Origin of the sequence: Seongchinamella unica (assembly GCF_004354085.1) — a bacterium.
Lineage (GTDB): Bacteria > Pseudomonadota > Gammaproteobacteria > Pseudomonadales > Halieaceae > Halioglobus > Halioglobus unicus.
Window position 1 is genome coordinate 287846 of sequence record NZ_SMSE01000002.1, and the last position, 461373, is coordinate 749218.

Here is a 461373-nt window from a genome sequence, read left to right on the forward strand (position 1 = left end):
AAGGATAACCAGGCGCTGCAGTTGCAGGTACGCATGTACCTCGATGGCCTGCTCGACGGGCTGTTCATGGCGTCCAGGGATGTGCCCGAGGATAAACGCAGCTGGTGTATTCCCGACGACCAGCCGATGACGGATGAACTGGCGCTGGGGCTGTTCGAGAAGGAACTCAAGGCCCGCCGGGCCGAGTACGCCGAGTTCGCTGAACTGGGCATCCAGATTCCGTTTTCCCTGGTGATGGTAGACGCCCTGCAGCGCGCCTTTCCCTGCCAGCGGACCTGACGCCCCCGCACCCGGCCTGGCGGCGCAGAGCGTTGCGGACCGATTGGCCGGCGGGGGTTTTCATGCCCTTCCAGCTCCATTAGAATGCGTCTCCGGCCTCACTGCGCCGAAGAGTACGCCGATCGGTCACGCAACTGGTCACTGCAACGCGGAATCGTTACCGCGATAATGTGAAAAGTTGCCTGAAATCAACCGGTTGGGAAATAGCATGTGACCTCTGGTACGGGTCACCACTGACACAAGGAAAGCTCATGCCTGTGATTACCCTGCCTGACGGCAGTCAGCGCTCATTTGACAAACCTGTTTCCGTTCACGACGTGGCCGCCGACATTGGTCCCGGGCTGGCCAAGGCCGCCCTGGCCGGCGTGGTCGATGGTCGTGAAGTGGATACCTCTTACCTGATCGAAGAGGACGCCGCCCTCGCCATTATCACCGAGCGCGACGAGGCCGGCATTGAGGTCATCCGCCACTCCACCGCCCACCTGCTGGCCCAGGCGACCCAGCAACTGTTTCCGGGCATCCAGGTCACCATCGGCCCGGTGATCGAGGACGGCTTTTACTACGATTTTGCCACTGGCCACAATTTCACCCCGGAAGACCTGGAGAAGATCGAGCAGCGGATGGAGGAGATCGCCAGCCAGGACCTGCCGGTTGAGCGCATCGTTTGCAGCCGCGAGAAAGCGATCGAGATCTTCCGCAATATGGGCGAGCGCTACAAGGTGCAGATCATCGAGGAATTGCCGGAGGGTGAGGAAATTTCCATCTACCAGCAGGGTGCCTGGATGGATCTCTGCCGCGGTCCCCACGTGCCCAGCACCGGCAAGTTGAAAGCCTTCAAGCTGACCAAAGTGGCCGGTGCCTACTGGCGCGGCGACTCCAACAACGAAATGCTGCAGCGGGTTTACGGCACCGCCTGGGCCAACAAGAAGCAGCTCAAGCAGTACCTGCACCGTATCGAGGAAGCGGAGAAGCGCGACCACCGCAAGATCGGCAAGAAGCTGGATCTGTTCCATACCCAGGAGGAAGCTCCGGGGATGGTGTTCTGGCACCCGGCGGGCTGGAGCATTTACCAGACGATCGAGCAGTACATGCGCGCAGCCCAGCAGCGCCACGGTTACCGGGAGATCAAGACACCCCAGCTGGTGGATCTCTCCCTGTGGGAAAAGTCCGGCCACGCCGACAAGTTTGGCGATGACATGTTCATGCTCAGGGCCGAGGAACGGGAGTTCGCGGTCAAGCCAATGAACTGTCCCTGTCACGTGCAGGTGTTCAACCAGGGCCTGAAGTCCTATCGGGACCTGCCGCTGCGCCTGGCGGAGTTTGGTTCCTGCCACCGCAACGAGCCCTCAGGTTCCCTGCACGGCATCATGCGGGTCAGGGGCTTTGTCCAGGACGACGCCCACATTTTCTGTACCGAGGAGCAGATCCAGCCGGAGGTGTCTTCCTTTATCGACTTTTTGCACGGTGTCTACGAGGACTTCGGCTTCAGCGACGTCATTTATCGGCTGTCTACCCGACCGGAAAAGCGGGTCGGGTCCGATGCGGACTGGGACCGGGCGGAAAAAGCCCTCGCCGACGCGCTGGATGCGCAAAACCTGCCCTGGGAAGAGCTGCCGGGGGAGGGGGCCTTCTACGGCCCCAAGATCGAGTTCTCACTGAAGGACTGCATTGGCCGGGTCTGGCAGCTGGGCACCATCCAGGTGGATTTCTCCATGCCCGGGCGGCTGGACGCCCAGTACGTGGCGGAGGACGGCTCCCGCCAGGTACCGGTCATGCTGCACCGCGCTATCCTCGGGTCTTTCGAGCGATTTATCGGGATTTTGATCGAACATTACGAAGGCGTATTTCCCACCTGGCTGTCGCCAACCCAGGCCGTCGTGCTCAATATCACCGATAAACAGGCCGAATATACCAAATCTGTGGAAGATTCCTTAAAAAACAAGGGCTTTCGGGTGATTTCGGACTTGAGAAACGAGAAGATCGGCTTTAAAATCCGCGAGCACACGATTCAGAAGGTTCCATACCTGCTTGTGGTAGGGGACAAAGAAGTAGAATCACAGTCAGTGGCCGTGCGCGCCCGTCGTGGTGAGGACCTGGGATCCATGGATCTCGATGCGTTTGTAACGCTCCTCTCGGACGATGTAGCGCGTCGCGGTCGTATTGCAATGGAATAATGGAGAGTCAGCATTAAGAGAGACACAAAAGGCGCCGCCAAGAAGGCGCTGACAAATGACCAGATCACGTCGGACCCGGTCCGCCTGGTTGGAGCCGATGGTGAGCAGGTGGGCATCGTCTCCCTGAGTGAAGCCAAGGCGGCGGCGGAAGCCGCCAGCATGGATCTTGTATTGATAGCTGATTCAGATCCCGCAGTCTGCAAGGTGATGGACTACGGGAAACACATCTTTGAGGCGAAGAAACAGAAAGCGGCCCAGAAGAAAAAGGCCAAGCGGACTCAAATCAAGGAGATGAAGTTTCGTCCAGGGACGGAGGAAGGAGATTATCAGGTAAAACTACGCAACCTGACCCGTTTCCTTGAAAATGGCGATAAGGCCAAGGTCACGCTGCGGTTTCGCGGTCGTGAAATGGCTCACCAGGAAATCGGCATGGAGCTACTCAAGCGAGTAGAAGCCGATCTGGCCGAGTTGGGTGGTGTCGAGCAATTCCCGAAAATGGAAGGCCGACAACTCACAATGGTTATCGCACCCAAGAAGAAGAACTGACGGCATTGTGACGCCTCAGTTTCTTTAATTTTTATTACTCAAATGCGGAGTATTTGATTATGTCAAAAGCAAAAGTTCACAGTGGTGCTGCCAAGCGGTTCAAGAAGACCGCCGGCGGTTACAAGCGTAAAAGCGCGAACAAGAGTCACATCCTGACCAAGATGACTACCAAGCGTAAGCGTCAGCTGCGTGGAACCAGCATGATCGACAAGAACGACGTTGTTCTGATTGATCGCATGCTGCGTGCCAAGTAACGGTTAGATAGGAAAGGAGAAGACTTATGCCTCGCGTAAAACGTGGTGTGGTGGCCCATCGCCGTCACAAGAAGATTTTGAAGCAAGCCAAGGGATACTACGGAGCTCGCAGCCGTATTTTCCGTGTTGCCAAGCAGGCCGTAACCAAGGCTGGCCAGTATGCCTACCGTGACCGCCGTCAGCGCAAGCGTCAGTTCCGCTCGCTGTGGATCACCCGCATCAACGCCCAGTCTCGCGCCAATGGCCTGAGCTACAGCCGCCTGATCAACGGCCTGAAGAAGGCTGACATCGCCCTGGATCGCCGTGTACTGGCGGACCTGGCGGTTCATGACAAGCCGGCTTTTGCAGCGATTGTGGAGCAAGCGAAGGCCGCTCTGGCCTAAGCCCACCCCCGCGCGGTGAATCTTGCCGCGCAGTCGCTGGCTACACTTTAAAACCATAAGGGAAAGGGCTCTGCTCTTTCCCTTTTTTTATGTACAGGACGTACGGTACGTCCGCGGGAGGCAGGACGCCGGAGCGGACGCGGTTGGGAATGTTAACGTTCCCGTAGACATAGCTCCGTCATCCCGGCGAAAGCCGGGATCCAGGGGCAGGGCGGTGATGAGCCTGCACCTGAGTGGATTCCGGCGTGGGCCGGAATGACGGCGCACAACGGACGCAGTTGGGAATGTTAACGTTCCCGTAGACATAGCTTCGTCATCCCGGCGAAAGCCGGGATCCAGGGGCAGGGCGGTGATGAGCCTGCACCTGAGTGGATTCCGGCGTGGGCCGGAATGACGGTACAAAATGGGACAAAGAATGGAAAACCTCGAAGCCTTGGCCAATGAAGCCAAAGCAGCCATAGAAGCCGCTGCAGATGGCGCTGCGCTGGAGCAGTTGCGCGTCGACTACCTGGGCAAGAAGGGCCAGATCACGGCCCTGCTCAAGGGGCTGGGCAAGCTCTCTGCCGAGGAGCGGCCGGCTGCCGGTGCGCAGATCAACGTGGTCAAACAGGAATTGCAGAACCTGATCGGCCAGCGCAAGTCTGCCCTGGAATCAGCGGCGGTGGAAGCACAACTGGCGGCAGAGACGATTGATGTCAGCCTCCCGGGACGCGGCCAGTCCACCGGCGGTATCCATCCGGTAACCCGCACCATGGAGCGCATGGAGGACTTCTTCTCCGCGATTGGTTTTGAGGTGGTCGAGGGCCCTGAAATCGAGGACGACTACCACAATTTCGAGGCCCTCAATATCCCTGCGCATCACCCGGCGCGGGCCATGCACGATACCTTCTACGTGGACGAGCACACGGTGCTGCGCACCCATACCTCGCCGGTACAGGTGCGGGTGATGGAAAACCAGCAGCCGCCACTGAAGGTTATCTGCCCCGGGCGCGTTTACCGCTGCGACTCGGACCTGACCCACACGCCCATGTTTCACCAGGTGGAGGGCCTGCTGATTGACGAGCACTCCAGCTTCGCCGACCTCAAGGGCGTGATCGAGGAGTTCCTGCGGGTATTCTTTGAAAAAGAGCTGGAAGTGCGCTTCCGGCCCTCCTATTTCCCCTTTACCGAGCCCTCGGCAGAAGTGGATATCCAGTGCGTGAACTGCGGCGGCAGCGGCTGCCGCGTGTGCAGCCAGACCGGCTGGCTGGAGGTTATGGGCTGCGGCATGGTCCACCCGAAAGTGTTCGAGTACTCCAATATCGACACCGAGAAATACTCCGGCTTTGCCTTCGGCATGGGAGTAGAGCGTCTCGCCATGCTGCGCTATGGCGTCAACGACCTGCGCCTGTTTTTTGACAACGACCTGCGTTTCCTCGAGCAGTTTTAAGCCACCGTATTGCGGAGTAAGTAGAAAGTGATTATCAGTGAACAGTGGCTGCGTGAATGGGTCAGCCCTGAACTCAGCAGTGAAGACCTGGCCCACCAGATCACCATGGCCGGCCTGGAAGTAGACGCTATCGACCCGGTAGCCGGTGAATTCAGCGGGGTTGTGGTGGCGGAAATTGTGTCTGCCGAGCAACACCCGGACGCCGACAAGCTGCGGGTCTGCCAGGTCAATACCGGCAGCGAGACTGTGCAGATCGTCTGCGGTGCACCCAACGCCCGGGCCGGGCTGAAAGCCCCCCTGGCGACCGTGGGTGGTGAACTGCCCGGCAACTTCAAGATCAAGAAGGCCAGGCTGCGCGGTGTCGAGTCATTCGGAATGCTGTGTGCCGGTGAAGAACTGGGCCTGACCGATGACAGCGACGGTTTGATGGAACTGCCGACCGATGCGCCTGCCGGGGACGACCTGCGCGACTACCTGCGCCTTGACGACAATGCCATCGAGATCGGCCTTACCCCCAACCGGGCCGACTGCCTGGGCCTGGCGGGAATCGCCAGGGAAGTGGGCCTGCTCAATAACCTGCCCGTTAACGCGCCCGCTATACAGCCGGTTGCACCCGCCATCGACGACAGCTTGCCGGTGGAACTGCAGGCGCCGGAGCGATGTCCCCGCTTTGTCGGTCGGGTCATTCGCGGCATTGATGTGTCCCGCCCCAGCCCACTGTGGCTGCAGGAAAAGCTGCGCCGGGTGGGCCTGCGCTCCATCGATGCGGTGGTCGACGTGACCAACTACGTGATGATGGAGCTGGGCCAGCCCATGCACGCCTTCGATTTTGCCAAACTGGAGGGCGGTATCAGGGTGCGCCTGGCGGAGCAGGGCGAGTCCCTGGAGCTGCTCGATGGCCAGACCCTGGAACTCAACGACGACACCCTGGTGATCGCCGATCACGAGAAGGCCGTTGCCATGGCGGGTATTATGGGTGGCCAGCAGACCGCGGTCAGTGACAGCACCGTCGACCTGTTCCTGGAGGTGGCATTCTTCACCCCCGACCTGATGGCGGGCAAGGCCCGCTCCTATGGCCTGCACACGGATGCCTCCCACCGGTTTGAACGGGGCGTGGACTTCCAGCTGCAGGTGACCGCCATGGAGCGCGCCACCGCGCTGCTGCTCGGCATTGTCGGTGGACAGGCCGGCCCCCTGCAGGAGACGGTGGCCGCCGACTACCTGCCCTCGCGGCCCGACGTCAGCCTGCGCGAGGCGCGTATCCGGAAGCTGCTGGGTTTTGAGATGGACCCCGCGGAAGTGGAGCGTATCCTCAGCGGGCTGGGCCTGGGCGTGACCCGCACCGGGGACGGTTGGAAGTGCACCGTACCCAGCTGGCGTTTCGATATCGCCATTGAGGCGGACCTGCTCGAGGAACTGGCCCGGGTGTACGGCTACAATCGTTTGCCGGTCAGCCATATTCACGCCGACCTGGTGATCCCGGCTAAACCGGAACAGACCCTGGCCCTCTCCGGTATTCGTAATCACCTGGCTGCCCGCGGTTACCGCGAGGCGATCACCTACAGCTTCGTCGAGCCGGCCCTGCAGAAAGTCTTCGACCCGGGCCTGGACCCGGTGGCCCTGAGCAATCCCATCTCTGCCGATATGGCGGTCATGCGCACCAGCCTGCTGCCGGGCCTGGTGTCCGCCGTGCTGCGCAACACCAATCGCCAGCAGCCCCGGGTGCGTCTGTTCGAAAGCGGCCTGCGGTTCCTGCCCGGTGACGACTGCCTCAAGCAGGTGCCGACCCTGGCCATGGTGGTCACCGGCGATCGCTTTGAGGAGGGCTGGACCGGCAATGCCGAGCCGGTGGATTTTTTCGACCTCAAGGGCGACGTGGAAAGCCTGCTGTGCCTGACCCGGGCCGCTGACAGCTTCCATTTCGAGGCGGCCAGCCGGGACGCCCTGCACCCCGGGCAGACCGCGCTGGTGTTGCGCGACGAGGAAACCGTTGGCTACCTTGGCGCGCTGCACCCCTCAGTCTGCCGCGAGCTTGGCTTGAACGCTCCGGCCTACGTCTGCGAGATTACCCTGTCGGCCCTGCTGCAGGCCAGGTTACCAGCCTTCAGCGAGCTCTCCAGGTTCCCCGAGGTGCGACGGGATCTGGCGGTGCTGGTGGACAAGACTGTCCCCGCCCGGGAACTGATGGAAAATGTTCGTTCCTCGGCAGGGACTTACCTCACAGACTTAACCCTGTTTGATGTCTATGAGGGCAAAGGCATTGATCCTAAAAGAAAAAGTCTGGCTCTAGGTTTGACATTCCGGGATTCTTCGCGCACTCTTAGCGATGAAGATGTGAATCTGGCGGTTAATCAAGTCATTGATTCGCTGGAAAAAAACTATAAAGCCGAGCTTAGGAACTAGGTACGGGACGATGACCGCGCTGACAAAATCTGAGATGGCAGAACGCCTGTTTGAGGAGCTTGGGCTCAACAAACGGGAAGCCAAGGAGATTGTTGAGCTCTTCTTCGAGGAGATACGTTCGTGCCTCGAAAATAACGAACAGGTGAAGTTGTCGGGATTCGGCAACTTTGACCTGCGCGACAAGAGCCAGCGCCCCGGTCGAAACCCCAAAACCGGTGAGGAAATCCCCATCTCTGCCCGCAGAGTGGTGACTTTCCGGCCTGGGCAGAAGCTGAAAGCCCGAGTAGAGGAATATGCTGGAACCGAGCAACAACAATGAATTGCCCGCGATCCCGGGGAAGCGTTACTTCACCATAGGTGAGGTCAGTGAACTGTGCGCTGTGAAGCCGCACGTGCTGCGCTACTGGGAGCAGGAGTTTCCCCAGTTGAAGCCGGTCAAGCGTCGCGGCAACCGCCGCTATTACCAGCGTGATGATGTGCTGACCATCCGCCAGATCCGCAGCCTGCTGTACGATCAGGGCTACACCATCGGTGGCGCCAGACAGCGCATGACCGACGAGGACAACGGCTCCGCGGGCGACAGTATCAAGGCTGTTATCCGGGAAACCATCGAAGAACTCGAAGAGCTGCTCAAAACCCTGTCGCCGGCCAAATAGTGTTTGTAAGCAGGGCGGTTTTCAGTATAATGCCGCCCTCGCAAACAAAGCGATTATCGGGGCGTAGCGCAGTCTGGTAGCGCACCACACTGGGGGTGTGGTGGTCGTAGGTTCAAATCCTGCCGTCCCGACCAAAAAAACCATCAAAAACAGTCAGTTAGGCCTTCAGTCTGCTGGCTGTTTTTGTTTGTTCAGAAGTTTAAGTCCATATTAAGTCCGTTCGGGATGAGCGAGAGCGGCTCTACCCAATTAACGGGGATGGGCATTCATCCGTACCCGACTGATAATGCCGTCCCACCCGCAGTGGGTCAGCACCCTCAACCGATAGTTCTCAAAGTTTCTAAAACCATAGGCCCTCCTGCAGATCATTTCCACCGTGTTATGGAAGCCCTCCGCGATGCCATTGCTCTTACTGAACCGCCACATGGCAACGATGGGCTCCAGCCAGCGGGTGAGGGTCCAACAAGACACAGGCCATAGCCCTGTAGGCAGCAAGCAGCGGCGCCTGTTAGGGTCCGGGTTAATCCAGCACTGACAATGATGGGGAGAGGACGCTGAAACCAGGTATCACGTAGTTTCTTGAGCTTCTGCTGCCCAGTGGCTATGTTGATTTGCGTATCATAATCTTTAGCGCTGAGCGCCACTGAAAATGGAGCAAAACCATGTCCGCCGAAGTCACGATAGCCAGTCAATACAACGGGCCACCGAATTCAGGTAATGGCGGTTACGCCTGCGGCGTGCTTGCGGCCTTTCTGGGTGGTCCAGCCAGGGTCAGGTTACACGTGCCCCCACCCTTGAATACTGCGTTGCGGGTCGTGGAAACGGCCGCCGGTGGTGTCGAAATGTATGACGGCGACACGCTGGTGGGCAGTGGCGCGCCGGCCGCCGTCGACCTGGATATACCGGCTGCTCCCTCGTTGGAACAGGCTGAGGAAGCCACAGCCCGCTATCTCTGTTACGAGGATCACAATTTCCCCACCTGTTTTGTCTGCGGGCCGGAGAGAATCGATCATGATGGCCTCGAGTTATTCCCGGGACCGGTATCCGACTGGAACCTCCTGGCCTGCCCATGGCAGCCCGCGGCAGACTGTTTGGACACTGCAGGCACTGTCCGTCCTGAAATCGTCTGGTCCGCGCTGGACTGCCCCGGTTACTTCGCTGCCATGGGTGAGTACATCCGCCCTGCGGTGTTAGGCGAACTGGTCGGTGATATTCACGCCGATGTTCCCGGTGGAGAACGTCTGGTCGTGTATTCCTGGCCCCTGGGCGAGGAGGGCAGGAAGTTCTACGCCGGTACCGCCATCGCCACTGCCGCCGGTGAAGTACTGGCAAGTTCCAGATCGACCTGGATCCTGTTGAACCGCTGAGTCGCGATCCATTCAAAGCGGCGAGTGCGATTGTTCTACTGGCGGTGGGAGATCAACTGCATCGCCAGCAGGTTTTCTGGCCAAGCCCTGTTTCCAGAGAGAAATGAAATTCAGGGATAAAAAAGTGGCCGCTGTTTCAGCATCGATGTCAGTGACGGGTCGGGTTTGTTCGCTAGCAAGCACCGCAGGCGCCCCCGTTTACGCTAGACTTTGCATCTTATTCACTGCCGGACTTCACCACCCTCATGAAAATCGCCTCCTGGAATGTCAACGGCCTGCGCGCCATCATGAAAAAAGACTTCACCGAATCCCTCCACACCCTGCAGGCAGACATCCTCTGCCTGCAGGAGACCAAGGCGCAGGACGACCAGGTGCACGCCGCCCTCGAGGGCGTGGAGGGCTACCACGTGTACAGTAACTCGGCGGTTCGCAAGGGCTACTCCGGGGTCGCCATCCTGAGCCGGCAGGAGCCACTGTCGGTCCACGCGGGTATCGGCATGGACGACCACGACCAGGAGGGTCGTGTGCTCACCGCCGAGTACCCGGACTTCTATCTACTCACAGTCTACACCCCCAATTCCGGCAATGAGCTGGTTCGCCTGCCCTATCGCGAGGCGTGGGACCGGGATTTCCTGTCCTTTGCCCGGCAACTCCAGCAGAAAAAACCGCTGCTGATGTGCGGCGATTTCAACGTCGCCCACCGGGAAATCGACATCGCTCGGCCCAAACCCAACTACAACAGGAGCGCTGGCTACACGCAGCGGGAGATCGACGGAATGGACAACATTCTCGCCGCCGGCTTCGTGGATACTTTCCGCCACTTCCATCCCGATACGGTCAAGTACAGCTGGTGGAGCTACCGGGCGGGGGCACGCGGCAAGAACATCGGCTGGCGGATCGACTATTTTCTCGGCTCCCGCGAGTTGGTGGAGTCGCAGGTGGTGGACGCAGGGATCCACAACGACATCTTTGGCTCAGACCACTGCCCGGTGGATGTCGAGTTGAAAGGGTAGCCGCTATTGTCACCGCCCGATTCCCGGGCTGGCGGCGCAAGCCGCACCCGCTGCCAGTTAGGCTACACTCCTGAAGAGTTACCGACAGAACCGGGAGTTGAGCGCATGTCAGACCATCACACCTACAAGAAAATAGAAGTTGTCGGGTCATCGAGAGAAAGCACGGATGATGCCATCCGGAATGCGATCAGGCAGACCGCAAAATCCGTCGACAATCTGGAATGGTTCGAGGTTGTCGAGAGCCGAGGCCACGTGGTCGACGGCGATATCGGCCACTTCCAGGTCGTATTGAAGCTGGGATTCAGAATAGAGGGCAGTTGATCATTGAGTTGTGGGATCGCGATGTGTCCGGGGAGGACCGTCAGCCTCACTATGGAATGGCCTGTCCACTCACATCAAGCGCTTATTTCTCTGAGAGCGGACACTGCACGGAGCAGCGCTATCCCTTTTCCCAGCTAGTCTGCGGGGAGCGTATGTCATTACACACATTAGCAGTAATAGAAGGATGATCTTTATATGCAAAATAATTATATAAATCGCAGGCAACAACACCCCGGCACGCGTACCTCTCTGGCTTTTGCGGTAGCAGCCATTGCTGCAATCGGCTCGGCGGCGGCGTCTGCTGTTCAATTGGAAGAAGTCGTGGTGACTGCGCAGAAACGCGCGCAGACTGCCAATGACATCGGTATGGCGATCAGCACCTATACCGGGGATGATATGAAAGAATTGGGAGTGGTCGATACCGCTGACATCGCTAAATTTACCCCCGGCTTTACCTTTACAGACTCCGGCAGTGGTGTTCCAGTCTATACCCTGCGCGGTGTCGGCTATAACGACGGCAGCTACAGTGCCACGTCCACCGTCAGTGTGTATGTCGATGAATTTGCTATTCCTTATCCCATCATGACCCACGGCGCGCTGCTTGACCTGGAGCGTGTAGAGGTGCTCAAGGGGCCGCAGGGCACGCTCTATGGACGCAACACCACCGGTGGCGCCATCAACTATATTGGCGTCAAGCCCCGTGAAGAGTTCGAAGCGGGCATTCTCGCCTCCTATGGCAGTTTCCAGACCTTCGAAACCGAGGCCTATGTAAGTGGCGCGTTGGGCGATACCGTGCTTGCACGGTTGGCGGCACGCACCGTTCAGTCCGGCGAGGGATGGCAGGAAAACCCGGCCAATGGCGAGGAACTGGGCGAAAAGGATACGACCTCATTGCGACTGACCCTGACTGCCGATATGACCGACAGACTGTCGGGTCAGTTGCAGGTAAACTGGTGGGAAAATAAGTCGGACACCCAGGCTCCCCAGTTCGTGAGCGCCGCGTTCCAGAGCCCGAATAACGCGCTGGTCGTGCCGCTGTTCGAGAAGTGGCAACCCAGTGGAAAGGACGATGACACCGAGGATGCGAGCTGGATCGCGGAGCAGGACTTCACGTATGACATGGAGGGGACCTCAGTCAGCCTGGCATTGAACTATGTGATCAACGATGCACTCGAACTGGTGTCGCTCACCGGTTACTCCACATTCGATGACTCTGGTTCATCGTTTGATCGCAGCGGTTTTACCGGTGTTCCCTTTGCAGAGGCCGAGCCTTTTCTGAGCTATCTTGATCTTGCCACCGGGCAATTGATTCCCATCGCAACTGAAGAGGAATACCCCTGGGTGCCGGAGAGCATTTTCGATAACGACGCATCGATTGATTTTTTCTCACAGGAATTACGCCTGCTGGGATCAATGGGTGACGTTAACTGGGTAGCCGGTTTGTACTACAGTAGCGATGATAACGACTCACTGGTGAAACAACAGAACCAGATATCGACCAATACCAACGGTGCGGGCGGCGCACCCTTCCTGGGCTTCAGTGGAGTGAATACCTCGACAGAGCAGGAGTCACAGACGCTCGGCGCCTACGTACACAGCGAGTGGCAGTTCACCGATACACTGCGCCTGACCACGGGGCTGCGATACAGTGATGACGAGATTGACTTCTATGGCTGCTCCGCTGACCCGGGTGACGGATCGCTGGAAAATTTCTTCTTCAATATCACTGCGCTTGGGGCGGCCAATCTGTATATACCCCCCGGCTTCGATGCCAATGACTGCGGCACAACCCTGACTGATGCGGACGGGAACCCCCTCAGGCATGGCGCTGCGGAAGATAAGCTCGAGGAAGACTCCTGGTCTTACAAGCTCGCGCTGGATTGGTTCGTGACGAATGATGTGATGCTGTACGGCAGTCTCAGCCGCGGTTTTAAATCAGGGGCTTTCCCAAATCTCCCCGCCAATGTCGACCGCCAGTATGAACCGGTGGTGCAGGAACAACTCGATGCCATCGAGGGCGGCATGAAAGCCACCTTGCTGGATGGTGGTATGCAACTGAATGCCAGCGTCTATTACTATGACTATAAAGACAAGCAGTTGCTAGGAAGCATTCTGGATCCCACCTTTGGTGTCCTGCGCCTGCTGGAGAATGTGCCGGAGGCTACGGTCAAGGGCGCCGAGTTGGACATGCAATGGCAACCGCTGGATGGATTGTATATCGCCCTGGGCGCCAGCTATGTAGACAGTGAAGTCGAGGAGTACACCGGGCCCAATGCGTTCGGGGAGATTCTTACCTTCGACGGGTCTCCATTTCCCTACACTGCTGAACTGCAAGCCAACGCACTGGTTAACTACGAGTGGTCTATCAGTGACAGGCTCAACGGCATCATCGGGTTTGACGTTAACTACTCCGATGAGATTCCACAGGACTTTGAGCCGAAGTCTGGCAAGCTGAATTCCGACTTCCTGGTCGATTCCTACAGTGTAGCCAATGCCCGCCTGGGAATTGCGGATGTCGGCGAGAATTGGCGCGCCATGCTCTGGGTGCGTAACCTCACCGACGAGGTCTATGCCAACAGCGTTATCAAATCCCCGGATGCGGTGGTCCGCTACATGGGGATGCCGAGAACCTACGGAGTGACGTTACAGTACACGTTCAACTAGAAAGCGACCCGCCTTCTCCCGGGATCGGTTGCAGGTAATCTGCCGGCAGCTGATTCCTGGGGGGCGAGTTTAACCTTTTCAAGGGGAGCCGGGCGACCTTGGCTCCCCATCTCCAGCACCTTCCCGATCGCGATAATCCCCAGGATCACCAGCGTCCCGCCCATCAACTGCAGCCTGCGCTGGACCCCAGACCGGGCGTCTGCAAAAAAATTCAATTATTTTCGAAATAGGTGGAATAACTTCCGGCCCTCACCCGTCAATTAGTCAAAGTGGAGTGAAACACCACCTTGAGGTAGCGGGTGGCGAGCCATTTGGGTACGCATCGAAGAGCCTTAAGGCCAGTACAGAATGCGAGGCCGTCACTGCAGACCTCACCTTTTTTCGCTACAGGCTCCAGGGTTAAACGTAACCGGAGTCGGTAGCTCATGCCTCCCAGAGCGGGGACCGCTAGCCCTCCGCACTGAACTTCAGGGCCTGTCATCTACATGGGGTGGCAGGCCCTGTTTCTCTTTTAAATCAGTATCTTAGTTCTCTTACCTAATTGCTTTTCCAGGCAGGCCTGCGGCCTCGCTACAGGCTGAAACCGCAGGGCGCCCATAAAAAAGCCCGGTTGCCGAGGCAACCGGGCCAAAAAGGGGTAGCCCGTGGACCTGCTATTCCCAGTGAGTGTCAATCAGTGCCTTTTCATCGGCTGCGCTGAGGGGAATTCCCTCTGCGTGCTCCGCCAGGAAGTCGGCAACCGCGTCGGCATCACCGGCGCCGGCGGGGCGGAACTCGGAGGCACTGCCGGGTAATTCTGCTGCGGCAAGCACGCGGTTATCCCACTGGCCGGCCTCGCGACAGGCGACACCGCGCTGTGCTTCACCTGAGACGCTTAGCAGATACTCGCGGCACCAGTTGCCATCCATGGAGTGGAAACTCAATACAGGGCGGACCTGGCTGCCGTCGGCAAGCGTCTTCCAGCCAGCAGCCATGGAAGGGGTGGTTTCCAGAATGCCTGCCAGTGTCGGTCCGGCGGGGGCATTCTGCTGCCACTGCGGTGCCAGCAGGACACCTGCCGCGGCGACCAGGGACGCGGCCACCGCGTACTGCCATGCGCGGCGCTGCCTGCGCGCGGGAAAACTGACAATATTGGAGGCGGGGCGGAGCATGGCGACGATTCGCTGCGGCGCCTTGTCGGTGCCGGCGAAGGCCTGCTTTACCCGGTCATCCAGCTTGCCCATCTCTTCAAGGCTGGCCCGCAGTTGCGGTTCGGCCTGCAGGCGCTGCTCCAGTTGGCGGGCGGCGATATCGTTCAGTTCGCCATCCAGGTACTGGGAGAGCAGTTGATAATCCTGTTCGTTCATAGTGCGGTCTCGCTTCAGTCCACGTCTCGCGGCGGGCTGTAGTGCTGAAGTAAATTTTTTCTCGCCCGGGCGATGCGACTCATGATGGTGCCCACCGGCACTTCAAGAATCTCCGCCGCCTCGGCGTAAGTCTTGCCCTCAATCGTTACCAGGCTGAGCGCCAGGCGCTGTTCCTCCGGTAACTTTTCCAGGGCGGCTGACACGGCTGCTATCTCCCGTTCTCCGTCAGCGATTTTTTCCGTGGAAGGCGACTGTTCCTCCTCATCGGCAAGCGATGGATAGCGCTGCCTCACATCCCTGGATCGCAACTCGTCGATCCATACATTCTTGCAGACCCGGTAACTCCACTTGGCGGGGTGCGCGTCTTCCGGCATGCCCTTGTGCAGCAGTTTCTCAACCGTGGTCTGCAGCAGGTCGTCAGCGTCAGCGGCATTGCCGGTCAGCGAGTAGCAGAACCGGCGCAATCCACCCAGTTCGGCCATCAGAGCCTCACGTTGTGAATCGCTGAGCGCTGGCATACAAATCCTGTTAAAATATGAGACGTTTGGGCGCGCGATTTTATTCCATCAGGGGGAATTATTCCTTGCGCGGCACGTCATCATTACACTAGACGACGCGTTGTCGTGACGGTGAATACTAGCATGATTTTCTTCAAGCCATTGATAACTTTAGCAATAATCCGGGGTTTGTTCCGCGCACTCAGTGCTGGAACAGTACTGTCGCTTTGTCTGCTTGCCGGCAATGCTGCCTACGCCCAGGTACCCGGTGAGCTGGTCGGCTCAGACCTTGATGAGCAGGTCGAGGACGCCGTCGAAGACGAAATTGAAGAAACGGTCGATGATACGGTGGCCGACGTCGCCGATGAAAGTGTACAGGATGCGGTGGAAGACGCAGTCGAAGATCAGTTGGACGAGTTGCTGCTTGGCCCCGGCGATCGGCAGGTAGAGGAAGAGATCGAGGAATCGGTCGAGGATGAACTTGAGGAATCTCTGGAAGATGCCCTCGAGGACGACGCCGAGCAAGTCGCCGAGGAGACCGTCGAGGACCTGGTCGAGGAGGCCGTAGAGGAGCAGATTACCGAAACCGTCACCGAAGACGTGGAAGAAAATGTCGACGAAACGGTAGAGGAAGCGGTCGAGGAGACCGTTGCCCAGAACGTTGAGGACTCGGTTCAGGACCAGGTAGAGGACTCTGTGCAGCAGGAAGTTGCCCAGAATGTCGAGGACACGGTAGAGGGTGATCTGGAAGAGCAGGTGGAGGCCGAACTTGAAACGTCGGTGGAAGAGGGGATAGCGCAGACGGTGGAAACCGAGGTGGAAGCTTCGGTGGAAGAGGGTATTGCCCAGGCCGTCGAAATGTCCACCGAAGTCCAGGTCGCTGATGCGGTGGAGGAGCGTTTCGAAAACCAGATTGACGACATTCTCGACACCCTGGAAAGCGACCTCGAGGTGGACGAGGACAGAATTGCCCGGGAGCAGTGGCTGGTCATGGCCGAGCCGGAAGTGTTCGAGGAGTTGGCTGAAAAAGGCTACCTGTTTGACACGGTAACCGACCTGCCTGCCCTGGGTATGCGCCTCGCAGAGGTGGCAGGCCCCTCCAGCTTTGACATCACCGAGGTTCGCCGCGGGGTACTGGACGTGGTCGGCAAGGACCGGGCCGATGTCGATTTCAACCACATATACACTGCCGGTACCGAACTGGTGGCGACCGAAACCGGTATTGCTCCCCGTCAGGCTATCAGTCTGCCCGAGACTGGCACCGCGACGAGTGCCCCTCGAATCGGCATGATCGACAGCCGGGTGGACGTGGCACATCCGGCACTGGCAAGTGCCAGCATTGAGAGCCGTTCATTTGTCGCCAGCGATGCCGTCCTGCCCGATTTTCACGGTACCGCCATCGCCTCCATCATTGCCGCCAATGACCAGGGCTACCAGGGCTTAATGCCGAACGCACGCCTGTACGCTGCCGCCGTGTTCGAGCGGGATGAGGAGCGTGGTGAGATCGCGTCTACGGTCAGCCTGTTGCGGGCTCTCGACTGGTTGATTTCCAGCGAGGTGGACGTGGTGAATATCAGCCTGGCGGGCCCTCCCAATCGCCTGCTGGAAACCGCACTCAAGAGAGCCGCCAGTCAGCACGTCCTGGTCATGGCCGCGGCCGGTAATGGCGGCCCTGTCGCCCAGCCCATGTACCCGGCCGCCTACGACACGGTGGTGGCGGTGACTGCGGTGGACGAGGGACGCCAGATATTCAGGCTGGCAAACCGCGGTAGCTATCTGGATATCGCGGCACCTGGCGTCGGTTTGCTGCACGCCCGGGCAGGCGGTGGCTATGCGGCGTCCTCGGGCACCTCCTTTGCGGTGCCGTTTGCCGCAACTGCGGCGGCCAGGCTGTTGAGCGAGCAGCCGGGGGCGGATGTAATGACCCAGTTGTACCAGTCTGCGGAGGACCTGGGGCCGCCCGGGCGCGACGAAATCTACGGCTACGGGCTATTGCGCCTCACTGCAATCTGATGGTCCGGGGCTTTCGCGGAGCCCCGCTCACCAGCGGTAGGAGAGGCGGGTTCCAATCACGTGCTGGTCGTAGTCTGAGCGGGGAAAGTTGGAGTCGTAATCCCCGTAACCGCCATATAGGCTAATGCTGCCCTTTTCCATCACCGGGTATTCGAGGTCGATCTTCCAGCGGTGACGCCGGTCCTCACGCTCTTCGCCGATACTGGGGGTAATGCCGCTGTAGTCCCGGTGTTCATAGCGCCAGGAAAGTTCGGTCTTCAATACGTCGCCGAAGACCTCGAAGCGGTGGATATAGCGCAGTTTGAAATTGTCCGCACTGTAGTCGTAGCGGTCTGCTACCGCATCTTCGTCCTTGAACTTGTAACCCAGGTTAAAGTAACTGCGCAGCCCGCGGCGGAAAAAGTAGAAATCCACTTCTCCGGCGTGACTTTCAGCGTTGCGGAACTCATTCTGTTCGATAGTCTTGTCCGAGTAAACGTAGGCACCCCTTGCGAACCAGCGCTTTGAGAGGAAGCCCGAGACATAGGGAGAGCCCCGGTAGTACTCAAGGAAGTCATTGCCGTCCAGCCGGGCGTTGATATAGTACAGAGTCAGCCCGCTGTTTACCTCGCCAATCCTGGCGCCAAAATCCAGTCCCAGCAGGTGAGTCTGTCGGTCGACAAAATTGAATTCCTCGTAGTCTGCCTGGCTGAAGTCGTAGGTGAGGGTCATGTCCAGGGTGTCGGTGAACTGGTGCTCCAGTTGCAATTCCGCGTTCACCATCAGGGAGTAGTCGCTCTGGTTGCTGGACGCATCCAGTTCATCAACCGTGACGTTGCTGTCATACTCCACGCCGAGACTCACTTCCGCGGAAAAGTCGGTAGCCGAGGTGCCGCCGTTTTGACCCGAGGCCGGAACAGCCACCACGCCAATGGCGAGAGCGCAGTAGAATCCTGCCGTGTAAACGGGTAGTTTTGTCATGTATCTCGGGAAGCGTTTTATTGTAGGGTTTCGGGTGGATGTCAGGCTGGCGGCCATGATAGCAAAAATTTCTCCCGGGTCATCCCCGGGGTCGCGCTATTGCCCTAGTGTATACTTTTAATTTCGCCAGACTGAACCGACCGTCCATGCGCCGTCACATTTTCCTGCAGACCCTTTTACTGTTTGTGTTGTGCCAACAGGGTCAGGTACGCGCCGCCGACAGTGGCGAATGCGTGGTGCTCCTGCACGGCCTGTTCCGCTCATCTGCGGCGATGAAGCCGATGGAATGGTATTTCCAGCGTTCCGGCTACGAGGTGGTCAATCAGGGTTATGACTCAATCGCCGAAACCATAGAGGTACTTGCTGAAACGGCGGTGGGTGGGGGGCTGGCGGCCTGCCATGCCCAGGGTTTCCCCCGGGTTCACTTTGTCACCCATTCCCTGGGCGGCGTTCTGGTCCGGCAATACGCTTCCGTGCACTCCCTGGCGCCGGAGACTCGTGTTGTCATGCTGGGGCCACCCAACCAGGGCAGCCAGGTGGCAGCGTACTACGCCGGTATCGACTGGCTGGAAGTGCTCAGGCCCGTGGCCATTGACCAATTGGCTGCCGGTGACCAATCCATGCCGCTGAAACTGGGGCCGGTGGATTTTCAGCTGGGAATCATAGCCGGTAACCTCCGGGGTTCAACCCTGTTGCCGGGCTTTCCTGATGGCCCCAGCGATGGCACTGTATCGGTCGCCGAGACCGTGGTTCCCGGCATGCTGGACTTTCTGCAGATGCCGGTCATGCATACATTTATGATCTGGAACCCGCTGGTGTGGGAACAGGCAGAACATTTTATCCGCCATGGTTCATTCAGCCGTTGACGATACCCTGCCAGCGATAGTCGGCAGGCCCTGGCAAAAGTGCTAGAATCCCGCGCCTTTAACCGCCCGTTCCGACAGGAGACCTCATGTCCAAATCCGATGCCCAGATGCACACAGAATGTTTGAATCGTTTTATCGATCTCGCCAATACCATCAAAGATGAAGGGGTGGGTACCCACGTGATTTCCGCTGCCATGATGTCTGCGTCGGCCGTCTACGCCACTTACGTCGCCGCCGGCAACGAAGGTGGGCTCACCGAGTCAGGTATGGACAAGATTGTTGAAGCCTATCGTCACCAGATGAAGCAGGTGCAGGCGGCCAAGAAGGCGGAGTTTGATCGGGCAAACGCGTCGTCCTGATGGACTGACCATCGGCGTTCAGCCCGGACTGGCGATTCGTCCGCTTTTCCTTTGCCTCTGCAAGCCCGCTCGGGCAGACTGAGCGTCCCTGTGTACTGTTGAGTGTGGCCTTTCCATGTTTGAGACTGTTGCTGTTGTCGGCCTCGGCTATGTTGGCCTGCCACTGGCGATCGCCTTCGGCCGTCTGCAGCGCACAATAGGCTTTGATCTCGATGAGGCCAGGCTGGAGCGCTACCGGCAGGCATTGGACCCCAACGGCGGTATCTCAGCCGATGAGTTCACCGCAGCCACTTACCTGGAGTTCAGCAGTGACCCGGGGTGCCTGCGGGATGCGGATGCAATTCTGGTGGCGGTGCCAACCCCCATTGATGAAGCCCACCGCCCCGACCTGTCACTCCTGGAAGGGGCTTGTCGGACTGTCGGGGCTAATTTGCGCTCTGGCGCCACGGTGATTTTTGAATCCACGGTGTTTCCCGGGTGTACCGAGGAAGTATGTATACCCATTCTGGAGCAGACCTCCGGACTGAGCTGGCTGGGAGCAGAGGGGGCCAGCGGTGCGGGGTTTCATGTGGGGTACTCCCCCGAGCGTATTAACCCTGGCGACAAAACCAACCGACTGGAGACTGTGGTCAAGGTCGTGGCCGGCGATACGGCAGAAACCCTGGAAAAAATAGCCTCCTTTTACCAGTCGGTGGTAACAGCCGGTGTGCACCGGGCGGTCAGTATAAAAGTTGGGGAAGCCGCCAAAGTCATCGAGAATACCCAGCGCGATCTCAACATCGCGCTGATGAACGAATTGTCCCTGATCTTCAACCGCATGGGCATCGACACCCTGGATGTGCTGGAAGCGGCCGGGACCAAGTGGAATTTCCTGCCTTTTCGCCCGGGGCTGGTCGGTGGACACTGTATCGGCGTCGACCCTTATTATCTCACCTACAAGGCTGAAACACTGGGGCACCACCCCCAGGTCATACTGGCCGGTCGCCAGACCAATGACGGCATGGGCAAGTTTGTCGCCGAACAAACGGTCAAGAAACTGCTGCAGTCAGGTCGGCCGGTTGATTCGGCTCGAGTAGTGGTCCTGGGACTCGCCTTCAAGGAAGATTGCCCGGATATCCGCAATTCCAAGGTGGTGGATATTGTCACCGAACTGCTGGATTACCGCTGTGAGGTATTGGTTCATGATCCCCTGGCGGAGCCGGCGGAAGCGCTCGGTGAGTATGGGCTCGAACTACACCCCTGGGATCAATTGCCGCCCGCGGACGCATTGGTACTGGCTGTGCCCCATCGGCAGTACCTCGACATGGGGCTGGAAAAACTGGTCGCCCTGTTGGCTCCAGGGGGGATTGTTATCGACGTCAAGTCACGTCTCGATAGAACTTCACTGGCTGCCGCTGGCGTTCCCTGCTGGCGGCTATAGCTCAGCGATACTGGGGCAGCGTTTGCGCTTCCGGGTATAAATCCACCATGGACTCCGGGCTACCCATTTCATTGATTATCTGGGCGTTGTCCCGCCGCAGCAGGGCAGGCTCCGCCACTCCACAGGAATGGGCAATCACTTCCACCTCATGCATCAGGTTACGGGCGTAGTGAGCGACGCGCTCGGCCTTGTCCGCCGGTACCAGGCCCCGCTGCAGATCTTCGTCGTGGGTGGTGATACCCGTGGGGCAGGTGTTTTTGTTGCACTGCAGGGCCTGCACACAGCCCAGGGCAAACATGAAACCGCGCGCGGAATTGACGCAATCCGCTCCCAGGCAGAGCGCCGCCGCCACCCCGGAAGGATTGATCATTTTTCCGGAGCAGATCACCCTGATTCGGCCCCTGAGACCATATTCCACCAGCTTGTTGACCACCAGTGGCAGGCTGCGGCTGAGGGGCAGGCCCATATAGTCAATCAGGCTCTGGGGGGCGGCGCCGGTACCGCCATCGGCGCTGTCGAGAGTGAAAAAGTCGGGGGCGTAGTCCAGGCCACGTTGGTGAATCTTCTGGCAGAACTCATCCAGCCACTGTGACTGGCCCATCACCGCCTTGATGCCCGTGGGCTTGCCAGTGACCTGTCTCACCCGGTGAATCATGTCCAGCAGTTCATCCAGTGAACTGATATCCGGGTGACGGTTGGGGCTGATCGAGTCCTCACCTTCGGGGATGCCGCGCGTGCTGGCGATGTCGTGGGTGACCTTGGCGCCCGGAAGGATACCGCCTTTGCCGGGTTTCGCTCCCTGCGACAGCTTGATCTCGAACATCCTGACCTGTTCGTGGGCGGCCAGCGCTTTCAGTTTGTGGTCGCTGAGTTTGCCGTTGGCATCGCGAACACCGTACTTGGCGGTGCCTATCTGGAATACGATGTCGCAGCCGCCCTGCAGGTGATAGGGCGAAATGCCGCCCTCACCGGTATTGAGCCAGATACCGGCCTTGTGCGCACCCGAGGACAGGGCGGTGATGGCGGGGGCGGATAACGCGCCGAAGCTCATGGCGGAGATGTTGAAGAACGCGGTAGTGGAGTAGGGCGTGTGGGCAAAGCCATGACCGAAGTCGATGGAACTGCGTGGCTGTATCTCTTCATCCAGTGGCGGGAACAGGCCATTGAGGAAAATGTAATCCCCTGGCTGGTTGAGTGGGTGAGTGGAGCCAAAGGCGACGGTGGAGTCCAGGTTTTTTGCCGCTCGGTAAACCCAGGACCGCTGGGCACGGTTAAAGGGCAACTCCTCCCGGTCGAGGGCAAAGAAGTACTGCCGGAAAAATTCGCCCAGGTGTTCGAAAAAATAACGAAAACGGCCGATAACCGGGTAGTTGCGGCGGATGGTCTGGGAGGTCTGGGTGACATCGATGATATACATCCAGGCCACAACGAGAATCACCACGCCAATGGTGAAGGTGAACAGGAGCGCGCTGATTTCAATAAACCCCAGCGCGAAGTTTTTCAGCGTGTTCATCTCCGTATCCACATCGCACTCCCGCGGTCAGTTTGGCAGGGAACCAGTGTAGCCGTGTGGAGGAGTTTTTCGCCAGCTGAAATATCCTGCTGAGGGGGTCAGGTCCCGGTTCGCCCGCTTCGACGGTTCAGGGCTGTGAGGAAAGTTTCTCTTCCTCGAGTTTGAGTCGGGCGAGCCGTGCCTCGAGCGCCTGCCGCTGGCTTTTGCGAGTCTCCTCCAGGTGCATGAGCTGCTCCTGGGCTTCGTGCTGGACGCGCTCCTCGTGCTCCCAGAGCTCGGTGAGTTTGTCCTCTCGATCCTGCTCGGTTTGTTCACGTAGCTTGCGGACTTCTTCCAGTTCGGATTCGAGCTGATGCTCGTGTTCCTGGCGTTTGGCCTGCAGGCTGGCGATGGCCTTGTCATAGTTATCCTGCAGGGATTCCAGTTGCGCCTGGAGCTGTTCGGCTTCCCGTTCGCGCGTCTGCTCCGAATCTGCGAGCAGTTGATCGAACTCGGCAACGTCTCTTTCCGCTTGCTCGCGAATGGCGACTATGCGGGCCTCGAGCTGGGCGATGCTTTCCTCGGCTTCCCGTTCGCATTTCTCCCTGTCCAGGCGCAGCTGCTCTGCGTTGGATTCCGATTCGGCAATTCTTGCCCGGGACTCATCGTCCGCATGCTTTATCTGCAGTTTCAGCTGTCGCTGCTGCTCGAGCTCTGCTTCGTCGATACCGGCCACGCTTTCTTCCAACTGCTTCCGGCTCTCGGATTCCAGCGCTTGCAGTCGGCTGAACTCGTCCTGGCTGGCCAGCAGTATTTCTTCCCGCTGAGCCTTGATATGTTCCAGGGTTTCGCTGTTCTCGCTTTTGATCTCGTCCTGCATCTGCTGCAACTGCTCGAGTCGGCTGGCGAGGCTCGCTTCGGCGTCGCTCCTGAGTGAACGCAATCGGGCCAGTATTTCCTCTTTGCTGGGTCCTTCAGTCTCATCACTGTCGGCTGGCACCGGCTCTGGATCGGCTTGAGGAGGCGGGGCAGGAGGTTCAGGCGGTTGTTCCCGAGAGGGTGGAACCGAGACGATTTCGCCCCGGCGGGGCGCCTGGAAAACGGCCGGGTCGGGGGCGGTAATCCGGGTAAAAACTTCCGCAGCGGGGGCGTCCGAGTTGGCTGCCGGCTGGTCGCTGGGCACCAGTTGGGCGACCCCGCCGATATCGGTAATTCGACGGAAATAGTCGGCTGCTGCCTTGCGGTCCAGGTTGCTGCGCAGCACGAAAGAATCGCCGGAAAACAATTCATCCAACACCAGCGGGTCACGGATACGGAACAGCTCCGCGAAGCCGTCGCGGACCTGCCCAGGCTCATGATCTGGCAGAATGTCGCCCTTGAAGGTGAGGTCAAACCGTTTCACCCGCTTACCCTTGTGCTGCGTTCTTGTCGATTATCGAATTTAGGGTGCTGGACAGGTCGTATCCAGCGAAAAAGGGTGAAATCTCCAGATTTTTAGCGTGGTACCGGAGGCCGGAGGCGCTCGGCCGGCGTCCCGTGGTCCGACACATCGGCCGGCACGCGCCTGGCGTGCCGTTGAGCAGTAGTGGTACCGGAGGCCGGACTCGAACCGGCACGCTTTTAAGGGCGGGGGATTTTGAATCCCCTGTGTCTACCAATTTCACCACTCCGGCACAGAGGGGGATATGGACCTGAAAGTGTCCATCTGGAGAGCGCGGGATTATAGCAACCGGCCTTTAAACTGCAATATTTTTCCTTAACCCTGCCGGGATTTGACGGTACACTTCGCGCCAGCTCGATTGTGAGCAATTGTCCAACGCGTAAACCGCCCCCCGGGCGGGTGATCTGAGTACCTTTGAGGAGAAAAGAACATGGCCATGAAGCTGGTGAAGAAAACCGCCGAATACAGCATTTACAAGCGCAGCGATGATCGCTATGCGGTCAGGGATGCCGACAAGAAGCCCGTCAACGGCGAAGAGAAAGTCCGGATCCTGGTTGCCGAGGACCTGATCAAGGTCACCCTGCCGGCGGAGCCCGAGGAAGCGCCTGCCGAAGAGGAGGCGGCTGAAGCGCCTGCGGAGGCTGAAGAAGCCGCTGAAGAGGCCCCGGCCGAAGAAGCAGAGGACGCAGACAAGGAAGACTGATTCCCGCTGTTCCGCGACCGGAAGCCGGCCCAGTGCCGGCTTTCTTGTCCATGGGCTGGTGATAGGCCAACTGGAGCGGAGCCGGCGGCTGCCTGGCAACCATGAAACGCAGTGAATTCAACTACCAACTACCCCAGGAGCTGATTGCCCAGTACCCGTTGCCGGGTCGCAGCGACAGCCGCTTGTTGTGCCTCGATGGTGTCACCGGTGAGACGGTTCATCGCCGCTTTACTGACCTTGCGGGGCTGCTGCGCCCGGATGACCTGCTGGTGTTCAATAATACCCGGGTCATTCCCGCGCGCCTCTGGGGCCAAAAGGAGACCGGCGGCAAGCTGGAAATCCTGGTGGAGCGGGTCACGGGTTCGCATACGGCGCTTGCCCACATCCGCTGCAGCAAATCACCCAAACCCGGTTCAGGTATTCTGCTTGCCGCACGTGAGGGCGCGGAACCGGGGCCATACCGCCTGCAGGTCACGGGCCGGGAGGACGCCCTGTTTGCTATTTCCAGCGAGGGTGGTCCCGCGCTGACCGAGATTATGGGCGATATTGGTCACATGCCTTTACCCCCCTATATCGAGCGGGAAGACGAGGGTTCTGACCAGGAAAGATACCAGACGGTGTTTGCCGAGCAGGAAGGCGCGGTGGCCGCCCCCACGGCAGGGCTGCACTTTACCCGGGAACTGCTCGATGAGATCTCGGAGCGGGGGGTTCGCAGTGTCACCGTCACCCTCCACGTGGGGGCGGGTACTTTCCAGCCGGTGCGGGCCGATAACATCGAGGACCACGTGATGCACGCGGAATACGTGCAGGTGGATGATGCCGTCTGTTCCGCAGTGCGGGACACACGGACCCGGGGAGGGCGGGTCATCGCCGTGGGTACGACCGCGGTGCGTTCACTGGAGTCAGCCAGTCAGCACGGGGATATCGCCCCGTTTACCGGCGATACCGATATTTTTATCTACCCCGGATACCGTTTTCGCTCGGTGGACGCCATGGTGACCAATTTCCATTTGCCCGAATCCACCCTGCTGATGCTGGTCAGTGCGTTTGCCGGCAAGGAGCATATAATGAATGCCTATGCCTCGGCGGTAGAACACCGCTACCGGTTTTTCAGTTACGGAGATGCCATGTTTATCACCGCTGGTGCCGGGAAATCATGAGCCGCGAGTGTCATATGCAATTTGAGCGGCTGGGTGCCGATGGCGACGCCCGCAGGGGCCGCCTGCAATTTCCGCGGGGAACAGTGGAAACACCCGCTTTCATGCCGGTGGGAACCTACGGTACTGTCAAGGGCATGCTACCGCGGGATATTCGTGAGACAGGCGCTGAAATCATACTGGGCAATACCTTCCATCTGTGGCTGCGCCCGGGTACGGCTATCATTGAACAACACGGTGACCTGCACGACTTTATGCACTGGGACGGCCCGATTCTCACTGACTCCGGCGGCTTCCAGGTATTCAGCCTTGGCGATATGCGCAAGATCAGCGAGGAGGGTGTGAAGTTTCAGTCGCCGGTGGATGGTTCACCTGTTTTTCTTGATCCGGAAAAGTCCATGGCCATCCAGCGCAGCCTTGGCTCCGATATTGTGATGATTTTTGACGAGTGCACTCCCTATCCGGCCACTGAACAGGAAGCGCGTGAGTCGATGGAGCTGTCCCTGCGCTGGGCCGCCCGCAGCAAGAGTGCCCACGGCGACAGCCCTGCGGCGCTGTTCGGTATCGTCCAGGGAGGCATGTATGCCACACTGCGGGCGGAATCCCTGGCCGGGCTGACGGACATCGGCTTTGACGGTTATGCCATCGGCGGCCTGTCCGTGGGCGAACCCAAAGACGAGATGATGGCAGTGCTCGAGGTCATGCAGCCGATCCTGCCGACGGACAAACCCCGCTACCTGATGGGGGTGGGGACGCCGGCGGACCTGCTGGAGGGCGTGCGCCGCGGGGTGGATATGTTTGACTGCGTGATGCCTACCCGCAACGCCCGCAACGGCAATATCTTCACCTCCCGGGGCACGCTAAAACTGCGTAATGCCCGCCACCGGACCAGCACTCTGCCCCTCGACGAGGCGTGTGGCTGTTATACCTGCCAGAACTTCAGCCGCGCCTACCTGCACCACCTCGACAAGTGCAACGAGATCCTCGGCTCCCAGTTGAATACCATTCACAATCTGTTTTATTACCAGCATCACATGCAGGGCATTCGAGCTGCCATCGAGCAGGGCAGGCTCGCAGAGTTTGCCAGTGAATTCTATGCGGCGCAGGAACGTGGTGTTTAGGCTTGCAACGACCGGGCCGGCAGCCCTTTGGGAGACCGTCTGATGACGCTCACTTCGCCCGTGCTGCAAACCCTGGAGCAAAACCTGGCGCTGGACGGGCTGGCCTGGGATGACAGCTCGCTACCGCAGGCCGCAGTGCTGGTGGCTCTTTCTGATGAACACGAGCCCCGGGTGATCCTGGGCCGGCGGGCACTGCACCTGACGCACCATCCCGGGGAGATCGCTTTTCCCGGAGGCAAGCGAGAACCGGAAGATCGCACTCCCTGGGTGACCGCCAGGCGCGAAGCACTGGAGGAGGTGGGACTGGGCGAAAACCTGGTTCATGCCCTGGGAGAGCTGACGCCCATGATGACCCGCACCGGCTTTGAGGTGCATCCCTGTATTGCCCGGGTGCCGGCAGAGCTTCAGTTGACCATAGACCGTCAGGAATTTGATTCCGTGTTCACCCAGCCCCTGAGCCGTTTTGCCGACCGCGCGCTGTTTCGCCTCGAGACCCTTGATGTGGATGGGCGCCCACGCAAGGTTCCCCATTACCAGATGGAGGGGGACAACATCTGGGGTGTTACTGCGGCCGTACTGGCCCTGCTGGTCAATATTGCCTACGATGCAGGCATCGATTTACAACGCAACTGGAATAACGTGCCATGAAATACTCCCTTGGAGACAAACAACCGGACCTGCAGGGCGAGGGTCACTTTATTGCCCCCAACGCTGCGGTCATCGGCGATGTTGTACTGCATGAGAATGCCAGCGTCTGGTTCAGCTGTGTGCTGCGTGGAGATGCGGACCGGATCGAAATAGGGGCGAACAGCAATATACAGGATGGCACGGTGATTCATGCCGATCCCGGCTTTCCCGCGGTTATCGGCGAGAACGTCACCGTTGGGCACAATGCCATGATCCACGGCTGCCACATTGGTGACGGTACGCTCGTGGGTATCAATGCAGTGGTATTAAACGGCGCCCGAATCGGCAAGGGTTGCCTGATCGGTGCCAATGCCCTGGTCACTGAGGGTACCGAGATACCGGATGGTTCCATGGCACTGGGTTCACCCGCCAAGGTGGTGCGGGAACTTGGTAAGGAAATGCAGCTGGCACTGCAGCACAATGCGGACCACTACGTGGGCAATGCCCGGCGCTATCTGCAGGAATTGAGTGAAGAATCGTGAACAGTAATGACGTGCCATCCCCCTGTGTGTCCATCTGCGTGCTGGACGATGAGGATATCTGCCAGGGCTGCTTTCGCAGTGCCGAAGAGATTACCGAATGGTTTATGGAAACGCCGGAGCGCAAGCAGGAAATACTCGAGAAGGCCATTGCCCGGCGCAAGGAGTCCAGCCCCATTCGTCTGGGCTAGGTCTTAGCGGGAGGACTCCGGCGCCGCCACGTCGGCCCTTATTGCCTGCACGACGTTGCCTTCCAACTCCAGGATCTCCAGCCGATAGCCGTCGATGGAGAGCCCTGCGTTACCATCCGGAAATCCTTCCAGGCATTCCAGAACCAGGCCGCTGAGCGTCTTGGGCCCATCGGTGGGCAGGTTCCAGTGCAGTGATTTGTTGACTTCACGGATATTGGCATTGCCGGCGATAATGAAACTGCCATCCCGTTGCGGGAAGATGGTCTCGTCAGTGCCTGTCATATTGGAGGTAAACTCGCCGACGATCTCCTCGAGAATATCTTCCAGCGCCACCAGCCCCATCACTTCTCCGTACTCATCCACCACCACCGCCAGGCGGTGTTTCTTTTTCTGGAAGTTGAGCAACTGGGTGTGCAGGGGGGTGCTCTCGGGAATGAAATAGGGCTTTTCCATTTCCCGCTCCAGGGCGCTGCGGTCCAGACCCTGGGCGTCTATCACCCGGCTGATGTTGCGCATGTGCAACATGCCCACAATATTGTTGATGTCCTCTTCCCATACCGGCATGCGGGTGTGGGAGCTGCTCTGTATGTGCCTGAGGATCTCGTCGTCACTGTCGTCCAGGTCTATGCCGACGACCTCGTTACGGGGCACCATAATGTCGTCGACGCTGACTTCCTCCAGGTCGAGGATATTGAGCAGCATTTTCCGGTGCCGTGCCGGTATGAGTTGCCCGGCATCGGTGACAATGGTGCGCAACTCCTCAGAGGAGACATGCTCATCGTTCTGCTGGGCGGGATCAACGCCGAGCATCCGCAACAGGCCATTGGTGATCCAGTTGACGCCGGCAACCACCGGATACAGGATTTTCAGCAGCGGCAGCAGGACGAAACTGGCCGGGAAAGCGATTTTTTCCGGGTGCAGGGCGGCGATGGTCTTGGGGGTGATCTCGGCAAAAATCAGGATGACCAGGGTCAGCGCCAGCGTTGCGATAAAAATGCCCGCGTCGCCCCACAGGCGAATGGCGATGATGGTGGCGATGGCCGAGGCAAAGATGTTCACCAGGTTGTTGCCGATCAGGATAAGGCCGATCAGCCGGTCTGGACGTTCCAGCAGCTTGCCTGCACGCGTGGCGCCCCGGTGTTTATTGTTCTGCAGGTGTTTCAGCCGATAACGGTTGAGGGACATCATTCCGGTCTCGGAACTCGAGAAGAAACCGGAGAGGAGTATGAGTGCAGCCAGAACCGAGAAGAGTAGACCCAGCGGTGCTTCGTTCAAAAGAGGGGCAAGCCTGTAGTAATTTCTGAGAACGTATCTTGAAGAAAAAGCCCGGTGGGGGCAAGCCCTGCAAGCATGGACTTCAGCCCCGGTTCAGCACCAGTTCGAGCACCAGCTTGGAGCCGAAGAAGGCCAGCATCAGGGCGGCAAAGCCGGCGAGCGTCAGTCGCACCGCCACCTGGCTGCGCCAGCCCAGCTTGTAGTGCCCCCATAACAGCACCGAGAACAGTATCCAGGCGAGCAGGGTCAGCGTGGTTTTGTGCACCAGGTGCTGGGCGAAAAAGTCGTCCACGAACAGGAAGCCAGTGACGATGGCCACACTCAGCAGGATGACCCCAACCAGCAGCAGCTCAAATAACATGGTTTCCATCAATTGCAGTGGCGGCAGAATCTGGACGATACCGCGGGTATGGCGATGGCGCAGCTGGTAATCCTGGGCGGCGACCAGCGCCGACTGCGCCGCTGCCAGTGTCAACACTGCGTAGGCCAGGATAGAGCTGCCTATGTGCAGCAGTAGCCCCCCCGGCAGGTCGGTCGTAATGGCGGCGGTCTCCGGGGCAAAGGTGGAGACCAGTACCGACATGGCCGATAGCGGAAACAATACCACCAACAGGTTTTGTAGCGGGCGTTTGAGCATCAGCAGCACACACACCAGGTTTATCGCCAGGAACATCAGCGCAGAAATCTTGTAAAAGCCCAGGCTCAGCCCGCCGGCCCCGGTGACCCCCTGAATGGCAACCACGCTGTGGCAGAGCAAGGCGAGGCCGCCGAGCACGGCTACCCCGCGGCTGAGCCCCTGGCGATGCTGGAACAGGTGCATGACATGCAGTCCCGCAGCGGCGAGGTAGAGGAGCGCGGCGATGGGCGCTAGAAAGCTGGCTGACATCAGTTTGGGGGTTGGACCGAGGTGGCGTATACTTCGCACCTTTGTACAGAAGTGGCCCAGTAGAATCAATAGCGGTCGCTCTCCTTAAAAGTAGTTCGAGAGTATCAAGATGTTCCAGAGTCTCAGCGATCGCCTGTCAAACAGCCTGCGCTCCATTACCGGCAAGGCCACCCTGACCGAAGATAATATCCAGGACACCCTGCGCGAAGTGCGCATGGCGCTGCTGGAGGCCGACGTTGCCCTGCCTGTGGTCAAGGATTTTGTCGAGTCGGTAAAACAGCGGGCACTGGGCCAGGAGGTGATGAAAAGCCTCAGTCCCGGCCAGGTATTCCTGAAGATCGTCCAGAGCGAACTGGAAACGGTGATGGGCAGCGCCAACGAGGGACTGAACCTGGCCGCCCAGCCGCCGGCGATTATTCTCATGGCGGGCCTGCAGGGCGCGGGTAAAACGACCTCTGTCGCCAAACTGGCGAAGCTGCTCAAGGAACGTGACAAGAAAAAAGTCACTGTGGTTTCGGCCGACGTCTATCGCCCGGCGGCGATCAAGCAGCTGGAAACCCTGGCAGGGGAGGTCGGCGTGGACTTTTTCCCCTCTGATCCCTCCCAGAAACCGGTGGATATCGCTAACGCCGCCCTCAGTCACGCCAAAAAGTCCTTCGCCGACGTGTTGATTGTCGATACCGCCGGCCGGCTGGCGGTCGATACGGAAATGATGGAAGAGATCGCGGACCTGCACAGGGCGCTCAACCCGGTCGAGACCCTGTTCGTGGTCGACGCCATGACCGGACAGGACGCCGCCAACACCGCCAAAGCCTTTGGCGAGACCCTGCCGCTGACAGGGGTGATCCTGACCAAGGTCGATGCCGATACCCGTGGCGGTGCCGCCCTGTCAGTCCGCTCGGTCACCGGCAAGCCGATCAAATTCCTCGGTGTCGGTGAAAAGACCGCTGCCCTGGACCCGTTCCACCCGGATCGCCTGGCCTCGCGCATTCTCGGCATGGGCGACATGCTGTCGCTGATCGAGGAAGCGGAGCAGAAGGTTGACAAGGCGAAAGCCGAGAAACTGGCCCGCAAGGTCAGGAAAGGCCAGCGTTTCGACCTGGAGGATTTCCGTGACCAGTTGCAGCAGATGAACAACATGGGCGGCATTACCGGCATGCTCGACAAGCTGCCCGGCATGGGCAACGTCGCCCAGATGGCCCAGCAGAATCTGGACATGAAGCAGTTCGCCCGCATGGAGGCAATGATCAACTCCATGACCCCGGCGGAGCGCCGCAAACCCGAACTGATACAGGGCTCCCGTAAACGCCGCATCACCAAAGGCTCCGGCACCCAGGTGCAGGACCTCAATCGTCTGCTCAAGCAACACAAGCAAATGCAGAAGATGATGAAAAAGATGAAGGGCGGCGGTATGCAGAAGATGATGCGCGGCATGGGCGGCATGATGGGCGGACCCGGTGGCGGAATGCCTCCCGGCATGGGTGGCTCCGGAGGGCTGCCACCGTTTAAGTAACGCCGGGGACCCAGAGACTTCCAGTTTTCCTCCGAAGCCGCTGGATTCCCGCTTTTGCGGGAATGACGGGCCCGGTTTTGCGGGCTCAATCGTCGTCATCCCCGCGGTCGGCATTCCCGAGGCTGTCGTCCCCGCGAAAGCGGGAATGATGAGGATCAGTTGTTGCAGTCACGATAACCGTCATCCCCGCGGAAGGGGGAATGACGAGGATCAGTTGTTGCAGTCACGATGACCGTCATCCCCGCGGAGGCGGGAATGACGAGGATCAGTTGTTGCAGTCACGATAACCGTCATCCCAGCGAAAGCGGGAATGATGAGGACCAGTTGTTGCAGTCACCATGACCGTCATCCCCGCGGAAGCGGGAACGATGAGGATCAGTTGTTGCAGTCACCATGACCGTCATCCCCGCGGAAGGGGGAATGATGAGGATCAGTTGTTGCAGTCACGATGACCGTCATCCCCGCGGAAGGGGGAATGATGAGGATCAGTTGTTGCAGTCACCATGACCGTCATCCCCGCGAAAGCGGGGATCCAGTGACTTTCGGGTTGTGAGTCCAGGCTGCTGGATTCCCGCTTGCCCCAGGGCACCGTCTCTTGCTTCACAATTCACCTTGTTCGCGGTAGAGACGAGGAGCGCTGTGGTTGTTGCCCCTGGAAACCCCTAAGCCTTGGAATTACCTGAAAAAATTCCGTTTTTGGGGTTTCTTTCCAATCTCGATTTCCGTATGATACGCCACCTTTCCGGCCAGTGCGCCGGGTTTTGTCGTGGGTAACTGAACGAGATCGCGTCAGATGCCCCTAATTTTTTAGGAAATTAATACAAATGGTAACAATTCGTCTTGCACGTGGCGGCTCCAAGAAGCGCCCCTTCTACCACCTGACCGTGGCCGACCACCGCACTGCGCGCAACGGTCGCTTTATCGAGCGCGTGGGTTTCTTCAACCCGGTAGCTCGCGGCCAGGAAGAGCGCCTGCGCGTTGATATCGATCGCATCGAGTACTGGCAGGGCCAGGGCGCCCAGCTGTCTGAGCGCGTGGCCAAGCTGGTCAAGGACGCAAGCGCTGCCGCGGCTTAAGGCCGGGCAACCGGTCTTTAATGGGTGAGTCCGGAGCCAACCCGCTGACTGCCGGTAAGATTACCGGCTGCTACGGCATCAAGGGTTGGGTGAAAATACACTCGTTTACCGATCCGGAAGAGAACCTCTTCCGTTTCGGGAAGTGGCAGCTCAAGCGCCGGGGCTCACTGGAAACCATTGAGTTCGACGCCTGGAAGCGCCACGGTAAGGGCATGGTTGCCCACATTACCGGGGTCGATGACCGCACCCTGGCGGAGTCCTTCAAAGGGCTGGAAATCGTGGTGGATGGCGACAGCCTCCCTACACTGGACGAAGGCGACTTCTACTGGCACCAGCTGCAGGGTTTGCAGGTGTGGGGCCGGGAGCCCGACACCAGCGACGAGCGGGTACTGCTGGGTGAGGTGGACTACCTGATCGAGACCGGCGCCAACGATGTGGTTGTCGTCAAGGCCACTGAGGGCAGTATCGACGAGCGGGAACGCCTGATTCCCTATCTGCCCGACGATACGGTCGTGCGGGTGAGCCTGGAAGAAGGGGTGATGGAGGTCGATTGGTACCTCGAGGAATAGGATGCACATAGCACTGGTCAGCCTGTTCCCGGAAATGTTCGATGCTGTCAGTGACCACGGGGTGACTGGCAGGGCGGTAAAGCAGGGGCTGGTAGAGATCAGCCACAGCAACCCGCGGGACTTTACCAGCGACAGGCATCGTACGGTGGACGACAGACCCTACGGCGGCGGCCCTGGGATGTTGATGAAAATTGATCCGCTGCAGCAGGCTATCGCTGCCGCGAGGGAAAAGGCAGGCAAGGATGCGAAAGTCATCTACCTGTCGCCACAGGGCAAGCGCCTGGACCACGGCAAGGCCGTGGAGCTCTCAAGGGAGCAGGCGCTGATCCTGGTCGCCGGTCGTTACGAGGGTGTGGATGAGCGGCTGATAGAGGCCGAGGTGGATGAGGAAATCTCCATCGGCGACTACGTATTGAGCGGCGGCGAACTGGCCGCCATGGTGGTCATCGATACGGTGACACGCCAACTGCCCGGCGTACTGGGGCACGAGCTATCGGCACAGGAAGATTCCTACGCCGACGGACTGCTCGATTGCCCGCATTACACGCGGCCAGAAGAGTACCAGGGCAAGCTGGTACCGGAAGTTTTACTCAGCGGCAATCATGAACAGATTCGCCGCTGGCGCCTCAAGCAGGCACTGGGCAGAACGCAGGAGCGGCGCCCGGACCTGTTGCAGGGCAGGTCGATGACGGCCGAGGAAGAAGCATTGTTGGCGGAGTATCTCCGCGAACGGGAGTAAACACGATTTAAACCGCTAGCTGTGAAGCTACGATTGGACATCAACAGGAGCGCGCCATGAGCACCAACAAGATCATTTCTCAGCTTGAAGCTGAACAGATGGAAAAAGACCTGCCTGAATTCGGCCCCGGTGACACCGTGGTTGTTCAGGTGAAAGTAAAGGAAGGCAACCGTGAGCGTCTGCAGGCGTTCGAAGGTGTTGTTATCAGCAAGCGTAACCGCGCCCTGAACTCTGCATTCACCGTTCGCAAGATCTCCCACGGTGTGGGTGTTGAGCGTACTTTCCAGACCTACAGCCCGCTGGTGGACAGCATCGCTGTCAAGCGTCGCGGTGACGTGCGCCAGGCCAAGCTGTACTACCTGCGTGAGCTGTCTGGTAAGGCTGCCCGCATCAAGGAAAAGCTGGGTTAGACAGCTTTTTCTCAAGCAGTTTTCGAAAGCGGCCCTGGTGGCCGCTTTTTTGTTGGCTTGCTTCGCTGGGGGTATAGCGTCGAACGCCGGCATTCACAGGGATCTTTCCAGCTACCCGGTCCCGCGCCCGGATCAACCTTCCGAAACGACCACAAGCTCCGCTGCTGGGTTTTCGGGCCGCTGCGGAACTCGACCAAAAATCGCAGCGCGATTTTTCGGGACTCAGACAATCCTCGCGGAAAGCCACCCGAAAACCCAGCTGCGCAAAAAGCGGTGGCCTGATTGTTTCGGCAGGTTGATCCGGGCACGGGACCTCTTTCCGTGGACCAATCAAGACATCGAACCCCTGAGTACTGGCCTTTTTACCAGATAGAGGCCCGGGAGCGGATACTCCCTCCCGAAAATGTCGGAGGGCATGGATGCCCGACGCAAGCCTGTACATGGACGTACGTTTTTTGGCGGTTTTCGGGAGGGAGTATCCGCTCCCGGGCCGGGTGGACCAAATGACTCACGAATCGTGATACCGTAACCCGATGTCAAACGAAGTCCTGGAACATCCCGAAATCGAACGCTACATCGACGCCATGTGGATGGAAAAGGGCCTCAGCGACAACACCCTGAGCTCCTACCGCCGCGACCTGCGCCAGTTCAACGAGTGGCTGGCCAAAAACAGAAACAGCTCCGTTATCCGCGCCGACCGCGCGCAACTGCAGGCCTACCTGGGCGCCCGCCTGGCACAGGGCCAGTCACAGCGCTCCACCGCCCGCTTTATGTCCTGTGCCCGTGGCTTTTACCGCTACCTGCTGCGAGAGGGCAGGCTGACGGTTGATCCCACGCTGGACGTGGACAGCCCGAAGCTGGGGCGGCCCTTACCCAAGTCCCTGTCCGAGGCGGACGTGGACAAACTGCTGGAAGTCCCCGACCTGGACATTCCGCTGGAGTTTCGGGATCGCACCATGCTTGAGCTGCTCTACGCCTGTGGTCTTCGGGTGACCGAGTTGACCAGCCTGCAGATCAACCAGATCAGCCTCAACCAGGGGGTGGTGCGGGTATTCGGCAAGGGCAGCAAGGAACGCCTGGTGCCCATGGGCGAAGAAGCGCTGAGCTGGTTACAGCGCTACCTGGCGGGGCCGCGGATGGAATTGCTCAAGGGAATTCCCTCGGAAGTGGTATTTCCGAGTAAAAGGGGGCGGCAGATGACTCGCCAGACCTTCTGGTATCGTATTAAAATCTATGCCCAGCGCGCCGGGATCAAGCAGGCCCTGTCGCCACATACGCTGCGCCATGCGTTTGCGACCCACCTGCTCAATCACGGTGCGGATTTGCGGGTGGTACAGATGTTATTGGGGCACAGCGACCTGACAACCACCCAGATCTACACCCATGTGGCCAGGCAGCGGATGCAGGAATTGCATGCCCGACATCATCCCCGGGGGTGAGGAACTCTCGGCGCAAATGGCGCTCAAACAGGCACGACCATCCATCTGGTGAGGGGCATGCGGCTCTTTACCTGCAACAGAGGAAACACCATGCTCACCCGAATCCACCGGAACGTTACCGCGCTGATGCTGCTGGCGCTGGCTGCTTTGGCCCAGGCGGGAGAGCCTGTCGACAAAGCGATTATCGACAAGCTGAGTGACGCGCTGAACAGTCCGGCCATGGGCCTGAAAGTAGCCACTGTCGAAGCCAGCGAAATTCCGGGTATGTACGCGGTGCAGTTCGAGTCCGGACCGCTGGTCTACGCTACCGAGGATGGCGGCTACTTTATCCTGGGTGACCTGTTCCAGGTGAGTAACGGCCAGTACGTTAACCTGGCCGAGAAGCGCCGGGACGGCGAGCGCCTGGCCCAGCTTGAGGCCCTCGATACCGAAGATATGATCATATTTCCGGCGGAAGGGGAGACCCGGGCCCACATCACCGTGTTCACTGATGTCACCTGCTTTTACTGCCAGAAACTGCATAAGGAAGTTCCGGAGTTGAACCGGCGCGGTGTTGAAGTGCGCTACCTGGCCTATCCGCGCTCCGGGGTGGATTCTGCGGGCTACCGCCAGCTGGTCGGTGCCTGGTGTGCAGACAATCCCCAGGACACGCTGACCCGCCTGAAGAACAAGGAAGCGGTGCCGGTGACGCAATGCGACGACAACCCGGTGCAGGCCCAGTACCAGCTGGGGCAGCAAATGGGGGTTCGGGGCACACCGGCGATGGTGACCGAATCCGGACAGATGATTCCCGGCTACCAGAGTGCCGATCAGCTGATGGTGACCCTGGGGCTGAACTAGCGCCTGGCCGGACCCTTACTCAGGTCATCCCCTCGCACCCGGTGAATTGCGCAGAATGAGAGGGTCCTCTGGGGCAGGCGGGGGTTCGGTGATCCCTGTTCTAGTCATTCCCGCCTTCGCGGGAATGACGCGGGAGAGCTGGACCCGACCTTCCCAGGAACACAGTAGACACTCCAAGTGTAAATACCCGCGTTGACATACCCCCCTTGAAACCTTACTGTTTCTGACCTTTTTTGTTGTCATCCAGAGCCCTTGGGCCGTTTAACCAGAGTTTTTTACCGTGGACGATCAGTTTCGGCGGATATCACGCCTCCCTCCCTATGTGTTCAACATCATTGGCGATCTAAAACAGCAGGCGCGAGCGGCAGGCGAGGATATTATCGACTTCGGCATGGGTAATCCTGACCAGCCCACGCCCGATCACATCGTTGACAAACTGGTAGAGACTGCCCAGCGCGGCGATACTCACCGCTACTCCCAGTCCAAGGGGATTCCGCGCCTGCGCAAGGCCATCTGCGACTGGTACCAGCGTCGCTACGAGGTGACCCTGGACCCTGAAACAGAGGCCATTGTCACGCTCGGTTCCAAGGAGGGGCTGGCTCACCTGGCGCTGGCCACTACAGGTCCCGGCGACGCGGTGCTGGTACCCAATCCCTCTTATCCCATTCACCCTTACGGTTTTGTGATTTCCGGTGCTGATATTCGCCACGTGCCCATGGGCGCTAACGAGGAGGAATTCTTCGTCGAACTGGAAAAGGCGATTCACACCAGCTGGCCCCGGCCCAAAATGCTGGTGCTCAATTTCCCCTCCAACCCGACCGCCTATTGTGTGGAGCTGGAGTTTTTTGAGCGGGTAGTGGCGATCGCCAAGGAACACAAGATCTGGGTGGTGCAGGACCTTGCCTACGCCGATCTCTGCTATGACGGATACCAGGCGCCTTCCATCCTGCAGGTGGAGGGGGCAATGGATGTCGCCGTCGAGTTTTTCAGCATGTCCAAGAGCTACAATATGCCGGGATGGCGAGTCGGTTTCTGTTGCGGCAACAAAACCCTGGTCGGTGCGCTTGCCCGTATCAAATCCTACCTGGACTACGGCATGTTCACGCCCATCCAGGTGGCTGCGATCAAGGCACTGGAAGGGGACCAGTCCTGCGTCAGCGAAATCAATGCCATGTACCAGTCTCGCAGGGACGTTCTGTGCACCGGGTTGCGCGATGCCGGCTGGCCGGTACAACCGCCGCGGGCGACCATGTTTGTGTGGGCGAAGATTCCCGATTTCTACGCCGGGATGGGCTCCCTGGAATTCAGTAAAAAACTGCTCAAGGAGGCCAAGGTGGCGGTGTCACCCGGAATTGGTTTCGGCGAGTACGGCGAGGGTTATGTGCGCTTCGGCCTGATCGAGAACGAACATCGCACGCGCCAGGCCATTCGCAACATTCGCAAGATGATCAAGAACGACGGTTACGCCTGAGGCGCAGCCGGAACCACCGGAGATAGTGACAGGGAATGACTTCGCAAGCAGTTAAAATTGGTATCTGTGGCCTGGGCACTGTGGGCAGTGGCACCTTCAACGTGCTGAGCCGCAATGCAGAAGCCATCAGTGCCCGTGCCCAGGCGAACGTGGAAATCGCCCTGGTGGGCGCGAGGCGTGACAACCCGGCTTGCGACCTGGGCGACACGCCGGTAAGCCGCGACATTTTTGAAGTTGCCCGGGATCCCCAGGTCCAGGTGCTGGTGGAGCTTATTGGCGGTACCGGCGTCGCCAGGGAACTGGTGGAGGAGGCCCTCGCCAACGGCAAGCACGTGGTGACCGCCAATAAAGCCCTGATCGCCGAGTTCGGCAACGAGCTGTTCGCGCTAGCCCAACAAAACAATGTCGTCATTCGCTATGAGGCTGCGGTCGCCGGTGGTATTCCCATCATCAAGGCCCTGCGCGAGGGGTTGGCCGGTAACCGGATAGAATGGCTGGCGGGCATTATCAACGGCACCGGTAACTTTATTCTCAGTGAGATGCGCGACAAGGGCAGGGACTTCGCCGACGTGCTGGCTGAGGCCCAGGCCCTGGGCTATGCCGAGGCTGACCCCACCTTTGATGTGGAGGGCGTCGACGCCGCCCACAAACTGGTTATCCTCGCCTCGCTGGCGTTTGGTATGCCGCTGCAGTTCAGTTCGGTGTATACCGAGGGCATCACTCGCCTGACACCTGATGACGTTGAGTACGCCGAGGAGTTGGGCTATCGCATCAAGCACCTGGGCGTGGCCAAGCAGAGTGACCGTGGCGTAGAACTGCGCGTGCATCCCACGCTGATTCCGGAGGCCCGGCTGCTGGCGAACGTCAACGGCGTCAAGAACGCGGTGCTGGTCGAAGGCGACGCGGTGGGGCCCACGCTGTATTACGGCGCCGGCGCCGGGGCTGAGCCGACCGCTTCCGCGGTCGTTGCGGATATTGTGGACCTGGCACGGGAGATATCCGTCGGGCAGAACTGCCGGGTTCCTGCCCTCGGATTTGCCGCCGACAAACTCAGGGATTTGCCCATCCTGCCGATGCAAGAGGTGGTAACACCCTGGTACCTGCGCATGGAGGCGGAGGACAGGCCCGGTGTGCTGTCTTCGATCACCGCTATTTTCAGCGAACACGGGATCAGTATAGAGGCGCTTATCCAGAAGGCGCCGGCAGCGGGTGAAACCCGCGTGCCGCTGATTATGCTGACCAATGCTGCGGCCCAGGGCAATATGGATGAAGCGGTGGCGACCATTGAAGCGCTGGACTCGGTGTCCGGTGAGGTAGCCCGAATCCGGGTGGAAGCCCTGGACGGATAAGGTAGACAACGTGAAATATATCAGTACCCGGGGCCAGGCCCCCTCACTCGATTTTGAACAGGTATTGCTGACCGGGCTCGCTGCCGATGGCGGCCTGTATGTACCCGAATCGCTGCCGACCTTCAGCAGCGAGGAAATCGCAGCAATGGCGGAGCTGGACTATCCCCAGCTGGCACTCCGGATCATCGAGCCTTTCGTCGCCGGCAGCATTCCCGCCGATGACCTGCAGGCCATTCTGGATGAAACCTACGCAGAATTTCGCCACGACGCGGTAGCCCCACTGGTGCAATTGGCCAACAACCAGTGGGTGCTGGAACTGTTCCATGGTCCGACCCTGGCGTTCAAGGATTTTGCCCTGCAGTTGCTCGGCCGCTTGCTGGACTACGTGCTGGAGCGCAAGCACCAGAAGGTGGTCATCATGGGGGCGACGTCCGGTGACACCGGATCGGCCGCGATTGAAGGCTGCAAGCGTTGCAAGAATATCGATATCTTTATCCTGCATCCCCATGGCCGGGTGTCCGACGTGCAGCGCAAGCAGATGACCACCGTGGTCGGCGACAATATTCACAACCTTGCCGTGCAGGGCAACTTCGATGACTGCCAGGCCATGGTCAAGGCCAGTTTCAATGATCGCAGCTTCCTGGCGGGAGACCGCAGCCTGGTGGCGGTCAACTCGATAAACTGGGCGCGGATCATGGCCCAGATTGTCTACTACTTCTACGCTGCAGTCGCGCTGGGTGCGCCAGCGCGCAAGATCGCCTTCTCCGTACCCACCGGCAATTTCGGTGACATCTTCGCCGGCTACCTGGCCAGCCAGATGGGCCTGCCGGTAGAGCGCCTGATTATTGCCACCAATCGCAACGATGTGCTGCACCGGGTGATGACCCAGGGCAGTTACGGCCGCCAGCCGCTGGAGCACTCACTGTCCCCGAGCATGGATATCACCGTATCGTCCAATTTTGAACGGCTGTTGTTCGATCTTTACGACCGGGACGGCAGTGCCATTGCCGGCCTGATGGCGGATTTCGAAAAAGGCGAGATCAGTTTTTCCGAGCAGGCCATGGGTCGGGCGAGAGCCCTGTTCTCAAGTCAGTGCGTTGATGACGCCGCGACCTGCGCGCAAATGGCCGAGACCTGGGAACGCTGCGAGTACATGCTGGACCCCCACAGCGCGATCGGGGTCAAGGCCGCTATCGATGCAGAGCTGCCAGCTGGTGTGCCGGTCGTCACCCTGGCGACGGCTCATCCCGCCAAATTCCCCGCAGCGGTGAAAGAGGCAGGACTGGACGATGAACCTTTCCTGCCTCATCACCTGCGAGACCTGTTCGACCGCCCCGAGCGCTTTGAAGTATTGCCCAACGAGCTCTCGGCGGTGCAGTCATTCATGGTGGACAACCTCAACTCCTGAACCGGACAGTGATGCACAAAGTTATCCGTCGCCGCGAACAGAGCACCACCGGGGCGCTGGATAGCAGTGGGTTGCATCCCTTGCTGGCCAGGGTCTACAGCGCCCGCGGGGTCAATTCCCCAGACCAGCTGGAACTGGGGCTGGCCCACCTTGTTCAGCCAGCGAAACTGCTCAATGCCGACCGCGCAGCCGAACTGCTGGCAAATGCGCTGGCATCGCAGCAGCGCATTGTTGTCGTTGGTGACTACGATGCAGACGGTGCCACCAGTACAGCGCTGGCGCTTTCGGCGCTGCGGTCATTCGGCGCCGAGCAGGTGTCCTACCTCGTGCCCAACCGGTTTGAATACGGCTACGGCTTGACCCGGGAAATTGTTGAACTGGCGCTTTCCCGCGGCAAGCCCGACCTGATCATCACCGTGGATAACGGCATATCCAGTCTCGACGGTGTGTCTGCAGCCAGGGAGCAGGGCATCGCCACGCTGATAACAGACCATCACCTGGCTGGCAGGGAACTGCCTGAGGCAGACGTTATCGTCAATCCCAACCAGCCCGGCTGTGATTTCCCGAGCAAGAACCTGGCGGGCGTGGGCGTCATTTTTTACATCATGCTCGCACTGCGCGCTGAGTTGCGTCGCCGCGACTGGTTCGAACAGCGGGAGGAACCCAACCTGGGTCGGCTCACCGACCTGGTGGCCCTGGGCACCGTTGCCGACGTGGTGCCATTGGACCGGAACAATCGCATCCTGGTCGCCGCGGGCCTGCAGCGTATTCGCGCCGGCCGGGCCCGACCCGGTATCCTCGCCCTGTTGGAAGTGGCGTCACGACAACCGCGTTCCGTCGTGGCCTCCGACCTGGGCTTTGCCGTGGGCCCTCGAATCAACGCGGCAGGCCGGCTCGATGATATGTCCGTGGGCATCGAGTGCCTGATGTGTGAGGACCAGGCGGGCGCTAGGCGGTTGGCCGCCCAGTTGCACCAGAAAAACCAGGACCGGCGCCAGATAGAGCAGGGCATGCAGCAGCAGGCCCTCGAACTGCTGGATGAGCTTCCTTTGGAAGAGCAGGGACTGCCGGTGGCGATGACCCTCTACCAGCCGGACTGGCACCAGGGCGTGATCGGTATTCTTGCCTCGCGCATCAAGGACCGGCTGCATCGGCCGGTCATTGCCTTTGCCGACGGCGATAGGGGAGAGATCAAGGGCTCGGCCCGCTCGATCAAGGGTATCCACATCCGCGATATCCTCGATGCGGTGGCGACGCGACATCCGGGAATGATTCTCAAGTTTGGCGGCCACGCCATGGCGGCCGGCCTGAGTATTCCGGTCGCTGCCTATGACGAATTCAGCCGGGCTTTTGTTGCTGAGGTGGAGCGCCATGCCGAGGATGTTCACCTGCAGGCGGTGGTGGAGTCGGACGGCGCCCTCGCGACAGAGGAATTTCAACTGCAACTGGCCGACGAATTGCGCTTCGCCGGACCCTGGGGGCAGCATTTCCCGGAACCGGTTTTTGACGGTGTTTTCGATATCATTCACCAGCGCCTGGTGGGGGGTAAGCACCTGAAACTGGTGCTGTCCGCACCGGATAGCGGACAGGCCCTCGACGCCATCGCATTTAACGTGGACCTAGATCGATGGCCCGATCAGTCGGTCAGCCAGGTGGAAATTGCCTACCGCCTGGATGTGAACGAATTCCGGGGTAACAGGAGCCTGCAGTTGATGGTGGAGTACTTGCGGGCAGTCTGACCAGATTGCCCCGAGGCGGCGGCCCTGGCCGCCGGGGTTGTCGGTTCTCGACAGGCAATCCGCCCGCGGCGGCGCCTAGGAGGCGCTCCCGATCGATTGCTCAATCGCCGTCTTCAACTTCTCCACCATTTCATCAACCTGCGCCCGGTTGATAATCAGCGGCGGGCACACGGCCAATGCGTTGCCTGCCACGTTGCGGACGATCAATCCGTTGTCCTGGGCCGCCTGGGTGACTTTCTTGGCGAGGGCGATATCAGGTGCCCTGCTGGTGCGATCCTCAACCAGTTCGATGGCGCCGAGGAGGCCCTTGCCCCGTACTTCACCCACCTGCTCGAAGTCCATGAACTCCGCCAGCCGTGACTGCAGGTATTTGCCCTGGTCCGCTGCATTCTGGTAGAGGCCGTCACGCTGGTAAATTTCCAGGGTCTTGAGCGCAGCAGCGCAGGCGACCGGGTGACCGGAGTAAGTAAAACCATGGCCGAAAACGCCGACTTCTTCGCTGGCGGCAACCATGGGCTCGTACATGTCGCCGCGAATGACAGCGGCGCTGATCGGGTAGTAGGCGGACGACAGCTGCTTGGCAAAACTCATCATCGCCGGCTGCTGTATGTTCATGGTGTCGCAGCCAAACAACTCGCCGGTGCGGCCGAAACCGGTGATGACCTCGTCCGCCCAGAACAGGATGTCGTACTTGTCCAGGATAGCCTGGACCTTTTCATAGTAACCGGCGGGGGGCACGATCACACCGCTGGCGCCGGTAATCGGTTCAGCGATAAAGGCAGCGATGGTTTGCGGGCCCTCGGCAAGAATCAGCTGTTCCAGGTTGTTGCAGATGCGCGCGACAAATTGCGCCTCTGTCTCGTCGCCCTGGGCGCCGCGATAATAATGCGGGTGGTCGGTGCGTAATATGCCCAGCGCGTCCAGCGGCGCATCAAAATGTGCCAGGTTGGCAGGCAGGCTGGTGAGGGATCCGGCCGCAACCGTCACCCCGTGGTAGGCCCTTTCGCGGGTGATAATCTTGCGCTTTTCAGGTTTGCCGATGGCGTTGAAATAGTAGCGCAGCATTTTGATATGGCTGTCGTTGGCATCGGAGCCGGAATTGCCGAAGAACACCATGGCATCTTTGACCGGCACCATCTCGGCCAGTTTGTTGCCGAGATCGATAACCGGTTGATGGGTCTTGCCGCCGAACGTGTGGGAGTAGGACAGCTTGCCCAACTGCTCGCTGATGGTATCAATCAGTTCCCGGTTGCCGTAGCCGAGGCCGGTACACCAGAGTCCGGCGAGTCCTTCCAGGTACTGTTTCCCATCCCGGTCGTACACATACACGCCTTCACCGCGATCAAACGTCAGTTGCTCGGTAGCCGCCAGGTTGGTGGTTGGATAGATGACTGCAGACATATCGTTGTCTCCTTCGGTTGTGCTTTGCTCAAGCCTGGGCGATGCCGCCCATGCAAATGTATTTGATGTCCAGGTAATCGTCGATACCGTAGTGGGAGCCTTCCCGGCCAAGACCGGATTCCTTCACGCCGCCAAAAGGTATGAGTTCGGAGGTGATGGCCACTTCGTTGACGCCGACCATGCCATATTCGATGGCTTCGCTGACCCGCCAGACCCGACCGATATCGGAAGTATAGAGGTAAGCGGCGAGACCGTACTCGGTATCGTTGGCCATGGCGATGGCCTCCGCCTCATCATGGAAGCGCAGCACCGGCGCCACCGGGCCGAAAATCTCCTCACGGAATACGCGCATGTCAGCGGTCACATCGGCGAGCACGGTCGGCTGATAGAAGTTGGGGCCAAGGCAGTCCAGGGTTTCACCGCCGGTGGCAATGCGGGCTCCTGCGCTAACCGCATCCTCGACCATGTCGCTGACTTTGGCCCGCGCGCGAGAATCGATCAGCGGCCCCAGGGTGTTGTTTTCATCACTCCCGTCGCCCACCTGTAACGCTGCGACCCGGGCGGCGAATTTTTCCAGGAAAGTGTCGTAGATACTGTCCTGCACCAGCAGGCGATTGGCGCACACACAGGTCTGGCCGGCATTGCGATACTTGCTGGCCACAGCCCCCTGCACAGCCGCGTCCAGGTCGGCGTCGGCGAACACCAGGATAGGCGCGTTCCCTCCCAATTCCATCGATACTTTTTTGACGGTCTCTGCGCTTTGGGACAGCAGTTGTTTGCCGACCGGGGTGGATCCGGTAAAGGTGAGTTTCCTGACCACCGCGCTGTCGGTGAGTTCCCTGCCGATGGCAACGGCGTCAGTGCCGGTGACGACGTTGAACAGCCCCCGGGGAATGCCGGCCCGGTCCGCGAGCTCCGCCAGTGCCAGCGCGGAAAGCGGTGTTTCCGCTGCCGGTTTCAGCACCACGGCGCATCCCGCGGCCAGTGCCGGTCCCACCTTGCGGGTGATCATGGCACTGGGAAAGTTCCAGGGCGTGATTGCAGCGACCACGCCCACGGGTTGTTTAATGACGATGGACCTGCGGTCTGCGGTGCCTGGGATAATATCGCCATAAATGCGTTTGGCTTCTTCGGCAAACCACTCGACAAACGACGCCGCATAGGTGATTTCCAGTCTCGACTCCGCCAGCACCTTGCCCTGTTCCGCCGTCATCAACCGGGCCAGGTCCTCCTGGTGGGCGAGGATCTGGTCGAACCAGCCCCTGAGCAGGACACTGCGCTCTTTTGCCGGCCGCGCTCGCCAGCCGGCCATGGCCTGCTCCGCGGCGGCTATGGCCTCCCGGGTTTCGGCTGCGCCGAGGTTGGCGACTTCGGCGACGGTCTCGCCGGTGGCAGGATTGCAGACCGCGAAGCGCTGTGTTGCGCTGCGCCACTGGCCGTCAATAAAACTGTCGGCAATCAGCAGGCTGGGATCATCAAGACATACAGTCATGGCTGCGACTCTTGCGGGTGGAATTCGGTGAGGGGCTATTTTCCGTATTGTATTTGTCACTGCAATCGATATATTTGCACATATATGGTGATTTAAAGTAACCAAGAGGAGGCCTATGGACATCACCCGACGTAACCTGCCACTCAACGCCATGCGGGCTTTCGAGGTGGCAGCCCGTCACTGCCACCTGCGACGGGCAGCGGAGGAACTGGGAGTCACCCACGGTGCGGTATCCCGGCAAATTCGCCAGCTGGAAGCGCAGTTGGGGACCGAACTGTTTGACCGCAGCAAGAACCGGTTGACGCTGACGCTGGAGGGCCGGCGCCTGGCACTGGCCGTCGGTGAGGCCCTGGATCGACTCACCGAGGGGGCGCTGTCAGTGGATCCGGGCTCCCTGCCGGGGGAACTGGTGATTGCCGCACCGCCGTCGATTTCCGCCTGCTGGTTGCTGGCGATGATTGGCGAGTTCAATCGCAGTTACCCGGAAATCGAAATCCGGCTGGATAATATCAGCCCCCTGCAGCAGGAACTGCCGCCGGATATTGAGGTTGCGGTTTGCTTTGGCGAGCCCCGGGCACCCAAAAAGGTGGTACGGGAACTGTTTCGAGAAACCTACGGTCCCGTTGCCAGCCCGGCGTTACTGCCCCCGGAGGGTACGGTCAGCGGGCCCCGGGAATTGCTGGATCTGCCGCTGATACATGACCGACACGGGCGCTGGCAGCGCTGGCTCGCCAACCAGGGCCTGAGCCCGCGCCATGCCAGGTCCCACATCTATGTACAGGACTCGTACCTGGGGATCTGTGCCGCCAGGGATGGTTGCGGGGTCTTTCTGGCGGACCGTATTGAGGTTTCCAGTGATCTGCGTAACGGTGGCCTGGTTGCCCTGGGCGGAGCCACGGTGGAGGCGCGTCACTCACACTACCTGGTCACAGACCTGCCGGGGGTTATCAGCGCCCGGGCGAGGATTTTTGCCGAGTACCTTGGCCGTGAACTGGGGAGGGGCCCGCTGGTCACCTGACCCCGCTGAAAGGCGATTCACCGGGCTTGACCTTCCGGTAACTGGAAGGTTTACATTGAGTCCATGAAGAGTCAGGAGGTGCCTATGAACATATCGGAAGCGGCCCGTCGCAGTGGCCTGGGCAGTAAAACCATTCGTTATTATGAGGAAATCGGCCTCATAGCGCCGGCCCGACGCGGTGATAACGGCTACCGGCAGTATGAGAGCGCAGCGGTGGAGGAACTGAAGTTTCTGTGTCGGGCGCGGGAAGTGGGCTTCGACCTGGAGGAGTGTCGGCAGTTACTGGACCTCTACCGTGACAGTGGTCGCCAGAGTCGGCATGCCAGGTCGCTGGTGCTGGAAAAAAGTGCCCAGCTGCAGGAGCGAATCGACGCCCTGAGGTCAATGCAGGCAGTACTTGAGGACATGGCCAGCCGCTGCCAGGGTGACGAGGGTCCGGAGTGCGCCATCCTCGACGATCTTGCCCATGGTGAGGGGGGCAGCGCATGAGTGTCGCTGGCGAACATCAGGAAGATGGCTGCTGCAGCAGGGCGCCCGCGGAAGCGGTTGCCGCCAGCTGCCATGCCGAGCAGGGCGAGGACAGTTGCTGCGAAACCCCGGCCAACCGCGATTACTTTTTCTGGACCTGCCTGGTCATCGTGGCCATTGCCTACCCTCTGGGCGTTCTGCTACCGCATGATCACGAATCAGCCTTCGGTGTGTTCACCGGCGGTATCGTCGAGCTGTTCAACGCCATGTGGTGGGGTATTGCCCTCGGCATTGTGTTCGTTGGCCTGCTGAGCCGTGTGCCGAGAGAGCTGGTGATGGGGGTGCTGGGGCGTGATGGCGGCCTGCACGGCCTGCTGCGGGCGACCCTGGCCGGTGTTTTTCTCGACCTGTGCAGCCACGGCATCCTCGCCGTGGGCATGAAACTCTACGAGCGAGGGGCCACCATCGGCCAGGTGGTGGCCTTTTTGTTGGCCAGCCCCTGGAATTCCTTCTCCTTGACCCTGATTCTCTTCGGCCTGATCGGCGTCGGCTGGACGCTGTTGTTTATCGCCCTGTCGCTGCTGATCGGCGTCATATCCGGCCTGATTTTTGATGCCCTGGTCGAGCGTGGCACCTTGCCGCAGAACCCGTCGCGGGAAGCTCTCGGCGAGGAACGTCCGCTGGGCGAGATGTGGGCCGAACTGCGCCAGTCCATGCACTTCTCCGCCCGCGGCACCACCGACATTCTCAAGGACGGCTTCGCCGGGTCGCGGGTGGTGATCCGCTGGTCCCTGTTCGGCCTGATCCTGGCCGGAGCGATACGTGCGCTGATGCCCGAGGAGAGCTTCGCTACCTGGTTTGGTGCCACCATGGGCGGTCTCTGGTTAACCCTGCTGGCGACGACCATCATCGAGGTTTGCTCCGAGGGTTCCACCCCGATCGCCGCCGACCTGTTGAACCGGGCGGGGGCGCCGGGCAACGCGTTCACCTTCCTGATGGCGGGAGTGGCGACGGACTACACCGAGGTGATGTCGATCAGGGACACCACCCGCTCGTGGAAGATTGCGCTGTACCTGCCGCTGATCACGGTGCCCCAGGTCATGGTGTTGGGGTATATCCTGAACCAGTTTTAGTGACGGTGTTGCAGTCATGCCCGCAACCGCAGGCATAAGCGAAGGGGTCTGGGTTACTCAAAAGTCCGGCAAACACTCCCCGCTCAGCCACTCCCCGGTCACCGGGTGCTCAAACCCGATCGTCGTGGCGTGGAGTAACAACCTGTCCGCCATCGCCAGCGCTTCCTCGTGGGCATACATGTCACAGCCCAGGATCGGATGCCCCAGCTCCCGCATATGAATGCGCAGCTGGTGAGAGCGGCCGGTCACCGGCTTTAGCAGCAGCCGGGTCCGGTCTTTCTCCCGCGCCAGTACCTCATAGTGGGTCAGGGCATATTTGCCCCGTTCGTGGTCGATCATTTGCAGGGGACGGCGCTCCCAGTCGCAGCGGATGGGCAATTCCACCTTGCCTTCATCCTCCGCCACGCGGCCATAAACCACCGCGTGATAGCTTTTTTCCACCCTGCGCTGCTGGAACTGTCGGCTGATATGGGCGTGGGCGGGCTTGTTCAGCGGGATAATCATGATGCCCGAGGTGTCCAGGTCCAGGCGGTGGACGATGCTGGCGGTGGGATAGTCCTGTTGCAGCCGGGTGATCAGGCAGTCCTTGTTCAGCGGATGGCGTCCGGGAATGCTCAGCAGCAGGTCCGGTTTGCGCACCAGCAACAGATCCTCATCCGCATAGAGAATGCGGATTTCTTCCTGGCTGTGGGGTACAAGGTAGGGGGGAAGTTCGGACATGGCGGCTAGTGTAATGCCCGTGCCCGACAGTACAAGCGTTATAATCGCTGCCCATGCCAACGCTACCTGAAAAACTTCAGGCCACACTCGGGGCCATTATTCCCGGCGCCCGGCTGCAGACGATGACATTGCCGGATGTGCCGGAACTCGAGCTGTTGCTGTTGTCGCCCGATTATCCCCAGGGAAGTCTCAGTGAAGCACAGATGCAACGGGTCATGAATAACCCCCTCTACTGGGTGTTTTGCTGGGCCTCCGGGCAGGTGCTGGCCCGGTACCTGCTGGATAATCCGGCCTGGGTCAGGGGCCGGCGGGTACTGGATTTCGGCTGTGGTTCGGGGGTGGTCGCCATCGCCGCTGCCCTGGCTGGCGCGCAGGAAGTGATTGCCTGCGATATTGATCCGCTGGCCCTTGAGGCGACCGGTATCAATGCCGGTCTCAACAAGGTCAGCTTGAGCCTGAGCGACGATTACTTCTCGGTGCCCGGCGAACTGGACGTGATCATCGTTGCCGATGTCCTGTACGACCGCGAGAACCTGCCCTGGCTGCAACGCTTTACCGAGCGGGCACCGCAGGTGTTGGTGGCCGATTCACGGGTGAAAGACTTCAACTTCCCTCCCTACACCCTGCTGGGCCAGCATGACAGCTGCACATTACCGGATCTCGATGAGTCGGCCGAGTTCCGGGATGTACGTCTCTATGTCGCCGACAGCACCGGCTATTCTGGCATTGGTGGAGCCTCCTGAATTTTTGTACACTGTGGCCTTGCCCGAATCCCGACATTGGATAGCTGATGAACCCCAACTACCTTGATTTTGAACAGCCCATCGCCGAACTCGAAGTGAAGATCGAGGAACTGCAGCTGGTGGGCTCGGACAATGAACTTAACATCAGTGAGGAAATCGAGACCCTGCGGCAAAAGAGCACCCGGCTCACCGAGAAGATATACGCCAATCTCAGTTCCTGGGACATCGTCAAGGTGGCGCGGCATCCGCTGCGGCCCTACACCCTGGACTATATCCCGCGCATTTTCTCCGAGTTCGACGAACTTCATGGCGATCGCCACTTTGGCGATGACAATGCCATCGTCGGCGGTATTGCCCGCCTCGAGGGACAACCGGTAATGGTCATCGGCCAGGAAAAGGGCAGGGCAGTCAAGGACAAGGTCTTGCGCAACTTCGGCATGCCCAAACCGGAGGGTTACCGCAAGGCACTGCGGCTGATGGAAATGGCAGAGCGTTTCAAGATGCCGGTAATTACCCTGATCGACACCCCGGGAGCCTACCCCGGTATTGACTCCGAGGAACGGGGGATCAGCGAATCTATCGCCCAGAACCTGGCGGTGATGTCCCGCCTCGCCACCCCCATTATCTGTGTCGTGATTGGCGAGGGTAGTTCCGGCGGTGCGCTGGGCATTGGTGTCGGCGATCACCTGGCCATGCTGCAGTACTCGACCTACTTTGTCATTTCCCCGGAGGGTTGCGCCAACATCATCTGGAAGGACTCGGCCAATGCACCCGATGCCGCAGAGGCCATGGGTGTGACCTCTTCCGTATTGCAGGAGCTGGGTATTGTCGACGCTACCATCCCCGAACCGCTGGGTGGCGCCCATCGCGACGTGGATCTTATGGCCGAACGGATCAAGGCCCATCTGCTGCAACAACTGCAGGGGCTGCAGCAACTCCCGCTGGAGGATTTGCTGGCCAAGCGCTACCAGCGGCTGATGTCCTACGGCAACTAGGCCCCGGCTCCGCACCGGATCATGGCCCAGGTCATCCGCCATACCCTGTTGGATGGACCGCTCGCCGATCACCTGCAGGCTTCCCACTGGTACGTGGCGTTCAGTGGGGGAGTCGATTCAACAGCACTGTTACAACTGCTCAACACCTGGTGCCGCGCTAACAGCGACGCGCCGCCGCTCACTGCCCTGCACGTCAATCATGGTATCCAGGAGGAGGCCACGGAGTGGGAAAACCACTGTGCCTGGATCTGCCGTTTTCTTGATGTTCCCTTTATCGCCCTGCACGCGGAGGTAGAAATCCGGCGGGGCAAGGGGCTGGAAGCGGCTGCCCGCGAGGCGCGATACGCGCTCTTAGAGGAAACCCTGGAGGAAGGGGAGCTGCTTTTTATGGGGCACCACCTTGACGACCAGGTGGAAACCTTTTTCCTGCGCCTGCTGCGCGGGGCCGGTGTGGAAGGGCTCGCGGCCATGCCCCGAGAGCGTCCGTTGGGACAGGCACGCTTGCTGCGCCCGCTGCTCGATATCAGCCGTTCGCAGCTGCAGGCCTATGTAAAGGCCCAGGGTTTACGCTGGATTGATGACCCATCCAATGCCGAGACCAGCCTGGACCGAAATTACCTGCGCAAGGAGGTGATGCCGCTGCTCGAGCAACGCTGGCCGGCCTATCGGCAAACCGTCAGTCGAGCCGCCGATCATCTGGCGGGAATATCAGCCGCGCGAGAGCAGGGGCTGTCGCTGCCCGAGCCCTGCGTCAGCACCCTGGGTGACCCGGGGCTGCCGCTGGACGCTCTGCTCGAGAGCAGCGACCATGACGCGGGGTTGCTCATCCGCAGCTGGCTGCGCAAGCTTGCCCTGCAGTTGCCCGACCAGTCACTGTTGGCCGAATTCCTGCGCCAGTTGCGCGAGGCGGCAACTGATGCCCGCCCCCTGCTGGATACCGGCAGCTACCGGCTGCAGCGCTATCGGGAGCATGTCTACCTGTTGCCGGGGGATAGTCCGCCACCGGACGAGGTGATCAACCTCGCCCCGGGAGAGACCCGGGATATCCCGGGCGTGGGGCGCGTCGCGTTGAGGCGCTGTGAGGGAGAGGGCATCTGGCTGGCGGCAGATGAGCTGTTGGAGCTGCGCTGGCGCAACGGCGGTGAACGGGTCCGGCTTGCCGGCGGCAAGCGCAGCAAACCGCTGAAGAAAGTGCTGCAGCAGGCCGCCGTGCCGCCGTGGTGGCGGGAGCGGGTACCGTTGCTCTACCTGGAGGAGGAGCTGGTCGCGGTCGGCGCCGCGGGTCCCTGCCGCAGCAGTCGCTGGGGTGCCGAGGGGCAGGACGCGGAGGCCCCCTGGGAGCTGGTCTGGGAGGCCACAAATACCGCTGTCTGTGATTGAGCTGCAGAGGGCTTTCTGTTACGCTGGCTTCCCATCTTTTCACAGGACTTCCATCGCCCCGTAGAGAGCGCAGTGGAGGTTTTGTGTATCCCGAAATACAGCGTATTTAAAGGCTTTTCATGACGCGTTATGTCTTCGTCACTGGTGGTGTGGTTTCCTCATTGGGTAAGGGCATCGCCGCGGCGTCCCTTGCCGCTGTGCTCGAAGCACGTGGCCTGAAAGTGACCCTGCTCAAGCTCGACCCCTACATCAACATCGACCCGGGTACCATGAGTCCGTTTCAGCACGGGGAGGTCTTTGTCACCGAAGACGGTGCCGAGACCGATCTGGACCTGGGGCATTATGAGCGTTTCACCCGCACCACGATGAAGCGCAGCAACAACTTCACCACAGGTCGGGTCTACAACGCTGTTCTGCGCAAGGAGCGACGGGGCGATTACCTGGGCGGTACAGTGCAGGTGATCCCTCACATTACCGACGAGATCAAGCGCCGGGTGGTGCTCGGGGCAGGCGATGCCGACATAGCTGTCATCGAAATAGGCGGTACCGTGGGCGATATCGAAGGCCTGCCGTTCCTGGAAGCCGCGCGTCAGTTGAAAGTGGAAATGGGGCCCAGCCGGGCGCTGCTGATGCACCTGACCCTGGTGCCTTATATCGCCACCGCCGGCGAGATAAAAACCAAGCCGACCCAACACTCGGTGAAAGAACTGCGTGCCCTGGGCCTGCAGCCCGACATCCTGCTGTGCCGCTGCTCGGTGGATATCGAGGAGAGTGCCCGCAAGAAGATCTCCCTGTTTACCAACGTCGAGGAACGGGCGGTCATTCCCCTGCAGGATGCCGACTCCATTTATCGCATTCCGGGCATGTTGCGTGGTTTCGGGCTGGACGACTTCGTGGTTGAGCGATTTGGTATCGACTGCCCGAAAGCAGATTTATCCGAGTGGGATGACGTGGTCGAGCGGGAATTCTGCGAGACTGCTGGCGAGGTGCGGGTTGCCATGGTCGGCAAGTACATGGACCTGCTGGACGCCTACAAATCGCTCAACGAGGCCCTGGCCCATGCCGGCCTGCAAACCCTGACTCACGTGCGGATCGATCACATCGACGCCGAGGAAATCGAAGAGAATGGCACTGGCGCGCTCGAGGGAGTTGACGCCATACTGGTGCCGGGCGGTTTTGGCGACAGGGGCATTGAAGGCAAGATCACCGCGGTGCGGTACGCCCGGGAAAACAATATACCGTTCCTCGGCATCTGCCTGGGTATGCACGTTGCGCTGGTGGAGTACGCCCGCAATGTGTGCGGCCTGGAAGGGGCCCATTCCACTGAAATGGACGCCGGCACAAAGCATCCGATTGTCGGCCTGATCACCGAGTGGCAGAACGCCGATGGCAGCACCGAACAACGGGATGAGTCATCGGACATGGGCGGCACCATGCGCCTGGGTGCGCAGCCCTGCCATCTGGAACCAGGCACCCGGGTGCGGGAGATCTACGGTGCCGATACCATTGAGGAACGTCACCGCCACCGCTACGAGGTGAACAACAATTATGTGGATCAATTGTGTGCAGCAGGCATGAAGATCGCCGGCTGGTCGGCCGACCGCTCCCTGGTGGAGATGGTCGAACTGCCGGACCATCCCTGGTTCGTGGCCTGCCAGTTCCACCCGGAGTTCACCTCCCGGCCACGGGGCGGGCATCCCCTGTTCACCAGCTATATCAAGGCCGCAATTGATCACGCCGCAGCCGGATCCACCGGCTGACCGGCTCCCGGAAAGAGGACAGGCCGTGACCGACCAGACCGTCACCCTCGGAGACATCCGATTCGACAACCGCGAACCCTTTGTGCTGTTGGGCGGGGTAAACGTGCTTGAAAGCCGCGATTTCGCCCTCTCGGTTGCCGAACACTACGTTAACGTATGCTCCGAGCTGGGCATTCCCTACGTCTTCAAGGCCTCCTATGACAAGGCCAATCGCTCCTCCATTCACTCTTTCCGGGGGCCGGGACTGGATGAGGGACTGTCCATCCTGGCGGAGGTAAAGTCGACGTTCGGTGTACCGGTGATTACCGATGTGCACACGCCACAGGAGGCGGCGCCAGCGGCTGAGGTTGCAGACATTATCCAGTTGCCGGCCTTTCTCGCCCGGCAAACCGACCTGGTGGCCGCCATGGCGGCGACGGGTTCGGTGATCAATATCAAGAAACCCCAGTTCCTCAGCCCCTCGCAAATGGCCAACGTGGTCGACAAGTTCGCCGAGTGCGGCAACACCCGCATACTGCTTTGCGAACGGGGCAGCAATTTCGGCTATGACAACCTGGTGGTCGATATGCTTGGCTTCGGCGTGATGAAGCAGGCCTGCGGCAACGCGCCGCTGGTGTTTGATGTCACCCACGCGCTGCAGTGCCGGGACCCGGGCGGTGCAGCCTCCGGCGGTCGTCGCGCCCAGGTGGCAGAGCTTGCCCGGGCGGGGATGGCCACCGGACTTGCCAGCCTGTTCCTGGAGGCGCATCCCGACCCCGACAACGCCAAGTGCGATGGCCCCAGCGCCTTGCCACTGGATCAGCTGGAACCCTTTCTTGCCCAGGTAAAGGCAGTGGACGATCTGGTGAAATCGCTGCCACCGCTGGAAATCGATTAGAAAATACGGAGCATTACCCTATGAGTAACATCGCAAACATTCAGGCCTTCGAGGTCATGGACTCCCGTGGTAATCCCACGGTCATGGCGGAAGTCACGCTTGATTCCGGCCAGGTTGGTTCCGCCTTTGCGCCTTCCGGAGCCTCTACCGGCTCACGCGAAGCCCTGGAATTGCGTGACGGTGACAGCGCACGCTATTTGGGTAAAGGCGTCCTCAACGCCGTAGCCAATGTCAATGGTCCTATCCGCGACCTGTTGCTGGGGACTGATGCCAGCGCCCAGCGCGACCTGGACCAGGCCATGATCGATGCCGATGGCACTGACAACAAGGCGAAGTTTGGCGCCAACGCCATTCTCGCGGTTTCCCTCGCGGCAGCCAGGGCCGCTGCCCAGGCCAGGGGCATCCCGCTGTACCAGCACATCGCCGAGGTCAACGGCAGCTCCGAATACAGCATGCCGGTGCCGATGATGAACATCCTCAATGGTGGCGAGCACGCCGATAATAATGTGGATATCCAGGAATTCATGATTCAGCCGGTATCCGCGCCCACCTTCGCCGAGGGCCTGCGCGCCGGTGCGGAAATTTTCCACCAGCTGAAAAAAGTCTTGTCTGCCCGCGGTCTCAACACGGCGGTGGGTGACGAGGGCGGGTTTGCACCCAATCTGCCGTCCAACGAGGCGGCGCTGGAAGCGATTGCCGAAGCCGTGGACAAGGCCGGTTACAAACTGGGTACCGACATCACTCTGGCGCTGGACTGTGCCGCATCGGAATTTTATAACAACGGCGTGTATGACCTTGCGGGTGAGGGCAAGCAGTTCTCCAGCGAGGCTTTCTGCGACTATCTCGCCGACCTGGCCGCAAGCCACCCCATCATCTCTATTGAGGATGGCCTGGACGAATCGGACTGGGATGGCTGGAAGCTGCTGACGGACAAGATAGGCGACAAGGTGCAACTGGTGGGGGACGACCTGTTCGTGACCAACACCAGGATCCTCAAGCAGGGTATCGATATGGGTGTGGCCAACTCCATCCTGATCAAGTTCAACCAGATCGGCAGCCTGACCGAGACCCTGGATGCAATTGCCATGGCCAAGGCCGCTGGTTACACCGCGGTAATTTCCCACCGCTCTGGCGAGACCGAGGACACCACGATCGCCGACCTGGCCGTCGCCACCGCCGCCGGACAGATCAAGACCGGCTCACTGTGTCGCTCCGATCGAGTCGCCAAGTACAATCGCCTGCTGCGCATCGAAGCTGAACTGGCGGGTAAGGCGCCGTACCGCGGTATCGCGGAATTCAAGCGCTAGGGCGCAGCACGCTTGCGCTGGGTGCTGGGGGTCCTGCTGGTCCTGTTGGTGGTTCTGCAGTATCGCCTGTGGATTGCCGAGGGCAGTATTGCCGAGCAGCAGCGGCTCAAGGCCCAGGTCGAGGAATTCACCCGGGTCAATGCTGAGTTGGAGTCCCGCAATGCCGTGCTGGAGCGGGAAGTGCTGGAGTTGCAATCGGGCAATGCCGGGGTCGAGCAACGGGCCCGCGAGCAGTTGATCCTGGTTCGCGAGGGCGAGGTCTTCTACCAGATCGAGGATAGCGATGCCCCGCCCGTGAAGTCGGGTAAAGCCGAGTGAATGCCAGCTTGCACGGGGTGATTCCCGCTGCCGGGACAGGTTCGCGCATGGCAGCTGACAGGCCGAAGCAGTATCTGCAAATAGGCGGTCATACGCTGCTGGAAATCAGCGCGCAAACGCTGCTTCGTGTCCCCGGCATGGCCTCCCTGACCATTGCCCTGCATCCGCAAGACGATCGGGCGCGGGGGCTTCCACTGCTGCAGGACCCGAGAATCCGCTTTACCGTTGGCGGTGAGGAACGGGCTGATTCAGTGCTGGCTGCGTTGCTGGCGATCACGGGTACTGAGGACGACTGGGTGCTGGTTCACGATGCCGCCCGGCCCGGTTTGCCCCTAGCCGCTGCGCAGCGGTTGATTGAGCGCGTGCTGGCCGCAGGCCGGGGCGGTATCCTGGCGCTGCCGTTGGTCGACACGATCAAGCGGGCCGATCGCGAGGGCCTTATCGAGGCAACCCTCGAGCGCGACCGGCTCTGGCGGGCCCAGACGCCGCAGATGTTTCGCCTGGGGGAGTTAACAGCGGCCCTGCAGCAGGCGGCCGCCAGCGGGCAGGGTGTGACGGACGAAGCGTCGGCCATGGAACTGGCCGGCCACCCGGTGCAGTTGGTGCCCGGTTCCCCCGCTAACCTGAAAGTGACACTGCCTGAGGACCTGGCCCTGGCGGCCTGGTATCTGGGCGCGAAGGAGGGCGTATGCGAGTAGGTCACGGTTATGACGTACATCGCTTTGAAGCGGGCAGCGATGTGGTACTGGGGGGCGTGAGAATTCCTCACCATCAAGGCCTCGCCGCGCACTCGGACGGCGATGTGCTGATTCATGCGGTTTGCGATGCACTGCTGGGGGCGATAGCCGCCGGCGACATCGGTCGTCACTTTCCGGACGATGACCCCGCCAATGAGAACATCAACAGCCGCCTGCTGCTGCGCCGGGTGATGGAGCTGGTCGGGCAGGCCGGTTATGCGCTGGCCAACCTGGACGCGACCCTGATTGCCCAGGCTCCCAAAATGGCTCCGCATATCGACCGGATGCGGGCCAACCTGGCGGCAGACCTGGCCGCGGATATTGACCGCGTCAACGTCAAGGCGACAACCACCGAAAAGCTGGGATTCACCGGTCGCGGAGAGGGAATTGCTGCACACGCCGTGGTGTTGCTGGAAACAACCGGCGCATGAGCGATACCCGGCCATGCGCCTTCGGCGGGCCTGTTGCCGAGGGGCGCTTACGCTCTGTCCCTGAGGATTTCCGGGTCTACGAGGAACTGGGTTTTGAGCCCGACGGCGAGGGCGAGCATGTGTTCCTGCAATTGGAGAAAACCGGGCTTAACACCAATGACCTGGCCCGGCGAATTTCTTCCCTGAGCGGCATTCATCCGCGGGATATCAGCTTCAGCGGCATGAAAGATCGCAATGCGGTGACCCGGCAGTGGTTCAGTGTGCGCATGGCGGGTAAGGCCGAACCCGACTGGAGTGAACTTGGCGGGACGGGCGATGTGGTCGTGTTGCAGGTGCACCGACATCGCCGCAAACTCAAGCGCGGTGTCCACAAAGCTAATCGCTTTCGCCTGGCGCTGCAGGCGCTTAGCGGTGATCGCGACGCTATTGAGCAACGGCTGCAGACCATCCAGTCCCTCGGCGCGCCCAACTATTTTGGTGAACAGCGCTTTGGCCACGGCGGATCAAACCTGGTGCAGGCACTGCGCTGGATAGATACCGGTGGGCGGCGACTGTCGCGAAACAAGCGCAGCCTTTACCTGTCAGTGCTAAGGGCCCAGTTGTTTAACCTGCAGCTGGCGGATCGGGTCCGCAGCGGGGACTGGAACCAGGTGCTGGCCGGAGATACCTGCATACTGGCCGGTACCCACAGTCAGTTTTTTTGTGCCGAACCGGATGCAGAAATAGCCAGCCGCTGCGCCGCGGTCGACCTGCACCCGGCGCTGTCCCTGTGGGGGCGTGGTGTCGAGACGCTGGTGGGAGAGGCGCAGGATAGGCGGCTGCAGGCGATCGGCGAATATCGCAACGCGGCTGATTTTTTGCTCGATCAGGGGCTGGAACTGGATTGGCGAGCGAGCCGCCTTGTCCCTGATGACTTTTGCTGGCAGTTTTGTGATGATGGCAGCCTGCAACTGGAGTTCCGTCTCGGTGCCGGCAGTTTTGCCACGGCGCTGTTGGCAGAGTTTGTCCGGTATGCGTAGGGCAGCGCTATCAAAAAATAAAATGGGGATGTTTTTGGAGTGGTAACGGGAGTGAGCAGGGTAGACCTCAACGGTATCGGCATGACGTCACAACGCACCCGGGAGCGTTTGATCCAGCGTCTGCTCGATCGGGGAATCGATAACCAGGAGGTGCTCGACGTTATCCGCATGACCCCCCGCCACCTGTTTCTGGACGAGGCCATGGCCCACCGGGCTTACGAGGATGTCGCCCTGCCTATCGGTTTTCAGCAAACCCTGTCCCAGCCTTATATTGTCGCCCGCATGACAGAACTGCTGCTGGCGGGCGGTACGCCCGAGCGCGTGCTGGAAATTGGCACCGGCTCCGGCTACCAGACGGCCATCCTTGCCCAGCTGGTGGGGGAGGTCTATAGCGTGGAGCGAATAAAGCCGCTGCAGCAAAAGGCCCGCCAGCGGATGCGCCAGCTCAAGCTGCGCAATGTACATATGAATCACGCCGATGGCGGCATGGGGTGGGTGGAGCGAGGGCCCTTTGACGGTATCCTCGCCGCCGCCGCGCCAGAACGCATTCCCCAGGGCTTGCTGGAGCAGTTGGCGCCCGGTGGCAGGCTGGTGATCCCCGTGGGAGGAGATACCCAGCACCTGCACGTCGTTGATCGCACTCACGAGGGGTTTGAAACCACGGTGGTCGAGGCGGTGCATTTCGTACCGCTGCGCCCGGGAACGGTGCGCTAGCGTTGACCTCTCTCGGCATTTACCTGCGCGGTATGCTGATGGGCGCCGCCGATATCGTCCCCGGTGTGTCCGGCGGCACCATGGCATTTATCACCGGAATTTACGACACGCTGCTGACCAGCATCCGCTCGGTTGACCTGGAGTTTGTGCGCCTCGTGCTTAAACTCGACGTGCGCGGAGCCTGGGAGCACATCAACGGCGGTTTCCTGCTGGCATTATTGGCCGGTATCGTCACCAGTATTGCGACCCTGGCCCGGCTGATTTCCTGGCTGCTTGAATATCACCCCGTACCCCTGTGGGCATTTTTCTTCGGCTTGATCCTCGCCTCGGCGCTGGTGCTGCTGCGCCAGGTCAGGGGTTGGAATCCCGCCCGCGGCCTTTGCCTGCTGGCGGGAGTGAGTGTGGCAGCGACGATCGCCCTGGCGCCGGTGGTCAATATGCACTTTGGCCTCGCCGGAGTCTTTCTCTCCGGTTTCCTGGCGATTTGCGCGATGATACTGCCGGGTATCTCCGGCAGTTTCATTCTGGTGCTGCTGGGTATGTATGGCACGGTGCTGGCCGCCGTCAATTCGTTTGACCTGGTGTTCCTGGCAGTGCTGGCCGCAGGAGCGATCGCGGGGTTGTTATGCTTCTCCCGGCTCCTGCACTTCCTGCTTCACCGGTTTCATGAGGGCACCATGGCACTGTTGACCGGTTTTCTGTTTGGCTCACTGCTGGTGGTGTGGCCCTGGAAACAGGTGCTGGCCTGGGTAGCGGGCAGCCACGGGCAACTCAAGCCGGCACAACAGCTGCCGGTGGGGCCGGTCGAGTTTACCGCGCTGACCGGGGAGCCTGCCCAGGTGCCCCTGTGCCTGGGTTTGATGTTACTGGGCTTTTTCCTCGTCTGGGTGATCAACGTCCGCTGGGGCGATCCCGCCACCTGACCGGTGCGGTTAACTGTCCGCCGCGGCGGGCCTGGCAAAGGAGAGTACGCTATCAGGGCGGTAATCTGCAGTTTACTGCTACTGTGCCTGGTTGTTGCTTGCGGCGGCAACCCGCCGGCTCCCGTGGAGGACCGCCACTCCCGCAGCACCCCCCAGTCCCCTGGTAGCGGCTACACCGTGCAGCGCGGCGACACGCTGTACTCCATTGCTTTCCGCTACGGCCTGGATTACCGGCGCCTGGCCGCGGGTAACGGTATCGCGCCGCCGTATACGATTTATCCCGGCCAGCGCCTGCAATTGCGGGAAGTGGATCCCCCGGTGCGCACCGCCAGTGCCAGCAATACCCGATCCGGGGCAGGGGCCGCGCTCCCCGGCGTTCCCCAACCGGCTCCCACGCCGGCAAAAACCCCGGTTGTCACCAAACCGTCATCAAAACCTGCTACAACAGATAGCGCCACCCGGACAGTCGCTGCGGCGCCGACCGGTGGTCCGGTGAAGACCTGGCGCTGGCCCACCGTCGGCAAGGTTATTCGCGGTTATTCATCGACGGTGCACAAAGGTATTGATATCAGTGGCAGGTCCGGCGACCCGGTCGAGGCCGTCGCAGCGGGCCAGGTGGTGTACGCCGGTACCGGCATCGTCGGCCTGGGAGAACTCATCATCATCAAGCACAACGATGTTTACCTCAGTGCCTATGGCCACAACAGTCGTCTGTTGGTCGCGGAAGGGACCACCGTTAAGGCCGGGCAGAAGATCGCTGAAAAGGGCAATACGGGTACCGACAAGGTGCAACTGCATTTCGAAATTCGCAAGGAGGGCAAGCCCATCGACCCTCTCCGGGTGTTGCCCCGACGTTGATCCGGGCGGCAACAGTGGTCTTTGAAGGGGCGGTTTCGTGGAGAAGTTAGCCAATGCAATTATTTGCATAGCACCTTGTAATTGATCTTCAGGTTGGGTTAGTCTGATCGGCCCGGCGGGAAATACTCTCAATACCACTACAAAAAACGAGGTATAGCCATGGATCTGGATAGCGCAACCAGCCCGAAACGGAGTTCGGACAAGGGACGGGTAACAGGGGCAGCAATGAAGACGAAAGCCAAAAGCTGTAGCCGCAGTGAGCCGGATGCGGCAGCAGGGAAAAAAGCGGCCAACCCGGCAGAGGATAGCGCAGCCCAGGCGGAAGCAGCCCGCTTCGACCAGGCCAAGGCGCGCACAGCCACCGTCCGAAAAGTCGAGAAGTCGCTGGATGTCACCCAACTCTACCTGAACGAAATCGGTTATTCCCCGCTGCTCACCGCAGACGAGGAAAAGCACTATGCCCGTCTCGCCATCAAGGGCGATGAGGAAGGGCGTAAGCGGATGATTGAAAGCAACCTGCGACTGGTTGTGAAGATATCACGCCGTTACATCAATCGCGGCCTGACCCTGCTGGACCTCATCGAGGAAGGTAACCTCGGACTGATCCGGGCGGTGGAAAAATTCGATCCCGAGCGGGGTTTTCGCTTCTCCACCTATGCTACCTGGTGGATCCGCCAGACCATTGAGCGGGCCATCATGAACCAGACCCGCACAATTCGCCTGCCGATTCACGTGGTCAAGGAACTCAACGTATACCTTCGTGCCGCCCGCGAGCTGACCCAGAAACTGGATCATGAACCCACTGCGGAAGAAATCGCTGACATGCTGGATAAACCGGCGGCGGACGTGAAACGCCTGCTGGGATTGAACGAGCGGGTGACATCGGTAGATACACCGGTAGGTCCCGATTCTGACAAGGCGGTGGTCGACACCATAGCCGACAGTCACGAAACCGATCCTTCGCAACTGCTCCAGGATTCAGATATCCGGGACAGTATCTCGTCCTGGCTGGATGAGTTGTCAGAGAAGCAGCGGGAAGTGGTCTCCCGTCGCTTTGGCCTGCGAGGTTACGAAAGCAGCACCCTGGAGGAGGTGGGGCGCGAGATAGGCCTGACCCGTGAACGCGTTCGCCAGATCCAGGTCGAAGCGCTCAAGCGACTCAGGGTCATTATGGAAACTCAGGGCCTCAGTGGAGAGTCGCTGTTCAACTGAGACCAGCTCCCCGGATTGATCAAGGTCGCCAGCAGGGTGGCCTTTTTTGTATCATCCCGGACAACCTGCTGCTGTGGCAAAGCCCCTGGCAGTCCGGGTAACTCCCACCTTCTGTCTATAGCCTGATGGAGATAATAATGTCCGACGGACAACGACCCCTGGAGGGAATCAGGGTTATCGAAATGGGGCAACTGCTGGCGGGCCCCTTCACCGGCACTATCCTGTCCTACTTCGGCGCCGAGGTTATCAAGATCGAACCCCCCGGGGGCGACCCGATTCGCGGTTGGCGCCTGCTGGACGAGGAAGGTACCTCCTTCTGGTGGCGTAGCCTGGGTCGCAATAAAAAGAGCGTCACCCTGGATCTCAAGTCCGGGCGCGGACAGCAGCTGGCCAGGGACCTGGTCAAGACCGCCGATGTGGTAGTGGAAAACTTCCGCCCCGGGCTTTTGGAATCCTGGGGCATGGGTCCCGAGGAGCTGAAGTCCGACAATCCCGGCCTGATCTACGCCCGTATCTCTGGTTACGGCCAGTACGGCCCCTACGCCGACAAGCCCGGCTATGCGTCGGTGACCGAGGCTTTTGGAGGCTTCCGCTATATTAACGGCGAACCGGGGAAGCCGCCGATCCGGACCAATATCAGCCTGGGCGATACCCTCGCCGCCATCCACGCCGCCCTGGGCGTGGCGCTGGCCATTATCCAGCGCAGCAAGCCGGGCGGCAGCGGCCAGGTGATCGACGTGGCCCTGTATGAATCCATCTACAACCTGATGGAAGCGATGGTGCCTGAATACGACGCTACCGGAGCGATCCGAGAGCCCTCCGGAACCACGGTCACCGGTATTGTGCCCACCAATACCTACCTCTGTGATGACGGCAAGCATGTGGTGATTGGCGGCAACGGCGACTCTATCTTCAGGCGGCTGATGAACGTCGCCGGCCGCTCAGATATGGCGGAAAACCCGGAGATGGCTGACAACGCCGGACGTGTGGTCCACCAGCAGGCAATCGACAGGGCGTTGGCGGACTGGTGCGCCGCCCATTCCTCTACTCATGTCATTGCCATGCTAGAAGAGGCCAGGGTGCCCGTCGGCCCCATCTACAGTGTTGCCGACATGATGCAAGACGAGCACTACACCGCCCGAGGCATGTTCGAGAGGGTGGAGATAAATGGGGAGCCACTGAAGATTCCGGCCATTCTGCCCAAGCTGTCGGAAACACCCGGCAGGACAGACTGGCCGGGGGGTGAAGTTGGCAGCCATAACGAGGAAGTGCTGAAAGGGATACTGGCCCTGGGAGACGACGAACTGGAAGACCTGGCGGCAATGGGGGTTATCGGCGGCCAGGCCTGACGAATGCGCGGGTTCCATTATATTGATGGTGAAACTCTCACATTTCCCGCTGGCCAGAAGTGTCAGGGATACCCGGATGCCCCTGCTATTGCTCGAAATCCGGATTTTTCCAGCCGGGCGGCGCGCGGTACTCCTCATTCGGTTGCAGCCGGGAAGCGTAGTCGAGAACAGCTTCCATCTCGTCCTCGTCAAGTGCCATGCTGAGGGCTGTCATCTCCTCGCTGGCATTGCGGCGGGCGCCTTCGCGCAGCCATTTGAACTGGCGAACCATGTATTTGTAGTGCTGCGCCTGGAGGCGCGGAATGAGGTCATCATTGCTGCCTTCGCCGTTTTCCCCATGGCATTCGAGGCAGTGCTCCCGATACAGTTTCTCCCCCAGGGCGAGGTTTTCGCCTGAGCCAACACCATTCTCGACGCTCATCTCAAGGGTGGAAATATACTCGGCCACATCCGCAACCGCCTGGGCACCACCGATGCTTTCCACGGTCGCATAGGGCACCATCAGCACTGCGTCCCGGTTACCAGCGCGAAAATCGGCAAGCTGTTTGATGATGACGGTCCGGTGCTGGCCGGCTATCTGGGGAACGCTGCCGGTGGTCCGTCCCCATCCTTCAGGCTCGTGACAGGCGGCACACTCGCGATAAATAGCAAGGCCGTTGGCCGCGTCCGGGGTCAGGCTGAGCGCCTGGTCGTACTCTTTTTTAGCCTTGGCCAGCAGTTCTCTCTGGCTTGGCGCGGCAACTCTCACAACGTATGTCTTGGAGAGGTTGAGAGAGTCGAAGCAGTACTGCAGCGCACGCCTGGCTCGCACCTCGTCGCCCATTTTGTTCAGCTTGACCGCGGAATTTCTCTGCGCGAGACAGGATTCCAGTGACTGCTGCAAGGCATGCGTGGGATTGTTTTTCAGGGCAAAGTCGACCTGATCAAGTTCGTCCTGAAAGATGTTCCCCATCGCCGGGAGGGCTATCAGGGTGGACAGTGCGGATGCTGCTAAAATCAACCTGGATGATTTGCGTCGCATGATGATGCCTTGCTGGCCTAAAAGCCCTTTCATGCTAGTTCAGTGTTTACTGGGTTGCAATTGATTGACCTCAAGGAATTTTGCTTTCAGCGCAAGTGATAAAGCCCTGACACTGACCGTTGCAGGTTTCGCCGTGCCGACAGTGGGCTATGGACGACCCTACCGGGCTGCTACCGAAAGCCTGGCGGGGTTCCCTATGCGGAGGGTTCCTGGCCGGGTAAGGGCAGGTCGGATTTGATGGGAAAGCCCATCAGCGGCCCTATACCTTCCTCGCCGCGGACATGTTGAATGATGCGGTACAGCAGGCCCGCCGCAGAGCCGTTGAGCAGGGCGTCGGCAATCATATCGTCGGTATCGACGGCTTGCGCCGTTTTCAGCAGTTTGCCGAAGGTATGGGCAAAGGTTTCCGAGTGACGCCGGCGAACAGCGGTGCCGAAAAAAATCTCGCACAGCTTATCCATGTCTTCCCGGTAATTGACCGCCACCGCAATCATTTTGCGAATAAAGAATGAATTGTCGCCGGTGGCTGCGCGGTGCCTCTGTTCGGTAAATTCTTCCCCGGTGATTTCTCCCGTGCCGGTGGGACCGCAAACAGACATGTAGTGAAAGGCCGCGATCGCACCCAGTTGATCCTGTACCAGGTCGTGCAGTTTAAAATAGGAATCACGCTGGGAGTGCACTTCAAGCCGTCGGGCGCTCTGTTCCTGGATGGATATGGCCCGGGTGTTGGCGGATATCTCCTTTTGCTGCATAAAGTGGCCGATGACCAGCCAGAGAAAGGCCAGCGGGGCAAATGCACCCTCCAGGAAGCTACCGATATCGGCGGTCGGCAGGTGCACGAAACTGTCCAGACCAACGATCGACACCAGGTAGACCAGGCCGGCGCTGATCCAGATGAGAGTAACCGCAAGGCCAAAAGCGACCCGCCAGTCCATACCCAGCAGGCCCGCCTGCTTGCCGTCAGTCATAATGACAGAACCCTTGCAACGATCTGATCTACAACACCGTCAGCCAGATGGCATGCAGTACACCGGGCAGCCACATCAGCAGGCAGAGAACGATATTGATTACCAGGTCTGAACCGGCGCCCTTTTTCAGGTAGACCGCCAGCGGTGGCAGCAGGATGGAAACGATCAGTGCAACCAGTTTATTGTCCATTTTATTGGTGTCCTTCGGTCTTTCAAAAAGCGGGGCTTGGTCGTTACTGCAGTGACGCCCCGTCCTATCCTAATTCATTAGTGCCTGTTTGCGGTAGTCCGCAGGGGGCATACCATACCAACGCCTGAACGCCCGGCGGAAATTGGCACTGTCATGGTAACCGAGTAAAAGGGCCACGGACTCGATACTCAGGCCGGGTTCCCCAAGGTGGCGAACTGCCAGTTCAGATAGCAGTTGCTCGGTGACTTCCCGGTAGCCGGTGCCCTCTTTATTCAACCGCCTCGCCAATGTGCGCTTGGATACGTAAAGGGATTTCGCCACATCCGCTTCAGTGACACTACCCAATGGCTGCGCCAGCAGGAAACGTCGCACCCTGTTGGTCATGGCCGTGGCTGCGATCGGGGTTTCCTCCAGCATTTGGGCACACAGCCTGCGAGCGATGGCGTAGGATGCTGCGTCCCCTGAAGGATTGCTCTCACCGGCCAGCGAGCGGGGAATCAGCAGGCAGTCTTCCGGCTGCTCAAATTTGATCATTGACTGGAGGTATTGCCCATACGCCCGGTAATAGGCCGGTCGTGGGAAGTGAAAACAGAACAGGGCTTCGGTGAGTGTGCGGCCCAGAAATGCCTCCACCAGTGATTGCAGGGCCATGGCAAAGCACTCAGTCAACATACGGGTCTCGCTGGAGTCCTGCTGCAAGGTGATCCGTAACTCGCATCTGAGCCACGATCCATCTTCATTGATGTCCAGCTGGGCGAAGGGTATGCGCAGTGGCAGGAAGTCCCGCAGGGATTGCAGGGCGGTCAACAGATCAGGGCTCGATAGTGCCAGGTAGCCGATGGGGCCGTGAGATGCAGGCTTGAGTTGCCTGCCGATGCGCAATCCCAGCTCTGGTGCCCCGGCGATGGTACGCGCGTTGCGCAGCACCTGGACCTGTTGCCTGCCGGTCAGCCGGCTCTCATCCCCGGCCAGCAGTACGTCCACCGGCAAGTCAGTGCCAGCGAGCAGGCGTGGCAGGTCCCGTTCCTGGAGACCCAGTTCACGGGCAATAATGCGGGAGTAACTGCTGGGGATAAAGTCATGGTCACGATGCGCGCTCATTGGCACATTGTCATTAAATGACCCTTTTTAGTCAATAAATGACCTCCCATTGCTATTGGCCTGCACTAAACTGGATGGCGTGCAAAAAAAGGAACCCGCCATGCCCAGAATTACCCTGGTCGAGTTCAATGGAACCGGCCACACCATCGATGCCGAATCCGGCAAGACCCTGATGCTCAACGCAATTGAAAACGGTATCCCCGGTATCGACGCCGACTGTGGCGGCGCCTGTGCCTGCGGGACCTGCCATGTATTCCTGGACCCCCAGTGGCTGGCAGCCGCTGGCGAGTCCAATCCACTGGAGGATGCCATGTTGGCTATGCGTCCGGATCGGGAGGGCCGCTCCCGGCTGAGTTGCCAGATCGAGGTGACCGACGCCATGGAAGGCATGGTCGTCCGGATGCCCGAATACCAGATGTGAATGGAGCAGCGAACCAATGAACCCCATGACACAACTCCCTGATCCGGCTGCCACGCCTCTGGAAGAAATAGATTTCAGCGACCCACGGATGTTTCTTGAGGACAGCTGGTACCCTTATTTCGCGCGCCTGCGCGACGAGGCCCCGGTACATTACCAGGCGGAAAGTCCCTTCGGGCCGTTCTGGTCGGTCACTCGATTTGACGACATCGTCGCCGTGGACACCAATCACCAGGACTTCTCTTCGGAACCGGCGATCGTGATTGGCGACCCCGAGGAAGATATGCCGCTGGATATGTTTATTGCCATGGACCCGCCCAAACACGACTTGCAGCGCAAGGCGGTGCAGTCGGTGGTGGCGCCCAGGAACCTGGCGGAAATGGAATCCCTGATCCGCTCACGCGTTGCCGCAATACTCGACAATCTGCCAGTTGGAGACACCTTCAACTGGGTCGATGAGGTTTCCATCAACCTCACCACCCAGATGCTGGCTACCCTGTTTGATTTTCCTTTCGAGCAACGCTCCAAGTTGACCTACTGGTCGGATATGGCTACCGCCGCGCCGCAAATCTCGGGGGGTGATGCCGACCCCCGGGAGCGTGAAACCGCGCTGCTGGATTGTCTGGCAACATTTACCGGGATCTGGCATGAGCGCGAGGCGAGCGACAGTGCCGGCTTTGACCTGATCACGTTGTTGCAGCGTGATCCGAATACCAGCGAGATGGCAGACAACCCGGTCGAATTTCTCGGTAACCTGCTGTTGCTGATTGTGGGCGGCAACGACACCACCCGCAACTCAGCTACCGGCGGGGTGCTGGCCCTGAACCAGAATCCCGGGGAGTACGACAAGCTGCGCGCGGACCCCGGGCTCATCCCCTCCATGGTGTCGGAAATCATCCGCTGGCAAACACCCCTGGCACACATGCGCCGGCGAGCGACCAGGGACCTGGAGTTTCGTGGTCAGAAAATCCGCGAGGGTGATAAGGTGGTTATGTGGTACATGTCCGGTAATCGCGACGAACGCAGCATCGACAATCCCAACGCGTTTATCATCGACCGCAAAAATCCCCGCCACCACATCTCTTTTGGCTTCGGCGTGCATCGCTGCATGGGTAACCGCCTGGCCGAGATGCAGTTGCGTATCCTGTGGGAGGAAATCATGCGGCGATTCAGCTTAGTCGAGGTGATGGCGGAACCGAAACGGGTGCAGTCCAACTTCGTCCGGGGTTACGAAACCCTGCCGGTCCGAGTGCATCCTCTGTAAATCTTGCAGCCATAAAAAAGCCCCGCTATTGCGGGGCTCCGGCGTTGCAGCGCAACTAGCGTTGCAGTAATTCCAGCTTGTTGGGTTTGCCGGCCCATTCTTCGGCGTCCGGCAGGGCGTCCTTCATCTCGGTAATGCAGGGCCAGACTTCCGCCAGTTCGGCGTTCAGCTCGAGGAAGACCTGCTGGTCTTCCGGCAGTTCGTCCTCGGAGAAGATAGCGTCCACGGGACATTCCGGCTCACAGAGGGCGCAGTCAATGCACTCGTCCGGGTGAATGACCAGAAAGTTTGGGCCCTCGTAAAAACAGTCGACCGGGCAGACTTCCACGCAGTCGGTGTGCTTACAGTTGATACAATCTTCGCCTACAACAAATGTCATGCTCTAAAAACCTCTATCCGTTTTTCTTCACCGTCATCCATGGTCAGGCCCGGATCCAGTGGGTTGTCGTCGCTGAACACCCGCCGGGGCGGGAATGACAGTGATAGGGCCACCCTTCACGGGGACTCCAGACTGGCGGGCGTAAGTTTACCTGCATGCCCCGGGGAAATGAAGTCCCGGCCCGCTACAGTTTACGCTTGAGTTCGTAGAGTGTCTCCAGTGCCTGGCGGGGGCTGAGATCGTCCACGTCCAGTTCTTCGAGCTCGTCGATCACCGGGTGGGATGTCGCGCCGGCAAACAGATCGACCTGGGGGGAGGCTGGCGGCGCGACCTGCCCGGTAAGGCCTCCGCCGGGCTGGCCACGTCCTGCCTCCAGTTCGCCAAGCTTCTCGCCCGCCGCCCGCAGGACAGTGGCGGGAATACCGGCCAGTTTCGCTACCTGCAGGCCGAAGCTGCGATTTGCCGGCCCTTCCTGAATATGGTGCAGGAACACCACGTGGTCCTGGTGCTCGGTGGCATCCAGGTGCACGTTGGCCATGGTCGGGCAGAGTTCGGGCAATGCGGTCAGCTCGAAATAGTGGGTGGCGAACAGGGTGAAGGCTTTAACGTTGCGGGCCAGCTCCACTGCGGCCGCCCAGGCCAGGCTGAGGCCGTCGAAAGTACTGGTGCCGCGGCCCACTTCATCCATCAATACCAGGGAGCGGGGCGTGGCGTTATGCAATATGTTCGCCGTTTCGGTCATTTCGACCATGAAAGTCGAGCGGCCGGACGCGAGGTCGTCGGAGGAGCCTATGCGGGTGAAAATACGGTCCATGGGCGCAAGCCGGGCTGCACTGGCAGGGACATAGCTGCCGATGTGGGCGAGCAGTGCGATCACCGCATTCTGGCGCATGTAGGTCGATTTACCGCCCATGTTGGGGCCGGTGATCAGCAACATGCGGCGAGATTCGTCGAGCAGGGTGTCGTTGGCGATAAAGGGTTCCTCGAGGACCTGTTCTACCACCAGGTGGCGGCCCTGTGCCACCTCGAATACCTGCTCCTGGCAGAATTGCGGACGGCACAGGCTCAGGCTGTCGGCGCGCTCCGCGAGGCAGGACAGCACATCAATCTGGGATACCGCCGCGGCGGTATCCTGCAGTGGTGCCAGTTGTTCGTTGAGCTGTTCCAGCAGTTCATCGTAGAGGGCTTTTTCCCGCGCCAGCGCCCGGCTCTTGCTGGACAGGGCCTTGTCTTCGAACTCCTTGAGCTCGGGGGTGATAAAGCGCTCGGCGTTTTTCAGGGTCTGCCGGCGGATGTATTCGGCAGGTGCCTTGTCTGACTGGGCTCGGCCGATCTCGATGTAATAGCCGTGGACCCGGTTGTAACCGACCTTCAGCGAAGGTATTCCGGTGGCTTCCCGTTCACGTTGCTCGATGTCCAGCAAATAGTCAGCTGCCCCGGTACTGATATTGCGTAACTGGTCCAGTTCTTCATCGTAGCCGTCGGCGATCACCCCGCCGTCACGAATCACCACCGGCGGGTTGTCGATGATCGCCCGCTGCAGCAGGTCTACCAGGTCCGGGTAGTCTCCGGCCTGGTGTGACAGGCTTGCCAGCAGAGGAGCGCTGCAATGGCCCAGTTCCGACCGTAACCGGGGTAATGCGGCCAGCGAGCTCAGCAGGCGGGTGAGGTCTCTGGGGCGGGCGCTGCGCAGGGCCACCCGGGTGAGGATGCGCTCCATGTCACCGATGGGCTTGAGGGCTTCGCGCACAGTTTCATAGTGATAGTTGCCGCAGAGTGCGGCGATCGCGTCCTGGCGCCTTTCAAGGGTGGCTATGTCGGTGAGCGGGCGGTGCAGCCAGCGCCGCAACAGGCGGCTGCCCATGGCGGTAATGCCCTTGTCCAGGACGGAATACAGGGTGTTGCGGTCGCCGCCGGCCATGTTGATGTCGATTTCCAGGTTGCGGCGGGTGGCCGCATCGAGGATGACGCTGGCCTCGCGGCTCTCGTGGCTCATACTGCGGATGTGGGGCAGGTTGGAGCGCTGGGTATCCTTGACGTATTGCAACAGGCAGCCGGCCGCGCCGATGGCGAGATCGAGGCCATCGCAACCGAAGCCCTGCAGGTCATGGGTCTGGAACTGGGCGTTGAGGGCGCGACGGGCGCTGTCGACATCGAATTCCCACTCCGGCTGCGGGCGGGCACCGCTGCGGGTGGTAATGGCGGTATGGCCAATGCTGTCGCAATAGAGGGTCTCGGCGGGAGCCAGGCGTTGCAGTTCGCCGGTAAGCGCCTCGTCGCCATTCACTTCCAGCACGCGGAAACGGCCGCTGGCCAGGTCCAGGTAGGCCAGGCCGTAGTCGTCACCGCGCTGTGCCACCGCCAGCAGCAGGTTGTCCACCCGCTCTTCCAGTAGCGCCTCGTCTGAGAGTGTTCCGGGGGTGACCACCCGCACCACCTTGCGTTCGACCGGCCCCTTGCTGGTGGCGGGATCGCCGATCTGTTCGGCGATGGCCACGGAAACACCGGCTTTCACCAGCCGCGCCAGATATCCCTCGGCGGCATGGTAGGGCACGCCGCACATGGGGATGGGGTCGCCATTGGACTTACCCCGGGCGGTGAGAGTGATGTCGAGCAGTTCCGCCGCCTGTTTGGCGTCGTCGTAGAACAGCTCATAGAAGTCGCCCATGCGGTAAAACACCAGGTCGTTGGGGTGTTCCGCCTTGATGGCCAGGTATTGAACCATCATGGGGGTGTGGCCGGATTGCTTGTTGGAGCTGGTTGTGTTGCTCAAAATCTGTACTGTCGGCAGGTGTGCGGGTTGGCGCTAACAGTAACAGTTTTCCGGGTGGCGATGTAGGGTTTACCGCCGCCTGACCTCGAGGCTGGCAGGGCGGTTGTCGCCGTAACGCTCGCCGTCGTTGAGTCTTCGCTTGCGAGACTGACCCGCAACAGGGGATGGCGGGTTGCCCACTGGACAACCCGCGGGGCAGGACCTGATCAGCCTTCGAATGCCTTGCGTGCCTCGGTCACCCCGGGAGCATCAGCGCCCTTGATGTAGGCCAGCATGGTGTCGGCATCGGACACTTCGAAGGGGTCGATCGGGCAGTTGTCGCCGAAATCAGGCTCGATGAACATCTTTTCGATCTTGCCGTCGTCTACCAGCATGGAATAGCGCCAGGAACGCATGCCGAAACCCAGGTTGGACTTGTCGACCAACATGCCCATCTTGCGGGTAAACTCGCCGTTACCGTCGGGCAGCAGGAAGACGTTTTTGTTACCGACCTCCTTGCCCCACTTGAACATGACGAAGGCGTCGTTGACCGAGACACAAATAATTGCGTCTACGCCGTTGGCCTTGAACTCGTCATAGAGTTCCTCGTAGCGCGGCAAATGGTTGGAGGAACAGGTCGGGGTGAAAGCGCCGGGCAGGGAGAACACAACAACTTTCTTGCCCGCGAACAGGTCTTCAGTGCTTGTGTCCTGCCAGCGGTAGGGGTTGGGGCCCTCTACTGACTCGTCGCGAACGCGGGTTTTGAATACAACAGTGGGCACTCTTTCGATCGACATGATGATCTCCTTTGATCTGTGGTCTACGTGAATAAAGATAATTTATTGATCATTGGTAATCCAATTGTATATTGCTATGGAAGGAGGTGGTTTTACCTATCATCGGAGCTGCTACTATGGGCGCCCCAAGGCATAGAGCCTCTGTTTTCAGGTTACCGCAGTGTATTTAATTTCTGGCTTACGGGCATGTGATGGTTGATGTCAGCCCCCTGGACATGATCAGCGATTCGCCCTGGTTTGTCGGCCTGCCCGAGTCGCTCATCCAGCAACTGGCCCAGTCTGCCAGCATTCGCCCCTTCAACCGGGGAGCCTATCTTTTCACCGAGGGAGAAATCGATACGGATGTCTACTGCGTGGTGACGGGCCGCATTCGAATTGCCATTTCCAGCGCGGGTGGACACCACTTTGCCATCACCGATCTTACCCACGGCGCCTGGTTTGGTGAGCAGGGACTGGTGAGCGACACGGGGCGCGCCGCCAGTGCCGAAGCGCTGGTAACTTCCCATGTACTGGTATTGCCGAAACTCGCCATGATGGACGCGGCCGAGCAATGGCCTGGATTGTACCGCAACCTGCTGCGCCATCACGTGGATCGCTCCCGCGAACTCTACAGCCTGCTGGGCGATGTTCTGTTCTATCCGCTGCGGGCCCGGGTGGCGAGCCGGCTGCTGCAGATGCTGGCGGACCACGGGGTTCACAATGACGGGGAGGTCCTGCTGGAAATGAAACTGACCCAGAATGATTTTGCCCGGCTCGCCCTGGGCTCCCGGCAGCGTGTGAACAAGATCTTCAGGGACTGGACTGAGCGCGGTATTGTCGAGAGCAACGGGGACAGCATCACCGTCAAGGATATTGAGGCATTGCAAGCCGAAGTGTCGCACGACTAACCAGATTTGGGGTCAGGGTAAAAACTTCCGGGCAGCCAATTGTACAATTCCTCTGTTAACCCGGGAGGAAGTTTTTACCCTGACCCCAAATCTGCCAAAGTCGACAAACGTGAGCCGACAGGCACCTTGGCTGCACAATGCCGCCGCCGATGTTTATACTCCCTGAACTTCCCTGCCGAGAGTGAACAATGAGCAAGCTGAACGACGATCCACGAATTGACCCACGTATCAAAGCATTGATGGGTTCCATGCCTCCAGCGGCGACCAAAGACGTAGCGTCGCGGGAACAGCTGATACAGGACGCCCGTCGACCGGAGAGTATTGAGCGGCTGGAACAGATGAAGGCGATGTTCGAAATGGTGGACAACGAACAGGTGGCGCCCTCGGACGGCCTGTTGATTTCCGACCACCAGTTCGTCTCGCAACCGGACGGCAATACCATCAAGGTGCAGTTCATCCGCCCGGAAAGCACCGAGCCCTTACCCTGCGTGTACTACATTCATGGCGGTGGTATGCAGTCCATGTCCTGTTACTACGGCATTTACAGGGCCTGGGGAAAGATTATCGCCGCCCAGGGTGTCGCCGTGGCCATGGTGGATTTCCGCAATTGCGTCAATCCGTCTTCTGCGCCGGAGGTTGCCCCCTTTCCAGCAGGTCTCAACGACTGTGTGTCCGGCGTTCGTTGGCTGGTTGAACAGGCAGTGGCGCTCGGTATTGATCGCAGTCACATTATCGTGGCGGGGGAGAGCGGTGGCGGCAACCTGACCCTGGCGACGGGTCTCAAGCTCAAACAGGAGAACGATCTGGGTTTGATTCGCGGGTTGTATGCCCTGTGTCCCTACATTGCCGGCAAATGGCCGCAGGAGCGGTTTCCTTCCTCCATTGAGAACAACGGCCTGCTGTTGGACCTGCACAGTAATTACGGCGCCATGGCCTATGGCATAGACGCCTTCAATGAGGGCAACCCGCTGGCATGGCCATCATTTGCCGCCGAAGAGGACGTGAAAGGTCTGCCGCCAACGGTGATCAGTGTCAATGAATGTGACCCGCTGCGAGATGAGGGAATCGAGTTTTACCGGCTTCTGCTGAGGGCCGGTGTTGCCGCCCGGTGCCGGCAGGTCATGGGCACCATACACGGCACCGAAATTTTCGCGATTGCCTGTCCTGACATCAGTCGGGAGACCGCTGCCAGTATCGCCCAATTCTGTCGCGAGGCCTGAGGCATATATTTGGGGTCAGAGTAAAAACTTCTCCAACGCCGACGCATCGACTTAATCTGCTCTTATGGAAAGTTTTTACTCTGACCCCAAATCTCCGAGCCAGATGGGCGAAGCCTAGTGTTCCGCCAGTTTTTTGGCCACCCAGTACCAGACGGCGGGGTTGACGTTCAGCCCGATGTGACTGCCGAGCACTTCGATGTTGTGGACATGGCTGTGATGTCCGCTTTGCCGTGAACTGCGCCAGTTGACGATGCCATCGCCCCGGGTGTAAATCGCGGTGGTCGGCACCGGCGGTGGGTCGGGGTTCAACTGGCCGCGGGGATTGTCTGGGTTCAGCCGGGCATACAGGCGTGAGGCGTGCGACGCATCGTGGTGACCCTGGCCGAAAGGACTGCCCAGGGTAATGACCTGGCGGATTCCCCGCGGCGTCGCCCGGGCAATTTCGCGGGCGTAAATGCCTCCCAGTGAGTGTCCCACCAGCGAAACCTTGCCGCCCCCGGTCTTGGACAGGCTATCCAGGGTGGCGATCAGTTGATCGTGCTCAAAGCTGCCCACCCCCAGGTTGCGGCCCTGCCGCCAGCCGATCGCCCGATAACCCAAATCCCGCAGAAATCGTATCAGGGGGCCATTCCCCAGGTCATCACCGAGGAAGCCGGGCAGCACCATGACCGCGTGTTGTTCCCCGGCGCGGGGCAGTCGACGCAGCAGGGGCTTGCTAAATTGCAATGCCGCCGCGTCCACCAAAGCGCGCGGTGCATCGGAAAGAGCCAGTACCAGGGAAGGCGGTTTCATCAGCTTAACCTCGCTGCTTGTGCGCGGATCCTGTTATCAGGGCACGGCCAGACATCGGCAGTTGCCAGAGTAACGCTTATATTATGCGCGGATCACCCTGTGCCGGGTGTCACCTTGGTGACAGCGGTGCCGGTTCCCTGTTGTTAGTATCTGGGCTCGCAATTTTGCCCGACCGATAATTCAACTCCAATAAGGAATCACGTATGGCGATTAAAATCGTACCCAAAGATGAACTGGTCAATGCCGTGGGCACCCGCTTCGAGCCGGGTGCATGGATTGATATCACCCAGGATCGCATCAACACCTTTGCTGACTGTACCGAGGACCACCAGTTCATCCACGTCGATGAAGAGGCGGCAAAGAACACGCCGTTCGGCGGTACGATTGCCCACGGGTTCCTGACCCTGTCTCTGCTGTCCAGGATGGTGGAGGGGAACGGGGTTATGCCCGACAACGTGGTTATGGGCCTTAATTACGGCTTCGACAAGGTGCGCTTTCTGGCCCCGGTGCGCGCCGGCAAGCGGGTGCGCAGCCACGTGGAGGTGCTTGATGTCACCCGCAAGGACGACAATCGTTTCCTGATCAAGCAGGGTATCTCGGTAGAAATTGAGGGTGAGGAAACCCCCGCGTTGGTGGCCGAGTGGCTGTCCATGGTTATTACTGCTTAACGAAATTATAAGGGAGAAGAGAACATGTCTATTCGCTATGACGGCAAAGTTGCCATTGTTACCGGTTCTGGCCAGGGTCTGGGCCGCAGCCACGCCATTGAACTTGCCAGGCGTGGCGCCAAAGTCGTGGTCAATGACCTCGGCGGCAGTGTCGATGGCTCTGGTGCCGGCTCCGAGGCCGCCCAGTCGGTCGTTGCCGAGATCGAAGCGCTGGGCGGGGAAGCCATCGCCAATGGTGCCAATGTCGCCCGCTACGACGAAGTCGAGGCTATGGTCAAACAGGCCATGGACCAGTGGGGCAGGATAGATATCCTGGTGAACAACGCCGGCATACTGCGCGACAAGAGCTTCGCCAAGGCTGAACTCGACGATTTCAAACTGGTGATGGATGTGCACCTGATGGGTACCGTGAACTGCACCAAGGCCTGCTGGGACGTGATGAGGGACCAGGGCTATGGCCGTATTGTGGTCACCACATCGTCATCGGGCCTCTACGGAAACTTCGGCCAGACCAACTATGGCAGTGCCAAGATGGCGGTTATCGGTCTGATGAATACCCTGGTGCAGGAAGGAGGCAAATACGATATCCGGGTGAATGCCCTGGCTCCCACGGCTGGGACCCGAATGACCGAAGGCCTGATCCCGGAAGAGGCTTTCGCCCTGTTGACCCCGGAAACCGTTACCCCGGCCGTGTTGTACATGGTCAGTGAAGACGCGCCCAACAAGACCATCATCTGCGCCGGTGCCGGCGCTTATTCCGTTGCCAGAATTGTGGAAACCGATGGCGTGTGGCTCAGGCCGGAGGAGCAGACTCCCGAGGGTATTGCCGCACACTGGGACGAGATCACCTCTGCAGAGGGAGAGCGCCAGCCGGAAGCGGGCTTTGAGCAAACCGTTAAATTCACCGGCAAGGCTATGGAAGGTCTGGGCCTGGTCGACAAATAGGAGCAATCACAATGAAAGAAGCAGTTATCGTTTCAACCGCACGTACCCCCATCGGCAAGGCTTACCGCGGTGGCTTTAATAACCTCGGTGGAGCAACCCTGGGGGCGGCTTCCGTCGCCGAAGCGGTCAAACGCGCCGGCATCGAGCCGGGTGAAGTGGAAGACGTGATCATGGGATCCGCCCTGCAGCAGGGCGCGACGGGATCCAATATCGCCAGGCAGATCGCGCTGCGCGCTGGCCTGCCGGTGACCACCTCCGGTATGACGATTGATCGCCAGTGTTCCTCCGGGCTGATGGCCGTGGCGACAGCGGCCAAGCAGGTGATGTATGACGGCATGGATATTGTGGTCGGCGGTGGACTGGAATCCATCTCGCTGGTGCAGAACGAGCACATGAATATCTACCGCATGGTCGACGAAGAACTCATCGCCATGCATCCCCAGATTCATATGCCCATGCTGCAAACCGCGGAAACCGTCGCCCAGCGCTACAACATTTCCCGCGATGCCATGGACGAGTACGGGTTGCAGTCACAGCAACGTACCGCGGCGGCCTACGAGGCTGGCAAGTACGACGACGAACTGGTTCCGGTTACCTGCAAACGCACCGTCTGGGACAAGGAAACCGGCGAGGCCTCGGAAGTGGAAGCCACAGTATCTGCCGATGAGGGTCTGCGGGCGACCACAGCAGAGGGGCTTGCCAGCCTGAAGACCGTGGTAGAGGGCGGCACCATTACCGCCGGCAACGCCTCCCAGTTATCTGACGGCTCCTCCGCCCAGGTGGTGATGGATGCCAAACTGGCCGAGCAGCGAGGGCTGGAACCGTTGGGTATTTACCGCGGCATTGCCGTCGCCGGACTGGAACCGGATGAAATGGGCATCGGCCCTGTTTACGCGATCCCCAAACTCCTCAAACAACACGGACTCAGCATGGAAGACATCGGTCTGTGGGAGCTGAACGAGGCCTTTGCGGTACAGGTGATTTACTGTCGCGACCAGCTGGGCATAGACAATGACAAGCTCAACGTCAACGGTGGTGCTATCTCCATCGGCCATCCCTATGGCATGAGCGGCTCAAGGATGATTGGCCATGCGCTGATCGAAGGCAAGCGTCGCGGGGTGAAGTACGTGGTCATCACCATGTGTGTCGGCGGCGGTATGGGCGCCGCGGGCCTGTTTGAAGTCGCCTGATCGAGGAGCAAGAGCATGAAAGCAGTAGTTTGTAAGGAACACGGCCTGCCGGAAAAACTGGCACTGGTGACGGATTGGCCGGAGCCGGAAATGGGTGACAATGACGTGCTCATCGATGTGCATGCCGCGGGCCTGAATTTTCCGGATGTGCTGATGATCCAGGGCAAATACCAGACCCAGCCTGATATGCCCTTCGTCCCCGGTGGCGAGTCCGCCGGCGTGGTCAGCGCAGTGGGTGACAAGGTCACTCGCTTCAAACCCGGCGACAAGGTGGTTTCCATGGGTGGAGCGGGCGCATTCAGTGAACGCCTGGTTGCCAACGAGTTTGGTTGTTTCCCGATGCCCGAAGGCCTGACGTTCGAACAGGCCGCCGGCGTCAGTATTACCTATTTCACGTCGTATTATGCGCTGAAGCAACGGGCCAATATCCAGCCCGGGGAAACCCTGCTGGTACTGGGCGCCGCCGGTGGCGTGGGTGTCACCGCGATCGAACTGGGCAAGCTCATGGGTGCGAAAGTGATTGCAGCGGCCAGTTCCGCTGAGAAACTGGCCCTGTGCAAGCAGCTGGGGGCGGATGAGCTGATCAACTATTCTGAAGAGTCGCTCAAGGACCGGGTCAAGGAAATGACCGGCGGCAGGGGCGTGGACGTGGTTTACGATCCGGTTGGCGGGGACTATGCAGAACCGGCGGTGCGCAGCATGGCCTGGAAAGGCCGTTACCTGGTGATCGGTTTTGCCAGCGGCCCCATTCCCTCGATCCCGCTGAACCTGGCCCTGCTCAAGGGCTGCTCCCTGGTGGGAGTATTCTGGGGGCGCTTCACCGGCGAGGAGCCGGAAGAAAACCTGAACAATATCCACGAGCTGTGGGAGCTGTTCTCAGCGGGGAAACTCAATCCGGTGGTGACCGATGTGTTTCCGTTGGAGCAGTACGAGGATGCTTTCAACTGCCTCATAGATCGCAAGGCCCGTGGCAAGGTGATTCTCACTACCCAGTAGGACGCAGGCCTCCTGTCGCCTGCGTGACAGGTGCGGTGTGTTGTGCGCTGATACCATCAAATGATTCAGAAAGCTGATTGATAACAGGAGCTAGTTAAGCCATGCCTGCACCGCTTTTAGATCGCCGAGATCTTGAGTTCATGCTGTACGAGGTTTTCGACGTGGAGTCGCAGCTGACCCGGGAACGTTATAGCGACCACAACCGTGAAACCATTGATGCGGCCATTGATGTGGCCCAGGCCATTGCCGAGAAGTACTTCCTGCCGATTCGGCGGAAGGTGGATACCCATCAACCGGAATTTGATGGCGAGAAAGTGCAGATGATCCCCGAGATCAAGGTTGCGCTCGATGCGGTGATTGAGGCGGGACTGGCTTCTCCTGGCGCCGACTACGAGGTTGGCGGCATGCAACTGCCCGCATTGGCCAGCGCCGTAACCGGGGCATACCTCAATGCTGCGGCCAGTACGACCATGGGCTATATCGGCTTGACCAACGCCAATGCCAACCTGATCGACGCCCACGGGACCGAGGAGCAAAAGGCCAAGTGGGTAGTGCCGCAACGCAGTGGACGCTTTGCCGGGACCATGGCAATGAGCGAACCCGGCGCAGGTTCCAGCCTCTCGGACCTCACCACTACCGCTATTCCCCAGGACGATGGCAGCTACCGTATTACTGGCAACAAGATCTGGATTTCCGGTGGCGATCACGAACTCAACGAGAATATCGTTCACCTGGTGCTGGCGCGGGTCAAGGGTGCTCCCAAGGGGGTCAAAGGCATTTCCCTGTTCATCGTTCCCAAGTTCCTGGTCAACGACGATGGCAGTCTCGGTGAACGCAACGACGTGACACTGGCCGGCTTGTTCCACAAGATGGGCGGTCGCGGGCAGACGTCCACAGCGCTGAATTTCGGTGAGAAGGGCGGCGCGGTCGGCTACCTGGTGGGCGAGGAAAACCGCGGCCTGATGTATATGTTCCATATGATGAACGCAGCGCGGATTATGGTTGGCAGCGGCGCGGCACTGATGGCGCTTGCCGGCTACCAGTACTCACTGGACTACGCAAAGGAACGTCCGCAGGGACGCCTGCCTTCCGCCAAGGATCCGATGTCGCCACCCGTCAATATTATCGAACACGCAGACGTCAAGCGCATGCTGTTGGCCCAGAAAGCCTATGCCGAAGGTGCCTACGCCCTGTGTTTGTTGGGCACCCGGTTGGCCGATGACGAGCGCACTGCACCCACAGAAGAAGAGCGGGCGCAGGCGCACGAACTGCTGGATTTCCTGACCCCGATCATCAAGACCTGGCCGTCGGAATACGGCCCCAGGGCGAATTCCCTGGCGATCCAGGTGCTGGGTGGTTCGGGCTATGTGAACGAGCACCCGGTGGAAATGATGTACCGGGACAATCGCTTGAACCCGATTCACGAGGGCACCACCGGTATACAGTCACTGGACCTGCTGGCCCGGAAGGTGCCGCAGAACAACCTGGCGGGTTATACAGCCTGCCTGCTCGCCATTGGCACGGCGATCGAGGATGCCAGGGCTTATCCGGAACTGGACGACTACGCCGGGCAACTGGCGGCTTCGGTCGCAACGCTCAAACAGGTTACCGAGTTCCTGCTCAGCGCCATGGTGGAAAAGGATATCGACCTGGTACTGGCCAACTCGGTGAAATACCTGGACCTGTTCGGCCACGTGGTCATCGCCTGGATGTGGCTGAAGCAGGCGACCGTTGCGGCGGCGGCACTGGCCGGCGAACCGCACGAGGCCGATGCCAGTTTCTATCGCGGCAAGATACAGGCCATGCGCTATTTCTTCCGCTACGAGCTGCCGGAAACCGAGGTGTGGGCAGCACTGCTGCTGCAGCTGGACGACACCTGCAAGAACATGGAGAACGACTGGTTCTGACATCGACTGTGGCGGCCCTGCCGCTGGCAAGTACACCTGCCGGCTGGCGGAACCGGAGCAGATCGCCCATCTGCGGGTGCGTCATTTTGACGGTGCCGACAGTTGGGCGTACCTGGACTAGGGATATTGCCGCAGAATCAGGGTGTCGCCACGCTGGGTGAAATCGATGTGTTTCAGGAACGACATACCCAGCAGGATTTCATCCATCAGCAGCCCTGGGGCGATGCCCGCCTGCACATTGCGCAGCTCAATGTCGCCTACCGCCACGCTGTCCAGCACTGCAGCGTAGCTGGTAGAAACACCGTTGGCGGTCTGGGTGCGGTAGGGGCGTCCCCGGGACAGTTGCAGCCGCCGGGCCACCGCCTCGGGAATGGCCACGCCGGTTGCGCCGGTATCCAGCATAAACGTCACCGGTTTGCCATTAATGCTCCCTGCGGTGACATAATGGCCAAAGCGATTGCGCTGCAGCACCACTTCGCGCACGCCCTCCGCCAAGTAACGCGTTTCCAACTGCTGGTTGGGGTTGAACTGTTTTTCCAGCACGTCACCGAAGAACATCACGCCAAAGCCGAGTAATACCACCCAGGCCATGATCATCATGCCCAGGCCCATGCGTTTCTGTTCCCTGATTGGCTCCGGTGTCGTCACGTTCAGGCCATAGCGGTCAGTCGAGGTCGCTGGCGGCGTGGCGCTCGGGCACACGCAGTTCCTCCGGTCCCCAGACCCGGTTAACCCGCTCACCGCGCTGCACGGCAGGGCGGGCGGCAATGTTCTCCGCCCAGGCCCTGACATGCGTGTAGCTGTCGACCTGCAGGAATTCCTGGGCGTCATAAATTTCACCGGTCACCAGCACGCCATACCAGGGGTAGACCGCCATGTCGGCGACACTGTACTCCTCGCCCGCCAGGTAGGGGGCTTCGGCCAGGCGCTGATCGAGCACATCCAGCTGGCGCTTGACCTCCATGGTGTAACGGTTGATGGGATACTCGTATTTTTCAGGGGCGTAGGCGTAGAAATGCCCGAACCCGCCGCCCAGGAAGGGCGTACTGCCCATCTGCCAGAACAGCCAGGACAGGCACTCTGCCCTCGCCTGGGGGTCCGCGGGCAGGAAAGCGTCAAATTTTTCCGCAAGATACATCAGGATGGCGCCGGACTCGAAGACCCGGGTAGGGGGAGTGGTGCTGTGGTCCACCATGGCAGGAATTTTGGAGTTGGGGTTGGCGGCGACAAAACCACTGCTGAACTGGTCACCCTCGGTAATGTTTACCAGCCATGCATCGTATTCTGCCTCGTGCTTGCCCAGCGCCAGCAATTCCTCCAGCATGACCGTGACCTTGACCCCGTTGGGCGTCGCCAGGGAATATAACTGGAGCGGGTGTTGCCCTACCGGCAAGGCCTTGTCGTGAGTCGCGCCGGCGACGGGGCGGTTGATATGGGCGAAGCGGCCGCCGTTCTCGGCATCCCAGGTCCAGACCCGCGGTGGGGAGTAGCTGCTGCCATTACTGCTCATACGTTGTCTATGTCCTCAAAGGTGTCAATGTGTCTGGGTGCATAGTTCCCGGGCCGTCCCTCCATTCCCGCCATGACGGATTCCATCTGGTTGGCTTTGGCAATGATACGTGCCTGCAGCTTTTCCTCGACCCGGAGACCCTCGATATCGCTCCCGTGCCAGGTATTGTCCAGCAAATACTTGCCGCAGGTGATGGCGTCCGGGCTGCGACCGGCGATATCGGATGCCAGGTTGAGGGCGGCGGCAACCGGATCCTCATCCAGTCGCGTCACCAGCCCCAGGCTGGCTGCCTCGGTACCCTCTACGACCCGGCCAGTGAAGGTGAGTTCCTTGGCAACATCCAGTCGCACCAGGTCACGCAGGGTTTGCGAAGCGGACATGTCGGGAATCAGCCCCCACTTGATTTCCATAACCGAGAGCTTGCTGCTTGGCTGGGCGATGCGGATGTCGGCTGCCATGGCGATCTGGAAACCGCCTCCGTAAGCCACTCCGTGCAGGGCGCAGATGACCGGCACCGGCACGGACTTCCACACGTAGGCGGGCGACTGGTAGTAGTTGGGCCAGAAGCCGCCTTTACCGGGGCCGAAGAAATCACCGTCGACGTCAAAGCCGGCAAAGTTCTCCAGATCAAGGCCGGCGCAGAAACCGCGCCCCTCACCCGACAGTACGACCGCGCGCACATCCTTGTTGCGGGACATCTCCTGCCCGGCTGCCGTGATGGCATCGAACATCGGCCAGTTGAGGGCGTTCATTTTTTCCGGACGGTTGAGCCGGACGTGGGCGACGTGGTCGTTGATATCGATAGTGACCAGTTCAGACATGGATGTTCCCCGCAGGTGGTGATAGCAAAGACATTGAGTATACAGCTTCGGCAGCAGTGTGTTCAGTGCTTACTCGGCGAATCTGTCCGCCAGAAAATTCACGAACAGGCGAACCTTGGCCGACAGGTGGCGGTTGTGTGGATATACCGCCCAGACGCCGGTGTCGGTCGGGTTGTTCCCCTCCAGCACCGGGATCAGTTTTCCCGCCCGGAGGTCCTCCGCCAGGTAGAAACTCGGCAATTGCACCAGCCCCAGCCCCGTCCGGGCGGCGTGGAGCAGCGCACGACCATTGTTTGAGCGCCAGTTGCCGCTCACCCGCAGGTCCTGGTGGCGGCCGTTTTCCTGAAAGCGCCAGGTGTCGAGGGTGCCCAGCAGGCAGTTATGGTTGGTGAGCGCGTGAATGGTGCCGGGGGTGCCATTGCGCCTGAGGTAATCCGGCGCTGCACAGGTAAGCAGTTTGCGGCTGCTGATCCTGCGGGCGATCAACGAGGAGTCCTTCAGCGTGCCGGCGCGAATGGCGAGGTCATACCCCTCCGAGATCAGGTCTCGCAGTCGGTTGCTGAAGTGAAGCTCCACCGACAGGTCGCCGTGTTGGGACATGAAATCCAGCGCCGCCGGGGCGACAAAGTCCTCGCCAAAAGCCCCGGCGACAGTCACCCGCAGAATACCGCGGGGTCGCGCTTGCAGATCCAGTACCGCCTGCTCGGCCTCTTCCAGGTTGTCGAGGATTTGCCGGCATTGCAGGTAAAACGCCCGGCCGGCATCGGTGGTGGATACCTTGCGGGTGGTGCGAAGCAACAGCTGTGCGTCAAGGCGATTTTCCAGCGCGTTGATCTGCCGGCTGACGTGTGAGCGCGACACCCCGAGATCCTCTGCCGCCCGGGTGAAGCTGCCCAGCCGTACGACGCGTTCAAAGGCTTCTATACTTTCCCAGCGGTGGGTTGCCATAAGGTCTTCCTTATTGTTGCTGTTGTGCAACAGTGAGGTGCAAGTCTGGGGGTTTATCCTGCCTATGGTAGCTAATTACACTGGCGTTTTGAAACATTGACCGGTAAGGCGGGGGAGATCCTGATGAAAACACGTGCTGCTGTGGCCTTTGAGGCGGGCAAACCACTAGAAATATGTGATGTCGACCTGGAGGGTCCCCGGGCGGGCGAGGTCCTGGTGGAAATCAAGGCAACCGGCGTCTGTCACACCGATGCCTTCACCCTGTCCGGTGACGATCCGGAAGGTGCATTTCCTGCCATCCTCGGTCACGAGGGCGCCGGCGTGGTGGTGGACGTGGGACCCGGCGTGTCGTCCCTGAAGCCCGGCGACCATGTCATTCCGCTCTACACGCCGGAATGCCGTGAGTGCGACTTCTGCCTGCACCCGAAGACCAACCTCTGCCAGTCCATTCGTGAAACCCAGGGCCGGGGGGTCATGCCGGACGGCAGCAGTCGCTTTTCCCTGGACGGGAAGCCGATTCTCCATTACATGGGCTGCTCCACCTTTGCCAATCACACGGTGATGCCGGAGATCGCCCTTGCCAGGGTGCGCGAGGACGCGCCCTTCGACAAGATCTGCTACATCGGCTGTGGCGTAACCACGGGCATTGGCGCAGTGGCCTTCACCATGAAAGTGGAACCGGGATCAACGGTCGCCGTCTGGGGACTTGGCGGTATTGGCCTGAACGTGATCCAGGGAGCAAAGATGGTGGGCGCCTCGCGCATTATCGGTGTCGATATCAACCCGGATAAAGTGGCGCTGGCGAAAAAGTTCGGCATGACCGACTTCGTCAATCCGAAGGAAGTGGACGACGTGGTCGGTCACCTGGTGGAGATCACCGGCGGCGGGCTGGACTATACCTTTGAGTGTATCGGCAACGTGAACACCATGCGCCAGGCCCTGGAAGCCTGTCACAAGGGCTGGGGAGAGAGCTGCATTATCGGCGTTGCCGGTGCCGGCCAGGAAATCTCCACCCGGCCGTTCCAGCTGGTCACCGGGCGCAGCTGGAAAGGCACGGCATTCGGTGGCGCCCGCGGCCGCACCGATGTCCCCAAAATTGTCGACTGGTACATGGATGGGCGTATCAACATCGATGACCTGATTACCCACACCATGCCGCTTGATGACATCAACAAGGCCTTCGACCTGATGCACGCGGGGGAAAGTATCCGCTCCGTGGTGTTGTACTGAGGCGCTTGGCAATGGAAAAAATCGCTGAAAACCGCTGCTTCGGCGGCCGTCAACTGCGCTACCAGCACCGGTCGGCCGTGTTGGACTGCGACATGACGTTCTCCGTCTACCTGCCGCCACAGGCGGCGCAGGGCAAGGTACCTGTGCTCTACTGGCTGTCGGGCCTCACCTGTACGGATGAAAACTTTGTGACCAAGGCCGGCGCCCAGCGCTATGCGGCAGAGCATGGTATTGCCGTGGTGGCACCGGACACCAGTCCACGTGGCGGGGACGTACCGGACGATCCCCAGGGCGCCTGGGATTTCGGTCTTGGAGCGGGCTTTTACGTCAACGCCACCGAGGACCCCTGGGCAAAGCACTATCACATGTATGACTATGTGGTCAGCGAATTGCCGTCGCTGGTGGCCGATGCGTGTCCCGTCGACGCCTCGCGGACGGCGATTTCCGGACATTCCATGGGCGGTCATGGCGCTTTCACTATCGCCCTGAAAAACCCCGGACGATTCCGCTCTGTCTCGGCGTTCTCGCCCATCTGTTCGCCGCTGGCCTGCCCCTGGGGCGAGAAGGCCCTGGGTAATTACCTGGGTGATGACCGGGACGCCTGGGCGGCTCACGACAGCTGCGCATTGATGCGCACCGCCGAGGAAAAACTGCCGGCGCTGGTGGACCAGGGAGATGCCGATAACTTCCTCCAGGAGCAGCTCAAGCCGCAATTGCTGGCGCAGGCGGCAAGCAGTGCGGGCTATCCACTGGAATTGAGAATGCAGCCTGGTTACGACCACAGCTACTTTTTTATCGCCAGTTTTATCGGTGATCACATCGCCTTCCACGCCGCCCACCTCTGAGTTCAGCGGGAGCCTGACGGCTCCGCCATTTTAGGCCATACTCACAGCACCCGACTGGCGGTAAGCGAGGCATCATTGGAAACTGAAAGACTGCTGGCCCAGTTGCTGTGCCAGTACCAGGATACCCCCGGGGGATTGCTCCCCCTGTTGCAGGACATCCAGGAGGACCTGGGCTATATACCCCCGGAGTCGATCCCCGGCATCGCCGAGGTGATGAACCTGTCGGCGGCGGAAGTGCACGGGGTGGTCAGCTTCTATCACGATTTCAGTACCAGGCCGGGTGCGCGGCACTCCCTGCAGGTGTGCGCGGCTGAATCCTGCCAGGCAAGCGGTGGCCTGGAGCTGGAACAGGTGGCCCGGGATGCCCTGGGGGTGAACTTCGGCGAGGTGACAGACGATGGGGCCGTGGAGCTGAAAAAGGTCTACTGTCTTGGCAACTGCGCCTGCTCACCGTCGGTACGGATCGACAACGAAACCTATGCCAGGCTGGATGCCGGCCGATTGAGGGCGCTGATCGCCGGGTTGCGGACCACGGAGGAGAGGGGATGAACACCCGTTACCTGGTGCCCCGAGATACCACGGCAATCGCGGTTGGCGCCAACGGCGTGGCCGACGCAGTGCGCACCGCACTCGCTGCCCGGGGAGACGAAGCCACCCTGGTTCGCAATGGTTCCCGGGGCGCTTTCTGGCTCGAGCCGCTGCTGGAGATCGAGCGGGATGGACAGCGTGTCGGCTTTGGGCCGGTGGACGCCGCTGAGGTACCTGAGATACTGGCGATGGATGTTGCCCGCTGGCCGCGCCATTCCCGTTACCTGGGAAAACTGGAGGAACATCCCTGGTTTGCCGGCCAGACGCGGCTGACATTTGCCCGCGCCGGGTTGGATGACCCCCTGTGCCTGGAGTCTTATCTCGCCCGCCATGGCTTCGACGGCCTGGAGCATGCGCTGCATCTTCCCCCTGAGGATATCGTTGATGAAATCACCCGATCCGGCCTGCGGGGCCGGGGCGGCGCGGCCTTCCCGGCCGGCATCAAGTGGCAAACCGTGCTCGAAGCGCCGGGCAGTGAGAAGTACATTGCCTGCAATGCCGACGAGGGTGACTCGGGAACCTTCGCCGATCGCCTGTTAATGGAAGCCGACCCCTACCAGTTGATCGAGGGGATGATTATTGCCGGTCTCGCAGTGGGAGCGCAGCAGGGCTATATCTACCTGCGCTCGGAGTACCCCCATACCTGGGAGGTGCTGCACACTGCTATTGGCAAGGCGGAGGCCGCCGGTTATCTCGGTGACAACATTGGTGAAACCGACCACTGCTTCCATCTTGAATTGCGCCAGGGAGCCGGTGCCTACATCTGTGGTGAGGAAACTGCCATGCTGGAAAGCCTGGAGGGGCGCCGGGGTGTGGTGCGGGCAAAACCACCACTGCCGGCAATCCAGGGCCTGTTCGGCAAGCCCACGGTAGTCAACAACGTGCTTACCCTGGCTGCGGCCGCCACCGTCATGGCCGATGGTGCCGAGGCCTACGCCGCCCTCGGCCAGGGCCGATCGCGGGGCACGCTGACCCTGCAACTGGCGGGTAATGTACGCCAGGGTGGACTGGTTGAAATACCTTACGGCGTGACACTGCGAGAGGTGCTCGACTGTTATGCGGGAGGCACCCGTTCCGGCAGGCCAATGCGTGCCATCCAGGTCGGTGGACCGCTGGGGGCCTACCTGCATGAATCCCTGTGGGACACCCCGCTGGATTACGAGGCCTTCGCGGCGGCCGGCGGTATGCTGGGCCACGGGGGTGTTGTGGTGTTTGACGATACCGTGGACATGGCTCGGCAGGCCCGTTTCGCCATGGCTTTCTGCGCTGAGGAGTCCTGCGGCAAATGCACACCCTGCAGGCTGGGCTCGGTGCGGGGAACTGAAGTGATAGACAAAATCATCGCCCGCGATTCCGTCGCTGCCAACCTCAGCCTGCTGGAGGATTTGTGTGACACCATGGAAATGGGGTCCCTCTGTGCCATGGGCGGAATGACCCCGCAACCGGTGCGCAGTGCCCTGACATATTTTCCGGAGGATTTCGCCTGAGGCGGGAGAGCGTTATGTTGCATTACTACGAACCCGAACAGGATTACGGCACTCCGCCCGTCGAATCGAGCGAGAGCGTGAGCCTGAGCATCGACGGCGTGACCCTGGCGGTGCCCGCAGGCACCTCGGTTATGCGGGCTGCCGCCCTGGCCGGTATCAAGGTGCCCAGACTCTGCGCCACAGATTCGCTGGAGGCTTTCGGATCCTGCCGCCTCTGCCTGGTGGAAATAGATGGCCGTAAAGGGTATCCCGCCTCCTGCACCACGCCGGTGGAAGACGGTATGGCGGTGCGCACGCAGACACCGGAACTGGCTAAACTGCGTCGCGGGGTCATGGAACTCTATATCTCCGACCATCCACTGGATTGCCTCACCTGTCCCACCAACGGTGATTGCGAGCTACAGGACACCGCCGGTGAGGTTGGCCTGCGGGAAGTGCGCTACGGTTTTGATGGCGCCAACCATCTCGCCGCCGAAAAAGACCAGTCCAATCCCTATTTCACCTTCGATCCCGCCAAGTGCATTGTCTGTTCCCGCTGCGTGCGCGCCTGTGAGGAGACCCAGGGCACCTTTGCCCTGACCATCGAGGGCCGCGGCTTCGATTCCAGAGTCAGTGCCGGTGGTGTCGACTTCCTGGATTCCGAGTGCGTTTCCTGCGGTGCCTGTGTCAGTGCCTGTCCCACCGCTACCCTCACTGAAAACAGTATTATCGAGCAGGGCATTCCGGAGCATTCGGTGATTACCACCTGTGCTTACTGCGGCGTTGGCTGCGGCTTTCGCGCCGAGGTCAAGGGCGAGCAGGTGGTGCGCATGACACCCTGGAAGGCCGGCAAGGCCAACGAAGGGCACGCCTGCGTCAAGGGCCGTTTTGCCTTTGGCTATGCCACCCACCCCGACCGTATTACCGCGCCCATGATCCGGGAACATATCGATGAGCCCTGGCGGCGGGTGAGTTGGGACGAAGCGGTCAATTTCGCCGCGGATAAATTTCGCGCCATTCAGGCGAAGTACGGGCGCAACAGTATCGGCGCCATCAGCTCCAGCCGCTGTACGAACGAGGAAGTGTACCTGGTGCAGAAACTGGTGCGGGCGGGTTTTGGTAATAACAACGTCGATACCTGCGCCCGGGTCTGTCATTCACCCACCGGGTTTGGCCTCAAGACCACCCTCGGGGAGTCGGCTGGCACCCAGGCCTTCGCCTCGGTGGAAAAAACCGATGTGGCCATCATCATGGGCGCCAATCCTACCGAGGCGCACCCCGTCTTTGGGTCGCGCCTGAAGCAACGCTTGCGCCAGGGCGCCAGGCTGATTGTTATCGACCCACGCAGGATAGAACTGGTGAACGCGCCGCATATCCGCGCCGATTACCACCTGCCGGTCAACCCCGGGGCCAATGTCGCGGTGCTCAATGCCATGGCGCACGTTATCCTCACCGAGAACCTGCACGACGTTGAATTCATCGAAAGCCGCTGTGAAAAGACTCCGTTCGAAGAGTGGAAAGCCTTTATCGCCGACCCCGCGCAGTCACCGGAGGCGCTGCAGCAGGCGACCGGTGTCGACCCTGTGCTGCTGCGGGAGGCAGCCCGGCTGTATGCCACCGCCGGCAACGGTGCTATTTATTACGGACTGGGGGTGACCGAACACAGCCAGGGTTCCACCGCGGTCATGGGTATAGCCAACCTGGCCATGCTGACGGGCAATCTGGGGCGTGAAGGCGTGGGGGTCAATCCCATGCGCGGTCAGAACAATGTGCAGGGTTCCTGCGATATGGGCTCCTTCCCCCACGAATTACCGGGCTACCGTCATGTCTCTGATGCCGCGACCCGTGCCCTGTTCGAATCCGCCTGGCAGGTGGAACTGGATCCCGAGCCGGGCATGCGCATCCCCAACATGTTCGACGCGGCTGTGGACGGTGAGTTTCGCGGTCTCTACTGCCAGGGCGAGGATGTGGCCCAGTCGGATCCCAATACCCAGCATATCGAAGCTGCCCTCGGCGCGCTGGACTGTCTGGTAGTGCAGGACATTTTTCTCAACGAAACCGCGAAGTTCGCCCACGTATTTTTGCCGGGTGCTTCTTTCCTGGAAAAGGATGGCACGTTCATCAACGCCGAACGGCGTATTTCCCGGGTCCGCAAGGTGATGACACCGCTGGCGGGCAAGGCCGACTGGGAGGCAACCATTGCTTTCGCCAGGGCACTGGGCTGTGCCATGGACTACGGCCATCCGGCGGAAATAATGGATGAGATAGCCAGGCTGACACCCACCTTCGAGGGTGTCAGCTACGCACTGCTGGATGAGTTGGGCAGTATCCAGTGGCCCTGCAATGAACGCGCACCCAGGGGTACGCCGACCATGCACGTGAACGCATTTGTTCGCGGCGAGGGGTATTTCGCGGTGACCGAGTATGTCCCAACCGACGAGCGGGCCAATCGTCGCTTCCCGCTGTTGCTGACCACCGGTCGCATTCTCAGCCAGTACAATGTCGGGGCCCAGACCCGGCGCACTCCCAACAGCACCTGGCATGAACAGGATGTACTGGAAATTCACCATCACGACGCCCAGGAACGCGGCATTAACGACGGCGACTGGGTCGGTATCCAGAGTCGGGTGGGCACCACGGTTCTGCGCGCGAAAATTTCCGACCGGGTCAGGCCGGGGGTGATTTACACCACCTTCCATCACCCGGTATCCGGTGCCAATGTGGTGACCACGGACAGTTCAGACTGGGCCACCAATTGTCCAGAGTACAAGGTCACCGCAGTGCAGGCCACCCGGGTCAGTGAACCATCGGCCTGGCAGGCAAGGCAGCAGCAATTTGATCAGCGCCAGCGCCAGTTGCTTGTCGAGGCCACGATGGATGCCTGAAGCCACCGTCAGCCTGCCGCGCACGGTCTGGCAGCAGGGCAAACTGTCGCGGGACACCGACGCTGTGGTCCAGGAAGCGCCGGTCGCCCTGGTATACAACGGCATCTCGCACGCGGTAATGATGGCGACCCCGGCGAATCTGGCCGACCTGGCCCTGGGGTTCAGCTTGTCAGAGCGCATTCTGCGTGACCCGGGGCAGCTGATCGGCCTGGAAGTCATAGAGCGGGAGCAGGGCCTGGAACTGGTCATGGAGATCACTGCCGAGCCCTTCGCACAATTGAAGCGGCGTCGGCGCAGCCTCACCGGGCGCACCGGCTGTGGCCTCTGCGGGGTGGAATCCCTGGCCCAGGCCATTGCTGCCCCGGAGGTCATCCAGGCGGATATCCGGCTCGAGCCCGGTGCGCTGCAGCGCGCCCTGGACGGATTGGGCGCGGTACAGCAACTACGCTCGCTGACCGGTGGTGTGCACGGTGCCGCCTGGTGCGACAGCCTTGGTGATATACGGCTGATGCGGGAAGATGTGGGCCGCCACAATGCGCTGGACAAGTTGCTTGGCGCCATGGCGCTACAGGACTGCGATAGATCCGGCTTTGTGTTGCTCACCAGTCGCCTGAGTTACGAAATGGTGGCCAAGGCGGCCGCCTGTAACATACCGGTGCTGGCCGCGGTCTCGGCCCCGACGGCGCTGGCGGTAGAACAGGCCAGGCAGGCGGGCATTTCCCTGGTTGGCTTCGTGCAGCCCGGGCGCCAGGTCGTGTACTGTGGCGAGCAGAGAATTTCGGGAACGGCGAATCGATGACAGGGCAGCAGATCGACCATCTTGTGACAATGGCCAACCAGATCGCGCTGAACTTTGGTGAGCAGCGCAATCTAAACGAGGCAGCGCGCAGAACTGCAGAACACCTGCAGAAATTCTGGACCCCTGCCATGCGTCAGCAGTTGGCAGCCTACGCGCAAGCGGGCGGCGACGGACTTTCGCCGGCCGTTTCACTGCTGCTTGAACAGCAGCGCAGCCATGAAAGGAGCATTCACTCATGAACAAGATTCTAAATCCGGTCGTCGTCGCGCTTGCCGCGACGGCCCTGCTTTTGCTGTCATTGACCGCACAAGCGGATAGTCCCCCTCCCCATATCAGGGTGTCGGGCCAGGCTGAGGCCAGCTTGGCGCCGGATATGGCGACCCTGCAGTTGACAGTGATGCGCGAGGCCGCCACCGCCAGAGATGCCCTGGACCAGAATTCCGCAGCCATGGCCGAGGTGGTCGCGGCGATGCGGGCGGCGGGAATCGCCGAGAAAGACCTGCAAACCCGTGATTTTTCGATTCAGCCACGCTATACCTACCCCAAGCCGCGTAACGAACACCCGCCTCAACTGGTCGGCTATACGGTGCGCAACAGCCTGCAGGTGAAAGTGCGCGATCTCGGCAAACTGGGCTCGCTGCTGGACGAGTCTGTCACCCTGGGAGTCAACGAGGGCGGTAGTGTCCAGTTTGGCAACGAAGACCCGTCGGCCGCTCTCGCCGATGCCCGGACCCGCGCAGTGGAGGATGCCATCGCCAAGGCCCGGACCATGGCCGAGGCGGCAGGCGTCAAGTTGGGCAGGGTGCTGGTGCTATCGGACCAGATGCATGTGCCCATGCCGCAGCATTACCGCCTGGAACGGGCCATGGCTGCGGACGCCGTGGCCGGCGCAGTGCCGGTCATGGCGGGAGAAAACAGTTACCGGGTTGTGGTCCAGGTCAGTTACGCTATTGAGCAGTAGCCGCCTGTAACGACGATCTATATCAAGAAACCTGGCGCGTGAGCGGGCCACAATAGGCAGCTATGGGCATAGACATCAACCAGATAGAGTTTTCCGCGCAGGACGTCGACGCGTTTTCCGCGAGTCTGGAGGAAAACCTCAACGCACTTTACCAGTTGCTGGAGCGTCCGGGATTTGGTCAGGGCAGGGGTTCGATCGGCGCCGAACTAGAAATGTACCTGGTAGATGATCGGGGACTGCCCCTATACGCCAACCAGGAAATCCTGCAGGAATCCGGCGATCCTTCGCTGACGCTGGAACTGAACCGCTATAATCTGGAGTTCAATCTGCCGCCGTTCAGCCTGGATCAAAGTCCCTTTGAATCCACAGAGCAGGCCATACTCGAGCGGCTTGACAGGCTCGGCAAAGTCGCCGCCCGGCGCGGCGGCCGGGTGGTGCCCATTGGCATCCTGCCGACACTGCGCGATACCGATTTTGGTGCACACTGTGTCACTGACCGCCGTCGCTACCATGCTCTGGTGCGGCAGCTGATCAAGCGGCGGGGTGACAATTTCAGTATCGATATCGATGGTGCAGAGCCGCTGAAGATGGTGATGAAAGACATCACCCTGGAAGGGGCCAACACCTCTTTCCAGGTGCATTATCGAGTCGCCCCCGATGCCTTTGCGGATACCTTTAACGCGGTTCAGCTGGTTACGCCGCTGGCCCTGGCCCTGGGGGCCAATTCCCCGGGTATTTTCGGGCATAGCCTGTGGGATGAGACCCGCATACCCCTGTTCAAGCAGTCTATCGACACCCGGCATGTTGATCCCTACAGCTGGAATGAACCCGCCCGGGTTAATTTCGGCCAGGGATGGGCGCGCCGTGGTGCCGAGGAATTGTTTCGTGAGGTGGTGCGTATTTACCCGCCCCTGCTGCCGCTGTGCAACCGCAGCACCGCTGCCGAGGAAATGGCCTCGGGGAAGGCTCCCTCATTGGCGGAATTGCGCCTGCACCAGAGTACCGTCTGGTTGTGGAATCGCCCTATTTACGACGATGCCGACAATGGTCATCTACGGATTGAAATGCGCGCCCTGCCAGCGGGGCCGACCCCGGTGGATATGGTGGCCAATGCGGCGTTCCTGATCGGTGCGGCCGAGGGCCTGCGGCCGGTGATCGAGCAACTGCTGCCGGCAATCCCTTTTCGCAACGCTGAATACAACTTCTATCGAGCAGCCCAGTACGGACTCGATGCCCGGCTGGTCTGGCCGGAAATGCACCAGGCCGGCTACCGGGAGCAGCCCATTGTCGACATTATCCTGCGCATGCTTCCGGTTGCCAGGGCAGGACTGGAGTCTATCGGTATAGGGCACAGCGAAATAGAACATTACCTGGGTATCATGGAAGAGCGTCTGCACAAGCGCCAGTCGGGTGCGGTTTGGCAGCGGCAGAAATTGGCGAAGCTGAGACAGCAGATGCCGACCAGGGAGGCGTTACATGCCTTGCTGGAGGACTTTATTGAACACAGTGGGAAAAATGTTCCCGTAGCCCGGTGGTCAGTGTGAGAAGGTTCAAGTTCGTCAGGGATCCCCGGTCGTCCGAACTTGGCAATAATGTGGTCGAGTTTCTGCGCTGGATGGATGGCCCTACCTGTATTCTGTTACAGGGGAAGGACAGCAGTCGCACCCGGGCCATGGTCACCCTGTTACACGGTAATGAGCCCTCGGGAGCTATCGCCCTGCATCGTTACCTGCGAAACGGCTGTCGTCCGGCGGTCAATGTTGTCTGCGTCGTGGCGTCTGTCGGTGCAGCCCTGGAGCCGCCGTTGTTCAGCCATAGAATGTTACCCCGGGCGCGGGACCTCAATCGCTGTTTTCGGCCGCCCTTCGACGACGCCCAGGGCGTGTTGGCAGAAGAGATCCTGGAAATTTTGCGCTTACACGCCCCCGAGGCCGTCGTCGATATGCACAACACCTCCGGCACCGGTCCCGCTTTCGGGGTTTGTACCTTCATGGATCGGCATCACGAGGCGCTGGTCTCCCTGTTTACCCAGCGGCTGATCATCTCCAGTCTCGGCCTGGGGGCGTTGATGGAAATCAGCGAGGAGACCTGCCCAACGGTTACCGTGGAGGTGGGTGGTCGCCTGGACGAGGAGGCCCACGCACTGGCTTACGAGGGTCTCTGTCGCTTCTTTGAGGCCCCGGAAGTGCTGTCCCCCGGCGACACCGACTGGGGCCTGGAGTTACTGCAGGATCCGATCCGTCTGGAGCTCAAGGACAATGTGACCCTGACCTACGCCGACGCGCCCTGCGACAACTACGACATCACCCTCAGGCCGGACATAGAACACCACAATTTTGGCGGCGTCAGTACGGACACTTTGCTCGGCTGGGCCAGGGCCGAGGCTCAGCAACTGTTTACGGCCCAGGATGCCGGTGGTCGCTGCGCGGTGTCGCGTCTCGTGCGTGTCTCCGACGGCAGGCTTTACCCGGCCCAGCCGCTGAAGCTTTTCATGATTACCAACAACGCCGCCATAGCCCACTCGGACTGCCTGTTCTATGCTGTAGCAGACGATGGATCCACCATTTGTGCCTGATCATTTGAGGAGTATCTTATGCGTATTGGCCTGTTTTCCGGGACCCACCCCCAGCTCAACCACGACCTGCAGGCGCTGGCCAGTTTCGCCCGGGAAGCGGAAAGGCGGGGGTTTGACAGTGTCTGGGTACCTAATATTTTCAGTCTCGACGCCATAGGCGCCTGCGCCATTGCCGGCTGGGAGACCGATCATATCGAGTTGGGGACGGCTGTGACCCCGACCTATCCCCGTCATCCGGGCGCCATGGCCCAGCAGGCAATGACGACCCAGGCCGCCTGTGGCGGGCGCTTTACCCTGGGTATTGGCCTGTCACACCAAATGGTGATCGAGGGCATGTACGGTCTGTCCTACGACAAACCAGCGCGGCACATGGCGGAATACCTGCAGGTACTGGTGCCCCTGTTGCGGGGCGAGGCGACGGCGTTTGAGGGCGAGCAGCTCACCGGGAAGATGCAGCTGGACCTGCCAGCGGTCGAACCGGTGCCCCTGCTGCTGGCCGCACTGGGACCGGCGATGCTCAAGCTTGCCGGCACCATGGCTCACGGCACCACGACCTGGATGACGGGCCCGAAAACCATTGCCGAATATATTGCGCCTTCGATTTCGGCGGCAGCTGAGGAGGCCGGACATGCCGCGCCGCGAATCGTCTGCGGCCTGCCCATTTGCCTGACAGATGATGTAGACGGTGCCAGGGAAATGATAGCCAAAACCCTGGAGATCTACGGGATGTTGCCTTCCTACCGGGCCATGCTCGACAGGGAAGGGGTAGCGGGGCCGGCAGAGCTGGCCCTGGTGGGTGATGAGAGTACGCTGCGAGCCGACGTGCAGCGACTGCGCGATGCCGGGGTGACCGATTTCAATGCCGCGGTGATCGCTCACGGGGACAGTGACAACGGCATCCTCGACCTGCTGCAGTCTGAATTACCCGCCTAGTGCGGTAAGCGTTCGTAACTAACCCGGGTCGTCCCGGGTGTTGGCCGGGGAGGGGCGTTTGAATAGCTTGTACCACAGGCGCCGGGGTCGCTGCCTGTTAACCCGGTGCGCCGCCGGCTGCCCATGCTGCCGGTACCATTCCAGCCACTCATAGGGCGTCAGTGTGTTCGGAGGTTCGCCTGCAAGCGCCCTCCGCAGGGACGAGGCCTGAAGTGAACTGTCTTGTTCAGGCTTCATTTTCCAGATCCCATACACAGCGCGAGGCGGCGGAACATTTGTCATCCGCAGCGTTGTCCTCCGGAAGCAGGTGGCGGAGGGGGCTGAGCGGGGTGGTCCTGATCCGTTCCCAATGGGCAATGATGTACCTGATCATGTCGTCGTCCTCTGGTGTTTCGGGGTTGTTACGTCGCTCTGCCCGGGCTGGATGTTTGCTGTCCGCAAGGTGTCCATGGCGAAGTCATATACGGACCAGGTTATCGCCTCGTTCCAATTTGGACGTATTGTGCTAAATTGATGCGCATAACGATTAACAGGGATTAACACATGCGCTGGGACGACATAGACAAGCAGGTGTGCTCGGTAGCGCGGTCACTGTCCGTAGTAGGCGAGCGCTGGACCATGCTGATTATTCGCGATGCCTTCCTCGGTACCCGGCGTTTCGACCAGTTCCAGAGTAATCTCGGTATCACCCGTCATCGTTTGTCCGAGCGTCTCTGCAAATTGGTGGATGCCGGTGTGTTGGTCAAGGTGCCCTACAACGATCGCCCGGTTCGTTATGAATACAGGCTGACCCGCAAGGGGTTGGGCCTGTACCCGGTGCTGATGAGTCTTGCGCGCTGGGGCGACGAGTGGATGGATAAGGGGCAGGGCGCCCCGCTGGAATACGTTCACCAGAAATGTGGCAATAATACCCGTCCCACGCTCACCTGCAGCGAGTGCAACGAGCCGCTGCGCCCGGAGGAGGTAACGCCTCGCCTGGGCCCTGCGCTGGATGAACTGGCCCAGCAATTGTCTGCCGAAGGTGAATCGTTAGCGGATATTCCACCCCTGCTCAGGCGCTCCATGTAACGCAAGTTTCCGTGGTTTGGCGCCTATTCATCGTTTTTGACCCATTAGCGTCAAACTATTGCTATGAAATAGTTACACGCGGTTTTGCTAGAAAATTGGCCATACCGTTATAGAATTTCTGCTGTGAATCAACAACAAAAGCCACCATCACAACCAAAACCACAAAGAATGCCCACCGTGGGGAGTACCGCAATGCACCAGGTTAAAAAAGCAGCGATGGCTGCATCCGTTCTGTCCGTTCTGTCAACCGGCGCCTCCGCCCAGCTGGAGGAAGTCGTGGTTACCGCTTCCAAGCGGGTGGAGAGTCTGCAGGACGTTTCCATGAGTATCTCGGCGATTTCAGGTGAGAGTATCACTCGCCTGGGCGCAACAGACTTCAATGATATCGCTACCACCGTGCCGTCGCTGTCACTGCGCAGCGCCGGTCCAGGTCGTACCAAGCTGAATATTCGCGGTATTTCGGCTGCGACCGGTGTGGCGCCGACTGTGAGTTTCTACCTGGATGAAATGCCCATACAAACCATCTCCTCCGGTTCATCGACTTCCTTCCAGCAGACAATCATAGATCCCAAATTGTATGACCTGGAGCGGGTAGAAGTGTTGCGTGGGCCCCAGGGGACCCTTTATGGATCCAGTTCCATGGGTGGCACCGTGCGCCTGATCACCCAGAAGCCGCTGGTGGGTGAGAACGAGGGGAGCGTCAACCTGGACGTGTCTGACACCGACGAGGGCGGTTTCAACTACATCGTCAACGGTATGTACAACGCGGGTGTGGGTGACAATGGCGCCCTGCGCATTGTCGGTTCCTACACCGACCGCGATGGTTATATAGACAGGATGGATCGCGATTCAGCCGTCACCTACGATGAAGACGTCAATAATGAAGAGAGCACGACCCTGCGCGTGGCTTATCGCCACGAGTTTGGCGATGCCTATATTCAGCCCTTTGTCTTTTACCAGAAGACAGAAATGGATGGAAAACCCAGTTACGACGGTCCTCACAGTGAGTTTGAACAGGTTCGCGAATTTGATGCTCCAGAACCCTACGAGGACGAATTCACCATGGCCAACCTGACCTACGGTCAGGATTTCGGCAGCGTCAGCCTGCTTGCCAGCCTGTCAAACATTGACCGTGAATTTACCAATGTGGAAGATATCACTGATCCCACGTTCGCGATTTTTGGTTATGTTATCGATGCGGTATACGCCGATGAAAAGGTGGAGTTGGACGATACAACCTTTGAAGCTCGCCTGACTTCCAATAGCGAAGACGCATTGACCTGGCTGGGTGGTGTTTACTACAAAGATTCAGAGGCCGATGCGGGTTATCGCATGCAACGTGGTTTCGATCCTGCAATCAACGAGTATGGTCTGGCCAACACGCAGGACCTGCGGACCTATGAAGAAATTGCCGTCTTCGGTGAACTGGGATACGACATCACCGAGCGTTTCAATATCACCGCAGGTCTTCGTTACCTGGATTATGACTACGAGCAGTTTAAGGAGGACTGGGGTTGGGCGTTCACCGGTGGTGATCGCGATACTGCCAATGAGTTGGATCTCTCCATCAGCGACGACGATGTGAACGGAAAGCTGACGGCCACTTACCACTTTACCGATGTCAGCCAATTCTACGGCACCTGGTCTACGGGTTCCCGTCCCGGTGGAGGCAACCGCACCGTTCCCCGCAGTGAAGACCCCGCCAACTCAGTGGCCTATGCCTGTGACCAGGATCTCAAGGCCCTGGGTATTTCAGGCAGCCCCGATTCCTATGAGGGTGATGAGGTGACTAACTACGAGTTGGGCTGGAAGAGCGACCTTACGGAGAATATTCGCTTCAATGGTGCTTTTTACCTGATGGAGTGGGAAGACATCCAGCAGAACATCACCACTAGTGGTGAGTGTGGCGTAAACTTCACTGCAAACCTTGGCGAAGCTGAATCCAAGGGTGTTGAGCTGGAGTTGGTCACGTTGCTGACGGATAACTTTACACTTTCGGCGGCCACTGGTTACACCGATGCTGTGTTCAAGGAGACTGTTGAATCGGCAGGTATTTCCAAAGATGACAAGCTGGCGGACGTGCCTGAATGGACTGTAAACGTCACTCTGGATTACATCATCCCGGTCTCATACGGCGAGTATTTCGTGGTGTTTAACTATAACTGGGTTGACGACACCCTCGAATTGCCTGGCAAGGCTTCATCGGATGTATCCGGGAACGGCATCATCTCCGGCAACGTCAAGCCCAGCTACGAAATCATGGATCTTCGCCTTGGTTTCGCCAGCGACAATAACTGGGAAGCATTACTGTATGTGGATAATCTGGCTGACGAAGAGGCGATCTATACCTACAGTGATGCACTTGCCTTTAACATTGGCGCCTATGACCGCACCGTGCGCAATCGTCCACGTACCATCGGTGCTTCCTTCACTTACAACTTCTAAGTGACCGATAACAAAAAAGCCCGGCATTTTAGCCGGGCCTTTTTGTTATCAAGATACGCGAGTCACTTTGCTGCCGCCAGCGCCTGCTCAATATCGGCAATAATATCGTCGATATGCTCAATACCCACTGAGATACGCACCATATCTTCACTGACACCGGCGGAAGCCAGTTCTTCCGGGTTAAGTTGCCTGTGGGTGGTGCTGGCAGGGTGGCAGGCCAGTGACTTGGCGTCACCTATGTTGACCAGGCGCAGAATCATCTGCAGTGCATCGATGAACCTCGCGCCGGCCTCTGCGCCACCTTCAATGCCAAAGCTGAGTATCCCCGCCGCCTTGCCGTCGCATATCTTCTTGCAGGTCTCACGGTAGGGGCTGTCCTTGAGACCCGCGTAGTTGACCCATGTCACCTGTGGGTGGACCTGCAGGTACTTGGCCACCTTCTTGGCATTCTTGCAGTGCTGTTTCATTCGCAGGGACAGGGTTTCCAGGCCCTGCATGATAAGGAATGCATTGTGCGGAGACAGTGCGGCACCGGTGTTGCGCAAGGGAACCACCCGGCAGCGGCCGATAAAGGCAGCATCGCCGAAGCCCTCCGTGTAAACCACGCCGTGGTAGGAGGGGTCGGGAGTCGTCATGACAGAAAAACGCTCCGGATGCGCGGCCCAGTCAAATCTACCCGAGTCGACGATGGCGCCACCGATAGTGGTGCCGTGGCCACCGATGTACTTGGTCAGCGAGTGCACCACGATGTCAGCGCCGTAGTCGAAGGCGCGGCAGAGCAGGGGGGTGGCCACGGTGTTGTCGACGATCAGCGGCACACCGGCCTCATGGGCGATCTCTGCCCAGATCTCGATGTCGACAACATTACCCGCGGGATTACCGATAGACTCGCAGAACAGCGCCCGTGTGTTTTCGTCGATGAGTGAACGCACCCGATCGAAATCTTCCGCGTCGGCAAATCGGGTCTCCAGGCCCTGGCGTGGAAAGGTGTGAGCAAAGAGGTTATAGGTGCCGCCGTACAGCTGGGACGTGCTGACGATGTTGCAACCCACCTCGGCGATTGCCTCGATGGCATAGCGAATGGCAGCCATACCGGAGGCGACAGCGAGTGCGCCAACACCGCCCTCGAGTTCCGCCAGCCGCGCCTCCAGCACTGCATTGGTGGGATTCATGATGCGGCTGTAGATGTTACCGGGCACCGCGAGGTTGAACAGATCTGCCCCGTGCTGGGTATTGTCGAAGGTGAATGAAGTGGTCTGGTAGATGGGGGTGGTAGCTGCATGGGTTGTCGGGTCGCCGTCGTAGCCGGCGTGCAGCGCAATGGTTTCTGGTTTCATGATTATCCTTGTGGTCTGTTGGCCAGGGTCAGGAGAGCTTAGCAAACCCCTGACCATCGGCAAGGGGAACTCTGTACCAGCGGGGTGAATTTCCCGTTATAGTGATGCAGGACAATAACCCGCGGGAGCCGGACGGACTGCAGATGAAAGTGACCGAATTGGGCCTGGTGCCGCAAATTCTGATGGGGGTGGTGCTTGGGACCGTCACCGGGCTGTTGTTTCCGGCGCTGGCCGAATCACTGGGCCTGTTGGGCCAGCTGTTCGTAGGTATGCTGAAGGCGGTAGCGCCTTTGCTGGTGCTGGTGCTGGTCATGTCGGCCATTGCCAACCGTCACGAGAGTGGCAGGGATGGCCGCAAGATGATGATGGTGCTGGCCCTGTTTCTGATCGGCATGATAAGCGCTGCGCTGGTGGCACTACTGCTGAGCCAGTTGTTTCCGCAGACCATTGCGCTCACCGGGCCGGCGCAGGGCGCTCCCCCGCAGGCGGTGGGTTCGGTACTGACCGATGTACTGTTCAAGCTCATCGACAACCCGATCAACGCCCTGTTGACCGCCAATTTCCTCGGTTGCCTGAGCTGGGCAGTGTTGCTGGGAGTCGGTTTCCGTTCTGCCCCCGCTGGCTTCCGGCAGAACCTGCAGGTGCTGGCGGATGGGGTCAGCGAAATTGTTCGCTATGTGATCCGCCTGGCGCCTGTCGGTATCTTCGGGCTGGTGTGTTTTACCGTGGCCACCGCAGGGGTAGCGGCATTGGCCAGTTACGCTGGCCTGGCCCTGGTGCTGGTGACGGCAATGCTGGTGATGGCGCTGGTGATTAACCCGTTGATGGTTTTCCTGCTGACCCGTCGTAACCCTTACCCGATCGTGTTTCGTTGTCTGGAGGAGTCGGGTATTACCGCGTTCTTTACCCGCAGTTCTGCGGCCAATATCCCGGTTAATCTCAACCTGGCGAAAAAACTGGGTATCAGCGAAGAGCTATACACCGTGAGTATTCCGGTGGGCGCAACGGTTAACATGACCGGTGCCGCTATTACCATTACCACACTGACCCTGGCGGCCGTTCACACCCTGGGCATTGAGGTTTCATTGCCAGCGGCCCTGCTGCTCTGCGCCATCAGCGCGCTGTCAGCCTGTGGCGCAAGCGGTGTCCCCTCCGGCAGCCTGCTGCTCATTCCCCTTGCCTGTTCGCTGTTCGGAATTTCCCTGGATGTATCCATGCAGGTGGTGGCCGTGGGCTTTATCATCAGCGTCATCCAGGATTCAGCAGAAACGGCCCTGAATTCCAGTACCGATGTGGTGTACACCTACGCTGTCGATCAGTGGGGCAGGCCAGAATCGGCGTTGCCCGTGAACTCCGACTGAACCCTGACGGTATCCAGTTTCCGGCACAGCTCGGCGGCGCCGCTGGCGATGCGGGCAGTGGGACGCTGGATGATGTCCGGGTGGATGTGCAGCAGTGCGCCGGTACTCACCGCCCGCAGGCTGCGATACTGCAGCCAGTTATCGAGCCACTCCGGTCGTGACTCATCCATACCGCTGGCGACAATCGCATCGGGATCCGCCTGCAGCACTGTCTCCAGGCCGATAAGCGGAGCCAGTTGGGGTTCTTCAGCGAAGATGTTACGGCCGCCGCACAGGGCGATCACATGGCTGATCATGTGTTCGCCGTTAATGGTTTGCAGAGGCCGGTTCCAGATCTGGTAGAACACACGAAGGGTTGCCTTGCGGCTGTAGCGCGCCTGTAATTCACTGACCTCCCGCTCCAGCTTGCGGGCATTTTTCTCGGCGGTCTCCGCCGTACCTGCGAGGGTGCCAAAAGCCCGGATCGAGGCTGCGATATCGTCCAGTTCCCGGGGCTCGCTGACGTAGACCTTGAGGCCAAGGCGCTCAAGCTGTGGCAGCGCGGCCATGCCGTTGCCGGATCCCCATAGCACCACCAGGTCCGGATTGAGGGCGACCACGCTTTCCAGGCTCCAGGCATAGGCGCTGCCCACCTGGGGAATCCCGGCAGTGGCGGGAGGGTAGTCACTGTAGCTGACCACGCCCACAAGTTTGCCGCCGGCGCCGGCGCTGAACAGGTTCTCCACGATGTGGGGTGCCAGTCCGATAATGCGCTGGGCCGGCCGTTCCAGGCTGACCTCGCGTCCGCTGGAGTCGACCACTGTGGGCCCGGCCTGGCTGCTGGCAGCGGCAAACAGCACAGTGATCACCGCCAGAATTCGCCGGATCATTGATGGATGACCAGGGGTGCCCCGTTGTCCGGGTGCGGCTGGATATGCACCTGTACGGAAAACACCGTCCTGAACATGTCGCGGGTCAATACCTCAGCGGGCCGGCCGTAACCGGCCTGCGTGCCCTGTTGCAGCAGCAGCAGCCGGTCCGCGTGGGGAGACAGCAGGTTGAAATCGTGACTGGCGAGCATGATTGCGCACCCCCGGCCCGCCAGCAGTGTGACCAGTTCCAGCACCATGCGCTGGTGGGACAGGTCCAGCGCGGAATTTGGTTCATCGAGCAGGAGCAGGCGCTGTGCTGCATCTTCCTCGCGCCAGACCTGGGCGACGGCCCGAGCCAGTTGCACCCGTTGTTTCTCGCCGCCGGACAACTGGGTGTAGGGGCGGTGGCGCAGTCCAGTGGTATCGGTTGCTGCCATGACTTCCTGCAGAATTTTCCGGTCACAGGTCTGGCCAGAGGCGTGTGGTGTACGCCCCAGCAGAATGACTTCCTCCACTGAAAATGGGAAGTTGAGCACAGAGTGCTGTACCTGCATGGCGATGCTGCGCGCGCGCTGCTGCGGGTTTATTTCCACCAGCGGTATGCCACCGAGCAGTAACTGCCCGGCACTGCTGGGAATGCCGCCGGCGATGCAGTGGAGCAGGCTGCTTTTGCCGGCGCCGTTCGGGCCGATCAGGCCCAGGATCTGGCCGGGTGCCAGTTCAAAGCTGATGTCGCGCAGCAGTGGTCGGCCCCAGGGCGCTGCGCTGACGTCCTTGAGTGCCAATCCGCCCATTACTGCATACCGAAATCCCTGCGCCGATGCAGCAGGGAGATAAAGAAAGGAACGCCCACGCAGGCGGTGACGATACCCACGGGAATTTCCGTCGGCGCGATGAGTGTGCGGGCGAGAATGTCCGCCCAGATCAGCAGCAGCGCACCGGCGATAGCGGAGGCGGGCAGCAGGTACCTGTGGTCCGGACCAATTGACAGGCGGATGATGTGGGGCACCACCAGGCCGACAAAGGCGATGGTGCCCGCCATGGCGACCGAGGCGCCGACCGCTACGGCCACCAGTAATACAATCAGCGTTTTTGTTTTCTCCACATTGATACCCAGGTAGCGGGCCTCTGATTCTCCCAGTAACAATGCGTTCAGCGCGGTGGCGTAACGCGGCAGCACTGCGATTACGACCAGCAAAATCGCGGCCGCTATTGCCACCCGCTGGTAGTCGGCGCCATCGAGACCACCCATGCGCCACAGACTGATCCGCCGCAGCACCTCGTTGGAGGAAAACAGTTCCAGGATGTTGCTCATGGCACCGGCCAGGGCAGTGATCGCTATACCCGCCAGCAACATGGTCGCCACCGAGGTGCCGTTCTCGGAATTGGCCAACTGGTAAACAACCACGACCGCCAACATGCCCCCGGTAAAGGCGCCCAGCGAAACCAGGGTCAGTCCCCCCAGGCCGCTGATCCAGCTACCGGCACCGGCGATCACCAGGCTGGCCCCGAGGGAGGCGCCCGCGGTTACGCCGATCAGTGACGGATCTGCCAGCGGGTTGCGGAAAATACCCTGCATGGCGGCACCACTGATGCCAAGCAGGGCGCCCACGAGCCCGGCCAGCAGGGCGCGGGGCAAGCGTATCTGGTTAATGATTATCGCACTGCGCTCAGCGGGTTGCTGGCTGATCTGGCTGATCGCCTGCAGGCTTTCGGCAAACCCGAGGCTGACGCTGCCCAAGGCCAGGGCCGCCAGCAGACTCAACGGCAACAGCAGCAACAGGACCAGGGTCAGCTGGCGAGCGCGGGCTTCACGGGGTCTGTTCATGCCGCCCTGAACCATTGCGGAAATAACTGCCCCAGGTCAAGGTGTTGCTCCAGGCTATCGGCCAGCCGGTCCAGTTCCCGTTCACGGATGGCTGCCCGGTCGATCCCCCTGGCCTGTTCCAGTCCGGCCCAGGTGAGCAGGGCACGGCAGGCGTCGGGGTGGTCGAACAGGCCGTGCAGGTAGCTGCCAGCGACCTGGTTGTCGCTGGAGATGGCGCCGTCTTCACGGCCTTCATCCAGTATTGCAAAGCACGCTGTGCCCGCGTCGCGCCGGGTCTGGCCGCAGTGAATTTCATAGCCCGTAAGCGGGCTGCCCAGAGCCGGGATCTGGCCGCTGGCCTGGCGCAGGGTTTTGCCCGCTAGTAACTCGGTGTCCAGCGGCAGCAGGCCAAGGCCGGCGCTGCACCCGGCTGCGCTCTCAATGCCCTGAGGATCGGCAACCGTCCTGCCCAGCATTTGCATGCCGCCACAAATACCCAGTACCTTACCGCCATAGCGCAGGTGTCGCAGCAGCACCTCAACCCAGCCATTGTCCTGTAGCCAGCGCAGGTCCTCGCGCACGTTCTTGCTGCCCGGAAGAATAATGAGGTCTGCGGGCGGCGGCACCTGTTGCTCACCCACGTAATGCAGCGCTACCTGGGGGTGCAGGCGCAGGCTGTCGAAGTCGGTGTGATTGGAGATACGCGGCAGCACCGGGACAACCACCTGTAAATGCGCTTCCTCTTTTTCCACCTGCCCGCTTTCCAGGGCGTCTTCAGCGTCCAGTTGCAGGTTGTGCAGGTAGGGAATGACCCCGAGTACCGGTTTCCCGGTGCGTTGTTGCAGCCATTGGAGCCCCGATTCAAGCAGGGTTATGTCGCCGCGAAAGCGGTTGATGACGAAACCGCGGACCCTGGCCTGTTCACTGGCGGACAGCAGGGCGAGGGTGCCGGTCAGGTGGGCGAATACGCCTCCACGGTCGATGTCGGCGACGATGATGACCGGCACATCGGCGGCTTCGGCAAAGCCCATATTGGCGATATCCCGGTCCCGCAGGTTGATTTCGGCCGGGCTTCCGGCGCCTTCCACCAATAGTACATCGTGGCGCTGCTGCAGCCGTTGCCAGGCATTCATCACCGTGTCCATGGCCAGTCGCTTGTACCGGTGATAGTCGACGGCATCCATGTCCTGCAGCGGTTTGCCGTTCAATATCACCTGCGCAATCTTGTCGCTGCTGGGTTTGAGCAGTACCGGGTTCATATCCGTGTGTGGATCGATACCCGCTGCCGCGGCCTGTAAAGCCTGGGCCCGTCCGATTTCCCCACCCTGGGGAGTAACGGCACTGTTCAGTGCCATGTTCTGGGGCTTGAAGGGGGCCACGTTGATGCCCTTGCGGGACAGCACCCGGCAGAGCCCAGCGACGAGCACGCTTTTGCCCGCGTCGGAGGTGGTTCCCTGGACCATCAGCGCCAGGGGCACGGTCAGTAATCCACGCCCCGGCGCGCCTTGATGCCGGCCTGGAAGGCGTGCTTGACTTCCTTGACTTCGGATACCGTGTCCATGATCTCCTGCAGCGCCGAACCGCCACCGCGACCGGTCACCACCACGCTCTGTTCTGCTGGTCGGTTTTCCAGTGCCTCGAGAACTTCCTGCTCTGGCAGGTAGTTGTAGGCCAGCATATAGGTCAACTCGTCCAGCACCACAAGATCGTAGGCCGGATCCTCCAGCATCGGCCTGGCCACCGCCCAGGTTTCTTTGGCCGCCTTGATGTCGCCATCGCGGTCCTGGGTGTCCCAGGTAAAGCCGGTGCCCATCTGGTAGAAGTCCACCTGAGGGCATTGCTCCCTGAGGTAAATTTCTTCGCCGGAGAGTTGCTGTCCCTTGATAAACTGCACGACACCCACCTTGTGGCCATAGCCGAGTGCGCGCATCACCATACCGAAGGCTGAACTCGACTTGCCTTTGCCATTACCGGTCAGCAGGATTGCCACCCCACGCTCCGTGTCCGCTGCCTCGATGTGGGCATCGACCCTGGCCTTTTGTTTCTCCATGGAGGCTTTGTGCCTGGCGTTCTTCTTTTCGTCGCTCATGAGGGATACCCGGGTGAGACGTGTTGTTGATGATCAGGGGGAGGGAGCAGGGAACGCGATCGGCAGATCGGCCAACCTGTGTCGAGGCCCTCCGCCCCATCGGTGCTGTGTCCAGGCAGGTATCGGGCTCGCAGCGCAATGCTGTCTACCGTTGCGGGGGCAGCGGTGGCGTTTAACCACACTTCCCATTTAACCCGCCCAGCAGACGGAACTGCGGCGGGCACCTGGCGTGGGCGGGATTGTGGGCGGGTGCCCGATTTTTGTCAAATATCTGCCCTTACCGGATTGGGCTTATGGCGTAGAATAAGCGTCACTTGATATTCAGGAGCATCATCTTGCCGGTAACGGACGCACAGCGATCTCAGGTGGCGAAATTACTGGGACGGGAGCCCCGCGGGCTGCAGGATATCCCGGTGGTCGACTCCCGGGGTCGCCCGAGGGTCATCCGGGTGGCCTCGCTGGTGGATGACAAGCCGTTTCCCACCCTGTTCTGGCTGGTGGACCCGCAACTCAATTACCGTATTGACCAGGAGGAAGCCCGCGGCCTTATCGCCAGGTTGCAGGCCCGCATCGATGCCAGCGCTGCGCTACAGTCGTCAATGGCCGAAGACCATGTGCAGCATATCGCCCTGCGCGACGGATATATGTCAGCCGCTGACAGGGCGGGCATCGCTCGCCTTGGCTTTGCTGATGTCTTCCGGCAAAAGGGCATTGGCGGGATTGCCGATCGCAGCCGGATTCGCTGCCTGCATACCTGGTATGCGGCCCACCTGGTGTGCCCGAATACGGTGGGCGAACTGCTCGACCAGCACTGGCGCGAGGCTGCGGAGGCCGATTGCGTTTCGGGGTAATGGCGCTACACTAATAATAGTGATAACTAATATTGGGGTTGATTTGATGACGTTTCGGATAATTCGCTGCCTGCCGGTGGTTCTGGTGCTGACTGCCTGCGGCGAGCCCGGTGGTGGCAGCGCGGCAGCTGAGGTGGCCAGCCGCTCACTGCAGCCGGCGGAGCCTGCGCTGGCGGACGTCTACAACCGCAGCTGTCGCAACTGCCATACCGTGGCCGCCACCGGCTCTCCCCTGACCGGTGACAGGCCTGCCTGGGAGCCCCGGCTGGCGAAGGGCATGAACACCCTGGTGGACAATGTGGTCAGCGGCTTTGGCGGAATGCCCCCCTTGGGCCTGTGCATGGACTGCGATGCCGACCAGTTTGAAGCACTGATTCAGTTTATGGCCGAGGCTCGTTGATCGTGTTGAACCGCCGCAGTCTGCTCACCGCCCTCGCTGGCCTCGCCGCCGCCGGTGGGTTCGGCGCTCTGCCAGCGCTGGCCGCCGGCAAGCGTCGCCTGCCCTGGCGCAACTGGTCCGGCTCCCAGCAGTGCCTGCCCGAGGCGCGGGTAGCTCCGGCCACCCTCGGTGAATTACAGGAACTGCTGGCTGGCAGTAGTGGGATTATTCGTCCGGTGGGGGCGGGACATTCCTTTTCCCCGCTGGTACCCACTGACGGCACCCTGCTGTCCCTGTCTCGCCTGGGTGGGATCAGTGCCCTCGACAACGAATCCTTGCAGGCCACCATCGGCGGCGGAACCCGGCTGGGTGATATCGGCCAGCCGCTCCAGGATGCCGGCCAGGCGCTGCTCAACATGCCGGATATCGATGAGCAGACGCTCGCGGGCAGCCTGGCCACCGCGACTCACGGGACCGGCAGCGGGCTGGGCTGTCTGTCCAGTTTTGTCACCGGGTTGCAACTGGTCGATGCCCGTGGGGACGTTATCGAATGCGACGCCGATCACAATGCAGACCTGTTCCAGGCGGCAAAGGTGTCCCTGGGCAGCCTGGGGGTGATCACCCAGGTACGCATGCAGAACATGGAGCCCTATCGCCTGCGTCGCGAAACAGTGTGGATGGAACTGGAGGATATTCTCGAGAATGCCGAATCCATGGCCGAACAGCACCGCAATTTTGAATTTTACTACGTGCCATTTTCCGGCTGGGGTTTTACCGATTCCCACGACCTGAGTAACGAGCCGACAGGGGCCACCGACAAGGCAGACCCCAACGCAGGCGTCATGACCCTGAAGTCAGTTCGCGACTGGATGGAATCGGCACCGGCACTGCGGCGTTTCTCCCTCAGTACCTACGCCAGCTTTCTCGACAAGGAGGTGACAGTGGGAAATTCCTGGAGCAATTATGCCAATGAACGCAATGTTCGCTTTAACGAGATGGAATACCACCTTCCCCGCGAGTCGGGTCTGCGGGCCTTGCGCGAGGTAATCGATACCCTGGAAAGCAGCCACCACGAGGTTTTCTTTCCACTGGAAGTGCGTTTCGTAAAGAGTGACGATATCTGGTTGAGCCCCTTCTATGGACGGGAATCCCTGTCAATTGCGGTACACCGCTACTTCGAGGAGGACTACCAGCCCTATTTCAGGGCGCTGGAACCGATCTTCCGCAAGCATGGCGGCAGGCCCCACTGGGGCAAGCTAAATACGCTCAATGCGGGCGACTTTCGCGCGCTTTACCCTCACTGGGATGACTTCGCGGAGATGCGTCAGCAAATGGATCCCGAGGGTCGCTTTCTCAATTCCTACCTGTCCCGGCTCTTTGGGGAGGCGGGCGTCTGATGAAGCGCCGAAACCTCATCCTGGGTGCACTGGGGCTGGCGGGAGCAGGGTGGCTGTTGCGTCCCGCTGACAAAGGCGCCAGTCACAGCGAATATTTCCGTTCAATCAGTGGCGCCCTGAGCCAGTCATCCCGGGCCAGGCCAACGCTGGTGATCGACCGCGCAGCGATGCGGCAGAATGTCCGGACGCTGCAGGGGCATCTCGCCGATCGTTTTGCCTATCGTATCGTCGCCAAGTCACTACCCTCCCTGCCGCTGTTGCAGGAGGTCATGACCCTCAGCGGGAGCCAGCGGCTGATGTTGTTCAACCAGCCCTTCATCAACCAGGTGGCATCAGCCTTCCCGCAAGCCGACGTGTTGCTCGGCAAGCCATTGCCAGTGGCTGCCGCAGGTAATTTCTACAGGACTCACCAGCGCACGGGTGGCTTTGATCCACAACAGCAGCTTCACTGGTTACTGGATTCGCCGCAGCGTGCACAGCAGTATGAAGCGCTGGCGGCAGAGCTGGGCGAAACGCTGTCCGTTTGTATCGAGATCGACGTGGGCCTGCACCGCGGAGGAGTGTCTGACGATGCCGATATGCTGGCAATACTTGACCGCATCCGGCGCTCCCCGCAACTGAATTTCAAGGGCCTGATGGGCTACGAGCCCCATGTGGCGAAGGTACCGGGCTACGGCGCATTGCATGGCCTGGCGCCGATGGATGCGGCCGTTCGCAAGGTCCGTGATTCAGCCATGGAGCGCTATCGTCATTACCTGGCACTCGCGCGTCAGTCGCTGGGCGATGACTGGCCGGATAATCCGGTACTCAATGCCGGCGGCAGTCCCACCTACCAGCTATACGACAGCGGCGAGTTTCCCTTCAACGAACTGTCAGCCGGTTCATGCCTGGTGAAACCCTCCGACTTTGATTTGCCCACCCTGGCCGATCATACCAGCGCCAGCTATATTGCCGCGCCAGTGCTCAAGGCGATGGATCATACCCGCTTGCCGATCGTGGACCTGGGCAGATTGCAGTCTTTATGGGACCCCAACAGGGAGCGGGCTTTCTTTACCGATGGCGGTTACTGGAAGGCCCGTCCGGTCTCGCCCCCGGGGCTGAGCCCCAATGCCATCTATGGCCGCTCCACCAACCAGGAAATGCTGAACGGGTCAGCCAGCGTCAATCTTGCGGTCGATGACTGGGTTTTCCTGCGACCGACCCAGAGTGAATTCGTGTTCCTGCAGTTCGGCGATATCGCGGTATTCGAGCAGGGCCGGATTGTCGAGCGTTGGCCGGTGTTCAGCGTGCAGGCCTGAAGGTGAACCTGCTGATCCCCGCTCGGGAGTGTGAAGCCGAGCTGGTTGTCAAAAAGAGCCGCTTCATTGCCCGCCTGGTTCCTGTGCAGGATCGCGGCCAGGTCAACGCCGCAGTTGCCCGCGCCAGGCTGGACTATCCCGATGCCCGGCATCACTGCTGGGCGTACCTGCTGGGCAGGCCGGCGGACGCCACGGGTGCAGGCATGAGTGACGATGGAGAGCCGGCAGGAACCGCGGGCAAGCCCATCCTTAACGTGCTGCAACACGGTGAACTGGGTAATGTGCTGGTGATCGTTGTGCGCTACTTCGGTGGTATAAAACTGGGTGCTGCAGGCCTGGTGCGGGCCTACGCAAACGCCACCCGGCAGGTACTGGATATCACCCCCGCACAGCGGCTGACCCATTGGCACTGCTACCTGCTGTGCGGTGACTTCAGCCTGGAACAGCCGCTGCGCCATCTGCTGTCGGGGCTCCAGGGCAAGCTCAGCCAGATTGATTACGGTGTTGGTATTGAGGTGCAGCTGCAGCTGGCGGCAGACGATGTCATCCCGGTGCGGAACTTTTGTGCGGCTCATGGCGCTGAACTGAAGGCGGTGGACTGACCCGGTCGCAGCCATGCCAGCGGCTGGCACAAGTGGTATATTAGGCGCCTTTTTCAGCGGGTAAACCCGCAGTAGCAGACGGAAGTGTCCTGATGACAGCTAGTACCGACGATCTACGGATCCAGAAAACCAATGAACTGATCTCCCCCGAGCAACTGATCGGGGAGATCGGTGTCAGTGACAAGGCCGCCGCCATCGTCACCGGCGCCCGCCGCGGTATCCACAATATTTTAAGCGGAGAAGATGACCGCCTGGTGGCCGTGGTGGGCCCCTGCTCCATACATGACCCCGACGCGGCGCGCGAATATGCGGCCAAACTGAAATCCGCCGCTGATGCCCTGGCCGGCGACATTCTGGTGATCATGCGTGTGTACTTTGAAAAACCGCGGACCACAGTGGGCTGGAAGGGGTTGATCAATGATCCGGACCTGAATAACACGTTCCAGATCAACAAGGGCCTGCACCTGGCCCGGCAACTACTGGCGGATCTGGCGGAGATGGGCCTGCCTACCGGCACTGAATACCTGGACCTGATCAGCCCCCAGTACTATGCCGACCTGATTTCATGGGGCGCCATTGGCGCCCGCACCACCGAGAGCCAGACTCACCGGGAACTTGCCTCGGGCCTGTCCTGTCCGGTGGGTTTCAAGAACGCCACTGACGGCGATATCCAGGTGGCGATAGACGCAATCAAGTCTGCTTCTCAGCCCCACAACTTCCTGTCCGTCACCAAGCAGGGGCACTCGGCGATTTTCCAGACCGCCGGCAACGAGGATTGTCACATTATTCTTCGCGGCGGCAAGCATCCCAATTACGATATGTTCTCGGTGGATGACGCCAGTGCCATGCTGGGCAAGGGCGGGCTGCCGGCGCGCATCATGATCGATGCCTCCCACGCTAACAGCCGCAAGATTCCCGCGCGGCAGATTGACGTGGCAGCCGATATCGCTACCCAGGTCGCCAGGGGCAGCAACAGTATCTTTGGCATTATGCTGGAGAGCAACCTGGTGGAAGGGCGCCAGGACGTGGTGCCCGGCCAGTCCCTGACCTATGGGCAGAGCATTACCGACCCCTGCATTAACTGGGATGCTACCGAACCGCTGTTGCAGGAACTGGCGGCGGCGGTCCGCCAGCGCCGGGGCCAGCGGCGCGGGTAGACCTCAATCGCCCGGGTTTTTGTCCGCACCTCATCGATGGCGTCACGGGTCCGCTGTCAGAAGTTGTAGCGTGCGGTGATGCCGATGGTACGCTCGGCCTGGATGTTGGACTGGGTGTAAGAACCTCCCGAGGCTTCCAGGTCGTACTGGTCGGGCCCCTGTTCATAGGTGACCTCATCGGAGTCGAACAGGTTCTTGGCCCACAGTGACAGGTCCCAGGTAGAGTCGCTGCTGCGCAGCCCGGTATACAGGTTGAGCACCTGGTTGGATTCAAAGCTGCCACGGGTAATGCCGATCCCGGCGGAGGCATCGGTGTTGTCACGGTCATCGGTGAACTTGTAGAGACCGCGTATATACCACTCGGTGGCTGTAAAGGGCATCACGAACTCGGTGTTCAGGCTGACAGTGAGTTCGGGTTCACCGCCCAGATTCTCGCCGCCGATGTCACAGAAACCCAGGATTTCACCGGACTCGCGGTCGTTGCAGGGCGCCTCGGCACCGTCATCCCACTCGCCCTTGGTGTAGGAAAATGCGCCGCCGGCAACCCAGTTTTCACTGATCAGGAACTGGCCTTCCAGTTCCACGCCCCAGATGCTGGCGTCGCCGTTGTGAATAAGACCACCGGAAATGTCCTCGGGCTCACCGAGGTCGTTGAGTACCTGGACGCCGCGCACAAAGCCGAAGTAACCGTCGAACTGCTGGTAATAGACGGCGCCGTTGAGCGTTCCCCTGCCGTCCAGATAGCGGCCCTTGAAGCCGATTTCCACCGAGTCACTGGTCTCCTCGTCGTGGACCAGGTCGGCCTCGCCATTGGGCAGGAACTGCACTGACGGGGTCGGGTTGATCGAGATGCCCGAGGGCCTGTAGCCGCGGTTGTAGGCGGCATACACTGTAGTGGCGTCGCTCCATTCGTACCTCAGGGTCAGCGATCCGGTCACTGCGTCTTCTTCTGTACTCTGGAAGTCGTCGCTGACGCCCTCAATCGGGAAGGACGCCTCCAACTGTTCCTCGATAATGGGCACGAGGAACTCGGGGTAGAACGCAGGTACATAGTTGAGGCCACCGTAGAATACGTCCGCACGACGGAAGGAATCGTAGTCGGTATAACGCAGTCCGACTTCCAGGCTGGTGGCATCGGTGAGATAGAAGGTGTTGTGGGTGAACAGCGCCCACTCTTTGCGGTCTACGGGAATTGCGCCGAAAGACGAAAAGGAGATGCCGGACACGTCACCGGTGATCGGATTCGGCCCGTTGGCGACTGAGCGATGGGAAACGAATTCGGTGCGGGTTTCCTGGTCGAGGTAGAAGACACCCACCATCCAGTCCCAGAAGTCGTTATCCAGCGACGACAGCCGGAATTCCTGGGAGAAGGTGTTCACATCTGTCAATGCTGTCTGGTTGGTCAGGCTCTGTGGGTCAGTAACATAGTTCGCCCGGTCATTCTGGGTGCCAGAGAATTTTTTGCTATCGGTCCAGCCGGTGATGGACACCAGGTCCAGTTCGCCCAGTGACCAGTCGAACTTCAGGTTGTAGAGGTCGTAATCCAACTCGCCGAAATCGTTGGTTTTGCCCAGGGCAATCTTGTCCTCGGCGTCCAGCGTGGGCCGTATACCCAGCGAATCAGAGCCGCTCATACCCTTGGGGTCTTCGATATCACGGTCAAAGTACTGGTACACGAGGGAGGAACTCAGGTTGTCGGTGATCTGCCATTTGCCACTGATGCGTGCCGATTTTGCCTCTGATTCCGGGTCGTCCAGGCCAGTGGTAATGTTCTCCACATCATTGGAGTTGTTCTGGTCATAAACCGCCGCGATACGTACGCCCAACACATCCTCGATAATGGGACCACCCCAGGCGACCTGGGTGTTGATGCCATCGTTGTCACCGAAGGTGGCCTCAACGTAACCGTCGCTGACGCTGGTATCTGCGCCCCGGGTAATGAGGTTGATGGCCCCCCCCGGGGATGTCCGTCCCTGCAGGGTGCCCTGGGGGCCGCGCAGGACTTCCACCCGCTCCATGTCGTACAACTGGGAAAAGGCGACGTCTGTTCGGATCACCTGGTCGTTCCAGAACACGCTGACCACACCGCTCGCACCGGCCTCCGGGTCCAGGCTGATGCCGCGCATGGCAATCGTGCTGTTTCTCGCGTTCGGGGAAATAAGGCTGAGGCCCGCGGTTTGCTGTTCGATATCACCGAATGCCAGGGCATTGAACTTTTCCAGTGATTCGCCGGTCACGACGTTTACCGTGCCGGAAATCTCCTGGATTGTTGTCGCCCGTTTGGTGGCGGTTACGATCACTTCCTCGAGCGCCAGGTTCTGGGCCAACAGCGGTGTGGTTGTGGCGGCCAGCGCGCTGGCGAGGACGGTTCTTTTCACGGAATGGGAATTGTGCATCATTACCTCTGCGGAGTGTTGAAGCCGGTGGCTGACCGACAACACGATTAATTATTCTATGTTGGAGTGACAGCTTGCCCGAAACGATCAAGCTGTTGCAAGTATCTATATACCGGTTCAATCTTTTTGCTTCGACAGTGCTAAGGATTCAATAAAATAACTGCTTTGAACATGGTCCCACCATATCCGGGGCGCGGGGTTCAGATGTTTGTACCCGACTGGCGGGGATGCATGCGGATATCTGGGCTGGCGGGCGGAGGCCACGGTGACACAACTGTCGTGCTCCCGAATGCAGTCGTCACCGTGCTGGCATAAATGTCAGTGCCGTCAGTGGAAAGCAATCGAAATTGCTCCCGGCGGGCCGGGTTTTCAGCTTACAGTTTCCAGCCTACACCGGTGGTAATCGAATAGTCGGTGCTGGAGCCACCACTGCCGGTTTCGTTGTCGGTGGTGACCCAGGCGGACACATCCCAGAACAAGTCCTTGATCAGTTCCCAGCGGATGCGCAAGTTGCCGTCGGTGCGTATCCGGCCGGTATCCGTGAGACTGGGATACACGTTGAAAGTGAGGTCGATATCCAGTTCCGGCGTGTTGAATTTCCAGGTGTTGAAAGTGCTGGACAGGTAAAGTTCCACATCCTGGTTGGTTTCCTGACCGGAAAAACTCTCGGAAATGGCCTGCAGTCCCAGGGCGCCGGTGAAGCGGGTTCTGTGGGTGTCCAGCCAGTACTTACCAAAGCCGGCGCCGACGCCAACCCGATGATTCAGCCCCAGTTCGTCATTGTCTTCATAGTTGGCAAAAATGGATTTGAACGAATCCGAGCGCTGTTTCCGCCACGACCAGCGTTCAATGTCATAACGGGAGCTGTCGCTGTCTCCGCTGTCGGAGGAGGTCAGGTCGGTGCGACCGTTGAGCGATGATACGGAGGTTTGATCCTCGTAACTGATTGCGGTGTTAAAAGACAAGCGCGCGATGGAGGTCGCCTTGGTGAAGGAAAAATTGGTGGAGAGATAGACGTCGAGGCGGTCGAGCAGCTTGTCTTCGATAGGTCGGATTTCAACCACCTGTAACCACTCGATATCGTGTTTGCCAAACAGGTCCACCAACTCAATCTGTCCGGCTCTGGAACCGCTGCCGAAGGACCCATAGAGGCGCTCGCCACTGGTCAGGCGCAACTCGTAGTGGTATTCGCTGGCGACGCTGGCGATTTCCGGCCACTCGATACTGAGAGTTCCCATGGCGTCAGTCTTGAACTGAAGAATTCCGCCATCCATCTCGGCGATTTCCCCGGTAATTTTGTCGCCGTTGTAGAGGGTGACAACGTCCGTCTTGCGGCTTGCCCGGACGTCGTGGCTGAGAGTCACCAGCAGCAAAATAAGCAGAGTCAGCAGCCCGCGGGTCGGGATGGTTGGTGATCGGCGCATAGTCATAGCCGCTTATTGTAGTGTAATTTCGGGTTGCCGCGACTCCGGACGCGGTAAGTCACTGCCGCCCACTGAGCGGAACAGTCATGTTATGCTCAGCGTAAACGATACCATACCGAAATCCAGATGCTTACATCCTCCAATCTGCTGAGTCTGGCGCTGCTATACATCTGTATCCTGTTCGCCGTGGCCTGGTATGCTGATCGCCATGCCAGCGCCAGGGACGGCAGCGTTCACTGGCTTGCCAGTTCGCGATGGCGGGGGGTTGTATACGCCCTTTCCCTGGCGGTGTACTGCAGTTCCTGGACCTTCTACGGCGCCGTCGGCAGTGCCACCGAGTCCGCCTGGAGCCACACGCCCATTTACCTGGGTCCGATCCTGATGTTTGTCTTCGGCTGGCCGATTATCCGTCGTATGCTGGCGGTAGGTGCGCGGCATCGGGTGACTTCGGTTGCCGACTATATCGGCGCCCGCTATGGCAAGCGGCAATCCCTGGCGATCCTCGTCACCTTGGTGGCCACAGCGGCTGTGCTTCCGTATATCGCCCTGCAATTCAAGGCCCTGTCCCAGGCCTGGGCGATCGTTGGCGGTGGTTCCCCGGAAGTGGAAGCCATCGGCGGTGACACCTCACTGCTTGTCGCCATCATTCTCGCGGTGTTCACCATCCTGTTTGGTACCCGGCGACTCGATGGCCGGGAGAGACACCGGGGTATGATGGCCGCGGTAGCGGTGGAATCGGTGGTCAAGCTGGCAGCATTTGTCGCAGTGGCGGTGCTGGCCATGGTTTACCTCAACGGACTGCCTGAGCAGGCTCAGGCCCAGCACGGCTCCCAGGCCCTGGGTGAAGTCTCCATATCCTCAGACTTTATCGCCCGTACCCTGATCAGCGCGCTGGCGATTTTGTGCCTGCCGCGGCAGTTCCACGTCATGGTTGTGGAGGCGCAGGGTACGACTGACACCCGGATAGCGCGCTGGTTGTTTCCCTGTTATCTGGCGTTGTTCATGCTGCTGGTTGTACCGATCAGTCTTGCCGGCGCCAATGTGTTCTCTGTATCCGAGTCCATATCGCCCGATGTCTATGTACAGCTATTGCCGATATCCCTGGACGCCCAGTGGGTGACCGTCGCTGCCTTCATCGGGGGAATTTCCGCAGCGACCGGCATGGTCATTGTGGCCACTGTCAGCCTGGCCATTATGATCACCAATGAAGTGGTCGCGCCGATAGTCATGCGCATCAACGCCAGGTCGCCCGCGGCGGTGCTGAAGCTGGGTGACAGTCTGCGCCGGATCAGGCAGTACGCCATTGTCGGGATATTATTCAGCGCCTGGTTGGTCACCCAGCAGATCATGGAGATTCCCTGGCTGGCGCAAATTGGTTTTATCTCCTTCCTCGCCGCAGCCCAGCTGGCACCCGCAATGCTCGCCGGACTTTACTGGCGCAGGGCCCACGGGGTGGGCGCTATTGCCGGCTTACTGCTCGGGTTGCTGCTGTGGTTTTACTGTGGGGTGCTGACCGCGGTACTGCCGGCAGATGCCGGGCTGCTGGTCTCTGGCCCACTGGGTATTGACTGGCTGCGTCCGCTGAACCTGTTTGGCCTGGAGGCGGAGAATCGGCTCGCCTACGCGACCGGCTGGAGCCTGTGCGCCAACTCGCTGGCGCTGGTGGGGTTGTCCCTGTTGCTTCGCCCGTCCCGTGCCGATGTGCGCCAGGCGAGGCTGTTTACCGAGGACCACACGGAATCATCATGGGATGCAGACAAGGACTATGAGCTCAGCCTGATCCGGGTCAGCCAACTGCAGGCACTGTTGCCACCGTTCATGGAACGGGACGAGCTGGTGGCGATGTGGCAGCGCTTCGAGGACAGCTATCAGCAGCGGCTGCTTCCGGGAGACAGGGCACCGGTTTTCGTGGTTAACCAGGTGGAGTCCGTGCTCGCGCGGATTATCGGTGCCACATCGGCACACCAGGCGATGGAGCAGCTTGAGCGCAGTCAGCAGCTGGAATACAGTGACCTGGCCAGCATGGTGACCGACGCCAGTCGCCTGCATACTTTCAACCGTGAACTATTGCAGACTACTGTCGAAAGCCTGTTACAGGGCGTTGCAGTGGTGGACAAGGAATTGCGCCTGGTGGCCTGGAACAAGCGCTACGAGGAAATGTTTGATTATCCGGAGCGTTTCCTCTACGTCGGTTGTCCTATCGAACGGGTGTATCGGTTCAATGCCGCGCGCGGCATTCTGGGCAGTGGTGATCGTAGCCAGGAGGAAGAGGTACAGCGTCGACTCAAATGGCTGCGGGAAGGTAACTCGCATCGGCTGGAGCGGGTGATGCCCAACGGCATGGTGATCGATATCCACGGTAACCCGTTGAGTCAGGGAGGCTTTGTTACCACCTACATCGACATTACCGACTATCGCCATATGGTTACCCAGCTGGAGGAAACCAAGTTGGAGCTGGAGCAGAAAGTCGCTTCAGGTTCACAGACATTGAGTGATATCAATGCCAGGTTGCGAGAGGAAAATCGCGCTCGAGCGCGTATCGAGGCCAGCCTGCGTGAGGCTCACCAGAGCAAGACCCGCTTTATGTCCGCTACCAGCCACGATTTGCTGCAGCCGATCAATGCCGCCCGGCTGTTTACCGCGGCTCTCAAACCGCAGCTGGCAAACCAGGTTGATGATTCAACCCGGCATATTGTCGAGCAGATCGACAGTTCCCTGCTACGGGCGGAGCAGCTGATCGCCGAACTCCGGGAAATATCACGTCTGGATTCGGGCAAGCAGCTGCCGCGAAGAAGCCATTTTCCGGTGGCCGAAGTGCTTGATGCCATGGAGCGGGAGTTTGCGTCCATGGCCAGCATGCGGGGTCTGCAACTGGATATTCAGCCGAGTTCACTGTGGCTTTATTCCGACCAGTCGCTGGTCACCCGCATGTTGCAGAACCTGTTGTCCAACGCAATCAAGTACACCTCCTCGGGCCGGATAGTGCTCGGTGTGCGACGCCGTGCCGACGGTGCCGAACTTCAGGTCTTCGATACGGGTCCTGGCATTGCGGAAGAGGACCAGGTCAGGGTGTTCCAGGAGTTCGAGCGATTGCAGCGGGCATCACAGGCCGGAGAGGAAGGCCTTGGCCTGGGACTGGCAATTGTTTCACGCTATGCAAAATTGCTCGGACACCGCCTGCAACTGCGCTCCTGCCAGGGGCGGGGCACGATGTTTTCTGTCAACGTGACTTACGGTCGTGCCGGTCGGCAGACGGCGACCCTGCCGGACGCCCCTGGCAGTCATGACCTGGAGGGGGTGCATGTGCTGTGCCTGGATAATGACCAGCGGGTGCGAGAGGGAATGCAGCAGCTGCTGTTAACCATGGGCGCGAGGGTCCGGGTGGCGTCCGACCGGGAGCAATTGATGGCGGCTTATGATGACGCGCCCGCCCCCGATATTGTCCTGGCGGACTACCATCTCGATGGTGATGACACCGGTATTGCTGCCATGCAGGCCGCGGTTGTGAGCACCGGCCGTTCGGTCCCCTGTGTGATCATCAGCGCCGACGACAGTGATGTCATTCGTGACCGGGCCAAAGCCGCCGGGTTTCGCTTCCTGTCAAAGCCAGTCAATGCGGCCCGGTTAAGGGCCCTGATCCTGGCCCTGGTAGAGGCAGAGCAGAACCGGGGCGCCGCTGGCCAGGCTGGTGTCTAGTCAACACCAAGCAGGCGGGCGATCCGCTGCAGGTAGGGCAGGTAGCTTGAGCTGATATCTGCTTCCAGCCCGTGACCGCCGGGTTCTCCGGACTTGCCAAACGTGGTCAGTTCGAAGGAGCCTTTAACCCGGCCCCAGCGGGTGTGCTGGTAGTGGTAGGGCTGACCCCAGGGGTCCACGGGTAGCTGGTCAATATATCCACCGGCGCGGTAATTCCGGGCAAGCCTGTCATTTTCAGGCTTTTCCACCAGCGCCTGCAGACCCGCGGATTCCAGGGGATAGCTGGTATTATCTTCGTAATAGGTCTCCAGCGTGCTTGTTAACAGCGACATATCCCGGGTGACCTTGATCAGTTCCAGGCTGGATTCGCTGAAGGGGCCTATACCACTCTCTTCAAACAGGGCAGCGGCCGGGTCGTCGGTGCACAACAGGCGCCAGTCCAGGGTGTCGGGGGATCTGTCCAGCGCACCATCAATAACGATAAACGGCGCGTTTTCCAGGGGCGGCTCATAGTAGGAAAGATAGGCGCTGTATTGTCCGCAGACAACACCGCCCGGGTAACTCGTGACGTCGCCGACTTCCAGTCCTTCCTTGATACGGAAGCTGTCGCTGAGCAATTGAGTCGCCTCGTCGACCTCAGAGGTACAGGCAGCGAGCACAGTGGCGCACAACAGCAATGTGGCGATTCGGGACAAGCTGGCGTTCTCCTTGTTGGTCATCGTGATTCCGGCAAGTATGAATACATTAGGCATACCGCACAATCTCGGTAGAGCCCTACTCGATCCAGGACCTGGGGATGTTCTCTTCCACCAGCTGGGCGATGCTGATGCTGACGATATTGTGTTCCTGGCCCACCTCCGAGGCGAACAGTGACTCCTTGCTGCTGCGGGCGATGACCATGGCGCCAGGGTATTTTTTGCGCAGCCACAGGGCCGAGCGCAGGTTTTCCTCTTCCCGGCCGGTGCCCAGCACGAACACGGTGTTGTTTCCTTCGACGTTGGCGTCCCTGCGCACCCGTTCCCAGACTTCCGGGTTGGCGACATCGCCATCAAACAGTTCACGACGATAACCGCCCATAAATTCCATCTGCTCGTCGGCGACCATGACCCGCCGTTGGGCATCCTTGTCGATGATTAACACCGTGTCCAGCTCGTCGATTGCACTGCGTTGCAGTTCTTCGAGGATGGTCTGCCCGAAACGCCCGAAGCCGGCGATGATGACCACATCCTTGGGGTCTGTTTCCTTGAAATGGTGCAACATCTGGCTGCGCACCAGGCCTGCGGCGGCCAGGTGATAGGTGTTGAAGGACTGGCAGCTCTGGGCGACCCGGGTATTGGCCATTGAGCGCATGAAGCGCAGGTTGGCGCAGTGGATGATGACCCGATTGGCGATGCCGGGGACCAGGTTGAGCAATACGCTGGCGGCCTCATAACTGCGCAGGCTGTTGTTGTCCAGGAGCAGGACTTTCCTGGCCCGCTCGGGTTTCAGTTGGCGAAGGAAAAACTCATGGGTAATATCGCCGCTGACTACCACCGCGCCGAAACTGTGCTTGAACTCCTCCCGCAGCGTCTGCTCGCCGCTGCTTACCACGACCACCGGCACCTTGCGGTCATGCTCCCTCAATACCCGCAGGTAGCTGATGCTGAGCTCGCCATCGCCAACGACAATGATGTGGTTCTTCAGCCGCTTCAGCTGCCAGAGTTGTGGCGAAAGCGCATTGAGCAGAGCGCTGATCAAACCCCAGGCCGCCAGTATGGGAGCGCCGAAGTAGGCCGTCCACACCATAATCTGGCCCAGGGGACTGCCACCAGTGGGGGTACCCAGGTCAACACCACCGACCACGAACAGGCTCAGTGCGTAGTAAGCTTTGGCCATCACCCCCGCGCTGGCCAGCTCAGGCCGCTCGGTCACAGAGACCCCGGATTCAAAGCCGATCAGTGCCAGCAGGAAAATCACGATGGCGCCGGTGGGAAGCCAGGGAAATTTCTCAGGGGAGTATTTTTTTTGCATGGGGCGCATGATACCCCAGGCCACCTGTCCGACGAACCAGCGAGCGCAAAACTACCTGAAATGAACGTGCTATCGGTGGCAGTCGCCTTGCCGGCAGGGTTTCGGATCGCGGAGGTGATTTGTTATTTTCGGCCACCGTGCTACATTCCTGCACTGGGAACCCGGCTGGTAATAATAAATGACCCGATTGATACGCGAGCTCCCTAACCATCCGGCCCGCGTCCTGCTACCACCGTTGGAAGTGATGGAGGCGCTCGGCTACAGCGCCAGCCAGTGCCTGCTGGGTACCGGCTTGTCGTTGAGCCAACTGGCCGACCCCAACTTGCGTATCAGCCTGCAGCAGGAGTTCCGGTTTTATCGCAATACGCTTCAACTCAGCGGCAATCCGGTGATCGGACTTAAACTGGGTGAGCCTTTTATACCGCAACGCTATGGACTGTTCGGCTATGCCCTGCTCAGCGCAGAGACATTCCGCCATGCGCTGGCTATCGCGGAGAATTTCGGTCGACTTACCTTCAGCCTGTTCAGTTTCCACTACGGCGTGAGCGAATCCGGGGCCTGGTTTTCAATGGACAACCCGCCGCCCATCGAACAGGACCTCATCGATCTGTACATCGATCGGGATATGTCAGCCGCCCAGGTGGATTTTTCGGAAATCATGGGTGTTCCGTTCCCGATCGAGCGGCTGTTGATGCCGCACGATGGCAAGGGTCGGAAACAGGCTTATCGCGATCACTTTGGCTGCGCCTCGGTGGAGTTTGGTGCCGCCGATGCCCGCTTTTATTTCAGCGCTGAATTACTCGACGCGCCACTGCCCCGCGGTGATCCCGACTCCAGACGACACTTGCAACAGCAGTGCCAGTTACTGATCGCCAAGCTGACGGCCCACGGCAGCTTTATCGACGAGGTTCGCCTGCTGATGCTGGCGCGCCCCGGGTATTTTCCGAACATTGAGTACGTGGCCGAGCGCATGGGTATGTCAACTCGAACCCTGCGGCGAAAACTCAAGAACGAAGGCAGCACCTTCAGGGACTTGCTGGATGAGATCCGCTATGGTCTGGCCCGTGAATATCTGGGAAACACGCGCTTACCCATCGATGAAATTTCATCGTTGCTGGGCTATACCGAGGCGGCCAACTTCAGTCACGCCTTCAAACGCTGGAGTAGCCACTCTCCCAGCGCCTGGCGACAGCAGGCAGACCTTGCCTGACGGATACATCCGCGCAATACCGGTAGCAGAATTCGAGGAAGAGAGTTGATGACAGCCTGTAAATATCGCCACTGCCGGTCTCTGGTTCGCTGGGCGCTGGTATTTTTTACCGCTCTTTACTGGCTGCCGTCCCTGGCATTGGCGACTGCTGCCGGCTACACGGAGCAGCGACAGCCCTGTGCCGATCACGATCCCCAGCGTCGCGCACTGTTTGGTGACCTGCATGTCCACACCCGCTATTCGCTGGATGCCAGCACCCAGGGCACCCGGACGACACCGGAACAGGCTTACCAGTTTGCCCGCGGCGAGGCCATCGGCATCCAGCCCTGGGGCGAAAATGGCGAGGCCGCCCGTTCCCTGCAACTGCGCCGGCCGCTGGATTTCGCCATGGTTTCGGACCACGCTGAATTGATCGGCGAGGTGCGTATGTGTAACACACCCGATATCGAGGGGTATAACAGTTGGCAGTGCCTGCTGTACCGGCATGTGCCGCGGGGCGCGTATTACCTGTTCAACTACATGGCGACCATGAAGCAGTCTCATCTGGGAATGTGTGGCGAGGACGGGGTCACGTGCCGACTCGCAGCACTGGTACCCTGGGCGGAAATGCAGACAGCGGCGGAGCACAGCTATGACCGCAGCGCGGACTGTAGGTTTACGACCTTTGTCGGCTATGAATGGACCGGGATGGAGAGCGATTCGGGCGGCAACCTGCACCGCAATGTCGTGTTTCGTAACGCCCAGGTTCCGGACCTGCCGGCTGGCTTTATCGACAGCCCGTCAGCACACCTCCTCTGGCAGAGCCTGGATCGGCACTGCCTCGAGGCGGATGGCGCCTGTGATGCCCTGGTCATTCCCCATAATTCCAACCTGAGTGCTGGCTATATGTTCAGTGGAGAGCTTGACGGCGGCGGTGTCATGAGTGCCGACTATGCCGCGGACCGCAGGCGTTTCGAACCGCTGGTAGAAATCATGCAGCACAAGGGTGCATCTGAATGCTATTTCGCCGGCGCCCCCGGCAGTGACGAACTGTGTGCGTTTGAGCAACTTCCCAAGGACAATATCGCCGGCTACGATGCCCCGCCCGGAAAGGATACTGGCTTCGTGCGCCAGGTACTGACCGACGGCCTGGCACTGGAACAGACGCTGGGTATCAATCCCTACCAGTTGGGTGTGATCGCCAGCACGGATACCCATCTCGGCACTCCCGGGGCCGCGGAGGAGGACCGGTTCCTGGGGCATGGCGGGGCGGGTGTCCCGGCCGGTGGCGAAATACCTCCTGGGCTGCCTGACAAACTGGAGTACAACCCCGGAGGACTGGCGGTCGTCTGGGCTGAGGAAAACAGCAGGGATTCGATTTTTGCCGCATTGCGACGACGGGAGGCTTACGCCACCAGTGGTCCGCGCATCAGCAGCCGTTTTTTCGCTGGCTGGAATTTTCCTGAGGACCTGTGTGCATCGCCTGATCGCATTGCCCGGGCGTACGCGGATGGCGTACCGATGGGGGGAGAGCTGGTCGGCCGTGGGGACACTGTCCCCGGCTTCCTGGTGGTTGCCAGCAAGGATCCGGGAACGGCGGATGCACCGGGCATGCCCCTGCAGCGGCTGCAGGTGATCAAGGGCTGGATTGATGAACGGGGTCAGTCGCGTCACCGTGTCTTCGATGTTGCCGGCAAGGCTGACAATGGCGCCAGCGTCGATCTTGATACCTGCGAGCCCCGGGGCGAGGGCGCGGCACAGTTGTGCGCGGTCTGGCGTGACGAGGACTTCAAACCGGATCAGCGTGCTTATTACTACACGCGGGTGGTGGAAAACCCCAGTTGTCGCTGGAGCCAGCGGCAATGTGTTGCCGCTGGTGTCGATTGCGCGGTCCCGGAGACAGTTATCGAGGGCTACTCCGGCTGCTGCGCGGCTGAACACCGGCCGGTGATCCAGGAGCGTGCCTGGTCCTCACCGATCTGGTACAGCCCGGCGGACGGCTAGGACGCGCTGAAGGGTGTCGCCTCGAGCACGTTGACATAGGTGCTCGAGTTGAAACCGTTGAAGTTCGTGGTGGTGGCCGAACCGTAGGCGCCGAGCAGGCCGAATTCGATATAGTCGCCGGGCTTTACGCCGCGGGGCAGGGGGGTGGTTCGGGACAGACGGTCTACCGGATCACAGGTAGGCCCGAACACGTGGTAGTGCGTATCCGGCGCAGCCAGCAGTTCTCCCTCGCGCCAGACCCTGGCCGGCAGGGTTATATCCACCAGGGACTGTTCCTGCATGCCACCGTAAACCCCGTCATTGACGAACAGGGTCTCGCCACAGTTGCGCACATGGATGATGCGGGCCAGGAGTGAAATACAGGACGCGACAATGCCCCGCCCTGGCTCACAGACCAGTTTTACCGAATCGGGGAAGTACTGGTCCCGCGCCCGGGTAATGGTCTCGAAGTAATCCTCCAGCGGTGGCAGGTTGGTGCCTGCGTAATGCTCGGGGAAACCTCCGCCGACATTGACAAATTCAAGCTCGACACCGGCCCTGGCGGTGATGTCGGCAGCCGCCTGCAGGTAGCGTTCATACATGCCGGGGTCGGTGCATTGCGAACCCGGGTGAAAGGTTATCGCGGCCGCAGCACCCAGTGCTTTGACGGCTCGCAGCAGTGCTGTCGCAGTGGCAGTGTCCGCGCCAAATTTGCTGCCGAAATCGTAGGCGGCGCTGGCGTGATCAAGTTTGAAACGCACGGTGTACACAACCGCCGGGTCGCCGCCGGTACAGCGCCGGATCTTTTCCAGCTCGGACATTTCATCCAGGGCGAACGAACGCACGCCATAGCGAAGGTAAGCCTCTGCGATAGCCTCTTCGGCTTTTACCGGGTTGTTGAAGTGCAGGGTTGCGCCGGGACAGTACTGGCTGACCCGCCTGACCTCGTCCAGCGAAGCCACGTCATAATGCTGCAACCCGGTTTCGGCCAGGGTTTCCAGAACCCGTTGCTCGGGGTTGGCTTTGACCGCGTAGCTCACGGTGCCGGGAAACTGTTGCAGAAACCGCGCTGCGCGTGCCTTCAGCACCGCCGGGCAGAACAGGTACAGTGGCTCCGTCGGCTTCAATTGGCCGGTGATTTCTGCCGCGTGGCGATAGAAATTCGAGGTTTCGGGCCGGTCGAAAGCGGTTGCGACACTGCCAGTCATAGTACTCACCCTGTTGGTTGCGATGGTTTTATTCTCCAGTTCGGGCCGTTCACTGAACAGTTGCAAAAACTGGTTAATATGATCAAATATGTGTCAAAGTGATAATTGATATTATCAAAGTGGGCATTTATGGATCTCAACAAGAACGACAGGCGCCTGATCAAGGCCCTGCAGCGCAACGCCCGGCAAACCATCAGTGAGCTGTCCCGCGAGTTGGACCTGTCGCGAACCACGGTGCAGAAACGGCTGGCCCAATTGGAGGCCAGCGGCATTATTGTGGGGTACCAGTTGAAGCTGGGAGACAGCTATCGGTCAACGACCTTCCAGGCCTACGTCAACCTGGTGGTGGACCCGCACCTGGGCACACAGGTCGCCAATGCACTGGAGCGCATGGCGGAGGTGGAGGCGTTGTATACGGTATCCGGCAAGATAGACCTGGTTGCCATCATCCGGGTGAACGCGCCGGCAGAACTGGACCAGGTACTGGACCGTATCGGTGAAATGGACGGGGTCAGGGATACTGATTCGGCTATCGTGCTATCCACCAAGTTTGATCGGCGCTGAGGGCTGCGTTTGCGGCCGGCTGTCACCCGGTAAGCGGATAAATTCACTTGCGCTGCAAGTAACGCGTCATCAGAGGTCAAACAGCACTAACTGGCCGGTCATGTCATCGCGCAGCGGTTCAAGCCGCAGTCCTGCTCCCAGCAGCCTCACCGGGCGCTGCCCGCGCTGCCAGGCACTGGACAGCAAGGCCCTGAAAGCGGCCTCGTTCAGCCAGTGCTCACCGTTCTCGGGAATAACTTCTTCCATGGTGGTGTGGGTGAAATTATTGAATTTTACTTTGACGAAGCGTTTGTGGGCACGGTATTGCTCCTCGATTTTATTAAACCTTGCCTCCAGCTCCGAGAGCAGTTCCGACAGGGCCCGGGCCATGGCCGTGGGGTCATCGATATCGTCGCTGTAAGTATGCTCGGTAGAGATCGATTTGCGGATGCGGCTGGTCCTGACGTCCCGTTCGTCAATGCCGTGGGCGAGGTCTGCCAGTCGGGAGCCATATTTGCCGAATCGGCGAACCAGTGTCTCCAGCGGCACCTGCTGTAACTCCCCGCAGGTGGTTGCGCCCAGTTGTGCCAGTCTGGCGGCGGTGACTGTGCCGACCCCGTTAATCTTTGAGACGGGCAACTCGCGGACAAAATCGGCAACCTGTGACGGGGCGATGGTATAGCAGCCGTCGGGTTTGTCCCAGTCGCTGCCGACCTTGGCGAGGAACTTGTTGGGCGCGACACCCGCGGACACGGTTAAGCTGAGTTCCTCGCGAATGCGCCGCCGGATGTCTTCAGCAATCAGGGTTGCACTACCATGGAACCGCTCGCAGTCACTGACGTCCAGGTAGGCCTCATCTAGGCTGAGCGGTTCGATGATCGCGGTGTAGTCACGGAAAATGTGGTGAAACTGGCGTGACACCTCGCGATACAGATCGAAGCGGGCCGGGAGAATCTTCAGATGAGGGCACAATTGCAGTGCCCGGCTGCTGGGCATGGCCGAACGGACACCAAACGCGCGCGCCTCGTAGTTACAGGTCGCAATGACTCCGCGGCGCCTGGCGCTGCCTCCCACCGCCAGCGGCTTGCCTGCCAGCGACGGGTCTTCACGCATTTCCACCGACGCATAAAACGAGTCGGCATCAATGTGAATGATCTTCCTCTGGCGCATATCAGTAGCGGAGTGGGTCACCGGGCGGTGCCGCTTGCGGATCGACCGGCGTGCTTGTTGGCGCATTCAGTCCCGTTGAGTCCTGGTGCGGGAGACAACGATCTTAATATGGATGACCCGGCGGTATCCAGCCTGCCGATTCGGGTGTTGATGTCAGGCGTCCACTTCCCTGCAGGTGTCCATCCAGAACTGAACCGACTCCAGCGGAAAGCGTTTGCGAGGCAGGGCAAAGTAAAATGTCCGGCGCATATTGCGCCGCGGCAATTCCAGCGGCACCAGGTCGCCATTGGCGAAATTGCGCTCGAGAACGATGCGTGACAGGCAGCCGATGCCCAGGCCAGACTCAACCGCATTCTTGATTGCCTCGTTGTGCTTGAACTCCATATAGACGTTGATGTGGGGTAGCAGGCCCGCCATGGCCTTGTCGAACGTCAGGCGGGCGCCGGAATCGGGCTCCCGCAAAATCCAGGCGGCATCCTTGATGTCGCGGGTGGAGAGGTTGCGTTTGGCGGCGAGCGGATGGTTGGCGGCACAGAACACCACCAGTTCATCGTCGCGCCAGGGGATCAGTTCCAGTTCACGCTGTTGCACTTCTCCCTCGATCATGCCGATGTCCACTTCGTAATTGAGCACCCGGGCGACGATCTCGGGCGTATTGGCGATCTCCAGGGCGACATCCGCGTCCGGGTAATGATCCAGATAGCCGGCCAGGTAGCGGGTAGCGAGGTGGTTGCCGATGGTGAAACTGGCGCCCACTTTGATGTGCCCGATCTCCTTGTGGGATTGCAGCACCTCCTCAAAGCTGAGCGCATGGTCCAGCAGGGACTGGGCCTCCTTGCGCACGGTCTGGCCCACCGCGTTGAGCGTCAGCTTGTTGCTGACCCGGTCGAACAGCGCGATCTCATAGGCGTGCTCCAGATTCTGTAGCGCTTCACTGGCGGCAGACTGGGACATGTGCAGGCTCTGGGCTGCACCGGATATGCTCTGTTGTCTGGCAACTTCCAGGAAGATTTGCAGCTGACGCAGGGTGTACTTCATTAGCGATTCTCCGGCTATCGGTAAAACCGATGGTGGCTCCCATAATATCCTGTTTTACATATGGCTCCAATGGCCGTAACCTGCATCCCGCAAGATTACCAATAAAGCCAACAGGCAGCTGAAAGGAGTATCCAATGGCAGAGCAAAAAGCCACCAACGTGCACTGGCACGAGGGCGATATCACCCGCGAACACCGCGAAAAAATTCTGGGCCACAAGGGAGCCACACTCTGGTTTACCGGGCTGTCCGGGTCGGGCAAGAGCACGGTCGCGGTCGAACTCGAGGGCACGCTTAACGAAATGGGTATTGTTTCCTATCGACTGGATGGCGATAACGTGCGCATGGGTATCAACAAGAATCTCGGGTTCTCTGCCGAGGACCGGACCGAGAATATTCGTCGCATCGGCGAGGTATCCAAGCTGTTTGTCGACAGTGGCGTGATTGCGCTGTCCAGCTTTATCAGCCCCTATCGTGCCGACCGCGACCAGGTGCGCGAATTGCACGACGCCGCCGGCATGGATTTCATCGAAATTTTTGTGGATTGTTCGCTGGAGGCGGCCGAGAGTCGTGACCCCAAGGGCCTGTACAAGAAAGCCCGCGCGGGGGAGATAAAGAACTTCACCGGTATCGACGATCCCTATGAAGCGCCGGAAAACCCCGAAATTCACCTGCACTCCGACCAGCAGAGCCTGGAAGAGGAAGTGCAGCAGATTCTTTCCGTGCTGCGTGAACGCGGCATCATCAACCAGTAAGCGGAGAACACCATGATAAAGCCCCACGGCTCCGATCAACTGAATCCCCTGTTCGTCTACGACAGCGAAAAACGCCATGCCCTCGTTGCCGAGGCGGAAACCCTGCCCTCCCTGCTGCTCAACTCGGCCGCAGCCGCCAACGCAGTCATGCTCGGTGGCGGTTATTTCAACCCGCTCACCGGTTATATGAATCTGGCGGATGCGATGGCGGTGGCGGAGAACATGCACACCACTTCCGGACTGTTTTTCCCCGTTCCGATCGTCAATATGACAGACGAGACCGGCGTTGAAGTGGGGAGCCGGATCGCCCTGCGCGATCCGAATATGGAAGGCAACCCGGTGCTGGCGATTATGCACGTGGAAGCGGTTGAAGCTGTCAGCGATGAGAAGATCGATTTCATGGCTGAAAAGATCTTCCGCACCCTGGATGACCAGCATCCCGGTGTCGCCACGTTCAAGAGCCTGGGCAAAACCATGCTCTCAGGTCCTGTCGAAGTATTGAACTTTTCTTACTTCCAGGCCGATTTTCCCGATACCTTCCGCACCGCGGTGGAAATCCGCAACGAAATTGCCGAACACGGCTGGGAGAAGGTTGTCGCCTTCCAGACCCGCAATCCCATGCACCGCGCCCATGAAGAGCTGTGCCGTATGGCAATGGACGACCTGGGTGCAGACGGCATTCTGATCCACATGCTGCTCGGCAAGCTGAAGCCGGGCGACATTCCTGCCGACGTGCGCGATGCGGCGATTCGGAAAATGGTCGAGGTTTATTTCCCCGCCAACACCGTGATGATTACCGGATACGGCTTTGACATGCTCTACGCGGGACCGCGCGAAGCGGTGCTGCATGCCGTATTCCGCCAGAACTGTGGCTGTACCCACCTGATCGTCGGCCGCGACCATGCGGGCGTAGGAGATTACTATGGCGGGTTTGATGCGCAGACCATCTTCGACGAGGAGGTGCCCGAGGGCGCGCTGGAGCTGGAAATTTACAAGGCTGACCACACCGCATTCAGCAAGAAGCTGAACAAGGTGGTGATGATGCGCGACGCTCCGGATCACAGCAAGGACGATTTCGTGCTGCTGTCCGGTACTGCAGTGCGTGAGATGCTCGGCAAGGGTATTGCGCCGCCCCCGGAATTCTCCCGTCCGGAAGTGGCAAAAATTCTCTCGGATTATTACCAGTCGCTCGACAGCTGATGAGTCCCCCGGCGTTGGCTCATCCTATTGGATGAGTCTTCGCCCATTGAGGAAAACACCATGGACTACGATATTTTCAACGGCGACGCCGATGGTATCTGTGCGTTGTTGCAACTGCGCAAGGCCGAGCCTCGGGATGCCACCCTGGTGACTGGCGTCAAGCGTGACATCAAGCTGATGGACAAGGTAGAAGCTCGGCCGGGTGACAGGTTGACAGTGCTCGATGTGTCCATGGACAAGAACCGGTCAGGGCTGGACAGAGCACTGGCAGCCGGTGCGTCCGTGTTCTATGTGGATCACCATTTTCCAGGGGAGGTCCCCCGGCATCCAGCTTTGCAGAGCATTATTAACGAGGCGCCGGACGTCTGCACCGCGGCGCTGGTCAACGGGCACCTGCAGGGTGCCCATCTGGACTGGGCGGTTACCGGCGCCTTCGGCGACAACCTGAAAGACACAGCACACTCCCTGGCCAGAGGGATGGATATTTCCAGCGAAGATCTCCAGAAGCTGGAGCAGTTGGGTGTGTGCATCAACTACAACGGCTACGGTCCTGCAATCGAGGACCTGTATTTCGATCCGCAGGACCTGTACCGGCGTTTGCTGGCCGCGGAAAGTGCCCTGGATTTCGTCAACCATTCAGCGGACTTTACCCGTCTCAGTCACGGCTACGCTGCCGACATGGCACGGGCTGCAGATCTGTCGCCAATGCATGCCAGCGACGCGGTGGCCGTGTTTCAGTTGCCCGATGAGGCCTGGGCGCGTCGAGTCAGTGGTGTCTACAGCAATGAACTGGCTACTGCCAACCCCGGGCGTGCTCATGCAGTACTGACCTTGAAAGACAACGGTAACTTCCTGGTGAGTGTGAGGGCGCCGTTGGCCAACAAGCAGGGCGCTGCGGAACTGTGCATGCAGTTTCCCACCGGGGGAGGACGTGCTGCGGCGGCAGGGATCAATGACCTGCCCGCGGACATGCTGGATGAGTTCGTGGCGGCGCTGTCCACTGCTTACAGGAACTAGCTCTTGAGTGGCTCGGCCCCCGCGCTATCCGGGGCCGAATCCGCCAGTTTCTGCACCTGGTCGACAAAGTGCCAGGGCGTGAGCATGGGGGCCAGATCTTCCGCCGCCACCGGTTCGCAGAACAGGTAGCCCTGGATCAGGTGAGCGCCGTTGCCGGTGAGAAAGTGAAATTGCGCTTCGGTTTCCACGCCGGTTGCCAGGACTTTCAGCCCCAGGTGTCTGGCCATAGCGATGATGGCCGTCACCAGCCTGGCACCCGCCTCTGATCTGGTCGCCTCGAGCAGAAAGCTGCGACTGATTTTCAGTTCATCCAGCGGGAAACGGGCGAGATAGCCCAGCGGAGAGTCGCCGGTGCCGAAGTCATCCACCGACAGGTAGACGCCGCTCTCCTTGAGCATCCTGAGTGCCGCCAATGTCTCAGGGTCGTTACTGCACATGATCGCCTCGGTCAGGCCGAGTTCCAGTTGTCGTGGCTCGATGCCGCTCTGGTCGATAGCACTGCCGACCCGCTGGATGAAGTCGTCGCAAAATTGCTCGGCCGAAACATTGATCGCCATCTTCGCCAGTTTCAGGCCCTGGTCGGTAAATTCGCGCAATTGCCGGCAGGCTTCCACCAGCGCCCAGTCACCCAGTTGTCGCATCAGGCCGATGTCCTCAGCAATGGCCACGAACGTGCCTGGCGGTATGTCTCCGAGTTCGGGATGGTTCCAGCGCAGCAGTGCCTCGGCGCCGACGACGGAACCGGAGTGGGTGTCTATCTGGGGCTGGTAATGTAGGGACAGGGCGTTGTTCTCGATCGCTTTACGTAATTCCGATTCCAGGCGAATACGCTCCTCGCCTTCCTTGCCCATACTCGCCGTATACATCTGGATGCCGTCAGTACCGGTCTGCTTGGCATGAAATTTGGCGACGCTGGCTGCCTTTAACAGGCTCTCGACATCCTTGCCATCACCGGGGGAGATGGCGATGCCGATCGCCGGATGCAGTACCAGTTCGTGGCCGTCGACGGTCATCGCTTGGCTCAGGTTCTGGTGCAGGCGGCGGGCGACTGTTTCTGCCGAGGTTGGCGAATCCAGCTGATTGAGGATAACCGTAAATTCATCGCCACTGAGGCGCGCAACATTAATGTCGGTGCCCGGGCCGTCGATCCGGCCTACCGGGTCGCTGTCGCGCACCGTCCGGATAATGCGTTTGCTCGCCTCAAGCAGGAGTTGGTCTCCCGCGCTCAAGCCCAGGGAGTCGTTGACCCGCTTGAAGTCAGCGAGATCGATAAACAGTAGCGCCAGGGTGTGCCCGTTGCGCTGGTTCAGTTTCAACAACAGCTCCAGCTGCGCGGTGAGCAGGTTGCGGTTGGGCAGGGCAGTGAGCCTGTCGTAGTTGGCCAGTCGGTGCAACCGACTCTGGGCTTGTTCGGCCTCACCCACCACCCGGGACAGGGCTTCGTCTCTTTCGGTGAGCTGGGAACTGCGCTCCTCAACCTTGAGGCTGAGCAGGTGTTTGTCGACTTCGTGAACTTTCCTGGAGTCATTGAAGCCCTGGATTACGCTGTTGAACAACCGGGCAATATCCTGCAGCTCGCCGCCGCCCTCGACCTTGATCAGTTCGCGGACCTCTCCCGCGGCCACCGAATCCGCCATGTTCGCCAGATCGCGGAACGGGCGCGTCACCCGGCGGGTAAATACCCAGGCAAGCAGGCCGGAGACCACCGCCAGCCCCAGGCTGAACAGGAACACCCTGAGGCCGGCGCCCAGGGCGGCGGCCCTGACGACACCGCCATCGTGCACCACGTGCAGGTACCCGACCACCCGCTGGCTGGGACTGCCGCTACCGGATGTGAGGGCGATCGCAAAGTCCGCCGGCGTCAGCCCGCTCCTGCCGGTATTGACTTCGGTGAAGACCGGCAGGCTGTGGTATATCACGGAACTGCCACCGGTCAGGGCGGCCCAGAAACCGCTGTCGCGGGGGGCGCCGGTCCGCTGGTCGAAGGAGCGCAGGCCGGTGTCCGCTGCCATCAGCGGGCCGCGTACCAGGCTGAAAGCCGCCGGCTTGATGTCTGCGGTACCGGGTCGTTTTACCTGGGCCAGTTTGTCCCCCAGGCCACTGAATGCCTGGGCGTAGACACTGCTTTGTTCAGCGATGAAATCTTCCAGGGCGGTCGTCAGTTTTGCGCTGTCTTCACTGTAGATGAAATATTGCAGGCCGGGGTTGCCGAGCAGTCGTGATTCGGTTCGTTCAACCGCGCGCTCGAATTGCACGCGGTATTCCCGGGCGGCGGTGGCCAGGCCCGCCACGATCCCTATCACCGCAATCGCCGCGGCGAACAACAGGCTGAATCGCGTGGCGATGCTCATACAGGCTGCACCGCGCTGACGACAACGCAGACGCGCGTGAGACAATTCATGTCGATGTGCCCCTTACTCCCTGCCTTGGGAACTGTTATTGATTTTCCGCCGGGCCGTTGCCTGCTTCCCGGAATCCATGGAAAAACTAGTTATTGCACTAAAAATATCACGAGGCGAGGAAGCGATGCAATGAAGCGCAGCGCTCGGGGCAGGTTCTTGTTCCCGGGCAACCGGGAATGCTGAATTTTATCCCTCCATGCTCGGGGTGTCGCAGTAACCTTGCTCGCCGCCACCGTACCAGTGCACGGAGTCTACCTCCGGGTTGAGGGCGACACCCGCCCGATAGCGTTCGACCACGTCGGGGGTCGATATAAAGGGACGGCCCAGGGATACGGCGTCTGCGTATCCGCTGTCGATGGCATGGCTGGCGCTGGCCTGGTTATAGCAGCCGTTGACCATGAGCGCGCCGGAATACAGGGTGCGCAGGTCGGCGGGGCAGAATGCGTTGGTATCAGCGGCCGTTGATGTGCTGACCGCCACCGAGTCAAACCCGCGCTCCACAATCTCAAGGAAGGCCAGGTCGCGTTTGTCCAGTTCCGCTGCGGCATGGCTGAAGATGCTTCCGGGGTCGCTGTCTTTGCAATCCCAGGTTTCGGTAAACGGTGACAGTCGCACCGACACCCGCTCCGCACCGATTGCCCCACACACCGAATCGGTGACTTCCAGCAGGAACCTGGCCCTGTTCGCCACACTGCCGCCGTAGTTGTCGCTGCGTCGGTTGACGCCGTCTCGCAGAAACTGGTCGATGAGGTAGCCGCTGGCGGCATGTACCTGGACGCCATCAAAGCCCGCCTCCAGGGCGCATTCGGCCGCCAGGCGGTATTGTTCCACCACGCCGGGGATCTCCTGTCGGGATAGCGCCCTTGGCGGCGTGCATGGCTCGAAGCCATTGGCCGTGAAGGTGTTGATTGCACCGGCCGTGGCCGAGGAGCACACCGGTGGCTGGCCGTCGGCCTGGAAGCAGGCGTGCGACACTCGCCCCACGTGCCAGATCTGGCAAATCATCGTGCCCCCCCGGGCGTGAACAGCATCGGTTACCCGGCGCCAGCCGGCGACTTGCGCATCACTGTGTATCCCGGGTGTGGCAATCGACCCGGTGCCCTGTACCGATACCTGGGTTGCCTCACTGATAATCAGGCCGGCACCGGCGCGCTGCGCGTAGTAACGCACCATGGCTTCGTTCGGCACACGGTCGGGAGCGCGTGCCCGGGTCATGGGAGCCATCGCCAGGCGATTGTTCATGGCCAGCGCGCCCAGTTTAACGCTGCTGAAAAGGGAACTGCTGTTGGTCATGGGGTCAGCCTCGGGGTTCTGGGGTATTATCGCGCCGGGGGACCGGATTGCCAGCAGTGGGGAGCAATGGCGATGTTTGGTCCAGCTCTCCAGACTATGTCCCGGTTCGGTTGTCCACTCGGCCAACAACCCAGTATGCTAGGCCCTCGAATTTGGGTAACACAGAATAGATTAATGATTGATCAGTTGTTGATTGCCGGTTTATTCCTGTGCCTGCTGGGCAGCCTGATCTTTACTGACTGGCCGGCAGTCTGGGTATTCACCTGTGCCATGCTGTCGGCGTATTTCCTCGGGTTGGTGGACACGGCCGACGTGCTGACGAAAGCGTCCAACAGCGGATTGATGACCCTGATTCTGTTATTGCTGGTCTCCGTGGGCCTGGAAAAGTTGTCCTGGCTGACCCGCATGTCGGGCAAGCTGATCACCCCGGGCTATAACGCCAGCCTGCTGCGCCTGGGGGCTGTCACCGCGTTTTTCTCGGCGTTCGTCAACAATACCGCAGTGGTCGCCACGCTGGCGCACACGGTACGCAGTAACAAGCATCATCCCGCCTCCCGGTTACTGATCCCCCTGTCCTATGCGGCCATTCTCGGTGGCACCATGACCCTGATCGGGACGTCCACCAACCTGATTGTCAGCAGCTTTCTCGAGGATGTTACCGGCCAGGGTCTGGCTTTCTTTGATTTTTTGCTGGTGGGGCTGTCGGTGACGGTCCTGGGGCTGCTGACACTGCTTTTCAGTGCTCGCTTGCTGCCGGTCTCGGAGGATAGCAGCATCGACATCAACGAGTACCTGATCGAAGCGGAGGTGGCAGGGGACTCGCCGCTGGTGGGCAAGACCATTATGGATAACCGCCTGCGTGACCTGGAAGACCTGTTCCTGGTGGAGATCGTCCGCGATGAACACCTGATTTCACCGGTATCACCCAACGAATTCATCGAAGCTGGCGACAAGCTGATTTTTTCCGGTGACATCAACCAGGTTAACGCCCTGGAACAATTCGCGGGTCTGCAGTTGTTCGCGGTGGAAGAGGGCCTGCTGCGAGAGAACATGGTCGAGGTTATCGTCATGCCCAACGCCTCGATCGAGGGCAAGACCATAAAGGACAGCGGCTTTCGCTCACTGTTCGATGCGGCGGTTGTAGGAATGCGCAGGGGCGGCAAGCGTCTGTCCGGAAAGCTGGGGAACATCACGATCCAGGCCGGTGACAATATGATGCTTGCGGTGGGGGCTGACTTCAACGAGCGCAAGAACCTGGACAAGAATTTTGTCGTGGTTGATGAATCGGTGGGTGGGGTAAAGACAACCCCGGTGCAGAACTACAGCATTACTGCGATTCTGGTGGCGGTGATCGCCCTCGCAACCCTGGACATTGTGCCGCTAATCAAGGGTATGACTTTCCTGCTGGTCTGTATGCTGGTGATGGGGGTGGTACGCGGGTCCGAATTACGGCGACGCTTCCCCTTTGAACTGTGGTTGATCATTGCTTCAGCCCTGACATTATCGCAGGCGCTGACCAATGCGGGCGTGGTAGGCGTCATGGCGAATTTTCTGCACGATCACCTGGCGGTGCTTGGACCCTACGCAGCCCTGGCCGGAATTTATTTCGGTACGCTGCTGCTGACCGAACTGATGACCAATAATGCCGCCGCTGCACTGGTGTTTCCGATCGCCTTTGGCCTGGCGGAAAGTTACGGTTTGTCCCACATGCCCTTTGTGATGGCGGTAGCTTTTGGCGCCAGTGCCAGTTTCCTGACGCCCTATGGCTATACCACCAATCTCATGGTCCAGAACCTGGGTGGCTACTCGCTGAAGGATTACTTCCGGACGGGGCTGCCGGTGTCCGTTGTCTACTCCGCGGCCGTGATTGTTCTGTTACCCAGGGTGTTCCCATTCTGAAGACAGGCCAGGCCCGGCCCGGCGCTCAGGCCCTTCGCCGATTCGCTGATTCGCGATCGAGTCCAGTCAGTACCCCCACAGGGCAGCCGGCGCTGGCTGCGAGGTCATGCGGTTGCTTCACCGCGCCCTTACTCGCGCATCCGGGTCACGGTTGTGTGTCCATCGGCGTGGTCACCTTAATAGTTGTACCATCCTGGCGTATTTGATCGATGATCGTTATTGCCAGCGAAAATGAGTGGTCTGGTGGTTGCCCGGTGCCAGCGCCAACCATAAGCTCCCTCCTGTTGCCGGAAGGAGACCCATTGATGGCAGAACCTACATTACTGGAACGCGTAGACCGGTTGGAGTCACTGGATGAGATTCGCCAGCTGGCGGCCAAGTACTCCCTGTCGCTGGACATGCGCGACCTCGATTCACACGTCAACCTCTTTGCCGAAGATATCAGGGTGAGTCGGGAAAAGGTGGGGCGGTCGCACCTCAAGCGCTGGCTGGACGATACCCTGCGACTGCAGTTTACCGGTACGTCCCACCATATAGGCAATCACATCATCGAATTTGACGATGCGGATCATGCCCGGGGTGTGGTGTACAGCAAGAATGAACACGAAACGCCGCGCGCCGACGGGAGCAGCGAATGGGTGATCATGCAGATGCTGTACTGGGATAATTACGAACGCATCCGCGGTCGCTGGTATTTTCGCCGGCGCTTGCCCTGCTACTGGTACGCAACCGATATCACCAGACCCCCGGTAGGGGATAACAAAATGCGCTGGCCGGATCGCGAGCCCTACAGCGGTGCCTATCATGAGCTGTGGCCCTCCTGGCAGGAGTTCTGGTCCAGCCCGCCGCAGGAGGACGAGCCGGAGGTTGCTCCCCCGGCGCCGTTGGAGCAGTTTCTGCTGACAATGCGCCGCGGGGCGGCGGAGCCCAAAATCAGAGTGCGCTAGGAGAGTACAGGATGGATTTATTCACGCCGCTGGAACTGGGCGAATTGCAGTTGCGCAACCGGATTGTAATGGCGCCCATGACCCGCAGTCGGGCGGGCGCTGAGGCGCTGCCCAATGCGTTGATGGTCGAGTATTACCGGCAGCGGGCAGGCGCTGGACTGATCGTGTCCGAGGGAATTGCCCCCAGTGCCAATGGCCTGGGTTATTGCCGTACCCCCGGCATTTATAATTCTGCGCAGGTGAGCGCATGGCGCCAGGTGACCGACGCGGTACACGAAGCGGGTGGCAGCATTGCAGCCCAGTTGATGCACGTGGGCCGGGTAGCGAGTCATTACAATAAACCGGACGGTGCCGAAACCGTGGCGCCGTCGGCTATTGCCGCCAGTGCTGAGATTTATACGGACCAGGCTGCCATGCAACCCATGGATGCACCCCGGGCCCTGACCACTGCGGAAGTGGCGGGGGTCGTGGAAGAGTATCGCCAGGCCGCGGAAAATGCTTTTGACGCCGGTTTTGACGCCGTGGAATTGCACTGTACCAGCGGCTATCTGCCGGCCCAGTTTTTGTCGACGGGCACCAACCGGCGCGAGGACCAGTATGGCGGCAGCGTGGCGAACCGCGCCCGCTTTGTGCTGGAAGTACTGGAGGCGATCGCCACTGTCCGTGGCGCCGCTCGCATCGGGATGCGGATCTGTCCGGATAATCCCTTCAACGATCTGGTCGACGAAGACCCCGGCGAAACCTTTGGCTACCTGCTGGAACATGCCGCGGCGATGGAACTCGCCTACCTCCATGTGATTCGCCTGCCGGCCGGCCGGGTGGACAATCTCGCCCTCGGGCAGGCCTGGTTTGGCGATCGGTTGATCGGCAATGACAGTTTCAGCCTGGAGGAAGCGACGGCAGCCGTCGCCGCCGGCCAACTGAGCGCCGTGTCGTTTGGTCGCAGCTTCATCGCCAATCCCGACCTGCCACAGCGCTGGCGATTGGGCGCCGGGCTGGCGACATTTGATGCCGCGACCCTGTATACGCCAGGGGCGCGGGGCTACACCGATTATCCGCCGCTGGCCGGCGATCATGCCAATACCGCGATTACGCAGGGAGGATGACATGCCTGTTCAACCCGTAGATCTCACTGGACGCAAAATACTGATCACTGGCCCCACCGGCCAGGTCGCCCTGCCGGTGGTTGCGCACTACGCGGCCATCGCTGACGTCTACGCCCTGGCGAGATTCAGTAAGGCCGAAGATCGGGAGAAAGTGGAGCGTCTTGGCGCCACCGCGATTCAGGCTGACCTGGCCAGGCCCGAGACCCTGGCCGGGATTCCGGATGACATCGACTATGTACTGAACTTTGCGGTGGTCAAGACCGGTGACTTTGATTACGACCTGGCGGCCAATGCCGAGGGGGTGGGGCACCTCATGCAGCGTTGTGCCAGCGCCAGCAGCTTTTTGCACTTTTCTTCAACGGCGGTGTACGAGTACGCCGGGCATGAACCGCGTGATGAAACATCGCCGCTGGGGGATAACCACCGGGTAATGTTCCCGACCTACAGTATTTCGAAAATAGCGGCGGAAACCGTGTGTCGTTTTGTTGCCCACAGCCAGGGAATTCCCACCACAATTGCCCGCCTGAGCGTGCCGTACGGAGACAACGGTGGCTGGATGTATTTTCACCTGTTGATGATGCAACAGGGGATTCCCATTGAACTGCACCCGGAAAAACCGAATTACTACAATCCGCTGCATGTGAATGACTATATCGAAAAAATCCCCTACCTGCTGGCGGCGGCCAGCCCCGACGTTACCACGGTAAACTTCGGGGGTTCGCAACAGGTCAGTATTGAACAGTGGTGTGCGTACCTCAGTGAGCTGACCGGTCTGGAACCGGTATTCGCGGAAAATCCCAGGAGCTTTGGCAGCCTGGCCATCGACACTGGGAAAATGCATCGCCTGATTGGCCCGACCCGGGTCGATTGGCGCGAGGGAATTCGCAGCCAGGTCGAACACCTGGCCCCGGAGCTTTTGCAGGATAAACGCTGAGAGTTACTTGACGGCAGCGCCGCCGTCGACCGACAGTATCTGGCCGGTGATGAACGAGGCCCGATCGCTGCACAGGAACACGACAGCCTCGGCGATTTCTTCCGGTTCGCCGAGCCGGTTCATCACTGCGGCGCGCTTCAATCCTTCGGCCATTTCCGGTTGCTCTTTGAAATACTTCTCTACACCCGGTGTCCTGATCACGCCCGGGGATACGGCGTTGATGCGGATGCCTTTGGCACCATATTCTGCGGCAGAGCTTTTGGTGAGCAGATTGACGCCGCTCTTGGCAGCTGCGTAGGCGGTGTTAAAGGCCTGGCCTCGCAGTGAAGCGTTGGAGGAAATGTTGACGATGGCGCCACCACCCTGGGCGAGCATCAGCGGTATTTCGTATTTCATGCAGAGCCACGTATTGGTGAGGCACATCTGCAGGGTCTCGTCAAATACTGCGCGCTCGTACTCGTGGATAGGCCCGGAGCCCCTGCTCAACGCGGCGCCGTTACAGGCGATATCCAGGCGTCCGTAGCTGGCAGCCACCGTATCGATCATGGCCCTGACCGAATCCTCATCGCTGACATCGCCAAAACTGAATATGGCCTCGCCGCCCGCTGCACGTATCTGTGCCACGGTCTCTTCGCCCATTTCCCGGTTGAAGTCAGCGACCACCACGCTGGCGCCCTCGGCAGCGCAACGTGTGGCGATTGCCCGGCCTATGCCCTGGCCAGCTCCGGTGACGATGCCGACCTTGTTATCCAGTAATCCCATTAATGCCTCCAGCAGAGAATGAACCGTATCATGGGCGGGGCCTCGACTGCGCCACCTGCCGTTGCGAGGATCCATTGTCCCTCGGGGACTTTATGATAGGCTGAGGTTTTGGCGAGAATAGGGCCACTGCGGTCAATTTAATAAACATAATCTTCCGGCACTGATATGTACGAAGTTACGATACCTGTCCACAAGGTTCTGCGTCTGTTTGATTACCTTGAAAAGCTTGGCCTGGAAGCGGAGCCGATCGCTGCCCGGGCCGGACTTTCGCGCAAGGCCATCCTCAAGCTTGAGCCGGGCGCTACCCTGCCGGGCCAGCAGTACTCGAGGCTCTACAAGCAGGCGGTGCTGGAAATGCAGACACTCAAACAACCCTTGCCCTGGGCGGCGGGGGTTGGCAGCGAAGCCTTTGAGCTGATGTGTCACTGCATGATCAGTGCCCGCACCCTGGGCGACGCAATAGGGCTGGCCGAGCGCTACGAAAAAATGCTGTACCCCATGATAGGCCACCGGGTGTGGCTGGAGGTGGCAGGAGATACCGCGAAGCTGGGTTACCAGATCCGCTTTACCGAGCGCGGCTCCGCGGCCCTGGTGCCGGATGATTGGGATCGGGCCGATTATCAGGATACCGTCGCCAAGGCATCCGGCCTGTTGATCTGGCATGCGCTGTGCGGCTGGCTGGTAGGCGAGTCGCTGGAGATAGAGCAGGCCAATATTTCGGCACCGTTTCTCAATGCCGCGTACCATGACAGCCTCTCTGCGACCTTTCACAGCAATGTCCTGTTCGACGCCGACGATACCTATTTCAGCTTTGCTGCCGAGCAGTTGCAACGACGGATTGTCCACACTTCGGATTCCCTGCGGGAACTGCTGGATAACGCGATTTACCAGCTGATTCTTATCGAGCGCAGACCTGCGAGCACCAGTGCCGCCATCAAGTCGCTTATCAGTATCGACCTGAGCCGGGGACTGCCTTCCTTTGCCGACATGGCTGCGCAGTTGCACATGTCGGAATCAAGCCTGCGCCGTCGCCTGCAGAGTGAATCCACCAGTTACCAGCAGTTGAAAGACGAGGTCAGGTGCCAGGTGGCCATCGACAAGTTACTCAATGAGGGTGCGAGGATTGCCGACCTGTCAGATTACCTCGGATTTACCGAGCCCAGCTCTTTCGTGCGCTCCTTCAAGAACTGGACCGGGGAGACCCCGCGCAGTTATCGTGAGAAGATCCTGGCCCTGGGTGACGATCCCGACTGAACTGAAAAGTCTGCCGATTTGGCTGTTGTGGTTGCAACCCAGGTCTCGTATATCGAGGATAATGGTGATTCTTTTTCAGGTCATCGGAGAAAAGTTGATGCAATTAGCAAACAAGGTAGCGCTGGTTACCGGCGCGGGTCAGGGAGTAGGGCAGGGAATCGCCCTGGCACTGGCAGCTGAAGGGGCGCGGGTCGCGGTCACCGGGCGCACCCTGTCCAAACTGGAAACCACCTGCGAGATGATCGAGGAGCGGGGTGGCCAGGCGCTGGCTGTAGAGTGCCAGGTAAAGTCACTCGAATCACTGGCCGCTTGTGTCGATGCGGTGGTGAGCCACTTCGGCGGACTGCAGATACTGGTGAATAATGCCCAGGAGGTTCCCCTGGGCACGCTGGAGCAGGTCACCGATGAAGCGTTTACCGCGGGGTTTGAATCCGGTCCCCTGGCGACGCTGCGGATGATGAAACTCTGTTACCCTCATCTCAAGGGAGAGGGGGTGATCATCAATCTTGCCAGTTCCGCCGGCAAGCGATGGGATATGAGTGGTTACGGGGCCTATGCCGCGACCAAGGAAGCAATCCGTGCCCTGACCCGAGCGGCCGCCTGCGAATGGGGCTGCGAAGGTATCCGCAGCAATGTCATCATGCCCCATGCCAAATCTCCCGGTCTGGCCTGGTGGATGGATAACAACCCGGACGAGGCGGCTGAGTTTGTCGCCAGAATTCCGCAACGGCGAGTGGGTGACTGCGAGCAGGACATCGGGCGCTTTGTTGCCCTGCTGTGCGGTGAGGGTTCGGCTTACGTGAACGGCCAGACCATCGGTCTTGACGGTGGCCAGGCCTTGATATCATAGGACAGTTGTATGCGGGTTATGGTTACAGGCGGTACCGGATTTATCGGCTACCACACGGTGCTGGCACTGCGTGCGGCAGGCCTTGAAGTGAGCCTGTTGGTGCGTTCGGTTGCCAAGATGGAGCGCATCTATGGCAAAGGGGTAATAACGCATTACACAGAGGGCGACATCGGCGATGCCGACTCGGTGAATGCGGCGCTCGAGGGGTGTGACGGCGTGGTGCATGTGGCTGCGCTGGTATCGACCCGGGCGGCGGACGCGGACCGGGTATTCCAGACCAACCTGGAGGGGGCGCACAACGTGCTGGGGGGCGCTGTGGCGTGTGGGCTGCAGACCATCATTCATGTCTCCAGTGTAACCGCGTTGTACGATCCCTCAGCGGCGTTGCTGGACGAGGATTCACCACCCGGGCCCAATCCGATCGGCTATGGTCGCTCCAAGGTGGCTTGTGAAAAGTATGCTCGCTCGCTGCAGGCGGAAGGCCACCCCGTCTACATCACCTATCCGGCCACGGTTCTGGGCCCGGACGCACCGGAGATGACTGAGGCTCACACGGGGCTGGAAACCTACCTGAGCAAGTTCGTGCCGCTGATGAGCAGCGGTACCCAGTACGTCGACGCCAGGGACATTGCCGCGGTTCACGCGCACATTATCCAGTATGAAGTCCCGAGCAATCGCTACGTCCTGGGCGGTCATTATCTCAGCTGGAAGGCCCTGGCGCCTGTGCTCGAGTCGATCACCGGGAGCAAGATCGTGACCCTGCCCATGAGTGGCGGGCTGATGCGCCTGGCAGGCAGTCTCGCCGACCGCTTGGCGCCGGTCCTGCCGCTGGATCTGCCGATCAGCCGGGAGGGGCTCAACTATGCGACGCAATGGGCCATGCTCGATAACCGGCGCGTAGAAACCGAGCTGGATTTTCAGTTCCGGCCGGTGGAAGAAACCCTGGCTGACAGCATTCGCTGGCTTTATCAGCAGGGCGAGATATCCGCTCGCGCGGCCGGCAGGCTGGCGCTTTAGCCGAACAAGGCATGGACGAAACCGGTATTATTCCAGCCGGGACTTTGTTCTCTCCCGGAATTTGGCCTAAAATCACAAAACCATGTCCCTTATCAATATCCTGAAGTCGTGTTACATGTTGTAATATGTGCGGGTATCGGGGCGGGAAGTCGCTCTTGACCGCGCCCCGGCGTGGACACGATATGGGAAAAAGTACCGCCGGCAGGATGGGCGGCAGGCCTCGCGTCCAATAGACACGAACCGCAATCGGACCGGCGACAAGAATCGCCAGATAATGAACCGACGCGTCGGCCACTGTGTTAAGTCACAATCAGGGATTCAGGAAGCGCTCTCTGTCGTCTGGCGAAACGCCTGTGCAGCAGAGCATGTCGCACGCCCGTACCCATAAAAATGAGCGGCTTGAACCGCACGATGAACAACACGCACAACGCACTCGCAGAGGGAAGTACTATGAAAAAGAAGCTGCTAACCATGTCGGTTCTCGCCGCCATCAGTACGCAGGCCCAGGCATTTCAATTTGACACGTCCGAGGACTGGGAAATTCGCTGGGATAACACCTTCAAGGCGAATCTCATGTCTCGGGTCGACAAGCAGGACAAGGATGTTTACCTGGGCGGCCGCGGAAACAGCGCGACGGGAGCGGGTCTTGCGGATGATGCAACCCTGTCGGTGGATCGCAGCAATCTGGGTATTATCAGTACCCGCCTTGATGTTCTGTCGGAATTCGACGTGATCTGGAAGCAGGATTTCGGCTTCCGTATCAGCGCCTCGGGCTGGTACGACCACGCCTACAAGGATTCTGATCACCCCTCTGACCGCTTTCGCACCTGGGCATCTCCCAGTGTGGATCCCGGGGAGTACACTGACGAGGCGAAAGACCTGCACTACCTGGGTGGGGAAATCCTCGACGCATTTGTGTTCGGTAACTGGTTTATCGGCGATACCTCACTGGGCGTGCGCGCGGGGCGCCACACCATTTACTGGGGCAACAGCCTGCTGGCGACCGGCGCTATTGCCGGTGTGGGTGGCGCCATGGCGCCAGTAGATTTCATGAAGGCACTCTCGGTGCCCGGCTCTGAGGCCAAGGAACTGTTCCGCCCGACTGCAAAACTGTCTACCGTGTTCCAGGTGACTGACAACCTGACCCTGAACGCCTACTACAGCTTTGAGCACGAGCGTTACCGCCTGCCGGAAAGCGGCACCTATTTCAGCCCGGCGGAAGGCCTGACTGAGGACACCGAGTTTGCGACGGTGATAGCCGGCGAGCCCATCCGCGTTGGCATGCAGGTGAACAAAGACAAGCACGACAGCGACGAGTGGGGCTTCAATGCCCAGTACTGGGTGGATGCCTGGGCCCTGGAAACCAGCTTTATCTACCTGAACTACGTCGACAAGAACCTGCACGGCCTGCACTCCGGTTTTGACACCGGGCAATTGGCTTACACTCTGGCACCCAGCACGCCGGCTGCGGCTGGACTGTTAGCCGTCTGGAATGGCGGTTGCGCCGCGGGCGTGCTTGAGCCGTGTCCGCCGAACCCTCCCGTGATTGACCCCAACACCGGTACCGCGATTGTCGGTCAGGCTCGTTGGCTGTTCAAGGACGATATCGATCTGTATGCCATCTCCCTGGCCAAGGAGATTGGCGGCATCAGCTTTGGTGCCGACATCGTGTTGCGCAAGGACACTGGTTTGGCTCCCGACCTGGGCGCTTCCTTCAACCGTTTTTATGGGGCACCGGACGCCTTCGTAGACGCTATCCAGGGAACCCTTGGATTGGGTCACATCCCCGGCGAGTTTAGCGACTACGACTCCGGCAACTACCTGGGCCCCGTCGGTGATGTCTGGTCTGTGGTGATTAACGGCCTGGGCCTGCTCCAGAGCGGCGCGCTGTGGGACGGCGGCAGCTACATTTTGGAAGCGACTTTCCAGATGCTGGATGACTGTACTGAAAACTGTGAGTTGCTGGATTTCCGCGTCTACGAAGACCGCGTGGTCAGCACTATCGGCGGCGTGTTCAAGCCCACCTGGTACCAGGTGTATCCCGGCTGGGATCTCAGCGCGATCGCCGCCGTTTCCTACACGATTGATGGCGAGAAAAGCCCCTTCACCTTCGGTGGTGATGAAGAGCGTGGCAGCGGCAGCATCGGCCTGGAGCTTAGCATCGACCAGAAGTGGACGATTGATGCCCGTTACAACGCCTACTTCGGCCCGGTGGCCGCGGGTATTGGCGGGCTGTTGAAGGACAGGGACAACATCTCCATTACCGCAAAGCGAACCTTCTAAGATTGGTCTAGTCTGTTTGTATAACGATATCAATATCGTAAAGAGGAATTTATTATGATTTTCAAGAAAACTCTGGCTGCTCTCTGCCTCGGTAGCTTCGTCGCCGGTACTGCACTGGCGGCGGTTTCGCCGGAAGAGGCGGCCCGCCTGGGCAAGGACCTCACGCCCATGGGCGCAGAAGCCGCCGGCAATGCCGATGGCAGTATTCCGCCCTGGAACCCGGCGGGTACGCCCATCCCCGCAGACTTTGTACCAGGCTCAGACAACTATGTGGATGCCTACCCGGGAGAAGAGCCGCTTTATACCATTGATGTTAACAACTACATGGAGTATGCGGACGTATTGACCGAAGGCACCAAGGCGATCTTCGAGAAGTTGGGACCCGATGGTTTCAAAATGCATGTGTATCCCACCAAGCGCGACTTTGTAGTGCCTGATTGGGTTTATGAGAACTCCGCCAAGAACGCGACGGGTGCTACTCTGGAAGATGGTGGTCAGCGTATCGCCAACGCCTATCCGGGGGTGCCATTCCCTATTCCCCAGAGCGGCCTGGAAGTGTTGTGGAACCACCTGACTCGCTACCTTTCAGACCACACGGTAACTTACGATACCTACTATGTAAGCTCCAACGGGAAGCCGATTCTCTCGACTACCGGCTACATGGGCAACGTGTTGCCGATGTATAAGACTCCGGAAAAAGTGATGGATGACACGCCGTGGCTGAAATTGCGTATCAACTACAAGGCACCGGCTCGCCGCGCGGGCGAGATTCTGCTTGTACATGAACCGGGCGCCGACTTCACCCAGGGCAAGGGTCGCAAGGCCTGGCAGTATCTGACCGGCCAGCGTCGTGTTCGTCTGGCTCCCGCGGTTAACTTTGACACGCCAAACCCTGGTGTTGCAGGAACTTCTACCTACGATGACTCGTTTATCTTCAACGGCTCTCCGGAGCGTTTCGACTGGAAGTTGGTAGGCAAAAAGGAAATAATCGTGCCTTATTCAGCCTACGACTTCGTATTCCAGCAGGAACTGAAGGATACCCTGGGTGAAAAGTTCATTGACCCGGAAGTCATTCGTTGGGAAAAGCACCGCATGTGGATCGTGGAGGCCACCCTGAAAGAGGGTAACCGCCACCTGTACAGCAAACGTCGCTTCTACATTGACGAAGACAGCTGGGCCGGTTTGGCCGGCGAAAACTATGACGGGCAGGGCAACCTGTGGCGAGTCCAGTTTGCCTACGGGGCAAACCTGTATGACATCAAGTCAAACTACCACTTCGCCTACGGTGCCTATGACCTGGTACAGGGTATTTACAACCTGAACACCAAACCCTCGCCGGGTGGGTTCAAAAATGGCGTGGACCAGAACGACAGCTGGTTCTCGCCCAAGGGTATGGCGCGCGGCGGTGTACGCTAAATCAGCCTGAAGATAGGGGCGTTGCTCCAGCGACGCCCCTTTTTTTGCTTTACCTGTATCAGTAACCAATGGAATCAGTGCCATGGGAATAAGAAGATCGCTTGTTGCCCTGTGTGTCAGTCTCTTGCTGGCGCCCTGGGCGTCCGTCTCCGCACAGAAGTCTTACGATGTGCTTGAGCTCCCGGCGGTGCCCAGCGAACTGGCTGCAAAGTCGCTGGTGTTTGCCATCCACAAGTACCATGACCGTTACTTCGCGGTAGGCCATCACGGCCATATTCTTTATTCCGAGGATGGTGAAAACTGGAACCAGGCAGAGGTGCCGGTCCGCAGTTCACTGCTGGATATCCATTTCCCAACGCCAGAGCTGGGTTGGGCCGTGGGTCACGAGGGGGTGATCCTGCATTCCGCCGATGGCGGCCAGACCTGGGTCAAGCAGTATGACGGGCTGCGCTATGGCGAGGAAGGTCTGGCCTTTTACCGCAAAATGGCGGAAGAAAACCCCGACAACGAGGATTTCCCATTTCTGGTAGAGGAGATGGAGTTTGCCATTTCCCAGGGCGCGGATAAACCGCTGTTCAAGGTGCATTTTCACGATGGCGAATTCGGCCATGTGTTTGGCGCCTACGGCATGATCCTCAAGACCGAGGATGGCGGCCAGAACTGGCAACACGTGTTGCACACCACCGAGAACCATTCCTTCTATCACCTGTTCGACTTTGCCCATTTGTCCGGCGATGCACGCTTTTTCCTCAGTGGCGAAGCGGGCCTGTTCCTGATCGGTGACGCCCGCTCGGAAACTGCGGTACAGGTTGAGAGCGTGCCCTGGGAAGGCAGCTTCTTCACCAGCGCCGCCGCCCGGGACGGTGCGGTCGTCCTCGGTGGTTTGCGCGGTCGCATGTTCCGCACCGAAGACGAGGGCGAAAACTGGGAAGAGGTGCAAAAACCGCCGACCAGTTCAATCGTGGATTCTGCGGTACTCGACGATGGCAGGCTTGTTTTCGCTGGCATTGCCGGGGAATTGCTGGTGAGTTCAGACGCTGGGCGCTCGTTCAACTTCCTGCCCATTTCCGGCGGCGGCCGTATTTACACGGTGTCGCAGGGGCCCGTGGGTAGCCTGCTGGTAGGCGGGCCCGCCGGCATCAAAAAGCTGCAACTACCCCAGTAACAGATTCTTATCGGAGAGAAACCAATGGCGCACTCAGAACAGTCAGACCTTCCGGTAATTTCGGATCTGCAGAAGTTTGACTACGACTCAGGGACCTTTCTGGAACGCCTGGTATTCAACCACCGCGGCGTGGTTATGGCGATCTGCGCACTGTTGACCCTGGTGCTGGGTTATCAGGCCACCAAGATAGAGTTGAAGGCCGGATTTGAAAAGACCCTGCCCAAAGCGCACCAGTTTGTGATCAATTACCAGGCCAATCGCAATGAGTTGAAGGGGCTTGGCAACAACCTGCGGGTGGTTGTTGCAGTGAAAGAAGGCACTATCTTCACCAGCGAAAACCTCAAGTTTCTCGAGGAGGTAAATGATGCGATATTCTTTATACCCGGCGTAGACCGAAACGGGATGAAGTCCCTTTTTACCCCGAATACCCGTTGGCGGGTGGTGACTGAACAGGGGTTTGAAGGGGGGCCGGTCATTCCCGGGGACTTTGACGGCTCAGACCGCTCTATCGCCGAGGTGAAAAGGAATATTCTCCGGGCCGGCATCATGGGCGATCTGGTGGCGAACGACGAGAAGTCGGCCGCCATTATTATTCCGCTGTTGGACAAGAATCCGGAGACGGGTGAGCGGCTGGACTATTCGGAACTCAGCGAAAAGCTTGAAGACATCCGCGACCGCTTCACCGAGGGCAATCCCGACCGATCTATCCATATCATCGGTTTCGCCAAGCTGATCGGCGATCTCATCGATGGATTGTTCGCGGTGATGGCCTTTTTTGCCGTGGCGGTGATTATCGCCACCGCGCTGCTCTATTGGTACACCCGCTGCTTCCGTTCCACGGTTATGGTGATTTCCTGCACGCTGGTGGCGGTGGCCTGGCAGTTGGGCATCCTCTCAATGCTCGGTTATGAACTCGACCCCTTCTCCATTCTGGTGCCGTTCCTGGTCTTTGCCATCGGCGTGAGTCACGGGGCGCAGAAGCTCAACGGGGTACTGCAGGACATTGGCCGAGGAACTCACCGTTACATCGCCGCCCGTTACACCTTCCGGCGCCTGTTCCTGGCGGGGGTGACGGCCCTGCTGTCTGACGGTGTCGGGTTTGCGGTATTGATGATTATCCAGATCCAGGTCATTCAGGATCTTGCCGTCACCGCCAGTATCGGCGTGTTGGTACTGATTTTCACCAACCTGATCCTGATCCCGATTGTGCTGTCATACACCGGGGTGGGGAAAACCTGCGCCGAGCGGGCATCCCGCCCGGTCAAGAGTGCCGAGGAAATGCATCCCCTGTGGCGCTTCCTGCTGCTGTTCACCAAGCGTGGCCCGGCAGCGGCTGCCATTATGGTCAGCGTGGTGTTGGCCGGGGTGGGAATTTATGTTGCCCAGGACCTGCAAATCGGTGACCTGGACAAAGGGGCGCCGGAATTGCGACCCGATTCCCGTTACAACAAGGATGTGGCCTTCATGATCGAGAATTACTCGGTCAGTACCGACGTCTTCGCCATCATCGTCAAGACCGAACCCGACGGCTGTATTGACCTGGAAGGGTTGAGCCTGGCTAATGAACTGGAATGGCGGCTGCGCCAGTTGGAGGGGGTAGAGGACGTTCGAGGTCTCAACGTCCGCACCCGGGAAATCATGATGGGTATCAACGAGGGCTTCCCCAAGTGGCAGGCCCTGTTCCGGAACCAGGATACGGTCAACTATGCGGTGAGCGAGCTGGTCACACTGGAGTATGTGGACCCAGCCTGTTCTATCTGGCCGATGCTGATCTACCTCGCGGACCACAAGGCAGCCACCCTCGAGCGGGTGGTAGATACACTTGATGAGTTCAATGCCGACTGGGGCGAGATCGACAAGATCGAGTTTATGGGCGCCGCCGGTAGCTCCGGTTTCGAAGCCGCTACCAACATCGTGGTCAAGAAGGCTAACCGGGAAATGCTGTTCTACGTGTATGGTGCGGTGATCCTGCTGTGTATGCTGACATTCCGCTCTGTGCCGGGCGTGATCTGTGCGGTGCTGCCGCTGATGTTGACCTCGATTCTCTGTGAGGCGCTGATGGTCTGGCTGGGCATGGGCGTCAAGGTGGCGACGCTGCCTGTTATTGCGCTCGGGGTGGGTATCGGCGTGGACTACGCGCTGTACGTGTTGACGGTCATCCTGGCGAAAGAAAAGCAGGGTATGGATCTGACTACGGCGTACTACGAAACACTTAACTTTACCGGCCGTGTGGTCGCCCTGATTGGTGTCACCCTGGCTGCAGGTGTCATCACCTGGGCCATGTCGCCGATCAAGTTCCAGGCGGACATGGGCATCCTGCTCACCTTCATGTTCATCTGGAATATGTTCGGTGCCTTGATTCTGATGCCTGCACTGGCCTGCTTCCTCATTAAACCGAAACCCGAGGCCGCGAGCGCCTGATCCGGGTTTGGGCCGCAACTGCACGCGAGGCGACCACCGGGAGGCACCTGTTGGTCGCTTTTTTTTCCCTGGAGGAATTGATGAAGCCTTCCCGCTACCTGCTGCTTTCGGTCCTGGTGACGTTGCCCCTGCTGGCGGCCTGCAGTGCGACGACGATCGAGGATCAGCCCGCGAGTGAATTTTCCACGGCGGGTCTGCACGCTGCATCCGGTACCGGCTTTGACTCGGCCTATGTGTTGCCGGGGGCGAATTTGCCCGGTTATGGGCAGATCCGGTTTGAACCCTTCGATGTCAGTGGCGTGGATGTCAGTACCACCACGATGACAGGTACAACCCGTCGCGACTGGGAGATGACTGCCGAGAAAGAAAAAAAACTGATTGCGGCCTGGGCCGGGGCTACCGCCCACGCATTCCCGGATTACCCGAGGGAGGAGGGCGCAGGGAAATCGCTCAGGGTCGAGGCATCGCTGACCCGCTTAAGCCCGGGTCGGGCGGTCAATACAGCAGCGGGCACCCTGGGTTCTGCCTCCACTGCCAATCGGGATGTGGTCAATGTGTCCATTGAGATTCGCCTGTTCGATGCAGATTCCGGGCAGCTGCTCGCCCTGGTGCGGGACCGCCAGGCTGTTGGCGCCCTGCAGTGGACCCGGGCAGCGGGCACAGACATGACCAATCTGTTCAACGCCTGGGCAGCCCTGCTGCATACCCGGGTGTCCGGTCGCTGATGCTCAGTGAGCCGGCCGGCCGTGGCGCTCGGAGCCGAGGTTACCCTCGGCATGTGCCGATCCCGCATGTTCCTGCCAGATACTCAGGCCAAGTACCATTACCGCCAGTGAGAGTATGTAAGCCATGGTGATTTCCTCCAGTGCCGCCGGCGCTGTCCGCTCCGGCCTCAAGGTCAATCTAGGGATTGCTGCTATATTCTTCAAATGGAATAAATTCATTCATAAAATGAATTTAATTCATTTTATGGTTACCTGCGAGCCGTGAATGGATATTCGAGATCTCGGTAGGCTGGACCTCAACCTGCTGGTTGCCCTGGAGGCGCTGCTGGAGGAAAAATCTGTCTCCCGGGCAGCCCAGCGCCTGTACGTCACCCAATCAGCGATGAGCAAGACTCTCGGGCGATTGCGGGAATTGTTCGACGACCCGTTGTTCGTGCGCCGCGGGACGGGCATGGTCCCCACACCGAGGGCGGAACAGCTCGGCCTCCGCCTGCCGGAGGTGTTGCAGGCGGTGCAGGGCATGATCCAGCCCCTGGAGTTCGACCCGCGGGCTTATGAGGGCCAGATGAATCTATTGGTCCAGGGGCCGTTGGGGGCCTGGTTTGTTCCCGCGCTGGTGGCGAAACTGCAACACAGCGCCCCGGGAATGCGCCTGCGAATCTGTTCGCAATCAGATCAACTGTTCGAGCAGCTTGCCGTCGGCGGGCTGGATATGGCCTTGCAGATTGAACGGCGGCATTACCCGGCGGATATGGAGTTGACCACCCTGGCGTTTGCCCAGCCGGTGTTGATGGCGCGCAAGGGGCATCCGCTGGAAAATACGGAATTTACCTTTGACGATGTGACACGCTTCCCGCAGGTGTCACTGATGTCCACGGAGCTCGGAGAATTGCGCTTTAACGATAACGGCGCTGAACAGGTGGAGGAATATCAGCGACGCACCGAGGCCCAGGTGGAAACCGATGACCTGCAGACCGCGCTGCAGATCGTCCGGGAGACAGATTGCCTGTTTCCCGCGCCGCCCATGCTGATGGAACAGTTCAACCTGTCGCGTGACCTGGTGGCGCTACCCATCCCCGGGCTTGGTGACCTCAGTATCCGCTACGTGGCGGTACGGCCGCAGCGGGTACTGGGCTCTGCTGCCCATGAGTTCTTTTACCAGCAGATCATTGAGCTAACCGAGAAATTTCGCGCGCAAATGGGTCTGCTGAACCTGGAACAGCTGCGAGAGCAGCGACAACTGGACTACTGAAGCCCGGGGGCGACAGGCATTGCAAACATACCTTCCGCGAGATATGACGATTTGATGGGTGCGAAAACACCACAGCAACTGCTGGCATGCCTGTGGCTCTGCATGCTGCCGTCTTTTGTAGCCTACGGCCAGTCACCAGACGCAACCCTGGACGAGAGCCTGGAGCGAGTCGCCGAGACAAACCGCAGCGCGGCTGACTCGCAACGGAAAATCGATAGCCTGTCCCGGGAAACCCGCATACTGCTGGAAGAGTACCGCAGCCTCAGGGAGAGCAGTGAGTACCAGCAGGCCTTTACCCGGGAACTGGAGCAGTTGCAGGAATCCCAGGATGCACGCATCGAGTCCCTGAACAGGCAGATTGCCCAGGCCCGCATCACCCGCCAGCGGATCCTGCCGCTGATGCGCGCCATGGCAGATGCCCTGGAGCAGTTTGTATTACTGGATCTGCCGTTTCACCAGGAAGAACGGCTGGCGGGGGTATTGCAGCTCAAGCAGCGACTGGATCGCCCTGACCTGTCGGTGTCGGCCCGGTTTCGGCTGTTGCTGGAGGCCTATCAGATCGAACAGAACTACGGTACAACGCTGGAAGCCTGGCGGGGACCACTGTCGCTAGGCGGGGAAACCCGGTCCGTGGAATACCTGCGCCTGGGCCGCACGGCCTATTACTACCAGAGCCTGGATCGCCAGAGCAGCGCTTACTGGGACCCCGCAGGGCGCAGTTGGATAACCCTGTCGCCCGAACACAATCGGGCCCTGGCGCAGGCGATGCGCGTGGCTCGCAAACAGGCCGCCCCGCAATTACTCTCACTGCCGGTCATGGCCGGGGAGAGCGGATCATGAGACCAGGGCTACTGGCGCTGCTGGTTTGCTGTTGCTTCGTGGCGTTGAGCCACGCTCAGCCGCAGGTCCAGGACCTGGATCAGTTGCTGGCCAGGGTCAAGCAACAACAGGCAGAGCAACGACAAATCAATCGCCAGCGGGAGCAGGAATTTCTCGCTGACAAACGGCGGCAGCAACAGCTGCTGGCGCGGGCCAGGTCTGAATTCGAACGCCAGCAGCAGGAAAACGAGCCCCTGTTGGCCATCACCGATCGCAAGGCGGCGGAGATAAAGCGGCTGGAAGATGAGCTGGTCAAGGTCACAGTCGACATGGGTGATTTGAGCAGTACCTTCCGCGAGTTCGCCGGCGATTTCTCAGCCGTGCTCCGGGACTCCATGGTCAGCGCTCAGCTGCCGCAGCGACTGCCGCTGGTCGAGGCGCTGGCCGCGGCTGACCGCCAGGTGACCATTGAAGAGATTCAGCAGCTCTGGTTAGTGCTGCAGGAAGACATGACCGAAAGTGGTAAGGTCGCCCGCTTCCCGGCGCCGGTGATTGATACCAGCGGAGCCGTCCGTGAGGCCAGCGTCCTGCGGGTAGGGGTGTTCTCTGCCTGGCAGGACGGCGCATTTCTCCGTTACGTGCCCGAGACCGCGGAGTTGTTGACCCTGAGTCGACAGCCGCCGGGGCGTTTTCGGCTGGCGGCCCGCCAGTTTGCCGGGCAGGATGGCGGCCTGCACACGCTCGCTATCGACCCCACCCGCGGCAGTCTGCTGGGCGTGCTCAGTTTTACCCCGGATCTGAGAGAGCGACTGGAGCAGGGCGGCAGCATAGGGCTGATCATTCTCGTCCTGGGCCTGTTCGGCCTGCTGCTTACCCTGTGGCGCCTGGTTTACCTGCTGTTGGTGGATCGACGCATCCGCAGGCAGCTGTCAGAGATTGCCACGCCCAACGCCGATAACCCGTTGGGTCGCGTACTACTGGCTGTGCAGGGCCTGTCAACGGATGAGGATGAACTGCTGCAGCTCAAGCTGGATGAGGCCGTGCTGGCGGAGATTCCGGCACTGGAGCGAGGCAACGGTCTGATCAAGTTGTTCGCCGCGACCTCGCCCCTGTTGGGTCTGCTGGGCACGGTCACCGGCATGATACTCACCTTCCAGGCGATCAGCCTCTTTGGCACCGGCGATCCGAAACTGATGGCAGGGGGAATATCCCAGGCGCTGGTCACCACGGTACTGGGTCTGGTGGTGGCGATTCCGCTTCTGTTTGGCCACAGCGTGGTGGCTTACCTGGCTAAATCCACCATTCAGCGGCTGGACGAGCAGTGTGCCGGGGCGTTAGCCCGCAGCGCGGAAAGGGAGGCAGGCTGAGTCGTGGACAGCTGGGACCGGGTAACGGACTTTATTGCCCAGGGAGGGCCGGTGCTCTGGCTGCTCTTCTTCACCTGCCTGCTGCTGTGGATGCTGATACTCGAACGGGCGTGGTTCCTCCGAATCACCTGGCCAGCCAGGGCCCGATCGCTGGTCCGCCAGTGGCAGCAGCGGTCAGACTGTTATTCGTGGCGGGCCCGCAAGATTCGTGAGTCCCTCGTTTCCGAGGCGTCGCTGGCGCTGCATGCCCAGTTGGCGCTGATCCGGGTGCTGGTCGCGGTGTGTCCCCTGCTGGGCCTGCTCGGTACGGTGCTGGGAATGATTGGGGTGTTTGAGGTAATAGCCGCCAGCGGCAACGACGATGCCCAGGCCATGGCGCGCGGCGTATACCGTGCAACGATACCTACTATGGCGGGCCTGGTGGTCTCTCTCACCGGAATATACTTCACGGTGCGCCTCAGGCAAGTCGCCGATCGGCGCACCAGTCGCCTGGCCGACGCCCTGACCCTGCGGGCGGAGTCCGGCGCCGGAGGCACGCTATGACCGCCAGGCGTCATCTGCCAGACAGCGGTGAAGCCGAGCTGGACATGACACCGATGCTCGACATCGTGTTTATCATGCTGATCTTTTTTATTGTCACCACGTCGTTCGTCAAGGAATCCGGGGTGAGTGTTTCCAGCCCCCAGGCTGACTCCGCTACTCCGCAGCAGAGCGCCAATATTTTTATCGCCATTACCGCCGGTGGTGAAGTCTGGATAGATCGGCGTCCGGTGGATCAGCGCAGTGTGCGGGCCATTGTCGCCCGTTTGCACGCCGACAACCCGGAGGGCTCGGTGATCATCCAGGCCGATGAAGAGGCATCCACCCGCATGCTGGTGGAAGTGATGGACCAGGTGAGGCTGGCGGGCGTGGAGGGGATTGCCATAGCGGCGCAGCGGGGTGTGCAGTGACTCGCGCGCTGCCCCTTCGCCTGTTTCCGGCTTTTTTCGGCGCATTGGGCCTGACCCTGGCCATTTTTCTGTTCATGCAGGGGCTGATTCAGCGCAGCGAGGAAGGCAGTATTCGCCTGCCGGTTTATCAACGGGTGGAAATCCTGCAGCCGCCGCCGACAGCGGAAGAGCCGGAGGATAAACCGCAGCAGGAGGAGTCTCCGACTGATCAACCGCTGATGGACGCGTTGCAGCTAGCGACACCGGCGCCACAGCTGACGACGGAACTAACCATGCCGGTGCTGGACCCTGGTCTTCCCGAGATCGAGGTCCGGCCGGTCGGTTCCAGTTTCAGCGCCCCGCTCGGTGCCGCCGGCGTGAATATCCCCGGGGGTGGCCAGGACGCGCGGGGATTTGTGGAAGTGGTTCCCTTCAATACCCGTCGACCCAACGTCCCGGAGGTGGCCTGGCAGAATAAAATCAGCGGCTGGGTCCTGGTCGCCTTTACCGTGACGCCTCGTGGCGATACACGGGATGTACGGGTGCTGGATGCCAACCCCAGGGGTGTTTTTGAGGAGAAGGTCATTGCCGCCGTACAGGACTGGCAATACTCGGTAAGCTTCTCCCGCCAGTCCTCCGCCAACCTGGTTCTCACCCAGCGGGTGGAGGTGCGCTGGCAGGACTTTCCGAACAATCTCCCCAATGTCGACTAGGCTGCGTTATTTTCTGGCGGCCGTGTTGCTGTGCGCTGGTGTTTCGGCCGCTCTCGCCCAGGAGCAGGGCCAGTACCGGAGTAAAATCCAGCTGGATCCACTGGGTGAAATGGGCAAGGGCAGCGAAATGTCGGCTGCAGAGCTGGAGCGGCAAATCGACAGCATTGACGATCCTTACGCCAGGTCCAGCGCCGGTCGATTCCTCGCCCGTCATCATGTACAGCAAAAGGACTATTCGGCCGCAGCGAAATACTATCAGCAGGCGCTCGCTGCCGACGGGCTGTCGCCAGTGGCCAACCGGGAGATGTTGCGTGAGCTGGCCCAGGTTTACCTGCTTGACGAGGATTTTGCTGCAGCGGCAGGCGCACTGGAACGCGCGCTGGCCATAGACCTGTTGCCTGCGGCCGGAGACTTCCTGCTGCTGGCACAGGCCCATTACCGGCAGGGTGATTATGTGGGCGCGGTCGCTGCCCTGGACGGTATTGGCGCCAACGGCTTGCGCCTTGAAACCGGCCAGTTGCGGCAGGCACTGGCCCTGTATTACCGCACTGGCGCATTCGAGCAGTGTGAGGACATTCTGCAGCAGCTGTTGACAGTAGAACCGGGCAATGCGGATAACTGGCATCTGCTGGTGTCGGTCTACCTGCAACAGAACAAACGGCGCCAGGCCCTGGACCAACTGGTGCTGGCTCGGGAAAACAAGGTGTCCTTCAGCATCGAGCAGTTGCAATTGCTGGTGGACCTGCAGGCGCTTGACGGTAACCCCTACGGTGCCGCGCAGACGCTGCAGCAGGCGATGGAACAGGGTGAGGTGCCAGTCGAGGCTGCCAGCCAGCGAAAGTTGTTTGAATTGTGGTTGCAGGCCAGGGAACGGGACAGGGCGCTGACTGCCCTGGAGCAGGCCGTTAGCAGCAGCGGTGATCCCGAACTCTACCTGTACCTGGCCCAGCTGCAGATGGAGGACGAGCGTTGGGCCGCGATGGAAAAGACCTTGCTCCAGGCCTGTAGTGACCAGCTTGAGGACCGGTATGTCAGCAGGGCCAATCTGCTGTTGGGGCTGGCACTACTCAAGCAGCGCCGAGAAGCAGCCGCCAGGCGGGCTTTTATCAACGCTACGCTGGTGGGCGGCGCGCAAGCCCAGGCCGCGCAGTGGCTGAAGTTTATGGGCGCAGCGCCGGCGACCGAGGCCGAACTGCGGCGGGTGCGGGGCCCCTGTTACGGTTCCGAAGGCAAGCGGGAGGAACCGGCCGCGGCGGTGGTGGTGCCCGCAGACCCGGTAGCGGCCGTAACGGACACGGCGACGACTGAACCCTGGCTGGATATCGAGATCAAGACGGTCCCTGCCACCCGGTTTTTCTACAGCGCTGAGGGGGGGGATTTGCCGGCGCTGTTGGGTCGTGTGCGGGACCTGGGGCCGCGCCTCAACGTCAGCCTGGTAAAAGCCGGTGGAACTGCGGGTGGACCCTTACATGTACTCGCTGTGCCGGGAGGACAATACGGCCTCGCCTTGCCACTGCGTGGCACGGCCCAGCCCCGCGGCCGTTACCGACTTTATAACAGCGCTCCGTTCAAGTGCGGATCAATTACCCTGCGGGAGAAAATCGCCAATCCGGCTGAGTTGCTGGACCAGTTTACTGCCGGGCTGGTGGCGTTGGGCTATGAGCCTACCGGGGAAATTCGCGTCTTGCTGCGAGCCGGAGAGCCTGCCTCCCATGAACTACAGCTGGGGATACAGTAGGTTAACACTGCTCAGGGGTTAAGTTGCCTGACCAACTGCCTGGCAGACAATATTGCACCGTCGATGTAGCTGATGTCCTGGCAATCACCGATACGATGCACCTGGGCGTCCACTGGACCCAGGGCGTCAGCGAGACGGCTGTCGCCCTCGGCGCCCATGGCGATGATGACCTGTTTTGCCGGCAGTGACAGTGGTTCGCCTTTATGCTCAAAAACCACCGTGTCGCGGGTGATTTCCCGGATCGGGCTGTCGCGATGGATGTCGACCCCCTGTTCGCGCAGCAGGTGCAGTACGCGGGCCCTGCGGACAATGGCAAGCTCGGCCCCCAGGTCGGGCCCGGGTTCGACCACGCTGACCTTACGGCCCCGTTCGACCAGGTATTCGGCCAGTTCCAGGCCGACCAGGCCGCCGCCGATAATGACGACCTGATCCGCCAGCGGCATCCAGAGTCTGGAAGCGAAGCGCATCAGCGGTATGCTGCGCAGGGCATGGCTGACTCTGCCCGCCCACAGCATCATGCGGGCGAACACGGACAGTTTGGCGGCAGCCTTCTTGTCGGTGCCGAATAACACGCCCCTTAACTCGTCACCGTCAAATACGTGACGCTGGTTCTTCCCCGGGATATCAGGGGCGCGGCGTATTGCACCGGTGGCCAGTATCACATGGTCTGCCCCGAACTGCCTGATGTCATCCGCGCTGGCATTTGTTCCCAGTCGCAGGTCAATCGGCAGGCGATGCATTTCTGCCGCCAGATAGCTGATCAGGCGTTCATTGGGCTCGTAGGCAAGGGCGGCGATCCGGGCGGTGCCGCCGAGATCTTTCTCCTTCTCCCACAGGCTCACATCATGCCCCTGTTCCGCCAGCATACGCGCCGCTTCCATGCCCCCGGGACCACCTCCAATGACAAGCACACGTTGTACGGTTCCACTGCGGGCGAGGATGTCGCCTTCATACTCCCGGCCCATGCTGTGGTTGACCGCGCAGACCATCGGTTGGTTGATGAAAATCTGGCTGACGCAGATATAGCAATAAATACAGGGACGCACCCGCTCGGGAGTGCGCGCGATCAGTTTATTCGGTAGATCCGGGTCAGCCAGCAGTTTGCGGCCCATGGCCAGAAAATCGAAATCGCCATTGGCAATATGCCTGTCCGCTGCTTCGGCCTCTATGCGTCCAACCCCGATAACCGGAATGTTCACCGAGGCCTTTACCCGGCGGGTGAAGTCAACAAAACCACCCGGTTGGTGTACCAGCGGTGCCTCGGTAAAGGCGATGGCATGGGCAACGTTGCCGTAGGCACTGACATCGATGCAGTCTGCACCGGCCGCCTCGCACAGTCTCGCGGTCACCACGCAATCATCCGGTGTGATACCGCCATCGGTGCGGTACTCCTTCCCGTCCAGGCGCACCAGGATGGCAAAATCGGGACCCGTGGCAGCTCGCGTGGCGCTGATGATGTCGGTGAGAAAGCGCGCCCGGTTTTCGCGCGAACCGCCGTAGCAGTCTTCCCGCTTATTGATATAGGGCGACAGGAACGTGGCCAGCAGGTAACCATGGCCGGCATGGAGTTCGATGCCGTCGAAACCGGCCTTTTTTGCCCGCAGTGCGGCATCCCGGAACTCGGCGACGATGGTGGCAATGTCGTCGATGCCCATTTCCTGATACTGCGGTCCCTTGCCGTCCGGGCCTGCGGCCTTGATAAAGTTGCCGATCTCCTGCCGGGTGAGCACATGGAACATATCACTGGCAGAAGGCGTGAGCGGCGAGGGCACCGGAATAGGGCGGCCGGCAGCGGTGTCCTCCTGGGCCATTTTCCCGCCATGATTGAGTTGCGCCACGATTTTGGCCCCGTGCTGTTTGACCCGGGAAGCGAGCTCGGTCAGGCCGGGAATGAACTGATCACCGGAGAATGCCACGGTGTTGGGCATGGTGGAGCCGCGGGGAAAACAGGCGGCGGAGGTCTCCAGGACCAGCAGGCCGGCGCCACCCCGCGCACGCGCCTCGTAATAGGCCATCAGTCGCTCGGTGCAATAGCCGTCTTCACTGGCGAAGTTTGATCCCATTGCCGCCAGCACAATGCGATTGCGCAATGCCATCGGGCCAATTTCACCCGGGGATAGCAGGTGCCTGAGTGCTGCGGACATGTTACCGCCTCCAACATTGATCAGCGAATCATCATAGCGGCCTGGCAGCCGGGACACAGAACCACTCCGGTCAATCTTATGAACATCTGCGTTCCGCAGTGGACAACGGGGACCAGGCGTGACCGTAAATGTACATAAAGTTGAAGTGACTGGTTCTACAGGCGGCACGAGGGAGCCGACATAATCTGACCATACCGTGAGCAGTAGCGTTCGGTGGCTGTGAGCGTGGCGATTTGAACACCATAATTAATAAGTTGGAGATGCTCGAATGAACAAGCAATACAAACACACTTTGATGAGTATGGCGGTTGTCGCTGCCGTGGGGGCTTCAGACTATGCAAGTGCCCAGTTGGAAGAGGTGATTGTGACCGCCCGCAAGCGGACGGAGAGTTTGCAGGATGTGCCGATGGCGGTTTCCGCATTCAGTGCCGCCCAGCTGCAGGATGCCCAGGTCGATGGCATGGAAGACCTGCAACGGATGACCCCCAACATCACCCTCACCGAAACCGGTGGCTTGCAGGCAGGCTCGGTTGCCGTCTTCGTCCGGGGTATTGGCAATGACCCGCAGTTTGCTCAGGGTGTGGGTATCTACGTCGATGACGTGTACATGAACCGCGCCACGGGTTCCCTGCTGGAAGTCTACGACGTGGAGCGGATTGAAGTACTCAAGGGTCCCCAGGGAAACCTGTACGGTCGCAATACCATTGGCGGCGCTATTAAATATATCTCCCGGGAACCGACGGACGAACTGACTGGTGACCTGGAGGTCAAGACCGGGGAATTTGACCTGCTGCAGGTAAAGGGCAATATTGCCGGGCCGATTGTGGGTGACACGTTGCTGGGCAGCTTTGGCGCCCTGTACCGTGAGCGCGATCCCATTCAGGAAAATACCCTGGACGGCGATGGTTTCTGGGACCAGGACGTATCAGCCTATCGCGGCAGCCTGGTATGGAATGCCACTGACAGCCTGCGATTTAAATTGTCCGGGGACTACAACCTGGATGAATCGACCCCGCGTATCCCCAACCGCAGCGGGGTTGACGCAGGATTTATGCAGCAGCTGGACTTCTTCACCAACGGCGCCAACTTCTTCCTGGCCCCCGGCACCGGGCTGCTGTCGTCGCCCAATGATGCATCACTCCCCAGTGACCCGGACGAGGTGTCCACGGAACAGGGCGATCTGCTCAATGAGTTCGAAATCGAATCAACCACGGTTGCCCTGACCATCGACTGGGATATCAGTGATACCTGGTCGGTAAAGTCGATCACTGCCCAGCGCAATACCGACCATGTGCAGCCATTCGATTTCGACGGTAGCGAGCAGACCTTTATCTACACCGTCAACGACCGGGAGTTTGAGGACTTCAGCCAGGAATTCCAGTTTAATTACACCGGCGACAAACTGCAGGCCGTGATGGGGGTTTATTACCTGGACGGCAGCGCGAAGATCAGCGGCACCACCCTGCAGAGTCCGCGGCTCCTCGGCATGATGACTCAGTTCAAGGATACTCACCTGGATGACCGCGACCTGACCTCGCAGTCGGTGTACGCAAATGTTGACTGGGACATTAGCGAGAGTTGGCAGTTGTCGCTGGGCGGCCGCTATACCAAGGACGAAAAAGAGGAGTCACAGACTGCGACCGTGGACCAGGAACTCTATGCCCTGGCGCTGGCTAACACCCCGTTCGGGATCGTGCCGCTTGCGATTGCTCCCGGCCAGGAAGCCAATGCAGCGGCCAGTCCGTCCTTTGTTGGCTGGGCGACCCCCTATACCCAGGCGATCAATATCAGTTTTCCCGAACCAACCTACGCCAAGGACGACTGGACGGAATTTTCGCCCAGCGCACGGCTGACCTGGTTTGCCGGTGACGACCTGATGTTCTACGGCGGATTTTCATCCGGGTTCAAGTCCGGCGGCTTCCAGAACCAGAGCGGTAAAAGCGACGCCTTCGATCCCGAGGTCGTCGACGCTTACACCCTGGGTATGAAAACCACCCTGCTCGATGGCAGCCTGCGGCTTAACAGTGAAATCTTCTACAACGACTACCAGGACAAACAGCTGGCGACCATTGGCCTGGTCGGGGGAGAGCTGGAGGAGACGGTGGACAACGTGGGCGAAATGTCAACCAGCGGTGCTGAGGTGGAAATGACCTGGCTTCCGGCTGTGGACGGTCTGGTGGTTGGCTTGAACGTCGGTTACCTCGATGTGGATGTGAAGAAATTTGAATCCGCAGGTGGTGACATCGCCGACACGACTGCCATCGGTTTCTCCCCTGAATGGACCGTAGCCGGTCGACTGAGCTATGAGTTCGATCTCGCCGACTGGGGCAGCCTGATGCTGGGTACCGATTTCTCCTACCGGACCGATTCCTATACCAACTCGCCGATTGATCTGACCAAAGAGGCGGCCGCAGAAGCGCAGATCCAGGACGAGCATGTGATCTGGAATGCCCTGGCCGTATTTCGCAGCGCCGGCGGCAACTGGCGGGTGGCCGTGGAAGGCAAGAACCTGGAGGACACCCGGGTGATCACCAATACGTTCGACCTGACTCTGTTCCAGACAGCCGGTTACAACAACCCCCGTACCTGGGCTGTGTCGGTTGGTTATGAGTTCTGAGCAGCGCCCCTCCGGGGCCTCCCTTGACCGCGCCTGAAATCCAGGCGCGGTTTTTTTTGCCCGTCTGCTGAACCTTGCCCGGCGGGCCCCGACTGAAACGACAGGATGGACTATGCGATTCTCTTTGCACACAGGACTTGGCGGTACCGAGGACTACACAGAACTTGCCCGCGCCGCAGAGGCGGCAGGGTTTCATTCGCTGGCGATTCCAGACAGCATTTTCTACCCGGAAATTACCGAGTCAGACTATCCCTATATGAATACCGACGCCGTTCGCCAGGTGCTCGACGGAATGCCGGTACTGGATCCCTTCATTGCCATGGCTTCGATGGCCGCGGCGACCGAAAAGCTGCGCTTTTACCCGGCGGTGATGAAGGTGCCGGTGCGCCAGCCGCTGGTGCTGGCCAAGGCCCTGTCTTCACTGGCGGTAGTGAGCGGTAACCGCGTCAGCCTCGGCGCGGGATTGAGCCCCTGGAAGGAGGACTTTACCTTTAACGGGGTCGACTTCGACCAGCGCGGCAAGATTTTTGACGAGTGCCTGGAAATCATCAGGACGGCGATGAGCGGGGAATACTTTGAATACCAGAGTGATCATTTCGCTATCGGTCGTTGTAAGTTGTCACCGGCTCCCACGGCGCCGGTACCCATCCTGATCGGTGGCCATTCCAGGCCTGCCCTGCGCAGGGCGGCCCGGCTTGGCGATGGCTGGGTGTCAGCCAACAGTGATTTCGAGACGCTCAAGGGCATACTGGGAACGCTGGCGGAGTTCCGTCAGGAGTACGGCACTGATGAGCGAACCCGCTTTGAAGTGCATGCCTTTGATGTGACTGCTCGCAGCATGGATGACTACCATCGTCTGGAGGCACTGGGCGTGACCGATATCTGTGTGAACCCCTGGAACCCCTACGACCCGGGTATTACCCTGGAGAAAAAACTTGAAGGTATCGAGGGGTTTGCGGAGAAGATAATCAGCCAGTACTGAGCCTGTCAGCGCCCCGGCTCAGGGGCGCTATCCGCCCTAGAAACTGTCGGGGCGCATCATTGCATCGTGGCCGCCGTCGACAAACAGCATGGCCCCGCAAATAAAGGTGGCCCGGTCACCGAGCAGGAAGCTGGCAGCGTCTGCCATGTCCTCGGGCGTGCCGGGTCTGCCCACCGGTATGGAAGCAATAAATTGCTTTATCGCCTCACCGTAGTCCGGGTTGTCCTCAACCGCTGCGCTCAGGGGCGTCCGGGTGTAGCCGGGGCCGATGGCGTTGATGCGAATGCCCTTGCCGGCGAAGGCGGCGGCATTGCGGCGCATCCACAGGGTCACAGCCTGCTTGGTTCCCGAGTAAACCGGATGACCCTGCATCTGTTCCGCCAAAGCGCAGGCGCGCTCGGCGTCCCCCTGTAACAGGCTCTGTACAAATTCGGGATTGGTTTCCATGGGTGCGGAGTTCGATGAAACCAGCAATACGCTGGCGTTATGGGCTGCCAGGTGGTCCTCGAGTTTCTGGATCAACTCCACGCTGCCAAAGTAGTTCACGTTGGTAATCAGTGCATTGTTGGACACGTGAGAGCCGACCCCCGCGCTGGTGACCAGCCCCTGCAAGCCAGCGTCGGTCGCTTGCATAATCGCCGCTACCGCGGCATTGCGCCCTTCGGGCGAGGCCAGGTCGGCAACAATATCGGCATCCTGTATATCCACCGACAGAGTCTGGTGCCCTTCACTTTGCAACTGTTCCGCAATGGCCTTGCCAATTCCGCTGGCGCCGCCGGTAATAACGTAAGTACCCATACTATTCCTCGCTATTTCACGTCCCGGTTATCCAGGGTCAGCTCCCAGTCGGGGACATGCAGCTGGGGTGTTTTTCCGCCATCGACGGGTAATACCACCCCGGTGATGAATGCAGCCTCATCGGAAGCGAGGAAACAGATGCTGTTAGCCAGGTCCTCGGGTGTCCCCAGCCGTTGAATGGGGATAGACCCCGCCATCAGTTTTTTCATCGCATCGTTTTTCATCACTGAAGCGTCAAGCCCGGGGGTTTCCACGGCGCCTGGAGCAACAACGTTGACTCTCACGCCGTGCGGCGCAGCCTCCATAGCCGCGCACATGCTGAACTGGTTGACCGCCGCCTTGGCCGCCGAGTAGGCGCCTGCTGCCATGCCTGCCCGCAGACTGCTGACCGAGGAAATGTTGATGATTGACCCGCTGCCCTGGGGCTGCATTATTTTCAGGGCTGCCTGCACCCCGATAAACACACTCTCCACACACACGCCGAAGTTGGCGCGCCAGTCCTCAATGTTCTGGTCGAGAATCATGCCGCCTATCACCGTGGGAGCGTTGTTGACCAGCACATCGAGGCGGCCATACTCCTGTGCCGACTCCTCGATCAGGCGGGCGAAGGACTCCAGATTGCCGATATCCAGCTCCACGCCCTTGAACTTGCCTCCGAAATCCGCGATTTCGTTGGCCAGGCTCTCCAGGCGCGGCATGCGCCGTGCACAGGCGATAACCTGTGCCCCTTCTCTGGCCAACTGCAGGGCCGTGGCACGGCCAATGCCCATGCTGCCACCGGTAACGATGGCAACCCGGCCGGCAAATCTTGGTTCGCTCATGGTGTTTTCTCCAGACTTGTAATGCGTTTGACCTACAACGACAGGGTAGCGCTGCCGGTAACGTGAAAACCGCGGCTATTGCTGCCCTTGAACTCCACGTCCACCAGCTGCCCTTCCCGGATCTCGCAGACAGTACCCTGCAAGAGCATCGTATCCCCCGGTACATTGGGGGCGAGTAACTTGAGCCTGAGTGCTTGCAGCCGGCTCTGAGGACCTGCCCAGTCACTCAGATAGCGCCCACAGAGCCCGCAGGTAGTCAGTATATTCATGAAAATATCAGGCATTGCCGCGGCCCTGGCGGCGGGCGCGTTGTGGTGTACGTCGATGAAATCCTGTGACGCGATGGCGCCACCGACGATCAACTTGTGAGTGATCGGAATACTCAGATGCGGCAGCGCCTGGCCCGGCTCGAGCGTGGTGATGTTCAACGGCTGGAAGTCAGGCAGGGTGTTGTCCTGTTCCAAGTCGCCAGTGGGGCTTGCGTCGGGATTTCCGGGTGTCCCCCCGGAGCTTGCTTCGGCCCGGTACTGGAAATAGGTAATCAGCGCCTCGGCGAAACAGCTTTCCTCCTGGTCAAGGTATTCCACCCGTTCGGTGACAAAATAACCCGGGCCAAGGGCCGTGGTTTTGAGCGGGCTGATAGAGACCACCGTGGTGTAATGGTGGGGGCGCTCGCCTTCGACAAGATAGCGGTGAAACCTGATGTCGTAACTGACTGCCACATTGTCGGGGAAGCCGCGGGCACTGAGCTCGTCAAATACCCGGTAGGGTTGTGCATCGGTGGAACCGGGCGCATAGTCCATGTTGATATCACGCATGGTCCACATCTGCATCATGGCCGGCGGCGCCACCGGCAGGGTAATACCTGCGCTGGCCTGGTACGCCTCGTCCAGGTAGAGCGGATTACGGTCTCCCATGGCGCTGCACCACTGCCATATCTGCACCCTGCTGACAGGGTTGAAGCTATTGTAGGGGCCCAGGCGCTGGCCCGTGAGGGCTTGCAGCTCTGCGGATTCAAAAGCGGTCACGGTGATACTCCCGTTGTCTGCAGGTGCAAGATAATCTCTTGCCGCTGTCGCCACCAGCGCCGAAACTGTCTAATGCATTGACATTTGAAACCAGTCAGCGCGCGGTGAGCGGAACAGGCGCTGGGCCGGAGCCGGCAATGCCGGCACAGCGGAAAGTCTATTCCTCGACCCAGACTTTACGCAGTGGCTCGCCGAAGTCGTCGTAGATGATCTTGCGGCGGGGTTGTGGAAGCCGTGACCGCTTGCGGCCGGGCTTGCGTTTGAAGCGCTCCTGGCGGCGCGCCTCGATAGCCGCTACCACTTCGGGCACCAGGGTTCGCGAGGCTTTGGGCTCAATAAAGAGCCGCCGATTGAGAAACAGGGGCGGGTCGCCGGGGTCTTTGCCACTCAGCCCCCGGGGAACGTTTTCCACCTGGCCACCGCGTTTCAGGAAGCGCTCGGTTTCACGCTCGAGTTCGGCCCGGATCTCGTCTTTGGAAATGGGTTTCTTCACGGCTCCCCGATAACACTGCAAGTGCAGCTGATGTGCAAACCCCTTAGTATACCGGTCAGCGCTGGTATTGACAGGGCCATTGGGACCATCGGCTGGTCAACCCGCGAGTTTGGCCTGGCATGGTTTTCAGCCAACCCCGGCTCTGGTTTAATGCACAGCTGGAAATTCCAAGGATAATAAATGAACGTCATTCGCTCGCTACTGGTTTTCAGCTGGATTGTGCTCACCGTGATACCGGTGGGGCTGGCGCTGCTGCTCAGTTCCCTGTTTCTCGATGATAGAAAGCTCTGGTGGTGGTTTGCGGTACCCTGGTTGAAAGGGGTCATCGGTACAGCACGTGTTGTCGGTGGGGTCAATTACCGGGTTCACGGCGAGGAGAACCTGCCCGGGCCTGATGACATGCGCCGGGTAGTCCTGTGCCCCAAACACCAGTCAACCTGGGAGACCTTTTATTTTCCCAGCATGGCATCCCACCCGTTGTCATACGTCTTCAAGAAGGAGCTGCTCAGAATCCCCATATTCGGCTGGGCGATGGCGCGACTCAATATGGTCCATATTGATCGCAGCAGGCGGTCTGAGGCGTGGACCAAGGTCGCGGAAGAGGGCCAGGTACTGATGGATCAGGGCAAGTGGATCATCATGTTTCCCGAGGGCACCCGCACGGAGCGGGGCGGTAAGGGCGTCTACAAGACCGGCGCCACTCGCCTGGCGGTGGCCACCGGCGCCTACGTGATTCCGATAGCGGTCACCTCGGGGCGATGCTGGCCGCGCCGTTCATTCTGGTTTATTCCGGGGACTATTGATGTCTCTATCGGCCAACCGGTATCCGCCGATGGCCGTGAACAGGGTGAACTGATGGAAGAGATAGAGCGCTGGATTGAGGCGGAAATGCGCCGACTGGACCCTGAGGCGTATCACTGAACAGTGGAGAGCAGACTGAATGTCTGTCGCCAAAACCGTCATCCTGCTTATTTATGCGGCCCTGATACTCGCCGCACTGCTGGCCCGTGGCCAGCTGGCTACCTACTCAGCGTACACGCTGGGTGTCCTGGCGCTCGCCCACCTGTTGCAAGCGGGGCTCTATTTTACCGCTGCCGGCAAGCGGGCGGTTCGCTGCCTGTGCACCTGCTGAACGTGTTCCTGTTCGGCATCGTGCACCTGAAAGCGCTGGACACAACTGCCCGGTAACTGCACCGTCAGTAAAGTGCCTGTTCCATGGCCTTGCACAGGGTCTTGAGGATTTTTATCCGGGCAAAGTATTTGCTGTTACCCGCGACCAGGGTCCAGGGCGCGTGCTCGCTGTGGGTCTGGGCGATCATCTGGTTGACCGCCGTCTCGTAGGCTGGCCATTTCTCCCGGTTGCGCCAGTCCTCGTCGGTAATTTTATGGCGCTTGTACGGCTCCTGTTCGCGGGCCCGGAACCGTGTCAGTTGTTCATCCTGGTCTATGTGGATCCAGAACTTGGCAACAATTGATCCGTGCAGAGTAAGTTCCCGTTCGAATTCATTGATTTCCCGGTAGGCACGGGACCACTCCGCCTCGGTCGCGAACCTTTCCACTCGTTCCACCATAACGCGTCCATACCAGGATCGGTCGAAGAGGGTGGCCCGACCGTCCCGCTGCAGGCTGCGCCAGAAACGCCAGCTGTAGTGTTGGGCAAGTTCTTCGTCAGTCGGCGCCGCGATCTGTACCAGTTTGTAGAGGCGGGGATCTATCGCTCCGGTTACCCGGCGTATTGCCGAGCCCTTACCGGCACCGTCCCAGCCCTCAAACACCGCCACCAGCGAGCGCTTCTGGCGGTAGCCTTCCCAGGCAAGGTCCTGCAGCATGGCCTGGTATTTCCGCAACTGTTTCTTGTAAGCACTTTTTTCGAGGGACTTGCCCAGATCCACACTGGCCAGGGCGTTCTGTGGTTCGGGAAGCTGCTCCAGGGGTGCGGGTGGTTCAAGATTCTCAATGCGCCGGATAACGGTATCGCGGATGATTTCCCCGGCCTTGATTTCCCGATAGTTGCGGTCCTCCCCGTCGATAATATGCCAGGGACATTGGAACGTCTGGGTGTTGCGGATTACCACCTTTGAGGTGGCCATGGCCTGTTGGTATTTGCCGACCAGTTCATAGGGGTGATCGGTAACCCGCGGGTTTTGCTGGCGTCGCGGGGCTTTTTCTTCCAGTTGCCGGCGCTGGGTCTCCTGGGAGATATGTAGCCAGAGCTTGATAACTATGGCGCCGTCATCGCTGAGCTGACGCTCGAATTCGGTGATGCGCCGGCAGAACGCCTCGACGGCCTGATCATCGATTGTCCCGTCCACCCGCTGCTGAGTCACCTGCGTGTACCAGGATCCCAGGAAAATACCGATCCGGCCCCGCTGTGGCAACTGGCGCCAGAAACGCCACAAATAGGGGCGGCTTTCCTCTTCGTCTGAGTGCTCCCAATAGGTGTTGGTCTCGATCCCACGGGGGTCCATCCATTCGTTGAGCCGATGAACCAGCACGCCCTTGCCGGCGCCGTCCAGTCCCGCAAGCACAATGATCACCGGGTGCCGGGTATTTTCCAGGGAGAACTGGATTTCCAGCAATTGCTGGCGTAGCGCCAGCGACTGGCGTTCAAAACTCTCCTTGTCCAGAGGTGCCTGGGCTTCAAACTGGTCAAACATGGGTCGAGCCGCTTCCCGAACGCGAGTGAAGTGAATACTTTAACGTATTTTTGCCCCCGCGAAGCGACTATAATTGGAGCTCTAGAAGGAGCTTCACTATGGGCATTTACGAGAAATATATTCTTCCTCGCATGATCAACTGCGCCTGCAGCACCAGGCCGATGATGAAACAGCGGGAAAAAGTGGTTCCCGCGGCGTCGGGCACGGTTCTGGAGATCGGTATCGGCACCGGACTGAATCTGCCTTACTACGACCCGGCGAAGGTGAAAAAGGTGATCGGCCTTGATCCATCGGAGAAGTCCTGGGAACTGGCCGCAAAACGGGCAGCCAACCTGGACTTTGAAGTGGAATTTATTGGTTTACCCGGTGAGCAGATTCCTTTGCCGGATGACAGCGTGGACACCGTTTTGGTGACCTATGCGCTGTGCACGATCCCGGATCCGGTGACCGCCCTGCAGGGCATGTCGCGGGTATTGCGCCCCGGGGGCGAACTCATGTTCTGTGAGCACGGCATCGCGCCCGATCACTCAGTGCAGCGCTGGCAGGCCAGGATTAACCCGGCATGGCGGGCCATTTGCGGGGGCTGTAATCTCAACCGGGACATACCCACACTGTTGCAGCAGGCCGGCTTCGCCATGAACACGCTGGAGCAGGCGTATATTCCCGGGACGCCAAGATTTGCCGGCTACAACTATTGGGGCGGTGCAAGGGCGGTTTGAGGCAGCTGTTGCGATATCCTGCCTTATTGTTGATCGTTCTGGCCGCCCTGTGTGCGCTGCCTGCCCGGGCCCAACTGCTTGCGGTCACTCTGGACGGACTGGACGGAGAGCTGCGGGAGAACGCCCTGGCCTGGCTGGGTGACCCACCCAATACCCCCCAGGCGCGAACCAACTATCTGTACTCGGCCCGGCGCAAGGTGGAGCAAAGCCTGCAGGCACTGGGATACTACCGGGCCGACGTCGACCTGAATCTGAAGCGCGCCCCTGATACCTGGACGCTGTCAATCACCGTGGAACCCGGTGAGCCAGTTGTGTACGGCAATGTGGATGTGCGCATCAGCGGCGATGCGGATACCGATCCGACGTTTACCAAACTGTTACAGCAATCGCCACTGAAACCCGGCGAGGTTCTCAATCACGCGGTCTACGAGAAATTCCGGCGCAGCATCAGTAACCTGGGGCAGCGCAGAGGGTATTTTGATGGCGTCTTTAGCGAGGCCCGTATTGCGGTGGAGCCGGTCAGCGGCCTGGCCGATGTCTCACTGCACTATGAGAGCGGCTCCCGCTTTGTCTTTGGCCCCCTCAGTTACGACCAGGATATCGTCAAGCCGGGGTTGCTGGAGCCGTTGTTGCAGACCCCGGTCGGCGAGCCCTACGAACAGCAAAAACTGCAGGAAACGCAGGCCAGGTTGCAGCGCACCGGGTACTTTTCCACCGTCATTCTGCGGCCCCAGGCAAATGCCGCCACTGATGGCCAGGTGCCTCTGACACTGGACCTCTTTCCCGCCAAGCGGCACAGCATTAATGTCGGTGTTGGCTTCAGTACCGATACCCAGGAGCGTGTTTCCCTGACCTGGCGCACTCCGCGTATCAACCGCCATGGACACAGCCAGGAATCCCGGTTGCAGTATTCCCGGATCAATCCGAGTGGCCGTGTGACCTACAACATCCCGCTATCGGACCCGCTTAACGATGTGCTGCAACTGACCGCCAGGGTAGAGGATAACGAGTTTGGCGACCTCGACAGCATCCAGCAGGAGCTGGGCACACGTCGGGAAATCAAGCGTGGCGAGTGGGTGCGCAGTTACTCCCTGCGGGCATTGAATGAGTCCTGGAAGGCACAGGGGCTGGATCGCGAGAACGATTACCTGCTGCCGGGATTTTCCCTCTCCCAGCGGGTTCACCGGGGCGCCCTGGTGAACCCCACGGGCGGATTCAGCCAATGGTACCGCGTCGAACTGGGGTCGCAGGAACTGGGGTCCGATGTGGACCTGTTGCGTCTCACCGCCGACTACGGTTTCATCCATACGCTTGCCGAACGCCACCGGCTGGTGTTTCGCGGCGATATCGGTGCCGTATTTCTCGACGCAGGTGAGCGAGATCAGCTGGCGCCATCGCTCAACTTTTTTGCCGGCGGTAACCAGAGTATTCGCGGTTACAGTTACCAGTCCATCGGCAACGAGGCCACGTTTATCGCGGACGATGGCGAAGAAGTGACCCTGGTGATAGGTGGCGATCGCCTGCTCATCGGCAGTGCCGAGTACCAGTACAGTTTCAACAAGAACTGGCGTGGCGCCCTGTTTATCGACGCGGGCGATGCGTTTGACGAGGGGCAGTTTGAGGCCAGCGTCGGCGCCGGCTTCGGTGTCCATTATGTCACCCCGATCGGCGCCATCAGGCTGGATCTGGCCAACCCGGTAACCGATGACAACCCGTCCTGGCGCTTCCACCTGTCGATAGGAGCCGAATTTTGAAGCTTCTGGCCTGGGTGGCGGCACTGCTGCTGCTACTGTGTTTGCTGCTCGTGACGCTGCCTTTCTCCAGCATTGGCACCCGGACCCTGGTGTTGGGGCTTAACCAGACCGGTCTGGTACAGGTGGATTACGGCAGCGGCAGCCTGTTCGGTGAACTTGAGTTAACGCGGGTGGGCCTGCAACTGGATACTGTCGAACTGACGCTGGAGGGCGTGGACACCCACCTGGACATCGACTGTTTCTGGCAAAGCGCATTCTGCTTCGACGAATTGCGCGTCCAGTCCCTGCGCCTTGAGGTCACCGAGGGTGAAAGCGAGCTCAACCGGGCTGACCCGGAATTAATTGAGATCCCCTTCATCTACCGAGCGCCCGACCTGCAGGTGGCGCAGCTGTATATCGGATGGCCCGGAGGGCGCTGGCAACAGGAAAACCTTGTCGCTGACCTGCAACTGGCGGAGTCCGTACTGGAAGTGTTTTCCCTGAACGTGAACTCACCCGGTTTGTTTATCGACGCCGGCGACAGTGTCGACGACGGTTATCAGGGGTTTGAGCCGCCGGCCATTTACATGCCCCTGGAACTTGTCGTCCGCAACCTGGAGATGACCGATGCGCAAGTCCATGTCGGTGAACAGGCGCAGCAGATTGATCGACTCTCGCTAACGGCTTCCTGGCGGGAGTATGCACTGCAACTGACAGAGCTGACAGTGAACAGCGAATCACTGGGCCGGGCCTCGGTCCAGGGCAGGGTGCAATTCGAGGACGACTGGGGATTGTCCCTGGCCGCTGATTTGACACTGGCCGATAGTGGGGGCGAACTGCTGGCGCGACGGCCGATGCAACTTGGCGTACAGGGCGACCTGCGGCAACTGATGGTTGACTTGACAGCCACCGGCGACCCGGGGCTGGCCGTCGAATTGCAGGCCAATGTGCTGGCGGCGGGCCTGCCTTTCGACGGCGGTGTCACTGCCCGCTGGCCCGCTGCGACCAGTCTGGGAGAGATACTGGCAAGCGGTGGATACTGGGGCCAACTGGTATTGACTGGCCCGGTAACAGGCCGCTTCGAGGGCACGCTGGAGACCCAGCAGTTTAACCTGATTGCCGGTGCCACAGGACTTGGCTATGCAGCTTTGCAGCTGCAGGTCGCCGGATCCCTGTCAGGCACCGAGCTCGAACTGGGCTTGGTGGACCTCACCGATCGCGACAGCCAGAGTCAATTGCAGGCGACCGGTGTGTTGAACTGGGGGCGGGACTGGAACCTGGTCGCCGACGTCAGTTCTCCGGGTCTTGCGTTGCCTGGCTCTGAGGGGCGTTCGGCGGGAAGCCTGGCGGGCACTCTGAAGCTGTTACTGGCCGGTAATCAGGAGTCCTGGTCGCTGCGCTGGAAAGAACTGGATATCGCCGGCGACTATCTGGGCCTGCCGGCGGTCGCCCACGGTGAGGGGGGGATTAATTCGCAGCTGCAGCTACTGCCCGGGGAAACGCAACTCGATGCCAATGGCGCCAGACTCAAGGTGCGTGCCGGGGAGGGGGTTGGAGCCGCCCGGCTGCAATTTCAGCTGGACGACCTGGGGCGCTGGATAGCGGGCGCCCAGGGCCGGATTGAGATCACCGGCAGCGGAACCCTGGGCCGTGAAGAGCTGCAATTGCGAGGACATGCAGAAAACATCCAGTTACAGGGTGTAGACCTGGGGCGCGTCAATCTCGACCTGGACTATGCGGGCAAGGAGCAGCGCCTGGCCGCCAGCTTGCAGGCGCCTGCCATTGGCAGTAGCGGTTACGAACTGCGGGAAGTGGCCCTGGTGGTGGATGGCTCATTCGCCAGCCATCGGCTGCAGCTGACATCCGCCGGGGATGTTAGCGGCACCCTGCAAGTTGAGGGCACAGTGGCCTCGGGCCAGTGGTCCGGCCAGCTGGCGCCGGCCCGGCTGGCGACGGGTTCGGGTGACTGGTTGCTGGAGGAAACGGTCGGGCTGGGGTGGTTAGCTGAAATGAACCAACTCGCTGTCGCGCCCCACTGCTGGCGCCACAGTGAATTCAGCCTCTGCGCCGGCCCCGCCGGCATTGGCGGCAGTGGTAACCTCAACCTGGACCTGGTGGGCAATGTTCGCGCCTTCAACGGCCTGCTACCACGTGGGTTCCGGATTGGTGGCCAGCTCGATGCCAGCCTCGATGCGGCCTGGCAGCCCGGGGAACGGATGCAGCTGGAGGCCGCCGTAAAGGCCCGCGACATGCGCGCCACCCGCCACTACGGCCTGGGCGAGCGGGTAAGTGTGGAGTGGCAGGCGATGGATTTGATGCTGGCGCGCCAGGACGACGACAGCCTGGCAGTGACCGGCGCCATTATCCGGGACAACCTGCAGGTACTCACGCTGGACGGATCACTGCCTGCGAGCGCCCAGGGCACCATCGCAGGGAGCCTTACCCTCGACAGTCTGCAACTTTCAATGCTGTCGCCATGGGTGACGGAGTTGGCCGAACTGGGGGGTTCCCTGTCCGGTGAACTGGTGTTGTCCGGAACGCCGCTGGAGCCGCTGGCGACAGGAAACCTGCGGCTACGGGATGGGCGCATGGTGGCGGTAGCGAATCCAACGGTGCTCTCGGATCTCGCCCTGGATTTGCGCCTCGACGGTGAACAGGCTGAACTGGCGGGCACGGCGAACCTGGGCGAGGGTGCGATTGCCCTGCAGGGGCAAATCACCACCCAGCCGCAACTGCAGGTGCAGTTGACGGTGAACGGCGAGCGTCACCTGATTTTGCTGCCCCCGGCTTCGGAAGTGCTGGTGTCCGAGGAATTGACCTTGTTTATGACCGAAGAGTTACTCGATGTGCAGGGTGAGGTCCAGGTTCATGAAGGCGTATTGAGACACGAGGAATTGCCTGCTGGCAGTGTCGGCATGTCACGGGAAGTCGTGGTGGTCGACACGCGGGGCAATGTGATCACACAGGAGCGACAGTTCGATCTCAGCGCGGATGTCTGGGTGCGGATAAAGGACCGCTTTCAGGTGGAGGGCGAGGGCTTGCGGGCGACCCTGGGAGGCGATCTGCGCGTGGTGGCCGAACGGGGCAAGGACCCTCAGGTGTTTGGCAATCTCAACCTGATCGGGGGTGAGCTTGAGGCTTATCGCCAGCGTCTGCAGATTCGCAGCGGCACTATTGCCTTTTCCGGGCCGATAGACAACCCGGCACTGAACATCACCGCAGAGCGGGATATTCGCGCAGACAACGTCTCCGTGGGGGCGCGCCTGCAGGGCACGCTGGATGAACCGGTGCTGGAGGTGTATTCGGATCCGGTCATGCCACAGGGTGAAGTCATGTCCTACCTGGTGCGGGGCAGGGGCCTGGATGCCGGTGCCGGGGCGGATGGTACCGCGCTGGCGCTGTCGATGGGAGCCAGTGTCGTCAACAGGAGCGGAATCGTCGACCAGCTGAACCGCTTGCCCCTGATCAACGATGTGGCCTTCGGCGCCAGTGGCGATGAGGATGACACCGCCGCCACAGTCAGTGGCTACATAGGAAACCGGTTATACCTGTCCTTCGGGCGCGGGCTCTACCAGCCCATTAACGTGTTGACTGCTCGATTATACCTGCAGAGCAGACTGTGGCTGGAAGTGGTCAGCGAACTCGAAAATTCCGCTGACCTCTACTACTCCTTCGACATTGACTGACCCCGGGGCGATTCAGGCCGGGTTGGGCAGGACATAGAGCTCCACCCGGCGGTTCTGTGCTCGCCCGGCGGCAGTGCCGTTATCGGCGATGGGCTGATCAAAACCCATACCCTGCACCAGCATGCGGCTACGGGCCACCTGCCGTGTTACCAGGTAATCGGCCACGCTGGCGGCGCGGCGCTCCGACAGCGACTGGTTGTACTGGCGGCTGCCGGTATTGTCGGTGTGACCGCTGACTCTAAGGGTGGTATCCCCGTATTTTGCCAGCACCTGGCCGACAGAGTTGAGTACCGGATAAAAGCTGCCGCGCAGATTGTAGGAATCGGTTTCAAAGGTGATGTTGCCGGGCATGATCAGGCGGATGTTGTCCCCCTCACGAACGACCTGTACGCCGGTACCCTGGAGCTCTTCCCGCAGCTTTGCTTCCTGTACGTCCATATAGGCACCGACGCCGGCGCCGACGATGCCGCACCCCAGGGCCGCATTGCGCGCGTGCTTGCCGGAGTCTATCGCGCCTACCAGGCCGCAGACCGCAGCCGCGCCGGCACCATAGGTAGCGGCTTTGCTGGCCTGTTGGTCGCCGGTGTAGGGGTTGGTGGTACAGGCCGCGAGCACAGTTGCAGCGGTAATCGCGGTAAGGGGTAATAATGAGCGCATCGAATGGATTCTCCTGGTGGTTCGCTTGTTCGACAGTGTTTCGCTGTTGTTGTTCTGTAAATGATTGTTAAAAATAATAACGCTTTCACACTGGTGTATTGAAAGGCATTTCTGTAGTTTTGTGGTGATTGTAACCCTTTCGGAACTATCAATGGATCCCCTCACTCAAGGCACCCTGGGCGCAGCGCTACCCCAGGCGACTGCTGATCGACGGCTCGCGGGCAGTGCCGCACTGCTTGGCTTTTTAGCCGGCATGGCACCGGATCTCGATGTGCTGATTCGTTCGCCATCGGATCCACTGCTGTTTCTGGAGTATCACCGGCACTTTACCCACGCGCTGATTTTCATTCCTTTCGGAGGGGCGATTTGTGCGCTGGTATTACATGTTCTGCTTGGCCGGCGCCGGGGGCTGTCCCTGGGGCAAAGCTGGTTGTTCTGTACTTTGGGTTACGGGACCCACGCGGTGCTGGACGCCTGTACCACCTATGGCACCATGCTGCTCTGGCCATTCAGTGACGAACGCTTTGCCTGGAACACGATCTCGGTGATCGATCCTCTTTTCACCCTGCCGCTGCTGCTGGCGGTGGTGCTGGCTGCGATCTGGCGCAAGCCGGTGCTGGCTCGTTACGGTCTGGCGTGGGCCGTGCTCTACATGGGCCTCGGGCTGGTGCAGCGGGACGCGGCAGTGGCGATGGGCTACGAACTGGCGGCAGAGCGTGGTCACCAGCCCCTGAGACTGGAGGCGAAGCCCAGTTTTGCCAATATCCTGCTGTGGAAAACCGTGTATGAGACCGAAGACCGGTATTACGTGGACGCGGTGCGGGCCACCGTCAGGCCCCGGGTTTACGCTGGCAGTTCGGTGGAGAAACTGGTGCTGGACAGGGACATGCCCTGGCTGGACCCGCAGTCCCAGCAGGCCCGGGATGTGGAGCGCTTCCGCTGGTTCAGTAACGGCTACATCGCCAGGGACCCGGTCTATAGCAACCGGGTAATTGATATACGCTATTCCCTGTTGCCCAACCAGATTGACCCCCTGTGGAGTATCGAGCTCAAGCCCGGCGCAGCGCCCCGCGACCACGTGCTTTATCGCACTCACAGGGAAGGCGGCCGGGAGCGGGTGCCGATGATGTGGGATATGATTACCGGCCGCTGAACACCTCGCCGGCTGCTGCCAGCGCGGCACCGCGATTAAGGTCCACTCCCTGGGCGGCCAGCACGGCCTCCAGAGCGGTCAGGCAGGCCAGTACGTTGCGTTCGTTGCTGGCAAAGCCCATCAGGCCGATGCGCCAGGTTTTACCGGCCAGGGCGCCGAGCCCGGCGCCGATCTCCAGATTGAAATCATTGAGCAGGGTCGTGCGTACGCCGGCATCGTCCACGCCTTCCGGGATGTTGACTGCATTCAGTTGTGGCAGGCGGTAGGCCTCGGCCACCGCCATGGACAGGCCCATGGCTTCAAGACCGGCGACCAGGGCGCGATGATTGTGCAGGTGGCGGGCGAAAGCCGCCTCCAGTCCTTCTTCCTGCAGCATGACCAGTGACTCGTGAAGAGCGTAGAGGTCGTTCACCGGAGCGGTATGGTGGTAAGCTCGCTTGCTGCTGCCGCCCCAGTAGCCCATCACCAGCTTCATATCCAGGAACCAGCTTTGCACCTTGTGCTCGCGGCCCTGGATGCGTTCCACGGCGGCTGGGCTGAAGGTGACGGGAGAGATGCCCGGCACGCAGGAGAGACACTTCTGTGTGCCCGAGTAAACCGCGTCAGCTCCCCATTCATCGACCTTGAGCTCAATGCCCCCGAGGGAGGTGACCGCGTCGACAATCGACAGGGCGTTGTGCTCCCGGGCGAGGGCGCATAGGGCCTCCGCGTCCGAGCGCACGCCGGTGGACGTCTCGGCGTGAACGAAGGCCAGGAGAGAGGCATCGGGGTGATCGGCAAAGGCCTGGGCTACCTTGTCCAGGCTGACCGGGTGCCCCCACTCGTCCTGCACCATGATGGCGGTGGCACCACAGCGCTCGACGTTTTCCTGCATCCGGCCGCCAAAGACGCCGTTCTGGCAGACGATGACCTTGTCGCCGGGGCTGACCAGATTGACAAAACAGGCCTCCATGCCCGCGGAACCCGGAGCGGAAACCGGCAGGGTGAGTGCATTCTCGGTCTGGAACGCGTATTGCAACAGGCCCTTTATCTCGTCCATCAGCTGCACGAACAGGGGATCCAGGTGGCCGATCGTGGGGCGCGACAGGGCGCCCAGAACCCGGGCTGAAACGTCGGATGGCCCGGGGCCCATCAGGGTCCGGTGGGGTGGGAAAAAGCTGCTGGTCATGGTCTTGCTTCCAGTGGATACGTACGAGGACGCAACCCTAGCAGGTTTCACGCTGCAGCTTAAGTCACGGGGAGAAATAGCGCCCATTGACCCGGCCTATGGGCAGGGGCGGGAAAGGCGGCCTGACACGGTTGAGCAGCGGCTGAATCCGTGGTTCACTTGCTCCCCCCGAATCATAATTTTAAGAGGATCGAGCCTTGAACAGACCAGGTATAGAACCCAATTTCGCTGGCGTCATGCTGCGCCGCGCTGAACTCAACCCGGAGCGCAAGGCCCTCGTATTCGAGGGGCAGGAGCTGCGCTACCGGGAATTTGCTGACCGGGTGCGACGCCAGGCACAAATGCTGCGTGACAAGGGGGTTTGCATCGGAGACAGGGTGGGTTACCTCGGCTTCAACCACCCGGCGCTGCTGGAAACCCTGTTTGCCGCGCAGACCCTGGGCGCTATTTTTGTACCGCTGAACTTTCGCCTGACCGCTGAAGAGCTGACGTTCATTATCAACGACGCCGGTATCCACAGCCTTGTCGTCGATGACGCTCTGCGACCGGTGATTGAACCGGCGCGTGACAATCTCTGCTGCCGCCACCTGTTCAGCTCGGAAAGTGAGGCCGAGGGCTGGCTGCATCTGGACAGCGAGCGCGCGGCGGCAGAGCCCATTGCCGGTGCCGTGTCCGTAGACCAGCATGACCTTGCCGTCATCATGTATACCTCGGGCACTACTGGTCTGCCCAAGGGGGCCATGCTCACCCACGGTAATCTGCTGTGGAACAACATCAATGCCAGCATGGCCTTCGGCGGTACCCGCGAGGACGTGGTTTTGACCGCGGCACCGCTGTTCCACATTGGCGGTCTCAATGTCATGACCCTGCATGCCTTCCATCTGGGGGCCTCAGTGGTTCTGATGCGTAACTTCGAGCCGGCCGAGGTGCTGGAGAATTTCGAGAAGTACAGCGTGACCCATATGTTCGGCGCGCCGGCCATGTTCCTGTTTGTGTCCCAGCAACCGAAGTTTGCCGAGACCGACCTGAGTTCGATCCAGACCCTGATTTGCGGGGCGGCGCCTGTTCCCGAGTCGCTGATCGAATTGTGGGGTGCTCGCGGCGTCTCTTTCTGCCAGGGTTATGGACTGACCGAGACCGCGCCGTTTTCCGCCTTCCTGACGCCGGAATGGGCAGTGAGCAAACTGGGCTCCGCAGGCCAGGCCCCGATTTTCAGCGATACCCGAATCGTCGATTCTGAAAACCAGCCGTTGCCTCCGGGTGAGCGCGGTGAAATCTGCCTGCGTGGTCCCAACATCATGAAGGGGTACTGGAATCGTCCAGACGCCACTGCCGATGCGATTGACCGCGAGGGCTGGTTCCACTCCGGTGATATCGGCTACCTGGATGAGGACGGTTTCCTGTTTATCTGTGACCGGCTGAAAGACATGGTGATTTCGGGGGGTGAAAACGTTTACCCCGCGGAGGTGGAAGGCGTGCTCTACAAACACGACGCCATCTCGGAAGTGGCGGTGATTGGCACCCCCGACGAGAAGTGGGGGGAGGCGGTGACTGCCGTGGTAGCGCTCCATGAGGGACAGACCCTGACCCTGGAAGAGCTGCGCGAATTTGCCCAACCACACCTGGCCCGCTACAAGCTGCCCCTGCGCCTGGAAATCGTCGACGCGCTGCCGAGGAATCCTGCGGGCAAGGTGCTGAAGTTTGTGCTCAAGGAGCAAATCGTCGGCTGAAGGGAAATGCGGGAGCCTGGCTCCCGCGACGGTTCAGTCCTCCTCGGACGCCTCCACGTGGGCCTGGGCGGCGGCCATGCGGGCGATCGGCACCCGGTACGGACTGCATGACACGTAGTCCAGTCCGAGGTTGTGGCAGAAACGAATCGACCGCGGGTCACCGCCGTGTTCGCCGCAAATGCCGTACTTGATGCCTTTCTTCACCCTGCGGCTTTCCTGCACGGCCATCTCCATCAAGCGCCCGACCGCACGCTGGTCCAGACTGACAAACGGGTCTGAGTCGACGATTTTCTTCTCGATGTAGCTGGGAATGAACTTGCCCACATCATCGCGGGAGAAACCGTAAGTCATCTGGGTGAGATCGTTGGTCCCGAAGCTCATGAACTCCACTTCCGGCGCCAGACGATCGGCGCCCAGCGTGGCACGCGGGGTTTCCATCATCGTGCCTACCTTGTAGGGCACTGAAACCTGCCGCTCGCGCAACACTTCCTGTACACCGCGGTCGATGATTTCGGTGATCAGGCGAATCTCACGCACGTTCACCACCAGTGGAATCATGATTTCAGGCATGGGCTTAATCCCCTGTTCCACTGCGTCCACAGCAGCGGTCATGATCGCCTTGACCTGCATTTCGGTGATCTCGGGATAAACGATGGAGAGGCGACAACCGCGAAAGCCGAGCATGGGATTGACCTCGGACAGACCCTCGGTAATTTCGCGGATTTTTTCCAGCGGTTTGCCCACAGCGTCAGCCAGCGCCTGCATCTCATGCTCTTCATGAGGCAGGAACTCGTGCAGGGGCGGGTCAAGCAGGCGTATCGTCACCGGCAACCCGTCCATCGCCCTGAACAGCTCCAGCATGTCCTGGCGCTGGAACTCGAGCAGTTCATCGAGGTATTGCTGTCGCTCCTCTTTTGACTCCGAGAGAATCATTGCGCGCATTTTCTCGATGCGCGTGGCCTCGAAAAACATATGCTCGGTGCGGCAAAGGCCGATGCCTTCGGCGCCCAGTTCCCTGGCCTTGGCGGCATCCTCCGGCGTTTCTGCATTGGCGCGCACCTTGAGCCGACGGTGCTTGTCGGCCCAGCTCAGCAGAGTCTGGAAGTCGTCGGAGGAACTGGCCTCGATTTTCGGAATGTCACCGAGCATTACCTCCCCGGAGGTGCCGTCCAGGGTGATGGTGTCACCGCGCTTGAGGACGACGCCGTCGTCAGTGTGCGCGCTGCCATCGGCGTAGTTGATACTCAAGGTGCCACACCCGGTAATGGCGCAGACACCCATCCCCCGGGCCACTACCGCCGCGTGGGAGGTCATGCCACCCAGTTCGGTGAGGATCCCGGCGGCAACTTTCATGCCGTGAATATCCTCGGGGGTGGTCTCCCGGCGAACCAGGATGACAGAGCGCCCCTGGCTGGCGACTTCCTCGGCCTCCTCGGCGGAGAATACGATCTCCCCGGTGGCGCCACCGGGGCTGGCCGGCAGGCCGGTGGCGACGATGTCTGTTTTCGCCTGTGGATCTACCGTCGGGTGCAGAAATGCCTCGACATGTTCCGGAGAGACCCGCATCAGCGCCTCTTTCTCGTTGATCAGACCCTCGCCAACCATGTCCACGGCAATTTTGACCGCGGCCCGGCCGGTGCGCTTGCCACTGCGGGTTTGCAGCATGTAGAAGCGCCCTTCCTGGACAGTAAATTCCAGGTCCTGCATATCGCGATAATGCTTCTCCAGCAGCGCCTGGGTTTTGTATAACTCCTCGTAGACGTCCGGCTGTCGCTCCTTCAGGGCGTCCACCGGCAGCGGGGTGCGAATGCCGGCGACCACGTCTTCGCCGGCCGCGTTGAACAGGAATTCGCCAAAGAACATTTTCTCGCCGGTTGACGGATTGCGGGTGAAAGCCACACCCGAGCCCGAGTCGTCGCCAAAGTTGCCAAACACCATCGCCTGCACATTCACGGCAGTGCCGAGGGTGTCGGCGATATTGTTCATTTCGCGATAGATGATGGCCCGGGGGGTATGCCAGGACTGGAATACGGCTTCCACCGCCATTTTCAGCTGTTGGAAAGGATCTTCGGGGAAGTCGACCAGGGTTTTGTAGATGGAGATAACTTCCTGCCAGTCTTCCGCGGACATGTCGACATCGAAGGTTTTGCCGTGGGCTTGCTTGTATTTTTCAATTTCGTGCTCGAACTTTTCCCCCGGCACACCCATGACCACATCGGCGAACATGGAAATAAAACGGCGGTAACTGTCGTAGGCAAACCGGGGGTTATTGGTTTTGACGGCGAGGCCGGCGGCAATCTCATCGTTGAGGCCAAGGTTGAGAATGGTGTTCATCATGCCGGGCATCGATACCGGTGCTCCGGATCTCACTGAGAACAGCAGGGGGTTTTCCGGATCGCCAAAGCGAGCCCCCATTTTTTTCTCGACCAGGTCCAGGGCTACGCGATACTCCTGCTCCAGCAGGGAAGGTAGTTTGTTCCCGGCCTGAAAATACTCCCGGCAGGTCGCGGTGGTGATGACGAAGCCAAAGGGAACAGGCAGGCCCATGGATGTCATTTCGCAGAGGTTGGCGCCTTTGCCCCCCAGTAACTCGCGGTCGTCCTTGTTGCCCTCGCTGAAGAGGTAGACTCGTTTGGCCATAGTGTGTGTCTCGCGGTGGTTATGCTAACGGGTATTTTTAGTCGCGCAGTATACGTCAACTGCGCTCTGGGCACAGGTGGAATTGGCGCGCTGTTATAACCGGGCCAATATATCCAGCAGCCCTTCGATCTCTACCAACTCTGCCGTCGCCGGCACCATGAATAGTTCCTCGCAACCCGCGGCCCTGGCATTCTCCAGTGCCTCCAGTATGGCGTCGGGTGAACTTCGGTGAACGGACTCCGCCATCATGGTGGCAATCTCGGGGCCGGCGATGGCAAGGTATTCGTACACATAGTCGTAGAGTTTTCGCTGGCCATCATCAGCCAGCGTGTACCAGAAACCGCCCATACGGTAGGGCGCCTGTTCGCGGCCGGCGCGCTCCCAGGCCGCCTCAGCCATGGCGAAAGTCCGCTGTAGTTCGTCGGCCTCGCCGTTGCCGGACCAGGCGTAGAGGCCATCTGCCCAGCGGGCGCAGCGTTCTATGCTTTTTGGGCCCATGGCTCCAGCGAGCAACAGGGGCGGTTTCTCCCAGGTGGGGGAGGGGCCGATCGGGCCGCTGCCGGCAATAACTTCTTCGCCTGACCATACCTGCCTGAGCTGTTCCACCTGCCGGTCCATGCGCCCATAGCGTCCGTTGAAGCTGGCATCCACCGCCTGGTAATCCTTGTCCCGGCCACCGTATCCAAGGGCGATCTTGTTTACCCGGCCCGCCGAGAGAATGTCCAGCGTCGCCACCTCCTTGGCTACCCGGGTGGCGCTGTGCATCGGCAGTACGTAAAGAGTGGGCGTGATTTCAACCCGCTCGGTGGCCATTGCCGCCGCCGACAGCAGCACGCGCATATCGTAGGTCGGTCCATGCACCCGCTCGCCACAGGACAGGGCGTGGAAAGGCCCCTGGTCGATGGCGCGAAACCAGTCCAGATAATCATCCCGCGAGAGGCCCGCTTTCATGTAGGGCAGGCAAATACCGATTTTCATTATGCAGCTTCCTTTTTTGGCACGTATTCTGAGGTGACGAGCTTATCAGGACAGGAAGCGCAAATGAAAATCGACGGACCGTTTTATGCCCAGCTGGGTGAAGCCTCGGTGGAGGCCAGGCGGCTGCAGGACATCGGTTACGACGGCATATACAGCCTGGAAGGGAGCTGGGATCCGTTCTATCCACTGGTCCTGGCCGCCGAGCACGCCCCCGGCCTGGACCTGGCCACAGGTATTGCTGTTGCCTTTCCTCGCAACCCGATGCATCTGGCCTACCAGGCCTGGGACCTGCAAAAATTCTCATCGGGACACTTCTATCTCGGGCTGGGTTCACAGGTCAAGGCTCATATCGAAAAGCGCTTTGGCGTTGACTTTGATCCACCAGCGGCCCGCATGCGGGAGTATCTCCAGGCCCTCAAGGCGATTTTTGAGTGCTGGCAGAACGGGACCCCGCTGGACTTTCGGGGCAGGTTTTACCGACATACCCTGATGACGCCGATGTTTAATCCCGGGCCCAATCCCCACGGCATCCCTCCGGTGTTCCTGGGTGCGCTGGGTCCAAAGATGACGGAAGTGGCGGGGGAGGTGGCCGATGGCCTGATCGTGCACCCGTTTAACAGTATGCCGTTTCTGGAAAACAGGGCGCTGCCGGCGGTGCAGCGGGGGCTGGAAAAGGGCGGCCGCAGCCGCGAGGATTTTATTCTGCAGATCAATGCCATTGTGATCACCGGCGAAGATGACGAGGCCATGGAGGCCGCCACTCGCAGCGTCAGGGGCCTGCTTGGCTTTTACGCCTCCACGCCAGCCTATCGCCCACCCATGGAGGCGGTCGGTTATGGTGACCTCCAGCCGGAACTGAACAGGCTGTCCAAGGAGGGCCGCTGGGAGGCGCTGTCGGAATACATCGACGAGGACTTCCTGGAAGCCTTCACCACCCGGGGCAAACCAGCGGAGATCGCCGCCAGGCTGAAGGCGAGATACGGGGAATACGCCGACCGGCTGGCAATTTACGCACCCTATGCCGCGCCCGATGGTATGTGGAGGTCGATTGTCACCGAACTGAAGAATTAGGGTGTAAAGATAGGTGAATGCATACGGATTGGGCGCTTGTTCGGTTAAACTGTAGCCCTCTATGCGTTCTCATACTTCATACCTGTTGCGCCCCGGCGCGCTGCTCTGCGCGCTGGTGCTGTCTGCTTGTGGGTCCGCTCCCGATTCCCGGCCGGCGGGGCAAACCGCCGCGGCGGTGGATTTTTCCGGTGCCTGGGAGGTCGACTACAGCGAAAGTGAAAATATTCGTGATTCGTTCGACGTGCTGCTGCGGGAACTGCAGCGGCAGGCGGAGCGCCAGAACCGTAATATGCAGCAGGGGGGCGGCACGCTCTCGGTGGGCGCCAATAGCGGTAGCAGTCTGTACGCACTGGCGCGCATGGCGGAAATTGTCACCGAACCGCAACTGCTGGACATCTCCCAGAGCGATACCGACATTACCATCAAGCGCGAGGGTAGCTTTGCCCTGTACTGCGAATTTTTCCCCGGCAGGTTGCACCGGATAGCATCGCCCCTCGGCAACGAAGTGTGCGGCTGGGACAGCCACCAGCTGTTGTTCAATATCTCCCTGCCCGGGGGCCTGTCCATCTACCACCGACTGACCCTGGGGCCGCAGGGTGAACGCCTGCAGATTGCAACCACCCTGCGCTCGGACCAGGTGTCCTGGCCCTTCACGGTTGACCGTGTCTACCGCCGCTACGACCCTGCCAGTTCGGGCATACGGTGTAAACAGACCCTGACCCGGGGCCGGGTCTGTACCACGGAGCGACCGGCACCATGAGGTCGCTGCTGCTGTTACTGCTGTTATGCCTGGCCCTGCCGGCAACGGCCGCCGGGCCGCGCCTGCTCGATGTCGGCCTGGCTATCTTCGACCCCGGTATTCCCGAGGATGAATCCACCCACAGCGCACTGGAAATCTTCCCCCGCATTCGCCATGCCGAGGCAAAATACCTGCCGGTAACCCTGCGCCGTGAATTGGTCGACAGTGATCTATGGGGGGTGGTGCGAGTGATGCCTGAACTGGGGGTCTTGCCGGACGTCACCGTCCAGGGGCGCATAATCGAGTCCAATGGTCGCCAGCAGCGGATTCACGTGCTCGTCAGCGATGCCACGGGCCGTCGCTGGCTGGACCGGGAGTATACAGCGGTTTCATCGGAGGCTTCCCTGCAGGTGGGTGAACCCTATCGCCAGCTCTATGCCCAGGTGGCAGCGGACATGCTCAGCTACCGGCGTGGCCTCAATGAACGCCAGCTGCGGGAGATTCAGGGCGTCTCGTTGATGCGCTACGCCCAGAGCCTGTCCCCGGATGCCTTCGCCGGTTATCTCGGTCGTGACGAGGACGGGTACCAGCGCTTGCAGCGGCTGCCCGCGCAGGGCGACCCGATGATGGCCAGGGTGGAGCGAATTCGCAATCAGGAATACCTGTTTATCGACAACGTGGATGAGCAGTTCGGCGAATTGCATGATGAGATGGCCACAACCTACGCGCTCTGGCTGCAATACGACCGGGAACAAAAGCTGTTCCGCCAGGATTATGAACAACGCGCGGCGAACCGGGAAAAGCAGGGGCCCGAGGGCAGTTTCGCCGCCATGCAGCAGAGCTATTTTGCCTACCGCAATTTTCGCATTCAGGAGCAGGATCTCGATGAACTGGCGCTGGGCTTTAACAACGAAGTGGCGCCAACCATTGTGGAGACCAGCGGCCGGGTGTTTCGCCTCACCGGCACCCTTGAAAGCCAGTATACTGAGTGGCGGCAGATTCTCAGGCAGATATTTGCCATAGAGACCGGCCTGCCAACCGTTGACGGCCAGGGCAGTAATTTCTCCGCTCCGCTACAATAGGCTATCCTTAAGACATGTCACGAGAAGACCAAGACAATGCCTCCCTGCTGGATTCCCTGCGCCGCCTGAGCGGCCAGGTAGCCGGTGGTACCCTGGAGCTGGCCAAGAATACGGCCACCATGACCGCCATGTTCGGTGAAACCTGGTTGCGATCCACCGTGCTCAACCAGTTGGAGCCGGAGCGACTCGAAGCCATGGCCGAAGCCGGCCACTTCCTGCGCGATGCCCGGGAAACTGCCGGCCTTTCCATCAAGGAATTGTCGGAAAGCCTGGGCATCAAGGACAAGCAGGTACTGGAAGACATTGAGAGCGGGCAGACCATCATGCCCCTGGAGGCCATGCTGCGGGCGGCGTCACTGCTGGCCCGCCACGATCCCATTCCCTTTCTGATCAAATTCATGCGCACCTACAACCCGGCACTGGAGAAAACCCTGGAACAGCTGGGTGTGCTGACACTGCCGAAATACTACGAGCGGGAACGCCGTTTTATTAACCTCTACCGGCAACACGATTCGCTGCGTCAGTTCAGCGATGGTGAATACGACCGCTTTATCCAGTACATGCAGAGTTCCTGCAACCTGGTGCTGGATGTCATGGAGAAGGAAAAGACCGCTGCCGCCGCTGCGGTTGTCCCCAGGCGGCGTTCTGCCACCAGCAAGAGCCGCAGCGACAAGTCCGCGACCCGGAAAACCACGTCCACCAGAACGGCCGCCAAAAAGGCTGCACCAAAGAAAAAGGCCGCTCCCAAGCGTAAGCGCGCGCCTGCCGCCAAACGCAAAAAGGTATAAATCCATGAATGAAGGGGCAGCAGACCAGTGGTTTGCCGCCTGCCCGAGGGGTTTGGAAAACCTCCTGGCGGCGGAGCTGGAGAGCCTGGGCGCCGAGCGTACCCGGGAAACCGTGGCTGGTGTTTATTTTCATGGCCCAAACGCCATGGGCTATCGCGCCTGCCTCTGGTCGCGGCTGGCCAATCGCATACTCAGGCCGGTTGCCACCGTTGATGCCGGGGACGCCGACCAGTTGTACCAGCAGCTAAAAACCATTGACTGGGGCTCCCTGTTCTCCGTGACGCAAAGCTTCGCTATCGACTTTTCTGGCGAGAGCAGCAGCATTCGCAACACCCAGTTTGGCGCCCAGCGTAGCAAGGACGCCATTGTCGACTGGTTTTCCGACAGCTATGGCCGGCGTCCGAATGTCGAGCGCAGGCAGCCAGACATCCGCCTGAACATCCGCCTCAGCAAAGCCCGGGTTGTTGTGTCCATCGACTACTCCGGCGGCTCGCTGCACCAACGTGGTTATCGGCAGAAAGCCGGCGCGGCACCGCTGAAGGAGAACCTGGCGGCAGCGATTCTGCTGCGTGCCGACTGGCCCGGTATCGCTGCCCGGGGCGGTGCCCTGATCGATCCCATGTGTGGATCAGGCACGCTGTTATTGGAGGGGGCGATGATGGTTGCCGATATCGCTCCCGGACTGGGGCGCCGCCAGTTCGGCTTTGAACGCCTCAGGGATCATAATGACGCCCAATGGAAGGCCATTCTCGCGGACGCCAGGGGGCGCGCCGAACGCGGTAAATGCAGCCAGTTGCCGGAAATGCGCGGCTATGACGCGGACCCCCGGGTGATACGCAGGGCGCAGGAGAATATCGCCCGGGCAGGTTTGCAGCAGCACGTACGGGTCAGCTGTAAGCCGCTGGCTGAATTGCGCAAGCCCACCCATAAACCATTGCCCCACGGCCTGATCATCAGCAATCCTCCCTACGGCGAGCGTCTTGGGGAAAAGGAAAGTCTCAAATTCCTCTATCGCGAACTGGGGGAAATGATGGTCCGGGAATTCCCCGACTGGGAGGCGGCGCTGTTCACTTCTGACCTGGACCTGGGGCGGGCCACCGGCCTGCGCAGCCACAAGCGTTATACCCTGTTCAATGGCGCCCTGGAAACGCACCTGCTGTTGTTCCATCTGCAGGGTAATCGGCTGCGGGACATCGCTCCCGGCAACGGGCAGGCGAGGGATGCCGAAGCGCCTCGCGGTGAATTGAGCGAGGGAGCGAGGATGTTTGCCAATCGCGTTCGCAAGAACCGCAGGCGCCTGTCCTCATGGCTCAAACGCGAAGGCATTGAGTGCTATCGGCTGTACGATGCTGACATGCCCGAGTACGCGGTGGCGGTTGATGTCTACGGCGACGCCGCACATGTCGCCGAGTACCAGGCGCCCAAGGGCGTTGATCCTGACGCGGCAGACCGGAGGCTCGCTGAGGTGCAGGCTGCGCTGCCCGAGGCCCTCGGGGTAGCGCCCGATGCCATTGCCTACAAGCAACGGCGAAGGCAGCGGGGCGCCTCGCAATACGAAAAACAGGCCAGCAAGGGAGAGTATCTCAGCGTTCGCGAGGGACAGGCCAAACTGCTGGTAAACCTGTGGGACTATCTCGATACGGGCCTGTTCCTCGATCACCGCCCGCTGCGCCGGAAAATTGCGAGTGAGGCGCGCAACAAGGATTTTCTCAACCTTTTCTGCTATACCGGCAGCGCCACCGTGCATGCGGCCATGGCGGGTGCCAAATCAACTACCAGTGTCGATCTGTCCAATACCTATCTCGGGTGGTTGCGCAAGAACCTGGCGCACAACGGACTGGCGGAAACCCGGCACCAGCTGGTGCGGGCGAATTGCCTCGACTGGTTGCAACAGGACAGGGGGATGTACGACCTCATTCTGCTTGATCCTCCATCGTTCTCCAATTCGAAGCGCATGGACGACAGTTTCGATGTCCAGCGCGACCACCCCGAACTGGTACGCGCGGCCATGGCCCGGTTGCGCAGCGACGGGGTGCTTTACTTTTCCAATAACCGCCGGGGATTCAAGCTTGATCCCGCCATTGAGCAACAGTTCAACTGCCAGGAGATTACCCGCAGCACCCTGGATCCGGATTTTCAACGCAACCCGAAAGTGCATTGCTGCTGGCGGCTGACCCATCGCTAACCCCACATTGCGCACCCTGCCAAATTAGGAAACTAGTGAGAATTAGCGGCTTTGCGCGTGAGTGATTGCAAACCTGTGACAGCGAACTATATCCACAAAGACGGAAATGGTCCTGTATTTACAGTGTATTTCCAGTGTGGCCCCGGAAATACGCTATAAAAAATTTGTAAGTGATTGATTCTTTGCCTAAAAAGACCTTGCTGGTGTCTGTGCACCCATGGGGTGCCAGTACCAAACTGCAACCGTCCCAGCCGGGAGAATAGTCAGCTGTCCCCAAAGTTATCCACAGGCAGGACTGTGGATAACTACTCCGGGTCAGCCAGTTTGAGCAGCTGTTTGCCCTGGTTTTCGCCCCTGAATAGACGCTGCAGCGTGGCCGGAATATTGTCGAAGCCCTCCTGGATATCCTCCCGCCAGGCGATCTTGCCATCCATGACCCAGTTGGCGATGTCGCCGTATGCCTCATCTGCCCGGTCCAGGTAGTCAAGCACGATAAACCCCTGCATTCGAATCCGACGCGCGACCAGCAGCATCAGGTTACCAGGCCCTGGTGCTCGTTCACGGTTGTTGTATTGGCTGATAGCCCCGCACAGCACGATCCGGCCGAAGTCGGCCATGTGATCTATCCCGGCCTCCAGGGTTTCACCCCCCACATTGTCGAAAAATACGTTGACGTCGTCCGGGCAAAGCTCAGCGAGACGGGCCGAGACGTCGTCGTGCTTGTAGTCGATGACCCCGTCGACACCGCAGGCATCCGTCAGCCACTGGCACTTTTCACTGCCGCCGGCGATGCCAATCACCCGGCACCCCTTGAGCTTGGCAATCTGGGCGACAACGGAGCCGGTGGCGCCAGCAGCGCCGGACACCAGAACCGTGTCTCCCTGCTTTGGCTGGCCCACGTCGAGCAGGCCGAAGTAGGCAGTCAGGCTGGTGGTGCCGAACACGCTGAGCGCCATGTTGGGAGGGATGCCTTGCGGGAGCGGGCGTGGCGGTACCAGGCTGTCTGCGCCGGCAATGGAGTATTCCTGCCAGTTGAGCAAACCCTGGACCAGGGTGCCTGCTGGAAGCGCCGGGTTGTTGGACACAACCACCTGACCCACGCCGCTGGCGCGCATGGGTTCGCCAAGCCCGACAGGGGGCAGGTAGCTGCGCTCGTCATTGATCCAGCCGCGCATGGCGGGGTCGAACCCGAGCATCAGGGTTTTGATCAGTACTTCCCCGGCACCAGGGTCTGGAGAGGGCATGGGCGATTCCACCCGTTCAAAGTGCTCCGGGCCGACCATGCCGGTGGGCCTTTCCTTTAACAACCATTGCCGATTAGTGTCCGCCATATGAACGCTTCCCTGTAAAATTGACAGGGCGCATTACACCACAGATAGTCCGGGCGGACAGCAGGGGCGTGGCATCGAGGCCCGGCCTGTGTTCAAATTCCCCCGGCCTCGACGATGGAACCTGGCGGACATGACTTCATTGCTGATCGTTTACCATAGCCAGAGCGGCAGTTGTGCCGCCCTGGCCCGGGCAGCCGCTGAGGGCGCAGCCGCGGAAGCGGAGGTGCGGGTTCGCCTGCGGCGGGCCTGCGATGCCGGGGTTGAGGAGGTTGCTGCGGCCGGCGGGTTATTACTGGTGGCGGCCGAGAACAGCGGCGCTCTGAGCGGTGGGGCCAAGGAGTTCCTGGACCGGGTGTTTTATCCGGCGATAGATCGTGAGCTGGTGTTGCCCTATGCGCTGATCGTCAGCGCCGGTAACGACGGCCGCGGTGCGGTGCAGCAGGCCGAGCGCATCTTTCGTGGTATTCCCTTCAAGGTGGCGAATCCGCCGCAAATTTTTCGCGGCGAGCCAGGAGACAGGGAGTTGGCTGCTGCAGGCGATATCGGGCAGGCACTGGCAGCCGGACTGGGTATGGGTATTTTTTAGGATGGACGATGGCACAGCAGCCGATTGAAGAAGTACCAGATGGCTTTGAACTGATACCCGATGGACTTGGGTTTACCGACAACCTTGCGCCCTGTTACCGTCGCGTACGCGATGATGAACTGGTGTTTGGCCTGCTGGTGCAGGCCCAGCACTCGAATTCGATGGGCATCTGCCACGGCGGGGCCCTGATGACCCTGGCCGACATCGCCGCGGCCTCCTGGGCCAACCGGGCGCGGGCTGTGGTCGCCGGTGCGCCGACCATCAATCTCAGCATGGACTTCATGGCGGCAGGGCGGCGGGGGCAGTGGCTCGAAGCTCGCTGCGAAGGGGTGACTATCAAGCGCCTGTTCGGTTTCTCCCGCGGTGTCATCGTCAGCCGTCGCGGACTGGTCGCCAGGTTTAACGCCACCTTTTATTTCCCTGATCATCCGGGACTGTCCCAGGATGGTGTTCCCAACCCCGGTGTATTGCGCGGGCTGATCGAGGACGAAGATCAGTCACCCAGAGATTGAACCGCCTCGATAAATGCGCGGGCGGCGCGTGAAAGACTGCGCCCCCGGTGATACACCAGCCCCAGGGTGCGCTCAATTTTTACCTCCGGTATGTCGATGATGGCGAGGGAGTCGTCGCGCATACTGCGTGGCAGTATGGTCCAGCCGAGTCCCACCGAAGCCATCATACGGATGGTCTCCAGGTAGTTGGTCACCAGCGATACCTGCAATTTCAGACTGTGTTCATCGAACAGACGCTTGATGATCTGTCCAGTGTAGGTGTTCAGGCCGGGCAGGATTGCCGGGTGACGACTCAGTGAAACCAGGCTCGGACGGCCACCTTCGCGCAATACATCGTGGTCGCGGGCAATCATAAAATCCAGCGGATCATGCCAAACCGGTATCGATATCACGCTGGCCTCTTCCTTCGGCGCAAGGGTTACCACCGCCAGTTCCACCTTGCCCTGCACGATCAACTCGTAGGCCTGCTCCGAGTCCATGAAGTCGATGTCGATGTTCACCGCGGGATAGGCGCGGCTGAAACTGGAGAGCACCGGTGGCAGGCGATGCAGGCCGATATGGTGGCTGGTCGCCAGCAGCAGATGTCCCGCGACGTCACCGGCCAGGTCGCGCACCGAGCGTTCTGCCTGACTCAGTTCCTGTTGCACGGCCTTGGCGTGGGGAAGCAGCGCCTGTCCCGCTTCGGTGAGGCTGATAACCCGGCCAATGCGGTCGAACAGTTCTGTTCCCAGCTGGTCCTCCAGCAGGGCAACACGTTTACTCACCGCCGGCTGGGTCAGGTGCAGTTTTTCCGCGGCCAGGGAAAAGGAACCGGCCTCGGCCACCAGCAGGAAGGCATTGAGATTCTGGATATCCATAAGTATTCCTGTTTGGAATGCAATAGATAAAAATAATAAATTTGAGTAATTCAATATGCAAGCGCATAATTTGCCCCTGTAGTAGCTCCCATGCACGAGGCAAACATGTCCGCAAAAACCCTGTACGACAAACTGTGGCAGAACCACCTGGTGGAACAGCGCGAGGACGGCAGCGCACTGATTTATATCGATCGCCACCTGATTCATGAAGTGACCTCGCCGCAGGCTTTTGAAGGCCTGCGCCTGGCGGGACGCCAGCCCTGGCGTCGCGACGCCAACCTGGCGGTGCCTGACCACAACGTGCCCACCGAATCCGCGGAACGGGCAGGCGGTGTCGCCGCGATTGCCGATCCGGTGTCGCGCCTGCAGGTGCAGACCCTCGATGAGAACTGCGCGGACTTCGACCTGGTCAAGTTTGACATCAACGACGTGCGCCAGGGCATTGTCCACGTGGTAGGTCCGGAGCAGGGAGCGACGCTGCCGGGAATGACGGTAGTGTGTGGTGACTCCCATACCTCTACCCATGGCGCGCTGGGAGCCCTGGCCCACGGTATCGGCACCTCGGAAGTGGAGCATGTACTGGCGACCCAGACCCTGATCCAGCAGAAGATGCGCAACATGCTGGTGCGCATTGACGGCAGGCTGCAACCCGGTGTCACCGCCAAGGACGTGGTTCTGGCCGTGATCGGCAAGATTGGCACCGCTGGCGGCACGGGTTACGCCATTGAGTTTGGTGGCCAGGTGATTCGCGATATGTCCATGGAAGGGCGGATGACGGTCTGTAACATGTCGATCGAGGCCGGCGCCCGCATGGGTATGGTCGCTGTCGACGACACAACCCTGGAGTACGTCAAAGGCCGTGCTTACGCTCCCAGTGGGAAAATGTGGGAGCAGGCGGAGGCAGCCTGGCGCGACCTGCACTCGGACGAAGGCGCCCATTTCGACGCCATCGTGGAGCTGAGGGGCGAGGACATCAAGCCGCAGGTCACCTGGGGTACATCACCGGAAATGGTGCTGCCGATCGACGGCTACCTGCCTGAACCGGACAGCATCGAGGATAGCTCTCGCAAGGCCGCCGTGACCCGGGCGCTGGAATACATGGGTCTGGCAGCCGGTTCGGCAATCACCGATATCCGCCCCGACCGGGTATTCATCGGATCCTGCACGAACTCGCGTATCGAGGACCTGCGGGAGGCGGCCGCCGTGGTCAAGGGCAAAAAGGTGGCTGACAGTATCAAGCAGGCGCTGGTGGTGCCCGGCTCCGGAGAGGTCAAGAAGCAGGCGGAAGCCGAGGGCCTGGACCAGGTATTCATCGAGGCCGGCATGGAATGGCGCGAACCAGGCTGCTCCATGTGTCTGGCAATGAACGCCGACAAGCTGGGGCCGGGCGAGCATTGCGCGTCCACCTCGAACCGCAACTTTGAAGGCCGCCAGGGCATTGGTGGTCGTACCCACCTGGTTAGTCCGGCGATGGCCGCCGCCGCTGCGGTAGCAGGGCATTTTGTCGACGTGCGCGACTGGTAGGAGATAGACAATGAAAGCATTTACAGTAGAGACAGGACTTGTCGCGCCGATGGATCGGGCCAACGTCGACACGGACCTGATCATTCCCAAGCAGTTTCTCAAGTCAATCAAGCGTTCCGGGTTCGGCCCCAACCTGTTCGACGAACTGCGCTATCTCGACGAGGGCCAGCCGGGAGAGGACTGCAGCCAGCGGCCGCTGAACACCGAGTTCCCGCTGAATTTTCCCCGCTACCAGGGCGCATCCATACTGCTGGCGCGGGAGAACTTCGGCTGTGGCTCCAGTCGTGAACACGCACCCTGGGCACTGGAGGATTACGGCTTTCGCTGTGTGATAGCGCCCAGCTTTGCCGATATTTTCTACAATAACTGTTTCAAGAATGGTGTGTTGCCCATCGCCCTGGACGGGGCAACCGTCTCCCGCCTGTTCGACGAAATGTATGCCAGCGAAGGCTATCAGCTGACGGTAGACCTCAGGCAACAGAAAGTGGTGACCCCCTCCGGTGAGGAGATTCCGTTTGAGGTGGACGAATTCCGTCGCCACTGCCTGTTGGAGGGGCTCGATGATATCGGCCTGACCCTCAAAAGTGCGGACGCTATTCGCAGCTATGAACAGAAAATGCGCCAGCAGTCCCCCTGGCTGTTCGACGTGATCAAGTGAATCATTCTGCCGCCTGAGCCGGCGGTAACGACGAGAAGAGATTATGAGCAAGAAGGTACTGGTGCTTCCCGGCGACTATATAGGCCCGGAAATCATGGCCGAAGCGGTAAAAGTGCTGGATGCGGCTAACGCGCGTTTTGGCCTGGGTATCGAACTGGAATACGGATTGCTGGGCGGCGCAGCGCTGGATGAATGCGGTGTGCCACTGCCCGACGAAACCCTGGCCCGTGCGCGTGAGGTCGACGCGATTCTGCTGGGCGCCGTCGGCGGTCCCAAATGGGACGGTGTCGAGCGCCACCTGCGCCCCGAGCGCGGGCTGCTGGCGATTCGCTCGGAGCTGCAACTGTTCGGTAATCTGCGCCCGGCCATTCTGTATCCGCAACTGGCGGGGGCCTCCAGCCTCAAACCCGAAATAGTGGCGGGGCTCGATATTCTGATTGTGCGCGAATTGACCGGCGGCATCTACTTCGGTGAGCCCCGAGGCATTCGCACCCTGGAGAACGGCGAGCGCGAGGGCTATAACACCTATAAATACAGCGAATCGGAAGTACGTCGTATTGCCCATCTCGCTTTCGACCTTGCTCGCAAGCGCGATAGTCGGGTGTGCAGTGTCGATAAATCCAACGTGCTGGAAGCGACAGTACTGTGGCGCGAGGTCATGGAAGAGGTGGCCACGGAATACCCTGATGTAGAGCTGAGCCACATCTATGTGGACAACGCGGCGATGCAGCTGGTGATGAATCCGAAGCAGTTTGACGTGATGGTGACCGGTAATATGTTTGGCGACATTTTGTCCGATGCCGCGGCCATGCTCACCGGCTCCATCGGCATGTTGCCCTCGGCCTCCCTGGACCAGGCCGGTCGGGGCATGTACGAACCCTGCCACGGCAGTGCCCCGGATATCGCGGGACAGGGCAAGGCCAATCCGCTGGCGACCATTCTTTCGGTCGCCATGATGCTGCGCTACACCCTGGCCAGCCCCGAGGCCGCAGCGGCCATAGAAGACGCGGTGAGTGCGGTTCTGGACCAGGGCCTGCGGACCCCGGATATTCACAGCGAAGGCACTACCGTGGTGAGCACCACGGAGATGGGCGACGCGGTGCTGGCGGCTGTTCAGGCGGCCTGAAAGAGATAGTTTACAGGAGTAATCAAATGAGCGATTTGTACGATGTCGCGGTCGTCGGTGCCACCGGTGCCGTCGGCGAGGCGATGATTTCCATTCTCGAAGAGCGGGATTTTCCGGTGAGGAACCTGTACCCCCTGGCCAGCAGCCGTTCTGCCGGTAAAACAATCATGTTCAAGGGCAAATCCGTGACCGTCACCGATCTTGCCGAATTCGACTTCAGCAAGGCGCAGATCGGTTTGTTTTCTGCCGGCGGCAGCATTTCCGAAAAGTATGCCCCGATTGCCGCCGAGCAGGGCTGTGTGGTCGTTGACAATACGTCGCACTTCCGCCGTGACGAGGACATTCCGCTGATCGTGCCGGAGGTCAATATCGAGGCCCTGGCCGGATATACCAGTCGCGGTATTATCGCCAATCCCAACTGCTCGACCATCCAGATGCTGGTGGCGCTGAAGCCCATTTATGACGCCGTGGGCATCGAGCGAATCAATGTCTGCACCTATCAGGCAGTGTCGGGAACCGGCAAGGAAGCTATCGAGGAACTGGCAGGACAGACTGCCCGTCTGCTCAATGGCCAGGAAGCCGAGTGCGAGGTCTACCCCAAGCAGATCGCTTTCAATGCGCTGCCCCATATCGACACCTTCCAGGATAATGGCTACACCCGGGAAGAGATGAAAATGGTCTGGGAAACCCAGAAGATCTTTGCCGACCACAGTATCCAGGTGAACCCCACCTGTGTGCGGGTACCGGTATTCTTTGGCCATTCCGAGGCGGTGCATATCGAAACCGTGGATAAAATCACCGCGGAACAGGCCCGGGAGCTGCTGAGGCAGGCACCCGGGGTGGAGGTCATGGATGAGCGCACCGACGGCGGTTACCCCACCGCGGTGACTGAAAGTGCCGGCACCGATCCGGTTTATGTCGGCAGGATTCGCGAGGATATCTCCCATCCACGGGGGCTGGATATGTGGGTTGTGGCCGATAATGTGCGCAAGGGGGCGGCACTGAATAGTGTGCAAATTGCCGAGAGCCTTATTGCGACTTACCTTGATTAATGCCACTGATTCACTGATACTTTTCAGCGAAACGGACAGAATGCCTGTGCATGGAAGCACCCTGTAAATACTTGAGAAAAGTACAGAAAGTGCTTTCAGGGTCGGCACTTTTAGCGCACGATAAGGCGGTAACCAGTTCGGAGGTCGCGCCAGGGGAGGCCGGCTTGGGATTTATCGGGAAAAATAATAAGGGCGTCGGAGTATGGCTCGTAAGTTAGCTGCTGTAGTGTTTTCTCTGGGGTGTATTCATGCCAGCTCTTCATTCGCCCTCGGTTTGGGCGACCTGAAGCTAGAGTCATTTCTCAATGAGCCGCTGAAGGCGGAGGTGGACCTTCTCAACACGGACGGTCTGCACGCCGATGAGATTCGTATCCGCCTTGCCACCCGCGAGGACTTCGAGCGCATGGGCGTGGACCGCGCCTATTTCCTGACCAGCATCAAGTTCGATGTGTCTGTGGACTCCCAGGGTCGTGGAACGATTTTTATCAGTTCTGACGATCCGGTGCTGGAGCCCTATCTCGACTTTATCGTGGAGGCCCGCTGGCCAACCGGTCGGCTGCTGCGTGAATACACGGTGCTGGTCGATCCGCCTCTGTTTGATACCGCCTCTCCGGTGATATCGGCCACCCAGCGTGTCGCTGAAGTGGAGGGGACTCCGCTGCCAGACGATGGCGAAAAAAAAGCCCAGGACCCGGCGGCGACTAGTGGTACCCGGGTAGACATCAAGAAGTCCGGCCTGGCGCCGGGCGAAATGCCGGATCGCGAGTTCAGCGCCGGTACCTCCGAGAGCCCGCGCTCAGGCGCCAAATACATGATCCACCGGGATGACACCCTGTGGGAAATTGCCTCGGCCGCCAAACCTGCCGGGGCTTCGGTACACCAGACCATGCTCGATATTCAGCGGCTGAACCCGGACGCGTTTATCGATGGCAACATCAACCGAATCAAGGCCGGCTACATCGTTTACCTGCCCAGTGAAGACGATATCAGCTCCCAGGACCTCGCCGCCGCCCTGGCCGAGGTCAAACAGCAGAATGAAGACTGGCAGGCCGGGCGAGCAAGCAAACCCATAGCGACGGGGCCCAAGCTGCGCATTTCAGCCGATCCCGTGGAGGAGGGCGCCGCCGCTGACGCCGGGAATTATGCCGCCGGAGGGGCTGCCGCTGCCGAGGAACTGGAAAAGGCCGGTCTGGAACAGGCTGCGATGGCAGAAGAGTTGGCGTCGATGCAGCAGCAGGTGGATACCCTGCAGCGAATTGTTGACCTGAAAGACGACCAGATTGCCGCCCTGCAGGCGGCGCTGGAGGAAGCCGGAAGCAGTGTAGACGAGGCGGCCATGGCAGCGGGAGATACCGTTGCCGAGGCGGATATTGCAGAACAGGGCGGCCAGGAGCCGGCTGATACTGCCGTCGCCGATGAAGCCGCCGACGCGGCTGCGCCCGCCCCGGTCGCCGAACCGGCGCCAGAACCGGCACCGAAGCCCGCCGCCAAACCGGCACCAGCACCCGCCCCCGCGGAAGCGGGCGGCATGATGAGCTACCTGCTCTACGGCCTCGGTGCGCTGGTGCTGATTATCCTCGGGGTGCTGTTTGTGCGCCGCGGCAAGGACGATGACGGTGACAGCGCGGTCAGCGACGACGACTTCGCTGATGTTCAGCTCAAGGCAGAACCGGTGGCGGTCGCAGAGCCTGAAACCGGGCTTGAGGAGGTCGAGGCAGAAGCGGAAGAGGAAGCCGAGCCGGTGCGCGATAACCGCGGCTATGGCCAGCACAAGCACGACGAATACGCCTCCGATGTGGAAACCGGCGACGCCCTGGCGGAAGCCGACATTTATATTGCCTACGGTCGCTATCCCCAGGCCCGGGACCTGCTGCAAAACGCCATTAATGCCGAGCCTCGCGATAGTGCCTACCGCCTTAAACTGCTGGAAACCGAGCTGCAAATGGGCGACCGCGCCGCGGCCGAGGCGCAGCTGAATGAACTGGAAGCGCTCGGCGATGATGCCAGTGTCGCCCGCGGCAGGGAACTGCTCAGCGGTGGCGACTCATTCTCCGAGCCCCCCGCAGGACTGGCAGAAGAGGTAGACGTTTCCCTGGAAGCGGACTTTGCCGGGCTGGAAATCGAGGGCAGCCTCGGTGATGACGGTGACCTGGAAGACGACCTGGACCTGTCGGCAGACTTCGGTGAATCAAGCCTGGCGGAGGACAGCGAAGATGAAGACCTGGTCATCGCCGCCGAGGCCAACGGTATGTCGACCAAACTCGATCTCGCCCGTGCCTATCTGGACATGGGTGACGAGGACGGAGCGCGGCAGATACTTGACGAAGTGATGGCCGAGGGCTCTGCAGAGCAAAAAGCCGAAGCTGGAGAACTGCTGGAGCGCATTGGCTGATTTTTTCCCCCGGTTGAGCGCTGACCCGCTGCCTGCGGGCAGCCGCATCGCCTGTCGCGTCGAATACAATGGCGCCAGATACAACGGCTGGCAAAGCCAGCCTCACCTCGATGTCATTACCGTGCAACAGGAACTTGAAGCAGCGCTGTCCTCGGTCGCCAATGCGCCCGTGCGGGCGCACTGTGCGGGTCGCACTGACACCGGTGTTCACGGTCATTGCCAGATCGTGCATTTCGATGCGCCGGTTGCGCGAGCCCCCAAGGCCTGGGTACTGGGCGCCAATGCCAGCATGGCCGCCGATGTGCGACTGCACTGGGCAACCCCGGTTGCCGCGGATTTTCACGCCCGCTTCAGTGCCCGTTCACGTCGCTACCGGTACCTGATAGCCAATACCCAGGTCCGCCCGGCCATGCTGGGGGGGCAGCTGACCTGGCATCGGTATCCACTCGATGCCGGCGCCATGCACGAGGCGGCCCAGAGCCTGCTGGGTGAACAGGACTTTTCGGCCTTTCGCGCTGCCGCTTGCCAGTCGACCACCCCCATGCGCAACGTCGAGGCTGTTTCGGTTTTTCGACGGGGTGAACTGCTGGTGGTAGACATCCAGGCCAACGCATTCCTGCACCATATGGTTCGCAATATCGCCGGCTCACTGATGGCGGTAGGGAGCGGGCGCAAGCCACGGAGCTGGATTGGTGACCTGCTGGCCGCAGGTGACAGAACGTTGGCGGCCGATACCGCACCGCCCCACGGATTGTACCTGGTGGATGTGATTTACCCGGATCGCTTTGGCTTGCCGGCCACCCCCTACGGCCCGCTGTTGCTGGCACCGCCGGAGGCTGCGTCGTAAAGACAGCGCCGCGAGCGTCTGCTATGATGGCGCGCTTGTTTTTCCGGTGTTATCAGGTCTGAATTTGGCTCCCACGCGTATCAAGGTTTGCGGTATCACCAGGCCGGAGGACGCACTGTCGGCGATAGACGGTGGCGCTGACGCTATTGGCCTGGTTTTCTACTCGGAAAGCGCGCGAGCCGTCACCCTGGAGCAGGCAGCCGGGATAGCTGCGGTGGTTCCGCCGTTTGTCACTGTCGTGGCGCTGTTTGTTAATGCCGAGGCGGAAACGATAGCGGATGTGGTCGCCAGCATACCGGTGGGCCTGATCCAGTTTCACGGTGATGAGGACGCCGCATTCTGTGCAGCGTTCGAGCGGCCCTGGATCAAGGCGCTGCGCGTACGCGAGGATACCGACGTGGCCGCCGCCAGCAGTCCTTATGTCGGCGGTTGCGGTATTTTACTGGATACCTGGCAGCAGGGTGTGCCCGGGGGTACCGGGAAATCCTTCGACTGGCGCCTGGCCGGGCCGGGGCTGCCCCTGCCAGTGGTGCTTGCCGGTGGGCTCACGCCGGAAAACGTCGGTGATGCCATCGCCCAGGTCAGGCCCTGGGCTGTGGATGTCAGTGGCGGGGTGGAATCTGCTCCCGGCATCAAGGACGCCGACAAGATTAAACGCTTTGTAGCGGCGGTGCGCGCCGCAGACCAACGACTGGATGACTAGATGAACAGTGAAGTGAAAAACAATCAATTCGCCGCAGTTCCGGATCAAGAGGGTCGGTTTGGCATTTATGGGGGCAAGTTTGTCGCCGAAACGCTGATGAGTGCCCTCGACGAACTGGAGACCCTGTACAACCGGCTCAAGGTCGACGAGGACTTCCAGCGAGAGCTGGACAATGACCTGGCACACTACGTGGGGCGGCCGTCTCCCCTCTATGAGGCAAGCCGCTGGTCCGAGCGCGTGGGCGGAGCACGTTTGTTCCTCAAGCGGGAAGACCTCAACCACACCGGCGCCCACAAGGTGAACAACACCATTGGGCAGGCGCTGCTGGCCAAGTATATGGGCAAGAAGCGGGTGATTGCCGAAACCGGCGCCGGCCAGCATGGCGTGGCGACTGCGACCATCGCCGCTCGACTGGGCCTTGAATGCCAGGTTTTCATGGGTGAGGAAGACGTGCGCCGGCAAGCCCTGAATGTTTACCGGATGAAGCTGCTTGGCGCCGAAGTTATCCCGGTCACTTCCGGGTCGCGCACTCTGAAGGATGCCATGAACGAGGCCATGCGGGATTGGGTAACCAATGTCGATGACACCTTTTACATCATCGGCACCGTCGCCGGGCCTCACCCTTATCCCATGCTGGTGCGTGACTTCCAGTGCGTTATCGGGCGCGAAGCCAGGGCTCAGTCGCTGGCGCAAATCGGTCGTCTGCCGGATGCCCTGGTGGCCTGTGTCGGCGGTGGTTCCAATGCGATCGGCCTGTTCCATCCCTTCCTGGAAGATGAGGGCGTTGCCATGTACGGCGTCGAGGCTGGCGGTCACGGGGTGGCCACCGCTCAACACGCGGCGCCGCTGACTGCGGGAACGCCGGGCGTGCTGCACGGCAATCGCACCTACCTGATGCAGGATGAAAACGGTCAGATCATGCACACCCATTCGGTGTCTGCCGGTCTGGACTACCCCGGTGTCGGGCCGGAACACAGCTGGTTGAAGGATATCGGCCGGGTCAACTATGTGGTGGCCAATGATGACGAGGCGCTGCGGGCATTTCATACGCTTACCCGGGTAGAAGGCATCATGCCGGCGCTGGAGAGCAGTCACGCCCTGGCCTACGCGGAAAAGCTGGCCGCAGGGATGAGTCCCGAGCAAAGTATCGTGATCAACCTGTCTGGTCGCGGGGACAAGGATATACATACGGTTGCCGAGATCGACGGCATCCAGTTTTAGGGAGTAGATAGTGAGTCGTATAGCGGGGCGTTTCCAGCAGTTGGCCAGCGAGGGCCGCAAGGCGCTAATTCCATACATTGTGGTGGGTGATCCCGCCCCCGAAGTCACGGTGCCACTGATGCATGCCCTGGTGGAGAATGGCGCCGATATTATCGAGCTGGGCGTTCCGTTTTCAGACCCCATGTCGGAGGGGCCGGTTATCCAACTCGCCCACGAGCGCGCCCTTGCTCACGATGTCAGCCTGCGCGATGCACTGGATGCGGTGCGCACCTTCCGTGAAAAAGACAGCGAGACCCCGGTGCTGCTGATGGGTTACGCCAACCCGGTCGAGCATATGGGCTACGCGACGTTTGCCGATGCCGCGGCCGAGGCGGGAGTCGATGCCCTGCTGACCGTGGACATTCCGCCGGAGGAAGTTGAGCAGGTGAACGCCGAGTTGCACCGGGTGGGTATGGACAATATTTTCCTGGTCGCCCCGACCACGCCGGATGAGCGGATCACGCGAATAGTTCAACAGGCAAGTGGATTCGTTTACTACGTGTCCCTGAAAGGTGTGACCGGTGCCGGCCACCTGGATATTGCCGATGTTTCCAGCCACCTGGCGCGAATTCGCAAGGTATCAGACCTGCCGCTGGCGGTTGGATTTGGCATCAAGGATGCCGAGTCCGCCGCAGCAGTGGCCGGTGTTGCCGATGGTGTTGTCGTCGGCAGCGCACTGATCAATGCCATGGCCCGCCAGCTGGAAGCTGGGGGCGATATGGGGCAGGCCCAGGCCGCCGCGATTGAATTGTTGGCACAAATACGTCGGGGAGTGGACAGCGCCGCTTCCTAGTGGGCCCGGCAGGCGTTTATAATGAGGCCTGCTTTGTGTGGGGGAAACCATGAGTTGGATTGACAAGATTCTCCCTTCCGGCGTAAGCAAGGGCGAAGGCAAGAAGCGCTCGAGCGTGCCGGAAGGTCTGTGGAAGAAGTGCGTCAAGTGCGATGCCGTGCTCTATCGGCCCGATCTGGAACGCAACAGCGACGTCTGCCCCAAGTGCGATCACCACATGCGTATCGGTGCTCGCCGCCGCCTCGACAGCTTTCTGGACAAAGGGGACCGCGAGGAAATTTTCACCGATGTGGTACCGGTAGACCGCCTCAAGTTCAAGGACAAGAAGCGCTACCGCGATCGCCTGGCGGGCGCCCAGAAGTCCACCGGCGAGAAGGATGCCCTCATCGCCATGCAGGGAACCCTCAAGGGTATGCCTGTTGTTGTCGTCGCCTTCGAGTTCAACTTTCACGGCGGCTCCATGGGGTATGCCGTGGGAGAAAAGTTCACCCGGGCGGCACAACTTGCCCTGGAGAATCGCATGCCACTGGTTTGTTTTGCCGCGTCCGGTGGCGCGCGGATGCAGGAAGCCCTGATTTCGCTGATGCAGATGGCCAAAACCAGTGCCGTGCTGGAGCGTATGAAGCTGGCCGGCGTGCCATATATTTCGGTCATGACAGATCCCATTTACGGTGGCGTATCGGCATCCCTGGCGCTGCTGGGTGATATCAACGTCGCCGAGCCCGACGCCCGCGCAGGGTTTGCCGGTCCCAATATCATTGAACAGACCATTCGCCAGAAATTGCCCAAGGGCTTCCAGCGCAGCGAATTCCTGCTCGAGCATGGGGCTATCGACATGATTGTGCATCGTACCGAAATGCGCGACACCCTGGGGCGCCTGCTGGCCAAACTGGGCAATGTCGAAATCGCCCCCGAGCTGGCCGCCGATCCCGTTCCTGCCTTCGAGTTGCTTGAACCCGAGCCTGAACAAGAGGTCCAGGTAGAGCGTAAACCGGAAGGGGATGAATAAGCGACCACTGGCGCAGTGGCTGCAATACCTCGAAACCCTGCATCCCAGCGAGATGGATCTGGGATTGGAGCGCGTATCCCTTGTCGCTGATTCACTGGCTTTAAGGCCACCAGCCGTACCCGTTGTCACCGTTGCCGGAACCAACGGCAAAGGCTCTACTGTCGCGGTTATGGAAGCCCTGCTCACCGTCTGCGGCTACCGTGTAGGGGCCTTCACATCGCCTCATTTTCTGCGCTTTAACGAGCGTATCAGGGTATGCGGCGAGGAAGTGAGTGACGGAGAGATCAGCGCTGCGTTTGCAGCAATCGAGGCAGCTCGTGGGAACACCTCGCTCACCTATTTCGAGTTTGCCAACCTGGCCGCGCTGGCTGTATTCAAGGCTCGCGCCGTGGATTATATCCTGCTGGAGGTCGGTCTCGGCGGCAGGCTGGACTCGGCCAACATGGTCGATGCGGATGTGGCGGTGATTACCAGTATCGCTCTGGATCACCAGCAGTGGCTGGGTGATACCCGCGCCGCTATCGCGCGGGAAAAGGCCGGAATAATGCGTGAAGGCAAGCCGGTGGTGATCGCCGATGTGGACCCGCCGCCCGAATTGCTGGCGCGGGCGCAGGAAGTGGGTGCCCAACCGGTGTACGTGCTCGGTAACGAGTTTACCGGCAGTGGTTCAGGCGCGCTCTGGCGAGGCAGCATCAGTGGCGCCACAGGTATCGTGGAGCTCGATGGCATGCAGACCCCGTCGTTACTGCCGCAAAATGTGTGCGCGGCTGCCCAGGCAGTTGCCCTGCTGGGAATGGAGTTCAGCCAGCAGCAACTGCAGCAGGCGGCCCAGCGGAGTGTCAGCCCAGGCCGCCTGCAACGCCTGCAAATTGGTGACAGGTGCTACCTGCTGGACGTTGCGCATAATCCTGCTGCTGTTGATAAGCTGCTGGAAAATATTGCCGCAACTCCTTGTAATGGAAGAATTATTGCTTTATTTTCCGCCATGAAAGACAAGGCGGTTGCAGAGATGCTGGCCGCCTGTTCGGGATGTTTTGATGCCTGGTTCCTGGGGGATTTGCCGGATAACCCGCGAGCCATGCCGGCGGCACAAATAGCGACCCTGCTGCGCGAGCAACAGCAGGGTATGATCAGCGTCAGCAAGAACCTGCGCCAGGCTTTCAGGCGCGCGCAATCGCTGATGAACCGGGATGACCTGCTGGTCGTATTCGGTTCATTTTTCACCGTGGCCGCAGTTTTGCCGCAGCTGGACAAGGACCGAGGGAAGATCGGGGCCGATGAATGAAGTTTTGAAACAACGCCTGGTCGGGGCGCTTATCCTGGTAGCGCTGGGTGTGGTGTTCTGGCCGATTATCTTCGTCGAGCCGGGGGAGGAGGGCGGTGCAGCCGAGGCGCGGATTCCGCCGCGCCCCCAGGTGCAGACAGCCCCGGTGGAAGCGCCGGATATTGCCGGCTTGCGCCCCTCCCGCGAGATTGCAAAAGAATCTGAGCCTGCCGATCGCGAGTTGCCTGCCCTGTCTCCTGAAGACCCTCTCGCGGAGAGCCCGGTCCCGAGTGCTGCCAGTGAGGGCGGCGCTGTAACGGCAGGGACGGTCCCGATATCGGAACCGGCACCCGCAACCGTCAACAGTAAAACCCGCAGTGAGGCGCCGGTAAAACCCGCCCTGGACAGCGAAGGTGTCCCCATTACCTGGATTCTTCGGGTAGCCAGTGTCAGCAGCGATGCCAAGGCCGATCAGCTGCGCCGGGACCTGCTGGCCATGGGGCACAAGGCCTATGTGAAAAAGATCCGCAGCAACGGCAAAACACTGTTTCGGGTGTATGTGGGGCCGAAGGCCGAAAAGGCGCGCTTGCAGCAGATCCAGGGCTCAATCGACCGCAAGTTCGGCGTCAGTAGCCTGATTACGCGGTATTATCCCTGATGGCGATACAATGCCTTTCCCAGGGCAAGCACGGCTTTGCTAGAATGCGTCCCAGTACAGGTTGCCAGTGATCGATCTGTCGCAACTGACCGCCGCCGACTGGGTGATAATCGTCATCCTCAGCGTGTCGACCCTGTTGAGCCTGTGGCGGGGTTTTGTTCGCGAGGCATTGTCACTGCTCGGCTGGGTCGCAGCGTTTATTGTGGCTCACCTGTTTGTGGATCAGCTGGCACTGCAACTGTCCTCGCTAATTGCCAATATTACCGGGCGATATGTTGCGGCCTATGCAATCCTGTTCGTTTCAACCCTGGTGGTGTTCACACTGGTGGTGAAGGTGGCCACCAGCCTGGTCAGGGCCGCCGGTCTGAGTTTTCTGGACAGGGTGTTGGGTACAATTTTCGGTTTCGCCCGCGGGGTGATACTTATTCTGGTTGCTGCCTATGTGATCAAGCAACTGATCCCCGAGCAAAACCAGCAATGGCTGCATCAGTCTGTGTTGATGCCCCATTTGAATATGCTCGCTGACTGGGTGCAGGCGGTATTTTCCAATACTGTACCCGGTGAGCGTATTACGACCTGATGCAAGAGGTGATAGCAGGATGTGTGGCCTGGTAGGACTGGTGGCGGGCAATAATGTGGCCCCCGATATATATGATGCGTTGACCGTGCTGCAACATCGGGGGCAGGACGCGGCGGGTATCATGACCTGCGACAAGGGGCGTTTCAGTCTGCGCAAGAGCGAGGGTCTGGTACGAGACGTATTCCGTCAGCACCATATGCAGCGACTGGAAGGCAATGTCGGCATCGGTCATGTGCGCTATCCCACGGCGGGTAGTTCCGGCCCGGCGCTCGCGCAGCCGTTTTATGTCAATTCACCGTACGGTATCGCCCTGGCCCATAACGGCAACCTGACCAATGCCGAGCAGTTGACCCGGGAATTGTTTCAGGACGATTTGCGTCACCTCAATACCGACTCCGATTCCGAGGTCCTGCTCAACGTTTTCGCCCACGAAATGCAGACCCTGGGCAAGTTGAGCCCTGGCCCCGACGATATTTTCCAGGCTGTCAGCGCGGTGCACAGGCGCTGTATTGGTGGCTACGCCGCGGTGAGCCTGATCGTCGATTACGGCGTCGTCGGGTTCCGTGATCCCCTGGGTATCCGTCCGCTGGTCGTCGGCGAGCGGGTCGATGCCAACGGCAGGAAAGCCCACATGATCGCCTCCGAAAGTGTTGCCCTGGACGTGCTGGGATTCACCCTGCTGGGGGATGTGGCCCCGGGAGAGGCAGTATTTATCGATATGGATGGGCAGTTGCACCGCCGCCAGTGTGCGCAAAACCCGATGCTGAAACCCTGTATTTTCGAGCACGTGTATTTTGCCCGACCGGACTCCATGATGGACGGTATCTCCGTATACAAAACCCGGATGCGCCAGGGAGAAGCATTGGCCAAGAAGGTGCGCCGCGAACGCCCTGACCTGCACATCGACGTGGTGATCCCGATACCCGACACCAGCCGCATCGCCGGTCAGTCCATGGCCTACGAACTGGGGATCAAGTTTCGCGAAGGCTTCATGAAAAATCGCTACATAGGCCGTACCTTCATCATGCCCGGGCAGAGCCAGCGTAAGAAATCCGTGCGCCAGAAGCTCAACCCGGTGCCGCTAGAGTTTGAAGGCAAGAACGTCATGCTGGTGGACGACTCGATTGTTCGCGGTACGACCTGCCGGCAGATTATCGACATGGCCCGCGATGCGGGTGCCGCCAATGTGTACTTTGCCTCGGCGGCGCCGCCGGTTCGCTATCCCAATGTTTACGGTATCGACATGCCCTCGGCATCCGAACTGATCGCCCACGGGCGAACCGTAGAGGAGGTCTGTGAGCTTATCGGCGCCGACTGGCTGGTATACCAGGACCTCGATGACCTGATTCTCTGCTCCGGCGAGGGCAACTCGAACATCGAACAGTTCGACTGCTCGGTATTCAGCGGCGAATACATTACCGGCGATGTCGACCAGCATTACCTGGACCGTATTGATGCCCAGCGCAACGATGAGGCCCAGGCCAGCAAGCGCGCTGCCGCACAGGAGGAGGGGTCCGTTGTTGGTATACACAACAACGCCTGATAACGGATGACTGATCAATTCGATGACGCTCTCGAGGGCGTGAACCTGGATACTCTGGCGATAAGGGCAGGTATTGCCCGCACCGCGGAGGGCGAGCACTCCGAGCCGATTTTTGCGACCTCAAGCTATGTGTTCAGCAGCGCCGCCGAGGCAGCTGCGCGCTTTGGCGGCGAGCAGGACGGTAATGTGTATTCCCGCTATACCAATCCAACGGTGCGAACCTTCGAACAGCGTATTGCCGCCCTTGAAGGCGGCGAGGCGGCGGTGGGCACCTCCTCAGGCATGGCGGCTATATTGTCGACCGCCATGGCCCTGCTCAAGGCTGGCGACCATGTGGTCTGCTCCCGCGACGTGTTCGGAACGACGACCAACCTGTTCGGCAAATACCTGGCCAAATTCGGCGTGGACGTCAGTTTTGTGCCGCTGTTGGATATCGCCGCCTGGGAGCGGGCAATCACACCGCAAACCGCCATGCTGTTTATGGAAACCCCCAGCAATCCATTGTGTGAGGTGGCGGACCTGGGTGCTTTTTCAGCTCTGGCCCGCGACCACGATTGCCTGCTGGTGGTCGATAACTGCTTTTGTACACCGGCGCTGCAGCGTCCCCTGTCGCTGGGCGCCGACATCGTGGTCCACTCCGCCACCAAGTACCTGGACGGCCAGGGCCGCTGTGTCGGTGGCGCAGTTGTCGGCAGTGCCGAGCACATGGCCGAGGTAGAGACATTCCTGCGCACCTGCGGCCCAACCATGAGTGCCTTCAATGCCTGGGTCTTTCTCAAGGGCCTGGAAACCCTGCGCCTGCGCATGGAGGCCCACAGTCGGTCCGCGCTGGAACTGGCACGCTGGCTTGTGGAGCAGCCAGCGGTGGAGCGGGTTTACTACGCGGGCCTGGAGTCCCATCCCGGTCACGCACTTGCCAAAAAGCAGCAAAGTGGTTTTGGCGGCGTGTTGTCATTCGAGGTAAAAGGCGGCCAGGAACAGGCCTGGCAGGTGATCGACGGCACCCGCATCATGTCGCTCACTGCCAATCTCGGCGATACCAAGACCACTATCGTGCACCCGGCGACCACCACCCACGGCAGGCTCAGCGATGAACAGCGGGCGCAGGCGGGCATAGGCAGGAACCTGATCCGTGTCTCAGTCGGGCTGGAGCACGTGGAAGATCTCAAGACAGATTTGCAGCGGGGATTTGCTGCAATTGCCTGAGGCGGAAAGCTGAAGTAATTCGGGGCGAGCAGATGCACTTACAGGATGTAATCGACGAGGCAGTGTCCGAAATAGGCACCGTACTGCTGGGCAAGGAGCCGCAGATCCGTCTGGCCCTGTGCTGTCTGTTTGCCCGCGGTCACTTACTGATAGAGGACCTGCCCGGAATGGGCAAAACCACGCTTTCCCACGCCCTGGCTGATGTGCTGGGACTGTCCTGGAAACGTGTTCAGTTCACCAGCGACCTGCTGCCCGCGGACATTCTCGGGGTGTCGGTTTACAACCGCAACGACGCCAGCTTCAGCTTTCATCCCGGTCCGATATTTACCCAGTTATTGTTGGCCGACGAAATCAATCGCACCACCCCGCGCACCCAGAGCGCCCTGTTGGAGGCGATGGCCGAAGGGCAGGTGACCGTGGAGGGAGAAACCCGGCCTCTGCCGGAACCCTTCTTTGTGATAGCCACCCAGAACCCGGTGCACCAGTCGGGAACCTACCCCCTGCCAGAGTCGCAACTGGACCGCTTCCTGATGCGCCTCGAACTGGGCTACCCCCACCCCCAGGCGGAACGCGAGATGTTTCAGCGACAGCGGCTGAACAGTACCGAACGGGTGCCACTGCGCCAGGTGATCAACGGCGAACAGCTGGCCGGCATTCGGGACGCGGTGGGTCAGGTACACGCCTCTGACAACCTGCTGGACTATCTCCAGCGCCTGGTTGCCTATACCCGCAACAGTCCCGAATTCGAGGTGGGTCTGTCTCCCCGGGGCGGGCTGGCGTTGCTTGACAGCGCCCGCACCTGGGCGGTGATGCACAGTCGCGGGCACGTGGTACCGGAGGACCTGCAAATGGTATTACCGGCGGTCGCCGGCCATCGGCTCATTCCCAGCGGTGACTACTCCGGCGACAGCGCTGCGCTGGTCTCCCTGTTACAGCGCAATGTGGACGTTATCCGTCCTTGACGGACTGAAACATGAACGCAGCGGCGGGCACAGGCGGCGATAGTAAATTGCTCACCCTCCTGCGCAAGCGGTTTCGCCACTGGATTAACAGTCGGATCCCGCCGTCGCGGGTGGTTACCCTCAACCAGCGGCGGATCTTCATTTTTCCCAGCAAGGTAGGTCTGTTCTTCGGCGTCTGCCTGCTGGTGATGTTGCTGGCGGCGATCAATTTCCAGAGTAATCTCAGCTATGGATTGACGTTTCTGCTCGCCACCCTGTTCATTGTTGCTGTGCTGCACACCTATGCCAACCTTTCCGCTTTAACGGTGCGCGCGGTGCACGCCAGACCGGCGTTTCCGGGTCAGTTGACCGAGTTCGAACTGCAACTGGAACGCAGCCGGCAAAAGGAGCATATCGGCCTTTACCTGAAATGGCCGGACAGTGATGCGCGTACCGTCAGCCTGGTGGATGAGGATCAGGTGCGGGTGCAGTTGCACGCGCCGGTGGGCAGGCAACGGGGCTGGTTCAATCCCGGGCGACTGTTGCTGGAATCGAGCTATCCGCTGGGTCTGTTGCGCTGCTGGAGCTGGATCGACCTGGACCTGCACGCCCTGGTGTATCCGCGCCCGCTGCCTTCGCCGGAACTGCCGGGCCTTGCCGCTGAGACCCCGGACGGCGCCGCGGTGCCGGTAGAGGGTAGCGATGATTTTTATGGTTTTCGCGATTACCGGCAAGGTGACTCACTGCGTCACATATACTGGAAAGGCCTGGCACGGGGACAGTCGGTGCAGGTCAAACAGTACGCAGCCTATGCCGACCGCAGTGTGTGGCTGGACTGGGAGATGTTTCCTGGCCTGGGTGCCGAGCAGCGCCTGTCTCACCTGTGTTTCTGGGCACTGGAATTCGACAGGGCCGGCGACGAGTACGGCCTGCGCCTGCCGGGTGTGACCATTGCACCGGACTGCAGCGAACGTCACCGGGAACAGGTACTGCGGGCGCTGGCGCTGCATGGCCTGGAGGACCGGTCTTGAAAGCCCAACAACAGATTCCGCGCAATGCCCTGGGCTGGGCCATTCTCAGCATGTTTACCCTGGTGCTGCCGCATATCGAACGTATCCCACCCTGGGTGCTGGCGGTTTACCTGTTTGCCGCATTCTGGCGGATCATGGTCTACCGCGGACGGTGGTCCTTCCCCCGCTGGCCGGTAAAACTGGGCCTTATTATTGCCGGCTTTGCCGGCATATTGCTCAGTTTCCGCAGCCTGGTGGGATTAGAGCCGACGGTGGCACTGCTGCTGACGGCATTTGCCCTGAAGCTGCTGGAACTGGCCGAGCGCAAGGACGCCTATGTACTGTTGTTTCTCGCTTACTTCGTGGTGCTCACCGAGTTCCTGTTCAGCCAGGACCTGCTGATAGTCCTTGTGTGCGTGCTCAACGTGGTCATCATCACCACCGCCCTTGTGGCCCTGCATCGACCCGGGGACGACCGGTTCAACCTGCGTCCAATGCGCCAGGCCGGGGTGATGATCTTGCAGGCGGCGCCGCTGATGCTGGTGCTGTTTTTCCTGTTCCCGCGCATCGGGCCGCTGTGGACTGTGCCTATCAAAAGTCAGCAGGCAAAAACCGGCATGAGTGAGTTCATGAGTCCGGGTGATGTGTCCCGGCTCAGCCGCTCAGGCGAGGTGGCATTCCGGGTTAATTTCGAGGGCGATGTGCCGCCCCGGTCAGAGCTATACTGGCGCGGCCTGGTAATGAGCCGGCTACGCCAGGGGACCTGGAGCGCGCTCAACTTTTACGAGGTGCCGGCCTCGCAGCGCAGGCAGAACGAACCTGAACCGCTGGGAGAACCGCTACGCTACTCCATTATCATGGAGCCTACACAGCAGCGCTGGCTGTATGGCCTGCGCTATGCTCGCTCGACCAGTTCCGGCATCATGCACTCGGCGGACTTCCGGATCTTCCGGCCGCTGGTGATCGAGGATGACTATCTCTACCAGGTGCGATCCTGGCCCGACACCGTGCTGGAACCAGAGCTTTCCGCCTGGCGCCGACGGATAGAGCTGGAATTGCCGGACGGCGCCAATCCCAGAACACGGCGACTGGCTGCACAAATCGCCGCCGAATCCGCCAGCCCGGCGGAGGCCGTTGAGCGCGTACTCAACCTGTTTACCCGTGAGCCCTTTGTTTACACCCTGCAGCCACCGTTGCTGCCGGAACGTGATCGCATGGACGCCTTCCTGTTTGACACCCGCCGCGGGTTCTGTGAACACTACGCTGCGGCCTTTGTCATCATGATGCGGGCGGCAGGTATACCGGCCCGTGTCGTCGCCGGTTACCAGGGTGGCGAGGTTAACCCGGTCAATGGCACCGTGATCGTTCACCAGTTTGACGCCCACGCCTGGTCCGAGGTCTGGCTGGAAGGCCGGGGATGGGTGCGGGTTGATCCCACGGCCGCCGTCGCCCCCGAGCGCATCGAACTGGGGCTGGAGGAAGCGTTGGCGGAAGAGGGCAGTTTCCTGCCTGATTCGCCCCTGTCGCCCCTGCGCTATCGCAAGATCGACATCATCAATAAAATCCGCCTGCGTTACGACGCGCTGACATACAGCTGGCAGGCATGGGTGGTCGGTTTTGACGCTGACAAACAGTTTGACCTGCTCAAGGGTTTCTTTGGCGATTTCAGTGCGCGCAAATTTGCGGCGGTGTTACTGGGGAGCTGGGCTCTGGTGCTTGTCCCCGTGGCATGGGTGCTGCTGTTGAGGCGCAAGACCCACGCCCTGAGCCGGCTTGACCGGCTTTATCTCAACTTCTGCAGGCGGCTGGAAAGTATGGGCGTGGCCAGGAAGGCCGGGGAGGCACCGCGCGATTACGCGCTCCGTGCGCAACGGAAAATTCCCCGCCTGGCAGAACAGATTGCCGACGTGACGAAGCGCTACGACCAACTGGCTTACGCAGAGGGCGCATCGCAGGACGGCGAGCTTGGCGAGTTTGCCCGCGCAGTAAGGAGTATCCGTTAATGATTCGACCGGCGATATCCACCGACAGTGAGCAACTGGCGGAAATTTACAATCACTACATTCGCCACTCGCCAGCGACCTTCGAGGAATGGGAACTGGCCGCTGGGGATATGCTGGCACGCATGCAGCGCGTGGCCGAACTTGGCTATCCCTGGCTGGTGGCGGAGGAGGGCGCTGCCATTCTCGGATATGCCTACGCCAATCGCTGGCGGGAACGCAGCGCCTACCGCTTTTCGGTGGAAAGCACCGTCTACCTGGCCCCGGGCGCAAGCGGTAATGGATGGGGCACGCGGCTGTATTCAGCCCTGTTTGAACAGCTGCGGGCGCTGGGGGTTCACGCGGTGATCGGCGGCATCACCCTGCCCAATCCGGCCAGCGTCTCGCTGCATGAGAAGATGGGCATGCGCAAGGTGGCTGAGTTTCCGGAAGTGGGCTTCAAGCAGGGCCAGTGGCTCGATGTGGGATACTGGCAGCTCAACTTCTAGTGTTGGCGGGCAGTATCCATCATCATAAAATGGCCGGCGCCGGCGCCGCAGGAAACGCGATAAGCGTGGTTATCGAACTCCGCTGTCTTTCTCGCCACCGGACAGGGTCCGGCGTACCGCTTCGAGATCCTCGGCACGCCGTTTATCCTCGTCGATTTCGGTTCTGGTCTTTAACACGCTGTCGCGGGTAAGTTGTCCCTCGAGCATCAGCTTGAGCCATCTGCTCTGTTTTGGCGGTTGGGTGTCGTTGTCTCGCATGAGGTTAATACTAGCAGTAATTACCTTGCCGGTTGAACGTTATCTTCCGCCAGCTCCGTTGCGGCTCAGATCAGTAACAGGGCAAAAACAGCGGCACCGGACGTCGCGGTCAGCAGTACCGGGCGGCGCAGTCGCGCATTGCCAATGCCCAGCCAGAGTCCGCTGATCATGATAAACAGTAGCCCGACTGCAAATACTTTTTGAAATGTCTTGAATACGGTAGGCCCGTGCCCCTTGTGGAGCTCAATCATCCGCTTCTGCAGGCTGGGGCTCGCCTGGATCACGGCCAGCCCGGCTGCGGTTGATTCAATAACATAGTGGTCAGAGGACGTCGGCCGGGTATACAGGCGATTGCCGCTCACCTTCACATATTCGTAGTCCGGGGATTCGACGCCCGCCTCGCGCAACAGTGCATCCACGTCTGCCTGCAGAGAGCTGGACTCGCTATCAATGACAGCCCCGGCCTTGCTGTACAGGATCTGTTCCTCTACCTGGCCTTTCACCCCCACCAGATAGAGACCTCCCGAGATCGCAATCAGTAATACCGCTGGGGTGAAGAAGGCGGCCAGGTACATGTGAATCTTGATGAGTAGTCTGCGGTCCATGAAGGGGCTCCGGGTAGAATTTGAAAGACGAGATTCTACCCGGAACTTGTTTCATATTCATTGCCGAATTGTTGTTTCGCGAGGACAGTAGTGGCCTCACCCGCGACGCCCCGGCGGGCCGTTCGATTACCAGCTGATTTCGATCTCGATACTGGATTCGTCGCTCTCTATCTCCAGCTCCAGTTCCACCGTGACGGTATCGGGGACCCTGACATTGAGTCGGGTGCCGTCCCGGTCGAAGTCCAGGGCGTTGTGGCGTGCCAGGGAATCAGCCAGGTCGTGCAGCAGCTTTGCGGCTTCCTCCCGTTTCATGGTGCGTTTCTCGGAAATTTCAATCAGGTCCATAGCTCATTCTCTTTCGTTTGTCGTTTCTGTCTGACCGGGCTGCTGGCCCGTTCAGGGTGCTATCCGGCGCCGCCACCCGCTCAGCCGGAGAACGTCGTCGCCCGGTCCCTGCCCGGTACTTCGGGAGAGAAGCTGGCGGCATCTGCAAAGGCCTTGGCGAATGCGGGTCGTTTTGAAATCCTGGAAAGATAGTCGCGGAAAATCTCATGCTCGCAGAGCCCGTATCCCCGGGCCCAGGTAACGTTATGACCGATAACGATATCCGCGCCGGAAAATGTCTCCCCGCAGATGAAGGGGGTATGTTCCAGCCTTGCCATGAGCTGAGGTTCCACTTCCGCGACAAATTTATGCCGGTACCGGTCGATGGTCCGGGCATCGGATTGATCGGAAGGCAGCACGTGTTCGTGTATACGAACCTGCCACAGCATCATGTCCATCCAGGTGCCGCCAAAGTGCAGCATCTGTAAATAATCCGCGCGCTCAAGGGACAGTCCGGTCGGCGGCGAGAGTTGTTTTTCCGGGAATGCGTCTACCAGCCAGTCCACCATGGCCACGCTTTCCAGCATGCGATGGACAGAACCATCCTCCAACAGGATTTCAAGCATGGGCACATTGTGGTTCGGGTTCTTTTGCAGGTACTCCTCGCGGTATTGTTCACCGCCGTACAGCTCTACTTTTTGTACTTCAAAATCATCACCCACGGTTTCATGCAGGGCCCAGCGCACCCTGGCGCTGCGTGTGGCGGGGAAATGATAGAGTTTGAGGTTCTTGATCTTCATGAGCCGTCATCCTGGCAGGTCGCCTGTTATCAAGGGCCGGTGCTATTGAGTCGCGATGTCTGTGAAAAAACCGGCCGATAGGGTGACTCAGTCTGCACTAAACCAGCACTTTTTCAATAGTCTTCAATGGCCTGGATCTGTGCCGGCCACAGCAATTATGGGGTGTTGGCCAGGCCACAGGTCAACGTTACCCGAATGTGACAGGCACAAAAAACCCCGCTGGTGCGGGGTTTTCCGGGTTAGTCACTCAGGCAGTCGATCAGGCACTGAGTTCCTGGATCTCAACCGCGGCAATACGCGCACCTTCATCAGATTTGGCCTGGAATTCGGCGATCTGGTCGAAGTTGAGGTAGCGGTAGATCTCGTCGGACATGGAGTCCAGGTTCTGGGCGTACTCGAGGTACTCCTCCGGAGTGGGCAGCTTACCCAGAATGGCGCCGACGGCAGCCAGTTCCGCGCTGGTCAGGTACACGTTGGCCCCGTCGCCGAGGCGGTTGGGGAAGTTGCGGGTGGAGGTCGAGAGTACGGTGGAATTGGCCGCCACGCGCGCCTGGTTCCCCATGCACAATGAGCACCCGGGCATCTCGGTACGGGCACCGGCGGCGCCAAAGATGTTGTAATAGCCTTCTTCCATGAGCAGGTGCTCGTCCATCCGGGTCGGCGGCGATATCCACAGGCGGGTTGAGAGGCCGCCCTTGTGCTGCTCGAGCAGTTTGCCCGCGGCGCGGAAGTGGCCGATGTTGGTCATGCAGGAACCGATAAAGACTTCGTCCACAGTGTCGCCGGCGACATCGGAGAGCAGCTTGGCGTCGTCGGGGTCGTTGGGGCAGCAAACGATGGGTTCGTTGACCTGGGCCAGGTCGATCTCGATGACAGCCGCATATTCAGCATCGGCGTCGGCTTCCAGCAGTTCAGGATTTTCCAGCCACTCTTCCATCTTCCGGGCGCGGCGCTCCAGGGTCCGCGAATCGCCATAGCCCTCGGCGATCATGCTGCGCAGCAGTACGATATTGGAGCGCAGGTACTCGGCAATGGCATCTTCCGGCAGCTTGATGGTACAGCCGGCTGCGGAGCGTTCGGCGGAGGCGTCGGATAGCTCAAAGGCCTGCTCGACGGTCAGGGTGTCCAGGCCTTCGATCTCGAGGATACGGCCGGAGAAAATATTCTTCTTGCCTTTTTTCTCCACGGTCAACAGGCCTTCCTGAATCGCGTAGTAAGGAATGGCGTGTACCAGGTCACGCAGGGTGATGCCGGGCTGCATTTCGCCCTTGAAGCGCACCAGTACGGATTCCGGCATGTCCAGGGGCATGACGCCGGTGGCAGCGGCGAAGGCCACCAGGCCGGAACCTGCCGGGAAGGAGATGCCCATCGGGAAACGGGTGTGGGAGTCGCCGCCGGTGCCCACGGTGTCGGGCAGCAACATGCGGTTCAGCCAGCTGTGGATGATGCCGTCGCCGGGGCGCAGGGAAACGCCGCCGCGGGTCATAATGAAGTCGGGCAGGGTGTGCTGGGTGTCGATATCCACGGGCTTGGGGTAGGCCGCCGTGTGACAGAAAGACTGCATGGTCAGGTCAGCCGAGAAGCCCAGGCAGGCCAGGTCCTTCAGCTCGTCACGGGTCATGGGGCCGGTAGTGTCCTGGGAGCCGACGGTCGTCATCCGGGGCTCGCAGTAGGTGCCGGGGCGGATGCCTTCGGTGCCACAGGCGCGGCCGACCATTTTCTGCGCCAGGGAGAAGCCCTTGCCGCTGTCCGTCGGCTGTTCCGGCTTGCGGAACAGCTCCGATTCGGGCAGGCCCAGTGCCTCGCGGGCTCGGGTGGTCAGGCCCCGGCCAATGATCAGGTTGATGCGCCCGCCGGCGCGCACTTCGTCCAGCAGGACATCGGATTTCAGTTCGAACTCGGAGATGACCTCACCCGCCTCGTTGAGGATTTTGCCCTCGTAGGGACGAATTTCGATAATGTCGCCCATATTCAGGTCGTCAACCGGTGCCTCGAACACCAGTGCGCCTGCGTCTTCCATGGTGTTGTAGAAGATGGGTGCAACCTTGCCGCCGATGCAAATACCACCGCCACGTTTGTTGGGGACGCCGGGAATGTCGTCGCCGAAGAACCACAACACCGAGTTGGTGGCGGACTTGCGCGAGGAACCCGTGCCAACCACGTCGCCAACGAAGGCGACCGGCAGGCCCTTGTCCTGGATATCCTTGATCTGCTTCATGGGGCCTTTAACCCCGTGTTCTTCCGGCTCCAGCCCGTCGCGGGTCATCTTGTAGGCCGCCAGCGCGTGCAGGGGAATGTCGGGACGGGACCATGCATCAGGGGCGGGAGAGAGGTCGTCGGTATTGGTTTCGCCAGTCACCTTGAATACGGTGACCTTGATGGACTCGGGTACCTCGTCCTGGCTGGTGAACCACTCACCGTCGGCCCAGGACTGCATAACCGCCTTCGCGTTCTCGTTACCGGCCTTGGCCAGCTCGTCGACATCGTGGAAGGCGTCGAACATCAGCAGGGTGTGCTTGAGTTCTTCTGCCGCCTGGGCGCCCAGGTCGGCGTCTGCCAGCAGGGCCACCAGGGTCTCGATGTTATAACCGCCGTGCATGTTGCCCAGCAGCTTGACGGCCGCCAGCGGGTCGATCAGCGGGCACTCCACTTCGCCCTTGGCCACGGCGGACAGGAAGCTCGCTTTCACGTAGGCCGCTTCGTCAACACCCGGGGGAACGCGGTTGGTAATGAGGTCCAGGAGGTACTCTGCTTCCCCCGCCGGAGGGTTCTTCAGCAGCTCTACCAGTCCCGCAACCTGTTCGGCATTGAGGGGTTTTGGGGGAATGTCCATGGCGGCCCGTTCGGCCACGTGTTCACGATATGCTTCTAGCACGGTAGAGCTCCTTTAGCGTCTGAGGTGTGCCACTGGCAAGGGGTGGCGCCAGCGGTTCCTGTGGAGAAAAATCGGCGGAAATTATAGCCCACGGCGCAAATAAGATAAATGAATTGCACCCTATATCGTGCATTCACCGAGGTGATAATCTACACTCGCGTGCTCGGCCCCGAATACGCTCCAGATGTTAGACTGTTCCGTTAAAACCCCCTGTATTGGCGTCTGCTCCACCGGCATCGGCGACACCGTGTGTCGCGGCTGTAAACGCTTCAGTCACGAGGTGATTCACTGGAACAGCTACAGCCCGGAGCAGAAGCGTGTTATCGATGACCGGCTGGCGGGGTTTTTGTCCCAGTGCGTGGCAAACAAGCTGCGCATTACCGACAAATCCCTCCTCAGGTGGCAGTTGCAGGTGCAGAACGTGCGCCATGAGGAACATCACGACGAGTACTGTTGGGTATTCAGCCTGCTCAAGGCCGGGGCAGGGCAGATAGACAGCACCCGCGACTTCGGCTTTGAGGTCGACTTGCATTATCGCCAGCTTTCCCTGGTCGAACTGCGCGAACAGATCGATGCCGAGTACCTGGTGCTTTCGCAGGCCCATTATGATCGCTACATTGCCGTGCCAGACCTGTTTGCCGGGACCACCGAATGAGTAACAACGTCGATATCGGGCCGATACTGGATTTCCTCCACTGCCCGACGCCCGGGGCATGGGTGGATTGGGCGTTGGAAAACCCCGATATTTTGCTGGTCGATCACGCCAATTGCGAAAAGAAGGCTGCATCCACGGCACTTAACCTGATGTATCGCTACGTGGAGCATCACACGCTGCTCAACAGACTTTCACGCCTGGCGCGGGAGGAATTGCGCCATTTCGAGCAGGTGATTGCCATTATGCACCGGCGCGGCGTGCCTTATCCGCAGATTGCCGCCGCCCGTTATGCGGGAGAATTGCGCAAGCCGGTGCGTACCCACGAGCCCGGCAAGCTGATCGACACTCTGATCGTTGGCGCTATCATCGAGGCCCGTTCCTGCGAGCGGTTCGCCTGTATTGCCCCTGCGCTCGATGAGGAACTGGCAGGATTTTACCGTTCGCTGCTGAAATCCGAGTCGCGGCACTTTGCCGACTATCTCAAGCTGGCCAGGGAGGTGGGATCGGCAGAGGAGGTGGAGCAGCGGCTGCCGGTATTCCTGGCGCTGGAACGGCAACTGATCGAATCACCGGACCTGGAGTTTCGTTTTCACAGCGGGGTGCCGCAGTGATCCAGGCGTCGATTTTGCTTAAATATAAAACTACAACCTATTGATTTATAACAAAATCAATAAGCTCTAAACTGCTTGAAGTGGCCTCGATGTACCAACCCCTGGTGTCCCAGTCACCGAGGACCAGGCGTTCACCATTGGCGACCTGGTGTCGTCCCGGGCGGTGGGTGTGGCCGTGAATCATCAGGATGACATCCGCCTCGAGCATCACCCGATCCACCTCAGAGGGGGTCACGTCCATGATGTCCTCGGCCTTGTTGGAGCTGGCGACCTTGCTGGCCGCGCGCAACCGGGCGGCCAGGGCGCGGCGCTCCGCCAACGGGCTGGCCATTAACTCCGCCTGCCATAGGGGGCTGCGGACCATGGCGCGAAATTTCATGTATTCGGCATCGCCGGTGCACAGGCTGTCCCCGTGCAGCAACAGGGTCGGTCGGCCATAGAGGTTGATCGGAGTCGGGTCCGGTAGCAGGGTGGCGCCCACGGAGGCGCAGAAATCCTCTCCCAGCAGGAAGTCGCGGTTGCCGACCATCAGGTACAGTGCGGGTCCGGCGGCGGTAAACCCCCGGAACAGGTCGGCGATCTCGCGGGCCAGCGGCGAATCATCGTCGTCGCCTACCCAGGCCTCGAAGATATCCCCGAGGATGTACAGTGCATCGCAATCGCTGTTCTGGTGCAGGAAGTTCGCCAGGGCCGCGGTGACCGCAGGCCTGGCAGGATCCAGATGAAGGTCCGAGATGAAGAGGGTGCGGGACACTTAGTCGGCGACGACTTCCACGGTCTCGATGATCACGGGATCGGTGGGAACATCCTGGTGGCCGCCGGAGGAGCCGGTGGGTACGGCGCGGATCTTGTCCAGCACCTCGGAGCCCTCGATGACCTTGCCAAAGACGGTATAGCCCCAGCCCTGCATGTTCTTGCCCGAGTGATTGAGGAAATCGTTGTCCTTCACGTTGATGAAGAACTGGGCAGTGGCCGAGTGCGGGTCCATGGTGCGGGCCATGGCAATGGTGCCGAAATCGTTCTTGAGGCCATTGTCAGCCTCGTTCTCGACGGGCTCGCCAGTGGGTTTTTGCTGCATGTCGGTGTCGAAGCCACCGCCCTGGATCATGAAATTGTCGATGACGCGGTGGAAGATGGTGCCGTCATAAAAGCCGTCGCGGGCGTAATTGAGGAAGTTTTCCACGGTCTTGGGCGCTTTTTCAGCATCCAGTTCCAGTTTGATGTCACCGAAAGTGGTGCGAATGATAACCATATGTTCGTCCCTGTGGGTCTTTGTCTAGCGGGTCGGCAATAATACGGACTTTTACCGCGCAGGAAAACAACATTAGCGCCAATCAGTGGGACATTTGCGGGCTGATTCACAAAGACAATAGCAATTTGCTTAAAGCATCCCCGGTTCGCGGCTATAATACGCGCCTTTTGCCCACTCAGGCCCTGTAGGATTTATGGAAACAACCCCTGCCAGCAACTTTTTGCAGACTATTATCAGTGATGACCTGGCCAGCGGCCGGGTGACGGAGGTCGTCACCCGGTTCCCGCCGGAGCCCAACGGCTACCTGCATATCGGCCATGCCAAGTCGATCAGTGTCAATTTCGGGCTTGCCGAGGCCAATGGTGGGCGCTGCAACCTGCGCTTTGACGACACCAATCCCGAGAAAGAGAGCCAGGAATTTATCGAATCCATCCAGGCGGATGTGCGCTGGTTGGGCTATCAATGGGACGGGGAGGTGCGCTTTGCCTCCGCCTATTTCCAGCAGCTGTATGACTGGGCTGTGTACCTGGTAGAGCAGGGGCAGGCCTACGTCTGTGATCTCAATGCCGAGCAGGCGCGTGAATATCGCGGCACCCTGACCGAGCCGGGGCGGAACAGCCCCTACCGGGAGCGCAGTGTGGAGGAAAACCTGGACCTGTTGGGGCGGATGAAAGCCGGGGAGTTCGGTGAGGGCGAGAAGGTACTGCGGGCCAAAATCGATATGGCCTCACCGAATATGAACATGCGCGACCCGATTCTCTATCGCATTCGCAAGGTCGCGCATCACCAGACCGGCACGGACTGGGTGATATATCCGACCTACGACTTTGCCCACGGCCAGGAAGATGCGATTGAGGGTGTGACTCACTCGATCTGCACCCTGGAGTTTGAGGACCACAGACCCCTGTACGACTGGTTTATCGACAACCTGCCGGTGCAGAGCCGTCCGCGCCAGTATGAGTTCGGTCGCCTCAATCCCAGTTTCACCATTACCAGCAAGCGCAAGCTGAAAATGCTGGTAGATGGGGGCGTTGTCGCTGGCTGGGATGATCCGCGCATGCCCACTGTGTCCGGGATGCGTCGACGCGGCTATACCCCGGCCGCCATTCGTAAGTTCTGTGACATGATCGGCACTACCCGTTCCGACGGCGTGGTCGACGTGGCCATGCTGGAGTTTGCCATTCGCGAGGACCTCAACGAGAATGCGCCCCGTGCCATGGCGGTGATCAATCCGTTGAAGCTGGTGCTGACAGATTATCCGGAAGATAAACTGGAAGAGTTGACCGCCCCTCACCACCCCTCCCGGGAAGAATTGGGTGAGCGCCTGTTGCCCTTCACCCGGGAGATTTATATCGACGCCGACGACTTCCGCGAGGAAGCCAACAAGAAGTACAAGCGGCTGGTGCTGGGCAAGCGGGTGCGCTTGCGTAACGCCTACGTGATCGAGGCGGACGAGGTGATCAAGGATGCCGACGGCAATGTTGTCGAGGTGCATGCCCACACCATTGCCAATACCATTGGCGAAAATCCGGAGGACGGCATCAAGCCCAAGGGCGTGATCCAGTGGGTGTCCGCCAGCCACGGCAAGCAGGCGGAAGTGCGGCTCTATGACCGGCTGTTCAGCCATGAGTCGCCGGACCGTGCGGAAGGTGACTTCATGGATCACCTGAATCCCGAGTCACTGCGGGTTGTCGAGGGCGCCTGGGTTGAACCTTCGCTGGTCAATGCCCAGCCCGAGCAGGGCTTCCAGTTCGAGCGCGAGGGCTACTTCGTGGCGGACCGGTTCGACCACAGTGCCGACAAGCCGGTGTTTAACAAAACCATTGGCCTGCGCGATACCTGGAATGACTGAGCGTAATCGACCCACGGCATTCCCGCGCACTCCAGGGTGCCTTCTCTTGCGCTTGCAGCGCAATTCAACTTGCAGGCGGGAACCCAGATACCCCCGGGGACAGAAGCAATGCCATTAAAAATCTACAACACCATGAGCGGCGACAAAGAGCTGTTCGAGCCCCTGGTGCCTGACACCGTCACCATGTATGTCTGCGGCCCCACGGTCTACAACCTGGCCCATATCGGCAACGCCCGTCCGGTGGTCGTGTTCGATACCCTGTTCCGCCTGCTGCAGACCCATTACAGCAAGGTGATCTACGCCCGCAATATCACCGACGTGGACGACAAGATCATCGCTGCGGCAAAGGAGGGTGATCGCAGCATCGAATCGGTGACCGGGGAGTACACCGCCAAGTACCGTGAAGACATGGCGGCTCTCAACGCGCTGCCGCCCACCCTGGAGCCCCACGCCACCCACAACATCGACGCCATGATCGAGTTGACGCGTACCCTGATAGAAAAAGGCCACGCCTATGAATCCCAGGGCCATGTGCTGTTTGCGGTGGAGTCCATGGAGGACTACGGCAAGCTGTCTGGTCGCTCACTGGACGACATGCTGGCGGGAGCGCGGGTCGAGGTGGCGGACTACAAGCGCCACCCGGGGGATTTTGTGCTGTGGAAGCCGGCGGACGACGCCGATCCGGGCTGGGACAGCCCCTGGGGTCGCGGCCGTCCCGGCTGGCATCTGGAGTGCTCCGCCATGATTCGCGCCCACCTGGGCGAGACTATCGATATTCACGGTGGCGGCCGCGACCTGATCTTTCCCCACCATGAGAATGAAATCGCCCAGAGCCGCTGCGCCCATGGTGGCGACTATGTGCGCTACTGGATGCACAACGCCTACCTGGATATCGACGGCGAAAAGATGTCCAAGTCGCTGGGTAACTTCCGCACCGTGCGCGACCTGCTCAAGAGCTACCGGGGCGAGGTATTGCGCTTTGCGCTGCTGTCCGCCCACTATCGCTCGCCGCTCAACTTCTCCGCTGAATTGCTGGACCAGGCCCAGTCTACCCTGGACAGCCTGTACGGCACGCTGCGGGAGGTGGAGGACATCGAACTGGATATGGAAGTACCGCTTGCCGATGAGGCCTTCTACCAGGCCCTGAACGACGATCTCAATACGCCGGTGGCGATTGCCGAGGTTCACGCTCTGGCCAAGCAACTCAACAAGGCCACGGACGACGACAAACCCGCACTCAAGGCGAGGATGATTGCCGCCGGCAATCTGCTGGGTATTCTCGGCCAGGATCCGGAGGAGTGGCTGCAGGATGCGGGCTCTGACGAGGCCATCTCCGCCGGGGAGATTGAGGCATTGATCCAGGCGCGCGCCGCTGCCAAGGCCGACAAGGACTACGCCCGCGCCGACCAGATTCGTCAGGACCTGCTGGCCCAGGGAGTGGTGCTGGAGGATTCCCGGGAGGGAACCAAGTGGAAGCGGGCATAGAGAGCTGCCGGTTCAATACCGGCTCATAATCGTCAGCCCCGCGCGGGCGGGAATCCCGCTTCCCGGCTCATAGTCGTCATTCCCGCGCAGGCGGGGGATCCCGCTTCCCGACTGATAGTCGTCATTCCCGCGCAGGCGGGGGATCCCGCTTCCCGGCTGATAGTCGTCATTCCCGCGCGGGCGGGGGATCCCGCTTCCCGGCTCATAGTCGTCATTCCCGCGCAGGCGGGAATCCAGTGACATCAGCAATTACACTGGATCCCCGCCTGCGCGGGGATGACGGTCAGGTTAGTCTGCGGGGATGACGGTCAGGTTAGTCTGCGGGGATGACGGTCAGGTTAGTCTGCGGGGATGACGGCCAGGTTAGTCTGCGGGAATGACGGCCAGGTTCGTCAGCGAGGACCTGGTGCGTAAAACAGCCAGGGTGGGGATGTTGCCAGACACAAGGCCTGGCGCCCGGAAAACCCTTGCGAACGTGCCCCGGGCTTAGCCCAGGCTCTTCTCTCCGGACTCGACACTCTGGTAGATCAGGGTGTTGATCGTCATCGGGCCCACACCACCGGGGACCGGCGTGTAAGCCGAGGCCTTTTCGGTCAGGGCAGACAGTTCAATGTCACCAACCCCCCCGGGGTGGTAACCCGCATCGACCACCACGGCCCCTTCCTTGACCCAGTCCGCCTTGATGAACTCGGGTTTGCCGACCGCCCCGACCAGGATGTCTGCCTGCGCAACCAGTGCCGGCAGATCCCGGGTGCGGGAATGGCAGATGGTCACCGTGGCATTTTTCTGCAGCAACATCATGGCCATGGGTTTGCCGAGGATGGGCGAGCGGCCAACCACCACCGCGTGCTTGCCTTCGATCTCCACCCCGTAGTGATCCAGCATGCGCATGATGCCCTGGGGCGTGGCGCAGCCGTAGGCGTCCTCGCCCATGGCCATGCGACCGAAACCGAGGCAGGTCACGCCGTCGACATCCTTCTCGAGGGCGATGGCGTCAAAGCAGGCGCGCTCATCGACCTGCGGGGGCACGGGATGTTGCAGCAAAATACCGTGGACATCCGGATTGCTGTTGAGCTCATCAATTTTCGCCAGCAGTTCTTCGGTGGTGGTCGAGGAGGGCATCTCCACGGCGAGTGAGTCCATGCCCACCCGGCGGCAGGCATTTCCCTTCATTTTGACGTAGGTCGCGGATGCGGGATCATCGCCCACCAGGATGGTGGCGAGAATCGGGGTTTTGCCACCGGACTTCTGTTTCAGTTTTTCCACCCGCGCCAGTAATTCGGACTCGGTCTGGGCAGCGAGCGACTTACCATCAAGTACCTGTGCAGACATCAACGTGTTCCTTTCGATCGGAGGATTGAACAAGCGCGCCATTGTCCCAGAAGGGAGGCGTCAGTGAAAGCCATCTCACCCCGCCGGGCAGCTGATGTCTGCAAGTAACCGTTCGCCTCCAGGGCCCGATCCAACAGGCATTGGGCGCCCGCCATGGGGTGTAAAAAACGCCCGCCAATCCTATAATGAGCGTTGACGCCCAACCGGCGGGTGAGTATCATGCGCGCTCCTGAAATCAGGGGCCGTCTAGCGCCACTGTGGGAATCGTCGGGGTATAGCGCAGTCTGGTAGCGCGCCTGCTTTGGGAGCAGGATGTCGGGAGTTCGAATCTCTCTACCCCGACCAACTTTCCAGCCACACGGAAAGTCGAATGATTGAATCAGGACCAGCGATGGTGGCCGTAGCTCATCAGGTAGAGCACCGGATTGTGGCTCCGGAGGTGGCGGGTTCGAGACCCGTCGGCCACCCCATCTTCTCGACGACAGGTCGAGCCTTCCCCGGGGGTATAGCTCAGTTGGATAGAGCAACGGCCTTCTAAGCCGTGGGTCGAGGGTTCGAATCCTTCTACCCCCGCCATTTTCATCCGGGTCTGTACCGGAGACATCCTTTACAGATCACACAGGACATAAGGCATTATGTCGGCGGCGTCACTGTGCGTTAGCTGTCCACGCAAAGATAACGCAGCAACAGGTTGACCAGCTCCTTCCTGAAACTCTCCTGCGCCAGCAGCTCCGGTTCATCTGAACTTGCCGATAGTAATACACCCGACAAGGTGTGGGAGGCGATGCGGCTGAGGCGCTTGATGTCACTTCCCCTCAATCGCTCCCGGTGTCGTTCCAGTAATTCACACAGCCATTCATCCCATCCGGGGTAACTTTGTGAAATCTGCATTTCGTTAATCTGCCGGTGGATGTCAAAACTGTGTTGATAGGCCTTGTAGAACGCCGGGTCCATGCGGTGAAGCATGAGCCGTTGCTCGACCTCCATGTCGACGATTGCCGCCAGCGTGTCTTCCAGTGATACCCGTGAAAGCCGATCGATCTCGCCAAAGCGTTTTATCGCCGTGTCCTGGTACTGCTGGATTTGCTGCTGGAAGACGTCCGCGAGTACCGCTTCCTTGTTGGGGAAATACTGATAGAACGAGGCGATGTTAATGCCCGCCACGTCAGCGATACGCTGGGTAGTCAGTTCCCCGGCGCCTTCGTCCTCGAGTATTTTCAGGCAGGCCTGTTGAATGGCGGAAACCAGCATCACGGAACGGGATTGCTTGGGCCGTTTTCGCGGCTGCGGGAGATCGGGCTTAACCATGGGAATGTAAGGAGCGTCTCATTGTCGCCAGAATGCGTAACAAATCATCATATATATCAAAAAGATAGACAAGCGGGTTAGTTCTTTTAATGCCAGTTGTTGCAGCCAGTGCAGAACATTTATGCTGGTGGTACAACTGATAGGCCCCGGGGGTCGGCTGCAGCGACGGCCCGGGGTTTACCTGCTAGGGAGATCAGGCATGGGTGAACTCGATGGCCGCGTGGCTTTCATAACCGGGGCAAGTCGCGGCATTGGCCGGGCCATCGCGATGCGTTTCGCCGCCGAGGGTGCCGCAGTGGTGCTGTGTGCTTCCCGACTGGGTGCCCACGGCGAGCTCGAGGGAACACTCCAGGGGACTGTCGATGCCATTGTCTCGACGGGCGGCAGGGCCGCGCCCCTGGCTTGCGACCTGTCGGACCCCGATGCACGGTCAGACCTGATCGCCCGCGCGAGCGAGCACTTTGGCGCGGTGGATGTTCTGGTCAATAACGCCGCTCGAGCGGATTATGAGTTACCCAGCATGAATGCTTCCTCCTCTCGCAATCGCGTATTCGACCTCAACGTCAATGTGCCCATAGAACTTTTGCAGCAAGCCCTGCCGGGAATGCGGGAAAAGGGCGGAGGGTGGTGCCTGAACATATCCAGCCGGACTGCGGAGCGGGTAGAACCGCCTTACCCTGACTCGAAAATGGCTGCCCATGTGATCGGGCCTTACGGCGCAAGCAAGGCAGCGCTCAACCGCTATACGCAGGCATTGGCGGACGAACTGGCGGATGAAAATATTTTCGTCAATGCCCTGGCCCCCAACAACATTGTGCTTACCAGTGTGGGTGAGGCCGTAGAGGCCATAGCCAGGCGCCGCCCGGACATGGTCGAACCGGTTGAAATGATGGCGGAGGCTGCCCTGGAACTGTGCACTGCCCGTCACGTCGGTGAAGTGGTCTACAGTCGTAATATTGTGCATGCCACCGGACGCGAGCTGCATGATCTCAGTGGCCGCAACGTTATTGGGGATGCATTCACGCCAGTTGGGCTCTAGGAGACATTCCAATGCTCGATTTGACAGGAAAAACCGCCCTGGTGACCGGGGCAGGAAGCGGAATGGGCCTGGGTATCGCCCACCAGCTGTCGAGCCAGGGTGCGCACGTTATCGTCAATGACATTGTGGCGGCGAAGGCGGAGTCGGGCGCCGAGCAAATCATTGCCCGGGGCTGCATGGCGAGTGCCAGTGTCTGGGATGTTACCGACGCCGATGCGGTGAAAGCCAGTATCGGCAATCTGGAAGACTCTTTCGGCGCTATTGACATTCTGGTCAACAATGCCGGGAACGCCGGCGCGGTCGACATGGTGCAGGCAGCGTTCAGGGACTCGGTACCCGAAAACTGGCGTAAATTTGTCGACGTCAATTTGTACGGCGTAATGCACTGTACGCATGCGGTACTGCCCGGCATGTGTGAGCGGGGCTGGGGCCGGGTGATCACCATCTCCTCGGCGGCGGGCCGGACCGGGTTGAACATTGGTGTCTCCGTATACGGCGCTGCAAAAGCGGGATCCATCAATTTGATGCGGCACATTTCCCAGGAGGTCGGCAGGCATGGCGTTACCTGCAACGCCATAGCGCTGGGTCTGATGGATACGGTGCCCGAGGAATTTGCCAGGCACATTATCCCGTCCATTCCCTGTGGTCGGCTGGGGACAGCGGAAGATGCGGGGTATATGACGGGCTTTCTCGCGTCAGAGGAGGCTGGCTGGATTACCGGCCAGCTGTTCTGTGTCGACGGTGGCGCGGCGCCATTTTGAATGTCTGGCTGTCTGTCATTAACACTATCTTGGGAGTGCACCATGTTATTAGAGAATAAAGTCGGCCTGGTCACCGGTGGTGGTGATGGCATTGGTCGGGCAACATCCATCGCCTTTGCCAAAGATGGCGCGCGGGTGGTGATCGCCGATGTCCGGATGGATAAAGCCAATGAGACCTTGGACTTGATTACTGCAGCCGGTGGCGAGGCCATAGCGGTCAACGCTGACGTCTCCCAGGCCGGTGATGTCAAAGCCATGGTTGAGGCTGCGCTGGATACCTGGGGAACGCTGGATTGTGTATCCAACAACGCCGCCGGCGGGGTAACGTTTGCCATGCTTACGGACATGCGGGAGGAAGACTGGGATCGCATCCAGTCCATCTGTTTGCGGGGTGTCTGGCTGTGCCTCAAGTATCAAATACCCGCCATGCTGAAAACCGGGGGTGGCGCGATAGTCAACATAGCGTCGTTATCCGGAGTGCGCGGGGAGGCGATGCAATCGCCCTACAGCGCAGCCAAGGGGGGAGTTATCGCCTTGACCCGAACTGCAGCAGCCGAGTGGGCGCGCGATGGTATCCGGATAAATGCGGTGAACCCCGGCGGGATTCTCACCGAAGGCATCAGGCATTACTTTGCCAAGGTCCCCGGAGCTCAGGAAAAAACCGAGGCGGTGCATGCGATGCGGCGCCTGGGAAAACCTGAAGAGGTTGCGGATGCCGTGTGCTACCTGGTCTCAGACCGGGCGTCGTTTATTACCGGCACGACGCTGGATGTCGATGGCGGCATCATGGTCAACCCGCACACTCTTTGAGCAGGCCTCTGTCGCGGCTTGTCCGGGTGGCGCAGTCTGCCGGCGATTGGGCAACGGGTCTGCTGCCAAAATGTAAGTGAATGTTGCGAACATCGTTTTTACCGTAAAAAAGCTTTAAAAAACATATAGATACAGTATTCTCCCGGGTCGATAACGCCAGTTGTCCGGCTGTTCTGCTCCGGCTAACCTGTGCCCATGTACTTTGATATTGACTATTGGTGGCGCGTTGTTCGCCACGTCTGGGGATTGCGGGGCTGGGATGGTCGCACTCGCATGTTGCTGCGCCTGTTGGTGCTGGTTCCTCTGCTGAGCCTTTTTCACGGCATCTGCTTCCTGCTGGATTACCTGGTGTTCTGGCGCCTGTGGTCGCAGAAGGTTGAACAGCCGGTATTCATTGTCGGTCACGGCCGCTCCGGCACCACCCTCATGCACCGTCTGATGAGCGCTGATGGTGACCGCTTCAGCTATTTCCTCTACTGGGAGATGTTTTTCCCCTCCCTGCTGCAGAAAAAAATGATCCGTGGCCTTGGCCGTATTGACGCGAACCTGTTTGGCGGCTTCATGCATCGCAGACTCAAGGCCTGGGACGACAGGACCTTCGGCCCCTACCGTCACATGCACAATATGAGCCTGTGGATTGCCGAGGAAGACTGTTTTGCGATGGGCGCAGCTTTTGTCAGCCAGCAGTGGTCGCTGGAAATCCCGATGATGGACGTGGTGGACTTTTTTCACCTGGACCAGATGCCTGAAAAACGCAAACGCTGGATGGGCCACTACCGGCAGTTGGTCAAGCGCCAGTTGTTGCTCAATGGCGGCGACAAGATTCATCTGGCCAAGAATCCCCTCATGAGCGGCTGGGTTGATTCCATCATTGAGGAGTTTCCGGATGCCCGCATCGTGGTGATGATGCGCGATCCCGGGGAGTGCATACCGAGCTGTCTGAAGCTTGTGGCGCTGAGCTGGAAGGGCCGGGGTTGGGAGCAAGCCGACTACGAGCAATCCCTGGATATCCTGACGGAGATATCCATCGACACCTTCCACAACCCGAAACGGGTGCTGGCGGCGCATCCAGAAACCCCGCAGATTGTCGTGGACTATCGCGAACTGACCGGTGCGCCCCGGGAGACCCTGCACGCGGTGTATCGGGCCCTGGGCATGTCGGTCACGGAGGAGTTCGACCGATGGCTAATCGCCCAGGCGGAACGGGAAAAGAAACACCACAGCAAGTTCGAGTACAGCCTTGGGGAGTTCCGGCTCTCCGGCGAAGAGATCCACCGGCGGCTGGCTGATTTTTACCAGGTTTATGGGTGGCCGACAGTGACAGTAATTGACGAGGTGAAAGAAAAAAGATCATGACACACAGGGCTGAAGACTCGAAAGAGGCAGAACTGGCATTGAGGTCCGCGTTCGACGACTTACTGGGCGAGCTGCAAGTGGCGCGCGACACCATCGACGATCCCGGCTGTTTCCCGCCGCAGCCTACCGACCGGAACCTGGCTGAAGGCTATCGTTACCTGACGGGATTCATGCATCATGCCATTGAGCGATGCTTCCACGATGACCCGGATTTCCCCGCGTTTCGCAACGCACTTTCGGTGGTTAACAAGTCGACGATTGATAATAGCGATGCCATTTATTTTTACGCGGGTATCGATGGCCGCAAGCGCTACCGGATCCGTGGAAACGCGGGTAACCATAGCCATTGGCAGGGAAAAGCCCGCAGTGGCGAAGGGCCGTTTGCCCCACAGTACCTGATATTCGAAGTGACCACTGGTCCGCTGTCCGGAGATACCGGCAACCTCCGGGAACTCACGCCGGGCCAGCGGGTCGGTTTTGGTACGGTGGATTCTTCCCGACTCATGGTTCAGGATGACGGGTCTTTCGAACTGCTTCTGGCGCCTGAGAAGCCTGTTGGCTATGAGGGCAATTTTATCTGCACCCGCAAGGATCCGGGTAAGCGCAATCCCGAGGGGGATGATCGATACGCCGAGTTCATCAGCGGCCGGCAGCTTTTTTACGACTGGGAGCAGGAAGAGGCCATTCATCTGGAGATCGAATGTCTTGATACCGCTGGCAGCCATCCAGCGCCTCTGACTGCAGAGAAAGTAGCGGCTAACCTGCGCACCATGGGCGCTATTGTCCGCGGCCAGATGCGCTTCTGGCTGCAGTTTTACGATGTCGTATTGAATTGCAATCAAACCCACGACAGCGCAGGCCGTCCCTACGCGATGCCGGTCAATGCCTACAACGCACCCAACGCGGCCTCGGGTGATACCGGAGGCGGTATGAGCACCAATATCTACGCCGGCGGTATTTACGACCTCGCAGAAGATGAAGCGCTGTATATAGAAGCAGAATTTAGCGGCAACCCGGTCTATACCAGTATGCACCTGGGCAACCTGTGGGGTGAGTCGCCGGACTACGCCAATCACCAGAGTAGCCTGAATCTGTCGCAGATGCATATCGGCGCCGACGGCAAACAACGCTGGGTGGTTGCCCACCGCGATCCGGGGGTGCAGAACTGGGTCGATACCACCGGCTTGCCCCGCGGCTACCTAAGCCATCGCTGGGCCTACCCGGAATTGCCGCCGAAAGAGCAGTGGCCGACGATATCCTGCCGGGTGATTCCCTTTGCTGAAATACAGGCTGCCTTTCCGCCAGACCAGCCAACGATGACGCCGGAGCAGAGGCGCCAGGAGATTCGTAAACGCCAGCGACACGTGCAAAGGCGTTACCGGGTTTTCTAGTTTCCAGGCGGTCCGCTTTATCTCGGTGCTTTTCAGTCGCTGGCAGTGAAATCCAGACGCTGACGGGGTCTGTTGTTGCTGATGGTTTAACCTGTTTCACCGCCGAATCGCGGCGTCGGGTTATAATTGCGCGGAGACCGGCGACTGGCCGGTTCTTATTCGCCTTCAACAGTGACCAGCATCAAAGACGCCCGCTATGAACCCAACGGATTATCCGAGCTTGACAGCCAACCCGTCCGCATTCCAACCGTTCACGTTGGGCCCGATCACCCTGCGTAACCGGTTCATCAAATCGGGAGCGAACGAGGGCATGTGCCTGGAGGGGCGTCCCACCGCAGCGCTGGTCAATCACCACCGGGAACTGGCCGCCGGCGGGGTTGGCATGACCACAGTGGCCTATATGGCCGTGTCCAGCGTGGGGCGTACCCTCCCTAACCAGACCTGGATGCGCCGGGAAATCCTGCCCGACTTACGTGCGCTGACCGATGCGGTACACGGCGAGGGCGCGGCGATTTCCGCCCAGATTACTCACGGTGGTTCCTTCGTCACCGGCATGCACGTGAGAGGCCGCTTGATAAGTGCCTCTTCCGGACTCAATCCGGCCGGATTGATGAAAGCCAACTTCCTGCAGCGGAAGATGAATGAATCCGATATGGACCGCGTGACGGACGAGTTTGTGGAGGCCGCGAAGCTGGCGCGTGAGGCGGGCTTTGACGCGGTGGAGATTCACATGGGTCACGGTTACCTGCTGAACCAGTTTATCTCGCCCATGAGTAACCGGCGCAGCGATGAGTACGGCGGTAGTGCGGAAAATCGAGCACGTTTCCCGGCCCGGGTGCTCGCCGCCGTGCGCGACGCAGTGGGTGACGATATCGCGGTACTGGCCAAAATCAATGTCGCTGACGGCCCCAGCCGCGGGGCTACGGTCGAAGACGGTATTGTTACTGCGAAGGTCCTGCAGGAAGCCGGTGCCCATATGCTGGTGTTGTCGGGCGGGCGCAATGTGGAATCGACCTGGTTCATGTTTGGCAGCAATATGAACCGGGAGGAAATTATCAAGGTGATGAAACTGATCGGAGATCGCCTCGGCGCTTTCATGATGAAGGTTGCCGCCGCCTCCGAGCGCAAGATTGAGTTTCGTGAAATGTACTTCCGCGACTACTCGCAAAAGATTCGCGCCGCGGTGGACCTGCCCCTGGCTTATCTCGGTGGCGTCAAGTCACTGGACAATGTGGAAACTGCCATGGCGGATGGATTCGATGCCGTGGTGCTGGCGCGGGCGCTGCTGCGCGACCCGGACCTCGTAACGCAGTTCAGAAACGGCACCATGCGCCAGTCGCGCTGTGACAACTGCAACGCCTGCGTGGCTTATATCTATCACCCGGACGGCACTCGCTGTATCCATCGAGGCGCGAACGACCCGCAGGCCAACAGGGTCTTCGCCTCCGATTGGCAATCCGTGGGGCGCTGAGGCTGCCACGACCTTATTGTTTCAGTCTCGCGATCGCCGCGGCAGCCAGTTCGTCATCCGCCGGGTTCTCTGGCATGGGGAAGGTAATGCGGCGGGCAAGACCGCCGTAACGGGATCGATAGATTCGGGCGATGTCATCGTAAGTCCCTCTCGGTACGAACTTTTCAAGCATCTCGTCGGTGATGATATTCGGCATTTCCTGCCAGTTACCGGCACGCGTCATATCCAGCAATTGCTGGCCCTTGTCCTGCCACCCGAATAATTCCAGGCTGGGCCAGTAGGCCGGCGTGGAATAGAGAAAGCCCAGCAGGTTGCGCTGCTTCTCCCACTCTACAGCGACGCTTGCCTCGTCCCTGCCCGTCGCGGTCAACGGGCCGAGCAGTAACCTGAAGTCGTCGCCGGATCTGCAGGCCTTGTCAAATCCATCCTGCAGGCGTGGCAGGCAGACCTCGCGAATGTATTGTGGAGGCGTATTGGTGGGATGGGTAATCATGCCGTCGGCAATGCGGCCCACCATGCGGGTCATGGCCGGGCCGACGGCACCGCAGAGGATCGGGATATCCGGGTGATCAATCGGGCCGGGGTTAAAAAAGGGCTGCAGCCGGGTCAGGCGATAGTGCTCGCCCTCAAAACTGAGGCGCTCACCGGTCTGGAAGCTGTGGAATATTGCCTTGATAGTCTGCACGTACTCGCGCATTTGCGGAACAGGGGAGTCCCAGCGAGCGGAATAGCGCTGCTCGATATTCTGTTTTATCTGGGTACCCAGGCCCAGTTCGAAGCGCCCCCCGGACATTTTCTGCAGGTCCCAACTGGCAATGGCGGTAATCATCGGGCTCCGTGGGAACGCCAGCAGGACGCCGGTGCCCACTATCAGCGTTTCGGTCGCGGCCAGGGCCATGGCGGACAGCAGCAGTCCGTCATGGATGGCGTCGGGTACCTGCAGCCCGTCGAAGCCCATCGCCTCTGCCCGCAGGGCGTGGGCGCCGATGTCTCCCGGCCCCATGTCTTCCGGGGTAGCAGCGAATACCTGAAACATGACTTGCCTCCTGGCTTTATTGGCAGCTAAACTGATTATAAGATAAACTTATTAAATGGAGTTTGCAATGGCCAGCGTGCAAAGACATGAGATAGGGCAGCTGTTGATGCTCACCCTGCAGGACTTTCAGCGGCGGCTTGATGAGGATCTGGCAGGTGCGGGTTTTCCCGGTATTCGCTACCGCCACCGGGCGCTGTTTATGCATCTGGATCGGCACGGGGCGAGCCGCAGTGTCGATCTCGCGAAGGCCGCCGGCATTCGTCCGCAGTCGATGATGAAAATCGTGCACGAACTTGAGGGGCTTGGTCTGATCTCTCGCCGGACTGATCCAGCGGATTCCCGGGCTAAACTGATTGAGTTCACCGGGTTAGGGCGGCGCCTGATTGAACAACTGACCCGGTCGACCGAACGGGTGTGGGCGCAGTATGCGGCGCTGTTTGGTGAAAGTCAGTTGAATCAGTTAATGGCGTCGCTGGATGCCCTGCTGACCCTGAGTCAAAACCAGAGGGGAAAAGCATGAGTACAAAAGTTGCATTCATTACCGGCGCCAGTCGCGGTATTGGCGCGGAAGCGGCGGTAGCGCTGGCCCGGCGAGGCTATCGGGTGGCCATCACGGCGCGAACGCTGGGGGACGGAGAGCAGCATGACCACATGGGTAGCGATGCGCCACTGCCCGGCAGCCTTGAAGCCACCGCCGCCGCAGTCAGGGCAGCGGGCGGCGAAGCGCTGTGCCTGCGGGCAGACATTCTCGATGAACAGAGTGTCGTCGATGCGGCGCTGGAAGCGACAGCCCGTTTCGGCGCTGTCGATTTGTTGTTTAACAACGCCGTTTATCAGGGCCCAGGCAACCAGGAGCCAGTGCTTGCGGTGACCCGGGAACAACTGAATTGCATCTACCAGGGTAATGTATTCACGCCACTGGCACTGGTGCGAACCCTGTTGCCGGGGATGCTGGAACGGGGCCAGGGCACCATCATCAATATGGTGTCTTATACCGCATTCCATAATCCCCCGGCAGCGGCTGATCAGGGCGGCTGGAGTTTTGGCTATCCGTCTTCCAAGGCTGCACTCGCCCGTATGGCAGGTGCCCTGCGGGTCGAACACGCCGACAGCGGCCTGCGGTTTTTCAATATCGAGCCGGGTACCGTGATCACAGAAGTGATGAAGGCTGCCGGCATGACCGAGGAACTGATGGCTCGCTTCAAACCGTGTACACCCCAGGCGATTGCGGCCGTAGTCGCCTGGCTGGCGGATAATGAGCCGCTGGCCGAGTGGCAGCCGGAGCAGACACTGGCGGCGCCGGCGATCGCCAAACAACTGGACCTGCTGCGGGTCCCCTCACTGCTGGGAGAGTGACTTGAACAAGGTATTACTGGAAAAACACGACGGCTACGCCATTGTGACCCTCAATCGCCCGGACGAGATGAATGCCCTGTCACGGGAATTGCGCGCCCATTTTGTGACAGCCTTTGCCGAGTGCGCCCGGGATGAAGCGATTCGCGTGGTTATTCTGACTGGTCGCGGTCGGGCCTTCTGCGCCGGGTTTGATCTGAAGGAGCTGGCCAGCAGTGGCACCGATGCCTCCGAAGAGGCGGACAACAGTATGGCGCGGGCCATGGAGTCTTTTAAAGGGCCGATCATCGGCGCGGTCAATGGTCATGCCATTACCGGCGGTTTTGAAATGGCCCTGGCCTGCGATGTCCTGATCGCCTCGGACAAGGCGCGTTTTGCCGATACCCATGCCCGTGTCGGTATCCTGCCCGGGTGGGGACTGAGCCAGAAACTGCCCCGGCTGATCGGCATCTCCCGGGCCAAGGAAATCGCCTTTACCGGCTCCCCGGTATTTGCCCGGCAGGCCTATGAGTGGGGCCTGGTCAACCATGTGGTTCCCGAGAACGAACTGATGCCGCGGGCGATAGCCATGGCGGAGGAGATGTGTCGTTGCGTGCCCGAGATCCTTGCCCGGTACAAGCCACTGATTGATGAGGGGTTCTGCAAGCCCCTCGACGAGGCGTTGCGCTGGGAGGAGGCGTTGTCCATTGACTCGGCCCGGCAGGCCATGGCGCATCTGATTGCCCAGCGCCGGGAGCAGGTCATCAGCCAGGGGCGCCGCGAAAAAGAATAGCGCCAGCCCGGGCCGGCCGGGACAGGGTGGTGTCCGGTCGCTAATGCGCCTGCCGAGCCGGCACAATTTTGTCCTGGGTCAATAGTTGTCCCGCTTATACCCGATATCACCCCGCACCGCTTGCTCCCGTGCCGGTCGATCCCTACTATGCGCGCCGGCACCCAGGGGTGCCGCAGGCTTGTCGTCTCGTGCCATGCTGTTGTCGCGGACGGCCATCCTGCTCAGGGCATGTCAGCCCTACACTTTGCAGTAAATCCATAGTGACTGTTTATTTTTACTCCACGGGAGAGTGTTATGAAAAAGTTCGTACCGTTTGTGTTTATCGCTATTATGTCGGGCCTGATCGGCGCCAAGTTTGCCATTGCCGGCGAAGTGTCCGCCCAAGCCGCCGCTAACCAGATGGAACTGCGCAACTAAACCCCGGAACAGCGCACCAGGGGGCTGCGGCCCCCTTTTTTGTGCCCGGGGCTTCAGTCAGTCCCGTAAACTCGCCTCCCCGCCACCCAGGTCTCCAGCACCCGGGTTTTCCAGATGTCGGACTCGGGCATGGTGAAGTAATCTGAATCCACCAGGATAAAGTCGGCGTAATAGCCCGGCGCCAGCCGGCCGATGAGATGCTCCTGGTGCGCGGCGTAGGCGGCGCCCTCGGTGAACAGGTGCAGCGCTTCTGCCCGGGACAGTTTCTGTTCCGGCAGCCAGCCACCGGGAGGTTCGCCGTCCTGTCCCTGCCGGGTGATCGCGGCATACAGGCCGTGGAAGGGATTGGGGTGCTCTACCGGGAAGTCTGACCCACCTGCCATTCGAGTGCCGGCATCGAGCAGGCTTTTCCAGGCGTAAGCCCCTTGCAGCCGGTCGGCACCGACGCGGTCCTCAGCCATGTTCTTGTCGCTGGTGGCGTGGGTCGGTTGTACCGAGGCGATCACGTTCAGCGTGCGGAAACGCGGAATATCCTGCGGACGCAGCACCTGGGCGTGCTCAATGCGATGGCGCAGTCCGGCGGCTGTGTTTTTTGCCAGCAGCGGCTGGTAGAGATCCAGTACCCGCTGGTTGGCCAGATCACCGATGGCGTGGGTGTTCACCTGGTAACCGGCCGCCATGGCCCGATTGATATGGTGTTCCAGTTCCGCATCGGAGAGCAGGAGTAAACCGCGATGTCCGGGTTCATCGCTGTAATCTGCGATCATAGCGGCCCCGCGGGACCCGAGGGCGCCATCGGCGGAAATCTTGACGCTGCGGATGTCCAGCATGTGTGTCGGATCGATGACGGGGCCAGCGGCGAGATAGGGATCGATACCGGCGTCCAGTACATCCAGCATGGGGTAAACGCGAATCGCCAACGCCTGTTTTTCGGCCAGGGCCTGATAGGCTCGTATGGAACGGGCGTCGGAGCGGGCATCGTGGACACTGGTCAGACCATAGCCCGCCAGTTTATCCAGTGCGCGGCGCTGGTATTCGACGACCTGCTGATCGCTGTCGTCTGCGATAACCTGGTTGATCAGGTTCATGGCATTATCGACCAGTACGCCGGTAGCGACACCACTGGCGTCGCGAATAATCTGGCCGCCGGGGGGATCGGACACACTGGCGTCGATACCGGCAAGTTCCAGTGCGGCTGAATTCACCCACAGGGCGTGGCCGTCAATACGTACCAGGGCCACAGGCTGGTCAGGCGCGACCTTGTCCAGTGACTCGCGCGTGGGGAAGGACTTACCGGGCCAAAGCGCCTGGTTCCAGCCGCGACCCAGTATCCAGTCTTTGCTTTCTGTCGCCGCAACCTCCGCCACCCGTGCGCCGGCGGCTTTTTCGCTGGTGACGCCGACCAGGTCAACCTGGCTCAATGACTTGCCGTAACCACCCACATGCCCATGGGCGTCGATCAGGCCGGGGAGGAGGGTGGCGCCACCGCCGTCGATGCGCTCGTTGGCCTTACTGGCTTTGGCAGCCTCCGGGGTTGGATAGACCGCGGTAATTGTGTCGCCCTGGAATTCCAGAGCGGAAAAACGTTCGACCCGCCCGCTGTTGAGGCTGTACCCGGTAACATTATAGAGCAGGGATGTGGATGATGCCGGGGCTGCCAGGGCGGAGGTATTGATCAGGCAAGCCAGCAGTCCCAAAAAGTAAAAACGACTCATGCAAGTTTTTCCTGCGTTGGGTTATCGAGCCAGTATAACGATCATTGCTGTTGATGGCTTCTTTCCACGCCATCGAGAAAGGTATGGGCACTGCTGCTGAGCATGTCATAGACATCGGCCTCCGGCAGAAAAACCGCCAGCTTGCCGTTGATGTTGAGCACGGCCAGGCCATGCGCCAGTGCCCACATCTTTACCGCGAGATCCAGCGCGTCAACGCCGGAGAAGTGTTGCCGCTCACACCAGGCCTGTACCGCTTCCAGGAAAATGCTAAAGCCTGGGCGACTGGCGTTGTCTGAATGCTCATCGGGCAGGTGCTCCTGCTCATTCCACATCAACTGGTAGAACGCAGGCCGGTCAGAGACGTATTGTAAGTAGGTCAGCCCGAGGGCGATGATGCACTCGCGCGTGCCCATTTCATGCCTGTCGCGAGTCTGCAGCACGTTTTCCGCCAGGCCGATAAAGCAGAGATCGGCGACCGCATTGAGCAGGTCATCGCGGTCCTTGAAGTGACGGTAGGGCGCGGCAGCACTCACGCCAGCCCGTTTAGCCGCATCGGAAATGGCAAAGTCCGGACAGCCTGCCTCCTCGATTAATTCGGCCGCAGCAACGATCAGGGCATTGCGCAGGTCGCCGTGGTGGTAATTCCTGCTCATGCTGTGCGGCTTCCCAACCGCTGCAGCAGTGAGAGCGGGTTAGCCATACGAACGCAGAGCAGAAACATGGGAGGCACCAGGAAAAATGAAATTATTGTCGATAACAGTACACCACCGGCAATGGCCATGGCGAACGGTGGCCAGAACTGGCTGCCCTCGAGTATCAGCGGCAGGAATCCGCCGAAAGTCGTCAAGGTGGTTGAAACAATGTGCCTGCTTGAGTCCATGACCACGCTGCGGACGGCGAGGGCGTCGCCCTGCATGGCACTGGTGTTTTGTTGCAGTGCCGTCATGATGATGATGGCTGCGTTGATCGATACACCGATGGAACCGATCACGCCGATCAGCGACATGATGCCAAAGGGATACTGGAAAACCGCCAGCGACAGCAACGACAGCCCCAGCGAACATACACAGACCAGCAACGCCACCGCTGACAGTCGCCAGGAATTAAAGGTCAGCACGATGGTGGCCATGAGCGCAGACAGGATCAGCCCCATGGGAGCCATGATTTTGTTGACCACCTTGGCTCGCTCCTCGGTGTCACCCCCGTAAACCATGTTGTATCCCGGCGGCATGTCGATGGGGTTGCTTTGCAGGTCCGCCATCAGCAGTTTCAGTGCCTCTTCCGGCAAAACCCCGCGGGTAATGTAACCCTGCACAGTATTGACCCGCTGGCCGTTGATGCGGGTGATCGGGCTTTGCGATGGCTCCAGCGCCGGCTTTCCCAGGGCGTTGAGCGGCAACCCGGCCGCAGCGGAGCCGGGGTGTCTGCCGATCGGCAGGCGGATGTCGGCGATCTGGTCCGGAGTACTCCACTCAGCCTCGCTCAGACGTACCCTGACCGGCAGGCGTTCGGTCCCCTCCAGCACCTCTCCGCCCACCTGCCCGCGCAGGGAGTCATTGAGCGCCGCCGCCGCATCGGTCAATTGCAGGTTGGCCAGCCGCAGGCGTTCTTCATCGAGATGAAAGACCACTTTGGGCGCGCCACCAATCAGGGTGGTCGTGGTGTGAATCACATGGGGTGTCTGTTCCATGCGAAAACGGTACTCCTCGCCCAGGCGTTGCAGCACCCGCAGGTTGGCCCCGTGAATCTCGATTTCCAGCGGTGCCGTGACCGGCGGGCCCTGGTAAATACCGCGCACGATAATGCGGGCCTGCGGGTAGTCGCGATCGAGTTCAACCTGCAGTGAGCGGATCAGGTCGTCGGTGGCGCGTTGGTCATTGGTGATAATCAATGCTTCCGCCCAGGATGGAATACCTTCCCTGGAACGGTACATATTGTAGTAGAAGGCTGGCGCACTCTCGCCCAGCGTCCAGTCCACCCGGCGGATCATCGGGTCATTGCGCAGTCGCTGGTCCAGTCTTTCCACCAGCGCGCGGGTATCGTAAATGGAGCGACCGTCAGCCAGTTTTACCTGGATGTACATCTGGTCGCGATCGGTGCCGGGAAAAAATTGCGCGGTAAGCGTGGGAAAGGAGAGAAACCCGGTCACCGGCAGTGCCAGAGCAAGAGCGACCGCCGCCAGCGGATGACGCAAACTCCAGTCCATGGCCTTTACCAGCGCGTTGCCCATCCGTCCGCTGGCCATGCCGCCGGTATACCAGTGGGCGGAAGCTTCGGCCGTGCGGGGCAGCACCCAGGCCGCCAGCACGGGGGTGATGACAATCGCCAGCAGGGTGGAGGTGATCAGCATGATGATGACGGCCGTTGCCACAGCGCCAATGAAATCACCGGCGGGGCCGGGCATGATAGCGATGGGCATGAAGGCGAGAATGGTGGTTACCGCGGAGGCGATCAACGGAATGCGTAATCGCTCAACTGCGCTGGCGATGGCTTTTATGGGTTGTTGACCCTGTAACAGCCGCTTGCGGATCTCGTCGGTCATTACGATGGAGCCGTCTACCAGCAGGCCCAGGGCGACGATGAGGCCAGTAATGGACATCTGGTGGAGCGCCAGCCCCGTGCGTTCCATGACGACGACCGAGATCAGTCCGCACAGCGGCAGGATGACGGCCACTACCACAGCAGCCCGCCAGCCCAGGGTAAACAGGAGCACCATTATGACCAGCACAATACCGATGGCCAGGTTCTTGCTGACGTCAATCAGGCGGCTTTCAGCGTACAGGCTCTGGTCGAAGGTTTTTTCGAAGCGAAGGCTCTCGGGCGCCCCGGCGCTGAAGTCGTCCAGTAATTGCTGGAAGCTGTCCGCCCACCTGTCTACCTGGCGCCCATTCTCCATGGCGACCCCGACGAGTACGCCAGGTCGGCCCTGGATCAGGGCGAGGGTAGGGGGCGGGGTCACGGCGGCCTTATAGACCCGGCCCAGGTCCGAGATGCGGGTGGCACTGCCGCCGGTGGAGGTCACCACGATAACATCGCGGATACGGGTCAGGGAGTCAAAGTCTCCGGCCAGTTCGATCAGCATATCGGTGCGGTCGCCGGAGGCGCGGCCGGAGGAGACCTTGGCATCTGCCGCCCTTAGCGCGGCAGAAACCTGCTGCAGGCTCAGCCCGCGGGCTACCAGAGCGTCCTCGTCAATCTCTACCCGGATTTCCTCTAGCGGCTCGCCGAATATCTCCACGAACTTGGTGCCATCGAGGTTGCGGGCGCGGTCGGCAAACTCCTCCCCGATCCGGCTGATCAGGGCGAGGGGTACCTCTGTTCCAGGGTCGGCGGAGATAGCCACGATGGCGGTGAATGACCGCAGCCGGTCGTTATCGAAGGAGGGCTCGATGACACCGGTGGGGAACTGCGTCGCTGCGTCGCTCATGGCATCGCGTACCTCCGACCATACCCGCTCCAGTTCATCGTTAGCCAATGTGTCGAGGAGACGAATGTTGATGAAGGAGACTCCGGAACTGCTGGTGGACTCCAGCTTGTCCACTTCCGAGATTCTGCGCAGTTGGTCTTCCAGTGGCTTGGTCACCAGCGCCTCCACCCTGTCGGGCGTGGCGCCGGGGTAGAAGGTGGTGACCGTGCCGGCAAAGTTGGTCAGGGTCGGCTCTTCCTGGCGGGGGATGTTCTGGAAGCTGTTCAGGCCGACGGCGACCACACAGATCATGATCAGGGCGAAGTAGCGCGGGTGGCGGTAAATGTAGCGGGCGAACATGTCAGCGGGCTCCGGCCACCGCCACCAGCGTGCCCGGCGTGGTGCGGTGAACACCGTTGGCAACCACCAGGCTGTTGTCAGCCAGAGACCCCCTGACATAGGCCATGTCACCCTGGATTTCCAGCACCTCAACGGCTTCGCGCACCGTCCGTGTGCCTTGCGGTGACTCTTCGAGACGCAACACATTCCAGAGGCCGCGGCTGCTCTCCAACAGGGCGGCGATCGGCAGCCAGCCGCCCCGCGCCTCTACGGACTCTTCCATAATCAGGGTGATCGGTTCGCCGTCCACCGCGTCGATGTCCGGGGGAATGGCGAAAACGGCTGTCGTCACCCGGGTCACCGGGTCCACGTCAGGTCGCACCGTGAGCAGGGGGCTGGAGAAGCTTTCCCCGCGCAACTTGAGGGTATATTCCCTGCCCACCTGCAGGCTTCTTGCCTTGGCGACTGCGACGCCGATGTTGGCCTCACGGCCGGCGGTTTCGATGAACTGGACGACCGGCATACCCGGATTGACCACCGCCCCCTGATGCACAAAACGATCAGCGATGACGCCGGCATAAGGGGCGCGCAGGGTCGCTTTTTCTATCTGGATTTCGATGCTGTGCAGACGGGCGGTGACTGCCTCGACCCGCGATGCCAGTGCCTGTGCCCGAAGCCGGGTCTCATCAAAGGCTTCCCTTGATACGGCGCCGGATTCGCGCAGTTCCCTTTGCCGCCTGGCTTTTAGCTTAGCCAGTTCGAGCTCCGAACGTGCCTGGTCCAGGTCGGCGCTGGTGGCGCTGTAGCTCGCACGCAGGGAGGCATCGTCCAGCCGGGCGATCAGCTGGCCTTTTGCGACCGGGCTGCCCTCGCGCCAGGGAAGCTCTGCTACCGTTCCGGAAATTTCAAACCCCAGTCGCGCTTTGCGGCCGGCGGCGACCAGGCCGAGATAGGATACCTGGCGCAGGTAACTGTCCTGCAAGTGGTAGCCGGTTGCAGCCACCGTCAGGGGAATGCGTTCCGCGGGTTTGTCTCCCATGGCGAAGCGGGCATGCAGGATACCGGTCAAAGCGATGACAATCACGGCGGCGGCTGCCACCCCTATTGCTCCCGCAAATCTGTTGCTTTGACGAGTGTTCATGAGATTTACCTCGATGTTAATTGGAGTAACATTAATGTTAAGACGATTAACATAAAAGTCAAGAACATATCAGAGGTACGGCTTGCAGCGCCCGCTGGATTACCGCACAATACGCGCCCTCTGCAGGCAGCTGCAGACGCTGTGGTGGCCCAGGCGGTCCCCCCGCAACGATAGATAGCGAACCCGGCCAGGCCCGGAAGGGAGCAACCGTAGTTATCGACTCGTGTGCCGGGGTGTGGCTGTCTGGGTCATCTCCATTTTCTCCCCACCGCCTGTGGTGTATCCTTTCCTACTTCTCAGATAACAAGGCAATACGGGGCATGTCCTACCAGGTTCTCGCGCGCAAGTGGCGACCCAAGAGTTTCAGGGAAATGGTCGGCCAGGAGCACGTGCTCCAGGCGCTGATCAATGCGCTGGACCACGACAGGCTGCATCACGCCTACCTCTTTACCGGCACCCGCGGGGTGGGCAAGACCACGATCGCCCGGATCCTCGCCAAGTGCCTCAACTGCGAACAGGGAGTCAGTTCGGAGCCCTGTGGTGAGTGCGGTTCCTGCCTGGAAATCGCCGAGGGCCGCAGTGTTGATCTGCTGGAGGTGGATGCCGCCTCTCGTACCAAGGTCGAGGACACCCGGGAGTTGCTGGAAAACGTCCAGTACGCCCCGACCCGTTCCCGCTACAAGGTTTACCTTATCGACGAGGTGCACATGCTCTCCACCAGCAGTTTCAACGCACTGCTGAAAACCCTGGAAGAGCCGCCGCCACACGTGAAATTCCTGCTGGCAACCACCGACCCGCAGAAATTGCCCGCAACGGTGCTGTCCCGCTGTCTGCAGTTCAACCTGAAGAACATGCCTCCGGAACAAATCGTCGGCCACCTCGGCAATGTGCTGGAAAAAGAGATGGTCAGTTTTGAGGAGCCGGCCCTGTGGCTGCTGGGCAGGGCGGCATCCGGTAGTATGCGTGACGCTCTCAGCCTGACTGACCAGGCCATTGCCTTTGGTTCGGGAAAGCTGGTTGAGGCCGATGTGCGCAGTATGCTGGGCAGTGTCGACCTGAGTTTCGTCTACCAGTTGCTGGAGGGCGTTGCCGCCGGTGATCCCGCCGAATTGCTGGCCATCGTTGCGCGCATGGCCGAGCATGCGCCTGACTTCGAGGGCAGCACGGACGAATTGATTTCCCTGGTCCATCGGGTCGCGGTCGCCCAGGTGGTACCGGAGGCCATCGACAACAGCTGGGGTGACGCCGAGCGGGTCGCCAGCCTGGCCCGGTCAATTACTGCCGAAGACGCCCAGCTGTTCTACCAGATAGCCCTGAATGGCAAGCGCGACATGGGCCTGGCGCCCGATCCGCGCTCGGGTTTCGAGATGCTGCTGTTGCGGATGCTGGCATTCCGGCCGGCGGCGGTGATAGACGAGTCATTAGGGCCCGCGGATTTGCAGCCAGCGCCGGCGAATTCTGCCAGCTCCAGCGCCGCCGTGGAGGTCGGCACCCCGGTAAAAAAGTCACCTGATTCCGTGGGGGAGGGTGCGCCTTCCCAGCCACAGGCCGCGGCGAGTCACCACACGGAACGAAAAAGAGAGCTTGCCAGTCAGGATTCCCCGGCAGCACCGGTACGTTCACAGCCCGAGCCAGCACCACAAGCGGCAGCCGCGCCCGCCCCTGAAAAGGCGCCGTTGGCGGCAGCCAGCGAGAAACAGGCGATTGGCGGGGTGACACCGGAAAACTGGTGTGAGTTACTGCCTCAGCTGGGCTTGCTGGGCATGGTGCAGAATATCGCCAGCAATATGCAGCTGCTCACTGTGACCGGGGATACGCTGGAGTTTGTGCTCGACGCCGACAATGCGTCCTTGTTCAACGATGGACACCGCGACAAGATCCGCCTCGCTCTGCAGAACTACTTTGACTGCGAGCTGTCTGTTTCCATAAGTGTTGCAACGCCGCCCGGTGAAACGCCGGCAATGCGCCAGGCGCGGGCAAGAAACGAGCGCCAGCAGAGAGCCGTTGCCGAGATCGAAAATGACCCGCGCCTGCAGGCGTTGCTCGCAAACTTTGATGGTGAGCTGGATATTACCTCCATCGCACCGCTGGACTGAATTTGAGGATATTTCCATGAAAAACCTGTCGGACCTGATGCAACAGGCCCAGAAGATGCAAGCCGACATGCAGAAAGCGCAGGAACAACTGGCCGATGCCGAAATTCATGGCGAGGCCGGCGCCGGCCTGGTCAGCGTCATCATGACCGGACGTCACGATGTCAAACGTGTGACCATCGACCCGGCAGTGATGAGCGAGGACAAGGAGGTGCTGGAGGACCTGTTGGCAGCCGCAGTCAACGACGCGGTGCGTAAGGTCGAGGCTCACAATCAGGAAGCCATGTCCGGCCTCGCCGCGGGGCTCAACCTGCCTCCCGGTTTCAAGATGCCATTTTAAGCAGCCGCGGCCGAAATGAAATTCAGTCCTGCACTTCAGGAATTGATCGAAGCACTGCGCTGTCTCCCTGGCGTTGGGCCCAAGTCGGCCCAGCGAATGACGCTGCATCTGCTCGAGCGTGACCGGGAGGGGGCGACCGCACTGGCTGCGGCCCTGCAAACAGCGGTCGATAAGGTAGACCACTGCTCCCGGTGCCGCAATTTCACCGAACTGGAGGTCTGTGAAATCTGCAGTGATGCCCGTCGTGATGCCGGCACCATTTGCGTGGTGGAAACTCCGGCGGACGTGCTGGCCGTAGAGCAGAGTGGCAGTTATCGTGGCGTATACTTCGTGCTCATGGGGCACCTGTCGCCAATCGATGGAATCGGTCCGGAGGAAATCGGCCTGGACCGATTCCAGCAGCGAGTTGTTGACGAAGGCATTGAAGAAGTTATCCTCGCCACCAACCCCACCGTGGAGGGAGAGGCAACCGCGTACTACCTGTCCGACGTGTTACAGCGGGAGGGAGTGAAAGTATCCCGCATAGCGCACGGGGTTCCCCTGGGCGGCGAACTGGAATACGTGGACGGTAGCACCCTGGCCCACGCCTTTTCCGGCCGGCGGCCGGTGGAGTAATTCATGGATTGGATACTGATCGAATCGGACGCGGCCCTCGCCGAACTGCTGTCCAGCGCCAGAGGCAGCCAGGCTGTAATGGTCGATACCGAGTTTATGCGCCGCAATACCTTTTATCCCCAGGTGGCGCTGGTACAACTATGTTTTGTCGGCAGCGATGCCGCGGGAACCGCATGGCTGGTGGATCCACTGCAAATAGAGGATCCCTCGCCGCTGGTGGCCCTGTTTGAAAACCCTGACGTGGTGAAAGTGCTGCATTCCGCCAGTGAAGACCTGGAGGTATTCCAGCACTGGTTGGGGGTGCTGCCGCGACCGCTGTTCGATACCCAGAAAGCAGCGGCCATGGTGGGGCTGGATTTTGGCCTGGGATACCGGGCAATGGTCCTGGAGTTATGCGGTGAGGACCTGCCCAAAGGTGAAACCCGCTCGGACTGGCTGCAGCGTCCGCTGACCGAGTCACAGTGTCACTACGCTGCCCAGGACGTTATCTGGCTGCTGGATGCCTACCGTGTCATTGCCGCGCGTTGTGCGGAGCAGGGCAAGTACGACTGGGTGCTGGAGGACGGTGAGATGGCCTGCCAGGGGTTGGCCTCGACTTCGGGCGCGTATTACAAAAAAATCAAAAGTGCCTGGAAACTCTCGCCTCGGGAATTGGCAACCCTCATCGCAATCTGCGACTGGCGGGAAGCGACCGCCCGGGAGAAAGACAAGCCGCGCAGCTGGATAATCGATGACAAGGCCTGTTTGCAACTGGCGCAAAAAAGCCCCGCCAATATGAATGAACTGCGCGCTGCGGTGGAGGTGCACCCGGGGACCTTGCGTCGTTACGGAGAATCGCTTCTGGACCTGATCAGCGAGCATTTCTCACAGGACAATGTCGACCTGCCATCGAGCCTGCCGGCACCGTTGAATGCCAGCCAGCGTAACAAGCTAAAGCGACTGAAGCAGGAAACGGAAAACATTGCCCGACAGTTGGGTGTTGCCCCACAGGTGCTGGTGTCGGGCAAGGATTACGAGGCGCTGATCAGGGGTGACGCGGAGCAACCCGCCGCCTGGTCAGGCTGGCGACGGGAGCGGGTTATCGAACCTCTGCGTGCTTTTCTTGATGGAGATGCAGCATGAAACATCTGGTGGAAATTTTCTGCAGCTCGCGCAAGCAAGAAATGTATCTCTATGTAGAGAAAGCGAAGGGGCTTGCCGATGTTCCCGAAGTATTGCTGCAGCAGTTTGGTGAGGCCAGGAGTGTGATGACCCTGGTCCTGGACCCGGGGCGCAAACTGGCCAGGGCCGATACCACAGAGGTGTTGCAGAAGATAGAGGAGCAGGGGTTTTACCTGCAAATGCCGCCCACCGCAGGAGAACTGCTGCGTCGTGAGGGTAGCCGTGAGTGACTGGTGGAACCGTTTAAGCCTTCGGGAACTGGACAATGAACAGTGGGAGGCGCTTTGTGATGGCTGTGCCAAGTGCTGTTTACACAAGCTGCAGGATGCAGACAGTGGAGAGCTCTTCTACACGCGCATACACTGTCGCTACCTGGACCCAGAAAGCTGCCGTTGCCGTGATTATGCCGGGCGCCTGGAGGCGGTTCCGGACTGCGTCAGTCTGCGGCAGGATACTGTCGCCAGCCTGGATTGGCTACCGGAGACTTGTGCCTATCGACTGCGATCACGGGGTGAGCCTCTGCCGGACTGGCACTATCTCGTGTCGGGCAGTCGTCAAACGGTGCATGAGGCCGGTGCCTCCATTCGTGGGCGCAGCATATCGGAAGATTATGTACACCCGGATGGTTACGAAGAACACATCGTGACCTGGGTGCAGCAGGAGTAGAGGACGTGCTGAGCGAGAGTTCGTATTTAACGGCAATTTACGTGTATTGTGGCTCCGCCATCATGGTGGTGCTTTGCCTGGCCTGGTGGCTGGGTCGGCGTTGGCCCAATGGCTGGGTTGCACTGCTGGTTCTGCTGGCGGCAGCCCTGTTGTTGACACCCGCTTACCCGAGCCCCGAGGCAGAGACCATGGCTCCCGCAGCCGTTGTCGCCGCGTTTCAGCTGGCAACCGAAGGCCCGGACTCGGCACGCCACGCGATCAAACCGCTTGCTTACAGCTGTGGCCTGGCGGTGGTTCTGGCCGCGCTGTTACGGCTGACCGTGCTACGCCAGCGCAAGCCCACAGTGGCGTCGCCCACGGTGGAGGAGGACGACTGAATGCGGCCCGTACTGCACACTATTGTTGCTTTCCTGCTGCTTCTTTCCAGCCTTCAAATTTCCCCGGCCAGGGCCGAACCAGGGCTGGTGCCGGACCTGCGACTGCTGGTCGATGTTTCAGAAAACATGGAGAAGTTCGATCCGGGGAACCTGCGCTCTCAGACCCTGGAAATGGTTATTCGGTTGCTGCCGGCGGGCACAAGAGTGGGTGTCTGGGTTTTTGCCGAGGAGGCCAGGGAACTGGTGCCTTCCGGCATCGTCGACCAGGGGTGGCGAGCGCAGGCCCTGGAAGCATTATCCGATCTGGAATACAGCGGCTCTCGTACCAATATCCCCGCAGCGTTGGAAGCGGCGACGGCCGATTTGCCTGACCTCGAACCGGGCTACCGCAGTAGCGTCGTGCTGGTCACTGCAGGTACGGTCAATGTGGCTGATTCTCCCATGATCAACGTCAGCGCGGCCCGCAAGTTGCTCAGCGGCCTGGCCAAGGATCTGGGCGCCAGGGGTGTGCCCGTGCATACCATTGCCTTGACCCGCCATGCGGATTCCCTGTTGCTTCGCTCCCTGGCGCGGGAAACAGGCGGTACCTCGGAGCACGCGGAAGACGTCTCTGAGCTGGGCGTCATGTTCCTGAAAGTCATTGAAATGGTAGTACCTGTAGCCAGAGAACCGCTCTACGAACGTGAATTCAGTGTTGATGAGCGCACTGATCAGTTCGTCGTTTTTGCCGTATTCCCCAGATTCAGGGGCAAGCTCACACTACTGGCCCCTGACGGCACTGCATATTCGGCGAATGAAAACCCCGGTGACATCCTCTGGTTTCAGAATCGCCAATTCAACATGGCAAGGGTCAGTAATCCGGTCGTCGGTAACTGGCGCCTGCAATACCCGCCAAAAACGGCTGCCCGGGTTTATGTTGAGTCAGACCTGACGTTGGAGGTGGGTTATCTGCCTTATTACACCTCCGCCGGGCATGAGGCCGAGGTCACGGCGCGTCTCAACGATGCCGGCGAGACTGTCACCGACCCACAAGTGTTAGCCAGCTATAATCTGCTGCTTGACGTGACTTCTCCGCAGGGCAACACCCAGAGATACCGGTTGGACGCACCGTCGGAAGACGGCCTGTTCCGTGCGACAACCCCGCCGCTTGAATTACCCGGCCGCTATCGCTTGATGCTGCGCCTTGAGGGGGCAGGGGGGTTGGAGCGGGAGCTGCCGATCTATATGGAAGTTGGCGTTCCCACTGAGCAACCAACCCTTGTCACCCGCGGCGAGGAATCGCCGGAGGACGATTTTCAGTCCCCATTGGTGTGGTTGACAGGTGTAATGACCCTCATCCTGTTACTGGTTTGGTACATCCTGCGACGGCGCAAACGCCGGAAACTGGCACTGTGGCAGAAACGTGCCCGGGAAATGAAAAAGAGCGGCGGCCAGGATACCCTGCGCGGTACCCTGGCGGTAGCCGAGGAACAGTCGGTGAAGGATGCCGGCTCCCTTGATTAGTCGGTTCCCAATCGGTACGCTTAGTCGTTTTGCACATTCAACAGGTAAGTATTCCCATGAAATTTGAAGGAACTGAACGATACGTTGCGACGGACGATCTGCGGATGGCAGTCAATGCTGCCGTGGCCCTCGAGCGCCCGCTGCTGATCAAGGGTGAGCCGGGCACAGGAAAGACCATGCTGGCCGAAGAAGTGGCTGAGGGTCTCGGCAAACGGCTCATTCAGTGGCACATCAAGTCAACCACCAAGGCCCAGCAGGGCCTGTATGAATACGACGCCGTATCGCGTCTGCGGGACTCCCAGTTGGGCGATGAAAAAGTTCACGATATCGCCAACTACATCAAAAAAGGCAAACTCTGGGAAGCCTTTGAGTCCGATGAGCAGGTGGTGCTGCTGATCGATGAGATTGACAAGGCGGATATCGAGTTCCCCAACGACCTGTTGGTGGAACTCGATCGTATGGAGTTTTTTGTTTACGAAACCGGGGAAACCATCAAGGCCAGGCACCGGCCGATCATCATTATCACCAGTAATAACGAAAAGGAACTACCCGATGCGTTCCTGCGTCGCTGTTTCTTCCACTTTATCAACTTTCCCGACCGCGACACCATGCGTGAGATCGTGGCCGTACACTACCCGGATATCGCCAAAGACCTGGTGCAGGAAGCGATGGAGGTGTTTTTCGACCTGCGCGCTATTCCAGGCCTGAAAAAGAAACCCTCCACGTCAGAACTGATCGACTGGCTGAAACTACTGTTGGCGGACGATATCCCCGATGAAATTCTCAAGGATCGTGATCCTACCAAGGCCATACCGCCCCTGTACGGCGCACTGATGAAAAACGAGCAGGATGTGCACCTGCTGGAGCGACTGGCCTTCATGCACAGGCGCGAGTCGCGCTGAGGCATTTCCGGTGTTGATTAACTTCTTTCATGGACTGCGCGACGCGGGCGTTCCGGTCACTACCCGGGAATTACTGGATTTGCTGGAGGGCATGAAACAGCGGGTGGTGTTCGGCTCGATGGACGAATTCTACTTCTTCAGCCGCACCTGCATGGTCAAGGATGAGAAGTACTTCGATCGCTTTGACCGCGCCTTCGGTCTGCATTTCAAGGACCTGGAGGCGCTCGACGATGTGATCGAGGCACTTATCCCGGATGACTGGCTGCGATCGGAGTTCATGAAAAACCTGTCCGAGGAAGAGAAGGCCAAAATTGAGTCCCTGGGCGGCCTCGAAAAACTGATCGAGGAATTCAAGAAGCGGCTGGAAGAGCAGGAGAAGCGTCACCAGGGCGGTAACAAATGGATTGGCACAGGCGGTACGTCGCCCTTCGGCCAGGAGGGTTACCATCCGGAGGGCATCCGCGTCGGGCCCAACGGCAAAAATAAAAAAGCAGTCAAGGTCTGGGAAAAACGCGATTTCAAGAACCTTGACGACAGTGTGGAACTGGGCACCCGCAACATCAAGATCGCCATGCGCCGGTTGCGCAAGTTTGCCCGTACTGGCGCCGCCGACGAACTGGACCTGGACGACACCATCAGCTCCACCGCGCGTAACGCCGGTCTGCTGGATATCAAGATGGTGCCGGAGCGGCACAACGCGGTGAAGGTGCTGTTGTTCTTTGACGTGGGTGGTTCCATGGATCCCCATGTCAAGATCTGCGAGGAACTCTTTTCAGCGGCCCGTACCGAGTTCAAGCACATGGAGTATTTCTACTTCCACAATTTCATCTACGAAAGCGTGTGGAAGAACAATATTCGCCGCCACAACGAGCGGACGCCGCTTTTGGACGTGCTGCACAAATACAGCCACGACTACAAGGTGATTTTTGTTGGCGATGCCTCCATGTCGCCCTACGAGATCCTTCAGCCCGGCGGCAGTGTCGAGCACTGGAACGAGGAGTCCGGCGAGGTCTGGATGCGCCGCCTGCAGGACGTCTATGACAAGGTTATCTGGATCAACCCGGTGCCGGAGGAAGAGTGGCAGTACACCCAGAGTGTCGCCATCACCCACAAACTTCTGGAAGGCAGGATGTATCCCCTCACGCTCAAGGGCCTGGAAGAGGGGATGGGCTACCTTTCCAAGTAGGCTGGCTAGCCAATACTGTCCGCATAGGCAATGAGGCTGGCAGTCACCGCGACATTCAGCGACTCCACACCGTTGTTCATCGGAATTGATAGCGCGGTATCCGCCAGCGCGGAAACCGCGCTGGAGACTCCGTCTGTTTCATTGCCCAGCACGAACGCGGCGTGGCCTGAGGGGTGGTAGTCAAACAGTGTCCTGCTGGCCTGGGCTTCAAGGCTGCAGATTTCAAAACCCCGGCCGGATAGTGCTTCCAGCGCCCCCACCTGGCTGTCGCAGAGCACCAGGGGCGCCCGGTAAAGCGTGCCGGCGCTGGCCTTGATGACCAGTGGCCCCAGTGCCGCGTTGCCCCGGCGAGACCACAGGACGGCATCGATGTTGCCGGCGCTGGCAGATCTCAGAATCATGCCCAGGTTCTGCGGATTGCTGATACCGTCCAGCGCCAGGACCCGTTGGCGGGGCAGTGCTGACAGCTGGTCGAGATAGGTCTGCAGCGAGCGAAATGCCGGGCACAGGATGTCAAGGGCCACGCCCTGGTCCTGTTTGCCGTTTTTTGAAATTCGCGACAGCGCTTCCCGGCTGTGTTCACGGATGGGGATTTCACGCTCTGCGGCTGCCGCGGTCAACTCGGCGATAATGCCGCCGGACCGGTTGCTGCTGGCCAGGTGCAGGGTATGGCACTGCAGGTGGGTGTCGCGCAGGGCCTCCAGCACCGGCTTGCGTCCATAGACCGTGAGTACACGGTCGTAAAACGCTTTCTTTGCTTTGTAGCTGCCGCTGTCCTGCTGGTTCACGGCTGCGATTCCCGTTCGCGTTGCAATTGTTGCCTATACTGCCCTGGAGATGTCCCCGTCCACTTCTTGAAGGACCGGTAGAACGCTGAGTTATCCTGGAAGCCCATCACCGCGGCAATGGCGTCAATGGACAACTCATCGCGCTGTATATAGTGCACTGCCATTTCCCGGCGCAGGTTGTCCTTCAATTGCTGGAAACTGGTTCCTTCCGCGGTGAGTCTGCGATGCAGGGTGCGGGGTGACATATTCAGCTGCGCGGCCACATCACTGGCGGTTGGCAGGTTTTCAGGCCCGGATGAAAGCAGCAGTTGTTCGATCCTGCGCGACAGGGGCCCGGTTTCACCGGGCGAATCACGCCTGACCAGGGGGTAGGGTGCCAGACGTAAAAATTCGCGCAGGCTGTCTTCATTCTGGGCCAGTGGATACTGTAATAGCTGCCGGCTGACCACCAGCCCTGAATGCTCCCTGGCGAAGAGGACCGGGCAACCGAACAGGCTCTCATAGTGCTCGGCACTCTCCGGGGCCGCCGCCTGCAGATGTACCTCCAGTAGCGGAAGTTCACGGTCAATCAGCCAGCTGTAAAAGCGGTACATCATTAGCACTATATTGGCGTGCCCCACTTTTACCCGGTCATCAGCAAGCTCGGTGGAGCGCTGGAAAAGGCACAATACCCGCTCATTCCCCAGGTCAACCAGGGGCTTGGGGGGGCTGGAACTCGGCGCGTCGCGGTACTGATCGCAGTAGCCGTGGAACTCCCAGGCCCGAACCAGCGCCTGCTCCAGTGTTTGGCAGTGAATTACAAACAGGCACATCATCCGAAAGGTGCCGGGTGGGGCGTGATACTCCTGGCCCAGACCAAACGCTTCGTCCTGTAGCACTTCCATTAACAGACCGTAGAGTTTGCTGTAGCTGCTGGCGGCGATCTCGGTCGTGTCCGGGTTCGCGGCCTGTAGCGGGTTAAAGTCGAGACCTGCATGTTGCAGCGCCCGTTCCAACGGGTAGCCATGGTCGATCAATACCCGCAACAGCGTGTTGAGGGACTTGAGGGGCATGGTGTTGTTCACGGCGCAGGTGTTCCCCGGCTATCAGGGTTCGGCAGAGAGGCTCTCCCGGCCTTCCGCCAGGGCGGTCACCCGATCAGCCGACTGCTTCATACGGCCGGCGATTTCCTCGATGCGGGCGCCGCTGACCGGGCCTCCCACTGAGCCGGCGACAAAGCACATTACCGGCAATTTGTTATCCACGAACACCGGCACGGAGATGGTGCTCACGTCGTAACGGGCCTTGGGATCGATACGGTCCAGATGGAAATACTCGTCGCACAGGTCGTGCTGGTAGCGATTGGCCGCGTCTTCCAGTTCGGTCAGGCTCCAGGAAGAATGGATGCGTGCCAGTTCCCGGGTCAGTTCGGCCTCGGCCCGGGTTTTCAGGGTTACCTCATAGCCGCGCGCCCGAATGGAAATGAGCGCCACGCGCAACTTCTGGTCCAGCTTCTCGTTGTACTCACCGCGGGATTCATGAGCGCGGGTCAACCAGGCTTCGAGATGCTTGGCGGGCGAAAAGGCGGTAAAACACGCGGCCACGGGCGCGGTGTTAGGCAGTCGCAACCCGAGCTGGAAGGAGTCAATCAGCGGTTGCGCCTTGCCATACAGGGCGAGCAGGACCATATGTTGTTTCGAGCGCCCGGTGACTGCAAAGCCCACATCCAGGTCCTGTTGCAGGCTCTCCAACTCCGGCCGCGCGTACTCCAGCACCGGGAACTGGGCGAAGGCGGCGTTGCCGGCGGCGATGATGGAGGGCCCCAGTCGGTAGGCCTTGGTCTTCGGGTGTTGCACCAGAAAGCCGTAATTGGCCATGGTGGTCAGAATAGCGTGGCAGGTCGCCTTGTTCAGGTTGAGTCTGCGGGTCATTTCAGTCAGGCCGAAGGCCTGGTGGGGGTTGGCCATCAACAGATCGAGAATCGCCAGCGCGCGAGCTGTGGGTTGCGAAAATAAGGCCAAAGGAAAACTCCCGTCAGTGGCGCCAGGTTCCCCGACGCCTGCAATTTTAGTATAAGATGTTGTACTTGCGTCGCAATGGTAACGCCGCCGGCCTGCCTACAGCAAGCCCCGGCAGGATGGGCGGCAAGTATATAGTGACAGCGCCGTCAGGCACAGCCCTGGAGAAAACCCTGCCAATGTTAACCCTGTACGGAACGTCCGCCTGCCATCTGTGTGAACTCGCAGCCGCGCTGTTGATGGCTGCCGGTGTCGCTTATGAGGAGGTGGACATCAGCGAGTCCGATGAATTGTTCGAGCGCTACGGCGTGAAGATACCGGTACTGCGCAGGGAAGACGGGCAGGAACTGAACTGGCCTTTTGATGAGGAAGCGCTGGTACGCTTCCTCAGGTGAGGCTATTTGTCCTTGCCGACGCGTACCGCGAGGACGTCACAACTCGCTCCGTGCAGTACGCCATTGGCAGTCGATCCCATCAGTAATGCCAGGCCGTAACGGCCATGGCTGCCGACCACAATCAGGTCAGCGTCGATTTCCTCGGCCAAGGCATGAATTTCTACCTCCGGCCGGCCCAGAACGATATGCTGGTGATCGTGGTCTATAGTGTTTTGTTCCGAGAAGCGCTGCAACTGTTCCGTTGCCTGGGTCTGGATTTCGTCCTGCAGACCCGAAAAATCCATGGGGATGTCGACCCCATAAGCAAAACTCAGGGGCTCGATGACATGGATAATGTGCAGTTCGCATCCGCCATTTGCCACAATAGCTTTGGCGCGCGCGGCTACCTCGCCAGAATCCTCGCTGAGGTCAATGGCTACGAGGACTCTTTTATAATTCGACATATTGCTCTCCATCTTTTCCCTGTCTGGGACTTTAATGTATAGCATAGAGGGTGGCGTGGGCAATGAAGTCACGCACCATCGTTGACCTGAATCAGGGAGACCGTTTGAAATTTCTACTCATTTTGTTCGTGGTGGCGCTGGCGCTGGCGCCCTTGACGCATTTTTTACCAAGTAAACGACAGCGATTGGTGGCTCGTATGCGGGAATATGCGGCCGTGCATGGTCTGTTCGTCGAGTTCAGGGACCTGCCATCCCGACCCGCGGTCTCCGGCAGGGAAGAACGCAGCCAGCAGATTATCTACTACGGAAAACGGCTGCCACCTTCCCGCCGTGAGCCGCGTCAGCGCGTTACCTGGTTGCGCGATGACGACGGCTGGCGATCCCTGGATAAGCGAGTGGAGCCACCACCTGCGGCAGACCTGTTACCCGCGTCGATACTGGCTATTAGCGTTGACGAGGGCTCCTGTGGCGCCTACTGGAAAGAGGCCGGTGAGGAACGCGATGTGGAGCAGATTGTGACCGCTCTGGAGGCATGGCAGCAGGCCTTGCAGGGCACCTCCTGACCAGCCCAGGGAGTGGTTCCGCCGGACCTCCAATACACGATTTTCCTTGACCGTGGCCCCACGGCGACTTATATATGCCCCTTTTTGGCGCCGTGCCCCCCGTCCATTTCTGGCGCCCGACTTCGTTTATACAGTAGGAATCAATGGGTAAATCACTAGTAATTGTCGAGTCACCGGCCAAAGCCAAGACGATCAACAAGTATCTTGGGAAAGACTATGTGGTGAAATCCAGCGTGGGTCATATTCGGGATTTACCGACCGCCGGCAGTGGAACTGCCAAGGTAGATCCCAAGGAGCGGGCCGCCCAGGCGGCTATCACTCGCAAGATGGCTCCTGAAGAAAAAGAGGCGCACAAGAAAAAGAAGGCCCGGGAGCAATTGATTCGCCGCATGGGAATAGACCCGGAAAACGGCTGGGCGGCCAACTACCAGGTGCTGCCCGGCAAGGAAAAGGTGGTCAATGAGCTGAAAAAACTCGCTGCCGACGCCGACGCCATCTATCTCGCCACCGACCTTGACCGTGAGGGGGAGGCCATTGCCTGGCATCTGCGGGAAGCCATTGGCGGGGACGATGAGCGCTACCAGCGGGTGGTTTTCAACGAAATCACCAAGAAGGCGATTACCGAGGCCTTCGACGAACCGGCCCACCTGGACCAGAACCGGGTCAACGCCCAGCAGGCACGCCGTTTTCTCGACCGGGTGGTGGGTTATATGGTGTCGCCATTGTTGTGGGCCAAAGTGGCGCGTGGCCTCTCCGCCGGGCGGGTGCAGTCCGTTGCTGTACGCCTGATTGTTGAGCGGGAGCGGGAGATTCATGCCTTCATACCCGAGGAGTACTGGGAGGTCCACGCTGACCTGGCAACCCGCGACGATGAGGGTGTGCGCTTTCAGGTGCGCAAGCACCATGGCGAAAATTTCCGTCCCGGCGACGAAGAGACGACGAAAAAAGCCACGGCAGAACTGGAGTCACTGCCCTATGTGGTCAGCGGTCGCGAGGACAAACCGACACGGTCAAAACCGCCGGCGCCCTTTATTACCTCCACTTTGCAGCAGTCCGCCAGTACCCGTCTTGGCTTCAGTGTAAAGAAAACCATGATGCTGGCCCAGCGCCTGTACGAGGCCGGTTACATCACCTACATGCGTACCGACTCCACCAACCTGAGTGCCGAGGCGGTAGCTGCCTGTCGCGACTATATCGCTGCAAACTTCCCCAAAAGCTACCTGCCGGAAACGGCCAATACCTATTCGTCCAAGGAGGGCGCCCAGGAGGCCCATGAGGCTATCAGGCCATCTGATGTCAATGTGCCACAGACCGCGCTCAAGGGCATGGAACGGGACGCGGAGCGACTGTACGAACTGATCTGGCGCCAGTTTGTCGCCTGCCAGATGCCGGCGGCGGAATACACCTCCACCACTATCACCGTGGCGGCCGGAGACTACGAACTCAATGCCAAGGGCCGCATTATTCGCTTCGACGGTTACACCAGAGTACAACCACCCGCCGGTCGCAAGGGTGAGGACAGCGTTCTGCCTGACGTCAGGCAGGGTGATGAACTGAGCCTGAAAAAACTCGATCCCGCTCAGCACTTCACCAAGCCCGCTCCCCGTTACGGTGAGGCCAGCCTGGTGCGGGAACTGGAAAAACGTGGCATTGGCCGTCCTTCAACCTACGCCTCGATCATTTCAACTATCCAGGACCGGGGTTACGTGCGGCTGGAAAACAAGCGCTTTTACGCCGAGAAGATGGGTGACATCGTCACCCAGCGACTGCAGAAAAGCTTTCCGGAACTGCTGGATTATGGCTTTACCGCCGGCATGGAAGAGCGACTGGACGACGTGGCCGAGGGTGAGCGCGACTGGCGCGACCTGCTGGATGCATTTTACAGCGAATTTCGCGGTCTGCTGGAAAAAGCCGAGGAACCTGAGCCGGTTGGGATGGAGCCCAATACGCCAACCATGACCGATATCGAGTGCGCTAAATGCGGTCGGCCCATGCAGATCAGAACCGCCAGCACCGGCGTGTTCCTGGGCTGCTCCGGTTACGCCTTGCCGCCCAAGGAGCGCTGCAAGCATACGATCAATCTCACACCGGGCGATGAGGCGATCCGCGAGGATGCTGACGACGAGGCGGAGTCGCGCCAGCTGCTGGAGCGGCACCGCTGTAAAAAGTGCAACGCGGCAATGGACAGCTACCTGATCGACGAGTCCCGCAAGCTGCATGTTTGTGGCAATAATCCTGATTGCGATGGCTTCGAGGTGGAGCACGGCAAGTTCAAGATCAAGGGTTACGACGGCCCCACCCTGGAGTGCGACAAGTGCGGTGCCGAGATGCAACTGAAGAACGGTCGCTTCGGCAAGTACTTCGGCTGCACTTCGGAAACCTGCAAAAATACCCGCAAACTGCTGCGAAACGGTGAAGCCGCACCACCGAAGATGGACCCGGTGCCCATGCCGGAACTGGTTTGCCAGAAGGTGGATGATCATTATGTGCTGCGCGATGGCGCCGCCGGAATGTTCCTGGCCGCCAGCCAGTTCCCGCGCAACCGTGAAACCCGGGCTCCCTATGTCGATGAGCTGCTGCCGCACAAGGACGAAATAGATCCCAAGTACAAATTTATTTTTTCCGCCCCCACCGAGGACGATGACGGCAACCGTGCGCAGGTGCGTTACAGCCGCAAGACCAAGGAGCAATATGTGATGACCGAGGTCGATGGCAAAGCCACGGGCTGGAAGGCATTTTATCGCAAGGGCAAGTGGGAAGAGGAGCAGAGCAAGGGCAGGGCGCGCAAGTAATATGAGCTCTGCCCGCGGACAGGCCAATCACGCCCTGTACCTGGCGAAGATACTACTCGCCGCCTGGCGCCGGGAGTTGGCCGCTGAATCCATCTCCGCAGTTACCCTGGCCCAGGCCTATCTCCCGGGCGTACGCGGTCACCTGGGCCATGCCTATGGCTGGTTCCTGCTGGAAATCATCCGTCCGGGCGCTTTGCCGGAACAACCGCCAGCTTCCCTCGCGGAATTGCCTGAGATTGCCGAGGGCAAAGCCGTACCCGGTGAGATTGTTGAATTCCAGCGCCTGGAAGCCGAGGGCTGGATCGGTGATATGCTCGCCGGGGAATCGGTGGCCGGGCCGACAGCCTCAGCGGGCAATCTGGCAACGACTGCACCAGCCGCCGGTCCCGAGCAGGCTGAGCAGTGGGTGCTGCAACTGCAATCCCTGTTTGATCGTATGGGCGATTCACTGGACGAGTACTAACGCCGTTCCTGCATCGGCTTACCCGGCAAAAACACGCACTGTAGCCAATAAAAAAGGCGAACCCGGGTTCGCCTTTTCAGAGCCGATCACGTCCGGCGTGCCCTACATGTTCGGGTAATTGGGTCCGCCGAAGCCCTCCGGCGTTATCCAGACAATATTCTGCGAGGGATCCTTGATGTCGCAGGTCTTGCAGTGCACACAGTTCTGAGCGTTGATCTGGAAGCGCTTGCCGTTCTCGTCCTCAACGATCTCGTATACGCCCGCAGGACAGTAACGCTGGGCCGGCTCGTCCCACCTGGGCAGGTTCACCGACAGGGGGATGTCCGCATCTTTCAGGGTCAGGTGGCAGGGCTGGTCTTCCTCGTGGTTGGTGTTGGAGAGGAACACCGATGACAGGCGGTCGAAGCTGATCTTGTTGTCCGGCTTGGGATACTCGATCTGCTTGCTGTCGGCAGCGGGTTTCATGGCCGCGTAGTCCTGCTTGTCATCTTTGAGGGTGAAAGGCAGTTTGCCACCGAAGACGTTCTGGTCCAGCCAGACCAGTGCCGAGCCGATCAGAATGCCGAACTTGTGCATGAAGCCGGAGAAGTTGCGGGTGGTGTACAGCTCCTCGTAGGCCCAGGAGTCCTCGAACCTGCTGGCAAATGAATCCAGGTCTGCCTGGCGTTCGTCGCCCTGGGAAAGGGCTTCCACTACTGCTTCTGCGGCCACCATGCCGCTCTTCATGGCGGTATGGTTGCCCTTGATTTTTACCGAGTTCAGGGTGCCGGCATCGCAGCCGATGATCAGACCGCCAGGGAAGTGCATCCTGGGCAGTGAGTTATAGCCCCCCTTGGTGATTGCCCGGGCACCGTAGGTAATACGGGTACCGCCCTCCAGCAACGTGCTCACGGTGGGGTGGTGCTTCCAGCGCTGGAACTCTTCGAAAGGGCTCAGGTGCGGATTGGAGTAATTGAGGTCGGTGATCAGCCCGAGGTAGACCTGGTTGTTCTCCGCGTGGTAGAGGAAACCGCCACCGGTGGCGCCGTGCTCGGACAGTGGCCACCCCAGTCCGTGTTCGACAGTGCCCTCGTTGTGCCTGGCCGGATCGATCTCCCAGATTTCCTTTATGCCAATGCCGTAGTGCTGGGGGGCTTTACCCGCATCCAGGCCGAACTTTTCGATCAGCTGCTTGCCCAGGTGGCCGCGGCAACCTTCCGCAAACAGGGTGTACTTGGCATGCAGTTCCATGCCGGGCATGTAGGAGTCCTTGTGGCTGCCATCCTCGGCGACACCCATGTCGCCGGTGGCAATACCCTTGACGCTGCCATCCTCGTTAAACAATACCTCGGCGGCGGCGAAGCCCGGGTAGACCTCTACTCCGAGCCCTTCGGCCTGTTCTGCCAGCCAGCGGCAGACATTACCCATGGAGACAATGTAATTACCCTCATTGTGAGTGGGCTTGGGGATCATGAAGTTGGGCAGGGTGATCGCGCCGGTGGCGCTGGTGTAGAAGTAGAATTTGTCGCCCTTGACCGCGGTGTTTACCGGTGCGCCCAGTTCCTTCCAGTTGGGGAACAATTCGTCGAGGGCTCGGGGCTCCAGAACGGCGCCGGAGAGGATGTGGGCGCCGACCTCCGAGCCTTTTTCAACCACGCATACCGTGATTTCCTGTTCTTTCTCCTGGGCAAGTTGCATGATGCGACAGGCGGCCGACAGACCGGCGGGGCCGGCACCGACAATCACAACATCAAATTCCATCGATTCACGTTCCACTGCGGTGTCCTCTCTTGTTTAGGGCTGTGGCCGGGCGTGGGCCTGACCGCTCCTTTGGCTTGTGTTACGGGCTTACAGTGGCTGTCGCCCGTACTCCAAAGGGGCGCAAGTATATAATTTTAATGGATAAAAGGCCATCATAGCGATGAATGGTGGATATCCTTGATCTGTCTCATTTGGACAACTTTCCTGTCGCCCAGGGCTATTGACCCCGGGGGTCATTATGGGCAAGATACCCCGCCGAGCAAACATGTACCGGGCGTTTTTTGATCAGTCCGGCACCGCAAACCCACCCTTAATGATCTAATGGAGAATCCATGAAGGTTCTTGTTGCCGTTAAGCGCGTCGTTGACTACAACGTCAAGGTTCGCGCCAAAGCCGATGGTAGTGATGTTGACCTGAATAATGTCAAGATGGCTATCAACCCCTTCTGTGAAATTGCTGTCGAGGAGGCCGTACGCCTCAAGGAAGCAGGCACTGCGACTGAAGTTGTTGCTGTTTCCATCGGCGACAAGGCCTGTCAGGAGCAAATCCGTACCGCGCTGGCGCTGGGCGCCGATCGCGGCATCCAGGTCGAGACCGAGGGCGCGGTAGAGCCCCTGGTCGTCGCCAAGCTGCTCAAGGGCGTTATCGAGAAGGAAGAGCCCCAACTGGTCATTCTCGGTAAGCAGTCCATCGATGGCGATAACAACCAGACCGGTCAAATGCTGGGCGCACTCACCGGTATGCCCCAGGGTACCTTCGCTTCTGAAGTCGTGATTGACGGAGACAAGGTGAATGTGACCCGCGAGGTCGACGGCGGCCTGCAAACAGTTGCACTCACTCTGCCTGCCATTGTGACCACCGACCTGCGTCTCAACGAGCCCCGTTACGCTTCCCTGCCCAACATCATGAAGGCCAAGAAAAAGCCGCTGGACGTCTTTACCCCCGGTGATCTTGGCGTTGAGGTCACCTCTCACCTGACTCAGGTCAGCGTCGAGCCGCCCGCCGAACGTCAGGCCGGCATCAAGGTTGAAGATGTGGATCAGCTGATCGACAAACTGAAAAACGAGGCGAAAGTAATCTCATGAGCACTCTGGTAATCGCAGAACACGACAATGGTTCCCTGAAGGGCGCCACCCTGAACGCAGTCACCGCTGCCCAGGCTATGGGTGCGGATATCGATATCCTGGTCGCAGGCGCCGGTTGTGATGGTGCAGCCCAGGCCGCCGCCGCTGTCGCCGGTGTCAACAAGGTGCTGGTTGCCGACAATGCAGTTTACGAACACCAGCTGGCAGAGAACGTCAGCCTGCTGGTCGCTGAACTGGGCGCGGGCTATGACAACATCATCGCTCCGGCAACAGCCAACGCAAAGAACACCATGCCCCGCGTTGCGGCCCTGCTGGACGTTGCCCAGATTTCGGAAATTACTTCCGTGGAATCTGCCGACACTTTCAAACGCCCCATCTACGCCGGCAACGTTATTGCCACCGTCAAGAGCGCGGATGCCAAGAAGGTGATCACCGTCCGGACCACTGCATTCGATGCTGCGGCAGCCGAGGGCGGTTCCGCTGCGGTAGAAGCCGTTGATGCGGTCCACGACGCTGGCATTTCCTCCTTCGTCGGTGAGGAAGTGGCTGTATCCGACCGCCCTGAACTCACCTCCGCTGCGGTAGTTATCTCTGGTGGTCGGGGTATGCAGAACGGCGAAAACTTCAAGTTGCTGGAGGGCATTGCCGACAAGCTGGGCGCTGCCATCGGTGCCTCCCGCGCCGCGGTAGACGCCGGTTTCGTGCCTAACGACATGCAGGTAGGCCAGACCGGTAAGATCGTTGCACCTGACCTGTACATCGCCGTCGGTATTTCCGGTGCGATCCAGCACCTGGCGGGCATGAAGGACTCCAAGGTCATTGTTGCTATCAACAAGGACGAGGACGCCCCGATCTTCCAGGTGGCGGACTACGGCCTGGTGGCCGACCTGTTTGACGCCTTGCCCGAGTTTGAAGGCAAACTGTAGGCGTTCAGTGCCGAAGTGAAAAAAACCGGCCCTGGTGGCCGGTTTTTTTATGCCCGGCACCCCGGATCCGGGCTAATCGCGTCGCAGGCGGTCCGAGATCGCAATCGGGGTAGGGTAGTTGAGTACCACAATGTAGGAGGAGGCCAGCAGGGTGATAATCGTGGTGGCCTGTATCAGCAGCGAAGCTTCTTCGGAGATCAGGGCCGCGCCAATGGCTACATAGGCGATCAGCAGGGAAAATTCCGACGCCTGCCCCAGCCGGAAGCCCAGGTCCCAGGCCAGGCTGCGCTTTTCGCTAACCCCTTTGAGGAGCCAGCGATAGGTGGTGGGTTTCACGACCAGCACCAGGGTCGCCAGCACCAGTGCGGGCAGCCACACCTGTTGCAGCATCGACAGGTCGAAGCGGGCGCCCACGGCGAAGAAAAACAGGATAAGGAAAAAATCACGCAGTGGTTTCAGGTTGACGGCAATGTACTGCGAAATAGGGCTGGTGGCGATGGTGATCCCCGCAATAAAGGCGCCAATCTCCTCGGACAGGCCCACTGCCTTGGCGGCTTCAGCCATGCCCAGGCACCAGCCCAGGGCGAGCAGAAAAATATACTCGTGGAAGCGGTCGAAACGGGCGATCAGTGGCAGTAATACATAGCGCACGACGAACAGGGCAACGGCGACCAGTAACGGCAGGCCAAGCATCGACAGGGCTAAATCCATGCCCATACTGCCATCGCCACTGGAGGCGCTGAACAGGATCATCAACACGATAATCGCCAGCAAGTCCTGTAGTAACAACATGCCGATCATCAGTTCACCGATGTGGCGGTGATGGAGCACGGTGGTCGGTAATAACTTGATGCCGATGATGGTGGAAGAAAACATCATTGCCGCACCCACGATCAGGGCGTCGATGGTGCTGAAGCCGAACAGCTTTACCACCGAGAAGCCCATGGCCAGGAATATGGCAGAACTGGCGACTGCCACGACGGTGGACTTGCGCAGCGTGGACCACAGCGCCTGGGGTTGCATATCCAGGCCCAGCAGGAACAGCAGGAAAATAATTCCGATATGACCGATGTCCGCCAGCAACTTGGTGTCGGTGACCAGTGAGAGCCCGTAGGGTCCGATAAAGGCGCCAAGGGCGATGTAGGCAATAATCAGCGGTTGGCGGGTCGCCAGGGCCAGCGACGCGAACACGGCCGCACCGGTGAAGATGAGGAAAAAGGAGAATGTGATGGATACATCCATTCAGGCTTGGCTCCCGTTGCCTATGCTGCATTTTATGGCGCGATGTACAGCGGTCACTGGATTCCCGCTTTCGCGGGAATGACGATAAACAGCCGTCACTGGATTCCCGCTTTCGCGGGAATGACGATAACAGCCGCCACTGGATTCCCGCTTTCGCGGGAATGACGATGTACAGCCGCCACTGGATTCCCGCCTCCGCGGGAATAGCGATCATGGGCAGAGTGTAAACAACCCGTGGATGGATAGGAAATCTGTGCTGACGCCGCGAGCGAAGGCGGAAGAGGATGTCACCCCGGCGGCCGGGGTGAATGGTGCAGCAGCAGAGGCCGGCCCGGGGTGAGCTTGACTTCGCCTTGCCCTAGGCCCGGCGCCGGAACAAGGGCTGGGGCTGATCCGCAGAGGCCTGGTAGAACTCGCTGAAGTCCCCCAGACTCTCGAGGGCGTCTTCCAGTTCCGATTCGTCCTCGAACTGGAAGGCGTCGAACCCGCAGCGGGAGAGATAGGTCAGCTGGTCGCGAATGAAATGCCCAACTGCACGCAACTCCCCCTGGTAGCCCCGTTCCCGTAACTCCCTGGCGTAGGAAAAACCCCGGCCATCCATAAACGTCGGGAAGTTGACCAGCACCAGGGGAATGTCATCGATATGCTCGAGCAGAGGTGCAAGGGTCTCGCCAGGCTCCAGTACCACGGCGCGACGGGCGCGGTCTTCGCTCTGTAGCCATTGCTCAAGATCCAGGACCTCCGGACCGTGCTCTTCAACGATGGCTCCGTTTTTAATGATCCTGGGCATATACGCGCTCCTTGAAGGGGTCGATGCCGACGCGGCGGTAGGTATCGAGAAATGTTTCCCCGGCCTGGCGCAATTCGACATAGGTGGTCAGTAGTTTATCCATGACCTGTGGCATGTCCTCCTGCCTGAAGGATGGGCCGAGGATTTTACCGATGGAGGTATCCTTGCCCTGGTTACCTCCCAGGCTGACCTGGTAGAACTCCTGGCCCTTTTTGTCCACGCCGAGAATACCGATGTGGCCGATGTGGTGGTGGCCACAGGCGTTCATGCAACCGCTGATGTTCAGCTCGAGTGGACCCAGGTCATACACGTAATCCATGTCGTCAAAGCGGGCCTGGATGGCCTCAGCCACCGGAATCGACTTGGCATTTGCCAGTGAGCAGTAATCGCCTCCCGGGCAGCAGATCACGTCGGTCAGATAGCCGATGTTGGCGGTGGCCAGCCCGGCCTTCTGCAGGCTTTGCCACAACTCGTACAGGGCTGCCTGCTCCACATCAGCCAGCACCAGGTTCTGCTGGTGGGTGGTGCGAATCTCGCCGAAGGAATAGCGGTCAGCCAGGTCTGCGACCAGTTCCAGTTGTTTGTCGGTTACATCTCCCGGGGCGTAGCCGGTGGCCTTGAGGGAGATAGTGACGATACGGTAGCCCGCGACCCGGTGCTCACGCGTATTGCGCTTTACCCAGTTGGCAAAAATGGGGTCGTTCTGACACTGCGCCTGCAGGGTATTTTGCGCCGCACTGGCATCCAGTGACGCGTAATCCGGTGCGGTAAAGAAGGAACGGGCGCGTTCGATTTCTTCGCCTGTGAGGGTGCTGGGGCCGTTCTTGATTGGCGCCCATTCGTGTTCGACCGCTTCCCGAAAGGCCTCTATGCCCATGGCCTTCACCAGGATCTTGATCCGCGCCTTGTACTTGTTGTCGCGGCGACCGTGTTGGTTGTAGACCCGCAGAATGGCTTCCAGGTAGGTGAGCAGATGCTCCGCCGGCAGGAAATCGCAGATTTCAACACCGATGACCGGCGTCCGGCCCAGGCCACCGCCGACAACGACGCGGAAGCCGGTCTCGCCAGCGGCGTTATGGACCACCTCTACGCCGATATCATGGGAGTGAATGGCGGCCCGGTCCTGCCTGCTGCCACACACCGCGATCTTGAATTTGCGCGGCAGGAAGGCGAATTCCGGATGCAGGGTAGACCACTGGCGGATAATCTCGCACCAGGGGCGGGGATCTTCCAGTTCATCGGTGGCGACTCCGGCGAACTGGTCGGTAGTGGTATTGCGAATACAGTTACCGGAGGTCTGGATCGCGTGCATCTGCACGGAAGCCAGCTCGGCCAGTATATCGGGCACCTCGCCCAGTTGCGGCCAGTTGAACTGGATGTTCTGGCGTGTGCTGATATGCACATAACCCTTGTCGAAATCCCGTGACAACTGGGCAATCTTGCGGAGCTGGCGTGTATTCATGAGGCCATAGGGCACGGCAACTCGCAGCATGGGGGCGAGACGTTGCACGTAAAGCCCGTTTTGCAGGCGTAGGGGCAGGAATTGTTCTTCGCTGAGTTCGCCGTCCAGAAAGCGCTGGGTCTGGTCCCGGTATTGGGCCACCCGCTCATCAACTATTTTCTGGTCGTACTCGTCGTAAACGTACATCTGGGGATCCTGTTGTTCTTGGGCCGTGCTGTAGCCGGCATCGGGAGGCGGTACATTAGCAGAAACGCGCGGGCTTAAATAGTCATAATATTCATATGGTTAGAACGAATGGTTAGGATGCTTTATGGGCTTGGGATTCCAGGCTGAGCTGCTATAATGGCGCCGCCCAAGACCGCCAGAGGAGCGACAAAATGAGCGAAGAAACCAACAACAAGGACGCCGGCGACGGCACTGCTGACGCGATCGCCGCCACCGCGGTTATCTCACTGGTTGTTCTGACCTTGTACATCTGGCTGTCGGGAATGCCTTCCTGAAGCCATTGGGCGGGCCGCTGTCTAGTTGCCCGCCCCCTTGAGTACCAACTGCACAATCACCACCATTACCGCGATGAATCCCAGGGTGAAAATAATCCCGGCGGCGATGAACACCCCCGCCCGGCCCTGATTGAAGTCACGCTCGCGGTTTTTACTGCTCTGCACGCCCAGTCCCGCCGCGAAAACGCTCGAGATGACCTGCAGTGGGTTGAGGGACTGTTTCTTCTTGCCCTCGTTGTTGTCAGTCATCGCTGTTCCTGCTCCAGTCAGTAGTTGAGATTGGGGCGCAGCCAGCGCTCCATCACGGCCAGTGATTCTCCCTTACGATGGGCCAGGTCTTCAACCTGATCCTTGCCGATTTTGCCAATGGCAAAATAGGTGCTCTCGGGGTGGGAGTAGTAAAAACCGCTAACCGAGGACGCCGGGCTCATGGCGTAATTGTCGGACAGGGTGACGCCGGTGGCCGCGGTGGCGTCCAGCAGTTCAAACAGGGTCGCCTTTTCGGTGTGGTCGGGACAGGCAGGGTAGCCGGGTGCCGGGCGAATACCGCGGTACCGTTCGCGGATCAGCGCATCGTTGTCCAGTGATTCCTCAGGTGCATAGCCCCATAGCTGCGTGCGCACCAGTCGGTGCATTTGCTCGGCGAGTGATTCTGCCAGGCGGTCAGCCAGGGCCTTGAGCATAATGCTGTTGTAGTCGTCGTGGTCGGCCTCATATCGGGCCGCCCGTTCGCTTACACCATGACCGGTTGTGACGCAAAAGCCGCCGATATAATCGTCCACGCCACTGTCATCCGGAGCGACAAAATCCGCAAGGCTCAGATTGGGCTTGCCGCCGGCCTTGGCAGTCTGTTGTCGCAGATGGTGCAGGGTGGCGAGTGGTTCCGACCGGTCTTCGTCACGGTAGAGTTCGATGTCATCGTCACCCTTGCGCGCTGCCGGCCAGAATCCGACCACGGCCCGGGCGGTGAGCCATTTTTCCTCGACGATCTGCTTGAGCATCGCCTGGGCGTCGCGGAACAGTTCAGTGGCCTGGGCGCCAACTTTTTCATCCTCCAGTATCGCCGGGAACTTGCCGGCCAACTCCCAGGTAATGAAAAACGGCGTCCAGTCGATGGTCTCCACCAGCGTGTCCAGGGGAAAGTCATCAAAAACCCGGGTGCCAAGGAAGCTGGGGCGGGGCGGTTGATAGCCGGTCCAGTCCAACTGCAGACGGTTTGAGGCCGCCTGGGGATAGCTGAGGGGCTTTGCCTTTGGTTCGCGATTGGCTATACGCTCCCTGACCTGTGAATACTGCTGGCGGCGTTCGTCGACAAAAGCACCTTTGGTTTCGTTCATCAGCTGGGTCGCCACCGACACACTGCGGGAGGCGTCGGGCACATAGGCGACAATGTCATTGCTGTAACAGGGCTCGATTTTTACCGCGGTGTGGGCGTTGGAGGTGGTGGCGCCACCGATCAACAGCGGAATCTGGAAGCCTTCCCGCTGCATCTCCGAGGCCACGTGGACCATTTCGTCAAGGGAGGGAGTGATCAGCCCGGACAGGCCGATAACGTCCACCTGCTGTTCCCGGGCCACGCGCAGGATTTCGTCGCAGGCGACCATCACCCCGAGATCGATAACCTCGAAATTGTTGCACTGCAGTACAACGCCGACGATGTTCTTGCCGATATCGTGGACGTCGCCTTTTACCGTGGCCATCAGGATCTTGCCGTTGCTGCTGGAATCCTCGGTCTTTTCCTCTTCGATATAGGGTTGCAGATAGGCGACCGCCTGTTTCATGACCCGGGCGCTCTTGACCACCTGGGGCAGGAACATCTTGCCCTCGCCGAACAGGTCGCCGACCACATTCATGCCATCCATCAGCGGACCTTCGATAACCTGTATAGGTCGCTCAAAGAGGTGGCGGGCCTCTTCCGCATCTTCGATAATATAACTGTTAATGCCCTTGACCAGGGCGTGTTGGAGGCGCTTGCTCACCTCCAGTTCGCGCCAGCTCAAGTCTTCCTTGCGCGCTTCAGCGCCGCCGCTGCCGCGATATTGCTCGGCAATGTCCAGCAGGCGTTCCGTGGCGTCGTCCCGGCGGTTGAGGACCACATCCTCGACGGTTTCCCGCAACTCCTCTGGCAACTCGTCGTAAACGGCCAACTGGCCGGCATTGACGATGCCCATGTCCATTCCCGCCCTGATCGCGTGGTAGAGGAACACCGAGTGAATGGCCTCACGCACCGGATTGTTGCCACGGAAGGAGAACGAAACGTTGGATACACCGCCCGATACCAGGGCGCCGGGCAGTGATTCCTTGATGTAGCGGGTGGCCTCAATGAAGTCCACAGCGTAATTGTTGTGTTCCTCGATGCCGGTGGCAACGGCAAAAATGTTGGGGTCGAAAATGATGTCACAGGGGTTGAAGCCGACGACATCCACCAGCAGGTCGTAGGAACGTTTGCAGATGTCCTTGCGGCGCTGGAGATTGTCGGCCTGGCCGTCTTCGTCGAATGCCATGACCACAACGGCGGCACCGTAGCGCAGGCAGAGTCGGGCCTGTTCCATGAATTCGGCTTCGCCGGCCTTGAGGCTGATGGAGTTCACCACCGGCTTGCCGGGAATGCACTTGAGTCCCGCCTCGATGGCCGACCACTTGGAAGAGTCGACCATGATTGGCACCCGCGCAATATCGGGCTCGGAAGCGACCAGGTTGAGGAAGGTGACCATGGCGTTTTCCGCGTCGAGCATACCCTCGTCCATGTTCACGTCGATGATCTGGGCCCCGTCTTCCACCTGGTTGCGAGCCACGTCCAGCGCGGTCTCGTAGTCATCGTCGAGGATCAGGCGCTTGAACTTTGCCGAGCCGGTGACATTGCAGCGCTCGCCCACGTTGACAAACAGGCTGTCCGCAGTGATGTTGAATGCCTCCAGCCCGCTGAGTCGACAGGCCGGTTCCAGCGTTGGCAGTTGGCGTGGGGCCACGCCTTCCACGGCATCGGCAATAGCGCGGATGTGAGCAGGCGTGGTGCCGCAGCAGCCCCCGGCGAGATTGAGGAAACCGCGACGGGCAAATTCATGGAAGTCGTCGTGCATGATTTCCGGGGTTTCATCGAACTCGCCAAACGCATTGGGCAGCCCCGCGTTGAGGTGAGCACTGAAGTAGCACTCCGCCACATTGGAGAGTTCCTCCAGAAAGGGCCTGATTTCCCGGTAACGGCGCCCGCAATTGGAGCCGACAATCAACGGCCTGGCGTGGGCAATGGCGTTGTAGAATGCTTCCGGATTCTGCCCGGACAGCACCCGTCCGCTGACATCCGGAAAGGTGACCGAAATCATCAGCGGTAGCTCCACCCCGGATTGCTCAAATGCCTGCTTGACGGCGAAGATGGCGGCCTTGGCGTTGAGTGCATCGAATATGGTTTCAATCAACAACAGGTCCACCTGGCCTTCGATCAGCGCAAGGGCAGCCTCCAGGTAGGCTTCCCGAAGCTGGTCGAAAGAGACACTGCGGGCGCCCGGATCGTTGACGTCCGGGGAGATTGAGGCGGTCTTCGGGGTCGGGCCGAGGACCCCGGCGACAAACCTCGGCTTGTCCGGCGTCTTCGCGCTGATCTCATCCGCGGCCTTGCGTGCTACCCGGGCAGATGCCAGGTTCAGCTCGTAGGCGAGATGACCCAGCTGGTAGTCATCCTGGCCGATGGAGGTTGAATTGAAGCTGTTGGTCTCGATGAGGTCAGCCCCGGCATCGAGATAGGCCAGGTGGATTTTTTCGATGACCTCGGGTTTGGTCAGCGACAGCAGGTCGTTGTTGCCCTTGAGATCGACGTGATGCCCGGCAAAGCGCTCGCCGCGATAATCGGCTTCTTCGAGGCCTTCCTCCTGGATCATGGTGCCCATGGCCCCGTCAATGATCAGAATGCGTTGTAGGAGTGCCTGTTCCAGGGCTTTCGGTTGAGAACTGCTCATGGTTGTCGCTATGCTGTAAAAGACGCGCATCCTAACAGAGCGGCCAACCTATATCAAAATATTTTGATATAGGTATAAGGGTGGCCGGTCTTGAAAACTCGCGGTCACGCCCCCATTCTTTTAGAATACCTGACTAAATCACTCGGAAAGTACACGACATGGTCACTATTACCGAATCTGCCCAGGACTACCTGGCTGAGCTTCTCACCAAACAGGAAGATGCCCTGGGAGTGAGAGTGTTTATCAACCAACCGGGGACCCCCCGTGCCGAGACCTGCATTGCCTACTGCCGTGACGGCGATGTGCAGGAGGAGGACGAGGAGCACAAGTTCGAAAAATTTACCGCCTGGTTCGAGGGCCGGTCCCTGCCATTCCTGGAGGACGCCCTGGTGGACTACTCCAAGGACCGCATGGGTGGTCAGCTCACCATCAAGGCACCCAATGCAAAAATGCCGCGCGTGGACGAAAACAGCCCGCTGGAAGATCGTATCAACTATGTGCTCTACAACGAGGTCAACCCGGCACTGGCCGCCCATGGTGGCGAGGTCAGCCTGGTGGAGATCACCGAGGACAACTTCGCGGTGCTGCGCTTCGGCGGCGGCTGCCAGGGCTGCTCGGCGGTGGACCAGACGCTCAAGGGCGGGGTCGAGAAAACCCTCATGGAGCAGTTGCCGCAGCTCGCGGGCGTGCGCGATACGACTGACCACACGGATAAGTCGCAGGCTTATTATTGAGTCTGGTTTGGTTCTATTGAAAGGCGGGCTTTGGCTCGCTTTTTTTATTTCTGTTCCATTAAGCGGCCCGAAAACGGAACGAAGCTTGTGGCCGTGGAGCAAGGCATACCCCAGTGCCGGGCCGGTTAGCGGGAAAGAAGGGCGCGCCAAAGCCCGCCTTCACATAGGTCGTTGCGGGCCCTCAGCCGGTCTGGCGAGCCCTGAGCGCGTCCTTGACGGTATCACGAAGCTTGCGCAGGGAAGCCTCGGTGGTTTCCCAGTCGATGCAGCCGTCAGTGACCGAGACGCCGTATTTAAGGTCATCCAGGTTGTCAGGAATCGACTGGTTACCGGCGTTGAGGTTTGACTCGATCATCAGGCCGACAATCGAGTTGTTGCCCTCCAGCACCTGGTTGCCGACATTCTCGACCACCAGCGGTTGCAACTCCGGCTGCTTGTTGGAGTTGGCGTGGGAGCAATCGACCATGATGTTTTTTGCCAGTCCGGCCTTTTCCAGGGCTTCCTCACACAGGCGGATGTGCACCGAATCGTAGTTCGGGCCGGCGCTGCCGCCGCGCAGGACGATATGACCGTGGGCGTTGCCCTTGGTGGTGAACACGGAAACCTGCCCGTTACGATTGATGCCCAGGAAGCGATGGGGTTTGGACACCGAGTTGAGCGCATTGGTGGCCACAGTGAGGCCGCCGTCGGTGCCGTTTTTGAAACCGACTGCTGAGGAGAGGCCGCTGGCCATTTCCCGGTGGGTCTGGGACTCGGTGGTGCGGGCGCCAATGGCTGACCAGCTGATCAGGTCCTGCAGGTACTGGGGTGAAATCGGGTCCAGCGCCTCGGTGGAGGTAGGCAGGCCCAGTTCCAGGATGTCCAGCAGCAATTGGCGACCGATGTGCAGGCCTTCCTCTATTTTGAACGAATCGTCCAGGTGCGGGTCGTTGATCAGTCCTTTCCAGCCGACGGTGGTGCGGGGCTTTTCAAAGTAGACGCGCATGACGATGTAGAGGGTATCGTCCAGCTCATCCGCAAGCGCTTTCAGTTTGCGGGCGTATTCCATGGCCGCTTCGGGGTCGTGGATCGAGCAGGGCCCCACCACCACGAATAGTCGGTGGTCCTTGCGGTCGAGAATGTCCCAGATGACCTGGCGGCTGTCGGCAACGGTCCGGCTGACAGCGTCTGACATGGGCAGGGCTTCCCACAGTTGCTCCGGCGTCACCAGCACACCCTGGGAATCGACATTGATGTTATGTACTTCGTTGTGGCTCATGCTTGTTACCTGATACAGTAAATCCCGGCTTTGCCGCCCGGTACTTCGGTCAAAGGCGCGACATTCTATAGCAGAGCACGTCATTTGGGTAGGCGCCACCAGGGCGCGGCAGGAGGCTTTGGTGCCCATACACAATCCCCCCTATTTTGATCTCGGTCGACTGCAGCCGTTGCTCGACGCGGGTGTGTTGCTGCTGACACCGAACTTGCGGCTGTCACGCCGGATCAAGGCCGAATGGGACCGGCAGCAAATGGCGGCGGGAAAACTGGCCTGGTGTCCCGCCGCGGTCAAAGCGCTGGATCAGTGGCTGGCAGAGTGCTGGCAACAGGGGGTAAACGACGGGCGGCTGAAGGGGGGGCGGGTGTTGAACGCCCAGCAGGAGGTCGAACTGTGGCGACAGGTGATCGAGGCAGACCGCTCGCAATACGGCGATTACAGCCTGCTGCAAGTTGGATCAGCGGCAGAACTGGCCCGCCAGGCCCGAGAAAACCTGCTGCGTGCGGGGCTGGATATGGCCGCTCCGGCGGTTGCCTGCGAGTTCCCGCTGGATCCGGACTGCAGTACGTTCCAGCGTTGGCTGCAGGCGTTCGAAAACAAACTGGGACAATTGAATGCACTCACGGCGGTCGATCGCCTGGCAGCGCTCGCCAGCGCCCCTCCCGCCAGCAACCTGTTGCGGGTAGTGCTGGTCGACTTCGACGACGTGCCCCCCCTGCACCGGGCCTGCCTCGAGCGACTGGCGAATGAAACCGTTGAAATAGCCAGTGCAGTGGGCGAGGCACCCTTGGTCGCCCACAGTTACCCGGATCGGCAGACGGAACTAGCGGCCGTCGCAGCCTGGGCCGCCCGGCATTACCGGCAACAGCCCGAGGCCCGGCTGGGGATCCTGTTGGCAGACATGCACGGTGATCGCGCCCCGCTGGAATACCTGCTGCGCCGGGAATTTGACTGCCTCGGAGACAATTACACCTCACTGCCGGTGAACTTCTCCACCGGTATCACCCTGGACCGGGCCCCGGTGGTTCGCGACGCGCTGCGAATACTGGCCAGCTGTGGTCCCAAGCTGCCCCTGGCTGACATCCTCGGGCTGCTGACTTCACGCTTCGTCAACCTGCCTGACCGGCAGGAGGCCCGCAGTGTCAAGCTGCTGCAGCAGTTGTTTGAGGATGGTGCGGAGCAGGTTGATGTCGGCCGGCTGCGCTACCTGGCCAGGCAGGTGAGGGTGGGTGATGAGCGAGGCCTGTCACTGGGGGACGTGCTCGCCCAATGCAGCGAGATGCGTTTGCAACGGCTGCGGCACTGCCCTTCAGCCTGGATTGCCGAGCTGAACCGGGTGCTGGATGCCTGGGGCTGGCCGGGCCCGGGCCCGCTGGACTCGCTGGAGTATCAACAGGTCGAAGCCTGGTACCAGGTGCTGGAGGGCTACGCCTCCCTCGACACCCTGTGCGGCGAGCTGGAGCTGGACTCGGCCGTTGCACTGTTACAGCGCTGCTGCCAGGGGCAGATATCACAACCCCAGACAGCCGACACCAATATCCAGGTGTTGGGCCCGCTGGAGGCTGCGGGCCTGCAGTTCGACTACATCTGGTTCTGCGGCCTGCAGGGGAGTCGCTGGCCGGCGCCGGTCAGGCCCAATCCGTTCATCCCCATGGCGCTGCAGCGCAAGCATGAAATGCCCCACAGCAGCAGCGAAAGAGAATGGCAATACGCAGCCACGCTGATGCGTCAGTACCGGGCCGGATGCCAGCAGATGACAGCGAGTTACTCCCGCCAGTTGGACGGCGCCCCGGAATTACCCAGCCCACTGCTGCAGGGAACTTCCTGCCAGGCGATGGATGTGGCCGCGGGACCACCGACGCTCTGGCGTCAACTGGCATCCGCGGCCGAGGTGGTCACCATTGTGGATAACCGGGCACCGCCGCTGGCGGACGATGAACTGGCGGCCATCCGCGGCGGCAGCGCTATTGTCCAGGCGCAGGCAAACTGCCCCTTCCAGGCGTTTGCCGGCAAGCGACTGCAACTCGAACCCCTGGGTGAAAACCGGGCCGGGCTCGCTCACACTGATCGCGGCAAAATTCTGCACAACGCACTGTATGCCCTCTGGGGCACCCTGGAAAACAGCGACAACCTGCGGGATGCCGACGAGGGGGCCATCGCCGCTGCGGTCAGTAACGCCGCCGAGGCCGCCCTCGCGGCCGTGCCCGAGTCGCTGCGCCAGCTGGTGGGGATGCATTGCCTGGACCTGGAGCGGACACGCCTGCAGAACCTGCTGGTGGAGTGGTTGCAGCTGGAGCGCGCCCGGGAGCCTTTCATCGTTGTCGACCGGGAAGCCCCGGTGACGTTAAAGCTGGGCAAACTGGAACTGAATCTGCGGGTGGACAGGGTCGACGAACTCGCCGATGGTTCGCGGCTGCTTATCGATTACAAGTCCGGCCGCAACAGTCTCGCCCACTGGCTCGGAGAGCGCCCTTCACAGCCGCAGTTGCCGCTTTACGGACTCGCGGAGGAGGTCTCCGCGCTGGCTTTCGCCGAGGTCAGGCCCCGCCAGGCCCGCTTCCTGGGCCTGGGCCGTGTGTCCGGGGTCAGCGGCATTCAGGAGGATATAGCAAAGGCGGTGAAACGTTATACCTCCTGCGAGGACTGGGAGTCCCTGCTGACGGAGTGGCGCCACAATCTTTCCCGCCTGGCGGAGGACTTTGTTGCCGGCGTGTCCGGGGTTGACCCCCTGGCGACGGCCTGCAATTACTGTGGCCTGGACGCGGTCTGCCGGGTCGGCATTGCCGGGGAGGTGCCGCAGTGAGTATCGCTGATGCAAGGGAGCGGGCAGAGGCGCTGGATGTTACCCGCAGTTTCTGTGTCACCGCGCCCGCCGGGTCAGGCAAAACCGAACTGCTGATCCAGCGGCTGCTCGGGCTGCTGGGTCGGGTTCAACGCCCCGAACAGGTACTGGCGATTACGTTTACCCGCAAAGCCGCTGCGGAAATGCGCGAGCGGGTACTCCAGGCCCTCGAGGCAGCGCAGGTTGGGGCGCCGGTTGAAGGTGAACACCAACAGGTGACGCGCGACCTCGCCCTGGCGGCCCTGCAAAGAAGCGACGCTGAACACTGGCAACTGTCCCGTGATATCAGTCGCCTGAATATCAAGACGATCGACAGTTTTTGTGCCGGGCTCACCCGGCAAATGCCAATCCTCAGTCGCTTTGGCGGACAGGCGCAGGCGGTCGATGACGCGGTGCCATTGTACCGGGAGGCAGTTGCAGAGCTGTTTTCCCTGGTCGGTTCACGGCGGCCGGAAGCGGCGGACCTGGATCAACTGCTGCTGCACTTTGACAACAACTGGGACCGTCTCAGCGACTTGCTGGTCACCATGCTCGGCAAACGCGACCAGTGGCATGACTACATGGGCGCCCGGCGCTCGCCCGACGAGGCCGAGCAGGCCTTGCGGCACACGGTGGAGTCGGTGGTCGCTGAAACCCTGCGGGACGTATTGTCGGTGCTCGATCCCTGGCAGGATGAATTGCTGGACCTGTTCTGTTACGCAAGACAAAACCTTGGGGAGAGCGTACCGGAGGAGTTCCCCTCCACCAGCGCCGACGATCTGGAACTATGGCGGTCCCTGGGACAAATGCTGCTGACCCAGGGCGGCAGCTTGCGCAAGTCGATTACCGTCAACAACGGTTTTCCCACCGGTAGCGATGAGGCCCGCGAGCGTAAGCAACACTTCGGGGATCTTGTCGCCCGCATGAGTGAGGTACCCGGGCTGGCTACCGAATTGGCAGCATTGGCCTGGCTGCCGCGCATGGATAATCACAGCCAGGCGTGGCAGTTGGTGCTGCATCTATCCCACGTTCTGCCCTTGCTGGCCGCCTGCCTGTTGCTGGTATTCGAGCGCCGTGGCGTGGTGGATCACAGCCAGGTAGCGCTGTCAGCCCTTGACGCCCTGGGAGAGGACGACAGTCCCACCGAACTGGCAATGCGTCTTGACTACAGTATCGAGCACATCCTCGTGGATGAGTTTCAGGATACCGCGATTAATCAGTACCGCCTGGTCACCAGGCTGACCCGTGGTTGGGCGGAGCACAACGCTAATGATCCACAGAATCCGCGCACCGTATTTATCGTCGGCGACGGCATGCAGTCCATTTACGGTTTCCGCAACGCCAACGTGGGCCTGTTTCTCAAGGCAAGGGAAGAAGGTTTCAACGGCCTGCTGCCGGAAACCCTGGCGCTGCGTTGCAACTTCCGCTCTGAACAGGGTGTGGTGGATTGGGTCAACGCCACCTTCAGTATCGCTTTTCCCAGCGAGGACAACGTGCGCCGCGGTCGGGTGAGCTTTACCGATGCCGTTGCGATCAAGGGGCCCGCCGCCGAACCCGCTGTGTCACTCAATGCTTTCTGGGGCGAGCACGCGAGGGAACAGGAGGCTCACTGGTTACTGACACAAATCAGCGAAGGACTGGGAGACCCGGAGATCAGGAGCATGGCGATTCTCGGGCGCAGTCGCGGGCAGCTGGCGCCGATACTGCAGTTGCTGCGACAGCAGGGGGTCCCGTTTGCGTCCCAGGACATGGATGCACTCGCGGGTTCGCCCGCAATTGTCGACCTGATGACCCTCTGCCGGGTGCTGGTCAACCCGGCGGACCGGGTTGCCGGCTACGCCCTGTTGCGGGCGCCCTGGTGTGCGCTGTCGCTGGCTGACCTCGGCGTGGTGTCGGCAGCAGCGGGTGAGCCGCGTTACCAGAATATCGCGAAATTGCTTTGCAGTGGCGAGCTTCCGGCGGGCCTGAGCGAAGACGGTGCCACGCGCCTGTCCCGGGTTGGCCAATGCCTGCGATGGGCCGAGCAGAAGCGCGATCGGCTATCCCTGCGGGTGTGGGTCGAGCAACTGTGGCAGCATCTGGGTGGTCCCGGCTGTTTGCGGGAACCGCGTTTTCTTGCCGATGCCGAACGGTTTCTCAGCCTGTTGCAGGAGGCGGAAGCGGAAGGTGTGGGCCTGGATGCCCAGTGGCTGGAGCATCGCATTGCCAGGCTTTATGCTTCCGGTGATGACCCGGATGCCCGCTTGCAGGTAATGACCCTGCACAAATCCAAGGGCCTGGAATTCGACTGGGTGTTGATTCCTGCTCTGGCACAGGCCACCCGCGGCGATGGTCGCGACCTTCTGCTGTGGGACGAATACAACAGCAGCGAGGGTGAACGTGGTTTTCTGCTGGCAGCCGATGACCATTCTGACGACAAAAGTCCCGGGCTGTACAATTTTCTCAAGAAACAGCGGCGGGAAAAATCACGGCTGGAAACCACCCGGCTGCTCTACGTCGGCGCCACCCGGGCTATAAAGCGACTGACCCTGAGTGCCTGCCTCGGCGGTGGCGAGGACTGTGCCGACGGCGAGCAGCCCCGGTTACGCCCCCCCGGTGAAGGCGCTTTGCTGGCACCCATCTGGCCGCTATTCGAACAGCAAATGAGGCTGCATGCGCGCGCCATCCCGGAGCCGCAGCAACCGGCCGCAAGCGGTGGCTTGATGCGCCTGCAGTCACTGCCTGCGTCTCCGGTTCTCGCGTCATCGCAGGAGGCGGCGGCCGACGCCAATATTCCGGCACCGGCGCTGAACTGGCTGGACCGGTATGTGGGTACCGTGATTCATGAATTACTGGAAACCCTGAGTCTGCAGCAGGACCTGCCTGAGACATTGCCTGCCGGGATGGCTGAACATGGGCAGCAGCGTCTTGCCGCACTGGGACTTGACGGCGAAGCCCTGGTCGCGGGCAGTCAGCGAGTGGTAGACGCCGTAACCGCCACCCTGGGTGATGAGCGCTGGGGGCGCTGGTTGTTATCGTCCACCCATCTGCAGGCACACAGCGAACTGGCGCTGACCATGAATGACGGCGATACCCCCCGCGATATTGTGATTGACCGCACGTTTGTCGATGCCCGGACCGGTGTGCGCTGGGTTGTTGACTACAAAAGCAGTGTGCCGGCGGACGGGGTCGTAACAGCGTACTTTTTGTCCACGGAGGGCGAGCGCTATCGAGAGCAGCTGGCGTATTATCGCCAGGCCGCCGAGACACTGGGGCCGCAGCCGGTGCAGTGCGCGCTCTACTTCACAGCCCTGGGCCTGTTTTACCCGCTGGATGATCCGCCTTAGTCGAAGCGCGCGATGACGTCGTCGGCAAAACGCCTGATAGCGTCTTTCTTGTGCGCCAGGGTATCGCTGTTGCCGTGGTAGAAGGGCCAGGGCAGGGTCATGATGTGGGTCACGCCCGCGTCCTCTAGACGCCGGTAACCATCCACGTCCCAGGCGTCGGATGGCGTCGCCATCACGTCGAAACTGGCGCTGTCGCGACCGTACTCGGCGCGCCACTGGCGGATACTGGCAATGGCGTCGATGATTTCCGCGGAGGTCTGCAGGTCGGAGACCCAGCCGTCCGCCAGTCGAGCCGCCCTGCGCATCGCCGGCTCGGAAATACCGCCTATCCAGATCGGAACCGGCGCAGTGGGCGCGGGATTCATTTCCATGGGATCAAACTGATAATGCCTGCCCTGGTAGCTGACCATTTCCCCGGTCCAGAGCAAGCGCATAATCTCGATGATCTCGTCAGTGCGTTTGCCCCGGGTGGTAAATTCCTGCTGCATCAGCTCGAATTCATCCCGTGACCAGCCCACCCCGAAGGCGGGTGTAATCCGGTTGTCAGAAATAATCGCCGCGGTACTGATGGCCTTGGCGACCAGGTAAGGGTTTCGCATCGGCAGTACAAATACGTTATTGGTGAAGCGCAGGTTTTTGGTAATAGCCGCCAGCGCGCCAATCATTACCCAGGGATCAGGCCAGTCGGTAAAGGCCTGCCAGCGGCGGCTGCCGTCGGGTGTATAGGGGTAGGGCGTGCTGATGTTTTCCGGGTGCACCACATGATCGGAAAAGGACATGGCGTGCCAGCCGTGTGTGTCGGCAACCGGCGCCAGCTCGGTAAGGTGCGCCACCGTGCTGAAAGAGGTAGAAAGGACAAACTTCACCCGCTGCTCCCTGTCATATAAATTAGCGCCTTAACTCTAGCCGCCCCCGGGAGAAAAGTCCTTGCCAGCCTTCAACGATCGTTCCATTGGCCACATTGTCATACTGACCGGTGCCGGGGTTTCCGCGGAGTCGGGTCTCGCGACTTTTCGCGACGCGGGAGGCCTGTGGGAGAATCACGATCCGATGGAAATAGCGACCCCGGAGGCGTTCGCGCGCGATCCTGCGCTGGTTTATCGTTTTTACAACGCCAGGCGGGAAAAGCTGGATGAGGTCACTCCCAATGACGCCCACCGGGCAATTGCCCGCCTGCAGCGTGAGTTTGCCGGCGAGGTGTTCCTGGTGACCCAGAATGTGGACGACCTGCACGAGCGGGGCGGTAGCGACCAGGTCTGCCACATGCACGGCGAATTGCGCCAGGTGCTGTGCGAGGCCTGCGGTGGTCGGCATATTCCTGCTGGCGCCTACAACCAGGAGACACCCTGCCCAGGCTGTCATGTCCGCGGCGGGCTGCGCCCCGACGTGGTCTGGTTTGGCGAGATGCCCTATCACATGGATTGCATCGAGGCGCAGTTGTCAGCCTGTGATCTTTTTATTGCTGTCGGTACCTCCGGCCAGGTCTATCCCGCGGCGGGTTTCGTCCGCCAGGCCAGTGCTTTTGGCGCGCAAACGATGGCCATCAACCGGGAGCCCAGCGATAACAGCAGCTGGTTTGGCCACCATCGTCAGGGCCTGGCGACAGAACAGCTAGGGCAACTGGTAGAGGAATTGCTGGCCGGAGGATGAGCCGGCCAGCCGCGCTCATTATTCGGTCGTGGAAGCTTCCTGATCGACGAATTCAAGGCTGAGTGCCAGCGCTTCCTGGAATGTTATGACGATGGTCTGGCCCAGTGTCACGTTAGCCATCTTCTCAGGCTCGACATCGGCAATCACATGAACCTTGCCATTGGGATCCATGATGGTGACGGTTCCGAGCAGACGGTTCATGCCCTCGATGGTGCATACCGCGCGGATCAGGCGCGCAACGCCCGCCACGGGTTGGCCGTCCGCCATGCCGGCGCCGGCGTCATCGACCTCCACATAAGGTTCTGCTTTTTCCGCTTCCGTGGGTTCGCGCAGTTCACCTTCCACGGCAGCGAGATAGGTCGCCCGCAGGGTATCACCAACACTGACCTCTTCGAGCGCCACGACCTGTTCGCCTGCCGTGACCGTGAAAGAGTTACCGGCGGGGCCCTGCAGGGTCACCTGGCGGTTTTCCAGGTCAATGTTGGTGACCACGGCTTCAACGGACATGGCCATGGCTCGTGCACCGCCCTCGGTGGTGGTCGAATGATCCTCTGCGGAAGCGGAGAGCGGCATCAGCAGTGTGGCAGCAAGCAGCGATGCGACCCAAAGCGCTTTGTCAAGGAGACTGCTCATAGTTTTATTTCCTTTTAAGAAAGACGGCTGCCACTGCACGATGATCCCGGTGACCAGGCGCGGGACAGGCCAGTTAACATAGCCCTCAACCCGGTGCTTAGCAACCTCCTGCAGCCCGCCAGATAACGAACTTCCGGTTCTGTGCCAGTTTTTCCACCCGCTGGAACCGGCGTTTGAGACTGCCACCGTATGGCAGGTGACGGTTGGCCACCAGTAGCAGGCTGCCGCCCGTTGCCAAGCTGGCGGCAGCCTGTTGCAACAGCCTGCGCCCGGCATAATCGTCAACGGTATGGCCGAGGTGAAAGGGGGGATTACAGAGCACGAGGTCGAACCTGCCGGTGAGCCCCAGAAGTCCGTCGCCGTGATGAAAAGCGGCCTGCGCCCCCGGCAGCAGGCGATCGCAGTTGCTGCGCGCTGAGGCGATGGCCATCGCCGATTCGTCTGCAAACAGCATGTTCGAGGCCAACCCCCGCTGCAGGGCGGCAATTCCGATTACGCCGTTGCCGCAGGCGAGGTCGGCGGCGTGGTCCACCGGGGATAGCTGGTCCAGGTGTTCGAGCAGGAAACGGCTGCCAATATCGAGCCGGTCGCCACTGAACACATTTGGCAGGGCGGTCAGGTCGCCCCCTGCAGCCGCGCAGTGATAGCGGCTGAGCGGTGGGGCGGGTAGAGTGGATCGGCCGGTTGCGAGTGCGGTGAACAGGCGCGCCTTGCGCTGTCCTCGATGACGCTGCACATCGTCGCACCATTTCTCCATGATGTGGCCGGTCTGTGGCGACAGGTGTTTGTCCATGCCGGCGCAGACTATTTTGCTGCCGGCGGGCATCGCGCTATTGAGCAGGTTTAGCTGGTATTCGAAATAGGGCAGGGATTTGGGTACGCGCACGAACGCCCGCTCAAACGGACCGGGAGGTGACCGGGTGCTCCAGATGAGTTCGGGTGTTGCTACGGCATTACGCCGGCAATTGTTTGCAATGGCCTTTGCCGCCAGGGCGGAGTCGGTCCATACGGCCTTGGGCGCCAGGACTGTGGCCAGCGCGCCGTGCTCGTCATTGACGACCAGGCAGGGGCCGGCGCTGTTGCGGGCGGCTTCCAGCAGGAGCAGGTCGGCGCTGGACCAGGCCTGCAGTGGCTCCTGTTTGCGGCTGGGATAGCGCCGCAGCTCGAATTCCCCCTGGGCGCAACACAGCCGGGTAGGCGCGGATGCCGCCATGGGCTCAGCTAGCTGCCGCCAAGGTACAGGGTGAGCCGCTGTCCCGGTTGCAGGTATTCGGCGGGGTCCAGGGAGTTCCAGGCGATGATGTCATTGACCGAGACATTGAATTTGCCGGCTATCCGGTAGAGAGAATCACCGCGGCGAACGCGATATCCCTGACGCTGGCGTTCCTCACGGGGCACCATGGCCATGCTGCTGGCCCAGTCACTGCCATAGGGAATCATCAGGGTGTCACCGGCGCGGATCATGCTGCCGCGAATATTGTTCACTTCCCGCAACAAACCCACCTCGGTATCGAATTTTTTAGCGATGCGGATGAGGTTGTCGCCATTCTTGATGCGGTAGTGCTCCCAGCGGACCCGATCCGCTTCGGTCAGGCCGGCAATGCCCTCGGCAAAGCGCGCCTCGGTGCCCGGGGGCAGCAGCAATTCCTGGGCGACATCCGGCGACGTCGCCCAGCGCAATTGACCGGGATTCAGTGCCCTGAGCACATGCATTTCGACCTGGGCCAGGTCCGCGGCCCGGGCCATTTCAATCTGCCCGCCGGTGGTAGCCACGACAAAGGCGGGCTTGTTGGGGACCTTCGGTATTTTCACGTCAAACGCTTCCGGATAGGCTACGATCTGGGTGAGGGCGATGAGCCGCGGCACATAGTGACGGGTTTCCCGGGGAAGTTTAAGCGACCAGTAATCAGTGGGTTTGCCCGCCGCTGCGTTGGCCCGCTGCGTTCGGGCAACGCGGCCTTTGCCGGAGTTATAGGCTGCCAGGGCCAGCATCCAGTCATGCTCAAACTCCGCATAGAGTGACTCCAGGTAATCCAGTGCGATGCGGGTAGAGTCACGAATGTCACGACGTCCGTCGTACCACCAGTTCTGTTCCAGCCCCAGGTGTGTCCCGGTAGCGGGCATGATCTGCCACAGGCCGGCAGCCCGTTCCGACGATGTGGCAAAGGGGTTGAGCGTGCTCTCCACCAGCGGCAATAGCGCCAGTTCCATCGGCAGGTCCCGGCGCTCCACTTCCTCGACGATGTAGTAGAGGTAAAGTCGTGCCCGCTCGGCGACCACCGACAGGTAGTTGGGTTGGTTCAGGTAAGCGTCGCGGGCGTCGCCCACCTGGGCATTGTGTATGCTTTGCCAGCTCAACTCCCGGCGAATACGTTCCCACAGGTCACGGGGAGGCTTCTGGGCGACCTGAGGGGGCGTCTTTTTTGTCGTGGCAGGCGCGGGCTCCGGCGCTATGTCGGTGGCCCCCGCGCCCTGTGCAACGGATGTTCCCGGCCCGGGCAGGGACTGGCACGCCGACAGGGATACTGCTATAGAAATAACGATAAATAATGGTCTTAACATATTGATATAAATATATTTAATCAGGGTGTCTTCATGTTTTGTTAAAGTGATTTCGATGGTCTTTTATTGTAAGTAGAGCGGCCGGCTGAGCCAGTCATTTCTGCCGGATTGTTCAGAAATTGTCTTTCCAGGCCCTGACAGTGGCGAACACGGCGGCGGGCGCTGAATCTCCCAGCCTGTCCTGCGCCTGCAGGGACGCCTGCAGTTCCTCCGTCCCGCAGCGTACGAACGGGTTGGTCGCCTGTTCCAGGGCCAGGGTGGAGGGCACCGTGGGTTCGCCCCGCGCTCGGGTTGCCTCGGCATCGGCCATGCGTTCGCTGAGGGCGGGGTTGCCGGGCTCCACCGCCCGGGCAAAATCCAGGTTCGCAAGCGTGTATTCATGGGCGCAGTAGACCCTGGTTGAGGCCGGCAGTTCCATCAGTGACTGCAATGAGCGGTACATCATCAGCGGCGTCCCCTCGAACAGTCGTCCACAACCCCCGGCAAACAGCGTGTCGCCACAAAACAGCACAGGAGAATCACCGCCGGCAAAGTAGGCAATGTGATCCAGCGTGTGGCCGGGCACTTCCATGACTGAGAATGGCTGGCCCAGGACGTCGACGCTGTCGCCGGCGGACACCCTGTGATCAATACCCTCTATTGCGGGATTGTCCGGCCCGTAGACCACTGGCTGGTGGGCGGCTTTCAGCTCTGCAAGCCCGCCGACGTGGTCAAAGTGGTGATGGGTGATGAGGATGCCGGAAAGCTCCAGCTCTTGGGCCGACAATGCCTGCTCGACCACGGAGGCGTCTCCCGGGTCGACCACAAATGCCTGCTTGTCGTCGTCGCGGCTGATAAGCCAGATGTAGTTGTCGCTGAATGCTTCAATGGGGCGGATATTGAACATGGGATACCGTTTCAAAAGGCGGGAAATGCAGTACCATGATGCCTGAACTGAAACCACGAGGGCAGCCCTGCACCATGAGCGGCCAGTTTAACGACATTTTGCAAGAACTGGAATCCTGGTACCGCGGAGACCGGGGGCAGTACCTGCTGGGCAAGCTGCGGGGGGAACTCAGCCCCTTTCTCGACAATGCCTTCGGTTACCACATTCTGCAGATCGGCCCCTTGCAGGGCGAGCCCCTGTTTGGCGACTGCCGAATTCATCACCGTATCCAGGCCTGCAGTCGGCCGGGAGCGGGTGTTGGCCTGGTTTGCGAGGCCGGGGAGATCCCGCTGGAGAGTGACAGCGTCGACGTGGTGCTGGCCCATCACAGCCTCGAGTTTGCCGATAATCCCCACCAGGTATTGCGCGAACTGCACCGGGTGTTGACGCCCCAGGGACAACTGCTGCTGATGGGCTTCAATCCCCACAGCTTGCGGGGCCTGGTGACCCGGGTGCGAGGTTTGTCCCGCAGTTCGCCCTGGCACGGGCATTTTCCGGTCAGCAACAGTCGCCTCAGTGACTGGTTGCACCTGCTGGGTTTCGAATTGTGCGAGCATGCCCATTTGTATGCCATCCCGCCGGTGGGCAGCGGCCGGATACGGCGGATGACCGAATCACTGGATAGCTGGTGTCAGCAGCACCGACTGCCGATCGGTGGGCTCTACCTGCAGCGTGCAATCAAGCAGGTGGTGGCGCAGAACCGCCCGCGATCAATGCTGCGCCGGCACGGTGAAAAGCTGATCGACCTGGCAGTGCCCAAACCCGGCGCGGCACCGACTCCCACTCCCCATGCGCCGACCCGCTCGCCGGGTACCGCGGCACGCCGTGCCCCGGGAGAGTTGCTGCATTGAAACAGGTCGAAATCTTTACTGACGGAGCCTGCCGCGGCAATCCGGGGCCAGGTGGCTGGGGCGTCCTGCTGCGCTTTCAGGGCAAGGAAAAAACCCTCTGGGGCGGGGAGCGGGAAACCACCAATAATCGCATGGAACTGCAGGCTGCCATCGAAGGCCTGCGCGCCCTGAAGGAACCCTGCCAGGTGGTACTGACGACCGATTCGGTGTACGTGAAGAACGGCATTAGCAGTTGGCTGCAGGGCTGGAAAAGCAAGGGTTGGAAGACAGCGGGCAGGAAACCGGTGAAGAATGTCGATCTGTGGCAGGCGCTGGATGAACAGAATCAACGTCACCAGGTCGACTGGCACTGGGTGAAGGGCCACAGTGGGCACCGGGAGAATGAAATCGCCGATCAACTGGCCAATCGCGGCATTGACGAGCTGGCCTGAATGCAACAGGGAAAACACCTTACGTGAGACAAATCGTTCTCGATACCGAAACGACCGGCCTGGAAGTGTCCCAGGGCCACCGAATCATCGAAATTGGCTGCGTGGAAATCGACACCCGACGCCTGACTGGTAACCATTACCACCAATACATCAACCCCGGACGGGAGATAGACCAGGGGGCCATTGAGGTCCATGGTATCACCAACGAATTCCTTGCTGACAAGCCGGCGTTTGAGCGAATCGTCAACGAGTTCCTGGCCTTCATCGAGGGCGCGGAACTGGTGATCCATAATGCGCCCTTTGACCTGGGCTTCCTCAACAGTGAGATCCAGCGCCTGGATCCCGCGGCGCCTCCGCTGGAAGAGCGCTGCAAGATTGTCGATACGCTGGTCATGGCACGGGGCAAGCACCCGGGCCAGCGCAACAGCCTTGACGCCCTGTGCCAGCGCTATCATGTCGACAACTCACAGCGCGACCTGCACGGGGCCCTGCTGGATGCCGAGATTCTGGCTGATGTCTATCTGACAATGACCGGTGGCCAGACAACTTTCCAGTTGTCGGATAACGATTCCGGTTCAGAAGATGGTGCCAGACGCAGCGAACGCATTGTCCGGCTGCCGGTCGATCGGGCACGCTTGCCGGTCATTGAGGCGTCAACAGAGGAACTGGCGGCACACGAGGCCCAACTGCAGGCAATCGCCGCTGCCAGCGGGGGCAGGGTGTTATGGCATGAGCTGGCTGGCGCCAAGCCCGAGCAAACGCCGTGAGTGTGAACAGGCTCTAGATGAAGAGCATCACACAGGCCAGGCCAATACCACCGAGTACCACCGTATAGGGCACTGCCATGATGACCATACGGCCGTAGGACAGGCGAATCAGTGGCGCAAGTTGTGAGGTCAGCAGAAACAAGAAGGCTGCCTGGCCGTTTGGCGTTGCCACCGAGGGCAGGTTGGTGCCGGTGTTGATAGCCACCGCCAACTGCTCAAACTCCGGCCGGCTGATGGTGCCGGCATCCAGCGCGTTCTTGACCTCGGTGATGTAGACCGTGGCGACGAACACGTTGTCGCTGATCATTGAGAGTACGCCATTGGCGAGAAAGAACATGCCTGGACGGACGTCGGCTTCCATCGCCAGCACGGTATCAATAACCGGCGTAAACAGGTGCTGATCATGTATCACGGCCACAATTGAGAAAAACACCACCAGCAGCGCAGTAAAGGGCAGAGCCTCCTCGAACGCGTGGCCAATCTGGTGCTCCTCAACCACCCCGTTAAAGGCAGTGAGAAGCACAATAATCATCAGCCCCACCAGTCCCACGGCGGCCAGGTGCAGAGCCAGTGACAATACCAGGATAACGGCAACCAGCGCCTGAACGGCCAGTCGCGCATTGGTCCGCGTATTGCGCTGTGTCTGCTGGTTTTCCTCGAATTCTTCCAGCACCGCGCGCACCCGTGGAGGCAACTGGGCGCCATAGCCGAACTTGCCGGTCAGCTCCAGCAGCAAGCAGGTAAGGAGGCCGCTGGCCAGCACCGGCATCGTGACCGGCGCCATAATAGTGACAAATTTGACGAAGTCCCACTCCGCCACAGTGGCGATCAGAAGGTTCTGGGGTTCGCCTACCAGCGTGCATACGCCCCCCAGGGCGGTGCCAACGGCCCCGTGCATCAACAGGCTGCGCAGGAAGGCGCGAAATTGCTCGAGATCGTCCCGGTTGTGCTCCTGTATTGACTCATCCTGGGAGTGATCGTGCTCCTGATGGCTCAGTCCCTTGCCGGAGGCCACCTTGTGATAAACCGAATAAAAGCCGACGCCAACGCTGATCAATACCGCTGTTACGGTGAGCGCGTCGAGGAACGCGGAAAGCAACGCTGCAGTGATGGAAAACAACAGGGAGAGGGCAATCTTGGATTTGACCTTGAGCAGAATCTTGGTAAAGACGAACAGCAGCATCTCTTTCATGAAGTAGATGCCGGCCACCATGAACATCAGCAGCAGAATGACCTCGAAGTTAGCCAGGGTTTCCTCGAACACCATTTGCGGCGTGGTCATTCCCAGGATCACCGCCTCCAGGGCCAGCAGGCCACCGGGTTGCAGGGGATAGCAGCGCAGGGCGAGGGCGAGGGTGAAAATAAACTCCGCAATCAGGAACCAGCCCGTGACGAAGGGCCCCAACAAGTAGAGGATGACGGGATTGAGCACCAGAAAGGCAATGATCGTTTGCTTGTACCAGACAGGCGAGGATCCCAGGAAGTTTTTCCACAGGGCGTTGGCTACAGTGTCATTCATATCGTTGGTGTTTCAGTGAGACAGAACGGAGAGCGGATTCTACGCTAATTTTCCGCGAGTTTCCCTTCTACTATAGTGGCACTTATTGCCTGTCTCGAAACCTTGAGTTGGCGCCGGTGCGCGCATACTATAGCCGGTCGGTTTGCCAATAGCTGTTCGACATGTTTCGCCCCGATTCCCAAACGCCGGATTCTTCGGTCGCCGCCCTGCATATCGTGTTCCAGAGGGGTAAGCTGGTCAGCAATATGCGCTCGCCGCGGCCCTGCCTGCTGGAAGATAGCCTGATCGAGCAGGGCGGCTGGCAGGTGCGCAGGCGTCATTTTATGGGGTACTGGGAGGACCAGCCCTGTTTTGCTGTAGAAATTGATGAAACCCACCTGTTGGATCCTATGGAGTTCCAGTTGGGCACTCTCTGGCAAATTCTCGGTCGGGTTGATGAGTCGCTCTTTTCGCTCGCCGGGCGAGCGGCACAGGTGCTGGACTGGGAGCGTGATCACCAGTTCTGCGGTCGCTGTGGTTCTCCCATGCGGGGCCATCCGGTCGAACGAGCGATGATCTGCGAACCCTGCGGCATGACCAGTTATCCCCGCATTGCGCCCTGCATTATCGTGCTGGTGACACGCGGAGTGGAAATGCTGTTGGCGCGCAGCGCCAGTAATCCCCGGCCAATGTACAGTACCCTTGCCGGCTTTATCGAGGCAGGGGAGACACCGGAGGAGACCCTGGTGCGGGAGGTTCGCGAGGAGGTCGGCCTGGACGTTGGCGATCTGCGCTATTTCCAGGCACAGTCCTGGCCGTTTCCCAACCAGCTGATGCTGGGGTACTTTGCTGAATACGCCGGTGGCGATATCGTCTGCGAGCCCAATGAGATCGCCGATGCCCAGTGGTTTCACCCGGATAATCTGCCGATGATTCCTCCCCCGGCCTCAGTCGCCGGGCAGCTGATCCAGCAACACCTGAAATCCATATCCTGAATTTGGAGTAACACTTGGAATTTATTTACGAGTACGGACTTTTTCTGGCCCAGGCGGTCACGCTGGTAGGCGCCATACTGGTGCTTGTGGCAGGCCTGGTGGCGGTCGGTCAGCGCAATAAGGCGGAACAGCACGAGGGACATATCGAGATCCGCAACCTCAACGAAAAGTATGAGCAGATGCGCGACCAGCTTGAGCACGTGGTCACTGATCCCGAGCGACTGAAAGCAGCACACAAGGAGAAGAAAAAGGAGAAAAAGAAGGCCGCCAAAGCCGCCAAGGCCGCGAAAAAGTCCGGCAAGAGTGGTTCCGAACCCGCCGGGCAGCGTAAACGCCTCTACGTTATGGGTTTCGACGGTGACATCAAGGCCAGCGCCAGCGATAAGCTGCGGGAAGAAATCAGCGCTGTGCTCAATCAGGTGGAAGAGGGCGACGAGGTGCTGGTGAAGGTTGAGAGCCCCGGAGGCCTGGTACATGGCTATGGCCTGGCCGCCAGCCAGTTGCAGCGCGTGCGCGACGCGGGTGTGCCGCTGACCGTTGCCGTCGACAAGGTAGCAGCGAGCGGTGGTTACATGATGGCCTGCGTCGCCGATCGTATCCTTGCGGCGCCATTCGCGGTGATTGGTTCCATCGGAGTGTTGGCCCAGTTGCCCAACTTTCACCGTCTGCTGAAAAAAAATGACATCGACTTTGAGCTGTTCACCGCGGGCGAGTACAAGCGTACGGTCACCATGTTCGGGGAAAACACCGACAAGGGCCGGGAGAAATTCACCGAGGAACTGGAGAAAACCCACGAGCTGTTCAAGGACTTTGTCAGCAGCCATCGACCGCAGCTGGATATCAACAAGGTCGCGACCGGTGAGGTGTGGTACGGGCAGCAGGCCCTCAGCGAAGGGCTGGTGGATGAGCTGACGACCTCCGATACCTTCATCCAGCAGCGCCTGAAGGATTGGGATGTCTATGATGTGCGCTTCGTGCTGAAGAAAAACTGGCAGGAAAAGCTCGGCATGGCTGCCGAGGGCGCACTGGAGAAAGTGTTCCTGAAGATCTGGCAGCGGGGTCAGGGTCGACCACCGCTATAGCCAACCCGCTCAGTCCCCCGAGTAGCGGCTTAGATCGAAAATGCCGTACTCCACGGGATTGAGCCAGCGGGAGTGGGCGTGGGCTTTATCGACCACACGCCAGAACCAGGGGGCATTGCGGCGCACGCCGTAGGTCCGCTTTAGCTGCTGGTAATCGGCGGGGCTGTCCAGGGCCATGACCGCGCTGGTGAAGCGCTCAATTTCCTGCTCCTCAACCTGGAAAAAATAGTTGGGATAGGCACCGATAAAGCCGCTCACGACGGTCATGGTGTCTTCCTCGGGCAGGCGTCGCTCGTCCTCGTTGAAGGCCTCGGCGATATTGGAATGGGCGCTATTGCGCAACAGGGTGTAAAACTCGTCCCGGTTTTCCCCGATCAGGTTGACGAAACTGACGCTCTCCATGTGGCTGTTGTGGCTGCCAACCTTGTTTTCCAGCGCAGCCAGTGCGCTTTCGATCTTGGCCCCTGCGCCCTTGCGCTGGTAACTGAAATGCTCGGCTTTTGCCCCGTAGATACGGTCTCGCTGGATGCGCAGGAACTCCTCTTTGGGTGCGTCTGTGCTGTAGTCGATATCAATGGTTTCCGCCGCCATGGCATTGAGCTCGATGTAGTGTTCCCGGTAACCTTTGCGGGCATCGCGGTACCAGTAATCATGCATGGCCAGGCGCTTTTCCTGGGGCATGAACAGCAGGAAGTTGAACTCGCCCTCCATGCGCAGGAAGTCCATGTAAAGCCGTGATTGCAACTGATGCGCCACCGCGCCGTAAACGTCAAAGCCCGCCACCAGCAGGTAGTGAATGCGTTCCAGCAGCGGATAGTCGATCACCCACGCGGTTTTCGGGATGTCGCCCACCATGCCCTTGACCACTGAAGCGGTATCGAAATGACGGAAAACGGTCAACGAGGCATTGTCGTTATAACCATCGCCGTCCCAGATGGAGTCAATGGTCAGTCGTTGGCCTTCGCTGAGCAACTTGCTGATCAGCTCTGAACGCGCTTTCTGGTAACGGGCATTGGCCTTGGCGTACCCACGCCAGCGCACGATGTCGATGACCGTACCGGTCTTGGGGTGGGGTAGACCCAGGTTGTCGCTTTCCCTGGCCAGGAACTCCGCGTCAAGGTCGACATCGATTTCGCGGGGGTTGGCAAACATCACCCAGAAATGATCGTCTATCACGTTGAGGGCGATCTGGCCCCGACATACCGGCCCCTTGATGAAATTCATGATGGTGAAACGCGATTCTTCCAGCAGGAAGCGGTAGCGTGAGTTGATCGGTAAGGCGCGGAACGTGCGGAAGGGGTTGGATGCCAGCTTGGGGTCGTACGCCGGCAGCCGTTTCACTTCGTAATCGACGTCGATAAACAGCTCCCGGTACCAGTCCAACCTGGCCTGATCCATGCGATAAGGCATGTGGGTCTTGGCGATGGGCGTCACCGGCATACGCTGGAGCCGGTAATAGACCCGCTTCACACCGGGATCGTCGTAGGGGCGTCGGGTTGCGATCAGGTCGAGGGGTTTTCCGGGGCCAGTACGCGATCGCACCAGGCGGAACCAGACGCCCTCGTCCCCCGAATCCAGGTACAGGGTAGCCAGGAACAGGTGCTCGTAGATATAACGGGCAATCAGCTGGTGGCGCAGGTCGGGCTGGTTGAGAAAGCTTTCCCAGCGTTCCAGCAATGCAGTCTTGTCTGCGTCCAGCGGGGCCGGCGGTGTTTGTGGGGCGCCGGCAAGCAGCCAGTCACTGAGGGTGCTGTGTTCCTCGCTGTTGAGCCCCGGCAGGCCATAGGGCATCCCCCAGAGCGGCTTCTCACTGGCATAGGCATCAAATTCCTCCGCTGTAGGGCATTGCTGGTCGCGGTAGAGAGAGAAGTCGAAGCCCTTGGGCATAGGTCCCTCGGTGGGTAATGGGTGCGCCTGTTTGAGCTGCAGCATGCGGTACATGACGCCCCTGCTGGGGTTGGCGTCGTCCATCACCGGGTAAAATCCTTTTTCACGCCAGCCTTCCTCGGTGAGGGCATCGTCAAACAGCCGGGTCATGTTGTCCGCGATCAATCTGCTGCCGTCGTAGACCAGGTCCTTGTTCGCCCCGCGCTCCAGCCCGGCCATCGCCTCCAGCTTCAACTGGCAGGGCGCGTCATAGCAGCCATGGCAGACAATGCACCGGTGTTCGAGAATTTCCATCGGTGTTTCTAGGATCAGCGATCCAGGCGAGGGCTCAAGCGGAGTCGATTTCGAGAGCGGGGACATCCCGGGCTTGTCGGTTTCGGTTTGTGTGCCGGATTCATCGGCAGCGGGCGTATCGCTGTTCTCGCCCGGCGTGGACTCGCCCGGCGTGGACTCGCCCGGCGCGGACTTGCCTTGCTTGCCGCAGGCACCGCGCATCAGGATCGCGCGGTTAGTCAGTGCGTCCTGGTCGCCCGCTGAATCGGCGAGTACCGCCGCTGTCAGGTCCTGGCGCAGGTCGCTGCAGTCGGGCTCCTCCTCCTGGGTGAGATAGGCCAGGGTAGCTACCGCCAGCACGACAAACAGGAAAATTCCGCCCCTGATGATGAATTTACTGTGCATAATGATGACTCGCCTCGGTTCCAGTCGATCCTAACAGGACGCGGTGTTAAATGATGTAGGGTTCGATCTCGTCAGCTTTGAGCGCTTTTACCGCCTGGTGATGACTGAGAAAAATCCGGCCGGATAAATTGGCAAGGAAGTCGACGCTCTGCAGGGTGTCCATCACCGGTCCCTTCACCTCGCTGAGGTTCAGGGTAATCCCCTGTTCCCGCAGGCGGTGATCAATGGCTTCAAGCGCTTCCAGTGCGCTCATGTCAATTTCGTTGACCGCGGTACACTGAAGAATGACGTGTTCGAGCTTCTCGTTTCCTGCCACCAGCTCATAGATATAGTCTTCCAGGTAGCTGGCATTGGCGAAGTAGAGGCTCTCGTCGATTCGCAAGGACACCAGGTTGGGATGGGTGATGACATTGTGGCGCTCCACATTGCGATAGTGCTCGGTGCCGGCTACCGCCCCCACTACCGCCATGTGCGGCCGTGTGGTCTTGTAGAGGTGCAGGAGGATGGAAACCACAATGCCCGCCAGCACGCCCAGTTCCACACCGAGCAGCAAGGTTGCAACTATCGTTGTCATTACAGCGGCGAAGTCTGACAGGGAATAACGCCAGGCCCTGCGCAACAGGTCAAAATTTACCAGGCTGGACACCGCCACGATAATGGTAGCGGCCAGGGCGGCGTTGGGCAGGTAAAACAGCAGCGGTGTCAGAAACAGGGCGGCCAGGGCGATACCCAGCGCCGCCAGCATGCTCGCCGCCGGTGTTTCTGCGCCGGCGTCAAAGTTCACCACCGAGCGGGAGAAACCTCCGGTTACCGGAAATCCGCCAGACACTGCTGATGCCACGTTGGCGCCACCCAGGGCAATAAGCTCCTGGTTCGGATCGATCCGCTGGCGACGTTTGGCCGCCAGGGTCTTGCCCACCGAGACCGACTCGACAAACCCAATGATGGAAATGAGCAGCGCCGAGCCGGCCAGCTGGGACCATAATTCCAGGTCCAGGGGGGGCATGGAAAGGCGAGGCAGGCCGCCGGGAACAACGCCAACCAGGGCTACGCCATACTGCTGAAAGTCGAACAGGTAGCTCGCTGCCACCGTCGCCAGAATGACGAATACGGGGCCGGCCCGGGACAGTATGCCGGCGACGGTTTTCGACAGCCCGAGTTTCAGCAGCACTGATTGCAGCGACCTGCGAGACCACAATAAAAAAGCCAGGGCCAGTAGCCCGGTCACCAGAGTGACCGGGTTGGTATCAGCGAGATGGCGATAGAGCGAACCGACCAGTGCGGGAAGATTGTCACCGGCAGCCTCAATACCCAGCAGGTGGCGCACCTGGCTCAGCCCGATAACAATTGCCGAGGCGGTAATAAACCCCGATACCACCGGGTGTGACAGGAAGTTGGCGAGGAACCCGAAGCGCAAAAACCCCAGCACCAGCAGCATCAGGCCAGACAGTGCCGCCAGCGCAATGGCCGCGGATGCATATTCGATGCTGCCGGACTCGGCGACCTTGCCCACCGCCATTGCAGTCATCAGGGAGACCACAGCCACCGGTCCCACCGAGAGGGTGCGGCTGCTGCCGAGAAGCGCGTAGGCCAGCAGCGGCAGGATGCTGGCATAGAGGCCCATTTCCGCCGGCAGTCCGGCCAGTAGGGCATAGGCCAGCGATTGGGGAATCAGCATGATAGTCACGATGACCCCCGCCAGCAGGTCGCTGGCGAAGGTGTCTTGACGGTAGTCCCGAAGCCATTGCCAGGGCATGGTCAATGGCTGCCAGCTGAGTGAGCCACAGGCTCAGTGGTCGGCGGGCAAGGGCAGGGCGAAAGCAAGTTGTTCACCCTTGTAGATTTTAAACCGTGAGCCACCAAAACGCATACGCCCCTTACCCCTTTCCACCAGGTGCTCAGAGTCCCAGGTATCGCCCAGCTTTTCCGCTATCTGTTTGCGCGCCCTGAAAATCATGATGTTGATGTGGGGCATGTCCATGCCCAGGTCCTTTTTTATCTGCTCGTTGTCTATCCATCCCTGGGTCTTGCCGTCATAGCCCCTCGCGGCCCCAATCGCGCGCAGGCGCGCCAGGTGCAGGAGCAGGTAGTGGTGCGAGCGCTCTCCCAGTGAGACGTCCTGATCGGACAGCTTCATTTTCAGGGCGGTATTCTCCTCGTCCTGGCTGAGGTCAAATACGAACTCGATATCTTCCAGGCTGCTGTCCGGTGGCTGGTTGATTTCCGTGCGCTGCTCGGTCTCGGTGAGGAATACCTCCCAGCGTTTACCGCCGAAACTGATCCTGTCGCCGTGATGCAGGAGGTTCGCCTGCAGTGGTACGTCCTGCTCCATGGGATGCACGAGCCAGGAACGGCGCTGGTAGGAGTAAGTCACGACGGCCTCCGGCCGATCCTGGTCAGGCAGAAACACGAAGGGCTCCAGCGCGAGGGTTGGCGCGTCGTCCAGCCCCAGCAGAGAACTGACCGGACCGCTGTCGTCAATCAGCTCCAGCGGCGGCATATCCGGCGAACCCAGGTGCAGCTGATCGCCCCGTGCCAGAGGCGTGTTCTCGTTAACGGTGAGTCGGGTGTTGCCCAGCCAGGTGCCGTTTTTACTCAGGTCCCGGGCGTTCCAGCGTTGTCCGTCCCATTCCAGGGCCAGATGGATCCGGGAGGTAATCGGGCTGCTGATCACGGTGTCGGAACGCTCGGTGCAGCGTCCGAACGTGTGGTGGGCTCTTAATGGAAAGGATTTCTTGCTCTCGGTATCGCGTATATGCGCCATTTTGGGAAGTTATTGTTCCGCGCTAAAAGGCCACCTTAAACGGCGGCAGAGTGAGAAAAAGAGCCATAGCTCAATGAGTTAGAGGTAAAAATAGAGGAATTTTCTGGGATACGCAACCGCAGGTGTAATGGCGCGTAATGGTTATCTCACCTGCCGCGAGTGATAATTCAATCGTGCATTGGATAGCACACCACGCGGAAATTAGCGGCTAGGGATGGCCGCTTTTTTTTCCGCTCGCGTCAGGACCCGGGCGGGGAAGGTGATTTACTTCAATGCCGGCGCGATCAGGGAGGGGGCGCTCCCCCTGCCAAAGTGCCCCCTCGGCACCATCCGTCCCCTGAATTCCATGACCTCGCCCCCCTCACTGCGATAAACTGCGCCGTCTGTAACTGGGAGAAGCCCATCAAACCATGAGTCGTTTCTGGTCCAAACTCGCTGCCGGTCTCAGCCCCTATGTCCCCGGTGAACAGCCCAGGGGCGAGCGGCTGGTAAAGCTGAACACCAACGAAAACCCCTATCCCCCGGCCCCGGGGGTGCTCGCCGCTATCGCCGAAACCAGCGGTAGCAGCCTCAAACGCTACCCGGACCCCGATTCCAGCGAACTCCGCGCCGCCTTCGCCAGGCGCGAAGGGCTGGATGCCGGGCAGGTATTTCTGGGCAATGGCTCCGACGAAGTGCTGGCTCATGCGTTCCAGGGATTGCTCAAGCATGATCGACCGCTGGCGTTTCCCGACATCAGTTACAGCTTTTACCCGGTGTGGAGTTCGCTCTACGACGTGCCTTTCACGCAGGTGCCACTGACAAGCGATTTCCGGGTGGACGTACAGGCATTCCCGAAGGATTGCGGCAGTATCATTGTTCCCAACCCCAACGCGCCCACCGGAGTGCTGCTGGGGCTGGATGACATCCGTCAGCTGCTGCAGGCCCATGCCGATGCAGTGGTGGTAATCGATGAAGCCTATATCGATTTTGGTGGTGAGTCGGCTACCCGCCTGATTCCCGAGTACGATAATCTGCTGGTCGTGCAGACGGCCTCCAAGTCACGTTCCCTGGCCGGACTGCGGGTGGGCGTGGCCTTCGGCCAGGAGCACCTGATCGAAGGCCTGGTGCGGATCAAGGATTCCTTTAACTCCTACCCCATGGATGTGGTCTCCCAGCAGGCTATGCTGGCTTCGCTGGCGGACGAGCAGTGGTTCCAGGATTGCTGTACGCGGGTAATCCAGACCCGGGAGAGAACCGCTGCCAGTATGGCGACACTGGGCTTTGAGGTGTTGCCCTCGGCGGCGAACTTCCTGTTCGCCAGCCACCCGCAGGTGGCTGCCCGGGACCTGTTTGCCAGGCTGCGCGAGCGACAGATCATTGTGCGCTATTTCGATAAAACGCGAATCAGCGAGTTCCTGAGAATCAGCATAGGGACTGATGAGGAAATGGACGCCCTGCTGGGCGCCCTGGAAGACATCCTGCCCTGAGTATTACCGCTTCCTGAGCACGACACTGCCGATGGAATAACCTGCGCCGAAGGAGCAGAGCATGCCGAGATCGCCGCTGCCCAGGTCGCTGCGATGCTTGTGGAAGGCGATAACCGATCCGGCGGAACTGGTGTTGGCGTACTCGTCGAGAATGGTCGGGGACTCCTCCGGCGAGGGTTCGCGGCCGAGCACGCGTCGGGAAATGAGCTGGTTCATGTTCAGGTTGGCCTGGTGCAGCCACATGCGCTTGAGCTGTTGTGGGTCGATACCCAGGCGGTCCAGCTGTTCGGAAATCTGTTTGGCGACTGCCGGGCACACCTCCTTGAAGACCTTGCGTCCTTCCTGCACAAAGAGTTTGTCCGCTTTGCCGATACCGGATTCGTCGCCGCGATTGAGAAAACCGAAGTTATTACGGATGTTGTTGGAATATATTGTCTGCAGTTTGCTGTCGACGATCTGGTATTGGTCCTCAGCCGTCGCCGTATCCGCGCGCTCGATAATCACCGCGGTGCAGACGTCCCCGAATATGAAATGGGAATCTCGGTCGCGAAAATTGAGGTGGCCGGTACAGATTTCCGGGTTCAGCATAAGCACGCAGCTGGCGCTGCCCGAGGCAATCATGTCCCTGGCCTGCTGGATACCGAAGGTTGCGGAGGAGCAGGCCACATTCATATCGAAGCCAAATCCCTCGATACCCAGTGCGTCCTGGATCTCAACAGCTACCGCGGGGTAGGGGCGCTGCAGGTTGGAGGCGGCCACAATCACCGCATCGATGTCGGCGGCCTGCTTGTTGGCCTGCTGCATGGCTTCGGTAGCCGCCGCCACCGACATTTCGCACTGGATTGAAGGTTCCTCGTTGGGGCGTTCCGGCAGCCGTGGAGCCATCCGCTGCGGATCGAGAATGCCCGACTTGTTCATCACATAGCGAGACTTGATGCCTGAGGCTTTTTCGATGAATTCGGCTGATGAATGCTGCAGGGCTGGCAACTCGCCGGCGGCAATAGCATCGGCATTATCCTCGTTGTAGAGGTCAACATAGGCGTTGAAGGACTCTACCAGCTCTTCATTGCTGATGGATTCACGGGGTGTGTAGAGGCCAGTGCCGCTGATGACGATGTCGGACATGGAGGGTTCCCTGTTCTATGGAGGCGAGAAGAAAGCCGCTCAGGCGGCTTTCGCGATTGCAGGCGCCCGTGCCAGCCGGGATTATCGCTCGCGGGGAGGGCGCCTACAAGGTCGGGATCAGCGGTCGTCCAGTTGCACGAAATCGCGCTGGGTATGGCCTGTGTAGAGCTGGCGGGGGCGACCGATACGGTAGCTGCCGCTGATCATTTCATGCCAGTGCGCGATCCAGCCAACGGTGCGGCCCACCGCAAAAATCACGGTGAACATACTGGTGGGAATACCGATGGCCTTGAGAATGATGCCGGAATAGAAGTCCACGTTGGGGTAGAGTTTTTTCTCGATGAAGTACTCATCTTCCAGGGCAATCTCTTCCAGGCGCTTGGCGATAGCCAGCAGTGGATCGTCCTCGATGCCCAGCTCAGCCAGTACGTCGTCTGCGGCTTCCTTCATCACCTTGGCACGGGGGTCGAAGTTCTTGTAGACGCGGTGGCCAAAGCCCATCAGCCGGAACGGATCGTTCTTGTCCTTGGCGCGGGCCACGAATTCGTCGATACGCGAGACATCGCCGATCTCTTCCAGCATGTCCAGTACCGCTTCGTTGGCGCCGCCGTGAGAGGGGCCCCAGAGTGCGGCGATACCTGCTGCGATACAGGCGAAGGGGTTGGCGCCGGAAGAACCGGCAAGACGCACCGTAGAGGTGGATGCATTCTGCTCATGATCCGCGTGCAGCAGGAAGATGCGGTCCATGGCCTTGGCCAGCACCGGGCTCACATTGCTCTTTTCACAGGGGACGCCGAACATCATGTGCAGGAAGTTCTCCGCGTAGCTCATGCTGTTATCGGGGTACATGAAAGGCTGGCCGATGGAGAACTTGTAGCTCATGGCGGCAATGGTCGGCATTTTTGCGATCAACCGGAATGCGGCCACCTGGCGGCTGTGCTCGTCGGAGATATCCAGTGAGTCGTGGTAGAAGGCGGACAGGGCGCCCACAACGCCACACATAATGGCCATGGGGTGCGAATCGCGGCGGAAGCCGTTGAAAAAGTGAACCAGTTGCTCGTGCACCATGGTGTGATTGGTCACGGTGTTGACGAACTGCTCTTTTTCTTCCTTGTTGGGCAGCTCTCCGTACAGCAGCAGGTAGCAGGTTTCCAGGTAGTCGGAGTATTCTGCCAGTTGTTCAATGGGGTAGCCGCGGTGCAACAGAACGCCCTTGCCGCCATCGATGTAGGTGATTTGCGACTCGCAGGCCGCGGTGGAGACAAAGCCCGGGTCGTAAGTGAACATGCCCTTGCCAGTGAGGCTGCCCACGTCGACGACATCGGGCCCCAGGGTCCCTGAGTAGATGGGCAGCTCAATGGCCTCATCAATTCCGTCGACAGTGAGAGTGGCTTTTTTCTCGCTCATAGGAGGGTCCTGCTTGTAAAATCAGTGGGCTGCCCACTATAGAGTCTCAACGCTTTTTGTCAATCGACCTTAGGCTAAAGTCGCCTATCGTGCCGAGGAATAGCCGCTAAAATCCATGAACCGGCATTGTGAAGATCGACGAACTTAGGCGCAGATCAAAATATCGGTACAAAGTCGGGCACGGGTTTGTAATTATGGGGCTAAGTCCTTATAATTTCGCGCGTTTTGTGCTCCCGCCCGTCGGGGCGGCAGCCGGCACCGGCCCAGCGCCACACACATTTAACCGCCTTCTGGCGCCAACGATGGTATCCAATGTGAAAGACAATCGTCCCGTTAACCTGGACATCGGTACCATGCGGCTTCCCATTACCGCATGGGCGTCCATTACTCACCGCGCCACCGGCGTAGCTTTGTTTGTCGGCATGGCCGTCCTGCTCTGGCTGCTTGATACCAGTCTCTCAGGCCCCGAGGGTTTCGCCTCGGTCCAGGAGTGTCTTGACAGCTTTTTGGCCAAGTTGATTGTCTGGGGGATCGTTACCGCCCTGATCTATCACGCGCTGGCCGGTGTAAAACACCTGATAATGGATTTTGGAGTGGGAGAGTCAATGGAGGGCGGCATAGCCGGCGCCCGCATTGTCATCGCCCTGTCTGTCGTGCTTTCTCTGCTTGCGGTGATCTGGATATGGTAAAGTCAGTAACTAGTTTCGGCCGTTCCGGCCTCTCCGACTGGCTCGTCCAGCGGGTCAGTGGTGTCATTCTCCTCGCCTATTTCCTGTGCATCGGCGCTACTCTTATCGGCGGAGTGTCCTATGAAGAGTGGCAGGCAATGTTCGCCGGCACCGGCATGCGTATCTTCACCATGCTGGCGATACTGTCGCTGGCCGCCCACGCCTGGATCGGTATGTGGGCGGTGGGGACCGACTACCTCACCGAGCGCATGCTGGGCAGTAAAGGCAATGTGTTGCGCCTGGCGTTCCAGATTGGCTGCGGCCTGGTGATCTTCATTTACGTGATCTGGGCCATCCAGATCCTTTGGGGTTAATAGCTATGTCCGGTATTCGAACTCTTTCCTTTGACGGTGTAATTGTCGGCGGCGGCGGAGCAGGTATGCGCGCCGCGCTGCAGTTGGCCCAGTCCGGTTACAAGACTGCGGTCATTTCCAAGGTTTTCCCCACCCGCTCCCACACCGTATCTGCCCAGGGCGGAATCACCTGCGCGATCGCCAGTGCAGATCCCAATGATGACTGGCGCTGGCATATGTATGACACCGTCAAGGGCTCCGACTACATCGGCGACCAGGACGCCATCGAGTACATGTGTTCGGTGGGCCCCGAGGCGGTATTCGAACTGGAGCATATGGGCTTGCCATTCTCCCGTACTGAAGAGGGCAGGATCTACCAGCGTCCCTTCGGTGGCCAGTCCAAGGGACCGGACAATCCGACCCAGGCTGCCCGCACCTGTGCCGCGGCGGACCGTACCGGCCACGCCCTGTTACATACCCTGTACCAGGGCAATATGAAGAACAACACGGTCTTCTTCAACGAGTGGTACGCCACAGATCTGGTCAAGAACCAGGACGGTGCGGTGGTTGGCGTTATCGCCATCTGCATGGAGACCGGGGAGACGGTTTACGTCAAGTCCAAGGCAACCGTGTTCGCCACCGGCGGTGCGGGCCGTATCTACGCCTCCACCACCAACGCACATATCAATACCGGTGACGGCATCGGTATGGCCCTGCGCGCCGGCTTCCCGGTCCAGGACATCGAGATGTGGCAATTCCACCCGACCGGCATTGCCGGGGCCGGGGTGCTGGTAACCGAGGGCTGTCGCGGTGAAGGCGGCTACCTGATCAATAAGGACGGTGAGCGCTTCATGGAGCGTTACGCGCCGAACGCCAAGGACCTCGCCGGCCGCGATGTCGTGGCCCGCTCCATGGTCCAGGAAATTCTCGATGGCCGCGGCTGTGGCCCGGAAGGGGACCACGTCTACCTGAAACTCGACCATCTTGGTGAAGAAGTGCTGGAATCCCGACTGCCGGGTATCTGCGAACTGTCACGCACCTTTGCCCACGCCGACCCGGTGAAAGAGCCGGTTCCAGTCGTGCCAACCTGTCACTACATGATGGGGGGCATTCCCACCAACGTGCACGGTCAGGCCCTGACCGTCGATGCCAGCGGCAACGACCAGATCATCCCCGGGCTGTACGCCTGTGGCGAGGTGGCCTGCGTTTCCGTACACGGCGCCAATCGCCTGGGCGGCAACTCCCTGCTGGACCTGGTGGTATTTGGACGTGCTTCCGGCCTTTATATCGAGAACGCGTTGCGTGAAGGCATTGAAATGCGCGATGCCTCCGAGTCTGACGTGGAAGCGGCCATGTCCCGACTGGACAAACTGAACCACTCCACTGGCGGCGAGAAAGTGGCGGACCTGCGCAAGGAACTGCAGAACACCATGCAGAACCATTTTGGTGTATTCCGCAACGGCGAATTCATGCAGGAGGGCATCAGGAAGCTTGGCGACCTGCGCGAGCGAATTGAGAACTGCCACCTGGAAGACAAGAGCCAGGCGTACAACACTGCGCGCATCGAAGCCCTGGAACTGCACAACCTGTTCGAGGTTGCTGAAGCCACGGCGATTACTGCCGAAGAGCGTAAGGAAAGCCGCGGCGCCCACGCTCGCGAGGACTTCCAGGAACGCGACGACGAGAACTGGCTGTGCCACTCCATGTATTACCCTGCCGACAAGCGTGTGGGCAAGCGGGCCGTGAACTTCGAGCCCAAGACAGTGGATACCTTCGAACCGAAAATCCGGACTTATTAAGGGGCACAGGACATGTTGCAAGTCAGTATTTATCGCTATAACCCCGAGACGGACGCCGAGCCTTCCATGCAGGAGTTCCAGATCGATACCGGTGGCAAGGACCTGATGGTTCTCGATGTGCTTGAAATGATCAAGGCCCAGGACACCACCGTTGCCTACCGCCGCTCCTGCCGGGAAGGCGTTTGCGGCTCCGACGGCCTGAACATGAACGGCAAAAACGGGCTGGCCTGTATTACCCCGCTGTCCGAAACGGTCAAAAACAACAAACTTGTCATTCGTCCGCTTCCCGGCCTGCCAGTGGTCAGGGACCTGGTCGTGGACATGAGTATGTTTTACGCCCAGTATGAAAAAGTGCAGCCCTACCTGCAAAATGACACCCCGGCGCCTGCCATCGAGCGCCTGCAGTCGCCCGAGGACCGGGAAAAGCTGGACGGTCTCTACGAGTGCATTCTTTGTGCCTGCTGTTCGACCTCCTGTCCTTCGTTCTGGTGGAATCCGGATCGCTTTATTGGACCGGCTGGGCTGTTACAGGCCTATCGTTTCCTGGCGGACAGCCGCGACACCGCCACCGATGAGCGCCTGGAGAGGCTGGATGACCCGTTCAGCGTATTCCGCTGCCACGGGATACAGAACTGCGTGAACGTTTGTCCCAAGGGTTTGAACCCGACCCGGGCAATCGGCCACATTCGTCACATGCTGCTTTCCAGGGCAACCTGAGTTTAGTTGCCAGGCGGCTTTAGGTTTTTCTCCTAGTCGCCTGTTTTTAAAAGGTATTTAGTTGTATTTACTGGCGCTGTGGCGGGGCGTTGATGACGGGACAGGCGAGCGCGGCAGTCGCCTGTCGGCAGAGCGGCCCGCTGACTGCTAGACTTCGATGCTACCTGCCCAACGAAGGGCAACCAATCCCTATTCCGGAAGGGCGATAATGCAAGAAAGCTCAATGGAACTCCTGTGGCGGAGTTCCCACATTGCCGGTGGCAATGCCACCTACGTTGAAGACCTCTACGAGTCCTACCTCAAGGACCCCAATGGCGTGCCCGAAGAATGGCGCGACTACTTCGACAAGTTGCCGCGCGTTGAATCGGAGTTCGTTCACACCGAAGACATACCGCACTCGGTTATTCGGGATCGATTCGCCCAGATCAGCAAGATGCGGGTGCGCACCGAAGCCACCGTCGCCCACGATTCCCAGGCCACCGAGTACGAGCGCAAGCAGGTCAGGGTGGTGCAATTGATTTCTGCCTACCGCCAGCGGGGTCACCAGAAGGCGCAGTTGGATCCACTGGGTATTGCCGAGCGCGAACATGTTCGCGACCTGGAGCTTTCCTTCCACGAGTTATCGGAAGCCGATTACGACACCGTGTTCCAGACCGGCAGTCTGCACATCGGCAAGGCCGATGCCACGCTGGGGGAAATTCATGACGCCCTGGAGCGCACCTACTGCAAATCTATCGGCGCTGAATTCATGCACATCGTCAATACCGACGAGCGCCACTGGATTATGACCCGCATGGAATCGGTGCGCAGTGCTCCCGATTTCGGCAAGGAAGTGCAGTTGACCCTGCTGCGCCGGCTGATCAAGGCCGAGGGCCTGGAGAAGTCGTTGGGGTCAAAATATCCCGGCACCAAGCGGTTCGGCCTGGAGGGCGGTGAAAGCCTGATCCCGATGCTGGCAGAGATGATCCAGCGTTCCGGCAGCTACGGCGTGCAGGAGATTGTGATCGGCATGGCCCACCGCGGTCGCCTCAACGTTCTGATCAATATCCTGGGTAAGAACCCGTCTGAGCTGTTCGACGAGTTCGAGGGCAAGGTGGCCTACGACGGCTCTGGCGACGTGAAATACCACCAGGGCTTCTCATCCAATGTAATGACCCCCGGTGGCGAGATTCACCTGGCGCTGGCATTCAACCCCTCGCACCTGGAAATTGTCTCCCCCGTGGTCGAGGGGTCCGTACGCGCTCGCCAGGAGCGGCGCCAGGACGAGGTGGGCGAGCGGGTGACTCCGATCGTGATTCACGGCGATGCGGCATTTGCCGGCCAGGGCGTGGTGATGGAGACATTCCAGATGTCCCAGACCCGCGCCTACAAGACCGGCGGCACGATTCACATTGTGCTCAACAACCAGGTGGGTTTCACCACCCACAAGCGCGAGGATGCGCGCTCTACCGAGTACTGCACCGACGTCGCCAAGATGGTCCAGGCGCCGATCTTTCACGTCAATGCCGACGACCCGGAAGCGGTGTTGTTCGTGACCCAGTTGGCGGTGGATTATCGCACCGAATTCAGGAAAGACGTGGTGATAGACCTGATCTGTTACCGCCGCCGCGGTCACAACGAGGCCGATGAGCCCTCGGTGACCCAGCCGTTGATGTACAAGACTATTCGCAAGCACAAGACAACCCGCGATCTTTACGCCGCCAAGCTGATCAGTGCCGGTGTGCTGACTGAAAAGGAAGAACAGTTCCTGGTGGGTCGCTATCGCGAATCCCTGGATCGGGGCGAGCCCCTGGTAAGCAGCCTGGTGAGCGAGCCCAACAAAACCCTTTTCGTCGACTGGTCACCCTACATCGGCCACGTCTGGACGGACGAAGCGGATACCACCATCGAACTCAGCAAGCTGCAAACCCTGGCGCACGATATCAATGTGGCGCCGGAAAACTTCCCGCTGCAGCGGCAGGTATCGAAGATTCTGGAGGACCGGCGCAAAATGGCCGCCGGCGCCACCCCCATTAACTGGGGGTTTGCTGAAACCATGGCCTATGCAACCCTGCTGGAGGCGGGCTACCCGGTCCGGCTCACCGGGCAGGACGTGGGGCGGGGAACGTTCTCCCACCGGCATGCGGTGTTGCACAACCAGAAGAACGAGAGCTGCTACATCCCCCTGCAGCACGTTTCCAAAGACCAAGCGCCGTTCGTTATTTACGATTCACTGCTGTCAGAGGAAGCGGTCCTGGCTTTTGAGTACGGCTATGCCACGACCATGCCCAAGGGGCTGGTGGTCTGGGAAGCCCAGTTTGGCGATTTCGCCAACGGCGCCCAGGTGGTGATAGACCAGTTCATTACCAGCGGTGAACACAAGTGGCAGCGCCTCTGCGGGCTTACCATGCTGCTCCCTCACGGCTATGAGGGGCAGGGCCCGGAGCATTCCTCCGCCAGGCTGGAACGCTTCCTGCAATTGTGTGCGGAGCACAATATCCAGGTTTGTGTGCCGACCACCCCGGCCCAGGTGTTCCATATGCTGAGGCGCCAGGCGATTCGTCCGCTGCGCAAGCCGTTGGTGGTGATGTCTCCCAAGAGCCTGCTGCGCCACAAGGAGGCCATCTCCACCGTGGACGATCTGGCAGACGGGCGCTTTTACAACGTCCTTGACGAAACCGACGATATCGACAAGTCCAAAGTGAAGCGAATTGTGCTTTGCAGCGGCAAGGTCTACTACGACCTGCGGGCGGCCCGTCGTGAACGGGAGATCGAGGATATTGCCCTGATTCGCATTGAGCAGCTCTACCCGTTCCCGGAAGAAGACCTGCTGGCGGTACTGAAACAATACCCGAACGTAAATGAGGCCGTCTGGTGTCAGGAAGAACCGATGAACCAGGGTGCCTGGTATTCCAGTCAACACCACATGCGTCGGGTGTTATTCGATCACAAGAAGGATGTCTACCTGCATTACGTGGGGCGTGACAGCTCCGCCTCCCCGGCGGCGGGTTACATGGCTCTGCACCTGGAACAACTGGAAGCATTTATCAACAAGGCCCTGGCACCTGAAGTGCCCTGGTAGTCATAGCGCGAAGGAAGAGATATGGCGATTGAAATCAAGGCTCCGGCCTTTCCCGAATCAGTAGCAGACGGTGAAGTTGCCGCCTGGCACAAGCAGGAAGGGGAGTCGGTATCCCGTGACGAGCTGATCGTCGAGATAGAAACCGACAAGGTCGTGATGGAGGTGGTCGCACCTGAAGACGGGGTTATCACCAGGATTCATGCCCTCGAAGGGGATACCATCGAAAGCGAGCAACTGCTGGCCACCCTGGAGCAGGGCGCAGCCGCGTCGGCACCGGCGGCAGATTCTGCCGCCGGAGAGAGCACCCCAGCCCCGGCGACCGCCGATGAAGACCTTGCGGCACTGCTGGGCCCGGCGGCGCGACAGCTGGTAGAGGAGCACCAGCTTGATATCAGCCAGATTAAAGGCAGCGGCAAGAACGGGCGCATCACCAAGGAAGACATTCTCAAGTTCATGAAGGCCGGCGGAGGCTCTGAAGCCGCTGCGCCTGCCGCGGCCAGGCCGGCGGCCGCGCCTGCCCCTGCGCCGGAAGCGGCGGATACGCCGGTGCCGTCCGGCGAGCGGGTCGAGAAGCGTGTCCCCATGACCCGCATGCGCGCCAAAATCGCCGAGCGTCTGCTCAATGCCACCCAGCAAACCGCCATGCTGACCACCTTCAACGAGGTGAACATGGCGCCGATGATGGCCCTGCGCAGCAAATACAAGGAGCAGTTCGAGAAAGCCCACAACGGCACCCGCCTGGGCTTCATGGGTATGTTCGTCAAGGCTGCCTGTGAAGCGCTCAAGCGCTTCCCGGAGGTTAACGCCTCCATCGACGGTAATGATGTTGTTTACCACGGTTACCAGGATATCGGGGTGGCGGTATCCACTGAAAACGGACTCGTGGTGCCAGTATTGCGGGATGCCGACTTCATGAGCATCGCCGATATCGAGGCCGCGATCAGGGATCTCGGACTGCGCGCTCGCGACAACAAGCTGACCATCGAAGACATGACCGGGGGTACGTTCACGGTAACCAATGGCGGCGTGTTCGGCTCCCTGATGTCGACGCCAATCCTCAATCCGCCACAGACCGGTATTCTTGGCATGCACAAAATCCAGGAACGGCCCATGGCGGTGAACGGTGAGGTCGTCATCCTGCCGATGATGTACCTGGCACTGTCCTATGACCATCGCCTGATCGATGGCAAGACCGCGGTACAGTTCCTGGTGGCGGTCAAGGACCTGATCGAGGATCCCGCAAGGATCCTGCTGCAGCTGTAAAACAGAGATACATCCAGCTCCGGGACAGCCGGGGCTGGAACTACCAATTTTAACGGGAAGGAACATGTCAGATAAATTTGATGTCGTGGTGATCGGAGCAGGGCCGGCCGGGTATGTGGCAGCCATCAAGGCGGCACAACTGGGTCTGTCGACGGCCTGTGTCGAACAGTGGCTGGACGACAAGGGCAAGGTCCGTCTCGGCGGCACCTGTCTCAACGTCGGCTGTATTCCCTCCAAGGCACTGCTTGATTCCAGCTACAAGTTTCATGAAGCCAAGGCGGATCTGGGGGTTCATGGCATCAGCGTGAGCGACGCCACCATCGACGTGCCGGCGATGATCGCGCGCAAGGGAAAAATTGTTGATCAGTTGACTGGCGGTATTGCCGGGCTGTTCAAGCACAATGGTGTTACCGCCGTATCCGGTACCGGTAAGGTGCTGGCCGGCACCCGGGTTGAGGTTACCGACAAGGATGGCAACGTGCAGGTGCTGGAGGCGGGGCACATCATTATTGCCGCCGGTTCGCTGCCAATTAACATTCCACCGGCACCGGTCGACGGTGACCTGATCGTCGATTCCACCGGCGCCCTCGAATTCCAGGAAGTCCCCGCCAGGCTCGGTGTTATCGGCGCCGGTGTTATCGGCCTCGAATTGGGCAGCGTCTGGGGCCGATTGGGCTCTGACGTCGTGGTTCTGGAGGCACTGGAAGAGTTCCTTCCCATGATGGACCAGCAGATCGCCAAGGAGGCCGGCAAGATTTTCAAGAAGCAGGGCCTGGATATCCGCCTGGGAGCACGGGTCACCGGCTCTGAAGTGAAGGACGGCAAGGTGACTGTGTCCTACAGCACGGCTGACGGTGAGCACACCGAGGAATTCGATAAGTTGATCGTCGCCGTGGGTCGTCGTCCGCGCTCTGAAGAACTGTTCTCCACGGACAGCGGTATCACCCTGGACGAGCGCGGTTTCATATTTGTTAACGATTTCTGCGAGACCGAGGCTCCGCGTGTCTATGCGGTGGGCGATGTGGTCCGCGGTCCGATGCTGGCCCACAAGGGTTCGGAAGAGGGCGTCATGGTTGCCGAGCGTATTGCCGGCAAGCCTGCGCAAATGAATTACGACTGCATTCCGTCAGTTATCTATACTCACCCTGAAGTCGCCGCCGTCGGCAAGACCGAGCAGGAACTGAAGGCCGAGGGCGTGCCGTACAAATCCGGTACCTTCCCCTTTGTCGCCAGCGGCAGGGCGCTTGCCTCCAATGACTCTGACGGCATGGTAAAAATGCTGGCACACGAGGAGACGGACCGGATCCTGGGCTGTCATATCGTCGGCCCCTCAGCCGCGGACCTGGTTCAGCAGGTGGTCATAGCGATGGAATTTGGATCAAGTGCGGAAGATCTGGCGCTGACGGTATTTGGGCACCCGACCCTGTCGGAGGCAGTCCATGAGGCAGCACTGGCGGTTGATGGCCATGCCATCCATATCGCCAACCGGAAGAAACGCAAGTAGAATTCGCCCGCTCACCTAAAATAAGACCAATCGCCGGCGTGTGTGGGTAATAAGGGGTGTTTCGTAGCGGTGTCGCGAAATACCGAAATGAAAGCAGCATTAGCTAATTAACGAAGAGCAGGACAACACATGAATCTTCATGAGTATCAGGGCAAACAACTGTTTGCCGATTACGGGCTGCCGGTTTCCAAGGGTTATGCGGTAGATAGCCCGCAGGAAGCGGCAGAAGCGGCGGACATGATTGGCGGCGACATGTGGGTGGTAAAAGCCCAGGTGCATGCCGGTGGCCGAGGTAAAGCCGGCGGTGTAAAGCTGGTCAAGACCAAGGAGGAAATCCGGGAATTTGTCTGCCAGTGGCTGGGCAAGAACCTGGTGACCTACCAGACCGACGAAAATGGCCAGCCCGTTAGCAAGATTCTGGTCGAGTCCTGCACCGATATCGCCGAGGAATTGTACCTGGGCGCAGTGGTAGACCGCTCTTCACGACGCATTGTTTTCATGGCGTCTACTGAAGGCGGCGTTGAAATTGAGAAAGTGGCAGAAGAAACACCGGAAAAAATCCTCCGTGCCACTATCGACCCGCTGACCGGCCCCCAGCCCTACCAGGGCCGTGAACTGGCCTTCAAACTGGGTCTCGCCGGCGAACAGATCAAACAGTTCGTGAAAATATTCATGGGCCTGGCGCAAATGTTCATCGACAAGGACCTGGCGCTGATCGAGATTAACCCTCTGGTTATCACCGATCAGGGCAACCTGCACTGCCTGGATGCCAAGATCGGTGTGGACAGCAATGCACTGTACCGCCAGAACGCGCTGCGCGAGATGCACGACCCCTCCCAGGAAGACGAGCGCGAAGCGCATGCGGCCCAGTGGGAGCTGAACTACGTTGCCCTGGACGGCAATATCGGCTGCATGGTCAACGGCGCAGGCCTGGCCATGGGCACCATGGATATCGTCGCCCTGCACGGCGGCTTCCCCGCCAACTTCCTTGATGTGGGCGGCGGCGCAACCAAGGAGCGGGTCTCGGAAGCCTTTAAAATCATCCTCTCCGATGACAATGTGAAAGCTGTGCTGATCAATATCTTCGGTGGCATTGTCCGCTGCGACCTGATCGCGGAGGGCGTTATCGGCGCCGTTGAGGAGATCGGCGTGGAAGTGCCTGTTGTTGTCCGTCTCGAAGGAAACAACGCAGAACTGGGCCGGAAAGTGCTGGCTGACAGTGGGTTGAACATTATCGCTGCCACCAGCCTCACCGATGCTGCCCAGCAGGCAGTGAAAGCAGCAGGAGGAGCAGCATAATGAGCGTGCTTATCGACAAGAACACCAAGGTTATCTGCCAGGGCTTTACCGGCTCCCAGGGTACATTCCATTCGGAGCAGGCGATTGACTACGGCACCCAGATGGTCGGCGGTGTCACCCCGGGCAAGGGCGGCCAGGAACACCTGGGTCTGCCGGTGTTCAACACCGTGTCCGAAGCTGTTGAGGCAACCGGCGCAGACGCATCGGTCATCTATGTACCGGCGCCGTTCTGTAAGGACTCCATCCTCGAAGCGGCCAACGGCGGCATCAAGCTGATTGTTTGCATTACCGAGGGCATTCCCACCCTCGACATGCTCGAAGCCAAGGTCAAGTGCGACGAGCTGGGCGTACGTCTGATCGGCCCCAACTGCCCTGGCGTGATCACCCCGGGAGAGTGCAAGATCGGCATTATGCCGGGTCACATTCACCTGCCCGGCAAGGTGGGCATCGTATCCCGATCCGGCACCCTCACCTATGAGGCGGTCAAGCAGACAACGGACGCCGGTTACGGCCAGTCCACCTGCGTCGGCATTGGCGGTGACCCCATTCCCGGTTCAAACTTTATCGACATCCTGGAATTGTTCCAGAATGACCCGGCGACTGAAGCAATCGTGATGATTGGCGAGATCGGCGGCACCGCCGAAGAAGAGGCGGCGGCCTACATCAAGGCCAGCGTCACCAAACCTGTGGTGTCCTATATCGCCGGTGTGACTGCCCCCAAGGGCAAGCGCATGGGCCATGCAGGCGCGATCATTTCAGGCGGCAAGGGGACCGCTGACGAAAAGTTCGCTGCCCTCGAAGATGCCGGTGTGAAAACGGTTCGCTCGCTGGCAGAAATCGGCTCTGCCCTCGGGGAAATTACCGGCTGGTAATGGTTGTCCCCAGGCAGCGAAAAGGCTCGTCGCAAGACGGGCCTTTTTTTTATGCCTGATTTGGCGGCGTTCAGCGATCCTCGATGGGAATCATGATGTGGGCGTAGGGTGTATCTCCCCACATCACGTAAGGGCCACCTTCATGGGGGTCGTTGGTAATACCCTTGAGCATCTCCTTTGGCAGAATCACCATCAGGTGAGCCCCTTCCTTGATGAAGTCGGGTGCATCCTTACCCATGGGGTGCATCGGGTCAGAATTGCTGACCCCGGCATCGCCCTGCAGCATGTAGGAGATACCGACCCTCTCAGGGGTGAAATCCGCATTGTTGCCCATGGCCTGCATCATCGCCATCCACACCGCGTCGCTGCACATCGGGGAGCCGTCGTCCGGCAGGGTTTCCGGCATGCAGGTCCAGCCGTTGCTGCCTTCCGCCAGCACCTCTCCCCGATACATGATGGTGGCATCGGCGCTGACCATGGACGGCGCAGCCGATCGTGCGAGGGCGATCAACGCTTCCTTGTCAGCCGCCAGTGTATGGCTGGCGGTGAAGGTCAGCGCGAACGCAGCCATTGTGGTTATTATCGTATGCTTGAGGTTGTTCATCGTCGATTCCTCCATGGAATTGCCTTCAAAACTGTAGACCACCCAGCCTGATTGCGCGAATTTTCCCCGGCAGGTCAGTCCCTTGAAATCGACTGCACTTGTCCCCATATACATGTCATTAGCGCAAACCCTTGAAAATCAATTAGTTACAAACTGAGGTTAACCGATGACTGCAGACGTCCAAAAAGAAACACTGGGCTTCCAGACCGAGGCGAAGCAACTGCTTCACCTGATGATTCACTCCCTGTACTCCAACCAGGAAATCTTCCTCCGCGAGCTCATCTCCAATGCTTCTGATGCTATCGACAAGTTGCGTTTTGCATCCCTGTCCGATGAGTCGTTGCTGGAGGGTCAGGGGGACTACCAGATCCGGGTAGACGTGGACAAGGAAGCCAGGACTATCACCATTGCCGACAACGGTATCGGCATGAACCGGGACGAGATTGTGGAGCACCTCGGTACCATCGCCAAGTCAGGTACCGCCGCTTTTCTGGAAAACCTGACCGGAGACCAGCAGAAAGACTCCCAGCTGATCGGTCAGTTCGGGGTCGGCTTTTACTCCGCTTTCATTGTGGCCGACCGGGTGGAAGTGCACAGCCGCAAGGCCGGGGAAGCGCCGGAAGCGGGCGTGGTCTGGGAATCTCACGGCGAATCGGAGTTTTCCGTTGAGTCGCGTGACAAGGCGACTCGCGGCACCAGCATCACGCTGTTCCTGAAAGAGGGCTGTGAGGAATTTGCCGACGACTTCCGGGTCCGTAGCGTGATCAAGAAGTACTCCGACCACATATCGGTTCCGGTAATGATGGTTAAGCCGTCCATGCCTGCGGCGGAGGACGAGGAAGAGCAGGCCCAGGAAGCGCCCGAATACGAAGCGGTCAACGAGGCCACAGCCCTGTGGACCCGCAGTCGTACCGAGATATCGGACGACGAGTACAAGGAATTCTACAAGCACGTTTCCCACGATTTTGACGAGCCGCTGACCTGGAGCCACAATCGGGTTGAGGGCAAGCTTGATTACACCAGCCTGCTGTACCTGCCCAGGCGAGCGCCTTTCGACATGTGGAATCGCGACATGGCCCGCGGGCTCAAGCTTTATGTGCAGCGCACCTTCATCATGGACGACGCAGAGCAGTTCCTGCCCTTATACCTGCGCTTCGTCAAGGGCGTGGTGGATTCCAACGATCTACCCCTCAACGTGTCCCGCGAAATACTGCAACAGGACGCCTCTGTCGACTCCATGCGCAGTGCCTTGACCAAGCGGGTGCTGGACATGCTGGGCAAGCTGGCGAAGAAGGACGGTGACGACTACGCCACCTTCTGGAAGGAGTTCGGCCAGGTCCTCAAGGAAGGCCCGGCCGAGGACTTTGCCAACAAGGAAAAGATTGCCAAGCTGCTGCGCTTCTCTACCACGCATACCGACAAGGAAGCACAGGACCAGTCGCTGGAGGATTATGTCGCCAGAATGCAGGAAGGGCAGGAAAAGATCTTCTACGTGGTGGCGGAAAACTTCAACACCGCCAAGAGCAGTCCGCACCTGGAAGTGTTCCGTAAGAAGGGCATCGAGGTTTTGCTGCTGTCTGACCGGGTCGATGACTGGTTGATGAATCACCTGCAGGAATTTGACGGCAAGGCTTTCCAGGATGTGGCACGCGGTTCCCTGGACCTGGGCAATGACTCGGAAGAAGACAAGGCCGAGCAGGAAAAACTGGAGAAGGAGAGTGAAGCGCTGGTAGAGCGCATGGCCAAGGTACTGGAAGACAAGGTGGCGGAGGTGCGGCCAACCGCTCGCCTCACCGAGTCTCCCGCCTGCCTGGTTGTCGGTGACTTCGACATGGGAGCGCAGATGAAGCGCATCATGGAGGCCGCCGGCCAGCCGGTGCCGGAATCAAAGCCGATACTTGAAATCAATCCGGCACACCCGCTGTTGACCATGCTCGACAAGGAGCAGGACGAGGATCGCTTCGCCGACCTCGCCTCGGTCGTGTTCGACCAGGCCAACCTGGCGGAGGGCGGGCAGCTGGAAGACCCGGCGGCCTATGTGTCTACGTTGAACAAACTGCTGCTGGCTCTCGGTGGCAGGTAGGCGACAACTGGCGTCACCAGAAGCGGGCTTTCGGGCCCGCTTTTTTGTTAGACTGGGCGCCGACGCCAGCCCCACAATAATAAAAGGATGAATCATGTCAGATGCATGCGCCGCCGCAGTGCTCGGCGGTGGCAGTTTCGGCACAGTGATCGGTAATATCATCGCCGGCAATGGTCACCGGGTCAGCCTCTGGTTGCGCAATCCCGAGCGCGCCGGGGAAATCAACCACAAGCACGAGAACAGCGAGTACCTGCCGGGGTATACCCTGGATAACAATCTGGCGGCAACCTGCATCCTCGCCGAGGCGGTGGCTGACGTTGAGATCGTATTTGTAGCCGTTCCCAGTAAGTCGTTCCGCGATGTGGTGCGTGACCTTGCCGCGCTGTTACCGGAACAGACTATCGTCATCAGTCTCACCAAGGGTATCGAGCCCGGCGGTTTTCGTCTTATGAGCGATATTTTGCGCGAGGAATTGCCGCGCAATCCAAGGGGTGTGCTATCAGGCCCCAACCTCGCCCGGGAGATTGCCGCCGGCCAGGTGGCGGGGTCGGTGATCGCCAGCGAAACGGCCGCTATTAACACCTTGATTCACGACCTGTTACACAGCGATTCGTTCCTGGTCTACAGCTCCGCCGACATGTTCGGCGTGGAGTTGGGCGGTGCCCTCAAGAATGTGTACGCGATTCTTGCCGGCATTGGCGCGGCGCTGGAGTTCGGCGAGAATACGGTAGGTATGCTGCTCACCCGATCACTGGCAGAAATGTCCCGGTTTGCCGTGCATCTCGGGGCCAACCCCATGACCTTCCTGGGCCTGTCCGGGGTAGGGGACCTGTTTGTCACCTGTTCCTCACCCCTGTCGCGCAATTACCAGGTCGGTGTGGCTCTCGGCAAGGGGCAGCCATTGGATGACATACTCGGGGAAATGGACCAGGTCGCCGAAGGTATCAACACGCTGGGCCTGCTTAAGACTGAGGCCGATCGCCGCGGCATTCACATGCCGTTGGTCAATGGTTTGTACGCTATTCTGTACGAGCAACGCCCGGTAGTGGATGTCTTCGATGATATGATGCACACGGAAGAGCAACAGGATGTCGAGTTTGTTACCCACTGAAGCGATTCACAGGGTCCGTCAATGATTTTAACTGTATGGCGTCATGGCGAAGCCGGCAGTGCCGCAACTGATCGGCAGCGCGAGCTGACCGACAGGGGGTGCGACGATATCGGTTATGGCTGCCACCAGTTTCACGAACATTGCGCCGCCAGGTCGCTGGCCGCCCCCGGGCTGATCCTCTACAGCGAATGGCGGCGGACGACCGAAACCGCCGAGATCATCGCCAGCGCGTTTACCCACGCCCGGTCCGAGCGCTGTGAGGCGCTGATACCCGGCAGTCGGTTGCAGCAGGTGGACGCCGCACTGGAACACTGTCTTGCGGATAGCCGCTGCCCCGACCATATTCTGCTGGTGTCTCACCAGCCGCTGGTGTCCCGGTTGGTCGATTACTACCTGGGTGACGGGGGGCAGGTTGCTCCTCTCGCTCCCGGTGGACTGGCCACATTGCAGCTGGACGCCCCCGCCTTCGCCTGTGCTTCGCTGCTGTTCAGCGCCCAGCCGCCGCAGTACGAGATCAGCCGATGATTCCCGGTGGCGCGGTGGAACACCGGTGGCAGGCGGACGGGCTCGATATTGCGGGCCTGGCCTGGGGCGACCCCGCTAATCCCCCGGTGCTTGCGCTGCACGGCTGGCTGGACAATGCCTGTAGTTTCGCCATGCTGGCGCCCCTGTTGCGCGACCATTACGTGATTGCGCTGGATCTCAGCGGCCACGGCCAGTCCAGCCGGCGCTCCGCCGATGCGACCTACCAGATTTATGATGATCTGCCGCAAATCTACAGTGTGCTCAAGCAGCTGGGGTGGGACCAGCATGCCGTGATTGGCCATTCCCGCGGAGCCTTGATCTCGGCGCTGTTTGCCTCTGCTTTCCCGGAACAGGTGGAAAAGCTTGTGTTATTGGACAGTATTTCCCCGCCGACACTGGAGCCGACGGAGTTTGTCAGCCAGATGCGGCGCTTTGTGCTGGAGAAGCGGCGGTTGACCGACCGGCGCACCCGGGTGTATGCAAACAGCCAGCTTGCAGTCACCGCCCGCCAGGAGCAGGGGCTTCACAGAGAGGCCGCCGAGCTGATTGCCGGGCGTAACCTGACAGAGGTTGAGGGTGGTTATACCTGGACCACGGACCCGCGTCTGCGGGGCGCCTCTGCCGTCAAGATGACAGCGGAGCAGGTTGATACCATGCTGCGCAGCCTGGACATGCCAACCCTGGTGTTGCTGGCTGAAGATGGGCTGGCCAGCACTAACGCCAGCCGCTTTTCCGCCCTGGCAGGGTGCATTCCGGAGGTGGTGATAGAGCGCTATCCCGGGGGACACCATTTCCATATGGAGAGCGGGGCGGATAAACTCGGGGCCAGGATAAACCGGTTTTTAACCCGTGGAGATTGAACGACGGTGAGCAGAGCTGTGACAATATTGCGACGCCTGGCGTGTGTGGGCCTGTGCCTGTCGTGGAGCGTTCACGCAGAGTCCCCCACTGCCATTCTCAGCGCGCTGGATGCCTATCCACACGCGGTCCGGATCGATCGGGAAGAGCGCGAGGTTATCGATCACGAAATCGGTCTCGGTGCCCTGGAGAAGGTGCGTGGCAGCTGGCGGTTCAAGGAGAGCGAGCGACAGACTGGCCAGTTGTTGCGCTATACCTGGCAAATTGTCGATGGGTTCAGCTCGCAGGAAGTATTGCAGGAGGTCGAGGCCAGGCTGGATGGCGCACAGTTGTTATTTTCCTGCGACGGCCGCAGCTGTGGCCGGGGTGTACAGTGGGCCAACCGGGTATTCGGGCAGCGGATGCTTTACGGCCGCGATGAACAACAAAGCTACCGGGTTTTTGACCCCCTCGGCGACGGCAGCTACCGTTTGCTGCTGTTCAGCTCAGCCCGCACGCCCGATCGGCAGTACCTGCATGCGGAACTGCTTACCCTGGAGCGCTGAGCTTACATTTGCAGGATTTGCAGGAACTCGTCACGGGTGACCTGGGAATCACGGAAACTGCCCAGCATGGCAGAGGTCTTCATCACCGAGTTCTGCTTTTCAACGCCGCGCATCATCATGCACATGTGCCGGGCCTCTATGATGACGCCCACCCCCTCGGCTTCTGTCACATCCATAATGGTCTGGGCGATCTCGGTGGTCAGGGACTCCTGTATCTGCAGCCGCCTGGCAAACAGGTCGACAATGCGTGCGACCTTGGACAGACCCAGTACCTTGCCGGTGGGAATGTAGGCGACATGGCATTTGCCGATGAAGGGCAGCAGGTGGTGCTCGCAGAGGGAGTAGAGTTCCACATCCTGCACCAGCACCATTTCGCTGGAATCTGAGGGGAACAGGGCATTGTTAACCACCTCGTCTACCGATTGCTGGTAACCGCGGGTCAGGAATTCAAAGGCCTTGGCGGCTCGTTTCGGGGTGTCCTGCAGGCCCGGCCTGTCCAGGTCTTCGCCGATGGCCCTGATGATCTCTGCCCAGTGCTGTTCCAAGGTTGTCTCCCAGTGTCTCTTATCCAGGGCCTGTGCGGCCGCAAGCTGACGGATGTTATCAACCGCTGATGGCCATAGCAAACAGGTAATGGTGGCGGTTAAACTGCGAATATGGACGAAACGGCAGCAAAACAGATCACGGTGGGGCAGGCCATCCAGCAATGCTGGGAACAGCTGCACGACAGTGATGTTTTCTACGGCCACGGCACCGATAACCCCTGGGATGAAGCCGTACAGCTGGTGCTGGCAGTAGCCGACCTGCCGGCAGATTCAGATGACGGCGTACTGCCGCACCCGGTCAGCGTCAGCCAGTACCGGGAATTACAGCGTTTACTGCGAGGTCGTATCGAGGAGCACATTCCGCTTCCCTACCTGCTGGGGAAGGCCTGGTTTGCGGGGCTTGAATTCGGCTGCGATGAGAGGGCGATTATTCCCCGCTCTCCCATCGGCGAGCTGATTCTGCACGACTACCAACCCTGGTACGCTGGACCCGAACCCGCTGGGATACTGGACCTGTGCTGCGGTGGCGGCTGTATCGGGCTCGCGGCGGCCTATCACAGTGGCGCCCGGGTGGACCTGGTGGACCTGGACCCCCAGGCACTGGCCCTGGCCGCTGAAAACCGTGAGCGCCTGGGGTTGATGGACCGGGTGGAAATCTACCACTCCGATTTGTTCGACAAGCTGCCCCGCAAGCGTTATGACCTGATCCTGTCCAATCCTCCCTACGTGGATGCCGGTGACCTCGCCAGCATGCCCGCCGAATACCATCACGAGCCGGCAATGGCCCTGGGTAGCGGGCCGGACGGACTGTCATTGACCCGCCGGATACTCGCCAGTGCCGCAGATTACCTGGCCGACAGCGGCCTGCTGGTGGTTGAGGTGGGCAACAGCTGGGAGGCGCTGGAAGCCGCCTATCCGCGGGTTCCGTTCACCTGGCTGGATTTTGAACAGGGCGGCCATGGCGTGTTTGCGCTGAGCGCCCGCGAATTGCAGGAATTCAGCGCCAGTCTCCGCGAATAATCGGTATAATTGCCGGCTTTGAATCTGCAGGCACACAAGCGATATGTCCGGTAACAGCATAGGCAAACTCTTCACCGTCACCAGCTTTGGCGAAAGCCATGGGCCCGCCCTCGGCTGCATTGTCGACGGTTGTCCACCCGGGCTGGAGCTGAATGCTGCCGACCTGCAGGGTGACCTGGACCGGCGCAAGCCAGGAACGTCCCGTTTTACCACCCAGCGCCGCGAGGCGGACGAGGTGCGCATCCTCTCCGGTGTGTTTGAGGGCAGGACGACCGGCACTTCCATTGGCATGCTGATCGAGAATACCGATCAGCGTTCAAAGGATTATTCCAATATTGCCAACACCTTTCGTCCCGCTCACGCCGACTACACCTACAACCAGAAGTACGGCTTTCGTGACTACCGCGGCGGTGGGCGCGCTTCTGCCCGCGAGACCGCGATGCGGGTGGCGGCCGGGGCCATCGCAAAAAAATACCTGCTCACCCGCTACGGTATAGAGATCCGCGGCTACCTGGCGCAGTTGGGCCCCATTCGCGCCGAAAAACTCGACTGGGAAGTGGTCGAAACCAACCCCTTTTTCTGCCCGGACCCCGAGGCAATTCCAAGGATGGAGGAGTACATGGCGGCCCTTAACAAAGAGGGCGATTCGATTGGTGCGCGTATCAACGTGGTTGCCCGCAATGTCATGCCCGGCCTTGGCGAGCCGGTATTCGACCGTCTGGACGCCGATATAGCCCACGCCATGATGGGCATTAATGCGGTCAAGGGGGTCGAAGTGGGTGCCGGCTTTGCCAGTGTCGAACAGAAAGGTACCGAGCACCGGGATCTGCTGACCCCGGAAGGGTTTGTCGGTAACAATGCGGGGGGCATTTTGGGCGGCATTTCCAGCGGTCAGGACATCACCGTCAGTATTGCCCTGAAGCCCACCTCCAGCATCCGCCAGCCGGGAGCGACCATCTCCACCGGGGGCGAGGCCATGGAGATGGTCACCCATGGCCGCCACGATCCCTGCGTCGGTATTCGTGCTACACCTATCGCCGAAGCCATGCTGGCGATTGTATTGATGGACCATGTATTGCGCCACCGCGGCCAGAATGCCGATGTGGAGTGCAGCACGCCGATTATTCCCGCGACCCGGCCGGATTAGCACTTTGGGCAGGGCGGGTCGCAAATACTACCGAACGATATTCCTGGGCGTTGCCGCCATGGCGGCGCTGGTGTGGGCGGCGGTTGACCAGTTCGGCATTCCCTGGCGGGACATGCTCCACCTGTTGCTGGTGACAGTGGCGATTATAGCCCTGGTAATCGCGGCTTCGGCAATTACCGTGGGCCTGTGGTTAGGACTGCGCAGGTTATTGCGCAATAACGACTGAAGCCTAGGCCAGGTCAATATCCAGAGTCATGTTGTTGGCGATTTCGTCCAGAGAATCCTGCAGGTCGTCCAGGTCGGTGTTGGCGGGGATGTGGGCATCGATCCTGGCCCGGAACAACAGTTCTCCGCTCATTGCCGCGCTCTCAACCTGGCTGTCCATTTCCACCACATTGATCTGCCGCTCGGCCAGGGCACGGGAAATCTCCCTGACGATGCCCAGCCGGTCCGGGCCCAGTACGGTGAGGGTGATGGCCTTGCCCTCGTAATCCAGCGATGTCTCGCTGGTGGGGGTTACCCTGACACTGAGCCCGGTCGCTGAAAGTGCCTTCAGTTCCGATTCCAGCGCTTCACCGCTTTCAGCGGGCAATGAAACCAGGATCAGTCCGGCGAATTTCCCCCCCAGTTGGGAAAGACGGCTCTCGTGCCAGTTGCCACGATTGTGTTCGATAACACTGGACAACTGTTCCACAAGGCCGGGACGGTCATCCCCGATAAACGTAATGATGTAGGATGTATCCACCAGTTTGACTCCACATTCCAGGGTGCAGACCGTATATTAACCCGCAAATGAGGCTGGCAGAAGGAGCCTGGCAAATGTCGTCCTATATCGAGATACCTGCAGAGCGACTCGGTGAAGATGTGCTGCAGGGGCTGCTGGAGGAATTCGCCAGCAGGGACGGTACTGACTACGGCGAGGTTGAGTTGACCCTGGCGGAAAAGACGGGCAATCTGCGCCGCCAGTTGCAGCGGGGAGAGTTGTTGCTGCTGTTTGAAACCGAGCGCGAGCAGTGGGACCTGATGATTGCAGACCAGGCGCGGGCACTGTTGCGGGACGAAGACTGATATGCCGATGACTGATGATCATGTGCTGGATGCCAGAGGGCTGTTTTGCCCGGAGCCGGTGATGTTGTTGCACAACGTGATCAGGGACATGGAAGCGGGGCAGGTGGTGCAGGTGGTTGCCACTGATCCCTCCACCCAGCGCGATATTCCCAAATTCTGCAGTTTTCTGGGGCACGAACTGTTGCGCCAGGAGGAGTCCGAGGGTTGCTACCGGTACTGGCTGCGCAAGCAGGGAACCGCGCCTTGAGTGTCGCCACCCGCCGTGAAATTTTCGATTGCAGCCGGCTGGTGTCGGTCTTCGAGGGCTGTTTTGGTGTTACTGAAAACACGTCGCTGGTCGGCGGCGCGCAAGAACCACTGTATCGGCCTGCCGATGACAATAACTCCCGCAACCTGCTGTACTTCCGCGAGGACTATTTTGCCAGCGCCCTGCACGAAACCGCGCACTGGTGTATTGCCGGCGCCGAGCGCCGCAGACTGGTCGATTTCGGTTACTGGTACGCACCCGAGGGGCGCAGCGCCGACGAGCAAAGGGCCTTTGAGGCCGTGGAAGTAAAACCGCAGGCCCTGGAGTGGATATTCTCACTGGCCTGCGGTTACCGTTTCCGGATCAGCGTCGATAATTTTGCTGACCGGGGCGAACTGGTTGATACCTCGGATTTTCGTCGCAAGGTCGCCACCCAGGCCCGGCACTGGCAGCGGGTGGGTTTGCCGCCGCGGGCGGCCCGCTTCACCCGTGCTCTGAGGCAGGAATTTGCCACACCGGCAGCGCTCCCGGAACGATGCTTCGAACCGGAGGCGCTCGCCTGATCATGGCGCAGAGAGCCTGGCTGCTGGACGCATCCATTTATATTTTCAGGGCATGGTTCTCCCTGCCGGAGCGCTGGCACAACGGGGACGGTATTCCCCTTAATGCGGTTTACGGTTATGCCGGCTTCCTCTGTGAACTGCTCTCCCGGGTGCAGCCGGCCCCCCATCTTGCCGCGGCTTTTGACGAAAGCCTGGGCAGTTGCTTTCGCAATGAACTCTATCCCGACTACAAGGCCAGCCGGGCACTGCCCGATGACGCGCTGGCTTTCCAATTGCAAAGCTGCAGGGAGCTGACCGAGTTATGCGGGATTCCCTGTTATGGCAGTGAGCGTTACGAGGCAGATGACTATCTCGCCAGCCTGGCACGGCTGGCAAAGGCAAAGCAGCTGCCGGTTACGGTGATAACCCGTGACAAGGACCTGGGACAGTTGTTGTCGGAGCCGGATGACGCCTGGTGGGACTTTGCCGCCGGAAAAACAGTCGATATTGAGCAGTTCGAGCAGCGATTTGGCGTTCGTCCGCAGCAATTTGCCGACTACCTTGGCCTGGTCGGGGACAGCGTCGATGACATTCCAGGGGTGCCCGGCATCGGCCCCAGGACCGCCGTCGGGCTGCTCGCGCAATTCGGTACGCTGGAAGCGATTGCCGAGGATCTGCAGGCTGTCGCCCGCTTACCTCTGCGGGGGGCTTCGCGATTGCCGGAGAAACTGTCCACTTACTGGCCCCAGGCAATGCTGTCCCGGCAATTGGCCCGGCTGGAAGACAAGGTTCCCGGATTGGACCGGCTTCCGGAATACGCTCTCTCCGGGGAGCACATCGATGCAGTGGTTGATTTCCTGCAGTCGCTGGGGCTCGGGGGTCCGCTGGTCCGGCGCTGGCAAAAATTGGCGGCAGGGTTGCAGCACTCATGACATTGCAGCTGGTGGCCGATGAAAATATCCCTGGCGTCGAGGCCATGTTCGGTCCCGGGGTGGCAGTGCAGCGGGTGGCCGGTCGCCGGCTGACCCGGGCGTCGATAGCCGGTGCTGACATGCTGCTGGTGCGCTCGGTCACCGGCGTGAATGCAGAACTGCTGGAGGGCACACCGGTGAAGTTTGTCGGCACCGCCACCAGCGGCACCGATCACATCGACATCAACTATCTGCGGGAGGCCAACATCGGCTTTGCCCACGCGCCGGGCTCCAATGCGAACTCGGTCGTTGAATACGTGCTGGGCGCGATTGCCGCCCTCGATGACTACCTCGAGCGTCTCCTGGCGGGCGCTTCTGTCGGCATCGTCGGCTATGGCAACATTGGTCGTGCGCTGGCGGCGCGCTTGCGGGCCCTGGGTATTCGCTGTCTGGTCAACGATCCGTGGCTGTCTGCCACCGAGCTTGGTGAGGCGATTGAGCTGGAGGCTGTACTGCGCTGCGAGGTGGTTTGCCTGCACCCGGAACTGACTCGAGAAGACCCCTGGCCCAGCTTTCACCTGCTGGGTGAATCGGAACTGGCCAGCCTGGGTCGTGGGCAATTGCTGATCAATGCCAGTCGCGGGCCCGTGATCGATAACGCCGCACTGTATCGGCGCCTGCAACACAGTGCCGGCCCCGACGTGGTGCTGGACGTCTGGGAAACAGAGCCGTTTGTGCCCGCAGCGCTGTTGGACGCGGTGCGTCTGGGAACGGCGCATATTGCCGGTTACAGCTACGATGGCAAACTGCTGGCAACCCGGATGCTGCGCGACGCCGCCGGCACCTGTCTCGGGCAGCGCTTCATCGGTGCCGAAGCCAGTGCTGGTGAGGCCCCGACCCCGCTGCGGGTTGATCACGATGTGTCCCTGCCACAGCTGTTACGAAAACTGTTGAATGATTGTTACCAGATCGAGGAGGACGACCGCCAATTGCGCGCAGCCGTGGCGGGGGCAGATCATGAAGACTGCCGGGAACACTTTGACCAGTTGCGAAAGTGTTACCCGCAGCGTCGCGAACTTGCTGGGCGGAAGGTCCTCCTGGCCGGTGGCAGTGAACGCTGGCGGGACATTGTGCGGGCCCTGGGCTGTAGTCCTCTGGAGGGTGATTAGCCCGTGGTCGCATTAACGCTGGGTCTGATCGTTAACCCCCTGGCCGGCCTGGGGGGGAGCCGGGCGCTGAAAGGCAGCGATGGCGCTGCGGTGCGTGAACTTGCCGGGAGCCTGACGCAGGCCGAACTGCAACGGTCCAATACCCGGGCTGCCAGGGCCTTGCAGAGGCTGGTCGGTATCGAAGACGTGCTGATACTCACCTGGGAAGGAGACATGGGAGGGCATGTTGCCGAGTCCCTGGGGCTCAATTATCGGATCATCGGCGGTGTGAAGGGGGATCTCAGTGATCCTGCCGACACTCGAGGTGCTGCGCAGGCCATGCTTGCCGCCGGGGTCGACGTGCTGGTATTCGCCGGCGGCGACGGAACCGCCCGGGATATTTATGATGTTGTGGGCGACCGATTGCCGGTTCTGGGAATACCGGCCGGGGTGAAAATGCATTCGGGGGTGTTCGCGGTGTCCCCCGAGGCCGCCGGTGAGTTGTTGCTGGAACTGTCCCGTGCCGGACTGGTTGGATTGCGCCGTCAGGAAGTCAGGGATATCGACGAAGAGGCGTTCAGGCACGATGTGGTTCGCAGCCGCTTTTACGGTGAAATGCTGGTTCCGGGGGAGGGACGTTACCTGCAGCACACCAAGATAGGGGGTCGCGAAAGCCAGGAACTGGTAGCCGCCGAGATCGCCGCCTGGGTGGCGGAACAGATGGATGACGAGACCCTGTACCTGGTCGGTCCGGGGTCAACCACCGCAGCCCTGATGGAGGAACTGGGACTGGACAATACCCTGTTGGGCGTCGATGTGATCGGCGCTGGCAGACTGCGCTGCAGTGATGCCGATGAAGCTCGATTGCTGGCCCTGCTCGCTGACCACGGCGGCCCGGCACACATCCTGGTGACGGCCATTGGTGGCCAGGGGCATATTTTTGGCCGCGGCAATCAGCAGATTTCACCGGCGGTCATCCGCGCGGTGGGCCTGGAAAACATATCGGTTCTGGCGGCAAAATCAAAGATCAGCGGCCTTGAGGGCAGGCCCCTGCTGGTTGATACCAATGACCCTGAACTGGATGCCCAACTCAGCGGTTACCGTGAGATAATTACCGGCTACGACGACCGTATTCTGTATCCGGTCGCAGCGATGGATGAACAGGAGAGAGCATGAAAGACAACGAGTACTGGCGCGACAAGTTGAGTCCGGAGGAGTTTGAGGTCTGCCGGGAAAAGGGTACCGAGAAGCCGTTTTCCGGCGAATACTGGAACGCGACGGACAAGGGTGTTTACAACTGCAAGTGCTGCGGTGAGCCCCTGTTTCTCTCGGACAGTAAATTTGACGCCGGCTGCGGCTGGCCAAGCTTTTTCAAGCCGGCGGACGCTGAGGTTATCGAGGAGGCGCCCGATCATTCCCACGGCATGACCCGCACGGAAATCATGTGCAAGAAGTGCGGTTCCCATCTGGGGCACGTATTCGAGGACGGGCCACAGCCGACAGGGCTGCGCTATTGTGTGAACAGCCTTTCGGTGAAGCTGGATAAGGAGTAGTTGGACAAGGGGTAGATGGAGCGGGAAACCGGGTTCGAACCGGCGACCTCAACCTTGGCAAGGTTGCGCTCTACCAACTGAGCTATTCCCGCATCTGTCGCGTTTATGCCCACCGCCGTGGTCGCCGGAACCGTCGAGGCTGCGCGCCCCGCCGCAACCTTGGCAAGGTTGCGCTCTACCAACTGAGCTATTCCCGCATCTGTCGCGTTTATGCCCACCGCCGTGGTCGCCGGAACCGTCGAGGCTGCGCGCCCCGCCGCAACCTTGGCAAGGTTGCGCTCTACCAACTGAGCTATTCCCGCGGCAATCAGGATCGAGTGGCGTCCCCTAGGGGGTTCGAACCCCTGTTACCGCCGTGAAAGGGCGGTGTCCTAGGCCACTAGACGAAGGGGACCCGTCGTGTCTCGATCGAGAGGCGCGCATTTTAGGGATAGCGGGAACCTCAGTCAAGCCTCAACGGGCAATTTAATTCGAGGGATTTTTGCTGTAACTTCATAGGCTTAGAATTCAACGCTAGAGTACTGTTTAGCTTGGAACGCGGCCGTCGCGGGGAGTGAATTGACTCCCCGGAATGTCATGGAGACAGGCCATGAAGATTGATGGCGATTACCGGTCTGGAAACTGTGACACGCTCAAATTTGTCACCGCGAGGTTACCTATTGCCCAGCAGTGGGTGCCGGTCGATAGACTGGCGGGCGAGGGGGACTCCGAACGGGGTCGCTACCCCGCTGTACAGGCCTGGTTGGGGCGCGTCCGGGCAACGCCGGGCTATACAGGAATGGTACCCTCATGAAAATACTGGTTCTGGCCAATAGCGACCTTGCCAGTAACTACGCGCTCAATCTGCTGCTGCCGGCATTGCAGGGGCACCGGGTGACACTGCTGCTGTCCTCCGCTGTCGGCGGCACAGCGACCCGACCGGAACCGCTGCAGCAGCTGAAGTTTTTTGAACAACAACTGTTCAATGAGCTGTTGTTTCCCCTGCTCGACCGCGCCGGCGCCCGGCGCTTTCGCAGTTTCGCTGGCCTGCGGCCATGGCTGGCGGCAGACCCCGGCATCGAAAACGCCATAAACAGTGGGGAGAGCGTGGCCGGTCTGGCTGCGGAACCACCGGACCTGATCCTGTCCATCCGCTATGGCGGCATTCTCAGGGAGCATGTTATCGCCATTCCCAGGCACGGCGTTATCAACCTCCACTCCGGGCGATTACCCCGGTACCGCGGGGTTATGGCGAGTTTCTGGGCCATGTTGGCGGGTGAGAAGGAACTCGGCACCACCCTGCACACCATCGACGACAGCAGTATCGATACCGGGCGGGTGATTGCAACAACCAGTACGGCACTTTCGGCTGACAGGTCCTACCTGTGGAATGTCCTCAATCTCTACCCTGCGGGCATTCAGTGCATGCTTGATGCAGTGGCGGCGCTGGCTGCGGGAAACCCGCTGCAGACCCGCCCCCAGGGCGAAGCCGGCCGTTACTTCACCTTTCCCACCGAGGAGGAACTGCAGGCATTTTTTGCCGCTGGCCACCGCCTCTACGATCCGGCGGAAACTATCGATCTGGCCAGAAAATACTACCTTGGAGAAAGTGAGGACTTGTCATGAGGATCAGGGCAGCAGTGTGTGCTTGTTTACTCTCGCCACTGGCGTTAGCCGAGCCAATATTACAGACGGGAGAATCCTGGGATGGGGGCGCAATTGCCTACCCGCCCGGTAACGCCGAGGTTACCGCCCAGATTCTCCGGCTGGAGGCAGGCCAGTCAGCCCCTTTCCACTGTCACCCGGTGCCGACCATGGGCTACGTACTCAAGGGTACCGCGGAGGTGGAAACAATCGACGGCAAGCGGATGATCATCGGGCCCGGCGATCCCCTGGTGGAGGTCATGCGCACGGTTCATCGAGGTACCGCGGTGGATGGTGAGGTTGAAATTGTCGTGTTCTATGCGGGCGCCGAGGGGGTGCCCACCACCGTGAGGCCGGACGAGGACCCGGAAGGTCGTTACTGCGACAGCTGAGCCCTATTGCAGTCCCATCAGGCTGGCCTTGGCCTCGCGCATGTTCAGGGTTTCACCCCGGCCGGCGGCCGCCAGGCGCATGTCATCCAGCTTCTGGTAGGCCGCTATCTCTTCATCCGGCATGTAGTGCAGGCATTCGCCGCCGAAAAACCACAGCAGGTCGCGGGGAAACGCCGGGGCAAAGTCGGGGTAGGTAGTGAACAGGCGCGACACCAGCGTCGGGCCATCGGCATACAGGTCGCCGTTCCCCTCGGCCAGTGCCTTGAATCTCGCTCCCAACTCTTTCAGGGAGTCACCTTCGGGCAGGTGCTCCAGCCGTTTTTCGGTGGTATTGGCGAATTCGACCAGCAACTGCTGGCAGTAGCGGGCGTATTGTTTGTCATCCATGGGGAAATTTCGTCTCGCAGGCTCAATGCAGGTACAATAGCGCGTTTTGTTCAGGGCAACGCAATTCGAGATGATACCAGCTCTTCGCATCGAAAATCTCAGCAAGGTTTATGACAACGGCTTTGAGGCACTAAAGGGCGTCAGCCTGTCGGTGGAGCAGGGGGATTTCTACGCTCTGCTTGGCCCCAATGGCGCGGGCAAGTCCACCACCATTGGCATCATCTGCTCCCTGGTCAGTAAAACCACCGGCAAGGTCCAGGTTTTTGATGCCGACATCGATGAAAACTTTCCGGCGGCCAAGAAATACATTGGCATCGTGCCCCAGGAGTTCAATTTCAACGTGTTTGAAAAAGCCTTCGATATCGTGGTCAACCAGGGCGGTTACTACGGCATGCAGGCACCTCTCGCCCGCGAGCGGGCCGAAAAATACCTCCGCGCGCTGGGGTTGTGGGACAAACGCGATGTCCCCGCCCGGACCCTGTCGGGTGGCATGAAGCGGCGCCTGATGATCGCCCGGGCGCTGGTACACGAACCGAAACTGCTGATCCTCGACGAGCCTACTGCCGGCGTGGATATCGAGATGCGCCGGTCCATGTGGGATTTTCTTAAAAAAATCAATGCCGAGGGAACGACCATTATCCTCACCACCCACTACCTGGAGGAGGCGGAGGCCCTGTGTCGCCATATCGGCATCATCAACAATGGCGAGATTGTCGAAAACACCTCTATCAAGGCGCTGTTGCGCCAGCTGCAGCGGGAAGTGTTCATTTTCGACAGTGTCGAAGAACTCGAAGACGACATCGGCATTCCCGGCTTTGTCACCCGCAGGCTGGATGCTCACAGCATGGAGATAGAGGTGGAGAAAGGGCAGAGCATTAACCAGGTTTTTGCCGAGCTGGGAAACCGGGGCATCCACATCAGCAGCATGCGTAACCGGGCCAACCGCCTGGAGGAGATGTTTGTCAACCTGGTGGAGGGCGCGGCGTGAATCCCACCGAGCAATACCGGGCCTTTATGACCATTGTCCGCAAGGAAGTGAGGCGCTACATGCGCATCTGGACCCAGACCCTGCTGCCTTCGGCCATCACCATGTCACTGTATTTTGTGATTTTCGGTAGCCTAATCGGCTCGCGCATCGGTGAAATGGGTGGCTTCAGTTATATGGAGTTTGTGGTACCGGGCCTGATCATGATGGCCATTGTGACCAATTCCTACTCCAATGTCGTCTCGTCTTTTTTCGGCTCCAAGTTCAATCACAGCGTGGAAGAGCTGCTGGTATCGCCGACCCCGAACTATGTGATCCTGATGGGCTATGTCGTAGGTGGCGTGAGCAGGGGGCTGCTGGTGGCGGTGGTGGTCACGCTGGTATCCCTGTTTTTCACCCGGCTTCATATACACAGTTATTTTGTCGTCGTCGTGATCGTGTTGATGACCTCCACACTGTTTGCCCTGGCAGGATTTATTAACGCCGTTTTCGCCAACAGTTTTGACGATATTTCCATCATCCCGACATTTGTGCTGACGCCACTGATCTATCTCGGTGGTGTGTTTTATTCCATGGACCTGCTGCCGGAGTTCTGGGCCGGTGTGTCCAAACTCAATCCACTGGTTTATGTGGTGAATGCCTTCCGCTACGGCGTGCTGGGTGTTTCCGATGTGAGCCTGGGTGTTGCCTTTGGCATGATCGCGCTGTTTACGGTCATTGCCTTCGCCTACAGTATGCACCTGTTAAATTCCGGTAAACGCCTGAGGCAATGATCTCGTGAGTGATGAAAAAACGGGTTTACTGCTGGGTAAAACGGTAGCCGTCGTCGATGAGTACAGCCCCCAACTGCTGTACCCCATCGCCAGGGCGGAGGCCAGGGGCACGCTGGGCATAGAGGGCGCGCTGCCATTTTCAGGGGTCGACTTGTGGCACGCCTACGAGCTCTCCTGGCTTGACGAGCGGGGTAAGCCGCAAGTGCGGGTAGGGCGCTTCTTCATCCCCGCTGAATCCCCTTGCATGGTGGAGTCCAAGTCCTTCAAGTTGTACCTGAATTCCCTCAACAGCACTGTCTTCGCGTCCGAACAAGCGCTCGCCGAGGTCCTGCGCAGGGACATCAGCAAGGTCGTGGAAGCCGAGATTGAACTCGAACTGTTTCCCGTTGACGCCCCGGAGCTGGACGGGGGGGTTCCCGAAGGCGAGTGCCTCGACGGGCTGGAGATCAGTGTGGACGACTCGCCTCCGGCTGTGAGCCTGCTGCAGGTGACTGATACGGTGGTGGAAGAGGCCCTTTACAGTCACCTGCTGCGCTCCCTGTGCCCGGTAACCGGACAGCCCGACTGGGCGACGCTGTATGTGCATTACCGGGGTAGGGCGCTGGAACGGAAGAGCCTGCTTCGCTATCTCATCGCCTTTCGCAGGCACCAGGAGTTTCACGAACAGTGCGTGGAACGTATTTTTATTGATCTCCACCAGCTGTTGCAGCCTGATTTTCTCGAAATACAGGCCTTTTACACCCGTCGCGGCGGGCTGGATATCAACCCCTTCCGCAGCACCGATTCAGCCGCTGTGCCGCTCTCCAGAATGAACCGCCAGTAGCGGGGAAATTCCTCCCACTAACACTGGAAACTGGCCGCGCTTGTGGTATTATGCGCGCCCTCAACGGTGAGGTGGCCGAGTGGTCGAAGGCGCACGCCTGGAAAGTGTGTAACGGGAAACCGTTCGAGGGTTCAAATCCCTCCCTCACCGCCATATTCGCGACGTAATACCCTGTAGAATTTTCACCAGCGCCCCGCCTCTTCTCTCGGTGCTGTCCCAGGCCCAGGCCGTCGGCAACTCCACATACATTTGGCAGGAATCGGGATATCGTACTTCCGGCCGTCCAGGCACGCGAATCGTTTTTGGCGGTGGCGTCCCGCTAGCGCCGAGGTGCCCGCGCTCGAACAGGGTTGACTGACATCCGGAAAAGGCCAACCATATTGGACTCTGGTCGAAGTGAAAACAGGGTTTCTTTGGATATCATCAGGAGTCGTCATGAAAACTAGGGCTGTCTATTTTTCCGCCGTGGTCTTTGCGGCCATCGTCCTGTCTGCCTGCGCGGGGACGAACTCACAGGCGCCAGAGGTAAGCCACGACGGGCTGCACCTGGTCGACGATACCTCGTTCCAGTCGGTTTATCTCAAGCCTGGGGTAGACCTGAGCGTGTATAAAAAGTATGGCGTAACAGAGTGCCAGGTGGCATTTCGCAAAAACTGGCTTCGCGACCAGAACCAAAGCCGCTTGCAGCTCACCAACCGGGTCACCCAGAAAGATATGGATCGAATCAAGGGTACTCTCGGTGCAGACTGTACGCAAAAGTTTCGTGACGCGCTGACGGCAGCGCCGGCCTACGAAATTGTGGAAGAATTCACCGAAGGGGAGGAGGTTCTGATATTGGAGCCCAATATCATCAATCTCGATGTCCACGCTCCGCAAACCAATTACCCCGGAATTGAACGCACTTACACCACTTCATCCGGAGAGATGACCCTGTATCTGGAGCTGGTGGACGCCACCACGGAAGAAGTGCTCGCCCGGGTCGTGGATCGCAGGAAAGACCCCGACGATCACCGGATGACCTGGACCAACAGCGTGACCAACAAGGCCAATGCCGACCGTATCCTGAACCGTTGGGCTGGCCAGCTGAGGGACGGCCTGGACAGGATCACAAACCTTCCGCTTGAGGGATCATAGCGCCGCCGCCAAATATCCTGACAGCCCGGTGACGTTCACACAGCGAGCCCCGAGTTCTCCAGCGGCCGCTCCCGATGCAGCAGGATCCATTCCGCGTGTTCCTCCAGGCAGGTTTCTCCCAGCGCCCTGAGGAGTGCGCCGCGGGTAACCGGGTCCAGGCTTTGCTCCAGTTTCTGTTTTGCGACGGAAAACGTGCGAAACATAAACAGGTATTGCTTGGTCAGTTCCTTATCGGCCTTCTTGTACGCGTAGGTTTCGCGAATACCGGCCAGCAGCGGTAACAGACCCATCAGGATAAACAGTACGTTGGTGCTCGTCTCGTCCAGTTCAGCGGCCATGAACAGCAGGTAAAAAGCGATGCTGATGCCTGTCCAAAGGGTGATCCGGCCGAACAGGGCGTCCCGTTTGAGCTTGCTGGCTCGTGCCTGGCCGGCATTGTGGTAATAGGCGAGTTGACCCGCATCGGCCCAGGCACCTCCCACCCAGTGCTGTATCGCCAGCGTCAGTCCGTTGTCCAGCTTTCGGTTATTCGCTCGTCCGGCCGTACTGACACTGCGCATCATGTGGCGTATCCATACCAGTTCGACATCCTGCTTCTGCATAAGATTGTCGTAGGTAAAGGCGGTGCCATGGAATCCCTCCACATCCGCCAGGCACCAGTAGAACTGTACTCGCAGCCCCTCTGCCAGGGCCCGGTAATCGAGGTACTTACGGTGCCAGTTCAGCCCGTTGGCAATCTTGTTGAGGATCCACGCGGTAAAGAAAAAGACCAGGAAAGCGGGCAACAGGATAGCGAATTCCTGGTACTCCGAGTAGGTAATGAAACTGAACCCCATCAAGGCCGCCAGCGAGTGGGTCAGCACCAGTTCCCTGACCACCAGTCGTGAGTAGTAGATGGCAAGACAGTCGGCAACGCGGTAAACGCTGTCGATGGCGGTAAGGCCGGAGTCCGCGGACATTTCCTCATTGGCCAGCAGGGTTTCCCCCGATTCACTGATCAGCGCGTCATGGCGGTTTGCGTCCTGTTTGAAAACCTCCATGTGGTCGAATGCACTGCGGTAACGGCTGGGCATATCGAGGCCGGGGTATTCCGAGGTGCTGTTGAGCCAGCGCCCCACGCGTTGTTGCTCACTGTCATCGCGCGGGCAGTGGATATGGTAAACGAGGTCATTTTCCTTTTCGGCGAGCAGGTTCCTGGCCTGCTCCAGCGAAGGCATGCCCGGCATCACATCCTGTAACTGGTAATGAACGACGCTGGCGGTGCCGCCGGGTTCGCTTGACTCCCGGCCGTCCCAGAGTGCCAACAACATATGCGTGTGACTGGCGATATACATGCCCAGCTGTGCATACTGTCGGTTGCGTGCCTCGCCGTGTTCGCGGATGTCATCCAGGGTGCTGCCGGGCGCCAGCGGCAATTCGTAGCTATCGCTGTGGGCCAGTGTGCTGCGAAAATCAGCCAGAGCTTCCGGGCCGAAATCCTTTTCATACAGTTCTAGCGGCATTGGCAGGGGGGTTTCCAGTCGTAAACCCATGTCCAGCGCGATTCTGGCCACCAGCATGTCACCGCCTTCCGCCAACGGGTTCACCAATACAATGGGCAGTGAGGGAAATTGAGACTGCAGGCGTTGGAGAAAATCACGCACCTGCTGTTGAACATGGGGGATGTCGGTGTAGCGGAGATCCCGGTGGGCGGTCACGCCAACCTTGAGGCAGATATTGTTATTGAAATCGTCGATCATTCCCTGTCATCCCCACAATGCATCCCTGCGGCAAAGCATAGCAGACGGGAACGGCACTGTGGCATAGCCAGACTATGAGAGAGCCCCTGATTTTGCGAAAATGGCGTTATCTGTACAGACGGCTCCCATCGTGAAAAAAATCCTGCTGTTGGTTCTGATCGCTCTACTTGCTGTGCCCCTGCTGTTCCTGCACCTGGCAGGGATTCCACTGCGCGGCCTGCCCGATATGGCAGCGACGGGCACCGGAATTGCCGCCAAACTCCATTGTTCCGGCTACTACCTTTCCGGTTTTACGGATGAGCGTAACCGGGCGGATATCAGCACCTATTCGCCAGCATTACTGCTGGTGGACGTCAGGCACGAGCAGCCCAATACGGTGGTGGCCACCCTCGGTTCTGTCGAGGCCAGGGCGCGCTATTTTCCCGGGCTGGGTTGCACCCTGCTGCATCGGGGCATGGTGAATCTGGCAACCCTGGATGTGCCCGCTGCCAGGCTCCAGTCCGGGCCCTGGCCAGCTGGCAATGAGGTGGCAGAGCCGGATGAGACCATGCAGGCGTTGTTGGCCAGGACCCTGGTAGAGGATAGTCAGCAGGGTCTGGATACCCGGGCGCTGCTGGTGGTGCAGGCGGGTCGGGTGATCGCCGAGGTGTACGGTAATGGCATCAGCCCGGATACACCGCTGCTCGGTTGGTCCATGGGCAAGAGTCTCACCGCGTTGCTGGTGGGCAGGATGGAAGCGCTGGGGCAGTTGCAGCGCAGCGACAGCATACTGTTTCCAGCCTGGCGCGCGGATGCCCGTCGTGAGATTACGGTCGAGAACCTGCTGCAGATGTCCTCGGGGCTGGCATTCAGCGAGCCCTACCTGCCCGGCAACGACTCCACCCGTATGCTGTTTACCGCCCCCAGTGCCTCCGATCTTGCCCTGGCCAGCCCGCTGCTGCACACGCCCGGCAGCTATTGGTATTACTCATCCGGAACCAGCAATCTGCTGGCCCGACTGGTTTCTGATCGACTCGGTGGCAAGCCCCGGGCGCTGGTGGAGTTTTTCGCTCGCGAAATTGCCGAACCCCTGGGATTACGCAATACCGTTTTTGAACTGGATTCGAGCGGGGTCTATGTCGGCAGTTCGTATCTTTATGCGCCCGCCCGCGACTGGGCCAGGATGGCGCTGCCCATGCTCAACGAGGGCCGGGCCAATGGTATCCAATGGCTGCCCCCGGGCTGGGTAACGGCTGCTTCCACCCCGAATCCCAGTAGCAATGACAGGCGCTACGGCTACCAGTTCTGGCTGAATGGCGGCGGTCCGACGCTGCGCTGGCCGGACCTGCAGGCGGATGCTTACGCCATGTCGGGTAATCGAGGACAGTCGGTCATGATCTTTCCCGACCTGGATGCCATTGTCGTACGCCTCGGCTGGACCGCAGGAGACTACCCTGTGAATGAAAAGTTCGAGCCGATCCAGGCGCTGCTGAAACGCTATCGGATCGGGGAACCCTGAACCTATAGCACCAGTTCGGCCATGTCTCTCAACATTTGCTGGTCACCGTTGATCAGCAGGCTGGTCACCGGTGACTTTTCCCAGTCCTGCAACTTTTCCCGGATGCGTTCTTTCGGCCCGCAGAGAGAAATTTCATCGGCAAACTGGTCAGGAACGGTGGCAACGCCTTCGTCGCGCCTGCCCTCGAGGAACAGGCGCTGGATCTCCTCCGCCTCGTCCGGAAAGCCCATTCTGCCCATCAACTCCTTGTGGAAGTTGCGCTTGGCAGATCCCATGCCGCCGATGTAGAAACCCAGCATCGCCTTCACCGGGTAAAGTGCCTCCTCCAGGTTGTCGTTGATGAACACCATGACCGTGGGGGATATTTCAAAGCCCTCGGGGGCATCCACCAGTTGGTCTGCGTATACTTCCTGGCGGTAGGGCGAGTAGTAAAGTGGTAACCAGCCGTCGGCGATCCGGGCGGTCTGGGCGACGTTGCGCGGTCCCTCGGCGCCAATGAAAATGGGTACATCGGCGCGCAGGGGATGGGTGATGGGCTTGAGCGGCTTACCCATGCCCCAGGAGCCGGGTCCCTCGTAGGGTAGCGGGTAAAACTCGCCGTCACTGGTAACCGGGGCTTCCCTGGCGAGCACTTTGCGGATAATGTCCACGTATTCGCGGGTGCGGGTAACCGGTTTGCTGTAGGGCTGGCCATACCAGCCCTCTACCACCTGCGGGCCGGACACCCCGAGGCCGAGAATCATCCTGCCACCCGAGAGGGCGTCCAGCGCCAGCGTGGCCATGGCGCAGGCAGTCGGCGTACGGGCGGACAACTGGGCCACGGAGGTGCCCAGGCGAATCCTCGAGGTCTGTGCGCCTATCCACGACAGGGGCGTGAAACAGTCGTTACCCCAGGACTCTGCGGTCCATACCGAGTCAAAACCGAGTTTCTCAGCCTCCTGGGCGAGTTGTGTGTGATTTTCCCCGGGGCACAGGGCACCCCAGTAACCCAATTGCAGTCCCAATTTGAGTTTTGTCATGTCAGCCTCCTTTCACGCAGGGTACTCTAACGCCCGGTTGCCCCGGGGCAAGCGCGGGCTGCGGCCAAAAAGGCTGACCCCATCGATCAGGACTGTCTTTCACCGGCGCCATTGGCTAGACTCTGCCGGCTGTGATTGTAATGGGAAAAGCGATGAGCAAACTGACTCACCTCGACGAAACCGGCTCCGCCCATATGGTGGATGTTGGCAGCAAGCCGGTGACCCAGCGCTCGGCCACTGCCTGTGCCCGGGTCAGTATGTTGCCCGAGACAATGGGCCTGTTAAAGGACGGAGCGCACAAGAAAGGCGATGTCCTGGCGGTGGCACGGGTGGCGGGCATCCAGGCGGCGAAAAAATGCCCCGACCTCATTCCCCTGTGCCATCCGCTGATGCTCAACTCGGCCGATATCAGCTTTGAACTGGATATTGCCAGCAGTCAGGTGCTCATCGAAGCGCGCTGCAAGGTCGACGGCAAAACAGGCGTGGAAATGGAGGCGCTTACCGCGGCTTCGGTCGCCGCCCTGACGATTTACGACATGTGTAAAGCCGTGGACCGGGGCATGGAAATCTCCGGCATCGGCCTGGTCGAAAAGCTCGGCGGCAAATCCGGTCACTGGCGCCGGGAGGAAGGGGAGTGATGCTGACGGTACTGTTTTTTGGACGTTTCCGCGAGGAACTCGATTGCGCCCGGCTGGAAATCGAGCTGGATGCCTCCTGTGCCGACCTCAACAGCCTGCAACAGAAACTGGTGTCCGAAAATGGCAGCCGCTGGCGGGATGTGCTGGGCCAGGACAATGTGATCCGCGCCCTCAACCAGGAGGTGGCGACCGGTAACCAGGGTCTTGCTGACGGCGACGAAGTCGCATTCTTCCCACCGGTGACAGGTGGTTGAGTTGAGCGCAACTGTCCGGGTGCGGGTTCAGGAGGGCGATTTTGACGTTGCCAGCCTGCAGCGCTCCCTGCTTCAGGGGGACGCAGCGGAGGGCGCGATTGCAACCTTTACCGGCTATGTGCGCAACAGCAATAACGATCGCCCGGTGCTTGCCCTGGAGCTGGAACACTATCCGGGGATGACCGAGCGCAGTATCACCAGTATTGCACGTGACGCCTGCGCGCGGTGGCCATTGCTGGCAGTGGGGGTTGTGCACCGGGTAGGAAAATTGAAGCCGGCAAACCAGATTGTCTGGGTGGGAGTCAGCGCCAAGCACCGGGAGGCGGCGTTTGCCGCCTGCGAATTTATCATGGACTACCTCAAGACCCGGGCGCCATTCTGGAAAAAGGAAACTGGTCCCGACGGCAGTCATTGGGTCGATGCCCGGCAGTCGGATAATGAACGAGCCGGGCGCTGGTAGCCCCGGGATCAACAATAACCGAAACAGGGGATGCTCCCGGGGCTTTACCCGGGTTGAATACCCCGCTTGAACTTCATCCTGTAAGGAGTAGCAATGAATATCGACGGACGTGAATTGCGTAATGCCCTGGGCCGCTTCGCAACCGGAGTCTGCGTAATCACCACCGTGGACAGCAATGGCAATGCCCTTGGCATGACAGCCAATTCCTTTTCCTCCGTGTCGCTGGACCCGCCGCTGGTGCTGTGGAACCTGCAGAATGGCTCAGATGTATACGCCGCATTTGCCAGCCCCCGCCGCTTCGCCATTAACGTGCTCAGCGACCAGCAGATGGACCTGTCCAACCAGTACGCCCGAAAAGGCGATCACCTGCTGGATGCGGCGCACTTTCGCCAGGGGCGCCATGGCGCACCGATGCTGCGCGGCGCCCTGGTCAGCTTCGAGTGCGATTTGCATGCAACCCACGAGGGCGGTGACCACCTGATCATCGTTGGCCGGGTGCTTGACGTAAGCAGCAGACCCGGCGGTGACCCCCTGCTGTTTTTCTCCGGTGCCTATCGCCAGCTACACTGAAGCCCTCGCCGTTAATGATGATAGGCTCTATACTGCTGCCTTTCTGATACGGGCCGGGCCCCGATAGCGGTAAGCGAATACATGAAGTTCTGTACCAGCTGCGGTAATACCGTTGCGCTAAAAATTCCCCAGGGTGACGATCGCGAGCGATTTGTCTGCACCAGTTGCGAGACGATTCACTATGTCAACCCGCGTGTCATTGTTGGCTGTCTGCCGGTTTATGAAGGCAGGGTGCTACTGTGCAAACGCGCCATCGAGCCGAGGCTCGGGTACTGGACGTTACCGGCGGGATTTATGGAGAACGGGGAAACCACGCCGCAGGGCGCCGCCAGGGAAACCTGGGAAGAGGCGCGGGCGAGGGTCAGTAAACTGGAACTGTACCGGGTGTTCGATGTGCCCTATATCAGCCAGGTGTACATGTTTTATCGCTGCGAGCTGGATAATGGCGAGTACGGTGTCGGGCCCGAAAGCCTGGAGACAGCACTTTACGAAGAACAGGGTATTCCCTGGGACCAGATCGCATTCCCGGTGGTCAGGGAAACACTGCGCGAGTATTTCGATGACGTGCGCGAGGGGCATTTCCCGGTGCGCGTGTCCGCTATCGAGTACCGCCATCGCAAACAACAGGACAAGGAGTAAGCAATGGCATTCCCCAAAATAGGCAATATGGCCCCGGCTTTCACCCTGCTGGACCAGGATGGCAACAAGGTCAGTCTCAAGCAGTTCAGGGGCGAGAAAAACGTGGTGCTCTATTTTTATCCCAAGGCCATGACGCCTGGCTGTACTGTGCAGGCCTGCGGTATTCGCGACAGCGCAAAAGAACTGGCAAAGCTGGATACCGTGGTGCTCGGTGTCAGTCCCGACCCCGTTGCAAGGCTGGGGCGGTTTATCGAGAAGCAGGACCTCAATTTCACCCTGCTGTCCGACGAAGACCACGCGATTACGGAAAAATACGGTGCCTGGGGAATGAAGAAGTTCATGGGGCGGGAGTTTATGGGCGTGCTGCGTACCACCTTCATCATCGGTAAGGACGGGCGACTCAAACACGTGATGGACAAGGTGAAAACCAAGACGCACCACGACGACGTGATTGCATTGATCAAGGAGCTCGGACTGGACAAGAGCTGATCGTGCTTCGCTATCCCTACGATGAAGTTCCCGCCCCGGGCGAACTGCTGCAGGTGGCAGAGGGTGTGTACTGGCTGCGCATGCCGCTGCCGATGGCGCTGGATCATATCAACCTGTACCTGCTCGAGGACGGTGACGGCTGGTGGATCGTCGACACTGGAATGGCCCTTGGAGCCACCGAGGAACTGTGGGAGCAGATATTTGAACATTCCCTTGGCGGCAAGCCGGTAAAAGCGGTACTGGCCACCCACTGGCACCCCGACCATACCGGGCTCGCCGGTTGGCTGTGTGACCGCTGGCGTGTCCCTTTCTACATGACCCGCGGGGAATACCTCACCGGGCTGGTTTATACCCGGGCTGAACCGGAACACTTTGGCTGGACCAACGAACAGCATCACCTGCGCATGGGCCGCGATCCGGCCGGTGTTGCGGCCGCCCGCGAGAGCATGGGCGGAATTCGTCGTATCACCCGGCCATTGCCCACCTCCTATCAGCGCCTCGAAGACGGAGGCCGGCTCACGATCAACGGACGGCGCTGGGAGGTGGTGGTGGGCGAGGGGCATTCGCCGGAACATGCCTGCCTGTACAGTGAGTCCCTCAATGTACTGATTTCCGGCGACCAGGTGATACCGAGGATTACCAGCAATATCAGCGTTTCCGGCAGTGAACCGGATGGCAACCCGCTCAAGGTCTGGCTGGCCTCGCTGGATCGTTTTCTGGAAGTGCTTCCGGATGACGCGCTGGTACTGCCTGCGCACAATGTTCCCTTCTACGGGCTGCATCATCGGCTCCGTTACCTGACCGAGCACCACGAGGAGCACCTGATTGCCCTGGAGGCCGCCTGTGTCGAAGAGGCCAGGTCGGCGGTGGAGTTGTTGCCGGTGCTATTCACCCGTGAGCTGGATGACCAGCACGTCGGGCTCGCCCTGGGCGAGTGCCTGGCCCACCTGAACTACCTGATGCATCGCGGGCAACTGCAGCGCTCAGTCGATGCCCGGGGCTGCTATCGCTACCGGTCGATTGACGAGACCCTGACAATGCGCCTCAGAAAGCGTAAGCACCGCGGGGAAGGCCTGTCTCCTATGCAGGTTTAGCAATTAAAACAATATGATATAGCCGTTATATGATGTAAATGCTACATAACGGTCGTGCCTGGGGTGTCCCGGTAGCGTCGAACGGTGGGCACCCAAACGCATCAGCCAACAGGGTGGGGCGGGCATCAGGCGATGAGAGTAAACTTCGGCAAGCCGTCGTGAGAGGAAGCAGACATGGGGGACCGCCCGCATATTGACCTGACCGATCCGCAAAGCTATCAGGGTGGACTGCCCCGGGAACAGTTTCACTACCTGCGCCGGGAGCAACCGGTCTACTGGCACGAGGATTCGCAGCAGGGGGTGGGTTTCTGGGCGGTGACCCGGCAACAGGACCTGGACTATGTGTCCAAGAACCCGGCGCTGTTTTCCTCGGCCGCGCGGGGCTGTCTGCTGCGGGAGATGGGAGAAGAACAACTGGCCATGATCCGCACCCAGCTGATCAACATGGATCCGCCGCAGCACCTCAAGTACCGCCGGCTGGTGCGGGCGGCGTTCACCCCCAGGGTGGTCGATACCTATGAAGCCCGTTTCCGTGAAGTTGCCCGGGGTCTGGTCGACAGGGCGGTGGCGGACGGACATTGCGAATTTGTCGAGGCTATCGCTGTGGATCTGCCACTGGTGGCGATTTGCGAACTGATGGGTGTGCCGCTGGAGAAGCGACGTCGCCTGTTTGAGCTGACCAATATCATGCTGGGGATGGATGACCCCGAATTGAGCACGTCGGAAGAGGATGGCATGAACGCGGCCGCGGAAATGTTCATGATGGCCCTGGAATTGGCTGCTGAGCACCGGGCCAAGCCGAAGAACGACATCGTCAACACCTTGCTCACCGGTACAGTGGAGGACGAGCCCCTCTCCGACGATGAATTCTGTAACTTTTTCCTGATGTTGATCGTGGCCGGCAATGAAACAACCCGGACCGTAACCAGCCAGGGTATGCGCTTGTTGATGGAGCACCCCGACCAGTACCAGGCGCTGGTGGATGACCCCACGCTCATTACCCACGCGATTGAGGAAATCCTGCGTTATAACCCGGCAGTCATCGCTTTCCGTCGCACGGCAATGGAGGACCTGGAACTGGGCGGCCGGCAGATCAGCAAGGGTGACAGGATTCAGCTGTTTTATGGTGCGGCCTGCGCCGATGAAACGATATTTACCGATCCGGACCGTTTTGACATTACCCGCAACCAGCGTGAGGACGTCCGCAATGAGCACCGCGCATTCGGCGTCGGCCAGCACTTCTGCATGGGGTCACATCTTGCCCGCCTCGAGTTGCAGGTCATCTTCGAAGAAATTACCCGGCGTATACGCAATCCCCGACTCAACGGCGAGATCAACTGGTTGCGATCCAACTTCATTAACGGCATCAAGGCCATGCCGATCGCCTTCGATGTGGCTGATGCCTGAGCCAGGGGACTCGCAACATGAGTGACGGTTGTATTTTTTGCCAGATTCTCGCTGCCAAGGCGCCTTGCTACCCGGTACACGAAACCCGCTATACCCGGACGTTTCTCGATATATTTCCCGCGGCTCCCGGACACTGCCTGATCGTCACCAAGAAGCATTACACCGACATTTTTGATGCCACCCCGGAGTCAATCGGCCTGGTGGGGCATGTATCCACGCTGATCGCTCACGCCGTGAAGGAGGAACTGCAGTGCGACGGGGTCGGTATCTTCCAGCTCAACGGTGCAGCTGCGGGACAGACGGTATTTCATTATCACATGCACGTTATCCCCCGGAACGAGGGCGATGACCTTAAAATTCATTCACGGGCCCCGGGTGATCCCGACGAGTTGCAGGCCATGGCCGAGCGCCTGCGCCAGCGGGCGTACTCGATGCGGATAGACGATTGAAGCGGGGCGACAGGAAAAAATGATGGACTATGTTTCGGTAGCAGACGCCAGGGACGGGCAGGGCCTGCGAGTGGTGTTGACCAAAGGCGTGCCCGGTCCCTGGGGCGAGTCAATCAAGGCGATGCTGGCTTACAAGGGACTCGATTACCTGCCGGTTGCCCAGGACGGGGGCGGGGAAAATCCGGAATTGCGGGCCTGGACCGGGCAAACCGCCGCCCCCGTGCTGGTCAGCGACGAGCTTCCGCCGGCCTGTCACTGGCTGGACCAACTGATGCTGCTCGAGCGACTGCAGCCGGAACCGGCGCTGCTGCCGGCAGACTGTGACCAGAGATCCAGGGCCATCGGTCTGTGCGCCCTGATTGCCGGCGCCGACGGTTTTGGCTGGCAGCGGCGTCTGCTGATGCTCCAGCCGATGATGGACATGGAAAGCGTTCCGGCCCGCAGCCAGCGGCTGGCGCAGAAATACGGTTACTCCGCAGAGGCAGTGCAGCAGGCCGTCGCGCGCATGCGACAGATCAGCCAGTATCTCGAACATAGCCTGAGTAACACAGCGGGCGATTATTTCTTTGGCGGCGCCCCCGGCGCGGTGGATTTCTATTGGGCCAATTTCGCTGGCATGATCAAGCCACTGCCGCCTGAGCTAAACCCCATGCCCGACTGGTTCAGGCCGATTTATACCAGCAGCGACCCACAGATTCTGGAGTGCCTCAGCGCGCCGCTGGAAAAGCACCGCGACATGATGTACGAACGGCACATTGCCACACCATTAGAGTTCTAGGAGTCACTATGCTTTCACAACAGGAATTGTCGGATCGGCTGGAGATCCAGGACCTGGTCTTCCATTACGCCGACCTGGTCGACAGCAGGCAGCTTGAGCGACTGCGCAGCGATGTGTTTACCGGGGACGCCCACATCGACTACAGCGCGATGGGCGGTAGCGTCGGCAATGTGGATGAGACCCTGGCCTTTCTCAAGGCCTCCCTGACCGAAGAACTGTTTCCGGCCAGCCAGCACCTGAACGCCAATGTACAGGTCAGCGTCGGTGGTGATAGCGGCACGGGGAGGGTGATGTGTTTCAATCCCATGGTCATGGCCATGCCCGATGGCAATCGGCAGACTATCCTGATGGGGCTGTGGTATGTGGATGAATATCGACGCACCCCGGCGGGATGGCGCATCAGTCGTCGCGAAGAAGTAAAGAGCTGGGTGTTCAACGCACCGGATTTTATGGACCTGTAAATGGCTGATTCCCGGTTGAAAGGTGCGGGGCTGGCTTTTCTTTGCGGATTTGCCGGGTTGTCGCTGCCTGCCACGGCCCAGGAACTGGAACCCCGCAGCTTTAACAACGTACCTGTCAGTCAAACCTTCGTCTCCGTCGGACTGGTGCGCTCCGAGGGCGAACTGGCCCCCCCGGGTTCCTCACCGCTGGAAAAGGCAGAGCTCACTATCGATGTGCTCGCAGCGGCCGTTTCCCGTTCATTTTCCCTCGCGGGCGATTCGGCCAAGGCCGATATGGTCGTGGCGCGCAGCTGTTACGAAGGCTGGGGCATCTTCCAGGGGGAATACGTGGAAGGTCGCCGTTGCGAATACCTGGACCCGAAGTTCAAGCTGACCTGGAACTTCTACGGTGCTCCGGCTACTGAACTCAAGGATTTTGCCCGCTGGCAGGAGGGTATGGTGATCGGCGCCTCGGTGGCGGTCACTGCCCCCTGGGGTACCTATAATTCGGAACACCTGATCAATGCCGGGTCCAATCGCTGGCAGGTCAAGCCGGTCATCGGTATGTCCCGGCGCCGTGGCAACTGGCAGTGGGAGCTGCATCTGGGGGCGACTTTCTACGAGGACAACGACAATTTTTTCAACGGGATTCATGTCGAGCAGGATCCGCTGTATTCGACCAGCGTCCACCTCATATACAACTTCAGCCGCGGTTGGCTCTCGCTCGACGGTAATTATTTTACCGGCGGGCGTACCACCAAAAATGGGGTTCGCCAGGATGACCGCCAGGACAATTCGCGTTGGGGAATCACCTGGACCCGGCCGCTGGGAGGTAAACACCTGATTAAACTCAATGCCAATACGGGTGTGATCACCCGCATCGGTAATGACTTTGATACCTTTGGGATAGGCTGGGTATACCGGCTGTAAGCGCTGTTACCGGTTGTTGGTCCACGATTCCGGCAGGTATTCCAGTTGCAGTTGGTCCACCGCCTGGCGCAGCCGTTCCTCCAGTGCCTGTAATTCTTCTGCGCCGATCTTTTCCTCGTAGTGAGTGCGCGCCTCGTCCACGGCAGCGAGGCTGTCAGCCGCCAGCTTGACCCCCTGGTCGGTCAGGCGGATTTCCCGCGCGCGCTTGTCGCTGTCATCCACACCGCGGTCAATGTAGCCCATTTGTTCCAGCTCCTTGAGCATTTTGCCCATGGCCTGCTGGGTAATCTGGGCCCGTTCGGCCAGCTCGCTGACCCGGACTGATCCCAGGCCGAGGTTGGCAAATACCTGGCTGTGAGCGGGTCGGATCCGGGGGTGGCCCCGACCCGCGAGCTGATTGAATATGCGGCGCTCGTAGTCACGGGAAAACTCGCGCAGTAGTCGGGGGAGGTTGTTGGAGAGTCGATAGGCGATCTCCCGGTTGGAATCAGCGACGTTCTTTTTCACAAGCCCCTCATTGGCTATCCCGCGGCGGCAGGCAGTCGTACCGCTTTTCAATCTGCGGAGAATTTTAACCCTAAAGCGTGGGGGCGGCACGATTATTCGTGCCGAACGGTCCCTACAGGCTGGTAATTTGAACGTCAACGGCGGCGCCTGCAGTTCCGGGTGATCACCCCCCGACTGCATGATGAAGCGCTGGCGGCAGACAGATATACAGACCGGCGCTTTTCCGACCATGCACCGCAGATCATGGATTACGAGCGGGAAATCACCGCCCGGGCTGACCGACACAATTGCCCGGGGCAGTGAAACCCTGTACATTTATCGCGTTTTTCACGCCCCCAGGGGCATTCGCAACAAGGTGTTATTTATGAGTTTGTTTATTGCCAGCGCACACGCCCAGGCCAGCGGCCAGGCTCCCCAGGGGGGAGAACTGTTCCAGATCGGTTTCCTGGTGCTGCTTTTCGTGCTGTTTTACTTCATCGCCATTCGCCCTCAACGCAAGCGCCAGAAGGAACACGCGGCCATGGTCGCAGCGCTCAACAAGGGCGACGAGGTGGTTACCAGCTCCGGTATTCTCGGCAAGGTGACAGCACTCGACGACAATTACATGGTGCTCAACGTCGCCAATAACGTGGACATGAAGTTCCAGCGTGTCCATCTTCATGCGGTACTGCCCAAGGGCACCCTGAAGTCCATCGGTTAATCAGTCGTGCCAGGCGCAAAGCTCGCATACCCGCGCAAAGTCGACCTGGCCCGCACGCCCACCCCGTTACAATTACTTGACCGCGCCAGCGCTCGCTGGGGCGGTGGCCATCGTCTGTGGATCAAGCGGGACGACCTCACCGGTTGCGCCCTGAGCGGCAACAAGGTTCGCAAACTCGAGTACATTACCGCCCACGCCATCGACAACGGTTATGACACACTCATTACCTGTGGCGGCATCCAGTCCAATCACTGCCGGGCGACAGCCTTCGCTGGCGCCCAACTGGGCCTCGGGGTGCACCTGTTACTGCGCGGCAGCAGCGACGCACCGGCAGAGGGTAACCTGCTGCTGGATCAGCTTGCCGGTGCCCGGGTGAGTTGTTACCCGGTGCGTGAGTATGTTGAAAACCTCGACGGCTTGTTCAGCCACTGGCAGGCCCATTACGCGGAACAGGGACACCGGGCGCTCGCCGTTCCCACCGGTGGCAGTGACGGCATCGGGGTATGGGGATACATTGCCGGGGCAGAGGAACTGGGTCGAGACCTGCGGGCCGCCGGTATTGACCTTGCCCATGTAGTGTGTGCGACAGGCTCAGGCGGTACCCAGGCCGGGCTGACTCTGGGGGCGGCGCTGCACCAGCTACCGGTCACCGTGTGGGGTATCAATGTCTGTGATGACGAGCGCTATTTCCTCGACAAAGTGGCGGCGGACGCAGCTGACTGGCGCCAGCGCTATCCGGGTGTGCCCCGGGTAGAACCCGACACCCGGGTGCTGGACGGTTACGTGGGCGCTGGCTACGCCAAGGCGTCGCCGGAGGTGTTCGCACTGATTGCAGAGCTGTGCCGCCTGGAAGGGGTGCTGCTGGACCCTGTGTACACCGGCAAAGCCTTTGCCGGGCTGGTTGCCGAGATCGCCGCCGGCAGGTTTGAGGGCTGTCGCGACATTGTATTTATACACACCGGTGGAATTTTTGGTGTGTTTCCCCAAAGTAGCGGCTTCAACTGCTAGTATTTCCAGCTCTTGCAACGATAACAATCAGGGATGACCGAATGAGTGAAGTGATTTCCACGATCAACAGCTGGGCCTGGGGCCCCGTGATGCTGGCATTGCTCTTGGGCACCGGACTCTATCTCAGCCTGGGCCTCAGGTTTATGACCGTGCGCAAGATTCCGCTTGCGCTGCGCTTGTTGCTGCAGGGACGCAAGGGCGAGGGGAGCGGGGATATCTCACCCTTCAGCGCGCTGATGACCTCCCTGTCGGCGACCATTGGCACCGGGAATATTGCCGGGGTGGCAACCGCCGTTGCCCTCGGCGGCCCCGGAGCGCTGTTCTGGATGTGGATTACCGCGCTGGTAGGCATGGCGACCAAGTATGCCGAAGCGGTATGCGCCGTGACCTACCGCGAGCAGGACGAAAAAGGCAACTACAGCGGTGGTCCGATGTACTATATCCGCAACGGTCTGCATAAACGCTGGCACTGGCTGGCCTACGCCTTCGCCCTGTTCGGCTCACTGGCCGGCTTTGGCATTGCCAACACGGTGCAGTCCAACTCGGTTTCCCAGGCACTCAATGACTCATTTTCAGTGCCGCCCCTGGCAACCGGTCTGATCCTGATGGTGCTGGTGGGCGCCGTGGTGCTGGGAGGCATCAGGCGAATCGCCACGGTCGCGAGTTTCCTGGTCCCCATGATGGCCCTGAGTTATATCCTGCTGAGCCTGCTGGTTATCCTGCTCAATGCCAGCGCCGTTCCCGGCGCCATAATGACCATTGTCGACAGCGCCATGAACGGGTCGGCCGCCGCCGGTGGCTTCGCCGGGGCGACCGTGTGGGCGGCCCTGCGCTTTGGTGTTGCCCGGGGAATATTCTCCAACGAAGCGGGTCTGGGGAGTGCGCCCATTGCCCACGCCGCTGCCAGAACGGACCAGCCGGTGCAGCAGGGCATGATTGCCATGCTGGGGACCTTCATCGACACGCTGGTGGTCTGCACCATGACCGGCCTCGTCATCGTGATCATGGATGTCATACCGAGTGGGGTCAGTGGCGCCAGCCTGACATCAATGGCCTTTGGCAATGCCTTTCCCGGCGGTCAGTACATCGTCACCCTTGGATTGTGCCTGTTTGCATTCACTACCATGATCGGCTGGTCGTTTTACGGGGAGCGCTGTGTGGTGTTTCTGGTGGGTGCCAGGGGCGTGCTCCCGTTCCGGGTACTCTGGGTGCTGGCCATACCCGTGGGCACGGTTGTCCAGCTGGATATGGTCTGGCTGGTCGCCGATACCCTGAATGCCTTTATGGCCATCCCCAACCTGGTGGCGCTTATCCTGCTGGCACCACTGGTGTTCAAGATCAGCCGTGACTATTTTGCCGACCGCAGTACCGTGCACTGATTGTCCGGGCCTTGTCCCGCGTCAATGGTCGTCATGGTGCTCTGTGATTAGATGCCAGTTTTGATGAGTGTCCCGCACGGGCGGGGCGACGGGGGTAATCGGTGACGGAAGTTCTTTCCAGTGTTGAAATCTGCGTTGATCGCATAATCGAGGCCGTGGGACCTGACATCAGGGTGGGCGCTCCCCTTGGGCTGGGGAAACCGGTGCAACTGCTCAACGCCCTGTACCAGCGGGTCGCCGCGGACCCGGCGCTGTCGCTGCATATTTACACCGCACTCTGTCTGGAGGTTCCACGCCCCGGAAGTCACATCGAAGAAGGCCTCGCCGGACCCATCATGGAGCGAATTTTCGGCGATTACGAGGAACTGGCGTTTCTGGCCCCGTTCAAGCGTGGCGAGATGCCGGCCAACGTGCAGCTGAGCGAGCTTTATTTCAAGGCCGGTTCAATGAAGAACCACCGTGTCGCGCAACAGAACTATATTTCCAGCAATTACACCCATATCGCCCGCGACATGCTCGCCGCGGGGATTAACGTCATGCTGCAGATGGTGGCCAGTGAGGGTGAGGGAGACCAGCGCCGGCTCAGTTTTTCCTGTAATCCCGATATCAGTCCGGAAATCCTGCAGCGCCGGGTAAACCTGTCCTCCAAAGTGTATTTTGCCGCCCAGGTCCATTCCCACTTGCCGTTTATGGAGCACGATGCCGAAACGGATCCAGAGAATTTCGACTGGATTGTCGACAACGCCGACTACGACAAGACCCTGTTTGCAGTCCCTAATGCGGCCGTTCCGTTGCGCGACTATGCGACTGCGCTGCATGCCAGCAGCCTGATCGAGGACGGTGGAACGCTGCAAATCGGTATTGGCTCACTGGGGGACGCGGTAGCCCATGCCTGCATATTGCGTCATCGGAATAACGCAGCCTACCGACAGCTGGTAAATGCTATCAGCAACGAAAAACTCCCGACGAGCAGGGACCTGGGCGAATTCAACGAGGGGCTTTACGTCTCCACCGAGATGTTCGTCAATGGCATGATGCACCTGATAGAGCAGGATGTGGTCAAGCGACGGGTTTACGATGACCTGTCACTACAGTCGGGCCTCAACGAGGGACGGATCGATGCAGTTGTGGATGCCAGGCTGTGGGACTACGGTCGTGAGTCAGGCCTGATTCCGCGTCAACTGGACCAGGCCTCCCTGCAACGATTGGCCTACTGGGGCATCCTGCCCGGAGACCTGGCGCTGACTGAGTCCGGCCTGATCCTCGGTGGGCAGTCGCTCGCCAACGATCTTGACGATACGGCCACCCGTGACGCCCTGCTGCAGGCACAATCCGGAAAGGCCCTGCGCCATGGCAGGGTGTTGCACGGGGGTTTCTTTCTCGGCCCCCGGGACTTCTATCGCAAGTTACGGGAGCTGGACGAGCAGGGCCATGAACGTATCTGCATGACCGGCGTCCAGCGCACCAACCAGTTGTTGCTGGATTATCCCCTGTACTGTGCTCAACGGCGCCGCGCCCGGTTTATCAATACCGGGATGATAGCCGCACTCAATGGCGCGGTGGCATCCGATGCCCTCGAGGACGGGACGGTAATCAGCGGAGTAGGCGGGCAATATAATTTTGTCGCCATGGCCCACGATCTTCCCGGCGCCCGCTCGGTGCTCTGCATCCGTGCCACTCGCGGAGAGGGCAAGCAGCTGCAGTCCAATATTGTGCCGTTTTACGGATACACCACGATTCCCAAACATCTTCGGGACGTGATCGTTACCGAGTACGGCGTGGCCGACCTGCGGGGTCAGTCCGATGCCGAGGTTATCCGGCGGATGATCAACATTGCTGACTCCCGGTTCCAGCCCCAACTGCTGGAGTACGCCAAGCGTCACGGCAAGTTGCCCCAGGACTACAGCGTGCCGTTCAGTGCCCGGCATAATACGCCGGAGAAGCTTGCCCGGGCACTCAAATCCGCGGTTGCCAATCAGTTGTTACCGGACTATCCGTTCGGCACCGAACTGACCGACAGTGAACTTGCCCTCGCCGCCAGCCTGCGCCGGATCAAGGCCCTCAGTGACGAGCCGGCCCACTTCATCAGCTCCGCCTTCAAGGCATTGCTGCACCGCGGCGATGAAGAAGCCGCCAGACCTTTCCTGGAGCGTGTGCACCTTGAACACCCGGAGACCACCCGGGAGTTCCTCATCAAACAGCTGCTGATGATGGAGTTGGAAGAGCGCGGCATGCTCAAGGTCAGTTAGGGCGCTTCCATCGTCGCACGCAACTGGGTATGCTCGGTGAATGCCCGAAAAGCTCGACGACAAGCTGGTTATTGCCATTTCCTCCCGGGCCCTGTTCAACCTGGACGAGAGTCATCAGGTGTTTGAGAGCCAGGGCCTGCAGGCCTATTCAGATTACCAGGTGGCTCACGAAGACCAGCCCCTGGAACCCGGAGAGGCGTTCCCGCTGGTGCACAAGCTGCTGGGCATCAATCAACTGCTTGGCGGCGAACAGCAGGTGGAGGTGGTGTTGCTGTCCCGTAACAGTGCCGATACCGGCCTGCGGGTCTTCAACTCCATTGAGCACTATCACCTGGACATCAGTCGCGCGGCATTCTGTGGGGGTGAAAGCCCGTGGCGTTATATCAACGCGTTTGGCTGCCACCTGTTTTTGTCCAGTGAGGCCGACGACGTGCGCAACGCGCTGGATTGCGGTGTGGCTGCCGCTACCCTGATATCGGGCACCCGCCAGGACACCGGTAATGAGCAACTGCGCTTTGCCTTCGACGGCGATGCGGTGGTGTTTTCTGATGAGGCTGAGCGTGTCTACAAGAGCGAAGGACTGGAGGCCTTTTCCGCCAGCGAAAAGGCGGCTGCCCACCAACCACTGGCGGGCGGCCCATTCAAGCCTTTCCTGGCAGCGCTGCACCGGCTCCAGCAGGCCTTTCCGGCAACTGAAGCCCCTATCCGGACCGCCCTGGTCACCGCCCGTTCGGCCCCCGCCCACGAACGGGTGATCCGCACCCTGCGCGCCTGGAACATTCGCATTGACGAGTCCATTTTCCTCGGCGGTCTCAACAAGACCGAGTTTCTTCGGGCCTACCAGGCGGACGTCTTTTTTGATGACCAGCAGACCCATTGCGAGTCCGCCAGCCCCCATATTGCAACCGGGCACGTGCCCCACGGTGTGGCTAACTCCTGACCCTCCCGGCTGGATCGGGTTATTCCTTTTTAATTTGGCAAATTCTCCGGTTAATGGCTATTCTTTATAAGGCCCTGGCAATCTGACCCTGGGGTTGCGGAGGAGAGGATGAAGCTGCAGCAGCTACGGTACATCTGGGAAGTGGCCCATCACGACCTCAATGTCTCCGCAACCGCCCAGAGTCTCTATACGTCGCAACCCGGGATCAGCAAGCAGATCCGCCTGCTGGAAGACGAGTTGGGCGTGGAGGTGTTTGCGCGCAGTGGCAAGCACCTCACTCATGTGACCCCCGCAGGCGAGGCAATCCTGGAGGCGGCCGGAGAGGTACTGCGCAAGGTCGAGAGTATCAAGCAGGTCGCCCAGGAATACTCCAACGAACGAAAGGGCACCCTTTCTATTGCCACTACCCATACCCAGGCCCGCTATGCCCTGCCGGCGACGATTAGCGCTTTTATCGAGCGTTACCCGGACGTGGCGCTGCATATGCACCAGGGAACGCCCATGCAGATATCGGAGATGGCCGCGGACGGTACCGTGGATTTCGCCATCGCCACCGAGGCATTGGAACTTTTTTCCGACCTCATCATGATGCCCTGTTACCGCTGGAACCGCTGCATCCTGGTGCCCAGGGACCACCCCCTGACCCAGGTATCGACCCTGAGCCTGGAGGATGTGGCGGCGCATCCCATTGTGACCTACGTATTCGGCTTCACCGGGCGTTCCAAGCTGGACGAGGCCTTTGTCGAAAAAGGCCTGACCCCGAGGGTCGTCTTTACCGCCGCCGACGCCGACGTCATCAAAACCTACGTACGCCTTGGCCTGGGTATCGGTATTGTCGCTGCCATGGCCCATGACCCCGAGGTGGACCCCGACCTGATAGCGCTGGATGCCAGCCACCTGTTCGCCAGCAGCGTCACCCGCATAGGCTGCCGGCGAGGTACATTCCTGCGCGGCTATATGTACGAGTTCATCGAGGATTTCGCCCCGCACCTGACCCACGATCTGGTCCAGGAAGCCTTCCAGCGCCACACCAAGGCCGAATTGGAAGAGTTGTTTTCCGGCCTGGAACTGCCCGTCTACTGATTATTTGCCGGCGCGGTCTTGTGCCTCCCGGCGCAAAGCCTTAGATTGTGGCGCTCGATTATCCCCCCCTAGGAGTTTCCCGTGGAGTTGGCCTGTCTCGACCTTGAAGGTGTTCTGGTTCCTGAAATCTGGATTGCGTTTGCCGAAAAAACCGGCATAGAAGAGCTGCGGGCAACCACCCGTGATATTCCCGATTACAACGTGCTGATGAAACAGCGCCTGGCCATCCTCGATCAACACGGGCTGAAGATCGACGACATCCAGGAGGTGATTGCCACACTGGAACCACTGCCCGGCGCCATCGATCTCGTCAACTGGCTGCGTGAGCGTTTCCAGGTAATTATCCTGTCCGATACTTTCTACGAATTCTCGGCGCCGCTGATGCGCCAGCTCGGCTGGCCGACCCTGTTCTGCCATCGCCTGGTGACCGACGAGGCGGGCAGGGTGGTGGATTACAAACTCCGCCAGGAGGACCCCAAACGCGCTTCCGTCAAGGCGTTCCACAGTCTCAACTACCGGGTGATTGCCGCCGGGGATTCCTACAATGACACGACCATGCTCGGTGAGGCCGACGTGGGCATACTGATTCATGCGCCGCAGAACGTGATCGATGAGTTTCCGCAGTTTCGCTCGGTAAACGACCACGCTGAACTCAAGCAAGCGTTTGTTGAAGCCTCGAACCGTCCGCTGACACTTTGAATGTTTTGCTGAATAAGCGGCTATGGCCAGCTCATCAGGTCATGTCATGGATCAGGTCAGGGGCCGGGATTTACCCTGAAAAACAATCAGGCCACCGCTGTTTGCGAAGCGGAGTTTTCGGGGGCTTTCCGCGAGGACTGTCTGAGCCTGCTTAGGGGTTGCGCCCAGCAACCCCTGGCGAGTTCCGCAGCGGCACGAAAATGCAGTGCAGCTTGTGGTCGTTTTGCAGGGTAAATCCCGGCTCCTGGCCGGGCGCCCCTGGCCGGGCGCCCCTGACCGCTCAAGTAGAATCCATGCCTTCCAGCAAATTCAGGAACTTCCCTACCTTGTCGAAGGTCTCCTGGTATTCCTGCCGCCACTGCGAATCCGCGACGATGCCGCCGCCGCCCCAGCAGCGCACTTCGCCATCGGTGCAGAGCAGGGTCCGGATGGCGACATTACTGTCCATACGACCGTCTGCGCTGATGTACATCACGCTGCCGCAATAGGCCTCGCGGGCGTGAGGCTCCAGTTCAGCGATGATCTCCATGGCACGACGCTTGGGCGCGCCGGTAATGGAACCGCCTGGAAAACTGTCGCGCAGCAGTTCGTAGGCGCTGCGCTCCGGCATCAGTTCACCGCTGATGGTGCTGACCAGGTGGTGCACGGTGGGAAAGCTCTGGACTTCAAACAGTGCGTCGACGTGAATGGAACCGGGGACGCAACTGCGGCCCAGATCATTGCGCAGCAAGTCCACGATCATCAGGTTCTCGGCGCGATCCTTGCTGGAACGGCGTAATTCGTCGGCGGCCAATTGGTCTGCGGCGCTGTCCTGGTAGCGGGGGCGAGTACCTTTGATGGGGGCGGTCAGGACATGGTGCCCGTGCAGGGCGAGAAAGCGCTCGGGTGACAGGCTGATTACCGCGTCGCCGTTTCCTGAAGCCAGGTAGGCCGAGAAGGGAGCGGCCGCCACCGCGCGCAGCTGTCGGTACGCCTGCCACGGACTGCCCCGGTACCTGGCGCTGAAACGCTGGGCCAGGTTGACCTGGTAACAGTCGCCGGCATGGATGTAGGCCTGGATGGCCTCGAATGCCTGTTGGTACTGTTGTTCGCTGAAGTTGGAACTGAAATTGGCGCACAGGCTGAAATTCGCTGCGCTGGTACTGTTACGGGCACGAACCCGGGAAAGGAGTTCGGCACGCCGTGCCGGGCTGACCGACGGCTGTGCCACCAGTACTGCGCGCTGCAGTAAATGGTCCTGGACCACAGCCCAGTCGTAAGCGCCCAGTGCTGCCCCTGAATGGCATGTGGGAGCCGGGGTGTCCTGCACCCGGTTCAGCGGGTTACCGCAGTCATAGCCGAGCACCCCCAGCAGCCCGCCACAAAACGGGATGTCCTGGGAGGCGGGTTGCACGTCACCGTAATGTTCCCGGTGAAAGCGGGCCAACTCGTCAAAATACGCCAGCCAGGACGGATTACCGGCCCGGATGTCGGGTGGCGCTGGTGGTGTAGCCGGCTCCGCGCAGAGGATGTCGTAACGACCGCTGCGGGCGTGGGGATAGCTGGAATCCAGGAACGCCGCGCCGGGGAGATCCCTGATCGTCTCGAACAACTCGCAGCTGTCCGGGCAATAGGGGAGTTCTTCCAGGGTTACGGTTTTGTTCATACGCCTCGGCGGCCACTGACACATGTTGACGTTGACCACAAAGAGCCCGCTGGGCGCTAGAGTCTGTTATTCAGGTCGCTATTGTAAACTATTGTTCCCAAAAGCGTTGATCTGGCAACTAATTGCAGTGAAAACATGGATTTACGAGTGCCAGCGTTTGACATTAAATAGGGCGGGTTTTATCGTTACACGCCGAATTTCTGGCAGGTGAGCGGTGCGGCCGCGAGCCTGATTGTCCTGTCTTGCCAGTAAACCTCATAGAAGGTCCCGCAAGCTCTCCCTGGCCCCTGGGCCGATTTTGGATCGAAGACTATGACAACCAATAGCAGCCAACACCCGATCGCCACCCTGGAAAATCCGTTTGCAGAGAAGGATGAACAGGAATTTCGCGTTCCCGGACAAATTGCTTCTGAACCGGGTCTTTACGAGAAAGCCCTGAAACACGGGTGGGATCTGCAGCAGCGTCCCTATTCTGCCGCAGGCGTGAAAAACATCCAGCGCCAGCACCAGAAAAACCGTATGACGGTGTGGGAGCGGATCCAGTGCCTGGCCGATGACGAGCCCACTGTGCTCTACCAGAACTGGGGCCCTAACCTGGATGGCGCGTCGCTGGTCACCGCCCTGATCAAGGTGAACGGTCGCGATGTGGCGATTTACGGACACGATTTTACCGTCCGCGCCGGTTCCATGGATGCTACCAATGGCGAGAAACTGGCCCGCCTGTTTGAGCTGGCTGCCAAGCGCAAGATTCCCGTTGTGGGTATGAACGACTCCGCGGGCGCTTACATTCCCGCTGGCGTTGGCGGTCTTGACGGCTACGCTGACGCGTTTACCGCGTTGCGCAAAATTTCCGGGGTGGTGCCCAGCATCATGTGTATGTTCGGGTTTAATGCCGGCGGCGGCTCCTACCTGCCACGTCAGGGGTCTTTCCTGATCCAGCCCAACGAGACGTTTTTCGGGCTCACCGGTCCCGGGGTGGTCAAGTCGGTGCTCGGGGAGGACGTCACCCCCGATGAATTGGGCGGCCCGGGTGTGCACAGCCAGACCGGCGTCACCGACTTCGTGGTCCCGGATGAAGTCGCGGCCCTGCGCAAGGTCCGCGCCCTGTTGAACTACCTGCCCTCCAGCAACAGCGAACTGGCGCCGTTCCAGCCCTCATCGGACCCGGTGGACCGCAAAACCTGGGATATCGATATCCTGCTGAAAAAAGCCTTCAACTCACCCACCGGGTTCAACACACCGCTGGATATCACCATTCTCATCCAGCAACTGTGTGACCACGGCGATTTCCTGGAGATCCAGTCCGAGCGGGCCCGCAACACCATTACCGCACTGGGCAGAATGGGCGGTAATGTCATTGGCTTCGTCGCCAACAATTCCGCGGTGGCTTCCGGCCAGATCGATATCGATGCCGCCTATAAGAACGCTCGCTTTATTCGCTTCTGTAACCTCTACAACATACCCATCATCTTCCTCGAGGACACGACCGGGTTCCTTCCCGGGAGGGAGCAGGAAGGTCGCGGTATCGTCCAGGCCGGCCGGGCAATGCTGGACGCCATTGTCGACCTGCGCACGCCGCGCTTTCTGGTGCTGGTGCGCAACGCCTTTGGCGGCGCCTATGCCTCTTACAATAACTATCCCACCGGTGCGGATTTTGTCGTGGCGCTGCCCACCACCCGGGTGGCGGTGATGGGCCCCGCCGGCGTGGAATACGTCTACAAGGACGAGCTGAAAAACATCCGTGGCGAGGTGAAATCCAAAATTGAAGCCGAGACCCAGGCCCAGCAGGCTGCCGGCCTGGACGAGATCGCCGCCCGCGCCGCCGCGGAGAAGCTGGTGGGTGACTGGGTGAAAGCCGAGGAAATCCTGCTGGCCCAGCGCTATGAACAGGAGCTGATGAACCCCGACGAGGCGCTGAGCCTGGGATCGATTTCCCAGATCGTCATGCCATCCGACCTGCGCCACGTACTGACCGAGCATATGGATTTCTGCCTGCGCCACTACGAGCCAGGCCCGCTGCAAGCTGTACAGCGCGAATTCCACTAAGCCCCGGCAACCAGAACTGAGGATTATCACGTGTCCAACGAATACTACCTGAAAAACCCCCTGATTCACCGCGACCGGCGCCTGGGGCGGCGCCACATAGCCTGGGTAAACCAGTTCGACTGCACCCACATGCGGCCACTCATTATCTGCCGCGGCCCCATCCGCAAGGAGGCCATGGATGTCTTTGAGGAAATGGGAATAACCGGGTACGGAATCCTGTTGTCGGAAAAAGACTCCATTGTTTACCAGGATGCCCTTGCTCCCGAACTGCGCACCCTTAACGAGCCAGACCGGGTGCACCGGGTCCCTGACTACACCGGAGCCAACAAGGAGGAGCGCGACCAGCGTATCGCCCAGATCATCGGTATCGCCAAGGACAACGGCTACAACTCGATTTTTGCCGGCTACGGATTCATGGCCGAAGACGAGACCATGGTCGCGGCCATGGAGAAGGCCGGGCTCAATTTCATCGGACCCTGCTCGCGCACAGTGCATGATGCGGGCCTCAAGGATGAAGCCAAACGAACGGCACTCAAGGCCGGCGTGTCGGTCACCCCCGGTATTGACAATGGCACGGCTCTCACCCTGCTCAAAAAGCATCCTGATGTTGCTGCACTGAAGGCGCTGGTGGCAGAGCGGGGGCTCGCTGTGGAGACCGCAGCACTGGACGATGACAGCATTGAACTGGCCGACAAGGCCGACCTGGTGCTTGCCGCGTCCTATGACAAGGGTATCGACCTCTACACCGTAGACGAGTTGTGCGAAACCCTGACCGGGGCAGTGCAGAAAATGGCCGAGGATTACCCCAAGAACCGCGTCAGGCTCAAGGCCATTTCCGGTGGCGGCGGTAAAGGCCAGCGCATCCTCGGTATTGGCGAGGCCCACCGGACGCCGGAAATGGTCCGGGAAATTCTCAATGAGGTGAAAACCACCGGGGTCGGCGACAACAAGAACGTGCTGGTGGAACTCAATATCGAGACCACACGCCATCAGGAAATCCAGGCCATCGGCAACGGCGTCTGGAGTATGTCCATGGGCGGTCGTGACTGTTCCCTGCAGATGCATGAGCAGAAACTGCTGGAAGTGTCGGTGACGGTTGAATCTTTGCAGGCCGCCATTGAACAGGCGGAAGCGGCGGGGCAGGCGGAGGAAGCAGACGTACTCAGGCAGGACCTCCAGACGCTCCAGGAAATGGAGGACGAGGCGGCGCGTTTCGGCGAGGCCGTGGGCCTGGATTCCGTGTCCACGTTCGAGTGTATTGTCGATCGTGACAAGCACTTTTTCATGGAGATGAATACCCGCATCCAGGTCGAACACCGGGTGACCGAGCTTTGCTACGCGCTTGAATTCACCAATCCGGATGCCCCCGAGGAATCCTTCGTCGTGGAATCACTGGTGGAGTTGATGGTATTGCTGGCAGCACACGGGGAAAAACTGCCCAGGCCGCGACGTATCCTGCGCCATAACGACTCGGTGGAAGCTCGACTCAATGCTACCAACCAGGCGCTACAACCCAGCGCCGGCGGGGTGATTGAATACTGGTCAGACGCAGTGGACGGAGAAATCCGTGACGACCAGGGCATCAGCATGCACAACCCTGATACGGATGTGTTCATGAAGTACACCCTGGCGGGCGCCTACGACTCCAACATCGCCCTGCTGTTGACCGTGGGCGACAGCCGACTCGATACCTACGAGCGGATGGCCGAGGTGATTCGCCAGACCACCATGCGTGGCAAGGACCTGGCGACCAATCTGGAGTTCCACTACGGCCTGGTCAACTGGTTTATCGGCCAGAACATCAATGCCCGGCCAACCACGCGCTTTATCGTGCCTTACCTGACAGCGGTCGGGGAGCTGAAGCAAAAAGCCAATGACCTGGACCTGGCCTACGCCTGGCAGCAGATTTGCCAGGTAACGCTGGCTGCGGAGCAGCAAGCGGAGCCGATGGGGGCTCTGAAGCATGCCCTGGAGCGAAAGCAGACGCTGCTGTTGCGGCCACTGGAAACCCTGTTCAGGGAGCCTCATATTCTCGCCGGCTGGTTGAGCGTTAACCGCGACAGCTATACCGTGATCGATGGCAAGGTCAGCTGGAACGAAAACCCGCTCGAGCTGCTGGCTGACACTTATCACTTCCTGAATATGGATTTCGTGCCCGGCGCGCCGGCAGCGAGCATGATCTGGGATCACGATCACGAAATACTGCAACAGGCGCTGGACTTCTACAATGAACTCAACAATCGCCTGCAAGCCGGCGACTGGATCGAGCTGCAGTCGATGCTCGACGAGGCGGCGGCGCCCGCCGGTATGGAAGACACCCTCTGGGCCAGTATCCGTGGCGCCCACCGCGGTTTTCAGGCCGGTATGGATGTCCTGGCCGTTTTGCCCAGCATCGCTGAAGCCACAGGCTTCTTTGACCTAACGGTAAACAGCGACCTTACGATTCATATCCCGGAGCGTCTGCTGGACGAACCACTGCAGGAAGCCATGGCCAAGGTGCTGGTACCGCCTCCGGTCGCCAAGTCGGACGAAATACTGGCCGAGAGTGGTGGCATGTTCTATGGTCGCGAGACCCCGGAACACGATGCCTACGTCAGCAAGGGCGATCACTTCAATGCCGGCGACCCGCTGTATATCGTCGAGGTGATGAAGATGTTCAATAAAGTGTACGCGCCATTTTCCGGTACCATCGAGGAAGTGCTGGTCGACACGGACGGCGTCATCATCAGTAAGGGGCAGCCCATCTTCAGGATTACTCCGGACGAGAAAATCGTGGTGGAATCCCCCGAGGAAGTGGCCGCCCGGCGTCGCCAGGCGACCGACCAGTTTCTTGCAGCGCTGGTATAAGGAGCGACTAATATGATTACAGCACTGGATCACATCGCCATTGCGGTGCCTGATTTTGAAAAAGCGATAAAGCGTTTCATGGAAGACTTCGGTTTGACCTTTGACGGCACCGAAGATGTGGTACCGGCCAGGACGTCAACGGCTTTCTTTCCGCTCCCGCCTACCAGCATTGAGTTGGTGCACCCGCTGAACGGTGAAGGCCCCATCGCCGGGTACCTCGAGAAGAAAGGTGGCGGACTGCACCATCTGTGCTTTCGTTCCGATAACATCGAGGAGGATGTCGAACGCCTGAAAGCCAAGGGCTACCAGTTCCTCGCGGATGCACCAACTCCGGGTGCCCACGGTTCGAAAGTCATCTTTATCCACCCCAGGAGCTGTGACGGGGTGTTGATTGAAATCAATCAGCCGGCGGATGAGCATTAGATTCGGCTTTGTTATATCGGCGCCGGCCGGGATGACAGATCGCCAGAGGAAAGACAAATGAGCGACAAGAAAATCTACGACAAAGACACCGCAACGCCTGAAGCCTGGGCTGAGCTTGCCAGCAAGCAACTGCGCGGCAAGCCGCTGGATTCCCTGACCTGGGAGACCCCGGAAGACATCGCCGTCAAGGCGCTGTACACCGCCGCTGACACCGCCGGGCTGGAATACGCAGATACCATGCCGGGCATGTCGCCGTACATTCGCGGACCCCAGGCAACCATGTACGCCGGTCGTCCCTGGACCATCCGTCAGTACGCGGGCTTCTCAACGGCCGAGGAATCCAATGCCTTTTATCGCAAGGCGCTGGCAGCGGGAGGGCAGGGCGTCTCTGTTGCCTTTGACCTGGCCACTCACCGCGGCTATGACTCCGATCATCCGCGCGTGTCCGGCGATGTGGGTAAGGCCGGGGTGGCGATCGACTCGGTCGAAGACATGAAAATCCTGTTCGACGGCATTCCGCTGGACCAGGTGTCGGTGTCAATGACCATGAACGGCGCGGTACTGCCCGTACTGGCTGGCTATATCGTCGCTGCGGAAGAGCAGGGGGTCAGCCAGGAACAGCTGGCCGGCACCATCCAGAACGATATTCTCAAGGAGTTCATGGTCCGCAATACCTACATTTACCCGCCCGCGCCCAGCATGAAAATTATCGGCGATATCATCGCCTACTGTTCGCGGAACATGCCGCGTTTCAATACCATTTCCATTTCCGGATATCACATCCAGGAAGCCGGCGCCAACGCGGCACTGGAACTGGCCTACACCCTGGCCGACGGCAAGGAGTATATCCGCACGGCACTCAACGCCGGCCTTGGTATTGACGAATTCGCGCCGCGCCTGTCCTTCTTCTGGGGCATCGGCATGAACTTCTACATGGAGATTGCCAAGATGCGCGCTGCCCGCCTGTTGTGGGCGCGGATCGTGGGTGAGTTCAACCCCGAAAACCCAAAGAGTTCCATGCTGCGCACCCACAGCCAGACCTCCGGCTGGTCGCTCACCGAGCAGGACCCCTACAACAACGTGGTGCGCACGACCATTGAAGCCATGGCAGCGGTATTCGGCGGCACTCAGTCGCTGCATACCAATGCGTTCGATGAAGCCATTGGGCTGCCCACCGAATTCTCCGCCAGGATCGCCCGCAATACCCAGCTGATCATCCAGGAGGAAACCGGCATTACCAACGTGGTCGACCCCTGGGGCGGCTCCTACATGATGGAGAGCCTGACCCAGGATATTGCCGACAAGGCCTGGGAGCTGATCCAAGAAATCGAGGAAGCCGGCGGCATGGCCAAAGCCATCGAGACCGGGATGCCGAAACTGCGTATCGAAGAAGCTGCTGCTCGCAAGCAGGCCCGGATCGATAAGGGCGACGACGTTATCGTCGGCGTCAACAAGTACATCCTCGACGAAGAGGAAGACATCGACGTACTGCAAATTGACAACCAGGCCGTGCGTGAATCACAGCTGGCGAGACTGGCCCGGATACGCAGCTCCCGCGACGAGGCCGCCGTCGAGGCGATACTGGAAGACATCTACCAGTGTGCAGTCAGCGGCGAAGGCAACCTGCTGGAACTGGCGGTAGAAGCCACCCGCCGCCGCGCCACTGTCGGGGAAATCTCCTTCGCCATGGAACGCGAATTCGGTCGTTTCAACGCCCAGGCCCAGACCGTGTCCGGAGTTTACGGTAGCGCTTTCCAGGAAGACGAAAACTGGCAGGGTATCAGCAAGGACATTGACGAATTTGTCGACAGCCACGGTCGCCGCCCGCGTATGCTGGTGTGCAAAATGGGCCAGGACGGTCACGATCGCGGTGCCAAGGTCATCGCCACAGCCTTTGCCGATGTCGGCTTCGATATTGACCTGTCGCCGATGTTCTCCACCCCCGAAGAAGTGGCGCGGCAGGCGATCGAGAATGACGTACACGTGGTGGGCGCTTCGTCACTCGCCGCAGGACACAAAACGCTGGTACCGGAACTGGTTGATGAACTGCGCAAGCAGGGTGCCGACGATATCGTGGTCATCGCCGGCGGGGTCATTCCCAGGCAGGATTATGATGACCTGTACCAGGCGGGCGTCAAATGCATCTTTGGCCCCGGGACGCCGATTCCGGTTTGTGCCCGCGAGGTGCTGGATGCGGTTAAGCAGGCGCAGGCCTAAAGCGATAAGTTTTTTTTTGCGCTCGCGCTTCGACGCCTGATATTGTCTTGCGGCGACCGTCAAAAAGCGTACTTCCCTGTCGCCCGCCGCCGCTGCAAGGCAATATCGGGACCCAAATCGCTGGAGCATTCATCAATGCTTTCTTCCTTTCGGGTCGCTCATCGTCTGTTAGCTAATACCATAGTAGCGCCGTGCAATGAACCGAAGTGCGCTAACAACAATATCTGCGAGAGGTATACTCTTTATCAATGAGTGGTTTCGATCTAGATAAACTCCTGACCGGCAACCGCCGCGCCCTGGCCAAGGCCATCACCCTGGTGGAATCCCGTCTGGACAGCCACCGCGAGCAGGCCCAGGACATTCTCGAGCAGGTGCTGCCCCACAGTGGCAACAGCATCCGCATCGGCATCACCGGCGTACCCGGTGTTGGCAAGTCGACGTTCATTGAAGCCTTCGGGCTTTACCTGATCGAGCAGGGCAAGCGGGTGGCCGTACTGGCGGTTGATCCCAGCTCACCGATCGCCGGCGGCTCGATCCTCGGCGACAAGACCCGCATGGAAGAGCTGTCGCGGCGGGAGGAGGCGTACATCCGTCCATCGCCTTCCGAGGGCACACTGGGCGGCGTCGCCCAGAAAACCCGGGAAACCATGCTGCTTTGCGAGGCCGCGGGTTATGACGTCATCCTGGTGGAAACCGTGGGCGTGGGACAGAGCGAGTACCAGGTCGCCGGCATGGTGGATTTCTTTATGGTGCTGATGCTCCCCGGGGGGGGCGATGAACTGCAGGGCATCAAGAAAGGCATCATGGAACTGGCCGACGCACTGGTGATCAACAAGGCCGATGGCGACAGCGAGAAACTGGCCAATCTCACCCGCCAGCAGTACACCAGCGCCATGAATCTGCTGCGGCATACCAGCTTCTGGACGCCGCGGGTAATGACCTGTTCGGCGCTGAAGCAGATCAATATCGATGCGGTATGGGGCATGATCGTTGACTACTGGAGTATGGCCAGGAAAGAGCAAGCCTTCGACGCAAAACGGGCCCAGCAGAACCGTGACTGGATGCGCCAGTTGGTTAATGAAATGCTGTTACTCAAGTTGAGCCAGAACCCCGAGGTGAAGCGGCTGATGCCGGAGCTGGAAGAGGGTGTGGAGCGGCAACAGCTCACCGCCTTCGCGGCCGCGCGGCAAATTATTGAGCTGCTCTAGTTCGGCGCAGGACAGTGTGGCCAGCGCAGTCCAAACGCGCTAGTCTCGAGAGCCTGACAGACTATCGGGCCAGGCCATGCGCTTCTATCCACTGGAAAAGCTGATCAATCTCCACGACGGCTACAGTCGTCAGTTCAAGATTGATCACTTGCAGTTGTTGTTGATCCAGCGTCAAGGCCAGCTCTACCTGATTGAGGCCAGCTGCCCCCATCGCGCCCATCCGCTGGATGCTGGCAACATATCTGACAACGCGATCGAGTGCCCCCTGCATCATTACCGGTTCGCCCTCGACGACGGGCGCCTGCTGCGGCAGACAGAGGAATCCTGCAGGGCGCTGAAAATCTGGGAGATTGCCTACGAGGGTGTCGAGGTAGGGGTAATGTTGGCCAGGGAGTTCGACCGCTGACCTGCGCTATAATCCGGCGCTTTTGCACAGGAGTAAGCAGATGACCTGGACCATTTATCTTTCCGGTGAAATCCACACCGACTGGCGAGAGCAAATCAAGGCCGGTTGCGCAGCGCGGGAACTGCCAGTGCGCTTTACCTCAGCGGTCACCAACCATGAGGCCAGCGATGCAGCGGGAGACGTACTGGGCGAAGAGAACGACAGCTTCTGGCGCGACCACAAGTCCGCCAGGGTCAATGCGATCCGTACCGGCAACGCGATCGAGAACTGCGACCTGGCTGTGGTGCGTTTCGGCGACAAGTACAAACAGTGGAATGCGGCTTTTGATGCCGGCATGTGCGCGGCCCTGGGTAAACCCTACATCACCCTGCATGATGAGAGCATTATTCACCCGCTGAAAGAGGTCGACGCCGCCGCCATGGCCTGGGCCCGGTCGGCAGACCAGGTGGTGGAGCTGTTGGCCTACATCATAGCCGCCGACTGAATTCATGCTGCGATTTCCCCAACGGCCACTGGTCACTGAGCGCCTGCTGCGGACTTTCTTGCCTATGAGGAAGCTCACGGGCGAATCGAGCTCGGCTATGCTCTGGGTAAAGACCACTGGAGGCAGGGTTACGCGCAAGAGGCGCTGGCGTGTTTCCTGGACCACTGCTTCGAGGCACTGGCAGTTCGCCGTATAGAAGCCAGGGTGGACTCGCGTAATGCGGCATCCAGTGGCCTGCTCAGGCGGCTGGGCTTTGTCAGTGAGGGCTGTCTACGAGAGTGGATGATGGAGGGAACTACGCCGATTGATTCCCAGCTGTTTGCCCTGCTTGCCCACGAACGGGCAGGCGCTACACGCTGAGCGAGCGCAATTCGGGGTCCTGCACGCTGTAGCGCCACAACTGGTCAAATAACTCCAGGTGCTGCTGGGTGGATGCCCGGGATTGGGGCTCGTAAAAGCCGTCGTGATCAGAGCCACCGGGCTTGAAGAGCACGCCGTCCCGGTCACGAATGACGATGGTCTGGTCGTTCCAGTCCGGGTGTTCCTTGAGGCACCTGATCTGCACCAGGCTGGGCATGCGCCTGGCCAGTTCCAGCAGTTTATGGCCGCGACCGACCAGCCCCCGGGTATCGGCCACCAGGATTCGAACCTCAGTCTGGCGACTGCTGCGGGCGAGGGTCGACAGTGCCGCTGACAGTTCCTCACGGTCGAATGCGGCCCTGTCCAGGCGCGGGCTCAGTATGCAGATATAGCGCGAGGCGCTGCGGGCCAGCGTTACCGCCAGATCGTCGAAGGGGTGCGGATAAGCCACCCCCTGGATAAATTCTTCATCGCTCATCAGTGCCCTGCAAACTTTTTCAATGGCTGACTACCCAGTGTAGTCCGGCGGCGTGAGATGGCCAGACCAGGGAGCCAAAAAATCCGCGCAGATGCGCGGAAAGTCATTGTTTATCAGTTGTTTAGCGGTATCCAGGGGTATCGAAGGAGGGGGCTTTGCTGTATAGTGCGCGCTGCAAAAAAAGATTAAGAGCCTACCGGTTCCCCGATTTTCCCGTATCCATCCCAGAGGAAACCATGACCAGTCACAGCAGCACGATTTACTACACCCTGACCGACGAAGCACCCTCACTGGCAACCTGCTCCCTGTTGCCCATCGTCCGCACATTCACTTCAGCCGCCGGCATTGACGTCAAGATCACTGATATCTCGCTGGCGGGCAGGATTCTTTCGGGATTCCCGGAGCGGCTGACAGCAGAGCAGCAGGTTGTTGACGGCCTCGCATTTCTCGGTGAACTCACCCAGGACCCCGATGCCAACATCATCAAACTGCCCAATATCAGCGCCTCCATTCCCCAGCTCAAAGACTGTATTGCCGAACTGCAGGGACAGGGCTACGACATCCCAGACTATCCCGAAAATCCGCAAACCGAGGAAGACAAGGATGTACAGAGCCGTTACGCCAAGGTCCTGGGCAGCGCCGTCAACCCGGTCCTGCGAGAGGGTAATTCCGACCGTCGGGCACCCAAGGCGGTAAAGGAATTCGTACGCAAGTTTCCCCATTCCATGGGGCGCTGGTCCAAGGCGTCTCGCAGTCACGCCGACTACATGCGTGACGGCGATTTTTACTCCGCCGAACAGTCCATCACCATGCAGGACGCCGGTGATGTGCGCATTGAGTTTGTCGCGGCAGACGGCTCCGTCACGGTCAAAAAGGAGTTGTCGCTGGAGCAGGGCGAAGTACTGGACAGCATGCGTATGAGTGCCCGTGCCCTGCGTGAGTTTCTCGAAGAAACCATGAACGACGCCAAGGACTCCGGCGTGATGTGGTCTCTGCACGTGAAGGCGACCATGATGAAGGTGTCTCACCCCATCGTGTTCGGCCACGCGGTTACCGTGTTCTACAAGGACCTGTTCGAGAAGTACCACGACCTGTTTGAGGAGTTGGGTGTTAATCCCAATAACGGCCTGAGCAGTGTCTACGAGAAGATTGAATCCCTGCCGCGCTCCAAGCGCGAGGAAATCATGGAAGACATTCACGCCTGCTACGAAGGTCGTCCGGAGCTGGCAATGGTGGACTCTGTTAAAGGTATCACCAACCTGCACGTGCCCAGCGACGTGATTGTCGATGCCTCCATGCCCGCCATGATCCGCAATGGCGGACAAATGTGGGGCCCGGACGGCAAGGCCAAGGACTGCAAGGCAGTGATGCCGGAAAGCACCTACTCAACCATTTACCAGGAGATGATCAATTTCTGTAAAACCAACGGTGCCTTCGATCCTACCGTTTGCGGAAGTGTTCCCAACGTTGGCCTGATGGCGAAGAAGGCGGAGGAGTACGGCTCCCACGACAAGACCTTCGAGATCGACGAGTCCGGCATCATGCGTGTGGTTAGCGCCGACGGTGAAGTGCTGATGCAGCACGAGGTTGAGCCCGGCGATATCTGGCGCGCCTGCCAGACCAAGGACGAGGCGATCCGCGACTGGGTCAAGCTGGCGGTTACCCGTTCACGCCAGTCAGACACACCCGTAATCTTCTGGCTTGATCGCAACCGTGCCCACGACATCGAACTGATCAAGAAGGTCAATGAATACCTCAAGGACCACGATACCGAGGGTCTGGATATTCGTATCATGACCTACGTGGAAGCCATTCGTCGCAGCATGGAACGCATGATTCGCGGTCGCGATACGATTTCCGCTACCGGTAACGTCCTGCGCGACTATCTCACCGACCTGTTCCCCATCATGGAGCTGGGCACCTCGGCCAAGATGCTGTCCATCGTGCCCATGCTCAAGGGCGGTGGTATGTACGAAACCGGTGCCGGCGGTTCCGCGCCCAAACACGTGCAGCAGCTGCAGGAAGAGAACCACCTGCGCTGGGATTCCCTGGGTGAATTCCTCGCCCTGGCGGTGTCGCTGGAGGATATGGGTATCAAGCAGAACAATGCCCGGGCGGCCCTGCTGGCTAAAACCCTGGATGAAGCCACCGGGAAATTGCTGGAAAACAACAAGTCACCCTCGCGCAAGGTGGGCGAACTGGACAACCGCGGCAGCCATTTCTATCTGGGCCTGTACTGGGCGCAGGCGCTGGCCGAGCAAAGCGAAGACGCCGAACTGGCGGCCCAGTTTGCGCCTCTGGCCCAGGCCCTTGGCGAGAACGAAGCAGCGATCGTTGGCGAACTGGAAAAAGCCCAGGGCAAGCCGGTGGAGGAAGAGGGTTACGGCTATTACCATGCCGACCGCGCAGCGATTAAGCGAATCATGCGCCCCAGTCAAACCCTGAACGAGATCCTCGCCCAGGCCAACAGCTGATCGCCTGAAGGACCCATAAAGGCAGCCTGGTGGGTGCAGGCTGCCTTTTTTTGTCCCCAGCCAGCCCCATCCCCGTCATAAAATTCTCCCCACGAGGACGGTGGTCCGGCATGCCGAGATTCAGTGGCTGCTATGGGGCTGCGAATTCAACCAGTCAGCGCAACACATGTATCGAATCAAGCATCTTCACCCTCTACCGCATCGTGGAAAAGTGGCTTTGTTTAAGCAAAAACAGCGATAAATACAGCCCCAAACGCTTGCGAAGCTGGATGTCCGCCACTACACTAATACTGTACATACGTACAGTATTTAGCAGAGATCCTAACCATGACCAATCTCGCCCTCGCTGCACTCCCCACCGAACTCGCATCCGACCAGGACCTGGCCGATCGCATCACCTTGCTGGCCGGCCAGATCAATGCCGCCAACCACCGCCTGTTAAAACTGATCGCGGAATTCAACCGGCGCAGGGGCTGGAGTGGTGATGGCACGGTGCGCTCCTGTGCCCATTGGTTGAACTGGAAATAGCGATTCCAGCAATTACTCACCCATACCCGGGCTGATGCCCTGGTAGCAATGAGCGAGCATTTCCTGGCGACTTACACCAGGGATGGAGAGCACCGGGGACTAAAAGGCAGCGAACGCTGCCAGGTGATCTTGCACGTGGATATAAACACCCTGCGGCACAACAGCAAGGGGACTGATTGCGCCCATGAGCACTGCCACCTCGATGATAAGTCCTGGCTCACCCCCGACACGGCCCGACGGCTGGCCTGTGATGCCAGCCTGGTTACCCTGCTGGAGGACGAAAACGGCGAGGTACTCAATATCGGTCGCCGCAGCCGCACGGTACCTGCGCATATCGGCCGGGCATTAAAAGCGCGCGATAAAACCTGTCGTTTTCCGGGCTGCTGTGAGTCCCGTTATGTTGATTTCCACCATATCCAGCACTGGGCCGATGGCGGTGAGACCAGCCTGGACAACCTCGTCACCCTGTGTCGCTACCACCACCGGCAATTACACAACGGTTGCTATTCCATCAGCGTGAATACCAACAGGCGTAAAGCCCGGTTGGCGTTCTTAACGCCCTCAGGCGATCAAATTGAAAGCAGCGTTTATCCCCAGTTTCCCAGCGATTCCGCGGAATCGTCCGCGAAGGCCTTGAACCGTATCGCGCCCGGGGTCGATTCAGGCACTGCTGTCACCGGCTGGCGGGGAGAGGCTTGCGACTACGGCATGGTGATAGATGCCTTGCTGTGGCGTGGTGGCGGTGGCAATTCCACTAATACTGTGTGTCACTCCACATAAATACACCCGGATTCCAGCAGGTAGTGCAGCCACTGCATGCCCTGTGGATTACCGGTGGCTGAGGTCAGCTGATCGCCCGCCAGCAGCCCGTGCTCACACAGCGCGATCTGCAGCGGCAGCAGGGCATCTGAAAATACTCCACTGTCACCATTGGCAAACACCACCAGGGTGTTTTCCTCGTGCTGCCAGGCGAGCTTTGCCGCCGGGTTGAGGCAAACGCGAAGCGGCGCGTCGGCCAGTATCGCCCGGGCTTCGGCCAGGTCATCGTCATCGGGGAAGTGCTCGTATCGCGGCTCTGTGACCAGTTCGCCGAACCAGTGGTTTCCGCTTGCCTCATCCAAAGCCGCCTGGACCTGTGCGGCCACACGCTCCAGGTCCCGGGGCCGGATCTCGCCGGCTCGGGTCACTGTTTCAAGACCTGCATCGTGATAGAACCGCTCGGGCTCCAGGCTGGCCAGCAACTGGTCAGTAAAGCGGGACACCAGTTCGCTGATCCTCGGAGCGCGAAAGCCGATGGAGAACGTGGTGCACTCACCCCGGGCGATGCCCCAATGCGCAATGCCGGGAGGCACATAGAGTATGTCGCCCGGGTTTAGCAGGTATTCCTGCTCCTGCTCGAAGTTCTGCAGAATTCGCAGTTCATCGTGGGGGAGTAACGGGCTATCGGCGTCACAGAACTGGCCAAGCCGCCACAGTCGCTGGCCCTCACCCTGGAGCAGGAACACATCGTAGTTGTCGTAATGGGGGCCGACGCTGCCACCGTCGCTGGCATAGCTGACCATCACGTCATCAACCCGCCAGCTGGGAATGAAGTCCACCAGCTGGCGAAGCCGCGCGATCTCAGGAATATAGTGGTCGACGGCCTGCACCAGCAGGGTCCAGGGAGCGTCACGCTGGAAGTCGGCCTCTGCGAAGGGGCCGTGCTGTAGTATCCAGTCGGGCCCGCACTGCTCGATGATGCGGGATTCAATGCCCTCTTCCATGGCCAGGCCGGCCAACTCGTTGGCATCAATGGGTGGGGAGAAACCCGGCAGGGCCCCGGGCAGGAGCAGTGGCTTACGCTGCCAGTGGCGGGCCAGAAACGCTTCCTTGTCGATCTGCAGTTCCTGGCCCATGGTTCACTCCTTGTCGATATTCCTGGCCTGACTGACGGCGTTGCCGATATAGCTGGCGGGCGTCAGTGCCAGCAACTCGTTCTTCGCCTTGTCCGGTATGTTGAGCTTGCTGACAAACGCCTGGATCACCGCCTTGCTCATGTCCTGGCCACGGGTCAATTCCTTCAGCTTTTCGTAGGGCTTTTCAATACCGTAACGACGCATGACCGTCTGTATCGGTTCTGCCAGTACTTCCCAACTGTTGTCCAGGTCCTCGGCCAGTCGAGCCTCGTTAAGCTGCAATTTGCCAATACCCTTGAGGCTGGCCTGGTAGGCGATCAGGCTGTAGCCTACCCCGACACCCATATTCCTCAGCACGGTGGAATCGGTGAGGTCGCGTTGCCACCGGCTCACTGGCAGTTTTGCCGCCAGGTGGCCAAGTACCGCGTTCGCCAGGCCGAGATTGCCCTCGGAATTTTCAAAATCGATGGGGTTGACCTTGTGGGGCATGGTCGACGAGCCTACCTCGCCGGCAACGGTTTTCTGCTTGAAATAGCCCAGCGAGATATAACCCCAGACATCCCGGTCAAAGTCCAGCAGGATGGTATTGAAGCGGGCAATGGCGTCGAACAGCTCGGCCATATAATCGTGGGGCTCTATCTGGGTGGTGTAGGGGTTCCAGGTGAGCCCCAGAGAGGTGACGAAGGACTCGGCATTGGCCTGCCAGTCAATGTCGGGATAGGCACTCAGGTGGGCGTTGTAATTCCCCACGGCACCGTTGATTTTGCCCAGGTATTCCACCTGGTCAACCAGTTTGAGCTGGCGCCGCAGGCGAGCCACCACGTTGGCGATTTCCTTGCCCATGGTCGAGGGGCTGGCGGTCTGGCCGTGGGTGCGTGACAACATCGGTGCCTCGGCAGCGTCCACGGCAATGCCGCTCAGCGCCTTGACGACCTTGTCCATTTCGGGCCGCAGCACGCCATTGACGCCGTCGCGCAGCATCAGCGCATGGGACAGGTTGTTAATGTCTTCCGAGGTGCAGGCAAAGTGGACGAATTCAGAAATCGTCTCCAGTTCCTCATTACCCGCAAAGCGCTCCTTGATGAAGTATTCAACGGCTTTCACATCGTGATTGGTGGTTGCCTCGATGTCCTTGATCCGACGGGCGTCGACCTCGGCGAAGCCATCGACGATTTCGTCCAGCAACTGCTTGGCTGAAGCTGAGAGTGCCGGTACTTCAGTGATTCCGTCGTGGGCGGCCAGGCACTGCAGCCAGCGCACTTCCACCAGCACCCGGCGCTTGATCAGGCCGTATTCGCTGAAGACGTCGCGCAGGGCAGCGGTCTTGCTGCCGTAGCGTCCGTCGATGGGGGAAACGGCGGTGAGTGCTGAGAGGTCCATGAATGATTCCTGAAATTATCGGAGGGAGCGGATTTTACACCACGGGAAGGTTACGCGACAGGTTCTGGCTGATTTCCAGGATACGCCTGCGTTCAAATAGCAGGCGCCAGCGCCGGCCACCCAGCTGGCGCCAGAGGAAGGCAGAGCGGATACCCGCCAGTAGCAGGGCACGGATAATGTCGGCGTTGAGCTTGTCCTGCAAATGCTGGGCGCTGCCGCTGACTTTGATGCGAAATCGCAACTTGCTGAGGGTGTCCTGGTAAATGCCGGAGACGCTGTGGCAGATATCATTGACGTGCCCGGCGAAGTGCTCCGCCTTGAAACTGGTGTGTTGCAGGCGTGAGTGCACCACCGACATCATTTCGCTGCTGGCGGCGAACTTGCGCTCGAGGTAGAGCATGTTGAATACATAGCGCACCACCTCACGATTCTCATCCGCCTGGCGGCTGGCCAGCATGGCGCTGAGATTGTTGAGACCCAGTTTTACCCCGGCAAGCCCACCGTAGATGGCGGCGACATTTTCCGCATCGAACTCGAACAGGCTGTGAATGCTCGGTTCCAGAAATTCGATCGGGTAACTGCCGGTACGTGAAACCTGGTCCACCAGGCGCGCCGCCTGGGCGACGCCCGCCAGGGCGATGGTCTGCTGTTCCAGTGGGGAAAATTCTCGGCTCATTCAGGCGGTCTGCTCTATTACGCCGCCACCCAGGCAGACATCGCCCTGGTAAAAGACGACTGATTGTCCAGGGGTCACGGCACGCTGTGGTTGCTCAAAAGCCACGTTATAGCCATGACTTTCCCGGGTGATGGTGCAGGCCTGGTCCTGCTGGCGGTAGCGGACCTTGGCGTTACAGTTCAGTGGTAGCGCCGGGGGCTCGCCGGCCACCCAGAATACTTCACCGGTGCTCAGCGTGCGCTTGAACAGGGCGGGGTGGTCGTTGCCCTGGGCGACCAGCAGCACATTGTTGTCCAGGTCCTTGTCCACCACATACCAGGGTGCGTCAGAGTGATTGGCCAGACCACCAATGCCCAGGCCCTGGCGCTGACCGATGGTGTGGTACATCAGTCCCTGGTGTTGGCCCAGGAGGTCTCCGTCCAGGCTGTGGATTTCACCCGGCTGGGCGGGCAGGTACTGTTGCAGAAAATCGCTGAAGCGCCGCTCGCCAATGAAGCAAATGCCGGTGGAGTCTTTTTTCTTTGCCGTGGCCAGCTGGTATTTTTCGGCCAGTGCACGCACCTCCGGTTTTTCAATTTCGCCAATCGGGAACAGGGTTTTCTCCAGTTCCTGGTGGCCGACCGCGTGCAGGAAGTAACTCTGGTCCTTGTTCGGGTCCAGTCCCTTAAGCAGGGTCGCCTTGCCGTCGGATTCACCCCGACGGGTGTAGTGGCCGGTGGCGATCAGGTCGGCACCGAGCATCAGCGCATATTCAAGGAAGGCCTTGAACTTGATTTCACGGTTACAGAGGATATCGGGGTTGGGTGTGCGACCGGCCCGGTATTCCTCCAGGAAGTGTTCGAACACATTGTCCCAGTATTCTGCGGCGAAGTTGGCGCCGTGCAACTTGATACCGAGTTTGTCGGCCACCGCTTGGGCATCGGCGAAGTCTTCCTTCGCCGTGCAGTATTCCGTGCCATCGTCCTCCTCCCAGTTTTTCATAAACAGGCCCTCCACGGCGTAACCCTGCTCCTTCAGCAGCAGGGCAGAGACCGAGGAGTCGACACCGCCGGACATGCCGACGATGACCTTGTTAGAAGCGTTCAGGCTCATCGATGTAGATCAGTTCCAGAGGATAGCGATGGCCCTGGCGATACTGCTCTATCGTGGGCAGTACCAGGGGGCTGCGCATTCTAGCAGAGTTGGCCAGAATTTCATCGTAAGTCATCCAGTGCACGGCATGGATATCTGGGTCCAGCAGCGCATTTTCAAGTGCCCTGACCGGGCGGGCAGCGAAACTGGTCCGGTAGTAGGTAATGCCGTTCGGTGCGGTTGCCAGCGACACGCCGACCACCCCGGTCAGGGCCACTTCCCAACCGGTTTCCTCCCGGGTCTCCCTCAGGGCCGCGTCCACCAGCCGTTCGCCGGGATCCAGGTGGCCGGCGGGCTGGTTGAATACCAGGCCGCCGGAGAGAGCATCGTGTTCTTCCACCATCAGGTAGCGGCCGTCATGCTCGACCACCGTGGCGACAGTGACATGGGGTGGCCAGGGGGCTGCTCTGCTCATCTGCGTTTCCTGTGTCTGCGGTTGGTCTTCCCTTCTGCTGGCCTGCCTGCCAGATGGACGGTTTCCCGGCGATATTCCCCCGGCGCCAGCCCTGCCAGCGACCAGTCACCGATGCGCGAACGCACCAGGCGCAGGGTTGGAAAGCCCACCGCGGCCGTCATGCGCCGGACCTGCCTGTTGCGCCCCTCGCGGATAGAGAGTTCCAGCCAGCTGTCGGGAACCGATTTTCGCTCCCGAACCGGTGGCGTGCGTGGCCACAATGCCGGCGCTTCGATCCGCCGGACCCGGGCGGGCAGGGTGGTGCCGTCCTTGAGTTCTACGCCCGTCGCCAGCGAGTCCAGGGCGGCCTGGTCAATATCACCTTCGACCTGGACCAGGTAGGTTTTCCACAGTTTGTGGCGGGGATTGGCGATCTGCTGCTGCAATTGGCCGTTGTCGGTCAGTAGCAGAAGGCCTTCGCTATCGTAGTCGAGACGTCCGGCAGCCTTATAACCCGGTAGCTGCAGGTAGTCCGCCAGGGTGCTCCGGCCATCCGGGTCGGTAAACTGGCTCAGTACCTGGAAAGGTTTGTTAAAGAGGATGATCGTTGCCACGGTGAGGTGGGGTTCCCTGTTGTTTGCCGGAACGACTCCCTGTCCCCGCGGCGCTGCTGACGCTGCACAGGAGAGGAGGCGTCCTCATCTGCTATACTTCTGCCGTTTTAGCGGGCATCCTCGCGGATGCCCTAAACAATCCCCGAACCCAGCAGCAGTGGAGTACAAGTATGGGCTACAAGCATATTCAGGTCCCGTCCGAGGGCGAAAAAATCACCGTTAACGCGGACCACAGCCTGACCGTTCCAGACAATCCTATCATTCCTTACATCGAAGGTGACGGCATAGGAGTGGATATCAGTCCGGTGATGATTGACGTCGTGAATGCCGCCGTGGAAAAGGCCTACGGGGGTGAGAAAAAGATCTCCTGGATGGAGATCTACACCGGTGAAAAGGCTGCCGAGCTCTACGATGGTGACTGGTTCCCGGAAGAAACCCTGGACGCCATCAAGGCCTATTCGGTGGCGATCAAGGGCCCCCTGACCACGCCGGTGGGGGGAGGCTTCCGTTCACTGAATGTGGCCCTGCGCCAGGAACTGGATCTCTACACCTGTCTGCGGCCCGTGCGCTGGTTTGAGGGCGTGCCCTCGCCAGTGAAAGACCCCGGCGCCTGTAACATGGTGATTTTCAGGGAAAATTCGGAGGACATCTACGCCGGTATCGAGTACCAGGCGGGCTCCGATGACGCGCAGAAGGTGGTGGATTTCATCATCAACGAAATGGGCGCGACCAAAATCCGCTTCCCGCAGAATGTGGGCATCGGCATTAAACCAGTCTCGGAAGAGGGTACCAAGCGCCTGGTTCGCAAAGCGATCCAGTACGCCATTGACCAGGACCTTCCCTCTGTGACCCTGGTGCACAAAGGCAATATCATGAAGTTCACCGAGGGCGCCTTCCGCGACTGGGGCTACGAGCTGGCGCAGGAAGAATTCGGCGGTAAACTGCTGGACGGTGGCCCCTGGGTGACCCTGAACAACCCCAATACCGGCAGGGAGATCATCGTCAAGGACGTGATTGCCGATGCCATGCTGCAGCAGGTGCTGACCCGCCCGAAAGAGTACAGCGTGGTGGCCACCCTGAACCTCAATGGCGACTACCTGTCGGATGCGCTGGCCGCCCAGGTGGGGGGCATCGGTATCGCGCCGGGCGCCAACCTGTCTGACACCATCGCGCTGTTTGAAGCCACCCACGGTACCGCGCCCAAGTACGCGGGCCAGGACAAGGTCAATCCGGGATCGCTGATTCTCTCCGCGGAAATGATGCTTCGCCACATGGGCTGGAATGAAGCCGCCGACCTGATCATCAATGGTATGAACGGCGCCATCCAGGCCGGTACGGTCACCTATGACTTCGAGCGCCTGATGGAGGGTGCAACCCTGTTGAGCTGCTCGGACTTCGGCAAGGCCATGGTCAAGGCCATGTAGTCCAGCCACCGGCTCCACAGTCTACGGCTCACGGGGGACCGTGGGCCTTTATTTGCATTGGAGAGGGAAGGCTGGGTTCTTTCGCGCTAAGCGGCCGCCGTGGACGGGATAGACCTCCTTCGGTCGAAAAGCACACTCCCTCTTGAGGTATATCCCGCACGCAGTGCCTGCTTAGCGCTAAGCACCCTCGCGGGGACGCCACGCCGGCCAGTTCAGCAGCTATAACACTACAAATGCAGAGGCTTTGTCCAGTTTGCTAGCCCTTGAAAACCCGAGTATTGTATCCATATACACCAGTTACCGGGCAGAGAAACAAGAGTGGTACCGTGGATTACATCCATACATGCAGCAACCTACGTATGAGTAAAGAGGAGCATGAGTCCGATGGTGGGCTTGCTCTCCAGGAAAGCAAGCCCGAGCTGAAGCGGCCGCCGCTGTTCAAGGTCGTGTTGATTAATGACGACTACACGCCGATGGAATTCGTGGTGGAGGTTTTGGAAACATTTTTCCGTATGAACCGTGAGCAGGCGACTCACGTCATGTTGACGGTACACACCCAGGGAAAGGGCGTCTGTGGCATTTTCACCCGCGATATCGCCGAGACCAAGGCGGCGCAGGTTAACCAGTATGCGAGGGAGAACGAACACCCGCTGCTGTGTGAAATCGAGGCATCAGAGGGCTAGCGCCCGGGAGTGGTATATGCTGAGTAACGATCTGGAACAGTCCCTGAATGACGCCTTCCGCGGCGCCCGGGCCAAGCGACACGAGTTTATGACCGTTGAACACCTGTTGCTGGCACTACTGGACAATAACGATGCCATCCGGGTACTCAAGGCCTGCGGTGCGGATATTGGCGGTCTGCGCGGGGATCTGGTCGAGTTTGTCGATGCCACCACGCCACTGATCCCGGAGGACGAGGAAGACAGGGACACCCAGCCCACCCTCGGCTTCCAGCGCGTGCTGCAACGGGCGGTATTCCACGTGCAGTCATCCGGCAAGAGCGAGGTCACCGGCGCCAATGTGCTGGTGGCGATTTTCAGTGAGTCCGAAAGCCAGGCGGTGTTTTTCCTCAAGACCCAGAGCATTGCCCGACTGGATGTGGTGAATTTCATCACCCATGGCATTTCCAAGGTCTCGGGTGAGAACGAGGCCAGCGATCCCGAACCTTCTGTCGACAACGGGGGCAATGTGGCCGAGGAAGGGGAGCCCAATCCCCTGGACAGCTATGCCACCAATCTCAACAAGGAGGCCGCCGAAGGCCATATCGACCCCCTGATCGGCCGGGTTCCCGAGGTCGAGCGGGTGGCCCAGATTCTGGCGCGCCGGCGCAAGAACAACCCGCTGCTGGTGGGTGAGTCCGGCGTTGGCAAGACCGCGATCATCGAGGGGCTGGCGAAGAAGATTGTTGACGGTGATGTACCGGAGACGCTCAAGGACGCGGTGGTTTATTCCCTGGACCTCGGTTCGCTGCTGGCCGGGACCAAGTATCGTGGTGATTTCGAGAAACGCTTCAAGGGCTTGCTTGCGGAACTGAAAAAACGCGACCACGCCATTCTCTTTATCGATGAGGTTCACACCATCATCGGTGCCGGCGCCGCCTCTGGCGGGGTGATGGATGCCAGTAACCTGCTGAAGCCGTTGCTCAGCTCGGGCAAGTTGCGCTGCGTGGGCTCTACCACCTTCCAGGAATACCGCGGTATTTTTGACAAGGACAAGGCTCTCAGCCGCCGCTTCCAGAAAATCGATGTGCTCGAACCGAGCCCGGAGGACGCCTACAAGATCCTCAAGGGGCTGAAAACCCGCTTTGAGGAACACCACGGTCTGCGCTACACCGACAAGGCCCTGAAGGTCGCGACGGATCTTTCGGCCCGCTACATCACCGACCGGTTTCTTCCCGACAAGGCGATCGATGTGATCGACGAAGCCGGTGCCTACCAGCAGCTGCAGCCACCGTCCAAGCGCAAGAAAGTGGTCGGGGTGGGCGATATCGAAACGGTAATCGCCAAGATTGCCCGTATTCCCCCGAAAACGGTCAGCACGGATGACAAGGAGACCCTGCAAAAGCTTGAATCCAACCTGCAAATGGTGGTGTTCGGGCAGGATAAGGCTATCAGTAGCCTGGCCACCTCCATCAAATTGGCCCGGGCCGGGCTCAAGCCCGCGGACAAGCCCATCGGGTCCTTCCTGCTGGCCGGTCCCACCGGCGTTGGCAAGACCGAGGTTACCCGCCAGCTTGCCATGCAACTGGGGCTGGAGCTGATCCGCTTCGATATGTCCGAGTACATGGAGCGCCACACGGTATCGCGGCTGATCGGCGCGCCTCCCGGTTATGTCGGCTTCGACCAGGGCGGGTTACTCACCGACGCGGTCACCAAACATCCTCACGCGGTAGTGCTGCTCGATGAGATCGAAAAGGCCCACCCGGAAGTGTTCAACCTGCTGCTACAGGTCATGGACCACGGCACATTGACCGACAACAACGGGCGCAAGGCGGATTTCCGCAACGTCATACTGGTCATGACCACCAATGCCGGTGCCGAGAGTATCAGCCGCCGAACAATTGGCTTTACCAGCCAGGATCACAGCACCGACGGAATGGAAGCGATCAATCGCATGTTCACTCCCGAATTCCGCAACCGGCTGGACAGCATCGTCCAGTTTGAGCCCTTGGGCGAAGATGTCATTCTCACCGTGGTGGACAAGTTCCTCACCGAACTGCAGGGCCAGTTGGACGAGAAGCGCGTGACCATCGACGTGGACGAGGACGCCCGGCTGTGGCTGGTGGAAAAAGGCTATGACCAGCATATGGGCGCCCGCCCAATGGAACGCATTATTCAGGAGCACATCAAGAAGCCGCTGGCGGAAATGGTGTTGTTCGGCGAGTTGGCGCGCTCCGGCGGCACGGCGCTGGTGCGGCTTAATAAGGCCGAGGACAGGCTGGAGGTGCGGATCGAGGAAGAGGAAGTGGCCCTGGAAGAGGGCTGATGACCCGCTCTGAAGCGGGCCGCTTCCCCACTATCGAACGCGCGGCCGTCAGGCAGAGTGACCCAACGTGCCAACGCGACCGGGTACCCCCAGGCTGGGGTACGGGAGTTAACGTGTCGGAGACTTACCGCTCGCGGTAAGTGATACGGCCCTTGGTCAGGTCGTAGGGAGTCAGTTCAACGCGAACCTTGTCACCGGTGAGAATACGAATGTAGTTCTTGCGCATCTTGCCGGAGATGTGGGCAGTCACAACGTGGCCATTTTCCAGTTTTACGCGGAAAGTGGTGTTGGGCAGGGTGTCGATCACCTCGCCTTCCATTTCGATCTGGTCTTCCTTCGCCATGTACTGGCAGTCCTCGGTATAAAACAAGGGGCGCATTTTGCCTGAAACGGCAAGCTGTTTCTAGCATATTTCCTGTTAATTCTGTCGTCATCGAAAGGTCGCCCCCAGATCCTGTTCTCGACCCCGGGGCTCGTTACCGCACGGTTAAAGCAGTGTCGTCCAGCGGCCGTTTACATACAGCTCGAGGGGTCGGTATTCGGACTTGTAGGCCATTTTACGGCAGTTTTTGATCCAGTAGCCGAGGTAGAGGTAGTCCAGGTCCATTTCCCGGGCCTTTTCGATCTGCCAGAGAATGGCGAAGCGGCCGAGGCTGCGCCTGTCGGCGGCGGGGTCAAAGAAGGTATAGATCGCGGACAGGCCGTCCAGCAGTTCATCCACCACCGAGATAGCCGTCAGTCTGCCATCGTCGTAGAAGCGGAAATAACGGGTGCACTCCCAGGCGTTGTCCAGGAAAGACAGGTATTGCTCCCGGTCCGGCGGATACATATCGCCGTCCGAGTGGCGTTGATCGATATAGCGGCGATAAAGATCGAAGGCCGATTCATCGCGAATATCCTCGGTTTGCTCCACTTCCAGGTCGCTGTTGCGGGCACTGGTCCGGCGCTGGGCGCGGTTGGGGGCGAACCGGGCGACCGGGATGCGGGCGGGGATGCAGGCATCGCAGCCGTTGCAGTGGGGTCGGTAGAGGTGATTGCCGCTGCGCCGGAAGCCCAATACGGACAGATTGCTGTACAGGGCCTGGTCCACTTCCTGCCGCGGATCCACAAACAGGGTGGTGGCCTCCCGTTCGTCCAGGTAGCTGCAGCTGTGGGGGTAGGTCGTGTAGACCTTGAGGTCCCGCAGTGAAGAGGTCACAACAAATCTCCGCAAGTATCCGGCAAACGCCAGATGCCCTCATCGTGGGCGATATCTATAGTTTGGGCAAGCAATGCCTCGAAGTCCAGTCGGCTGATATTCCTGGCGCCCAGGGAATTGAGGTGATCACTCTCCACCTGGCAGTCGATGACCTGGAAGCCACCCCGCTTGAGGATGTCCACCAGCGCCACCAGCGCCACCTTGGAGGCGTCTGTTTCCTCGCTGAACATGGACTCACCGAAGTATGCACGTCCGATGGCGACACCGTAGAGGCCGCCCACCAGTTGTCCGCTTTCATTGAGCACCTCCACCGAGTGGGCGTGGCCTATATGGTGCAGGTCGCAGTAGGCGGCCAGCATGTCGTCGCCTATCCAGGTGCCGAGGCCGTCACCGCGGAGCTGGGCACAGTGCCGCACGACGGCCTCGAAATGCTGGTCTACAGATAGTCGAAAGCGGTTTTTACGCAGGGTCCTGCGCAGTGAGCGGGAGACATGTAATTCTTCGGGGAACAGCACCGAGCGTGGGTCTGGGGTCCACCACAGGACCGGCTGGGGTTCCTCGTACCAGGGGAAAATTCCCCTGCGGTAGGCGTCTATGAGCCGCCGGGGTGACAGGTCACCGCCCACCGCCAATAGCCCGTTGGGGTAATCCAGGGCGTTGGCGGTGGGGGGAAAGTCATCCCCCGTGTGCAGTTGTTGAATCGCGCGCATGGGGGTATTGAACCAGATATCAGGGCCGGGCGACTACAGTGTCATCCCGGCGTGACGGCCCGATGCATGGGTGACGGCCTGATGCATCGACGGCCCGAGCGGGGGTGCCGGCATAGCCGCTTCAGGCCAGGACCGTGGCTCTCATCCCGGATGAGAAGGTATCAACCCTGCAGGTTGTCCAGGTACTTCTCTGCATCCAGCGCCGCCATGCAGCCGAAACCGGCTGAGGTCACCGCCTGGCGGTAGACATGATCACCGACGTCACCGGCGGCGAATACACCTGGCACGCTGGTGCTGGTCGCGTTGCCGTCGAGGCCGCTCTTGATGGTGATGTAGCCGTCTTTCATATCGAGTTGGCCGGCAAACATGTCGGTATTGGGCTTGTGGCCAATGGCAATAAAGACTCCGGCCAGGTCAATCTCCGTGCTGCTGTCGTCTTTCACGTTCTTGATCCGCATGCCGGTAACGCCACTGTCGTCGCCCAGCACTTCGTCCAGTACGTGGTCCCACATGATGGTGACCTTGCCTTCCTTTTCGCGGGCAAACAGCCGGTCCTGCAGCACCTTCTCAGAACGCAGGGCATCGCGGCGATGCACCACGGTGACATGCTCGGCTATATTGGCCAGGTAGAGGGCCTCTTCAACGGCGGTGTTGCCGCCGCCGATAACCGCGACTTTCTTGTTGCGGTAGAAAAAACCGTCGCAGGTGGCACAGGCGCTGACACCCTTGCCCATAAAGGCCTCCTCAGAGGGCAGCCCGAGGTACTGGGCAGAGGCTCCGGTGGCGATGATCATGGCGTCACAGGTGTAGGTGCCGGTGCCCTTGAGCACCATGGGGCGTGCGTCCAGGTCCACTTCGTCGATGTGATCGAATACGATCTCGGTGTCGAAACGCTCCACGTGCTGCTGCATGTCCTGCATCAGTTCGGGACCCTGCAGTTCCGCATGGCCCCCCGGCCAGTTCTCAACCTCGGTGGTCGTGGTCAACTGACCGCCCTGCTGCATGCCGGTGATGACAACCGGGTTCAGGTTGGCACGGGCGGCGTAGACCGCTGCAGTGTAGCCGGCTGGGCCGCTGCCGAGAATGATCAGGGGGATGTGGCGTGCTTCACTCATTTAAATGGCTTCCTTGGGGTTGTCAGCGGCCGGGGCCGGACGAAAACGGGTAAACTGTCCCCTTAATGGGGGCTGACTATGGTACTTTAAAGGGATAATTCCGACAAAGGTTCGGAAAATTCTAAAAAGATGCCATAAGTCTTTGAAAAAGATACAGAATAGGGTGACAATTGCCCCTGGCTATGGGGCCGATAGCAGGCCTTGGACAGGGGATAGCGGGGAAGGGCAGTAACAGCCGTGCCAGAGACAACAAACACCGAATCTTTCATGGGTCCAAGATTGCGCGAGGGTGCCTTTATTGGCGTCAGCGCCATCTGTCTGTACCTGTTACTGGCGCTGCTGACTTACAGCCCCCAGGATCCCGGCTGGTCTGCCAGCGGTTCCGGCGGAGGAATCGCCAATCTGGGCGGCCCCACCGGGGCATGGCTGGCTGACGTGTTCTTCTCCCTGGTCGGTTACGCCGCTTACCTGTTTCCGATCCTGCTGGCCTACCGGGCGGTGGTCATTCTTGTCGAGCGCAAGGAGGACAAGGCCTTCGACTGGCTGACCTTCGGTATCCGCACCCTCGGCCTGGTGCTGGTCATGATCGCCGGTACCGCACTGGCGGCGATGAACGATACCGGCAATACCTCGCTGCCCCAGGGTGCCGGCGGTATCCTCGGCCAGGCCATCGGCGGCTCTTTCACCCTGGCCTTCAGCGCGGTGGGCAGCCGGCTTATCCTGCTGTCTGTATTCCTCTTCGGTATGACCATCTTTACCGACCTCAGCTGGCTCAAGCTGATGGACAGACTGGGCTCCTGGACCATCAGGGGCTTTGACCGCTCACGGAATTGGGTACTGAAGACCGTGGACGACTTCCGCACCAAACGCGAGCGGGACAGGGCCGTGGAAGCCCGCAAGGTTGTTATCGAGCAGCACGTCGAGAAAGAGAAAAAGCGTAAACCGCCCAAGATCAAACCGCTTAAACCGAAAGCGGAAAAGTCCGACCGGGTGGAAAAAGAAAAGCAGCAGCCGCTGTTCGATGCGCCAGCGACCGGTGAGTTGCCGCACCTGGAACTGCTGGACGCCGAGGTCAAGGACCCCAACAAGGGGTTTTCCAAGGAACACCTGCAGGCGATGTCCAAGCTCCTGGAGCTGAAACTGGCCGACTTTGGTGTGACTGCCGAAGTGACCGCAGTATACCCCGGCCCGGTGATTACCCGTTTTGAGGTCCAGCCCGCACCCGGGGTCAAGGTTTCCCGCATCTCCAACCTGGCCAAGGACCTGGCCCGTTCACTGGCGGTGATTTCGGTGCGGGTGGTGGAAGTGATCCCCGGCAAATCAGTGGTGGGTATCGAGATTCCCAACGAGGACCGGGAAATCGTCAACTTCCGCGAAGTACTGGCCTCCAAGGCCTTTGACCAGTCCAGGTCGCCCCTGACCCTGGCCCTGGGCCACGATATATCCGGCCAACCGGTCTGTGCCGACCTGGCCAAGATGCCTCACCTGCTGGTGGCAGGCACCACCGGCTCCGGCAAGTCGGTGGGTGTTAACGCCATGTTGTTGAGCCTGTTGTACAAGTCCGGCCCCGAGGACGTGCGGCTTATCCTGGTTGACCCGAAAATGCTGGAGTTGTCCGTTTACGATGGCATTCCCCACCTGCTGACACCCGTCATCACCGACATGAAGGACGCCGCCAACGGCTTGCGCTGGTGTGTGGCGGAGATGGAGCGGCGCTACAAACTGATGGCCGCGCTGGGCGTGCGCAACCTGGGCGGCTACAACCGCAAGGTGCAGGATGCGATCAAGGCCGGGAACCCCATACCGGATCCACTGTGGACGCCTGACCCGATTTTCGCCGAGACTGACGAGGAACAGACCCCGCCGGACCTCGAGTGCCTGCCCTCCATCGTGGTGGTCATCGACGAGTTCGCCGACATGATGATGATTGTCGGCAAGAAGGTCGAGGAACTCATCGCCCGTATTGCCCAGAAGGCGAGGGCTGCGGGCATTCACCTGATACTCGCGACCCAGCGTCCCTCGGTGGACGTGATTACCGGCCTGATCAAGGCCAACGTACCGACCCGGATCGCTTTCCAGGTCTCCTCCAAGGTCGACTCGCGGACGATTCTCGACCAGGGCGGTGCCGAGCAGTTGCTGGGCCACGGCGACATGTTGTACCTGCCGCCGGGTTCGGGTGTGCCAAACCGGGTGCATGGCGCCTTTTGTTCCGACGAGGAAGTGCACCGGGTGGTCGCCGACTGGAAACGGCGCGGCCAGCCCCTGTATATCGAAGGCCTGCTGGATGAAGGCGGGCAGACGCCGGTGACGGCCGGGGAACTCCAGGCCAGCGCTGGTGACGAAGATGATGAGAGCGACGCCCTTTACGATGAAGCCGTGCACTATGTGACCCAAAGCCGCCGGGCCTCTATTTCCAGCGTCCAGCGCAAGTTGCGCATTGGCTACAACCGTGCCGCCAGGCTGATCGAGGCCATGGAAGCGGCGGGCGTGGTCAGTGAAATGGGCAGTAACGGCCAGCGTGAAGTGCTGGCGCCCCCACCCGTGGAAAATTGATAAACCCAGAATGAAAAAAATTGTACTTCTCATGGTCCTGGGTCTTTGCCTGGTGGCTGGCATCGCTCGCTCCGACAACAGCGCTACCGAACAGCTGATAGGGTTACTGGCGGGTGTTCAGCAATTGCAGGGTCAGTTTCGGCAGGTCCAGTATGCGCAGGAAGATGAAACGGTGACCGCGAATAGCAGCGGCCGTTTCAAATTGCTCAAGCCACATTACGTGAGCTGGGAAATCGACAGCCCGGATAACCAGCTGATCGTCGCTGACGGTGAGCACCTGTGGCATTTCGACCGCGACCTGGAAACCGTGACCCGCAGGCCTGTGGCGGGTCAGCAGGACTTGTCCCCGCTGCAGATTCTCGCCGGTGACACCGCGTTGCTCCGGGAGCGGTTCCTGGTATCGCGCACCGGGCAGGGGCGCTTCCGTCTCGCCCCGGTTGACGACAAGGCAGCCTTCAAAGCCTTGACGCTGGTGTTCGTCGAGGATCGGATCAGTGCCATGGAGGTGGTGGACAAACTCAACCAGCGCCTGTTCATCGAGCTGCTGGCGGTAGATGGGGAATCAGCCCTGACGCCAGCGGACTTCCTGTTCGAACCTCCTGAGGGGGCCGACCTGTTCTACCATGACCGATGACATGTTTGGTGCCGAAGGCGGCAGCAGCGGTTACCAGCCCCTTGCCGCCCGGCTGCGGCCGGCTGACCTTGTGGGGTATGCCGGCCAGTCCCACATTCTCGCGCCGGGCAAGCCCCTGCGGGAGGCCATAGACCGACGTCAGTTGCATTCCATGATCTTTTGGGGACCACCGGGTGTCGGCAAGACCACCCTGGCGCGGATCGCGGCCGAAGCCGCCGACGCGCATTTCCTGCAAATTTCTGCCGTGCTGTCGGGGGTCAAGGAAATCCGCGAGGCCATCGCCCAGGCACGACAGCACAAGTCGACCGGGCGTGACACGGTATTGTTCGTCGACGAGGTGCATCGGTTTAACAAGTCCCAGCAGGATGCTTTCCTGCCTTATGTCGAAGACGGCACGGTAATATTCGTCGGTGCCACCACGGAAAATCCCTCCTTTGAGTTGAATAACGCGCTGCTGTCCCGGACCCGGGTCTACAGACTGCGTTCGCTCGACAAGGATGAGCTGATGAGCGTGCTGCATCGAGGGCTCGACGAACTGGGGGATCAGGTTTCTGCCGCCAGCGACTGTCTCGAATTGATCGCTGCCCAGGCCGACGGTGACGCACGACGCTCGCTGAACCTGCTGGAACTGGCGGCAGATCTGGCCGAAGACGGCGAAATCACCGAACAGACGCTGAGGGAAGTGTTACAGGTCTCCCTGCGGCGCTTCGACAAGGGCGGCGACCTCTTTTACGACCAGATCAGCGCCCTGCACAAGGCGGTCCGCGGTAGCGCCCCGGATGCAGCGCTTTACTGGTACTGCCGCATGCTGGACGGCGGCTGCGACCCGATCTACGTTGCCCGGCGCGTCGTGCGCATGGCCAGTGAAGACATCGGCAATGCAGATCCCAGGGCCCTGACCATGGCCCTGGACGCCTGGCAGGTGCAGGAGCGACTGGGCAGCCCCGAGGGTGAGTTGGCCATCGCCCAGGCCATCATCTACCTGGCATGTGCCGCCAAGAGCAATGCGGTGTACACCGCCTACAACGCGGCAAGGGCCGAGGTGGCAGAGGGCGACAGCGAGGAGGTGCCGCTGCACCTGCGCAATGCACCGACCAGCCTGATGAAGGATATGGATTACGGCGCCGATTATCGCTATGCCCACGACGAGGAGGGGGGATACGCCGCCGGTGAGAACTATTTTCCCGAATCCCTGCAGCACAGGCAGTATTATCATCCGGTGGATCGCGGCCTGGAGCAAAGGATCAGCGAGAAGCTGCAGTACCTGCGCGATCGGGACAAAAGCAGTACAATACGCCGCTACGACTGAACCATCTCCCGGTACGCATGAAATACCTGTTGTTCATCGCCCTGGGCGGAGCCACCGGCGCCGTCTCGCGCTACCTGCTTTCCAACGGGGCACTCGCCCTGTGGGAAGGCAAGTGGCCGTTGGGGACGCTGCTGGTGAACATGCTGGGCTCTTTTCTGATCGGGGTGGTGTTCGTGTTGATCGAGAGGCAGGTACTGCACCAGGACTGGCGCAGTGTGCTGATGGTCGGCTTTCTTGGGGCCTTTACCACGTTCTCAACCTTCTCGCTTGAGAGCATTGCCCTGTTTGAGAGTGGCCATACCGCCCACGCCCTCGGTTATATGGCGGTGAGCACCGTCAGTTGTGTGTTCATGGCTGGACTCTCGATACAGTTAACCCGCGCGCTGGTTTAGTGCGCCGTCACCTGAAAACTTTCCCGATACAGGAACAATCAGCACATGTTGGATATCAAGGCCGTGAGGCAGGATCCGGAAGCCGTCGCCAAGGCGTTGAGCAAACGCGGTTTCGTTTTTGACGTAGAGCAATTTACCGCCCTGGACGCCAGGCGCAAACAGGCCGATGTGGAGAGCCAGAACCTGTTGGCCGAACGCAAGGCCGCCTCCAAGCAGATTGGCGCCCTCATCGGACAGGGCATGAGCGTTGACGATGCCAAGGCCCAGGTCAACGAGACACTGGAGAAAATTGCCAGCCAGATAGACACCCTGACGAGTGAGGCCAAACAGGTGCAGTCGGAGCTCGAAGACTTGCTGCTGGCGGTGCCCAATATTCCCGCGAATGAGGTGCCGGAGGGCGCCAGCGAGGACGACAACCAGGAAATCTCGCGCTGGGGTGAGCCGCGCCAGCTGGACTTCGAGGTGAAGGATCACGTGGCCCTGGGTGAAGCCCTTGGGGAGATGGATTTTGAGACGGCAGGCAAGATTACCGGCTCGCGTTTTAACGTTATGTACGGCGGACTCGCCCGGCTGCACCGGGCGCTCATCCAGTTTATGCTCAACCAGCACACCGGTGAGCACGGCTACAGCGAAATTTACGTGCCGTACATTGTTAACAGTGATTCCCTGCGCGGTACCGGCCAGCTGCCGAAGTTTGAGGAAGACCTGTTCAAACTGGAAGGAGAGCAGGGCTATTACCTGATTCCTACCGCCGAGGTGCCGGTGACCAATGTGGGCAGGGACCGTATCTTCGAGGACGAGGAACTTGGCGAGGACGGGGTCAAGTTCGCCTGCCACACACCCTGTTTTCGCAGCGAGGCGGGTAGCTACGGGCGCGACACCCGCGGCATAATCCGCCAACACCAGTTCGAGAAAGTGGAGCTGGTGCAGTTTGTGCGCCCCGCACAGTCGGATGCTGCGCTGGAAGCCCTCACCGGGCACGCCGAAAAGATTTTGCAATTGCTGGAACTTCCCTATCGCAAAGTCATTCTTTGCGGCGGTGATATCGGCTTCTCTGCGCGCAAAACCTATGACCTTGAGGTCTGGCTGCCGGCCCAGGACACCTACCGTGAAATCTCTTCCTGCAGCAACTTTGGTGACTACCAGGCACGGCGCATGCAGGCCCGGTGGCGCAATCCCGAAACCGGCAAGCCCGAACTGGTGCACACGCTGAACGGCTCCGGCCTGGCGGTCGGCCGCACGCTGGTGGCCATCATGGAGAATTACCAGCAGGCCGACGGCAGTATCGAGGTGCCTGCAGTCCTGCAGCCTTACATGGGTGGCACGGCCACGCTGAGCGGCTGATATGCAGTACCTGCCCGTTTGCCTGCAGGTGCGCAACTCGCCGGTAGTACTGGTGGGAGGAGGCACAGTCGCCACCCGCAAAGCCCGACTGCTACTTCGTGCCGGTGCCAATCTCAACGTAGTGGCACCGCAGATCACCCCTGAACTGCAGCTGCTGCTGGCTGAACACGGTGGTAACTGGCAGCAATCCCGATACCGGGAATCGGACCTTCACGGTCGCATGCTGGTGGTCGCAGCCACGCCCGATCGCGAGGTGAACAAACAGGTCCATGCGGATGCCATGGCGCTTAACCTGCCGGTAAACGTGGTCGATTCCCCCGACCTCTGTACCTTCATTTTTCCGTCGATTGTCGACCGGGACCCGTTGCTGATAGCGATCAGTTCCTCGGGGCGCAGCCCGGTACTGGCACGCCAGCTGAGAAGGAAAATCGAGGCCATGGTGCCCGCGGCCTATGGCCGGCTGGCCAGTTTTGCCGGGCGTTTCCGCGACCGGGTCAAGGACGCTATCCCGGAAGAGACTCCACGCCGCCTGTTCTGGGAACAGGTCATGGAAGGCGCGGTTGCCGAGCAGGTCATGGGGGGCAGGGAGGCCAGGGCAGAGGAACTGCTGGAAACCCTGCTGGCAGATACCTCAGGGCACCATAACGGCGAGGTCTACCTGATCGGCGCCGGCCCCGGCGATCCGGATCTGATGACGTTCAAGGCGGTACGGCTGCTGCAGAGCGCTGACGTGGTACTGTATGACCGGCTGGTTTCCGCCGGCATTCTGGAGATGTCCCGCCGTGATGCCGAACGCATCTACGTGGGCAAGCGCCGGGACGACCACGCGGTGCCCCAGGGTGAGATCAACCAGCTGCTGGTGGACCTTGCCAAAGCGGGCAAGCGGGTAGTCCGCCTGAAAGGCGGCGACCCATTTATTTTCGGTCGCGGCGGGGAGGAAATCGAATTGCTGGCGCGTCACCGGGTGCCATTTCAGGTGGTTCCCGGAATTACCGCAGCCAGTGGTGCCGCCTGTTATTCGGGGATACCCCTGACTCACCGTGATCACGCCCAGTCGGTGCGCTTCGTTACCGGACATCTCAAGGATGGCAGTAGTAACCTGGACTGGGCCTCATTTCAGTCCGAGACGGAAACCCTGGTGTTTTACATGGGTCTGGTGGGGCTGCCGATCATCTGCGAACAGTTGCAGGCCTACGGACGGCGTGCAGACACGCCCATGGCCCTGATCGAAAGGGCGACTTCAAGCGAGCAACGGGTAATTACCGGCACCCTGGCCACCATGGTAGACAGGGTCGAACGGGAAAAGCCGCGGGCACCGACACTGATTATTGTCGGCTCGGTGGTGGAGTTGCACGAGCAGTTGAGCTGGTTTGGGAAGGAGTAGCTTCCGGGGCGCCCCTGCTTGCGCGGGGATGACAGGAACGTGCAGGGGATGACCGGGGAGCGCGGGGAATCACAGGAAAAGTTCAGGCGGATAACCGCCCGATCTCAGTCCTTCTCCCGAACATTCGCCGCATAGCGTTGTTGCTTCAGCACCAGCGCATCCACCAGCACATTGCCGGCCTCTGTCAGCAGCACATCCGGCTCTTCGTCGTCAGCATCGTTTTGCGCTTCGGTATCTGCGCTGGCGACGGAATCCACTTCTTCATCGTCGTCACTGGCCTCGTCCTCCTCATCGAGTGAGGCCAATGGCTCTTCACCCCGGGCGACCCGGCGCTTGTTCTCGATGGCCAGGGCCTTCTGTTTCTGCGACTCGCGCAGGGCGAGGCGTTTTTCCTCGTTCAACGGCAGGCGGTCCAGCTCACGGGTCTCGGCAGCCAGGGCAATCTGGTCTTCGAGGTAGACGAAATCGGGATTGCTGTGGCTGCGCTCCTCAAACAGGCCGGTAATGTGAGGTAGCACCGTGCTCAGGTCGTCGTAACGGCGGTGGCGCACGGAATTGATCTGGTCCCAGTTAAGAGCGTGGTCCAGCGCGCTCTCGCCGATCTGTTCGGTATCGAACAGGGAGGGGAAAGCCAGGTCCGGTACCACACCGCGGTGCTGGGTGCTGTCACCGGAAATACGGTAAAACTTGCTCTCGGTAATCTTCAGCTGGCCTTCGGTGAGCGGGGTCAGGGTTTGCACCGTTCCCTTGCCGAAGGAGCGATCACCGACGATGATGCCGCGCTCATAATCCTGGATGGCGCCGGCAAAAATCTCCGAAGCGGAAGCGCTGAGGCGATTGATCAGTACCACCAGTGGACCATCGTAGTAATCGCTTTTGAGGCGCTTGCCATCGCGCCAGACCCGGCGGGAGGAGTGGCGGATCTGCACCGTGGGCCCGTACTCGATAAACAGGCCGGTCAGCTCGTTGGCCTCCTGCAGGGAGCCGCCGCCGTTATTGCGCAGGTCTACCACCAGGCCATCGATCTCTTCTTCCTGCAGTTCCTGCAGCAGTTTTTTGACATCGCGAGTGGTGCTCTTGTAATCCTTGTCGCCACGACGCATGGCTTCGAAGTCGATATAGAACGCAGGAATATCGATCACCCCGACCTTCAGTGTGTCCTCCCCGTTGGGGATCTCCAGTACCTCTTTCTGGGCAGACTGTTCCTCCAGTTTGACCTTGTTACGCACAATGGTGATCAGCTTGCGCTCATCGGTGGTCTTGGACTTGGCGGGGATGACCTGCAGGCGAACGGTGGAATCCTTGGGACCGCGGATCAGTTGCACGACTTCATCCAGACGCCAGCCGATCACGTCTTCAATTTCTCCGTCATCGCCCTGGCCCACGCCGACAATGCGATCTGAGGGCTGCAGTTCACCCTGTTTGTCGGCAGGCCCCTTGGGCACCAGACGGGCGACCTTGGTGTACTCGTCCTCGGCCTGTAACACGGCACCGATTCCTTCCAGGGAGAGACTCATGTTGATGTTGAAGTTCTCCGAACGGCGCGGGGAGAAATAGTTGGTGTGGGGATCGTACAGCTCGGTGAGCGCATTGGCGTATATCTGGAATACGTCCTGGCTGTTGTACTGTTCGACCCGCTTGAGCTGGCTGCGATAGCGGCGGCTCAGCGTTTCGGGGATCTCATCAGCGGGCTTGTCCGCCAGGCGCAGGCTCAGCACCTGGTTTTTCAGGTGTTTGCGCCAGCGTTCGTCCAACTCCCCCTGGTCACGGGCCCATTGGCGTTCGTCTGTGTCCAGGTCGTAGTACTCGTCGACGGTAAAATCCATGGCGGCCACGGTTTCAGCGAGGTTTGCATTAACGCCCTCAAGGCGGGTGCGCAGGCGCTCATGAAAGCGGTTGAAAATGGCATATCCCGCGTCCATGTTGCCCTCCGGCAACTGGTCGTCCATCATTTCACGGTATTGCTGGAATTCCTCGATGTCGGCGGCGGTAAAAAACATTTTGCTGCCGTCGAGGCTGTCGATATACGCATCCAGGTGTTGCGAGGAGAGCGTGTCGTCGTACTCCAGTTTCGAATAATGCCGCTGTTCCAGTTGCTCCACGAGTTCAATGATGGTGTCGCGCTGGCTATCGCTGTACTCGATTTTCGCCGACGCTGGCAGGGCAAGACCACAGCAGAGAAGGGCCAGGAACAGGATGCGGCCAATAGCGGCCATGCTTGGGAAAGTGCTCAAAATTATTTCTACCACTACGTTATGGGAAGCAATCGCTAAGTGTACCCTTGCGAGCCAGCGGTTCAAGGCGGCAGGGACGTTTTTCCTCAGATCGAGAATAGCCGGAAAAGTTCATATTTGCCTGCTGGTGGGCACACCCTGGATGATGTGGGTGGTGTTTTAGCCTTGGCCGGCAGCCCCCAGGTTCCTCGACACCTGGACTTCATGCTTTAATAGAGCGCTTGCAAGCTGATCGGAACCCCCCATGAAAGTTACCCCTACCTCCGGTGTGGCAGCGGGCCTGCTGCTCCTGCTGCTGACTATCGCCGCCTGTTCGAGCCCCGGACCGGAGGATGCCGCCAGCCAGGCCGGCTGGGACAAGGGGGCTATGGTGACAGCCGCCAACCCCCACGCGACCGCCGCGGGAATGGAGATGTTGCGCCGGGGCGGTCACGCCGTTGACGCGGCTATCGCCGCCCACGCAGTGCTGGGGTTGGTGGAACCGCAAAGTTCAGGAATAGGTGGTGGCGCTTTCATGCTGGTCTACCAGCGTGAGAATGGAGCCCTGGTGATGCACGATGGGCGGGAACTGGCGCCCGCCGGCGTGACCGCTGACATGTTCATGGCCGATGGCGAGGTTATGGGATTTCTGGAGGCCTGGCAGGGCGGTATTGCGGTGGGCGTGCCCGGGGCGATCGCCCTGTACGAGGACACCCATAAAAAGTACGGCAAGCTGCCCTGGGCGGACCTGTTCCAGCCGGCCATCAATCTGGCTGCCAACGGGTTCGAAGTGTCGCCGCGGATGGCTGGATTCCTGCCGCGTATGGCCTCCGTGACCCGGCTTGACGAGAACCCTGGAACTGCGCAGTACTTTTTCCCCCAGGGCCAGCCCCTGCAGGCAGGACATCTGCTGAAAAACCCGGAGTACGCCAACACCCTGAGGCGGATCGCAGCCGAGGGCAAAAGCGCCTTTTACCGCGGTTCGATCGCCGAGGCTATCGTCGCCGCGACTCGGGCCGATCCGCATCCCGGCAGCCTTGGCCTGGAGGACCTGGCCAACTACCGCACGGTGGAGAGGGCCTCGGTCTGTGGGCCCTATCGGCAGCTGCGTGTCTGTGCCGGCCCCCCCCCCTCATCGGGGATAAGCCAGATCATGATGCTGCGAATTTACCAGCATCTGGCGGAAGACGCCGGAACAAGGGATGAGCAACTCGCGGCCTTTGTCGATGCGCAGCGCCTGGTGTATGCAGACCGCGATCATTTTGTCGGTGACCCGGATCATGTCGACGTCCCTGTTCGGCAGCTCGTCGACCCGTCTTACCTGGATCACCGCGCCGGCCAGCGCTTCGCCCCCGGTGCGACCCCGGAGCACGGTGATCCCGAAGGGTTTGCCGCCGGTAGAGAGCTGGCCAGCAGCTGGGCCGCGGACCGGACGGAAGAAGTGCCGGGCACCAGTCACCTGTCCGTCGTCGACAGCGAGGGAAACGCGGTATCCATGACGGCGACCGTGGAGGCTCCCTTCGGTTCCTCCCGTTGGGTGGGCGGATTTTTGCTGAACAACCAGATGACCGATTTCGCCCGGGAGTACCATCCGGATACCCGGCCCCAGGCCAACGCCATTGCCGCGAGCAAGCGCCCCCGTTCATCCATGTCACCGGTGATGGTCTTTGACGAAAGCGGGGAGCTGTTCATGGTCAGCGGATCCCCCGGCGGCAATAACATTCCCGCTTACGTCTTCAAGTCGCTGGTCGCTGTACTCGACTGGGGCATGACACCCGCGGCGGCGGTGGCGTTTCCCAACATTACCGCCCGCGGCGAGAAGGTCAGGGTTGAAGTCAATGTCGAGCCGGGGCCGGAAATCGCCAACGCGCTCAAAGCGCGCGGCTACACCGTCGAGGAGCGGGAGGGTGAAAACTCCGGACTCCACGTGATTGTGGTGACTGACGATACCCTGCTGGGCGCAGCAGACCCGCGGCGCGAGGGTACCGTCGAATACCTGGCGCGGGAGGAATAGCGCGGTGAGCCCGGCCCCCGAAAATCTGGCGACCGCCATCGAAGCCTTGGTCACTCCGGCGGCGAGTGCCCTGTCGGCTTTCGTGTTCTACCGGCTGCCCCTGTTCGGCTACGAGATACCCTGGATCGTTTTGTGGCTGGCAGTTGCTGCCAGCTTCTTCACCCTCTATCTCGGCTTTATCAACATCCGGGGCTTCGCTCTCGCTGTGCGCCTGGTGCGCGGTGATTTTCACGATCCACAGGCTCCCGGCGAGATTTCCCACTTCCAGGCCGTCGCCACCGCCGTGTCGGGGACGGTGGGTATCGGTAATATTGGTGGCGTGGCGGTTGCCATTGTCGTCGGCGGGCCCGGGGCGGCCTTCTGGTTGATCGTCGCCGGGTTTGTTTCCATGTCCACCAAACTGGTGGAGTGCACCCTGGGGGTCAAGTACCGCAAACACAACCCGGATGGCTCGGTATCCGGTGGCCCCATGTATTACCTGGAGCAATGGCTGGCGGTGCGAAACTTTCCGCTGGCGGGCAAAGGACTCGGTAAATTTTATGCCCTGTCGCTGGTGATCGGCTGCCTGGGCATCGGCAATATGTTCCAGTCCAACCAGGCCTATGTGCAGTTCGTCACCATCACCGGCGGCGAGGCCAGTTACTTTGCCGACAAGGGCTGGCTGTTCGGGATCGCGATTGCCCTTCTGGTGGGGCTGGTAATCATTGGCGGCATACGTTCCATCGCGGCGGTAGCCAGTAAGATTGTGCCCTTTATGGGTGTTCTTTACGTGCTCTCCGCCCTGGTCATCATCCTGATGAGTGCGGAACACATTCCCACAGCCATCGAACTCATCGTCAGTAGCGCATTTACCCTTGAAAGCGCCACCGGCGGAGCCATCGGGGCGATGATAGTCGGCTTTCAGCGGGCCCTGTTTTCCAATGAGGCCGGCCTGGGCTCAGCCCCCATCGCCCACTCGGCGGTGCAGACAGACCACCCGGCCTCGGAGGGCCTGGTATCGCTGCTGGAACCCTTTATCGACACCGTGGTGATCTGCACCCTCAGTTCACTGGTGATCGTGGTGACGGCCTATCCTGCGGGGCTGATGGAGCAGGGGCTGGAGGGGATTGCACTGACCTCGGCCGCCTTCGAGTACCACTTCAGCTGGGCGCCTTATCCGTTGGCGCTGGCGGCCCTGTTATTTGCCTTTTCCACGGCAATTTCGTGGTCCTACTATGGTCTCAAGGCCTGGACCTATCTGTTCAGCGAGCACCCGGTCAGTGAGTCGATTTTCAAACTGGTATTCTGCGGCTTTCTTGCCCTGGGTTGCATGATCCAGCTGACCGCCGTGCTGGATTTCTCCGATGCCATGATATTTCTTATCTCGGTGCCCAATATTCTCGGGCTGTTCTTTTACGCCCCGGAGGTGAAGCGGGAAGTGGCCGGCTTTATGTCCGCCGTGGCCAGCGGCGAGGTTCGCAACTATCGCAAGGAACGGGCCCTGGCGGCGGAGGCGGCCGGTTAGCGGCCGCTGGCCGGCACACCGTGTTCAGATTTGTTCCAACTGTCTGCGCACCTGTTCGGTGAGCAGCGGCACGACCTCCACTGACTTCAGGTTCTCTTCCAGTTGGCTGACCCTCGATGCACCGAGTATGACCGTAGAGACATTGGAGTTGAGCAAACACCAGGCAATGGCCAGTCGGGGGAGGGTAGTGCCCAGTTCCTCGGCAACGGGCAATAGCCTGGCCACGCGCTGCATTCTCTGCTGGCCCCGCTCCGATTCCACCATGCTGTCGCGCAACCATTCGTAGCCCGGCAGGGACGCACGGCTGTCCGCAGGGATGCCTTGAAGATACTTACCCGTCAGCGCCCCTGAAGCCAGCGGCGACCAGGTTGTCGTGCCCAGGCCGAATTTACCGTAGAGCTCGGCGTACTCAACCTCGACACGCTCACGATCCAGCAGGTTGTACTGGGGTTGTTCCATCGACGGCGGGGTCAGGTGATTGGCGTGGGCAAACTCGTAGGCCTCGGCTATTTCCGCGGCGGACCACTCCGAGGTTCCCCAATAGAGCACTTTTCCCTGGCTCACCAGATTGTGCATGGCCCACACCGTCTCGCCTACGGGAGTCTCCGGGTCGGGCCGGTGGCAGAAATAGAGGTCTAGGTAATCCACCTGCAGGCGCTTGAGCGCCTGGTGACAGGCTTCGGTAACATGTTTTCTACTCAGCCCACACTGGGTGGGCAGGGGTGATGGGTGGCTGCCAAAGAAGACCTTGGAGGAAACGCAGTAACTGTCCCTTGGCCGGTTCAGGGACTTGAGCGCCTTTCCCATCACAATTTCCGAGTTGCCCGCCTCGTAACCTTCGGCGTTATCGAAAAAGTTGATGCCGGCGTCGAAGCAGGTGCCGAACATTCGCTCCGCCAGATTCGCATCGACCTGTTTATTAAAGGTTACCCAGGAGCCAAACGACAGCTCGGATACCTTCAGACCTGATTTACCGAGATTCCTGTATTTCATGCTGTCGATCCTTTGATCTGCAGGGGGCTCCGGTGTGTCCGCGGGACAGCCGATCGCCTCGCCACACGATGATGACTACTGCGACTCGAGGTTGGTCATAAGCTGATAGTAAAACCCGATGGAACGGCCGATTTCCTTGAGCTGGATGCGCTCGTTGACCCCATGCAGTCGGGGCATGTCCGCAACCGATTCGAGCTGTAGCGGCGTCACCGTATAGGTGTTGATTCCCATCGGTTTGGCTGCGAAATATTTCGCGTCCGCCCCGCCGATCACGAAGAACGGCGCGACGATGATCTCGTTGCCGTAGATCTGGCGCAGGGTCCTCTCAATCAGCGCGTACTGTTCGCTGTGCGGGTCGGCGATATTCGTCGCCGCAGTCGACTGGGATACGTCCGTAATCGTAATCCGGTCATCGTCGATCACGTCCCGCACGTAGTTCATGATGTACTCTTTGCTGTCGCCGATCGTGGGTCTGAAGTTGACGACGGCGCGTGCTGTGGGAGGCAACACGTTGGCCTTCACGCCGCCCTCGATGATGGTCACCGCAGTGGTGGTGTGCAGCATGGCGCGGGTGAGTTCCCGGCCTTCCATCATCTCGATGAATTGCTGCTCCAGTTTGGTCAGCTTGTCGTCGTCGCCAAAAGCCACCGCGGCGTACATGTCCTGCTGATCCCTGGGCAGCTCCGGACCGAGCCACCGATACTGGTAGCGCAGGGCGTCGTTGAGCTTATAGGGGAAGGGGGCGGCCTCGAGCTTGGTGATGGCCGCTGCCAGGATGCCGATGTTGGACGTCTTTGGCGGTTGCGAAGAGTGGCCGCCTACCCCATCAACACGGAGTTCGAGGGCCAGGTAACCTTTCTGGGCAATACCGATGAGGGCGGTGTTGTCCGGGATGCCGGGAAACAGGCCCTCGGCCAGGGGAGCTGACTCGTCGAAAACGAGGTAGGTCTCCGTCACGCCCCGCTGCTCGAGAACGTCGGCGATATGCCCGACACCCTCGCCGCCGCCGACCTCCTCGTCTTGTCCAAAGACGAGGTAGTAGGTGCGGGTGGGCTGGAAGCCCTCCTTGATCTTCATCTCCGCCGCTTCCATGATCGCGAAGATCATCCCCTTGTCGTCCCAGGATCCCCGACCCCAGAGGTAGCCTTTATCGATCGTGCCCGCGAATGGGTCGTAGTCCCACTCATCCGGGGAGGCGATGGGCACGACGTCCTGGTGCGCCATCAGGATCACCGGGGGCAGGGATGGGTCCTTGCCTTCCCACGTATAGAGGAGGCTGTAAGGGCGAGGATCGCCCAGGACTTCCCGCTTGAGTGTTTTGTGAACATTGGGAAACGTCTTTTCGAGATAGTCGTGAAAGCCCTCGAACGCCTCGACATCGAAGTCGTCCCGGTCCTCGTTGGAAATGGTCGGGAACCGAACGCCACCCGCAAGCCTCTCTGCTGCGGCGTCGATGTCGACTTCGATGACCACCGGATCGACGTCCTCCGACTGCATCGAGGTGAATGCCTGGTCCGCGTATCCTGAAGCGGAAAGGCCAATTCCCAGCAGCGCAAAGGGTATTGAATACAGCAAACGGGGTTTAATCGACTTCATGGTCGGGTCGCCTCAATGACTTAATGAGTTGAACGGTACAGTTATATCTGGGTTGATGATTACAACGTTTCTTGTAGACCTTAGCATTTTTCATCATCAGGTCGAAATTCTTATCTGGATCAGCGGCCCGCTGCGGCTCCTCAAGCGGCGTGAACGCCTCGCCACATCCGGGTTTCGAGGCGAAGTGTTAGTTGCTGCCGGGATGTCCGCGATACGGCTGCTGGGAACACCCCTGACTCGCCTGTCAGAACGTGTTGCCGGCGGCACACTCGATCAGAAGCTGTCCCTCGAGTCCTGCAGCCCGGTGCTGCTGTGCCTGCTGGTAATCCTCATCCCGCAGCATATCGAGCATGACCTGGGTTGAGGGATACTGGATGATGGCGACTTCGTCCCAAAGGTCATCACCGCCGCCTATCAATACCCCGCGGGTCCTTCCCGCATACAGGATTCGCACGCCCCTGGGTTCCATGATTTCCCGGAACGCCCTGGCGTAGAGCTGGTAGGCCTCGACACCGGAGAGATCGCAGGGGCGAGCGTCTTCATATTCGGCTTTGCGCTTGAACTTGAGGAGGTTGAGCATGGCGATCGGTTCGCCGGTAGCGCGATCGCGGAAGGCGCGAACCTGGTCGCCGGTGGGTTGCAGTACGTTGTGCATGGTGGGGGTCTCTCCGTGGCAAAATTCCAGACGATTGTTATCATGACATCGCTGCCTGCTGCCTCAGTTCACAGGCTTCTTCAGTAGCAAAGCTCATATGGTGCCCTTGCCAGTCCGCGCTGGCAAACACATCTCTATTGTCGGCGTGCGTGACCCGCGCAGAGCGACCCCGGGAGGGCTCTGCCGGGTTTTGGGCTTCTTGTGGTCGTACTGCTAGGGTCGCCCCATATCCGGCTGGGTGTAGTCGCAAACGCCGTCCGGGAAGATGGCGTTTAACTGCGCTATCTCGGCCGGACCCGGTGCCCAACTGCCATAAACCCCGTTGGCGATGGCGTTATCGACGGATTGCAGCGCGCACTTGAAGACGCCGCCTTCAATGCCATTGCCGGATATGATTCTTGAGGTTGAGTAGAGTGGGAAGGCGGCGGTGCAACTGCCCTGCGGATTGTCATCGAGAACACCGCTCCACACGTCGTCTCCCGCCGCTATCAACTCACCGTGGGAGTCGAAGCAACTGTCCACCGCGCGGGCAGGCTTGTTTCTCGCCACGCCTTTATTGGGGTGCCTGCGGATATTTGCCATCCATTCATCCATCACCGCCAATGCCTGGGGTGTCTGGTCGAACTCACTCGTCACCCCCCGGGCATCGGTGAACCAGATCACCTGGTTGGAGGCGTCGCCATCATGGTTCAGAATACGCTGGCGGGAGGCAAAGGACTGGTGGGAATTGTGCATATCCAGAACGTGTTCCAGGTAATGGCGCCAGTCGATGATGGGAATATCAATCGCGCCCACGAACACGTGACCCTTTTCGTAAGCTGCCTGCATTGCCTCAATCGAACCTTCGGTTCTGGGGGCAGGGCCTGAACCATCGTACAGGTTCATGTTCCTGATCGACCAGGGGTCCCATTGATCGGGAATGGAAAAGCCGCTAAAGCATCCCGGCTGTGGATAATAGGGGCAGGTTTCCTGCACCATTTCCGGCTGTGATTTCCAGCCTCCGACAAAGGTGTTCACCTGCAGGAACTCTGCCGGACTAATTTTGCCCTCGAGCATGGACTGCAGGCCGTATTGCACGCCCACGTTGTCAAAGGTGGAGCGGGCGTAGCCATCGGGACCCCGACCATAAATGTTGACCGCATCCTCCCAGTGGGTCCACTGTATTGCCAATACGTCGGAAATCGGGTTTATGGTTTCGATGCCTGACTCATACCCATACAGATGATTTAGCGCCAGCGGCGACAGCCCCCGCCAGGATTCCACGCACTCATCCGTGCCCTGCGCCTGGGTGTAGGGATTGCCGATGTAGTCATCGGCATTGAGGCCAATAAGCCAGCTGCGGTTTGACCAGGTGGCCCACGGGCTGGCGGGGTTCATCATGCTCTGCAAGTCCATGTAGTACTCGAGCAGTTCGCAATCACCGATGTGAATGGTCTGGGTTACCATGTCGGGGTAGGAATACTGGGGGATGGCGGCGTCTATCAGGCGGGTGCCCAGGTTCTGCCCGTACACATATTGCTGGATACCGCCGCCAGAGCCACCGACGCTCACTGTGTACAGGGGCGTGCCGTAAGCTTCAATAAAACGCTCCTTGGTCATCAGCGCGGTTTCGGCGCCGAGTTCCAGGTCGTAATGGGTGCCGGTCTTGGTGCCGGTCGAGTAGATTACGCCATAGCCCAACTTGAGGGCGTTGTCATAGAGCATACGGCTGGTGGAGGGGCTGCCCTGGGTGTGACCAATGGCAACGCCGCCCTGGAAGTAATAGAGCAGGCGGCCGTTCCAGTCATCCCCCCGCGGTGAGTAATCCGGCGACGGGTCAGAGTCCAGTACGGCCATGGAATAGATGAAGCGGTTAATCACCCCGCGTTCCCAGCGCACGATATAGTCCACTTCCTCGCCGTCGATGGTGGTTGTGGTGGCCAGGTCTGCGGGGCGCTCTCCCGGCGTCAGTTCAGCCCAGCTGCCGCCAGTAGTGCGGTACCGGTAAACCACCGTGGGTTCTACCTGGCAGGTCGTTGAGCGTCCTATCAGGTTGCCACCCTCGTCGTAAACGGGCCAGCCCGGATCTTCAGCGGGATTGGTGGTTGAATCGGGGATCGGTTGGCCCAGCCCGTGATTCTGCACGGTGCACACGAAGGCTTTCTGGTGTTCTCCGGAAAATATGGGCCCGGATATGGGGTGGTTGGTGAGCTCCAGCGACTCCGAATGGATTATCTTCGTGTTCTTGCCCTTTCCCTTGGGCCTGAGCTCGTTCACAGTGACGGTATTGAGACCTGACTGCAGGCCGCTGATGACACCAGACAGTGTTTTCTGGCCCACGGTGGAAAAACGATCAGTCTGGTCCTCGCCATTTACCAGGACCTCGACGCGGGACTGCTTTGCGTTGCCCCTCGTGGTTACCTCGATGCGGGCATCTCCGCCAGAGACCTGGTCTGCCCAGGAGGAAACCACCCTGATGGATTGCTGCAGATTACTGGCTCCCTGTGCCTTCGCTGATGCGCCCGTGCTGCCAACCACGGCCAGCCCAACGGTTAACAGTACACGGCAAATGAGTGGGCGCAGTGGCAGTGGAAGAAGCTGGCGGGTGTTATCAATCGGTGTCGACATGAATGTTTTTCCTTATTGTTGTTTTGTGGGTTAACAGTGATTCCTGAGCCTGTCTGGCGCTATTACAGGGCAAGCCCAGCGTATAACCCTGGTGTAGAGAAACCCTGACCCCTGCCCGCCAGGCATATTGCTGTTGGTAAGCCTTGAACCGATAGCGTTAATTCAGAAATCAGGTTTTGTAATGGGTATAGACCCGGAATGGCTCCCGGTCAAGCGCACGGCCAGGTCAGCAGGATTTTCCTGACCTGTGTCATGATGCGCGACTGCTATAGTGTGTATGTTGTGCGCGACTGGCGTCCGCGAGGTGTATGGCTCTGCCCGCCCTGAACGGAACCGCCGGTCAACGCAGAATTTTCACCCGTATGTGTCCCTGGTCGGAGCTCACGTGGTTATGACAAGACAGCCAACTATTTTGCAACTGACTATTTTCGCTTTGGTGATGCAGATGGCGCTGTGCGCCGGTGTCGCCGCCCGCGACAGCGCCACCGTAATGGAGGAAATTCTCGCTACCCAAAGCCCCGGTGGGCTGTTTCCGGGTGCTGACCGGGTAGGCGACCCCGATGGCGAGTTTCAGGTTTCGCCTGTTTACAGCGGTGAACAGCAGATAGGCCTGCTATTCCTCAATTCCTCGGTGGTCGATTCTGTGGGCTATTCGGGCAAATCGAGATCACAGTTAATCTTTTTTCCCGGTAAAAGCGCCGGGTCGCTAGTGTCCCAGAGCCTGGTAGACCGAGCTACACCAGCCGGCCAAACGATCGTTCCTGAACACCAGCAGTGTGGTTTCGTCGCGGCTGGTGGCACCGTCACTCTTATTCCTTTCTGTTCGGTAAAACAGTACTCGCACCTCCTTGTCGTGCAACTCGAAGGCCTCTGAGTCGGCGGGCGCCCCCAGCCGGGGCACCCACAAATTTTTCACAGCTTTCTCCTGATTAAGATAGTCATTGCTTCCGGCTAACGTTGCGCCGAAAAGCCAGGCCCTGTCATTCGACGATTCGGTGGCGGCCGCAAGACAGGGCGGCTACCATTCATCCCGCCTCAGCAACTATCTATCGATTTACGGAATTTGCCTTGTGATATTCCAATGCCTGTAGCGCATGGTCGAGCTGGCGGATACTGATGGCGTAGTGAACGGCGGCGGATAACGAACAGAGCTGAGTAGGCGTAGGCCAGCCCTTTAGCTTATTCTGCGTTGGTCACCGTGCCGGGTACAGCGGCACTTACTACTTTGGGATACAGGGAGACACTGAATGATTGAAGTTCTGGTTTTGGCCGTAGCGCTCAGCATGGATGCGTTTGCCGTTTCCATCGGTCTCGGCTCCAAGCACCTGCAGAAAACCAGGTCACTGTCGATACTGGCGGCGCTGTATTTTTGATTGTTCCAGGGGCTGATGCCGTTGATTGGCTATCTGGGAGGCAAAGGTGTTCTGGGATGGGTTGAGAGCTATGCCCACTGGATTGCTGTTGTACTGCTTCTGTTAATTGGCGGCAAGATGATTTTCGAGTCAATGTCAGAAGGGATAGAAGAGGATATCGCCCAGATAACCCATAAGGTGTTGCTACTGCTGGCCATAGCCACCAGCATCGGCGCTATGGCGGCGGGCTTTACCCTGACGTTGCTCGAAGTCAATCCGCTAATCGCATGTACCATCATCGGCATTACCACATTGTTGTTCAGTTGGGTGGGGGTCTACGTAGGGGCAATTAAGTGGTACCTGGCTGGAAAGCAAGGCTGAGTTGATGGGGGGGCTGGCACTTATCCTGATCGGCTTCAAGATACTGCTTTTCTGATTAGCGACGATTCAACTGAGGCCCACAGACTCTGGTATTCAAAGAGTCAGCCATGAATGCGACTTAACCTAAAAGCGGGAGAGGGCGGTAGCTTCTGCCGATGGCAACAACCGGGCTATCTGATCGAGTGTGGGCTGGTATTCGCAGTAATGTATTTCCAGCGGATGGTTCTGGCCAGCGACCTGTAGAACAAGTGAAGGGAAAGAGTAAACGCCCAGGCTTTTTCGGAGCGCAAATGCCTGCTGCAGCGCAGACTCGACTCTGGAGTCTGCCAGGTCACGTTCAAACTTCGCAACGTCAAGGTTCAGTTCACTAGCCAATGAGATCAACACCTCGTTATCCGAAGGGTTCATTGCTCTCAGGTAATAAGCCTGCTGGATTGCTTCGATCATCTCTTGCTCAGCATCCTGCAAGAGGGCAGCCAGCACAGCCCTGCACGCGGGGTAGGTAGACCGTCGTGGTCTACACCGTCTCCAAAAGTCAAAATTGAATTCGGCACCCGTCGCTTCAGCCACATCCTTCCAGTAGCCCGCAATCGTTTGTTGTAACTCGAGCGGCATGGGCTCATCTGAATCAGGCGCCAAACCGCCGACAACATTCTCAATCGAAATAGCGGGATTCAGCCGGGCGCGGATTTGATCCCAGGTTCGACGGTATCCCCAGCACCAACTGCACATGGGGTCATGGATATGAAAGAGGGTAGTCATGGCGTCGAGGGTATCGCGCATTGCGACCTGTGGACAACTAGGTGCTCAAAAGCTTTATTTAACATAATATATATTATGCGCATATGTGGATAAATCCACTGCAGCGCGGGCCTACCCGGAAATCACTGTTTTAAGCGTGTTTCGGGGCTATTGTCGGGATTAGTGAAGTCCGGGTTGAGGCGTCAATTCCGTGTCGCTGGGTTCATGCTCTGGCGGCTAACACTGGCCGGTCACCGCCATCTGTTGTGGATCGCACCCAAAAGGAAAGCGGCACCCTGAGCAGCAAGCTGCGTTTGGACCCACTTGAAACTGGCAGCTTGTTGAGTCGTCATCCAGGGCTCCGCCCAACCGCGAAAAGCCCGCTGATCGCAGTTTCAGCCGTCACCTGACTGCGTATCTGCCTTCAGGTGATCATGAGCCGCGACGGATTCTCAGCCTTGGGGATGACCTGCGGTGGTGTTAGGAGGCAGCACTCGGTCAGTATGCGCAGCAGCACACCAGGGATAACGTGTATGCAATTCTTTTCACCCTGCTTCGTCCAGGGTTCGCGCAGTCAATAATTATATTATGTAAAATAGAAAGGTTCTGCGCCGACGCCAAGCCGCCGTGCGCACTGTCCTGCTCTCGGTCAGGCGCCCCCTGGTCCCGCGTCAATTCCGGGAGCGATTGAAACAGGCGTGCTGAAGGACACCTGGCTGGGTCGCTGCATTTCAGGCCTTCACTAACTTCTCAGCCTTACACAGGTACTTTTTACTGTTTGCCGACCGAAAGCATTTTCTGCAAATAAACTCCGCGTCCCTCACCAGGCTTTTTACCGCCTCAGGATTCTCCTTGAAGACTTTGCCGGGGATGTCACACAGGGTTTTCGCTTTCATATTGCCTCCTGAACGGCTTACTTGCGCACATCTGGCCGGGATTCCCCGCTGTGATCAGTGCTCACGGTTTGACAGCGATCTAACGGCACTTGCCTTCCTACGCCATGACTCAGTCAGTGGTAATTTAGCAATAATCGGCCCATTTTTCTTTTGCTGATTATCGTCGGCAAATGCCGCACTGATCGCCCGCCGGGATGCCAGATTCTGCGACCCGGAGCTCTCCCCTGATCCGTGCTGGCCGTTTATGGGTCGCGGCTAAATAGCGGCTGTCGTTTGAGAGATTGAACTGGGGTCGTATCGGGCCTGCTGTATCCTTGTCACCGCGAAGGGGCGTTATATCCGCTCATCCGGAACCATCGCCTGAGTACGACCCGTTCGCGAGCCAATGCCAAACCCCGGCTGGAGTTGTGAACCATGGTTAAAAACGCCTTGTATCTACTGATGACTGCCTGCGCCCTCCTCTCCCTGCCAGTACAGGCTGAAGAGCGGCCCAATGTGATCGTCATCGTGGCCGACGATTTAGGCTGGAATGACGTGGGTTATCACGGCGGCGACATCGACACCCCGTCACTGGATTTGCTCGCCAGGGAGGGCATGCAACTGGACCGCTTCTACACCACCCCGATTTGCTCGCCGACGCGCGCGGCACTGATGACCGGCCGCGATCCGATGCGGTTGGGCGTCGCCTACGGTGTCATCATGCCCTGGGACACCAATGGCGTGCACCCGGATGAGCACTTTATGCCGCAGAGTTTCCAGGCGGCGGGTTACCAGACGGCCATGGTCGGCAAGTGGCACCTCGGCCACGCCCAGCAAACCTATCACCCGAACGAGCGTGGCTTTGAGCACTTCTACGGACACCTGCATACAGAAGTCGGTTTCTACCCGCCCTTCTCCAACCAGGGTGGCATCGATTTCCAGCGCAATGGCGTATCCATTGACGACGATGGTTATGAAACCTTCCTGCTCGCGGACGAGGTATCCCGCTATATCCGCGAGCGTGACAAAAACAAGCCGTTCTTCGTCTACATGCCCTTTCTCGCGCCCCATACTCCCCTGGACGCGCCAGAGGAACTCCAGGAAAAGTACCGGGACATCAACACCGAACTGGCACCCGCCCGGGCCGGCACCACGGACGCCACCCGCGCAATGGCCAAAAAACGGGGTGAACCCAGTGCCCGCCCCATGTACGCCGCTGTGGTTGACGCCATGGACCAGGCCGTCGGTCAGGTGCTTGAGACCCTGCGTAAAGAGGGCATAGACGACAATACCATCGTGCTGTTCATGAGCGACAATGGCGGTGCAGCCTATTCGGTCGGCGGGGCTGACAACGCGCCCCTGCGTGGTGGCAAGGGCGAAACCTTCGAGGGCGGGATTCGTGTCATATCGCTGCTACGTTGGCCCGGAAGGATTTCCGCCGGTAGCAAACTCGAGCAGATCATGTCGGTGATGGACGTCTTTCCCACCCTGGCGGAAGCCTCCGGTGTAGAGACCAAAAACCGGCGTCCGCTGGACGGCCGCTCCCTGTGGCCAGCTATCAGCGAAGGCAAGGCGCAACCTCGTAAAGACTATCTCTACTTTGCCTCGGAAATACCCATCTATGGTCATTTTAACCTGACGGCTTTCAACGATGAGTGGAAACTGGTCCAGGAAGTCAAACAGGGCCAGCTCACGACCGAGGTCAGCAACTACCTGTTCAAAATCGGCGAGGACCCCTATGAATACGACAATCTCGCTGACCGGCACCCGGAAATCGTTGCCCGCTTAAGCCAACAGATACAAGACTGGCGGGCGTTACATCCTGTCAACGGGATACGCGGCCATATCGCACCGCCACCCGGATGGCGGGCGCCACTGGATTGGGCGACCTATCCTATTCCCCTGTCCGAACTGCAGGAAGCGCCCACCACGGGCTCTCCGCCGTCGGAATCGTCACTGCGCGCAATGGATTTTCTACACGGGCAGAGCGGGCGCATCATTTACGACTGCCCACCGCCTGAAGCGACCCTGGGTGAAACACTGTCGGCCCGGCCGCTGTGCCCGATTACCGGCCGTATCCCAGCCTATTGAAGCCTGCGCAGGCGAAGACGGGCAGGCCCTGGGCTTACCCGTCTGCCGCGATTAAAAGCTGTAGCGGGCGCCGAGGTAAGCTGCCGTGCCGGCGGTATTGAAGCCGCTGACTTCCGCGTAATTCTCGTCGCTCAGGTTTTCCACCCGGCCGAAGAGGTGCAGCCCACTGATGACATGCCAGTCAGCACTGAGGTCGATGACCTCGTAGTCATCCAGAGCATCGCCAGTGGTACTGATCGCGTCATAGGCGCCACGCAGATTGAGCCCCAGCATCAGGCGCTCTGCAGGGGCGGCCCATTTCAGCCCCAGGTTAAACAACTGCTCCGGCCGCCGGGCTCGCTGGTCACCGGCAAAATCACGGGTATCGTTATAGGTGTAGTTGCCGTTAAAGCTGAAGCCCAGCGGCAGAGGCGCAATCGCCACCAGTTCTACCCCGCGGGAATCGGCGGTGCCTTCGCCCTGCAGGTAACCCGAGAAAAACTGCAGGTCGAAGAAAATTTCGTTCTCGATTTCCTGGTCGAAGTAGGTGGCCTCGAGATAGACGCCGTTGTCCAGTGCCCAGGCCAGGCCGAGGTCGTAACCGGCGGTTTTCTCCTCCTCCAGGTCAACCTCGCTGGCCGGTGGATAGGTGTTGGCGTTGTAGGCGATTTCATACAGGCTCGGGGCTCGGAAGCCGGTGCCATAGGCCGCTTTCACTTTCATTTCCCCCGGGCCAACCGGGAGCAACCAGGCTCCGCTGATCCGGTAGGTGGTGTGGGCGCCAAAGTCCTCGTTATCGTCATAACGCGCGCCGGCCGTCAGGTAGAGGTTCTGCAGGTGGTTGCCCTGATACTCGAAGTAGACACCGTCCTGGTCCCGGTCGTGACTGTTATAGCCGTCGTCGAAAGAATCCCGGCGCAGGTCCAGGCCATACACCAGGCTGATGTCCTCGCTGGCGGCCCAACTGCCAATGTAACTGGTGCGCTCCAGTTCCCCTTCCCCGCCGAAACTCGGTACTCCGGCGCTGTAGAACTGTTTCTCGGTCTCGGTTCGGGTATAGGCCAGTTCATGGCCAAGACTGGTCTGTTGATAGGCGGCACTGACGCGCCATGAACGTTGCTCGTAGTCGTTACTGCAGTCGTCAAGAGAGGCGAAGGTCGTGGCGTCGAAGCAATTATCGTACTCCCCTTCCCCATCGACATCCCTGGCCACCAGTTCAAAGCGCAGGTCTGGCGTCACTGTCCAGCCCAGGCGACCATGCAGAGTGGTGTTGTCGTAACCATCCCTGTCGCGGCTGGGGTCATCAATGCGTGCGTTGAACCCTTCGGTGCTGTAGTCAGCGGCGCTGGCGGAAAAGTCAAAACGGCCATTACCCCCGGCAATATTGCCGGCCATGCGCCGGGTGTCGTAACGTCCCCCCTCAGCCTCGAGAGCGCCAGTGAAACCCTCCCGTACCGGGTTGGTGGTGATGTTGATCACGCCACCGGCATCCGCGCCATACATCATGCCCTGCGGCCCCCGCAGGATTTCAACCCGGTTGACACCGGCGCTCATCAGCTGGGCGAAGTTGGGACTGATCTGAACGCCGGAGGGATCTGAAATATCAATGCCGTCGATATAGGCGCGGGTGCGATAGGCCTCTTCGCCGCGGATCCTCACCGTGGAGGGAGCACCCATGCCTCCGGTGTTGGTCACCGCCACACCTGCTTGGGTGCGCAGCACATCATACAGCGAACTATAGCCACGAAACTGGATTTCCCCGGCGGAGATGGTCGACACCGATGTGCCGATCTCGCGCAGGGGCATGGGCACCCGGGAGGAAACCACGATGATCTCCTCCAGACGACTTTCGCTCTGGGCAGAGACCGTACTTGCGACAGCAAGGGCGAGAACAGGGACAAGCTTTTTCAATTTGAATTCCTCAATTGCCTGAATGGGGGCGACTGAGGGAGGGGATCAGGAGACACAGCGCGAAGGCTGGGCAACCATGCATGAAGCCCTCCGCTCCATCGTTGCTCAGTCCTGGCTGGTTTCGGGCTCTCAGCGTAAGCTGTTGACCGTTGCGGGGGCAGCGGAGGAGGATAACGAATATCACCTCACTTCCCATTTAACCTGTCTTTTCCTGATGGGGAACAGGCGTGACAGGCACCAGAACCGGGGGGCACTTTAGGGAGTTTGTAGCGGACTGTCAAACTATTGTCCGGGTGAGTCGATATAATTATTCCCGAGTCGTAATTTGCCAGCCGGTCCGTGTTCTATGACCCAAGTCTGCAATACAGTGAAAGCGATGGCAGCAGGAGAGCAACATGTCTGAAAACCGCAAACATTGGCAGCCCCTGCTGCAGGAGCTGGAACGCCGTCAGCAGGCGGCCGAGGCCATGGGTGGAGCGGACAAAGTCCAGCGGCAGCATGCGCGAAACCGACTCACTGCCAGGGAGCGACTGGAGCGCCTGTTTGACCCGCACAGCTTCAGGGAAATTGGCGCATTGGCCGGCGGCAACCACCCGGGCGGGGGTGCGCCATTGGCAGGCGACGGGCTGGTGGGCGGCACCGGGCGCATTCATGGGCGCAGCGCGGTAGCGCTCGCCGAAGACTTTACCGTCAAGGGCGGCTCTATCGGTCACGCCAATGCCGCCAAGCGTACCCGCCTGGTGAGATTGGCCCTGGAACAGCGCCTGCCGCTGGTCATCATGCTCGACGGTGCGGGCGAGAGAGCCGGTAACGTCACTGAGCGATACCCCAACACGCCCAACGATCTGCAGCTGGTCGCTGACCTGCAGGGTACGGTGCCCGTTGCCTGCATGGTGCTGGGCTCTTCCGCAGGGCACGGCGCGCTCACCGGCATGTTCGCCGACTTTATCGTCATGCTGGAGGGTGCGTCCCTGTTTAGCGCCGGACCGCCGCTGGTCGAGGCGGCGCTGGGAATGAAGCATACCCCGGAAGAACTGGGGAGCGCGGACATGCACAGCCGGGAAAGTGGCGTGGTGCACAACCTCGCGGGGACCGAGGACGAGGCATTCAGCCAGGTTCGCTACTATCTATCCATGATGCCCCGGCACGCTGGCGAAGCGCCGGCAAGAACAGAGCCGCCTGCGTCCACATCACGGTCCCAGGAGGCGCTTCTGGACCTGCTGCCGCCCTCAGGCAGCAAGGCCTGCGACATGCGCGAGATTGTGCAATTGCTGGCCGATGAAAAAAGCGTGTTCGAGCTGCAGCCGGCCTTCGGCGATTCCCTTATCTGCGCGTTGGCACGCGTCAATGGCGTATCGGTCATGGTCGTGGCCAACCAGCCACGGGTGCTGGCCGGCGCCATCACCCGGCAGGCCGCTGAAAAAGCGACGCACTTTATTACCGTCGCCGACAATTTCGGGCTTCCCCTGCTCTGCCTGCTGGATAATCCCGGGGTCATGCCGGGCCCCCGGTCGGAAGCACAGGGTGTGCTCAAGGCCGCCGCACAGATGTTCGCCGCCCAGCGGCGTTTCCGCGGGCAGAAAATAGTCGTTACCCTGCGCAAGGCCTTCGGCTTCGGTTCCTCAGTCATGGGCATGAATCCCTGGGACAGGCAGGCAATCAGTATTGCCCTGCCCTCGGTGTCGCTCGGTGGCGTTCCCGCTATCGGCGGTGCCGAGGCTGCCGGGGCCAGCAGTGACGAGCAGGCCCGGATGCTGGCGCTGGAGTCCGGCGCCTGGGTACCCGCCGACGCCATGGCCTTTGACAAGGTGGTCGACCCGCGCCAGTTGCGTGCTGAAATCATCGACGTGCTGGATCGCAACCAGCCCCAAAGCGAAAATACCCGCAAGGAGTAGCCCTTGGATATCAGGCTTGGACAGGACAGCGAAGGTCCCCTCAGGGGAATCCGTGTACTTGATGTAACCTCAATGATCACCGGCCCCCTGTGCAGCCAGATGCTGGGAGATCTGGGAGCCGAGGTCATCAAAATCGAACCCATCCACGGTGAAGTGGCGCGATGGATGATGCCCCCGGAGAAGGGAGGGCTGACCGGTTTCTTTTGCCAGATGAACCGTAACAAGCGTAGCCTGGCCCTGGATCTGCAGCACGAGGATGGCATCGCCGTGCTCAGGCGGCTGGCCGGCGGAGTGGACATTCTGGTGGAAAACTTTCGCGCCGGCGTTGCTGATCGACTGGGCTTCGGATACGACGCGCTGCGGCCAGTTAACGACAGGCTGATTTACCTGGCTATCACTGGCTTCGGTCCTGACGGCCCCTATGCCAACCGCCCGGCCTACGACCCTATCGCCCAGGGACTGGTCGGCATGATGCCCATTCAGGGGCAGGCGTTTGGCGCTGAACCACAACTGATCCAGTCCGCTATCGTCGACAAGACCACCGCGACTACCGCCGCCGGTATTGCCCTGGCGGCCCTGTACGCGCGCGACGGAGTCAATGGTACCGGCAGGGGCCAGCGTGTTGACGTGCCGATGATCGATGCCTATGCGGCGAATTCGCTGCCGGACATGCTGCCGGTAGACAGCTTCCAACCCTCCCGGATGCCCGACCCGAAGCCACTGGCAGTGCTTCGTACCTTCGCCACCCTCGACGGACATGTGGTCGGCATGGCCCTGCAGGACAACCACTTTGAGGGGCTGTGTAAAGCCCTGGAATGTGAGCAGCTGCTGGAGCGCGAGGGAATGCGCAATGTGGGCGAGCGAATCGCGGATTTCGGTCCCTGGCTGGATGCCATCGAGGCAGAAATTGGCAAATGGCCCAGCGACGAACTGCTGGCCCGTTTCGACGCCAACGGGGTGCCGTTCGGCAGGGTCAAGACCATCCGTGAATTTGCCGAGGATCCCCAGGCACGGCACAACCGCACCATCTTCGACGTCGACCATCCTGAGCTGGGCACCCTGCGCTACGTTCGCTACCCGGGACACCTGTCTGACACACCGGCGAGCCTTACCCGTCACCCGCCGACACTGGGGCAGCACAGTGCGGAAATACTGGCGGAAGCCGGATTCAGCGATGAGGAAGTACAGTCCCTGCGCGAAGGCGGGGTTATCGCCTGAATCAGGCGGTAGCCGGCAGGCGGGTCCGTTTGCGCGCAGCTGGACCCACCGGGAGGTCCCGGGCGACCTGCCGCAACAGGCGTTTACGATAGCCGATCGCCTGGCGGTAACCTTCCAGGGACGGGAAGCGACACATCACGATCATCAGGTCCTGGACCAGGGCCACCCTGGACACACCGCTGTATATGCCCAGGTATGATCCCAGCATCGCCGCGATACTGCGGCTCAGGTGCATGTAGTCGCTGTTGATAACAATGCCCTGCCGGCTCATGATGGCCCCCAGGCCCATGGCCAGTTCCAACCGTCGTTTCAGTCCGTCCAGGCCCTCCTGGTAGAGCACCAGGGCAAAGTCCAGGCCCAGCGGTGGCAGCCGGGCTTCCTTCAGCGCCTCGTCTACCAGCGCCAGCATCGTCTTGCGGCTGCCCTGCAGCTGTTCCGGATGGGTGCCCAGGGCAATCATGGCGTCAGTAATGGCCTCGGCATCGGCGGCAAAAATGGCCTGCAGGTAGCGCAGCGCCGGGCGCCAGATAGGCGCGAGGTCCACACTGTTACCCCAGTCAATAAAATACAGGCCCTGCTGTTCGTCCACCAGCAGGTTGCCCGGGTGCAGGTCACCGTGGAACTCCTGGTAGATGAACATGTGTGACATCACCGTATGCAGGAAGGCCCTGCCCACCTTGCGCCGGCTGCGCAGACTCTTGCGCCTCCCCATGTCGCGGAAAGCCGTTCCCAGGCCCCGGGCGGCGTCGATATACTCCATTTCAATGATGCGCCGCGTGGTCTGGTAGACCTCGGGGACATGCCACCCGCCGGTGTAGTTTGCCCGCTCCGCAAAGCGCGCCTGCACCGCGGCCTCGGCCTCGAAATCCAGTTCCGCGCGAAAGCCCTCCACAAAGACGTCAACCTGGTCCAGCCAGGAGGAGAGAAACGGCGACAGCTTGGAGTGCGGCGCCCAGTACTGGCTGCTCAGAATCGCCAGCTTGATCACCGTCTTGCCAATCAGGAACTCCCGCTCCAGGTTGTGGCGACCCACCTTGACCACCACGGTTTTCAGCTCCTGGCGGCCGCGGCGGTTGAGTATCGGTTTCTCGGCGATATATACCGAGGCTATAGAGCCAGACTTGAGCGGCTTGGAAGCGTCAAAATCGTAGTAACGCTTACCCGGCAGTACGCCGAAGCTCTCGACAAAGGCCTGTTCCACCTCCGCCGGCGTCATCGGCTCCACGTCTTCCTGGAAGACTTCCAGGGCCGCGCTGATTTCGTCCGGGAGGAAGTCGGATCCGGAGGCCGCGACCTGGGCCATCTTGATAAAGAACGGCCCGAATTCGCGCACCATTTGAGCGACTATTTCGGCCTGGGCCTTGAAGTCCTCCGGATCGGTGTCAAAGAACTGGCGGATATAGGCCAGTGCACCAATCTGCCGCCGGAAAATATCCAGGTCAGAACGCAGCACGTCCGTCTGGCTGACAATGCCCTTGAGGTGACGATTGTTACTGTCACGCATGTGCTTGAGCTGGTTGATCACCTCAACCAGTAAAGGCTCGTAGGCGTTGACCACGATGCGGGCCACATCCAGGCTGATCTCGCCCAGGCCCTTGAGTTCGGGCTCGCTCATCAGGTCGTTGAAGAACGACCAGAACTCCTCGGTCACCTGCTCGGGAATAGGAATAACAGAGCGCGCGGTCACCTGGTCCAGCAGGAAGCGCAACAGGTTTTCGGTGCTTTCCTCGTTGGGCAGGATGTTGTCTTCCCGCAGGCGCCGGGTCAGCCGGGTGAGTTGGGAGGTGAGAGGATGGTCCTGCAGTGCGATGAACACCGTGTCCAGCGCATTATGCAACTCAGGCTCGGTGATATCGGCGCGCCGATTGATGAGACTGGCCAGTGGACGCATGGCCACGTAAATCCTGGCCATGCCAGAGGCGTATTCGCCGGTGGAACGCAGTACCCGGGTCGTCTGGTCACGAAGCGCTGGTAGCAGCTCCTCGAGATTGATGGAATTTTCAGCGTCCCCGACGGGATCGGATTTCGACAAAACTGCTTCCCCGCCGCGTTGCCGGCGACAATGACATCGTAAAGGGAGTGCCCACGCCCGGCTGGGTTACCGCTTCTCGGGAGGACCTCGGGGCCATTGTGTACGAATGACCGCCGGCTAACAAGAGGGCGATAGCGGCAATCAGGGAAGCACGTTTTTGTAGGGTTTTACCTTGAGCCTGGCGGTAACGCCACCCACTGTGTAGGGGTCTGCCTCCGCCCAGGCCTGGGCCGCTTCCAGGGAATCGAAATCCGCCACGATCAGGCTGCCGGTAAAGCCCGCCTCCCCCGGGTCTTCCGTATCCACCGCCGGGTGCGGCCCCGCTATCAGCAGCCGCCCCTGTTCTACCAGATCCTGCAGGCGCTCCAGGTGGGCAGCACGGTGAGTTTTGCGTCCCTCAAGACTGTTTTCCACATCCTGGGTGATGATGGCGTACCACATAGCTCTTCCTCATTGCTATTATTGCGACTCCCGGGCCGGCTATTATGCGCCGCTGCCGGCGACATTCAACAGCCCCAGGTCGAACTGTTGTTTTATCAGCTCCCGCATCCAGACGTTTGCCGGGTCCTGGTCGGCACTGCGATGCCAGTAGAGGTTCAATAACAGCGCCTCAACCTCAAAAGGCAGGTCGCTAACCACCAGTCCGGGATAATTGAGGGCCGAGGACGGCGCCGTCCACAGCAGATCGGTGCTGGTGGTGACCGCCGCCGCCACCGCATAATGCTGCACCCGCATCTTCACCGACCTGCGCCGGCCCTGGTTGTGCAGGGCCAGGTCGACCTGTCCCCTGCCCCGGGCACGACTTGACACATGCACGTGTTGCGCTGCCAGGTAGTCGCTGATATCGAAAGTTTTCGCGGCCAGGGGGTGATTGGCAGACATGGCCAGGCGATACGGGATACCGCCCAACTGGACCTGTTCCAGCTCCCGTGCATTGAGCTGTGGCACATCGACCAGTATATCGAGGTCGCCCGCCTTCAGTTGCTCGACCGACGATTCCCGCCCCGGATAGTAAGCCTGGACACTCACCCCGGGGGCGGCCCCGGCGAGAGCCTGGTGCAGCCCTGTCAGGACCAGCCCCTGGGCGAGATCGTTCATGCCCAGCCGATACACCCTGCCGGAATCACCCGGGTCGAAGTTGTGGTGGCCACCCACGCTTTTCTGCAACAGTCCCAGCGCTCGCTGCACATCAGCGGTCACCGCCTCGGCCACCGGCGTCGGCTGCATGCCCCGTGTCCCACGCACAAAGAGCGGGTCACCGAAGGTCTGGCGCAGGCGATTGAGGGCGTTGGATACCGCCGGCTGGGTAAGGTGCAGGCGCTGGGCAACCCGGGTCACCGAGCGCTCCCGGTAGAGGGCGTCAAATACCACAAAAAGATTCAGGTCGACCTTGTCCAGGCGCATGGCCAGGCTCCTATAGACATCATTCTTATGAATACTATCTTATTATCTAAATAAATTTGAGTGATTAAAAAAGACGTCCTAACATGGCGCAATCAGACCCGGAGAATTCTATGTACCAGTTCAGTCAGCAATCACTCGATTTACAGCAGCGCCTGCAAGCTTTCATGGATGAGCATATTTATCCCAACGAGTCAGCTTATGCAGCGCATTTACACGACACCGATAACCGCTGGGCGCCGATTCCACTGATGGACGACCTGAAACAGAAAGCGCGTGCAGCCGGTCTGTGGAACCTGTTTATTCCCCCGTCGCTGGCCAGGTTCGCCGAGCACGACGGCATTTCCAACTTCGATTACGCCCCCCTTGCCGAGTTGATGGGTCGGGTACTGTGGTCTCCGGAGGTGTTTAACTGTAACGCTCCGGATACCGGCAACATGGAAGTCCTGATGAAATACGCCACCGAAGCCCAGCAGCAGGCGTGGCTGGAGCCTCTGCTTGCCGGAGAGATCCGCTCCTCCTATGCGATGACCGAACCCCAGGTAGCGTCGTCCGATGCCACCAATGTGGAACTGCGTATTGAGCGCGAAGGCGATGAATGGGTATTGAACGGCCGCAAGTGGTTTATCACCAACGCCATGTACGAGCGTACCCGTATTTTCATCGTCATGGGCAAATCGGACCCGGATAACCCCAGCCGCCACCTGCAGCAGAGCCAGGTACTGGTGCCCAAGGACACTCCGGGGCTGGAACTGGTGCGTCCGTTGACCACCCTTGGCTATGACGATGCGCCGCTGGGTCACGCGGAACTGCTATTCAATAATGTCCGGGTACCCGCTGAAAACATACTATTGGGCGAGGGCCGCGGGTTCGAAATCGCCCAGGGTCGGCTTGGCCCGGGACGGGTTCATCACTGCATGCGCTTGATCGGGATCGCCCAGCGCTCGCTGGAACTGGCCTGCGCGAGGGTTGAGGAGCGCTCAACCTTTGGCCGTACCCTGTCCCAGCACCAGTCGGTGCGGGAGGATATATCCCGTTGTTATTCAGAGATTGAAATGGCCCGACTGCTGGTACTCAAGACCTGCGCCAAAATGGATGAAGTCGGGGCAAAAGGCGCGATGGACCTGATCGCGGCTTCAAAAACCCAAGTGCCGCTGATGATGCAACAGGTGATTGATCGCTGTATGCAGATGCACGGTGCCGGTGGCCTCACCGAGGACTACTGCATGGCGGAAGGATTCAATTACGCCCGCTGGTGCCGCCAGGCAGATGGGCCGGACCAGGTGCACCACATGGCGCTGGGGAAAATGATCATCAAACGTTATACCGAGAAGTGAGCCGTCTCATGACCCAAACCATCGAACAACGTTTCAGCCTGCAGGGCAAGGTAGCGCTGGTCACGGGTGCTTCCAGTGGACTGGGGGCCAGGTTCGCCGTCGCCCTCGCCGATGCCGGCGCCACGGTCGTGGCTGCCGCCCGGCGCAAGGAGAAATTACAGGCGTTGGTGCAGCAAATAAGCGACGCCGGTGGCCGGGCCCTGGCTGTGGCCATGGATGTGACCTCAGCAGCCAGTGTTACCTCTGCCCTGGATGAGGCAGAGCGCGGTGCCGGGCCTGTCGATATCCTGGTGAATAACGCCGGTGTCGCTGGCTCCAGGCACTGCCTGAAGGAAGATGAAGCCAACTGGGACGCCATCATGGAGACCAATTTAAAGGGGGCCTGGCGAGTTGCCCATGGCGTGGCCAAGCGCAGTGTCGCCGCGGGCCGCCCCTGCAGCATTATCAACATCGCATCGATACTGGGAGTTCGCGTGGGCTTTGGCGAGAGCAGCTACGCCATTTCCAAGGCCGCTGTCGTACAGATGACCAAAGCCATGGCCCTGGAACTGGCCCGCAAGAACATCCGCGTCAACGCCATATGCCCCGGCTATTTCGCCACCGAAATGAATGCCGACTACCTGCTGTCCGAAGGCGGACAGGCCTACCTCAAAGACACTACCGCCGGACGCATGGGCGAACTGGACGAACTTGACGGCCCCCTGCTGTTACTGGCCTCGGACGCTGGCAGCTTTATCAACGGCGCGATTATCCCGGTGGACGGGGGTCACCTGGTGGGGTCGCTGTAAGTCGGTGTAATTGAGTGCTGGCCACCAGCTCGGCGACACTCCGTGCCTGTCAACGGACATTGATGACTCGACAGCGCATAAGGAGCCGCCTTGATTATCAGCCTCAACATCACCAATGCCGATCACGTCCAGCATATGTTTCGCCATTATCAGCGGACGGTCTATGGCCTGGCCCTGCCCTACACGCGGGACTGCAGCTACACCGGCATCCTCTCCCAGGGCGAAGATCTTTTCATTTCCGGGCACGGCTCACCGGTAAGTATCGGCCACCAGGAGGGCGAGCCTCGCTTCACCCCGTCGCAAATGGCAGAGTGGCTGGAAAACTGGGTACTGCCCTGCAACTACTGGGGCAATATCTACATTGCCGCACCGGGAGCGCGGGCGGACTTCCTCGACGGCCTCCACCGGGCGCTGGGACCGGCGTTCCGCGGCCGCATTCATGGCCAGTTCGACCTCGCCTACAGCCAACTCAATCCACCGCAACAGGACGCGTGGATCCGGGTTGCCTGAGTCTGGCGGCAGTGCCTGGATAGGGGGCTGGCGGAAGTTCGCTGAGCGCGGGTCCAGCCATGGCGGGCAGGAGCGGACACCCCGGTGCGAGGGTCAACGGAAAATTTCAGGCAAAAAAAACCCGGCTAAGGCCGGGTTTTCTGGATATGGCATCCCGTAGGGGGTTCGAACCCCTGTTACCGCCGTGAAAGGGCGGGGTCCTGGACCACTAGACGAACGGGACGCAACACTCTGGCCGTGCCAGAAGACGCGCATTATAAGGAACAAGGCGGGCAATGCAACCGTTTCCGCGACATTATTTTCCGCCCTGTTTTATACTCCCCGGCGTCCCTCCCCTGGCCTCCCTGCGACCCTCAAAAGGGTCCGGCCTAATACTTGAACTTGGTGTCAAACTGGATGCGGTCATAGCTCACCGCGCCACCCCGGTCTGCCAGGTTCTTCTCCCCTGCCTCGTTATCCAGGAACCAGGTTACGCCCAGGGACCATTGCTTGTTGATCCCATAGGCACCGGTCAAGATATGGCCCTTGGCGTCGGTGCCGCCACCGGAGAAATCCGAATCACTGAGCAGACCCAACACCGCATCGGCCTCCAGGTCACGGTACTGGTAACCGACGCCCCAGGTGCCCTTGCCGCTGGCCTTGCCCAGGCTGATACCCGCCAGCCAGCCCGTATCGTAATCGTCCGCGTCCCGGTTATTGACCCAGTTGGCGTAAATGGCCAGGGGCATGTCGAAGACATTCAGCTTGAGGTCACCGCCCAGCTCGACCATCTCGTAGTCGTACTGATAGACGCCGCCGATTGAGCTGTTACCGTAAAACTCCGGATCGTCATCGTCACCGTAAAAGGGAGCTCTCCCGGCAGTGGGGAAGTCGTGATAGGCCACGCCGGCGGTCAGCATTGCGTCGCCCAGGCTGAAGCGTGCGCCACCCTGCACGCTCCAGGTGAAGGCGTCATTGTCGTTGCGGTTGTCGCTCTCCAGCCAGTTGCCCATAAAGTTGGCAAACAGGTGGTCGGCAGCGTAGCCGGCACTGATTCCCTCCGGGCGCCAGTCGCCGTCCCACAACAGGCTGCTTTTCTGCGGCTTGTAAAGCGGGTTGGAGAACTTGCCGGCCTGCAGGTGCAGGTTTTCGGTGGCGTTCCACTTGAAGTACGCCTTGTCCAGGCGCACGTCCTTGGTGCTGCCGCCACCGCCCAGCGTCTGGTTGGTTGACACCGGGTTGTCGCCCCCGGTCGCTATACCCAGGCCAAGCTCGGTATCACTGGGCAGCGCCGCAGTGATTGCCATCCGGGCGCGAATCCGGTTGCGCTCCCGGCGGTCCCGGTCTTCCACATCGATGGTCTCGTAGCGATAGCGAAAATCGCCTGTCATGCCGATTTTCTCCGCCCAGGACGAAGACCTGTTCTGGGCCTGCAACGCCGTCACATCAGCTTGCAGCCGGGACAGGTCGTCAACCGCCACACCGGCCTGCTTGAGCCGCGCATTTTCGGCCTCCAGGGCCTGTACCCGGGCCGCCATGTCGACGAACTGGGCCTTGAAGGTTTCCCATTCCGCATCGGATACCGCCGCCTGTGCACTGCCTGTTGCGCTGATGACCAGCGCGGCAAGAGTCGCTGTCATTGGTGCTTTCATAGTTTTTCCTCTGATGACACTTTTGTGACGCTAATATGACTAAAACGCGCACAGAATAAGCGGTTTGTATGACACTTTTGTGACAAACCGCCCATTCAGGGGAAGAATATACGAGGAATATTTACCGCCCGCGAGGCAGCAGATGGGGCGAAGGCTGGGGCCGGTGAAACGGCCCCGGATCGGTGCCGGACTCAGCCGATCAGGCCGACCAAGACATAGCTGATGGCGACCACGCCTATGGCTTCCAGCGCCAGATGCTGTAGCGTGATTTTCGGGGGTTCGCCCAGCTCGTTTTTTGCACTACGGAGGTTCATTGACAGTCATCACTCATCTGATTGCACATGTATACACATAATATAGACCTCCGATACTGTGTTTTCAATGTGTATACATGTGCTAAAGTACCGGTCCTCGTCCGCAACTGCTCAAGCGCAAACGGGATGTCAAAAACCAAAGTGCTGAATATCCGGATAGATCCGGAACTGAAGAAAAAGGCGAAAAAACTGGCTGAAGCAGACGGGCGCTCGCTGTCCAACTGGGTGACCAAGCTGATTTCAACCACGGTCAAGGAAGCCGAGAAGGCGGCTGCCCGCAAGGAAGACGACTAGGCGGTAGGCTGCAGAAAGCGGTCCTGGATTTCCTTCAGGCTGAGATGGCGCACATCCGATCCCTTCACCAGGAAGATAACTTCCTCGCAAATATTTACAGCGTGGTCCCCTATGCGCTCCAGTGAGCGGGCACACCAGTTCACCCTGAGCAGGTTTTTCACCGATGCCGGCTTTTCCATCATGCGGGTGATGAGCAACCGGGTCAGGGACTCAAACTCCGCATCGATGTCCGGGTCCATGGCCGCGGTTTCGATCGCTGCCTCCACATCGAGGCGGGCGAAGGCATCCAGTGCGCCGTTGAGTATGTCCAGCACGCTTTTGCCGAGGTGTTTCGGGTCAGAGCGGTAACTGCTGCCGTTACGGCCCTCGGCCAGGGTCTGGGCGAGCCGGCCAATTTTTTCGGCCTCGTCACCAATACGTTCCAGGTCGGCGGCCATGCGAATAATGGCCACCACCACCCGCAGGTCGCTGGCGGCTGGTTGTCGCAGCGCGAGGATGTCGGTGCACTTGGCGTTGATGGACACTTCCATCTCATTGACCTTGTAATCGGAGCTTGCCACCTCCTCCGCCAACTCCGCCCTGCCCTTGACCAGCGCTTTTAGCGCCTTGCGACACTGGCCTTCCACCAGGCCGCCCATGGCCAGCACCTCGGCCCGCACGGTTTCCAGTTCTTGGTTGTACTTCTGTGAGGTGTGCTGGTCGAGATTCAGGTTTTCATCCACGGCGAGTCATTCCTGTCAGCCGAAGCGGCCGGTAATATAGTTCTCAGTCAGTTCATGGGAAGGCATGGTAAAGATTTGCTTGGTCTCCCCTACTTCGATCAACTTGCCCAGGTGAAAGTACGCTGTGCGCTGCGAGACCCGCGCCGCCTGTTGCATGGAGTGAGTCACAATGGCGATGGTAAAGCGTTCCTTGAGCTCGTCGATCAACTCCTCGATACGGGCAGTAGCAATCGGGTCCAGCGCGGAACAGGGTTCGTCCATGAGTATCACCTCTGGACTGACGGCGATGGCCCTGGCGATACACAGGCGCTGCTGCTGACCGCCCGAGAGTCCGGTGCCCGGCTTGTCCAGCACATCCTTGACCTCGTCCCAGAGGCTGGCCCTGCGCAGGCTCTGTTCAACGATCTCATCCATTTCCGCCTTGTTGTGGGCCAGACCATGAATTTTGGGACCGTAAGCGACGTTTTCGTAAATGGATTTCGGGAAGGGATTGGGTTTCTGGAACACCATGCCCACTCTGGCACGCAGCAGGACGGTATCCTGGCCGGTACCATAGATGTCCTCTCCGTCGAGCTTGATATCGCCGTCTACGCGACAGATGGGGATGATGTCGTTCATCCTGTTCAGCGAGCGGAGGAAGGTCGATTTACCACAACCGGAGGGTCCGATCATGGCGATGACCTCGTTTTCGCCAATATCCAGGGAGACATCCATAATCGCGTGCTTGTCGGCGTAATAGACATTAACGTTTCGCGCGGACATTTTCGGGTTGTCCACAAAGGGCGAGCCGATAGTCTTGTAATCGCTGACATCGGTGTGGTCGTGGATATCGAGGCCCGCAGCTTCCTCGGGCACTGCGCCGTAAGTCGTTGGTTCCAAAGCCGTCATTTTTTCAGAGCCTTCCATGTTAAAACCTGTATCACTATTTCACTTCAAAGCGCTTGCGCAGATAAATTGCCAGCGCGTTCATCAGAATAAGGAATCCCATCAACACCATAATCGCTGCCGACGTCTTTTCGGTGAAGCCCCGTTCCGGGCTATCGGCCCAGAGATAGATTTGCACCGGCAGCACCGTGGAGGGGTCGGTAACACTGCCGGGGACATCCATAATGAAGGCCACCATGCCAATCATCAACAGCGGTGCTGATTCGCCAAGGGCCTGGGCCATGCCGATGATGGAGCCGGTCAGGATACCGGGCATGGCCACCGGCAACACGTGGTGGAACACGGTTTGCAGTTTGGAGGCCCCAACCCCCAGGGCGGCCTGGCGAATGGAGGGCGAGACAGACTGGATGGCCGCCCGCGAAGTGATGATAATGGTCGGCAGCGTCATCAGCGACAACACGATACCACCGACCAGTGGCGCCGATCGCGGCAACTCGAAAAAGTTGATGAACACCGCCAGACCCAACAGCCCGAATACAATGGAGGGCACCGCCGCCAGGTTGTTGATGTTGATCTCGATCAGATCGGTGATTCGATTGCGCGGGGCGAACTCCTCGAGATAGACCGCGGCAAACACGCCGATCGGAAAGGCCAGCAGGAAAGTGACCAGCAGGGTAAAAAAGGATCCCTGCAGGGCAGCGCGAATCCCCGCCAGTTCCGGCTCCCGCGAATCACCGTACTGGAAAAACTGGGTATTGAATGACCCACGGGTACGACCGTCGTCCCGCAGCGTATCCAGCCAGTCCATCTGGATGTCCTTGAGCTTGCGCTCCGCTTCCGGAATATCGCGACTGACCTGTCCCTTCAGGTACGCTGCCGCTTCAGAGTGGGCCAACAGCCAGATATCCTTGCGCTCGCCGAGCAACGAGGAATCGTCAAGCACCCTATCGCGCAAGTCATACTCGGCACCGATACTGACCAGCCGATACAGCTGGCGCTTGTCACTGCGGCCGGTCACCTCCGGGAACATGTCCCTGAGAGAGGCTTTGATGACCCCGGAAAAATTCGCCTGCCTTATGTCCTCCTCTGAAGGGGACGCACCGAGGCCAAGCGAGTCGGCGTCAAAGTGGACCGTGATTTTCAGGTATTGCTGGGTAAATGCCGGCGAGCCCTTGCTGACAATATCGAACAGAAGAATGAACAGGAAAACAAACCCGGTCAGGACGGCAAGCTGGCCGTACAGTCGGAAGCGACGCTCGCGCGCATAGCGCTTCTTGAGCGAAGCCTCGATACGTTTCGTGTTCTTGAACGTGTCCTTATTCATACTGCTCCCGGTACTTGCGCACCACATACAGGGCGACAATATTCAACATCAGGGTGACAAAGAACAACACCAGGCCCAGGGCAAAGGCAGCCAGGGTCTTGGGACTGTCGAATTCCTGGTCTCCCACCAGCAGAGTAACGATTTGCACGGTTATCGTGGTAACCGCTTCCAGCGGGTTTATCGTCAGCTTGGCCGACAGCCCGGCTGCCATTACCACAATCATGGTTTCCCCAATCGCCCGCGACACCGCCAGCAGGATACCGCCAACAATGCCCGGCAGCGCCGCGGGCAACAGCACCTTGCGAATGGTTTCACTCATCGTGGCGCCCATGCCCAGGGATGCCTCGCGCATGGTGTCTGGGACCGCGCTGATAATGTCATCGGAAAGTGACATGACGAAGGGAATGATCATGATACCCATGACCAGCCCCGCTGCCAGTGCACTCTCGGAGGCCACCGACAAGCCGATGCTCTCGCCCAGGTTGCGCAGGAAAGGGGCGACGGTCAGTGCCGCAAAAAAGCCGTAAACCACGGTGGGCACGCCAGCAAGAATCTCCAGCACCGGCTTGGTCACCGCCCTGAACCTGCGGCTGGCGTATTCAGACAGGTAAATTGCCGACATCAGGCCGACCGGGACCGCGATCACCATGGCCACAAAGGAAATCAGCAGCGTGCCCGCCAATAGAGGTACAAAGCCGAAGGATCCGGAGGCGCCGACCTGGTCGGCGCGGATCGCCATCTGCGGGCTCCACTGCAAACCGAACAGGAAATCGCTGATGTCGATCACCTGGAAGAAACGAATGGCCTCGAACAGCACCGACAGCACAATGCCCAGCGTGGTCAATACCGCGATGAATGAGCAGATGAAAAGAATTGACGTGAAAATGGTTTCAACGTGATTGCGGGCGCGAAAATCGGGCCGGATACGCAATACCGCGAGCAGGCCACCCAGCACCGCCACCGCACTGACCAGCAGCATCTTCAACTGCTTGCTGGCTGTGGCCAGTTCACTGTAATAGCGTGCGCCCTGGACCTGCGCTTCGCTAACCTGGCTGGCGTCGACATTGCCCAGGGCGTAGGCGACCAGCTGGTTGTAGTACAGCCCCTGTTCGCTCGGGGGCATCGCCTGTATCTCCGCGGGCAGAGTCACTACCACCAGGCGCTGCAGCACCGTTGATTCCAGCACCAGCCAGGCCACAAACAGGGCCAGGGCGGGCAGGCCTGCCCACAGGGCGGCCATATAGCCGTAGTGTTTGGGCAGTGAATTCAGCGTGGTGAGACCACCTCCCGCCATGCCCACCAGGCGAGAGCGATGGCGGGCGACGAAAAAGCTGACAGCGCAGAGGGCCAGCAAGGTCAGGAACACAGTTGATGTCTGCATTATGGACTCTTCAACAAAGCGTGCGCCGCACAGGGCGACGCAGCGGTTACCGTTTGAAAGTCGTTATCGGGACCGGGAATAGCTCACATCTCCAGACGTTTCAGCGACGCAACATCGGCCTGTATCTGCGCCAGTTCCTCGTCACTCAGGGGAATCAGCCCCTTCTCAGGGAGGTATCCGTCCTCGCCCATGGCCCGGTTGGAGGCGAACTCCGCGGCGTATTCCTGGATACCCGGAATGCGTCCAACGTGGGCGATCTTCACGTAAAAGTAGAGTGGCCGGGACACCGGATAGTCGCCATCGGCGATGGTGTCGAAGTCCGGTTCCACACCGTCGATGAGTGAACCCTGTACCTTATCGCCATTCTCGTCAAGAAAACTGTAACCGAAGATGCCGAGTGCCTTGGGATTGGCTTCCAGTTTTTGCACAATTAAATTGTCGTTTTCACCCGCCTCTATGTAGGCGCCGTCCTCGCGTACCGAGTAGGCGACAGTCTTGAAGATGTCCTTGCCGGAAGGGGCCTTACCCTTGCTTTCGGCGTAGGCTTTATAGACGCCGACAGGCAGGCCCAGGGCAGCAATGGCCGACTTGATCTCCTCGGCCTGATCACTGCCCAGCCCGCGCAGCGCCTTCAGCGCCGGAATCTGCAGCGCACCGCCGCCAAGTGCCAGTTCGGCAAAAGCATCGCGGGTACCGGAGGTTGGCGGTGGCCCCAGGACCTCGATGTCGATTGCGGGCAGTCCGGGATTGATCTCTTGCCACGTTTTGTAGGGATTGGGAATCAGCTTGCCATCGGGACCGGGCACATCTTTGGCCAGTGCCAGGTAAATATCCTTCAGGCTGAGCGCCATTTGCGGTGCCTGGCGCGAGTTGGCGACGGCGATACCGTCGTAGCCCACCAGCACTTCTAGAATGTCAGTGACACCGTTGTTCTGACAGTCATCGTACTCACTTTTCTTGATGCGGCGGGAGGCATTGGTGATGTCGGGGGTATTGGCACCGACGCCCTTGCAGAACAGTTTCAGGCCGCCCCCGGATCCGGTGGATTCAATCTTGGGGGCTTTGAAACTGGTGGACCGGCCGAAGCGCTCGGCGACCACGGTTGCAAACGGGTACACGGTGGAGGAACCGACGATGCTCACGTTGTCACGCCCCTGGGCCTGAACGTTGGCGACGCTGCTCAATCCCACTGCCAGTGCAAATGCACCGAGTAATTGCTTTTTCACGTAAAACACACCCTGAGAGAATAGTTTCGGCAAATGTTTGCCCCTGGAAATGACCGCCAGTCTATTGCGGAAATGTTACGGGAATATGACAGCTATAACTCTTTGATTTTAATGAATATAAAGTTTTTTGAAGAAACAATATGGGGGATTCCACGGCGATTGTCGGTGGCCCCGATGCTGCGTTGGCAGACAGTGCGCAGTGACTGCGTACGCCTCGACCCGGCTATTGCCCTACTCCCCGGCCTGTTCGATAAATGCCTCGATCGAATCCTGGTGGCGCACATCGAGGCCACGGACCAGGTAGACCACGTGCTCGGCAATGTTGGAGGCATGGTCGCCGATCCGCTCAAGGCTGCGCAGGGCCCACATTTCGTTGAGGATTGCGCCGATATTACGCTGGTCTTCCATCATAAAGGTGACCAGGGAACGCATGGCGCTGCCGTACTCCTTGTCAACGTCGTCATCCTCCTTGATCACTTCGACGGCCAGGTTCATATCCAGGCGGGCAAATGCATCGAGGGACTTACGCAGCATCGTCGCCACGTGGGCGCCGATATGCCGAATTTCGATGTAGTTGCTGGGGGACACGTTCTCCTCAGCCAGGCGAATGCCCTGGCGGGCAATCTTCGCCGCCTCATCGCCAATTCGCTCGATGTCGGTATTGACCTTGATCGCGGTCACGACCAGCCGCAGATCACTGGCGGCAGGCTGGCGGCGGGCCAGTATCGTGGCGCACTCGTCATCGATACGCATCTCCATCTGGTTGACCTCGTGATCGCGGTTAATAATTGTCTCCGCCTCACCGGTGTCCCGGGCAACCAGAGCCGCGACAGCCTCGTTCAGTTGCTTCTCCACCTTGCCGCCCATTTCGAGCAGGTGGTTCTTGATTCCCTCCAACTCGTTATTAAAGTTGGCGGAGATGTGCTGCCTGTAGTCGTCCTGCTTCAACATGGTGTTTTCCTGTTAGTTCAGCCCTGTTCGGGAAAGATGAGGGAGAAGGTACTGCCCTCACCCAGACGGCTATCAATCTTCAACTGCGCCCCATGGCCCGCGGCGACGTGCTTGACGATTGCCAGGCCCAGCCCGGTACCGCCTGTCGTAGATGAGCGACTGTCGTCCACCCGGTAGAACCGCTCCGTCAATCGCGAAAAGTGGGAGGCATCGATGCCGATGCCCCGATCACGGATATCCAGCCGGTAATCCTCTCCCTGTTTGCGCCAGGATGCAAATACCTCGCTGCCGTCGGGACTGTATTTGTACGCGTTCAGCACCAGATTGGAGACCGCGCTGTACAGTTCCCGGTAGTCGCCCTTTACCCTGTCCTGACATTGCACGGACAGCTTCAGCGGATTGTCCGGGTAGAGATTGCCAATTTCCTGCTGTAATTCCCCCAGTAGCCTTCCCATGTCCACCCACTCGCTCTTTTCCTTGCGCTCCGCCGTTTCAATCCGTGACAACCAGAGCAGGTCCTTTAGCAGCAACTCCATCCGGTTGGCCTGCCCCGACATCTGCTGCAGCGCCTTGACATAAGGCACCGGCAGCAAATGAGTATCAGCGAGTATGGTGTCCAGGTAACCGCTGATGACGGTCAGCGGTGTCCGCAATTCGTGGGAGACATTGCCGACAAAGTCCCGGCGCATCTGTTCGGTGCGCACCCTGTCGCTGACATCACGAATAAACAGCAGGGTATCCCCCTCGGCAAAACTGGTCACGACCAGTTGCAGGAAGGACCGGGTGGAACCACTGGATTCAAATACCAGCGGCTCTGCGTATTCCGCCACATCGAGGTAATTGATGAAGTCAGGCTCCCGCACCAGGTTGGTGATGGCCTGGCCGACATCGTCCGGGTAGCGCAGCCCGAGCAGGCGCTGTGCAGCCTCGTTACACCAGCGAATGGCGCCGTTGGTCTCCACTATCACCACGCCGTCTCGCATGGCGGCAAAAGACTCCAGCAGGTAATCGATGGTGGATTGCAGGCGTTCCTGGGCGGTACTGGCCTGCCGCTGCTGCTTGTAAATACGGGCGACGATATCGCCCCAGAGGCCGTGCAGGTCGGGGGTTGGCCTGGAAGTATCGCGCAGCCACTGCTCCAGCCGCCAGATCTGGCGAGACCAGAACAGCAGCACAGCGCCCATGGCCAGGCTTATTCCCACCAGCCAATCACCGAAATACCAGCCGAGAGTGGCACCTGCGGCGGCGACGAGCAGAACCCGGGATAGCGCCGTAAACCATTCCATAGCTACCCCGGGGTACCCCGCTACAAACCGCGGGAAGAAAAGCGGTAACCAGTACCGCGCACAGTCTGGATCAGGCCGGAGTAATCGGCTTCCCCGGTTTGCAGGGCCTTGCGCAGACGACGGATATGGACGTCGACGGTACGCTCCTCGACGTAGACGTTGGCACCCCAGACCTGGTCCAACAACTGCCCGCGGGTGTAGGCCCGTTCGGGGTGGGACATGAAAAATTGCAGCAGGTTGAACTCGGTGGGGCCCATGTCGATGGCGTTATCGCCGACAAATATTCTCCGACTCTCGCCGTCCAGCACCAGCCCGTTGACTTCCATCCTGCCCTGGTCCTGACCACTGCCGCTGCGGCGCAGCAGCGCGCGGATACGGGCTATCAGTTCCCGGGGCGCGAAAGGCTTGGTGAGGTAATCATCAGCACCTACATCCAGTCCCTGGATGACGTTGTCTTCGGTTGTCTTGGCAGTCAGCATGATCACCGGCACTTCCTCGGTGTTCTCATCCCGTTTCAGGCGGCGCAGCAACTCCAGACCGCTGCCGCCAGGCAACATCCAGTCCAGCAGGATGATATCGGGGCGTTCATCGACAATCAGCGTGTAGGCATCCTGGATACTCTCTGCCTCGATACAGCGATACTCGGCGATTTCCAGCGCCATGCGCAGCATATCGCGGATGGCAAATTCATCATCGACAATCAGTACGGTGCGTTCAGACATGACTGTTGTGCTTCCTCATTCTGGCGAATGCAGGTATTAGATGATGAAATTGTGACAATTTTATTAAAATATGGGGTTTGACCTGTAAATACAAGGAATTAAGCGGCGTTATGACTCTTAGGAGAGCCCCCAAGGCGGGTCATCAGAAAGACTGGATCAGTGCCTTTACGTCCTCGCAGAACAACCTGCGTTGTTCGTGCCAGGAATAGAACATGTGGCCGCCCTCATAAAGCTTTTGTGTGACACGCGCCCTGGCCTCGGGTTTCAGGCGGCTCTGGTGCAGCAAGCGTTTGCTGGCAAAGTAGGGTGTCACGGTATCGTAGCGGCCGTGAACGACCAGCACCTTCATCGCCGTATTGGTGGTCACTCCGGCGCGGAAATCGTCCATCGATTCCGCCAGCTGGAACAGGTCGAACTCCTTTTCATCATTTTTCCAGGCTTTATGCGCTTCCTGGTTAAGCACTTCATATTCCAGCTCGGTAGCAACACCCAACTCACTGCGCTGCCACTGGTAGATGGCCGCGGCATACAGGTTCATGGAATTGAACAAAGCTTCAGTGATAGCGGCTTCATTATTGGTACGATTGGGAAATGCGTCGCCGGAGGTCAGGCTACCATCGTAAAGGTCCGTAATCCGGTGGTCGTGCTTCTTTAACTCACGGGCAAAATCGCCGAATGTGATGCGACCTTCCGATTCGATGACAAAGCGGGCTTCAAGCCCGATCATGTCTGCCACGCGGGTGAAAATGCTGTGGCGTTCGTCGTCGTCCATCATCGTTCCCGCGACCAGTGCCAGGGCATAATCGGAAATGGCGAATTGTTCGGCCGCTGCGACAACATCTGACATCGGCGTGTCGGCATCCACATGTCGGCACAGGGCGTGCTTGTGGGCTATCCCCACATACACCGGTAACTGGTTTACCCATTGGCTGGTGCTGTAGTCTGAATCGGAGGCGTCGCGAAACTGCCAGATTGGCGAGACGATAATCAGCCCGTTGACGACCAGTTGAAACTCCCTGGAAAAGAGTTTGGCGAGCCTCGCGGCGCGATATCCACCGTAGCTTTCACCGGCAAAAAACAGGGGGCTTTGCCAGCGATTATGACAGGTGAGGAACTTGCGCATGAACTCTGCAATGCTGGCAAGATCCTTCTTGACCGCCCAGTAGGGATTGTCCTTTTTCCCGGCGGTGTTGTCACTGCCGTCGGCTTTTTCGGTTCGAAGCCGACTGTAGCCGGTGCCGATGGCATCGATAAAGACCAGATCGGTAAAGCCCAGCCAGTGAGACGGGTTGTCGACGAGTCCTTTGGCACCGGAAATCTCGTGACCTGCCTCATCAAAGGCAATGATGCGGGGCCCGGCACAACCGAACTGCAAAAACACCGAGCTGCCGCCCGGGCCGCCATTGATACAGAAGGTGATCGGTCGCTGTACCCCGTCCTCCTTGACCAGATAAGCGGTATAGAACATATCCGCAGCGGGTTTGTCATCAATGTGCAGCGGCATCCAGTCGGCGATCACTTCGGTGACCAGTTCTCCGGATGCGCTGCTGAAGGTAAACGTCTTTTTGCCGCCCTGGTTGGCCGGATTGGCCGCGGCATTTTCTGTGGGTTTATCGTTATTTTCGCTCACAAGCAGCTTTCCCCTGCGAAAGTTGTTAGCAGTTTATTAAGCGTACGTTATCCGCCTCATTCATGCTGGAACAGTGTAGCCCGCTTTGGGACCAAGGGCATCAGCGCCACTGATGAATGTTATCAGTAAGTACGGGGGTACTCTCCCGGATAGGTTTCCGGGAGAGCCGGGAACACCTAGCGAAGGCTGTCGTTGATGTTCTTCAACATCTGGTTACCGGGACAAAGATCGTCTTCCGTCAGTGTGTTGAGGGGCCGACGGGTGGTTTCCATAACGTCGTGCAGGTCCCTGGAATCCTTGTTCAGGTAGATCAGTCCGGTGAGGATATCCCCCGCCGTCCGATGCTTTTCCATATTGATCAGTGCCGAAGTACGGTCGAACGGGTCCAGGTCCTCATCCATTTTATACAGGTGGATGCTGGAGCCGTCGTGCAGGGTCACTTCGTGGCTGGACCCTGGCTCGTAAGCCGTGGTGATCTCTTTCTGCATGGGCACAAAGTCGACAGTGCCGGTTGCCTCGGCGTGCTCGCGAACAAACTCGTAGCTCTTGGTGGAGCCGGGATTGTTGTTGAAGGTCACACAGGGGGACACCACATCGATGAGGGCAAAGCCCCGGTGAGAGATGGCGGCCTTGATCAGCGGTACCAGTTGCTCCTTGTCACCGGAGAAACTGCGGGCGACGAAGGTAGCCCCCATCTGCAGGGCGGTGGCGCACAGATCGATGGCGCTGTACATGTTGGCATCGCCCTTCTTGCTCACTGACCCCTCGTCGGCGGTGGCCGAGTCCTGTCCCTTGGTTAGCCCGTAACAGCCATTATTCATGACAATATAAACCATGTTCAGGTTACGGCGGGCGACGTGGGCAAACTGTCCCATGCCGATGGAAGCGGTGTCGCCGTCACCGGACACCCCGAGATAGATCAGGTCGCGGTTGGCCATGGCGGCCCCGGTCACCACCGACGGCATACGGCCGTGGACAGAATTGAACCCGTGGGACTTGCCGAGGAAATACGTGGGCGCCTTGGACGAGCAGCCAATCCCGGAAAGCTTGGCGATCTTGTGGGGCTCGATGGAAAGTTCGTGACAGGCGCGCACAATGGAGCCGGAAATGGAGTCGTGGCCACAGCCGGCGCAAAGGGTGGAAATGGAGCCCTCGTAGTCCGCCTTGGTGTAACCCAGGGCGTTTACCGGCAGCTGGGGATGGCGAAATTTCGGTATCTGGTAACTCATGCTGACTCTCCCGCCGAGCTGGTTATCTTGGTGAGGTGCAGAGGCTTGGGAGCCCCCTCCTCCAGGTACTGCTTGATCTGCTTGCGGATATTGCGGGCACTGATCGGGGTGCCGTCAAAGCACAGCACCGACTTCAGCTTGTCCGGACCGAACTCGAATTCCGCCATCAGCAGGGTACGCAACTGGGCGTCTCGATTCTGTTCGATGACAAAGACCTGCTGGTGATCCTCGATAAACTGTTTCACATCATCGTTGAAGGGGAAAGCGCGGACCCGCATGGCGTCCATATGCACCCCATCCCTGCCGGCGAGTTCATCCAGGGCTTCCCGCGAGGCCTCTTCACTGGTACCGAAGTAAAGCACCGCGTCGTCGGTTTTCTGTTTCGCGCTAATCACCTCGGGCTCCGGAACATACTGCTTGATGGTGTCCCACTTGCGCATCAGGCGGAGCATGTTCTTTTCGTACTCTTCGCCCTTCTCGGTATAGACCGCCTGCTCATCCCGCGATGTACCGCGGGTGAAAAAGCTGCCCCGTTCCGGGTGGGTACCCGGGTAGGTTCTGTAGGTAATGGCGTCGCCGTCGACGTCGAGATAGCGGCCAAATTCCACCCCTGCCTCCAGCTGCTCGGCGGTCATCACCTTGCCCCGGTCGTAGCGACGCCCTTCATCCCAGGCCAGTGGTTCCGACATATTGTCGTTCATGCCCAGGTCCAGGTCGGTCATCAGGATAATCGGGGTCTGCAGTCGCTCCGCCAGGTCAAACGACAGCGCGCCGAAATCGAAGCACTCCTTTGGCGTCGAGGGAAACAACAGCACCTGCTTGGTGTCACCGTGGGAGGCGTAAGCAGTGGACAGGATGTCCGACTGCTGGGTGCGGGTGGGCATGCCGGTGGACGGGCCGGCGCGCTGGACGTCAAACAGCACGGTGGGTATCTCGGCAAAATAGGCCAGGCCGAGGAACTCGCTCATCAGGGAAATGCCGGGGCCGCTGGTCGCGGTAAAAGCCCTGGCGCCATTCCAGCTGGCGCCAATCACCATGCCGATTGCCGACAATTCATCCTCGGCCTGGACGATAGCGTAATTTTTACGCCCGGTGCCTGGATCGATGCGGACCCGGCGCGCGTATTTTTCGAAGGCATCAACCACCGAGGTCGAGGGAGTGATCGGGTACCATGCGGCCACCGTGGCGCCGCCATAGATCGCACCCAGGCCCAGCGCGGTGTTGCCATCCAGCAGTATCTTGTCGCCGACCGCGTCAGCCTGCCTGACCTGGATGCCGATGGGGCACTCAATATTGGAGCTGGCCCACTGGTGGCCCAGCTCCAGTGCGTGGATGTTGGGCAGGATCAGCTTTTCCTTGCCCTTGAACTGGTCTGCCACCAGGTCGGTAAGCACCTTGAAATCCATGTCCAGCAATGCCGCCAGCGCACCCACGTAGATGACGTTCTTGAATAGCTGGCGCTGGCGCGGATCCTTGTACTCTTCGTTACAGATACGGGTCAGCGGAATCCCGATGATATTGACGTCGTCGCGGATCAGTCGCAGGTCCAGGGGTTTGGTGTTGTCGTAGATGAAATATCCGCCGGGCTCCACCTCCTGGATGTCCTGGGCCATGCTCTGGGGGTTGACCGACAGGGCAATATCGATGCCGCCACGGCGCCCGAGGTAGCCCTTCTCACTGACCCGCACTTCGTACCAGGTCGGTAGCCCCTGGATATTGGAAGGAAAGATATTCTTGGGACTGACCGGCAGCCCCATACGGAACAGGGCCTTGGCAAACATGTTATTGGCGCTGGCCGAACCGGTGCCATTGACGTTGGCAAACTTGATGACGAAGTCGTTGACGGACTTGATCTGTTTCATGGTTACTGGCCCGCCTTGGTAACGTTGTAGAGGAATTTCTGCATATCCCAGGCCGAGGTCGGGCAGCGCTCGGCACACAGGCCGCAGTGCAGGCAGACGTTTTCATCCTTGACCATCACCCGTGCAGTGGGCAGGTCGTGGGAGACGTAAAGGTCCTGGGCGAGGTTACTCGCCGGGGCTGACAGGCTTACCCGCAGTTGCTCCTCCTCGGCATTGGGAGTGAAGGTGATACAGTCGGTGGGGCAGATATCGACGCAGGCATCACACTCGATACAACGGGCCTCCTCAAACACGGTTTGCACGTCGCAATTTAGGCACCGCTCTGCCTCCTTGAACGCGGTGGTCGGGTCGAAGCCCAGTTCCACCTCCATCTTGCGATCGGCGAGGGATTTATCCAGCGGAGCGAGAGGGACGATATAGCGCGGGTCGGCTTCCACCGCGTTGTCGTAACTCCATTCATGGACCCCCATCTTCTGGCTTGCCAGGGTGACCCCGGGGGCGGGTCGCTCACTGACGGCCTCCCCGCGGCAGTAAAGGTCGATACTGATGGCTGCCTGGTGGCCGTGAGCTACTGCAGTGATGACATTTTCGGGACCGAAAGCGGCGTCGCCACCAAAAAACACTTTCTCGTTGGTCGACTGGAAGGTCGTCGGGTCCACGACCGGCATGTCCCACTTGTCGAACTCTATGCCCAGGTCGCGTTCAACCCAGGGGAATGCGTTCTCCTGGCCAATTGCCATCAACACGACGTCTGCTTCCATGAACACCAGGGGCTCGCCGGTGGGCACCAGGGAACGCTTGCCGTCCTCGTCGTACCGGGCTTCCACCTTTTCGAAATGCATGCCCTTGAGCTCACCCTCCTCAACCACAAACTCCTTGGGCACATGGTTGTTGTAAATGGGGATGCCCTCGTGCATGGCATCCTCTTTTTCCCAGGGTGATGCTTTCATGTCCTCGAAGGGGCTGCGCACCACGACTCTTACATCGTCTCCGCCGAGTCGCTTGGAGGTGCGGCAGCAATCCATGGCGGTATTGCCGCCACCGAGTACCAGCACTTTTTCCTCAATCTTGTGAGTGTGCTCGAAAGCGACGCTGGCCAGCCAGTCGATACCCAGGTGAACCTTGTCGGCGGCGTCTTCTAGGCCGGGCAGGTTCAGGCCCTTACCCCGCGGGGCACCGGTGCCCACAAACACCGCGTCATAGCCCTTGTCGAGAATCTCCTGCAGGCTCTCCACCTCAATATCGAAGGTGGTGTTAATGCCCATATCCAGTATGTAGTTCACCTCCTCGTCGAGTACCTCGATGGGCAGGCGGAAGGACGGGATCTGGCTGCGCATCATGCCGCCACCGGCAAACTGGTTGTCGTAAATGTCGATGATGTATCCCAGCGGGGCCAGGTCGCGGGCTACCGTCAACGAGGCGGGGCCAGCGCCGATCAGTGCAATGCGTTTGCCGTTCTTCTGTTTTGGAATGACCGGCAACTGGTCGCGGATATCGCTCTTGTTGTCCGCCGCGACCCGTTTGAGCCGGCAGATCGCCACCGGTTCCTCGTCGTCACCCTGCAGCCTGCCCCGGCGACAGGCAGGCTCACAGGGGCGATCACAGGTTCGTCCCAGAATCCCGGGGAACACATTGGAGTGCCAGTTGATCATGTAGGCTTCCGTGTAGCGTTCCGCGGCGATCAGGCGGATATATTCCGGGACTGGTGTATGCGCGGGACAGGCGTACTGGCAGTCCACAACCTTGTGGAAGTACTCGGGGTCTTTGATATCGGTCGGTTTCACATCAGGACTCGTTATTTGTTTTCGGGGTGCTGCCCACCAGCTTGAGAGCAAACAGCAGAATTGTGGCACAAGTATCCAGGCAATGCATTACGGCCACGGTACAGAAATCGTTACTTTTCCAACACTTATACGGAGTTATTGAGGCAGGCTGGCGGTCAAACGCGAACAGGGTCACGAGCGGAGAAATCACCAGCCGAAGAACCAGCCACCTCTTTCCAGGTTGTCTTCGCAGCCGTTTAACTGTTGCTGGTACCTGTTGGCTCGCCGTTCAACCTTGCGGGCAACGTCAGTCAGCCATTGCTTGGACTTGTAGGTGCCGCGGTTATAGCCACCATGGCCTTCGTGATAGGCGAGATACAGGCGGTAGGTATCGCTCTTTGCGATGCCACTGCGGCGATTGGACTGATGGTTATACCAGCCGATAAAGTCGACGGCATCGCCAAAGTCATCCCGGTCTGCGCCGTAGTTGCCGGCGCTGCGCTTGTACTCCTTCCAGGTCGACTTCTTGGCCTGGCTGTAGCCATAGGCATCGGAGGGCCGCGGCCCGGGGATAAAGCCCAGAATCTTTTTACGCGGCGGCCTGGCCTTGGCCAGGTAACGTGATTCCTGGTGCATGATCGCCATCATCACCGGAATGGGGCTGCCCCACGCCTTGCGGACATCCTCGGCATCTCCATACCAACCGCGCTTCTCCTCGAAAATAGCGCAGAGGTTGTCGACATTCGATGGCGGCGATGTGGTGCAACCGGCAATGCTCAGCACCAGCAGCAACAGCATCAGTCGCCTGGTCACCCCCGGACCCCGTGGCTCTCCAGCAGCGCCACGAACGCCGCTTCGTCGATGACTTCGATAGCCAGTTCCCTGGCCTTATCAAGTTTTGATCCCGCCCCGGGACCAGCGACCACGCAGTGGGTTTTGGCGGAAACGCTGCCGGCCACCCGGGCTCCCAGCGCCTGCAACGCGGCCTTGGCCTCATTGCGACCCATGACTTCCAGCTTTCCGGTGACTACCCAGGTCTGCCCCGCCAGAGGCAGCTCTCCCGCCTCGGTAACCTCGATATCCGGCCAGGAGACTCCCTGGTCACGCAGCGACTGGGCGACGGACATCCCCGCCTCGGAATCAAAGAACTGCCGCAGGTGATCCGCCACCACCGGCCCCACGTCATCGACCTGGAGCAGTTGCGCCTCGCTGGCTGCCACCAGCTTTTCCCAGCTACCGAAATGCCGGGCGAGATTGAGTGCAGTCGCCTCCCCGACCTCGCGGATACCCAGCGCGAAAATAAATCGCGGCAGAGTAGTCTTCTTGCTCTTCTCGATAGCGGCCAGAAGCTTGTTGACGGATTTCTCACCCATTCGCTCCAGACCCAGCAGTTGCTCTTTCTCCAACCGGTAGAGCCCGGCCACATTTTCGACCAGGCCCTGGTCTACCAGTTGCGCTACCAGTTTGTCACCCAGGCCGTCGATATCCATGGCCCGGCGCGATACGAAGTGCTTGATCGCCGCCTTTTGCTGTGCAGCGCAGACCAGGCCGCCCATGCAGCGGATCACGGCCTCGTCGGCTGCACGTTCAGTGACAGAGCCGCACACCGGGCACTCAGTGGGAAAAATGACCGGTACGGCATCCGCCGGTCGCCTGTCCTTTACGACAGAGACGACCTGGGGAATGACATCACCGGCCCTGCGCACTATTACTGTGTCGCCAATCATGACCCCCAGGCGCGCGATTTCGTCGCTGTTATGCAAGGTGGCATTGCTGACGGTGACGCCGCCGACAAAAACCGGTTCCAGCCGCGCCACCGGGGTAATTGCCCCGGTGCGTCCCACCTGGAATTCGACGCCGAGCAATCGGGTCATTTCTTCCTGTGCCGGGAACTTGCGGGCGATCGCCCAGCGGGGAGCCCGGGAGACAAAGCCGAGTTTCCGTTGCAGGTCCAGGCGGTTGACCTTGTAAACAATGCCGTCGATGTCGTAGGGCAGCGCATCGCGACGGCCAGCGAGGTAATTGTAGTATTCCTCGCAGGCCTCGATACCCTTGACCACCCTGGATTCGCTGTTGATCCGCAGGCCCCAGCGGTGCAGGCAATCCAGTACTGCGGAGTGTTCACCGGGCAACTGGCCGCCTTCCACCAACCCCACGCTGTAACAGCACATCTCCAGCCGGCGCCGGGCAGTGATCCGGGCATCGAGTTGACGCAAACTGCCCGCGGCGGCGTTGCGGGGATTGACAAAAGGCTTACTACCCTCCTCCCGCGCTTGCTGGTTGACCAATTCAAAGCCGGCACGAGGCATATAGATCTCGCCCCGAACCTCGAGCACCTGCGGGTAGTCCTCACCGCGCAAGTGCAGGGGAATGGAGGGGATGGTGCGCACATTGTGGGTGATATCCTCGCCGGTGGTGCCATCGCCGCGGGTGGCCCCCCGCTCGAGCGCGCCGTCCCGATACAACAGGCTTACGGCGATGCCGTCCAGCTTGGGTTCACAGCAGTATTCAATGGGGGTTTCGGCATCCTTGAGCCGGTCGCGAAGGCGCCGGTCAAAACTCACCAGTTCAGCGGCATCGAAGGCGTTGTCCAGGGACAGCATGGGCACTTCGTGCGCCACCTGCCGGAACTGGTCCAGCGGCTGTGCGCCGACCCGCTGAGTGGGTGAATCGGTGGTGACCAGCTCCGGGCACTGTGACTCGATTTCCTGCAGCCGACGCAGGCAACGGTCATACTCCGCGTCGGGGACGCTGGGGTCGTCCAGCACGTAGTAGCGATAGTTCCATTCTCGCAGTTGCTCGCGCAGCTGCAGGACTTCGGCCTGGAGAGCAGGATCGGTCATCGCTGTAGTAGGACTTAGCGGGATTTCGCCAACATGCGCCGCTCGAGATCGCGGATCTGCTGGCGGCTGTGTTCCAGTGTCTGCTTGGTCAGCACACTGCGGGACTCATCGAGCACGTCGCCTCCGAGGTTGCGAGCGACCGCCTGGGCAGTCTCCAGCATGTAGTCGAAAGCTTTCATCATGTCCTCGGGTCCCGGCAGGGTCAGGAAAAACACCAGCCCCGGCGTATTGAAATCAGCCATGTTGTCAATATCGAACACGCCGGGCTGCATCATATTGGCCACGCTGAACTGGATCGCCCCTTTGCCCGCCTCGAACTCGTGGCGGTGGAAAAAGTTCATGTCACCGAAACGCAGATCACAGGCCAGCAGGATATGCAGGATATCCTCGCCCTTGAATCCCCGGGCGTCCCGGGCCACGACATTGAGCATGAACACCTCCGGGTCGACGTCTCGAGGCAGGCGTCCCGGCGGCGATGGCTCGGACTCGGGCTCAACTTGCCGCTCGGCACCCATACCGTCCAGCCAGTCCAGGTTCTCCGGGTCATGTCCCTCGGCAGACATTCCGGCTGTTACGGTTTCCGGCTCCGCCGGGTCATCGTCGGCATTCGCAGCCGGTGGCTCGGGCTTCGCTTCCGGCACCGGGGCGGGTCGCTCCTTGTGTCCGGCCGCTCGCAGCAAGTCGCCGCGTTCCACGGTGCGTGCCCCCCCATTGGGCAATTCCTTGAGCCAGTGGAGATCCTCGTCGCCCTCCACCACGCCGCGGTGCCCCGGATCGGCCAGTTTGACCTTGACCCGGGAGTATTTTTCACTGCGCACTCGCCGCCAGGCGTCCAGCAACACTGCCGTAATCAGCAGTACACCGATAATGACCATCCAGTCGCGTATGGTTAACTCTGCCATTGCCAGGACCTATCAGCTCGCCGCCAGTTCTGCCGCTTCTTCGACGTCTACGGTCACCAGGCGTGACACCCCCGGTTCATGCATGGTTACACCCATCAATTGCTCCGCCTGTTCCATGGTGATCTTGTTGTGGGTAATGAAAATAAACTGCACCTTCTCTGACATCTCCTTCACCATCCGTGCATAACGACTGGTATTGGCATCGTCCAGCGGCGCATCCACCTCGTCCAGCATACAGAACGGCGCCGGGTTGAGGTGGAAGATGGAGAACACCAGGGCAATCGCCGTCAGTGCTTTTTCGCCACCGGATAACAGGTGGATGGTACTGTTTTTCTTGCCGGGAGGTCGAGCCATGATGGCGATGCCGGTGTCGAGCAGGTCGTCGCCGGTCATTTCCAGGTAGGCACTGCCGCCGCCGAATACCTTCGGGAACAACTCCTGGAGGCCGTTGTTCACTTTATCGAAGGTCTCCTGGAAGCGGTTGCGGGTCTCCTTGTCAATCTTGCGAATGGCACTTTCCAGCGTGCTCAGCGCAGTTTCCAGGTCCTCATTCTGGGCGTCCAGGTAATTCTTCCGCTCCGACTGCAGGTTGTACTCGTCAATCGCCGCCAGGTTGATCGGCCCCAGCCGGCTGATGCGGTTGGCGAGCTTCTCCAGCTCCCGCTGCCACTCGTGTTCGGAGGCTTCCTCGGGCATGGTGCGCAGCACTTCCTCCAGATCCTGCTCCCCTTCCTGGAGCTGGCGCTGGACGTTTTCGCGCTGCACCTGCAGGGTCTGGTTGCGGATTCGCTGCTGTTCCAGTTCGCTGCGCACGGCTTCGGCCCGGTGCTCAATACCGGCTCGCTGCTGCTCGCACTCACGCAGCTTGTGCTCAACCTCGGCGACCGCCTGCCGGGCTTCGCTCAATTCGCTCTCGGCAACCAGCCGCAGCTCCAGCTGCTGTTCCAGTTCCTGCTGCAGTTGATCAAGTGGGTTGTCATTGTCAGCCATGCTGCGCTGGAGATTGTCCTTGCGCTCGCGCATTTGCGCGACCTGGCGGTTGGTGCGATCGATCGACTCACGCATGGAAGCCAGCTGGGTCTGCAGCGACTGGTACCGCATGGCCGCCTGGTGCGAGGCGTCCTTGTCGTGGCGGGCTTTCTGGCGGCAGCTGTCAAGAGTGCCGCGGGTTTCGTCGCGCACTGACAGCAGGTCCTCTCGGCGCTGGGAGTCCGACTCCATGCTCTCGATGGCTTCGGACAATAACTGCCTGGCCTCGGCGATGGATTCCTGCTCCTGGCGGAACTGTTCCTGTGCCTCGCTGATGTCACTGCCGATCCGTTCCCGGCGAGCGGTGATCTGTTCGACCTTGGCCTGCAGTGCGGACAACTGGGCACTGGCATCGGCGTGCTGTCGGGTAGCCGCCTGCAGTTCGCGCTGGGAGACCTGGCGCTGTTCTTCCAGCTGCCCCAGTTTCTCCTGGGCCGCAGCCAGCTCCTGCTCGAGCTGTTCCTCGTGGGCAGCGCTGGCGTCCACCGCCTGCTCCAGCTGCTCCAACTCCTGCTGGCGCTTGATAACCCCGCCCTGTTGGTCCGCAAGGCGAGTCACTCGCAACCAGTTACGACCCAGCCATACCCCCTCGCGGGTGATGATGGACTCCCCCTCCGCCAGGGAGCTGCGACGGGCCATGGCCTGGCCGAGGTCATCGGCAACCCGGACACCGCTCAATAGTCCCCCGGCGGCGCCCTGGCTGCGCACCTTCGCGGCCAGGTATTCTGCCGAGACCTGCGTTTCGACACCGGCTTCAACCAGCGCCAGCTGACCCTGCTCGAGACTGCCCAGCAGGTCGCCCAGCGGCCCCAGATCATCCACACAAACGGCCTGCAGGTAGTCTCCCAACACGGTTTCCACGGCCAGCTGCCAGCCGTCGTCAACCTGCAGTTGCTCCAGCAGCCGCGGCTTGTCGGCGATCTGCCGGGCCTGCAACCAGTCACCCACCTCGGCGCTGCCATCTTCCATGGCGGCCTGTTGCAGCGCTTCCAGGGAGGCCTGGCGCCCCCGCAGTTGTTGCAGGCTGGAGCGTACGTCGTTCAGTTGAGCAGACAGCTGGTTGCTGCGCTCGCGCGTGGCCGACACCTGGTCCACCAGTGATTCTGCACTGGACTCGTGTTCAGCCATGACCATTTCAATCTCGGCCAGCTGCTCCCCGAGGGATTCCATTTCCCCGTCGTCGGGTCCGGGCGCGAGGGCGGCTTTTTCCTCCTCCAACTGACGGACGCGGCCCTGGATACGCTGCAGGACCTGCTCCAGGTGCTGGAGTCGGGACTGCTGGACCTCCGCCTGCTGGCGCGGCTGGGCGGCGTGATGGTTGAATTCGTCCCACTGGTTCTGCCAGTTGTGCATGGCCTCTTCGGCCTGCACCAGGGCCTCGGCGGAGGCTTCTTCCACGGCCTGCAACATTTCCAGCTCCGGGGCCAGGGTCTCGACTTCCTGCTCCCAGCTGACCAGCTTGTCACGGTCTTCACCCAGGTGACTCTCGGCCTGTTCCAGCGACTCCAGGGTTTGCGCCAGGTCCTCGGACAGTTGCCTGCTGCGCTCCTGCTGGTGTTTGATAGTCTGCTCGATCCGGGCCACTTCCGAACCCAGGGAGTAATAGGTAGCCTGCACCTTGTTGAAGCTGTCGGTGCGGTCGGTGTGCTCCACCCGGTGCTGCTCTATCGCGGTATCCACCTGCTGGTGTTCCGCATGCACTGCCTCCAGCTTCACTTCCAACTCGCCGATAGCCTGAGTGACAGACCTGACCTGCTCGTCCAGTTCGCGCCACTGCAGCGCCTGCAACTGGCCTTTAAAACGGCGCTCTTCCTCCTTGAACCCGCTGTATTTTTCCGCCGCCTGGGCCTGACGCTGCAGGTGCTGCAGTTGCCGGTCGAGTTCTTCGCGCAGGTCGGTGAGTCGCTCGAGGTTTTCCAGGGTCCGGCGCATCCGGCTCTCGGTTTCCTTACGCCGCTCCTTGTACTTGGAAATACCCGCCGCTTCCTCGATAAAAATGCGCAATTCCTCGGGCTTGGATTCGATCAACCGGGAGATCATGCCCTGCTCGATGATGGCATAGCTGCGGGGGCCGAGACCGGTCCCGAGGAAAATATCGGTGATATCCCGGCGCCGGCATTTGGTGCCGTTGAGGAAATACTCGGATTGGCCTTCGCGCGACACCTGGCGCTTGATGGAAATTTCCGCGTAACTGGCGTACTCACCGCCAACTCCGCCGTCGTGGTTGTCAAAGACCAGCTCGATGGCGGCCTGGCCCACTGGCTGGCGATTGACCGAGCCGTTGAAGATCACGTCGGTCATGGACTCGCCGCGCAGGTTTTTGGCTGAACTTTCGCCCATGACCCAGCGCACGGCGTCGATAACATTGGATTTTCCGCAGCCGTTGGGGCCGACTACAGCGCACATATTACTGGGGAAGTTGACTGTCGTCGGGTCGACGAAAGACTTGAACCCCGCCAGCTTGATTGACTTTAGTCTCATTGAACTTTAATTGACCGCCCTATCTTGCTGTTTTTTATAGGAATAACCGGATTTTAACCTGAAATCACCCCAACCCGGAAACACAAGATATAGTGTATAGACTTTGATCGGGCAACACTACGGCCTGAACCAAAAAAGCGGGAAATTTAGCCTTCGCTAGCTCTCGGCGGTGGGACTGAGGACAATTTCTACCGGCTCAACTGACTCGCCCGGAACCAGCGGTCCCGCCTCACCGAGCCAGCTGCTGTTGGCTGCCCCCGGCTGGCCGCTCGGGGAGACCTGTACGATCACGACCACCGCAGGCGTCTCGGAGAGCTTTTGGCCCGCCATGGACTGACTGTCGTCCAGTCGCAGGGTGACCGGCAGATCGGCGCCGCGCAGACGCTGCACGGCTATCGGCATCCGGCTGCCGCTGTCGGCATTGCGGGCCAGTACAAAAACCGTATCACCCGGTGCCACGGTACCCCCTTCAGGCAGCGATACCGATACGGTAACACCGGCGCCGGTGGCCGCCGGTTCTGCAGCAGGGGCGCTCACCGCCGACGCTGTCGCAGCCCCCTCCCCCAGCTTTTCCCGGGCGGTGGCGATGATCCCGGAAATCATCTGCCGGGTCTCCGAGCCCGGCGGTTCCATCGCCACCAGGCGCTGCCAGTACTCGATCGCTGCCCGGTACTGGCCCTGCTCATAGGAGGCCATTCCCAGCAAGCCCAGGGCCGTGCGCTGGTGCGGATCAATGGCCAGGGCCTGTTCTGCCCGCATCCTGGCGCTGTCATCCAGTTGCCGGCCTGCCGCCAGATAGCGGGCCTGGGCGGCGTAGGCCAGGGCCGCGGCATCTTCCGGGGCGACACTGGTCAATTCGTCATAGGCATCCGCAGCCCGGGAATAGTCCTGCAGGCCCATGTAATAGCGACCCAGCATGGCCACATAGTGCAGGTTATCCGGGCGCTGCCGCGCGCGCTCTTCGATGGCCAGCATCAGCGCCTGCATCTCGTCGGGTGTGCTGTCGTCGTTCAGGGACTGCAGCTGGCGGGCGATCATGACATCCGGGGCTGCACCGAGGCGATAGTAAAGCACGACGGCGAACAGGGCGATGACCGGCAGCAGGATCCAGGCCGGAAACCCGCTGCGGCTGACGGTGGTCGGGGCGTCGGTCGCTGCCGGACTACCCTGTTCATCTTCCAGCAGGCGCAGGCGGGCGTCTTCGGCCAGTGCTTCATCACCCTCTCGGTCAAGCTCCAGCTGTCGCTGGCGATACCACGCCAGGTTGGCTTCTGCGAGGTCCTGCTCGCTGACGCCATCGTGACGCGACAGTGGTTTCAGGTAAAACAGGGCACTGAACAGCAGCAGGGCGATACAGGCGATGATGAGTAGGGTCACTGGTCTTGGTCTGCCTTTTCCATGAGCGCCCGCAGGCGCCGTTGCTCATCTTCGCTCAGGTCAGCTGCCTCGGTCGGTTTCCCGCGGCCGCGCAGGGTCATCACCACAATGACAAGACCGACTGCCAGCAGAAGCAGCGGCGCCAGCCAGAGCATGGCAGTCGCGCCGGAGAATCGAGGCCGGTAGCGGACAAATTCGCCATAGCGGTCCACCATGTACTGACGAATTTCATCGTCTGTGGCGCCCGCTTCCAACTGCTCATACAACAGCCGCCGGAGGTCCTGGGAAATGGGTGCGTTTGAATCGGCAATGTTCTGGTTCTGGCACTTGGGGCAACGCAGCTCTTCACTGAGTGCCTGGTAGCGCCTCTCGAGTGCCGGATCGCTGAACTGGTAAGTTTCGATCACTGCCAGTGCGGGCATCGCCAGCAGTAACAGGAGGGGCAGTAGGCGACTCATTGGCTTTCCTTTTCCTGCTGTAGTTGCTGGTAAAGCGGTTGCAGGATGGTACCCCAGACTCGCTGGTCGACCACGCCCACGTGGCGATAACGCACCAGACCATCGGCATCGACCAGGTAGGTTTCCGGAGCGCCGTAAACCCCCAGGTCCAGCCCGAGCGTGCCTTCGCGGTCGGCGATGCTGGCGATGTAGGGGTCGCCCAGTTCCCGCAACCAGCCGAGTGCTGCGGTGTCCTCGTCCTTGTAGTTGATGCCGTAAATGGCCACGCCCTGCCCTGCCAGTTGGGTGAGGTACGGGTGTTCTACCCGGCAGGATACGCACCAGGTCGCCCACACATTGAACAGCGCGACCTCACCGGTTACCGCTTCCTTGTCCAGTAGCTCGTCACGACCCAGGGCGGGAAGCGTGAACACCGGGAAGGGTTTGTCTATCAGTGCCGAGGGCAGCTCTTTCGGGTCCAGCGACAGGCCGCGCATGAGAAACAGCGCCAGCACGACGAACAGGATCAACGGCAGGAACAGCTTCAGCCTAGCGGGCATACTGGGCCCCTTTTGCCGGTACGGCAGCACGGCGTGGCTGGCTGCGATAGCGCTTGTCCATCACCGTAATAAACCCGCCCAGCCCCATAAATATCGCCCCCAGCCACATCCAGCGCACCATGGGCTTGTAGTGCAGGCGTACCGCCCAGGCACCCTGCTCGCCAATGGGCTCGCCCATGGCAATATACAGGTCGCGAAACAGGCCGGGGTCGATAGCGGCTTCGGTCATCACCGAACCACCGGCCAGGTAGCGGCGTTTCTGCGGGGCCAGCTTGGCGATGTTGCGACCCTCACGATAGACCTCGAAACGCGCCTCATCGGCGACAAAGTTGGGGCCGCGAACCGGGGCAACTTCGACAAAGCGGAATTCGTAGCCCGCCAGTGTTTCGCTCTCCCCGGGGCTCATTTTCAGGTCGTGCTCGATGCTGTACTGACTGGTCGCCACGACGCCCACCACACAGGCGGCAAAGCCGAGGTGCCCCAGCACCATGCCCCAGTAACTGGGCGTCAACCGCTTCAGGCTGCCGCCTGCGCCGCTGCGGCCGCTGACCCGGAACCAGAAATCCCGGGCCATACCGAACACCACCCAGGCCGCCAGCAGGACAGCCAGGGCGACCCAGAGATTGTACTGTTCCCCGAACAGGGGCAGTGTGACTGCACAGGCCAGGGCCGCGATGCCGGGCACCAGCAGTTCGGCCTTCCAGCGCTGGCCACTGTCGCGCTTCCAGCGCGAAATGGGGGCGATACCCATAAAGGGCGCCATCAGCGCCATCAGGGGCACAAAGACCGCGTTGAAATACGGGGGACCCACCGAGTACTTGCCCTGCCCGAGGGCATCCATGATCAAGGGGAACAGCGTGCCGAACAACACCGTGAGCGTCGCTACCAGGAACACCACATTGTTGAGCAGCAGTAATGACTCCCGCGACAGCCAGGAAAAGCTGACCCGGCTGCTCACTGCCGGCGCCCGCAACGCGTAGAGGGTGAGCGACCCGCCGACCACGATCGCCAGGAAGACCAGAATGAACAGTCCCCTCGCCGGGTCAGTGGCGAAGGCGTGGACTGAGGTCAGCACGCCGGAACGGACCATGAAGGTGCCCAGCAGGCTGAGGGAGAATGCAAAGATCGCCAGCAGTACTGTCCAACTCTTGAATAGCCCCCGTTTTTCGGTCACCGCCAGTGAATGCAGCAGCGCGGTGCCGGCGAGCCAGGGCATGAAAGAGGCATTTTCCACCGGATCCCAGAACCACCAGCCGCCCCAGCCCAGTTCATAGTAGGCCCACCAGCTGCCCAGCATGATTCCCAGGGTAAGGAATGCCCAGGCCACGTTGGTCCAGGGCCGCGACCAGCGAGCCCAGGAGGCGTCCAGCCTGCCCCCGAGCAGGGCGGCGATGGCAAAAGCGAAGGCCACTGAAAAGCCGACATAGCCCATGTAAAGAAGCGGCGGGTGAATAATGAGCCCCGGGTCCTGGAGCAGGGGATTGAGATCGTTGCCGTCCGCCGGGACGCTGGGCAGCAGGCGGGCGAAAGGATTGGATGTCAGCAGCGAGAAGGAGAGGAAACCGACCGCTATCGCCCCCATGACCGACAACACCCGGGACAACACCAACAGCGGCAACTGGGAACTGAACAGGGCGACTGCGGCCGTCCACAGACACAGGATCAGCCCCCACAGCAGCAGTGAGCCCTCGTGGTTGCCCCAGACTGCGGAAAATTTGTAGATGGGAGGCAACAGGGAATTGCTGTTACTGGCCACCACGGTGACCGAGAAATCGTCCTGCAGGAAAGCGATGCACAGGCACACAAAGCTGATAAACACCATGGCCAGCATGCCCATGGCCAGCCCCGGTGCCAGCGACATGGCCGATACATTGCGTTGCCAGGCGCCCCACGCCGGCACAACCGTCAATACCAGGGCCAGCGCCAGACCGAGGATCAGGGCAAAGTGCCCGATCTCGGGGATCACTGTTTTACACCTTTATGGTCGTAGCCCGATTTCTCCAGGGCATCGGCCACTTCCGGCGGCATATAATTCTCGTCGTGCTTGGCCAGGACTTCCGTGGCCTGGAGCACACCGTCCTCGCTCAGTTCGCCCGAGGCCACCGCTCCCTGCCCTTCATCGAACAGATCCGGCAGAATGCCTTCGTAAATTACCGGCACCGTGGCCTCAAAATCGGTGATCTCGAAGCGAACCGCGAGGCTGTCGCTGGAGCGCTGGACACTGCCGTCGACAACCATGCCACCCACCCGGATGGGCTGCCCCACAGGCGCTTTGCCGGCAGCCACTTCCGCGGGCGGGAAGAACAGGTTGATGTTGCCCCGCAGGGCGTAGGTCACCAGGCCAATGGCGGCGCTGGAGAAAACCACAATGAACAGAACCAGATAGAGCCGCTGCTTACGAACCGGATGCATTTGAATCCCCTTTGTTGTTTGGAGCACCCGCAGCCCTGCGAAGTTCCCCCTGCAACTGCTGTATGAAGCGTGTTTTTCTGCCTACCGGAGCCCACAGGATGAGCAGGATCACTGCGACAGTGATGATATAGGCGGCCCACACATAGGGCCCGTGGCCGTCCATATATAGCACAGCCTGCAGGCTGTCAAAGTACATCAGGCGGACTCCTCTACCAGCTTGCGCACCCACTTGGTGCGGCGTTCTCGCTGAAGAATCTCAGCCCGCATATTCATCAACAGGGCGCAGGTAAACAGCAGGTAAAAGGCGGTGATCATCAGCAGCAGCGGGTAGAGCATGCTCGGGTCGATGCTGGATTCGCCGGTAAACTTGATCGACGCCGGCTGGTGCAGGCTGTACCACCAGTCTACCGACTTATAAATAATGGGGATATTAACCGTACCCACCAGGCTGAGCACGGCACAGGCCTTGCCCGCAGCCTCCTTGTTATCATAGGCCTCGTAAAGCGCCACGACACCCAGGTAGAGGAACAGCAGAATCAGCATGGAGGTGATACGGGCGTCCCACACCCACCAGGTGCCCCAGGTGGGTTTGCCCCAGATAGCCCCGGTGACGAGGGCGACAAAAGTCAGCGCGGCACCGATCGGCGCGCAGGATTTCATGGCGATATCGGCCATTTTCATCTTCCAGATCAGGCTGACTGCCCCGGCTATGGCCATCACGTAATAACCGGCAAGGGCCACAACGGCGGCCGGCACATGAATATAAATGATGCGGTAGCTATTACCCTGGCGGAAATCCGGTGCGGTGAACAGGACACCCCACACCATGCCGGCCACCAGCGCCAGCAGCGTCACTGGTAGCAGGTAGCGGAGAATGGTTCCGGCGATCCCGTACAGCCAGGGAGGAGAACCGAGTTTATGAAAGAAGGACCACATAGCGGCGGCAATTATACAGGCGCAAGGGTGGCGAACAAGAAGTTGTCCCACTCTCGCCTGACACAAATCAATAAGCGGTCAGGCATCGACACTGATCCTGAGGCCGGCGGCGGCAGCAACAGGCGCCAGGGCGATGGCCAGGGACAGCATGGCGCCGAGTATGGCCAGGTAAGGCGCTGCCGGAGCCCCGATGACCGCCGCCTTGACGGCGGCACTGCCGAAAATCAGCACCGGCATGTAAAGCGGCAGGATTAACAGGGAAATCAGCATGCCGCCCCGCTTGAGGCCGACGGTAAGTGCCGCCCCGATGCCGCCCACCAGGCTCAGTACTGCTGTGCCCAGCAGCAGACTGGCAAACAGCGCGGCAATGCCCGCTGCCGGCAGGTTCAGCATGACTGCAAACAGCGGTGACACCAGCGCCAGCAGCAATCCGGTCACCAGCCAGTGGGCGCCGATATAAGACAGCACCGAGAGGTATAGCGGCTGGGGCGAGAGTAAGAGTTGCTCGAGGCTGCCGTCATCATAGTCACTGCGAAACACACTGTCGGAGGTCAACAGGTTGGATAACAGGGCAATAATCCACAGAATTCCGGGGGCAAAGTCGGCCAGCTTGTCCGGTGCCGGGCCCAGCCCCAGGGGAAAAAGCGCCACAACCATGGCGAAAAACAGCAGCGGGTTGCCGATTTCAATCGGGCGCCGTATGGCCAGAACCAGTTGCCGCCGCAGCAGGCGCAGGCAGAACTGCGGTGTCGAAGGCGCGTTCACGAGGCGATTCCCGCCGTCAGGTCCAGCCGCGACACCGGGTAATCGACCGCCATCGCCTGATGCGAAGTCAGCAACACAGCCCCACCGGCTCTGGCGTGCTGGGCGAACAGGGTCTCCAGTTCCCCGACCCCGGTCACGTCAATGGCTGTATAGGGTTCGTCCAGTATCCACAGCGGGGATTGTGACAGGTAGAGACGCGCCAGGTTTACCCGCCGGTGCTGCCCGGCGGACAGGGCATGACTGGGTACGTCCTCGTAACCGTAGAGCCCGACCCGCGCCAGTGCGTGCTCAATGTCCCGGTCGCTGAAGTCAGCCTCGCCGGATACATGCCAGGCCAGGTTTTCACGGGGGGTCAACAGGGCTTTGACCGCACTGTGGTGGCCGAGGTACAGCATGGCGCCGCTGCGCGACACCCGGCCCTCGTAGCCGTAACGGGAAAGCCCGGCGAGGATGCGGATGAGGCTGGTTTTCCCCGCGCCGTTGGCACCTTCTATTTGGACCAGCTGGCCGGGAAACACCTTGAACGAAAGGTCCCGGAACAACTGACGACCTCCCCGCTCCAGCGACAGGTTATCGGCCGCCAGTAAGGGCATGCTCTGGGAACTGTCGGTCAGAGGTTCACCACGTTGACCACGGGAATGTGGAGGTCGGTGTCGATCTGCTCCGCCCGCAGGCTGGAGAAATCGAACAGCTCGGTGTCCGCCAGCTGCGACGGGGCCACATTGCGAATGCTGCGGAAAATGGTCTCGGTGCGGCCAGGGTACTCACGCTCCCACTGGGCCAGCATCTTTTTCACCTGTACCCGCTGCAGGTTGTCCTGAGAACCGCACAGGTTGCAGGGAATAATCGGGAACGCCTTGTAGTCGGCGTAGGCCGCAAGATCCTTTTCCTTGCAGTAGGCCAGCGGCCGGATCACCACGTTCTTCTTGTCGTCGGACAGCAGCTTGGGCGGCATGGCCTTGAGGCTGCCATTGAAGAACATGTTGAGAAACAGGGTCTCGACAATGTCGTCCCGGTGATGCCCCAGCGCGATTTTGCTGGCACCGATCTCCTGGGCAAAGCCGTACAGGCTGCCCCGGCGCAGGCGCGAGCACAGCCCACAGGTCGTTTTGCCCTCGGGCACCACTTCCTTGACGATGCTGTAGGTATCCTTCTCGAGGATGTAATAAGGCACATCCATGCCGTCGAGGTACTCCGGCAATACATGCTCGGGAAAACCCGGTTGCTTCTGGTCCAGGTTCACCGCCACCAGCTCAAAATTGACCGGTGCGGAGTGCTGCAGGTTGATAAGGATATCCAGCATGCCGTAGGAATCCTTGCCGCCGGACAGGCACACCATGACCTTGTCGCCCTCCTCGATCATGTTGTAATCGACGATGGCGTTGCCCACGTTGCGTCGCAGCCGCTTCTGCAACTTGTTGAACTCGGTTTTTTCCTTGCGTGATAACTCGCGCACAATATTGGCCGTTAGTGCTTGATTTGGCGCGCATTTTACTCGCACGCACCCCTGTGCGTCCACCGCTTCCTCAGCCAATTCCGCCACAACCATCGTCATTCCGTGCTACAACCGTCATTCCCCCCCAAACTACCGTCATTCCCGCGAAGGCGGGGATCCGCTACTGCGGGGATCACGGCAGTTGCGCGAATGATCGCTCTACCCCCAAGAGCGAATCCAGGACCGCGGCTGGACTGTGCCGCAAGAAAATGTGCGAAGGCCATGGAGAGCCTGCCCCGCCTTATCGGGTATGGCCGCAGCCCAAGCCTGCCATGGACGGCGCTTGTTGGCGGTTTTCTGGGGGTATATCCGCCCCGAGGGCCGAGCCGCCCGAGAATAACAGTCAGCCCATTCGCCAAACCCATCCCGACCATAGTCGAAGGCATCTTGTAATTTGCCCGCAATACAACCAAAATACGCGCCCCTGAAGACTCCATCCAATCATCTGCGAGGACACCACCCCGATGAAAACACCTGTACGCGTGACCGTGACCGGCGCCGCGGGCCAGATTGGCTACGCACTGCTTTTCCGTATCGCCTCCGGCTCCATGCTGGGAGACGACCAGCCCGTTATTCTGCAACTGCTGGATATCACTCCCGCAATGGAAGCACTGCAGGGCGTCAAGATGGAACTCGAAGACTGTGCCTTCCCGCTGCTGAGCGATATTATTTGCACCGATGACCCCAATGTGGGCTTCAAGGATACCGACTACGCACTGCTGGTTGGCGCCCGCCCCCGTGGCCCCGGCATGGAGCGCAAGGACCTGCTGGAAGCCAACGCGGCGATCTTTTCGGTACAGGGCAAGGCGATCAACGATAATGCCAGCCGTGACATCAAGGTGCTGGTTGTCGGCAACCCCGCCAACACCAATGCGCTGATCACCCAGCGCAACGCACCGGACATTGACCCACGCAACTTCACTGCCATGACGCGCCTGGACCACAACCGCGCCATGACCCAGATCGCCCAGAAGACCGGCAAGACGGTCAACGATGTCAGCAACATGACCATCTGGGGCAACCACTCCGCCACCCAGTATCCCGACCTGTTCAACACCAGGGTCGCCGGCGAAACTGCCATCAACCTGGTAGACCAGGAGTGGTACGAAAGTGAATTCATCCCCGTGGTTCAGCAGCGCGGCGCCGCCATCATCAAGGCGCGCGGTGCATCCTCTGCTGCTTCTGCTGCCAACGCCGCGATCGACCACATGCGTTCCTGGGCGCTGGGCACCGAGGGTGACGACTGGGTTTCCATGGGCGTTTACTCAGACGGTTCCTACGGCATCACCGAAGGCCTGATCTACTCCTTCCCCTGCCGCTGCGAAAACGGCGACTGGAGCATTGTCCAGGGCGTCGAAGTTGGCGACTTCAGCCAGGCCAAGATGACGGCCACCGAGCAGGAACTGGTGGAAGAGCGCGACGCGGTACAGCACCTGCTGCCGTAAGCGAGCCCACGCGACAGAAAGCGCCTCGGGATAACTGCGGCGCTTTTTTTATGCCACGTCCCTCAGTTGGACCCGGACGCGGAATCCTGCTGTAATGCCGAACCATGACAGACAACAGCCCACAGAAAACCTATCACCACGGCAATCTGCGCGCAGAGCTGCTCGACACTGCCATCGAGGAACTGCGTGAGACCGGAGCCGATGACCTGAGCCTGCGAGCCCTTGCCCGGGCCATCGGCGTATCCCAGACCGCGCCCTATCGCCACTTTGCCGACAAGGGCGAATTGCTCGCAGCGATGGCGACCCGGGGCTACCGGGAGCTTTACCAGGCGCTGAAGCTCGCCGGGGAGAGCGCCGGTGAATGCCCGACAGACCAGTTGTTGGCGTTTGCCCACGCTTACGTGGACTACGCGGCCAACAACCCGGCCATGTTCAAACTGATGTTCGGACCAGCGGTGCAGCCTGCGGCCCGCTACCCTGAATTACGCGAGGCCAGCCGGGAGACCCTGAACCTGGTCCAGCAGATACTGCAACGTGGCATTGACCAGGGGCTGTATACCGACCGGGAAAATACCACCTACCTCACCAACGCGGGGTGGTCCGGCATCTATGGCCTGGCGACGCTACGGGTTGATGCCCCGGAACTGTTTGTGCGCCACATTGATCTCAAGTCGCAGGTGGAGCTCGGGGTGAAAACATTTATCGCCGGGATCAGCACCGACAGCGGTCGACAGGCCTCGGCACAGGACGAGGCCGGCTAGATTTCCCGCAACAGGGCCACCGGCGGGCTGGAGACCACCCGCCGACAACTGAATACCCCCAGCCCGGCGATCAGCACGGTACCACTCAACAGTCCCAGTGGCCAAAGCCAGGGCGACGGGCTGTAACTCATATCCAGTGCGAACAGTTGCAGGATGGCGACCGAAAGCTCCGCCGCTACCGTCGCCAACAATCCGGCAAACAACCCCAGGGTGGCGAACTCTATCAGCAGTCCGCCGAGTATCAGTTGCCGCCGGGCACCCAGAGCCCGCAGGATCGAACTCTCGTGCATGCGGGCATCAACGCTGGCTTGCACACCGGCCACCAGCACCAGGGCCCCGGTCGCCAGGATTATCGCCAATACCAGCTCCACCGCCGCCGACACCTGGTTGACAATATTGCGAATCTGGTCGATCACGAGGTCCATTTCGATCACAGTGATCGTGGGAAAGCTGCGAATAAAGCGGTTGAGGAAAACCTTGTTCTGTGCCGCCAGGTGAAAGCTGGTCATGAAGGTCGCCGGGTAGTCAGCGAGCACGTGGGGCGGGAACACCAGGAAGAAATTCGGTCTCATGGACTGCCAGTCCAGTTCCCTGATACTGGACACGGTAGCCGCCAGCGGCTGGGCACCCACCAGGAAAGACACCTTGTCGCCTATCTGTAATTCCATGCGTTCGGCGAACTCCCGTTCCACCGACACCAGGGCCTCGGTGGTGTCGGCCGGCCACCATTCCCCGGCCACCAGTTTGTTGCCCGCTGGCAGGGTGGTTGACCAGGTAAAATTCGACTCCCTCTGCCGCGGCCCATCCTCCCCGGCTTCCCGGGTGGGCAGCGGCTGTTCATTGACAGCCATGATGCGGCCCCGAATCATCGGGTACAGTGCCTCACTGGCCACGCCCTCCTCTCGCAGCATCTGCTCTACCGACTGCAGTTCTTCAGGGCCGATGTTGATAACGAAGTGGTTGGGGGCATCCTCCGGTAACTGGGTCTGCCATTCGTCGATCAGTGAAGTCCGCACCAGCACCAGAACCAGCAGCAGCATGATAGCCATCGCGAAAATCACCACTTGCAGCGCGTTGGCAGCGCCCCTGCGCTGCAGCCCCGCCAGAGCCAGTCGCCAGATACTGCCGGCGCTCATCCCCACCATACGTCCGCCCTTGAGCAGGGTCAGCGCCAGCAGCATGCCCAGCCCCACGGTAATGGCCAGACCGGCCAACACGGCCCCGGTCAGGGTCCAGTCGCCGGAGTACCACAGCATCAACGCGCTCACCGCCAGCAACCCCAACAGGTAGTCACGGATGGAGCGACGGGTCTCCAGGGGCATATCCCGGCGCAACACCCGCAGGGGGCTGGCCGAACTGAGCCGCCGCAGGGGCGGCCAGGCAAAACACATCAGGCAGGTCAGCGCCGTGGCACTGCCGATCAGGTAGGGCCGCGGCCCCCCAGGGCCGGGCTGTACCGGTAACTGCTCGGCGAAGACGCTGAAAAACAGCGCCTGGATGCCCCATCCCAGCAAACAGCCTGCTGCCGTGGCCAGGGCACCGAGCAGCAGCAGGCTGCGCCCATACAGCAGATTGATGCTCGCGGAGGTGGCGCCGAGGCTTTTCATGATCGCCACGTAGTCATTGTGCCGCTCGCTGAAGCGCCCTGCCGCAAGCGCGATCGCCACTCCGGCGAGAACGACCCCGAGACTGCCCGCCAGCAGCAGAAAACTTTCGGCACGCTCCAGCGCCTTGCCGATACCTGGCTGCCCCTGGTTTATGTCGAGCAGGCGCTGGCCCGGCTGCAACTGTGACTCAAGCAGTGCCCGGTGACGCTGCAGCGCGGCGTCCTCGCCGGCGTAAAGCTGGCGGAACTCCACCCGACTGCCCGGCTGCACCACCCCGGTGGCGTCGATATCCTCGTAGTTCATCAGCAGGCGGGGACCATAGCCGTACATACCCGCGGCCTGGTCCGGTTCCGCCCGCACTGCCCCGGCCACCCGGAAGCGGGCATCACCGATGGCCACGGTACTGCCAACCGATACGTCCAGCAGCGGGAACAAACGGGAGTCCAGCCAGACCTCGCCGGGGCCCGGGCCGGACAGCACCTTGCGGGCCTCACCGAACGGCTCACTGCTGAAGCTGAGTTCACCCCGCAGCGGATAGGATTGCGACACCGCCTTCACCGAAACCAGCTGCATACTGTCTTCCGCGGCGTAGACCATGGACGGGAAAGCGAGAGTGGTAGCCGTGTCGAGACCGACAGCCTGTCCCTCGAGTAACCAGTCCACGGCCATCTCTCGGCTACTGCGAACGACCAGATCGGCGGCGAGGAAGCGATGGCTTTCCTGCTCCAGCGCGCTTTGCAGCCGGGTCGTGAACGCGCTGATTCCCGACACCACACCTACCGCCAGCACCAGTGCCATCACCAGTATGCCCAGTTCTCCGCCACGCCAGTCACGGGCCAGCATCCGGGTTGCAGTTATCGACACGGCTCAGTCCTCAACCAGCTCACCGGCTTCCAGTACCAGCCGGCGCTGGCAGCGCTCCGCCAGTTTCAGATCGTGGGTGACCAACACCAGGGTGGTCCCTTCCTCCCGATTGAGGCCAAACAGCAAGTCGATAATATGGGCGCCGGTGCGGGTATCCAGGTTGCCCGTGGGTTCGTCTGCGAACAAGATGGTGGGACGGGCGGCAAAGGCCCTGGCGATAGCCACCCGCTGCTGTTCTCCGCCGGACATCTGCCGCGGGTAGTGCTGCATGCGCTCGGTGAGTTCCACTCGCTGCAGGTATTGCTCCGCTTCCTGCCGGGGGTTGTCCTGCCCCATCAGTTCCAGCGGCAGCATCACGTTCTCCAGGGCAGTGAGGGCCGGCAACAACTGGAACGACTGGAATACGAAGCCGATTTCCCGGCCGCGGAACAGCGCCCTGCCATCCTCGTCCAGTTCGGCCAGGTCGGTGTCGCCGATAAGCACCCGACCGCCACTGGCTTCATCGAGCCCTGCCAGCAGCCCCAGCAGGGTCGACTTACCCGAACCAGAGGCGCCAACGATAGCAACCGTTTCCCCCGACTTGATTTCCAGCGTAATCCCTTTCAGTATCTCCAGCTCGCTCCCACCCATGGGCACCCGCTTCTGGAGATTTTCGGCTTTAATCATGCATCGTTCCCTCTACCGCCTGATACGCGCGTTCGCACCGCTTGGATTGCTCTTGTTGATCCTGGCCAATCCCGTCCCGGCGCGGGCAAACACGCTGCTCGTCGTGGGCGATAGTATCAGTGCTGCCTTGGGCATGTCGCTGGAACAGGGGTGGGTGGCGTTGCTGGCCGGACGAATGGCCGAATCGCACCCGGGCTACAGCGTGGTCAATGCCAGCATTTCGGGAGAGACCACCGATGGCGCCCTGCGTCGGCTCGACAGGCTTCTGCAACAGCACCAGCCCTCTGTCGTGCTCATAGAACTTGGTGGTAACGACGGCTTGCGCGGTTTTCCCATCAATCGCTTCCGCAACAACCTCAGGCAGTTGGCGCTGCGCAGCCAGGAAGCCGGTGCAAAGGTAATTATCGCCGCCATCCGCATTCCCCCCAACTACGGCAGTCGTTACGCGACCAGCTTTTATGACAGCTTCGGCCTGGTCGCGGAAGAAACCGACAGCATTCTCGCCCCGTTCATACTGGAGAATATCGCCACCGAGCCGGAGTTAATGCAGGGTGACGGAATCCATCCCACGGCGGAGGCCCAGCAAACCCTGCTCGACAACCTGTTTCCCTCTATTGAAAAGGCACTGCAATGACCGGCGGCAACACGCTCTTCCAAGAGCTTCAGCATCAGGACCGAGATCATGTATGGCACCCCTATGCCGCCTCCCCCCCTGACAGCGAGATCTATCCCGTTGTCAGCGCCGAGGGCGTCCGCCTTACCCTGGCAGACGGTCGCCAGCTGATCGATGGCATGGCCTCCTGGTGGTGCGCCATCCACGGCTACAATCACCCGCTGCTGAACCGTGCCGTCGAGGAACAGTTGGGGAAAATGTCACACGTTATGTTCGGGGGGCTGACCCATCCGGCGGCGGTAAAACTCGCCAGGCTGTTGGTCAAGTTGACGCCGGAACCCCTGTCGCGGGTTTTTTTCAGTGACTCCGGCTCGGTTTCGGTGGAGGTTGCCCTGAAAATGGCCATCCAGTTCTGGCAGGCCAGCGGCAAGGCTGACAAGCAGAAAATTGTCGCCCTGCGCAGCGGTTATCACGGCGACACCTTTGGCGCCATGTCCGTCTGCGACCCGGTGACCGGTATGCATCACCTGTTTGGCGATGTACTCAGCAAACAGCATTTCGTGACAGCACCAAAATGCCCCTTTGACGGCAACTGCCCGGAAAGCGACATGGCGGAAATGGCAGATCTGCTGAGCCTGCACCACCAGGAAATCGCAGCGGTCATCGTGGAGCCGGTCGTCCAGGGCGCCGGCGGGATGCGATTCTATTCTCCTGACTACCTGCGCAAATTGCGCGCCCTCTGTGACGCCTTCGATGTCTTGCTGATTTTCGATGAAATTGCCACCGGCTTTGGCCGCACCGGCAAACTGTTTGCCCTCGAGCACGCAGAGGTGACACCGGATATCCTGTGCCTTGGCAAGGCACTCACCGGGGGTTACATGACGCTGGCGGCAACGCTCTGCAGCGATCACATTGCCGAGGTGATCAACTCCAGTGAAGCCGGCGCTTTCATGCACGGCCCCACATTTATGGCTAACCCGCTGGCCTGCGCGACGGCAATCGCCAGTATCGAGCTGCTGTTGTCACAGCCCTGGACGCGCACCGTGCAGCGGCTGAACCTGCAACTGGAACAGGGCCTCAGCCCGGCGCGCAAACTTCCCGGCGTCAGCGATGTGCGGACCCTCGGAGCGATCGGTGTCATTGAACTCCGGGAGCCGGTGAACATGGCAAGCATCCAGCCCATGTTTGTCGAGCGCGGTGTCTGGATACGCCCCTTCGGCAAACTGGTCTACACCATGCCGCCGTACATTATCAACGAACAGGACCTGGCCGGGCTTACCGCGGCCATGGTGGAGGTCGTGGCAGCGCTTTAGTCCGGCAGGAAGACCTCACCCTGCATGAACGTGACCGCCTGCCCGGTCATACTGACCCGCCCGTCTCCATAGCGGCACTCGAGTTCACCGCCGCGGGCAGATATCTGCCTCGCAGACAGTGCGTTCTGCCCCAGGCGTTCCGCCCAGTAGGGCACCAGAGCACAGTGCGCGGACCCGGTAACCGGGTCTTCATTGATACCCACCTGCGGACCAAAGAAACGAGATACAAAGTCGCAGCCGTTGCCCGGTGCGGTGGCGATAATGCACTTGTCGGTCGTTGTCTTCAGCGCTGCAAAGTCCGGCTCCAGGGTACTGACGTCCTCCTCAAACTCAAACACATGCAGCTGTTTGGCCGCGCCGTGGACATTCACTACCTCCGAGGCGGTGAGTCCAAGGGCGTCACTCACGGCGATATCCACCACGCCCGGATCCAGTCGGTAGCCCGGGAAATCCAGCGTGTAGCCCTCCACTGCGCGGCTTACCCGAAGTTCGCCGGCGCGGGTGTGGAAGCGAATCTGCCCCGCTGTATAACCCAGGTGCTGGTACAACACATGTGCTGAGGCCAGCGTCGCGTGGCCACACAGATCCACCTCTACCTCAGGAGTAAACCAGCGAAGCTCGAAGTCTTCCTCCCGCGGCACCAAGAATGCCGTTTCCGACAGATTGTTTTCCAGGGCGATGGCCTGCAACAGTGCGTCCTCGAGCCATGCTTTCAAGGGCATCACCGCAGCCGGATTGCCGCCAAAGGTTTTCCGGGTAAATGCGTCTACCTGGAATATTCTGAGATTCACAAACTGGTCCCTTCCTGCCGTTGTACATAACTGTTCGAACTAATATAGTGGCTGTAGCCAGATAGCGACAGGAATAACAACGCCGGGCATGTCTATTAGAGAACAAACCCCGCTGCAACTCCGGTTTTACCGCGTCATATTCGGCACCGAGACGCCGGC

The 461373-nt window shown here is 60.0% G+C and carries 419 protein-coding genes, 9 tRNA genes, 1 other RNA gene, 2 pseudogenes and 2 riboswitches (2 of these 433 only partly in view); of the genes and pseudogenes, 276 read left to right on the top strand and 155 right to left on the bottom strand.

What is annotated here, in order from left to right; all coding sequences use genetic code 11:
• From E2F43_RS08365 to E2F43_RS08410, 10 genes are all read left to right on the top strand, one after another.
• Positions 1 to 279: the 3' portion of a Rap1a family protein gene (locus tag E2F43_RS08365; protein ID WP_133211613.1), read on the top strand. The gene continues 99 nt to the left of window position 1, outside the view; 279 of the gene's 378 nt are visible here — the last part of the coding sequence; the start codon falls outside the window, past its left edge; the stop codon is at positions 277 to 279.
• Between the two features lie 251 nt (positions 280 to 530).
• Positions 531 to 2453, top strand: coding sequence for a threonine--tRNA ligase (gene thrS, locus E2F43_RS08370; protein WP_133211615.1), 1923 nt, complete (start codon positions 531 to 533; stop codon positions 2451 to 2453).
• Between the two features lie 48 nt (positions 2454 to 2501).
• A complete protein-coding gene (infC, locus tag E2F43_RS08375; RefSeq protein ID WP_133211617.1) occupies positions 2502 to 2999 on the top strand; it encodes a translation initiation factor IF-3 in 498 nt (165 codons plus the stop codon).
• Positions 3000 to 3058: 59 nt separating this feature from the next.
• Positions 3059 to 3253 (top strand): 50S ribosomal protein L35, encoded by a 195-nt coding sequence (gene rpmI, locus E2F43_RS08380; protein ID WP_117953489.1) that lies wholly within the window; start codon positions 3059 to 3061, stop codon positions 3251 to 3253.
• A gap of 26 nt (positions 3254 to 3279) precedes the next feature.
• The gene (gene rplT, locus E2F43_RS08385) at positions 3280 to 3636 is read left to right on the top strand and encodes a 50S ribosomal protein L20 (protein WP_133211619.1); all 357 of its coding nucleotides are present in this window, start codon (positions 3280 to 3282) and stop codon (positions 3634 to 3636) included.
• A gap of 415 nt (positions 3637 to 4051) precedes the next feature.
• Positions 4052 to 5065 carry a phenylalanine--tRNA ligase subunit alpha gene (gene pheS / locus E2F43_RS08390; RefSeq protein ID WP_133211621.1) on the top strand — a complete coding sequence of 338 codons (1014 nt, stop codon included), beginning with the start codon at positions 4052 to 4054 and terminating at the stop codon, positions 5063 to 5065.
• A gap of 27 nt (positions 5066 to 5092) precedes the next feature.
• Positions 5093 to 7468: a phenylalanine--tRNA ligase subunit beta gene (gene pheT / locus E2F43_RS08395; RefSeq protein WP_133211623.1), complete on the top strand. Its 2376-nt coding sequence runs from the start codon at positions 5093 to 5095 to the stop codon at positions 7466 to 7468.
• A gap of 10 nt (positions 7469 to 7478) precedes the next feature.
• Positions 7479 to 7787: an integration host factor subunit alpha gene (ihfA, locus tag E2F43_RS08400; RefSeq protein ID WP_133211625.1), complete on the top strand. Its 309-nt coding sequence runs from the start codon at positions 7479 to 7481 to the stop codon at positions 7785 to 7787.
• A complete protein-coding gene (locus E2F43_RS08405; RefSeq protein WP_133211627.1) occupies positions 7762 to 8124 on the top strand; it encodes a MerR family transcriptional regulator in 363 nt (120 codons plus the stop codon). The genes ihfA and E2F43_RS08405 overlap by 26 nt, the downstream gene beginning before the upstream one ends.
• A 57-nt stretch (positions 8125 to 8181) precedes the next feature.
• A tRNA-Pro gene (locus E2F43_RS08410) sits at positions 8182 to 8258 on the top strand.
• 115 nt (positions 8259 to 8373) lie between these two features.
• On the opposite strand, the pseudogene E2F43_RS08415 reads toward E2F43_RS08410, so the two are convergent.
• Positions 8374 to 8583 (bottom strand): annotated as a pseudogene (locus E2F43_RS08415) (transposase); the annotation flags it as partial.
• A 203-nt stretch (positions 8584 to 8786) separates the two neighbouring features.
• On the opposite strand from E2F43_RS08415, the gene E2F43_RS08420 reads away from it, so the two are divergent.
• The 4 genes from E2F43_RS08420 (at position 8787) to E2F43_RS08435 (ending at position 13489) form a co-directional block, all read left to right on the top strand.
• Positions 8787 to 9491 carry a hypothetical protein gene (locus E2F43_RS08420; protein ID WP_133211629.1) on the top strand — a complete coding sequence of 235 codons (705 nt, stop codon included), beginning with the start codon at positions 8787 to 8789 and terminating at the stop codon, positions 9489 to 9491.
• Between the two features lie 245 nt (positions 9492 to 9736).
• The gene (locus E2F43_RS08425; protein ID WP_133211631.1) at positions 9737 to 10504 is read left to right on the top strand and encodes an exodeoxyribonuclease III; all 768 of its coding nucleotides are present in this window, start codon (positions 9737 to 9739) and stop codon (positions 10502 to 10504) included.
• A gap of 105 nt (positions 10505 to 10609) precedes the next feature.
• Complete coding sequence (locus tag E2F43_RS08430; protein WP_133211633.1) at positions 10610 to 10825, top strand: dodecin; 216 nt, start codon at positions 10610 to 10612, stop codon at positions 10823 to 10825.
• A gap of 195 nt (positions 10826 to 11020) precedes the next feature.
• On the top strand, positions 11021 to 13489 hold the full coding sequence (locus tag E2F43_RS08435; RefSeq protein ID WP_133211635.1) for a TonB-dependent receptor: 2469 nt from the start codon (positions 11021 to 11023) through the stop codon (positions 13487 to 13489).
• 653 nt (positions 13490 to 14142) lie between these two features.
• Here E2F43_RS08435 and E2F43_RS08440 read toward each other — a convergent pair.
• Both E2F43_RS08440 and E2F43_RS08445 read right to left on the bottom strand, forming a co-directional pair.
• Positions 14143 to 14835, bottom strand: a complete 693-nt coding sequence (locus tag E2F43_RS08440) for an anti-sigma factor family protein (protein ID WP_133211637.1) — start codon at positions 14833 to 14835, stop codon at positions 14143 to 14145.
• Positions 14836 to 14849: 14 nt separating this feature from the next.
• Positions 14850 to 15353 carry an RNA polymerase sigma factor gene (locus tag E2F43_RS08445; protein WP_133211639.1) on the bottom strand — a complete coding sequence of 168 codons (504 nt, stop codon included), beginning with the start codon at positions 15351 to 15353 and terminating at the stop codon, positions 14850 to 14852.
• Between the two features lie 168 nt (positions 15354 to 15521).
• Here E2F43_RS08445 and E2F43_RS08450 point away from each other — a divergent pair, with 168 nt between their 5' ends.
• A complete protein-coding gene (locus E2F43_RS08450; protein WP_238946811.1) occupies positions 15522 to 17345 on the top strand; it encodes a S8 family serine peptidase in 1824 nt (607 codons plus the stop codon).
• 27 nt (positions 17346 to 17372) lie between these two features.
• On the opposite strand, the gene E2F43_RS08455 is transcribed toward E2F43_RS08450, so the two are convergent.
• On the bottom strand, positions 17373 to 18305 hold the full coding sequence (locus E2F43_RS08455; protein WP_238946812.1) for a hypothetical protein: 933 nt from the start codon (positions 18303 to 18305) through the stop codon (positions 17373 to 17375).
• Positions 18306 to 18451: 146 nt separating this feature from the next.
• Between E2F43_RS08455 and E2F43_RS08460 the strand changes: the two genes are divergently transcribed.
• From E2F43_RS08460 to E2F43_RS08470, 3 genes are all read left to right on the top strand, one after another.
• Positions 18452 to 19171, top strand: coding sequence for an esterase/lipase family protein (locus tag E2F43_RS08460; protein ID WP_238946813.1), 720 nt, complete (start codon positions 18452 to 18454; stop codon positions 19169 to 19171).
• Positions 19172 to 19257: 86 nt separating this feature from the next.
• Positions 19258 to 19530: a DUF3144 domain-containing protein gene (locus E2F43_RS08465; protein ID WP_133211643.1), complete on the top strand. Its 273-nt coding sequence runs from the start codon at positions 19258 to 19260 to the stop codon at positions 19528 to 19530.
• 115 nt (positions 19531 to 19645) lie between these two features.
• Entirely contained in the window at positions 19646 to 20950 is a 1305-nt protein-coding gene (locus E2F43_RS08470) for a nucleotide sugar dehydrogenase (RefSeq protein ID WP_133211645.1), read from the top strand.
• A 1-nt stretch (position 20951) separates the two neighbouring features.
• Here the strand turns inward: E2F43_RS08470 and E2F43_RS08475 are convergent, their stop codons facing one another.
• The 3 genes from E2F43_RS08475 to E2F43_RS08485 all read right to left on the bottom strand — a co-directional run bounded on the left by E2F43_RS08475 (position 20952) and on the right by E2F43_RS08485 (position 24115).
• Positions 20952 to 22463 (bottom strand): FMN-binding glutamate synthase family protein, encoded by a 1512-nt coding sequence (locus E2F43_RS08475; RefSeq protein ID WP_133211647.1) that lies wholly within the window; start codon positions 22461 to 22463, stop codon positions 20952 to 20954.
• A gap of 127 nt (positions 22464 to 22590) precedes the next feature.
• Positions 22591 to 23844, bottom strand: coding sequence for a coiled-coil domain-containing protein (locus E2F43_RS08480; RefSeq protein WP_133211649.1), 1254 nt, complete (start codon positions 23842 to 23844; stop codon positions 22591 to 22593).
• Between the two features lie 184 nt (positions 23845 to 24028).
• Positions 24029 to 24115, bottom strand: a tRNA-Leu gene (locus E2F43_RS08485).
• Between the two features lie 198 nt (positions 24116 to 24313).
• On the opposite strand from E2F43_RS08485, the gene E2F43_RS08490 reads away from it, so the two are divergent.
• The 6 genes from E2F43_RS08490 to E2F43_RS08515 all read left to right on the top strand — a co-directional run bounded on the left by E2F43_RS08490 (position 24314) and on the right by E2F43_RS08515 (position 28221).
• Entirely contained in the window at positions 24314 to 24586 is a 273-nt protein-coding gene (locus tag E2F43_RS08490; protein ID WP_238946814.1) for a hypothetical protein, read from the top strand.
• Positions 24587 to 24687: 101 nt separating this feature from the next.
• The gene (gene queA / locus E2F43_RS08495; RefSeq protein ID WP_133211651.1) at positions 24688 to 25746 is read left to right on the top strand and encodes a tRNA preQ1(34) S-adenosylmethionine ribosyltransferase-isomerase QueA; all 1059 of its coding nucleotides are present in this window, start codon (positions 24688 to 24690) and stop codon (positions 25744 to 25746) included.
• A 14-nt stretch (positions 25747 to 25760) separates the two neighbouring features.
• Positions 25761 to 26864 carry a tRNA guanosine(34) transglycosylase Tgt gene (gene tgt / locus E2F43_RS08500; protein WP_133212963.1) on the top strand — a complete coding sequence of 368 codons (1104 nt, stop codon included), beginning with the start codon at positions 25761 to 25763 and terminating at the stop codon, positions 26862 to 26864.
• Positions 26865 to 26906: 42 nt separating this feature from the next.
• A complete protein-coding gene (locus tag E2F43_RS08505) occupies positions 26907 to 27512 on the top strand; it encodes an NUDIX hydrolase (protein ID WP_133211653.1) in 606 nt (201 codons plus the stop codon).
• Positions 27509 to 28033 carry a gamma carbonic anhydrase family protein gene (locus E2F43_RS08510; RefSeq protein ID WP_133211655.1) on the top strand — a complete coding sequence of 175 codons (525 nt, stop codon included), beginning with the start codon at positions 27509 to 27511 and terminating at the stop codon, positions 28031 to 28033. Before E2F43_RS08505 ends, E2F43_RS08510 begins: the two co-directional genes overlap by 4 nt.
• Positions 28030 to 28221, top strand: a complete 192-nt coding sequence (locus E2F43_RS08515) for a DUF1289 domain-containing protein (protein WP_338054588.1) — start codon at positions 28030 to 28032, stop codon at positions 28219 to 28221. Before E2F43_RS08510 ends, E2F43_RS08515 begins: the two co-directional genes overlap by 4 nt.
• A gap of 3 nt (positions 28222 to 28224) precedes the next feature.
• Here the strand turns inward: E2F43_RS08515 and E2F43_RS08520 are convergent, their stop codons facing one another.
• Positions 28225 to 29496: an HlyC/CorC family transporter gene (locus tag E2F43_RS08520; protein ID WP_133211659.1), complete on the bottom strand. Its 1272-nt coding sequence runs from the start codon at positions 29494 to 29496 to the stop codon at positions 28225 to 28227.
• Positions 29497 to 29578: 82 nt separating this feature from the next.
• Positions 29579 to 30382 carry a cytochrome C assembly family protein gene (locus E2F43_RS08525; protein ID WP_133211661.1) on the bottom strand — a complete coding sequence of 268 codons (804 nt, stop codon included), beginning with the start codon at positions 30380 to 30382 and terminating at the stop codon, positions 29579 to 29581.
• 109 nt (positions 30383 to 30491) lie between these two features.
• On the opposite strand from E2F43_RS08525, the gene ffh reads away from it, so the two are divergent.
• On the top strand, positions 30492 to 31895 hold the full coding sequence (gene ffh / locus E2F43_RS08530; RefSeq protein ID WP_133211663.1) for a signal recognition particle protein: 1404 nt from the start codon (positions 30492 to 30494) through the stop codon (positions 31893 to 31895).
• Positions 31896 to 32325: 430 nt separating this feature from the next.
• Here the strand turns inward: ffh and E2F43_RS19040 are convergent, their stop codons facing one another.
• Entirely contained in the window at positions 32326 to 32499 is a 174-nt protein-coding gene (locus E2F43_RS19040; protein WP_165954249.1) for a hypothetical protein, read from the bottom strand.
• A 220-nt stretch (positions 32500 to 32719) separates the two neighbouring features.
• On the opposite strand from E2F43_RS19040, the gene rpsP reads away from it, so the two are divergent.
• The 10 genes from rpsP to recJ all read left to right on the top strand — a co-directional run bounded on the left by rpsP (position 32720) and on the right by recJ (position 42935).
• Positions 32720 to 32971, top strand: coding sequence for a 30S ribosomal protein S16 (gene rpsP, locus E2F43_RS08535; RefSeq protein ID WP_117953055.1), 252 nt, complete (start codon positions 32720 to 32722; stop codon positions 32969 to 32971).
• Positions 32972 to 32991: 20 nt separating this feature from the next.
• Positions 32992 to 33540 (top strand): ribosome maturation factor RimM, encoded by a 549-nt coding sequence (gene rimM, locus E2F43_RS08540; protein ID WP_133211665.1) that lies wholly within the window; start codon positions 32992 to 32994, stop codon positions 33538 to 33540.
• 1 nt (position 33541) lies between these two features.
• The gene (trmD, locus tag E2F43_RS08545; protein WP_133211667.1) at positions 33542 to 34279 is read left to right on the top strand and encodes a tRNA (guanosine(37)-N1)-methyltransferase TrmD; all 738 of its coding nucleotides are present in this window, start codon (positions 33542 to 33544) and stop codon (positions 34277 to 34279) included.
• Between the two features lie 56 nt (positions 34280 to 34335).
• The gene (gene rplS / locus E2F43_RS08550; protein ID WP_133211669.1) at positions 34336 to 34689 is read left to right on the top strand and encodes a 50S ribosomal protein L19; all 354 of its coding nucleotides are present in this window, start codon (positions 34336 to 34338) and stop codon (positions 34687 to 34689) included.
• Between the two features lie 533 nt (positions 34690 to 35222).
• Complete coding sequence (gene xerD, locus E2F43_RS08555; RefSeq protein WP_133211671.1) at positions 35223 to 36128, top strand: site-specific tyrosine recombinase XerD; 906 nt, start codon at positions 35223 to 35225, stop codon at positions 36126 to 36128.
• Between the two features lie 90 nt (positions 36129 to 36218).
• Complete coding sequence (locus E2F43_RS08560) at positions 36219 to 36968, top strand: DsbC family protein (protein WP_133211674.1); 750 nt, start codon at positions 36219 to 36221, stop codon at positions 36966 to 36968.
• A gap of 280 nt (positions 36969 to 37248) precedes the next feature.
• Positions 37249 to 38439 (top strand): alanine transaminase, encoded by a 1191-nt coding sequence (gene alaC, locus E2F43_RS08565; RefSeq protein ID WP_133211676.1) that lies wholly within the window; start codon positions 37249 to 37251, stop codon positions 38437 to 38439.
• A 35-nt stretch (positions 38440 to 38474) separates the two neighbouring features.
• On the top strand, positions 38475 to 39788 hold the full coding sequence (locus E2F43_RS08570) for a homoserine dehydrogenase (RefSeq protein ID WP_133211678.1): 1314 nt from the start codon (positions 38475 to 38477) through the stop codon (positions 39786 to 39788).
• A gap of 10 nt (positions 39789 to 39798) precedes the next feature.
• Positions 39799 to 41196 (top strand): threonine synthase, encoded by a 1398-nt coding sequence (thrC, locus tag E2F43_RS08575; protein WP_133211680.1) that lies wholly within the window; start codon positions 39799 to 39801, stop codon positions 41194 to 41196.
• An 11-nt stretch (positions 41197 to 41207) separates the two neighbouring features.
• A complete protein-coding gene (gene recJ, locus E2F43_RS08580; protein ID WP_133211682.1) occupies positions 41208 to 42935 on the top strand; it encodes a single-stranded-DNA-specific exonuclease RecJ in 1728 nt (575 codons plus the stop codon).
• Between the two features lie 75 nt (positions 42936 to 43010).
• Here the strand turns inward: recJ and E2F43_RS08585 are convergent, their stop codons facing one another.
• A complete protein-coding gene (locus E2F43_RS08585) occupies positions 43011 to 44447 on the bottom strand; it encodes an aminotransferase (protein WP_275259600.1) in 1437 nt (478 codons plus the stop codon).
• The gene (locus E2F43_RS08590; RefSeq protein ID WP_133211686.1) at positions 44365 to 45828 is read right to left on the bottom strand and encodes an NAD-dependent succinate-semialdehyde dehydrogenase; all 1464 of its coding nucleotides are present in this window, start codon (positions 45826 to 45828) and stop codon (positions 44365 to 44367) included. The genes E2F43_RS08585 and E2F43_RS08590 overlap by 83 nt, the downstream gene beginning before the upstream one ends.
• Positions 45829 to 45943: 115 nt before the next feature.
• On the opposite strand from E2F43_RS08590, the gene E2F43_RS08595 reads away from it, so the two are divergent.
• The 3 genes from E2F43_RS08595 (at position 45944) to E2F43_RS08605 (ending at position 48447) form a co-directional block, all read left to right on the top strand.
• Positions 45944 to 46846: a LysR substrate-binding domain-containing protein gene (locus E2F43_RS08595; protein ID WP_133211688.1), complete on the top strand. Its 903-nt coding sequence runs from the start codon at positions 45944 to 45946 to the stop codon at positions 46844 to 46846.
• An 84-nt stretch (positions 46847 to 46930) separates the two neighbouring features.
• Entirely contained in the window at positions 46931 to 47335 is a 405-nt protein-coding gene (gene cueR / locus E2F43_RS08600; RefSeq protein ID WP_133211690.1) for a Cu(I)-responsive transcriptional regulator, read from the top strand.
• A complete protein-coding gene (locus tag E2F43_RS08605; protein WP_133211692.1) occupies positions 47332 to 48447 on the top strand; it encodes a permease in 1116 nt (371 codons plus the stop codon). Before cueR ends, E2F43_RS08605 begins: the two co-directional genes overlap by 4 nt.
• A 57-nt stretch (positions 48448 to 48504) precedes the next feature.
• On the opposite strand, the gene E2F43_RS08610 is transcribed toward E2F43_RS08605, so the two are convergent.
• Complete coding sequence (locus E2F43_RS08610) at positions 48505 to 49167, bottom strand: pseudouridine synthase (RefSeq protein ID WP_133211693.1); 663 nt, start codon at positions 49165 to 49167, stop codon at positions 48505 to 48507.
• A gap of 53 nt (positions 49168 to 49220) precedes the next feature.
• Here E2F43_RS08610 and E2F43_RS08615 point away from each other — a divergent pair, with 53 nt between their 5' ends.
• The 15 genes from E2F43_RS08615 to E2F43_RS08685 all read left to right on the top strand — a co-directional run bounded on the left by E2F43_RS08615 (position 49221) and on the right by E2F43_RS08685 (position 63790).
• Complete coding sequence (locus tag E2F43_RS08615) at positions 49221 to 49910, top strand: class I SAM-dependent methyltransferase (protein ID WP_133211695.1); 690 nt, start codon at positions 49221 to 49223, stop codon at positions 49908 to 49910.
• A gap of 47 nt (positions 49911 to 49957) precedes the next feature.
• Positions 49958 to 50905, top strand: coding sequence for an acetyl-CoA carboxylase carboxyl transferase subunit alpha (gene accA, locus E2F43_RS08620; RefSeq protein ID WP_133211697.1), 948 nt, complete (start codon positions 49958 to 49960; stop codon positions 50903 to 50905).
• Between the two features lie 21 nt (positions 50906 to 50926).
• A complete protein-coding gene (gene tilS, locus E2F43_RS08625) occupies positions 50927 to 52285 on the top strand; it encodes a tRNA lysidine(34) synthetase TilS (RefSeq protein ID WP_133211699.1) in 1359 nt (452 codons plus the stop codon).
• 119 nt (positions 52286 to 52404) lie between these two features.
• On the top strand, positions 52405 to 54045 hold the full coding sequence (locus tag E2F43_RS08630) for a CTP synthase (protein WP_133211701.1): 1641 nt from the start codon (positions 52405 to 52407) through the stop codon (positions 54043 to 54045).
• 25 nt (positions 54046 to 54070) lie between these two features.
• Positions 54071 to 54922 carry a 3-deoxy-8-phosphooctulonate synthase gene (gene kdsA / locus E2F43_RS08635; protein WP_133211703.1) on the top strand — a complete coding sequence of 284 codons (852 nt, stop codon included), beginning with the start codon at positions 54071 to 54073 and terminating at the stop codon, positions 54920 to 54922.
• Positions 54923 to 54942: 20 nt separating this feature from the next.
• Entirely contained in the window at positions 54943 to 56229 is a 1287-nt protein-coding gene (eno, locus tag E2F43_RS08640; RefSeq protein WP_133211705.1) for a phosphopyruvate hydratase, read from the top strand.
• A 21-nt stretch (positions 56230 to 56250) separates the two neighbouring features.
• The gene (locus tag E2F43_RS08645; RefSeq protein ID WP_238946883.1) at positions 56251 to 56547 is read left to right on the top strand and encodes a septum formation initiator family protein; all 297 of its coding nucleotides are present in this window, start codon (positions 56251 to 56253) and stop codon (positions 56545 to 56547) included.
• A 17-nt stretch (positions 56548 to 56564) separates the two neighbouring features.
• Positions 56565 to 57245 (top strand): 2-C-methyl-D-erythritol 4-phosphate cytidylyltransferase, encoded by a 681-nt coding sequence (gene ispD, locus E2F43_RS08650; protein WP_275259639.1) that lies wholly within the window; start codon positions 56565 to 56567, stop codon positions 57243 to 57245.
• Positions 57236 to 57715, top strand: a complete 480-nt coding sequence (gene ispF / locus E2F43_RS08655) for a 2-C-methyl-D-erythritol 2,4-cyclodiphosphate synthase (protein ID WP_133211711.1) — start codon at positions 57236 to 57238, stop codon at positions 57713 to 57715. Before ispD ends, ispF begins: the two co-directional genes overlap by 10 nt.
• Positions 57712 to 58734 carry a tRNA pseudouridine(13) synthase TruD gene (gene truD / locus E2F43_RS08660; protein ID WP_133211713.1) on the top strand — a complete coding sequence of 341 codons (1023 nt, stop codon included), beginning with the start codon at positions 57712 to 57714 and terminating at the stop codon, positions 58732 to 58734. The genes ispF and truD overlap by 4 nt, the downstream gene beginning before the upstream one ends.
• Before the next feature lie 51 nt (positions 58735 to 58785).
• The gene (locus E2F43_RS08665; protein WP_133211715.1) at positions 58786 to 59448 is read left to right on the top strand and encodes a protein-L-isoaspartate(D-aspartate) O-methyltransferase; all 663 of its coding nucleotides are present in this window, start codon (positions 58786 to 58788) and stop codon (positions 59446 to 59448) included.
• A 2-nt stretch (positions 59449 to 59450) separates the two neighbouring features.
• Positions 59451 to 60371, top strand: coding sequence for a DUF368 domain-containing protein (locus tag E2F43_RS08670; protein WP_133211717.1), 921 nt, complete (start codon positions 59451 to 59453; stop codon positions 60369 to 60371).
• Positions 60372 to 60494: 123 nt separating this feature from the next.
• Entirely contained in the window at positions 60495 to 61229 is a 735-nt protein-coding gene (locus tag E2F43_RS08675; protein ID WP_238946816.1) for a peptidoglycan DD-metalloendopeptidase family protein, read from the top strand.
• 225 nt (positions 61230 to 61454) lie between these two features.
• A complete protein-coding gene (gene rpoS, locus E2F43_RS08680; protein ID WP_133211719.1) occupies positions 61455 to 62441 on the top strand; it encodes an RNA polymerase sigma factor RpoS in 987 nt (328 codons plus the stop codon).
• A gap of 137 nt (positions 62442 to 62578) precedes the next feature.
• Positions 62579 to 63790 carry a CaiB/BaiF CoA transferase family protein gene (locus E2F43_RS08685; RefSeq protein WP_133211721.1) on the top strand — a complete coding sequence of 404 codons (1212 nt, stop codon included), beginning with the start codon at positions 62579 to 62581 and terminating at the stop codon, positions 63788 to 63790.
• An 85-nt stretch (positions 63791 to 63875) separates the two neighbouring features.
• Here E2F43_RS08685 and E2F43_RS08690 read toward each other — a convergent pair whose 3' ends face one another.
• The 4 genes from E2F43_RS08690 to E2F43_RS08705 all read right to left on the bottom strand — a co-directional run bounded on the left by E2F43_RS08690 (position 63876) and on the right by E2F43_RS08705 (position 67070).
• The gene (locus E2F43_RS08690) at positions 63876 to 64844 is read right to left on the bottom strand and encodes a c-type cytochrome (RefSeq protein WP_133211723.1); all 969 of its coding nucleotides are present in this window, start codon (positions 64842 to 64844) and stop codon (positions 63876 to 63878) included.
• Between the two features lie 161 nt (positions 64845 to 65005).
• Positions 65006 to 65779, bottom strand: coding sequence for a hypothetical protein (locus E2F43_RS08695; RefSeq protein ID WP_133211725.1), 774 nt, complete (start codon positions 65777 to 65779; stop codon positions 65006 to 65008).
• 28 nt (positions 65780 to 65807) lie between these two features.
• Entirely contained in the window at positions 65808 to 65969 is a 162-nt protein-coding gene (locus tag E2F43_RS08700) for a YqaE/Pmp3 family membrane protein (protein ID WP_133211727.1), read from the bottom strand.
• Positions 65970 to 66038: 69 nt separating this feature from the next.
• Positions 66039 to 67070 (bottom strand): AraC family transcriptional regulator, encoded by a 1032-nt coding sequence (locus E2F43_RS08705; protein WP_133211729.1) that lies wholly within the window; start codon positions 67068 to 67070, stop codon positions 66039 to 66041.
• A 100-nt stretch (positions 67071 to 67170) separates the two neighbouring features.
• Here E2F43_RS08705 and E2F43_RS08710 point away from each other — a divergent pair, with 100 nt between their 5' ends.
• The gene (locus tag E2F43_RS08710; protein WP_133211731.1) at positions 67171 to 67491 is read left to right on the top strand and encodes a 2Fe-2S iron-sulfur cluster-binding protein; all 321 of its coding nucleotides are present in this window, start codon (positions 67171 to 67173) and stop codon (positions 67489 to 67491) included.
• A 16-nt stretch (positions 67492 to 67507) separates the two neighbouring features.
• Entirely contained in the window at positions 67508 to 68752 is a 1245-nt protein-coding gene (locus tag E2F43_RS08715) for a cytochrome P450 (RefSeq protein ID WP_133211733.1), read from the top strand.
• 55 nt (positions 68753 to 68807) lie between these two features.
• Here E2F43_RS08715 and fdxA read toward each other — a convergent pair whose 3' ends face one another.
• The 3 genes from fdxA to E2F43_RS08730 form a co-directional block, all read right to left on the bottom strand.
• Positions 68808 to 69131, bottom strand: coding sequence for a ferredoxin FdxA (fdxA, locus tag E2F43_RS08720; RefSeq protein ID WP_117953087.1), 324 nt, complete (start codon positions 69129 to 69131; stop codon positions 68808 to 68810).
• A 184-nt stretch (positions 69132 to 69315) separates the two neighbouring features.
• On the bottom strand, positions 69316 to 71859 hold the full coding sequence (mutS, locus tag E2F43_RS08725) for a DNA mismatch repair protein MutS (RefSeq protein ID WP_133212967.1): 2544 nt from the start codon (positions 71857 to 71859) through the stop codon (positions 69316 to 69318).
• Positions 71860 to 72110: 251 nt separating this feature from the next.
• Complete coding sequence (locus E2F43_RS08730; protein ID WP_238946818.1) at positions 72111 to 72680, bottom strand: peroxiredoxin; 570 nt, start codon at positions 72678 to 72680, stop codon at positions 72111 to 72113.
• A gap of 191 nt (positions 72681 to 72871) precedes the next feature.
• On the opposite strand from E2F43_RS08730, the gene E2F43_RS08735 reads away from it, so the two are divergent.
• Positions 72872 to 73567: a Crp/Fnr family transcriptional regulator gene (locus E2F43_RS08735; protein WP_133211737.1), complete on the top strand. Its 696-nt coding sequence runs from the start codon at positions 72872 to 72874 to the stop codon at positions 73565 to 73567.
• Positions 73568 to 73755: 188 nt separating this feature from the next.
• The gene (locus E2F43_RS08740) at positions 73756 to 74787 is read left to right on the top strand and encodes an alpha/beta hydrolase (RefSeq protein WP_133211739.1); all 1032 of its coding nucleotides are present in this window, start codon (positions 73756 to 73758) and stop codon (positions 74785 to 74787) included.
• 114 nt (positions 74788 to 74901) lie between these two features.
• Here E2F43_RS08740 and E2F43_RS08745 read toward each other — a convergent pair whose 3' ends face one another.
• Positions 74902 to 75579 carry an esterase/lipase family protein gene (locus tag E2F43_RS08745; protein WP_133211741.1) on the bottom strand — a complete coding sequence of 226 codons (678 nt, stop codon included), beginning with the start codon at positions 75577 to 75579 and terminating at the stop codon, positions 74902 to 74904.
• 203 nt (positions 75580 to 75782) lie between these two features.
• On the opposite strand from E2F43_RS08745, the gene E2F43_RS08750 reads away from it, so the two are divergent.
• The 5 genes from E2F43_RS08750 (at position 75783) to E2F43_RS08770 (ending at position 81285) form a co-directional block, all read left to right on the top strand.
• Complete coding sequence (locus E2F43_RS08750; RefSeq protein ID WP_133211743.1) at positions 75783 to 76247, top strand: MaoC family dehydratase; 465 nt, start codon at positions 75783 to 75785, stop codon at positions 76245 to 76247.
• Positions 76248 to 76271: 24 nt separating this feature from the next.
• The gene (locus E2F43_RS08755) at positions 76272 to 77192 is read left to right on the top strand and encodes an SDR family NAD(P)-dependent oxidoreductase (protein WP_133211745.1); all 921 of its coding nucleotides are present in this window, start codon (positions 76272 to 76274) and stop codon (positions 77190 to 77192) included.
• An 11-nt stretch (positions 77193 to 77203) separates the two neighbouring features.
• Positions 77204 to 78382, top strand: coding sequence for an acetyl-CoA C-acyltransferase (locus tag E2F43_RS08760; protein WP_133211747.1), 1179 nt, complete (start codon positions 77204 to 77206; stop codon positions 78380 to 78382).
• A gap of 15 nt (positions 78383 to 78397) precedes the next feature.
• Positions 78398 to 79378, top strand: coding sequence for an NADPH:quinone oxidoreductase family protein (locus E2F43_RS08765; RefSeq protein ID WP_133211749.1), 981 nt, complete (start codon positions 78398 to 78400; stop codon positions 79376 to 79378).
• 101 nt (positions 79379 to 79479) lie between these two features.
• On the top strand, positions 79480 to 81285 hold the full coding sequence (locus tag E2F43_RS08770) for an acyl-CoA dehydrogenase (protein ID WP_133211751.1): 1806 nt from the start codon (positions 79480 to 79482) through the stop codon (positions 81283 to 81285).
• A gap of 117 nt (positions 81286 to 81402) precedes the next feature.
• Here the strand turns inward: E2F43_RS08770 and E2F43_RS08780 are convergent, their stop codons facing one another.
• The 4 genes from E2F43_RS08780 to E2F43_RS08795 form a co-directional block, all read right to left on the bottom strand.
• Positions 81403 to 81987: a retropepsin-like aspartic protease family protein gene (locus E2F43_RS08780; protein WP_238946819.1), complete on the bottom strand. Its 585-nt coding sequence runs from the start codon at positions 81985 to 81987 to the stop codon at positions 81403 to 81405.
• Entirely contained in the window at positions 81950 to 82795 is an 846-nt protein-coding gene (gene yghU, locus E2F43_RS08785; protein WP_133211753.1) for a glutathione-dependent disulfide-bond oxidoreductase, read from the bottom strand. Before yghU ends, E2F43_RS08780 begins: the two co-directional genes overlap by 38 nt.
• On the bottom strand, positions 82792 to 83616 hold the full coding sequence (locus E2F43_RS08790) for a crotonase/enoyl-CoA hydratase family protein (protein WP_133211755.1): 825 nt from the start codon (positions 83614 to 83616) through the stop codon (positions 82792 to 82794). Before E2F43_RS08790 ends, yghU begins: the two co-directional genes overlap by 4 nt.
• Before the next feature lie 69 nt (positions 83617 to 83685).
• Positions 83686 to 84564: a LysR family transcriptional regulator gene (locus E2F43_RS08795; protein ID WP_133211757.1), complete on the bottom strand. Its 879-nt coding sequence runs from the start codon at positions 84562 to 84564 to the stop codon at positions 83686 to 83688.
• 123 nt (positions 84565 to 84687) lie between these two features.
• Between E2F43_RS08795 and E2F43_RS08800 the strand changes: the two genes are divergently transcribed.
• From E2F43_RS08800 to E2F43_RS08850, 11 genes are all read left to right on the top strand, one after another.
• Positions 84688 to 85794, top strand: a complete 1107-nt coding sequence (locus tag E2F43_RS08800; protein ID WP_133211759.1) for an S-(hydroxymethyl)glutathione dehydrogenase/class III alcohol dehydrogenase — start codon at positions 84688 to 84690, stop codon at positions 85792 to 85794.
• An 11-nt stretch (positions 85795 to 85805) separates the two neighbouring features.
• The gene (fghA, locus tag E2F43_RS08805; protein WP_133211761.1) at positions 85806 to 86639 is read left to right on the top strand and encodes an S-formylglutathione hydrolase; all 834 of its coding nucleotides are present in this window, start codon (positions 85806 to 85808) and stop codon (positions 86637 to 86639) included.
• Between the two features lie 75 nt (positions 86640 to 86714).
• Positions 86715 to 87188, top strand: coding sequence for an NAD(P)H-dependent oxidoreductase subunit E (locus E2F43_RS08810; RefSeq protein ID WP_238946820.1), 474 nt, complete (start codon positions 86715 to 86717; stop codon positions 87186 to 87188).
• Positions 87185 to 88714 (top strand): formate dehydrogenase beta subunit, encoded by a 1530-nt coding sequence (locus E2F43_RS08815; protein WP_133211763.1) that lies wholly within the window; start codon positions 87185 to 87187, stop codon positions 88712 to 88714. Before E2F43_RS08810 ends, E2F43_RS08815 begins: the two co-directional genes overlap by 4 nt.
• A 14-nt stretch (positions 88715 to 88728) precedes the next feature.
• The gene (fdhF, locus tag E2F43_RS08820; RefSeq protein ID WP_133211765.1) at positions 88729 to 91578 is read left to right on the top strand and encodes a formate dehydrogenase subunit alpha; all 2850 of its coding nucleotides are present in this window, start codon (positions 88729 to 88731) and stop codon (positions 91576 to 91578) included.
• Complete coding sequence (gene fdhD / locus E2F43_RS08825) at positions 91571 to 92377, top strand: formate dehydrogenase accessory sulfurtransferase FdhD (RefSeq protein WP_133211767.1); 807 nt, start codon at positions 91571 to 91573, stop codon at positions 92375 to 92377. Before fdhF ends, fdhD begins: the two co-directional genes overlap by 8 nt.
• Positions 92374 to 92616, top strand: coding sequence for a formate dehydrogenase subunit delta (locus tag E2F43_RS08830; protein WP_133211769.1), 243 nt, complete (start codon positions 92374 to 92376; stop codon positions 92614 to 92616). Before fdhD ends, E2F43_RS08830 begins: the two co-directional genes overlap by 4 nt.
• Positions 92613 to 93338: an SIMPL domain-containing protein gene (locus tag E2F43_RS08835; RefSeq protein WP_133211771.1), complete on the top strand. Its 726-nt coding sequence runs from the start codon at positions 92613 to 92615 to the stop codon at positions 93336 to 93338. The genes E2F43_RS08830 and E2F43_RS08835 overlap by 4 nt, the downstream gene beginning before the upstream one ends.
• 62 nt (positions 93339 to 93400) lie before the next feature.
• Positions 93401 to 94882 (top strand): glutamate-cysteine ligase family protein, encoded by a 1482-nt coding sequence (locus E2F43_RS08840; protein ID WP_133211773.1) that lies wholly within the window; start codon positions 93401 to 93403, stop codon positions 94880 to 94882.
• Positions 94879 to 95913: a M14 family metallopeptidase gene (locus tag E2F43_RS08845; protein WP_238946821.1), complete on the top strand. Its 1035-nt coding sequence runs from the start codon at positions 94879 to 94881 to the stop codon at positions 95911 to 95913. Before E2F43_RS08840 ends, E2F43_RS08845 begins: the two co-directional genes overlap by 4 nt.
• Positions 95914 to 95931: 18 nt before the next feature.
• Positions 95932 to 96846, top strand: a complete 915-nt coding sequence (locus E2F43_RS08850) for a TIGR03564 family F420-dependent LLM class oxidoreductase (protein WP_133211775.1) — start codon at positions 95932 to 95934, stop codon at positions 96844 to 96846.
• A gap of 18 nt (positions 96847 to 96864) precedes the next feature.
• Here the strand turns inward: E2F43_RS08850 and E2F43_RS08855 are convergent, their stop codons facing one another.
• Positions 96865 to 97083 carry a hypothetical protein gene (locus E2F43_RS08855; RefSeq protein WP_133211777.1) on the bottom strand — a complete coding sequence of 73 codons (219 nt, stop codon included), beginning with the start codon at positions 97081 to 97083 and terminating at the stop codon, positions 96865 to 96867.
• A 306-nt stretch (positions 97084 to 97389) separates the two neighbouring features.
• Here E2F43_RS08855 and E2F43_RS08860 point away from each other — a divergent pair, with 306 nt between their 5' ends.
• Both E2F43_RS08860 and E2F43_RS08865 read left to right on the top strand, forming a co-directional pair.
• On the top strand, positions 97390 to 97914 hold the full coding sequence (locus E2F43_RS08860) for a winged helix-turn-helix transcriptional regulator (protein WP_133211779.1): 525 nt from the start codon (positions 97390 to 97392) through the stop codon (positions 97912 to 97914).
• A 192-nt stretch (positions 97915 to 98106) separates the two neighbouring features.
• On the top strand, positions 98107 to 100359 hold the full coding sequence (locus tag E2F43_RS08865) for a TonB-dependent receptor (RefSeq protein WP_133211781.1): 2253 nt from the start codon (positions 98107 to 98109) through the stop codon (positions 100357 to 100359).
• Between the two features lie 62 nt (positions 100360 to 100421).
• Here E2F43_RS08865 and E2F43_RS08870 read toward each other — a convergent pair whose 3' ends face one another.
• Positions 100422 to 101696: an O-acetylhomoserine aminocarboxypropyltransferase/cysteine synthase family protein gene (locus tag E2F43_RS08870; protein ID WP_133211783.1), complete on the bottom strand. Its 1275-nt coding sequence runs from the start codon at positions 101694 to 101696 to the stop codon at positions 100422 to 100424.
• Positions 101697 to 101800: 104 nt separating this feature from the next.
• Between E2F43_RS08870 and sstT the strand changes: the two genes are divergently transcribed.
• On the top strand, positions 101801 to 103057 hold the full coding sequence (gene sstT / locus E2F43_RS08875; protein ID WP_238946822.1) for a serine/threonine transporter SstT: 1257 nt from the start codon (positions 101801 to 101803) through the stop codon (positions 103055 to 103057).
• Here the strand turns inward: sstT and E2F43_RS08880 are convergent.
• Genes E2F43_RS08880 through cobO form a run of 5 tightly spaced genes read right to left on the bottom strand, consistent with a single transcriptional unit; the run spans position 103012 to position 107804 of the window.
• Positions 103012 to 103926, bottom strand: coding sequence for a cobalamin-binding protein (locus E2F43_RS08880; RefSeq protein ID WP_133211785.1), 915 nt, complete (start codon positions 103924 to 103926; stop codon positions 103012 to 103014). The genes sstT and E2F43_RS08880 overlap by 46 nt on opposite strands.
• Positions 103923 to 104702, bottom strand: a complete 780-nt coding sequence (locus E2F43_RS08885) for a heme ABC transporter ATP-binding protein (protein ID WP_133211787.1) — start codon at positions 104700 to 104702, stop codon at positions 103923 to 103925. Before E2F43_RS08885 ends, E2F43_RS08880 begins: the two co-directional genes overlap by 4 nt.
• A complete protein-coding gene (locus tag E2F43_RS08890) occupies positions 104702 to 105736 on the bottom strand; it encodes a FecCD family ABC transporter permease (RefSeq protein WP_133211789.1) in 1035 nt (344 codons plus the stop codon). The genes E2F43_RS08885 and E2F43_RS08890 overlap by 1 nt, the downstream gene beginning before the upstream one ends.
• The gene (locus E2F43_RS08895; protein ID WP_133212977.1) at positions 105733 to 107178 is read right to left on the bottom strand and encodes a cobyric acid synthase; all 1446 of its coding nucleotides are present in this window, start codon (positions 107176 to 107178) and stop codon (positions 105733 to 105735) included. The genes E2F43_RS08890 and E2F43_RS08895 overlap by 4 nt, the downstream gene beginning before the upstream one ends.
• 17 nt (positions 107179 to 107195) lie before the next feature.
• Positions 107196 to 107804 (bottom strand): cob(I)yrinic acid a,c-diamide adenosyltransferase, encoded by a 609-nt coding sequence (gene cobO, locus E2F43_RS08900; protein WP_133211791.1) that lies wholly within the window; start codon positions 107802 to 107804, stop codon positions 107196 to 107198.
• Positions 107805 to 107901: 97 nt separating this feature from the next.
• Positions 107902 to 108047: riboswitch (cobalamin riboswitch) on the bottom strand.
• 92 nt (positions 108048 to 108139) lie between these two features.
• Here cobO and E2F43_RS08905 point away from each other — a divergent pair.
• The 6 genes from E2F43_RS08905 to E2F43_RS08930 all read left to right on the top strand — a co-directional run bounded on the left by E2F43_RS08905 (position 108140) and on the right by E2F43_RS08930 (position 113488).
• A complete protein-coding gene (locus E2F43_RS08905) occupies positions 108140 to 108655 on the top strand; it encodes a DUF501 domain-containing protein (protein ID WP_238946823.1) in 516 nt (171 codons plus the stop codon).
• 46 nt (positions 108656 to 108701) lie between these two features.
• Entirely contained in the window at positions 108702 to 109055 is a 354-nt protein-coding gene (locus tag E2F43_RS08910) for a c-type cytochrome (protein WP_133211795.1), read from the top strand.
• A gap of 2 nt (positions 109056 to 109057) precedes the next feature.
• Entirely contained in the window at positions 109058 to 110431 is a 1374-nt protein-coding gene (locus E2F43_RS08915) for a D-arabinono-1,4-lactone oxidase (protein ID WP_133211797.1), read from the top strand.
• Positions 110431 to 111729 carry a DSD1 family PLP-dependent enzyme gene (locus tag E2F43_RS08920; RefSeq protein ID WP_133211799.1) on the top strand — a complete coding sequence of 433 codons (1299 nt, stop codon included), beginning with the start codon at positions 110431 to 110433 and terminating at the stop codon, positions 111727 to 111729. The genes E2F43_RS08915 and E2F43_RS08920 overlap by 1 nt, the downstream gene beginning before the upstream one ends.
• A 2-nt stretch (positions 111730 to 111731) precedes the next feature.
• The gene (locus tag E2F43_RS08925) at positions 111732 to 112331 is read left to right on the top strand and encodes an IMPACT family protein (RefSeq protein WP_238946824.1); all 600 of its coding nucleotides are present in this window, start codon (positions 111732 to 111734) and stop codon (positions 112329 to 112331) included.
• 92 nt (positions 112332 to 112423) lie between these two features.
• The gene (locus tag E2F43_RS08930; RefSeq protein ID WP_133211801.1) at positions 112424 to 113488 is read left to right on the top strand and encodes a 3-deoxy-7-phosphoheptulonate synthase; all 1065 of its coding nucleotides are present in this window, start codon (positions 112424 to 112426) and stop codon (positions 113486 to 113488) included.
• A gap of 56 nt (positions 113489 to 113544) precedes the next feature.
• On the opposite strand, the gene E2F43_RS08935 is transcribed toward E2F43_RS08930, so the two are convergent.
• Positions 113545 to 115866, bottom strand: a complete 2322-nt coding sequence (locus E2F43_RS08935; RefSeq protein ID WP_238946825.1) for a TonB-dependent receptor — start codon at positions 115864 to 115866, stop codon at positions 113545 to 113547.
• Between the two features lie 392 nt (positions 115867 to 116258).
• Positions 116259 to 117308 carry a DUF481 domain-containing protein gene (locus E2F43_RS08940; RefSeq protein ID WP_165954250.1) on the bottom strand — a complete coding sequence of 350 codons (1050 nt, stop codon included), beginning with the start codon at positions 117306 to 117308 and terminating at the stop codon, positions 116259 to 116261.
• A 126-nt stretch (positions 117309 to 117434) separates the two neighbouring features.
• Here E2F43_RS08940 and E2F43_RS08945 point away from each other — a divergent pair, with 126 nt between their 5' ends.
• Complete coding sequence (locus tag E2F43_RS08945) at positions 117435 to 121004, top strand: hybrid sensor histidine kinase/response regulator (protein WP_133211805.1); 3570 nt, start codon at positions 117435 to 117437, stop codon at positions 121002 to 121004.
• On the opposite strand, the gene E2F43_RS08950 is transcribed toward E2F43_RS08945, so the two are convergent.
• Together E2F43_RS08950 and E2F43_RS08955 are read right to left on the bottom strand one after the other, a co-directional pair.
• The gene (locus E2F43_RS08950; protein WP_165954251.1) at positions 121001 to 121723 is read right to left on the bottom strand and encodes a type II secretion system protein GspG; all 723 of its coding nucleotides are present in this window, start codon (positions 121721 to 121723) and stop codon (positions 121001 to 121003) included. The two genes, E2F43_RS08945 and E2F43_RS08950, sit on opposite strands and share 4 nt — an antisense overlap.
• A 55-nt stretch (positions 121724 to 121778) precedes the next feature.
• Entirely contained in the window at positions 121779 to 123014 is a 1236-nt protein-coding gene (locus tag E2F43_RS08955; protein WP_165954252.1) for an NAD-binding protein, read from the bottom strand.
• A gap of 178 nt (positions 123015 to 123192) precedes the next feature.
• Here E2F43_RS08955 and E2F43_RS08960 point away from each other — a divergent pair, with 178 nt between their 5' ends.
• Positions 123193 to 124224, top strand: a complete 1032-nt coding sequence (locus tag E2F43_RS08960) for an AraC family transcriptional regulator (RefSeq protein WP_133211811.1) — start codon at positions 123193 to 123195, stop codon at positions 124222 to 124224.
• A gap of 48 nt (positions 124225 to 124272) precedes the next feature.
• On the top strand, positions 124273 to 126207 hold the full coding sequence (locus tag E2F43_RS08965) for a DUF3604 domain-containing protein (protein WP_133211813.1): 1935 nt from the start codon (positions 124273 to 124275) through the stop codon (positions 126205 to 126207).
• Here E2F43_RS08965 and E2F43_RS08970 read toward each other — a convergent pair.
• Positions 126204 to 127394 carry a type III PLP-dependent enzyme domain-containing protein gene (locus E2F43_RS08970; RefSeq protein WP_133211815.1) on the bottom strand — a complete coding sequence of 397 codons (1191 nt, stop codon included), beginning with the start codon at positions 127392 to 127394 and terminating at the stop codon, positions 126204 to 126206. The genes E2F43_RS08965 and E2F43_RS08970 overlap by 4 nt on opposite strands.
• Before the next feature lie 129 nt (positions 127395 to 127523).
• On the opposite strand from E2F43_RS08970, the gene E2F43_RS08975 reads away from it, so the two are divergent.
• On the top strand, positions 127524 to 127958 hold the full coding sequence (locus E2F43_RS08975; protein ID WP_133211817.1) for an Lrp/AsnC family transcriptional regulator: 435 nt from the start codon (positions 127524 to 127526) through the stop codon (positions 127956 to 127958).
• Between the two features lie 69 nt (positions 127959 to 128027).
• Here the strand turns inward: E2F43_RS08975 and dinB are convergent, their stop codons facing one another.
• Both dinB and E2F43_RS08985 read right to left on the bottom strand, forming a co-directional pair.
• On the bottom strand, positions 128028 to 129173 hold the full coding sequence (gene dinB, locus E2F43_RS08980) for a DNA polymerase IV (protein ID WP_338054589.1): 1146 nt from the start codon (positions 129171 to 129173) through the stop codon (positions 128028 to 128030).
• Between the two features lie 87 nt (positions 129174 to 129260).
• Positions 129261 to 130145, bottom strand: a complete 885-nt coding sequence (locus tag E2F43_RS08985; RefSeq protein WP_133211819.1) for a LysR substrate-binding domain-containing protein — start codon at positions 130143 to 130145, stop codon at positions 129261 to 129263.
• Positions 130146 to 130279: 134 nt separating this feature from the next.
• Here E2F43_RS08985 and cysC point away from each other — a divergent pair, with 134 nt between their 5' ends.
• From cysC to E2F43_RS09000, 3 genes are read left to right on the top strand one after another with little or no spacing between them, the layout of a single operon-like run.
• The gene (gene cysC, locus E2F43_RS08990; protein ID WP_133211821.1) at positions 130280 to 130897 is read left to right on the top strand and encodes an adenylyl-sulfate kinase; all 618 of its coding nucleotides are present in this window, start codon (positions 130280 to 130282) and stop codon (positions 130895 to 130897) included.
• Between the two features lie 12 nt (positions 130898 to 130909).
• Positions 130910 to 132097: a sulfate adenylyltransferase gene (gene sat / locus E2F43_RS08995; protein ID WP_133211823.1), complete on the top strand. Its 1188-nt coding sequence runs from the start codon at positions 130910 to 130912 to the stop codon at positions 132095 to 132097.
• 60 nt (positions 132098 to 132157) lie between these two features.
• The gene (locus E2F43_RS09000) at positions 132158 to 133114 is read left to right on the top strand and encodes a DHH family phosphoesterase (RefSeq protein WP_133211825.1); all 957 of its coding nucleotides are present in this window, start codon (positions 132158 to 132160) and stop codon (positions 133112 to 133114) included.
• On the opposite strand, the gene E2F43_RS09005 is transcribed toward E2F43_RS09000, so the two are convergent.
• Both E2F43_RS09005 and E2F43_RS09010 read right to left on the bottom strand, forming a co-directional pair.
• Positions 133111 to 135465, bottom strand: a complete 2355-nt coding sequence (locus E2F43_RS09005) for a putative bifunctional diguanylate cyclase/phosphodiesterase (RefSeq protein ID WP_133211827.1) — start codon at positions 135463 to 135465, stop codon at positions 133111 to 133113. The genes E2F43_RS09000 and E2F43_RS09005 overlap by 4 nt on opposite strands.
• A 237-nt stretch (positions 135466 to 135702) precedes the next feature.
• The gene (locus E2F43_RS09010; protein ID WP_133211829.1) at positions 135703 to 136809 is read right to left on the bottom strand and encodes an alkene reductase; all 1107 of its coding nucleotides are present in this window, start codon (positions 136807 to 136809) and stop codon (positions 135703 to 135705) included.
• 174 nt (positions 136810 to 136983) lie between these two features.
• Here E2F43_RS09010 and E2F43_RS09015 point away from each other — a divergent pair, with 174 nt between their 5' ends.
• The 4 genes from E2F43_RS09015 to E2F43_RS09030 all read left to right on the top strand — a co-directional run bounded on the left by E2F43_RS09015 (position 136984) and on the right by E2F43_RS09030 (position 141695).
• The gene (locus E2F43_RS09015) at positions 136984 to 138708 is read left to right on the top strand and encodes an SLC13 family permease (RefSeq protein ID WP_133211831.1); all 1725 of its coding nucleotides are present in this window, start codon (positions 136984 to 136986) and stop codon (positions 138706 to 138708) included.
• A 305-nt stretch (positions 138709 to 139013) separates the two neighbouring features.
• Positions 139014 to 139655: a nuclear transport factor 2 family protein gene (locus tag E2F43_RS09020; protein WP_133211833.1), complete on the top strand. Its 642-nt coding sequence runs from the start codon at positions 139014 to 139016 to the stop codon at positions 139653 to 139655.
• An 11-nt stretch (positions 139656 to 139666) separates the two neighbouring features.
• Positions 139667 to 140761 (top strand): alkene reductase, encoded by a 1095-nt coding sequence (locus tag E2F43_RS09025; protein WP_133211835.1) that lies wholly within the window; start codon positions 139667 to 139669, stop codon positions 140759 to 140761.
• Between the two features lies 1 nt (position 140762).
• On the top strand, positions 140763 to 141695 hold the full coding sequence (locus E2F43_RS09030) for an NAD-dependent epimerase/dehydratase family protein (protein WP_133211837.1): 933 nt from the start codon (positions 140763 to 140765) through the stop codon (positions 141693 to 141695).
• 3 nt (positions 141696 to 141698) lie between these two features.
• Here the strand turns inward: E2F43_RS09030 and E2F43_RS09035 are convergent, their stop codons facing one another.
• A complete protein-coding gene (locus E2F43_RS09035; RefSeq protein ID WP_133211839.1) occupies positions 141699 to 142457 on the bottom strand; it encodes an SDR family NAD(P)-dependent oxidoreductase in 759 nt (252 codons plus the stop codon).
• Between the two features lie 165 nt (positions 142458 to 142622).
• Here E2F43_RS09035 and E2F43_RS09040 point away from each other — a divergent pair, with 165 nt between their 5' ends.
• From E2F43_RS09040 to E2F43_RS09075, 8 genes are all read left to right on the top strand, one after another.
• On the top strand, positions 142623 to 143711 hold the full coding sequence (locus E2F43_RS09040; protein ID WP_133211841.1) for an AraC family transcriptional regulator: 1089 nt from the start codon (positions 142623 to 142625) through the stop codon (positions 143709 to 143711).
• Positions 143712 to 143808: 97 nt separating this feature from the next.
• Positions 143809 to 144561, top strand: a complete 753-nt coding sequence (locus tag E2F43_RS09045) for an SDR family NAD(P)-dependent oxidoreductase (RefSeq protein ID WP_133211843.1) — start codon at positions 143809 to 143811, stop codon at positions 144559 to 144561.
• 9 nt (positions 144562 to 144570) lie between these two features.
• Positions 144571 to 145578 carry an SDR family NAD(P)-dependent oxidoreductase gene (locus E2F43_RS09050; protein ID WP_133211845.1) on the top strand — a complete coding sequence of 336 codons (1008 nt, stop codon included), beginning with the start codon at positions 144571 to 144573 and terminating at the stop codon, positions 145576 to 145578.
• Positions 145579 to 146028: 450 nt separating this feature from the next.
• Positions 146029 to 147861, top strand: a complete 1833-nt coding sequence (locus tag E2F43_RS09055; RefSeq protein ID WP_165954253.1) for a DUF1302 domain-containing protein — start codon at positions 146029 to 146031, stop codon at positions 147859 to 147861.
• A gap of 54 nt (positions 147862 to 147915) precedes the next feature.
• Positions 147916 to 149277 (top strand): DUF1329 domain-containing protein, encoded by a 1362-nt coding sequence (locus E2F43_RS09060; RefSeq protein ID WP_133211849.1) that lies wholly within the window; start codon positions 147916 to 147918, stop codon positions 149275 to 149277.
• An 82-nt stretch (positions 149278 to 149359) separates the two neighbouring features.
• Entirely contained in the window at positions 149360 to 150442 is a 1083-nt protein-coding gene (locus E2F43_RS09065; RefSeq protein WP_133211851.1) for a WD40/YVTN/BNR-like repeat-containing protein, read from the top strand.
• Positions 150443 to 150466: 24 nt separating this feature from the next.
• Positions 150467 to 152863, top strand: coding sequence for an efflux RND transporter permease subunit (locus E2F43_RS09070; protein ID WP_133211853.1), 2397 nt, complete (start codon positions 150467 to 150469; stop codon positions 152861 to 152863).
• A gap of 80 nt (positions 152864 to 152943) precedes the next feature.
• Complete coding sequence (locus E2F43_RS09075) at positions 152944 to 153588, top strand: DUF3313 family protein (RefSeq protein ID WP_133211855.1); 645 nt, start codon at positions 152944 to 152946, stop codon at positions 153586 to 153588.
• Between the two features lie 3 nt (positions 153589 to 153591).
• Here the strand turns inward: E2F43_RS09075 and E2F43_RS19405 are convergent, their stop codons facing one another.
• On the bottom strand, positions 153592 to 153714 hold the full coding sequence (locus tag E2F43_RS19405; RefSeq protein WP_275259601.1) for a hypothetical protein: 123 nt from the start codon (positions 153712 to 153714) through the stop codon (positions 153592 to 153594).
• Between the two features lie 139 nt (positions 153715 to 153853).
• Between E2F43_RS19405 and E2F43_RS09080 the strand changes: the two genes are divergently transcribed.
• From E2F43_RS09080 to E2F43_RS09110, 7 genes are read left to right on the top strand one after another with little or no spacing between them, the layout of a single operon-like run.
• Complete coding sequence (locus E2F43_RS09080; RefSeq protein WP_133211857.1) at positions 153854 to 154840, top strand: LysR family transcriptional regulator; 987 nt, start codon at positions 153854 to 153856, stop codon at positions 154838 to 154840.
• 54 nt (positions 154841 to 154894) lie between these two features.
• Entirely contained in the window at positions 154895 to 155680 is a 786-nt protein-coding gene (locus E2F43_RS09085; protein ID WP_133211859.1) for a DUF3450 domain-containing protein, read from the top strand.
• Positions 155677 to 157026: a MotA/TolQ/ExbB proton channel family protein gene (locus E2F43_RS09090; RefSeq protein ID WP_133211861.1), complete on the top strand. Its 1350-nt coding sequence runs from the start codon at positions 155677 to 155679 to the stop codon at positions 157024 to 157026. Before E2F43_RS09085 ends, E2F43_RS09090 begins: the two co-directional genes overlap by 4 nt.
• A 3-nt stretch (positions 157027 to 157029) precedes the next feature.
• On the top strand, positions 157030 to 157569 hold the full coding sequence (locus E2F43_RS09095; protein WP_238946826.1) for a MotA/TolQ/ExbB proton channel family protein: 540 nt from the start codon (positions 157030 to 157032) through the stop codon (positions 157567 to 157569).
• Positions 157566 to 157976 carry an ExbD/TolR family protein gene (locus E2F43_RS09100; RefSeq protein ID WP_133211863.1) on the top strand — a complete coding sequence of 137 codons (411 nt, stop codon included), beginning with the start codon at positions 157566 to 157568 and terminating at the stop codon, positions 157974 to 157976. The genes E2F43_RS09095 and E2F43_RS09100 overlap by 4 nt, the downstream gene beginning before the upstream one ends.
• Positions 157973 to 158668 carry a TonB family protein gene (locus E2F43_RS09105; protein WP_133211865.1) on the top strand — a complete coding sequence of 232 codons (696 nt, stop codon included), beginning with the start codon at positions 157973 to 157975 and terminating at the stop codon, positions 158666 to 158668. Before E2F43_RS09100 ends, E2F43_RS09105 begins: the two co-directional genes overlap by 4 nt.
• Entirely contained in the window at positions 158658 to 160406 is a 1749-nt protein-coding gene (locus tag E2F43_RS09110; RefSeq protein ID WP_133211867.1) for a tetratricopeptide repeat protein, read from the top strand. The genes E2F43_RS09105 and E2F43_RS09110 overlap by 11 nt, the downstream gene beginning before the upstream one ends.
• Positions 160407 to 160417: 11 nt before the next feature.
• On the opposite strand, the gene E2F43_RS09115 is transcribed toward E2F43_RS09110, so the two are convergent.
• Complete coding sequence (locus E2F43_RS09115; RefSeq protein ID WP_133211869.1) at positions 160418 to 162550, bottom strand: oxidoreductase; 2133 nt, start codon at positions 162548 to 162550, stop codon at positions 160418 to 160420.
• A 268-nt stretch (positions 162551 to 162818) separates the two neighbouring features.
• On the opposite strand from E2F43_RS09115, the gene E2F43_RS09120 reads away from it, so the two are divergent.
• Together E2F43_RS09120 and E2F43_RS09125 are read left to right on the top strand one after the other, a co-directional pair.
• Positions 162819 to 165167, top strand: a complete 2349-nt coding sequence (locus E2F43_RS09120) for a TonB-dependent receptor (RefSeq protein WP_133211871.1) — start codon at positions 162819 to 162821, stop codon at positions 165165 to 165167.
• 112 nt (positions 165168 to 165279) lie between these two features.
• Positions 165280 to 166149 (top strand): TIGR03619 family F420-dependent LLM class oxidoreductase, encoded by an 870-nt coding sequence (locus E2F43_RS09125; RefSeq protein ID WP_133211873.1) that lies wholly within the window; start codon positions 165280 to 165282, stop codon positions 166147 to 166149.
• Between the two features lie 36 nt (positions 166150 to 166185).
• Here the strand turns inward: E2F43_RS09125 and E2F43_RS09130 are convergent, their stop codons facing one another.
• The 4 genes from E2F43_RS09130 to E2F43_RS09145 all read right to left on the bottom strand — a co-directional run bounded on the left by E2F43_RS09130 (position 166186) and on the right by E2F43_RS09145 (position 169289).
• Entirely contained in the window at positions 166186 to 166947 is a 762-nt protein-coding gene (locus tag E2F43_RS09130; RefSeq protein WP_133211875.1) for an SDR family oxidoreductase, read from the bottom strand.
• A gap of 11 nt (positions 166948 to 166958) precedes the next feature.
• Entirely contained in the window at positions 166959 to 167768 is an 810-nt protein-coding gene (locus E2F43_RS09135) for an SDR family NAD(P)-dependent oxidoreductase (RefSeq protein ID WP_133211877.1), read from the bottom strand.
• Positions 167769 to 167800: 32 nt separating this feature from the next.
• Positions 167801 to 168796, bottom strand: a complete 996-nt coding sequence (locus E2F43_RS09140) for an FAS1-like dehydratase domain-containing protein (RefSeq protein WP_133211879.1) — start codon at positions 168794 to 168796, stop codon at positions 167801 to 167803.
• A gap of 157 nt (positions 168797 to 168953) precedes the next feature.
• Positions 168954 to 169289 (bottom strand): hypothetical protein, encoded by a 336-nt coding sequence (locus tag E2F43_RS09145; protein WP_133211881.1) that lies wholly within the window; start codon positions 169287 to 169289, stop codon positions 168954 to 168956.
• 180 nt (positions 169290 to 169469) lie between these two features.
• On the opposite strand from E2F43_RS09145, the gene E2F43_RS09150 reads away from it, so the two are divergent.
• Positions 169470 to 170210, top strand: a complete 741-nt coding sequence (locus tag E2F43_RS09150) for a lysophospholipid acyltransferase family protein (protein ID WP_133211883.1) — start codon at positions 169470 to 169472, stop codon at positions 170208 to 170210.
• 19 nt (positions 170211 to 170229) lie between these two features.
• Complete coding sequence (locus E2F43_RS09155) at positions 170230 to 170421, top strand: hypothetical protein (RefSeq protein WP_133211885.1); 192 nt, start codon at positions 170230 to 170232, stop codon at positions 170419 to 170421.
• A 64-nt stretch (positions 170422 to 170485) separates the two neighbouring features.
• On the opposite strand, the gene pap is transcribed toward E2F43_RS09155, so the two are convergent.
• The gene (pap, locus tag E2F43_RS09160; protein WP_133211887.1) at positions 170486 to 171946 is read right to left on the bottom strand and encodes a polyphosphate:AMP phosphotransferase; all 1461 of its coding nucleotides are present in this window, start codon (positions 171944 to 171946) and stop codon (positions 170486 to 170488) included.
• A gap of 98 nt (positions 171947 to 172044) precedes the next feature.
• Here pap and E2F43_RS09165 point away from each other — a divergent pair, with 98 nt between their 5' ends.
• Genes E2F43_RS09165 through E2F43_RS09175 form a run of 3 tightly spaced genes read left to right on the top strand, consistent with a single transcriptional unit; the run spans position 172045 to position 178084 of the window.
• Positions 172045 to 172665, top strand: coding sequence for a class I SAM-dependent methyltransferase (locus E2F43_RS09165; protein WP_133211889.1), 621 nt, complete (start codon positions 172045 to 172047; stop codon positions 172663 to 172665).
• A gap of 26 nt (positions 172666 to 172691) precedes the next feature.
• Positions 172692 to 174419, top strand: a complete 1728-nt coding sequence (locus E2F43_RS09170; protein WP_133211891.1) for an autotransporter assembly complex protein TamA — start codon at positions 172692 to 172694, stop codon at positions 174417 to 174419.
• Positions 174416 to 178084: a translocation/assembly module TamB domain-containing protein gene (locus E2F43_RS09175; RefSeq protein WP_133211893.1), complete on the top strand. Its 3669-nt coding sequence runs from the start codon at positions 174416 to 174418 to the stop codon at positions 178082 to 178084. Before E2F43_RS09170 ends, E2F43_RS09175 begins: the two co-directional genes overlap by 4 nt.
• A gap of 12 nt (positions 178085 to 178096) precedes the next feature.
• Here E2F43_RS09175 and E2F43_RS09180 read toward each other — a convergent pair whose 3' ends face one another.
• On the bottom strand, positions 178097 to 178741 hold the full coding sequence (locus E2F43_RS09180) for a YiaD family glycine zipper/OmpA-like lipoprotein (protein WP_133211895.1): 645 nt from the start codon (positions 178739 to 178741) through the stop codon (positions 178097 to 178099).
• 151 nt (positions 178742 to 178892) lie between these two features.
• Between E2F43_RS09180 and E2F43_RS09185 the strand changes: the two genes are divergently transcribed.
• The gene (locus tag E2F43_RS09185; RefSeq protein WP_133211897.1) at positions 178893 to 179894 is read left to right on the top strand and encodes a metal-dependent hydrolase; all 1002 of its coding nucleotides are present in this window, start codon (positions 178893 to 178895) and stop codon (positions 179892 to 179894) included.
• Here the strand turns inward: E2F43_RS09185 and E2F43_RS09190 are convergent.
• Positions 179881 to 181062 (bottom strand): pyridoxal-phosphate-dependent aminotransferase family protein, encoded by a 1182-nt coding sequence (locus E2F43_RS09190; RefSeq protein WP_133211899.1) that lies wholly within the window; start codon positions 181060 to 181062, stop codon positions 179881 to 179883. The genes E2F43_RS09185 and E2F43_RS09190 overlap by 14 nt on opposite strands.
• A gap of 197 nt (positions 181063 to 181259) precedes the next feature.
• Between E2F43_RS09190 and E2F43_RS09195 the strand changes: the two genes are divergently transcribed.
• A complete protein-coding gene (locus tag E2F43_RS09195; protein WP_238946827.1) occupies positions 181260 to 182792 on the top strand; it encodes an acyl-CoA synthetase in 1533 nt (510 codons plus the stop codon).
• A 33-nt stretch (positions 182793 to 182825) separates the two neighbouring features.
• Here E2F43_RS09195 and ppdK read toward each other — a convergent pair whose 3' ends face one another.
• Complete coding sequence (gene ppdK, locus E2F43_RS09200) at positions 182826 to 185432, bottom strand: pyruvate, phosphate dikinase (protein WP_133211901.1); 2607 nt, start codon at positions 185430 to 185432, stop codon at positions 182826 to 182828.
• A gap of 93 nt (positions 185433 to 185525) precedes the next feature.
• On the bottom strand, positions 185526 to 186410 hold the full coding sequence (locus E2F43_RS09205; RefSeq protein ID WP_133211903.1) for an LLM class flavin-dependent oxidoreductase: 885 nt from the start codon (positions 186408 to 186410) through the stop codon (positions 185526 to 185528).
• Positions 186411 to 186473: 63 nt separating this feature from the next.
• Between E2F43_RS09205 and E2F43_RS09210 the strand changes: the two genes are divergently transcribed.
• The 5 genes from E2F43_RS09210 (at position 186474) to rlmKL (ending at position 192275) form a co-directional block, all read left to right on the top strand.
• Positions 186474 to 187481, top strand: coding sequence for a TIGR03617 family F420-dependent LLM class oxidoreductase (locus E2F43_RS09210; RefSeq protein WP_133211905.1), 1008 nt, complete (start codon positions 186474 to 186476; stop codon positions 187479 to 187481).
• Positions 187482 to 187542: 61 nt separating this feature from the next.
• Positions 187543 to 188241 carry a hypothetical protein gene (locus E2F43_RS09215; protein WP_133211907.1) on the top strand — a complete coding sequence of 233 codons (699 nt, stop codon included), beginning with the start codon at positions 187543 to 187545 and terminating at the stop codon, positions 188239 to 188241.
• On the top strand, positions 188238 to 189302 hold the full coding sequence (locus tag E2F43_RS09220) for a hypothetical protein (RefSeq protein ID WP_133211909.1): 1065 nt from the start codon (positions 188238 to 188240) through the stop codon (positions 189300 to 189302). The genes E2F43_RS09215 and E2F43_RS09220 overlap by 4 nt, the downstream gene beginning before the upstream one ends.
• 14 nt (positions 189303 to 189316) lie before the next feature.
• Positions 189317 to 190090, top strand: a complete 774-nt coding sequence (locus E2F43_RS09225; protein WP_133211911.1) for a helix-turn-helix domain-containing protein — start codon at positions 189317 to 189319, stop codon at positions 190088 to 190090.
• Positions 190091 to 190094: 4 nt separating this feature from the next.
• On the top strand, positions 190095 to 192275 hold the full coding sequence (rlmKL, locus tag E2F43_RS09230) for a bifunctional 23S rRNA (guanine(2069)-N(7))-methyltransferase RlmK/23S rRNA (guanine(2445)-N(2))-methyltransferase RlmL (RefSeq protein ID WP_133211913.1): 2181 nt from the start codon (positions 190095 to 190097) through the stop codon (positions 192273 to 192275).
• A gap of 305 nt (positions 192276 to 192580) precedes the next feature.
• Here the strand turns inward: rlmKL and E2F43_RS09235 are convergent, their stop codons facing one another.
• Positions 192581 to 193606, bottom strand: a complete 1026-nt coding sequence (locus E2F43_RS09235) for an NADP-dependent oxidoreductase (RefSeq protein WP_133211915.1) — start codon at positions 193604 to 193606, stop codon at positions 192581 to 192583.
• A 130-nt stretch (positions 193607 to 193736) separates the two neighbouring features.
• Between E2F43_RS09235 and E2F43_RS09240 the strand changes: the two genes are divergently transcribed.
• On the top strand, positions 193737 to 194192 hold the full coding sequence (locus E2F43_RS09240) for an NADPH-dependent FMN reductase family protein (RefSeq protein WP_133211917.1): 456 nt from the start codon (positions 193737 to 193739) through the stop codon (positions 194190 to 194192).
• 8 nt (positions 194193 to 194200) lie between these two features.
• Positions 194201 to 194704 carry a PaaI family thioesterase gene (locus tag E2F43_RS09245; RefSeq protein WP_133211919.1) on the top strand — a complete coding sequence of 168 codons (504 nt, stop codon included), beginning with the start codon at positions 194201 to 194203 and terminating at the stop codon, positions 194702 to 194704.
• On the opposite strand, the gene E2F43_RS09250 is transcribed toward E2F43_RS09245, so the two are convergent.
• Complete coding sequence (locus tag E2F43_RS09250; protein WP_133211921.1) at positions 194686 to 195561, bottom strand: LysR family transcriptional regulator; 876 nt, start codon at positions 195559 to 195561, stop codon at positions 194686 to 194688. The genes E2F43_RS09245 and E2F43_RS09250 overlap by 19 nt on opposite strands.
• Positions 195562 to 195666: 105 nt before the next feature.
• Here E2F43_RS09250 and leuC point away from each other — a divergent pair, with 105 nt between their 5' ends.
• The 19 genes from leuC (at position 195667) to E2F43_RS09345 (ending at position 216615) form a co-directional block, all read left to right on the top strand.
• Complete coding sequence (gene leuC / locus E2F43_RS09255; RefSeq protein ID WP_133211923.1) at positions 195667 to 197085, top strand: 3-isopropylmalate dehydratase large subunit; 1419 nt, start codon at positions 195667 to 195669, stop codon at positions 197083 to 197085.
• Positions 197086 to 197095: 10 nt separating this feature from the next.
• On the top strand, positions 197096 to 197743 hold the full coding sequence (leuD, locus tag E2F43_RS09260; RefSeq protein ID WP_133211925.1) for a 3-isopropylmalate dehydratase small subunit: 648 nt from the start codon (positions 197096 to 197098) through the stop codon (positions 197741 to 197743).
• Between the two features lie 43 nt (positions 197744 to 197786).
• A complete protein-coding gene (gene leuB, locus E2F43_RS09265; RefSeq protein ID WP_133211927.1) occupies positions 197787 to 198869 on the top strand; it encodes a 3-isopropylmalate dehydrogenase in 1083 nt (360 codons plus the stop codon).
• A gap of 26 nt (positions 198870 to 198895) precedes the next feature.
• The gene (locus E2F43_RS09270) at positions 198896 to 199921 is read left to right on the top strand and encodes an aspartate-semialdehyde dehydrogenase (protein ID WP_133211929.1); all 1026 of its coding nucleotides are present in this window, start codon (positions 198896 to 198898) and stop codon (positions 199919 to 199921) included.
• A gap of 202 nt (positions 199922 to 200123) precedes the next feature.
• A complete protein-coding gene (locus E2F43_RS09275) occupies positions 200124 to 202313 on the top strand; it encodes a type IV pilus assembly protein FimV (RefSeq protein ID WP_133211931.1) in 2190 nt (729 codons plus the stop codon).
• Positions 202306 to 203160, top strand: a complete 855-nt coding sequence (gene truA / locus E2F43_RS09280; protein WP_238946828.1) for a tRNA pseudouridine(38-40) synthase TruA — start codon at positions 202306 to 202308, stop codon at positions 203158 to 203160. Before E2F43_RS09275 ends, truA begins: the two co-directional genes overlap by 8 nt.
• Before the next feature lie 64 nt (positions 203161 to 203224).
• Entirely contained in the window at positions 203225 to 203863 is a 639-nt protein-coding gene (locus E2F43_RS09285; protein ID WP_133211933.1) for a phosphoribosylanthranilate isomerase, read from the top strand.
• Entirely contained in the window at positions 203864 to 205084 is a 1221-nt protein-coding gene (gene trpB, locus E2F43_RS09290; protein ID WP_133211935.1) for a tryptophan synthase subunit beta, read from the top strand.
• Between the two features lie 10 nt (positions 205085 to 205094).
• A complete protein-coding gene (gene trpA, locus E2F43_RS09295) occupies positions 205095 to 205916 on the top strand; it encodes a tryptophan synthase subunit alpha (protein WP_133211937.1) in 822 nt (273 codons plus the stop codon).
• 49 nt (positions 205917 to 205965) lie between these two features.
• Positions 205966 to 206925, top strand: a complete 960-nt coding sequence (gene accD / locus E2F43_RS09300) for an acetyl-CoA carboxylase, carboxyltransferase subunit beta (RefSeq protein WP_133211939.1) — start codon at positions 205966 to 205968, stop codon at positions 206923 to 206925.
• A complete protein-coding gene (gene folC, locus E2F43_RS09305; protein WP_133211941.1) occupies positions 206918 to 208210 on the top strand; it encodes a bifunctional tetrahydrofolate synthase/dihydrofolate synthase in 1293 nt (430 codons plus the stop codon). The genes accD and folC overlap by 8 nt, the downstream gene beginning before the upstream one ends.
• Positions 208203 to 208847, top strand: coding sequence for an SPOR domain-containing protein (locus E2F43_RS09310; protein WP_165954254.1), 645 nt, complete (start codon positions 208203 to 208205; stop codon positions 208845 to 208847). Before folC ends, E2F43_RS09310 begins: the two co-directional genes overlap by 8 nt.
• Positions 208848 to 208914: 67 nt before the next feature.
• Positions 208915 to 209427: a CvpA family protein gene (locus tag E2F43_RS09315; RefSeq protein WP_133211945.1), complete on the top strand. Its 513-nt coding sequence runs from the start codon at positions 208915 to 208917 to the stop codon at positions 209425 to 209427.
• A gap of 19 nt (positions 209428 to 209446) precedes the next feature.
• Positions 209447 to 210970, top strand: coding sequence for an amidophosphoribosyltransferase (purF, locus tag E2F43_RS09320; RefSeq protein WP_133211947.1), 1524 nt, complete (start codon positions 209447 to 209449; stop codon positions 210968 to 210970).
• A gap of 6 nt (positions 210971 to 210976) precedes the next feature.
• On the top strand, positions 210977 to 212176 hold the full coding sequence (locus E2F43_RS09325; protein ID WP_133211949.1) for an O-succinylhomoserine sulfhydrylase: 1200 nt from the start codon (positions 210977 to 210979) through the stop codon (positions 212174 to 212176).
• A gap of 32 nt (positions 212177 to 212208) precedes the next feature.
• The gene (locus E2F43_RS09330) at positions 212209 to 213138 is read left to right on the top strand and encodes an AAA family ATPase (protein ID WP_133211951.1); all 930 of its coding nucleotides are present in this window, start codon (positions 212209 to 212211) and stop codon (positions 213136 to 213138) included.
• A gap of 11 nt (positions 213139 to 213149) precedes the next feature.
• Positions 213150 to 214148 (top strand): DUF58 domain-containing protein, encoded by a 999-nt coding sequence (locus E2F43_RS09335; RefSeq protein WP_133211953.1) that lies wholly within the window; start codon positions 213150 to 213152, stop codon positions 214146 to 214148.
• A complete protein-coding gene (locus E2F43_RS09340; RefSeq protein ID WP_133211955.1) occupies positions 214145 to 216130 on the top strand; it encodes a transglutaminase TgpA family protein in 1986 nt (661 codons plus the stop codon). The genes E2F43_RS09335 and E2F43_RS09340 overlap by 4 nt, the downstream gene beginning before the upstream one ends.
• Complete coding sequence (locus tag E2F43_RS09345) at positions 216130 to 216615, top strand: GNAT family N-acetyltransferase (RefSeq protein ID WP_133211957.1); 486 nt, start codon at positions 216130 to 216132, stop codon at positions 216613 to 216615. The genes E2F43_RS09340 and E2F43_RS09345 overlap by 1 nt, the downstream gene beginning before the upstream one ends.
• Positions 216616 to 216684: 69 nt before the next feature.
• Here the strand turns inward: E2F43_RS09345 and E2F43_RS09350 are convergent, their stop codons facing one another.
• From E2F43_RS09350 to acnB, 5 genes are all read right to left on the bottom strand, one after another.
• Positions 216685 to 216873: a hypothetical protein gene (locus E2F43_RS09350; protein WP_133211959.1), complete on the bottom strand. Its 189-nt coding sequence runs from the start codon at positions 216871 to 216873 to the stop codon at positions 216685 to 216687.
• A 65-nt stretch (positions 216874 to 216938) separates the two neighbouring features.
• Positions 216939 to 217478: a PepSY domain-containing protein gene (locus tag E2F43_RS09355; RefSeq protein WP_133211961.1), complete on the bottom strand. Its 540-nt coding sequence runs from the start codon at positions 217476 to 217478 to the stop codon at positions 216939 to 216941.
• 126 nt (positions 217479 to 217604) lie between these two features.
• The gene (locus E2F43_RS09360; RefSeq protein WP_238946829.1) at positions 217605 to 217823 is read right to left on the bottom strand and encodes an amphi-Trp domain-containing protein; all 219 of its coding nucleotides are present in this window, start codon (positions 217821 to 217823) and stop codon (positions 217605 to 217607) included.
• An 80-nt stretch (positions 217824 to 217903) separates the two neighbouring features.
• A complete protein-coding gene (locus tag E2F43_RS09365) occupies positions 217904 to 218602 on the bottom strand; it encodes a glutathione S-transferase family protein (protein WP_133211963.1) in 699 nt (232 codons plus the stop codon).
• A gap of 259 nt (positions 218603 to 218861) precedes the next feature.
• Positions 218862 to 221477 carry a bifunctional aconitate hydratase 2/2-methylisocitrate dehydratase gene (gene acnB, locus E2F43_RS09370; RefSeq protein ID WP_133211965.1) on the bottom strand — a complete coding sequence of 872 codons (2616 nt, stop codon included), beginning with the start codon at positions 221475 to 221477 and terminating at the stop codon, positions 218862 to 218864.
• Positions 221478 to 221661: 184 nt separating this feature from the next.
• Here acnB and E2F43_RS09375 point away from each other — a divergent pair, with 184 nt between their 5' ends.
• Together E2F43_RS09375 and E2F43_RS09380 are read left to right on the top strand one after the other, a co-directional pair.
• Complete coding sequence (locus E2F43_RS09375) at positions 221662 to 222132, top strand: DUF1289 domain-containing protein (RefSeq protein WP_133211967.1); 471 nt, start codon at positions 221662 to 221664, stop codon at positions 222130 to 222132.
• Entirely contained in the window at positions 222129 to 222743 is a 615-nt protein-coding gene (locus E2F43_RS09380; protein WP_133211968.1) for a MiaE family protein, read from the top strand. The genes E2F43_RS09375 and E2F43_RS09380 overlap by 4 nt, the downstream gene beginning before the upstream one ends.
• 37 nt (positions 222744 to 222780) lie before the next feature.
• On the opposite strand, the gene E2F43_RS09385 is transcribed toward E2F43_RS09380, so the two are convergent.
• Together E2F43_RS09385 and E2F43_RS09390 are read right to left on the bottom strand one after the other, a co-directional pair.
• Positions 222781 to 223497 carry a UDP-2,3-diacylglucosamine diphosphatase gene (locus E2F43_RS09385; RefSeq protein ID WP_133211970.1) on the bottom strand — a complete coding sequence of 239 codons (717 nt, stop codon included), beginning with the start codon at positions 223495 to 223497 and terminating at the stop codon, positions 222781 to 222783.
• Positions 223498 to 223995: a peptidylprolyl isomerase gene (locus E2F43_RS09390; protein ID WP_133211972.1), complete on the bottom strand. Its 498-nt coding sequence runs from the start codon at positions 223993 to 223995 to the stop codon at positions 223498 to 223500.
• A 193-nt stretch (positions 223996 to 224188) separates the two neighbouring features.
• Between E2F43_RS09390 and E2F43_RS09395 the strand changes: the two genes are divergently transcribed.
• Together E2F43_RS09395 and cysS are read left to right on the top strand one after the other, a co-directional pair.
• Positions 224189 to 225847, top strand: coding sequence for a glutamine--tRNA ligase/YqeY domain fusion protein (locus E2F43_RS09395; RefSeq protein ID WP_133211974.1), 1659 nt, complete (start codon positions 224189 to 224191; stop codon positions 225845 to 225847).
• Between the two features lie 108 nt (positions 225848 to 225955).
• Entirely contained in the window at positions 225956 to 227332 is a 1377-nt protein-coding gene (gene cysS, locus E2F43_RS09400) for a cysteine--tRNA ligase (RefSeq protein WP_133211976.1), read from the top strand.
• Positions 227333 to 227818: 486 nt separating this feature from the next.
• On the opposite strand, the gene folD is transcribed toward cysS, so the two are convergent.
• Positions 227819 to 228664 (bottom strand): bifunctional methylenetetrahydrofolate dehydrogenase/methenyltetrahydrofolate cyclohydrolase FolD, encoded by an 846-nt coding sequence (gene folD, locus E2F43_RS09405; RefSeq protein ID WP_133211978.1) that lies wholly within the window; start codon positions 228662 to 228664, stop codon positions 227819 to 227821.
• A gap of 268 nt (positions 228665 to 228932) precedes the next feature.
• On the opposite strand from folD, the gene E2F43_RS09410 reads away from it, so the two are divergent.
• The 3 genes from E2F43_RS09410 to E2F43_RS09420 all read left to right on the top strand — a co-directional run bounded on the left by E2F43_RS09410 (position 228933) and on the right by E2F43_RS09420 (position 229240).
• Positions 228933 to 229009: transfer RNA gene (locus tag E2F43_RS09410), tRNA-Pro, on the top strand.
• Between the two features lie 49 nt (positions 229010 to 229058).
• Positions 229059 to 229134 (top strand) — tRNA-His (locus E2F43_RS09415).
• A gap of 29 nt (positions 229135 to 229163) precedes the next feature.
• Positions 229164 to 229240: transfer RNA gene (locus E2F43_RS09420), tRNA-Arg, on the top strand.
• 81 nt (positions 229241 to 229321) lie between these two features.
• Here E2F43_RS09420 and E2F43_RS09425 read toward each other — a convergent pair.
• Complete coding sequence (locus E2F43_RS09425) at positions 229322 to 229915, bottom strand: TetR/AcrR family transcriptional regulator (protein WP_238946884.1); 594 nt, start codon at positions 229913 to 229915, stop codon at positions 229322 to 229324.
• Between the two features lie 256 nt (positions 229916 to 230171).
• On the opposite strand from E2F43_RS09425, the gene E2F43_RS09430 reads away from it, so the two are divergent.
• The 6 genes from E2F43_RS09430 to E2F43_RS09455 all read left to right on the top strand — a co-directional run bounded on the left by E2F43_RS09430 (position 230172) and on the right by E2F43_RS09455 (position 236800).
• Positions 230172 to 231011, top strand: a complete 840-nt coding sequence (locus E2F43_RS09430; RefSeq protein WP_165954256.1) for an SDR family NAD(P)-dependent oxidoreductase — start codon at positions 230172 to 230174, stop codon at positions 231009 to 231011.
• A gap of 11 nt (positions 231012 to 231022) precedes the next feature.
• A complete protein-coding gene (locus E2F43_RS09435; RefSeq protein ID WP_133211984.1) occupies positions 231023 to 231772 on the top strand; it encodes an SDR family NAD(P)-dependent oxidoreductase in 750 nt (249 codons plus the stop codon).
• Between the two features lie 42 nt (positions 231773 to 231814).
• Complete coding sequence (locus E2F43_RS09440) at positions 231815 to 232582, top strand: glucose 1-dehydrogenase (RefSeq protein WP_133211986.1); 768 nt, start codon at positions 231815 to 231817, stop codon at positions 232580 to 232582.
• Positions 232583 to 232777: 195 nt separating this feature from the next.
• Positions 232778 to 233938, top strand: coding sequence for a sulfotransferase family protein (locus tag E2F43_RS09445; RefSeq protein WP_133211988.1), 1161 nt, complete (start codon positions 232778 to 232780; stop codon positions 233936 to 233938).
• Positions 233935 to 235329 carry a hypothetical protein gene (locus tag E2F43_RS09450; protein ID WP_133211990.1) on the top strand — a complete coding sequence of 465 codons (1395 nt, stop codon included), beginning with the start codon at positions 233935 to 233937 and terminating at the stop codon, positions 235327 to 235329. The genes E2F43_RS09445 and E2F43_RS09450 overlap by 4 nt, the downstream gene beginning before the upstream one ends.
• A 220-nt stretch (positions 235330 to 235549) precedes the next feature.
• A complete protein-coding gene (locus E2F43_RS09455) occupies positions 235550 to 236800 on the top strand; it encodes an NADH:flavin oxidoreductase (protein WP_238946830.1) in 1251 nt (416 codons plus the stop codon).
• 13 nt (positions 236801 to 236813) lie between these two features.
• Here the strand turns inward: E2F43_RS09455 and E2F43_RS09460 are convergent, their stop codons facing one another.
• Entirely contained in the window at positions 236814 to 237836 is a 1023-nt protein-coding gene (locus E2F43_RS09460; RefSeq protein ID WP_133211994.1) for a TIGR03617 family F420-dependent LLM class oxidoreductase, read from the bottom strand.
• A gap of 67 nt (positions 237837 to 237903) precedes the next feature.
• On the opposite strand from E2F43_RS09460, the gene E2F43_RS09465 reads away from it, so the two are divergent.
• The 4 genes from E2F43_RS09465 (at position 237904) to E2F43_RS19410 (ending at position 240378) form a co-directional block, all read left to right on the top strand.
• Positions 237904 to 238356 (top strand): MarR family winged helix-turn-helix transcriptional regulator, encoded by a 453-nt coding sequence (locus E2F43_RS09465; RefSeq protein ID WP_165954257.1) that lies wholly within the window; start codon positions 237904 to 237906, stop codon positions 238354 to 238356.
• Positions 238353 to 239192: an SDR family NAD(P)-dependent oxidoreductase gene (locus tag E2F43_RS09470; protein WP_133211998.1), complete on the top strand. Its 840-nt coding sequence runs from the start codon at positions 238353 to 238355 to the stop codon at positions 239190 to 239192. Before E2F43_RS09465 ends, E2F43_RS09470 begins: the two co-directional genes overlap by 4 nt.
• 1 nt (position 239193) lies before the next feature.
• Entirely contained in the window at positions 239194 to 239961 is a 768-nt protein-coding gene (locus E2F43_RS09475) for an enoyl-CoA hydratase (protein WP_238946831.1), read from the top strand.
• A gap of 294 nt (positions 239962 to 240255) precedes the next feature.
• Positions 240256 to 240378 carry a hypothetical protein gene (locus E2F43_RS19410; RefSeq protein ID WP_275259602.1) on the top strand — a complete coding sequence of 41 codons (123 nt, stop codon included), beginning with the start codon at positions 240256 to 240258 and terminating at the stop codon, positions 240376 to 240378.
• A gap of 53 nt (positions 240379 to 240431) precedes the next feature.
• Here E2F43_RS19410 and E2F43_RS09480 read toward each other — a convergent pair whose 3' ends face one another.
• The 4 genes from E2F43_RS09480 to E2F43_RS09495 are packed head-to-tail and all read right to left on the bottom strand — an operon-like array spanning position 240432 to position 246979.
• Complete coding sequence (locus tag E2F43_RS09480) at positions 240432 to 242093, bottom strand: amidohydrolase (protein ID WP_133212002.1); 1662 nt, start codon at positions 242091 to 242093, stop codon at positions 240432 to 240434.
• Between the two features lie 41 nt (positions 242094 to 242134).
• On the bottom strand, positions 242135 to 242746 hold the full coding sequence (locus E2F43_RS09485) for a TetR/AcrR family transcriptional regulator (RefSeq protein WP_133212004.1): 612 nt from the start codon (positions 242744 to 242746) through the stop codon (positions 242135 to 242137).
• Complete coding sequence (locus tag E2F43_RS09490) at positions 242743 to 245859, bottom strand: efflux RND transporter permease subunit (protein WP_133212006.1); 3117 nt, start codon at positions 245857 to 245859, stop codon at positions 242743 to 242745. Before E2F43_RS09490 ends, E2F43_RS09485 begins: the two co-directional genes overlap by 4 nt.
• A gap of 1 nt (position 245860) precedes the next feature.
• On the bottom strand, positions 245861 to 246979 hold the full coding sequence (locus E2F43_RS09495) for an efflux RND transporter periplasmic adaptor subunit (RefSeq protein ID WP_133212008.1): 1119 nt from the start codon (positions 246977 to 246979) through the stop codon (positions 245861 to 245863).
• A 151-nt stretch (positions 246980 to 247130) separates the two neighbouring features.
• On the opposite strand from E2F43_RS09495, the gene ffs reads away from it, so the two are divergent.
• From ffs to E2F43_RS09550, 11 genes are all read left to right on the top strand, one after another.
• Positions 247131 to 247227, top strand: an RNA gene (ffs, locus tag E2F43_RS09500) — signal recognition particle sRNA small type.
• A 72-nt stretch (positions 247228 to 247299) separates the two neighbouring features.
• Positions 247300 to 249075, top strand: a complete 1776-nt coding sequence (gene dnaX / locus E2F43_RS09505; protein ID WP_133212010.1) for a DNA polymerase III subunit gamma/tau — start codon at positions 247300 to 247302, stop codon at positions 249073 to 249075.
• A 16-nt stretch (positions 249076 to 249091) separates the two neighbouring features.
• A complete protein-coding gene (locus E2F43_RS09510) occupies positions 249092 to 249412 on the top strand; it encodes a YbaB/EbfC family nucleoid-associated protein (protein ID WP_133212012.1) in 321 nt (106 codons plus the stop codon).
• A gap of 15 nt (positions 249413 to 249427) precedes the next feature.
• Positions 249428 to 250027 carry a recombination mediator RecR gene (gene recR / locus E2F43_RS09515; RefSeq protein ID WP_133212014.1) on the top strand — a complete coding sequence of 200 codons (600 nt, stop codon included), beginning with the start codon at positions 249428 to 249430 and terminating at the stop codon, positions 250025 to 250027.
• A gap of 3 nt (positions 250028 to 250030) precedes the next feature.
• Positions 250031 to 251149 (top strand): ribonuclease D, encoded by a 1119-nt coding sequence (rnd, locus tag E2F43_RS09520; protein ID WP_133212016.1) that lies wholly within the window; start codon positions 250031 to 250033, stop codon positions 251147 to 251149.
• Entirely contained in the window at positions 251146 to 251418 is a 273-nt protein-coding gene (locus tag E2F43_RS09525; RefSeq protein ID WP_133212018.1) for a YcgL domain-containing protein, read from the top strand. Before rnd ends, E2F43_RS09525 begins: the two co-directional genes overlap by 4 nt.
• Entirely contained in the window at positions 251411 to 251854 is a 444-nt protein-coding gene (locus E2F43_RS09530; RefSeq protein WP_133212020.1) for a YcgN family cysteine cluster protein, read from the top strand. The genes E2F43_RS09525 and E2F43_RS09530 overlap by 8 nt, the downstream gene beginning before the upstream one ends.
• Before the next feature lie 5 nt (positions 251855 to 251859).
• Positions 251860 to 252231 carry a hypothetical protein gene (locus E2F43_RS09535; protein ID WP_133212022.1) on the top strand — a complete coding sequence of 124 codons (372 nt, stop codon included), beginning with the start codon at positions 251860 to 251862 and terminating at the stop codon, positions 252229 to 252231.
• Positions 252232 to 253734 (top strand): vWA domain-containing protein, encoded by a 1503-nt coding sequence (locus tag E2F43_RS09540; protein WP_133212024.1) that lies wholly within the window; start codon positions 252232 to 252234, stop codon positions 253732 to 253734.
• A gap of 56 nt (positions 253735 to 253790) precedes the next feature.
• A complete protein-coding gene (locus tag E2F43_RS09545) occupies positions 253791 to 254636 on the top strand; it encodes an AAA family ATPase (RefSeq protein WP_133212026.1) in 846 nt (281 codons plus the stop codon).
• Between the two features lie 10 nt (positions 254637 to 254646).
• On the top strand, positions 254647 to 255822 hold the full coding sequence (locus E2F43_RS09550; protein ID WP_133212028.1) for a vWA domain-containing protein: 1176 nt from the start codon (positions 254647 to 254649) through the stop codon (positions 255820 to 255822).
• A gap of 5 nt (positions 255823 to 255827) precedes the next feature.
• On the opposite strand, the gene E2F43_RS09555 is transcribed toward E2F43_RS09550, so the two are convergent.
• Genes E2F43_RS09555 through E2F43_RS09565 form a run of 3 tightly spaced genes read right to left on the bottom strand, consistent with a single transcriptional unit; the run spans position 255828 to position 258610 of the window.
• Entirely contained in the window at positions 255828 to 256610 is a 783-nt protein-coding gene (locus tag E2F43_RS09555; protein WP_133212030.1) for a TrmH family RNA methyltransferase, read from the bottom strand.
• Positions 256607 to 257674: an AraC family transcriptional regulator gene (locus tag E2F43_RS09560; RefSeq protein ID WP_133212032.1), complete on the bottom strand. Its 1068-nt coding sequence runs from the start codon at positions 257672 to 257674 to the stop codon at positions 256607 to 256609. Before E2F43_RS09560 ends, E2F43_RS09555 begins: the two co-directional genes overlap by 4 nt.
• Positions 257675 to 257695: 21 nt before the next feature.
• Positions 257696 to 258610: an IclR family transcriptional regulator gene (locus E2F43_RS09565; protein WP_133212034.1), complete on the bottom strand. Its 915-nt coding sequence runs from the start codon at positions 258608 to 258610 to the stop codon at positions 257696 to 257698.
• 176 nt (positions 258611 to 258786) lie between these two features.
• Here E2F43_RS09565 and E2F43_RS09570 point away from each other — a divergent pair, with 176 nt between their 5' ends.
• Positions 258787 to 259002 carry a glutaredoxin family protein gene (locus E2F43_RS09570; protein WP_133212036.1) on the top strand — a complete coding sequence of 72 codons (216 nt, stop codon included), beginning with the start codon at positions 258787 to 258789 and terminating at the stop codon, positions 259000 to 259002.
• Between the two features lie 2 nt (positions 259003 to 259004).
• On the opposite strand, the gene E2F43_RS09575 is transcribed toward E2F43_RS09570, so the two are convergent.
• A complete protein-coding gene (locus tag E2F43_RS09575; RefSeq protein ID WP_133212038.1) occupies positions 259005 to 259445 on the bottom strand; it encodes a universal stress protein in 441 nt (146 codons plus the stop codon).
• A gap of 104 nt (positions 259446 to 259549) precedes the next feature.
• On the opposite strand from E2F43_RS09575, the gene E2F43_RS09580 reads away from it, so the two are divergent.
• The 3 genes from E2F43_RS09580 (at position 259550) to E2F43_RS09590 (ending at position 263263) form a co-directional block, all read left to right on the top strand.
• Positions 259550 to 260008: a hypothetical protein gene (locus E2F43_RS09580; protein WP_133212040.1), complete on the top strand. Its 459-nt coding sequence runs from the start codon at positions 259550 to 259552 to the stop codon at positions 260006 to 260008.
• Positions 260009 to 260151: 143 nt separating this feature from the next.
• A complete protein-coding gene (gene topA / locus E2F43_RS09585) occupies positions 260152 to 262800 on the top strand; it encodes a type I DNA topoisomerase (protein WP_133212042.1) in 2649 nt (882 codons plus the stop codon).
• Position 262801: 1 nt separating this feature from the next.
• A complete protein-coding gene (locus tag E2F43_RS09590; RefSeq protein ID WP_133212044.1) occupies positions 262802 to 263263 on the top strand; it encodes a hypothetical protein in 462 nt (153 codons plus the stop codon).
• Positions 263264 to 263365: 102 nt separating this feature from the next.
• Here the strand turns inward: E2F43_RS09590 and E2F43_RS09595 are convergent, their stop codons facing one another.
• Positions 263366 to 265018: an electron transfer flavoprotein-ubiquinone oxidoreductase gene (locus tag E2F43_RS09595; RefSeq protein WP_133212046.1), complete on the bottom strand. Its 1653-nt coding sequence runs from the start codon at positions 265016 to 265018 to the stop codon at positions 263366 to 263368.
• Positions 265019 to 265335: 317 nt separating this feature from the next.
• Between E2F43_RS09595 and E2F43_RS09600 the strand changes: the two genes are divergently transcribed.
• Positions 265336 to 266088: an electron transfer flavoprotein subunit beta/FixA family protein gene (locus tag E2F43_RS09600; protein ID WP_133212048.1), complete on the top strand. Its 753-nt coding sequence runs from the start codon at positions 265336 to 265338 to the stop codon at positions 266086 to 266088.
• A complete protein-coding gene (locus E2F43_RS09605; protein WP_133212050.1) occupies positions 266085 to 267014 on the top strand; it encodes an FAD-binding protein in 930 nt (309 codons plus the stop codon). The genes E2F43_RS09600 and E2F43_RS09605 overlap by 4 nt, the downstream gene beginning before the upstream one ends.
• A gap of 72 nt (positions 267015 to 267086) precedes the next feature.
• Here the strand turns inward: E2F43_RS09605 and E2F43_RS09610 are convergent, their stop codons facing one another.
• The 3 genes from E2F43_RS09610 to E2F43_RS09620 form a co-directional block, all read right to left on the bottom strand.
• On the bottom strand, positions 267087 to 268256 hold the full coding sequence (locus E2F43_RS09610) for a cation:proton antiporter (RefSeq protein WP_133212052.1): 1170 nt from the start codon (positions 268254 to 268256) through the stop codon (positions 267087 to 267089).
• Between the two features lie 358 nt (positions 268257 to 268614).
• A complete protein-coding gene (locus tag E2F43_RS09615; RefSeq protein ID WP_133212054.1) occupies positions 268615 to 269046 on the bottom strand; it encodes a DUF934 domain-containing protein in 432 nt (143 codons plus the stop codon).
• Positions 269030 to 270694 carry a nitrite/sulfite reductase gene (locus E2F43_RS09620; RefSeq protein WP_133212056.1) on the bottom strand — a complete coding sequence of 555 codons (1665 nt, stop codon included), beginning with the start codon at positions 270692 to 270694 and terminating at the stop codon, positions 269030 to 269032. Before E2F43_RS09620 ends, E2F43_RS09615 begins: the two co-directional genes overlap by 17 nt.
• A 191-nt stretch (positions 270695 to 270885) precedes the next feature.
• Here E2F43_RS09620 and E2F43_RS19240 point away from each other — a divergent pair, with 191 nt between their 5' ends.
• Complete coding sequence (locus tag E2F43_RS19240; protein WP_238946832.1) at positions 270886 to 271008, top strand: methionine synthase; 123 nt, start codon at positions 270886 to 270888, stop codon at positions 271006 to 271008.
• Positions 271009 to 271029: 21 nt separating this feature from the next.
• Here E2F43_RS19240 and E2F43_RS09625 read toward each other — a convergent pair whose 3' ends face one another.
• Together E2F43_RS09625 and metH are read right to left on the bottom strand one after the other, a co-directional pair.
• Positions 271030 to 271257 carry a DUF2970 domain-containing protein gene (locus E2F43_RS09625; RefSeq protein ID WP_133212058.1) on the bottom strand — a complete coding sequence of 76 codons (228 nt, stop codon included), beginning with the start codon at positions 271255 to 271257 and terminating at the stop codon, positions 271030 to 271032.
• Positions 271258 to 271274: 17 nt separating this feature from the next.
• Positions 271275 to 274961: a methionine synthase gene (metH, locus tag E2F43_RS09630; protein ID WP_133212060.1), complete on the bottom strand. Its 3687-nt coding sequence runs from the start codon at positions 274959 to 274961 to the stop codon at positions 271275 to 271277.
• 158 nt (positions 274962 to 275119) lie between these two features.
• Between metH and nfuA the strand changes: the two genes are divergently transcribed.
• Positions 275120 to 275695 carry a Fe-S biogenesis protein NfuA gene (nfuA, locus tag E2F43_RS09635; RefSeq protein WP_133212062.1) on the top strand — a complete coding sequence of 192 codons (576 nt, stop codon included), beginning with the start codon at positions 275120 to 275122 and terminating at the stop codon, positions 275693 to 275695.
• Positions 275696 to 275876: 181 nt separating this feature from the next.
• Here the strand turns inward: nfuA and E2F43_RS09640 are convergent, their stop codons facing one another.
• A complete protein-coding gene (locus E2F43_RS09640; RefSeq protein ID WP_133212064.1) occupies positions 275877 to 276953 on the bottom strand; it encodes a 3-deoxy-7-phosphoheptulonate synthase in 1077 nt (358 codons plus the stop codon).
• A 121-nt stretch (positions 276954 to 277074) separates the two neighbouring features.
• On the opposite strand from E2F43_RS09640, the gene E2F43_RS09645 reads away from it, so the two are divergent.
• A complete protein-coding gene (locus tag E2F43_RS09645) occupies positions 277075 to 279753 on the top strand; it encodes a PD-(D/E)XK nuclease family protein (protein WP_165954260.1) in 2679 nt (892 codons plus the stop codon).
• The gene (locus E2F43_RS09650; RefSeq protein ID WP_133212068.1) at positions 279750 to 283097 is read left to right on the top strand and encodes a UvrD-helicase domain-containing protein; all 3348 of its coding nucleotides are present in this window, start codon (positions 279750 to 279752) and stop codon (positions 283095 to 283097) included. The genes E2F43_RS09645 and E2F43_RS09650 overlap by 4 nt, the downstream gene beginning before the upstream one ends.
• On the opposite strand, the gene E2F43_RS09655 is transcribed toward E2F43_RS09650, so the two are convergent.
• Positions 283094 to 283963, bottom strand: a complete 870-nt coding sequence (locus tag E2F43_RS09655; RefSeq protein ID WP_133212070.1) for an LLM class F420-dependent oxidoreductase — start codon at positions 283961 to 283963, stop codon at positions 283094 to 283096. The two genes, E2F43_RS09650 and E2F43_RS09655, sit on opposite strands and share 4 nt — an antisense overlap.
• Before the next feature lie 61 nt (positions 283964 to 284024).
• Between E2F43_RS09655 and E2F43_RS09660 the strand changes: the two genes are divergently transcribed.
• Positions 284025 to 284747, top strand: coding sequence for an NAD-dependent deacylase (locus E2F43_RS09660; RefSeq protein WP_133212072.1), 723 nt, complete (start codon positions 284025 to 284027; stop codon positions 284745 to 284747).
• Positions 284748 to 284765: 18 nt separating this feature from the next.
• Here E2F43_RS09660 and E2F43_RS09665 read toward each other — a convergent pair whose 3' ends face one another.
• From E2F43_RS09665 to gloB, 4 genes are all read right to left on the bottom strand, one after another.
• The gene (locus tag E2F43_RS09665; protein WP_133212074.1) at positions 284766 to 285380 is read right to left on the bottom strand and encodes a hypothetical protein; all 615 of its coding nucleotides are present in this window, start codon (positions 285378 to 285380) and stop codon (positions 284766 to 284768) included.
• Positions 285381 to 285477: 97 nt separating this feature from the next.
• Positions 285478 to 286593, bottom strand: coding sequence for a class I SAM-dependent methyltransferase (locus tag E2F43_RS09670; RefSeq protein WP_133212076.1), 1116 nt, complete (start codon positions 286591 to 286593; stop codon positions 285478 to 285480).
• Between the two features lie 8 nt (positions 286594 to 286601).
• On the bottom strand, positions 286602 to 287942 hold the full coding sequence (locus E2F43_RS09675) for a LysM peptidoglycan-binding domain-containing protein (protein ID WP_133212078.1): 1341 nt from the start codon (positions 287940 to 287942) through the stop codon (positions 286602 to 286604).
• Between the two features lie 112 nt (positions 287943 to 288054).
• Positions 288055 to 288828 (bottom strand): hydroxyacylglutathione hydrolase, encoded by a 774-nt coding sequence (gene gloB / locus E2F43_RS09680; protein WP_133212080.1) that lies wholly within the window; start codon positions 288826 to 288828, stop codon positions 288055 to 288057.
• A gap of 35 nt (positions 288829 to 288863) precedes the next feature.
• Here gloB and E2F43_RS09685 point away from each other — a divergent pair, with 35 nt between their 5' ends.
• From E2F43_RS09685 to dnaQ, 3 genes are read left to right on the top strand one after another with little or no spacing between them, the layout of a single operon-like run.
• Entirely contained in the window at positions 288864 to 289718 is an 855-nt protein-coding gene (locus tag E2F43_RS09685; protein ID WP_133212082.1) for a class I SAM-dependent methyltransferase, read from the top strand.
• Positions 289715 to 290149, top strand: a complete 435-nt coding sequence (gene rnhA, locus E2F43_RS09690; protein WP_133212084.1) for a ribonuclease HI — start codon at positions 289715 to 289717, stop codon at positions 290147 to 290149. Before E2F43_RS09685 ends, rnhA begins: the two co-directional genes overlap by 4 nt.
• Positions 290150 to 290172: 23 nt before the next feature.
• Positions 290173 to 290916, top strand: a complete 744-nt coding sequence (gene dnaQ, locus E2F43_RS09695; protein WP_133212086.1) for a DNA polymerase III subunit epsilon — start codon at positions 290173 to 290175, stop codon at positions 290914 to 290916.
• A 13-nt stretch (positions 290917 to 290929) separates the two neighbouring features.
• Here dnaQ and nhaB read toward each other — a convergent pair whose 3' ends face one another.
• Positions 290930 to 292435, bottom strand: a complete 1506-nt coding sequence (gene nhaB / locus E2F43_RS09700; RefSeq protein WP_133212088.1) for a sodium/proton antiporter NhaB — start codon at positions 292433 to 292435, stop codon at positions 290930 to 290932.
• A gap of 161 nt (positions 292436 to 292596) precedes the next feature.
• Here nhaB and nudC point away from each other — a divergent pair, with 161 nt between their 5' ends.
• Positions 292597 to 293409 (top strand): NAD(+) diphosphatase, encoded by an 813-nt coding sequence (gene nudC, locus E2F43_RS09705; RefSeq protein WP_133212090.1) that lies wholly within the window; start codon positions 292597 to 292599, stop codon positions 293407 to 293409.
• A gap of 14 nt (positions 293410 to 293423) precedes the next feature.
• Positions 293424 to 294491, top strand: a complete 1068-nt coding sequence (gene sohB / locus E2F43_RS09710; protein ID WP_133212092.1) for a protease SohB — start codon at positions 293424 to 293426, stop codon at positions 294489 to 294491.
• 9 nt (positions 294492 to 294500) lie between these two features.
• Here sohB and E2F43_RS09715 read toward each other — a convergent pair whose 3' ends face one another.
• From E2F43_RS09715 to E2F43_RS09725, 3 genes are read right to left on the bottom strand one after another with little or no spacing between them, the layout of a single operon-like run.
• A complete protein-coding gene (locus tag E2F43_RS09715; protein WP_133212094.1) occupies positions 294501 to 297056 on the bottom strand; it encodes a fatty acid cis/trans isomerase in 2556 nt (851 codons plus the stop codon).
• Positions 297057 to 297102: 46 nt separating this feature from the next.
• Entirely contained in the window at positions 297103 to 298812 is a 1710-nt protein-coding gene (locus E2F43_RS09720) for a SulP family inorganic anion transporter (protein ID WP_133212096.1), read from the bottom strand.
• Positions 298813 to 298845: 33 nt separating this feature from the next.
• Positions 298846 to 299820 (bottom strand): FHA domain-containing protein, encoded by a 975-nt coding sequence (locus E2F43_RS09725; protein ID WP_133212098.1) that lies wholly within the window; start codon positions 299818 to 299820, stop codon positions 298846 to 298848.
• Between the two features lie 410 nt (positions 299821 to 300230).
• Here E2F43_RS09725 and hisC point away from each other — a divergent pair, with 410 nt between their 5' ends.
• Positions 300231 to 301289, top strand: a complete 1059-nt coding sequence (gene hisC / locus E2F43_RS09730) for a histidinol-phosphate transaminase (protein WP_133212100.1) — start codon at positions 300231 to 300233, stop codon at positions 301287 to 301289.
• 3 nt (positions 301290 to 301292) lie between these two features.
• Here the strand turns inward: hisC and E2F43_RS09735 are convergent, their stop codons facing one another.
• Both E2F43_RS09735 and gltA read right to left on the bottom strand, forming a co-directional pair.
• A complete protein-coding gene (locus E2F43_RS09735) occupies positions 301293 to 302414 on the bottom strand; it encodes a beta-ketoacyl-ACP synthase III (RefSeq protein WP_133212102.1) in 1122 nt (373 codons plus the stop codon).
• A 117-nt stretch (positions 302415 to 302531) separates the two neighbouring features.
• The gene (gene gltA / locus E2F43_RS09740) at positions 302532 to 303821 is read right to left on the bottom strand and encodes a citrate synthase (RefSeq protein ID WP_133212104.1); all 1290 of its coding nucleotides are present in this window, start codon (positions 303819 to 303821) and stop codon (positions 302532 to 302534) included.
• Between the two features lie 314 nt (positions 303822 to 304135).
• On the opposite strand from gltA, the gene sdhC reads away from it, so the two are divergent.
• From sdhC to sucD, 9 genes are all read left to right on the top strand, one after another.
• Positions 304136 to 304510, top strand: coding sequence for a succinate dehydrogenase, cytochrome b556 subunit (gene sdhC / locus E2F43_RS09745; RefSeq protein WP_420820773.1), 375 nt, complete (start codon positions 304136 to 304138; stop codon positions 304508 to 304510).
• On the top strand, positions 304504 to 304863 hold the full coding sequence (gene sdhD, locus E2F43_RS09750) for a succinate dehydrogenase, hydrophobic membrane anchor protein (protein WP_133212106.1): 360 nt from the start codon (positions 304504 to 304506) through the stop codon (positions 304861 to 304863). The genes sdhC and sdhD overlap by 7 nt, the downstream gene beginning before the upstream one ends.
• Positions 304864 to 304868: 5 nt before the next feature.
• On the top strand, positions 304869 to 306641 hold the full coding sequence (gene sdhA, locus E2F43_RS09755; RefSeq protein WP_133212108.1) for a succinate dehydrogenase flavoprotein subunit: 1773 nt from the start codon (positions 304869 to 304871) through the stop codon (positions 306639 to 306641).
• Positions 306642 to 306653: 12 nt separating this feature from the next.
• A complete protein-coding gene (locus E2F43_RS09760; protein ID WP_133212110.1) occupies positions 306654 to 307358 on the top strand; it encodes a succinate dehydrogenase iron-sulfur subunit in 705 nt (234 codons plus the stop codon).
• A gap of 223 nt (positions 307359 to 307581) precedes the next feature.
• Positions 307582 to 310419 carry a 2-oxoglutarate dehydrogenase E1 component gene (locus E2F43_RS09765; RefSeq protein WP_133212112.1) on the top strand — a complete coding sequence of 946 codons (2838 nt, stop codon included), beginning with the start codon at positions 307582 to 307584 and terminating at the stop codon, positions 310417 to 310419.
• A gap of 21 nt (positions 310420 to 310440) precedes the next feature.
• Complete coding sequence (gene odhB, locus E2F43_RS09770) at positions 310441 to 311682, top strand: 2-oxoglutarate dehydrogenase complex dihydrolipoyllysine-residue succinyltransferase (protein ID WP_133212114.1); 1242 nt, start codon at positions 310441 to 310443, stop codon at positions 311680 to 311682.
• A gap of 64 nt (positions 311683 to 311746) precedes the next feature.
• Positions 311747 to 313186 (top strand): dihydrolipoyl dehydrogenase, encoded by a 1440-nt coding sequence (lpdA, locus tag E2F43_RS09775; RefSeq protein ID WP_133212116.1) that lies wholly within the window; start codon positions 311747 to 311749, stop codon positions 313184 to 313186.
• Between the two features lie 129 nt (positions 313187 to 313315).
• The gene (gene sucC, locus E2F43_RS09780) at positions 313316 to 314485 is read left to right on the top strand and encodes an ADP-forming succinate--CoA ligase subunit beta (RefSeq protein WP_133212118.1); all 1170 of its coding nucleotides are present in this window, start codon (positions 313316 to 313318) and stop codon (positions 314483 to 314485) included.
• Positions 314485 to 315357 (top strand): succinate--CoA ligase subunit alpha, encoded by an 873-nt coding sequence (gene sucD / locus E2F43_RS09785; protein WP_133212120.1) that lies wholly within the window; start codon positions 314485 to 314487, stop codon positions 315355 to 315357. The genes sucC and sucD overlap by 1 nt, the downstream gene beginning before the upstream one ends.
• 70 nt (positions 315358 to 315427) lie before the next feature.
• On the opposite strand, the gene E2F43_RS09790 is transcribed toward sucD, so the two are convergent.
• Entirely contained in the window at positions 315428 to 316069 is a 642-nt protein-coding gene (locus E2F43_RS09790) for a hypothetical protein (RefSeq protein ID WP_238946833.1), read from the bottom strand.
• Between the two features lie 58 nt (positions 316070 to 316127).
• Here E2F43_RS09790 and htpG point away from each other — a divergent pair, with 58 nt between their 5' ends.
• The 5 genes from htpG to E2F43_RS09815 all read left to right on the top strand — a co-directional run bounded on the left by htpG (position 316128) and on the right by E2F43_RS09815 (position 321083).
• Positions 316128 to 318044, top strand: coding sequence for a molecular chaperone HtpG (htpG, locus tag E2F43_RS09795; RefSeq protein ID WP_133212122.1), 1917 nt, complete (start codon positions 316128 to 316130; stop codon positions 318042 to 318044).
• A 94-nt stretch (positions 318045 to 318138) separates the two neighbouring features.
• Positions 318139 to 319155, top strand: a complete 1017-nt coding sequence (locus E2F43_RS09800) for an NAD(P)H-dependent glycerol-3-phosphate dehydrogenase (protein WP_133212124.1) — start codon at positions 318139 to 318141, stop codon at positions 319153 to 319155.
• 21 nt (positions 319156 to 319176) lie between these two features.
• Complete coding sequence (locus tag E2F43_RS09805; protein ID WP_133212126.1) at positions 319177 to 319680, top strand: SixA phosphatase family protein; 504 nt, start codon at positions 319177 to 319179, stop codon at positions 319678 to 319680.
• Positions 319677 to 320540 carry an alpha/beta fold hydrolase gene (locus tag E2F43_RS09810; RefSeq protein WP_133212128.1) on the top strand — a complete coding sequence of 288 codons (864 nt, stop codon included), beginning with the start codon at positions 319677 to 319679 and terminating at the stop codon, positions 320538 to 320540. The genes E2F43_RS09805 and E2F43_RS09810 overlap by 4 nt, the downstream gene beginning before the upstream one ends.
• An 18-nt stretch (positions 320541 to 320558) precedes the next feature.
• The gene (locus tag E2F43_RS09815; RefSeq protein ID WP_238946834.1) at positions 320559 to 321083 is read left to right on the top strand and encodes a DUF4892 domain-containing protein; all 525 of its coding nucleotides are present in this window, start codon (positions 320559 to 320561) and stop codon (positions 321081 to 321083) included.
• Between the two features lie 2 nt (positions 321084 to 321085).
• On the opposite strand, the gene folE is transcribed toward E2F43_RS09815, so the two are convergent.
• Positions 321086 to 321628: a GTP cyclohydrolase I FolE gene (folE, locus tag E2F43_RS09820; protein ID WP_238946835.1), complete on the bottom strand. Its 543-nt coding sequence runs from the start codon at positions 321626 to 321628 to the stop codon at positions 321086 to 321088.
• Between the two features lie 111 nt (positions 321629 to 321739).
• On the opposite strand from folE, the gene prmB reads away from it, so the two are divergent.
• The 3 genes from prmB to E2F43_RS09835 are packed head-to-tail and all read left to right on the top strand — an operon-like array spanning position 321740 to position 324021.
• Positions 321740 to 322648 carry a 50S ribosomal protein L3 N(5)-glutamine methyltransferase gene (prmB, locus tag E2F43_RS09825; RefSeq protein WP_133212130.1) on the top strand — a complete coding sequence of 303 codons (909 nt, stop codon included), beginning with the start codon at positions 321740 to 321742 and terminating at the stop codon, positions 322646 to 322648.
• A gap of 43 nt (positions 322649 to 322691) precedes the next feature.
• The gene (gene aroC / locus E2F43_RS09830; protein WP_133212132.1) at positions 322692 to 323795 is read left to right on the top strand and encodes a chorismate synthase; all 1104 of its coding nucleotides are present in this window, start codon (positions 322692 to 322694) and stop codon (positions 323793 to 323795) included.
• 4 nt (positions 323796 to 323799) lie between these two features.
• A complete protein-coding gene (locus E2F43_RS09835) occupies positions 323800 to 324021 on the top strand; it encodes a hypothetical protein (protein ID WP_133212134.1) in 222 nt (73 codons plus the stop codon).
• Between the two features lie 3 nt (positions 324022 to 324024).
• Here the strand turns inward: E2F43_RS09835 and E2F43_RS09840 are convergent, their stop codons facing one another.
• Entirely contained in the window at positions 324025 to 324540 is a 516-nt protein-coding gene (locus E2F43_RS09840) for a glycine cleavage system transcriptional repressor (protein WP_133212136.1), read from the bottom strand.
• Between the two features lie 74 nt (positions 324541 to 324614).
• On the opposite strand from E2F43_RS09840, the gene E2F43_RS09845 reads away from it, so the two are divergent.
• From E2F43_RS09845 to msrB, 7 genes are read left to right on the top strand one after another with little or no spacing between them, the layout of a single operon-like run.
• Positions 324615 to 324863, top strand: a complete 249-nt coding sequence (locus E2F43_RS09845; protein ID WP_133212138.1) for a YheU family protein — start codon at positions 324615 to 324617, stop codon at positions 324861 to 324863.
• 1 nt (position 324864) lies between these two features.
• Positions 324865 to 325110 carry a sulfurtransferase TusA gene (gene tusA, locus E2F43_RS09850; RefSeq protein ID WP_238946836.1) on the top strand — a complete coding sequence of 82 codons (246 nt, stop codon included), beginning with the start codon at positions 324865 to 324867 and terminating at the stop codon, positions 325108 to 325110.
• A complete protein-coding gene (locus tag E2F43_RS09855) occupies positions 325107 to 325673 on the top strand; it encodes an elongation factor P hydroxylase (RefSeq protein ID WP_238946837.1) in 567 nt (188 codons plus the stop codon). Before tusA ends, E2F43_RS09855 begins: the two co-directional genes overlap by 4 nt.
• A 2-nt stretch (positions 325674 to 325675) precedes the next feature.
• Positions 325676 to 326584 (top strand): 5'-3' exonuclease, encoded by a 909-nt coding sequence (locus tag E2F43_RS09860; protein WP_165954262.1) that lies wholly within the window; start codon positions 325676 to 325678, stop codon positions 326582 to 326584.
• Positions 326581 to 327732, top strand: coding sequence for a 4-phosphoerythronate dehydrogenase (locus E2F43_RS09865; protein ID WP_133212144.1), 1152 nt, complete (start codon positions 326581 to 326583; stop codon positions 327730 to 327732). The genes E2F43_RS09860 and E2F43_RS09865 overlap by 4 nt, the downstream gene beginning before the upstream one ends.
• A gap of 3 nt (positions 327733 to 327735) precedes the next feature.
• Positions 327736 to 328887, top strand: a complete 1152-nt coding sequence (locus tag E2F43_RS09870; protein WP_133212146.1) for an ATP-NAD kinase family protein — start codon at positions 327736 to 327738, stop codon at positions 328885 to 328887.
• Complete coding sequence (gene msrB / locus E2F43_RS09875) at positions 328884 to 329264, top strand: peptide-methionine (R)-S-oxide reductase MsrB (protein ID WP_133212148.1); 381 nt, start codon at positions 328884 to 328886, stop codon at positions 329262 to 329264. Before E2F43_RS09870 ends, msrB begins: the two co-directional genes overlap by 4 nt.
• A 16-nt stretch (positions 329265 to 329280) precedes the next feature.
• Here the strand turns inward: msrB and E2F43_RS09880 are convergent.
• Together E2F43_RS09880 and E2F43_RS09890 are read right to left on the bottom strand one after the other, a co-directional pair.
• Positions 329281 to 329356 (bottom strand) — tRNA-Gly (locus E2F43_RS09880).
• A 226-nt stretch (positions 329357 to 329582) separates the two neighbouring features.
• Positions 329583 to 329658 (bottom strand) — tRNA-Glu (locus tag E2F43_RS09890).
• A 395-nt stretch (positions 329659 to 330053) separates the two neighbouring features.
• Here E2F43_RS09890 and E2F43_RS09895 point away from each other — a divergent pair.
• Positions 330054 to 330869 carry a formyl transferase gene (locus E2F43_RS09895; protein WP_133212150.1) on the top strand — a complete coding sequence of 272 codons (816 nt, stop codon included), beginning with the start codon at positions 330054 to 330056 and terminating at the stop codon, positions 330867 to 330869.
• A gap of 14 nt (positions 330870 to 330883) precedes the next feature.
• Positions 330884 to 331279 (top strand): cupin domain-containing protein, encoded by a 396-nt coding sequence (locus tag E2F43_RS09900; protein ID WP_165954263.1) that lies wholly within the window; start codon positions 330884 to 330886, stop codon positions 331277 to 331279.
• Positions 331280 to 331282: 3 nt separating this feature from the next.
• Here E2F43_RS09900 and E2F43_RS19245 read toward each other — a convergent pair whose 3' ends face one another.
• Positions 331283 to 331666: a PA2817 family protein gene (locus E2F43_RS19245; protein WP_238946838.1), complete on the bottom strand. Its 384-nt coding sequence runs from the start codon at positions 331664 to 331666 to the stop codon at positions 331283 to 331285.
• Positions 331667 to 331736: 70 nt separating this feature from the next.
• Here E2F43_RS19245 and E2F43_RS09910 point away from each other — a divergent pair, with 70 nt between their 5' ends.
• The 5 genes from E2F43_RS09910 (at position 331737) to E2F43_RS09930 (ending at position 335381) form a co-directional block, all read left to right on the top strand.
• Positions 331737 to 332654, top strand: a complete 918-nt coding sequence (locus E2F43_RS09910) for an ABC transporter ATP-binding protein (RefSeq protein WP_133212154.1) — start codon at positions 331737 to 331739, stop codon at positions 332652 to 332654.
• The gene (locus E2F43_RS09915; RefSeq protein ID WP_133212156.1) at positions 332651 to 333424 is read left to right on the top strand and encodes an ABC transporter permease; all 774 of its coding nucleotides are present in this window, start codon (positions 332651 to 332653) and stop codon (positions 333422 to 333424) included. The genes E2F43_RS09910 and E2F43_RS09915 overlap by 4 nt, the downstream gene beginning before the upstream one ends.
• 4 nt (positions 333425 to 333428) lie before the next feature.
• Complete coding sequence (queF, locus tag E2F43_RS09920; RefSeq protein WP_133212158.1) at positions 333429 to 334247, top strand: NADPH-dependent 7-cyano-7-deazaguanine reductase QueF; 819 nt, start codon at positions 333429 to 333431, stop codon at positions 334245 to 334247.
• Between the two features lie 65 nt (positions 334248 to 334312).
• Positions 334313 to 334400 (top strand) — tRNA-Ser (locus tag E2F43_RS09925).
• Between the two features lie 282 nt (positions 334401 to 334682).
• Entirely contained in the window at positions 334683 to 335381 is a 699-nt protein-coding gene (locus E2F43_RS09930; RefSeq protein WP_133212160.1) for a DUF3313 family protein, read from the top strand.
• Between the two features lie 35 nt (positions 335382 to 335416).
• Here the strand turns inward: E2F43_RS09930 and E2F43_RS09935 are convergent, their stop codons facing one another.
• Positions 335417 to 337120 (bottom strand): hypothetical protein, encoded by a 1704-nt coding sequence (locus tag E2F43_RS09935; RefSeq protein WP_133212162.1) that lies wholly within the window; start codon positions 337118 to 337120, stop codon positions 335417 to 335419.
• A 130-nt stretch (positions 337121 to 337250) separates the two neighbouring features.
• Here E2F43_RS09935 and E2F43_RS09940 point away from each other — a divergent pair, with 130 nt between their 5' ends.
• Positions 337251 to 338618 carry a serine hydrolase domain-containing protein gene (locus E2F43_RS09940; protein ID WP_133212164.1) on the top strand — a complete coding sequence of 456 codons (1368 nt, stop codon included), beginning with the start codon at positions 337251 to 337253 and terminating at the stop codon, positions 338616 to 338618.
• Positions 338619 to 338620: 2 nt separating this feature from the next.
• Here E2F43_RS09940 and E2F43_RS09945 read toward each other — a convergent pair whose 3' ends face one another.
• A complete protein-coding gene (locus E2F43_RS09945; RefSeq protein WP_133212166.1) occupies positions 338621 to 339637 on the bottom strand; it encodes an LLM class F420-dependent oxidoreductase in 1017 nt (338 codons plus the stop codon).
• A gap of 152 nt (positions 339638 to 339789) precedes the next feature.
• Between E2F43_RS09945 and moaC the strand changes: the two genes are divergently transcribed.
• From moaC to E2F43_RS10005, 12 genes are all read left to right on the top strand, one after another.
• Positions 339790 to 340275: a cyclic pyranopterin monophosphate synthase MoaC gene (gene moaC, locus E2F43_RS09950; protein ID WP_133212168.1), complete on the top strand. Its 486-nt coding sequence runs from the start codon at positions 339790 to 339792 to the stop codon at positions 340273 to 340275.
• A complete protein-coding gene (gene moaD, locus E2F43_RS09955) occupies positions 340275 to 340529 on the top strand; it encodes a molybdopterin converting factor subunit 1 (protein WP_133212170.1) in 255 nt (84 codons plus the stop codon). The genes moaC and moaD overlap by 1 nt, the downstream gene beginning before the upstream one ends.
• A 1-nt stretch (position 340530) precedes the next feature.
• The gene (gene moaE, locus E2F43_RS09960; protein WP_133212172.1) at positions 340531 to 340989 is read left to right on the top strand and encodes a molybdopterin synthase catalytic subunit MoaE; all 459 of its coding nucleotides are present in this window, start codon (positions 340531 to 340533) and stop codon (positions 340987 to 340989) included.
• A 93-nt stretch (positions 340990 to 341082) separates the two neighbouring features.
• Positions 341083 to 341559, top strand: a complete 477-nt coding sequence (locus tag E2F43_RS09965; protein ID WP_133212174.1) for a flavin reductase family protein — start codon at positions 341083 to 341085, stop codon at positions 341557 to 341559.
• An 81-nt stretch (positions 341560 to 341640) separates the two neighbouring features.
• The gene (locus tag E2F43_RS09970; protein WP_133212176.1) at positions 341641 to 342198 is read left to right on the top strand and encodes an NUDIX hydrolase; all 558 of its coding nucleotides are present in this window, start codon (positions 341641 to 341643) and stop codon (positions 342196 to 342198) included.
• Positions 342199 to 342201: 3 nt separating this feature from the next.
• Positions 342202 to 342687, top strand: a complete 486-nt coding sequence (gene bcp, locus E2F43_RS09975) for a thioredoxin-dependent thiol peroxidase (protein WP_133212178.1) — start codon at positions 342202 to 342204, stop codon at positions 342685 to 342687.
• A gap of 2 nt (positions 342688 to 342689) precedes the next feature.
• A complete protein-coding gene (locus E2F43_RS09980; RefSeq protein WP_238946839.1) occupies positions 342690 to 343781 on the top strand; it encodes an MBL fold metallo-hydrolase in 1092 nt (363 codons plus the stop codon).
• A gap of 174 nt (positions 343782 to 343955) precedes the next feature.
• Complete coding sequence (locus E2F43_RS09985) at positions 343956 to 345188, top strand: cytochrome P450 (protein ID WP_133212180.1); 1233 nt, start codon at positions 343956 to 343958, stop codon at positions 345186 to 345188.
• Positions 345189 to 345205: 17 nt separating this feature from the next.
• Positions 345206 to 345637 carry an HIT family protein gene (locus E2F43_RS09990; protein ID WP_133212182.1) on the top strand — a complete coding sequence of 144 codons (432 nt, stop codon included), beginning with the start codon at positions 345206 to 345208 and terminating at the stop codon, positions 345635 to 345637.
• A 22-nt stretch (positions 345638 to 345659) separates the two neighbouring features.
• Entirely contained in the window at positions 345660 to 346415 is a 756-nt protein-coding gene (locus E2F43_RS09995; protein WP_238946840.1) for a glutathione S-transferase family protein, read from the top strand.
• Between the two features lie 8 nt (positions 346416 to 346423).
• A complete protein-coding gene (locus tag E2F43_RS10000) occupies positions 346424 to 346876 on the top strand; it encodes a nuclear transport factor 2 family protein (protein WP_133212186.1) in 453 nt (150 codons plus the stop codon).
• Positions 346877 to 347785 (top strand): transporter, encoded by a 909-nt coding sequence (locus E2F43_RS10005; protein ID WP_238946841.1) that lies wholly within the window; start codon positions 346877 to 346879, stop codon positions 347783 to 347785.
• A 6-nt stretch (positions 347786 to 347791) separates the two neighbouring features.
• Here the strand turns inward: E2F43_RS10005 and E2F43_RS10010 are convergent, their stop codons facing one another.
• Positions 347792 to 348292 carry a MarR family winged helix-turn-helix transcriptional regulator gene (locus tag E2F43_RS10010; protein WP_165954264.1) on the bottom strand — a complete coding sequence of 167 codons (501 nt, stop codon included), beginning with the start codon at positions 348290 to 348292 and terminating at the stop codon, positions 347792 to 347794.
• A gap of 159 nt (positions 348293 to 348451) precedes the next feature.
• Between E2F43_RS10010 and E2F43_RS19045 the strand changes: the two genes are divergently transcribed.
• The 8 genes from E2F43_RS19045 to thrH all read left to right on the top strand — a co-directional run bounded on the left by E2F43_RS19045 (position 348452) and on the right by thrH (position 356350).
• Positions 348452 to 348595 carry a hypothetical protein gene (locus tag E2F43_RS19045; RefSeq protein WP_165954265.1) on the top strand — a complete coding sequence of 48 codons (144 nt, stop codon included), beginning with the start codon at positions 348452 to 348454 and terminating at the stop codon, positions 348593 to 348595.
• Positions 348596 to 348656: 61 nt separating this feature from the next.
• Positions 348657 to 348992, top strand: a complete 336-nt coding sequence (gene yajC, locus E2F43_RS10015; RefSeq protein WP_133212190.1) for a preprotein translocase subunit YajC — start codon at positions 348657 to 348659, stop codon at positions 348990 to 348992.
• Positions 348993 to 348998: 6 nt separating this feature from the next.
• Entirely contained in the window at positions 348999 to 350000 is a 1002-nt protein-coding gene (locus E2F43_RS10020; RefSeq protein WP_133212192.1) for a 1-aminocyclopropane-1-carboxylate deaminase/D-cysteine desulfhydrase, read from the top strand.
• A 41-nt stretch (positions 350001 to 350041) separates the two neighbouring features.
• Complete coding sequence (locus E2F43_RS10025) at positions 350042 to 351379, top strand: alanine/glycine:cation symporter family protein (RefSeq protein ID WP_133212194.1); 1338 nt, start codon at positions 350042 to 350044, stop codon at positions 351377 to 351379.
• A gap of 101 nt (positions 351380 to 351480) precedes the next feature.
• Positions 351481 to 353628 (top strand): acetyl-CoA hydrolase/transferase C-terminal domain-containing protein, encoded by a 2148-nt coding sequence (locus E2F43_RS10030; protein WP_133212196.1) that lies wholly within the window; start codon positions 351481 to 351483, stop codon positions 353626 to 353628.
• Between the two features lie 40 nt (positions 353629 to 353668).
• On the top strand, positions 353669 to 354568 hold the full coding sequence (locus E2F43_RS10035; protein ID WP_133212198.1) for a 5'-nucleotidase: 900 nt from the start codon (positions 353669 to 353671) through the stop codon (positions 354566 to 354568).
• Between the two features lie 108 nt (positions 354569 to 354676).
• The gene (cysB, locus tag E2F43_RS10040; RefSeq protein WP_133212200.1) at positions 354677 to 355651 is read left to right on the top strand and encodes an HTH-type transcriptional regulator CysB; all 975 of its coding nucleotides are present in this window, start codon (positions 354677 to 354679) and stop codon (positions 355649 to 355651) included.
• An 81-nt stretch (positions 355652 to 355732) separates the two neighbouring features.
• Positions 355733 to 356350, top strand: a complete 618-nt coding sequence (gene thrH, locus E2F43_RS10045; RefSeq protein ID WP_133212202.1) for a bifunctional phosphoserine phosphatase/homoserine phosphotransferase ThrH — start codon at positions 355733 to 355735, stop codon at positions 356348 to 356350.
• 280 nt (positions 356351 to 356630) lie between these two features.
• Here thrH and pabB read toward each other — a convergent pair whose 3' ends face one another.
• Positions 356631 to 357995 (bottom strand): aminodeoxychorismate synthase component I, encoded by a 1365-nt coding sequence (gene pabB, locus E2F43_RS10050; RefSeq protein WP_133212204.1) that lies wholly within the window; start codon positions 357993 to 357995, stop codon positions 356631 to 356633.
• Positions 357996 to 358307: 312 nt separating this feature from the next.
• Between pabB and E2F43_RS10055 the strand changes: the two genes are divergently transcribed.
• From E2F43_RS10055 to E2F43_RS19525, 8 genes and pseudogenes are all read left to right on the top strand, one after another.
• On the top strand, positions 358308 to 360041 hold the full coding sequence (locus E2F43_RS10055) for an acyl-CoA carboxylase subunit beta (protein WP_133212206.1): 1734 nt from the start codon (positions 358308 to 358310) through the stop codon (positions 360039 to 360041).
• 30 nt (positions 360042 to 360071) lie between these two features.
• The gene (locus tag E2F43_RS10060) at positions 360072 to 362888 is read left to right on the top strand and encodes an ATP-binding protein (RefSeq protein WP_133212208.1); all 2817 of its coding nucleotides are present in this window, start codon (positions 360072 to 360074) and stop codon (positions 362886 to 362888) included.
• A 12-nt stretch (positions 362889 to 362900) separates the two neighbouring features.
• Positions 362901 to 363311: a methylmalonyl-CoA epimerase gene (gene mce, locus E2F43_RS10065; RefSeq protein ID WP_133212210.1), complete on the top strand. Its 411-nt coding sequence runs from the start codon at positions 362901 to 362903 to the stop codon at positions 363309 to 363311.
• 57 nt (positions 363312 to 363368) lie between these two features.
• The gene (gene scpA, locus E2F43_RS10070; protein ID WP_133212212.1) at positions 363369 to 365528 is read left to right on the top strand and encodes a methylmalonyl-CoA mutase; all 2160 of its coding nucleotides are present in this window, start codon (positions 363369 to 363371) and stop codon (positions 365526 to 365528) included.
• A 248-nt stretch (positions 365529 to 365776) separates the two neighbouring features.
• Positions 365777 to 366736: a methylmalonyl Co-A mutase-associated GTPase MeaB gene (gene meaB / locus E2F43_RS10075; protein ID WP_133212214.1), complete on the top strand. Its 960-nt coding sequence runs from the start codon at positions 365777 to 365779 to the stop codon at positions 366734 to 366736.
• Positions 366737 to 366812: 76 nt separating this feature from the next.
• Entirely contained in the window at positions 366813 to 367142 is a 330-nt protein-coding gene (locus tag E2F43_RS10080) for a Rieske (2Fe-2S) protein (protein WP_133212216.1), read from the top strand.
• A gap of 40 nt (positions 367143 to 367182) precedes the next feature.
• Positions 367183 to 367626 carry a YtoQ family protein gene (locus tag E2F43_RS10085; protein WP_133212218.1) on the top strand — a complete coding sequence of 148 codons (444 nt, stop codon included), beginning with the start codon at positions 367183 to 367185 and terminating at the stop codon, positions 367624 to 367626.
• Positions 367627 to 367701: 75 nt separating this feature from the next.
• Positions 367702 to 367986: pseudogene (locus E2F43_RS19525) on the top strand (GNAT family N-acetyltransferase); the annotation flags it as partial.
• Here E2F43_RS19525 and E2F43_RS10095 read toward each other — a convergent pair.
• Positions 367976 to 368464: a DUF7931 domain-containing protein gene (locus tag E2F43_RS10095; protein WP_133212220.1), complete on the bottom strand. Its 489-nt coding sequence runs from the start codon at positions 368462 to 368464 to the stop codon at positions 367976 to 367978. The pseudogene E2F43_RS19525 and the gene E2F43_RS10095 overlap by 11 nt on opposite strands.
• 236 nt (positions 368465 to 368700) lie before the next feature.
• On the opposite strand from E2F43_RS10095, the gene E2F43_RS10100 reads away from it, so the two are divergent.
• The 3 genes from E2F43_RS10100 (at position 368701) to E2F43_RS19530 (ending at position 372246) form a co-directional block, all read left to right on the top strand.
• Entirely contained in the window at positions 368701 to 370938 is a 2238-nt protein-coding gene (locus E2F43_RS10100; RefSeq protein WP_133212222.1) for an NADP-dependent isocitrate dehydrogenase, read from the top strand.
• Between the two features lie 327 nt (positions 370939 to 371265).
• Complete coding sequence (locus E2F43_RS10105; RefSeq protein ID WP_133212224.1) at positions 371266 to 371466, top strand: hypothetical protein; 201 nt, start codon at positions 371266 to 371268, stop codon at positions 371464 to 371466.
• A 39-nt stretch (positions 371467 to 371505) separates the two neighbouring features.
• Positions 371506 to 372246: an HNH endonuclease signature motif containing protein gene (locus tag E2F43_RS19530; RefSeq protein WP_420820774.1), complete on the top strand. Its 741-nt coding sequence runs from the start codon at positions 371506 to 371508 to the stop codon at positions 372244 to 372246.
• Here the strand turns inward: E2F43_RS19530 and E2F43_RS10115 are convergent.
• Genes E2F43_RS10115 through E2F43_RS10140 form a run of 6 tightly spaced genes read right to left on the bottom strand, consistent with a single transcriptional unit; the run spans position 372234 to position 377556 of the window.
• Positions 372234 to 373361: a cupin domain-containing protein gene (locus tag E2F43_RS10115; protein WP_133212228.1), complete on the bottom strand. Its 1128-nt coding sequence runs from the start codon at positions 373359 to 373361 to the stop codon at positions 372234 to 372236. The genes E2F43_RS19530 and E2F43_RS10115 overlap by 13 nt on opposite strands.
• Before the next feature lie 3 nt (positions 373362 to 373364).
• The gene (gene purB / locus E2F43_RS10120; RefSeq protein WP_133212230.1) at positions 373365 to 374741 is read right to left on the bottom strand and encodes an adenylosuccinate lyase; all 1377 of its coding nucleotides are present in this window, start codon (positions 374739 to 374741) and stop codon (positions 373365 to 373367) included.
• Between the two features lie 34 nt (positions 374742 to 374775).
• A complete protein-coding gene (gene hflD, locus E2F43_RS10125) occupies positions 374776 to 375417 on the bottom strand; it encodes a high frequency lysogenization protein HflD (RefSeq protein WP_133212232.1) in 642 nt (213 codons plus the stop codon).
• Entirely contained in the window at positions 375418 to 376509 is a 1092-nt protein-coding gene (gene mnmA / locus E2F43_RS10130) for a tRNA 2-thiouridine(34) synthase MnmA (RefSeq protein WP_133212234.1), read from the bottom strand.
• Entirely contained in the window at positions 376490 to 376963 is a 474-nt protein-coding gene (locus E2F43_RS10135; RefSeq protein ID WP_133212236.1) for an NUDIX hydrolase, read from the bottom strand. Before E2F43_RS10135 ends, mnmA begins: the two co-directional genes overlap by 20 nt.
• Positions 376960 to 377556 (bottom strand): pseudouridine synthase, encoded by a 597-nt coding sequence (locus E2F43_RS10140; RefSeq protein ID WP_133212238.1) that lies wholly within the window; start codon positions 377554 to 377556, stop codon positions 376960 to 376962. Before E2F43_RS10140 ends, E2F43_RS10135 begins: the two co-directional genes overlap by 4 nt.
• 170 nt (positions 377557 to 377726) lie before the next feature.
• Here E2F43_RS10140 and icd point away from each other — a divergent pair, with 170 nt between their 5' ends.
• The 3 genes from icd to clpA all read left to right on the top strand — a co-directional run bounded on the left by icd (position 377727) and on the right by clpA (position 381965).
• Positions 377727 to 378980 carry an NADP-dependent isocitrate dehydrogenase gene (gene icd, locus E2F43_RS10145; RefSeq protein ID WP_133212240.1) on the top strand — a complete coding sequence of 418 codons (1254 nt, stop codon included), beginning with the start codon at positions 377727 to 377729 and terminating at the stop codon, positions 378978 to 378980.
• A gap of 359 nt (positions 378981 to 379339) precedes the next feature.
• A complete protein-coding gene (gene clpS / locus E2F43_RS10150) occupies positions 379340 to 379663 on the top strand; it encodes an ATP-dependent Clp protease adapter ClpS (RefSeq protein ID WP_133212242.1) in 324 nt (107 codons plus the stop codon).
• A 16-nt stretch (positions 379664 to 379679) separates the two neighbouring features.
• Positions 379680 to 381965: an ATP-dependent Clp protease ATP-binding subunit ClpA gene (gene clpA / locus E2F43_RS10155; protein ID WP_133212244.1), complete on the top strand. Its 2286-nt coding sequence runs from the start codon at positions 379680 to 379682 to the stop codon at positions 381963 to 381965.
• 124 nt (positions 381966 to 382089) lie between these two features.
• Here the strand turns inward: clpA and infA are convergent, their stop codons facing one another.
• The 4 genes from infA to trxB form a co-directional block, all read right to left on the bottom strand.
• Positions 382090 to 382308 (bottom strand): translation initiation factor IF-1, encoded by a 219-nt coding sequence (infA, locus tag E2F43_RS10160; RefSeq protein ID WP_035513460.1) that lies wholly within the window; start codon positions 382306 to 382308, stop codon positions 382090 to 382092.
• A gap of 144 nt (positions 382309 to 382452) precedes the next feature.
• Positions 382453 to 383163: an arginyltransferase gene (locus E2F43_RS10165; RefSeq protein ID WP_133212246.1), complete on the bottom strand. Its 711-nt coding sequence runs from the start codon at positions 383161 to 383163 to the stop codon at positions 382453 to 382455.
• Positions 383160 to 383873: a leucyl/phenylalanyl-tRNA--protein transferase gene (gene aat / locus E2F43_RS10170; RefSeq protein ID WP_133212248.1), complete on the bottom strand. Its 714-nt coding sequence runs from the start codon at positions 383871 to 383873 to the stop codon at positions 383160 to 383162. The genes E2F43_RS10165 and aat overlap by 4 nt, the downstream gene beginning before the upstream one ends.
• A 161-nt stretch (positions 383874 to 384034) precedes the next feature.
• Positions 384035 to 384988, bottom strand: coding sequence for a thioredoxin-disulfide reductase (gene trxB, locus E2F43_RS10175; RefSeq protein ID WP_133212250.1), 954 nt, complete (start codon positions 384986 to 384988; stop codon positions 384035 to 384037).
• A 267-nt stretch (positions 384989 to 385255) separates the two neighbouring features.
• On the opposite strand from trxB, the gene E2F43_RS10180 reads away from it, so the two are divergent.
• Genes E2F43_RS10180 through cysG form a run of 6 tightly spaced genes read left to right on the top strand, consistent with a single transcriptional unit; the run spans position 385256 to position 392604 of the window.
• Positions 385256 to 387541 (top strand): DNA translocase FtsK, encoded by a 2286-nt coding sequence (locus E2F43_RS10180; RefSeq protein ID WP_133213009.1) that lies wholly within the window; start codon positions 385256 to 385258, stop codon positions 387539 to 387541.
• 10 nt (positions 387542 to 387551) lie between these two features.
• Positions 387552 to 388175 (top strand): outer membrane lipoprotein periplasmic chaperone LolA, encoded by a 624-nt coding sequence (gene lolA, locus E2F43_RS10185; protein WP_133212252.1) that lies wholly within the window; start codon positions 387552 to 387554, stop codon positions 388173 to 388175.
• Complete coding sequence (locus E2F43_RS10190; RefSeq protein WP_133212254.1) at positions 388165 to 389484, top strand: replication-associated recombination protein A; 1320 nt, start codon at positions 388165 to 388167, stop codon at positions 389482 to 389484. Before lolA ends, E2F43_RS10190 begins: the two co-directional genes overlap by 11 nt.
• 17 nt (positions 389485 to 389501) lie before the next feature.
• Positions 389502 to 389876 carry a fluoride efflux transporter CrcB gene (crcB, locus tag E2F43_RS10195; RefSeq protein ID WP_133212256.1) on the top strand — a complete coding sequence of 125 codons (375 nt, stop codon included), beginning with the start codon at positions 389502 to 389504 and terminating at the stop codon, positions 389874 to 389876.
• Positions 389877 to 389921: 45 nt separating this feature from the next.
• Positions 389922 to 391220, top strand: a complete 1299-nt coding sequence (gene serS / locus E2F43_RS10200) for a serine--tRNA ligase (protein ID WP_133212258.1) — start codon at positions 389922 to 389924, stop codon at positions 391218 to 391220.
• 1 nt (position 391221) lies between these two features.
• Positions 391222 to 392604: a siroheme synthase CysG gene (gene cysG, locus E2F43_RS10205; protein ID WP_133212260.1), complete on the top strand. Its 1383-nt coding sequence runs from the start codon at positions 391222 to 391224 to the stop codon at positions 392602 to 392604.
• Positions 392605 to 392708: 104 nt separating this feature from the next.
• Here the strand turns inward: cysG and E2F43_RS10210 are convergent, their stop codons facing one another.
• On the bottom strand, positions 392709 to 394838 hold the full coding sequence (locus E2F43_RS10210; RefSeq protein ID WP_238946842.1) for a carboxy terminal-processing peptidase: 2130 nt from the start codon (positions 394836 to 394838) through the stop codon (positions 392709 to 392711).
• Between the two features lie 244 nt (positions 394839 to 395082).
• Here E2F43_RS10210 and ggt point away from each other — a divergent pair, with 244 nt between their 5' ends.
• Positions 395083 to 396831 carry a gamma-glutamyltransferase gene (ggt, locus tag E2F43_RS10215; RefSeq protein WP_133212262.1) on the top strand — a complete coding sequence of 583 codons (1749 nt, stop codon included), beginning with the start codon at positions 395083 to 395085 and terminating at the stop codon, positions 396829 to 396831.
• A 4-nt stretch (positions 396832 to 396835) separates the two neighbouring features.
• The gene (locus E2F43_RS10220) at positions 396836 to 398335 is read left to right on the top strand and encodes an alanine/glycine:cation symporter family protein (RefSeq protein ID WP_133212264.1); all 1500 of its coding nucleotides are present in this window, start codon (positions 396836 to 396838) and stop codon (positions 398333 to 398335) included.
• A 24-nt stretch (positions 398336 to 398359) separates the two neighbouring features.
• Here E2F43_RS10220 and E2F43_RS10225 read toward each other — a convergent pair whose 3' ends face one another.
• The 5 genes from E2F43_RS10225 to E2F43_RS10245 form a co-directional block, all read right to left on the bottom strand.
• Positions 398360 to 399328, bottom strand: a complete 969-nt coding sequence (locus E2F43_RS10225) for a potassium channel beta subunit family protein (RefSeq protein ID WP_133212266.1) — start codon at positions 399326 to 399328, stop codon at positions 398360 to 398362.
• A 75-nt stretch (positions 399329 to 399403) separates the two neighbouring features.
• Entirely contained in the window at positions 399404 to 400924 is a 1521-nt protein-coding gene (locus E2F43_RS10230; RefSeq protein WP_133212268.1) for a M20/M25/M40 family metallo-hydrolase, read from the bottom strand.
• 244 nt (positions 400925 to 401168) lie between these two features.
• Complete coding sequence (locus tag E2F43_RS10235) at positions 401169 to 401579, bottom strand: DUF1330 domain-containing protein (protein ID WP_133212270.1); 411 nt, start codon at positions 401577 to 401579, stop codon at positions 401169 to 401171.
• A 213-nt stretch (positions 401580 to 401792) separates the two neighbouring features.
• On the bottom strand, positions 401793 to 404186 hold the full coding sequence (locus E2F43_RS10240; RefSeq protein ID WP_238946843.1) for a DUF6351 family protein: 2394 nt from the start codon (positions 404184 to 404186) through the stop codon (positions 401793 to 401795).
• 706 nt (positions 404187 to 404892) lie between these two features.
• Positions 404893 to 405102 carry a DUF3192 domain-containing protein gene (locus E2F43_RS10245; RefSeq protein ID WP_133212272.1) on the bottom strand — a complete coding sequence of 70 codons (210 nt, stop codon included), beginning with the start codon at positions 405100 to 405102 and terminating at the stop codon, positions 404893 to 404895.
• Positions 405103 to 405433: 331 nt separating this feature from the next.
• Between E2F43_RS10245 and E2F43_RS19425 the strand changes: the two genes are divergently transcribed.
• A complete protein-coding gene (locus tag E2F43_RS19425) occupies positions 405434 to 405559 on the top strand; it encodes an MntP/YtaF family protein (protein WP_275259603.1) in 126 nt (41 codons plus the stop codon).
• A 21-nt stretch (positions 405560 to 405580) separates the two neighbouring features.
• A complete protein-coding gene (locus tag E2F43_RS19250) occupies positions 405581 to 405919 on the top strand; it encodes a manganese efflux pump (protein WP_238946844.1) in 339 nt (112 codons plus the stop codon).
• 123 nt (positions 405920 to 406042) lie between these two features.
• On the opposite strand, the gene E2F43_RS10255 is transcribed toward E2F43_RS19250, so the two are convergent.
• The gene (locus E2F43_RS10255; RefSeq protein ID WP_238946845.1) at positions 406043 to 406702 is read right to left on the bottom strand and encodes a DsbA family protein; all 660 of its coding nucleotides are present in this window, start codon (positions 406700 to 406702) and stop codon (positions 406043 to 406045) included.
• Between the two features lie 1268 nt (positions 406703 to 407970).
• Here E2F43_RS10255 and E2F43_RS10260 point away from each other — a divergent pair.
• Positions 407971 to 409626, top strand: a complete 1656-nt coding sequence (locus E2F43_RS10260; protein ID WP_133212274.1) for a sulfatase-like hydrolase/transferase — start codon at positions 407971 to 407973, stop codon at positions 409624 to 409626.
• A gap of 51 nt (positions 409627 to 409677) precedes the next feature.
• Here E2F43_RS10260 and E2F43_RS10265 read toward each other — a convergent pair whose 3' ends face one another.
• Entirely contained in the window at positions 409678 to 411516 is a 1839-nt protein-coding gene (locus tag E2F43_RS10265) for a TonB-dependent receptor plug domain-containing protein (protein WP_133212276.1), read from the bottom strand.
• Positions 411517 to 411612: 96 nt separating this feature from the next.
• Positions 411613 to 411773: riboswitch (cobalamin riboswitch) on the bottom strand.
• A 138-nt stretch (positions 411774 to 411911) separates the two neighbouring features.
• On the opposite strand from E2F43_RS10265, the gene E2F43_RS10270 reads away from it, so the two are divergent.
• Together E2F43_RS10270 and E2F43_RS10275 are read left to right on the top strand one after the other, a co-directional pair.
• Positions 411912 to 413411, top strand: coding sequence for an acyl-CoA carboxylase subunit beta (locus E2F43_RS10270; protein ID WP_133212278.1), 1500 nt, complete (start codon positions 411912 to 411914; stop codon positions 413409 to 413411).
• Positions 413412 to 413414: 3 nt separating this feature from the next.
• On the top strand, positions 413415 to 414629 hold the full coding sequence (locus E2F43_RS10275) for a CaiB/BaiF CoA transferase family protein (protein ID WP_133212280.1): 1215 nt from the start codon (positions 413415 to 413417) through the stop codon (positions 414627 to 414629).
• Position 414630: 1 nt separating this feature from the next.
• On the opposite strand, the gene E2F43_RS10280 is transcribed toward E2F43_RS10275, so the two are convergent.
• The 3 genes from E2F43_RS10280 to E2F43_RS10290 form a co-directional block, all read right to left on the bottom strand.
• Positions 414631 to 416661 carry an AarF/UbiB family protein gene (locus E2F43_RS10280; protein ID WP_133212282.1) on the bottom strand — a complete coding sequence of 677 codons (2031 nt, stop codon included), beginning with the start codon at positions 416659 to 416661 and terminating at the stop codon, positions 414631 to 414633.
• A gap of 141 nt (positions 416662 to 416802) precedes the next feature.
• Positions 416803 to 417102, bottom strand: coding sequence for a YciI family protein (locus E2F43_RS10285; RefSeq protein WP_133212284.1), 300 nt, complete (start codon positions 417100 to 417102; stop codon positions 416803 to 416805).
• Positions 417103 to 417144: 42 nt separating this feature from the next.
• The gene (locus E2F43_RS10290) at positions 417145 to 418065 is read right to left on the bottom strand and encodes a LysR family transcriptional regulator (RefSeq protein WP_133212286.1); all 921 of its coding nucleotides are present in this window, start codon (positions 418063 to 418065) and stop codon (positions 417145 to 417147) included.
• Positions 418066 to 418175: 110 nt separating this feature from the next.
• On the opposite strand from E2F43_RS10290, the gene E2F43_RS10295 reads away from it, so the two are divergent.
• The 3 genes from E2F43_RS10295 to E2F43_RS10305 all read left to right on the top strand — a co-directional run bounded on the left by E2F43_RS10295 (position 418176) and on the right by E2F43_RS10305 (position 420697).
• A complete protein-coding gene (locus E2F43_RS10295; RefSeq protein WP_133212288.1) occupies positions 418176 to 419399 on the top strand; it encodes an acyl-CoA dehydrogenase family protein in 1224 nt (407 codons plus the stop codon).
• An 8-nt stretch (positions 419400 to 419407) separates the two neighbouring features.
• Entirely contained in the window at positions 419408 to 420187 is a 780-nt protein-coding gene (locus E2F43_RS10300) for an SDR family NAD(P)-dependent oxidoreductase (protein ID WP_133212290.1), read from the top strand.
• Between the two features lie 90 nt (positions 420188 to 420277).
• A complete protein-coding gene (locus tag E2F43_RS10305; RefSeq protein WP_133212292.1) occupies positions 420278 to 420697 on the top strand; it encodes a hypothetical protein in 420 nt (139 codons plus the stop codon).
• A gap of 147 nt (positions 420698 to 420844) precedes the next feature.
• Here E2F43_RS10305 and E2F43_RS10310 read toward each other — a convergent pair.
• The 3 genes from E2F43_RS10310 to E2F43_RS19430 form a co-directional block, all read right to left on the bottom strand.
• Positions 420845 to 420920: transfer RNA gene (locus E2F43_RS10310), tRNA-Glu, on the bottom strand.
• Positions 420921 to 421065: 145 nt separating this feature from the next.
• Positions 421066 to 422328, bottom strand: a complete 1263-nt coding sequence (locus tag E2F43_RS10315; protein ID WP_133212294.1) for a putative porin — start codon at positions 422326 to 422328, stop codon at positions 421066 to 421068.
• Positions 422329 to 422519: 191 nt separating this feature from the next.
• Positions 422520 to 422642, bottom strand: a complete 123-nt coding sequence (locus E2F43_RS19430) for a DUF3422 domain-containing protein (protein ID WP_165954267.1) — start codon at positions 422640 to 422642, stop codon at positions 422520 to 422522.
• Between the two features lie 126 nt (positions 422643 to 422768).
• On the opposite strand from E2F43_RS19430, the gene E2F43_RS10320 reads away from it, so the two are divergent.
• Positions 422769 to 422936: a toxin-antitoxin system HicB family antitoxin gene (locus tag E2F43_RS10320; RefSeq protein WP_133212296.1), complete on the top strand. Its 168-nt coding sequence runs from the start codon at positions 422769 to 422771 to the stop codon at positions 422934 to 422936.
• Here the strand turns inward: E2F43_RS10320 and phoU (E2F43_RS10325) are convergent.
• The 26 genes from phoU (E2F43_RS10325) to ttcA all read right to left on the bottom strand — a co-directional run bounded on the left by phoU (E2F43_RS10325) (position 422933) and on the right by ttcA (position 453115).
• On the bottom strand, positions 422933 to 423658 hold the full coding sequence (gene phoU / locus E2F43_RS10325) for a phosphate signaling complex protein PhoU (protein WP_238946846.1): 726 nt from the start codon (positions 423656 to 423658) through the stop codon (positions 422933 to 422935). The two genes, E2F43_RS10320 and phoU (E2F43_RS10325), sit on opposite strands and share 4 nt — an antisense overlap.
• A 15-nt stretch (positions 423659 to 423673) precedes the next feature.
• On the bottom strand, positions 423674 to 424420 hold the full coding sequence (gene pstB / locus E2F43_RS10330) for a phosphate ABC transporter ATP-binding protein PstB (RefSeq protein WP_238946886.1): 747 nt from the start codon (positions 424418 to 424420) through the stop codon (positions 423674 to 423676).
• Positions 424421 to 424580: 160 nt separating this feature from the next.
• Positions 424581 to 425867 (bottom strand): phosphate ABC transporter permease PstA, encoded by a 1287-nt coding sequence (gene pstA, locus E2F43_RS10335; protein ID WP_133212300.1) that lies wholly within the window; start codon positions 425865 to 425867, stop codon positions 424581 to 424583.
• Positions 425860 to 427248 (bottom strand): phosphate ABC transporter permease subunit PstC, encoded by a 1389-nt coding sequence (pstC, locus tag E2F43_RS10340; protein ID WP_133212302.1) that lies wholly within the window; start codon positions 427246 to 427248, stop codon positions 425860 to 425862. Before pstC ends, pstA begins: the two co-directional genes overlap by 8 nt.
• 83 nt (positions 427249 to 427331) lie before the next feature.
• On the bottom strand, positions 427332 to 428474 hold the full coding sequence (locus E2F43_RS10345) for a substrate-binding domain-containing protein (protein WP_133212304.1): 1143 nt from the start codon (positions 428472 to 428474) through the stop codon (positions 427332 to 427334).
• Between the two features lie 231 nt (positions 428475 to 428705).
• Positions 428706 to 429425 (bottom strand): phosphate signaling complex protein PhoU, encoded by a 720-nt coding sequence (gene phoU / locus E2F43_RS10350; protein ID WP_133212306.1) that lies wholly within the window; start codon positions 429423 to 429425, stop codon positions 428706 to 428708.
• A gap of 17 nt (positions 429426 to 429442) precedes the next feature.
• Positions 429443 to 430711, bottom strand: a complete 1269-nt coding sequence (gene phoR, locus E2F43_RS10355) for a phosphate regulon sensor histidine kinase PhoR (RefSeq protein ID WP_133212308.1) — start codon at positions 430709 to 430711, stop codon at positions 429443 to 429445.
• Positions 430712 to 430731: 20 nt separating this feature from the next.
• Entirely contained in the window at positions 430732 to 431433 is a 702-nt protein-coding gene (gene phoB / locus E2F43_RS10360; protein WP_133212310.1) for a phosphate regulon transcriptional regulator PhoB, read from the bottom strand.
• 142 nt (positions 431434 to 431575) lie between these two features.
• Complete coding sequence (locus tag E2F43_RS10365) at positions 431576 to 433063, bottom strand: S10 family serine carboxypeptidase-like protein (protein WP_133212312.1); 1488 nt, start codon at positions 433061 to 433063, stop codon at positions 431576 to 431578.
• Positions 433064 to 433239: 176 nt separating this feature from the next.
• The gene (locus E2F43_RS10370) at positions 433240 to 434292 is read right to left on the bottom strand and encodes a 2-oxoacid:ferredoxin oxidoreductase subunit beta (protein WP_133212314.1); all 1053 of its coding nucleotides are present in this window, start codon (positions 434290 to 434292) and stop codon (positions 433240 to 433242) included.
• Positions 434289 to 436154: a 2-oxoacid:acceptor oxidoreductase subunit alpha gene (locus E2F43_RS10375; protein WP_133212316.1), complete on the bottom strand. Its 1866-nt coding sequence runs from the start codon at positions 436152 to 436154 to the stop codon at positions 434289 to 434291. Before E2F43_RS10375 ends, E2F43_RS10370 begins: the two co-directional genes overlap by 4 nt.
• Positions 436155 to 436156: 2 nt before the next feature.
• A complete protein-coding gene (locus E2F43_RS10380; RefSeq protein ID WP_133212318.1) occupies positions 436157 to 437938 on the bottom strand; it encodes an FAD-dependent oxidoreductase in 1782 nt (593 codons plus the stop codon).
• 186 nt (positions 437939 to 438124) lie between these two features.
• Positions 438125 to 438715 (bottom strand): transglycosylase SLT domain-containing protein, encoded by a 591-nt coding sequence (locus E2F43_RS10385; protein WP_133213019.1) that lies wholly within the window; start codon positions 438713 to 438715, stop codon positions 438125 to 438127.
• Between the two features lie 11 nt (positions 438716 to 438726).
• Positions 438727 to 440760 carry an NAD-dependent DNA ligase LigA gene (gene ligA, locus E2F43_RS10390; RefSeq protein ID WP_133212320.1) on the bottom strand — a complete coding sequence of 678 codons (2034 nt, stop codon included), beginning with the start codon at positions 440758 to 440760 and terminating at the stop codon, positions 438727 to 438729.
• 14 nt (positions 440761 to 440774) lie between these two features.
• Entirely contained in the window at positions 440775 to 441662 is an 888-nt protein-coding gene (gene zipA, locus E2F43_RS10395; RefSeq protein WP_133212322.1) for a cell division protein ZipA, read from the bottom strand.
• Between the two features lie 12 nt (positions 441663 to 441674).
• The gene (smc, locus tag E2F43_RS10400; protein WP_133212324.1) at positions 441675 to 445172 is read right to left on the bottom strand and encodes a chromosome segregation protein SMC; all 3498 of its coding nucleotides are present in this window, start codon (positions 445170 to 445172) and stop codon (positions 441675 to 441677) included.
• 156 nt (positions 445173 to 445328) lie between these two features.
• On the bottom strand, positions 445329 to 446549 hold the full coding sequence (gene ccmI / locus E2F43_RS10405) for a c-type cytochrome biogenesis protein CcmI (RefSeq protein WP_133212326.1): 1221 nt from the start codon (positions 446547 to 446549) through the stop codon (positions 445329 to 445331).
• Positions 446546 to 447007 carry a cytochrome c-type biogenesis protein gene (locus E2F43_RS10410; RefSeq protein ID WP_133212328.1) on the bottom strand — a complete coding sequence of 154 codons (462 nt, stop codon included), beginning with the start codon at positions 447005 to 447007 and terminating at the stop codon, positions 446546 to 446548. The genes ccmI and E2F43_RS10410 overlap by 4 nt, the downstream gene beginning before the upstream one ends.
• A complete protein-coding gene (locus E2F43_RS10415) occupies positions 447004 to 447546 on the bottom strand; it encodes a DsbE family thiol:disulfide interchange protein (RefSeq protein ID WP_133212330.1) in 543 nt (180 codons plus the stop codon). The genes E2F43_RS10410 and E2F43_RS10415 overlap by 4 nt, the downstream gene beginning before the upstream one ends.
• Positions 447536 to 449512: a heme lyase CcmF/NrfE family subunit gene (locus tag E2F43_RS10420; protein ID WP_133212332.1), complete on the bottom strand. Its 1977-nt coding sequence runs from the start codon at positions 449510 to 449512 to the stop codon at positions 447536 to 447538. Before E2F43_RS10420 ends, E2F43_RS10415 begins: the two co-directional genes overlap by 11 nt.
• On the bottom strand, positions 449509 to 449958 hold the full coding sequence (ccmE, locus tag E2F43_RS10425) for a cytochrome c maturation protein CcmE (protein WP_133212334.1): 450 nt from the start codon (positions 449956 to 449958) through the stop codon (positions 449509 to 449511). Before ccmE ends, E2F43_RS10420 begins: the two co-directional genes overlap by 4 nt.
• Positions 449942 to 450154 carry a heme exporter protein CcmD gene (gene ccmD / locus E2F43_RS10430; RefSeq protein WP_133212336.1) on the bottom strand — a complete coding sequence of 71 codons (213 nt, stop codon included), beginning with the start codon at positions 450152 to 450154 and terminating at the stop codon, positions 449942 to 449944. The genes ccmE and ccmD overlap by 17 nt, the downstream gene beginning before the upstream one ends.
• On the bottom strand, positions 450154 to 450894 hold the full coding sequence (locus E2F43_RS10435) for a heme ABC transporter permease (RefSeq protein WP_133212338.1): 741 nt from the start codon (positions 450892 to 450894) through the stop codon (positions 450154 to 450156). The genes ccmD and E2F43_RS10435 overlap by 1 nt, the downstream gene beginning before the upstream one ends.
• Positions 450895 to 450972: 78 nt before the next feature.
• Positions 450973 to 451659, bottom strand: a complete 687-nt coding sequence (gene ccmB / locus E2F43_RS10440; protein ID WP_133212340.1) for a heme exporter protein CcmB — start codon at positions 451657 to 451659, stop codon at positions 450973 to 450975.
• The gene (ccmA, locus tag E2F43_RS10445; RefSeq protein ID WP_133212342.1) at positions 451656 to 452252 is read right to left on the bottom strand and encodes a cytochrome c biogenesis heme-transporting ATPase CcmA; all 597 of its coding nucleotides are present in this window, start codon (positions 452250 to 452252) and stop codon (positions 451656 to 451658) included. Before ccmA ends, ccmB begins: the two co-directional genes overlap by 4 nt.
• A gap of 17 nt (positions 452253 to 452269) precedes the next feature.
• Complete coding sequence (gene ttcA / locus E2F43_RS10450; RefSeq protein WP_133212344.1) at positions 452270 to 453115, bottom strand: tRNA 2-thiocytidine(32) synthetase TtcA; 846 nt, start codon at positions 453113 to 453115, stop codon at positions 452270 to 452272.
• 503 nt (positions 453116 to 453618) lie between these two features.
• Between ttcA and E2F43_RS10455 the strand changes: the two genes are divergently transcribed.
• Together E2F43_RS10455 and E2F43_RS10460 are read left to right on the top strand one after the other, a co-directional pair.
• Entirely contained in the window at positions 453619 to 454599 is a 981-nt protein-coding gene (locus tag E2F43_RS10455) for a malate dehydrogenase (RefSeq protein ID WP_133212346.1), read from the top strand.
• 104 nt (positions 454600 to 454703) lie between these two features.
• Positions 454704 to 455360: a TetR/AcrR family transcriptional regulator gene (locus tag E2F43_RS10460; RefSeq protein WP_133212348.1), complete on the top strand. Its 657-nt coding sequence runs from the start codon at positions 454704 to 454706 to the stop codon at positions 455358 to 455360.
• Here E2F43_RS10460 and E2F43_RS10465 read toward each other — a convergent pair.
• On the bottom strand, positions 455357 to 457831 hold the full coding sequence (locus tag E2F43_RS10465) for an ABC transporter permease (RefSeq protein ID WP_238946847.1): 2475 nt from the start codon (positions 457829 to 457831) through the stop codon (positions 455357 to 455359). The two genes, E2F43_RS10460 and E2F43_RS10465, sit on opposite strands and share 4 nt — an antisense overlap.
• A 3-nt stretch (positions 457832 to 457834) precedes the next feature.
• Positions 457835 to 458497, bottom strand: coding sequence for an ABC transporter ATP-binding protein (locus E2F43_RS10470; protein ID WP_133212350.1), 663 nt, complete (start codon positions 458495 to 458497; stop codon positions 457835 to 457837).
• Between E2F43_RS10470 and E2F43_RS10475 the strand changes: the two genes are divergently transcribed.
• Both E2F43_RS10475 and bioA read left to right on the top strand, forming a co-directional pair.
• Entirely contained in the window at positions 458496 to 459131 is a 636-nt protein-coding gene (locus tag E2F43_RS10475; RefSeq protein ID WP_133212352.1) for an arylesterase, read from the top strand. The genes E2F43_RS10470 and E2F43_RS10475 overlap by 2 nt on opposite strands.
• Positions 459128 to 460423, top strand: coding sequence for an adenosylmethionine--8-amino-7-oxononanoate transaminase (gene bioA / locus E2F43_RS10480; protein WP_133212354.1), 1296 nt, complete (start codon positions 459128 to 459130; stop codon positions 460421 to 460423). Before E2F43_RS10475 ends, bioA begins: the two co-directional genes overlap by 4 nt.
• Here the strand turns inward: bioA and E2F43_RS10485 are convergent.
• Positions 460420 to 461214: a PhzF family phenazine biosynthesis protein gene (locus E2F43_RS10485; protein ID WP_133212356.1), complete on the bottom strand. Its 795-nt coding sequence runs from the start codon at positions 461212 to 461214 to the stop codon at positions 460420 to 460422. The two genes, bioA and E2F43_RS10485, sit on opposite strands and share 4 nt — an antisense overlap.
• Positions 461215 to 461302: 88 nt before the next feature.
• Between E2F43_RS10485 and E2F43_RS10490 the strand changes: the two genes are divergently transcribed.
• Positions 461303 to 461373, top strand: the start of a protein-coding gene (locus tag E2F43_RS10490; protein WP_165954268.1) for an ion transporter. The gene runs 808 nt beyond the window's last position; only the first 71 of its 879 coding nucleotides appear in the window; it begins with the start codon at positions 461303 to 461305; the stop codon falls past the right edge of the window.

Coding starts and splice junctions, on each gene's coding strand:
- E2F43_RS09380 (WP_133211968.1), top strand. CDS start 222,129: ATGAGTAACAACGTCGATATCGGGCCGATACTGGATTTCCTCCACTGC.
- thrS (WP_133211615.1), top strand. CDS start 531: ATGCCTGTGATTACCCTGCCTGACGGCAGTCAGCGCTCATTTGACAAA.
- trxB (WP_133212250.1), bottom strand. CDS start 384,988: ATGAGTGAAGCACGCCACATCCCCCTGATCATTCTCGGCAGCGGCCCA.
- E2F43_RS10410 (WP_133212328.1), bottom strand. CDS start 447,007: ATGAGTCGCCTACTGCCCCTCCTGTTACTGCTGGCGATGCCCGCACTG.
- E2F43_RS08425 (WP_133211631.1), top strand. CDS start 9,737: ATGAAAATCGCCTCCTGGAATGTCAACGGCCTGCGCGCCATCATGAAA.
- E2F43_RS10300 (WP_133212290.1), top strand. CDS start 419,408: ATGACCCAAACCATCGAACAACGTTTCAGCCTGCAGGGCAAGGTAGCG.
- gltA (WP_133212104.1), bottom strand. CDS start 303,821: ATGAGCGAGAAAAAAGCCACTCTCACTGTCGACGGAATTGATGAGGCC.
- cysG (WP_133212260.1), top strand. CDS start 391,222: ATGCAGTACCTGCCCGTTTGCCTGCAGGTGCGCAACTCGCCGGTAGTA.
- E2F43_RS19430 (WP_165954267.1), bottom strand. CDS start 422,642: ATGAACCTCCGTAGTGCAAAAAACGAGCTGGGCGAACCCCCGAAAATC.
- E2F43_RS10375 (WP_133212316.1), bottom strand. CDS start 436,154: ATGAAACAGATCAAGTCCGTCAACGACTTCGTCATCAAGTTTGCCAAC.
- htpG (WP_133212122.1), top strand. CDS start 316,128: ATGACTGCAGACGTCCAAAAAGAAACACTGGGCTTCCAGACCGAGGCG.
- queA (WP_133211651.1), top strand. CDS start 24,688: ATGAAACGCAGTGAATTCAACTACCAACTACCCCAGGAGCTGATTGCC.
- rplS (WP_133211669.1), top strand. CDS start 34,336: ATGAGCACCAACAAGATCATTTCTCAGCTTGAAGCTGAACAGATGGAA.
- E2F43_RS08705 (WP_133211729.1), bottom strand. CDS start 67,070: ATGAGCGCGCATCGTGACCATGACTTTATCCCCAGCAGTTACTCCCGC.
- E2F43_RS10435 (WP_133212338.1), bottom strand. CDS start 450,894: ATGTGGTCCTTCTTTCATAAACTCGGTTCTCCTCCCTGGCTGTACGGG.
- E2F43_RS08855 (WP_133211777.1), bottom strand. CDS start 97,083: ATGAAGCCTGAACAAGACAGTTCACTTCAGGCCTCGTCCCTGCGGAGG.
- E2F43_RS08765 (WP_133211749.1), top strand. CDS start 78,398: ATGAAAGCAGTAGTTTGTAAGGAACACGGCCTGCCGGAAAAACTGGCA.
- E2F43_RS08880 (WP_133211785.1), bottom strand. CDS start 103,926: ATGATCCGGCGAATTCTGGCGGTGATCACTGTGCTGTTTGCCGCTGCC.
- E2F43_RS10105 (WP_133212224.1), top strand. CDS start 371,266: ATGACCAATCTCGCCCTCGCTGCACTCCCCACCGAACTCGCATCCGAC.
- E2F43_RS08715 (WP_133211733.1), top strand. CDS start 67,508: ATGAACCCCATGACACAACTCCCTGATCCGGCTGCCACGCCTCTGGAA.
- E2F43_RS08505 (WP_133211653.1), top strand. CDS start 26,907: ATGACGCTCACTTCGCCCGTGCTGCAAACCCTGGAGCAAAACCTGGCG.
- E2F43_RS08610 (WP_133211693.1), bottom strand. CDS start 49,167: ATGTCCGAACTTCCCCCCTACCTTGTACCCCACAGCCAGGAAGAAATC.
- lolA (WP_133212252.1), top strand. CDS start 387,552: ATGAAAAAAATTGTACTTCTCATGGTCCTGGGTCTTTGCCTGGTGGCT.
- cueR (WP_133211690.1), top strand. CDS start 46,931: ATGAACATATCGGAAGCGGCCCGTCGCAGTGGCCTGGGCAGTAAAACC.
- E2F43_RS09540 (WP_133212024.1), top strand. CDS start 252,232: ATGCGGCCCGTACTGCACACTATTGTTGCTTTCCTGCTGCTTCTTTCC.
- E2F43_RS09985 (WP_133212180.1), top strand. CDS start 343,956: ATGGGGGACCGCCCGCATATTGACCTGACCGATCCGCAAAGCTATCAG.
- E2F43_RS09605 (WP_133212050.1), top strand. CDS start 266,085: ATGAGCACTCTGGTAATCGCAGAACACGACAATGGTTCCCTGAAGGGC.
- gloB (WP_133212080.1), bottom strand. CDS start 288,828: ATGTTCAATATCCGCCCCATTGAAGCATTCAGCGACAACTACATCTGG.
- E2F43_RS08755 (WP_133211745.1), top strand. CDS start 76,272: ATGTCTATTCGCTATGACGGCAAAGTTGCCATTGTTACCGGTTCTGGC.
- moaD (WP_133212170.1), top strand. CDS start 340,275: ATGCTGACGGTACTGTTTTTTGGACGTTTCCGCGAGGAACTCGATTGC.
- E2F43_RS08445 (WP_133211639.1), bottom strand. CDS start 15,353: ATGCCAGCGCTCAGCGATTCACAACGTGAGGCTCTGATGGCCGAACTG.
- E2F43_RS09065 (WP_133211851.1), top strand. CDS start 149,360: ATGGGAATAAGAAGATCGCTTGTTGCCCTGTGTGTCAGTCTCTTGCTG.
- E2F43_RS08890 (WP_133211789.1), bottom strand. CDS start 105,736: ATGAACAGACCCCGTGAAGCCCGCGCTCGCCAGCTGACCCTGGTCCTG.
- E2F43_RS08730 (WP_238946818.1), bottom strand. CDS start 72,680: ATGTCGATCGAAAGAGTGCCCACTGTTGTATTCAAAACCCGCGTTCGC.
- infA (WP_035513460.1), bottom strand. CDS start 382,308: ATGGCGAAGGAAGACCAGATCGAAATGGAAGGCGAGGTGATCGACACC.
- E2F43_RS10470 (WP_133212350.1), bottom strand. CDS start 458,497: ATGATTAAAGCCGAAAATCTCCAGAAGCGGGTGCCCATGGGTGGGAGC.
- trmD (WP_133211667.1), top strand. CDS start 33,542: ATGCACATAGCACTGGTCAGCCTGTTCCCGGAAATGTTCGATGCTGTC.
- E2F43_RS09790 (WP_238946833.1), bottom strand. CDS start 316,069: ATGGGGACAAGTGCAGTCGATTTCAAGGGACTGACCTGCCGGGGAAAA.
- E2F43_RS09610 (WP_133212052.1), bottom strand. CDS start 268,256: ATGGATGTATCCATCACATTCTCCTTTTTCCTCATCTTCACCGGTGCG.
- ggt (WP_133212262.1), top strand. CDS start 395,083: ATGAAAGTTACCCCTACCTCCGGTGTGGCAGCGGGCCTGCTGCTCCTG.
- leuB (WP_133211927.1), top strand. CDS start 197,787: ATGAGCAAGAAGGTACTGGTGCTTCCCGGCGACTATATAGGCCCGGAA.
- E2F43_RS09390 (WP_133211972.1), bottom strand. CDS start 223,995: ATGGTTATCATTCGCACCACTTTCGGTGACATCAAACTGGAACTGGAT.
- rpsP (WP_117953055.1), top strand. CDS start 32,720: ATGGTAACAATTCGTCTTGCACGTGGCGGCTCCAAGAAGCGCCCCTTC.
- E2F43_RS10035 (WP_133212198.1), top strand. CDS start 353,669: ATGCCCGAAAAGCTCGACGACAAGCTGGTTATTGCCATTTCCTCCCGG.
- E2F43_RS09470 (WP_133211998.1), top strand. CDS start 238,353: ATGAGTACAAAAGTTGCATTCATTACCGGCGCCAGTCGCGGTATTGGC.
- mutS (WP_133212967.1), bottom strand. CDS start 71,859: ATGATGGTTCAATACCTGGCCATCAAGGCGGAACACCCCAACGACCTG.
- pap (WP_133211887.1), bottom strand. CDS start 171,946: ATGTTTGACCAGTTTGAAGCCCAGGCACCTCTGGACAAGGAGAGTTTT.
- ccmD (WP_133212336.1), bottom strand. CDS start 450,154: ATGTACTTTGACAGCCTGCAGGCTGTGCTATATATGGACGGCCACGGG.
- nudC (WP_133212090.1), top strand. CDS start 292,597: ATGTTTCGCCCCGATTCCCAAACGCCGGATTCTTCGGTCGCCGCCCTG.
- trpB (WP_133211935.1), top strand. CDS start 203,864: ATGAACAGTGAAGTGAAAAACAATCAATTCGCCGCAGTTCCGGATCAA.
- dnaX (WP_133212010.1), top strand. CDS start 247,300: ATGTCCTACCAGGTTCTCGCGCGCAAGTGGCGACCCAAGAGTTTCAGG.
- E2F43_RS10085 (WP_133212218.1), top strand. CDS start 367,183: ATGACCTGGACCATTTATCTTTCCGGTGAAATCCACACCGACTGGCGA.
- E2F43_RS09935 (WP_133212162.1), bottom strand. CDS start 337,120: ATGATCGACGATTTCAATAACAATATCTGCCTCAAGGTTGGCGTGACC.
- E2F43_RS09250 (WP_133211921.1), bottom strand. CDS start 195,561: ATGGATATCCAGAATCTCAATGCCTTCCTGCTGGTGGCCGAGGCCGGT.
- E2F43_RS10255 (WP_238946845.1), bottom strand. CDS start 406,702: ATGCGCGATACCCTCGACGCCATGACTACCCTCTTTCATATCCATGAC.
- ligA (WP_133212320.1), bottom strand. CDS start 440,760: ATGACCGATCCTGCTCTCCAGGCCGAAGTCCTGCAGCTGCGCGAGCAA.
- E2F43_RS09725 (WP_133212098.1), bottom strand. CDS start 299,820: ATGGCGCATATACGCGATACCGAGAGCAAGAAATCCTTTCCATTAAGA.
- E2F43_RS09355 (WP_133211961.1), bottom strand. CDS start 217,478: ATGGACCGCAGACTACTCATCAAGATTCACATGTACCTGGCCGCCTTC.
- E2F43_RS09640 (WP_133212064.1), bottom strand. CDS start 276,953: ATGAGCCACAACGAAGTACATAACATCAATGTCGATTCCCAGGGTGTG.
- serS (WP_133212258.1), top strand. CDS start 389,922: ATGTTGGATATCAAGGCCGTGAGGCAGGATCCGGAAGCCGTCGCCAAG.
- E2F43_RS09090 (WP_133211861.1), top strand. CDS start 155,677: ATGAGACCAGGGCTACTGGCGCTGCTGGTTTGCTGTTGCTTCGTGGCG.
- E2F43_RS09910 (WP_133212154.1), top strand. CDS start 331,737: ATGATACCAGCTCTTCGCATCGAAAATCTCAGCAAGGTTTATGACAAC.
- E2F43_RS08465 (WP_133211643.1), top strand. CDS start 19,258: ATGTCCAAATCCGATGCCCAGATGCACACAGAATGTTTGAATCGTTTT.
- E2F43_RS09330 (WP_133211951.1), top strand. CDS start 212,209: ATGCACTTACAGGATGTAATCGACGAGGCAGTGTCCGAAATAGGCACC.
- E2F43_RS08840 (WP_133211773.1), top strand. CDS start 93,401: ATGGGCATAGACATCAACCAGATAGAGTTTTCCGCGCAGGACGTCGAC.
- E2F43_RS08615 (WP_133211695.1), top strand. CDS start 49,221: ATGCCAACGCTACCTGAAAAACTTCAGGCCACACTCGGGGCCATTATT.
- cysB (WP_133212200.1), top strand. CDS start 354,677: ATGAAGCTGCAGCAGCTACGGTACATCTGGGAAGTGGCCCATCACGAC.
- crcB (WP_133212256.1), top strand. CDS start 389,502: ATGAAATACCTGTTGTTCATCGCCCTGGGCGGAGCCACCGGCGCCGTC.
- E2F43_RS09130 (WP_133211875.1), bottom strand. CDS start 166,947: ATGGGTACTTACGTTATTACCGGCGGCGCCAGCGGAATTGGCAAGGCC.
- E2F43_RS09010 (WP_133211829.1), bottom strand. CDS start 136,809: ATGACCAACAGCAGTTCCCTTTTCAGCAGCGTTAAACTGGGCGCGCTG.
- E2F43_RS09445 (WP_133211988.1), top strand. CDS start 232,778: ATGTACTTTGATATTGACTATTGGTGGCGCGTTGTTCGCCACGTCTGG.
- E2F43_RS09180 (WP_133211895.1), bottom strand. CDS start 178,741: ATGCGCTCATTATTACCCCTTACCGCGATTACCGCTGCAACTGTGCTC.
- E2F43_RS08795 (WP_133211757.1), bottom strand. CDS start 84,564: ATGGCAACCCACCGCTGGGAAAGTATAGAAGCCTTTGAACGCGTCGTA.
- E2F43_RS08740 (WP_133211739.1), top strand. CDS start 73,756: ATGAGCAAGCTGAACGACGATCCACGAATTGACCCACGTATCAAAGCA.
- E2F43_RS08770 (WP_133211751.1), top strand. CDS start 79,480: ATGCCTGCACCGCTTTTAGATCGCCGAGATCTTGAGTTCATGCTGTAC.
- E2F43_RS09460 (WP_133211994.1), bottom strand. CDS start 237,836: ATGTTTCAGGTATTCGCTGCTACCCCGGAAGACATGGGGCCGGGAGAC.
- E2F43_RS09005 (WP_133211827.1), bottom strand. CDS start 135,465: ATGAGCATCGCCACGCGATTCAGCCTGTTGTTCGCCGCGGCGATTGCG.
- E2F43_RS08970 (WP_133211815.1), bottom strand. CDS start 127,394: ATGACTGGCAGTGTCGCAACCGCTTTCGACCGGCCCGAAACCTCGAAT.
- E2F43_RS08470 (WP_133211645.1), top strand. CDS start 19,646: ATGTTTGAGACTGTTGCTGTTGTCGGCCTCGGCTATGTTGGCCTGCCA.
- leuD (WP_133211925.1), top strand. CDS start 197,096: ATGAAAGCATTTACAGTAGAGACAGGACTTGTCGCGCCGATGGATCGG.
- E2F43_RS09310 (WP_165954254.1), top strand. CDS start 208,203: ATGAATGAAGTTTTGAAACAACGCCTGGTCGGGGCGCTTATCCTGGTA.
- E2F43_RS09225 (WP_133211911.1), top strand. CDS start 189,317: ATGTCACGAGAAGACCAAGACAATGCCTCCCTGCTGGATTCCCTGCGC.
- E2F43_RS09110 (WP_133211867.1), top strand. CDS start 158,658: ATGTCGACTAGGCTGCGTTATTTTCTGGCGGCCGTGTTGCTGTGCGCT.
- yghU (WP_133211753.1), bottom strand. CDS start 82,795: ATGAGCAGTAATGGCAGCAGCTACTCCCCACCGCGGGTCTGGACCTGG.
- E2F43_RS08955 (WP_165954252.1), bottom strand. CDS start 123,014: ATGCAAAAAAAATACTCCCCTGAGAAATTTCCCTGGCTTCCCACCGGC.
- E2F43_RS08965 (WP_133211813.1), top strand. CDS start 124,273: ATGACAGCCTGTAAATATCGCCACTGCCGGTCTCTGGTTCGCTGGGCG.
- metH (WP_133212060.1), bottom strand. CDS start 274,961: ATGAGCAGTTCTCAACCGAAAGCCCTGGAACAGGCACTCCTACAACGC.
- E2F43_RS08490 (WP_238946814.1), top strand. CDS start 24,314: ATGGCCATGAAGCTGGTGAAGAAAACCGCCGAATACAGCATTTACAAG.
- E2F43_RS09525 (WP_133212018.1), top strand. CDS start 251,146: ATGAAACATCTGGTGGAAATTTTCTGCAGCTCGCGCAAGCAAGAAATG.
- E2F43_RS10385 (WP_133213019.1), bottom strand. CDS start 438,715: ATGCTGTTGCTGCTGGTGCTGAGCATTGCCGGTTGCACCACATCGCCG.
- E2F43_RS08405 (WP_133211627.1), top strand. CDS start 7,762: ATGCTGGAACCGAGCAACAACAATGAATTGCCCGCGATCCCGGGGAAG.
- E2F43_RS10455 (WP_133212346.1), top strand. CDS start 453,619: ATGAAAACACCTGTACGCGTGACCGTGACCGGCGCCGCGGGCCAGATT.
- E2F43_RS09375 (WP_133211967.1), top strand. CDS start 221,662: ATGTTAGACTGTTCCGTTAAAACCCCCTGTATTGGCGTCTGCTCCACC.
- E2F43_RS08420 (WP_133211629.1), top strand. CDS start 8,787: ATGTCCGCCGAAGTCACGATAGCCAGTCAATACAACGGGCCACCGAAT.
- E2F43_RS08695 (WP_133211725.1), bottom strand. CDS start 65,779: ATGACTGACGGCAAGCAGGCGGGCCTGCTGGGTATGGACTGGCGGGTC.
- E2F43_RS09425 (WP_238946884.1), bottom strand. CDS start 229,915: ATGCTGGTTTCCGCCATTCAACAGGCCTGCCTGAAAATACTCGAGGAC.
- E2F43_RS09100 (WP_133211863.1), top strand. CDS start 157,566: ATGACCGCCAGGCGTCATCTGCCAGACAGCGGTGAAGCCGAGCTGGAC.
- E2F43_RS08870 (WP_133211783.1), bottom strand. CDS start 101,696: ATGAAACCAGAAACCATTGCGCTGCACGCCGGCTACGACGGCGACCCG.
- E2F43_RS09945 (WP_133212166.1), bottom strand. CDS start 339,637: ATGACAAAACTCAAATTGGGACTGCAATTGGGTTACTGGGGTGCCCTG.
- E2F43_RS09035 (WP_133211839.1), bottom strand. CDS start 142,457: ATGGGATTACTGGATAACAAGGTCGGCATCGTCACCGGAGCTGGCCAG.
- E2F43_RS08435 (WP_133211635.1), top strand. CDS start 11,021: ATGCAAAATAATTATATAAATCGCAGGCAACAACACCCCGGCACGCGT.
- E2F43_RS09590 (WP_133212044.1), top strand. CDS start 262,802: ATGAGCTCTGCCCGCGGACAGGCCAATCACGCCCTGTACCTGGCGAAG.
- E2F43_RS10005 (WP_238946841.1), top strand. CDS start 346,877: ATGGCTGATTCCCGGTTGAAAGGTGCGGGGCTGGCTTTTCTTTGCGGA.
- E2F43_RS09570 (WP_133212036.1), top strand. CDS start 258,787: ATGTTAACCCTGTACGGAACGTCCGCCTGCCATCTGTGTGAACTCGCA.
- E2F43_RS09490 (WP_133212006.1), bottom strand. CDS start 245,859: ATGTTCGCCCGCTACATTTACCGCCACCCGCGCTACTTCGCCCTGATC.
- E2F43_RS19405 (WP_275259601.1), bottom strand. CDS start 153,714: ATGGCTTACATACTCTCACTGGCGGTAATGGTACTTGGCCTGAGTATC.
- E2F43_RS08430 (WP_133211633.1), top strand. CDS start 10,610: ATGTCAGACCATCACACCTACAAGAAAATAGAAGTTGTCGGGTCATCG.
- ispF (WP_133211711.1), top strand. CDS start 57,236: ATGCGAGTAGGTCACGGTTATGACGTACATCGCTTTGAAGCGGGCAGC.
- E2F43_RS09055 (WP_165954253.1), top strand. CDS start 146,029: ATGAAAAAGAAGCTGCTAACCATGTCGGTTCTCGCCGCCATCAGTACG.
- E2F43_RS09800 (WP_133212124.1), top strand. CDS start 318,139: ATGTCAGATGCATGCGCCGCCGCAGTGCTCGGCGGTGGCAGTTTCGGC.
- E2F43_RS09615 (WP_133212054.1), bottom strand. CDS start 269,046: ATGCCCAGGATCATTAAAAACGGAGCCATCGTTGAAGAGCACGGTCCG.
- E2F43_RS09970 (WP_133212176.1), top strand. CDS start 341,641: ATGAAGTTCTGTACCAGCTGCGGTAATACCGTTGCGCTAAAAATTCCC.
- aat (WP_133212248.1), bottom strand. CDS start 383,873: ATGCGCGCGATTCAACAACTGCACACGGGGGATGACTTTCCCCCCACC.
- rimM (WP_133211665.1), top strand. CDS start 32,992: ATGGGTGAGTCCGGAGCCAACCCGCTGACTGCCGGTAAGATTACCGGC.
- E2F43_RS08850 (WP_133211775.1), top strand. CDS start 95,932: ATGCGTATTGGCCTGTTTTCCGGGACCCACCCCCAGCTCAACCACGAC.
- accD (WP_133211939.1), top strand. CDS start 205,966: ATGAGTTGGATTGACAAGATTCTCCCTTCCGGCGTAAGCAAGGGCGAA.
- E2F43_RS19240 (WP_238946832.1), top strand. CDS start 270,886: ATGAGCGAAGAAACCAACAACAAGGACGCCGGCGACGGCACTGCTGAC.
- E2F43_RS09030 (WP_133211837.1), top strand. CDS start 140,763: ATGCCTGTTCAACCCGTAGATCTCACTGGACGCAAAATACTGATCACT.
- E2F43_RS09210 (WP_133211905.1), top strand. CDS start 186,474: ATGAAAATCGACGGACCGTTTTATGCCCAGCTGGGTGAAGCCTCGGTG.
- mnmA (WP_133212234.1), bottom strand. CDS start 376,509: ATGAGCCTGAACGCTTCTAACAAGGTCATCGTCGGCATGTCCGGCGGT.
- rpmI (WP_117953489.1), top strand. CDS start 3,059: ATGTCAAAAGCAAAAGTTCACAGTGGTGCTGCCAAGCGGTTCAAGAAG.
- meaB (WP_133212214.1), top strand. CDS start 365,777: ATGAGTGGTTTCGATCTAGATAAACTCCTGACCGGCAACCGCCGCGCC.
- E2F43_RS09965 (WP_133212174.1), top strand. CDS start 341,083: ATGAATATCGACGGACGTGAATTGCGTAATGCCCTGGGCCGCTTCGCA.
- E2F43_RS09995 (WP_238946840.1), top strand. CDS start 345,660: ATGGACTATGTTTCGGTAGCAGACGCCAGGGACGGGCAGGGCCTGCGA.
- E2F43_RS09190 (WP_133211899.1), bottom strand. CDS start 181,062: ATGACCAGCAGCTTTTTCCCACCCCACCGGACCCTGATGGGCCCCGGG.
- nfuA (WP_133212062.1), top strand. CDS start 275,120: ATGGTCACTATTACCGAATCTGCCCAGGACTACCTGGCTGAGCTTCTC.
- E2F43_RS10055 (WP_133212206.1), top strand. CDS start 358,308: ATGACAACCAATAGCAGCCAACACCCGATCGCCACCCTGGAAAATCCG.
- nhaB (WP_133212088.1), bottom strand. CDS start 292,435: ATGAATGACACTGTAGCCAACGCCCTGTGGAAAAACTTCCTGGGATCC.
- E2F43_RS08865 (WP_133211781.1), top strand. CDS start 98,107: ATGCACCAGGTTAAAAAAGCAGCGATGGCTGCATCCGTTCTGTCCGTT.
- E2F43_RS10270 (WP_133212278.1), top strand. CDS start 411,912: ATGTCTGAAAACCGCAAACATTGGCAGCCCCTGCTGCAGGAGCTGGAA.
- E2F43_RS09240 (WP_133211917.1), top strand. CDS start 193,737: ATGACTTCATTGCTGATCGTTTACCATAGCCAGAGCGGCAGTTGTGCC.
- tilS (WP_133211699.1), top strand. CDS start 50,927: ATGGCCCAGGTCATCCGCCATACCCTGTTGGATGGACCGCTCGCCGAT.
- rpoS (WP_133211719.1), top strand. CDS start 61,455: ATGAAGACGAAAGCCAAAAGCTGTAGCCGCAGTGAGCCGGATGCGGCA.
- E2F43_RS08595 (WP_133211688.1), top strand. CDS start 45,944: ATGGACATCACCCGACGTAACCTGCCACTCAACGCCATGCGGGCTTTC.
- E2F43_RS08960 (WP_133211811.1), top strand. CDS start 123,193: ATGACCCGATTGATACGCGAGCTCCCTAACCATCCGGCCCGCGTCCTG.
- E2F43_RS09735 (WP_133212102.1), bottom strand. CDS start 302,414: ATGTCCGACATCGTCATCAGCGGCACTGGCCTCTACACACCCCGTGAA.
- E2F43_RS09360 (WP_238946829.1), bottom strand. CDS start 217,823: ATGGACCTGATTGAAATTTCCGAGAAACGCACCATGAAACGGGAGGAA.
- clpS (WP_133212242.1), top strand. CDS start 379,340: ATGAGTAAAGAGGAGCATGAGTCCGATGGTGGGCTTGCTCTCCAGGAA.
- E2F43_RS10190 (WP_133212254.1), top strand. CDS start 388,165: ATGACCGATGACATGTTTGGTGCCGAAGGCGGCAGCAGCGGTTACCAG.
- E2F43_RS08590 (WP_133211686.1), bottom strand. CDS start 45,828: ATGACTGTATGTCTTGATGATCCCAGCCTGCTGATTGCCGACAGTTTT.
- zipA (WP_133212322.1), bottom strand. CDS start 441,662: ATGGCAGAGTTAACCATACGCGACTGGATGGTCATTATCGGTGTACTG.
- E2F43_RS09025 (WP_133211835.1), top strand. CDS start 139,667: ATGGATTTATTCACGCCGCTGGAACTGGGCGAATTGCAGTTGCGCAAC.
- fdhF (WP_133211765.1), top strand. CDS start 88,729: ATGTTGCATTACTACGAACCCGAACAGGATTACGGCACTCCGCCCGTC.
- E2F43_RS10370 (WP_133212314.1), bottom strand. CDS start 434,292: ATGAGTTACCAGATACCGAAATTTCGCCATCCCCAGCTGCCGGTAAAC.
- E2F43_RS09620 (WP_133212056.1), bottom strand. CDS start 270,694: ATGTACGTTTACGACGAGTACGACCAGAAAATAGTTGATGAGCGGGTG.
- E2F43_RS09215 (WP_133211907.1), top strand. CDS start 187,543: ATGCGTTCTCATACTTCATACCTGTTGCGCCCCGGCGCGCTGCTCTGC.
- E2F43_RS09205 (WP_133211903.1), bottom strand. CDS start 186,410: ATGAAAATCGGTATTTGCCTGCCCTACATGAAAGCGGGCCTCTCGCGG.
- dinB (WP_338054589.1), bottom strand. CDS start 129,173: ATGCGCCAACAAGCACGCCGGTCGATCCGCAAGCGGCACCGCCCGGTG.
- fdhD (WP_133211767.1), top strand. CDS start 91,571: ATGCCTGAAGCCACCGTCAGCCTGCCGCGCACGGTCTGGCAGCAGGGC.
- E2F43_RS09465 (WP_165954257.1), top strand. CDS start 237,904: ATGGCCAGCGTGCAAAGACATGAGATAGGGCAGCTGTTGATGCTCACC.
- E2F43_RS09845 (WP_133212138.1), top strand. CDS start 324,615: ATGTCGTCCTATATCGAGATACCTGCAGAGCGACTCGGTGAAGATGTG.
- sucD (WP_133212120.1), top strand. CDS start 314,485: ATGAGCGTGCTTATCGACAAGAACACCAAGGTTATCTGCCAGGGCTTT.
- E2F43_RS08685 (WP_133211721.1), top strand. CDS start 62,579: ATGTCCGACGGACAACGACCCCTGGAGGGAATCAGGGTTATCGAAATG.
- E2F43_RS10475 (WP_133212352.1), top strand. CDS start 458,496: ATGCATCGTTCCCTCTACCGCCTGATACGCGCGTTCGCACCGCTTGGA.
- E2F43_RS09335 (WP_133211953.1), top strand. CDS start 213,150: ATGAACGCAGCGGCGGGCACAGGCGGCGATAGTAAATTGCTCACCCTC.
- E2F43_RS09040 (WP_133211841.1), top strand. CDS start 142,623: ATGTACGAAGTTACGATACCTGTCCACAAGGTTCTGCGTCTGTTTGAT.
- E2F43_RS08940 (WP_165954250.1), bottom strand. CDS start 117,308: ATGCGCCGATCACCAACCATCCCGACCCGCGGGCTGCTGACTCTGCTT.
- E2F43_RS09545 (WP_133212026.1), top strand. CDS start 253,791: ATGAAATTTGAAGGAACTGAACGATACGTTGCGACGGACGATCTGCGG.
- sdhA (WP_133212108.1), top strand. CDS start 304,869: ATGTCCGGTATTCGAACTCTTTCCTTTGACGGTGTAATTGTCGGCGGC.
- bioA (WP_133212354.1), top strand. CDS start 459,128: ATGACCGGCGGCAACACGCTCTTCCAAGAGCTTCAGCATCAGGACCGA.
- pstB (WP_238946886.1), bottom strand. CDS start 424,420: ATGTCCGCGCGAAACGTTAATGTCTATTACGCCGACAAGCACGCGATT.
- E2F43_RS09350 (WP_133211959.1), bottom strand. CDS start 216,873: ATGCGAGACAACGACACCCAACCGCCAAAACAGAGCAGATGGCTCAAG.
- E2F43_RS08745 (WP_133211741.1), bottom strand. CDS start 75,579: ATGAAACCGCCTTCCCTGGTACTGGCTCTTTCCGATGCACCGCGCGCT.
- E2F43_RS09080 (WP_133211857.1), top strand. CDS start 153,854: ATGGATATTCGAGATCTCGGTAGGCTGGACCTCAACCTGCTGGTTGCC.
- sucC (WP_133212118.1), top strand. CDS start 313,316: ATGAATCTTCATGAGTATCAGGGCAAACAACTGTTTGCCGATTACGGG.
- E2F43_RS08455 (WP_238946812.1), bottom strand. CDS start 18,305: ATGACAAAACTACCCGTTTACACGGCAGGATTCTACTGCGCTCTCGCC.
- purF (WP_133211947.1), top strand. CDS start 209,447: ATGTGTGGCCTGGTAGGACTGGTGGCGGGCAATAATGTGGCCCCCGAT.
- E2F43_RS09715 (WP_133212094.1), bottom strand. CDS start 297,056: ATGCACAGTAAATTCATCATCAGGGGCGGAATTTTCCTGTTTGTCGTG.
- E2F43_RS08460 (WP_238946813.1), top strand. CDS start 18,452: ATGCGCCGTCACATTTTCCTGCAGACCCTTTTACTGTTTGTGTTGTGC.
- sdhD (WP_133212106.1), top strand. CDS start 304,504: ATGGTAAAGTCAGTAACTAGTTTCGGCCGTTCCGGCCTCTCCGACTGG.
- E2F43_RS09575 (WP_133212038.1), bottom strand. CDS start 259,445: ATGTCGAATTATAAAAGAGTCCTCGTAGCCATTGACCTCAGCGAGGAT.
- pstC (WP_133212302.1), bottom strand. CDS start 427,248: ATGCAGACATCAACTGTGTTCCTGACCTTGCTGGCCCTCTGCGCTGTC.
- topA (WP_133212042.1), top strand. CDS start 260,152: ATGGGTAAATCACTAGTAATTGTCGAGTCACCGGCCAAAGCCAAGACG.
- E2F43_RS10260 (WP_133212274.1), top strand. CDS start 407,971: ATGGTTAAAAACGCCTTGTATCTACTGATGACTGCCTGCGCCCTCCTC.
- recJ (WP_133211682.1), top strand. CDS start 41,208: ATGCACAAAGTTATCCGTCGCCGCGAACAGAGCACCACCGGGGCGCTG.
- mce (WP_133212210.1), top strand. CDS start 362,901: ATGATTACAGCACTGGATCACATCGCCATTGCGGTGCCTGATTTTGAA.
- E2F43_RS10295 (WP_133212288.1), top strand. CDS start 418,176: ATGTACCAGTTCAGTCAGCAATCACTCGATTTACAGCAGCGCCTGCAA.
- E2F43_RS08690 (WP_133211723.1), bottom strand. CDS start 64,844: ATGAAAGGGCTTTTAGGCCAGCAAGGCATCATCATGCGACGCAAATCA.
- hflD (WP_133212232.1), bottom strand. CDS start 375,417: ATGAGCCGAGAATTTTCCCCACTGGAACAGCAGACCATCGCCCTGGCG.
- E2F43_RS09440 (WP_133211986.1), top strand. CDS start 231,815: ATGTTATTAGAGAATAAAGTCGGCCTGGTCACCGGTGGTGGTGATGGC.
- leuC (WP_133211923.1), top strand. CDS start 195,667: ATGTCCGCAAAAACCCTGTACGACAAACTGTGGCAGAACCACCTGGTG.
- E2F43_RS09245 (WP_133211919.1), top strand. CDS start 194,201: ATGGCACAGCAGCCGATTGAAGAAGTACCAGATGGCTTTGAACTGATA.
- E2F43_RS08835 (WP_133211771.1), top strand. CDS start 92,613: ATGAACAAGATTCTAAATCCGGTCGTCGTCGCGCTTGCCGCGACGGCC.
- E2F43_RS10315 (WP_133212294.1), bottom strand. CDS start 422,328: ATGAAAGCACCAATGACAGCGACTCTTGCCGCGCTGGTCATCAGCGCA.
- eno (WP_133211705.1), top strand. CDS start 54,943: ATGAGTAACATCGCAAACATTCAGGCCTTCGAGGTCATGGACTCCCGT.
- hisC (WP_133212100.1), top strand. CDS start 300,231: ATGAGTCGTTTCTGGTCCAAACTCGCTGCCGGTCTCAGCCCCTATGTC.
- E2F43_RS08630 (WP_133211701.1), top strand. CDS start 52,405: ATGACGCGTTATGTCTTCGTCACTGGTGGTGTGGTTTCCTCATTGGGT.
- ffh (WP_133211663.1), top strand. CDS start 30,492: ATGTTCCAGAGTCTCAGCGATCGCCTGTCAAACAGCCTGCGCTCCATT.
- folC (WP_133211941.1), top strand. CDS start 206,918: ATGAATAAGCGACCACTGGCGCAGTGGCTGCAATACCTCGAAACCCTG.
- E2F43_RS09485 (WP_133212004.1), bottom strand. CDS start 242,746: ATGAGCAGGAATTACCACCACGGCGACCTGCGCAATGCCCTGATCGTT.
- bcp (WP_133212178.1), top strand. CDS start 342,202: ATGGCATTCCCCAAAATAGGCAATATGGCCCCGGCTTTCACCCTGCTG.
- fghA (WP_133211761.1), top strand. CDS start 85,806: ATGGAAAAAATCGCTGAAAACCGCTGCTTCGGCGGCCGTCAACTGCGC.
- E2F43_RS10025 (WP_133212194.1), top strand. CDS start 350,042: ATGAGTGAAGTGATTTCCACGATCAACAGCTGGGCCTGGGGCCCCGTG.
- E2F43_RS08735 (WP_133211737.1), top strand. CDS start 72,872: ATGGTTGATGTCAGCCCCCTGGACATGATCAGCGATTCGCCCTGGTTT.
- E2F43_RS09760 (WP_133212110.1), top strand. CDS start 306,654: ATGTTGCAAGTCAGTATTTATCGCTATAACCCCGAGACGGACGCCGAG.
- E2F43_RS09050 (WP_133211845.1), top strand. CDS start 144,571: ATGCGGGTTATGGTTACAGGCGGTACCGGATTTATCGGCTACCACACG.
- E2F43_RS08895 (WP_133212977.1), bottom strand. CDS start 107,178: ATGGTCCAGGGAACCACCTCCGACGCGGGCAAAAGCGTGCTCGTCGCT.
- E2F43_RS08930 (WP_133211801.1), top strand. CDS start 112,424: ATGACAGCTAGTACCGACGATCTACGGATCCAGAAAACCAATGAACTG.
- tusA (WP_238946836.1), top strand. CDS start 324,865: ATGCCGATGACTGATGATCATGTGCTGGATGCCAGAGGGCTGTTTTGC.
- E2F43_RS08985 (WP_133211819.1), bottom strand. CDS start 130,145: ATGAAGTACACCCTGCGTCAGCTGCAAATCTTCCTGGAAGTTGCCAGA.
- E2F43_RS09325 (WP_133211949.1), top strand. CDS start 210,977: ATGACTGATCAATTCGATGACGCTCTCGAGGGCGTGAACCTGGATACT.
- E2F43_RS09685 (WP_133212082.1), top strand. CDS start 288,864: ATGATGCCTGAACTGAAACCACGAGGGCAGCCCTGCACCATGAGCGGC.
- E2F43_RS08975 (WP_133211817.1), top strand. CDS start 127,524: ATGGATCTCAACAAGAACGACAGGCGCCTGATCAAGGCCCTGCAGCGC.
- clpA (WP_133212244.1), top strand. CDS start 379,680: ATGCTGAGTAACGATCTGGAACAGTCCCTGAATGACGCCTTCCGCGGC.
- E2F43_RS09235 (WP_133211915.1), bottom strand. CDS start 193,606: ATGGCGGACACTAATCGGCAATGGTTGTTAAAGGAAAGGCCCACCGGC.
- E2F43_RS09625 (WP_133212058.1), bottom strand. CDS start 271,257: ATGACTGACAACAACGAGGGCAAGAAGAAACAGTCCCTCAACCCACTG.
- E2F43_RS09085 (WP_133211859.1), top strand. CDS start 154,895: ATGGGTGCGAAAACACCACAGCAACTGCTGGCATGCCTGTGGCTCTGC.
- E2F43_RS10180 (WP_133213009.1), top strand. CDS start 385,256: ATGGGTCCAAGATTGCGCGAGGGTGCCTTTATTGGCGTCAGCGCCATC.
- rnd (WP_133212016.1), top strand. CDS start 250,031: ATGGATTGGATACTGATCGAATCGGACGCGGCCCTCGCCGAACTGCTG.
- phoR (WP_133212308.1), bottom strand. CDS start 430,711: ATGGAATGGTTTACGGCGCTATCCCGGGTTCTGCTCGTCGCCGCCGCA.
- E2F43_RS10230 (WP_133212268.1), bottom strand. CDS start 400,924: ATGAAGTCGATTAAACCCCGTTTGCTGTATTCAATACCCTTTGCGCTG.
- cysC (WP_133211821.1), top strand. CDS start 130,280: ATGGCAGAGCAAAAAGCCACCAACGTGCACTGGCACGAGGGCGATATC.
- pstA (WP_133212300.1), bottom strand. CDS start 425,867: ATGAATAAGGACACGTTCAAGAACACGAAACGTATCGAGGCTTCGCTC.
- E2F43_RS08790 (WP_133211755.1), bottom strand. CDS start 83,616: ATGTCTGAACTGGTCACTATCGATATCAACGACCACGTCGCCCACGTC.
- phoU (WP_133212306.1), bottom strand. CDS start 429,425: ATGTTGAAGCAGGACGACTACAGGCAGCACATCTCCGCCAACTTTAAT.
- E2F43_RS08570 (WP_133211678.1), top strand. CDS start 38,475: ATGACTTCGCAAGCAGTTAAAATTGGTATCTGTGGCCTGGGCACTGTG.
- E2F43_RS10100 (WP_133212222.1), top strand. CDS start 368,701: ATGACCAGTCACAGCAGCACGATTTACTACACCCTGACCGACGAAGCA.
- E2F43_RS09060 (WP_133211849.1), top strand. CDS start 147,916: ATGATTTTCAAGAAAACTCTGGCTGCTCTCTGCCTCGGTAGCTTCGTC.
- folD (WP_133211978.1), bottom strand. CDS start 228,664: ATGTCTGCACAGGTACTTGATGGTAAGTCGCTCGCTGCCCAGACCGAG.
- E2F43_RS10225 (WP_133212266.1), bottom strand. CDS start 399,328: ATGAAATACAGGAATCTCGGTAAATCAGGTCTGAAGGTATCCGAGCTG.
- ccmE (WP_133212334.1), bottom strand. CDS start 449,958: ATGCATCCGGTTCGTAAGCAGCGGCTCTATCTGGTTCTGTTCATTGTG.
- E2F43_RS08710 (WP_133211731.1), top strand. CDS start 67,171: ATGCCCAGAATTACCCTGGTCGAGTTCAATGGAACCGGCCACACCATC.
- E2F43_RS09045 (WP_133211843.1), top strand. CDS start 143,809: ATGCAATTAGCAAACAAGGTAGCGCTGGTTACCGGCGCGGGTCAGGGA.
- E2F43_RS09365 (WP_133211963.1), bottom strand. CDS start 218,602: ATGAAGATCAAGAACCTCAAACTCTATCATTTCCCCGCCACACGCAGC.
- smc (WP_133212324.1), bottom strand. CDS start 445,172: ATGAGACTAAAGTCAATCAAGCTGGCGGGGTTCAAGTCTTTCGTCGAC.
- ihfA (WP_133211625.1), top strand. CDS start 7,479: ATGACCGCGCTGACAAAATCTGAGATGGCAGAACGCCTGTTTGAGGAG.
- E2F43_RS08475 (WP_133211647.1), bottom strand. CDS start 22,463: ATGAACACGCTGAAAAACTTCGCGCTGGGGTTTATTGAAATCAGCGCG.
- E2F43_RS09000 (WP_133211825.1), top strand. CDS start 132,158: ATGGACTACGATATTTTCAACGGCGACGCCGATGGTATCTGTGCGTTG.
- E2F43_RS09765 (WP_133212112.1), top strand. CDS start 307,582: ATGGAACTCCTGTGGCGGAGTTCCCACATTGCCGGTGGCAATGCCACC.
- E2F43_RS09665 (WP_133212074.1), bottom strand. CDS start 285,380: ATGAGCAGTCTCCTTGACAAAGCGCTTTGGGTCGCATCGCTGCTTGCT.
- scpA (WP_133212212.1), top strand. CDS start 363,369: ATGAGCGACAAGAAAATCTACGACAAAGACACCGCAACGCCTGAAGCC.
- E2F43_RS09155 (WP_133211885.1), top strand. CDS start 170,230: ATGTCTGTCGCCAAAACCGTCATCCTGCTTATTTATGCGGCCCTGATA.
- recR (WP_133212014.1), top strand. CDS start 249,428: ATGAAATTCAGTCCTGCACTTCAGGAATTGATCGAAGCACTGCGCTGT.
- xerD (WP_133211671.1), top strand. CDS start 35,223: ATGTCAAACGAAGTCCTGGAACATCCCGAAATCGAACGCTACATCGAC.
- E2F43_RS09930 (WP_133212160.1), top strand. CDS start 334,683: ATGAAAACTAGGGCTGTCTATTTTTCCGCCGTGGTCTTTGCGGCCATC.
- E2F43_RS08945 (WP_133211805.1), top strand. CDS start 117,435: ATGCTTACATCCTCCAATCTGCTGAGTCTGGCGCTGCTATACATCTGT.
- E2F43_RS09075 (WP_133211855.1), top strand. CDS start 152,944: ATGAAGCCTTCCCGCTACCTGCTGCTTTCGGTCCTGGTGACGTTGCCC.
- E2F43_RS09125 (WP_133211873.1), top strand. CDS start 165,280: ATGCGATTCTCTTTGCACACAGGACTTGGCGGTACCGAGGACTACACA.
- tgt (WP_133212963.1), top strand. CDS start 25,761: ATGCAATTTGAGCGGCTGGGTGCCGATGGCGACGCCCGCAGGGGCCGC.
- E2F43_RS09720 (WP_133212096.1), bottom strand. CDS start 298,812: ATGCCCTGGCAATGGCTTCGGGACTACCGTCAAGACACCTTCGCCAGC.
- odhB (WP_133212114.1), top strand. CDS start 310,441: ATGGCGATTGAAATCAAGGCTCCGGCCTTTCCCGAATCAGTAGCAGAC.
- sstT (WP_238946822.1), top strand. CDS start 101,801: ATGCAGGACAATAACCCGCGGGAGCCGGACGGACTGCAGATGAAAGTG.
- E2F43_RS10290 (WP_133212286.1), bottom strand. CDS start 418,065: ATGCGCCTGGACAAGGTCGACCTGAATCTTTTTGTGGTATTTGACGCC.
- E2F43_RS09450 (WP_133211990.1), top strand. CDS start 233,935: ATGACACACAGGGCTGAAGACTCGAAAGAGGCAGAACTGGCATTGAGG.
- E2F43_RS09270 (WP_133211929.1), top strand. CDS start 198,896: ATGAGCGATTTGTACGATGTCGCGGTCGTCGGTGCCACCGGTGCCGTC.
- E2F43_RS09895 (WP_133212150.1), top strand. CDS start 330,054: ATGAAAATACTGGTTCTGGCCAATAGCGACCTTGCCAGTAACTACGCG.
- E2F43_RS09165 (WP_133211889.1), top strand. CDS start 172,045: ATGGGCATTTACGAGAAATATATTCTTCCTCGCATGATCAACTGCGCC.
- E2F43_RS09510 (WP_133212012.1), top strand. CDS start 249,092: ATGAAAAACCTGTCGGACCTGATGCAACAGGCCCAGAAGATGCAAGCC.
- E2F43_RS09135 (WP_133211877.1), bottom strand. CDS start 167,768: ATGAGCGAACCAAGATTTGCCGGCCGGGTTGCCATCGTTACCGGTGGC.
- E2F43_RS08750 (WP_133211743.1), top strand. CDS start 75,783: ATGGCGATTAAAATCGTACCCAAAGATGAACTGGTCAATGCCGTGGGC.
- E2F43_RS08440 (WP_133211637.1), bottom strand. CDS start 14,835: ATGAACGAACAGGATTATCAACTGCTCTCCCAGTACCTGGATGGCGAA.
- E2F43_RS08800 (WP_133211759.1), top strand. CDS start 84,688: ATGAAAACACGTGCTGCTGTGGCCTTTGAGGCGGGCAAACCACTAGAA.
- E2F43_RS08950 (WP_165954251.1), bottom strand. CDS start 121,723: ATGACCAACAAGGAGAACGCCAGCTTGTCCCGAATCGCCACATTGCTG.
- cysS (WP_133211976.1), top strand. CDS start 225,956: ATGCCATTAAAAATCTACAACACCATGAGCGGCGACAAAGAGCTGTTC.
- E2F43_RS10115 (WP_133212228.1), bottom strand. CDS start 373,361: ATGGGCCAGGAACTGCAGATCGACAAGGAAGCGTTTCTGGCCCGCCAC.
- E2F43_RS09430 (WP_165954256.1), top strand. CDS start 230,172: ATGGGTGAACTCGATGGCCGCGTGGCTTTCATAACCGGGGCAAGTCGC.
- sat (WP_133211823.1), top strand. CDS start 130,910: ATGATAAAGCCCCACGGCTCCGATCAACTGAATCCCCTGTTCGTCTAC.
- E2F43_RS19425 (WP_275259603.1), top strand. CDS start 405,434: ATGATTGAAGTTCTGGTTTTGGCCGTAGCGCTCAGCATGGATGCGTTT.
- E2F43_RS08560 (WP_133211674.1), top strand. CDS start 36,219: ATGCTCACCCGAATCCACCGGAACGTTACCGCGCTGATGCTGCTGGCG.
- E2F43_RS08525 (WP_133211661.1), bottom strand. CDS start 30,382: ATGTCAGCCAGCTTTCTAGCGCCCATCGCCGCGCTCCTCTACCTCGCC.
- E2F43_RS08605 (WP_133211692.1), top strand. CDS start 47,332: ATGAGTGTCGCTGGCGAACATCAGGAAGATGGCTGCTGCAGCAGGGCG.
- E2F43_RS08830 (WP_133211769.1), top strand. CDS start 92,374: ATGACAGGGCAGCAGATCGACCATCTTGTGACAATGGCCAACCAGATC.
- E2F43_RS10135 (WP_133212236.1), bottom strand. CDS start 376,963: ATGAGCAGAGCAGCCCCCTGGCCACCCCATGTCACTGTCGCCACGGTG.
- E2F43_RS08510 (WP_133211655.1), top strand. CDS start 27,509: ATGAAATACTCCCTTGGAGACAAACAACCGGACCTGCAGGGCGAGGGT.
- E2F43_RS09670 (WP_133212076.1), bottom strand. CDS start 286,593: ATGGCGGCATCCGCGCCTACCCGGCTGTGTTGCGCCCAGGGGGAATTC.
- phoB (WP_133212310.1), bottom strand. CDS start 431,433: ATGTCTGAACGCACCGTACTGATTGTCGATGATGAATTTGCCATCCGC.
- E2F43_RS09495 (WP_133212008.1), bottom strand. CDS start 246,979: ATGAACACTCGTCAAAGCAACAGATTTGCGGGAGCAATAGGGGTGGCA.
- E2F43_RS09120 (WP_133211871.1), top strand. CDS start 162,819: ATGAACAAGCAATACAAACACACTTTGATGAGTATGGCGGTTGTCGCT.
- E2F43_RS09600 (WP_133212048.1), top strand. CDS start 265,336: ATGAAGGTTCTTGTTGCCGTTAAGCGCGTCGTTGACTACAACGTCAAG.
- E2F43_RS08910 (WP_133211795.1), top strand. CDS start 108,702: ATGACGTTTCGGATAATTCGCTGCCTGCCGGTGGTTCTGGTGCTGACT.
- prmB (WP_133212130.1), top strand. CDS start 321,740: ATGGACGAAACGGCAGCAAAACAGATCACGGTGGGGCAGGCCATCCAG.
- E2F43_RS09480 (WP_133212002.1), bottom strand. CDS start 242,093: ATGAGTCGTTTTTACTTTTTGGGACTGCTGGCTTGCCTGATCAATACC.
- ppdK (WP_133211901.1), bottom strand. CDS start 185,432: ATGGCCAAACGAGTCTACCTCTTCAGCGAGGGCAACAAGGACGACCGC.
- msrB (WP_133212148.1), top strand. CDS start 328,884: ATGAAAGACAACGAGTACTGGCGCGACAAGTTGAGTCCGGAGGAGTTT.
- moaC (WP_133212168.1), top strand. CDS start 339,790: ATGAGCAAACTGACTCACCTCGACGAAACCGGCTCCGCCCATATGGTG.
- E2F43_RS09435 (WP_133211984.1), top strand. CDS start 231,023: ATGCTCGATTTGACAGGAAAAACCGCCCTGGTGACCGGGGCAGGAAGC.
- E2F43_RS09115 (WP_133211869.1), bottom strand. CDS start 162,550: ATGTCCGCAGCACTCAGGCACCTGCTATCCCCGGGTGAAATTGGCCCG.
- E2F43_RS10285 (WP_133212284.1), bottom strand. CDS start 417,102: ATGTGGTACGCCATCATCACCCAGGATGTGGAAAACAGTCTTGAGGGA.
- E2F43_RS09020 (WP_133211833.1), top strand. CDS start 139,014: ATGGCAGAACCTACATTACTGGAACGCGTAGACCGGTTGGAGTCACTG.
- E2F43_RS10080 (WP_133212216.1), top strand. CDS start 366,813: ATGCGCTTCTATCCACTGGAAAAGCTGATCAATCTCCACGACGGCTAC.
- lpdA (WP_133212116.1), top strand. CDS start 311,747: ATGTCAGATAAATTTGATGTCGTGGTGATCGGAGCAGGGCCGGCCGGG.
- E2F43_RS09150 (WP_133211883.1), top strand. CDS start 169,470: ATGAACGTCATTCGCTCGCTACTGGTTTTCAGCTGGATTGTGCTCACC.
- E2F43_RS10095 (WP_133212220.1), bottom strand. CDS start 368,464: ATGAGCGATGAAGAATTTATCCAGGGGGTGGCTTATCCGCACCCCTTC.
- E2F43_RS08815 (WP_133211763.1), top strand. CDS start 87,185: ATGAACACCCGTTACCTGGTGCCCCGAGATACCACGGCAATCGCGGTT.
- E2F43_RS09675 (WP_133212078.1), bottom strand. CDS start 287,942: ATGTTAAGACCATTATTTATCGTTATTTCTATAGCAGTATCCCTGTCG.
- E2F43_RS08885 (WP_133211787.1), bottom strand. CDS start 104,702: ATGGGCGGATTGGCACTCAAGGACGTCAGCGCAGCGCCCTGGGGCCGA.
- E2F43_RS09810 (WP_133212128.1), top strand. CDS start 319,677: ATGATTCCCGGTGGCGCGGTGGAACACCGGTGGCAGGCGGACGGGCTC.
- purB (WP_133212230.1), bottom strand. CDS start 374,741: ATGGACCTCTCAGCACTCACCGCCGTTTCCCCCATCGACGGACGCTAC.
- E2F43_RS09015 (WP_133211831.1), top strand. CDS start 136,984: ATGATTGATCAGTTGTTGATTGCCGGTTTATTCCTGTGCCTGCTGGGC.
- pabB (WP_133212204.1), bottom strand. CDS start 357,995: ATGAACAAAACCGTAACCCTGGAAGAACTCCCCTATTGCCCGGACAGC.
- E2F43_RS09865 (WP_133212144.1), top strand. CDS start 326,581: ATGACATTGCAGCTGGTGGCCGATGAAAATATCCCTGGCGTCGAGGCC.
- E2F43_RS09395 (WP_133211974.1), top strand. CDS start 224,189: ATGGAAACAACCCCTGCCAGCAACTTTTTGCAGACTATTATCAGTGAT.
- E2F43_RS09220 (WP_133211909.1), top strand. CDS start 188,238: ATGAGGTCGCTGCTGCTGTTACTGCTGTTATGCCTGGCCCTGCCGGCA.
- E2F43_RS08920 (WP_133211799.1), top strand. CDS start 110,431: ATGAAGCGCCGAAACCTCATCCTGGGTGCACTGGGGCTGGCGGGAGCA.
- E2F43_RS10460 (WP_133212348.1), top strand. CDS start 454,704: ATGACAGACAACAGCCCACAGAAAACCTATCACCACGGCAATCTGCGC.
- fdxA (WP_117953087.1), bottom strand. CDS start 69,131: ATGACATTTGTTGTAGGCGAAGATTGTATCAACTGTAAGCACACCGAC.
- E2F43_RS19410 (WP_275259602.1), top strand. CDS start 240,256: ATGAAAAAGTTCGTACCGTTTGTGTTTATCGCTATTATGTCGGGCCTG.
- E2F43_RS09805 (WP_133212126.1), top strand. CDS start 319,177: ATGATTTTAACTGTATGGCGTCATGGCGAAGCCGGCAGTGCCGCAACT.
- E2F43_RS09990 (WP_133212182.1), top strand. CDS start 345,206: ATGAGTGACGGTTGTATTTTTTGCCAGATTCTCGCTGCCAAGGCGCCT.
- E2F43_RS08860 (WP_133211779.1), top strand. CDS start 97,390: ATGCGCTGGGACGACATAGACAAGCAGGTGTGCTCGGTAGCGCGGTCA.
- aroC (WP_133212132.1), top strand. CDS start 322,692: ATGTCCGGTAACAGCATAGGCAAACTCTTCACCGTCACCAGCTTTGGC.
- rlmKL (WP_133211913.1), top strand. CDS start 190,095: ATGAATGAAGGGGCAGCAGACCAGTGGTTTGCCGCCTGCCCGAGGGGT.
- truD (WP_133211713.1), top strand. CDS start 57,712: ATGAGCGATACCCGGCCATGCGCCTTCGGCGGGCCTGTTGCCGAGGGG.
- E2F43_RS08700 (WP_133211727.1), bottom strand. CDS start 65,969: ATGGACAATAAACTGGTTGCACTGATCGTTTCCATCCTGCTGCCACCG.
- E2F43_RS10415 (WP_133212330.1), bottom strand. CDS start 447,546: ATGCCCGCTAGGCTGAAGCTGTTCCTGCCGTTGATCCTGTTCGTCGTG.
- icd (WP_133212240.1), top strand. CDS start 377,727: ATGGGCTACAAGCATATTCAGGTCCCGTCCGAGGGCGAAAAAATCACC.
- accA (WP_133211697.1), top strand. CDS start 49,958: ATGAACCCCAACTACCTTGATTTTGAACAGCCCATCGCCGAACTCGAA.
- E2F43_RS09345 (WP_133211957.1), top strand. CDS start 216,130: ATGATTCGACCGGCGATATCCACCGACAGTGAGCAACTGGCGGAAATT.
- pheS (WP_133211621.1), top strand. CDS start 4,052: ATGGAAAACCTCGAAGCCTTGGCCAATGAAGCCAAAGCAGCCATAGAA.
- E2F43_RS10235 (WP_133212270.1), bottom strand. CDS start 401,579: ATGCACAACGTACTGCAACCCACCGGCGACCAGGTTCGCGCCTTCCGC.
- E2F43_RS09275 (WP_133211931.1), top strand. CDS start 200,124: ATGGCTCGTAAGTTAGCTGCTGTAGTGTTTTCTCTGGGGTGTATTCAT.
- ccmA (WP_133212342.1), bottom strand. CDS start 452,252: ATGCCCTTACTGGCGGCCGATAACCTGTCGCTGGAGCGGGGAGGTCGT.
- E2F43_RS10320 (WP_133212296.1), top strand. CDS start 422,769: ATGTCAAAAACCAAAGTGCTGAATATCCGGATAGATCCGGAACTGAAG.
- rplT (WP_133211619.1), top strand. CDS start 3,280: ATGCCTCGCGTAAAACGTGGTGTGGTGGCCCATCGCCGTCACAAGAAG.
- E2F43_RS10000 (WP_133212186.1), top strand. CDS start 346,424: ATGCTTTCACAACAGGAATTGTCGGATCGGCTGGAGATCCAGGACCTG.
- E2F43_RS19245 (WP_238946838.1), bottom strand. CDS start 331,666: ATGGATGACAAACAATACGCCCGCTACTGCCAGCAGTTGCTGGTCGAA.
- E2F43_RS09860 (WP_165954262.1), top strand. CDS start 325,676: ATGGCGCAGAGAGCCTGGCTGCTGGACGCATCCATTTATATTTTCAGG.
- E2F43_RS09070 (WP_133211853.1), top strand. CDS start 150,467: ATGGCGCACTCAGAACAGTCAGACCTTCCGGTAATTTCGGATCTGCAG.
- yajC (WP_133212190.1), top strand. CDS start 348,657: ATGAGTTTGTTTATTGCCAGCGCACACGCCCAGGCCAGCGGCCAGGCT.
- E2F43_RS10240 (WP_238946843.1), bottom strand. CDS start 404,186: ATGTCGACACCGATTGATAACACCCGCCAGCTTCTTCCACTGCCACTG.
- E2F43_RS08760 (WP_133211747.1), top strand. CDS start 77,204: ATGAAAGAAGCAGTTATCGTTTCAACCGCACGTACCCCCATCGGCAAG.
- cobO (WP_133211791.1), bottom strand. CDS start 107,804: ATGAGCGACGAAAAGAAGAACGCCAGGCACAAAGCCTCCATGGAGAAA.
- E2F43_RS09185 (WP_133211897.1), top strand. CDS start 178,893: ATGGATCCCCTCACTCAAGGCACCCTGGGCGCAGCGCTACCCCAGGCG.